Here is a 461373-nt window from a genome sequence, read left to right as displayed (position 1 = left end):
GTTCCGCCGTTGTGATCGGTGGTGGGTTTATCGGTGTTGAGATGGCGGAGAACCTCAGAGAAGCAGGTCTGGAAGTAAGCTTGATCGAGGCGGGTCCACAAATCTTAGCTCCGTTCGATACTGAAATGTCTTCTATTTTGGCAAAAGAGCTCGACGAGCATGGCGTTAATCTTATTTTTTCCGATATGGTCCAGGGGTTTGCAGAAGTGGGTGAACAAATAGAGGTTCAGTTGGCAAGTGGCACTGTGCTTCAAAGTGATATGGTTCTGTTGGCCATCGGCGTTTCGCCGGATACCTCTTTCCTGAAGGATAGTGGTTTAGAGTTCGGTCCACGCGGCCATATCTTGGTCAACGAGCGCATGGAAACAAATTTGGATCAGGTCTATGCAGTAGGTGACGCGGTCGAGGTGGTTGATTTCGTGAACGGAACTAAAACTGCTATTCCACTAGCTGGTCCTGCCAATAAGCAAGGACGGATTGCTGCGGACAACGTCAGCGGTCTAGGCACTACTTACAAAGGATCACAAGGGACTTCTATTATTAAGGTTTTTGGAGTCACGGGTGCTTCTACCGGCAATAACGAAAAAACATTACAACGTTTGGGCTTACCATATCACGTGATTTACGTACATCCAAGCTCTCATGCAACTTATTATCCGGGGGCAACTCCAATATCTATGAAGCTGATTTTTGATCCAAAAGGTACAGTACTCGGCGCACAAGCTGTGGGTTACAGTGGAGTAGATAAACGTATCGACGATATCGCTACAGTGATTCGTTTTAGAGGTTCGGTCACTGATTTAACGGAATTGGAGCTTACTTATGCCCCTCCTTACTCTTCTGCTAAAGATCCAGTGAATATGGCTGGCTTTGCTGCTGAAAATATTTTGAAAGGCATGACTACAGTATTCGTTCCTAAGGATTTAGAAGGTCGTGACAACAACAATACCATTTTAGTTGACGTACGTTCGGAAATCGAGCATGCCAACGGTCATATTGAAGGCTCCATTAACATCCCTGTGGATGATTTGCGTGGTCGTCTAAGTGAGCTTGACCCTAGTAAAGAAATTTGGGTGTATTGCCAAGTTGGACTTAGAGGCTACACAGCTTCCCGGATTTTGCAGCAAAAAGGTTTCCGTGTGAAGAATCTGACCGGAGGCTATAAGACATATCAACTGAGTAAATATTCACCTAAAAAAAAAGATAGTCTGACGCCAAACGCAGGTATTTCAACAGCAGCCCGTAAAGAAATCGCAGCAACGGGAGCACCGGCGGGAACTCACACTGCTTCAGCTGCAGGCAATACCAACGCTACAGCTTTCGCAGCCAACTCCAGCACATCTGTATCCACCCCTGCCAAACAAGAATCCGATCTAACACCTGATTCCGTGCTTGATGCTTGCGGACTATGCTGCCCTGGGCCGCTGATCCAAGTCAAGATGAGCATGGACCCGCTCTTGGACGGGCAAGTCTTAAAGGTAACGGCTTCCGATCCGGGATTCTATGAAGATATTAAGGCATGGGCTCGCATGTCGAAGCATACGCTTTTGCAATTAACGAAGCTGCCTACTGGCATGATTGAAGCTTATCTGCGCAAAGGCATTACCGCGGATTCCGTACCTGCAGGAGCACAGCCCGTCCAAACTAGTAATGCAAGTACGATGGTGGTATTCAGCGGTGATCTGGATAAAGCGATCGCTTCCTTCATCATTGCCAACGGAGCAGCCTCCAGCGGCAAAAAAGTGACGATGTTCTTTACCTTCTGGGGTCTCAATATTATCCGCAAGGATGAGAAAGTGCCTGTGAACAAGAATATTATCGGTAAAATGTTCGGAGCGATGATGCCCCGCGGCAGTCGGAAGCTAACGCTTTCGAATATGAACATGATGGGCATGGGCTCCAAAATGATCCGCTCTGTAATGAAGAACAATAATGTCTCTTCTTTGGAAGAATTGATTCAAATGGCTGTCGACCAAGGCGTCGAGATCGTTGCCTGCCAAATGTCCATGGATCTTATGGGCATCACCCGTGAAGAACTGATCGACGGCGTGGGGATCGGCGGCGTAGGTTATTACCTCGGTCAAGCCGATCAATCTAGTCATAATCTATTTATCTAAATACCTTAACACCGCAAAGAGACTCCTCTATTTATATAGAAGAGTCTCTTTGTTATATAAAAATGAACTCACCAGAATCGGTGATATAGATTTGAATAACCAAAATGCAGAAATTGGCTGAATCTGGATACAGAATCTAAAACCTGCTATCCTATTTAATAGGCATTCATCCGAATAATGACCTATTTTAGGTGGAATAAGGAGATTAAATGAATAACCCGATACATATTCTCGTTGCTGAGGACGACAGCGACATCAACCGATTGCTGTGCAACATTATTAAGAAAAGCGGCTACATCCCCCAACCTGCTTACTCGGGAACGGAGGCACTTCTCTATCTGGAGCAACGTCAATGGAGCATGCTGCTACTGGATCTGATGCTGCCTGGCATGTCGGGAGAGGAACTACTTGAGAAGATTGCCGGGCGGGACGATATGTCGGTAATTATCATTTCAGCCAAGGGTGAGCCCCAGACCAAGGTATCTGCCCTGCGGGCGGGGGCGGATGATTTCATTACGAAGCCTTTCGACGTTGAGGAAGTCTCTGCACGGATCGATTCTCATCTACGTTTGTATTCGCGGATTGCGCAATCGGCTTTGCCTAACGTGCTCCAGCATCAGGGCCTTGTACTTCATCGAGATGCGATGTCGGTTACGGCAAATGGAGCGGAACTGACGCTCACAGCTCTAGAGTTTGAGATTCTCTCGTTGCTTTTGTCGGCCCCTAAGAAGGTGTTCACGAAAGCGAATTTGTACGAAAGGGTCTGGCACGAGCCATATTACGGGGATGACAATACGGTCAATGTCCATATGAGCAATTTGCGCAGCAAGCTAACCAAGGCCGCACCAGGAAGCGAATTTATCGAGACAGTATGGGGCATAGGTTATCGGCTCAAGCCTTAAGACATTCTTAAGATTTGGCTTTAGCTCTTCTTATGTTTTCAATTCTATACTTGGTCTATCACGAAAAGGAGGCCAAGACGAGATGTACGAGTATGTATTAAAAACAAATCAACTATCCAAAAAGTTCAAGGGCCATACAGCGCTGGACAAAGTCAATTTGTCAATCCGTAAAGGCTCTATTTATGGTTTTATTGGGCAAAACGGAGCTGGAAAATCAACATTAATCCGGATTGTGACCGGACTTGCTTTTCCGACTCAGGGGACGATCGAGCTGTTCGGAGCCAGTGAAGAGCAGGCCTTGATCCAGGCTCGTAAGCGAATCGGCTCGATTATCGAGAGTCCCGCTTTGTTCCCCCATATGACTGCGAGCGAAAATTTAGAAGCAAACCGGATTCTACGTGGTATTCCCGGGAAAGATTGCGTTCCTAGAATGCTAGAGCAAGTTGGACTGCAGGGCGCCGGCAAGAAGAAAGCCAAAAATTTCTCACTTGGAATGAAGCAGCGGTTAGGTCTTGCCATCGCCTTGCTGGGAGATCCAGAATTTCTGATTCTGGACGAGCCGACCAATGGGTTAGATCCGATGGGTGTCGTCGAAATGCGCGAACTGCTCAAGCGACTAAACCGTGAGCTTGGCATTACGATAATGATCTCAAGTCATATTCTAAGTGAGCTGCATTTAATGGCAAGTCATTTTGGCATTATTCATCGCGGTCAGTTGCTTGAACAACTCACTGCGGAGGAATTAAACGAGAAATGTCAGCAGTATTTGTTTATCAAAGTGGATGATCCGGGCAAGGCAACAGCCGTCATTCAGAATGAGCTGGGTACGGCCGATTTTGAAGTGATGCAGGATGGAACCATCAAGTTGTATAGCCGTATTGAGCAGCCAGGCAAAGTATCAACAGCGTTATTCTCTGCCGGCCTCGAGATCGAGAAGTTTATGCCTATGGGTGAAGACTTGGAAAGTTATTTTACGAAGCGAATTGGGGGGAATCCAAATGTATAATCTGATCAGAGTGGAGTTTTTCAAGCTCCGTAAGAATAGATCATTTTGGACTTTTCTATTGGCACTTTCCGTACTCTCGCTTGCTTACCCATTGCTATATTATTTTGATCATCAGTCCAATGGGGAACCTCAGATCACCGGCGCTGAATTTCTGACTACCTTTATTTCAAGCAATGCCTACATTATTAAATTCGGCGTAGCCATTCTGGCTGGATTCTTTATCTCTAACGAATATTCCACAGGGGTCATGAAGACGATCGCATCTTCAGGCAACACCAGAGGCCGGCTGTTCGCAGCAAAACTAATCGTATTCGCAGTTGGGGCCATGGCGATTTCGCTCGTCTTTCCTATTGTCAGCACAGTCGAAGTCACGCTGCTTTCGGGCTTCGGTCATCTGCCGGAAGGAAGCACTACACTTTTTATACCGCGAGCCCTCGGGCTAATGTTGTTGTACACAGCTGGTTACGCAGCCATCGGGGCGCTGTTCACCGTAATCCTAACCGACAGCGGCAAAACTATCGGCTTCTCAATGATTTTCTTCCTTATGATCGATACGGTTTTGGCTAGTATAGGTTCGAAGATCTCTTTCTTTAGTAGTTTGTACGATTATTCCATCTTCAAACGGGTGAGCGATATCGGTAAGCCCAGTATCGACAGTGGAGATTGGCCAGCGCTTTTACTTGTACCGTTGTTGACAATAGCCGTTTCCGGGGTACTCGGTATTCTCGTATTCCACAGAAAAGAAATTAAATAACAAATAGGAGGTGCAGGAGAGTGTTGCTTATTCTGACAATCATATTGTTTGCGGCAGGAGCTCTCCTGCTTTTCCGTTTGTTGATGTTAAGGCGAGAGCTAGGGCGGATAACAGAGCAATTGCATACCTACAACGAGCGAGCAACCGGCAAAAAAATTGATGTGGCTCTATTCGACCAGAAGCTTGAGGCGCTTGCGGGACAAATCAATCGTCAATCTGATTTAATCGTCGAAGCGGAAGCCCAGCGAATACGTGTCGAACAAGAATTCCGTCAGGCTGTAGCGAATATTTCACATGATATCCGTACACCCCTCACCTCCATCTTCGGTTATATTCAACTGTTGGAGGATGAGTCAATTACCCCTGATGAAAAACTTGAATATGTTGCCATCGTTAAAAATCGGACGAAACGGCTGCAGGCACTGCTGAATGATTTTTTTGAGCTTTCCTTGATCGAATCGCTAGATTATCCTCTACATACAGAAAAGCTTGGGATGACGGCCCTACTCTCGGAAATTCTGGTCGGATTTTACGATTCCTTCAACGATCGCAATATTACACCGGATATACGGCTACCTGAGGAAAATGTATCCCTATACGCCGATGAATCCGCTGTGCGGAGAGTTGTCGAGAATTTACTTGTCAATACGGTCAAACATGCGACCGGGTATGTGGAAATCCGTTTCGAACGACAGCAGGAAACAGCTGATTTAACGATAGTAAACGATGCGAAGGAACTAGACGGAAGCGATGTTAACCTCTTATTCGACCGATTCTATACCGCAGACCGTACCCGATCTTCTCAAGCCTCCGGGCTGGGTCTCTCCATCGCCAAAAGTCTGATGAATAAAATGGGTGGCACGCTAACAGCCGAACTGGAGGGTGAGAAGCTGATAATGACTTGCCGTTGGAAACTAGGCGATGCTGGCATTAACTTGGCTACTTAATTCACTTTATATTTGGACTAGACTAACCATTGTTCTAACCCGTTTATGGAATGTAGCCCATCCTCGATATTCAATGGCCTGCAGGTTCCAAAAAGACTCTTCTATTCATATAGAAGAGTCTTTTTGGTCGTTAAGAGCTAGCAGAGTAATGTTCAAATCTAACTCAGCAAGTTGATGCTTGCTTCTTCAAGCGATGGTATAAGAAATTTATGATCGATTGGCGATGACATCACGATTAGAATCGTATAGGTACCGTATTTGTCACATTGATTACCGAACTCCTCGAGGGCTCGTGTAGAGTCGGTTACTATTTTCAATAAGTAGTTGTGTTCCCCACTTATACGGTAACATTCGACGACATCAGGACTGGAGCGGCAGAAATCAAGAAATGCGTTACAATCCCTAGAATGAAATAACATGTAGGCAGCAGCATGTTTTCCAATCTTTTCAGGGGAAATGATGGTGCGATACTCGTTGATGATGCCTTTCTCCTCCATACGCCTAACTCTTTCCGTAACTGCAGGTTGCGATAAACCGACACATTTTCCCAGCTCTGTCATAGAAATTCTCGCTTGATTTTGAAGATGAAAAAGAATTTGCTTATCAATATGGTCCATCAAAATCACATCCTTTAAATTTAAGGTTCCCCCTATAAACTAGCTTGTAATTAACCGTTATAAGGCTAATTTAACTTAGTTGCCTTATGTAATCAAGATAACTTGTTATATATAATAACCCTACAATAGTAAAGTGTTCCTGGCTTTAACTATTCCGAAGGGATGAAGAATGTTGAGTATATTGGATTCAAACAAAATAAATACAGAATGGTTATCAGGTCGCATCGATGAAGTAATTGATCGAACCCTTGCTGACAAGCGCCTGGTCGGTGCTGTCATTAAAGTGGCGATAGATGGGGAACTGGTTTATAGCCGCGCTGCCGGTCTTGCCGACCGCGAGATGAACCGACTTATGCGGGAAGACGCCTTATTCAGGCTCGCCTCGGTTAGCAAACCTATCGTTTCAACGGCAGCCCTAGTATTAGTTGCGCAAGGTCGCCTACAGCTCGACGACCGCGTTGATCGTTGGCTTCCAGAGTTTCGGCCACGTTTGCAAAATGGCGAGTTCGCGACATTGACGATTCGTCATTTGATGACGCACACCGCAGGCCTGTCTTACCGATTTTTTCAAGAAGAGAATGGTTCCTATCAGTCAGCAGGGGTATCAGATGGTATGGATCAGTCCGGCATCACATTGGAAGAGAACTTGCGTCGTCTTGCCTCTGTACCCCTCCTCTATACGCCAGGTACCGAGTGGAAATACTCCATCGCGACAGACGTGCTAGGAGCAGTAATTGCAAAGGTCACAGAAACACCGCTCAGTGAGGCCGTACATTCACTCGTGACAAAGCCGCTTGGCATGAGCGACACGGGTTTTATTGCAGTCGATCGAGAACGACTGGCCACTTCCTATGCCAATGATACTCCAGAGCCACGACCTTTACTTGATCCCGACAGTATTGCCTTTGTGGAGGGAACGGCTGGATTCCTGCTTGCCCCTGGTCGAGCACTTGACGATGCTGCCTATCATTCTGGAGGAGCTGGCATGGTCGGCAGCGCCGGTGATTTTTTGCAACTGCTAGAAACATTACGCAAGGGTGGAGCACCACTGGTACCGGAGTCTCTGGTTCACGATATGACGACCAATCAGATCGGTGATCTGCCAATGGCCTTTTGGCCAGGACGAGGCTTTGGCCTAGGCATTACGGTACTGAAGGATCCTGTCGCCGCAGACACTTCGGAATCCCCGGGTACATGGCGTATGGGTGGCACCTATGGTCATTCGTGGTTCGTCGACCCCGAGCAACGGCTCAGTGTCGTGGCATTTACTAATACTGCACTAGAAGGCATGTCGGGTCAGTTTACTGTTGACCTTTGTGATGCCATTTATGATAGACGTAATAAATAAAGAACGAACACAAAGAGCCTTGGTCCGGAATGAACCGGTCTAGGCTCTCTGTCTAGTAAACCCTATTCGAGTGTGTATCATTGAGTTTTTTACAATTTAAAAGAGAGGTGCTTCTCCAATGACCCAAAACACAACTTCTGCCACACAAAGTGCCTCCAGTACTCCCTCTTCTGAACATTTACCATGGGCAGGATTACTCGCCCTTGCTATGACGGGGTTTATCTGTATTCTTACCGAAACGATTCCGGCCGGCTTGTTGCTCCAAATAGGTGATGGGCTTGGTGTCTCCGAGGCCCTTGCGGGTCAACTTGTCACTTTGTACGCCCTTGGTTCACTGTTGGCCGCGATTCCCTTAACCACCATGACGCGTGGATGGCGGCGGCGACCACTGCTACTAATGTGCATCCTTGGTTTTCTCGTATTCAACACCGTCACCACTTTTTCTTCCAATTATATACTTACGCTGGTAGCTCGGTTCTTCGCAGGCGTATCCGCTGGAGTCTTATGGGGCATGATAGCAGGTTATGCCCGGCGCATGGTGCCGGGTCACTCAAGGGACGAGCAATGGCGGTAGCGATGGTTGGCACGCCTCTAGCTCTGGCACTCGGAGTCCCTGCTGGAACACTGCTTGGCACTCTTGTGGGCTGGCGCTCCATCTTCGGGATCATGTCGCTGCTGGCTCTGATGCTAGTCGGCTGGGTACTTTGGAAGCTACCGGACTATCCAGGGGAGGCTCCTGATAAGCAGCTCCCTCTCTACAAGGTTTTTGTTATTCCGGGGGTACGGCCGATACTGTTTGTCGTTCTGGCATGGGTGCTAGCACATAACATCCTGTATACCTACATTGCACCCTATCTTACTCAGGCTGGGCTTACCCAGCGCGTTGACTTGGTACTGCTTATTTTCGGCATTACTGCGCTTATTGGCATCTGGTTCATCGGTATTTTGATCGACCGTAAACTACGTCCATTGCTTCTAATCAGCCTCGCTGCTTTCGCCTTGTCATCCATTGCACTAGGCATTAGTAGCAGCCAACCCGTAGTGATCTATCTAGTGGTTGCTGTGTGGGGGTTGACGTTCGGAGGAGCGGCTACTTTGCTACAAACAGCAGTTGCTGAAGCAGCTGGCGAAAGTGCAGATGTGGCCCAGTCGATGTTAGTGACGGCATGGAACCTAGCTATCGGCGGTGGCGGCGTGATGGGTGGGATTCTTATTGAAACAGTTGGTGTCCGCTCCTTCCCGTGGGTACTGTTTATTCTATTGATTCTTGCGCTACTAGTAGCGTGGCGCGCTAAAGAATACGGATTTCCTTCAAGGAAGCGTTGAGGCACACCTATGAAATCATGCGACAATCATCAAGTTTACGAATCACGGTAGCCGAACAAGAAATTTTTTCAAAAAAAGCCAGTGGTGCATATTATATTTGACTAATATGTACCACTAGCTTACTTATATTAAATTCCCATAAATTATAGTTCTCGGACCAGACTTGGCCTTTTCTGATCTCCTACTCTACAGCCAAAGCATTAAATTCTTGCAGATCCTTGGCTAAATCTTCTTCTGTGTATTTCCCTTGACCGAACCCAACCAGCGCCCGTAGCGGCATATATTTCATCATCGCCATGAACATTTCTGGATTATCGTCCATCGCACCTTCCATGCCAAAAATACTGCTGAACTCCTTCACTTTATCTGCCGTGCGTGGATTGTCCAGCAAATCACCAACGGTACTGTTGCGATGATAACTTAATGCATGCGGAGCAGTCGATTCCACTTCAATAGAAGCAGTCAGACGAATATCCCGCGAAGATGAACCGATAGCAATCTCAAAGACTCCACTTTCCACATGCCAATCACCAATGTTAACGTTGTAATAAGCAAAGGAGCGTTTATCCAGTTCAAAAGAAACCTCTTGCTCTTCACCAGGCTGCAGCGCTAGCTTCTGGAAGCCCTTAAGCTCCTTAAGTGGACGGATCACGCTGCTCTTCACATCGCTAACATAGAGCTGAACGATTTCTTTTCCTGCGCGAGTACCCGTGTTTTTGACGGTGGCCGTAACTTGTACGTTCTCGGTATCTTTTATGCTGCTCTTGGAGATTCTCAAATTGCTGTATTGAAACGCTGTGTAGCTTAGTCCAAAGCCGAAAGGAAACAGCGGTTCAAGCTCTTTTTTATCATAATAACGATAGCCTACAAACAAGCCTTCTTTGTACTCTACCGTATCCCCTTCACCTGGGAAATTAAGAAAGGATGGATTATCGCTCAGCTTCATCGGGAAGGTCTCTGCCAGTTTACCACTTGGACTAACCTCTCCAAACAGTAAATCTGCCATTGCACCGCCAAAAGCCTGACCGCCTAGATAACCTTCAAGAATACCCTTCGTTTTATGAATCCAAGGCATTTCTATGGGTGAACCATTGCTGAGTACAACAACGATATTGCTTTGCACCTCAGACACTGCATCGATCAGCGCTTTATGGCTCTCTGGAAGCGACAAATGACTACGATCATAACCTTCTGATTCATAGTTATCCGGAAGTCCAAGGAACAATACGGCTACATCCCCTTTTGCCGCTGTATCCCGTGCTTCTTGTAACAAAGCTTCATTAATCCCGTCATGATTCAGTTCATATCCTTGCGCATATAGCAGTTCGGCAGAACCTGCAAGGGCCTTCATCTCTTCAAAAGCATCGTCCAATTTCGTCGGATTCACATGTGAGCTGCCCCCGCCCTGATAACGCGGATTTTTAGCAAACTCGCCAATGACCGCAATCGTTCCTTGCTTTGACAGCGGCAGAATGCCTTCCTCATTTCTAAGGAGAACCATGCTCTCCCGCGCCACTTCACGAGCCAGACGGTGATGCTCATCAGCATTAAATGAAGCATTATCTTTACGGTTCTCCACCGCCTTAAAAACAAAGGTAAGTAACCGTTCCACTGCAAGATCTAACGTTTCTTCAGACAGCTCGCCACTTTGTACTGCTGCGACAATCTTGGCATCACCAATGCCTCCGGTTGACGGCATTTCCAGCTCCAGTCCTGCTTGTAGAGCCTTCACCCGTTCATTAACCGCTCCCCAGTCGGACACGACGAATCCCTCGTAGCCCCATTCCTCTCTAAGAATCTTTGTCAGGAGAAATTCACTCTCAGAGGCATATTCACCATTTACCCGGTTATAAGAGCACATCACGCTCCATGGCTGACTCTGCTTAACTGCGCCTTCAAAGCTAGCCAGATAAATCTCCCGCAGCGTCCGCTCATCAATAACAGCATCAACAGACATTCTCCGGTGCTCCTGATTATTAGCGGCAAAATGCTTAAGCGAGGTGCCTACCCCTTCACTTTGCACACCTTTAATATGATTCCCACCCATCTCCGAGGAAAGATAAGGGTCTTCCGAAAAATACTCAAAGTTACGGCCGTTCAGTGGAGAGCGCTTAATATTTGTTCCCGGTCCGAGCAGAACAGCAACGTTCTCTGCTTGACACTCTTTCCCGAGTGCTTTACCTACACGCCCGATTAACTCCCGATCCCAGGAAGAGGCCATCCCTGCTGCCGAAGGAAAACAAGTCGCGGGTACACTGTTATGGAGTCCGAGGTGATCGGCGCTCTCTTTTTGCTTGCGTAAACCATGCGGTCCGTCCGTTACCATTAAAGAGGGGATTCCGAGTCGTTCAATGCCCTTTGTATTCCAGAAATCAAGCCCTGAGCAGAGTCCTGCTTTCTCCTCCAGGGTCATTTGTGATATGAGTTCATGAATGTTGGTTTTCATAAAAATACCTCCTCTGAATGTATACTATCCCCATTTTAATCTACTTCATGTTAGATTTATGGCATTATCATTGTATTTTTGGTATTCTGGTTGGGCGAGGAGGTTGAAAGAATGTTGAATCATTTGGACGGTCATGAAGGAGCTCAATATATTTGTAAAGTGTTGTATGAATCGCTGCAAATTCCTGTGTTTCTGCTAGATGCCAATCGGAGAATCGAGCTAGCGCTGCCTTCCTCTTCAGAGAGCGCCCCGTGGGTTCATAACCTCAATGAGCTCCTTTCAGAAATTGCAGACTCTACTAAAAGCGAGAACAACTCTAACCACGATAGTTCAAATGCCTCTATACCGATCATTCGCACCACTAACTTCCTAGAGAATTACATCCTTCTCCATCTGCCCTCAGGCAGCAGTAACGGGGGAAGTATTGTGATCGGTCCTACACTTTATACTCACCATTCAGAGGACAATATGACAAGTCTGATGCGTGACCATGAAGTTCCATTAAAGCTTCAAGAGCAATGGATGAAATACTACCGCAGCTTGACCGTGCTAAATAAAATGAGACTCTACCATACCGCTATGCTGATGTACTCGCTCGTCACCGGAAAGACGTTATCTCTTAGCGAACTGCTACTCGACACCCGAACTCTTGAGCATAAACAGCCTCCCGCAGGCAGTTTAGACTTGGACGTTTCCTACCGACGTGAGAATACATGGCTGCACCACGAACCCATGCTGGAAAAATCCTTATTTCACCATATCAAAAATGGAAATAAAGCAGAGCTACTTCGTGTCCAAGCAACCTTCTCTGAAGACAATTATGGAGTTCTCTCCAAGAAGAGCCATTTACGCAACAAAAAAAATCTGGCGATCTCCTGTATTACGCTCGCTACTCGTGCAGCTATAGATGGAGGACTGTATTGGGAGATTTCTTATACCCTCAGCGACTTTCATATCCAGCATATCGAAGAACTAAAGGATGTTCCGGCTGTAGATCATGCTATTCTTAATGCGCTTTGCGATTTCGCCGACCATGTCAAAGAGAGCCGGATGGCGAAACTTTCGCGCACCGTGGCCCTCTGTCAGAACTATATTTTTAATCACTTATATGAGGAACTCTCCTTAGATAAGCTGGCTGAAGTCGCTGGATTGAACAGAAGCTATCTCTCCCTATTATTTAAGAAGGAAACAGGATTCACCATCAGTGATTTTATTCAATTCGAGCGGATTGTAGAAGCCAAACGATTAATTGAATTACCGGGCATTAGCTTATCTGATATCGCTACGAGGCTACATTTCAATGACCAGAGCTATTTTACCAAAGTGTTTAAGAAATATACTGGCACCACCCCTAAACAATTTAGAAGAAACTGGGAAAGCACGCTTTAAGTATAGATGACACGACAAAAAAACTAAAAAGAGGATTAAAGATCAGTGATGGCTGCCAGAACAGTATTATTGAAGTAATCCACATACATATTTTTAAATGGCTTCTGGTGATCTAGCTCTACGGATAAATGCACCGTAACTGTCTGATAAATCGGATCAACGCAGAGGAAAGGACCTGCCGCGCCCCAGTGTGAATAGGCTTCTGGCGAGAACAAATCTCCACCGTCACGCTTCGAACCGTTAATCGCCCATCCGTACCCCCAATACGCTTCTGGAAAAACCTCGTCTCTATATTGTGAGGATACGCCTGGAATTTGATTGCGGGTCATTTCTTTTACGGTTACCGGACTAAGGAATCGTACTCCGTTATATATCCCGCCGTTAAGAAACATCTGGCCAAAGACAGCCAAATCCATAGCCGTGGAGTAAGCGCCGCCCCCCGCAGATACGGAATTCAAATTATACTCGCTGTCCACCCATTCCGCGCACGCTGCTTCTGGTGCACGTCTTACTACTTTGTCCCGCACGTCCATGGGTACACGATAATATGTATTTTCCATGCCAAGCGGTTGAAAAATAGTTTCCTTTACGAATACATCATAAGCTTGTCCGCTAACGCGCCGGATGATTTCACCCAACAGCTCATAGCCATACCCGCAATAAGACATGACCGTACCAGGTTCGTTACTAAGCGGTGCATCATAACCGCCATATAAGTACTTATGCTGATCTGGATCTTGATTAGGTTCATGTGGAGGGTACTCTCCTTGTTCCTTTTTCAACTGTCCGTTCTGCCAAATCACCTCACCTTCTAGGCCAGAGGTATGTGTCAATAAGTGATGTACGCATACCTTAGTTTTGCCTTCACCTGTAAATTCGGGGATGTAATCGGAAACAGGTCTGTTTAGACCAATCTTCCCTTGTTCCATTAACATCATTATAGCGGTTGCCGTAAACAGTTTTGTTATGGAACACAGTGGATAAATAGCATCTACAGTTAATTCCGCTGCGCCTAGCTCCGGACCGAATTTCCCGTTCGCTTGATGGACCAGTAGCGTCCCCTTTCTCGCAGCAACAATAACTTGTGCCGGTGTGATGTTGTCTTCAACCATTTGTGCAGCTGCTATACGTATGCGCTCTACACCGTAAGCCGACACACCCGCCTGTTCTAAAGAATGAAATAATAGTTCTTTCATGGGTAGCCCTCCTAAATAAATTTATTCAATACACATATAAACTATTATACAAATATGTTAAATAATCCTGCTTACTTACTATTTACCTGTGACTCCATGGTTAATGGGCAACTCTTAATAAAAGAAAAACGCTAATCTCGGTTATCTCCCGAAAATTAGCATTTTATTTTAACCGCATCCACTTCTTCACTAAGTGACCGCTACCTTAAAAGCATCGACATTTAATGCCGTCCCATTGATGGTTAATGTGGCGTTGTAATAACCGCGATCACCACTCGGCTTACATTTATAATCACCCGAACATCCGCACACAAAGAATTTTGTATTTGTATAACCTGGATATATATTAGTAAGCTTTCGATAAAACAAATGTCCATGATGTGTGAAAATAGCTAGCACTTTATCTCTCACTTTCGTAGGAATAGCTGCAAAAAACTTAGCAGTCTCCGCCGCGCTTAATACATGGCTAGGATCGACCGTGATCCCGCTCACTTTTAAAGGCCAATGAAAATCAATAATATAAAAATGCTGATCATCTAAATTTTTCAATATATTTATACTACCCGGAGTGAACAGACCCAGAGCACAATTAAGCCACACGTACTTCACCTTACCCTGTGTCCCAGGGAAATTCATTTGCCCTTCTACTGCACCTAAATATTGCGTGAATAAGGACTGGGTACTTGCTTCCCAATTTCCTATCGATGCTTTATAGGGGATACTTCCGAGCGTGCTAGTTACTGTATCCTTGAAGTCCTTGTAGTAAGCATTTGCATTATTTCCATGATTCGCTCCCGCTTGCGTGTTATCTCCTCCAAAAATAACAAATCTCTTATTCCCGCTGCTTACTGCTTTAGGCAAAAGATTTCTAAAAATGCTAGAGCTATTCCCATATCCCACATGACTATCCCCAATAACCGCGAAGTTAATGGTCTGAGCTGCTGCTTTAGGATTCAGATTTCGTTTGGGCTTAGGTCTGGAGAGAAGCTCTCGCTTCTTAGTGGAGGCTATCTGCTTTTTCATCTTAATCACCTCTTTATAATGGATAAAGAATACCTGGTAGTATGTATATTCGATCCAATATGCGTTCTCTTGGACAGACGAATCTTTTAAAAAGAATATATAGGGCAAATAATTAACAGGCTTATCTAAAAAGGGAAGGTGTTATAATTAGTTCCGCAGACGTCAATAATACAGTTCGATCCATAGCATTATAGTTTGAAAATATATTCAAGTAACGGAGGCCTTATTTTGATTAACGTTATCCCGGAATGGGCCGAATCTCATTTTCCTTTATATAGCGCTGGCAGCATTCAATCCATGTATGGGACCTCAAATCTACCAAGAGTTCAGATTCATGAGAATCTAACCGTATTACTGGCCGTTGCCGCTGGTAAAGGGAGCCTTGAGGTTAATAATCTGACTTATGAGCTTACGGAAGGAAGCGTAATCCTTCTCCCCGCTAATACTCATGCCTCTTTAATTACAAATCTCCAGCAGCCTCTTCATGCCTATAAGCTCACCATCTGGATTCAAGAGCAGACTCAGGCTATACCTGGCGGTGCGATGATACGGAAAAGCGAAATGGCTTCGAGTTCAAATATACTGTTGTTTCCTTATGAGCCTACCATTGTATCCAGTGTCAAGGAATTGTATCTTCACCGACTGCCAGATCGAGAAACACGCCATGTACAGAATCAAATGCTCTTTCATCAGATTATTCTACAATTGCTCGAACAGCAGGAAGCCAGATATACAGTTAACGAGCAACCATCGATGGAACGGAGCATTTCATACCTGGAGAATCACTTTAGCGAAAAAATAACACGTGAGCACTTAGCCGCCATCGCGGGTGTAAGCAGCTCGCATTATTCAACGCTGTTCAAGCAGGTGACAGGCTTCAGCCAGAGCGAATATCTGTCGCGGCTACGGGTTCATAGTGCCAAGGAGCTTTTGCTTAACGGTTCAGGCACACTTAGGGAAATTGCGCTAAAGGTAGGCTACAAGGATGAATTTTATCTCAGTCGTCGTTTTAAGCTGCAGACAGGCGCATCTCCGTCTGGTTACAGCCGAAGCTCTTTCCAGCGAGTTGCAGTAATGCTTACCCCTTATGCAAGCCATTTGCTGTTACTTGGCTTAGAACCTGCGGTTACCATCTCTGAAAGCAGTGAATATTTGAATCTTTCGGATCAGGAGCCACCGCAGTCGATGAAGTTTATCAATACAAACAGCTCGGCTGAACAGATCAGATCGCTATTACTTGATGCCAACGTTGAACTGATTATTGCGGCCAAAGAACATCTGGAGGAATACGGATTGAAGTCCGGGCAGCTGCGAGCTGTAGCACCTATTATGGAGATCTCTTGGAACGAAATCGGCTGGAAAGATCAGCTACGCCTAATCGGCCGAGCCATTCAGCGGAGTGAACGGGCGGAGCAGTGGCTGAAGGATTTTGAACAAGAAGAGCTAGAAGCCCGAGAAATAGTACAGCACAGCACAGTAGCTAACGATATCATCACCATTCTGGTAATCAAGCCTGAGGAGCTACTCGTTTACGGAGCAAGGAATGTAGGTTATGTGATGTACCAATCCCTTGGACTTAGAGCACCGACCTTGATTGACAACGAGATAAAAAGATTGGGAGATCAGTTCCATTCGATTTCGATCGGGGTTTCAGATCTTGCAGATTATGCAGGAGACCGAATTTTAGTCATTGTATTTCCCGATGCCAAAGGCTCTACTGCGCATACTGAAGCGATCTTTCAATCCCCTTATTGGAGCCAGCTTCCCGCAGTGCAGCAGAAGAAAGTCCATATTCTTGATCTGGATGATTGGGTGCCTTATAACCCGGCTTCGATTCGCTTACAACTAGGACGAGCGGTAGCTTTATTCGGAGGCAAATAATAGTCCAAGTCCTTTTTCCAACAAAAAGGCATGGTTAGGCACATAAGTGATCCCTATAATGATTACAAATGCGAATGATTCTCATAATCACTCTAAGGCATAGGCTGAAGATTGATTTACACTGTTTGAATTGTTCAAAGTAACACTGTCATACAAAAAAGGGGAGAATTATTTAATGAGAAAGATATTTATTCCGTTTGTACTTATTATGGGGATTGCACTTAGTGCTTGTGGGGGAAATCAGGCGAAGAATGATGCTAGTCCTACAAACAGCCCATCTTCTACTCCTGCTGCGGAGTCAGAAAGTGCGACTTTTACTTATCAATCCGAAGATGGACCTGTTGAGGTTCCAACACATCCTCAGCGTGTTGTTGTACTCACCCGTTTTTTAACAGGTAATGTCATGGCACTGGGTGTACCTGTTGTGGGCGTAGATGAAATGTCCAAAACTAACCCACGCTTTGAAGAGCAACTAAAAGACGTAGAAGCGGTTAGCGATGAAAGTCTGGAGAAAATCATTGAACTGCAGCCGGATCTGATCATTGGGCTCTCCGATATTAAAAATATCGATAAATTCAAGCAAATCGCACCAACCGTTACTTATACTTATAATAAAGTGGATTACTTAACCCAACAGCTGGAAGTCGGCAAATTGGTGAACAAAGAAAAAGAAGCTCAAGCTTGGGTCGATGATTTTAGTGCCCGCACCAAAAAAGCGGGTGAAGAAATCAGAGCGAAGATCGGTGATAATGCAACTGTCTCTGTTATTGAGACCTTTAATAAGCAATTGTATGTATACGGGTATAACTTTGGCCGCGGAACTGAACTCCTCTATGGGGACTTCAAGCTTGGCATGCCAGAAACAGTAAAAGAAAGCACCAAAACGGATGGATTCTTTGCTGTCTCGACAGAAGTGCTGAAGGATTATCTGGGCGATTACGTTATTTTCAGTAAAAATGCGGATGAAGATAATTCCTTCCAGAATACAGAAATCTACAAGAGCATCCCTGCCGTCAAAAACAATCGTGTTTTCGAGGCTGATGCAAAAGCATTCTATTTTAACGATCCGCTTAGCCTTGAGTACCAGTTGGAATTCTTTGAACAACAATTTCTTGGAAAATAAAGATAATGACTACGAAGCAAACTTCCATTCCATTTTTATATAAGCTGCTTGGTAGCGTGCTGGTAATGGTTATATGCCTCGTGATTGCTATGCTATTCGGGGCTAAAGAAACCACTTTCAATGATCTGTGGCTTGCCATCACCTCTAATTCAAAGGCAGACAATGTCCTTATTCTGCGTGAGATCCGGCTACCTCGCGAACTCGCCGCCATGCTGATCGGTGCTGCCTTTGCCGTATCCGGTGCTATCATGCAGGGGGTTACACGCAATCCATTAGCCGACCCAGGCCTGCTCGGTCTGACCTCGGGCGCGAATATGGCGCTGGCTCTTACGTTTGTATTTCTGCCGGGACTGAATTATTTTGGTACCATGATTGCTTGTTTTTTTGGCGCTGCCCTAGGAGCCGTGCTAGTGCTTGTTCTAGGTTCTGTGCGCCAAGGTGGCTTCTCTCCGATTCGAATCGTACTCGCCGGTGCAGCGGTATCTGCCTTTCTGTATGCTATCGCAAGTGGTGTAAGCATTGCCTTCAAAATATCCAAGGATGTATCCATGTGGACAGCGGGTGGATTGATCGGCACAACCTGGGGCCAGCTTCAGGCTATTGCACCTGTGATCATCATCGGCATCGTGGTGGCATTAATATTTTCAAACCAGTTAACCATTCTTAGCTTAAGTGACGAGGTAGCCATCGGATTAGGACAAAATCTTGCTGTGGTTAAAGGGATTCTATTCACTCTTATTATTCTGCTGACTGGAGCATCGGTCGCTCTAATTGGGGATATGGCTTTTGTAGGGCTGATGATTCCGCATATTGTCCGTAAGATTGTCGGTACCGATTACCGGTATATTTTGCCGATATCGATCTTTACGGGTGCATCGTTCATGCTTCTCGCGGATACAATTGGACGGACAATCCATGCACCTTATGAGACGCCAGTGGTCGCCGTCGTAGCTATGCTTGGGCTACCTTTCTTCTTGTTTGTTGTTCGGAAAGGAGGTAAAACACTCTCATGATTTCCTCTGCACCCGTGCGAAAGCAACGTATTATCCTATGTGTATGCACCGGTTTGATTCTGCTAACAGCTATCGTCAGCATGGGAATCGGATACTCTTCCCTATCTTTTGACAGACTGCTTCCGGTTCTGTTCGGGCATGGAACCTTTAAAGAGGACTTTGTATTATTCTCTGTAAGATTGCCGCGGATTCTGATTACACTGCTGGCAGGCATGGCCTTGGCGTTATCCGGTTCCATTCTGCAAAGCGTTACACGAAACGATTTAGCCGACCCCGGTATTATTGGTATCAACTCTGGTGCGGGTGTGGCTGTCGCTGTTTTCTTTCTTTTTTTCCCGGTTAGCGCTGGATCATTCATTTATGCGCTGCCGCTGGTTGCTTTTATAGGGGCATTACTTACAGCAGCATTAATCTATCTATTTTCATATAGTCGGACTAAGGGGCTTGATCCTGTTCGATTGGTGCTCGTTGGGGTAGGGTTCTCCCTAGCGTTGTCTGGCGTTATGATCGTGATCATTTCGTCCGCGGATCGTGCCAAGGTAGATTTTATTGCAAAATGGATCGCAGGGAATATATGGGGTACAGATTGGCCATTCATTTGGGCTTTACTGCCTTGGTTGATCTTACTAGTTCCCTTTACCCTGTACAAATCACAGCGACTCAACCTGCTCAGCCTAAGTGAAGTCTCTGCCATTGGTGTCGGGCTGAATCTCGAACGTGAACGTATCGTTCTGATTCTCACGGCAGTTGCAGCTTCCGCCTCCGCGGTTTCCGTCACAGGCGGGATCGCCTTCATCGGACTGATGGCTCCACATATTGCCAAATCGCTAGTCGGCCCGCGTAATCAGATGTTTATTCCCGTCGCTGTATTGCTGGGCGGCTGGCTACTTCTGATCGCGGACACCGTTGGCCGCAATCTCGTCGATCCTGACGGCATTCCGGCAGGGATCATGGTGTCGCTAATCGGCGTACCTTATTTCGCTTATTTATTACTTAAGAAATAAGCAGTTGTTTAGACAAAAGAACCTCGGCACAATTACCGAGGTTCTTTCTACTGACCGCTTTGTCCCCAGATTTCCACCGCTACGAGCGGTTCAATCAAGAAATCTGGGGACAACAACGGCAGGAAGTCCAATGATTCACCGCAGTGACTACTGAGCTTTTTGTTCGCAACTTTAGTTCAGCCTATATATCACCTAAATCTTCATATCCTTACCCGTATAATCTACAAACATGAAATGACCTTCCGGTGTAGTTCGCTTCTCGATCAGGTCAAGGATCCCCTCGGCACTTTGATTTGGATTTGTCGGTGCCTCTGCCCCGCCCATATCGGTTTGCATCCACCCCGGATGCACGCTGAGCACTTGAATCCCACGTTCTTTTACATAGACATGCAGCTGCTGTGTGAACATATTGAGCGCCGCTTTGGAAATGCCATAAGGATAGTCGTTCGGATAAGCATTGGTGATACTTCCTGCTTCCGACGATATATTGATGATCGAGCATTCGGGTTCCGTAAGTAGCGGCAGGAAATGCTTAACCACTCGTATCGGTCCATACAGATTAATATCCATCGTTATAAGCATATCTTGGAAATCCAACGCTTCAATCGATGTATCCCGAGCGTTGAGTACCGCCGCATTATTAATAATGGCACCGAGGGTCCGACCTTGTTCTTGTAGACTCGCAGCCAGTGCCGCGATTCCTGCCTCGTCCGTCACGTCCAGCGCAGCGATGGTTAGCTTCTCTCCATAGGTTTCAGCAAGCTTCGATAGCGCTGTTTGTTCCTGATCGGGCCGGCGAACCCCAGCAATAACTCCATAGCCCCGCTTCAGCGCTTCGGCCGCCAGTTCATAACCCAGTCCACGTCCAGCACCTGTAATGATAATATTCATAGTTATTCCTCCCCGTTATCCTTATCGTTCTCTAGCAGCTCCACAATTACTTTTAACTCCTTGAAAGTGTCCATATAAGCATAACGCCCCCCGGTATACTCACCCTTTTGCTGGAGTGGGAAGCCTTTGCCTTCTAGCAGCATTATCTTTTCTTTCATTCCTTCAACTACAAAAGCAATATGATGAGGCCCCTCACCATGTTCATTCAAGTAATCCCGCCACGTACTCGGCTCATGATCCGGTTCAATCAATTCCAGCTGTAAAGAGCCCATATCAAAAAAAGCTAGCTTAGCCCGCGCCTGCGTAGCCACGCCATTATGCCGGGTCTGCGCAATATCTTCTGTATCTGTAACGATAATTTCCGGCTTTTCGAGTCCAAAAAACTCCGCATATGCCGTACTTACCTTCTCCACATCATTCACCAATATTCCAATCTGCGTAACAAAATTACCAAGCAATCCTGACATGCGCATCAACCTCCTATTAGTCTGACAAGTCCACCATACCGATTCTTTGAAAGGGCTGTCAAGCCTGTGTTGAAATCATTCTGAGCAACGATAATTTCAAGTATGTTTGTTTCGCTTAATCACCAATCCGGTTATAGAATGAAAAGTTTACATTAACAAAAAGGGGTGAGGAACGATGGACCATAGAAAAAGATCACGCCTGATGCAGCAGTTTGTTTTTGTCGGGCCGACTTCCTTGTTTTTCTTTATGATTGTGCTGATTCCTTTCTTTTTAGGACTCTATTATTCTTTTACCAGTTGGAACGGAATCTCACGTGATGTGGAGTGGACCGGACTCCGGAATTATCTACATATCTTCACAAAGGACCCTTCCTTTCTTCATTCATTCTGGTTCACAGCGAAGTTCACTTTATTTGGCCTGGTACTGACCAATCTGCTCGGCTTCGCACTCGCTTATGTGCTGACCCGTAAGCTGTTCACGCGCAATGTTCTGAGAACGGTATTTTTTGTCCCTCATGTCATTGGTGGGCTATTGCTCGGGTTCATCTGGCAGTTTATTTTTGTCAGAGGATTCTCCTCGATTGGACAGGCTACGGGCTGGTCCTTCTTTAATCTTCCGTGGCTGGGCACCGGAGGGACAGCTTTCTGGGCGATTGTGATCGTATTTGTCTGGCAAAATGCAGGGTACCTAATGGTCATCTACATTTCTGCAATCAACAACGTTCCCAAAAGCCTGATTGAAGCCTCAAAAGTGGATGGTGCCGGACGCTTTCAGGCTTTACGCCATGTCACCATCCCGCTGGTTATGCCAGCTGTAACCGTTTGTCTGTTCCTTTCTATCTCTTGGTCGTTTAAGCTGTTCGACCTTAACCTGTCGCTGACCAAGGGTGGTCCCTTCAAAGCTACTGAATCTGTAGCGTTGAATATTTACAATGAGGCCTATACTATTAGCCGATTCGGGATGGGCTCCGCGAAAGCGATGATTTTCTTCGTCATTGTGGCCGTAATCTCCCTGCTACAGGTTAGAGCAACCAAGAAAAGAGAGGTGGAGCTGTAATGGAGACTACCGCCAAGAAATTCAATGTGCCATTGCTTCTCGTCGAAGTAATTGTGATCCTGCTGGGCCTTCTATTCCTAGTACCGTTTTACTTTCTGCTAGCTAACTCGGTTAAGAGCTATAGTGAGATTCTTTCGGATTCCGCTGCGCTGCCCTCTGTATTCCAGTGGAGCAACTACGCCGAAGCTTGGAAAGCTATCAATTTTCCTCGTGCCTTTATGAACTCTTTTATTATCACGGTGATTAGTAATATTCTGCTAGCGTTCCTCTGCTCTATGTGCGCTTACAAAATGGTCCGCAATAACAGCTTATATAACCGCATACTTTATATTGCTTTAGTGGCCGCTATGGTTATTCCGTTTCAGGCGATCATGATCCCGCTGGTGCAAGTGGTTAGCGGTCTGGGTGTCATGGATTCAACCGCAGGTTTGATTTTAGCGTATCTTGGATTTGGCGCCCCGATGACTGTGTTTCTATTCCATGGCTTCGTCAAATCGGTACCTCTTGATATTGAGGAGGCTTCGAGAGTAGACGGCAACAGTCCTTATGGTACCTTTTTCCGGATTGTGCTTCCGCTCATGCAGCCGATTATTGTCACTGTCATTATTCTGAATACCCTGTGGATCTGGAACGATTACCTGATGCCTTCGCTTATTCTGCAGGACCCGGTGCTTCGCACCATTCCCATCGCCACTTATAGCTTCTTCGGACAATATACGAAGCAATGGGATTTGGCACTTCCGGGACTTGTGCTCGGGATTACGCCCGTGGTCATCTTTTTCCTAGCGATGCAAAAATATATTATTGAAGGCATTGCCCAAGGCTCTGTAAAGGGCTAACGATACATGTTATTTTCAGCCAGAGAGGATGAATGAATATGAGAACCAAACGTGGAATTCTCCTCGCATGCTCCCTGCTGCTGGCTGCTCTGACAGCCGGTTGCGGAGATAATAGCGACAATGCGAATGGAGTTAAAACCGTGCATATCTACCAGTTCAAGGTTGAAATATCTGAAGCACTAGCTTCGCTTAAGACTGAATTTGAAAAGGAACACCCCGATATTAAGCTGGAGGTGCAAAGCGTGGGTGGCGGGACCGATTATGGCGCCTCCCTACGCGCCAAGTTCTCATCAGGAGATGAACCTGATATCTTCACCATTGGCGGCAACAATGAACGTGATATGTGGATGGAATATCTGGAGGATTTAAGCGGTGAAGCTTGGGCCAAGGATGTAAAGCCCCTAGCAGCAGAACAGATGACCGCAGATGGCAAGCTCTATGGCATGCCGATGAATCTCGAAGGATACGGCTTCATCTATAATAAGGACCTGTTTAAGAAAGCAGGCATCACCGAGAACCCCCTAACTCTAACCGCTCTGCGCGAAGCCTCCGAGAAGTTAAAGGCAGCGGGCATCACACCTTTTGCAAATGGATATCAGGAATGGTTCGTGCTCGGCAATCATAATGTGAACGTAGCTTTCGCCCAGCAGCCAGATCCCGAAGCATTTATCGCCGGGCTTACGGACGGCACCAAAACTTTCGCGGGAGACCCGGTTTTCTCCAAATGGATCGACCTGCTGGACCTTACTGTAGAGTACGGCAACAAAAATCCACTCTCCACCGACTATAATACCCAAGTCACGATGGTAGCGAGCGGAGAAGCCGCGATGATGCAGCAGGGTAACTGGACGCAAGGACAGATCGACGGCATCGATCCTAATCTAAATCTGGGTATCCTACCAATGCCCATTGACGACACCCCCGAAGACAATGACAAGCTGTATGTAGGCGTGCCAAGCAATTGGGTGATCAATAAAAACTCCCCCGTTAAGGAGGAAGCCAAGGTCTTCTTGGATTGGCTGGTCACCTCCGAGACCGGGAAAAAGTATATCACTAAGGAATTCCAGTTCATCCCTGCGCTCGACAGCATTAAGGGCACCGAAGAAGATCTTGGAGCGCTGGGCGCCGAGGTGCTGGCTTATACCGATAAGGATCAAGCGCTGACCTGGAACTGGACCCGTCTGCCGAACGGGATGCCGCAGGAATTATCCAGCAGCATCCAAGGGTATCTCGGTGGCAAGCTGACCAAAGAAGGCATGCTGAAGGAATTCCAAGTCAACTGGGATAATCTCAGTGTGCAGTGAGTTACCCGCTCTGTACATCAAAAGCCGCGCAGCGATGCACGGCTTTTTCTTTACGATCGTATTCATTTGACTAGTTCGCACGCAGCAGACTAATTTGTCTGGCAAGATACACTGGCGTATAGGGCATGTCATCTCGAAGCCAAGAAATAACCGTGCCAATTAGGGCTGCTGAACCGTACCAAACGGCAATGTCCTTCTGTATGGGCATCTTGGAATGCTCAGCAGCACCCTCCTTTTTCTCCTGGTGTGCAGAGATGATTTCCGCCATCAAGTTGAACAGACGGTCTGTAAAAATAGGGCTTCTTTTCGATGTGAGTATCACTTTATAGAATTTGGCATTTTCCGCAATATGCTTAAGCAGACTCTCTAGTATCCTCAAATTCTCTTCTTCAACCGATTCGTGATCGTTGTCATCGTTGTTGACCACTTGTAAAATGTCCTCCACCATTTCATCCGCCATCTTTTCCAACATATCCGGGAGATCCCGATAATGCAGATAAAAAGTAACACGATTGATTTTAGCCCGCTCTGCAATACGGTTTACTGATATTTTCTCAATATCCATTTCCTCAAGCAATTCAATCACAGCATCTCTAAGCAATTGACGTGTACGAAGTACCCGGGGATCTGTACGTTGCGTTGTGTTATTCATCTTACTCTCTCCAATCTTTAACTTTCATATCGTAAACTACAATTTTTAAATAATTGTTGTTTTTTAATGAGAAAACACTACAAATTTAAAACGAATGTAAACTATTTTACATTTTTTTGCAAATCGTTGCTTGATTACATGAAAATTTCATTTATAATCTAATTCATGCATTGTAAACTATACAACACACTGTAAATTTAGTCCATGATCAACGATTTGAAAGGATGGAGTGGAGTGAGTACAAAGACAGAAGTAACAAGCAGTTCCGTAAAAAAGGGACCCATCTTATTCATTATGATTTTGGGCGCCTTTCTTGCGACACTGAATCAGACTGTAATGAGCGTTGCCGTACCGGAGTTAATGCATGATTTTAATATCTCGGCTGCTACCGCTCAGTGGCTGACAACAGGCTATATGCTGGTTAATGGTGTTCTAATCCCAATTACAGCTTATTTGATGCAACGGTTTACGACGCGAGAGCTTTTTCAAGCTTCCATGTTTATATTTTTAGCTGGAACGATCGTCTCGGCTCTCGCAACTAACTTCCCTATTCTGCTGACCGGGCGTATGATTCAGGCAGCTGGTGCTGGAATTATCATGCCACTGCTCACAAATGTTATTTTGACCCTGTTCCCTCCTGAAAAAAGAGGGGCTGCCATGGGGATGGTAGGGTTAGCTATTATTTTCGCACCTGCGATTGGACCTACTCTGGCCGGATATATTTTGGAGCATTATTCTTGGGAGACTATGTTCTATAGCATGATTCCTTTGACCGTCATTGTAATCATATGTGGATTTATTTATTTGAGAAATGTATCGGAGCGCATCTATCCTAAGCTGGATATTGTTGGCGTAGTTCTTTCTACTATCGGTTTTGGCACCTTGCTGTATGGCTTCAGCCGTGCTGCCAGCGCAGGCTGGTCAAGCGCGGAAGTACTGTTGTCTCTTGGATTGGGTGTCCTTTCCCTTGGCTTATTCGCTTGGAAGCAACTAGCTTCCCAAAACCCGCTGCTTGATCTTCGGGCCTTCAAATACAGTATGTTCTCCTTAACAACTGTCATCAGTATCGCAGTTACAATTGTGATGTATGCAGATATGATGCTGCTGCCTCTGTATCTGCAAAATGCCCGTGGCTTTACAGCGATGGAATCCGGCTTACTGCTGCTTCCTGGTGCGCTCATTATGGGTCTATTGATGCCGGTAACCGGAAAGCTGTTCGACCGGTTCGGGGCAAAGTGGCTCGCTATTATCGGTCTACTGATTACAATTGCAACTACGCTAAGCTTTGTTAATTTAACGGACTCAACCAGTTACATGTATCTGGTATATATGTCAACAGGCCGCCGGATCGGTATGGCTCTGCTCCTTATGCCAATACAAACTTTAGGGTTAAATCAATTGCCCTCCAAGCTTAGTGCGCACGGTACAGCAATTTCGAATACCATTCGACAAGTGGCTGGCGCAGTGGGAACTTCCTTACTCGTCACCGTAATGACAAGCCGTACTACAACGCATATGAATGATATGATGGCTGCAGGCAGCACACTGACCGGAACAAAGGAACATATGCTCATGGAAGCCTCTATCCAAGGTATCAATGATTCCTATCTAGTTATTGTGGGCATCGGTGTTCTCGGTCTGCTGCTCTCTTTCTTCATTAAACGTGTTGGGCAAGCGCCTGATCCGGAGCAAGAACCCGAAGTGAAGCTCAAAAAAATTATTGCTAAAGAAGCTTAATATATAGAAGCAATTAGTACTATTTTAAGTAACCTGCAAAAGAGATCAGCGATGTAAATCATCGCTGATCTCTTTTTTAATCTGACAATACAAACAACTATTATCCTAATAAGTTTGATTCATTTCTCTATAGGGTAGTTTGGTTAACTTCTAATATAATCGTCACAAAAGGGCTGTTGTACTTGATATTCTTATACTCATTAGCCAGAGTTTCTGTTTATCATTATATAAATCTAGAACATTATAGCTCTACTATTACCTTAATAACCTTAGAAGCTGGATCTAGCCACCCCTCGAATTCGCCAACCATATTATCGAAAGAAGCACGATGTGTAATAAATCTTTCGATATCGATCATACCACTTTTCAAAGCATCAAATACTTGATCAAAATCTTCGAGTGTTGTATTACGACTACCCATTAACGTTATTTCACGTTTGTGAAACTCAGGATCATTAAAAGTAATCTCACTCTTCACGAGCCCTACATAAACTAATGACCCTCCATGAGCTACGTATCCAAACGCCCCTTCCATCGAATTCATATTCCCGGTAGCATCAAATACAACGGTAGGATAATCCCCGTTCGTAATCACCTCTAGTTGCTCCTTTGGTCCGTTTAGTGCATTAACGATATGATCGACGTTCGCCCATGATCGGCAGAACTCAAGACGTTCTTTATTCACGTCCATAGCGATCACTTTTGCCCCGGCGTACTTAGAAAATGCCATTACACCCAGACCTATAGGTCCAGCACCAATAACCAGTACGGTTTCACCTGGCATCAGATTAGCTCTCCGAACCGCGTGAGCACCGATTGCAAATGGCTCTAACAGGGCTGACTGATCCAATGACAAACCTTCTGTCCGTTTTAAGTGAGTGACCGGAATGGAAACACGTTCCCGCATTCCTCCATCGATGTGTACACCAAACACTTGCATGGACTTGCAACAGTTTGTTTTTCCATTACGACAAGCAATACATGTCCCACAATACATGTAAGGGATTATGGCAACCTGATCTCCAGGAACTAGTCCAGCTTCATTGTCACTGATTCGCTCGATAATACCAGATAATTCGTGGCCTAATATTCGCGGGTAAGTAAAGAATGGTTGATTACCTTTGAATGCGTGCATATCAGTACCACATATACCGATTCTTTTTATCCGAACGATCGCTTCCCCCGTCTTCATCTCTGGTTCTGGTAAATCGTCATGGTATTGAAAAGAGCCGATTCTATCACATACTATGCCTTTCATATTTTTCATCGTCCCTTCTTCTTAGAATTAAATATTTCTATTATATTCCGCTCTTCCACTCACCCAAGTCTCATTGCGAATTGGTGCAAGTATTTCCTGTACTTTCTTGAGTAGCTCTTCATCTATTGGTTCGTCTGTCCAGTTTGCATTATTCACGATGTTCGCTGGATTCGCTGTGCTTACGAGTGTGGTAGGAATCATCTCATTCGCTATGGAAAATTGAACGGCTAGCTTTGCAATATCTGCCCCCTGTGATTCACAGAAATGTGCAGCCAGCTTACATGTCGCTTTTAGCTCCTGACTAGCAGGATGCCAATCCGGCGTTCCACGTGTACTTAGCAGCCCCATAGACAATGGTGAAGCATTAACGAGACCTGTACCTAGTGATTTCAACAATGGTAGTAAGCTTAATAGCGAAGTATCATTCAAAGAGTAATGGCAGTAAGAAATGATAGCGTCTACATCTACCTTCGGAAGTATGAATTCAAACAATTCTAATGGTAATCCACATATGCCTGTATAACGAATTTTGCCCTCAGCCTTTAGTTGTTGAAGCGCAGGAACAGCCTCTTCAAAAATAATCTCAGCGGGTACAAACTCAATGTCGTGCAGGAATAACAAATCAATATAATCGGTGTTCAGGCGAACTAAGCTTTCCTCCAAGCTTGCGACAATTCTCTTTGCTGTAAAGTCGAAAACATTCTCTCCGTAACGTCCTACCTTTGTAGACAGTAGAAACTTATCACGCGAAATATCTTGAATAGCTTTACCTAATACACTCTCGGCTTTGGTTAACCCATAGTAAGGAGAGACATCGATATAGTTGATACCAGAGTCAATGGCCGCATGGACCGTTTTAATAGCCTCGCTATCAACCGTTTGATGAAAGACCGAACCCAACGAAGAAGCACCAAAGCTAAGTACGGAGACATCCAGACCGGTTTTACCTAATTTACGATATTTCATTAAAGAGTCACCCCATCTTTAAAAATAGCTATTTCTCGAAAACCATTACGCTCGTTATTCGTCTTACGCTCTCCTGAGGCTATGTCAATGATTTGATGCCACAATTCATCGGTCATCTCAAACATTGACTTCTCCTCTAACAATTGACCAGCGTTATAATCAATCCAGTTCTTTTTATGCCTTGCCAAGTCCGAATTCGTTGCAATCTTTACTGTAGGGACAGGACCACCAAATGGAGTACCGCGTCCTGTTGTGAACAATACGATATGAGCCCCAGCAGCCGATAATGCAGTTACGGAAACCAAGTCATTTCCTGGCGCCTCAAGAAGATTAAGTCCACTTTTGCTGACACGATCACCATACTTTACAACATCATTAACAATTGCTCGACCGCCCTTCTGGGTACAGCCTAATGATTTCTCCTCAAGTGTGCTGATCCCTCCAGCCTTGTTTCCCGGTGAAGGATTCTCATAAATTTCTTGTCCATGTAGGATAAAATACTGTTTGAAATCGTTAACCAGCCTAACAATATTCTCGAACACCGCTTCATTAGCCGCCCGATTCATTAGAATCGTCTCCGCTCCGAACATTTCTGGAACTTCGGTTAGTATTGCTGTACCACCTGCAGCAATTAGACGATCTGAAAGAGTCCCTACGAGAGGATTAGCCGTAATACCAGAAAAGCCATCTGAACCACCACATTTCAAGCCCAGCTTCAGCTTAGAGACAGGTACTGACTCCCTCTTAAAAGTTCTAGCATAAGTAATCAATTCATCAATGAGCTGCAATCCTTTCTTAAGCTCATCCTCTTCTACTTGGGAGCTCATAAATTTCACTCTCTGAGGATCGTATTCCCCAATACTCTGTTTAAAGGACTCTATACCATTATTCTCACAGCCTAGACCAACAACAAGTATCCCAGCAGCATTAGGGTGATTTACGAGAGAACCGAGCAATTTCTGAGTATATTGCAAATCGTCTCCAAGTTGTGAGCAACCATAGGGATGAGCAAAATGGAACACACCATCTATGTTATCGTCGCATAGATCATTCCCACGTTTGGCCAATGCTTCACATGTTTTATTTATACATCCAACCGTATTAATGATCCATATCTCGTTACGAATACCAACTTCACGATTAGTTCGGACATACCCCTGGAATGTCCGTACGTCATTCATAGGCTCATGCTTTGTAGCACGATCTGGCTCATAGCTATAGTTTAGTATCGGACCTAATCCAGTTACTAAATTATGTGTGTGTACCCACGATCCAAGTGGAATATCCATCTTGGCTTTACCTATGGAATAACCAAATTTATAAATACTCTGTCCAGCCTTAACGGAAGCAGTTAGAATTTTATGACCGCTTGGGATGTCTTCTTGTACAACTAGAATCTGATCATCCTCGAGCTGAATGCTTTCACCTGATGCTAGAGGTCGTAGTGCGATCACAACCTGATCTTTCTCCGACAAACGAACCCAATCATTCATAAACTCCACCTCGTTCAAGATACTCAAATTGTTCTTTCACGTTTTCAACTAACCCGCTCCATACTGACAAATCTTCTCCCCATAGCACCTCATCAGAGAGAATTTCATTAATTATCTCATAAAGAGATATCCCTTCAGATCGACCATTCCAATACTCTGCGAATCGATCCAGAACCTTTTCATCATCCCGAACTACATATATTTCCCCACTCAATGTTAAGCCTTCATACACGCCATGCTCCATTTTCGTTACTTGATACAAGCGAATCAGTGCAGCTAAACCTAAAACTAATCGAGAGGGCACCTGTTCATCTAATGCATTGTAATGAGTAAATGTAGGCAGTAGACGAACTTTGAATTTACTAATCGTATTCATGGCTATATCTGCAAGCCGATGCCGAATAAATGGATTCCCAAAACGGTCAAAAACATTCTTCGCATATTCTTTCAATTGTGATTCCTCATAAGGCAAAGTCGGAAGGATTTCATTCAACACCAAACTTTGAACCATTTCTCCCAGCTGAGGATGCTCCAGCAGTTCTCTTACATGCTCTACTCCATGCAGTGTACCAATTAGAGCCATCCAAGTATGAGCACCATTAAGAATTCGCACCTTTTGCAGTTGGAATGAAGTTAGATCATTTGTCCAATGCACATTAAGTCCTGCCTTACGGAATGGAAGTATCTCTTCCATTTCTGGTTCAGCTTCAATGGCCCATAAATGATAAGGCTCTGTGGTACATAGCATCGCATCCTTATATCCCAATTCTGCAAAGTAAGCTTCAGCTTGTGTATTATCTGGATACCCAGTCACAATTCGATCGACTAGAGAGTTCAAGAATCGATTATGATCCTTAACCCATTCCTGAAAGGCTGTTGGCAAATGCCAATCTTGCGCATATCGAAGCACTGCTGACTTAAGAACATCTCCATTCCGTTCTACTAATTCACAAGGAATCATAATGAGACCACGATTATGAGCACCTTGAAAAGCTTTATAACGTTCATATAATAGGTAGGCAATTTTACCTGGATACGATAAGATAGGTTCCTTCTCTGTTAACTCTTCAGGGTTATATACGAGTCCAGCTTCTGTTGTATTGGATATGATGATTCTAAGGTCCTCACTTATTGCAAGATCAATTAGCCGTGACCATTCCGAATAAGGATCAAAGACTTGTGAGAAGACTTGTATCGTTTCGATGCGTTTTATCGGACTACCGTCCTCCAATCCTTGTGTGACCAAGGTATATAAACCGTCCTGCGAAGCAAGCTTCTCAATCTGCCCTTTCCCTGCGGGTCTAGGTTGTGTTACCGCGATACTTCCTGCAAATAATCCACATGAACGACAAGTATGAATCATCCAATCGGCAAAGCCACGTAAGAAGTTACCCTCTCCAATTTGTAATATCGTCACTGGAGCAGCTTTAACAGCTTCCAATACTTCACGATTCTCTGCAGTTAACATCTCACTACTTAATGATTTCATAGTTTATAGAACTCCTTTGCATTCCAACCGAACAGATTAGCACGCTCCTGATCTCCCCATTTAGTAGGTATAGACTCTTGTAACAGTTGAATGACTTCGTCATAATCTGCTGCCATTAAGCAAACAGGCCAATCACTACCGAACATCACCCGGTTAGGTCCGAATAGCTCTAAGACAGAATGAATGTAAGGTTTAAAATCCTCTGGCTTCCATTTCGAATGATTGCCTTCCGTCACGATTCCTGATAGTTTGCAATACATATTAGGAAAACAGGAAATTTCTTGCATCGCTCTCAACCAATTGTCCATTTCCCCTTCCTTAACTTTCGGTTTAGCCAAATGATCAATTACGCCACGTAAGTTCGGAACCTGTTGAAGCAGTTGTACAGTATGCTCCAATTGATCGGATAACACTAATAAATCTATAGGTACATCTCTGTCTGCGTACCCTTGTAAAGCCGTAATAAACCTTGGATCCAATATACAACTGGAGTCAGACATTTCTTGAATCATGATTCTAAATCCAAGAAATTTGGTGTATTCACGGAATCGGTCATAGTGTTGTTGATGAGCAGGATCAAACAAATCCAGCCATCCCACCACACCCAGTATGGATTCCGTTTTCTCAGCAAGTTCTAAGATGAAATCCGTCTCATCTAATGTAGGCGCCGCTTGTACAACAATACTTCCATTCAGTTCATGTTTACTTAAAGATGAAGCTAGGTCTTCTGGCATGAAATCCCTATAAAGCATATTAATATCAGGTGTTATCCAACCATAATCACCACGTTCAATACGCCAATAATGCTGGTGAGCATCAATTCGCATTCTGATCCCCCTCTCTTCACCCTTATTATACGAAAGCAAATATTAGAATTTAATTGCTATTATAATCATATTTGTACTCTTTTTTGATATATAATTAGATTAGAAAACCTAATGCCCTCAGTTCATATCTCTGCTGGACGATCATACTAAAGGTGTCAGGTGGTTCTTGTGAGTTATTCTTTCGGCTACTCCCCTTAATATTGATTCATTGCTTAGTGAAAAAAAAAGAAGTTACGCAGATATGCTGGCTCCGATTTTCACTCTTCGACGAAAGCGATTACACTTAATCCCACAGCTAGAGTACTGAATAGTAGCTTAATTGCATTCTTTTCCGTATCATAGTGACAACCCCTATCTTATATTAAGATATCCAAGCTCGCCGCTTGTACATAAGCATTATACTTACAGCTACTCTTAAAATTGTTCAAATTCTTACGGTATTACTCTAATATTTTTCACTATGTTAGAAATGTCACGGAATCATGAAATTGCTGCTTCACTTCCACGACTCCCATTTTAATCACATTCGATATCTCAAAAAAAATAGAAGGAGGGTTTCCTTCAGCCATGAGGTGAATGAAGGATGCCCTCCCCTATTGATAATCATCACTTGCTGCCTTCAATAAGCGCTCAAAAACAAAGCGGAAATATTACCTATCTCTAAACTATTGCTGATCGTTCGAAAATACATTAAGCACCACCGTTTTCTTGAACAAACCGTATCCATAAGAGAATTCCAGGCTCCCAGCACCTTCAGGAACCACGTAAGTACTCGAGAAATACATACAATCCTGATCTTCTTCAGCTAATCCTATTTGTTCACTGTAGCTATTAGTCGAATCTAACACTTGTATTGTTGCCGTCTCTACCTTTTCATAATCGATATTGACAGGCGCTTTTAATCGAATACAAATGACTTCCCCGACATGAGCCTGGTGCTTATTGATAATAATCTCGATAACTTCAGCTGCGCTATAAGCAATAGAGTGGTTCCAAGCTGTATTGAAGGCTACTCTTCCTTCGAAGTATCCCGGATCTGCCCGTTGGATTAAATGGATAAGCTGATTCCTTGAGTGAAGCGCCGATTCGTCCCGGAACCGCACCTAGTCTTCCTTTTCCCGCTACCTCATGCTTGGAGGCCCGCTTCATTCCCTGGTTCATTCATGATTGCCGTTATCTTCTCATCATTGTCTTTAGCGTAAGCTGCTCCTGTCAAAATAATTCTGTTCATCACCCGCATCGACAGATGATGCCATCCTCCGGTACTTGAGTAAGTCGTATCCAGCTCCCGGTATCGGATAATTACCATTCCCCTTGGACAAAGCATTCCTCGTCCCAGCAATCGATAATCAATATGCAACTCAATGGACATTTACCTCCATTATTATCCTGATTAGTTTCACGAGCCTTTTACCAGGTTTTATGTTATCACATTGACTTATTCCAAAGAATGTACATAAATTCAACGATCATGTACAAAATTTCAAAGTCATACACGATACTTTTTCTGAAACTGCGATGGAGAAATTTTCATTTTTTTTGTAAACATGCGGCTTAAATAAAATCCATTCTCATACCCACACTGTTCAGCTATATCATCTAAATTGAGCTTCGTTTCCAGGAGAAGCTGCTTTGCCCGCTCCAGACGCAAAGCTGTTATATATTCAATCGGAGATTGCCCGAAGGCAGCTTGAAACTGACGTGTCAACTGTACAGGAGTTAATCCAGATGCCAAAGCATAAGACTTCAAACTTACTGCTTCAAATGAGTGTTCTTGAATCCATTGCATGGCATGACGCATCGATTCACTCGGTGCCTTTAAAATAGGAGTTTGTTCGGCCAACCACTCCTCTAGCCAGTACTGATGCCATAAATCACAAAAAAGTGTATCAATAGAAAGCAGGCGTTGCTTACCTCTGAGAGTATCGACCTGCTTCAAGTATGTATATGTGGAGAGCAAGCGATCGCGGTCCTTAATCCTGATTGCACCTATTGGATAAGGCTCATTGCTTGTACATTTATCATTAGTTTTGCTCCATTTAAAGGTGTAAAAGTGAAATGAAGTCGGATTGACAACTTCACGCTTAAATAAAATACCCGGTGGGCAAAAGACGATATCACCAAAGCTCGCTATTCCTGCTTCCCCACTTAGTTCATACCAAAAGGAACCAGCAGTTACTGCAAACAGAATCCAATTTTCATAAGTATCAGAAGGCAACTGAAACTGCTGTTTCTCTCGCATATGGACATACGATATAGCTGAAGGCACAAATTCTAACGTATCTTCCTTCATTTCTTTCACCACCTGACCACTGAAATAAAGTATATACACATGATAATTCCATGCATTATAAAATGCCATCACTTCTTATACAATGGATGTGTGGCCACAGTTTTGTTGAATGCAATTTTAGTAATTTGTTGAATATCTATTCCAATGGAGGCACTCAACCTAATGAGAAATGAAACGGTCCAAACGGAAATTACGGTGATCGGTGGAGGATTAGCAGGCATATGTGCAGCCGTTGCAGCAGCCAGATTAGGTCAGACGGTTGCACTTGTGCAGAATAGACCTGTTCTTGGGGGGAATTCAAGCAGTGAAGTTCGCGTATGGGTTTGCGGAGCAACCGCACATGGACAGAACAGATATGCCCGGGAAACAGGAATTATGGGCGAGATGTTTGTGGAGAATCAATACCGTAATCCGGAAGGTAATCCTTATTACTGGGATCTCATTTTACTAGAAACCGTGCAAGCTGAGAAGAACATTCAGCTATTTCTGAATACGGATGTTCATGAAGTAGAAGCTGAGGGTGAAGACGATAATCGATCGATTAAGTCCATAACTGGCTGGATGATGGCATCTGAACGCAAGATCCGTTTTGAAAGCTCGATTTATCTCGATTGCACGGGTGATGGCCTTATCGGATTTTTGGCAGGCGCTGAATATAAAATCGGTCGGGAAGCAAAACATGAATACAATGAGGATTGGGCACCCGAGATTGCTGACGATATAACACTCGGAAGTACGCTTTTATTCTATACCAAAGATGTTGGACGTCCCGTAAAGTTCGTCCCACCTGGCTTTGCAAAAGATATTACACAGACAACAATTCCGCTTAGACGCGTGATTCGCAGCGGAGATAACGGCTGTTCCTATTGGTGGATTGAGTGGGGCGGAGAACACGACATTGTCCATGATAACGAACAGATTCGCGATGAACTGTGGGCGGTTATATACGGCGTATGGGATTACATTAAGAACTCAGGCAATTTTGATGCTGACCATATGACTTTGGAATGGGTAGGTTCAGTCCCGGGCAAAAGAGAGTATCGCCGGTTTGTTGGGGATTACGTGCTGAATCAGAATGATATTCTTGCACAAGAACCATTCGATGACCGAATTGCCTTTGGAGGTTGGTCGATCGATTTGCATCCACCGCAAGGGGTCTATGCAGAGGAAAGTGGTTCGAAGCATTTGCATGCAGATGGAATCTACCATATCCCATTCCGTTCCTTATATTCCGTGAATGTATCGAACCTAATGTTCGCAGGACGTGACATTAGTGCAAGCCATGTTGCTTTCGGCACAACAAGAGTGATGGCAACATGTGCTGTCATGGGGGAAGCGGCTGGCAGCGGAGCAGCTCTATGTATCCAGAAATCATTGTCGCCAAGGGAGCTGCATGGGCAATATATGAGTGAGCTTCAGCAGGTGATGTTGCGTCAGGATGCATCAATTATCGGTATTGCTAATGAAGATGCTCATGATCTAGCTCGGAAGTCTATAATTTCGGCATCTAGTACCTTAGAGAAGATAGAAGTGGCGTCAACAGATAGGAAACATCGATTAACAGATGATGTTGGATTTATTATTCCTGTTGATCCGAAAGTCGAGCACATCGATTTTCTTGTAGATGCGGATATAATGACAAGCTTGCAGATCGAGCTATGGGATACAGGACGGAAGGAAAACTATGTTCCCATTCGAGAGCAATTAAAGACTATTATTTCGATTAAAGCGGGTGAGGAGCAGTGGGTTCGTGCGAACCTTCCATGGACTCCGGTTGAAGTGCAGAATGCGTTCATTATTATACGAGCAAATGATAATGTATCGATCTATGTATCTGATATTCCACATAGCGGAGTATTGACTTTTGAAAAGCGAGCAAAGCATTTAACCTCCAAGGACATGGAAAATCATGATGATAAGCAGCTCCTCATGATGTGGAGTATGCGGAATTGGGTTCGCCAGTGCATCGTATTCCGTACTTCACCTGTAACGCAAGCTTACGCACCATCCAAAGTCATTGATGGCTACAGCAGACCATATGGCGGACCACATATGTGGGTTTCCGAGCCAATGTCGGATGGTCAAGAATGGCTTGAACTGGCGTGGGATAATGAACAATCAATTGCTGAAATTCATCTCACTTTTAATGATGATGTGAACGAAGACTTAATCAATCTGCATCATCATCGAACTTCATTCGAAACAATCCCAGAGCTTGTTAAGAATTATCGTCTTGAAGCAGCTTGCAACGGTGAATGGCAGCTGTTGTTCCAGGTCACCGATAACCATAAGCGCAAGCGAGTACATCATCTGGAACAACCCATTGACACCAACAAACTTCGACTTGTCGTTGAAGCGACAAACGGAAGTGATTATGCGGAAGTAATCGAAGTTCGTGTGTATTAAGAAGAAGGGGCTGTCCCAAGGACAGCCCCTTCTTCTTATATAACTTAAAGGAAATTAGCTCGATTTGTCTCTAAAGACAACCTAGAAACTTCTTTTTCTTTTATACTTTTGAGGAGTCTCCACCATGTAATTTTTAAATAAGGTTATAAAATATCTTACTGTAAAATAGATCAATCCTGGTATTAGCAATAGATAGATCATCTTGTACCTGATCGATCAGCATGCTTTTATAGTACAGCAGCCTGCTTGAGCCGTTTAGAGGGACTGCACTCTTAAAAAGAATCTCTAAGAGGAATTGCCACATTGAAGGATTCTTTTCTTTCCTCATCTACTCCAACTGCACAATATAGTACACTCGGGTTACCATTGAGAAGTAGGAGTTGAGGACGTTCCAATGCATTCACCTTCTGAGTAATTCCGCCCTCCCATATAATCTGTCTTTTAAATGCTAAAGGATTAGAACACAATAACCAGTTAATGCTATCCATAGACTCAAACAACGCAACCGAGCTCTCGCCAGTTTTAGTAAAATACCCTTGGAAATCTTTAACTAATGCATAAAAGCGATCCTCCTGATACCAAATATAGGGATCTTCTACAGACCAATTATTTTCCGGATTTACCATAATGGGACCTCCGATTTTGCGGAAAGGACCTAGAGGCTGATCTGCGACAGCAACTCTGCAAGCAACCACCCCTCCTTTAGGCATGGAACCTTGACCAACACCTTTGTATACCATTACGATCTTACCTTCTGGAGTCTTAGCCACAGTTGGATTCGCAACCATTTGATGATCCCAGGAACCTCTTGTCACATCAATAACAGGGGTTTCAAATGTTGTCCAAGGACCCGCAAGGGTGATCTGCGACTGCTACTCCTATACGTTGATTGTTACGATGGGTCCAGTACTCACCGTTCCCTCTATTCCCTGTGTAATACAAATAATACTTGCCATCAACTTCAAGAAGAGTCGGGTTATGAATTACATCCGTATCCCAGCATACTCCACCACTTCCTTGCAAAGCCACCGATTGAAAAGTAAAGGGGCCAAGTGGATCAGAAGCGGTTGCATAGCACACCTCAGAATGAGTCACCCATGCATCATACCCCAATTCCTGAGGCCATCTGGAATACAACATGAGGTATTCTCCATCTGAAATCTTTACAACTGTTGAACACCAGACCTGATACTCCTCCATGCGAAAAACAGCATGACGCGGTACAGGAAGCAAGGTGGTTTGAAAATTTATTAAACTCATTTGCATGATCTCCCTATAATTAGTGTAAGACTGTTTAAGATGACTACAACGAAGATAATAAGGAACAAGACTAAGTAAATATTGAAGGAGGTTCTTCCTGAATTCCTCCATAAATCATGCCACCGACTCTGCCATTTCCTATAGGCAATGCTTCCGTCCAGTTCTCTGCTGGACGATTATACCAGAGGTGCCAGTGTTTTTTGAGTTACTCATTCAGCTACTCCCTCGAAGGTAGATTCATTACCTAGTGGAATAAATACGCTATAAGAATGTCCCCTTTCCGTTGGCTCGTTCACATCTATTGCCCCGAACAAAACATGCGGACTCCCGTTACGGAATAACAACTGGGGTCTTTCCAGCTTCGTTCCGCTGAAACTGCCATCTTCCCATCTGAATTCTTTGCCTAATGCTTTCGGGTGAGCGGATACAGACCAATTGAGTCCATCTTGAGATTCAAACAAAACAATGCCACCATCTTCACCAGTAAACAAACCCTCAACATCGCGAGTTAACGCGTAGTACCGATCCGAGCCACACCAAATAAATGGATCCTCTGCAACCATATAGTGATCTCCTTCGCCCTCGAACTGAAAGACACTTCCTTGCTTTTTCACGAAAGGTCCTTCTGGCTGATCAGCAATTGCAGCCCCATACTGTACCTTCCCGCCTTTTAAATTATTATTTTGGGTGACTCCTTTATATATCAAGAGCACGCCCCCTTCAGGACGAGCCATTACGCTAGGATTTGAGACTAACAAGGAGTCAAAGGCAGATGTATTCTGACTGATATCCAGCATCGGTTGATCAAACCGTTTCCAAGGTCCTGCGGGATGATCAGCTACCGCTACACCAATTCGTTGGTTGTTGCGATATTCCCACCAATCAGAATTCAACATTGAAGTAGGCTGTGACACATCACCTGTTCCTGTAGTTCCCGTATAGTAGAGATAATAACAACTTCCAATTCTTGTTATCGTAGGGTTATGTGTGACGCAGCCGTCCCAGTAACTATTGCCTCTGCGAGGCAAAGCAACGTCCTGAAAGTAATATGGACCAAGCGGATGATCAGCTACCGCATATGCAACTTCTGAATCGGTTACCCAAGCATAATGTCCAAGCTGCCTTGGCCAGCGGGAATAGAGCATGTGAAACTTCCCATCATCTCCCTCTACTACACTGGTACACCATATGTAGTAATTCTCATCCATCATTTTTGCTGTAAATGGAACCGGTTGTAATTTTGAGTAAATATCCAAACCAATTTCTTTCATGATCGTACTCCTCCTTATTCATAATGGAATAAATTTTATCATCACAGTGGACAGGCAAATTTTATTTTATTGCGTTATTGTTTCAAAATATTATGTTTCAACAAAACAATTGCAATATAATAACGCCCTTCTATTGAAGTGCTATTTTCAATAATTTTTGTACTCAAATTTGATATACAATAGAATCGAAATATCCATATTTAGAGGAGATGACTGATGTGACCCCCTTTCGTAAACCTTTTGATGGAGACCATCTATTTCCGTTTCATATTATTCATAAGAACACCAAGCTTCCTCAGAATGAACTACCTGATCATCTTCATGACTTCTATGAGCTTGTTTATGTTTATGAAGGTAAAGGTACATTTTTTATAGATAAGAATTTGTATGAAAAAAAACCTGGTGATTTATTTATCATTCCAGGCAATACCGTGCATCGTTCTATTCCAGAGGAGACCTTTCCTATCGTATCAACTGCCCTATTTTTCGCTCCTGCACTGGCGGTCATGGATAACTATGATGAATCTTACTCGCTACTGAATTGCTTTGATTTAGCGCGGAAGCATAAAATTCACAAAATTGAGTTGTCTGATTCACATCAAATCATGATCGAAAAAGATATCCAATCCATCTATAGAGAGAGCGTTAACCAACAAGAAGGATTTCGTTCTGCCATTAGACTCAAGTTAGGATGCCTCTTGCTGCACATTAATCGTTATTTATCTGAACATTTTATCAAGATGCCTTTAGAAAATCGTATGGGTCCCACATGGATAAAAAAAGTGATAAGCGAGATCGATGCTCACCCTGAAAGACAACAAAGTCTTACGGAGTTTTCGAAGAGCTCATTAGTATCACAAGCTCATTTTTCACGTGTGTTTAAACAATATACGGGTATGAACTTGACGGAATATGTGAGTGCAAAACGTATTAGCCTTGCCAAGGAATTATTGAAGGGAACAGATGAAAGTGTGGCAAGCGTAGCGGAGAAGTGCGGCTTTGCTAGCATCCCGCATTTCCACCGAACTTTTAAACTGCTAACGAAGTCAACTCCATCCGCTTACCGAGGGACTGCAAAATAGCTGAGTACGTAAACATCAGCGAAGGTACGTTCTGCAAATGATGCTAATTTTGAGCCTTTGTTTGGATAGTAGCTCTCAATGGCCTTAATCAGAGAAATCATGCAAATGGAGATCAATTCCTCCATGTCCTTTCCTCAATAAAAAAATTTCAGAATGTAAATGAATAAAATAAATAGGCCGATCCAGTGAGGGATCAACCTATTTATTGAATTGACTATCTTAGCCAAATATACTACTGCCCAATATACTTTCATTGTTCAATTTTGTAAAAATTAGGAATATCTTCCCTACTGCTAAACCTACAGCTTCCAGATACGGTACAAAATAACTGCTGCTTCAGCACGGGTAAGCGTGTCGTTAGGTGCAATTCTACCATTCTTACCGTTCACAACTCCGAATTTGATCAACAGTGACGCACTTTCTTTCGCGTAGCTGGAGATACTTGCTTCATCCAGATAAGTATATAAAGCTCCGCTCGCCTTGACTTGCTTGCCTGATGCCGCCAGCGCGCGTGCTGTCAGCACCATCATATCTTGACGGGAGATACCGCTGTTTGGTCTGTACGTATCATCTTCAAACTCTGTAGCAATTCCCAGTTCCTTCGCGATGACCAGTTCATCATAATAATAGTCCGTCTTTTGGACATCGCTGAACAATGCTGTACTTGTTCCCGTCCCCTTCAGTTCAAGCGCTCTGACGAGAAGAGCAATGAAATCCGCTCGCTTTATAGAATCTTCAGGCGAGAAACTATTCACGCTCGTTCCTTGAATGACATCGCGAGCTGTCATTACATCTATAGCTTGTTTTGCCCAAGATACGCTCTGCAGGTCTCCGAAGTTTTTCTTTACAAAGTTTACTGCATAAATGCTGAAGTGGGTCGTTTGAAATACAACCGTTTGGGTTGCAGCATCATATCGGCCGTTCGGAACCGGAGCTACGTTGCCTTTATCATCGATGTACCAAACAACGATTAAATCCGGATTACTTAGCTCCTCCGCTGTCGGTGTATACGGAATGGATACCGTGACAGGAGCGTTAGGGTTATTCCATGGAATGACTTTATCGCCTGATACTACGCTTAGATCAATAACCGGATGGTTGCCGATCAAATTGTGGGTAGCTGCACTCAGGCTGTCCGCTGAGACTTTACTTATGCGTATGGACACTTGATCAGCATGGTCTGTTAAGTCGGGCAGGATATTGCTTGGAATTTGGATTGTAGCATTTTCCGTCTTAAGCAGTAGTTCAAAGTTTTCTTTCCCCATCAAGCTTTGGGTTGGCAATTGTATATCATACACTTTCGCATCCGTTTGCTTTGGTACTTCGATCACGATTTGTTTCTTGCCGTTTGCCGCTGCTGTAGCTTGTTCAAGCGCTTTTTTCAAATTGTCGCTGGAGATCGTGCCTATGGCACGCCCGTTATCGGATTTCACCTCCAGTGTAATCGTAACAACACCATCTTTGTTTGCAATGGCTACAGGCTGTGGAGTTGTTACTGCACTACCAGTGTTGTTACTACCAGTTGGTTCATTGGTTGGTACTGGTGTCGCTGTTGGATCCGGTGTTGGTGTTGGTTCCGTATCAGTTGATTTCCCCTTGAGGGTAAGTACACCGTAAACAGATGTGTCCATATATCCAGTACCGGCTGTATCGTTCCAAGCCGCAACACTTTGACGTGAGCCGTCTTTAGCATCATTGATCTGTACATCGAAACCAAGCTTTGTATCGTCATCCGGAGTTATCCCATGAAGCGGAATCTTCACTTCAACCGTGTAGTTTGTTCCGGAAATGTGAGTCGCCGATTCGAAACCAGCTGCGATGCTTGTGGGATTAAATGAAGTCTCATTGTCAAAATTGATTCTGTACTGCCCATCATCCTCTTGATAGAACGTTGTTTTCCCATTGTTTGGGTCCACGAAGATTTCAACCGAATCCTGTTCATGTGCGTTCACACTGCTCTTATCAAGCTGCGTATCGCTAACCTGGATCAGGACATAAAGATTTTGATCATCCCAGAGTGCTTTTGCCACTCCGCTCGCACCCTGCCAAGCTGTTTGATAACGGTTGATCGGCATTTCAGCGGTCTGGCTCCAGATCTCGTCAACCGTTCCATCAATGACAGGTGCAGCGAATTTAGCGGTCGAATGATTAGCTTCAACCGATTCAGGCTCATGCTCTTCAATGAAGGTATCAGGATCGATAACGCCATAGTAAGCTGGCTTGGCTTGTAAGTTCTTATCGAACAGTAGTGGATTGGATGAAGCTCTCCAGCTCGTGTTATCATCCATACCCCAGAAGGTAACGCGTTTGATATGCTCATCGTTAGCTCTGAAGATATTTAACAACTGCGCATACAGATAACCCTGCGCATTAGCGAGCTTCTCAGAAAGCTGATAGTTGCTTCCAGCCTGAATGTCCAGCTCGGTAATGCTAACTTCGACGCCCAAGGAAATAAACTTCTCCAAGGACCGCTCCACATTTTCCGGGTTTGTATTGATGCTGTAATGTGCTTGCATGCCGACACCATCAACAAGCAATTTACCAGGGTGAGTCAGCGCATATTTATCATTAATTTCTTGGACCATACTGTAAATGGCCTGCGCTTTATTCTGATTATCTTCGTTATAATCATTGTAATAGAGTTTAATATTCCAATCAGGATTCGCGTCTAGAATTTCTCTTGCCGCCAGGAATGCCTGCTCTACGTAGTCTGCGCCGATAGCACTCTTCCATGGGGCGGATCGCAGTGCAGTTTTCCAATCCGTTGGGTTAGACGGGTTATCACTCATCGCCTCATTGACAACATCCCAGGAGATCACCTTATCGCCAAAATGCTCCATAACGGTTTTGATATGAGCCCTCAAATTATCTAGAGCCTCATCCCGTCCCAAGGGGATCGTGTTGTTGTCTGCATCTGATGTTGTATTCATCCATGCTGGTGATTGCTGATGCCATACCAATACATGGCCATGCATCTGCATTCCCTCATCCAACACTTTATCTACAAGCTCATCCGCACCAGTGAACGTGAAGTTGCCCTTTGTAGGCTGCAACGCATCCGGCTTCATGGCATTACCTGCCGTAGCGACATTATGATGCATTTTCAGAAGTTCAAGTCTTACGCCTTCCAAATCCTCCGCAGATATTGCGTTTCCGATCAAAAAATGATCTTCATAAGCATCTTTAATCGGAATCAGATCCTTTTGAATACCAACCGGACCCGATCCTGTTTTTTCAAAGCTGATATCGTCGATATAAAAAGATGCAGTACTGTTACTTGAGCTTTCCACATAAATGGTCAAATACTCGCTGCTTACATTGTTATAGCGGTATGTGCCTTCGAACTGAACCCAGCCATCGTTTGCGCTGATGGTTTTAGGTGCGAGTTGTACATAATTGGCGCTGCTTCCATTGCCAACCTGGGTAGACAGCTGAAGCTGGGAGCTTGCAGGCTGGATCAGCTTGACCCATAACGAAATTTTATATTCGTAGCCCTTGTCCACATATTTCTCCACACGTAATGAAGGCCCATGCCAAGTACTCGTTCTGCCCTCTACCTTTAAAGCGTATGAACCGTTATCCGTATGATTCTCATCATCGGTAATCGTAAGCGTTTCGCTACCTGCTCTGCCTTCAAAACCACCTGCTTTTTGATCCTCAAAAGTAACCGTGGTAAAAGGTAACGCTGGATCTCTAGGTGGTTCTGGTGTTGGTATTGGTGTCGGCTCTGCTGTCACCTTTTCTGTAACCAACACATCGCCGATATAAAACGGAACGGCTTTACCTATCGCGTTCGATTGGACGCGAAGTTTCGTATCTTTACTCGTATCTACGATGAATTCTTTCGTCAAAGTGATCCCTTTGCCAGCTTCATAATCCCCACTTGCCAAAAGGGCATAACTGCCTATCGCTTGTATATAAGCTTGTGCACCGCTAGGTACAGTCACATCAGGATCAACGTACACTGTTGCGGTCACCGTGTAGGTTTTACCATTTTCCAGGCCTATGTCGCTAAATGTAAAATCAGCCGCGTCCCAGTCATTTGTTCTATTGCTAACATATAATGCGGCACCATCAGCATTACCAGCAAAAACCTTACCGGTGACAGCTGTTAGATTAGCACTACCTGATTGTGTAGCTAAACCCTTGCCACTCACAAAAGATTCGTGATAAATTTCTTTACCCGTTTCTGTTACCGCTTTTTTTGCCGTGATGAGGACGTCCCCAATGTAAAACGGAACGGCTTTTCCAATCTCGTCCGACAGAATACGTAGCGTCTTATCTTTACTCGTATCCACAGTGAATTCTTTAGTCAAGGTGATCGCTTTACCTGCTTCATAATTTACACTTGCCAAAAGACCATAGCTGTTTATGGTTTGGAGATAAGCTTGTGCGCCGCTAGGTACAGTCACATCAGCGTCAACATAAACGGATGCGGTCACCATGTAAGTTTTACCGTTTTCTAGGCCCATGTCACTAAATTTGAAATCAACCGCGTCATAGTTATTTGTTCTGTTGCTTACATATAAAGCAGCTCCGTCAGCATTGCCAGCAAATGCTTTATCGGTGACAGGCGTAAGACTAGCACTGCCCGATTGACCTGCGATGCCTTTGCCATTCGCAAAGGTTTCGTGATATACCATTACTGAGTCTGATGGTACTGTCGCATCGGGTGCTGCAGCTTCCGTAATCGGAGCCAGCCAGCTAGACGGAATAAGCAAAGCAGCTGCGAGTAAGATCGAGATGACTTGTTTAAACATTCTACTCATTTGTTGCATTCCTCCTCCAGTTTTGGAAATCAGTTAATTACCTGAATTTTCTAGAACCAACCCTTTAAAATGAAATATCCTCCTGATACTTAGGCGTAGCCAATGTCTTTAACTTTAGAGATTCACCTCCCATTTGTAACCGCTTACATATGTGCTTACACCATTTTACAACTCCGACACAATCCACAACTATACTAATACTAAAGGTGTTACCCCCCATAATCATAGGAAAACACACGAAAGATCCAGGAATTCCCTATGTCTTCCCATGTATTAAGACTTCTTCATAGGTAATCCAATACTATTCATTAAAAAGTTTTCACAATATGGACGATTACGAATGATCTTTTTTTAGATATGCGCATACTAAGCTCCATATTTTGAAACTTGCGCCAAGTTGAATCGTAAGTTTGAAGATAGGTCCTGAAGTCTACTGATTTGACGAACTGATATACCATACTTGTGTAGAACACGCAGTTATGTGCACTTATGCAGTAAATCGAAGCTTATGAGACCTAAAAAAAGACACAGCACAGCGGAGAGGAGCTATCATTAGTGGAGTATTACCGCAAGAATGTAACAGACAGTTTACAGGAAGTGCAGAGTACAACTAACGGGCTTACGTCGGCAGAAGTCGACAAACGACTGGAACGTGATGGTTACAATGAATTAAAAGGAAAGAAAAAAGATCCCCTCTGGAAGCTTTTTCTTGAAAATTTCAAGGACCCTATGGTGGTCGTACTGCTTATTGCGGCCATTGTCCAGATTGTTATGGGTCAAGTTATGGAGTCGCTTATCATTTTCCTCGTGTTGATTCTCAATGCAGTTATAAGTGTCATCCAAACTCGTAAAGCGGAGAGTTCACTTGATGCCCTGCAGCAGATGTCGGCACCCGAGGCTAAAGTGTTGCGGGATGGAGCCTTAAAAACCGTCCCTGCCAGAGAGCTTGTTCGCGGTGATATCGTATTACTGGAGGCTGGAGATTTTGTACCTGCCGACGGCCGTATCATAGAATCGGGAAGCTTGAAGATCAATGAAGGCATGCTGACCGGAGAATCCGAAGCTGTAGAGAAGCATACGGATACCATCGCAAAGGAATCTCCACTCGGGGACCGTCGTAATATGGCGTTTAGCGGTTCTTTGGTTGTATATGGCCGTGGAACTCTTGTAGTAACAGGAACTGCACTGACAACCGAAATCGGCAAAATCGCTGAACTCATTGAGAGCGCCGAAGCCAAGCAGACGCCACTACAGCGTAAGCTCGAAACCTTTAGCAAGCAGTTGGGTGTAGCGATTATCGTGCTGTCCGTTTTGATCTTTGCCATCCAAGCCGGACGTGTTTGGCTGTCGAATGATACACTGGATACCACGGAAGCCATTCTGAATGCCCTAATGTTTGCAGTCGCTGTGGCAGTCGCCGCTATTCCTGAAGCTCTATCCTCGATTGTAACGATTGTCTTATCCGTAGGTACGAATAAAATGGCTAAGCAACATGCGATTATTCGTAAGCTGCCAGCCGTCGAAGCACTTGGATCAACCAGTGTCATCTGTACGGACAAAACCGGTACTCTGACCCAAAATAAAATGACGGTTGTAGATTACTTTTTACCGGAAGGTGAACGTGATCAATTCAATCAAGAGCCCGAAGAATGGTCTGAGGAAGCCCGGCGCCTCCTACACATTGCCGTGCTTTGTAACGACTCTAACATTAATGAGGATGGTAAAGAACTAGGCGATCCAACTGAGGTGGCACTTATTGCCTTCAGTAACAGCATGAATAAAGATTACAAGGAAATACGCGACAATTTCCCTCGTGAAGCCGAACTTCCTTTTGACTCTGATCGCAAGCTAATGACGACCTTACACACTTTTAACGGACAAAAAGCAATGATCACTAAAGGCGGACCAGATGTACTCTTTAGTCTTTGTACGCATGTACTACTAAGTGGACAAGAAGTGCCGATGACACCGGAAGTTCTTGATCGTTTCATTGAAGCCAATGAGGAATTCTCCAGCAGAGCACTACGTGTACTTGCCTATGCTTACAAAACTGTACCAAATACGGTCACTGAAGTGGGTCTTGAGGATGAACAAAATCTGGTGCTCGTAGGCTTGACAGCTATGATTGATCCCCCTCGGGAAGCTGTCTATGGCGCGATCGCAGAATCCAAGAAGGCTGGAATTCGGACTATCATGATTACTGGTGATCATAAGACAACCGCACAAGCGATCGGACGCGATATCGGCCTTATGACCGAAAAAGAAATTGCCGTAACCGGTCAAGAGCTTGATGCCATGTCCGATGAAGAACTGGATAATAAGCTTGAGCAGATTGGTGTGTACGCACGAGTCTCTCCGGAGAATAAGATCAGAATTGTCCGGGCGTGGCAGCGAAAAGGCAAAATCACTGCTATGACCGGTGATGGTGTAAATGACGCGCCTGCCTTGAAGCAAGCAGATATCGGTGTTGCTATGGGCAGTGGAACCGATGTTGCTAAAGATGCGGCTGCCATGATTTTGACCGATGATAATTTTGTATCCATTGTGAATGCTGTGTCTGTAGGCAGAACGGTATTCGACAATATCAAAAAAGCGATCGCCTATTTATTTTCAGGCAACCTGGGTGCGATTATCGCCATTCTGTTTGCCCTGATCTTCGACTGGATTAATCCCTTCACAGCGATTCAGCTTCTATTTATCAATCTGGCGAATGATTCACTGCCCGCCATTGCCCTTGGTATGGAGAAACCTGAACCTAACGTGATGAATAGAAATCCAAGGGAACTGAAGGAAGGTATATTTGCCGGAGGAATGATGCAGGCTATTATTACCCGTGGTCTACTTATAGGTATAGCCGTAATTATATCCCTGTATATCGGACTCCAGCATTCCCCTGATATGGGCGTGGCTATGGCATTTACAACCCTGATCCTGTCTCGTACACTTCAGACCTTTGCCGCTCGCTCGAACAGTCAAACAGCTATTGAAGCTGGGTTTTTCAGCAACAAATACGTCATCGGAGCCGTTTTGGTCTGCTTTGCCTTTTACGGGATTGCGGTTCTGCCAGGGGTTAGAGAAATCTTCTCGATTCCAGCTTCATTCGGAATGTCCGATTGGCTGATTGCAAGCGGTCTGGCACTCGGCGCCGTCATCCTAATGGAATTGACGAAGGTTATTCGTAGAGCGTTTACTCCTAAATCAGCTTCTTAATCACAATTGAACAAAAAATCAAAACAGCGATTCTCCAAGGATGGAGAATCGCTGTTCTTCTGTCATTTTCAGATCTGATTTAAACATCTGTATTATGATCAAAATATCACGTAAATTTTTAATATTTGACTATGTATTCACAACATTCATCCCCATGAACATTACATTTCACTTCCCGGACGGAAACTCGTTTCCCACGTATTTTGCTAAGTGCTCCTTCGATAATGGCCCCCTCTAGGTCACATACCATTTTCCCTTCCATAATAGGTAACCCTTCGCAGAAACAATCGTGTACTGCAATTGACATTCCCTTGTCATCTTCATGGGTTATTATTGGGATCCCTATCTTCATTTGTTCGAATAACCCGAATAGTTCATTAACGGAGGTAACACCAAACTCTTCCCCAATTTTTCTTCCTATCGTCAACGTTGTGCCCTTACCATTCATGGGTAACGCTTGGTATAATCCAATAAGTCTAATCGTTCTGAAAAGCTCTAAGGGTACAGCATCACCCAAATTTTCTCTCTTTATTTTTTTCATATCTGTAAAAGTAAAATGATCCATACCCGTAGCCTCCAAATTCTTATGTAATTTATATTTCAAATTTAATTAATATATTGAGTATAAACGTATCCAATAAATGCTTTGTGATCCTACGCACTTCCTATCCCTAATGATTGGAAGAACAAGGGTTAAAAATCATTATTTTATATTCTGACACTTGACTGTTAGCGCTTCATCTACGATAATTACAACCTCACCCAAAAAACTGGGACTGGAAGAAAATTGATTTTGAAAAGAGGCGGTCGTTATTAGCTGGTTAAGTGATCTATATAAATTACAGAAGCGGGAGCTAAAAAAGGACATCGAACCCTCTTTAGTCAATGCCATCTTTCGGATGTATGATAGATTTCCCAGGATTGGACTTAAAGAGCGGATCGGCCAGCAAGATATGTCTCTGGATATCGCTGATGCTTATATTAGTGGTAGAAACGCAATGATTGAAGCTGGAGTCGGCATCGGTAAGTCCTTTGCATACCTCATTCCCAGCCTGCTCATTAACCAAGTCTCAAGACAACCGATCATTATTGCAACATCCTCCATACAACTTTCAGAACAGATCCATAAAGATCTGAGATTCATCGGAAGCCGGCTCGGATTTACATCGGTTCGCTCCGTAGTCGGAAAAGGCATGGGGCAATATGCTTGCCGATACAGGGCAGCAGACCTGTTACAACCTGATGATTCAAGCTCTCCTCTATCTACACTTGCCCAGTGTATTGTGAATTATGACATTGATGAGAGAGCAGACATTAAGGGCGGGGTTAGTGATGCAGTATGGTCTAATGTTTGTGTGAATGATTGTAAATTTGAACGATGCCATTATAAAAGCACATGTTCATTTTACGAGATGAGAGCGAAGATTAACGCCGACGCCAGCGACATGGATTTTATTATCGTCAACCAGGACCTGCTCATCCGTGATTTGATCAAGAAAAAAGAAGGAACGAAGGGATTAATCAATGAACGGCCAGCTCTGATCGTAATTGATGAAGCTCATAATCTGGAAGCAAAGGTTAGAGATGCTAGAACGCTCGAGTTTACATACCGGGGAACCTGCCGTATTCTGGATGACACCTTACAGATTCTCTTCAAGCAATCCGCAGATAACGGCCTTTTGCCGCAATTTAAATTTTTGAAAAGATGCATGGGTCATATTTTCAAACAGGTAGAAACGGATTTCCTGCAAACAGCCAAGCAGGATAATGACCGGATAAAAGTGTCGGAAATCACAGGGATTCCGTTAAAGCGGGGGGCTCAGGTTTTGAAAGAGTTTAATCTCAGCTTATCCGTCTTAACTTCCAAGCATGAGCGAGAGATCGATAATCTTTTTGAAGCCATGAACGGACTTATAGATCTCTTTGATGTACTCGCCGGAGTCCAGGATAACTACCTGATTTGGGGAAGCAATACCCAGCGTGAGGCCACTATTAGTATCTGTCCTAAAGGCATAAGCCAGTTCCTAAGATATAGCTTATTTAACGGGAAAACATCTGTTATTTTAACGTCAGCAACCATGTGCCAGACCGGAGAAACACTAGAGGAACAATATGCATATCTGACGCAGTCGCTCGGTTACAAGGGAGATTATATGGAGCGCCAGGCTTCGCCGTTTGATTATGACAACCACACCATGCTGTATATTGCTAAGGACATCCCTTACTACAACCATCAGAACAAGGTAGGTTATCTTGAAGCGGCATACAAGGAAATGCTGAGGCTCTGTAATTTAACGGACGGACGGACATTGGTTCTTTTTTCAGCGAAGGAAGATATGAAGTACATTCATAATAAGTTAAAATCCGAGAAGCTAGCATGGGCGGTGCATGTTCAAAGAGAAGGTTCGTCTCAGGACGGGGTGATCGCTGAATTCCGTGGCAGTAAAGGCGTCCTTCTTAGTACCGGTGTATTCTGGGAAGGCGTGAACATCGAAGGTTCTGATTTGTCGCAGTTAATTATTTTCCGTCTGCCCTTCCCTGTTCCTTCCGATCCTGTCTATGAATATAAGGCATCTTTGACGAAGGATCCCTTAAATGACGTTTTTGTACCGGACATGCTGCTTCGGTTAAGACAAGGAACCGGGCGACTGATCCGTAGTGAGACTGACCTTGGTGTACTCAGCATACTTGATTCCCGTCTGTCTGCTGCTGCGAAAAAGGATTACCGGGATAAGGCATTGGAATCTTTACCATTTAAAAAGGTTACCGAGGATTTTAGAGTGCTGGAGAAGTTTGTAAAAGAAAAAGAGATACAACTTAGCGTTAAGTAGAATAGGCTGTACCGTCCTCTAAGGAACGCGTATTTTTGAATAGCGATACTGTGTATCGTTTGGAGGATCCTTTTCAGCATGAAAAAAAACAAACAAGCCTGAAGAGCTTCTGTGCCAGGCTTGTTTATTTTTGCTGTATCAGCTCTCCGAAGCTGATGATCCATTTATCATCCTTCATTCAATCATTCAAATTGTTCGTAGCCTCAAATGTGATAATCATTTACCCAAGGCAAAATAACCATCACGCTAGTACCTACCTGAACTTCTGAGTCTACCTTAATTTGTCCCCCATACATTTCTATTAATTGTTTACAAATTGATAATCCAATCCCTGTCCCTTTTTGCTTGGTTGTAAAGAAAGGGTCAAATATTCGATTTAGTTTATCCAGAGGAATTCCTTCCCCATTGTCTTTAAAAATAAGTATAATTTCGTTAGTCTCATTAGCGGTGCTAACTGTAATGTCTATTCTGCCTCGAAACGCTGTGAATGAATCGATACTATTTTTTAAAATGTTAAGGATTACCTGTTCTAGTTGAGAGGCGTTTCCATACGTCATTACTTTCTCTAGAGAATACTCCACGGAAAGAATAATATCATCACTAAGTATGAGTTGATTCACGATGTTATTAACTCTATGTATAACCTCGATAACGTTATATACTACACCGTTATTTTTCGAACTATCTCCTTTTCGAGCCAGTACTAGGAAGTCCGTTACTAATCCGTTCAGAGCATCAATCTCTTTGATGGTTATATCCAGATACGCACGCAATTCATCCGCCTTGATCACCGGTTCATATAGCCTGTTATTTACAAGCTGGGCAAATCCTTTAATCGAAGCAAGCGGATTCCGTATTTCATGTGCCATACCAGCTGCCATTTGTCCCATAACAGCAATTTTTTGTTCGTGCAAATTGTCAATCTGTTGATTTTTATTAGATAAATACCCCTTTGCAAAGCCCGTAAAACCGGTCCAGTTGCTTTCCATTAAACGATTATAAAAAAACAATCGAGTCGTAGAATCATCTTCTATCTCTTCAATGATCTTAAACATAATATTCTGAGCGATTAAGTTTAAATCCTTGCTCATTTCAAGTAAGATATCAAAATGATCACCGAATATTTCTGCAGTATAAATCCCTCGCTCCACCCCTTCTTTTTCTAGTAGGTTTAGGTATTGGTCGTAACCAAAGGAATCCAAGAACAGTGCCTCTATCATACTGATTAATATCGTGCTGAATGTTGAATCTAACAATTCCTTATGCGTCTCTATAAACCAGGCGGATTCGATATTTTTCATAGTTATAGAATGATAATGCCTATCTAAAATAATTGGAACAGCTAGGGTTAATGACGAACGTAATGCATTTGCTCTGTATGACATTTTCATCCTCCCTCTTTGTTGTTTTGTATTCAATATATATGTATATTTTCCTGCTTCAAAAGAAACAGTAAGTCACTATATTTCACAAAACCAATAGTTTTACTTAATTAATAATTATAAGCGCTATAAAAAATGCAACACCCCAAGCTATTCCGCCTGTAACGGAATGATTTGGGGTGTTGAGTACTTGTATGGTAAATCTATATAACCAAGGGGGAGCTTGTTAGCTCCTACTTACCTTCAAAAGACTAACCTTCCTCATTCTAGTATAACTATGCAATTAAAACGATATAGTCTATGTACTATCAAAAAAGCATTTGATCTAGGATCAAATGCTTTTTACGTTGCTCCTTGGTTATTCAAACAGATCATTCACGGAACGAATAGGCTTCACATCCATCGATTCCTTCGAGGCGGCTAGATTCAAATACACTCCTACCCAGATGATTGCGCATAAAATGATATAAACCATCTCTTTATCCCCTCCCTTGCGTGGGTTTTATCAGCAATCTATTAATCGTCTCTGTACTCAAAATCATCAATGTTAGTAGGGCAAATACTATGAACCAGAGCATCGATGGAGCGATGGAAAATCCAAGTGGCGCAACCGCAGTAAGGAAACAACTGAACAATGTGATTCTACCCGTACCCAGACGCTCGACCATCCTGTTGCTGAACAGACTGGATACGATACCCGCCGAGCCAAGAGATGAAGCAATCTCGGGCCAGATAACGGGCCATGCCGAGCCGAGTAAAGAGTCAGGAAGTCCTAAACTGATAAAAGCCAGATATATAAAAATCAAAAACCAGGTAGATAAGCATGCTTCCCCCTCGTGATAAAAATGATTCGTTGCACGCGTAAAGAAATACATTTATACACTTAATAAACATACTTTATAAAGTCTATGTATTAAGTATGCGATATAAGCATTCCTTTGTCAAGCAACCTATTCACTGATCTGGAGCTGTATCATCAGTGTGCAGTGCATATCAGCAATTAGATCAATACTCATATTGATCACCTAAAAAAGAGGCTTGTCCCATAAGTCATTCATCTCATGACTTATGGGACAACCTCTTAATGGAGCTCGACCAAATCCGGCTCCAATGACTTCAATGTCAACCAGCCCAGGCCGGCCTCGAAGTCTTCTTGAAATGTATTTTGCATAACAATCTGTGGATAAATGGGCATTGGATGTCGAAGCTGATAAGCTTCCCAAGCAGATGTCCAGATTTCTAATTCCACCTTATCCTGATATATTACAATTTTGTCCGGAGCAAGAACAGCATTCAGGGTTTGGATAATCCGGCAGGTAGTATCGATGAACGTGTCCTTGCCCATCTCGAGACTCCAGTCAGGCATGTCGGGCAGGAATTTTATTTCCCCTGACATGCCCTGATTACCTTTAAGGATCTTTCCATTCAGATAGATACCCATGCCAGGTGGGTACCTGTTTGGAAAGTAAAGACCGAGCAAGTACTGTTCCTCTCCCTCTCCCTGGTTCATGCAATATCCGCTGATAGCTGCATTAACGTCATTTTCAACCAAGATAGGCAACTCAAATTGTTGCTCAATCTCTTGAATCATCCGTGAGCCAGTCAGCTCATGGTGGCTGCTGACTTTAATTTCGCCGTTGACAACCTGTCCCGGAATGCCTATGCCAATAACCTTGATAAAAGGATACAAGGCTATAGAGTGTTCAATAATATCACAAAAAAATTGTCTTTCGAAGACTGGAATGATATGTTCATCCTTCGCCAGAATCTCGTTCTCCAAATTCACAACGGTGGCTGAAATCAGTACCTGTCCCTCTTTATCCTTCAGATAAATAACCAGCCCGAGGCTGAAGTTGTAATTGTAGCGATAAGTTTGTGCTGGCCTACCGCCGTTTGATGGTACAGTCAAGTCTTCGAACAGCTCACCTAACTCGTGCAGTTCCTTGACTAATGAGTTTACTGTTACGACGCTCAGTTTGGTCAGTGCTGCCAGCTGGGGTTTGGTGGCTGTATTTATACGTTTCATCACTTGACGAACGTTGTTAAGATTAATTTCCTTCATTAAGTTGGCGTTTGCTGTTCTCATAAGCCCCCCTGCTCGATGAACGTAGGGATCAATTCATCAGGTATTCCGTTTAAGTATGATTGTACCTTAATGTCGTCTAGTTTTCATCTTCATACCTTAAATACGACAGTGTTAACTATTATATCTCGGGGTCCATCAAACTAAATTGCAAAGAATTGAACCTGGCTCGGATTAACAAAAAGGACCTTTAATGATTAAGAAGAAGAGCCGCCAATTTTAGCCGCTCTTCCATTACTTCTATCATCCTCAGGTTAATTGGTAATTACCCATTTTTGCCGATCAAGAGTAGGATCAAGCTCGCTTAGGGACAGTGTCGACCCATCCGCTGATACTTCCAGCGCTTTCTTATGATGAGCAGAAATAATACTTACGGTACCATCATCATTTTTGTGAAAAATCCAACGCTGATTGTTATATCCGAGATAAGGGTATAACTGAATTTTATTTTGCCCTGTGTCTAGATCAAGCGCCTGACCGGCTGTTGTACGAATAGAATAGGAACCTGAATCGTCCCCCGTCGGCACGAATACCCACTTCTGATCCGTAGAATCATTCGCATCCTTCAGGGTAACAGCTTCACCATTTGCGAGATTTGCTGTATAGAGAGATTTCTGTAGTTTTGCATTTACTAGACTGGATGTGGTCAAGTTGGCAGGTGTTTCTCCGCTCACGTTAACGTTTTGATATGAAGCATATCCGCCAAATACATGTAATCCAAAGCGACCTTTTGCAAAAGTGCCATCCAGGTCGATCACTTTCTGCCCGTCCACATAAACTACAATATGCGGGCCCTTCGCTTCGATTTTTACTTTATAGGTTTGACCTGGCTGAATGAACGTCGGAACTTTCGCCAGTATTTGACGCTCTTCAAAACGGCCTTCGATTTTATAAAAGAGACGTACGGACTTCATATTCGGATCCAGATTTAAATAGTATCCACTGCGTCCATCTTCGCTGGCGCGGAACAACATAGAGCCTGCTCCCCCGGATTTCCCTAACATCATATCTGCTTCATAAGTAAAGTCTCCAGCCTGCTTCTCTGCGATATAATTCGCGTCACTCAAGTAATTTCCACGAATTCCATTTTCACTAATGACCCAGGAGGCTGCAGAAAGATCTTTAGTCCATCCACCTAAGTTCGTATGAAATTCACCATCAGTTACCTTAACTAATACGCTTGTTGATATCTTCCCATTTGGAGTAGAGACAGTAATGATCGACTCGCCTTCTTTTTTAGCTACAATGGTTGCCTGTAAGTTATCTGCCATGTTTAGTTCAACTACATCTTTGTTACTGGAATTCCATTTCAGCGGCTGTGTACCATTGCCTGTTCCATTCTCTACCATTGCAAAGAGTGTGTCACTTTGCCCCTTGCTCAGTTCACGATCATTTGTATCCATCATTATCTTGGTAGCGGAATTGGACTCCTGATACCATACAGAGCCTAACCGATTCACCTTCAGAGATACGACCTTTACGTTGCCTCCATTGGTGTAAAAGCTCAAAGCTCTGCTGGCTGGATCCGGAAAAATGACATCAGAGAAAACGACTTTACCGTTGTTGCCAAAAACCTCAACAGAAGACTCGTCTACAAGGATACGCATCTTAACACGCTTATTCTCCGTTTGCATTGGCGCTTCATGTCTTGTACTAAATAAACTCGAAAAATCCGTCAAACCAGATGCAGACCGATCCACGAAAATCTGACTCTCACTAGGTTTATATCCAACTACCGTTTTCTGACTTCCACCTACACGAACGTTAAAACCAAATTCACTTACCTGACTGCCTGCAGGAATTTCTACTTCAGCTTCAATCTCGTATGCACCAGAGGTAACCCCTTTCAATAGATTCTGAGAAGAAGGACTCACCTCTTTGTTAACAGTAGAATACAGCTGACTACGCAGCAATTCCAACTCCTTGATCGGACTTTGAGCGAGCTGAATCCCATCTTTTGTCGTCACTAATGAGACTTCTCTTGGGATTGACAGTACGCCCTTCCAATGGGGCGTTGGGAAAGCAAACGGATAGTCCCAGTTTGTCATCCAAGCCATCATTACGCTGCGATGATCTGGCATGTTCGAAAAAGACATCGAAGCGTAGAATTCTTTTCCAAAATCTGTTCGCAATACTTTCCCTGCCGGATTATCATTAACAAATTTACCTTCCGCTGTTAAATGACCCACAAAATATTCAGCATCTGATCCGCCTGTTTTGGGATTCGCTCCTGTACTAATCATCAGAACCCATTTCTTCTGTGATGTTCCGTCTACCGAAAGTTGAAGCAAATCTGGACATTCCCATACACCGCCGCGAACATAATCCCCGTATCCCCAACTATCTGTCAGGGTCCAATCAAGTAGATTCGTTGAAGTAAAGAAACGAATATGATCTCCACCGGATACAACCATGACCCAGCTGTTATTGTCGTTATCACGAATCACTTTCGGATCACGGAAATCCCAACCTCCGGGCTCCCCTCCATTATCGCCTGGATTCTCGATAACCATTGGACGCGCCTTGGAATATTCCCAAGTACGACCTTGGTCCTTGCTGTATGCAAGACCGATACGCTGATTCCCATTCGGGCCATCGGGATTATAGGAAGTGTAGTAGGCAATTAGCCCCTTACCTCCTGAATCCCCGAACAAGCCTGATGCATTCGTCAAATCTGCCACAGCCGATCCAGACCAGACATGTCCATGATCATTCCACGGCAGCGCAATCGGTAGCCGCTTCCAGTTCAGCATATCTTTACTGACAGAATGTGCCCATGTGCCTCCGTCCTGATGGAATAGATGATATTCTCCTTCGAAGTAGACCAGTCCATTCGGATCACTTGCAGAACCACGAATTGGCGTATAGTGATATTGAGGACGATATTTTTCATTATAATAACTGCTAGCATCCGTCACATAAGTATCCTGGAAGTAAGCCGTTCCTTGTTTAACGACGATTCCTGCATATCCATCGGTGTAGGTTTTATCTGTTAGATCGATTGCAGCCGGGGTGTATCCGTCTAGGAAGACCTGAATTCTGTTTCCATTTGCCTTTATCTCAACGTGATGTTTTGCTCCGGTCTGACTTGGATAGGTATGCTGTGAACTTGCAAGGGTTGTTCCGTTAGCTTTCGTCAAGCTTACACGGACCTGATTTCCTTCCTTCGTAAGGGCAGCTTCATATCCCTTTGTTCCATCAGCCGATGAACGAAAGGCGAGCGCTGCAACAGAATCAGGACGAAGAGATATATTACCTTCATATACAAAATCAGCAGCTTGTTTGTTATATATTTGCAGTGACTTACTCTGGTTTGCCACCATTCCTTTTTTGCCGCTGATATTAGGCTGCCATTGTCCTTGATTTGTAACCACAGCACCAAGATTTCCTTTCAGATCACTTACGATTATGTTTTGGAACAAAACAGAACCATCCCATACATTGAGTCCTAGCCTACCTGTACGATACGCGTTATCCTGAACCTCAATCACAGGTTTATATGCATTGTCCCAATATACTTTCAGCAATGCCCCCTCTGCTTTCACCTTGAGATGATAGATTTCGCCTACCTTGACTGTAACTTTTCGCTCCTCTTTTAATCTCCCTTCACTACCACTTGCGTCTTGTAAACGAATCATACCTGCATTCGGTACGATTTGGAGCATGTAGGAACCCCAGCCATCTTCATTAGAACGGAACAATAAGGTCGCGTCAGCTTTCATATCCTTGATCATGACGTCAGCTTCATAGATAAAATCCTCTGACACCGTTTCGGAGATTGCCATTACATTTTCTTTTGGATCGGAAGTCAGTAAGATTCCTTCAGGAGTATCCACCAAGTTACCTTTTCCTTTTATTTGCCAACCTGTCAAATTCGTTTTTGTATTGGTTACGCTTTCAAAAATAGAAAGTCCCTCCTTAGCTCGTTTGCTTACCTCCTGTTCAGCGAGCGCAGCCCATCCAGTCCCGGGATTTGCTACATAAATGCCTGCTGAAGTCATTACAAGTCCTATTGCCATAAGAAAGCATATTGCGACTTTTCCTTTATTTTTCATCTTCTTTGCCCTCTTTTTCTATCATTAATATTGAAAAACAAGAAGGAGGCCAATTCATTACTGCACTGACCTCCTCTATATATTCTTTTACAATTGAGCAGAAATCTGACTTTCCAGTGCTGTGAGTCCAAGAGCCAGAGCACCGCATAATCCCGCCTGTTGGCCTAACCCTGGTGGAACGATATACTCATCTATGTGTTCCAAAATAGTACTTGAGCTGACATAGCCGTTCAGGTTCTGAAGCACAGCCTGACGGATCAGTGGAAACAATTGTGACTGCTGCATAACACCACCACCCAGAATGATTTTCTGAGGAGAGTTAAGCAATATAGCACCCGTAATCGACTGTGCAATATAAAATGCTTCCATTTCCCATGCAAGATGATCCATATGAAGTTCATGGCCCTTCTTCCCCCACCTTGCTTCAATAGCAGGACCTGCCGCCATCCCTTCTAGGCAGTCCCCATGATAGGGACATCCCCCTGGGAATACATCGTCAGGATGGCGTCTCGTAAGAACATGACCCCCTTCAGGATGCACAAGACCATGAATGAGTTTACCTTCTGAATACACTCCCACACCAACACCCGTGCCAACTGTATAGTACAAACAGCTGGATAACCCTTGGGCAGCGCCCCATTTGGCTTCACCAAATGCCGCTGCATTGACATCCGTGTCCCATCCAAAAGGAACCGAAAAGTTTCTTTTCAAAGTGCCCAGCATATCGTAATTTCCCCACCCTGGCTTTGGTGTTGTAGTAACGTAACCATACGTTGGGCTGTCTGGGCGTATATCGATCGGACCGAACGATCCAATTCCGATAGCTTCTACTTGCTTGCCTTGAAAATATTGAATAACTTTGGGCAACGTCACCTCAGGATGTTCTGTTGGGAAACTAATCTGATCTTCAATTTCCCCATTTTCATTCCCAATGCCACATATAAACTTCGTCCCGCCAGCTTCAATCGCTCCTATACGCATATACATGACTCCTCTCGATGACTAATTCTTGTCTTGCTCAGCAGAGGGAGTAAGCTCATAGATATCCAGGGAAATCAGCAAGTCATTCTCATTTTCTGCAAACACAGCTATACCTTTAGATTCTAGTCCAGGGAATATAAGATCCGTAATCACTGCCTGACCACCATTACTGAACGCCTCAACTGAAGAGCGATCCACATAAATACGGAGATCATTTGACTCATCAAGCGCTTCGAGCTTAGCTGAATGATGTCCTACGAAATGTTCGTGGAAATCATGCTGACCTGAAGCCATCCGATCTACATAAAGCTCCTCTGTCTCACCGTTAATACCGATTATTGTTTGACTATCCGCACCTACTCTTACTTTGAAGCCTACAGATTTACCTCGAGTGAACTCAGCTATAATCTCATAAGATTCCAAGTGAATCTCCTTAAGAAGAGTATTGATTTCTTGCACCGTTGCCTCTTTCACAGAAAGGACTTGTACACGAGCAGATTCCAACTCTTGTACCGGCTTCTGCACAAGAAAGATCTCCCCTTGTCTTGATTCGAGTTGAAGCTCCCTTGCAATCGTCATCGCGCCGCGGAATTCTTCTGCCGGCGTCTTGTTAGCATACATCCAGTTGCTCATCCAGCCGATAAATAGTCGTCTTCCATCTTCAGCCGGTATATCAGACCAGCTTACACCTGCATAATTATCTCTTCCATAATCAATCCAGCGAACTTTTATCGAATCTTCATCTGGCGTGAACACTTCTCCATCAAAATCCCCTGTGAAATACTGAGTTCTTGACCCTTCCACAAAAGCGGGATCCGCACCGATGCTCACAAGCATCACCCATTTCGTGTTCGAATGATCGCCATCAATAGCAAGTGGGAACAAGTCTGGGCATTCCCATACCCCGTCATGAGAACCGATTCCGTTACCAAATTCGCTGGCATATGTCCAGTTAATTAGATCAGGAGAATGATATAAACACACCGTTTGACCACAAGCTACAATCATCACCCATTGATTCGTATCTTGATTCCAAAATACTTTGGGGTCACGGAAATCAATGAATGTATCATGTTCAAGTACCGGGTTTCCTTCATACTTCGTCCAGGTTCTTCCGTTATCTTTACTGTAGGCCAAGCTTTGACGCTGAATGGCTGGCTTGCCTTCTGGCATATCCAAATGATGCGTAAAAATCGCTACTAAACCTGGTTTACCTTCAAAAAATCCAGTCGTATTATTCCAGTCAACTACAGCACTGCCGGAAAAAATCATACCTAATTCATCTGGAGCGAGAGCGATAGGCAGTTCCTCCCATGTAACAAGATCCTTGCTGACCGCATGGCCCCAGTGCATAGCTCCCATGGTCATTCCACCCGGATGGTGCTGAAAGAACAAATGATATTCACCCTCAAAATAAACCATTCCGTTTGGATCGTTCATCCACTTTTCCTTAGGGGAAAAATGATACACACCTCGGTAATTTTGTTTCGCAATCGTAGACATTATTGTTTTCTCCTTTACTCCCGTAATAAGATCTTAGTTCTAAGATCATCTCTCTTTATATAGATGAAGGTCGTGTATAGCAGTGTAACTGCATGGAACACGGCCTTCACCCCACAATATTAATCATTTGTTATTGGGTTGCTCTATCATATCCGCCTTGTTTAATTTGAAGCCATTCTTGCAAGCCCAGACGATCCAATTCTTTCAGATATTCATCCCACTGCGCTTCGATTTTACCGTTTTGGTACCATTCCGTGCGCATTCTAAGCACGTAGGCAAAAAGATCCGTTTCAATTGTCGTAAGGCGATCAAGCTCTTGAATGGAGTGGAATACACTCGGCATTACGTTTTCTGCTTTCATCTTTGGCGCCATGATATTCTTGATAATATCCATTCTGCTTTTGGCATCATCCGGCATGGTTGTGTATTTCCCATAATAAGAATCAAGAATAGCAAGGGGTCCACCGACACTTGTTTTCTCACGTAGTTCTACAGGAGCTGCACCCTCCAGTGGCAAATGTTTCAGCATTCCTTTTTCTTTATCAAATTCGAAAATATTCTGCTGTTTTTCATCTCCATACGTCCCCCAGTTGTTCTGTACAGATTGAATCGGATCGAAGAGTTGATCAACCCATTTCGCTGTCGTTTCCAAGTTCTTATTGGCGCTTGTGACAACCATCTTACCTCTTCCCAAACCAAGCGCGTTCGTTCTTGTTACGTTAACTTCACCATCGGGTCCAGCAAGTGGAGGCATAACTTCGTAGCTGTCATTATCTCCGGTGATGTTGGCCTTATCCCATGAGAAGTAAAGTCCGTATTTCTGATCCTTTCCTTTTGCAAGGTAAGTACTCCAGTCTTGTGTGTAGGCTTCAATATCAATGAGTCCTTCTTTATACAGCTCGTTAATAAAAGAAACTGCTTCCTTGTAGTCTTCTTGTGCCGCCGTAAATATCACTTTCCCATCATTGCTCACAACCGCATGGTCAGGGTTCTCACCCAATCCAAACGAAGCAAATAGGAATGCCAGATCTTCTGCTCCAGGCTTGTTAATAAAGGACAATGGAATTTCGTCAGCCTTACCGTTGCCATTTGGATCTTTTGTCTTGAATGCAATTAATACTTCTTTTAATTCTTCCGTTGTTTTAGGCATATCAAGGCCCAGCTTCTTAAGCCATTCCACATTGATCCAAGGCATACTATCTACCGCCTGGATTCTTTCTTTACCGCTACCCAGCTCTTCAATCCATGGAAAGGCATATATATTGCCATCTGGTGCCGTAATCATACTCTTATATTCTGGTGCTTCTTCCAGCACCTTTTTGAAGTTTGGCATATTATTCTCGATGAGATCATTCAGCGGGACGATGGCACCATCTTTAGCAAGCTTGAGCAGCTCATAGTCACTGTAGTCCGCATTAAAAATAGCATCAGGAAGATCACCGCTTGCCACAGCCAAGTTTCTTTTTTCAACAAATACGTCTTTCGTGAAATTCTTCCAATTAATATGAACATTCGTCTTTTCTTCAAGACGTTTATTAATCAGTTTTTCATTTGGATCAGTTGGTGCAAGTGGAGAGCTTTGCGTAATAAAGTTCAAAGTTACTTTACCGCTGGCGTCCTGTTCTTTACTAGCTGCACTTCCCCCTCCTCCTCCACCGCATGCACTAAGGAACATAAGTGAAGCAAGTACAGTTACAGAAGCTGCTTTCGTCGAAACTCTTGATTTCTTAATTCTTTTCATAGGGTATGACCTCCAAATTAGATATGAATGAATTAATTTTTATCTATGTGCAGCCTGTTTCCTACTTAAGGGAACCGACCATAACACCTTTTTCAAAGTACTTCTGGAAGAACGGATACATAACAATGAGTGGCAAACTGGAAACAACAATGGCAGCATACTTGATGATTTCAGACAATCGCTTCATTTCCGCCATGGCGAGTTGGTCGCTGATCATGCCCGGATCTACCTGATTCTGGATCAAGATGGAACGCAACACGAGCTGCAGTGGATGAAGATTCGGATTATCTAAATAGATCATAGCGTCAAAGTAGGAATTCCACTGGCCAACAAAGGCATAAAGAGCGAGCACAAAAACAATCGGTTTGGAGAGCGGTAATACGACACTGAAGAAAATCCGCATCTCCGAAGCTCCGTCTACATTAGCGGCTTCCTTCATTTCATTCGGAACTCCTTTGAAGAAAGTTCTAGAGAGAATGATGTTCCAAACATTGACCGCCCCTGGAATGATCACCGCCCATACTGTATCAAGCAGACCAAGGTTCTTAACGAGCAGATATGTAGGTATGAGTCCACCCCCAAAGAACATGGTGATAATAAACAAGGTCATGAAAAACCCTTTTCCTTTGAGCCTGTCATCGGACAGTGCGTAACCGGCACAGATTGAGACGAGAACGGTAATCATAGCAAATGAAACAGAGTATAAAACAGAGTTTCCAAAACCTCGGATCATGGCCGGATTAGAAAGAATTTTTTTATACCCTTCTAATGACCAGTCCGAAAGATTGAATGATAATCCTTTACTGAGCAGCACAGATGGATCCATAAAAGAAGCAATCACTACATAAATCAAAGGAAGTACGATGATAAGTACGGCCAGTGTCAGGAAGATCGCGTTCAGCACGACGATAAAGCGATCTAATCCGGAATGTTTAATAGGCATAGCTTGTTGCTCCTTTCTTAGTAAAGACCGTCACCCTCATTCAGTTTCTTCACGGTGAAGTTAACTGTGAGGAGCAAGACGATGTTGATGATAGAGTTAAACAATCCTACTGCGGCTGAATAGGCATAATCGCCCGACTGCAAACCAATTTTATAAACGTAAGTCGGAATGATTTCTGAGGTTGGCAAGTTCATCGCCGTTTGCATGAGGTAGGCTTTTTCGAAGCCAATTGACATAATCCCACCAGCTGCAAGGATAAATACGATAGCCATAATTGGACGAATGGTTGGCAGATCGATATGGCGTATTCTTTGTAGAAGATTAGCGCCATCGAGATTGGCTGCATTATGTAACTCAGGATCGACATTAGCAAGCGCTGCTACATAAATAATGGATGCCCAACCGGCTCCGGTCCAAATATCAGATAAAATGTAGATCGAACGGAAGTACTCGGGACGAGACATGAACATAATTGGTTCACCTGTAAGCCAGGTAAAAAACTGGTTAATCGGTCCCGTTGGGGACAAGAAGATAAACAACATCCCGACCACAACGACAACAGAAATAAAGTTAGGTGCATACAAGAACAATTGAATGTTCTTTTTGACGCCTGCACGGCGAATTTGATTCAACATCAAGGCAAGCAGGATCGGAATTGGAAAACTCAGAATTAATCCGAAGAAACTTAATTTAAGCGTATTCAAAAAGATTACTTCGAAATTGGGAGAAGAAAGGAATTTCTCGAAGTTGTACAAACCTACCCATTCACTCCCCATGATTCCTTTGATTGGGCTGAAATCTTTAAAGGCTATAATCGCACCATACATAGGACCGTATTTAAAAATAAGGGTCAGAATCACAGCTGGTGCGAGCAAAATATAAAGAAAGTAGTGCTTCTTTAAATAATCCATTAAGGAACTCTTATGTCGCGTCACCGTTATTCCGTGTTCGGCTTCTATTGGGTTATGCAATGCCTTTACCTCCGTTCTTATCAATGTTTACATCTTGATGCAGTAAGGGCTTTCAATCTCACTTATGTCCTGCTGCTTTTACAATTTACCAAACACTTAATCGTTCGTCAATACATTTTGTAAAAATATTTATGTGCATATGACAAATTATTCTGTTCATAAATGACGCATACTATTTTACATAATTACAAATACAGCCAATTTAAATAAGGATATATACTTTAATCTCATCATTTTCTCAATAACATAAAAACAAAGCTATTTTTTTGCACATATACAACCTAATAAAATGTAAACTAAATTGTGCATTTGTAAATATAACGTTGCTATTTTTAGCAAACTAATATACATTAAAGAGAGTTGGAATAATGGCAAATAGTACACTATTTGTGGCGAATATTAAGAACAAGAATATAGAGGTGAATTACATAGGTGGCCAGAGAAAAAGTAACCATACAAGATATCGCGGATGCTTTAGGAATCTCCAGAAATACAGCTTCTAAAGCCCTAAATGGAACGAACGGTATACCTGATGAAACCAGAAACAAAGTAATTAAGAAAGCAATAGAGTTAAAATATAAACAATTTGCTTTTATGGACACCGAGAGTGTTCAATCCAGAAACTCTGGAAACATCGCTTTATTAACAGAAAACTTACCTAACACTTCCCATTTTGGGTCGAAACTGATCAGTGGCATGGAAAAAAGAATCAGTGCAGAGGGATATAATTTATCCATGCACATTATTAGAGACATTGATCAAGAGTCCCTGTCTCTTCCTAATAATTTTGATGTCTCCAATGTAGACGGAATTATTTGTATTGAATTGTTCAATTCGGAATATAGTAAGTTGATTACAAGTCTAGGTATTCCAACTATTTTCATCGACTGCTCTGCAGATGTCTGTTACCCTGAATTCCAAGCAGATGTACTTCTCATGGAGAACGAACACAGCACATACCAACTTACCAAAAAGTTAATTGAGGGCGGTTACAAATCACTGGGGTTCATCGGGGACTATAATCACTGTAGGAGTTTCAATGAAAGATGGGTGGGCTTTAATCGCGCACTAATAGAATCCGGGATTCAGCTTGATCTCACACAATGCATTCTCGATGACGATCAACTATTTTTCTCAAGTCCAGAGTGGGCAGATACTAGACTAAGTCAAATCAATGAGCTCCCTTCTGCTTTCGTGTGTGCTAACGATTATATTGCGGTTACCTTTATGAAGTCACTCAAAAATGTACTTTCCATTCCTAACGACATCGTCATTTGTGGTTTTGATAACGGTCCTGAATCAAGCATTGTAGAACCCCATCTTACTACGGTTCATATTTATAGTAATGAGATGGGTGTCAAAGCAGCCGAAATGCTACTTTCCCGAATTCATGATCCGAAGCAACCCTATCAGGTTTCTCATATTTATACCAAACTCATCATAAGAGACTCTACGCCTAATATCAGTTGATGAATTCATAATTTTGAGATAAAAAAATAACCTAAGAAAATGAAGCAAAGAACCCAAGCGATTTAAAATTCAATCGCTTGGGTTCTTTATGTTTGTTAGACTACAAGAATGACCGTCTACTCCCTTTATTGGAACGATAGCTCTTAATGGCATTAATCAAGCCGATGCACGATGTGATGTCAACAAAGAGGGCGTCTCTTATTCATTCCCCATCGTGCTGATGTCGATGACAAACCGGTAACGGACATCTGAAGCAAGGACACGCTCCCAGGCTTCATCAATCCGATCAGCAGAAATGACCTCGATTTCAGATGCAATATTATGTTCAGCGCAGAAATCAAGCATTTCTTGAGTTTCACGAATTCCGCCAATCATCGATCCGGCAAACGAGCGGCGGTGGCCGATCAGCGAGAATACGTTTACTGCCAAAGGATCAGCAGGCGCACCGACATTGACTAATGTACCATCCAGCGCCAAGAGCGAAAGATAGGCATCGATATTAATCTGCGCGCTTACAGTATTTACGATTAGATCGAACGAACCGGCAAGCTGTTTAAATGTCTCCGGATCGCTAGTGGCATAATAATGATCCGCCCCTAATTGCAATCCGTCTTCCTTCTTCTTCAGGGACTGTGATAAAACAGTAACCTCAGCCCCCATGGCATGAGCGATCTTCACAGCCATATGTCCAAGCCCACCAAGACCCACTACAGCTACTTTTTTACCGGGAGCTGCTCCCCAATGACGCAGAGGTGAATAGGTGGTGATTCCTGCACACAGAAGCGGTGCAGCAGCATCAAGCGGAATACTGTCAGGGATCCGAACCACAAAATCCTCGGTTACGACGATATGAGTGGAGTAGCCGCCTTGCGTATACTGCCCGTACCGGTCGATAGCTCCATAGGTGCCCGTATTTCCACTCAGGCAATACTGCTCCTCACCTTTATGACAATTACTGCACTCTCCACAGGAGTCAACCATACAACCTACCCCTACCCGGTCGCCCACTGAGTACTTTGTGACTTCAGAACCAATCTGGCTGACAATTCCGGCGATCTCATGTCCCGGAACGAGTGGATAGTTGACCGGTCCCCACTCCCCGCGGGCAGTATGAATGTCCGAGTGGCAAATACCAGCGTATTTAATCTCAATAAGAACATCGTGCGGCTGCAGTTCTCGGCGTTCGATTGTGGTTAGCTTGAATGGACCTTCCTGACTGAATGTAGCGCGTGCATTAACTTTTATCATAGTGAAACCTCTCTTCTGGTTAATAATAAAATCTAAAACGTCAGCTTTACAAAACATATGTTATTACTTAAAGTTAACTCTAAGTCAAGCACAAAATATATTTGAGATTGGAGATAGATGATGAAGACATACTCCATAAGTGAAGTTGCAGAGTCCTTTAACATGACACCACATACCCTACGTTACTATGACAAGGAAGGTCTTTTCCCTTCTATAGAAAGAACCTCCGGCGGTAAACGTATATTCAAACAATCCGATATGGACGCTTTAAAGGTAATTGAATGCCTGAAGTCATCCGGGATGCCAATTAAAGAAATAAAACATTTCATTGAGTGGTGCTCTGAGGGGGATTCCACCTTACAGCAAAGATATGACATGTTTCTGGAGCGGAAAGCTTCCGTAGAAGCGCAGATGGAAGAATTGAAAAAAACGATGGAAGTCATAGAACACAAATGCTTCTACTACAAGACTGCCTTGGATAGTGGTACGGAAGATATCCATAAAAATAATAAAATAAAAAGTTTATCCGCTCATTAGGAATGTACCTTCAAATTACAGTAAAGGCGGGGCAGATTGATCTGCCCCGCCTTTCTTTAATTCATAAATTTTTTAATTGGTACGCCTTTTTGCCAGAAGCTTCTCCGTAAAATTCACATCAAAAAAATGAATGATGGGTCCCAGACCAAGTGCTGACACCAAAGTTCCTAAGCCTACAATGCCTCCTGCCAGGAAACAAATCAGAGCACAAAGAGCATCCGTAAACATCCGGTGCCAAAAATAAGATATTTTAGGGAAGTTCTCTCTCATAATCAGGGACAAGCTGTCGTAGGGAGCTACTCCCACCTTCGATGTCTGATACAGGGATACCCCAAAACTGCATACCACCACGCCAATTGCTACGATAACCACTCGCTGCCATAACAAATGAGGTTCGCCGAACAGAGATAGCCAATTATTATGAAAGAAAGTAGCAATATATCCTAAAAGAATTGCGTTTACGAAAGTCCCGACTCCAATAAACTTTCGTCCTGTTATGAATTCGATTACAAACAATAGCAGGTTCAGTAAGATCAAAAAATTCGCATATGTTATACCGACGCTCTCTGCAAGTGCCATTGCCATACCGCTGAAGGGATCATTCCCCATGCCGGACAGCTTGAAAATACTAATTCCCATGCCCAGAAATACATTGCCGATAATCATAATAAGCAATCGTTTTTTATCGACGTTATGAATATATCCCCTCATATTGTCCATCCTATTTTCATATTAAAAATGCAACTTACAATAACGACGTCATTATATCATATTTTCTTGATTTGGATTGGAAAGAAATACAAAGATTACACAGAAAGGAGACGATTAAATGAAGGACGACAAGAAAGCTCCGCTTGACGGACGCGGCCCGGGTGTTGATCCCATAACCGAACCCGATTCAAGTCTGGCTGGCGATATGGGAGCAACAGGTAAGCTGGAAGAAATCGTGGGTGCTTTGCAGGGCGACGAACCAGAGATCACAGCTCCCGGCATTTCTCCTGATAAACAAAAAAATACAGAAACAACGGACTGAACATTGATTGAAGGGAACATTCCAGGAAAGAGGCTGTCCGATATTATTACAGCTAATGAGGTATCCCGTTTTATAATATTCCAGGATCCGGGATACTTTGTTATCTAATCACCTTTCCTAAAAAAACAAAGCAACTTATCCGCAGACAAGTCGCCTTTTAATACTTTAATGTCAACAGATCTACTTTATGACTTTAAGCTCACCGCTTTCAACATTATCAAGTCCAACTCTTCCTGTGACAACAGCATCAAACACCATGACTGACCAACTTCTTTTGGGACAATATCATCATTGTCAAAATTGTAAAAATCAAATGACTCTAAATGCTTATACTACTTGTTCACATATGATTTGTTCAACCTGCAAACTTGGATTTTTAAAAACAGGCAATATTTTTTCCAAATACCAAGTAAAGTCGGTAATATCAATATCACTTTCAACTACAATTTTATTCCTATATATTGATAAACTGAAAACCATCTCATTCGTATTAAATATAAGCAAATCGCATCCGGCTTTAGAATCTCTTCGTAACAATTGAATTCCAATAGTTTCACATAACCAATTGAAATCATCATCATCACCTATCGGTAGAAATGTAACAATCCCCTTACTATCGACGTAATCCCAACCTTCATTTACAAAGTGCTGAATTAAATTTGGTACTGATAAAATTGCACGACTACGCTCGCTTAAAAAACCTCCAACCCCGTATATGCGGCTTCGGAAGTTATTCATTGACGCTGCATTTCGCAGTTACTCTAAGTACAGAATCCCAAAATCACAGCTTCTATGAAAATCTGGTTTGTTCGAATGAACTTTGCTCCATGTTCCAAAATGCGGATAGGTCGTATCGTCGCCGCACTTGTAAAAGTTACCTCTTATCCTTTTTCCCGGTACTGCCCGAAAATCCGAAAAATAAGATTGTACCCAAGCCCATGAGATCGAAAAGCTTAATTCCCAATACACTCCTCCTTTATCATTGATTTGATCCGTGGTGCATAGGACGTGGAAAAGTGCCGGATTGATAGTGATTGGGAAGCGATCATACCGATCTGCTCCTATCTGCAAGAGAATTACGCCATTCGCATTAAATTCGAAATTCATATAGCGCTGGTCCGAATCCGGAGTAGGCTGAAAAAAGAACTCGATGCAGCTATCCTTATACACGGGATCATTCATGTTTCTATATGTTCGTATTGGATTCTTTTCATAAACCTTAAACTGAAGCTTCAGATCGTCCTGACTGTAATTTAATCTTGCTGTAACGACCGGGTTATACCCTTTAAGCCATTGATACTGCTTGATGATCTGGACTTCTTCTGTATCTGAACCATCCGTCTGATTTGTCAGGCGGGAAATTACTAAGGTTTCTAATTTTCTTTCCATGGTTCATTCCCTTCTGTTCGGAATCCCACTGGGGCTAACACAGCAAAACAACCCCATTAATTAACTTGATTATTTAGACCCGCGATTCCCCGGTTTTCCAATACGCAGTTTCGATCACCGAGATTTCGCACGGCCGTCTGCCGTTACCTGTATTGGAGGATGAAGGAGACTGCCCGCTCTATATCCCTCTCAGGCTCTCCTGCAAGGTGGCGAAGGAGGCGTCAAAATCTACCTTCCCCTCGCCCAACGGAACCTCCTGGAATATGACTTCGGAGCTTACAAGCTCTGCAATCCGTTGATGATCCAGCGGCTGATATCCGATGGCACCGTACACATCCCTTGGATCGACCGGCTGATGTCGGATGCTGTCCTTCACATGGATGTGGACGATATAGTCCTTCAGCAGGTGTATACCATACACCGGGTCATCCCCTGTTACCATCACCATGTTGGTCCACTCTTATTTCGCGCAAGGTAACGTAATTCCTTCATGGATTGCCCGGTCGGCCAGGAGAGCGATATCCATCGCCCGGCATGCATCCTCCATTGTCGGTATAGCGGGCAAGTTGTTCTCCAGCATGGACAGGAAATAGTCCAGTTGGGCACCCGTAGGCTTCACGGAGAAGTCCATATTGATCTGCCGAACCGTTCCTTTCCGGTGGTCTTCGACCTCAACCAGATTTCCCAGATGCTGATCCTCTCGCGGTCGATCGTTCTTGTAGATGATGCGGATCCGGCCTGCCGGTCCGATGAATTCCTTCCGGTTATCAGTCGGAAGCCCCTTACCCCACCCCGTCTCAAAGTAACCGATGGAGCCGTCCGACAGACGGAGGGTCATGAGTCCGTAATTGTAAGTGTACGGCGGGACTTCTTCATAGAGACGCTGCCCTATCCCGTTGACGCTTACCACTTCCGCCCCTGTAGCCCAACGCATCACATCGATATAATGGACGCCGCAATCCACGATCGGCGAGACGTCCCGGAGCAGGGACAATTGGGAAGCCCAATTTTTGGAGGGCTTCAATTGGGATAACCGGATGACCAAGGGGAAGCCGATAGCGCCCTCCCGGATCATCTTCATAACCGCCTGGTACGTGGTGTTATGGCGAAGGATGTGACCGATCAGGACCTTGGTTTTGGCTCCACGGGCAAGCTTCATGAATTCCTGCGTTTCCCGTGCATTGCCCGCCATCGGCTTCTCGCATAGGATATGTTTCCCTGCAGCGAGACAATCTTTTGCGATCTCCAGATGGGAGGATGGGTATGTGGCGATAATGACCAGATCCACATCGTCACGCTCGATCAAGACCCGGTAATCCGTGCTCCAACACTCGGCTCCGTATTGGCTTGCCACTAAGGAGGCCCTGTCCCGGTTCCAATCCGCCACGCCGATCAACCGGACCCGCTCCTGTCGTAATATCGCGTCCAAGTGGAGAGAGCCCATATAACCGCAGCCTATCACGACCGCCCCGTACCTTTTCATGATGCATCCATCCTATCCTTCTCACTCGCGGAGGTTATTTTATGTTAATCCAAGCTCCTTGTTGGGAGAATCCGAAGTCTCCCTACTGCGTCTAGTCTTCTTGGGCATTGATGACTTACCATTCTTCATGCATATCCTTCTCTTACATTTGTATTATACCGGATTACTACAGAATAACTTTTATCTAGTTATGATACCTTGTTACCTTTATTATATAAGAATGATGGAGAGTTTTATTTAGCTAAGAAAGTTACTTTTTGCACGATTCCGTTATTCCGTCTAATACTATGTAAGGGAGCTGTCCCGCTATGCCCCCCCTCTCCAACGCTGGTCCGCAAGCCAGTCCCCTTCCAGGAATGAACTCCCTCCATCCATTACGCGCATTTCTAGAGGGTCGCACCTCGCTTGTTCCCGAGAAGGAGGCTGTACGATTTCGAGCTGCTCTATGTATGCCATTGCGATGGAGGAGCGAACCTACACAGTGTTACCTGGGCAGCCTATCGTTCTGCTTTCCGGCGTCTACCACCGGAAGGCAAAGGAGGCTGATCCGACCACCAAACTGATCGGGATCACGGTGAATTGCAGTAGGTAGAAGCGCAGAACTTAAAATCTTGCGGTACGTGAGTACCGTACGGGTTCGCCCCCCCGCCCTCAGCAGTTACAAACTTAATTATCTGAATATGCTTTTTTTATGTTCAATTAGCCCAACTACTTAAATTAACAAAAAAGCAACTCCCTTGTTGGCAAGTCGCTTTTAAAACACTCTATAGTGAATCTTTAGTTATTATTTAAGATCCTAGCGCTTAGCCTTATAAAACTCATGATACAGCTTCATGAGTGCCCGCTTCTCTATCCGCGAAATTCCCAGCTCCTTCGCAATCTCCCTCTGTGTCCTCTCTTCCCCGCCTGTATCCAATCCAAACCGACCAACGACAACTTCTTTTTCCCTGTCATCCAAAATATCGAGATTTCGATAAATCTTGCTCTTCTCAATCTTCAGGTCGACCTCTTTAATGACATCATCAGCCTCGGAGCCAAGGATATCGATCAGCGTGATTTCATTTCCTTCCTTGTCTGTCCCAATTGGATCGTGCAGAGATACGTCTTTCCGTGTTTTCTTCAAGGATCTAAGGTACATCAGGATTTCATTTTCAATACAACGAGCCGCAAATGTGGCCAGTTTTGTCCCTTTGTTCGGGCGATAGCTCTCGATGGCTTTGATCAGGCCGATCGTGCCGATGGAAATCAGATCCTCCATGTCTTCTCCGGTGTTATCAAATTTCTTGAGGTTATGGACACGATATGATGTAAAAAACATACCAAATACGATCGTTTCCAATTTTCCAGGAACACAAACATCGGTGCAATTGTCTCATTCATACGTTAAGTTCCTATTCGTTTTTTCTCAATTTCATCTGTGCTATATTCTTGGACAATTTGTCCTTCAGCTTAGCAATATCCTGCGTAAGATTCATCATTTATATAAACGCTTCTTTTATCTTATAGCTTAGTAAAGAACAGCAAAGTGCAATTTGTGTTCACTCAAGTCTGGATGCATTATTTAATATATATTTCCATAATTAACTTGTTAAATGACCAGCACAGTGTTATTTATGTTTGGTGAAAATAAAGTATTAGACTGGAGTCGTTGATTTAACGTGGTTTTTGAAATGAAAAATCGTCAGCTTTTGAAAAATGAGTTTTAGACTGATCCATTATTAGAAGCAGCGGCGGACCAAGACTTGATAAATAAAGTCTTAGACTACCGCTGTTGTCGTTCAACTAACGTTCCCCGTTAGTTGAACAAGAAAAAAGAAAAAACAAGTCACATCAATTGAAGTTCAAGAAGATCCAAATTATCGCGAACGAGGGTCCTTTTGTCCTTATAGTCCCAATGGTCGATCAAGTTAGGCAGCTTCGTCAGATTGTAGTCTTTATTCCATGCCAACAAGTTGTGGATGCCTTCGAGCGTCTCTCGCTTCTTGTTTGGGACGATGTCCGCAATACGCTCTTCATAACGCTCCCAGATCCGTTCCTCCTGAACGGACAACGGCGTCATCAGTACGACGATCTTATCTACAGCATCAAAACTTGGCGCTACCCACGACCTGTATACGCCTTCTTTGATCCATGAATCGAGACCGATGATTTCTCTGAGTCGGCGGTCACGCTCATCCCCCGGTGCCTTTACGCCATACTCGTTCGATTGATGATCCCAGAAAATATTGTCTAGATCGTAATGCGGGATATGGAGTTTATCGCTCAATAACTCCGCGATGTAGGATTTACCGCTTCCTGAGCCGCCGATGATATGAATTCGGATTGCTAACAGCTCAGCTCTTTCTTCCTGATTGTATTCGTGGAAGCACCTATGCTGAGAGTATTTCGTCGTATTATTTAAACTATCCTGCCCGTTAGCTGAACAAAGGCAGCCGATCCACTGATCGATTGCCTTTGTGTCGTTATTGAGCTATCGTGTCCCGTTAGCGTGATGATGACCTAGCCTGAGAATACTTTATCAAACACATCTTGAAGGAATATCGCTTAAACGGTCTAAATGCACCTAAAAAACAGTCTAGATAAGAGAATAAACTGTTTTTTTGATGAAGAGGCATCGGCGTATGCCCATTATGTTCGCAGGAAATTGTTATCCCAACACTAACTCAAAACGAGCAAAAATATCTTCTTCATACCACATCGTGAAATTAGTTCCCCATGTTGTGTTCAATAGTGTAAACGTAAATTTATTGTTGTCTTGATGGTATTTGTTGTTATAACTTAGATTGTTATTTGTTCCGATTCCCAAAAGAGGGGCATCAATAGGTTTAATATTGATTTTTTTATCGCTGCCATCGTAAATTAACTCTTCAATCATGTGTTGCAACTTATTTCCGTGACCTACCACTTCAAAAGGTGAAATAACGGTATCAATTTTACGAATCTTAGTTAAGTACGGCGAATTCAAACGTGGTGTAATGTCAAAAGAATAAATTTCTGGATAACGAATTGCATCTTTATCCTTTAATAATAGTGCAATTTCAACTTTATCTCCAAATTGATATTTAACCTTTACAACTCTTGGAGCACCATACTCCTCCACAGCTCTTTGGCTATACTTTAAAGTTGCAATAATAGAATCATTTTCCATAACTAATTTCACAACATGTGGTGTGAAATTTTCATTCAATTGAATTCGTTTTTGAATTTCCATTCCTGGCTTTAAGAAGTCAATTGCCCACCAATTATGCTGTAATTCACGCAAATAGTTGTAACGTAGGTTATCATAGTCATTTTGCCCAGCAATTGTATAGTTCAGAACCCCGAGTTTGTTGTCCTGATCAAAGTAAAGTGTTCCATCCTTTTCTAAGTGGTTAATTGAACCATCGCTAGCAAACATAACTTGATACCCGTTTACCGAAATCAATTCTTCCAAACCACATTCAATACCTTGGTTTTCAAAGATATGATATGGAACTTCGATAAGTTTTTTAATGTTATTTTGATCTTTAGGCTCCAAACAAGCTATTGCACGATCAACGTTCTTGCGTTGTTCTTTCCATGAAGACTCATAAAATTTGTACGAACGATCAGTCCACTCATTATAAGTGAATTGCATTTCGCCAACAGTTGCATCTTTAACAATTCCATAAGCGTAGGTTAAATCAAGATCCGTAATTTGGTCTAAACTACGCGCTCGTTGGAAGTCTTTCTTTTCATAATTCATATAGTCACTGAAATAGCGTTTGATATCCATTCCCCAAGTATGCTCTGGAACTAACATCGCATAGAAATTAGCATCATCATTTTCTATTTTGTTATCAAACATGTAATTAGTTAAAATCCGATAATCACGAATGATTTTCGGATCAGACATCATTCCATGAATCCATGTGTCCCCAATCTCCTCTGTAATAACTGGCAGTTGGTCACGTACTTCCCAAATTTCATTTGCAAACTGATCCATTGAAGTCAATTCAAGCTCATAGTCTGGATACTCATTCGCCATTTTTGATAAAAAGACGTTTATTTTCTCTTTTGTTCCTGGACCACTATTATCATGAGTATGCATAAACGCCAGCTTATTATCTATGCAATCAATTCCGATTACGCCACCATAGTCGTCTGAATAAGAGACAATTATCTCACTTTCGCCATTCTTCCATAGGAATGTATCTGGAACTTCTGGAATTGAGCTCGAGCCATTTACACCAATGTGTAGGAATTTAATTCCTTGACGATATAACTCATCAACAATCCCGATAGTATGTCCTGGGACGTCAGTCATCTTTGCGCTTGTTGTTTTGTATCCATAACGAGCATCTAACTTCTTTGAGATTGAAGTCATGTAATGTAAAGTTTGAGGTGTCATAGTTTCAGATTCAAACGTACACGGGATTGCGTGCCAGCGAATGTAACCTTTCTTTATGGCGTCGTCTAGCTTTTTACAAGCTTCTTCATCCATGTTTTTGAAGTAATATTCAATAATAAAGCTACCTGTTGTCCAAACAAAGTCTTTGCCCTCTTTTCTTAAGTCTTCAGCTAAAGTGATTGCGTTTTGAATGTAATCATGGCAATACTTGTGCAAGACATTTTCTGCTAAATCGGTAAAACCAATGTCAAAATGAGTTTTGTTTACCACATAGATTTTTTTCATTTCTATAATCACGCCTTTCTTAGTCATAATACGTCGTGAAATAATTGATTTCAGGCTTTTACTCCACTTTTGTTTCTACAAGGTTCGGCCATTCCAATTCGGACTCTGAATCATGATCTCTCATAAAAAACCTCTTAATAATCCCAGGCTGTCGAGACTTTCTCGACAGCCTGAGGACATCATTGAATGATGTCCTCTTCGACGTGGGTTATAAGCTATCAAATATGTGGATTAAAATCAAATGCGACCCAAACGTATGCAATCTGCAATAATACCAAGGGTAAGCTTATGTTCCTTCTCGAAATGCTCTTTCTTTAATGATTCGAACAGCGTTTTCTTTAGCTTTATTCGAAAATTCAGCTATGTTCTAACATAGGCCTTGATTGTCCCCATTTCTTTTCCTACGCTATTACCATGGGGGCGTATCGAATAGCTGCCAACCATTGCAGGAATGATAAATGTTTCAGCATAATGAACTATAAATGGCTCAAAGGCATTTGTAGGGCTTTCGACTATAGCTTCCTCCCCCTCTATTAGATTGAGAACATTGACACCGCCATCAGTGTTATGGATGACTGGTCCTGAGAACCAATGTCTTCTAGTTTCAATAAACTGCCTGTCGTGTAAGCCTGTCTTTTCTTCGATCCATCCATCGCCTTCACCCATTTGTTCTAGACAATTGATTATATTTTCACTGACCCACTTCTCGTCTCTTTCCCATTGAATAGAATTGATTCCGTGTTCAAGATGGACAGGTCTTGGTATCCCATCCATCCCCAACCGTCCCCAGTCCCATAATTTAAACGTGAAGTAATTGGGTGTTGCACTTATTTCTAATACCAAGGAATCTTTACCCTGCGAATGAATAGTACCTGCTGGTATTAAAAAATGGTCATGCTTTTTAGCTGGAAATTGATTAATATACTTTTGGTCGTCAAATTTACTGCCTTCATCATATGATTGTTTTAAATCTTGAATCATTTCATTGGAATTTATATCATCCTTGACACCCAAATAAACGATAGCATCTTCTTTTGCATCAACGATGTAATAGCTTTCATCTTGCGTATAATGCACCCCAAACGTTTGTTGCGCATAATCAACCAATGGATGAACCTGTAAACTAAGATTTCCGCCCCCAAAAGTATCTAAAAAGTTAAATCGAATCGGGAACTCCGCGCCAAAACGTCCATATACCTTTTCACCCAAAAGATCAACTGGATGTCTAAAAACAGCATTAATAGCTGGGACTTCAATTTTTACGTCCCCGTATCTTAAAAAAAGACTATTTTCTTCTGGTACACCATTAAAGCTCCAAGCATAGTTTTCAACTGACGGATCAAGACCAAGCTTTTCTTTCATCCATTGCCCTCCCCATACTCCAGGGGCAAAGTAAGGAATCACTCTAAAAGGCTGGCTGACTGTTTGCTTTAATCCAGCTAAGTAGGTTGCCCCCTCTACCAGCTTTGGTTCATTGCTGCAGTTCGTATCTAATAGATAATCTATTTTTTCAAACAACTTCCTTTTATGTCTGTCCGCAACTGGCCATTCAAAGAAATAGCCTCTTTTAATCTTTCTAACCGCATCCTCATTATGGTTGTCTGCTCTCCAATTTGAAATTTCATTATTACTATATCTTTTTTGGATTTCCCACCTTGCCAAATCAGCATATATGAGAATATCAGGATCACATACAAGAGTAGCACCAGAACCATAAATAATGATTAAACCGCTATCAATGTTACTAATAGCACTTCTAGCCTCTTCCAAACGTTCATCATCTAAAAAATCCCCAAAATTATGAAGCGATATCTTCCCAAATACTCTATCCGTTGTTAGATGAAATTTAATCATATCCGTTACTTTATCGCTAGAATAATATAAATCATCTGCAAAAATTGTATAGGCAGGTTCCATTACTGAAACAAGATTAGTTTTTAGTTCTTCCATTCTTACGCCAGGATAACAATCGACGGTAACGATAGTCTTTTGCTTTCCTAGTTTTTTTATTGCCCGATTAAGCTCATTCTTAATGTTTCCGTAATCTTGCCAAGCATGATCATTTGAATTGGATACTAGTATCTCTGGGTACATATTAAAATTAGCCATTATTTTATTCCTTCCTTCTAATAGATTGCTTTAATAGATTTGCTACACCTTTAAATGTACTCAGTGAGGTTTCTTCAGAACATTCAATGTTTACCGTTTTGTTCTCAAGCGTTTCATAAACCCCATTCATAAACAAATCTTTACTTTTTGTAATTTGACCGCCAAGAATGATCGCATCTGGTTTAAAACTTTTTATATATGGATTTAAAGCTTTTCCTATATATTCTCCAAACATTCGGAATGCCATCTTTGCCCTCTGGTCTTCATTTTTGCCCATAGCGGCTAATGTTTCCACTTCGTTGTCTGATGTACTAAGGCCTAATTCATTCGCCAGTTTTAAGATACCTCTTTTAGAAATATAGTCATCGACTATGGATTGCTTAAATGGTTGATTATAGATCCATCCATTTTCCGGTATATCTTGTCTGTCTTTTACCAATTTTCCATTTTCCATAAATGCCGATCCTGCCCCCGTACCAATCGTTAAAAAGATGGATTTGTTGTAACCTCCAGCCTTGCCGGATACATATTCTCCTAAAGCAAACAGGCTAGCATCATTATCAAAAACAATCTGAAAATCATTACTTGTCTTTGAATGAAAAGAACTTTCTTGTTTAAGACGATTTATTAATAGATCACGAAGGTTCACTTCGTATATCTCTTCAAATTTATCGATACCTTTGATGTAACTTATCCCGCTTTCATAATCAAATGGACCTGGAAATGCATAGCCAACTCCAGTTATTTCGAAGTCTTTATCCAAAATTCCATTTGTTTGCTGCTTAATGATGAACACCAAATGTTCAATGATACCTTCTTTAGTCTCTTTTGATTTCGAGGGGAAGATGGCATACGAGTTAGGAACTATTTCCCCATCGTCGTTTAAAACAGCTGATTTTATAAACAATCCTCCGACATCAAATGCGATCGAATATTTATTCATTACAACTCTTCACATCCCTTTTTGGCAAAATACCCTTTTTATATTGGATCATTCAATATTTAATTTTAGTATAAATCTTGTTCTCTCCTTAATCTTTTGAGAAACCAGTCATATTTTTATAAAATCGAGACATTCGTGATACACTCGTGGAGAAATATGCTACTATCAAAGCGGGAACATTAATGTGGTTCATCATTATTTTGAAAGGGGAAGACAGCCATGGAATGGACTGATTTGTTTATAGATGGTTCAATTGCTCTTAATCAGGAATCTATTCAAGTCAACGGAAGTGATGTTTCCATTCTAATTCACTATTGGGGTGCTCAACCCGATCATTACAATAACAAGCCACATCAACATTCTTATTTTGAACTGTGTTATATTGTCAACGGTGAAGGTGAGTATATGGATGATGGACATTCATTTCATATAACGAGTGGGTCCCTTTTCCTTTCCCGCCCCTTCGTTAAACACCAAATTTTAAGCGAAACTGGATTGGAAATTATTTTTGTTGGATTTGAAATTATAAAAACAAAATCAACAAAGAAATTAATAGAACTTTTCACTAATCTAGAAAAAACGAAAAAATTCATTATTAATAATGCTAGCCAATCTCCCGTTGTAAAACTATGGACTTCGATCCTCGTTATGGCCTGTGATTTTCACCTATTGTTCAACGACTGCTTTCAAGGCTTATGTTCTTCTTTCTATTCAAGTATTGTTGGTTTATTTAATGAACAACAAATTAAATACAAAAAGAATAAAGAAATTCGTATTTATTCGTCCTTAGTATATCAAGCGAAGCTATACATCCATGACAACCTATCTCAATCATTGAAAATGAGCGATGTAGCGGATTTTATTCACATTTCAGAAAGACACTTATCACGTATTTTCCAGGATGAATTAGGCCAATCGTTTTCAAATTATATTAAAAGAGAGAGAATGAGAAAAGCCAGCATCCTCCTCTCAGATACCGACCTTACCCTCAAAGAAATTTCAGAAATGTCAGGTTTTAAAACAGTTCACTATTTTACCACTGTTTTTTCAGCAGAAATGGGAATGCCACCTGGGGAGTTCAAGAGAAAGCTCAACCAACAAACGCTATTAGTACCAGAAAACTGAGACTTATTTACAGAGCGCTTCTATAAACTGATCAAGAATCTGAATAGCGTTTTTTTGTTTTCAACCAGCAAATCAAAGCACTTTGGGGATATACGTATTCGACTTGTTTTATATATTAATCTTATAAAAAAATCGACAAGTGGTAGTGTGCCCTTCAAGTAGACACTCAAAAAAAACCGATGTTATCATGAGGAACGAGTGAAACTTGGAGGGGTGTTAGGAATTGATGATTTTGCTATCCTTGAAGGTCATACCTGCAATACGGGGTTGCATGATTTGCGTGGTGACTCTTTGCTAGACATCATTCTAGGCAGGACATCGAAAGAATTACTTGCTTATTATGAGAATCATCCTGCGATGGGTCTGCTTAATCCGGTTGCCGTAGTTATGGATTTAGCGCATTTTTCCCGCAGTAGGGGCAACTTGGAAGCACGATCATGGGAGTCACCTTCAGAAATATTGAATCGTTCGCTTCATTTGGAATGAGTTTACTTACACGAAACTATGGTAGACCTAAAAATAATTTCGGAGCCAAGGATATCTATGAGCGTGATTTCGTTACCCTCTTTGTCCGTTCCAATCGGATCGTGCAGAAATACATCTTTACGTGTTTTCTTGAGCGAACGCAGGTGCATCAGAATTTCGTTTTCGATACAACGGGCAGCAAAAGTGGCTAGCTTTGTCCCTTTGTTCGGGCGATAACTTTCGATAGCTTTAATCAGGCCGATGGTGCCGATGGAGATCAGATCCTCCATATCTTCCCCAGTATTATCGAATTTTTTGAGGTTGTGGACATGATGCGATGTCAAAAAAAATTAGCCAATTACAGCTTTACTATTATCAATAACAATTAATTGATCAATCAACTCTAAGTGAGATATCAGATTAATCATACTTGTTAAATTGCGTCTAACAATATCTTCGGCTTCAATATGATAGCCACCGTTTTTCACACGTAGAGCAATACATTCAATATTTAGCCGAACATCTGCTAGTCCCACATAAAACACAATAATTTCAAAGCCTTATTCCTTTGTATCCCTCATCTGCCTTATAACGTTACCACCCGCTAAAGTGGTTTCCACAATGAAATCCCACTTATTCCAGATATACTACCTGGCTATTCTTATGGCTTCTTTCCCAGCAGATAATTTACTCTTTTCAGGATGCCCATTATTGATCTTGCGGGCTAGTGCATCTGGAATCATCAGCGATTCTGCTTTATGCCATTCTCCCATATAGAAATCTTCCACTTTCATGAAATGAAAAACATAATATTCTCCGTTAATTATTAGCTGTTCCTCTTCTTTTTGATTTCGTGAAATTCAAGGTTTTTGATGATGCAGCCGGATGATGATACTCAATATCCTACGCCCCCTAAAACCTATCATACAACGTTATATATTTAACAAAATAGTTTACATATACATTACACTTAATAATCAAAAAAGCCTTTTCCTCCTTTTTATAAACTCAAAATATATTAAATTCATAATATTTATTGACTGAAACAAATACAAGTGTTATATTTCCTAACATTAAATAATATAATACATAAAGGAAAAGGAGATTACGCACATGAATAAGTTCAAACGTCTACGTGAAACTAAAAGAGATCATTCTGGTTCCACCCGATCTGAATATTCACCAGCAAAAAAAAATTGGAGTAAAAAGCAATTTATAGCTACTTCAATTGTGTTATCTGTTATTGCTACGAGTATAATTCCGTTCCAAACAGCTGACGCTTTAACTAGAGTTACTTCAGAAAGTGGCACAGTATGGGAGATTCACGATGTTTTTGCTCCTAGCTTAGACACAGGAAGTTTACGTACAGTTGGTGCTACACAAGTACAAGGTTTCGGCAATATCTTTGTTAAAGTGTCCTCGCCTTCAGCTCCACTGATGAATGGTCAAATGATGCGTGGGTTTGACTTGAAATACGATGGCGTTAATAAGTTTACTTCGGCTCAATCTGTAAATCTAGGAAATGTAACTGTAACACGTGAGGTGTATGTGGATACTATTCATAATCGAACGAGATTCTTTGATACATTCACTAATAAAAATGATGTCGCTATAAAAGTTGATGTATCATTCGGTGGCTCTTTAGGATATGGTACAACAACAAATGCTTCAGTAGTTAAGGCAACCTACTCAGGCGATCTAAAGGTAACAACAGATGATTCATGGATTGTTGTAGATAGCAGTGCCAGAAACAATAAGCCGCTAGGCGTTGCAGTGGGATCACCAAAACCGTTTGATAATGGATTAACAGGTCTAGGGAATCAGCAACAGGATCCATTCACAGTACCCTTAGCTGAGTATGGAAATGAAGCGAATTTCTATGGGTTCATTAATTCACTAAATATTGGGCCGGGCGAATCGAAGTCCCTAGTAAATTATGTACAAGTTGGAGAAGCTGGTGAAGAAGGGTTGAAAAATCTGGTTGCTATGCTAGATGGACTTAATAGTCTGCTGGATGTAACAGGATTAACAAAAGCACAAATTCGTTCAATTAGCAACTGGGATATATCTGCTATAGAGGGACTTGATACTGGAGATCATCTGGATATTCCAAATGCTCCTGCGGCCAAAAAATTAATAACTTCATCGCCGTATGATGTTAAGAATAAATCAATTGCAGAAATGCAGAAGGATATGATTAATGGTAAAACTACTTCTGTACAAATTACTCAAGCCTATTTAGATAGAATTAAGGTATACGATGAGGGACAATTGGGATTCCATGCATTCCTGCATGTATCTGAAACTGCGCTTAACCAAGCAAAAGCTGCTGACGATGCCCGTGCACAAGGTGTAAAAGGTGATTTATTGGGTATTCCAATTGCGATAAAAGATATTTATGACACAAAGGATATGCCTACTACAGGTGGCAGTAAAGCTCTTGAAGGCTGGCAGCCTGATTCCGATGCATTCCAAGTGAAAAAGCTGCGGGAAGCTGGAGCTGTAATTATTGGTAAAGTAAATACTTCTGAGTTTGCTAACAGCGGAAGCTTTAGTGAGAGCGGCTGGCAGCAAACATGGAATGCACTCTATCCATCAAAAACATCTTTTGGCTCAAGCGGCGGGTCTGCAGTATCTGTTGCAGCTGATTTTGCAGCAGCAGCAATGGGATCGCAAACAGGGGTATCTCTCTATGCACCAACTACAGGCGCTAGCTTAAAAAGCTTCCGGGGTACAGACGGTATGGCAAGTACTACAGGAGTACTTCCACTCACTTGGGGACAAGATTATGCAGGTCCCATTGCTAAAACAGTAACTGACCTAGCTATTATATTGAATACTACAACGGGTACGGACCCACAAGATATTTTCACAGTCACTGCTGATGCAGATCATAAGCGTCCAGTGGATTGGATGGAATCTCTGGATGCTTATGCATTGAAAGGAAAGAAAATTGGATATATCCCTGCATCCTTTGTATCTGCATATGCTGATGATGATACTGGACGGGCAGTGATGGATAAGTTCTCAGAGCTTCAAGCAGCGGGGGCGACAATGGTTGAAATGTCAGCTGTACCATCAGGCCCTAGTCGTCCTTCAGGTATTAATGGATCTACTGAAGGTTGGGCACGTTATATTGAGCTTCATAAGGACTTCCCTTATATTGATGGAGCAAGTGTACTAGCTTCAGATAAGGTGCTTATCTATAATCAAAGAGGATATAGTACTCCAACTCGTATGACTGAACAAGCTGTACAAGATTACATTAAGTATAGAACAGACTATAAGGAAGTTATTAAAAACTGGATGGACGCGAATGGCGTTGATGCTGTTGTTTATGCAGGTTTTATTAGTGACGTATATAACAATGACGCATCAGCTTCTCAATTAAGTTCTGACCGTAACACGGGCGTATTAACCTCTAATGTGGGTCTCCCTACTGTAGTTGTTCCTGTAGGAACGAATGACAGCGGATATTCTATTTCTATGCAACTGGTTGGTAGAGCATGGGACGATGCAAAAATTTTAGGCATGGGCTACGCTCTTGAGCAACAAAGTCAAGCTAGACTACTTACAACATTTGCTCCAGCACTTCAATATGTTTCAAACTCTACTAATCCTAATCCAAACACAGATAATGGACCAACCAATTCAAATACTGGAGGAGGTACACCTCCAGCAGTAACAACGCCTATAGAAACAACGGCACCTGCAGAAACAATAACACCAGCAGATAAGCCGAAAGTTGTTAGTTTTGTAGATACAATGAATCATTGGGCAAAAGCAAGCATTGACGCACTAATTGCTAAGGGATTATTGACCGGTTATTCCGATGGAACATTCCGTCCAAATTCAGGTTTGACTCGTGCCGAAGCAATTAAAGTAATTGCAACTTACATGGGACTTGAAGGACAAGAAAGTAACTTTATAGATGTATCTCCAACTCATTGGGCGAATAAGTTTATTGGTGCAGCTGCTGGATCAGGCTTGATGAACGGATATAGTGACGGAAGATTCCGTCCAGATGAGAAGATTAGTCGTGGTGAATTAGCGGCACTAATCACTCGAGCTTTTAAGCTAACAGGTACTGGAAACACATCATTCAAAGATGTTACAAGAAATGCATGGTATTATGATTCCATTGATGCACTCGCATCCAATAATATTATTACAGGATACGCAGACAGTACATTTAAGCCTGAAAAAGATATTACTAGAGCAGAGTTTGCAGCAATTGTTTCCAGATTACTAGGAACTATTAATTAAAAGAAATTCAATTAAAAATGACAGAGTACTCGAGTAACCACGTTTACAGGAAGGGCCATCCCGAAAGGGATGGCCTTATAACTTGCCGTTACAGATAGTGCGATGAACCGTATCATAAGTAGGGCGAACCCTATCCACACAAAAAACGACTCATCCGTAGACAAGTCGCTTTTCAAGTTTTATTATTAATGGATTATTACTGTGTAATTGTCATCAGTCTTACCACTTCACCTTATAAAACTCATGATACAGCTTCATGAGCGCCCTCTTCTCAATCCGCGACACATAACTCCGCGAAATCCCCAGCTCCTTCGCAATCTCCCGCTGCGTCCGCTCTTCCCCACCTGTATCCAGCCCAAACCTACCCACCACAACTTCTTTCTCTCGGTCATCCAGAATATCAAGATTTCGTTTTCAATACAACGGGCAGCAAAAGTGGCCAGCTTTGTACCTTTGTTCGGGCGATAGCTTTCGATAGCTTTAATCAGGCCGATCGTGCCGATGGAGATCAGATCCTCCATGTCTTCCCCAGTATTATCGAATTTTTTGAGGTTGTGGACACGATGCGATGTAATAACTAGAAATGGACTGAATTATGCATGTCTCTGGGCAAGCAAACAATTAAATAGCCACATGGAGTTCTTACGCTCCTATGTGGCCTTTCACTTAGCTATCTTGAATTTTCTTCTTCAATTACAATATTTCTACTACTATTTTCCCATACTATTTATCTGTTGAAGCACTGCATTTACTTGTCCTAAAATTCTTTTAACCTCATCTGTAATATTGCAACGAAAAAGACCCTTAACTACAGAGAAAAACTCAGTATCAATTCTTCTGTAGTCATATCCCGTTCGAACTACATTATTAAGTTCATTTAGAACATATATCCAAAATTCTTTACTTAGAAAGTGACTTCTCAAATCAATTAGGTCGTGTCTTAAATCTCACTTAAGGGCATCTTTCACCGCCTTTTCGTCCCCCTGCTGCGTCACTTTCTCTTGACGTACCCCGGTACGCCTGCGAAAAAGTTTCTGGCTTGGAACTAAATTCGGCAAAATCTGCTCCTTTAGGAGTTCTAAGACACATCCTAATCGAACTTGACCCTTTCGACAGTATTCGCGGGATTCCTGCACCGTAGAGAACTGGACTCGTCTCATCTCTTGGTATTGAACCACTCTACAAGAATCGCAGCAGTATCATGGGGCTGAAATACCGGAAAATAATGACCATAGGGTACATCTACGCATTTAACCTGTGGATCGATTTCCTCAGGATAGTGGTAATCCTCATCTTCCTTGCCCCAGACCACTACTGTGCTCTTCGCCTGATCAGCTTTACTCCACGTCCCCATCGATAACTTGTCTTGGACTCCTTTGCCCTTCCCGGTATGAATCCAGCGTAACAAATCGGTATGCGCACCCGCAATGCGTGGAGATTGCATACTGGACCTCACCTTTTCTGCAAATCTTCTAATTACACGGTGATCCGTGTCACGTTTTGATTGAAGCATACGATTCCAGCCAGCTTCGGATCGCCCGGCCAGAAGGGTACGCACGAAATCTCTTGGCATACGGGAAGCCATACGCAGAGCTGTCTGGTTAGAGTTATGACCTACGGGCTGCAATAAACCAAGCTGAATATCTGTGCGTCCGCTCCTGAATGCCGCCGTAGCCGCAATTGCGCCCCCAACAGAGTGACCGATCAGCTTCATCGGGCCTTCCAACTCGCGAAGTGCGGTGAGTAGTTCATGCACCTGGCCTTCAAACGCTTCACTCTTCTGATGAACAGGTGACCGACCGAATCCGGCCAGATCGACAAGCCATACCGGGTTTCCTGTCAGTTCCCGAAGCCGTTCTCCCAAAGGTAACATCTCATCGGCACAACTAAGCAAACCATGTACGATGATCCACGACTCTCCTTCACCATCCCAACCAAGTGCAGCCAAATTTCCTATCCGTGATCGAATACAACCGGCTGGCAAAGTCCCAGATGATGCATGACGGAGACGATAATCCAAGTCGGCTGTCACAAATGGAAGCTGTTCCCTGATATCAGGCCAGGATTGTCCCATACGTGTGAACAGAGCCTCCGTCTCTTCCACCGGAAATGTTCTGTTGGTGATAAAAGAAACCGATTCTGCTGGAACACCGCTGATCCGCGTACCGCCTGATTTCATCGCCCATTGAACCCATGTCAGTGGTACAGCCCATTTGGGCTTTGGAACATCCATTTGCTGTGACAGAAGATGCAGTAATTCCTTCATGCTAGGACTATCTTCTTTGCGCGCCAAAAGTGGATACGTTCCTCCCACTGGAGCTGTTTCTTTGGATAAAAAGACAAGGGTCTTTGCAACCACATCATTCTCCACAAGCGGCAACCAATACGATGAACCTCCCGGTACAACAGGCATGAATCGTTTCTGAATCGCCTGAATGAGCAGTCCGATACCACCCGTTTGCTCGGTTTCACCCGTGGGCCGCGGTCCCACGACTGTACTTGGATTGACAACAGACAACGGATACTGATTCGCCTCTGCATGTTCACGGATATACAGATCAGCGTGAAATTTCATTTCTTCATATGCACTTTCATGATTTTCTAGTTTGTTGACCTGAATGTATTCCCCCTTTTCGTCCCGTTGTCCATACGGGCTCATAAATCCAACAACATGGATAAAGTGTCTCAGTCCGCGTGTACGATGGATCTCGCCAGCCAGTTCCGCCACTTCCTTCGCGCCGTTCATAAAAATCTGTTCTGCTTCTTTACGCTCCAGAGTAACATCCATCGTGCCGCCAGCATGAATGATGACGTCTGCTTCGAGAACAAGCTGCCGATCAGTCAATACAAGGCCGAGACCTGGTTTGGACAAATCGCCGTGGATAAATGTAATTCGGTCGAAGTTCTTCACTCCGTAAGCTTGCAGCACAACTCTGGCTCTTGGTTCGGAACGAACAAGCAACAACAATTTTGTGTCCCCAGCCGCGAGTTGTTTTACTGTTTCCTTACCGATAAAGCCTGTACTGCCTGTCATGAAAATGATTGCTGGTTCAATTTCCCTCTTGTTAATAACCTGCTTTATGTCCCTAGTGTGCTCCGTATTTGTTTCACGAGTAGTATGAACATTCACTGTGTATCCGCCCCTTATAGTACTATAAAGTACTAATAATATTCAAAAAAAGAGCTTCGTTTACCGAAGCATCTGACAAAAAGTACGTGCTGATTGTTCAATAATTCCTGTATCACGCGCGGTCTCCGCAAGCACAAGGGAACCTTCCATTGCCGCAATAAATAATGCTGCTGCTGGCCCCGGCTCGATTCCTTTACGAAACTCCCCGCCATCCAGCCCCTGTTGGAACAATTTCTCCATCATCGGCTGCAACTCACGAAAGAAACGGGATATGCTTTCTTTTACTTCCGGTGCACTGGCTGGTGTCTGCATATACAGTGTAATAAACGGACAACTTCCTTCATAATCCCGACCCTCTATGCCTGCGGACAGTAACGCCATAAACGAATAGATGCGTTCTGTTACCTCTCGTTCACGCTGACTGAGCAGCAGGTAAAGATCTGATTCATACTGGGCGATCCAGTACTGCACCACAGCATGAAGTAATTCCTCCTTGTTTTTAAAATGGTAATAAATATTCGACTTGGATACTCCGCTAACCCGTACTACCTCATCCATACTAACGTAGCTGTACCCCTGACGCAGAAATAACTGTGCAGCCACTTCAACTGCCTTGGTCCGGTTAACCGGATTGGAACTCTTAGATTTAGCAGATTCATTGTTCAATTTTTTATTCGTCATAGATAGAACTATATAGTACTAATCAAATAAAAACAAGTTTTTTGTTAATCAAAAGATCCTCTTTCACCTCAACCCCCTCCTACTTGTCCACATATAGTATTAACGCTGTGTTAAATACGTCATGGAATTACTAAACCGCTTCGGGTTATCCACATTCCAGAGATATTCACGAGGTTATTGGATCTGATCGGCAGATTCATCCTCTTTAATCAAAAGCGACTAGGGCGTGTTAGTGACTCAAAAATATATTTTCATTATATCCATATTATTACTACATCATTTCAACTCTTGTAGATATAAGTCTAGCGACAATTATTACTACTCTTTTTTTGCTAGCGATCATTTTAGAGTTATCTATCTAGAAGCTTATTCCTACATTCAAAACATATATATATTAAATCTATGCATCATTTAAAGTATTCTTCTGAACACCACTTTATCTTTATTTCTCTACTTTTTTCATGAATTTTTATTAACTGATTTTTAAAAAAATTCGTTGAACTATATCTTCAGCTATAAAAAACTGTCTCTTAAAGTAAATTATTTGCTTCTGATATGGACCTTGGTGCTTTTCATTGTTCTCATATACATGTAACAATTGAATATGGAGATCATAAATTTCTTTGTATGTCATAATAACACCCCTCAGCAGTTAAAAAGTTAATTTTCTAAATGTGCTTTTTTTATGTTCATTTAGCCCAACTACTTGAATTAACAAAAAAGCAACTCCCCTGTTGGCAAGTCGCTTTTAACACAATCTTTTGTGAATCTTTATTACTATTGTAAACCCTACCGCTTCGCCTTATAAAACTCATGATAAAGCTTCATCAGCGCCCTCTTCTCAATCCGCGAAACATAACTCCGCGAGATCCCCAGCTCCTTGGCAATCTCCCGCTGCGTCCGCTCTTCTCCACCTGTATCAAGTCCAAATCGCCCAACGACAACTTCCTTTTCCCGATCATCCAGTATATCAAGATTACGATAAATCTTGCTTTTCTCGATCTTCAAATCCACTTCTTTAATGACATCATCAGCCTCGGAGCCAAGGATATCGATGAGTGTAATTTCATTACCTTCTTTATCCGTCCCAATTGGATCGTGCAGAGATACGTCTTTCCGTGTTTTCTTCAAAGATCTAAGGTGCATCAGAATTTCGTTTTCGATACATCGGGCAGCAAAAGTGGCTAGCTTTGTGCCTTTGTTCGGGCGATAGCTCTCGATGGCTTTAATCAGGCCGATCGTGCCGATGGAGATGAGATCCTCCATGTCTTCTCCGGTATTATCGAATTTCTTTACTATATGGGCGACAAGTCTCAAATTGTGCTCGATAAGCAAATTTCGGGCTTTAGCATCCCCTTCAGCCATCATGCCTAAGTATTTGCTTTCCTCCTGCTCCGAGAGCGGCTGTGGAAATGCGTTGTTCCTTACGTAGGATACCAGCAACGTCAGTTCTTTGATTAGCAACGCGATCGTACTTAAGAATCCAGGCAACTTGGCGACACCTCCCGCACTTGTACAATGAAACCGATCTGTTAGCCTTACGGGTTCATGGTCATCTTATTGTATGTGGGTAGATGCCTAGAAGTGCATGTACGGGGGAAATTGTACAAACACACAAATTTATGTTTTTCTATTTTTTAACCAAGTATGAACAAAAGACCTGCAGAAGCCTTCGCCGTCTTGGCGAGACAACCGCAGGTTTTTATTGCCTATCGCATCAAGCTTTATCCACTAGATCATTTTTTGTAAGTATTATAGATTAGCATTGCTGCTTCGGCCCGGCTCGCTGTTCCACCCGGGTTCAAATTCAATCCGTCACCTTTAACGAACCCTGCCTTGACCAGTGAAGCAATGCTGCTTACCGCATAGCTTGATACCTTCGAAGCATCTCTGAATCCTTTCAGGTCAGCAATTAAACCTTCTTCGGGAAGCTTCCCAGCTGCTTTCAGTACCCTAGCGATCAGCACCATCATATCCTGTCGGCTGATTTCGGCATTCGGAATAAATTTTCCGTCCGCACCACCCTTAGCAATTCCGAGCGCTTTGGCGATAGACAACGCCTCGGCATAATATGTGCCTGGATTGACGTCGGCAAACTGATCTGTTGAATCCGAACTGAGCTTAAAGGCCCGAACTGCCATCACAATAAAGTCCGCTCGCTTGATCTTTCCTCCCGGCGAGAACAAACCATCGCCTGTGCCTTTAATAATCCCCTCTGCCGCAAGCTTGTCGATAGCCTGCCTTGCCCAGTCATATCGGCTAGAGATATCCCGGAAAGTTATTGCTGACTGTCCCGATGTTCCCGGCTGCGAATCTGGGTTTGGTGCCTGAGACGCTGATGCGCTGCTAGTCGGCGTCGGCGTTGGTATCGGTGTCGCAGTGGTTCCCGGATTCGTCGTGCCGCTGTCATTGCCACCACTGCTACCGCTTCTCGGTGTAACCGATATGTCCGACTTAACCCCTTCGCCTAACAAATTGCTTGCTGATACGGCGAATGTGTAAGATTGGCCATTGTTCAGATTCGTAATCACTGCATCAAGACCGTTATCTTTCCAGGTAATATGCTCGGTAATTGGTGTGTAGGTTTCCCCTTCCTTGACGTATACGTTGTAACCTTCAGCATTTGCGTTAGCTGGCCAGCTTATAGTGACTTGCCGATTTCCGACCTGTGCTGTCGGCACAACGTTACCAGGCACTGCGCCGCTCAAATGGATACTATCCACTCGGATATCCGGATTTTTAAAGACTAGATATAAATCATGCGTACCGGAGAGTGTCGTCAACAACTCCCCCGTTACATCGGTATAATCCAACTCGGTCACTTTAAAGGTGCTGCCTGGCACCTCACGAACTGCTGGCACAGTCGCGTCAAATGTAACGACCGCCAAACGGGTTCCCGTTGGAGAATCTGCTCTAACCTCAACTACTGAGCTTGCATTCGTGGAAGCCCCACGCAAGGTAATGCCAGTTACACCGGATAAACGAACTTGATTAAGTGCTACCCAGGAGTTGCTGTTCTTAGACATGACGGCATAATATCCGTTCTCGGCTTCTTTTGCCTTAAGCCCTTCTGCTGTACGAAGCTTGGAGACCTCTCGATAAACTACATCTTTAGATGCAAAGGCATGATCGAAAATGTTAGCAGGCGCATTGACCGCATCAAGCTTCGCAATACTCTCATTATTGTAAGAGAGCGCAGCGGATATAGGAAGGTCACTAGACGATTTGCCTACCATCAGAGTGTAGCTTCCTGTTTCATTCACATACTCATTACGGTTGACATCCCACACGGCGAAATCAGATGGGTTCACTGTAAGCTGAACAGCCTTTGTCTCTCCGGCCGGAATGTACACTTTTTCATAGGAAACCAGCTGTTTCTTAGGTGTATGATCACCGTACTTGGAGGTATTGTTTTTGATGTACAGCTGAACTACCTCAGAAGTATTAACAGCTCCAGCATTCTCCACATCTAGGTTGATGGCAAAAGGTTCCTTGCCGCTAACATTAGACGGCACGCTTAAGTTCGAAAATTCGAAGCTGCTGTATCCCAACCCGTAACCGAATGGATAAGTTACTTGGGCATCGGTATACATGTAGGTCAGCTTACTTTCAAGCGGATCACCGTTTGTCATATCCACTGTAAATCGAGGATCGAGCTCGGCCAAAGTCACCGGAGTCGCCCCTTCAGGCAATGAATAATTATCAAGAACCGGCAAAGCATCCATTCCGGCATACCATGTCGAAGATAGGCGACCAGTAGGCGCGTAATCACCGAACAGCACATCCGCAAGTGCCTTGCTGTCGTATTGACCTGCATATGGCTGATACATAATAGCAGCTACATTCTCATTGTTTTGAATGGCCTCCATGTTCACAGGCGCATTTGACTTAACAATAACAACCGTCTTTTTCGGAAAAGCCTGCGCCACTTGAGACACAATCTTATACTGATCTTCTCCCAGGTTAAGATCCGATCTGTCGGCGCCTTCGCCTGCGCTATGTCTGGCAGGTGCACCGACGACAACTACGGCGTAATCGTTGCCGGAGGCCCAAGCGCTTGCATCTGCGCCCGCTTCCTTCAAGACAATCTCTTGAAACTTCTGATTGTCAGTTCGTGCCGCGGCGCCTGCTTGATTGGTCAGCGTCGTCGACGATAGATCAAGACGATCCGCCCCGTTCACGGTAACAAACCGGCCAGCAGAGTAGTAAGCTGTTTCAAACCCACCTCCGAAGCTCTCCGAATACGTGCCTGAGATCAGCGAGACGGTTCCGTCGCTATTTGCTTCTTGACGGAAGCGACCCGGAAGTGTACTGGCATCCGCCACATTAGAGAACGGATTTTCCACGAGATTGAGCTTGGTCGCATCGCTGTTTTGGACTGTACGGCTACTTCCGCTCGTTACGTCCTTCAGCCATTTTCCATTTGCCAGTGACAAGTAACTATAGCCGCCTTGGCCCCATGCGTAAGCCTCAAAGGCTTGGGATGCCGTATAGGCTTTTCCGGCGGCACTATAGACATAGACACTGTCTGTTACGGTTGCCATATCCGGTGCAATGAAATCCGCAGTGAGCTGAGCACCGTTCGTATAGGTGGAAGCCGTAACCGTTTGATGATTGGAGACAGAATCCAACGCAATTACGGGAGCGCCTGTACCAAAGGTAACATTATCACTACCAATTGCTTCCCGAATGGCTCCAAGTGGGGACAGCCCAGCCCCAGGCAATACCGGTGTTTTAGATACAGAGTAAGTTGCTTTAAACCGGGTATCCGCCAACAGCCCCGTTACAGCAACGTTGCTGGATTTGGATAAAGGTAGCAAATTATTATCGTTCTTCAGCAGAACGACACTTTCCCGCGAAGCATCAAGCGCAACGTTCTGGTTTTCGTTCAACGTATAGATTTGCGGACTCCGGTCGCTCGCTAATTCCGAGAACGGATAACTTTTCGGGGAACCATCTGGATTTTTCTCGTTAAAATATCCAGTGCGTACCCACATCTCGATTTGTCCGCGGACGCTATTCTCTAGATCCACGCGGGTCACACCAAAAGTCCCATTATTTACAGCATTCAGAATGTTGGTGCGGGTGGAGCTTGTCGTGTTGGCATGATTTCCGCTAAGCAGCAGGAGCGCAGCCGCACCATCAGCATCCGTATAGTTCTGATAACCATTGTTGAAGCCTGCGGTCATCGCGCGATCGGCGGCTATAAAATCACCTACCGGCAGCATACTATACGGGTTTGAATTCGACGCCCGGATAATATTCGGTGAGATATGGTTAGGAACTCCATTCGTTCGACCGTAAGTAGTCATAATACTTTGGACCACACCGGCTTGTAATGGATATAGGAAACTTTTCATTTGGTATTCATTAAGCGCCCGGGCGCTTGCATAAAATTGGCCGCTCGCTCTGAACCATTGTGCCAGATAGTTGGTATAATGCTTCGTCCCCAATTGAGCTTTTAACCAGAAGCCATCCTCGTTGCCAGCCTCCCCGTACCCGGTGATCCCCTTAGCCATGGAATTGATCATCGTTCCAGCAAGGACAGGGTCCTCTGCGTAGCCCTCTTCAAATCTGCCACTAAGTGGATTTGTCCGTAAATCAGATACGGCAGAGAACATCAAGGTGTTGGGATTGGCCAAAGTGACTTCTCCCCGCCGCTCGTTCCCCATGACTGTCCCCACTTTGCTGACTAGATCCTTATTCCAGCTTTGTCCCAAAGCGAGCATGGACGGCATATCTGTGCTTACACCCATAACACGGTCCACTCCGCCGGCTGCCGTTCCCGGCAAGGTATAACCTCCCGCGATTGTCCGGGCTGTGCCGGCACTCTTTTGATCCGCGTAATACGCCAAATCCTCGATGCTCATATCAGCTAAAATCAAATCTACAAATGCGTCCAGATGACTAGGTACACCATCAAAGATCGGCATGTTGGATGCGCCTCTAGCAAACTCAATCGCTACATTGTCAGCCGCTCTCATCTGATTCGGTGCGATCGTTGATATCATGGAGATGATAAGCGCCATAATCAGGGTGACCACAACTAGTTTTCTGAGGGTAAAACCTTTCATTCCACTGATCATGTGATTGCTCCTTTTATTTTTTTTGGACAAGTCTCTCGCATGTAACTGATGACAGTCTAGCTGCTGCTGTCCTCTTCAGAGATTTAAAGAGTCGTCGATGAGATATCACATGATGCAGTTTCTGAAGATTAGCCTTTCACTGAACCCACCGTAAGTCCCCCTACGAAATACTTCTGTAGGAACGAGAAGGCAATCAGTAGCGGAAGCGCACACAGCATACAAGCTGCGAAGAGGACGTTCCACTGGGTTGGATTCTGCTGGTCACCCATGAAGCCAAGCATGGCTAGCGGCAGGGGAGACTGCGAGGACTTGGATATAAACGTCATATTGAAAAAATAGTCATTCCAAATCCAGATGCCCTGCGTGATGATGACCGAAACTGTGACGGGAATCAGCAGCGGGAAGACCACTGTCCAGAACCGACGAAAAAGTCCCGCACCATCAATATGTGCTGCTTCTTCTACCTCCTCCGGAACACCACTACGAATAAATCCGGTGTACAGGAATGTTGAAAATGGCAGGCTACAGGTAACGAACATCAGGATCGGCGTATACTGCGTGCTTGGAATACCCAAGCTGTTGATCATTTGCACAATTGGAATCAGAACCATCTGTCCGGGTACGACTAGTCCGGCAAGGAAAAAAAGATACAGAAACTGGCTCCATTTGCTCCTGATTCGGGCCATCGGATAGGAAGCCATAGCCGCGAAGATCACAACTAGAAGAACAGATATCGCTGTCAGCACGACACTATTTAGTAGGGCGGAACCAAAATGCATCCGTTCGAAGGCTGTCCGGTAGCTCGTAAATGATATCTCATTGAACAAATCAAGCGGGTTTGTGTTGTTGTCCGGTGATCTCAGTGAGGTGGACAGCACAATCACAAGGGGAATCAGATTCAGTACCATAATCACGATAACGATGAGCTGAACAAGTATTTTTTTGAGAATTGACCCGGTTCTAACAGGCTTCCGCACGTTCCGGACAGGTTTATGCTGCTGCTGGAGGTTGCTTGCTGCTGTTCCATTGCTCATGCTGACACCTCTTTTCTATTCATCATCAGGACAGAAACCGCAGTAATAGCGATAATCAGCATAAACGAAATAATCCCGAGCGCCGAGGCCTTGCCAAACATTTGCTCCGTGAACGCCATTTTATAAATCGAATAAATTAGGGTGTTAGTCGAAGTTCCAGGACCTCCATTAGTCATAATAAACGGAAAATCGAAGGCTTTCAGACCATTAATTAAACTCAGCGTCGTATTGATCGTAATGGATGTGGCAAGCAGTGGGAGCTTCACAAACCGCAATAGCTTCCAGGCACCGCAACCATCGATTCTACCGGCCTCGAGCAGCTCACTAGGAACGGTCTGAAGACCTGCTAGGAAGATAATCATTGTTGTTCCGACGTTCTTCCAGATTTCTACGAAAATAATAGAATATAGCGCCGTGGAATAGCTGCCGAGAAAATTCAAATTATCATTTGCAATCCCGAGCTTGGTCAAGAATGTTGCAATCATCCCGCTGTCCGGCATATAAACATAACTCCAGATGAAGCCGACCACAATCGCACTGAATAGAGTCGGAATGTAGGAGATGGAGCGGTAAAAGCCCTTGCCTCGAATCTTCATGTTCAGCAGCAGCGCCAGTCCAAGCCCGATTAGATTGCCCCCCACTACGCTGACAACCGTATAAATGAGAGTATTCTTGATCGAGTTGCCCAGCGTACCTCCGCTAAACAAATCCTTATAATTATCAAAGCCGATATAATTAAAGGTTTGGGCGTACCCGTTAAAATCTGTAATGCTATATTGAAACAGCTTCGTAATCGGGAAGATCCAGAATATTAAATAAAAGATCAAGGCCGGAACTGCGAAAAAATACATCGTTTTTTTCATTACAGTTGATTTCATCTCTGTCTCATCCTCCTATCCAGAACCGCTCCGCCAGTCAAGCGAGCTAAATGACAGGACTGGCGGGACGACCTTCAGTAATTCCCGTTTAATTTTTCCACAATTCCTTGAACTTGTCGTCCATAGCCTCTGTAACCTGCTCCGGAGTAGTCTTTCGTCCACCAATAATCTCGGCGAATTTAGCTTCCATCTCTTCAGCTACACCCGTTGGCCACATTTGATTCGGGAAGTATACGGACTTTCCATTATTCAGGTATGAATCATTAACTTCTTTGAACAGGTCATGATTCAACGGAACACCTTTATACACGCTGATCGAACTGTTGGCTTCGGTCCAAGCCTTGAACAGATCTGACTGACCATCAAACAGGTAATTCATAACTTCCTTGGCAATGTCCAGATTCTCCGATTTGGCGTTAAGCGCGAAACCAGCAGCAGTGGCAGCAGAGACATAAGTGGGCTGGCCTGAATCGTTAGCAGGCAGAGAGAAGAATCCACGGGTAAAGTCGGCTGCACCTTTGGCTGTCAGTGTTGCATAATCCCAGGTTCCGTCAAACACCATAGCCGCTTTACCATCTACGAACAGTTGAGCCGCTTGAGCACTTCCAAGTCCAAGTGAGTTCTTGACTACATAACCTTTGTCATATAATTCCTTCATTTTGGAGATCGTGGCTACCCACTTTGGATCTGTTAACGATTTTTCTCCCGCTTGAAGCTTGGTATCGAAATCCATTTCATCCGGATAAACCTCATTCGCTGCGATTTGATACATCCCGAACTGGAGGAACCAAGGATCCTTGTCCGCGAGTGAGATTGGAGTAATGCCCGCATCCTTCAGCTTCTGGCAAGCTTCCAGGAATGAGGTCCAATCCTTCGGCATTTCTATGACACCCGCCTGCTTGAACAAATCCTGATTGTAATACACCCCTAGATAATCAAGACCTCCAGCGATCCCATAAGGCTTACCCTCATAAGACATATCATCTTTCGCCCCTTGGCTGATGTTATCCCAAAAGGTTAAATCCGATAGATCAGCCGCATAGCCGGCCTTTGCCATGTCCAGAACACCGAGGGATGCATTTCTTGGGAATACCCAGTAAATATCAGGCCCTTTACCTGAAGCAAGCTTTGTACGAATGGACGTAAAATACTGCTCATCCGGAAGCTTGGAAGTTTCGAGCGTAACGTTAGGGAACTTTTCCTTCACGAGCTTAGGCATAATATCAAGTGCAAAATCCTGTCCGTCCGGGGCTTTAGTGCCAGATACCATCATGGTCAGCGTCACCTTTTTCGCACTGTCTGTTGTTGCTGCCGGAGCATTTGTAGCGCTTCCACTATTTTCAGCGTTACTAGTGTTGCTGTTGTTACCTGAGCCGCAGCCTGCTAGAACAGCAAGTAACAGCGCTATCATTAAAGCTCCTGTCCGTTTTTTAGTACGTAATTTCATAGAATAACCTCCCTGTTTTCATATCACTTCTATTTCCCGGCATCCATTTTTTGTTGGTTGCTGTATTGTTATTTTAATCTTGTAAGCGGTATAATTACTTTTGCATTTAGGGTGCACTATTTTACGAACGGCTTAAATCGGAGGAGAGCGAATGAAATTTTCCAGTATCAAGATGAAACTCTTTCTAGCACTCGTTCTTGTATCTGTCATTCCGATTGTGATCGTCACGTATAACTCCTACCGGAGCTATACTAATCTGGTCAACCAGCAAACCTCTCTCGTTGCCTCCAACACCATCCATAATACCGTTAAAGGCATTGAGGATATTTTCGGAAATATTGAACGCATTTCACTTACCATTCAGCAGCAAACCTCCAGTGCGACCGCATACACTACCGTTAGCGACGAGCTAAAAAAACTGGCCAGCACCAGCGATTCCTATGACATTTTTATAATACAAAACAAGCTGAAGCTGATCTTTGAGAACCTGCTACTGAGCTATGATTATGTTAATGGAATCTATCTTTTTTCTCCTGACGGCAAAAATATCAGCTATGGCAGTACGGCGGAACTGAAGGTGGGATATGTCCCCCTCCGGGATGCGTGGTATCAGAAGACCATTGCCAACAAAGGTCAGCTGTATATCGGCGAGCCCGGTGTAAAGCCTTATATCATTAATTCTGAGCCTTCCCTGGTATTCTCCCGTGCGCTCTATGATATGAAGACTCAGCAGTTCCTTGGTGTGTTTATGCTGGACTGTAGCTTAGATATTTTCAAAGGCTTGAATCAAGACGCTGTCCCAAATATGAGTTATTTTGTACTGGCCAATGACGACGGTAACATTATCTACGACAGTACCGGCCAGAACACGGACTCACGGCTGCCGGAGGACTTAACCCGCAAGACCGAGGCTATGCAGGGTGATGAACTGGAATTTTACAATGAAAATAATTTGACGGTTATTCAGCGACTTCCTGTATATCACTGGACAGTTATCGCCAATATTTCGCTAAGTGAGCTGTACGAGAAATACGGAATTTCCAACAAGCTGATCCTTTATATTTCCCTTACTTGTGCGGTCATTTTCATACTTCTGTCCATCCTGTTATCCAACTGGATTACTAAGCCGATTACCCAGCTCGCTAAAATCATGCGCAAAAACAAATCGCAAAAATTCGTTACAACCGAGATCAAACCTAAGCGGGTTGACGAGATCGGCTTTCTGTATACGGAATACAACAAGATGATGCAGGACATCGACATCTTTGTCAGAGAGAGCTATCAGAATAAAATTCTGACCATGGATTCACAAATGAAAGCGCTTGAAGCCCAGATTAATTCGCATTTTCTGTATAATACACTCGAATCTATCAACAGCATAGCTGAAATTGAAGAGGTTGAAAGCATTGCTGTAATGACCAAAGCGCTGGGAGATATGTTTCGCTACAGTATCAAGACGGATAGTGAGCTGGTATTTGCCCGGGACGAGATTCAGCATGTCGATAACTATATGGCCATCCAGCAGATCCGCTACGGCAGCAAAATCTGTTTTGTAAAAGAGATGGAGGACTCCGTTCTGGAAGCGAAAATTCTCAAGCTGATCCTTCAGCCCTTAGTGGAGAATGCCGTCTATCACGGCTTGGAGAATAAAAGAGGTAACGGCATGCTCTTACTAAAGGGCTATCTGGAGCCTGATACCAAGCGAATTATCTTTGAGATCCAAGATGACGGGATTGGTATCCCAGAAGCACGGCTTAAGGAAATTCAAACACTGCTAGATCAACCACCGGAATTCATGGGGCTTGGTCACCGGAGCAGACAGAGCATCGGGATTAAGAATGTGCACTCTCGCATCGCCCTGTATTACGGCTCAGATTTCGGACTGACCCTATCCAGCGAACCCACGCTGGGAACAACGATCACCCTAACACTCCCCTCTAAATAAAGATAAAAGGAGACTGGATCATGTACAAATTCATAATCGTCGACGATGAGCCTTTGATCCGCCAGGGTCTACTAAAAAAAATCAAGGCAGTGACTAATGAACTGATCTTCAGTGGAGAAGCCGACAATGGTGAGGATGCCTTGGACCTTATCCAAGCGACGGACCCACATCTAATCTTCACCGATATGCGGATGCCCGTGATGGATGGAAAATCCCTGCTTCGTCAGCTGCAAAATGATTATTCCGATAAGAAAATCATCGTCATCAGCGGATTTTCCGATTTTGAATATATGCAAGAAGCGATCTCAGCCAGAGTTGTCCACTATTTACTGAAGCCGTTCAGCAAAGACGAGATCCACCAAGCGATCTCCAAAGCGATAACCGCCATAGAGAGTGAGCAGTCCGCTAAGGCGGAAACTCTGAATATAACCAAAGAAGCGGAGCAGCTAAGCCTACAGGGAGATTTGCAGGCCCTGCTTCAATACATTGCCGGCTTCTACCCGGCTGAGAAGCCGCCAAGCTTCCGATCAGCCCCATTGCTCAATCTGATGACATCCCGAAGAATGATCCTATTGACGCTCTATAATCCAGAAGATCTAGTTGCCCAAGAACCCTATCTGGAGAGGACTAGTATCTTTCTCCCTCATCCTCAGAGCAGGAAACTCGCCTTTTCACTCCTGCTATGTGATGCTTCACTGAGTGATTCTAAGGTGCTGGAACTGGCTTCTTATGAAGCCAAACAGTTGATCGAAGAAACTGGACCACAAGCCTGCATCGGCATAAGTGGCAGAAAAACCGATCTGAAGGAACTGCCGCAGGCACGGCTAGAATCGATGTCCGCATTGAACTGCCGGGCCATCGCCGACCAGGGACAGTTTTTCCACTACCGCCCGGGTAGCTACCAAGCAGGGCCGGAAATGTGGGAAAGTAGCCGGGAACTCATCTTTTTCATCGAATCTGGGAATAGCGATAAGGTGAAAGATCGAATTCACGACTATTTTGACTATTACCGAGGGCAACCCGCAGCAACAATCCATCAGTTGAAAGAGAACTGCCGAGCCATAATCACAGAGGTCAAAACTTTGGTTTCCGTCTATTTTCCTGTAGAGAACGGACAACATACATCATCCAGCCTTGAAGGCGTACTTAATATTTCATTTGATTCGGAAGAAATCCGGGGATATTTCCTGACCGTACTCACTTCGATTGCAGAATTACTAAAGGAACAATCGGTCTATGCCTCTCCCAACGTCATTGATAATGTAAAGGTATATATCCGCAAAAACATCTACTCGTCCCTCACGCTAGAGCATTTATCGAATCTGTTCTACATCAGTCCGAGCTATCTTAGTTACTTGTTTAAGGAGAAGACGGGCGAAAATCTGATTGATTATGTCAACAAAGAGCGAATCGAACGTGCCAAGTTGCTGCTCCGTACCAGTGATGAGAAGATTTATAAGATTGCCAAGAGTCTTGGGATCGATAACGCCAAATATTTTTTCCGCCTATTCAAGAAAATGACCGGGTTCACACCAGAGGAATATCGAAAATTAAGTGAAGCTGAAAAAGAGGGGGCACGCTAATGGATCATATGGAGCTGGATTGTTATCTACGCCGCCTTGATGCAATCGAAGCCAAACAACAGTACACCCGTCGCAACATTAATGAATTTGGTGGCAAAGAATTGATCTTACCTCACGGAGAACGGGTTCCGCGTCTACCGGTACATCATTTTTTTAATCAGGGCGATTATCATATCAGCAAGCACCACCGGTTCGCCGATATGCCGGAGCATACGCATACATTTATCGAACTAAATTATATGTATTCAGGCCGCTGCCGTCAGACTATTGGCGGATCCGTCGTAGAGCTGACTCAAGGCCAGATTTGCTTGTTGGATACGGACGTACCCCATTCAATTTTTACACTTAATGAAGACGATATTTTGATCAATATTTTGATGCGAAAGGAAACACTGAACGCGGCATTTCTGACCCGGCTGGGTTCTGACGGAAGATTAAGTGATTTTCTGATCAACGCCCAATCTCCCGCTGCAGCCCATGACCGTTACCTTGTCTTCCGATCAGATAACAGTCATAACCTTCACCATATTCTCGCCAGCATGATGTGCGAGTACTTTGATCCCCGTGATTTCTCCGCGGACATGATCAACGGTTATATGGTCATCGTGTTTACCGAGCTCATGCGGGTTCTAAACCAGAACACCGCCCCCAGTGGATTACCTACCACTAAACGGGGCGATCTGCTGGAAATCCTACAATATCTGGAACATCATTTTAATAACTGCTCCTTGAAGGATTTGGCCACACGCTTTAATTTCAATCCCAATTATCTGAGCAATCTACTTAAGAAAAGCACAGGCAAAACGTTTGGTGAGTTGGTACAAGAGCATCGTATGGCTTATGCCGCGCTCTTACTCGCTAACAGTGATCGACCGATTGGAGATATAGCCGGAGAATGCGGATATGAAAGCCTAAGCTTTTTCTACAAAAAATTCGCGGAACGATACGAAGTTACTCCGCTTTTGTACCGCAAGCAGAGCCAAACAACCTGAGACACCATTTGCTACGGTGCTCAGGCTGTTCGAGCTGATATCGAATAGGCATCTGCTTATAATTGATATTTGCGGATCAGATACGTTGGCGTACAGCTCCAAGCATGGCAATAACTATTAATTAAATGACTGCCATAGGGAGAAAAGCTCTTGTCGCTTGGATTATACAGCTCCCAGAACGTATCAGCCCCGTCTTTAATCATCTGCCCCCAATACTTCTTGATCTCCGAAATGGCTGTATCCCTTTCGCCCATCTGAATCAGTGCCTCAATAAAATGGTGAACCATATAGGGTGTGGTCATCGGAATGGGAGCGGAATCCTGCTGAAGCCGTAGCAATAGTCTCTTCCCGCGCTCTTCTTCAACGATTCCGGCAAGCACCATCCAGATCTGAGAAGCCCATGAAACCTGCCTAATATCACCACTAACAAAATAGCCTAATTCAGAGTCCCATAAGTGATCCAAAGTGGCCTTCGTAAGTTCTTCAATCGTCTGCCGTAAACGATCCTGTCGTTCATTTCCGAGAAGAACGGCCAGATGCAGCGCGCATTTCAAGTTATAGATTAAGATAGCCTGCGCCGGGGCCTGTTTGTTCAGATCCGGATGCCAGTCAATAAAAGCCCACCAGGTCTCATCGTCGGTCACAATGCCACGCTCGTCCAATCGTTCTAAAGCCAGCTCTATCTGCCGATAAGCAGATGGCCACAGCTCCTCCAGCGTGTTCCGGTCATCTGTAGCCAAGTAATAATCATGAAGTGTAGATACAAAAAAGAGTGAATAATCATAGAGATACGTATCGTCAGGTATGACCTGGGGTTTCATGAACAAGTTAGCCGTGATCCGACCCCGCTCATCCGGATAAGCTGCAAACAAGTACAGGCATCGCTTAACCAGATCATTGCCTGAGAACGTTTCGTAATTGGCCAGCGCCTGAAGCCGCAGGTCACCAAGCCACAGTCTTCGGTCCCGCTTAGGTCCATCTTCGAAGACCTCCTGCATACATTCTTCCAGCGTCTTCACGCTGACTTCATCAATGGCTTGCAGTTCAGGATCTGTGTGGCCCAACGGAGCCTGAAGGGAGCGGTCAGCCGAAGTTTCCGCTGTACAACTAATTTCAGCAAAGGATACTTTATACTTCGGTGACGTATCAAGTACCTTAAGCTTTACATACCGAAAGCTGTATCGACGATCCAGATTTAGTGATGAAGGCAGTATATCCAGATGAACTCGCTCTTCCTGTAACCACGAGCTGCTTAGCCATCCGTCATACTCAGAAAAGGATTCAGCCATCTCCACCGGCATTTCCCCGAGGGTGATCTGCAGATGTAACGGAGCATCCGGGGGACTACCTATTGGAATAATCCGAATCGCCAGCCTTCCCACTAGATGCTCTCCGAAATCTAGAATAACCTCCTCCCCTTTACCAAAAGCAATGGCAGAAAGAGCCTCTGCACCTTGAATCGATTCTGACTGCCAGCCATGCACCGCTAGTTCATTCTTTACAACCCGGATTATCTGCTTCGGTTTACAATCCCGGTAAATAAGCTGAGGTTGAAGCTGCTCTGCCGTTAAAGCGAACACCTCATTTTTATGGATAGTTACCGCTTGCTGGCGCTGCATCGCTTGAGTCATAACCTATCTCCTCCTTCATTGGTCTTGTTCCCCCTCTAGTAAACCTCAATTCCGCTTGCCTGAACATACAGTGAATACAGCTAATCTTACTCTTATTACAGTTCTGCTCAACGGAGTGACGCTAATTTGTCATGATAAAAAAGATGCAGTAAGATCCAGCACAAAAAACAACACAGCTGCCTTAGCAAACCGCTCCAGCCTGCGTATTTTCGTGATATTAACACTTTAATAGAGCGTTTACTAGACCAATTTCCAACTAGTTAGGAAGCACTTTTCATGTTGACTTTTCAACATATAGTTATTAAAATAAACAACGCACACTAAATATAGTATGCATATGATTTTCCAGTATTTATAGCTTATCTATTCAATCTTTACAGTAATATATACAGGGGGAGAGACTCCATGCTAGTCGCATACGATTCAAAAACCGGAAACGTCAAACGCTTCATTGGTAAGCTTAAGCTGCCAGCTGTGCAGATTGAAGAGCATATGACCATTGACGAGCCCTATGTGCTTATTACATATACCACCGGCTTTGGACAGATTCCAGAGAAGGTGTCTACTTTCTTGAAGAACAATTATTCCAATTTGAAAGGCATCGCCGCCAGCGGCAACAAGAACTGGGGCGAGCTGTTCGCGCATAGCGCAGACTTGATTGCAGATCGGTACAATGTACCAGTTATCGGTAAATTTGAGCTATCAGGCACGTTTGGCGATGTAGAACGAATTAAACAGGAGGTGAGCCGAGTTGCGGCATATTGAACTAAACAACATGTTGATGAAAAGAGACGAAAGTGGTTTCTTTCAATTAGATAAAGACCTTGAGGCAGTAGCCGAATTTATGCGGGATGTAGAACGGCGGAGCCTGGTTTTTGCGAATACAAAAGCTAAGGTTGATTATATGATTGAACAGGATTTCTACGAAAATTTTTACGAGCAGTACAGCGTGGCTGAAATTGAGGAAGTTTACCAAATTACCCATGCCTACAACTTCAGCTTTCCATCCTATATGGCAGCTTCGAAGTTCTATACGGATTACGCTGTAAAAAGCAATGACCGCAAGCAATATCTGGAGCATTATCCGGACCGTGTGGCGGCAGTTGCCCTTCACCTAGGACGCGGCAACGCCGCTACTGCCGGTATGCTTGCCCGTTCGATGATGGAGCAGCGTCTGCAGCCAGCGACCCCAACCTTCTTAAACGCCGGCAAGAGCCGTCGCGGTGAGCTTGTCTCCTGCTTCCTTATCGAAATGGACGACTCGCTTAATTCGATCAACTATGTGCTCAATACCTGCATGCAGCTGTCGAAGATCGGCGGTGGTGTGGCTGTCAACCTGTCCAAGCTCCGTTCCCGCGGAGAGACAATCAAGGGTGTCGAGGATGCGGCGAAGGGCATTATACCTGTGCTCAAGCTGATGGAAGACGGCTTCTCCTATGCTGACCAGATGGGTCAACGTAAAGGTTCTGGAGCCGCCTACTACAACATTTTTGGATGGGATGTTCTTGAATTTCTCGACAGTAAGAAGATCAACGCCGACGAAAAAACAAGACTCAAAACCCTGTCCATCGGCCTGATCATTCCGAATCACTTCTATAAGCTGGCGAAGGACAATGAACCGCTCCATGTATTTGCCCCTTACAGTGTGTACAAGGCTTATGGCACGCATCTTGATGACATGGATTTGGATGATATGTACGATAAGCTGCTAGCCGATCCACGTGTCAAAAAGAGAAAGGCCATGAGCGCACGGGATATGCTGACCAAAATTGCCATGATCCAGCTGGAATCTGGCTATCCATATATTATGAACAAGAGCAACGCTAATGCGGCCCATGCCCTGAAAAATGTCGGACAGATCAAAATGTCCAACCTCTGCACAGAAATCTTCCAGCTGCAGGAGACCTCAGAAATTGCTGACTACGGACAGGAAGATACCATCCGCCGTGATGTAAGCTGCAATCTGGCTTCCTTGAACATTGTCAACGTGATGGAGCATGGCAAAATCCGTGAATCGGTACATGAAGGCATGATCGCCTTGACTGCAGTCAGTGATATGACCAGCATCTCTAATGCCCCAGGCGTAGCCAAAGCTAACAAAGAGATGCACTCCGTCGGTCTCGGCGTCATGAATCTGCACGGCTATCTGGCCAAGAACAAGATCGCTTATGAGAGCGAACAGGCTCGCGATTTTGCCCGGACCTTCTTCATGACCATGAACTACCATTCACTGGAGAAAAGCATGGAGATCGCTGCTGCAACCGGCCGGTCTTTCCATGGTTTTGAGGCTTCTGATTATGCTACAGGAGCTTATTTTGAGCGTTACCTGACTACGGATTACCGCCCTGTAACGCCAAGGGTACAAGAGCTGTTCGGAGATATTTTCATCCCATCCCCTGCGGACTGGGAACAACTGCGGGATGCAGTAAAAGCAAATGGCCTGTACCATGCTTACCGTTTGGCCATTGCGCCGACAGCCAGCATTTCCTATATTCAAAATGCTACTTCAAGCGTTATGCCTATTGTAGAGCAGATTGAGACACGGACTTATGCTAATTCAACGACTTACTATCCGATGCCGTACCTGCGTCCAGACAATGTATTTTTCTATAAATCGGCTTACCAAATGGATCAGTTCAAGGTGATCGATTTGATCGCGGAAATTCAGCCCCATATCGACCAGGGCATCTCGACCGTTCTGCATGTTAACAGTGATGTTTCCACCAGAGAACTGGCCCGCTCCTACCTGTATGCGGCGCATAAAGGCTTGAAGTCGCTGTATTACACCCGGACCAAAAAGCTGTCCGTCGAGGAATGCCTCACCTGCTCGATCTAACTGGAAGGCTATAGCCGCAGAAAAGGAGATTGCCATATTATGACCGCTATCCAAGCCGTTAACTGGAACCGTCCCGACGACGATTTCTCATTGATGTTCTGGAATCAGAACATTATGCAATTCTGGACGGACGATGAAATTCCATTATCCGATGATAAAATGTCCTGGCTCACGCTCAGTGAGCAAGAAAAGGACTCCTATATGAAGGTACTCGGCGGACTCACACTGCTGGATACGATTCAAGGCGGAGTAGGTATGCCGCAGATTATGGAGCATGTCGAAGGTCTTCAGCGCAAGGCTGTGCTTGGCTTTATGGGCATGATGGAACAGATTCACGCCAAATCGTACAGTAGCATTTTCACCACTTTGTCCTCCACAGAGGAGATTGACAGTGTGTTCCGCTGGGTTGAAGAGAACCCTTATCTGCAGTTCAAGGCAGAGACCATATCACAATATTACAAAAAAATAGATTCACCCAAAGATCTGTACCTTGCCATGGCAGCCTCAGTGCTGCTCGAGAGCTACTTGTTCTACAGTGGCTTCTTCTACCCGCTTTATCTAGCTGGCCAAGGCAAAATGACATGCAGCGGTGAGATCATCGACCTTATTCTGCGGGATGAGAGCATCCATGGCGTATATGTCGGTGTGCTGGCGCAGGAGATCTTTGACGGGCTACCAGATGACGAGCAGCGTGAGCTACACCAGAAGCTGGTAGACCTCCTTAGACTGCTACATGAGAATGAAGAACGTTATACCGAGCAGATCTACGCTCCCATCGGACTGGTGGACGAGGTCAAGACCTTCCTTAGATACAATGTTAACAAAGCCATGATGAATCTGGGGCATGATCCGCTATTCGACGAGGAAGAGATCAACCCGATTGTTCAGAATGGCATCAGTACCCACACCAAGCAGCATGATTTCTTCTCGAAAAAAGGTAACGGATACGTCCGGGCGCTTAACGTGGAGCCGCTGAAAGATGAAGATTTTCAATTTTAAATATAGATAAAGCAAAAAAGTGCGGAGAAAATTCTCCGCACTTTTTGCTAACTGTAAGATTAGATTATTGCAAGCTTTTCAGGTATGTTCTAGCTTCTTCGTAGGTATCGTAAGCATCTGCAAAATCTCTACCAAAAATACGTTTCAATTGCATCTTCCAAATTGGGTTTTTAGTTACATAAGCCCATCCTGCTTGACCAGCTTCACTCGCCATCGCACCAGTAGGGGCTAGCATAGCTGCAACCTCAGGAGTAAGTACACTTTTAGAATCAGTTACATCAGTTGTTCCTGTAAATTTAGGTTTAACAAGCTTCATGATATTTTCAAAATCTTTCAGGTATCCTGGAACATCTTCAGCTGAAAAATCAATAGATACTACATCGATATGGTTCTCATTTTGGTTGTACTTAATTGTGTATGACATAATTATTTTTCCTCCAAGTTTTAACGTTATTTTTTAATAATAGAGATGAAATGTATGTAACTTCACAGACAAAAAATACCCGCCCCAGGCTTTTTCAGGGCGACGACATCTACTTCCTGTATCGTTTTTATAACAACACCCTTTCTAGAATATTAACTAATACATATTACCTATATTATTATCGACAAATTTCTTTTTTTATTTATATTAAAATACAAATTTCTACAAATTCCAACATATCCATGGTCATATTTTCCTTAATTCATTCATTTTTGTGTATCTGCTGTCTCTTGCAACCATTCAATTTGCCAACATACGAAGAATCTGTTTTTTTAGACAACTAAAAAAGGCTCTGCGTGCGACTTCCGATTCCAATCCAGTCATCCTTCAGGTTTTTGGAATCAGAATACGCCGCAAAGCCTTTAATACTATATATTAGTTGTTATATAAGTAAATCAATCCGTGATTACTTTGTTGCGGAATAGCCCCCGTCAATCACATGTGCTGTACCTGTAATAAACGAAGCCTCATCACTTAGTAGGAAGCATGCAAACGCAGCTACTTCCTCAGGCGTACCGTATCTACCCAGAGCCGTTCCAGAAGCGATAAGAGATTGAAGCATCTCTACATCATCAGACAACAGCTTTTCATATCTGTTCATGGTTGGTGTAGGGATAGGTCCTGGGCAAAGGGCATTTACTCTAATGTTACGGTGACCCACTTCTTTGGCAACTGATTTAGTCATCCCCACAATAGCATGTTTACTTGCTGAATAAGCTGCATCATTGGCCATCCCGATAAAAATACCATGCAAAGAGGAGCAGTTTAGAACGGAAGCTCCAGATTTCATATGAGGTAATGTATAATGCAACATGTAGAATTGGCTAGTGAGATTTGTCTGAATCACTTTTTGAAACAACAACGGATCATAGTCTATAACATCCGTATTGTCTCCTGTAATTGCTGAGTTATTATATAGGCAATCAATTTTTCCATAAGCTGCTAATGTTTGATCTACGATATTTTTGCAGTCTGCTTCGAGAGAAACATCTGACCGAACAAACATCGCTTCCCCACCTAGAGCCTTAATTTCCTCAACTGTGTTAGCGCCGGCATCTGAACGATTGGCAACTACTACAATACCGCCCTCTCTTGCTACTCTTAAGGCTGTAGCTTTTCCGATTCCGGTACCTGCACCTGTAATAATAACTACTTTGTTCTCAAATCTGTTGCTACTCATATGCGCACCACTTTCTTATGTCTTTTTCAGGAGGAGGATTCGAACCTCATAGACCCTAATATCGCCTGATGCAATATGGATTGGAACATTTTTGCAGAAAAATCGACAAAATTATCCTCTATATGACAACTTTATTGTATTTAATTGTATATAGCAATGAATATTTTAATCTACTTTTGCAACAATTGAGAATTTGGTTTTGATCGTCATAAAAAAAACACCCCTTAGAATTTCATCAGATAAACCAGAAGTTTTATCCGATGCTTATTCTAAGGGGTTTGATAATTTGTAAATCCGTCGTTGTTAATGAAACCATACTCCAAATAAATTATTTATTGGCTTATAGATAAGAATAATCAGAAACAAAGGACTCGGGATGTTCAATTTTAACAACGCACATACGGTCGCGCCAAGTCCCAAAATCCAAAATATAAAATATACGCTAAGATCACGTACTCGGCGCTTTCGCACTAATTTAGGCAAATCAAGTGCCATACAACCTACAGCAAGCACCAAAAAAAACAATAACACCATTCGACTCACTCCTTGATTTTTTCAAGAAAAGAATTATCTGTGAGACCTACGCGATTAATAACTACTGAGGCACTATAATGGATGGGCAATGATTTGAGGTAATCGTCGCCTTTTTTTTGCTGTAGCTTTGTCCAGGCTTTAGGACTGGCATGGTAGATCGATTGTCCAAATCCCATAATATCAACATTGAAGCGATTAGTTACTTGCTCCACAGTGTTTTGCATCCGCTCTATAATCCGTTCCTCTGTTTCCTTTTCCAAACGTTTTATGGTGCTTTCCGATTCCAAATTTTCTGTACTTTGCACTTCTTCAATGTTGCAAAGCGTCTTAACGTCAAGGTAAATATGCGGCTCCCCATCAATAATTTTCACTTTGCGTTTGGTTGAAGCCTGGATCGCTTCGATAACAATAGGCTTTCCATCTTCCCCTGCTATCGAGCCAGAATGTGAGGTTACCTTATCGTTGATATAATTGTAACCAATCGTTTCACCCTCATTTAGCCAACCGATCAGTTTGTCTTTTCTGAACACAGCTACAGTATGGTATTCCAATCTCGCCTTAGGCATTGTTCGCTCTACATTGCTTTTATCTCCTCCCTCTTTGGGATCTCCCATAACTTCCACTCCGGTCAGTACAGGATGTTCACCTTCAGCCAATAAATTTTCAATAAAATCATCCAGCGTGACAGCGACTGTTTTTGCTGAATCTTTATAAGAATTATCTAGGGAACTAAATAATTTGTTCGCTGGTAATTTATCCATAGGTGTAAGGACATTCAAGACATCGCTGGCGGTTGTATCTCTGGCAACCATAACGTAGAAATCCATTCGAGCTTCCCGACTTCTTTTAAATACGTCCAGTATCTCGCCCACTCCGGAGCGGGCAAGTTCCTCCCCAATAACCAACACCCGGATATGACCAAGATAACTCGTCCTGGAACTATCCAGATTCAACTTACGTTGTGCATCATAAAACGTAGGTACCGTAAATTTATAAACAACCACTGGAACTCCAGTGCCTCCCCCTCCTCCAGACGATTGTGAGGAAATCGCAGATGGAATAACGACCTGCATCGAAACTGTATAACCCGTTTCAGCCTTGTCGATCCCTAACCCCAGGACAAAGGCTACCTCATTCAGCTCCTTTCTCTCCCAACAGCCACTTAGCACTAACGTAAATTGGAGAGCTATCATCAATTGGAGAACGCCTCTAACTAATTTTTTATTCATTGCGTTGATTCCTCATCACTAGAAGTACTTTGACGAAATAGGTTCTGCGTCTTGTTCTCAGCAGGCCTTGTTTTTAAAAAAGGCCACGGAAAGCGAAAGATAGAGTCTTTTAAGTCTTTTGAATTATAAGGTCCGAGCGGACTCATATAAGGCATTCCGAAAGAACGCAAACTCGACAAATGCAGTACGATGATAAAAATACCGAATAGAATTCCATATAATCCGATAAATCCGGCCAAAGCTATAAGCACAAAACGGATCATCCGCGCAGCTATAGACATTCCTGTCTCCGGAATAACAAAGCTAGAAATGGCTGTAAGCGATACAATAATGACCATTGCAGATGAAATAAAACCCGCTGCAACTGCTGCTTGCCCTATCACCAACGTTCCGACAATGGAAATCGCCTGTCCAATATTTTTGGGTATCCGCACCCCGGCCTCCCGCAAAATCTCATAAGTCATTTCCATGATCAGCGCCTCGACAAAAGCAGGAAAAGGAACACTCTCCCGCTGGGCAGCTAAACTAATTACAAGATTGGTCGGTATCATCTCCTGATGATACGTAGTTATCGCAACATACAATGAAGGTGCAAGCAAAGTAATAAAAAATGAAATAAAACGAACTAATCTCAGCAATGTACCAATATCAGCCCTTTGGTAATAATCCTCAGCAGACTGAAAAAATGCCACAAAAAATGTGGGTACCAAAAGTACAAAAGGAGTTCCATCAACAATAATGGCCACTTTTCCTTCCAAAATGCCTGCTGCAATCGTATCTGGACGATCACTGTTGTATACGGTAGGAAATGGTGTAAATACCGTCTCTTGAATAAATTCTTCAATATATCCACTCTCGAGAATACTGTCCGTATCAATTTTATTCAGACGGCGTTTTACTTCTTGCACCAACTCCTTATTCGCGATGTTGCTTAGATACATAATGGATACGCTGGTTTGAGTTACCCTTCCGATCTGAACGGTTTCCAGCCATAAATGGCTATCTTTTATTTTCCGCCGAACCAGTGCCGTATTCGTCCGTAAATTCTCAGTGAATCCTTCCATTGGACCTCGAACAACCGATTGGGAACTGGGCTCACCTACATTGCGATCTTCCCAGCCTGGTAAGCCGATCCGGAGAGCGGTGGATGTCCCATCGAGCAGCAGCATTACACTACCGGACAGCAATTCGTGTACAAATTGGCTGTAATCAACGATAACGGTTAGATCACCGGCTATTAATATCTGTTTCTTAATAATCTCAATCTTCTGCTCGGGCTCAAGCTTTCCCAGCTGTTCATAAGGAATATGTTCCTGCAAAGAATACAAAATTGAATTATGCAGTACCTGAGTATCCACAAGACCATCTATGTAAATCAAAGAAATATTAGTATTTTCTTCTATCTGCAACTCTTTTATCACTACATCAGAACTTCCGCCCAGCAATCCGTTCAACTGATCAATATTGGTTTTCAATCGGTTTGATAGTGTACCCGTCTCCGAACTTTTCACGATGTAGCCTCCACTTCACTTAGATTAATGAGTATAGTTTGATGTTAATTTTGATAATTATTCCTTTCTGATTAAAATTCGTGAATGGCATAATTCTGGTAACTACAACCATACTAAAACTAGTCCAATAAATTTGAGGGGGTATATGAGTTTGGAGAAAGATCGAATTAGTACCAATCAAATGATTATACTCGGGCTATTCACATTTATTGGGGATATGGCGCTTGTGTATCCAGCGTTAATGATATCAGGAGCGAAACAAGATGCATGGATTGCTGCTTTGATTAGTATCCCCTTGGGCCTAGCGACCATAAAACTGTTGCTCTGCTTAGCAGACATTGAACCAAACAAGAATATTATCGAGCTTAGCCTACAAATCCTAGGAAAATGGGCCGGAACGGCTGTAGCCTTGTTCTATTTAGTGTTCTTCCTGATTGCCGCTTCCACTTACATAAGAGAAATTGAAGATTTCATGTGTACACAGATTTACGAGAAGACACCCGGTGGGGTTATCCGTTTTATGGCCATTTTCCTGCTGGTATATGGTGTACGACTGGGTCTGGAAACATTGGGACGGGCAGCTCAGCTTTTTTTCCCTCTGTTTGCAGTTTTTTTGATCGGTCTGCTGCTTCTGCTGACTCCCGATGTCAAAATGGAACGTTTATACCCCATTATGAACACACCAGTACCGGACATGCTCCATACTTTGATGTATGGTGTTTTTTATCCTTTTGGTGAATTATGCGTGTTTCTTATGGTATATCCATATGCTCAGAAGAATAGCAAAACAAGCCGGGATATTTTCATAGCCTTGATCATCGGAGCTCTCGGACTTAACCTCATCTTATTTTTTTCCCTTACCGTTCTTGGTGTTTACGCTTCTGAACATCAATTTTATGCCGCTTATATTCTTGCTCAAAAAATTAATATTGCTAATTCTCTGCAACGTATTGAAGCGCTTATGGCTACTGCATGGATTATCAGCACATACTTCAAAACAGCCATTTATTATTATGCTTTAACATTAGGTACAGCCCAATTATTTAAACTCAAAAGCCACCGTCCTCTGATCCTACCCACTGGATTTTTGTTATTTGGTATGTCACAACTGATTGCCAAAGACATCATTTTTTATGTAAAGGAAATCCCCACCTACTGGGTAGATTGGGATTTCACCTGTGCATTTGTTCTGCCGCTTATGTTGCTAATTGTGTATTATTTAAAAAAACGTTTTGCTGCCAAGGTTTAAACGACTTCTCTCCTAAAAATAAAAAAAGGACAGCTATTAAGCTGTCCTTTTGTTCATGAATTTCTTACATTCAGTAGCTTTATTCCTTCTTATCCAAAGTAATCGACGATGGTGTTACATCACGAATTGGCTCTTGAGCCACTTCAAAAGTTGATCCGCAACTCGGACAAAAGCGAGCCTCGATTGCCACATTGCCACCGCATGCTTTACACTGCTTCACATCGGACAACCCCGCAATTTGCTGCAGATTGACCTCAATCTCCGATTTCAGTTCAAGAATACGGGAAATATTCTTCTCGATCTGCTCACTCGGCAATGGTCCTGCTCCTTGTGTTACAGCTTCAAACAACAGTTTACCCATTACCTGATACTGCTGGTCAATGTCATTCTGCTTGCTGTTGTTCTGTAATTTCAAACGGTTGATCTCCACCACTGTCTTTGCTTTATTGCCAGCCTCGCTCACGCCTGCCTTTACCTTGTTAAAAAAGCTCATATTCAGCCCCCTATTCCGTAGTAGTCATATATAAGCATATTTCGACACCACCACAAGTATTCCTCTCTTTATTGTACCTAACTTCAACCGCGATTTGTAGTTCATCCACAATCATGAACTTATTTCCCCCGCCTTCCTGCGGGAACGAACCTCGACTCAGGTCTGGTATATAAAACCGCCTTCAGGCCGTTTTGCCGCATTTAAAAAGGCTATACAATGAGTACATAAGCAAGCGGGTTGCAAGATTTAAACACAATCCCCCCCATTAGAGAGGATGACAATAATAAATGAAAAAATTATATCGTTCCAGAAGTGACCAGAAGATTAGTGGTGTATGCGGAGGTCTTGCCAGTTGGTCAGGCATCGATGCCACAATTCTCCGTCTCGTAACTGTTGCCGCAGCACTTTTCAGCTTCGGTACCGTACTTATCTTTTACTTTATCGCCAGCATCATCGTCCCTAAAGAACCTTTTGGCAGCTTTTCGGATGGACATGATTTCTATTAACAGATCGTCATTTAGTACCAATCAAACATACTAAGGAGAGATATAACATGAGTTTATTCAAAAGAATTTCCACCCTTACTAAAGCTGCCCTACACGAAGGTCTGAACAAATTAGAAAACCCAGTGCTACTGACGGGTCAGTATCTACGCGATCTTGAGAACGAAATAGCTACGGCAGAACGCAATGAACGTGATTTAAAAGTTACAGCGAGTGTATTGGAACGCCGTAAGCAAGAATATACTCAGCTGATAGATCAAAGCGAAGCTGAAGCTGTTCAGGCGGTTGAGCAAGGAAATGAAGAAAGAGCACGCCTTGCACTCATGGCCAAGCTGCGGTATACAGAACAGCTGGATGAGAGTATCAATAGTCAGGCACAAACTCAGCAATCCCTGGCAGAGCTGGAGATCAACATCGCTAGAGCTAAAGAAGAGCGCGAACACCTTAAAGCGAAAAGAACTGAACTTATCGCTCGTGCTCAGCAAGCTACAGAAACACTAAGCTCAGCTCCTCATAGTAACAGTGTAAAAGGACCGAATGTGGGTACCGCTTCACGTGGCTTCGAACGAATGGAAGAGAAAATTTTCGAGTGGGAAGCTCTGGCGGAAAACTCCAAGTATAAATCCAACTCAGGTGCAGGCGTAGCTTCGTCCATTGATCCCACCCTTCGTAGTGCTGTTGATGATGAAATTGAACGTATCCGCAACCGGAAAATCAATACCGACAAAAAATAAATATAAAAACAGGTCCCTTATTTCTCAGCTACTGAGCTATATAAGGGGCTTGTTTTTTCTATTCCTCTTCATCCCGCGAATCATTTTTTTCGATTCCGGATCTACTCGGTAAGACTCTGTGATTTTCTGCAAAGCCTTGTTATAGGTGAAATCATCTAAAGTGTTAGTTCTCAAATAATCTATCGTAGCCGCAGGCAGCTTCACATAACACATCGATAGCGCCCAAGAAACCGCCATTTTCACATAATACCCCTCATGTCTAACCTTATCGAGTAGTTGTAGAATCCGACTGATGTACGCTTCTTCAATAAAGAAATTAAGCATCATTACAACCGCAAATCGAATCTCATATTCTTTGTCAGATAACAGATACGGCACTATAAAGTCCCACATCTGCTCTTTATTCTTCAAGGTAAACTTCAGCCCTGTGCAAAAGCTATCACATACCGACCAGTTATCGATTTTAGGAATAAAGTCCGCAATATAATGCAGAATTTCTTCAGGATCTGCCTTCACATAACCAAGTACCATACCTTGCAGCATTACCTCTTCAAAAAAATCAGAGTCGGCGTGCTCCAAATAGGCTCTCCAGTCACCCTTTGCAATGGTTTTGGCCAGTTTACGCAGCTCCGGTAGCCTGACTCCTATCACATTATCGATCGTCGGAAGTAAAGCCGCAGAAAACTTCTGGTAATCCGCATCTGCCAACTCCACTAGCTGTTCCTTTATTGTTTTGTCCACTATAGTGCTCCCTACGTATTAATTATTGAAATGAAATCTCCCATAAATATATGGAAGCTACCGAACCGTGTGGTGAGTACTTGAGACGGTATTGTTCGAATTGCTTTTTGGTAAGCGTATCAAGCCCATACAGCTTCATCATGCCGCGACGAATGGCGATATCCCCCCAACTAACTACATCTGGGCGCTCCATACAATTGATTAGCATCATCTCTGCTGTCCACATACCGATGCCTTTTAACTTCATGAGTCTTTGAATAACCTCTTGATCGGACAATCCATATAATTCCTCCAGCTTAAACTCCCCATCAGCAATCAGCTTGGAAATGTCATGAATGCAAACTGCCTTTTTCATCGTCATGCCGCAACCCTGAATCTCATCCGCTGTGTGTATAGCTAGCTGCTGCGGAGTTATTTCTTCGAACTGAGCCTGCATTCTTGTCCAGATAGTTCGAACTGCTTTGACTGATATTAGCTGACCTACTATGGCATAGATAAGCGCGGTGAAAAGATCCGGAATAATCACACGTTCCACTTTCCCCATTCGCGCCATCGCCGCACCTAGCACTGGGTCCACACTTCCGAGGTAATCGATTTCTGCTTGCCCATATTCAAAAAATTTAGTGATTACAGCTCCCAAAGTATTTCCTCCCGTATCTGAGCTTAACAATAATATACAACATCTATTTTGCAGTGTACGGATTCTTGAATAGGATAGCAAGATAACGAAACTTGAAAAAGCCACAACATTTCTACTCGGGTAGATGGTTATGGCGGGAATTCATATTTTTACTCAACTACTATATGTAACTTGTACTAGATTGTATTTATCATTTTACTACTTTAATATGAATGTATATATGATAGATGAGGAGCTTTACGAATGGACTTTATAGCAATTGACTTTGAAACGGCGAATTCCAGTCGATCCAGCGCCTGTGCTTTGGGACTTGTGGAAGTTAAAGATGGCGTAATCACAGCAGAACATTCTTGGCTGATCGATCCGCAACAGCGGTTTGACGGCATGAACATTTCGATACATGGCATCACCCCCTCCATGGTAATCGGTCAGCCTACTTTCCACGAATTATGGCCCACCGTTGAACCTTTGCTGCACGGACGAATTGTTGTAGCGCACAATGCCGCTTTTGATATGAGTGTACTGCGGTATTGCCTCGATGGGATGTCCATAAGCTATCCGAGCTTTCAATACTTATGTACTTATTTATTAGGCAAAAAAATGCTGCCCGAGCTTCCCTCTCATAAGCTTAATGTAGTATCCGAGCATTTCGGCATTGAGCTGAAGCACCATGACGCTCTCGATGACGCGCGCGCAGCTGCCTTGGTTCTATTAATGCTTATGGAGCGAGAATCACATCTTGACCCGCTTTTGCTCTCCAGCAGCCAAGGATATACTAGCGGAACAATGTTTGCTGGTGGGTACACTCCTTTTTCTGCTCGAAAGAGTAAACCTGCTAAGAAACCTGTGAACAATCAAAGAACGAAAAACTTCTATTTGTAAGAAACTATTAAGTTATTTAGCAAAAAACACCCAACAGGCTCATTACAGCTGGTTGGGTGTTTTGCATAGATGGGGGAATATAGCATACAAGTCGATTCATTCACTACGAAGAAATCTAACCTTGCTGGTCATTATAGGGAATAGCTCCCTGTAATTCTAAATTTACGCCCTATACGACAGAGTTATAGGGAATTTATCCCTATAATTCATAAGGTTCGGGTGTAAATGAAGCATTTCATAAAAATTTTAAGGAGAAATTCCGTATAATGACTTCGAATAGACCCTTATCGTGCTAATTATAGGGAAGAATTCCGTATATTTTATCAGCGATCAGTGAACATCCTATCGGTTCATCCAGATCACCAACCAAGATCAACACAACACACTAGATCTTCATCCGATAAACTGCTTTATTCTCCAGTCCTCTGATGAATGGCGTCCATTCTTCCGTTTCTGGTGTGGTATCCAGCGCATCCTCGACCATCTGCAGCTTCGCATCCATCGCGTCAATATGATGCAGCGCTACGGCCTCAGCCGTTTGCGGCTGAACAGGACTGCCCCATTCGCCCAGGTTATGGTGTGATAATACGAGATGCTGTAACGCCAGAACCTTCTCCGAATTCAAATCAATGTCTAAGCGGATGGCCGCTTCTGTAATCCAGTTAGATGCCATCGAGATATGACCAATCAACTTACCCTGAACGCTATATTCTGAGACAATTCCGAGCTGAGAGATCATCTCCTCCGGCTTCGCGATATCATGCAGAATAATTCCAGCCTTCATTAAATCTGGATTCAGGAACGGACGCTGCTTGCACAGAAAATCCCCGATCTCCAGCATGCGAACCATATGATAAGCAAGTCCGGCAAAATAAGCATGGTGATGCGTTTTGGCAGCCGGATAATGCATCAATTTCTCTTCCACTTTGCTTACACAAAAGGAGACAATCGAGGCAATCTCCGGATCTGTGATGCTTGCCATAACCCCTTTAATCGTATGAATAAGGTCTACTGGACGAATAGGAGCGGAGCGAATAAAATCCGTTAGCGCAACGCCATCCTCATCGTTCACCAATCTGATTTTGGTTACTTTGATTTGCAATTTCTCACGATAAGTGTGCGCAATCCCACGAACCTTCACCAGTGCCATAGGAAAAAAAGTTTCTTTATCGGTTGTGCTGGCATCCCAATATTTCGCGGACAATTGTCCACTGGAATCCCCCAAGACTAGGTCGAAATAATCCTTTGGAGGAGTACCGTTCGTTTGTTTGATCGCTAGCTCTCTTAAGAGATAAAAGCCAACAAATTCATCCTGTGGAGCGAGCTGTTTAATTTGTGTCATGTTGAAGCCTCCTATTAATAACAGGCTTTGTACCTGCTCTCTATATTAAACTTTAGACACTCACGTCCAAAATCCCTTTAAATCACTATACGATCTATTTTCATTTTTATGTACAGGTAGATAAAGGAGGTTACTCCACAGGCCATAATATGGCTCTAGAATAACCCCCTTTATAGATTAACTATTGATTGAAAATTGCTTATTTACCAGCGGATTCAAGTGCTGATTTAATAGCTTCTACCACTTTAGCAGATACTTCTTTCTCAGCATCATTATTTCCGAAGGCTGCTGCACGATATCCATACTTGTGTAAACTATAGCCCGTTGAAGTCGACTCAATCTCGCTCTTCACAGCCAGCTCAGCGTCAGTCAACTGGTTGACCGTTCTTGTACTTCCGTTTTTATCTAAATAGTAAACAAGCATTTTAACAGGAACGCCATGTTCTACATACGTCATCACATTTACAAGCTTATCCGTACTTACACCAATGAAGATTCCATCGAAGTAAGCCGCTTTGTTAGCTTCAACAATTTCAGCTTTCCCGTATGCTCTATCCACCGCAGTCTTGAGAGCTACACTACTACTAGTTGCACCGGAAACAGCGTCTACATCTTGCACAGCTTCTCTAGTACCTGCTGCAAGGAAGCTAGAAGTCAATTGCGGAATTGCTTTTACCACCTCTGGGTAAGCAGCTTTGCCTCTATCCACAAGATTCATTCCTACACGATACAAAGCAACATTTACGATCTTACCGTTACGCAGTGTAACGTCTGCTCTGTTTGTTCCTTTATCATAGGCATCACCAAATGCAGTGAAGGTTCCGTCTTTATAGGTTCCTTGAACTTTGGATGCGTTAGTCAAAGCATCAGTCAGAGCAGCTTTGGCAGCTGCGGATAGCTCTTCTTGACCTGTGATATCGGACATTTGCACACCTTTTTCAAGTAATCCTGAAGTAAGTGTACCCACCAACGATTTTTGTTCTGCACTTAGTTTGTCATCAGCGATCAGCTTGCCGTCAGCACCGAACAAGCTTAATTTAATGTTTGTAACTGCATCTGAAGCAACATCAACAAGCAGTAATACTTTTGATTGGTTATCTACACCTGCGAATTTTCCGTCAAAATATTTAACTTCATCTGGAACTTTCAGTGCTTTTTCGAAAGCTCTTTCTACGGCTTGGTTCCAACCGTGACTACTTTCTGTAGCGCCAGAGATTCCATCTACTTTCTCATCATAGTTAGCGAAATAAGATCCATTAGCAAGCAACTTAGCTGTCATCGGAGCATTAGCTTTTACAACTTCTGCATAAGCCGTTGCACCTCTGTCAATTAGGTTGTTCCCAAGTCTGAACAGCTTCACATCCACAAGCTTACCGTTGCGGATCACGATGTCAGCTCTTTCAACACCAACACTTCTTGCAGTCCCATAAGAGGAATAGAATCCGTCTACATAAGCAGAAGTATTGTTAATCTTTGCATTCTGCTCAGCATCCCAGAAAGCATTAATCGCAGCCTTAGAGTCGGCTTCGAGTCCTGCAACAGGCTCTGCAGCTGTTCCTTTAGCCAGCAATGCTGGTGTTATAGCTGCAACTGCTGCGGATTGCTCAGCTGTGTAGGCCTTCTCATCCACGAAATCACCAGCATTGTTCAGCGGGTACACTTTAACAGCTGTGTGCTTATTGGATTCGTAGGTTGCAAATACTGCATATTTACCTGTAGGATCTATGCCCATATGAACACCATCAAAGTAAACTGCATCTGTATCTTTCACTGTTAGAGCTCTTTCAAACGCTCTGTCTACAGACAATTTCCATCCATTACTAGAGCGTGTTGCTCCCGAAACAGCATCTACTGCAGCTGCTCCATCTCTTGTCTTGCCAATCAATTTATTCGTCATCAATCCATAAGCTTGCCATAAAGCGCTATAATTGTTACGAGCATCTCTGTCGATCAGCTTAGGGCTGGTTCTCAGGAGATCGATGCTAGTAATTTTCCCATCTTTAATTTCGATCTTAGCGCCTTCGGTACCTTTGGAGTAAGCATCGCCATACGCTACGTAAACTCCATCTTGATATACATTTTCCTTAACTGTAACCGGCAATGCTGTAGGCACAGGCTTAACAGTCGCTGCTGGAACTACTGTAGCCGCTGGAGCAGTGGTTGCTTTTGGCGTTGTAGCTGGTTTTGTCGTTGCTGCTGGTGCTGCTGTTGCCTTTGGTGTTGCTACTGGTTTTACCGTTGCTTTCGGTGTTTCTACTGGTTTTGCTGTTGGCTTTGGTGTTACTACTGGTTTTGCTGTTGCTTTTGGTGTTGCTACTGGTTTTGCTGTTGCTGCTGGTTTTGCTGTTGGTTTAGCTGCTGGTGCATCCGCTTCTTCAGAAGCTGCGGATACTGCATCCACCTTCAAGTTCAAAGCAGGCACATTAAGTGTGTAAGCAAATGGCGCTAACAATATTGCCGCGCTAACCGTTAAAGAAATTAGTTTTTTCAATAAAATTCTCCTTTACCAAGTCCCCAGTGATATATAGCTTTTCTTAACCAAACTTACCTTTCACGGCGCCCCTTCTCTTCTTATGAAGCATTACATCTCTCTTCATAAGAACCCATCCCCCCTCTCATGCCTATGCGCGAACCATCACTTTCCAAAAAAATAATGCCTTAAATCTATTCATTCCTTTTTACAATAAACCGCATCAAAGGTGAAATAATTCACATATAATATCAGAAAAAAATGAAGGCGCTTTTTCAATCAATTTCTGGTTTGATACTACCAAACTTTTCCGCAATTCCTCTGTATCTAAAATCACATACCCTATAAGAAACATCACTATTTGCTCATAAATGTAATTTTTCATTATTTTCTCCAAACAAATACACCCACTTCCTATTCCCAAAGTAGATAACGTGATCTCGATTATTGTGTATCCAAGAATAGATATGTTATTTTAGAACGATCTCTAACATGGGAAAGGAGTTCAAAGCTTTGAACAAACAGCCACCTATTGGAGTTATTCTCGCCCAAATTGGCACACCTACTGCACCTACTGCAAAGGCGGTACGTCCTTATCTGAAACGTTTTTTATCCGACCGCCGAATCATAGATTATACACCACTGCTCTGGCAACCTCTGCTGCGAGGCGTTATTCTGCGTACACGTCCTCGGCGGTCGGCTGAGCTGTACAGACAAATCTGGACAACAGAAGGATCACCTTTACTCTTCCACTCATTAGCTCAGCGATCTGGTTTGCAAGCGCTTCTAGGTTCACGGTATCAAGTAGAGCTTGGCTTAGCATATAGCGAACCAAGTATGGAACAAGCGATGAGCACATTGGAAGCAAATGGAGTCACACGCATCATCATTGTGCCGCTATTCCCGCAATATTCGTCCACTACGACGGCATCTGTCTTCGATCAAGCGAGTTTTGCTGCACTAGGACGACAAAGCTCCACTGGGCCGGTAACAAAGCGCCTTATTCCTGCTCTCAGATTTATGGATGCCTATTATAATGAACCCGGTTATATTTCAGCCATGAAGTCGCATTTACTGCAGCAAATGGAACTTCTGAGCTCTAATCCTGATTTTTTTGTACTGACCTTTCACGGAATCCCCAAACGATATGCAGATACAGGCGATCCCTATCCAGAGCAATGTATGGAAACTGCGCGTCTTCTCGCTTCAGCTATGAATTGGGAGCCTGAACGCTGGCAGCTTACTTTTCAATCACGCTTCGGACGCGAAGAATGGGTAGGTCCCTCTACAGCAGATGTTTTGGGAAAGCTAGCGGAACGCGGAATTCATAAACCTTTGATTTTCTCACCGGGACTTGTAACGGATTGTCTGGAAACGCTGCACGAGCTAGCCATAGAAGGGCGCAAGCAATTTGAGGCTGAAGACTTCACTGCGATCCCCTGCTTGAATAATCATGAGGACTGGCTTCAATTTCTGGCTCAGCATGTTGAACGAAATGCCATGGGCTGGTAATACAAAAAAACCGTCTTGTCCGCAGATATTCTCTGCTGAGATAAGACGGTTTGTTATGTCCGTTCATAGGATCTAAGGATCACTAAGATGCTTATGCTGTAAGCTGCTTATATTTAGTAGTCAGTTCATGGAACCATTGCTTGTCCTGTAAGGTCAATGCAAAGTCGATCAGCTCGGCAATCTCACTCGGCTGCAAATCAGCTGAATCATTAAAAGATACTTCAGCGGTTGCAGTGGCTTCTCCATTCCCATCCTCTGCATAATCATAAGAGAAGCATATCTTGATATCACTTTCCAGAAATTCGTTACGCAGGAAATATAACACCTCACACATTAGCACAGGTCTAACATGATCATCAAAGACACATTCCATAACCTTCGCCCAGTACTGCTGATTGCTGAGGTGTAGCTTATCATTGGTTAAGAGATATTTTTCACCCTGAAAATCAGTGACAAATCTCAGCTCAAGCGGCTTCATTTTAAAAATAGTAGCAATTTGCTTCATGCTAATATTCAGAATGTCTTGCGTTTCTAGTCTGATCATCTCTCATGCACCTCGTCCCTCTTAGTTGGGTTACCTGAAACCTGATGATATCTATAATTTCGTTAAATGCCAATAATGTAAAATTAACTCTATCCATTCACTTTAATTTTTATCTAATTTAACATTATTATCGTCAACTGACTACGCTTTGTTAATATTTTTTCATTAATTCCACAGAAAAATGTTTCAATCTTTGTCCATCTGTTTAATATTTATATTTAAAAAATTAGTCTTTCTTATTTTCACAACAAAAAACTGTTCTGAATGGTCATCATCGACCTCAAAACAGTCTTTTGCCTAATTATTATTCAGTTAACTTTACTTAAACAAACAATGGCACTAACTGTATTCCTTCAGGCGAGATCCGAACAAGTCCTTTATCCGTGATGCGTAGCGTCGGGATAACCGCCAATGCAAGCAACGATAAAGTCATAAATGCGTAGTTCAAAGTACAGCCAGCATCATATAGCGCTTTGCTGATCGCAGCTGATTTTGCAGCAGCAATTTCGAAGGGTTCCGTGGACATTAGACCTGCAATAGCCAACGGGAATAATGTTTCCCCACTGGATGTGATCATACAAACACCACCCTGGGCATCCGCCACCGCATTTGCAGCTTTAGCCATTAACTCATCATCATTGCCGATAACGAGTACATTATGACTATCGTGAGCAACCGTCATTGCAATGGCAGCCGGCTCTTTAAATCCAATGCCTTCGACAACGGCCACTGATTTATTGCCTGTACCTTTATGACGTTCGAGCACTGCGATTTTGCACAAACCTTCTATAGCATTTACATCTAGTTGCCCCTCCACTACAGGTATCGAAACCATACGCTCAATAGTCTCCACATGATTTTCTCTTACTTTAATAACTCTTGTAGTAAGTTCACCTGTTTGAATTGGAGCAGCAATGATGAAGTCTTCTGAAGTAGGACGCTGTGGCAAATGAACCGAAGCCAACACTTCCTCCGGATAAGTGAATTTAGCAAGCTCTGCCGTCATTACTCCGTTCTCCGCAACTACTACACCTGCGGCAATTGTCAGCACTACATTAATATCCGCCAAATTCCCGTCTAAAAGGATGATATCTGCAAAAGAACCCGGAGTAATAGATCCGATATCCCGCGCTAAACCAAAGCGTTCAGCAGTATTAATGGTAGCCATTTGGATAGCCGTTATAGGCTTAACACCTTGAGCAATAGCATCACGGAGGACGAAATTCATATGCCCTTCATCTCGTAAGGATTCCGAACTACGATCATCCGTTACCAGCATCATTCGGCGTGTATCAATGCCGTGTTCTGTATGGGCCGTAATTGTTTTAGCCACATCATGCCAAGCGGAACCCCGGCGCATTTTGGCATACATCCCCAGTCGAACGCGCTCAATCACATCGTCTGCTGTCACACACTCATGATCGCCAGTCACACCTGCCGCAGCATACACGGGCAGTCTCCAGTCGCTGGAAGGCCATGTGAAATGACCATCTACAAATCTGCCTGCCCGCAGCGTAGCTTGAATTTCCCCAAGCATTTTCTCATCGCCATAAACAACGCCAGGAAAATTCATCACTTCACCCAGCGCAATCACATCGGGTCCCCAAGTAAAGGCTTCTGCCACTTCTTCTGGTCCAATAGAAGCTCCCGTTGTCTCGAATTCCGCACCTGCCGCAGGCACACAAGAAGCCACCTGCATGTAAGCCGCTAACGGTGTCCCGCGCATCTCATCGAGCATCAATTGAATCCCCTTCAGCCCAAATACATTAGCAATCTCATGAGCATCAAAGAAACCACCTGTTGTACCCAGCGGCAGAACCGCACGGGAGAATTCAGTAACGGTCAGCTGTGTGCTCTCAATATGACAATGGCCATCGAGTAGTCCCGGAGCTATATACTTACCGTTCGCCTCAATAACCTGCGTTCCTTCACCAATCATATGTGTCACATCTTTACCAACATAAGCGATACGCCCACCTTGTATACCAACAGACATTCCTTCTAAAATTTCACCAGAGCATACATTAACCAGCTTTCCACCTGTAATTACTAGTGTTGCCGGTTTATCTCCTCTTGCCGTAGCCACAAGCTCAGGTACACAATCTGCTAAAGGCTTTCTTGTAAAAGTTGTCATAATCATCTCTCCCCCGTTAGTATCCAAGTGCGTTCTTGATGTAGTGAATAGATTCATAATAATAGAGGATTGCTTAACCATCGGCTGTGTTGATATCATAGTTGGCAAATCTGATATTGTACGAAAAAACGGCTCCGTCATGGTCATAGCCCCGTCAAGTAGACAGTAAAAAAGAAGCCTTTTAAGCGGCGATCTGGTTCCGGTACTCTTCCGGAGACAGGTCGCCGAGTTTTTTCTGGAAGCGTTCCTTGTTGTAATAAAGGATGTACTCCTTAACCAAATGTTCAGCATCTTCAAGATTCTTAGGTTTCTCCAAATACAATTTTTCGGTCTTTAGGTGAGAGAAGAATGACTCTATACAAGCATTGTCGTAGCAATTCCCCCGCCGGGAGTGGCTACCGACCAAACCCTTGTCCTCTAAAACCTGGGCATACGTCCGAGTAGTGTACTGAAAGCCCTGGTCTGAGTGCAGGAGAGCCTTTGAGTCTTGGAGAGATTTCACAGTATCTACCACTAGCTTCAAGTCATTACGGACAGAGATTCTCCAAGCCACAACCTCGTTGTTGTACAGATCCATCACTACAGATAAGTAGACAAACTCGTGGCCTGTACGGATATAGGTAATATCCGTGACTAGCTTTTGCTGAAGAGCGTGGGCTGTGAATTTCTGGTTGAGTACGTTTGGAAATAAGACAGAAGGCTTACGCCCGGCAAACGGGCGTTTCTTGCGAATCACTGATTGGATGCCTAGCTCTCTCATCAACCTGCGAACTTTCTTATGGTTTACGGGAAATCCCTCTTTACGAAGCGCTGTACGCATTCGCTTATAGCCATAGGCAGGACGTAGCCGATGAATGGCTAAGATATGTTCCTTAAGGTTCGTATCCTTCTCTTGGCGTGCTTCCCGCAGGTCAGAGGTCTTTTTCCATTTGTAGTATGCAGCCCGGGACAATTCAGCCAGTTTGCACAGCCAAACAATTGGGTATCGCTCGCTCATTTCTTGAATGGATTGGCACCGGGTATTTGTATCCAACTTCCCTCCCCATGTAGATTGGGATTGAGCTTTTTTAAGTATTCGACCTGTGCCTTCAAATACGCGATTTCTTCGTCTTTACTGTCAAAATGCTTCCTTCCACCTTTTCCGCGTCGGTCCTCAAAGGTCTCCCCACTTTTAAATTTACGTATCCACCTCACCAACTGAGCATCGCTCTTGATGTCGAGTTTTTCTAGAATTTGTGAATAGCTCATATGCTCCTCTAAGTGAAGTCGAACCGCCTCGTTCTTCAATTCTTCTGAATACTTCGTAAACGTCTGCCCCTTTTTAGCCATGAAAAATCCCCTCCGTTCGACTGTGTTAAACACATGATACCATGTGCTCTTTTTTCACTGTCAACCATGAGGGGATAATACCATCATCCCTGTAGATGATAGCCGTTTTCTTAATCCAAAGATTGTCCAACACTCCGGACATGCCCCTGGTATGAACTCACCCGCCAGCATCTATTCCAACGATTATCTTACGTTTTCCTCATATACGTCAAGTGCCGCTTGAACACCAAGTCCGTAAGAAACTTCAAATCCGAATCCGTGTCGCAGCAACGCTGCTTCCAAAGCTCCAAGCAAACGCAGCACATTATTCGTACGGCAGCTAAAGCCCATCGTGCCAATGCGCCAGATCTTTCCTTTCAGAGGTCCAAAGGAGCTGGCAATTTCAATCCCGAACCGCTCCAGCAGCAGCGTGCGTACAGATTCCCCGTCTATGCCCTCAGGAATCAGCACACAGGTAACAACGGTAAGTTTGCAGGACGACTCCCCGTAAAGTTCAAGCCCCATCGCTGTTAATCCAGCTACAAGTGCTTTTTCATGGAGGATATGTCTGGCGAATCTGGCATCCAGCCCTTCTTCAAGGGTAAGCCGCAAGCCCTCCCGCAGTGCATAAAGCATTGAGGTCATCTCTGTATGATGATTGAGACGTTGTGGACTCCAGTAATCCTGAAGCATGCCGAGATCGAAATAATTGCTGCGGACAAAAGATAAGTCACCTGGCTGGACATCACTTGTTCTAATCCCTCGTTCTACTCGTTTTCGGGTCATGAGCTTAGCTTCAGCACGATCATTATACGTTATCGGTGCCATTCCGGAAGGGACGGACAGGCATTTCTGTGTACCGCCAACGACGGCATCCAACATCCAAGCATCTGTCTCGACAGGAATGCCCCCAATGGTTGCAACTGCATCAACTATGAATAAAGCATCCATCCGGCGGCAAGCTCTACCGATTTCCGCGAGTGGCTGCACACGTCCTGAAGAGGTCTCCCCATGAACCATTGCCACCACATGTGGCTTAAAAGTCTCCATAGCTGCTATCACTTCATCCGGCTCAAACACACTCCCCCATGGCTTTTCCAGCACGAACACCTCAGCACCACAACGTTCGGCAATCTCATGAAGCAGGTGTCCAAAGCGGCCAAAGATCGGAATCAGCACACGTTCCCCCGGCAGGATTAAGCTGACCATCAACGCCTCAATACCAGCGCGAGAGGTCCCATCTATAGGGTAAGCCCATGCATTTCGGGTAGCGAACAGCTCCCGCAGCATTTCCATCGTTTCATTCATAATAGAGGTGAACTCTGGATCAAACTGACCCAGCACCGGAAAAGACATCGCCCGCAGGACACGAGGATCCACCTCCACCGGACCCGGAGTCATAATGCAGCGCAGGGACGGTGACAAATCTTCGTAACGCTTCATGATGATCCTCCCTTCAAGTAGAAACGGCTATGCCATCCTTTAAGGGACGGGCTCCGTTTCAGCGAGAAATATAAGGATAAAGTATAGAGTAAACATATACTTCCTTATATTTAAAAGTTCTACGAACTCTTTTTAATAAGCTAACTCGTATAACATCGCAGTCAGCACCTCAAGCCCAGCAACGAGCTGCTCAGGGAAAGTATACTCTTCCGGAGAATGGCTGATCCCAGCTCGGCTTGGCACAAATATCATCGCAGTAGGGCAACGCGGCGCAAACAGCTGGGCGTCATGTCCCGCTCCACTTACCATCATGCGGTACGTCTTCGCCTGTTGGCGGCAGATATTTTCCAGCATCGCAGATAGCTTCGTATCCATAGGCGCAGGGACTGTGTGGAGCACGGATGTAACCTCAAGAGTCACCCCACGTTTAACAGCAATTTCATTACATTCCGCAAGAAGCTTCTCACAGAAACGTTCCAGTTCGTCCTCTTCACTATGGCGGATATCTAGTGTAAAAAGAACCTCACCCGGGATCACATTTGGCGTATTCGGATACACCTCAAGCTTGCCCGAGGTTGCTACAAGAGGTTCACCAGCCGTTTTAGCAGAGCTTTCAAGCACGTACAGCATTTCAACCGCACTAGCCAGTGCATCCTGCCGCATAAACATCGGTGTCGTGCCCGCATGATTAGCAATACCACTGACCTTGACCATATAGCGTCTCTGTCCAACAATCCCCTGAACTACGCCTATCTGCGTATCTGTTTTCTCCAGAATAATTCCCTGCTCAATGTGCAGCTCTACAAAAGCGCCAATATCATTTCTGGCTCCATTCTCATCTGTTACACCTTGCAAAAAGCTGGATTCCGTCATTGCTGCCTGTAACGTCACTCCCTCTGCATCCATACAGGTCTCAGCCTCGCTTCCGTCATACCTTTCCGTGACATGGCCCGAACCCCAATAAGCAAGCGGAAATCGGCTCCCCTCTTCTTCACAAAAAGATACGACCTCAAGCGTCCGCTGCGGCTGGCCAAAGTTCCTCTGCAAATCTTGAAGCGCAATCATAGCCGCAGCGATCCCATAGGCACCATCATATTTTCCGCCATTGACTACAGTATCGATATGCGATCCGGTTAAAATAACCTTTTGCTGCGGATTGCATCCACTCAATCGTCCATATACATTGCCAACCTTGTCTATGGAAACTTCTAAGCCGAGTCCAGCCATTTTTTCCTGCAAAAAAATCTGCGCCTGACTCCATTCCTCCGTATATAGCAGTCTAGTAACTCCTGGCCCAGGTGTGGTGAATGCCGCCAGCTCCTCCAGCAGCTCCAGCAGTTTCTGAGTCGACGCTTGAACACTGGAATCATTCATAGGCTGTACTGCTCCTTCCTAATTCGCAGCCACTGTCCACCTCCCTCACTGATCACTCCTTCTTCAGAGGTATAGACCACATTCCCGCGGCAGATCGTAGCAACTACCTTGCAGGATAAAGTTCTTCCGATGTAGGGGCTGTGCTTGTGGCGATACAATAAATCCTCCGCAGTCAGCGTATAGGTTGTGCTTGGATTCAGCAGAACTAGATCGGCATCTAGACCTAGAGCTATAGTGCCTTTGCGATGCTCTATTCCAAAACGTTTTGCGGGTTGCCCTGCGAGCAGACTGGAAATTAATGTAACAGGCAACCCCCGCACATTCACGCCTTCATGGAACATAAGCTCCAGACTGCTCTGCGCACCCGAGATCCCACCCCAAGCTGCAAAAAAAGACAAGTCCGGCTTCACCTTCAATTCCGTTGGACAGGGGGAATGATCCGAAGCAATCAGATCGATTTTGCCTTGGGCCAGCATCTCCCATAACTTCTCCTGCTCCACCGCACTTCGCAGCGGAGGCGCACACTTCGCCACAGGGCCTAAAGCCTCCATATCATTTTCAGTGAGGACCAGATAATGTGGACAGGTTTCTGCCGAAACGTCCAGACCTCGAAGCTTAGCTTCATAGATTTTCTCAATGGCGGCGGCCGTGCTGATATGAACAAAATGCAACCGGCAACCAGTACGTTCACTGTACAGCAGCGCCCTGGACACTGCCTCCAGCTCTGCTTCAGCAGGGCGGCAAGCCGCAAAATCACTTGCGCTGGTTCTGCCATTTCGCACTGCATCTGCGGTCAACACCGCCGTGATATCCTCACTTTCTGCATGCAGCGCCAGAATCCCGCCCAGAGAAGCGATTCGCTGCATCCCTTGATAGAGTGTATCCTCATCCACTTCACGGAATCTGCCTTCGCCCTCCCCTCCAGGATTGGAGAGAAAGGCTTTAAACCCAGTGACGCCAGCAGCTGCCAATGCTTCCAAATCATCCAGATTTCCCGGAACGAGACCACCCCACAGCACATAATCAACGGCAGAGTTTCCAGCCGCAGCATCTACCTTTTGACGAAGTGCAGCCTCGTTCACAGTAGGTGGATTGCCGTTAAGCGGCATATCTGCATAGGTTGTGCAGCCGCCAGCTGCCAGCGCCGCAGAACCGCTGCGAAAGCCTTCCCAATGTCCAAACGTTGGCTCATTAAAGTGGACATGCATATCAATCATACCGGGGAGCACATAGAACCCATCTGCGTCGATGACTTTGGTTAGCGGCGCAAGCGAAAGTTCCTCTCCAAGTGCGACAATCTTACCCTCTGATACTGCAATATCCAGCTTGAGTACCTGATGGGGCAGCACTACATTCCCGTTCTTAATTACAAGTTCATAGGATTCCTTCATGAGCTGCCACCTCCTAAGGTCATCAACTTTCTCCTAACTTCCCCGATACGTACTATATCCACCAGGAGCTACTAGCAAAGGTACATGGTAGTGTTGCATGGAGCTCTCTATATGAAAGCGAATAGGTATCTGTTCTAGAAAAAAAGACATCTCACGTTGAGTATCTACTGAGCTTTCTGTTACTCCTATGTCAGCTGCTGACGCTTCGGCATCAGCTCTACGATAGTAATCGCCGACCATAAACAGCAGCTCGTAACATCCAGCCTCCATCTCTTTTCCCTCGAGCAGAGGGGAATCCAGCCTCCCGTCACTGTTCGTGACCTCTTCACACAGAAGCTTGCTCATCCCATCCGTAAGCTTCCAGAGCTGAAGCGTCAGACCTGTTGCAGGAATCCCCCGCGACAGATCCAGCACATGGGTGGTAAGACGCCCGCTCATTACGCTGTCTCTCCGACCAGATCTGCACGGCTAACAGAAAAGCCCTGAAAACCATAGGGTGGACGAGGTTCGGTGAAGACTCCACCTTTAGTTTCTTCAGGCTCAACAATGGTTTCCCAAGTCCGGTTATTGGACTCAAATGAAACGGTAGCCAGCTGTGGAAAACGGGACAATACGCGCAGCCCAATTTGATAAATCAACGATTGGATTGATGGACTGTTCAGCTCATGAAAAGCGCTATGGGCGATATCGCGAACCTGCTCCGCAGCCACATATTGGCCTAGATCTCCATCCAGAGCATGCTCAACATCACTGTAGGTCCAGTTAATATTCAGAAAAATATAAAGCGGACGGTCAAAGCTCTCCGGCAATGTTGTGTACTCATCACGGACGAATCCATAAAACGAGCTTCCACTCACTTTTATCAGCTGTAAATCCTTCAATCGGCATTCATGAGCGATAACCTCAGTCCCATCCTCTCCACGTTTTACTGTCAGCGAAGCGGAATAAGATTCATTATTGGAGTGACGCAGCACTAAATGACTCTGTTTAAGCCCCTCACCCCCGGGCACCATCACCTGTTCAAAAGGTAACCGGTCTGCGGAAACTGAAACTGCGGTGACATGATCGTATTTATCGAGAAAACGGCTGCTTAGAAGCTGCAGTAGCCCCTCCGTTGTGCTTCCAGTGTAGTCCGCGGTATTGCGCAGAATGAAATTTTTCATAGAATCGGTAGCAACGACCATGGAATTATCCCCCTCTGAAAAAGAAGGAAGAAACGCTTCGCCCGTGACCGCGAATGTAATATTATGTGCGAATATAATGTTGTCGCAGCCCGTGAAGGAAGATTCGGGAACGGGGGTAACGGCCAGCGGTTTAGCATAGGTACGATAAGTTAACACATCACTTTTTCCATAAAACATTGTACGTCCGTTAATTGGCTCCAGCATGGCTGACACCCTCCCCGTTTATGATGAATGAATGAGTGAATGAATAATTAAATAATTAAATCACTTAAGCGAAATCTCGTAATTGTACCGACTTCAGAAAAGGCTTGAACCCATTCCTCCTGAGGGGAACGCTCTACTCGCACTCCAATGGCGCTGATAATGTCATCTTTGTTTTTGCCACGAACCGCTAGAATAAAAGGGAAATGAAATTTGTCCGTATACTTTCGATTCAGATCATTTAATAGATTGAACTCTTCCGTTGTTAGCCGATCCAGTCCAGCTCCCTGCTGCTCTGAGGCAGACAAAGCCGTAACTTGAAGCCTAGTCGCCAAATCTGGGTGAGCTTTTAATAGTCCCTCCATTCGGCTCCGGTCAGCACTCAGTACGGTCTGCATCATTGTGCTATGCAAATGCTCTAAAGAATGGAACGGAATCTGCTTATAAGCCTCCTCTGCTACCCACGGTGAATGTTCAAAAATGCCGCCTAGATGCTTCACAAAATCCGTTATACTCATGGCATTTATCTCTTCCAACGTAAACCTGCCTTCAGAAACGACCATCCACTCAACCTCCAATAGCTTTGTTAACAGCTCGTAAAATGCCACCGTACCCCGTACAGCGACAAATGTTACCCGATAAAGCTTCTTCCACTTCAGCCTGAGTAGGATGCGGGTTCTCTTCCAGCAGAGCAACCACCGAGATGACCATCCCTGGTGTACAATATCCGCATTGGAACCCACCTTCTTCTAAAAAAGCACGTTGAACGGGATGCAGCCCTACCTCACTAAGACCCTCAATCGTTGTAATTTCCGCACCTGAGCATTGATAGGCCATGACCAGACATGAATTCACTGGACGTCCATCCACCAGCACCATACATGCCCCGCAGCGGCCAATCTCACAAGAACGTTTTGTGCCAGTCAGCTCCAAATCTTCACGTATGACATTTAAAAGCCGGCGGGAGGGTGGAATCTCCGTGGATATCGCTTTCCCATTAAGATTGCAATTAAAGGTGAACCTCTCTTCTGCAAAAGCTTCCTCAGACGATAAGGGGTCAAGGTTATCTCCATCTAGATTCGGATCTGAATTATGGCTCGGCATGGATGTTCACCACCTTTTGTGGAATAAACGGTGTAGACTGCAGCCATTCGGGATCAATGGGCAGCTTGGTTACCCGCTTCCCTACAGCCTGAAATATGGCTGACGCGACTGCCGGAGCTAAATTGACGGAACCCACCTCTCCAATGCCGCGAGGACCGTACGTGTCATGATCCGGCAACTCCTCTATCGGCTGCACCTGAATGCTGCCATTCATATCGGCAATGGTCGGCACCAAATAGGTGTCTAAATTTTTGGTGACATAGCTGCCGCCCGACATCACAGCATCCTCTGACAAGGTGAAGCCTACCGCCATACTGCTGCCACCTTCGATCTGCCCGAGATAACCTTGCGGATTAGCCACCGGTCCCGCCGCTACCGCATGATATTGATCCAGTACACGAACACGTCCAGTAAGCAGATTAACTTCCACGCGGACTGCGATTGCAGAATAGGTGTATAGGAAATGTGCCCCCACTCTTTTAAAGGGTGTGGTTGGATAAGTAAACTTTGTATTACAGACAATGGGTTCTGAAATACGCTGTGCCAAGTCCTTGTAAGTCAGAAGCAGACCGCCGTCTTTTAGCCAAATGCCGCCAGAGCCGAGCTTCATTTCATAGTTATCCAGCTCTGGCTTTATCATCGCAGCTGCCTGCAGCACTCGAGCGGTGAAGTCTGGACGCAGCCGTTTTAAGGCCATCCACATCATGCTGGTTGATCGGGAAGCCGTACTAGATCCGCTATCGGGCACAACATCCGTATCGCCAATGACGATGCTTAGATCCTCTGCCGCCAAGCCAAACTGTTCAATCAGCATTTGTTCCATTGTTGCGATTAACCCCTGACCAAACTCCTCGTAACCAAACACCGCCTCAATTTTACCCTCTAGCGTCAAAGAGAGCCTGCCACCCGCCGGATCGGGAATACCATAGCCAAGTCCTGCACCATGCATAGCTATAGCAGCACCCGTTCCAGTTACGATCCAAGGTTCCACAACACCTGAATCACTGTCTGTAGATGCGGCCTCAGTCATAAGAGGCGAACCCGCCAGCGCTTCCCACACCTGAAAGGCACCATCGGTCTGAGCAATTTCCTGACCCAGCGGCCCCAGATCTCCATATTTACGCAAATTGCGGCGGCGCATTTCCCACGGATCGATCTGCAATCGCTCAGCCAACCGATCGATTTGTCCCTCCAAAGCGAAAATCGCCTGATTGCCGCCAAAACCGCGAAATTCACCAGATACACCGTTATTGGTATATACAGCAAAACCCTTCACATCCACATGATCGATGATATAGGGGCCCATCACATGTTCTGTCGCAAAGTTGAGCACCTCCGCCCCCAGTGTTGCGTAAGCTCCCGTATCCGAAATAATTCTGACCTGATGTGCCCTGATGATTCCTTCGGGGTCGCAGCCAGTTTTCATGGTGATTTTCATGGGATGGCGTTTTAGTCCTGCACGTACCGATTCAGCTCTCGAATTATGCAGTCTTACCGGACGGAGTGTCCGCAAGGCGAGCAGCGCTCCATATGGCTGTACATTCAGCTCGTCTTTTCCTCCAAAGGACCCGCCGATAGGACTCGAGATGACGCGAATATCTTCTTGAGGAATAGCCAGAATTCTGGATAGCTGCAGGCGATCCATCAACCCATGTTGTGTAGCTGAATATACGGTAAGCCGTCCGTTATCCTCTGGGATAAACAGTCCACCTTCAGTCTCCATATAGGTGTGCATTTGGCGTGGTGTATAGTAAGTCTCCTCTACCACATGACAGCAATCCGTAAATACCGTTTCCTGCTCCCCTTTCCGATATTCCGTATGATGAAGCACGTTTCCCTCGGCATGCAGCAAAATTGCGTCCTTTTTCATCGCCTCTTCCGGATTCTCGAGTAAGGGTAGAAGCTCATAATCCACTTCGATAAGAGATAAGGCGTATTCCGCAATTTCGTCCGTCTCTGCCGCGACTGCCGCAATCGCATCGCCAGTGTAACGCACACGGTCACTGCAAAATACCGGTTGATGCGGCAAAGCTATGCCAAAGCCGTTAAGTCCGGGCACATCCTCATGAGTAATTACAGCGTGTACACCAGGGACTTCAACGGCCTTCTCAATGCGTATGGACAAAATACGAGCATGTGCCTGCTCACTGCGGAGCACGCGGCCGATCAACATTCCTTCTGCCCTCATGTCGGTCAAATACTGCAGCTTACCGGATACCTTGCCCTCTCCATCGGGTCGTGTACGCCAGCGGCTACCGCTGGATTCCTTATTCAGCAGCATTTTCCCTCTCTCCTTTCGTCGGGTTATTCACCTCTTAACTCCGTATATTCATAGCCTTCCACAGCTCAGATACAACCAAATTCCCAGCAGTCTTTTTCTTGTAAAGTTCTGATGCAAAGGGATCACTATACGTCTCAAAGCTGTTCTCAACCCCTTCATATAAAGAAGCCAACAGCTCCTCTGTATACCTCACACCTTCAAGCATAACTTCAGCCCTACTTAGTCGCTGCGGCCGCCCAGAGCCCCCACCTGCGGCGATACGCACCTCACGGAAACGGAGTTCCTCATCGATTGATGCTGAGATTGCTACCGTTACAAGTGAAGGGGTGAACGCTTCCCGGCGGCCAACCTTACGGAAAATTTCTAGCCTATCCATTAAGGGACTCTCTAAGCGAGTAGGTGAGATGCGAATCTCAGCCACAAGATCTGCCGCAGGTTTTATCCCGCTCCAGTGATTGTTTAGCCACTCTATCAAAGGTAGTGCTGTCATAAATTTGCCGTCAAAGGAGATTAACTCCGCGTCATAGACCAGTAACGCAGGTAGAATATCTCCGAAGCCAGAAGCGATATTGCCCCCGAGCGTGGCAAGATTACGCACCGACGGAGCCGCTATGCAACGTGCAGCCTCTTGCAGCGCAGGAGCCACGGCCTGCAAATGCTCATTACTGCGGCACTGGGAGAGTGGAACAAGAGCGCCCAGAGATAAGTGAAATTCCGTTAAGGTAATGTCGCCGAGATTTGTGATTTGCCGAAGATCAATCAGCTGTTTGGGCATATGATCCGTTCCATTTTCCCACCCTGTTCTCAGCAATGTTCCTCCTGCGACATATCGGGAACTGTCTCCAAACGCCGTTTTTCTCTCCCAAGCTTCGTGCAGGCTGCGGGGTTGAATTACTTCAGGTAGCCTTCCATCCTCTTCCCTTATAACTCCCATACACTCCGCCCCCCTTTTTGAGTACCAGATTGCCGCTTCCCTTCTCGTATAGCCTGCCTTAAAACCTTTGTTCCCGAATATAAGGAACTCCGAGCGCCTCCGGTGTACCGGATGGTTTGTTGCGATTGCGGTACCCCAGGTACATCAGGACCAGAATGGTCACAAGGTACGGAATCATTTTGAGAAAATAGGGCGGAACTGCACTGCCCAGCAATTGAATGCGGAAGCCAAGTGAATCCAATGCCCCAAAAAAGTAAGCGCAGAACAAGGCGCGCAGCGGATTCCATCTGGCAAAAATCACTAGCCCTACCGCAATCCAGCCTCGACCGGCTGTCAGCCCTTCATTCCAGGTTGGCGCATAGGCCAATACCATATCCGCTCCGGCCAGGCCGATGAGAGCAGCACCGGTGATCACATAGCTGTAGCGGATAAGCTGCACACGGATCCCCATCACATCTGCGGTAGCCGGACTGTCTCCGACTGCCCGCAAATGCAGGCCCCATGAAGTGCGGTGAATTAGCAGATGCAGAGCAAGCACTAGCAGCAGGCTGAACCAGGTTAGGTAATCCATGTTGCCGAATATTTTTCCGATGAACGGTACATTTTCCAGCCAAGCCAGATGCAGTTTAGGAGATGTTCCCGGCAAAGGAATGCCGCTGATCGGTTTACCAAGATAAGCGCTCAACCCACTGCCGAACAGGGTCATCGCAAGACCGGACATCGTTTGATTCGCCCGCAAGGTCACACAGAGAAAAGAATGCAGCAAACCAAGCACAGCCGTTACAGCTACGGTAGCCAGCAGAGCCAGCAGCAGGTTTCCGGAGCGAATATACACGATACAAGTGGTGACCGCTCCCATCAGCATCAGACCTTCAGCCCCAAGCTGTATAATGCCGGCTCGTTCATTTAGAATGCCTCCCAGCGTAGCCAGCAGCAGCGGGGTCCCTGCGGAAATAGCGGCAATAAGTAGCTGTGTTGTAAAATCCATTGCCTATCTCCCCCCTTTCAGCTGAACCCGGCTACGGCGAATGCGGAAACGGTAGATCATATCGCCAGCAATCAAGAAAAACAGGATGGAGCCCTGCAGCATTTCTGATATCGATGAGGGCAGCCCGATGGTTTGAACACTATATCCGCCAACAATTAAGCCACCGAATAAAATAGAAGTAACGATTAGACCGAGTGGATTCAATTTGGCCAACCAAGCCACAATAATGGCGGTGTATCCATAACCCGGTGAAATGCCCTGCATCAGCTTGTGTGTAACACCGGAGACCTCCGCCATGCCAGCGATCCCGGCGAGCCCCCCACTGATCAGCATGACGATAATAATATGGCGCTTGATAGGAATCCCCGCGTATCTGGCTGCAACAGGATTGGCCCCAATCAGACGGAGCTCGTAGCCCCACTTGGTAAAACGAATCATTAAGTAATAAATCACAACGGCGATAAGTCCAAACAACAATCCAATATGCAATCTTGTACTTCCGAGAACAGGCAGCGACTGAGCCGCAGTAAACATAGGTGATCCCGGGAAATTAAATCCTTTAGGATCTTTCCAGGGTCCGAATACCACGTAATCGAGCGCCAATAGGGCAACATAATTCAGCATTAATGAAGTGATTAGCTCATTCACTCCAAAATGCGTCCGCGGAATAGCTGTCAGCAGTCCCCAAAGCGCACCCGCGGCAATCCCGAACAGCAGCATTAAGCTCAGGGACCAGAATGTAGGTAAGTCAGGAAAATAAATCGTGACCGCTGTGGCCGCCATAGCCCCAACAGTTAGCTGACCTTCTGCTCCAATATTCCATACCGAAATGCGGTAAGCCACAGCAATCCCAAGCCCACATAGAAGTAGCGGGATCGCTTTAACCATCGTTTCCGTGAGCCCATACGCAGTGCCAAATGCGCCACGGAACATTTTTTCATAGACCAGGACCGGATTCATGCCATTCGCCGCAATAAATAGGGCACACAACAATAACGCTAAAATTATAGATACAATAGGTGTCCACCAAGGAGAACGGATGCGGCTGGCATCGTATTCGAAACGTAGAGAGAATCGTTTTCCGGAGTGGGAGGGGAGGGATTCCAGTACAGCTGCTGCGGTATTTCTTCCATTCTCCAGGCTCATACGGCGCTCTCCTCTCTATTATGAATACCAGCCATTAGTAGTCCGATGCTCTCTCGATTCGCTTCCTCATGTGTACTCTCACCAATAATTGAGCCGTTATAGATCACTAGAATCCGGTCGGACAACTGAAGCAATTCATCTAAATCCTCCGAAATTAACAACACGCCACTACCTGAACCACGCAGCTCCATAAGAAGGTCGTGAACACCAGCCGTGGCACCTACATCCAGCCCTTGTGTCGGATGAACGGCGACCATCAGCTTAGGCCGATGACTGATTTCACGTGCAAAGAGCAGCTTCTGCTGATTACCACCTGACAACTGTTGTACTGGCGTCTCCAGCTCAGGTGTTTTGACGTTAAAGCGCTGGACCAGCTCCTGTGACCACAAACGGTTCTTCGCGGTCTTCAAGAAACCAAATTTGGAGTGCTCCTCTGAGCGGTAAGACTTAAACAAAAGATTATCCACCGATCCGAGGCGTCCAGCTAAACCGCTCTTCATCCGGTTCTCCGGCACGTGGGAGATTCCTGAATCAATTGCCCCTCTAACCGAAGCCGATTTCACCGTCTTTCCATCAAACGTGATTTCACCACTTTTCCAGCCTCTAAGACCTGTTAACACTTCAGCCAGTTCCTTTTGCCCGTTGCCAGCTACCCCAGCTACGCCTACAATCTCCCCTTTACATACGTTCAGAGAGAAGTGATCCAGTACTTTTCGCCCGTGATCAGCATATACGTCCACATCTTTCACTTCTAATAAAGAATCCCCTTCAGTGGCTTCCCGTTCTTGACGGGTGATGGTTACTTCCTTGCCCACCATCAGACGAGCCAGCTCCAGTTCATCTGTATCTGCCGTGGTCAGCGTGGCGATCATTTTTCCTTTGCGCATGACGGAAATCCGATCGGAGGACGCCATAACCTCTTTCATTTTATGAGTAGTCATAATGACCGTTTTTCCTGCCTGCTTCATGACCCGCAGCGTTTCAAATAGCTGTTCCACCTCTCCCGGGGTCAGTACAGAGGTTGGTTCATCCAGAATAATAATGTCAGCCCCGCGATACAGCGTCTTAACGATTTCAACACGCTGCTGCTCACCCACGGACAACTGCCAGATCGGGCGATCCACCGGGAAATTCAGTCCAAACCGTTCCGCTAATGCCTCTATCTCCTCGCGTTTGTTCTTCATCCACTTACGGCCGCGCCAGAAAGACGACTTTTCGCCAAGCACGATATTTTCTGCTGCTGTGAGGCTTTGCACCAGCCTAAAGTTCTGAAACACCATACCTACACCCAGCTGCGCAGCATCTTTAGGAGAACGGATCTGAGCACCTTTCCCATGAATGAAGATTTCTCCTTCATCTGCTCTGTACACCCCTGACAGCATGCTCATCACCGTGCTCTTCCCGGCCCCATTCTCCCCAAGCAACGCATGAATCTCACCCGCATTTGCCGAAAAGTCGACTTGATCACTGGCGGTTACCGAGCCGAATTTTTTCACAATCCCCCGCATTTCAACTGAAGTTCCCCGCATGGCCTGAACCCCTCCTTCCTTCAAGTTGTAGTACGGGTGGGGAAGTTTCCGCTTAACGGAACCCGCCCCACCCATAGATTGTGCACATCTTATTCCCTATTTTTAAACATTATTGCGGGATAGTTCCTTCCACACCTTTTACGAGCCAGTTCATGCCCAGCACTTCCTCCAAGGTCAGCTTCTGACCCTCCTGAACCTTCACATTCCCTTGATTATCTGAGATCGGACCTGTGAAAACCTCAAGCTCACCACTGATAATTTTGGCTTTGGCGTCTTCGACAAGCTTTTTCACATCATCTGGGATCTTGTTCCCGAAAGGAGCCAGCTCCACCATACCGTCAGCCATATCACCGGAATATTGCTCGCTCTTCCAGGTTCCATCCATAACTGCCTGCACAGCTTTTACGTAATACGGCCCCCAATTCCATACCGGGTTCGTCAAATAATTGTCCGGAGCGTATTTGCTCATATCCGAGTCATTTCCCCCGGCAAAAGCCCCTCGTTCAGCAGCAGCCTGCAGGGTTGCAGGTGAATCCTGATAGGCCAAAAGCACATCCGCACCCTTATCCAGCAAGCTGATTGCCGCTTGACGTTCGGTCGTCGGGTCATACCATGTATTCGTCCATACGACGTTCACCTTTACATCAGGATTGACACTTTGTGCTCCAAGGGTATAAGCATTCAAGTTATAAATCACTTCGCTGATTGGAAAAGCGCCCACATAACCCAGCTGATTATTTTTGGTCATTTTCCCTGCCGCTATGCCGCTCAGATAGCTGGCCTGATAGTTTTTCCCGAAGTAGGTCCCCATGTTCTCTGCGGTTTTGTAACCCGAAGCATGCAGGAACTTCACGTTGGGAAATTTGCCCGCTACATTTAATGTAAAATCCATATATCCGAAGCTCGTTGTAAACACGATGTCGTGTGATTGCGCAAGCTCTGTGATGATTCGTTCGGCGTCAGCACTTTCAGGGACATTTTCTACAAAGTCAGCTTTAATCCCCAGCTCCTTCTCCATATACAGCCGTCCTTGATCATGTTGGTACGTGTAGCCGCCATCCCCTGGAGGTCCGATATAAACAAAAGCAACCGTCGGTTTCTTTGCAGCCGGTTCTGTTGTTGCAGTTGTCGCTGGTGCCTCCGTTGCATTTGTAGAAGTATTATTATTGCTGCCACACCCCACCAAAGCCACCGTCATTAGAACCATTAATGCAAGACAAGATGTTATGAACTGACCCCTTTTTTTCATAATTCTCCTCCTCCAAATCATCTCTCATCATGGCTGCAACCATTAATGTACTTCTACTATACTTAGAGGTGGCCTTGGCGTAAATTTATATAACATACGTTTGTATATGAATATAAGAATCAGAACTTTTTTTGTGTGTAATGCACTAATTGGTTTTAGGAAGGTGAGTTTCATGTCATATTATATGACCAGAAGTGGAAAAGGAACACTATTTCAGATTACTTTTTAGACTACTTTTTAGACTACCTTTTAGACTACTTTTTACTTCACTTTCCATTTCTCAGAATCCATTGCTCCTGAATCTCACCAAAATCCTCCTTTGTATCTGCGTCCATGAAATAATGGGCAGACTCAGATTCCAGAACAATCCCCTTATAATCAGGTGAACGCAATATCCCCGCAGCTCCTCGATCTCCATCTAATCCCTGTAGTGCTGGAAACAATGTCTTCGAGAACAAAGCCGGGGGCATAGCCGACCCATTGCTGACGCTAGCGACATAATCCATCTCCGGAGATTGTTCAAACGTTTGTATTAGACGGTTCACTAATGCTGTAGTAATAAATGGCTGATCCGCAAGCGCCACAACTACTGCATCGGGCTGTAAAGGCAATACCGCATTAAGACCGCAGCGCAGTGAAAAAGACAATCCTAGATGTGCAGTTAAGCAAGTTTCGGTACGTCTGGAGCCTTGCGGTTCAATCGCGGGTGGCAACCATTCCAAGTTGTCATCCGCACGCACTACCACGATTAGCGGTTCTAGATTGCAACGATCCAATTCACTAAGCGCGACGCTCCCGAGCGAGACCTCCTGCGACAATTTCAGTGAAACCTTGGACACGCCCATCCGCCTGCTCTGCCCCGCTGCCAAATATATTCCTGCTACCTTCAATACTATCCACTCCTTTGGGCAGCTCTCGTGAGCCCGCCCTTCTAATTTGAATAATTTCCGCTATAATACTGACCGCAATCTCCTCCGGACCTTCTCCACCAATGGGTAACCCAACAGGCGCATGCAAAGATGCAGGAGCTTCAAGCCCTTTCAGTAAAAGAGCTATCCGAGCTTTTGAACCAATAATGCCGATGTATAGCGGGGCTAGCGGAATTACACTCTCAAGGAACTGTCTATCCCGCCCAAGCTGATGACTACAAATCAATACATAATCCCGCTGAGCTACGCCCAAGCGTTGAACAAGCTCTGTAGGGGAACAAATTACTTGTTCAGCTCGAGGAAACTTATTGTGCAAGCTTCCTTCGCGCCAATCCGCAACCGCAACCCGAAAGCCAACTCTGTCAGCAAGTTCCGCAATTGGAACCACATCACGTCCTCCGCCAAAAATCACAAGCCGCGGTTTAGGCACAAAGCATGTATGGAATGCTGTCAATTCAGCTGAAGCGGCCATAAAGCGACCTGCCGCCATGCTTTCTTTTGCCGAGTGGGATAATTTCGGTTGTTGCTTGTTCTGCGATAGTGAAGTATCAGTATCCAGCTGCAGCTTATAGGTAAAACCTCTCGCCGCTGCCTCCCGAAACAGAACTAACCGCTCTCCTGCCGCCAGTCTGACACTCGCCTGCACCAAAAGCTCATAAAACACCCCCTGCACAGGTTCAAGCACCACTTTGATTTTGCCCCCGCAGCCGACAGTCTCACCCCAGGACAGATCATCCGAAGACAACATATTGTATTCCACAATCTCGGGCAGCCCTCGTTCCCATATCTCAGAGGTACGTAACTCCAGATCGCTTTCCAAACAACCTGGACTCAGACTCCCAATCGTGCCCCCTTCAAAAAACAGCATCACTGCCCCGGGTTTACGATACGAGTGTCCCTCTACCTCAATCAGTGTTGCCAGCACCGCAGGCGCCTGATGGGTTTGAATATGCGTTGCGATCTCATGTGTATTCACGAGGCCCCCTCCTCCGTGTTTGCATTTCAACCCAGACCTTAGTCCCGCCCAAGCATTCTCCGAAACATGAACACTAACTTCAGCCTCATTAGATCATTTATTTTTTTAAAATCGACATCCAAGAGCTCACTAAGCTTCTCGATCCGGTAGGTAGCCGTGTTCCGATGAATAAACAACTTTTTGGCTGTCTCATTGACATGCCCATCGTTCTCTAGATAAACCTCCAGCGTCCGCAGCATTTCTCGCACATACTCCGGCTCACGACTAAGCAGTCCTCTAAGCGTTCCGTTGCAATATTTCTCCATGACCTCTGTCGGGATTTGCCCAAGAAGCAAGGAAAGCTCAAGCTGCCGATAATGCACAACATTCCCATGCACTCCCTCAAACTGAAGCATACCCATACATTCCTTCACCTCCGCAAAAGCCTCCTTCAGCCCATCCGGCTTCAATTTACAACTACTTATCGCAGCTCGTGGATAATACCCCTTGTCAAACTTCAGGTTGTCAAAACAAGCCTGGATTACATCCCGAAATTGCTCAGGACTCTGAAGAGCTGCCGGATAGATGGACAATAATCCTTGGTCTACAATCACATGAATGGCCTTTAAATCCCGCAGTACGGGGTGTTCAGTGTATTCTTCTTTTAATCTAAGCAGCTCACTTTGGCGTTCTTCACTCGTCGTAGCAATATCGGTTAATAAGAGACAGAATGGCGATTGAAGCAGCTCTATCTCCAGCTTTACAGCAGACTGTACTAAATCGGCGTAAGATAAGTTACCATTTAGACAACGTCTCAGCAATCCACTGAACTCCCTATGTTCTGCCTGTTCAAAATAATCCTCGTATCCTGAGTAAATATGATATGAAATAAGTTCAGCACCCTGAACGAACAAGCTCTCTTCCACCGGGAGCAATAAAGGGTCGATGGAACAATACAATAAATATCCCGAGCACTTTTCTCCTTGTATTAGTGGTGTGCGATAACCTGCACGATCCTCTACACGAAAACGTTGATTCCGTTTCTGCCATGGCCATCCCTCCAGCAACTGTGAGGTCTGGTATTCAGAATTGTTATAGATTACATCCCCGCGTGCGCTAACCACTACAAGTGAATGGCCAATCACATCAGACACCGAGTCAAACAATGGACGGCTGCGGACAGATCGCAGGGCAAATTGCATCAGTTTTTTCTGCTTCTCCATTATGCTCTGCAGAACGTGAGTGCTCCGGCTAAGCTCGGCGCGAAACAGGCCATTCATCTGATCCGAAAAAGTGAACTGGAACGGCAACTGGATTAAGGGGAAGTTAAGGTTCTCCGCTTCTGCGATTAGCTGCTTCGGTACTTCATCCCAAAATCGTCCCAGCTTAATACCCAAGGCCGATGAGCCCCTTCGATTCAGCGTCTGCAGCAAAGCAGAGGCATCCTCCAGATTGTCCTTGATTAAATAGGCTGTCGTTAGCAGCATCTCGCCTTCTTTGATCCAATCCGAAATATCAGGTGCGTCCATCACATTAATCGATTTCACAATTCGATGTTTCCCCTTGGACCCCGCGATAAGCTTCGCCTCGGACAAAGGATAAATGGACAACGCTTCTTCAACCGTAAGATGCATGCCATCCCTCCTTTTTAGGATCAATTGAACCATTTCTAATTCATAATGTTATTTTATGTAACATTATAATTAAAATTAACCTCTTTGGATAGAGCAAAATTAAAATTTAACGATTATTATGTTAGTTAATATAACACGAAATGAACATAACTGATGAACCATTAATCTTTAGTTCACATCACTTGTGTGAGTAGTATAATTAGATCGGACAATATTAAGATGGATTTGGAGGGGATCTTTTGAGTAAAAAGCAAGTGTTTACGGGTTCACCCTGGGAGTCGGTGGTTGGATATTCTCGCGCCATCCGAATCGGCAATCGTATCGAAGTCGCAGGAACAACAGCCATGCAAGGCGGGGAAGTAGTCGGTGTAGGAGATCCATACGCGCAGACGAAATTCATTCTACATACCATCGAAAAAGCGCTAAACCAGCTAGATGCTGATTTGTCGCATGTAATTAGAACAAGAATGTTCGTGACAGACATCTCACGCTGGGAAGAAGTCGGCAAAGCACACGGCGAATTTTTCAAAGATATTCAGCCTGTAGCAACCATGGTAGAGGTAAAAGCGCTTATTGATCCACTATTGTTAGTAGAAATAGAAGTCGAAGCATTCGTAGAATAGAGCTCGGACGGGGCATGGCACCTTCTTCACGGAAGGTGCTTTGTTTGCGTGTTCAGATGAAACGTGAGCGTGTCGCTGACCTTTGTGGTGTGGGGCATTTTTGCCCCTCTTTTCGGCTATATGACCGGAATTACTGGATTCTAGGGTATTTATACCCCTCTTTCCTTTAATATCGCCAGAATTCTTGGATTTTGGGGGATTTATACCCCTCTTTTTGGCTATATGACCGGAATTACTGGATTCTAGGGTATTTATCCCCCTCTTTCCTGTAATATCGCCGGAATTCTTAGATTCTGGGGCATTTATACCCTTCTTTTCGGCTATATCGCCGGAATTACTGGATTCCGAAGCATTTTTGCCCTTCTTCCCCGCAATATGAGCCAATTTCGCGCATTCTACGGGATTTATACCGTTATTTTCAGCTATACGAGCCAATTTCTTGAGTTCTGCGGGATTTATATCGTTCTTCTTCTTCACGTGGAGGTGTTTACTGAAACACTGGTCTTAAGCCAACTTTTGAGCACTGAATTTATCTTTTACTCTAACACACCATTATTGAGCCTACTTCATCACATTGAGATCATTTTTTTAAAGCCAATTTCACCTATCATCTCAAAACCCATCAAGTCCCGTCATCTCACGACCGCCGCCAAACCTCCTTAACCCATGAGAGTAACCGAAGATCCTGACCATGTCCGGCGATAACCGACAATCCCAGCGGCAGTCCATTTGTAGAGAGCATAGGTAATGTTACTTGAGGCAGGCCTGCCAATCCAGCTATACAGCTCAACATCATCGCCCCACTACGGTTCTCCTCCAATTGACGCAAACCTCCTCCACGCAGTGGAGCAGGACCAGGTACTGTCGGAATCACAAGACAATTATCTTCTCCCAGCAGCTGGCGCAACTGGTTAGAAATCTCCGCTCGTTTATTCTGAGCGATACTGTGGTCCTTGCCAGCTAAGTTAGCAGCCCAAGAAAACCGAGCTGCAATATCTGGTCCAAAGAATGGTTTTACCTTCTCAATCCAGATGCTATGGGTTGTCCAGATTTCACTACCCTGTAACTCCCGAAAGACATCCATCCAGACCTTCAATCCTTCTGGAGCTATTTCAGTTTCAAAGTAATGATCAGCACCAGTCCGCAAGCGATTCAATCCGTCCACTAGAATACTTACATCCTTTGGGGCAACCAAATCCCAACAGTCCGTAGCGACAAATAAAGTCCCCATTTTCTTTTGTGAATCATCCTCTTTATCCTTTCTAGAATTATATTCCACATTATTTCCTTTGCTCTTTGGTATCTGATCCTCTATGTTCTTTTGTATATTATTCTCCAATTCTTCCTCTTCATTTTTTTCCCTACCGTTCTCTATATTCAATTCTAAATTTCCATCTATGCTCATCATTACCTTTTCAGTCATGCGTCCACTTCCAAGTAAAACCTCCCCAACCTTCTGGAGCACACCCATACGATCAGCCATCCAGCCTACTGTATCAAATTGCGGTGATAACGGGATCACACCTTCCATATTCACAGCACCATGCGTCGGGCGAAAGCCATATACTCCGCAATAGGCGGAAGGGACTCGAATAGAACCACCTGTATCTGTTCCGAGCGCAAAATCAACACTACCTGAAGCTACCGCTACTGCCGATCCACTAGAAGAACCACCCGGGATACAACCTGCGGCACGGGGATTTATGGGCGTTCCATAATGATGGTTCTCACCACCCAGACTGTACATCAGCTCATCCGTATGAGTCGCTCCTCGAAGCGTCGCTCCCGATTGGAGCAGCTGGCGTACTACTGCCGCATGTTCTGTAGAGGGATTGTGGCTCCGCAGCCAATCTGGATTACCTGCAGAAGAGCTGTGCCCTGCGATCGCATACACATCTTTTACAGCAAAGGTCATTCCGTCCAATATCCCATTCCCTAAACGTCCGACTGTTAGCTCAGAATCTATGAACGCGCCATACCGATTATCCAGAATCATTTCTCCTTCCTCCTCCCCTCACCATTCCTTCTCTGATCATAATCAACCCGTCATCCGTCATTTCTATTAAGAACCTATCGCTCCGTTAAACTAGGATTTTCCCATTTGCCTTTCCGAGAATCCTCTCACGATATCCTTCCTACCAAATAACGGAAGGAGTAAATTGGGGGATTTGGAGAGAGCATCTCACCCTACCAACCTATCGCCGCGCCATCGCAGCGCGGGTCTGCCCCCCCACTACGATATCCATTGTCATCTATGGATATCGCGTGAGCATGACCCACGCTCCCGTCATATGCTTCCACTTTCCGGACAATATGACCGGCTCCCGCCAGATCTGCCAGCACCTCATCCGCTACCCGTCCCTCTACCTTCAGCTCCTGCGTAGGTTCCCCCCACGTTCTCCCCCATACAAAACGCGGTTCACTTACAGCCGTTTGCGGATTCATCCCATAATGCAGCATCCTTGTAAGTAGCAACGTTTGAGTCTGCGGCTGACCTTCACCACCTTGCGTACCATATAGAATCGCAGGTTTGCCCTCGCGGCAGGCCATGGCTGGCATCAGTGTGTGGAAGCTGCGCTTATGCGGTTCAAGCGTATTGATATGGTTCGGATCAAGCGAGAAAAACGAACCCCGATTCTGAAGCAGAATTCCTGTATTCCCAGCAACCACACCTGAGCCAAACTCAAAATACAGACTCTGAATAAAGGAAACCGCATTTCCCTCCTCATCCACCACCGCAGCATAAGCAGTATCACTACCAATAGGCTGACTTGTCAGCTGTGCCGCTTTTTGCATCGAGATCGTAGAGGCTAGTTGCCCCGCATAGTTCTTATCCAGCAACTGCACCAAAGGAATAGCACTAAAATCCGGATCTGTAAGCACTCTATCCCGATCACGAAAACTCAGCTTCAGCGCTTCAACAAGCAGGTGGTAATATTCATAAGAGCCATGCTCGATTTCTCCGAAATTAAAATACTCCAATATATTAAGACTCATCAGCCCCGTAAACCCTTGAGAGTTTGGCGGCACTTGATACACCTTATGCCCATGATATTCCGCATGAATCGGCTCGACCCAATCCCCCTGATGATCCGCAAAATCATCCCGTGTGAGATAGCCCCCAGCTGCCAGCATATAATCACAAATATCTTCAGCAATCTTCCCCTTATAAAAAGCGTCCCGTCCACCCGCAGCCAACGTCCTCAGGGTTGTCGCCAGTTGTGTCTGCTGAAATCTCGATCCAGCAGACACAGCCACTCCACCCGGCATATAAATCGCGGATGCCTCCGCCGACAACGTCGCTCCAGCAAACAGCGTATTATTCCGCTGGTCTGGCGACAGCGGAAACCCACTCTGAGCATAGCCGATGGCTGGCTCCAGCACCTCTGCCAGCGTTAAGCGGCCATACTTACTGAGCATGGCATCCCAGCTATCCACCATCCCCGGCACGGTGATGGCACTGCGGATTCCCCGCCTCGGGATAGCTCCCTCCCCGGCATAGCAACTTCTGCGAACTCCGTAACCCGACCGTCCACTTCCGTTATACGCCCGGACACGCGCCTCTTCTGTACTATAGGTCAACCAGAACGAATCCCCACCAAGCCCCGTCATATGCGGGTAGACTACAGCGAGCGTCGCACTAACCGCCACCGCCGCATCAAAGGCATTTCCCCCTTTTCCCAAAATGCGCGCACCCGCGGCCGAAGCTAAATAATGAGGGCTGACGACCATTGTTTTTGTGCCTATTACAGGTTTCTCCGCCATGTTCCCCATCTCCCTATTAACTTCTCGCTTAATTAATGTCATTTAACATTACATAAAAATCCCTTGTCAATCGGTTACGCTAAACCTCAAAATAACCATCCTCTTTTTGTGATTCATGCACAAAGATTAGCTAATTTCTAGTCAACCTCGTAGTTTCACACATATGAATTGTATAGAATGGGCTCTAAACACAAGGGGAGGTCTCACGTGATATCCATCCATAAAGATTATGTACAATTAGCTATCGCCATGTTCAGAACTGGGATTGTCGGCTATGGCGGAGGGCCTTCCGTGATTCCATTAATCCGGCATGATGCGGTAACTCGCTACACTTGGCTGAGCGACGATGAATTCGGGGAGACATTGGCGATTGCCAACGCGCTACCGGGACCTATTGCTACTAAAATGGCGGCTTATCTTGGATATAAACTTCGAGGAGTTAGGGGGGCGATACTGTCAGTTCTGGCACATATTTTACCTAGCTGCCTGGCTATGATCATACTGTTATCGGCTGTAAATTATTTAAGTAGCTCAAAAGTAGTAGCTGGAATGATCGCGGGGGTATCTCCTGTCATTGCTGTCATGTTAGGAATAATGGCATATGAGTTTGCGCAAAAAACCTATAAAGGGCTAGGAAAATATCTCAGCGCTGTCTTCATCCTTCTCGCCTTACTTCTGCTACAAATAATTCACATACATCCAGCTCTCGTAATCGTGCTTTTTCTAGGTTACGGAGCCGTTCATTACCGGATCATCGCGAAGCAACAACAAGGAGGATCAAATTGATGGACTGGTTAGAGCTCATATACGGATTTTTCATGGCGAATTTGCTTGGATACGGCGGTGGTCCTTCCTCTATTCCATTGATGTATCAAGAAATCGTTCCCCATTACGGCTGGCTGACCGATGAACAATTCTCTAACATGCTTGCACTTGGCAATGCACTGCCTGGCCCGATTGCTACCAAAATCGCAGCTTACGTCGGCTATGATGTCTACGGCTGGTTAGGACTCATCGTAGCTTTGCTAGCAACCGTCTTGCCCTCCGCAGTAGCGCTTATTATCCTGTTAGAGGTCATGCAAAAATACAAGCAATCCCCCGTAGTGAAAGGGATGACATTGCTTGTTCAACCGGTTATTGCAGTTATGATGGCTGCGCTCACTTGGACAATGGTCAAAGGTCCTACGAACTCTATCGGAATCTGGCAAACACTGTTCATTGCCGCAATCGCATTCTGGGCCATCAAGCGGCTTAAGCTGCATCCTGCCTTTGTCATCTTAGCCGCTTTTGCCTATGGTGGTCTGGTACTCCGCTACACGGTCTAACTAAACTATTTTAAAATATATTGTGACAATACCGCCTGTACCTCATAAATATTCACGGATTTATTAAAGGTCTTCTTGAGTGGCACAGTGCTGCTGGAAATATAGATACATAGCTCCGCATCCAGATCAAAGTGCCCTGCCGTCTCCACGGAATAATGCGAGATGCTTTTGTATGGGATGGAATGATAGTCCGTCTTTTTCCCCGTCAGTCCCTGTTTATCCACTAGAATCAGTCGTTTGTCTGTAAAAATAAACATATCTCTAATCAGCTTGTAGGCTCGTTCAATTTTCTCTTGAGGGGCAAGGATTTGTGCATATTCCCGTTGTACCTCCGCTAGATTTACTTGTGATGCATTACCCATCAATCCGTCAAAAATCGCCATATAACTTCCCCTTTTCATCTGTGATTTTTAGTGGCTTGTCTCCTCCCACATAGAACCATATTATTCCACATTTCATATTATATGCAGTGTAAAACTTCGCTCTGCCATCTTTTTACTTGCTAAATTTCCGATTATTGTTTACACTGTCATTAAATTTGTTAAGAAAGGGGTGTGGAAGGAATGGATCACAATTGGACCAACAGTGTTATGAGTCGGCTACCTAAAGCGATAGCTGGCATTGCTCATGTAAATAGCGATAACGGGAGAAGTCTGTCCATTTCCATGAATTTAATAACACTACACAATTGTGAAATGCCTTTCCTGCCATCACCCGGACGGATCAGTTAACCGGAGAATGATAAGGCCGTGGGGAAATTTCCCTACGGTCTTTTTTTATGGTTTTTTACAGAATTCCAGTTTCGATTTAGGGTTCTGGCGGTGCAAAGGGCATTCTTAAAGGAGAATATATATGATTATTCAATGCCAAAATGTTCAAAAATACCACGGTGCACAGCTCGTACTAAATAGCATCACCTTCGATATCCGCCAAGGAGAAAAAATCGGTCTAATCGGCCGCAATGGCTGCGGTAAAACTACACTTTTCCACTTACTGAATGGCGAAGAGCGCCCCGATCAAGGGCAAATCTCAATTCGCAAAGGTAGTGTAGTAGGAATGCTGGCTCAAATTCAAGAGGTTAACGAAAAAGAAACCGTATTTGAAGTTCTACAGCGTAGCTTTGCTGAACCTTTGCAATGGCAACAACGCCTGCGAGAGCTGGAGCTTGAAATGTCCACCTTCAATACCGGAACGGATGAAACGCTATGGAATCGGCTGCTGAAAGAATATGGTAGCCTTCAGGATAAATTTGAGACCGCAGGAGGCTACGAAATTGAATCCACCATTCAGCGAGTTGCCATTGGTCTAGGAATCGGAACTGGGCAATATAACCGACTCTTCTCCTCTCTTTCTGGCGGCGAGAAAACTAAAGTCGGACTCGCAGAGCTGCTACTGCGTAGACCTGATGTACTTCTACTCGATGAGCCAACCAATCATCTAGACATGAACGCCATCGAGTGGTTAGAGCAGTACTTACAGAGCTATGACGGTACAGTGTTAGCCATTTCCCATGATCGTTACTTCCTCGACGCTGTAGTCAAAAAAGTGATCGAGATTGAGGATGGCGAGGCTTTTACCTTCCATACCAACTACAGCGGCTATCAAATAGAGAAGGAAACACGTCTACTTCAACAATTTGCTGATTATCAAGAACAACAGAAAAAGATAAAGCAAATGCAGGAGAGCATCAAACGCCTCATCGAATTTGGGAATCGGGGAACTCCCCCAAACCCTGCCTTTTACCGGCGAGCAGCTTCCATGCAAAAAGCACTGGATCGTATGGTAAAGGTTAAACGTCCTATTCTTGAGCGCAAATCGATGGATTTGCAGCTACAGCAAAATGATCGCTCCGGGAATCAAGTCGTCATACTGGAGGATATCGGTAAGGCATATGGAGAGCGAAGCCTGTTTACAGACGCAAACGAAGTTCTTCGCTATGGAGAGACTACGGCACTTATCGGTGGTAACGGGGCAGGGAAAAGTACACTTTTAAGAATTATATTAGGTCAGGAGACGCCAGACACCGGAAGCTGCACGCTTGGTTCAAGAACCGTTGTTGGCTATCTCGCGCAAGAGGCTGTCCCTGACAATAACAAACAATCCGTACTCCGCTACTTCCGTGAAGAGGCCGGACTAGAAGAAGGTGAAGCGCGCGGGCAGCTCGCACGTTTCCTATTCTACGGTGCCGATGTATTCAAAGACATCACGAATCTATCCGGAGGGGAATGGACCCGCCTGCGTTTCGCTGTGTTGATGCATCGTAAACCAAACCTGTTAATTCTGGATGAACCAACGAACCATCTAGACATTGACTCCCGGGAAGCGCTAGAGGAAGCATTAGAAGAATTCCCAGGTACAGTGCTGGCCGTTTCACATGACCGCTATTTCATTAATCGTCTGTTCCATAAGCTCTGGTCCATTGAAAGTGGACGATTTGGAGTTTTCAACGGCAACTATGAGTATTACAAGGAGAAGCAAGCTGAACAGGCGTTAGCAGCACCAGTCTCTATTCCTGATCAGCCTAAACCTTTCTCTTCAGATGGAACCACTGCACGCTCCGGTAAGCCTCAATCTAACCGTTCCGTGAATGTTAATGTCACTACGGCTAACTCGTCCAGTTCCCGCAAGAAGAGTATCCACTTTGATTGGGAAAAGGCTATTGCCGAAGTTGAGGATCAGCTTGGGGAAATCGATGCCAAAATGCTAGATCCACTGATCAGTAGCAATGCGGCAGAGCTCGCCGAGCTACAGAAAGAACGCGATGCAGTGCAAGAGCAACTAGATGAGTTCTATGCGGGCTGGATGGAAACTGCGGGACACTAACGATTATTAAATGAGGAGATACGGATATGAGCAACGAAACGAAGATTAAGCTTTTTTGGGAAGAATACACCCAGCTTCATCCACAAGCAGCGGATAACTACGAGGCTTGGGCCTTTGGCGACAGTCCTCAAATGGCCGATGAACTGCTAGATCTGGTGATCCGCAGGATTAAGACAGGAACCGCTTCGAACTATGAAATTTATGCAGTCTGTGACGAGACCTTTCCACAAATTGGCCGACATAGTATCCTGCTGGACGGCCGTGGTAATCCGCAAGCAGTGATCGTTACGACAGATGTGCAAATTACACCTTTTGATGAGGTAGGCGCTGACTTTGCCTATAGCGAAGGCGAGGATGACAGAACGCTAGAGTCGTGGCGCCATGAGCATGAGAAGTTCTTCTCCAGAGAATCCTTAGCGTTCTTGAAGAAGCCTTTTGATCCAAAGATGAAGGTAGTTTGCGAGAACTTTAGACTGGTATATTCGAAATCTTGAGAAACACAGGAAACTAAAAAGGCGGCCTCTTCAGTTACGAAGAGACCGCCTTTGATGTATACTATACAACTAATAGAGTTAGATAATTATTAAAATACGGCTCAGCGCCAAAACCCCAGAATCCAGCCAATCACAGAGATCCATAACGGAATGCTGATTAAGATACCCCAAACCAGCCCAGTGGCAATATTGCCCTCTGCAGGACGCACCACATTTTCCTGTTTCAATGGAATGCTCAACTCTTCTTGTTCCATGCGATCCCCTCCTAAAATTCTTATCGTCACAGTAGAGGAAAAAATGTAGACCGCTCGACCTAAAAGCTTAGAATACCAGCATTGTAAGTGCTTACATAATAGTTATTACCCATCATTTACATCATTAAAAACATCACTTTACGGAGTCATACATAATATGCAAATTCTTAGTCCAATATTACTACTTTTTCTGGATTTCGTAAATATTCAAACATCGTTTCAATCTGCTCACTTGTATTCCTCTCTAATGAGAGCTCAGGCAGTTCATCTTCAGCAAAAAAGGATACTTCACTCGTCTCCACCCCTTGCAGCGCCTCGCCGCCTACAATTCTGCACAAAATAAAAAACTTATACACGTGATACGGCTCCGGAGGATGGTTATGAAATTTCTTATCTAAAACAGCCAGCAAGCGAATTGCTTCTGTCTCAAATCCTGATTCTTCTTGAATTTCCTTAACAACGACTTCACTCGGTGACAGACCGATATCTCCCCAGCCCCCGGGAAGCGCCCACTTTCCATCCAATTTCTCGCGGACAAGCAGGATTCTGTCATCCTGAAAAACAACACCACGGATATCCACTTTCGGCGTAGAATAGCCACCCTCACTAGCAAAGGAGAGTCTTATTCTCTCCTTGCTTTCGAACGTATAATTAGCGAGGATATCTACACTTAGCTCCCGCAAAGCTTGATACCGTTCTATATCATAGACATCTTTAGCGTAAGTTAGTCCAGTCTGTGCGATGGCCTGTATTTCTTTAGCCCAGGTTAACCATTTCTGCTCCATTGCTGCACCCCTTTAAATAACTTGATTAGGATTACTGGCAAAGCATTAAATGACGGGAGAACAAACCTTTTTTAGCTTCACAGCGGTCTATAATCGTAAATCCAGCCTCCGTGATCATCTCATCCATCGGTTCAATCGCAACGATAACTACCCGATCTGCAATCCGGCGCGCATTCACTAGAATCGCAAACTGTTCCTCAGGTGTAATACTAGAATATAGATTATAAGGCATATCTACAATAGCTACATCGTAATGTTCTGTGATGTCAGCAATATCTCCAAGCGTAACCTCACTTGTGAATCCAAAATGAGCAATATTCGTTCTGGCACCGATCGCGATTTGAGGGTTAATGTCACGTCCAACCATATTGATTCCCATCGAGAGGGCTTCTACCATTACTGTTCCGATGCCGCAGCAAGGATCGATAGCTCGTACACCTTCCGGATTCGGAACGGCTATATTGACCGCAGCTCGGGCTACACGTGTGCTAAGCGCGATAGAGTAGCTACGCGGCTTTTTCATTTGACGGAACCAGGTGGCCTTGTTCTTATGATAAGCTCCAAAGTACCAGCGACCGCCCAGCGTAACAATGCCGTATACCAGCTCTGGATGGTTTACATCCGCTTCCCCTTCAATCCGCAGCCCAATTTCTCGCTCGATCACTCTTCGCTCATCATATTCTATTTTGTCCGCAGGGGACAGATCATTGGTCTTCACAAAAATAACCTTAAATGTCTTACCGCCAAGCTCCACCTGCTCCGTTTGATCATAAATCTCAGGCAAGCTGTCTCCCTCGTACATAACATCAATTCGTTCTTTAATGAAGGGACTGCGGCTGACATCCACCTCTACCTCACTCTTAAAGATTGAAGAAGGTACTTCCTCTCCAAAAAGACAACGAAGCTCCATCTGACATAGCGATAACTCGTCCTCTGAACAGGTGTAAGTATATAAAAATGTGTTTTTTTCACTTTTCTTTTGCAAAATAATCCATCCTCTATCCCAGTAAATTGTACACCTAGCTTGCTACTCCAACATTTCGTGCTGACAATCATACCCTATACGCGCTTTGGCGATTTCAGCGTTGTTTCTATTGACCCATTCCACTAGGGAAGTTAAAGGATCCAGCAAGGACTCTCCTAAACTTGTCAGACCATATTCAACAGTCAAAGGTACCGTAGGCGTAGCTTTACGCCAAACTATACCATCTCGTTCTAAATGACGCAGGGTTTGGGTCAGCATCCGTTGTGATATACCACCAGAACGCCGCTGCAGTTCTTTAAACCGCAATGCTTCTGCACCCAAATTAACAATGATGAGCACACTCCATTTGTCCCCAACCCTGTCGAGAATTTGGCGGGTGATGGAGCAATCCTCTAGCGTCGGCATTAGCCGAATGGGTTCGTCCATTGAATGTTCCAAAGTGGTTACCTCCATAGGAACTCAAGCATGTAATAGTGCCTTCTTGTCCCTTAAGTTTAATCAGCTTATCATGGTTACTGTTAGTAATCAACAACCGGAAAGGAACTATTAATTACGAAAAAAAGCTCCGGTCACGAGGATCAGATAAGACGTCTTTCTAATCGCTTTTGATCCATAGTGAGTTCTCCAGTATAATGATTCCTATAGAATGCTAAACAAGACGGTCACGCATGGCGATTAAGCTCATAGCCGGTTTTGCGCAGCAAAACTTAAGGAGGTACATACACACTATGTCATATGAAACGTATTTTTCAACACACCGGGATGAACATCTCGAAGAACTAAAACAATGGCTCAAGATTCCAAGTATTTCTGCCTTGTCTGAGCATAAGGACGATGTACTAGCTGCAGCCCATTGGCTGACAGACACACTAAAGAAAGCTGGACTTGAGAACATTGAACTTCATCCGACAGCGGGACATCCCGTCATATATGCTGACTATCTTCATGCTCCGGGTAAGCCAACCATTCTTGTATACGGCCACTACGACGTGCAGCCAGTAGATCCGCTAAACCTGTGGACTACACCTCCGTTTGAACCAGAGATCCGTGACGGCAAGCTGTATGCACGTGGAGCAACGGATGACAAAGGACAAGTATTCATTCACCTCAAAGCGATTGAAGCAATCCTGAAACAAGAAGGTACTCTTCCTGTTAACATCAAGCTCTGTATCGAAGGAGAAGAAGAAATCGGCAGCGCAAATCTCCCTCCATTCCTGGAAGCTAACAAAGAAAAGCTGGCTGCGGATGCGGTGCTAGTCTCCGATACTTCCCTGCTGGAACGTGGTCGCCCTGCAATTTGCACAGGACTACGCGGCCTAGGATCACTTGAAGTGAGCGTAACTACAGCTCTTACAGACCTGCACTCCGGCTCTTACGGTGGTGGTGTTCCGAATGCACTGCACGCTCTCGTGTCCCTGCTCAGCTCCCTTCATGACGACAAAGGTCGTGTTTCTGTAGAAGGCTTCTATGATGGTGTACCTGAACTTTCTCCAATGCTACGTGAGGAATTCGTGAAGCAAGGCGTGAATGAAGATAAGATTCGCGAAGGACTTGGACTCGATGCGTTATACGGCGAAGAAGGTTATTCTTTTGTAGAACGTATTGGTGCTCGCCCTACACTTGAACTTAACGGTGTGTATGGCGGCTTCCAAGGCGAAGGAAGCAAGACAGTTATTCCAAAAGAAGCACATGCCAAGATTACTTGCCGTCTCGTTGGCGATCAGGATCCACAGCATGTTCTTGATGCCGTTGAAGCGCATCTGAAGGCTAATATTCAAACCGGAGCGAAAGTGCATGTGACGCAAATGGAGAAGGCGCGTGCCTTTAACATCGATCCATCGAACCCTATACTGCAAACTGCCGCAGACGCTTACGGCAAAGTATACGGTACCCGTGCCCTCTTCACCAAAGACGGTGGCTCCATTCCGATCATGGAAAGCTTCTCCCGTGTACTTGAAGCACCCGTGGTCCTGATGGGCTTTGGCCTTGATGATGAGAACCTGCATGCACCAGATGAGCATTTCAACCTGGAGAACTTTGATAAGGGACTGCTCACCATTGTTGAGTTCTTGAAGACTGTTTAAGAGAATCAGGTAGTATAACAAAGCCAGACTCCTCTTCATTGAGGAGCCTGGCTTTTTGATATCTAAGAATAGTTCATAACAAAACCATCAACCAAAACATAAAAAAATCCTTGCATCGCAAGGATTTGAAAGTTTAAATTATGGAGCGGGTGATGGGAATCGAACCCACGCTATCAGCTTGGAAGGCTGAAGTTCTACCATTGAACTACACCCGCATTAGAAAGTGAGTACAAGAGATATTGTATCACCCCCATAAATAAAAATCAACATTTTTTTATTCAAGCATAAGACATAGAGTATGGTGTGAAACTTATACTTTCTTATATTTTACAAGGAAGCGCCGAGGGGAGCCTTTTTCAAAAATGAGGTCTCAAATTCAGCTGCTTGAATAGGTTTACTGAACAAAAACCCTTGAGCTTCATGGCAATGCTGCTCACGCAAAAACTGCAGCTGCTCCTTGTTCTCCACCCCTTCTGCGGTAACCTTGAGCTTCAAATGATGCGCCATAGAAGTAATCGTGGAGACTATAGCCGCATTATTACTATCCTCCATAACCTCAGAGACAAACGATCTGTCAATCTTTAGCCTGTCGATCGGCATATCCTTCAAATAGTGCAATGAGCTATAACCTGTACCAAAATCATCGATGCTAATGAACACACCTAGCTCTTTCAAGCGCTTCAGCTGATCAAAAGCCGTTTCTTTATCCAAGGTCATACTCTCTGTAATTTCAAGATCAACATAACATGGATCCAAACCAATATCGGTCAGAATGGTATGAATTTTACCAGCCAGGTTCGGCTGAAGGAATTGACGCATAGATAAGTTGATAGAGACGCATATCGGCTGGTAGCCTGCTAGCTGCCACTGTTTATTTTGCAGGCACGCCGTCTTCAGTACCCATTCCCCAATTGGAACAATTAGCCCGCTATCCTCAGCTAATGGAATAAACTCATTAGGTGAGACAATACCACGCTTAGGATGATTCCAGCGCAATAAAGCTTCCATACCTACAATCTCTTCTGTCTCCAGCTGCACCTTTGGCTGATATAAGAGATAGAACTCATCACGCTCAAGCGCTCTTCGAAGGTCATTTTCCAGCTTCAGGCGTTCCTTTGCCTTCATCTGCATGGCTGGGATATAACGACGAATCTCCACACCCTGTTCCTTCGCATTATGAACAGCAGTATCCGCATTTTGAATGAGATGTTCAGCAGTTTCCCCGTCACCGGGATAAATACTCATCCCCAAGCTGAGTGAGATATGGTACTCGCCAGATTCTATGTTAACGGGGGCTTCAAATAATCTGAGCAACTCTGTAGCTCGTGCCAAGCATTCTCCAAGACTTGCTCTTTCTGTCATTAGAAAAGCAAACTCATCCGCTCCCATACTATACAGCTCTTCACTGGATCTAGCCTCATTACTGAGACGCTCAGACACCAATTTCAATAAAAGGTCTCCGGCATAATGACCCAGAGAGTCATTTATATTCTTAAAATGATTAATATTCATAATAGCCAAAGCTGAGAATTGATCATTTGTGTCCGTCTCTCCAGCATCAATCATTTCTTCTACACGCTGTGTCAGCCGACGTCTATTAGGAAGTCCTGTTAAATCATCATGATACGCCAAATAATTGATCCGTTCTTCGGCCAGCTGTTTCTCGTAAAATGGCTCTTCAATTGTCAGACGATACACGCCGGTAAGCAACTGGTAATAAGCAATTCCGCTACATAACATCCCAAAGAGATCATCAATATTTCCGCCACTTATAGGAGTCATAAAAAAAGCCTGGCCTAGCGAGAAAAAGATAAGTGCCCGAATAATAACAAGCAGCGAGGCTGACTTTTCATTATTCCCAGGAAATACGATGGCAGCAACACCTGCTAAATAAACAAAAAGTACTGCCAGATCAACGAATTGTTTAAGTGTACTCATCCAAGGCTTAGTAAATAACTCAGGCACTGCTGAGTGGATAAATACAAATAATGCGATGAAGAGCACGATCAACATGAAGGCGATTCTGAATACATTTCTTTTTTCGGTAACGGTCACTGGTTTATCTTCTCTACTAAAAATAAACAATATGCCCAGGCCGCTGGATAGACGTGAAAAGGTAAGCAGCCACCTTGATTCCTCAGGGGTTATAAACGATGAAATCAATGGAAATGCTACAAAGCCGAGTGTATGCAAGAAATCAATAATACATATTCCACCAAAAAGAGCTGCGACATATAATCTTCCTTTAGATAATCTGCTAGAGAAGAACAACCAGCCCTGTGCAAATATCGCAAATCCAAAAGCAACAGTACAACAGCCGACAATGAGATAGAGTGCAGAAATAATATCCCAATTGTCCAATCGGTTTAACGATGTATGGAAAATTTGAATGAATAGGAACAGTAAGGCTCCTACAATAGCCGCTTGAATTGTCTTTTTCTCTTCTTGTCTCATAGATCCCTCGCGTCTGAAAATGATGTCGATTATTAAGCAACTATGTATAGTCTTGTCCTATGTATAAATATCGGCTAGATCGGTCTTTAAAGTTACATTTCTTTTGTGAGGTCGTATTTTTATGGCGATTATTCATAAATCTTGCATAAATATAAACCATTTTCTTCTAGCAGGCAAGCAAAAATACCTTCAGGCTTCTTATTAGAACGGTAAGTATTTTAGCGAAAAATATTAGAATCATTTATCAGAGAAACTTATAGAAATTTATTTTTATTCAAAAAAAAAGCACTTCCCCCTACGAACGGGTTCAGTGCTTCTGAACAACAGGTTTATTTATCTCCGAAGTTAACCTCTGGTGTTGTAAGCTTATCATAGAAATCAACCGCTTTATCCTTATCCGCCGATGCGCGAAGCGCCATTGCTGAACGTGGATGCTCATCAAGTGTTCCAGTGATCATGTAAGGAATGATATAGCCCCACTCTTCTTTTTCACGTAAAGGAATCATCAGGCGTTCAATGATATCAATTACAGGGCGCAATGTGTAACGTGTATTCTTCAAATGAGTCACTAGCAGCTCTGTAGGACAGTTCCCCGCAGCACGTCCCATTCCATAACAGGAAGCGTCCAGCAGCTCTACACCTTTCTCAGCAGCAATCAACGTATTGGAGAACGCGAGTTGAAGATTATTGTGGGTATGTACTCCCAGGCGTTTGTTTGGCAAATGAGTTTTGAACTTCTCAACTAAGTAATTGATGTCGTTGTGATCTAGACTACCGTAAGAATCCACAATGTATACCACATCAACTACACTCTCACGAATCATTTCGAAAGCTTCTAATAATTCATTCTCCATTACATTCGACAAAGCCATAATATTGATCGTTGTCTCATAGCCTAGATCATGGAAGGTTTGTACCAGTTGTAAGGCCTTCTCCACATCTTTGCTATAACAAGCTACCCGAATCAGATCCAGCATACTTTCGCTGCGAGGTAAAATATCATTCTCATCCACACGACCGATATCAACCAAAGCGGAAAGCTTCGTATGTCCCTTTTGCGGGATAACTTTACGTAAGAAGTCATCGTTTAGAAAACGCCATGGTCCAGCACCTTCTGCTCCTTTGAGCAGTTTAGGGGAGTTTTTATAACCGATTTCCATATAGTCAACACCAGCCTCATTCAAGCCGGCATACAAATTTTGCACAAATTCCACGCTGAAATCCCAGTTGTTAACGAGCCCCCCATCGCGAATGGTGCAGTCAACAATTTTACATTGATTAGTCTTCATAATTATCTCCCTTCAATTCCTGCAATCATCGTATGTGCTATTGCAATCATTATAACCTCTAGCATAGCTTTACTATGCAATTTATATCGTTCAATCATACTTTAATGAAGAATAAATTGTAAAGGTATTTCGCCTTTAGCACTTTAAAGTAATTACCACAGTAGGTCAGGGACAAATGTCACAGTATACAAACACTTAAAAATGCTACATTACAAGAAAACAGTTGAGATTGATTCTCAATCTCTTTTGGAGGGATTACAATAGCTACTTCTACCTGCTGTTCCTTACTGCAATTACAACCTGGCACTGCTGGAAATATTCATAAAATAGAAGGAATGAACCCCGTTCTACGCCGTCGTCTTGCTGATCTCGGAGTGTCAGAGGGTGTGAACATCCGTCTTAAAGGAAAGGGACCTTTTTGGGGACCGATTACGCTAGAATGTAACGGCCAGCTGTTCGCCATACGCCGCAAAGAAGCTTCTCTGATTGAGGTGAACGTATCTTGAGTTCTATAGCTCTTGTGGGCAATCCCAATACAGGTAAGACCTCTCTCTTCAATACATTAACGACTTCATACGAATATGTAGGTAACTGGTCAGGCGTTACGGTTGAGAAAAAGATCGGAAATCTGAAGAACGGGGCAGGCAAGCTCATTGATTTGCCCGGGATCTATTCTCTGCACCCACTCTCCCGTGATGAAGGGGTCGCAGCCCAATATCTGATAGAAGAATCCCCTGAAGCATTAATCAATATCGTGGATGCATCCCAGCTGGAACGTAATCTGCTGCTCACGCTTCAACTACTTGAGTATGGCAAGCCTACTGTACTCGGTCTTAATATGATTGATGTCGCTAATGCGCGTGGTATTCATATTAATCAAACCATTTTACAATCAAGATTGGGTGTCACCGTCCTCCCACTTATAGCAAGAACCGGTAAAGGCAGCGTACAGATGCTCAGCATCCTCGAGGAATCGTCAGCTATTCCTGCTGTAAAGTTCAAGCTGAATTATGGTGAGGTAGTCGAGCGAGCGATATCTTCTATAGAAAAGGAATTACGTTCTATAAAAGATCTGCCCAATCACCGTTGGGTCGCTCTACAGCTATTGGAGCAGAATCCGGTTATACTTCAGTTTCTGAAGTCGCGTATAGATGTTACAAGACTGCTAAACATCTGTGAGTCTTGTCAGAGTGAGCTACAAATCAAAAAACTCGCCCTGACACTCCCGCAATGGATTCGCTCGAACCGTATGGAGTATATTCGTAATATTTGTGCCGAAGTCCTTGATACGACAGCTCAGAAGCCCCATAACTTAACCGAAAGACTAGATTCGGTATTGACTCATCGATTTTGGGGACTGCCCTTATTCATTTTCTTTATGTATGCTCTCTTTAAGACTACATTTGACTGGGTTGGCGGCCCCCTATCAGATATCGTAGATGGCTTGATATCCGGCCCTATTAGTGATGGAACGAACTCACTGCTTCAGACCATTGGAGCTTCAGGCTTCACGCATGCATTGATTGTGGATGGCATCATCGGCGGTGTAGGCGGCGTACTGGTCTTTGTTCCGCAAATCTTCATTCTCTTTCTGATCATTTCCTTCTTAGAGGATTCCGGATACATGGCAAGGGTCTGCTTGTTGATGGACAGCACCATGGAACGAATGGGACTGAACGGAAAAGCATTCATTCCATTTATCATTGGTTTTGGTTGCAATGTACCGGCCATTATGGCGGCGCGAAGCATCGAACAGCCCAAAGACCGCATGCTGACAACCCTGTTAATGCCGCTGATGTCTTGTTCTGCAAGATTACCTGTTTATGCATTATTCGCAGTTGTATTCTTCCCAGAGCAACAAGCGTTTGCCGTTCTCTCTATGTATGTTATGGGTATTGTTTTTGCCCTAATTCTTTGTAAGGTATTCTCTAAATACTTATTCAAGAATGAATCCTCCGTCTTCATCATCGAACTTCCTCCTTACCGTATGCCGCAGATCAAAACCTTATCGCGCAGCACTTGGGAGAAGGGCAAAGGGTTCCTTCGTAAAGCGGGAACGATTATTCTAGCTGGATCAGCCATTATTTGGTTCATGTCTTATGCTGGTCCTGGCGGATTTGATGTAGAAATGGATCATAGCTATCTAGCTAAATTCGGAGGCATGATTGCACCGCTGCTGGAACCGCTTGGTTTCGGAACGTGGCAGGCTGGCTCTACCTTGGTCCCAGGATTTTTAGCGAAAGAGGTTGTTGTGTCTACGATGAATATCATCTATCACGCACCAGATACCGCTGGATTAGAGAATCAAATTTCACAAGTCTTTACACCGCTAAGTGCAATCAGCTTTATGGCCTTTATCCTGTTATATATTCCTTGTCTGGCCACTGTAGGGGTTATCAAAAAAGAAACAGCCTCTTGGAAATGGACTTTCTTCTCCATTGGCTATTCTCTTGCTCTGGCGTATATCGTATCTTTTGTTATTTTCCAAGGTGGGCGATTATTAGGCTGGTCATAGAACTTGTAATTCGTTGATTCTCTTAATGAAAGTGGGGCACCATAATGATAAATGTTCTAATCGTCACTCTGATCTTCGGTTATTCAGGCTGGATCATCTATCGACATGTGCAAAAGGGCAAGCAAGGCGCTTGCGCTGGCTGTGATAAGGGCAAGACCTGTTCTGCAGCGTCTTTAGATTCTCCCCTCTCCTGCTGCTCAACACCTGTTAATAAGAAGAAGTAGGCTTGCCTAACCGTTATATGAAAGGGTTCATAGTTTAGCTTGCATTGCTTTCGGGTATGTTTGTTATAAGCAACTACAGACCATACCTAAGGAGGTAATCACTATGAACACAAAAAAAACATTTTTTACAACTGCCGCATTGGGCGTAGCCTATTTACTGAAGAATAAGGGAACTCGCGATAAAATAATGAACAGTATTCAATCCTTTACTTCTCAATCAAAGGCTAAAAAATCCAGTGGCAATATTTAATCTTCAGCATTCTTACAAAAGCAAAGAAACCTCGCCTTAGGGAATGGTCGGTCTTCCATCCATTGTCCTAGGGCGAGGTTTCTTTTTGTTGATTATGAAGAGCTAATCATTCGCTTTCGCTGAGCAACCACTGAACCAATGTGCGAACCATGACTCCTGTACCGCCTCTAGGATTAACTCCACGTTCTTTAGAAAGAAATGCGGTTCCAGCAATATCTAGGTGTATCCACGGCAGACCTTCCGCAAACTCACCTACAAATAACCCAGCGGTAGTGGCTCCCCCGAATCTTCCTGCGGTGTTACGGATATCGGCCACTTCGCTCTTTAGCATTTCGCGGAATTCCGGGTAAGCCGGAAGCTGCCATATTTTCTCACCCGAAACATTAGCTGCTGTCAGAAACTGCTCCATAAATTCCTCGTTGTTAGTAACAGCACCTGTAGCTATATCTCCTAATGTCGACAACACTGCACCTGTCAGCGTAGCGACATCAATAACTCGTTTCGCTCCCCATTCCCGAGCATAGGTCAGCGCATCCCCAAGTACAAGTCTGCCTTCTGCATCGGTATTCAATACTTCTATGGTTCTTCCGCTCATTGATGTAATGATATCCCCGGGTTTAAAGGCATTAGCAGATGGCATATTCTCAGCGGATGGAATGACCATTACGACATTAATTCGTGGACGTAATCGGCCTAATGCCTCCATGACTCCAAGCACAGCCGCTGCGCCTCCCATATCACTGATTAACTCTTCCATGCCTGGGGCTCTTTTTAAGGAAATTCCCCCTGTATCAAAAGTAATCCCTTTACCGACCAGCCCCACTACATTATCCCAGTGCCCCGTTCCCTGGTAACGGATGACGATCATTCGAGGAGGGTTTACACTTCCTTTTCCGACTGCGAGCAATCCGCCCATTCCTTTTTGCTCAATTTCCCGTTCATCCAGCACTTCGGAAGGAAATCCATAACGTTCAGCAACTTCTATAGCGGCCACAGCAAGGTCAGATGGAGTCAGCAGATTGCCGGGCATATTCGTCAAGTTCCGTGCCAGATTCGTAGCCTCACCAAAAGCCAGCCCTCTCTGCATGCCCAGATTCCAGTCACGCTCGAAAGTATCCGCTGGCTTCTTCTCGATAGTAAAAATAACCGAGTTTGGACCTATATATTGAGATTGCTCCTGCTTATAGGTGGGACGACGATAGGAACCAAGTGACAACCCCTCAGACAACGCATAGGCAATAGATACGATATCCTTATCTTCTGTTAGCTCCTGAACACCTTCAGGTAACTGAAACACTAGCTGTATTGCCTTCAATCGAAGTGCTGCACGTGCTATCTGAACCGCCATTAGACGTAGGTCTTCAGTACTAAGTAATTGATCCCCTTTTCCAACTAAAATAGCTACAGGACAACCAGATGGATAATCTAATGGCAGTACATAAGTCTGATTCAGCTTCCCACTAAAGAGACCTGACTTTCCTAATAATCGAATTCTGTCATTCCACCTCTCTGAGAGGCCTCCATGTTGGGCTTCCGACTCAGAGATGATAAGAATAAGGGCATCACCCTGTATTTCATTAATGGCACTCCCACTATTAAATTCTATATTCATTGTGTCTACCTCCATTTGTCTCCCAAAACCAACCCCCATTGTAACATAAGCAAGGCCGATCTCTGCATCTGTATTATCCGCAGGGATCAGCCTCTTAAACACTTTATATTCTAATCGAATGTACTAATGAATTAATGAATTAATGGCAATGAGATTACAAAATGAGTACCTTCATTAACTCTACTACTGACAGAAATGCATCCGCCATGATTTTTGATGATTCGGTCACTCACGGAAAGCCCTAGCCCTGTCCCATTCTCCTTAGTTGTAAAAAATGGACTAAATAACCTGTCCAGTGTACGGATATCCATTCCCTTTCCGTTATCAGAAATGAACATACGGACCTCAGAACCCTCTCTGTGGGCTCCAACCTCTATTATACCCATTAGACCATCTGCTCTATCCGCAACGGCCTCCATAGCGTTTCTAATCAGGTTGAGGACTACCTGTTTCATTTGTTTTACATCTCCAGAAATCATCATATCTCCCTCCTGAAAAGGATGTAGATTGATCTGGCAACCTTTCATCAGGGCTTCGCTCTCTGTAAGCAGCACTACTTCCTTGAGTAAAGCTGACACAGGAATCATTCCCACTTGAGGAACTGACGGCTTGGAGGAAGTAAGGAATTCATGAATGATATCATTGGCACGATCGATCTCCGCCAAGATAATCTTGCCATATTCCTGCTTCCCAAGCTGCTGTAGATGCGGGTGAAGCAATTGAATAAATCCACGAATTGCGGTTAAGGGATTCCGGATTTCATGGGCAATAGATGCAGATAATTTACCTAGCATAGCCAAACTATCGTTCTGGTAAGCCGTTTGCTCAATCAACTTATAATCGGAGATTTCTTTAACTGTAAACAAATAACAACCCTTCATTTGTTCTCCACAGCATAGTGTAACCTTCCAGTACCGGCCATACTCGTCTAAAAACTCATAATTAGATTTTCCTTTGTATACCATCTCTCTATAGCTTTGCAGTACTTGCTTTTTCTTAAAGCGGCTCAGTCGAACGTTAGATAACAGGTGTGATATTGTACAGCCAACAAGGGAGTGACGGGTTAATTCAAGCATCCCGTACATTTGCTTATTTACAAAACTTATAACTCCCTCTTCATCAAAAAGCATGATTCCGCTGTCAATATTCTCTAGTACATCCTCGTATGTAGTATCCACAGGTCCTGATTGATAGGTTCTTCCCGGTAATAGAAGACTTTCTTGATATTGGCTAATCACGATACGAAGTTCCCCCTTTTACTGCATTTGACGAAGACGCTAAAGCGACATCAAATTACTATGTATTTGAGTATATGACGAAGCCGCCAGAACATTCGGTAATCGTTGCACTTTTTCCAACCGGTTCAATTATATTCCAATCATATCCAAGTGAAGTAGACAACGCAATCAGAGAAACTGTCGAATGATAAAAAAATTCATAAAATGATTCCAAAGACATATAAAAAATCACATCTAATTATATTTATTACTATTAATTCGTTCAATTGATTTAAACACGTTTAAGAAAAATTTAGAAAAAGCTAAAAGCCCTCGCAGTTGCGAAGGCCTTGATAAAGAAATGGGTCAGACCCAAATTGTAAATAATCTTACGCTTTCTGTTGCAGACGAAGGCGTCTTTGACTCATCACAGCTAATCTTTTCTTCAATTCCCGTTCCCACTTCGTATCCTCAATCTGTTTGGCTACAGCAAGCAGGTCAAGCGCCATATCGATCTGACTCCGCACAATAGCTAGAGGCTCTTCACTCTCGATGTTAATGACATTCTCGAATATTGCAGTTTCGTCTTCCATGACATAGTCCTGAAAATCCACATCAGTAACACCGTCTCCATGTGCGTATTCCGCCAAGATCTCATACTCGTTTTCGACCTTATAGTGAACCTCTACACGATGACATACCGGACAAAAAAGCAGGGGAACATTATGGACTTGCGTGCGATAATGTTTAAGGGTTCCCTTTGTTCCTACCATACTCGCTCCACAGCAAAAGCTCATATTTGTTCACCCTCCTTAGAATAACTAACCCATCTGAGTTTTTATTATTGTATTACATTACCCCAATGGAGATTCCTCCACTCGAGGACATAATATAACTTTTCACGCCTATTTTCAAATCCATTTTTTATTTAAGTCTTTTTTGGTGCAAAAAACCTCCATACAGAAAAAACTTCTGCAAGGAGGTCGAAATCAGAATATCAAAGATCAGATAATAGCAGAACAACATTTAAAGGTTTCTGTCACCTGGTTTCCAGTTCATAGGGCATAAGCCACCAGATTGCAGGGCTTGCAGGACACGAAGTGTTTCTTCTACGCTGCGACCTACATCATTGTGATTAACGACCTGATATTTCAATTCACCTTCAGGATCAATGATGAACAATCCACGCAATGCAATACCTTCTTCTTCAATCAGAATGCCGTAGTCTTTAGCAACTTGTTTAGTAATATCAGCAGCAAGCGGGAAATTCAAACGGCCAAGACCATTCGAATCCTTAGGTGTATTGATCCATGCTTTGTGGCTGTGGATCGAATCTACACTTGCGCCGAGAATTTCTGTATCAAGCGCTTCGAACTGCGCAGCTGCTTCACTGAGAGCTGTGATTTCAGTCGGACATACAAAAGTGAAGTCCAGAGGATAAAAGAAGAATACCAGCCATTTGCCACGATAGTCGGACAGACTTACTTTACCAAAATCCTTACCATCACCTGATACGGTTTGCATAGTAAAATCTGGAGCTGGTCTACCTACTAAACGTTCAGCCATTGCCAAAATCCTCCTTTGATTATGTAAGAAACCAACCATTTCTTGTCGTGATATGCTGGAATAATTTACATCTTGTCTACATATCAAATGGTATCATCGCACAAAATCAAAGTCAATCTTAGACAAATTCCCCTATAATCGTAATTAGAAATTAGATTTTATTATGCTTTGCGGATAGCTGCAACAATCAGGTCGCCCATTTCAGATGTACTGATCGCTTTGCTCTTATCTACGGCGATATCACTTGTACGGTGTCCTGCATCCAATACTTCAGCTACTGCAGCCTCTATCGCAGCAGCCGCATCCTCATAACCAAAGGTTAAACGGTACATTAGTGCTAAGGACAGGATTGTTGCAATCGGGTTCGCAAGTCCTTGTCCGGCAATATCAGGTGCGGAGCCGTGAACGGGCTCGTAGAGACCGTAGTTACCATCGCCCATCGAAGCGGAAGCAAGCATACCGATAGAACCTGTCAACATCGCAGCCTCGTCGCTCAGAATGTCACCAAACATGTTCTCGGTAACGATAACATCAAAGCTAGCTGGACGACGCAGCAGCTGCATTGCACAGTTATCAACGAGTACATGTTCAACCTCTACCTCAGGATATTCTGGAGCAATCTTATTTACGACCTCACGCCATAAACGTGAAGTTTCAAGTACATTCGCTTTATCAACACTTGCCAGCTTATTGCGACGCTTGCCAGCAATCTCAAAAGCCTGACGCACAATTCGTTCCACTTCCATTACGTTATATACACAGGTATCCACTGCTTCTTCACCATGTTCACCTTGACGACGCAGTTTATCTCCGAAATAAATCCCACCAGTCAGCTCACGAACGACCATAAGATCGGTACCTTCCAGCACTTCTGGCTTCAATGTCGAAGCGTCCTTAAGGCAATCGAATACGACTGCTGGACGTAAGTTTGAGAACAATCCAAGTGCTTTGCGAATGCCAAGCAATCCGGTTTCAGGACGAAGCTCCTTAGAATTGTTATCCCACTTCGGTCCGCCTACAGCGCCCAGTAATACGGCGTCAGCACTGCGACAGATTTCCAGTGTATCTTCCGGCAGCGGTGTGCCTCTTTCGTCTATTGCAATGCCTCCAAAAAGAGCGTGCTCCGTTTCAAAAGCATAACCAAATACTTCTTCCGTTGCTTTCAATACTTTTTCTGCTTCAGCTACTACTTCAGGTCCAATACCGTCCCCTGCGATTACGGCGATTTTTTTAACCTCACTCATCTCAGTCACTCCTCAAGTGGTCTGCTCTAACAGACATAGTTCTTCTTTATATTGTTGTATCATACCCAGTCGTAAAGGACAAAGATATAGATTCTATTGAGTTGATAGGCATAGCCTATAATTCAATGAGATAAGACAACTTATCCAAATTGCCGCTTCATATTTGCTCTTATTTGCTCTTATTTCTGAAGATGTTTACAATTAAGTTGAAATCATCTACCTAAGGAGTGAATACGAAGTGCAATATGCTAAGCTTGGCAAATCCGGTATGAAGGTCAGTCGGCTATGTCTCGGAACAATGAACTTCGGCCCACAAACAGATGAACAAGAAGCCTTCCGTATTATGGACGCTGCACTCGACGCAGGTGTTAATTTTTTTGATACCGCTAACATTTATGGTTGGGGTGAGAATTCCGGTTTAACAGAAACGATTATTGGTCGTTGGTTTAAGCAAGGTGGTGGGCGACGTGAAAAGGTCGTGTTAGCTACCAAAGTATACGGTGCAATGAGCGATAAGCTCGATGGGCCTAATGATGAGGGTGGACTATCATCTTATATTATACGCCGCCATCTAGAGGGGTCTCTGCAGCGTCTCCAGACCGATCATATTGAATTGTACCAGATGCATCACGTTGACCGTAGTGTCTCTTGGGACGAGCTGTGGGGGGCTTTCGAGCTTGCTGTAAACCAAGGAAAGATTGGTTATGTCGGCTCCAGTAACTTTGCGGGATGGGATATCGCTGTAGCCCAACAAGAAGCGAAGGCACGTGGCTTTTTAGGTTTGATTTCTGAGCAGCATAAATACAGCCTCACCTGTCGCCTTCCTGAACTTGAAGTATTACCCTCCTCTCTCCATCATGGATTAGGCGTTATTCCTTGGAGCCCACTGGATGGAGGTCTTCTTGGACGCAATGCACTTAAGAAAATAGAAGGCAGCCGCAGTGGAGGAAATGCTGAGCGCGTAGAGCAATACAAAGATCAGCTTGAGGCTTTTGCAAGCTTATGTATGGAGCTTGGGGAACCACAAGATAATGTAGCACTAGCATGGTTATTAGCCAATCCTGCTGTAACCGCACCAATTATTGGACCACGCACACTAGAGCAATTCGAGAGTGCACTGCGCAGTCTTGAGATTGTGCTAGATGAATCTGTCCTTAAACGTTTAGATGAGATCTTCCCAGGACCGGGCGGAGAAGCTCCTAAAGCTTACGCTTGGTAGGTTTCTTATAATTTGAAAAAGGGCGCTAAGGCTTCAGCAGAACCAATCGCTGAAGCCTTAACTCCCTTTATTGTTCGTACTTATTCAGCTGTGTCCACGGTTACACTTCCATTACTCGTACTTAGGTCCACAGTATAAGTTCCTTTACCAAGAATGGCAGTGCCAAAGCTGTCCCCGTCTAGATCCCAAGGGACATTCCCCTTCAGTGAGCCATTGCTAGTATCCGCTGTAATCTTCGCATCGGACACAGTTGGCAACCCCACCGTAATCTTTCCGTTACTAGACGAACATTTCCATTTTCCAGTCACTGCTGAATTAATAGTGATCTTGCCGTTGCTGCTCTTTGCCGTCAACGCTCCATCTATATTATCCAATATAATCGCACCATTAGAGCTTTTGAGCTGCGCTCCACCTTGGATGTTCTGAACAGTCAGTGAGCCATTGCTGGTATCTGCTTCAACTCCGCCAGCAACATCATGAATATTTATAACCCCATTACTAGTGTCAACCACTAAGCCAGACTTTAAATCCCAGGCTTCTATTGACCCGTCACTAGTATCTACCTCAACAGCAAGGCTGCTAGGTACACTTACATTTAAATAAGGACTTTTAGTATTAAATCCAAACTGAATATTAGAGAACCAATTATGATCTGTATCAAGCTCCATAATCAGTGTATCTCCCTCAGTTTTTACTTTCCATTTCTTTTCCAACGCACTTTCGGCTTCACTTTGCGATTTTCCAGGTAGGAGTAAGCTTCCCTCATAATCCAATGAGCTTCCATCTATTCCCTCGACCTTTACTTTTCCACTTGGAAGTACGATTTTCAGCGTTGTAATATTGTCTTTCACTTCGACATTGCCGCTTAGTGGAGTTAAATGTGTATTCCCGATTAAACTGCTAAGTGAGCCGCCGGCCATTACGCTCTGTGCACTGCTTGCTCCAACCAACAGGATGATCAATAGGATTGCCCAACCGCTCACACGACTTTTGGCATCGGATTTGATAAACATTCTTAGCAACATCTCGAGTCCGAACAAGATCAACAGTGCTGGCCATAAATAACCAAGTACTTCATAGCTGATCATATTATACTGAGCCATCACAATAATGACACCAAGTGCAATGCAGCCTATAGCTGCAGTAAAACTCCCGATTTTCCATCTCCCCATAGTCAAATCCCCGTTTCTTACGCTCTCGTATTGTTTCTTAGCATCTTCAGACCGTACGCAATCAGACCCAGTGATAGCAAGATCGTACCAATGTTAATCTCAATTAACATTCTCCAAAGCGTCGGAAATGCTGAGATCACCAGCATAAGGAAACCGGCAACAACACATCCAACACCAACCCAAGCCGGATTCACATCTTCATGTGGGTAACCCGGCATAGAGGACATCCCCATCGTCCAAGGTTCTCCGAAGCTGTCAGGATGGAACATCATACGCTCATGTTCGGCTGCAGTTATTTTCATCCAAGCCGCTTTCTGCAGGGCATCAAACAATTGGTAAAACCATAGTGCAGCTAGCGCAAAAGGGAAGATCATGGGCTCAGACGGAATAAACATAATACATAAGGAAGCCCCGATCATAAACTGCAGCCCCTGCTTTTTGAAACCTAAGTACAAATGACCTACACCAGGAACCATAGCTAGCATAAAAGTGAGCCAACGTCTCTTCTTAATCATAATACACCCTCCTAAAATTTGGATAGCATAAACTTTTCAGTTTACCTGAATCCATCTATTATTTATAAATCACTTTATGACTATTTTCTAAAACCACCAAACCATTGGGTCACCGAATTCGACACATGACCATTAATTTCAGTAATCCCATAAGCCAAATTCTCAAAAACGCCAAACTGTAACAATAAGAAGCTCAAGCAGGCAGCCACCGCATAATGCATCCAAGATGTTCTAGGAGCATAGCGACGTCTTACGCTTGTCGCTTTAACCGCTCGCTCTCTGCGTCCTGTTTCGAGCTGCTCGATATGGGCCATAACACCTGCTGCGAGATCTGGAAAGTCCATCTGTTCATGCTGATATTCACTGTCCGTTTCCATTTCTGACCAAAGAGCGGACATTTCCTTAGCTTCCTCCAGCCACTGCGCGCAATCAGGACAGGATTGTATGTGCAACCGGATACTCAGCTCCATATCTGGAGACAGTAGGCCGTCAATGTAATGTGGCATCCATTCCTTCACTATTGCACAATTCATCGCAATTCCTCCCTTTGTCTACGCATCATCTGTCTGGCACGATAAAGCTGCGATTCGATAGTCTTAACGGAAACACCTTTTTGCTCCGCTATCTCTTGATAAGAATTTCGCTGAAAATAGTACAGCTGTACGACCGACCGGTACGGTTCCGCAAGGCTGTTCACATTCTCACCCAGCTCAGCTGATTGTTCCTGCTCTAGCACCTCTTGCTCTGGTGTTTGAGACGTTACCCAATCATTCTCAGTGTAATCAGCTGCACTCCGATGCCTCCACTCCCTATCATTGGCCCGTTTCCAGTCCAGACAGGTTCGATAGGCTATCCGATAAAGCCATGTCGAGAAGGTAGACTGTCCTCTGAAGGAGGGGAGCGCTTTGTATGCTTTTATAAAAACCTCTTGGGCCATATCTTTGGCCGATTCGGCTTCTCCAGTAATCTTGACGCACACTCTGTATACCATGCCTTGATAACGTGTCACCAAATACCCAAAGGCCTGATGCTCACCGTTCAGCACAGCAGAAATCCATTCCGCCTCTTCCAGCTTTCTCCCCTCCTTCACCTACATAACGTTAGACGCCAGCCAATTCTAATCCCCTGCAACTTTTTTTAATTTTTGAAATATTTTTGGGAAAGGAATATATTGTTTTTTGTCGAATAATGTTTAATTACTATGACTAAAAGAAAACTCTTTCTAATTATCGTGCTATTTCTTACTATACTTACTGGATTTCGCTTCCTATGGGTTTGGGCATCGCCTCATGCCATACAACCACAATTAGTCAAAGGAGTTCTCGATTTACGGAATAAAGACTTAAATCAAGACAAGCTCTTTACCTTAAAAGGCCAATGGGAGTTCTATCCTAATACGCTGCTTCCCACTTTCAATAAAGAATCTCTAAACAAAGCTCCCCCTAAAAAATATATACAAGTCCCGGATCAGTGGAACGATGCCATTCATAATGGCGAAAAGTCTGCTTTTGGCTACGGCTCTTATCGGTTACGGATTCTTGTAGATAAAAACGAAAAGCAGTCTTATGGCATACTCATATCCGGGGTTCGGACTTCTTCGGAAATATATATCAATGGTGAACTACTGGGAAATTCAGGTTCTCCATCTGCCAATAAAGAAGACTATGTTGCTCGTGTATTACCTTACTCCGTATCTTTTACAACGGATAAGACTGAAATTGAAATTGTGATTCATGTATCCAACTACTCTTTATCTCATACAGGCGGTATTTTTAAACCCATTTTATTTGGTAACGAAAAAACCTTAACACATCAGCGGATCGTTTCCATAGGCCTTCAACTGTTATTATGTGTAGTACTTCTACTTCATGCAGTCTATGCAGCAATATTATATACCATTGGTCCGCGGCAAAAGATGCTGATCTATTTTTTTCTGTTGGTAATTTCCGCTATAACTACAGTACTCATTGATGATGACAAGCTTTTGCTGCATATGCTTCCCTTAAACTACCAATGGAGCTTAAAACTATTAATCATATCTAATATTATGGCTTTTATATTCATCTTACTGACAAGCAAGCAACTAATGTTCCATAATTTAAAAATTAAAAGCGTTCGGATCCTGACCAGCTTATCCTTGGTACATATCCTTTTCATACTGCTTGGTCCCGTTGTCCACTATTACGAATCATATACGCTTCTTTTTTTCATCAATATATTCGTTCTATCATTAGAAGTTGTAGTTCTCTTTCTGAAATCTGCGCTTAAAAACAACGATGGCTCTATTTTTCTATTGCTATCTATCCTAGCCATCATTAACAGCAATCATTGGGGATTGTTCAAAAATTTCGATCTGGTTGACGTTACCTATTATCCTTTCGACCTGATTATTGCCTTTTTATGCTTTGCGACTTTTGGGTTTAAGCGCTATTTCTGGAATACTAAACAGACTGAAAATCTGGCAAAAAGCCTGCAAAGAACCGTTACGCAAAAGGATGATTTCCTAGCTAATACCTCTCACGAGCTGAAAAACCCCCTACATAGCATCATTAATATTGCTGAGACCGTCTTAGACAGTGAGAGAGACTCTTTAATGCATCAGAACGCAAGTAATCTAGAACTGCTAATTACCGTCGGAAGACGTATGTCTTTACTGATAAACGATCTTCTAGATCAATCACAGCTTCGTGAAAGCAACATTCAATTACAGTTAAGAAATGTTCCCATTCAATCCGTAGCTGTTGGCGTACTCGATATGCTCAAGTTCCTAACGGAAGGTAAGCACATTACACTAATCTCGGAGATTCCCGACTCGTTTCCTTCTATTGTGGCAGATGAGAAAAGACTCATTCAGATTTTGTTCAATCTGCTTCAAAATGCTGTGAAATATACGAGTGTAGGCTCAGTTAGGGTCCATGCGGATATTCATAAAGGTGTGGCGCGCATCCATATTACGGATACTGGCATTGGAATGAACGAGGAAACACAGCTTAGAGCCTTCCAACCCTATGAACAGGGTGACTCAAGCGTGACAGCAATAAGTGGTGGAATTGGATTGGGCTTAAGTATTTGTAAACAGTTAGTTGAACTTCACGGTGGAGAGATTAGCGTAAAATCTTCACTTGGCAAAGGCTCTACTTTTACTTTTACTATGCCTCTATCCGATTCAAACATTCAAAAATTCAATTTAGAATTCTCAACAGTGACTGAATACACGGACAAACTATCTCATATTAGGCTATCCGAATTTAACACTACATCTGCTACTTCAACGGATGGAAGAAGACCTAAGATTTTGGCTGTCGACGATGACCCGGTTAATCTGAAAATCCTTACTAGCGTACTATCCATCAAAGACTATGAAATGGTTACGGTAACCAGTGGAATTGATGCTTTAATAAAACTGGATACTGATCAATGGGATTTAATCATTACAGATGTAATGATGCCCCAGATGTCCGGCTATGAATTAACACAGAGAATTCGTGAACGTTTTACTATAGCTGAGCTTCCTATTCTACTTCTGACCGCACGTAGCCAGCCGGAAGATATCTACACCGGATTTGTTTCGGGCGCGAACGACTATGTAATGAAACCCATGAACGCTATGGAGCTAAGAGGACGGGTACGTTCCTTAACAGACTTAAAACAGTCCGTAAATGAACGGCTTCGTCTGGAAGCAGCGTATCTTCAAGCGCAAATACAACCACATTTCTTATTCAACACATTAAATTCTATATCTGCTCTGGCATCTTTTGATACACAGCGTATGGGTCACCTTATTGATGCCTTTAGCTCTTATTTACGCTTAAGCTTTAACTTCTTGAACGCTGAGCCGATGATACCGATTGAACACGAGCTTGAGCTTGTCCGTGCCTATCTGTACATAGAGAAAGAGCGCTTTGAGGACAGGATGACCATCAACTGGGAGTTAACAGAAAATCTACATTTTCAGTTACCTCCCTTGACCATTCAGCCACTCGTTGAAAATGCCGTTAGGCATGGTATATTAAGCCGCTCCAAAGGAGGTACGCTTTCAATATCCATCAAAGAACTAGCTGATGACATCGAGATTACAATCGCTGATAATGGTAAAGGTATGACTTCCGAGCAACTTCAGCAACTGCTGAGCAGTCAGTCTAATGTAACAAGAGGGATTGGATTTCTTAATACACATAAACGCTTGTTACGTGTCTATGCTAAGGGTTTGCAAATTAAAAGCAAGGAAGGGCTAGGTACTTCAGTAAGTTTCATAATCCCTTCTGAAAAAAGAAATATGAATCACAAAAATACCTAGTCACAGACAGACTATAATGAACCGAAAAATAAAGAAGAGTTTATTGTTTTTTGCTAAAAAATACTATATTGAGTGGTGAAATAACAATGATTCAAGCAGTATTAGTGGACGATGAACGCCTTGCTCTCGTAAAGTTAGAATTCATGTTAAAAGAAATGGAAGCTGTTCATATCATCGCGTCCTATACAGATCCTGTTCAAGCTATACAAGAAGCTCCAGCCTTGGAGCCTGACGTTATTTTTATTGATATTGAAATGCCTGAAGTGAGCGGACTTCAAGCTGCCGCAATTCTACAAGAGGTGTGTCCAAACGCTAATATCGTTTTCGTGACCGCGTATAACCAATATGCAGTGGAAGCCTTTGAGTTAAATGCGATTGATTATATTTTGAAGCCCGTGCGACATGACCGTTTATTCAAAACAGTACAACGCTTGGAGGACAGATTGAAGTTTGCACCAAAAAGCACAGAGGTAGCACATGAACTAACGATTCGTTGTTTTCAATCGCTGCGTTTTGAACGAGGAGGACAACCTTTAAACAATCTCCGTTGGAGAACTTCTAAGGCACAAGAATTGTTTGCTTTCTTGCTTCATAATCGCAATCGATTCGTCAGTAAAGATACCCTGATTGACCTACTATGGCCAGATTTCAACCTTAAAAAGGCTTCTACCCATCTCTACACAACCATTTATCAAGTACGACAATGTTTAAAGCAGAGTGAGGTAGATCTGCATATCAGCAACGTCAGTGGCGGGGAAGGGTATACGCTTGAGACCGGGCCGCTTCTAATCGATGCAGCCCAGTGGGAGCACAACATTCTTGCACTCGAATCCATCGGAGAGGACAATTGTGCAGAACATCAAAGCTTATTTGAGCTTTATTCAGGGGATTATTTTGGAGATTACGATTATTTGTGGGCGGAGGGTGAACGACAACGTCTGCGCACCATTTGGCTACACCATGCTATGGGAATGGCCCAGTTCTATATCGACAACAACAGAGTTCCCGAAGCTGTCACCGTGTATCAAAAGGTAGTACAGCTTCAGCCCTATTTTGAACAAGGACATTTAGGATTAATGAAGGTCTACGACAGTATTGGGGAACGATCCGCAGTGGAAGAACAATATAAGAATCTGACGGAATTATTGAAAGGCGATCTAAGTATTGGTCTTCCTGCCGTTGTTCAAGATTGGTATGAACAATGGGAACTACATAACCTTAGAATACGCAGCAAGAAATAGTTTCTATTTATCAAAGACACCCGGATCTATTCGGGTGTCTTTGTTGTTACGATATATTAATTGCTGCGTTTGAAACAGCTAGTTAAACGAAGCTAGCGAATTACGCAAGATTGAACAAACTTGTCCGAAGCAAATTCAAACATTGTTCAATAAGCCGCAATTCTAACATGTTGTTGGCAGAGCTATGCCCTATTATCCTAGTTCCGGTTGATCTACGAAGGTAACAGCGGTATCTGAGGTGCTGTGCAATTCAAAGATGACAATCTCATTGTCGCCTTGTTTCAATAGAGGACCTGGCACATACATTGTTTTCTGTGGTCCGATATTCCAATAGCGTCCAAGGTTGAACCCATTAATGAACACGACGCCTTTAGTCCATCCTTCCATGCTCAAGAACGTATCACAAGGTTCATCCACAACCAAGGTGCTGCGGAAGAAGCTAGGTTCCATTTGCCTGAATAAACCTTCAAACTGCAGACCAGATAAATCCGTTAATGGCAACGTATAAGTCGTCCATTCCGACAGAAACTGCCGTCCATAACGTACCCCTTCGGTAATCCCTTTACAATCTCTCATAAAAGGACCATAGTTGACACGTCCTAAATTCTCCACAAGTATACTAACATGCAGCCCTTCGGCCGGAACCTCGAACTCTAATTTCACCTCTGGCTCTACACGATCTAAGGTTGCAGTGAGCTCTCCATTCAGAAAGACTAATGCACGATCATGTAAATCCTGGATGAAGAACTCATCTTTGGGACGAGGTCCTGTAAGGAACGTACTATAATGAATAAAGCCATAATCCTGACCCAATTTCTCCATCGATTCAGGGTATGCAGAGTGAATAGGTGCAGAAATACGATTCAAGTTTGCGGTAAGTGAAGTCTGCTCCTTCATCTCTACTCTCCCATATGCTCTCTTAGCGACAGGAGCTGGCAACTCAATGGGTCCGAGATCTACATATTTGGAGATCACTTCACGAACTGCATAATATTTAGCTGTCGGCTCACCGGATTCACTCAGTAAGGAATCATAGTCATAACTAGTAATTGTTGGTTCATAGCTGTCAAACGTATGTCCATTCGCTCCGTTGTAGAACCCAAAGTTAGTTCCGCCATGAAACATATAGAAATTAACGGATGCGCCTAAACTAAGTATCTCATCCAATACCTTCGCTACATCCTCAGCCGGACGCGTATGATGCTCCTCACGCCAATGATCAAACCAACCGTTCCAGTATTCCATACACATGATTGGAGCCTCTGGTTGGTATTCACGGAGCTTGTTGAATGCTTCTACTGGACGTGTTCCAAAGTTCACCGTCTCTAGCACACCTGGGACCATACCTCCCTGTAACATCGCGTCTTCAGGTCCATCGGAAGTGAATAGTAGTACATCTATCCCACGGGAAATCATGCTGTCTTTTAAATGAGTCAAATAGCGCTTGTCATTGCCATAACTTCCGTACTCATTCTCAATCTGCATAGCAATGATCGGGCCACCATTTGTACATAACAGTGGTTGTAATTTGGGGAGCAATACATCATAATACGCATCTACATGATCTAGAAATGGCTTATGGTAGCATCGAAGACGCATATCCGAATCAGCTAGCAACCAAGATGGCAGTCCACCAAATTCCCATTCTGCACAAATATAAGGTGCGGGACGAACGATGACATGCAGACCCAAATCTCCTGCCAATTCAATAAACCGGACTACATCTGCCATACCTTCAAAATTATGTTGGCCTTTCTTCGGCTCGTGTAAATTCCATGCCACATAGGTTTCAACCGTATTGAAGCCGCAAGCTTTTAATTTGATAAGACGGTCTTCCCAATGTTCCGGCAGAGTCCGAAAATAATGGATGGCCCCTGAGATAAGCCGTATCGCCTGATCGTTATAATAAAAGGAAGATCCTGAATAATGAAAAGTTGCCATATTCTCAACACCTCGTAATGGTATGATCACTTAAGTAGAATATCTTGCTATCGCTTGATTGATCCGCTCTCTTGCCTCTAAGAGCCATGTTCCCTGATCCCTCGGGTATACAGAGAAGGTCAACGATGTACTCAGACCCTCTTCCATAATGGCTATCGTTGCTTTCTTGCCAATTTTCTGCTCAAGTAATTCTAGTGCGCGCAAATCCTGCAACCCTTCATATAGAACTTCCAGTCGAATGGATTCAATCGGGCCTTCTTCTCCCGGATAGACCAAGTAGGCATCTCCTGAGGGAAATGCATGCTCAGCGTCAGTCGTACGATAAGGGTCCAGCTGCTGATTCAATGAATATTGCGAGTACCAGAAGTTATAACCCCAATGCAAGAAGCCCTGTAATCCGAATTTATACAATTGAAACCCGATTATACGATTTCTAGCAGATGGCATGTTGAAAAACCGGTTGGATACTTGTTCACCTTGAGCGCAGCAATAGTACGTCCAAAGGTCTGGAACCTGATGTTCTAAGAACGGTTCAATATGCGTATTCGCAGGAATCGGCCTTTTCACCAGGCCCTGTTCATACAACTCCAATTCGGACAAAGCGTCCATGATCGGATAACTTGATAAATGTTTATAAATGATCTCACTTGCAGCTCGGTACGATTCCAAATGTTCCTCTCCTGGTTCATCTGAAATATGGAACCAGCTTTGCTGGTCTATTCCCTGCTCTTTCAAATATTGATCTAAGCAAGGTAAAAATTGATCCAAGAAACTACGGTATTCCGCCGAGGATGCGTCCGTATCCCAGCCGAATAGTTGCTGATCTTCACCTTGAATGGTTACCATTATTTTTGGTGCACATTTTGCACCCCATTGAGTAAATAAATGAGAGAACTCAAAGTATTTGAAGCCAAGTCGGCGGCACATCGATACCCAACGAGTAAGCAGATCAAATCCGAATTCATAACGATCTCCCGCTTTAGTCACGGAAATCAATTGAACGGTTGGACGTACTCCACCAATGGCTGTATCCAAAGGCGGTGTAAACAACGGAGTTAAGATCATGTTCATGCCATGCTTAACCATCGTATCTGCATAACGTTCTATAAGGGCCCAATGTGCTTCACTAAATACTTCGACACCATACTTTGTAGCAAGACAATCCACATGGAACCATTCCGTATGAATTAACTGTTGCGGCGGTAGTGTTGCAGGGATAACGGTTAACTCGAATACATCCGATTCACCTAACATCTGCCCTTCAGATGATTGGAAGAGGACCTGAATAGAGCGAAGCCCCGTACTCATTGTTTCATCCAAGGTTATCGTCACCCATAAAGATCGCCATTGTCCCGGGATCGATGAAATAGATTGTTGATCCAGCGTATACAATGGATCTGGATATAATCCCGGCGTAGTTCTTAGCACATCGTCATCATGATTTTTGAAACAAGGCATTTCTGAAGGAACAAGTCCAACGGATCTTATACTTATTAGATCTGGAAGAGATGACTTTATCTCTACTTCAATATTCTTTAGAAGTGTATCTGAGGTATAAGCGACTTGGAACGAAAATGTTTCTCCGACAAGTGCGGTTGCACTGTGATAGGATTCATGATTCGGCACTTCATCAGCAAATACCTTAACCAACGAACTTAATAACATCGTCTGAAATGGCTGCGGGGCATTCATCGTTGCTTCACCTCTTCATCATTACAGACACTTTGTGCAAATTCTTTCAGAACAATACTGTTACCCTCGATGCGAGATTGCTCTGCTGCAAAAGCCATAAGGTGACTTTGAACGGAATGATTTGCTGATGTAAGACCTTGAATCTTCCCTTCCGCTCGAACCAGCTTAACAAAATCTTTGATTAACCCCATATCGCCGCCGCCATGACCAACATGACCACCTGCATTCTCGAACGAGATTCTCTCTACCTTACCGCTGCCAAAATGGATCACTTCAATTTCATTCTTCTCCATCGCACCGCGAATTTCCCCCGTGGTACCCATCAGCTTGAGGGTACGACTTACATCTTTGGTAAACGCACTCATTGTAAAAGCTATAGTTACGGAATTAGCAAATTCTAGATTTACCACTTGATGGTCGACGACATCATTATCACAATGATAGACACATCGTCCATAAGGTCCTTCCTGAAGAGCATTCAGGCGGGCTTCATAGCTTGGATCATCGCTAATTGCCGATGTAGGCCAATCCGTATCCTCCGTCAAATATTGATTAGGAGCATAATAGAGACATTTATCTGCTGCTGGGCATCCATCTGTGCAACGTAGCGGGGCTCCTTCCGGTGCTTCACTAGATTTGAAATGGGACAGTGAGCCAAAGGAAGACACTCGAACACATTCTGAATCTGTCAACCAGGAAAGAATGTCCAGATCATGACAGGACTTAGCGAGAATCATCGGACTGGACTCATCCTTTTTGCGCCAATTCCCTCTTACGAAGCTATGAGCTTGATGCCAGTAACCCACGTTCTCATTATGTTGAATGGACATCAATTGTCCGATCGCACCACTTTCCAGCAGTTCCTTGATCGTAGAGAAGAAATTGGTATATCTCAATACATGGCATATCGAGAAGACACGATTCACTTTAGAGGCCATTTCCCCCATAAGTACACATTCCTTGGCATCAGGGGACATCGGTTTTTCTAATAGCACATGATACCCTGCCTCCAGTGCTTTCATTGTTGGCACATAATGCTGATTGTCTTGGGTACAGATAAATACCGCATCTGCTACTTTCGGGGAGGCAAAAAAATCATCCCAATGGGTAAAGCACATATCATCAGCCAGCTTATGTCTTGCCTTAAATTTATTTCTCCGCTTCGCATTCGGCTCTGCAACAGCTACAACTTGAAGCTCATCGGGGTGCTGAATCGCATATTCTGAATAATTAATTCCTCGCAGGCCCGCTCCAATTAAAGCAACAGTAACTTTCTTCATCGCAATCTGCTCCTTCATATGAGACTTTATGCTATGTCTTTCCTCTATTTCTTTATTCTTTAACACTACCAACCGTCATTCCTTTTACGAAATACCTTTGTAAGAATGGATACACTACCATAATTGGCAATGCGCCCATGAATATTTGCGCCGTTCGGATCGTCTTCTCACTCAGGTTCTCCATCACCTTGAGCTGCTCAATGGACATCGATGACATCTGGGCATTGATAGACATAATCAAGGTAGAAAGATAGGTCTGTAGCGGATAATGCTCAGGTGAATTCAGGTAAAGGATACCGTCAAACCAAGCGTTCCAATGCCCAACTATGGTGAATAACCCAATCGTTGCGATGGATGGAAGGGATATCGGTAAATAAATTTGCCAAAGTACTCTCCAATGTCCGGCACCATCAATCGTAGCCGCTTCATCCAATTCTCTTGGAATAGATCTGAAGAAGTTAAGCATCAGAACCATATTCCATACATTCAATGCACCTGGTAAGATAAGTGCCCAAATGGAATCGATTAAGCCTGTATTCTTCACTACGATATACGTCGGAATTAAGCCGCCTCCAAAAAACATCGTAATCGCGAATATCCATACATATACGGTTCTAAATTTAAACTGATCATTCGATTTGGAAAGCGGAAAAGCAGTAATAAATACTAGAAACAAGTTAACTACTGAACCGAGCACTACTCGTTTTACGGAGACTCCCAAGGAACGAAAGAACTCTACCTTTTCTCCTAAATATACATAAGCATCCCAGGAAAAGCCGACGGGCCAAAGCTTCACTTCTCCAGCCATCGCAGCTGTATTCGAGCTAAGTGAGATGGAGAGTAAGTGTACAAATGGGATAATGCCGAGTATGGTAATGAAAGTTAACAACAGCGTATTGAACACGATAAATAACTTTCTGCTGAATGATTGTTTATGTAGCACCATCTCCACCTCCTAGAATATGCGGTAATTGTTAAATTTGTAAGCTGCATAGTAAGTTGTTGATACCATAAATAAAGATATTATCGATTTAAAGAGACCCACTGCTGCCGCAGGTCCAAATTGTTGGCTGAACATCCCCAATCGATAGACAAATGTATCTATTATATCTGCGCCTGCATATACAGTCGGGTTATACATAATCAATATCTGCTCAAAACCTGCGTTAAGAATACCACCGAGACCTAATACACTAAGTAAAATAATAATCGGTGCTATACCTGGAAGCGTAATGTTAAGCATTTGCTTCCATTTCCCTGCACCATCTACCTCTGCCGCTTCATACAGCGTCGCATTAATTCCTGTGATGGCAGCAAGCATGATGATCATATTGTAGCCCATGCCTTTCCAGACATCCGAGCCAATGATAATCCCCCTGAACCAACCATTATCAAGCATGAACATGATAGGTTCTAAGCCCATAGAGGAAATTAAGCCATTAATAGGTCCATTCAGAGAGAATAATTCAATAATGACACCCCCAAGGACGGTCCATGAAAGGAAGAACGGGAGGAAAATGGCGGATTGAATAAAACCTGCGAACCATTTCTTAGTAAGCTCATTTAATAATAGAGCTAGAATGAGCGGGACAAGCAGAGACAATACCATTTTGATGATAGCTATGACTAGCGTATTCCAAAGTACTTGCTTGAAATCCGGTAAATTAAATACATAACGGAAGTTATCTAATCCCACAAAATCGGATTTAAAAAAACCGGATAACGGCTCAAACTGTTGAAACGCCATAACCAGGCCGGCCATCGGTCCGTAGGCATAAATCAGTGTAACAATCACACCAGGTATTAACATGATATGAAGCGGATATTCTTTCTTCAGTGATTTCATAGATGCCCTCCTCACCAACTTACTCATTTTAAAACGGGAGGTGAGTCGGCTCACCCGACTCACCTCACCCGCTTTCTTGTCCCTATGATTTATTTCGTAGCTTCCGTGCTATACCATTCATTGACCTCATCGATAATTTCATTACCGCCAAGTGCCTTCCAGCTATCCACGAATTTATCGAAATCATCAAGAGAACCACCCATGATAATCTTGGTAAAGGACTCTTGCATCAACTTATCCAGCTGACCGCCCTTTTCCACTACTGTTGGTGTAGGAAGACCGTAAAACTCGTTGTATACAAATTGTTGATTTTCTTTAATTTGTCGTGTTAAGCCCCAGCCACCGTCTTTTGCAGCCCGGCTATAATATTGACCCCAGTTTACACCTTTGGTAGCGTTAGATGTGTCGCCTGCCAGGAAGTCCTTAGTCGCTTTGAAAGTATCCGCAACGGTCTTATAATTTGCATCGTCTATTGTAATTTCAGTCTGATTAGCATCGAGCGCTTTGTTTACTTCCCTGTAAATCGTATCAATATCAACAGGGTTGGCAATCCGTGGGTTAAACCAGTTGTATACATAGCCATCTGCCGCTTTGTTCTTATCCTTGTATTTCTTATTACCAACTTCGATGTAGAAATTGAGCATCTTAATCGCTGCTTCTGGGTTCTTCATCTTTTTGTTCACAACGAAAATTTTGTTGCTGCGGATTTTTGGAACGAGTGATTTAGCTGGACCATCAATCCCTGGAAGCTGAATTGCAATCCAATCCGCCTTTGGATCTTTGTCTACGCTGGAGTTAAGCGGCCAGTTCGGATACCACCACTCTCCGTAGGAAATACCCACTTTACCTGCAGTCAGATCTTCTACAGCCTTATTCTCATCCTTTAGTGCAAACTCTTTATCAATAATTCCATCTTTATACCATGCTTGTAGCTTACCAAGTGCATTCTTCACTTCAGGCTGAATCAATCCCGGTAACAATTTGTCATCGCCGCCTTTAATCCAAGCCGATTGTTTATCACCAACGGAAGGATAAGCACCGAATCCATTAAAGAAACCTCTGACATCAAATCCCCAAAAGAAGAGATTCTTTTGCATGGCGATACCATAGGTGTCATTCTTACCATTCTGATCTGGATCATTATGTGTGAATGCTTGTGCAACTTTCTCAAGCTCATCGATCGTCTTCGGTGCCTGTAAACCTAGATTATTAAGCCAATCTTGACGAATCCATAGCAGCTGCGTGGATAAGAAGGGATCTTCAAATGCAGGAATACCTAATTGCTTACCATCCGCACTGAACGTTTTCATCGCGAATCCACCATCTGAGTCCATATAAGCCTTAAGAGCTGGTGACGCATATTGTGCATAAGCATCTGTCAGATCAGCAAGCATATCTTGCTTTTTAAGTTTCTCATAGTTCTTCTGATCAACTTCTATCACATCGGGTAGATCCCCCGATGCCATGGCAAGCGAGAACTTCTGTTCAAACTGGGCAGAGGGAACGGTCCATTTGTATTTCACTTCAATATTCATCATCTCTTTGAGATCTTTCAGGTAGGCATTTTGTTCCGGTGTTATTCCGCTTGGAGTTCTTGGATCTTCTGGTGGATTATATCCTAGTATTTCTGTAACAGTGATCGTTTCCGGGTATTTCCCTAGTGGATCAGGTGCTGTGGCGTTGTCTGTCGCACTATTCGTAGTGTCTTCCTTAGGCGTAGATGGTGCATTCGCATTTCCATTCCCTTGACTTCCACATGCTGACAATAATGAAAGAATCATCGTTACTGACAAAATCATTTTCCATGGTCTCATTTTTTTCATCTGAACGCTTCCCCCCTTTGTTTGCTGCAATTCTTGTTGTTTAATCAGTGTTCCTAGTTATTATTTTAGTCACAGAGGAAACCGCTTTCAATTTCACTTTTTTTACATCACTTTCACTTTATTTACTTATTTTGAATTTCGATAATCCTGTGGAGATAAACCCATTTTGCGTTTGAAGAATGTTGTAAAGTAGGATGGTGATTCAAAACCGACCCGGATGGCGATTTCATTTAATTTCAGAGTTGTATTCTTCATCAGTTGCAGAGCAACATGCAGCTTCGTCGACTGGATATACTCTAATAAATTTTGACCTGTCGTCTGTTTATAATAACGAGATAAATAGGACGGATTAAGATGCACCTCTGCAGCAATTGAGGTAAGCGATAGATCTCCAGATAGGTTCTCCTGCACAAATTGGTGAATTTGTTCGATGATTAGCGTCTTGAAATCTTCCTGCTCGATTCCTCCAGCTTTGTGCATCGTATCCTCAAGTTGACTTAGTTTCTCAAGGTCTAAGATAAGCATGTGCTGACCTAATAAAGCTCTCTTAAGAATCATAGAGCGCACTGCTTCAACTTGAAGATGGATTGATTCCCAATGGTTAAGTAAATCCCCCGATATTCCGAATGAAACGCAGACACTTAGCAGCTCATCACACTCATTCTGTACAGGCTCTAATATCCCTCTCATATAAGCAACGATTCCAGGCCAATTCACCCCTTGATCTGGATAGCCACTACGAAAGCGATTCAGCAATCCTTCATCTGGTTGAAGCAGCCATATGAATACACGATCATCATAAATCACTTCTTCACATGCAATAGATGCAGGCAGGTGATCATGGAAAATACGCTGAACAGACGGAGGCATTTTAAATTTAGGATCATCTAGTCGATCCAAGAAACCAACAAGAAAGAACGAAGGACGATCTAATGCAATGCCGAACTCTACATCCTTGTAACGTACATTATTGAGTATAGAAGTAATAGACTCCCCGCTAAGCACCCGCTCCATCAGCTCTTTCTTTAGGAAGGAACTAGCGATTTGATAGTGCATTTGTGCCTTCTCCAATTGAAGTCTACGACGGTTCTCCTCGTCTAGCTTGTCGATTGCTGCCTTCACAGCTTGGAAAATAGGTTCAATTCCTTCCGTTTTCAGAATGTAATTGTCCACATTCTTACGAATCGCTTCGTATACATAATCAAATTCACTGTATCCTGTAAGGAAAATCACTCGGCATAATGGCCAATAATAGACGATTTCGTCCACGAGCTGGAGACCATTCTTCTGAGGCATACGAATATCGCTAACCAAAATATCCAATTTCGTTTTCTTAGCAATTTCAAGAGCTTCGCTTGAGGAGAAAGCTTTTCGTATATCCAGTTCAAATTCTGAGTTATCCTGAAACAGTTGGACTAATCCATTCACAATCACAGGCTCGTCATCTACGATTAGTAATCTATACATAATCACACTTCCTTACTCTCATATTTAACTATCAGTTCTACTCTCAATCCTCCGTATTTGCTGCGTGAGACAAACAAGCCACTATCTGGTCCGTACTTCAATTGGAGTCTATTATTAACGTTGATTAATCCCGTCTTCTCAACTTGTTTCAGACCCATCGCAAGTTTCTTCTGCAAGTACTCTATTTCCTCATCTTTTAAAAGATTGCCGTTATCTTCAATCGTGATAATTACTTTTCCCTCTTCGCATTCGGCACCAATATAGACAACCCCTTGTCGGGAGTCGTCTTCGAAAGCATGCTCGAACACATTCTCAACAATCGGCTGAATAATCAGCCTCGGTACTAAAATCGCATTCGCCAAAACGGGTATTTCTTCATATTCGAAAGAAATACGATTCGAGAAGCGAATACACTGAATTTCACAATAATCAAGCGCATGCTGATACTCCTTAAAGAATGCCACCTCGTCCGCTCCACTTCTTGTGATGTATTGGTAGTAGCTCCCTAGCTTTTGTGAGAGCTCAGCCGCACTATCGGAATCTCCTACTTTACACATCATGTAAATATTAAAGAAGCTGTTATAGAGAAAATGCGGGTTAATCTGTGACTGCAATTGCTTCAACTGCGAATGCTGCAGGGCAATCTTCTGTTCATAATTTTCCTCAATAGAACGCTTAAGTCTAGAAGCCATGCGATTAAAACTATTAAATATATAGTAAAACTCATCTTTCGTCTTTGACTCGATGACTAAATCAAGATTATCCGTTTCTACCATACGGAATGTCTTAACCAATTTGGATAAGGGCCTATGAATCATTAGATTTACCGAATAAGAATAAAGTATCATTACCACAATAGCGATGACGAAAGAGGCATATAGTAGTGTATTAAATTGGCTTAAAGGCCTTGTGATTTCATTCTGATTCACGTACATAATCAAGGATAGATTCAAAGAACTGATAAAGTTATGGGCAATAAAGTAACTTTTACCGTTCACCTTGTTTATTTCTGGGATATCGGAATTAAACTGATCCTGTTTGGTGATGAGTCTAAGGACCTCAGTAGATACTAACTGATCGTCTGTAGTAGATAGAATATTGCCCAGCTCATTACTTCCCAGAAATACCTCCGATTCTTGATATAAGGTTGCGATTTGATTTAGTGCCTCCAATAGCTTACCTTTTGAGATTTCAATATACGACCAAAGCTCCGCATTATCTCCTGTTTCTATAAGGAAAATCGCATCACCACTCCGATAGAATGAAGGCTTCTGCTTAACCTTAAGTAACGAGGAAATTTTCTCGTACTCCATATTAGGAATGGCCGTGACCCCCGTCTTACCAGAGATCGTTTTACCCAGAGACTTAATATATATCCCGGCGTTAACCACATATTCGCTTGAGGCAATGATCCGATTCAATAGATCTTCAGCATTACCGATTAATTCTACCTCTTCATACTTTTCTAAACTTTCGCCTCGGAAACTAAGCTTCTGTATGTTTTTATCTTCTTGAAATTGTAATTGTTGATTGCGGATGAAATATATCTCTTTATCCAGTTGCTTGGAATAGAATGACGCCCCAGCCAGGGATGAGTCCAAAATCGTATTTTTGGTGAATGACATCCCTTTATAATTCACCCAAATATTCATCGATATGAGCGGAATCAAAAAGACGATAAATACGATGACAACTTTCTGATAGACGAACCATTTTACTTTTCCCGTAGCCAGCAGCTTCATTCTCTACCTCCGTATCTACTCATTTTGAGCCCTTAAAGCTATAAAAAAGACCCGTAAAGTAGTCCTTTCCTCAAGGGAGGATTTTACGGGTAATGACTATTCTTTTAATTATAGATAAACATCATCATGTCATGCTAAGAAGACTTTCATCCCATCATAGGAAATGATGAAATTCTCCTCTGCTGTATTCTTAACTAAAGTATCATGCAACTCTGCGCTGTAGTGAGAGAAATGAGTCAGAATAAATGATGTACTAGTATCACAACTATTTTGGTCAAGCAAACGTTCTCTTACAATCCGACAACCGGAGATCCCCATATGATAATCATATCTATCCTCTAGCCCATAATTACAATCCAGACTAACAACGTCCAGATGCTTATCACGTAGATAATTGAAGGTTTCATCACTGAATATACCACTATCATTGCCGTATAAGAATCTTGTGTTATTCTGCTCAAGTAGATAGATAAAGCTATGTTCATCCGGCTTGTGATGGGCTGGCAACGCGGTTACTGTCACTTCTCCTAGAGTGAAGGGCATGAAAGACTGTATGATATGAAACTCGTAAAAAGGATCTTCAATCGTATCGGTTCCATAATCATAGCGAAGAGCTGACTTCATCGTTTCTTCTACCGTTTCATTTCCGTAAATATGCAGTTTTTTTCCACTCTCCTGCAGCTGACAATACCAATGTTCATGCCTCATCATGAGCTCCGCTGCTGCAAAATGATCCGTATGCGAATGTGTAACAATCAAATGATTAACTTTCCCCAAATCCAATTTGTAACGAAGCTTATTCATATACATGTCAGGTGAGAAATCCAGCAGCAAATCAGAGTTAATAAGCGCTCCTGTACGAGCGCGAATATTCTTGCCACCAAGCTCCATCGCCATAGAGCAACGTTCACATTGACAAAATAAAGCTGGATAACCCTCGCTTGCTCCAGTTCCTAAATACATAAATTCCATGGTATCATCTCCCAGCGCATTTTATGATAGCGCTTACTAATTAGTAAAAAAAAGATATATGCTAAATAGTGTCGCTGGCGCTACATTACGAATAATGAGTGAAAATCCCATTTTCGTCAAGGTTCACTTCGTTGGGAGTTGGGTAGTAAGTGAAGAAGGTTATGAAACGAGTAGCCATAGACCAAAAAAAAGCAAGGCTCCTCCAATAACAGGAGGAGCCTTGCTCCGTTGACTTTTATCCTATGGGTGTTGAGTGCCGGGACAGCACCCTTATCATTACGATATATTAATTACTTCGTTTAAATCTTCGAGCTAACACAAATCCCACAAGAACTAGACCTCCACCTACTAAGTAAATAGGAAGTGCACTGTCTTCTCCCGTTTTCGGAAGCTCTGTTGGTTTATTGCTGTTATCCCCTGGTTCTTTCACAGTACCTGTCGGTACTTCCTCGACATCAATCTCGATCTCAATCTCTTCTTCATTTCCATTCTCATCTGTCACAATGATCGTGAACTTGTCTTTGCCAATGAAGCCTGGATCTGGTGTATAAATCCACTTGCCATCTTTAGTAATTGTCACCTTACCATGATCTGGCTTATCACTAATACTTGGTAATCCACCGAGTGGGATTTCACCTTCAAGAGGAATGTCCTCATCTGTAGTCAGTTTCTCTACAGGTGGCGTCACCTTCGGAACAATAGGCGTACTAGTTGGCACCGACGTGATAGTTGGTGTTACTGTTGGTGCTACTGTTGGTGTCGCCACCACAGGTGTTGCGGATGGAGTAGCCGTAACGATTACTCCCGGTATTGACGTCGGGGTCGACACAGGGAAAATTGGATTGTCTGGCGTCGACGTAGGTGTTACTGTCGACACAGGTGTTTCCGTCGGCGTTGCTGTCGGCGTTGCCGTCGGTGCTGTTGTTGGCGCTGTTGTTGGTGCTGTTGTTGGCGCTGTTGTTGGTGCTGTTGTTGGCGCTGTTGTTGGTGCTGTTGTTGGTGCTGTTGTTGGTGCTGTTGTTGGTGCTGTTGTTGGTGCTGTTGTTGGCGCTGTTGTTGGTGCTGTTGTTGGTGCTGTTGTTGGTGCTGTTGTTGGTGCTGTTGTTGGTGCTGTTGTTGGTGCTGTTGTTGGCGCTGTTGTTGGCGCTGTTGTTGGTGCTGTTGTTGGCGTCACTATCTTTTGATTCGTTACAGTCATATCTGTAACTGTTGTTGAACTAAATTTCACCTCATATTTATTTGCATCCTTGATATATCCAATAGGTGCCGTTTTTTCTTGCAAGAAGTATTTACCAGGCCGGAGATCTTTAAATACTGTTTTACCGTCTTTATCTGTCGGAATAGATGTGCTAAATAAAACCTCCTCGGATCCAGACACGCGATATAAATTGAAGATAGCTCCTTCAAGAGCTTTACTATTATCTGCTGCATCTACTTTCTTGACAGCTAATTCTTTTCTAGTCCCTTGTCCAATTCCACTGGAATCCGAAAATACTACAGTTACACTTGATTCTTTGGATTGGGTTTCCGTTTGGGATCCATTACCACTAAATTTAACAGAGTTACTAATTTTCCCACCATTTTTCGCCTCTAAAATTATAGAGTCATACTTCAAAATAAAAGGTTTCTCAATCGTTTTATTGAACTTCAATTTAAATTGCTCTGCACCTGTCTTGTCATCCTTTGTAAATTCAAGCGTATAATCCTTGTCCGCTCCTTGAACGAGTGCTGGACCAGATTCATTGACTGTGCCATCCTTTAAAATTGTTGTCGGCAGCAACCGGAATGACTCCGGCAAGAACATTTGATTAGCGTCCGGATTATCAATGATTTGTGCATCTTCCACAAGAGATTGGTTATAGTTGATCTTTAAAGTCCAATTTAGTTTTGTCTCATTTTTAGGGTCCTGTACTCCTGACTTGGTAACATATTGATCATTTTTACCACCGTTTGGAATGCTAACTTCACTTTTCAAATCTTTTGATACAGGCACACCATTGTCAGACAGCTTTGCTGTATTGTAAATCGTTCCATTCTCGACCACTTGATCCTTTAAGCTGGTGCTGAATTTAATCAAATAAGGCTTAGCAATTTTTTCATTAAAGCTTATTTTCAACAATTTAGTCGTTTTATTGTAATCTACAGAATATAGTTTGGGATTAGAGCTGGCAGTAACAGTGACTTCTTTTCCAACTTTAGGGTTACCACTGCTTTCTATCGAAAGTTCATAAACCTTTATAGATCCCTCTATCAACTGCTGTTTATCTTCTAAGGTATCAACAAGCACAGCTTTATCAAGCTCTTTGCTATTGTAGTTAATCCCTATTTCCCAAGAAATCTCTTTGGTTTGAGCGTCATAGGAACCGTTTTTGTAGCCATTATTCTTTGCTTTTGAATCAGGATAGAATGTATCCTCAACCGTGATGGTTTTCGTTTCTGTAGGTTTGGACGGGTCATTCCATACAACAGAAGCTCTATTCAAAAATTTCACTTCGTTCTTAACCCAATCATATACAGTCCCGTTACTATTCTTCAACCAATCATTATTGAAATACGTTTTGTAAGTAATTGTATAAGTCTTATCTATTGATGAGTTGAATTTCACGGTAAAACCTTCTGTAGGTTTTGAATCATCAAGAGTATACATAGAAGAGTCCACTAGTTTTCCGCTATCATCTTTGATAACAAACCCAACATCAGTAAATTTCAAACCTCTGTTAGGGAAGGTATCCGTAATCACTACATTATTCATTACTTTTTTATCACTATTAATTTTTATTGTCCAGCTTATAGTTTTATCAGCGTAATTAGCCTGTCCAACCTTCTTGGAGATAATATCTTGATTAAGTGTCCCGCTCGCAGGCTTGTCATTAGTAACACCATTAACTATAGTAGTAACAGTATTTGAAACCTTTGTTGCTTCTTCGATGCGATCTTTCGCCCGGGTCTGATACTCGATCTTGTAAGCATTCGAAATATTATTATTAAATGATAATTCGAAATTTTTCAGCCCTGCTTTCGGAGTTAAAGTATTCTCAGATACTGTGTAGTCAGTTACTAAAACTTTATCAGGATTATCTTTAGACTTAGTGAAATCTAATTTATATACCTTCAGAGAGCCAGGTACAAACTGTTGAGAGTCCGTATAATAATCGAACAATTTGGCATCTGCTTTAGAGATCGATTTTTCACCATAATTGTACTCAATCGCCCAATAAGTGTCCTGTGTCACGGAATTATAACTGAGAAAAGATTTCTTCAATAATGCTCCATGATTAAGAGATACACTTGCATTATCTGAAAAAGGTCCTGTATTATTCCCCTTGAAAGTTGCCGTGTTTACAAAAGTGGTTTTAGTATCATCAATAACATCCGTAACGTATTCAATACGGTATGCTTCCGTAATAGGTGTATTAATATCAGGGGTAATAAACTTTACCTCTAGGGTGTTCCCCTGTTGACTTGCAGAATATTGACTAGTGTTTAAAGGAGCACCAGGAGATACATCACCGTTTAGTGCTACATTAAGCTTACTGACCTTGATATCACTTATATCAGTTAAAGCTAAACCCGTAGGGATTACATCAGTTACAACAGCTCCATATACACTATCCATAACTTTGTTCACATCAACAGTCCATTTAATCTGTTTGGCATTATAATTTCCTTGATTAGTGCCTACCGCAACTCCATCTTTGTCAATAGTAGAACTAACCTCAGGTTTAAATTGGACTGTAAACTCCTGCTCTGCACCACCATTTATCGGAAACTTAATCGTATAGGGTATAGTATCCGTAAACTTTGTTGTGTCAAAACGAGTCTCCACTTCAATTGCACCTTTGACATCGAAATATTCTCCGACTTCACCGGTGAATGTTAAGGTAACTTTGTTAGGACTCCCTTTTATAATGTCGTAATGCCCCAGTTCTTGCCCTTCAATCATAATCTTTTTATTCAAAAAGTCTTTCTCGAGCACAAACCCTTCTGGTAGTTCAAATGTAAAAGTATCACCTGCAACGTAATCACTTCCATCTGGAACCGCCCAGTTATAGTTCAACTTCACGGTGGAGCTCAGCTTGTAAACAGAATCTGTGACCTGTACCCCATTCTCATATACAGACATCGTCACACTTGTAATGATATTAGCACTGTTCTCAATCGCCTTTGCTTTGACCTGAGAATCGAAGCCAAAAGCATTGAAAAACTGCGTACTAAGAAGTATTACTACCATCCATAAACCAATTTTCTTTTTCCACATAAAACGAAAGTCCTCCTTCTTCCTATAAAAGTACTTACTCGACTATTTCTAAGTTGTTTGTTCTCCAAATACTTCAATAATCTCCCTTCGATTGTAATTTGCCGACATGAACAATTTCTGAACAGATCTGAAATTTCGCCAGAATTGGCTCAATTAGCAAATTTTTTGAATAACAAAAAAGCCCTGACAGTGAGTTCACTGTCAGGGCTTCCTCTAAGTATTAGTAAATTTCTGCACAATATAATTTCACTTATATACTTGCGTGGTCACGTTTGGTGTAAGTTTTACGCTTCTCTAGAAGCTTGTTAAGCGCATCAATATAAGCACGGGCACTCGCTTCCAGAATATCGGTACTAAGTCCACGGCCCTGTGCAGCAACTTCACCCTGCGACAGTACTACATGAACCTCGCCCTGTGCATCTTTACCACGGGAGACGGATTTAATGGAATAGTCCCCAAGGGTAACTTCCTCACCCGTGGCTTTATCAATTGCATTGTAGATGGCATCTACAGAACCATTGCCTTCTGCCTCTGCTACAATAGGCTCCGCTTCCGGACCATCGATAATCACCTTAGCAGTTGGAACAGCTTTATTACCGTAAGTAACGTAAATCGTCTGAAGTCTGAATACTTCTGGCGTATCAATTAGTTTCTCTTCAATTAATGCCAAAATATCTTCATCCGACACTTCTTTTTTCTTATCCGCCAAGTCCTTAAACCTTGAAAAAGCTGTATTAAGCTCTTCTTCAGATAAATCATACCCTAGATCACTTAACTTATCGCGGAAAGCATGGCGTCCAGAGTGCTTACCAAGTACCAGTTTGCTCTCTTTAAGTCCAATGGTCTCCGGTGTCATGATCTCATAAGTGGTTTTCTCTTTCAGCATTCCGTCCTGGTGAATACCCGATTCATGAGCAAATGCATTAGCTCCTACAATCGCCTTATTCCCTGGGACTACCATACCTGTCAACTTGCTGACCAAGCGACTTGTGCGAGAGATCTCGGACAAAGTTAAGGAAGTTTTTGCGTCAAAGAATTCAGCACGTGTCTCCAGCGCCAATGCCACTTCTTCAATCGCTGTGTTTCCGGCACGTTCACCAATACCGTTGATCGTTCCTTCGATCTGATCTGCACCATTCTGAATCGCAGCCAGCGTATTTGCTGTAGCCATACCAAGATCGTTATGACAATGAGCACTAAGCTGTACGCGTTCAATATCAGGCACATTCTCTTTTAGATATTTAAAGATAGCTCCGTACTCAGAAGGATTCAAATAACCTACAGTATCCGGGATATTAACAACATTAGCCCCTTCCCGGATAGCCATGCCGACCATTTCAGCCATGAAATCATACTCCGTACGGCCCGCGTCTTCTAATGAAAACTCGAGCTTAGGGAAATATTTCTTAGCGTATCGGATAGCAGACTGTGCAGTTTCCAACACCTGAGCCTTATCCATCCGCAGCTTATGCTGCCGGTGAATAGGAGATGTAGCTAGAAAAATATGAATACAAGGGTCCTGCGCTCCCTGTAGTGCTTCTTTTACAGCATCAATATCTGTCTCTCTAGAACGAGAAAGGCCGATTACTGTGACGTTCTTCACAGCTCTTGCCACCGCATTAACAGAAGCTAGATCACCTGGAGAAGCTGCAGGAAAACCCGCTTCCATGCGATCAATTCCCAGCTTCTCTAACTGGTAAGCGATCTCCACTTTCTCACGCGTGTTGAGGTTCACACCTGGTGACTGCTCTCCATCTCGCAGTGTCGTATCGAACACATAAATTTTCCGCATGCTAAGCACCTCCCAAAGATTGTGCTGAAACTCTCAAATGCGGCTCGCAAAGTCACGGCCGCATTTGAAGGTAATACTATTTAATCATAAGTATGATTATGATTATTTCTTAATCCAGTGCATCATTTCACGCAATTGGCTACCTACAACTTCTACTGGGTGAGCAGCTTCGTTGCGGCGAGTAGCGGTAAGGAAAGCACGTCCGGATTGGTTCTCAAGGATAAAGTCACGAGCGAATTTACCTTCTTGAATATCTGTCAGAACAGCTTTCATTGCTTTTTTAGTATCTTCAGTTACAATGCGTGGTCCAGTTACATAGTCACCGTATTCCGCAGTGTTACTGATGGAATCGCGCATGCTGGACAATCCGCCTTCGTATACCATGTCAACGATCAGTTTCAATTCGTGCAGACATTCGAAGTAAGCCATTTCAGGAGCATAGCCTGCTTCTGTCAAAGTTTCGAATCCAGCTTTGATCAGTGCGGATACACCACCACAAAGTACTGCTTGTTCGCCGAACAAGTCGGTTTCGGTTTCTTCGCGGAAAGAAGTTTCGATAACTCCTGCACGTGTACAACCAATACCTTTTGCATAAGCAAGACCGATTTCTTTCGCTTTACCTGTTGCATCTTGTTCGATTGCAATCAAGCCAGGAACGCCGAAGCCTTCAACATAAGTACGACGAACCATGTGACCTGGAGATTTTGGTGCTACGAGCAGCACGTCCGCATCTTTAGGAGCAACGATTTGTCCAAAGTGTACGTTAAATCCGTGGGAGAACATCAAAGCTGCGCCTTTTTTGAGGTTTGGTTCAACTTCATTTTTATATACGGATGCTTGAGTTTCATCTGGCATTAAGATTTGCACAACATCTGCACGGGATACTGCTTCAGCTACTGGCAATACTTCAAAACCGTCATTTTTCGCAGTTTCAAAAGATTTACCTTCACGAAGACCGATGACAACTTGAAGACCACTGTCACGTAGGTTTTGTGCTTGGGCATGTCCTTGGCTACCGTACCCGATTACCGCAATTGTCTTTCCTTTTAATACACTAAGTTCTGCATCCTGTTCATAGTACGTTGTAACTGCCATTGTCAATATCCTCCTTTAATTTGAGACCCATCATAAAGAGCGGGTGCTTCAAGAGAACTGGATTCGTCGATTAGATCAAGCTGCTCCTCAAGCTCCCGCTCTTTAGCGGGAATGTCATTCATATCATATCAGATTAATGCAATCAAGCAGTAATCCGTTAAAGTCGCAAAATAAACTATTTAAGAGTTGCCACGTACCATAGCCGTAACACCTGTGCGAGACAGCTCTCTGATTCCATAAGGCTTCAATAGCTCGATCATCGCGTCAATCTTCTGTGTCTCCCCAACTACCTGCACCAGTATAGTGGTGCTGCCGATATCGACAACTGAAGCACGGAAAGTCTCAACTACACCCAAAATTTCCGGACGCTCACTTGGATCAGCATTCACTTTAATCAGAGCCAGCTCGCGTGCAACCATTGGCTTAGCTCCAAGATCAACAACTTTGATAACATCAATTAGCTTATAGAGCTGCTTCTCGATTTGTTCAAGGGTATGCTGGTCGCCAAGAGTAACGATAACCATCCGGGATAATCCAACCTCTTCGGACTGGCCGACTGTAATACTCTCAATATTAAATCCACGGCGACCGAACAAGCCTGACACCCGTTGAAGCACACCTGGCTGGTCATTTACGAGTACAGAAATCGTATGTCTTGTCACTGTTATTCATCCCCCATCAGCATATGATCGATGGTTGAACCTTGAGTTACCATCGGGTAGACATTCTCGTCTTTTGGAACAACGAATTCTACCAATACTGGACCCGGTGTTTCCAGAGCTTTCTGCCATGCATCACGTGCTTCTTCCTTATTCGTCGCCCGTAGACCTTTTACACCATAGGCCTCAGCCAGCTTAACGAAATCCGGACTACCTGCAAGGTCTGTATAGCTGTAACGTTTGTCATAGATAAGATTCTGCCATTGGCGAACCATTCCAAGCACTTGATTATTAATAACAACGATTTTGACAGGTATATTGTTAATCGCACAAATCGCCAGCTCTTGGGAACACATTTGCATACCGCCATCCCCGTTAATCGATACTACCAACCGTTCAGGATGTGCCATTTGCGCACCGATAGCTGATGGGAATCCGAAGCCCATCGTTCCAAGACCACCTGAAGTAATCCATGAACGCGGATGATTGAACTTGTAATATTGTGCTGCCCACATCTGATGCTGGCCAACGTCCGTAGTAACAATCGCTTCACCATTAGTGGTGTCATTAATCATTTCAATAACCCATTGTGGTTTAAGCTCTGTCTCCGAATCTTTATACCGAAGTGGCTGATCAAGCTTCGACTGCGCGATATGCGTTCTCCAAGCATCAGCCTTAAATGCACGGCCAACCTCAGGAATCAGCATTTCCAGTACAGTTTTTACATCTCCAACGATCGGAATATCAGGCGATACATTTTTTCCGATTTCTGCAGGATCGATATCGATATGCACGATCTTGGCTTTTGGCGCGAAGCCGTCCAGCCTACCCGTAACACGGTCATCGAAGCGGGCACCGATATTAATGAGCAAATCACATTGCTGAATCGCATTGTTTGCGGTATATGTGCCATGCATACCTGGCATTCCCATCCAAAGCTCTTCAGCACTTGGGAAGGCTCCAAGTCCCAGCAGGGTTGTAGTTATTGGAATCTCTGTCCGTTTCACGAATTCGAACATAGCCTCATGTGCTCCAGAGTAGATAACTCCACCACCTGCAATGATAATCGGACGTTCAGCAACCTCAATCGCACGAACCAGTTTATCAAGCTGCAGTTTGTTTGGAACTGTACAAGGGTTGTAGCCACGAAGATTTACGGTCTTCACTGGTGTGAACAACGTCTTTGCTGCCGACACATCTTTCGGTATATCGATCAATACTGGACCTTTACGACCGGTATTCGCCACATGGAAAGCTTCATGTATTACGCGAGGGAGATCCTCAACATCTCTTACAAAGTAGCTGTGCTTAGTGATTGGCATCGTGATTCCAGTAATGTCTGCTTCCTGGAAAGCATCTGTACCGATCAGGCTTGAGAAAACGTTACCTGTGATTACGACCAATGGAGTGGAGTCCATATATGCTGTAGCAATACCTGTTACAAGGTTTGTTGCGCCAGGACCCGAGGTTGCGATACACACCCCTGGTTTGCCACTTGCTCTAGCGTAACCGTCAGCTGCATGAATCGCTCCTTGCTCATGACGTGTTAACACGTGATTGAAATCCGTAAAACCGTACAATGCATCATAAATGTACAATACAGCTCCACCTGGATATCCGAATACTGTGTCTACACCCTCCAATACAAGGCTGCGGAGTAGTATTTCCGAACCGGTAATAACTTCCGGCTCCATCCATTTTTCTTTTAGCTGCTCTGTAGACCGTAATTCCGGTATTTGCGCGCTCATCAGTATTCCTCCTCCGATATTTAACATTCATTATGCAAATGACGGACCGTCCTCTATACATCAGCAAATAGTTATTTATAAAACAAAAAAACCTTCCGCCTCCCACGCACAGTATTAGCGCGTGAGGGACGAAAGGTTGATCTTCCGTGGTACCACCCATGTTTGCATTACATCTCGCGATGCAACGCCTTATCAGGTATACAAAAATCCATCGATGTAGGCAAGGGCCCTAATCTCTGTAACCTGAAGTCCGTAACGCGGACTAAACGATTCCCCCTAATAATTCCACCACTCTAGCCAGTGGACCTTTCAGGGAAACAGCTCCGAGGTGAGCTCGTATATAAGGGATTTCGGTGGAGGTTGCAGCAAATCCTCACACTCTCTGAGCAAAAGAGCCCTTAAAACTTCGTCCTCATCATTGCCGATACATGTATGTTCGTTAAAATGTTTAGACACATTATATGATTCCTATCACGGATAGTCAATACCCTTATTTTTAAAATCGTCACAACTCCTGCTTCTACCCTCTCGGAACGCCTGCCCCTCTCCCAACATATGATGTACGACAATGCGTGGAAAGGGGACGCTCTATGATTCGTTATCGTCGACCGAAGCAGGATGACGTTGTTATTTTTGATTTAATCGAGCGACAGCTCGTTCCATTATCTCATCTGCCGCAAACTGAAATCACTAAAATCAAAAAGGATTTACCCCGTCGTCTAGGACACGGAATCACACTTGTCACCTGTCCCGACTATGAAAGCGATCCAAACGGGTTTGTCCATTTCTTGCTGCATGGTGATTTACTCTACATCGATATGCTAGCCATTGCACCAGATGCTCGGCGAAAACACTTGGGAAATATGCTTATGGATCGGGCAGAAAGATTTGCACTTTCTCGCGGTTGTCATCGTTCTAAGGTATCTGTCGATCTAGGGAATGCAGCAGCGCTAGCCTTTTATCGAAAATTGGGCTACAGCGTAGCCCGTTATCAATCGCTAAGTTTTTGTTACGAGCTTGAGAAACGATTCTCCTAGCCAAAGCAGCACTTATCGGAACTCAAAAGAATCCAAAAGGTGAATATGGTGTGCCTCCGTTCCCATAACCTCCATAAGGAGTTCCATATCCGTAACCGCCACCATAAGGTGTAGCTCCACCATAGCCACCGCCATAACCTCCACCATAAGCATAAGGGGCAGTACCAATGGCGAGCAAATCAAACAACACTAATGGAATGATTGCTTTAGTTTGTACTTTTTTACCACTTACACGTTGCAAAATAAGACGATTTCCTGATACACGAAGCAGCTTTCCTGTAACCTGTGTGCCATCTTTTTTCACAGCGATGATCTGTTTACCTATGAGCCTCATAACCTGCTTTTTCGTAACTGGCTTAGTCATAATATCCCCTCCAAAAAGTTTTGCATGCCTCTGATTCCCGCCATCTTCAAAACAGTTTATTCGCACAAAAGTACCTTCGCCTGTACACTTGCCCTTACCTCTTAATGTTTATCCATATCGATCCTAACAAAAAAAGCCGTATCTCCGGAAAAGTCCGGAAATACGGCTTGATAATGATATAAGCAAAAAATCGAAAAGATCTAGCGTTTACCAGGATCGTAAGGCTGACCTAATGCCTTAGGAGCAGCGGAACGACCTACAGCACCCACCAATACAATGATCGTTAATACGTAAGGAATCATAAAGATAAACTCTTGTGGAATGTCCTTTGACCATTCAAACAATTGTACGTAGTTACGGATCGCTTGAGAGAATCCGAAGAACACAGCAGCCCCAAAGGCACCAAGCGGATTCCACTTACCAAAGATCATCGCTGCAATAGCGATAAAACCTTGACCTGAAATCGTATTATGTCCAAAGGTTCCGGTTGTAGTTAGAGTGATTGTAGCACCACCGATACCAGCCAGCAATCCACTCAGCATTACGCCGATATATCTCATCCGCTTCACCTTGACCCCTAAGGTGTCTGCAGCACTAGGATGTTCACCTACTGCGCGTAAACGCAGTCCAAATGGCGTTTTAAACAAAACGAAATAAATAACAATAACCAGCACAATGGCCAGATAAGTGGTCGGATAGGAATTAAATATCCCTTCACCGATCACCGGGATTTTGGAGAGTCCAGGAATTGAAACCTTGTTAAACCCATCGATTAGTGGAGTTTCAGCAGATCCATCAAACAGCAGCTTTACCATGTAGAGCGTACTGCCTGCGGCTAAAAAGTTAATAACCGTACCACTGATCGTCTGATCCGATTTAAAGGTAATAGCTGCAACTGCATGAATTAGTGAACCAATTACCCCGACGGCCATAGCACATAGTACGCCAATCCAAGGAGCCCATTCACCCATCCCAGCATCTTGAGCATAATAACCGCCCACTGCTGCGGCAAAAGCACCAAACATCATCAAACCTTCAAGTCCAATATTTACGACACCAGAGCGTTCAGAGAAGATGCCGCCAAGTGAGGCAAAAATAAGCGCTGTGGAAAAAACAAGCGTTGTATTAAGCAGTTGACCTAACGTCTGCAGATCCATCTATAACACCTTCTCTTTCTTGCGCTTGAAGTAAAAGGGCTTAAGCACCCAGCGCACAATCCCTTGTGCCGCAATAAAGAATATGATTGAACCTATAACGATACGAATAAGCTCTGGAGGAACATCTGCAGCAAAACTCATTCCTGCAGAACCATAAGTCAACGTACCATAGAGAATCGCAGCAAGAACAACACCAAGTGGATGTGTTAAACCAAGTAGAGCCACTGCGATACCATCAAAACCATATCCTGGTGATGCCGCGAACACAGATTGATAATGGAATACACCCAGTACCTCCCCTGCTCCGGCCAACCCTGCAAATACTCCACTTATGAACATTGCTTTTACAACGTTACGGCCAACATTCATACCTGCGTACTCGGCAGCATGAGGATTGTAACCAACAGCACGCATTTCATATCCTTGCTTAGTCTTCCATAAGTAGACATAGAAGAATACTGCTGCAGCAAGGGCAATAGCTGTTCCCCAGTGCAGACGTGCATTGTCAAATAACGAATTCAAGAACGTCATAGAAAGTGAAGCTGGAATATCCTCGGAACGATTCTGTCCCGGGAGTAAAAGAAATGCTCTTACAATATAATTCGACAAGTACAGAGCAACCCAGTTTAACATGATCGTGGTAATAACTTCATTAATCCCACGTTTGGCCTTCAAGTAGCCGGCGATACCAGCCCACAGACCTCCACATAACCCTGCTATAATAACAGCAAGCGGAACCAATATGAATCCTGGCAAGGCTGCAAATTTAATGCCCACCACGGTCGCAGCTGTCATACCAATCATCACTTGTCCGTCTGCCCCGATATTAAACATCCCTGAACGGAATGCAAAGGCTACGGCTAAACCAGTGAGCATTAATGGCGTCATTTCGCGCACGGCTTCACCAAAGTTGTACAAGTTACCAAATACACGTGAGAACAGTGCGGAGTAAGCAGTTATCGGATCATAACCACCCATAAGCATAACTATTGCTCCCACAAGAAAACCAAGTACGATGGCGACAAGAGGAACGATATAGCTGTCAGTTGTGAAGATTTTTTTGAACTTATTCAACTGCCTTACCTCCCCGCTTCAAGCTGCCTGCCATCATAAGACCCAGTTCCTGGTCATTCGTATCCTGCGGGAACACTTCACCGACAATTTTGCCTTCATAGATAACAGCAATTCTGTCTGATACATTCATAATCTCGTCCAATTCAAACGAAATGAGCAATACAGCTTTTCCTTGGTCACGCTGTGCGATAAGCTGCTTTTGAACAAACTCGATAGCCCCAACATCTAGACCGCGTGTTGGTTGTGCTGCAATAAGTAATGTCGGATCTTTATCTATTTCCCGAGCAATAATCGCTTTCTGTTGATTTCCGCCGGATAGAGAACGTGCTTTGGTCTGAATTGAAGGTGTACGCACATCAAATTGCTCCACAAGACCTTCAGCATATTTATCAATGACATCATTTTGCATAAAGCCATTTTTGTTATATGGACTCTTATAGTAAGTTTCCAGAACCATGTTCTCACTTACTGAGAAATCAAGCACCAAACCATGCTTATGACGGTCCTCTGGAATATGAGACACATTCATCTCCGTAATCTTACGCGGGGATAAATTAGCTATCTCGTTCCCGGACACCTGAATAGAACCAGAATCAATTTTACGCAGACCTGTAATGGCCTGAATCAGTTCACTCTGTCCATTGCCATCTACACCAGCTATTCCGAGAATTTCTCCGGCTTTCACATCAAAGCTAAGGCCGTCCAGCACTGAGACACCATCTTTACTCTTGCTGTTCACATCCTTCAGCTCGAGTACAGTTTTGCCAACCTCAGGAGCCTTCTTATCTACCTTGAAGGTTACGCCACGTCCAACCATCTTCTCAGCTAGTTCATTCGGATTAGTCTCTGCGGTATTTACGGTATCGATTACTTTTCCGCGTCTAATAATGGTGACCCGATCAGATATTTGCATAATTTCTTTAAGCTTATGCGTAATCAGGATAATAGATTTTCCCTCTGCAACAAGCCGCTTCATAATCGCCATCAATTCCGTAATTTCTTGAGGCGTAAGTACTGCAGTCGGCTCATCAAATATGAGAATATCCGCTCCGCGGTACAGGGTCTTCATAATTTCTACCCTTTGCTGCATACCTACAGAAATGTCATGAATAACGGCATTTGGATTCACTTGCAGGCCATATTGCTCCGATAGCTTCCGAACCTGTTCCGCAGCGGATTTATAGTCAATTTTAAGACCTTTCTTCGGCTCCATCCCAAGAACAATATTCTCGGTAACCGTAAAAGGTTCCACGAGCTTGAAATGCTGATGCACCATACCAATACCAAGCTCAATCGCTTTATTGGGATTATCAATTATAACCGGTTTCCCGTCGATTTCAATACTACCTTCGTCCGGTTGATACAATCCAAACACGATATTCATTAGGGTTGATTTACCTGCACCATTCTCACCGAGCAATGCAAGAATCTCACCCTTTTTTAAGGTTAAGCTAATGGAATCGTTAGCAACAATACCAGGAAATCGTTTTGTGATTTGCTTCAACTCTACGACAGGAGCCGCAGCACTCATGGAATCACCCTCATCACAGAATATATAACTACCATGCAGACACGGATGTACCGCCCTTTTCAAGACGGTATAACTGTGTCCAACTTATCATAACCAGTGCTTTAACAAGGAATAAGGCCAGCACATAACCGGCCTTATTCTTTGTTGCTTATTGTAATCCGACAAATAAAAGGGAGATCTTACTCGGTAGGAACTGTAATTGTTCCATCAATGATTTGTTTTTTGTAATCTTCAACTTTAGCCAAGATCTCTTCAGAAACGTTAACTTTAGATGTATCAGAGATACCTACACCATTGTCTTTCAAACCAAGAACAGTTGTAGTACCACCTTTGAAAGTACCATCGATTACTTCTTTGGAAACCTTCTTCACAGCTTCGTCAACGCGTTTGATCATGGAAGTCAAAGTTACGTCCGTACCAAATTCAATGGATTGGTCTTTGTCTACACCGATAACCCATACTTTAGCACCGCCAGCTTTGTTACGGGATTTAGCTTCGTTAAATACGCCATTTCCTGTTGCACCAGCAGCAGGGAAGATGATGTCATTACCATCGTTATATAATGTAGCGGCAAGAGATTTACCAGTATCTGGCTTGTCATATGCACCTGCATAAGTAATTGTAACTTTAGCGTCAGGCTTAACTGCTAATACACCAGCTTTAAAGCCTACTTCAAAACGTTTGATTACTGGGCTTTCCATACCGCCGATAAAAGCTACCTTGTTAGTTTTTGTAGTCAAACCAGCAACCACACCAACCAAGAAGGAACCTTCGTTCTCAGAGAAAGTAACGGATGCTACGTTAGGAGCATCTACAACGCTATCAATAATTGCCAAGTTAGCATTTGCGTTCTCACCAGCAACCTTTTTAATTGCGTCGCCAAGATCAAAACCAATACCCCAAGTCAAGTTGTAGCCATCTTTAACGAATTGGTTAAGGTTTGGCTCATAGTCAGCGTTTGATTTACTTTGCAAATATTTAACGGAAGAACCTGTTTCTTTTTCAAGAGCTTGTAATGCTTCCCATGCGGATTGGTTAAACGATTTATCGTTTACGCCTCCGATGTCAGTAACCATACCAAATTTGAAATCAGATTTTGCGGCATTTGTTCCGCCATTTGTTCCTGCATTAGTCTCGCCATTTGCAGCATTTTTAGCGTTGTTGTTTCCGCAACCAGCCAATACTACTGTAAATGCCAGCAACATTACAAGAGATAGCTTGAAAACTTTTTTCATTGAATGTGATCCCCCTTAAAATATTGGATGTCATCTGTGTTCTACTTGGACATTCCATAGATCAAATTATAACTGCAATAAAATCTAAAATCCAGTCCATAAATGACCTCAGGTCAATAAATATTTGTACTTTTTCGTAAGTAACCGCTTTCCATGACACGACATGTTATCATCATGTTTGAATGATGTTAGAAAACCTTATTTTACTTTGTATAGTATTCCAACACATTACAAATATTATTGCACACTTATATGTTTTCTATTATTATGATTGCTTAGTATTTGCACTGAAAGGAAGTTATCAGATATGACCGATGAAAAAAATCCACAAACGATGCCGGCTTTTAAATATTGCCGTGAATCCCGTGTCTTCAAAACCGGACGCGTTTTCCCTAATGATGTTAATAATCACAAAACATTGTTTGGCGGTAAGCTTATGAGCGGCATTGATGAAGTAGCCTCCATCTCAGCTATGCGCCATTGCCGTGCTAATGTCGTTACAGCCTCTACAGACTCTGTTGACTTCTTGAGGCCCATCCGACCTACAGACTCCGTATGTTTCGAATCCTTCGTTTCTTGGACCGGACGTACAAGCATAGAGGTATTTGTAAAGATCATTTCAGAAAACTTATATACGGGTGAGCGCGCCGTCGCTGCCACTTCATTCCTTACCTTTGTTGCAGTTGGGGAGGATGGCACTCCCACTCCAGTTCCTGCCATAATCCCAGAGACCGATGAAGAGAAACTGATCAGCGAATCAGCTAATGAACGTTCTGAGCTACGTAAAGTAAGAAGAACCATCAGTAAAAAGCTCGCTGCCGAGCTCAATACTGTGAAGTACTGGGAATAACTCTGCTTAATGCAGAGTTTTTTTTCTCGTTTTTTTTACGGCAGAGAAATCATTTCCTCATTCTATATACTTCATACCACACAAAAAAGCACCGCTGCATGGGCAACACGCAGGCGGTGCTTTTCGATTATATTACAACACTTACGCGTTGATTTTCTCTTTGGCAATACCAGCCAAGGAGTTGAATGCGTTAAGATCATTTACAGCCAGATCAGCCAGCATCTTACGGTTAACTTCTACACCAGCCAATTTCAGGCCGTATACAAGCTTGCTGTAAGAAAGACCGTTCAAACGAGCTGCTGCATTAATACGAACGATCCACAGTCTGCGGAAGTTACGTTTAGTTTGACGACGGTCGCGGTAAGCGTAAACCATCGATTTCATTACTTGTTCTTTAGCTGTTTTAAAAATGCGGTGTTTAGAACCGAAATAACCTTTTGCCAATTTCAATACTTTTTTATGTCTACGACGAACTACAAATCCGCCCTTAACTCTTGCCATATTAATAAACCTCCCAAAAATGTGTGATAAACTATTTCAAGTTAGCCAATCCTTGTTTCAAACGTCTTACATCCCCAGGGGCCATTACTGGATTACCGTTCAGAACGCGCTTAGCGCGTTTAGATTTGTGGGACAGCAAGTGGTTTTTGTGAGCTTTGTAACGTGTTACTTTACCAGTTCCGGTAATTTTGAAGCGGCCTTTCAGGCTGCTATGTGTTTTCATCTTAGGCATGGTGTTTCCTCCTTGAATATTATGCGGCGCCAAATTGCATGTAAGCAAGTGACTCCAGATTTATTGGGCTTTAGGAGCCAAGATCATAATCATGCTGCGACCTTCCAGCTTAGGCTGGCGCTCAACAACAGATATATCAGCCACTTCGTTCTTAACACGCTCGAGGATTTTCTGGCCGATATTCGCATGTGTAATCTCACGTCCGCGGAAACGAACGGAGCACTTTACTTTATCGCCTTCACCCAAGAACTTGATCACATTGCGGAACTTGGTTTGATAATCATGTTCCTCAATGTTAGCACGGAACCAGACTTCCTTGATATCAACGACCTTCTGGTTCTTACGGGCTTCCTTCTCTTTCTTCTGCGTTTCATAACGGAACTTGCCGTAATCCATGATGCGGCATACCGGCGGCTTAGCCTGTGGTGCTACATTGACTAAATCTAGATTAAGATCGATCGCCATTTGCAACGCTTCGCGGATCGGTTTAATTCCGATTTGTTCACCTTCCGCACCAACCAACCGTACCTCTTTGGCCCGAATTTCATCATTGATCATATGTTCCTTACTGATAACTCTCCACCTCCGGATCTTTTTAACAACTATACTGCCTTACTCCATAAAAAAGGGGTGCCGGTAACACCCGACACCCCGTGTTTGATCAACGTTCATGAACATTAACATTCATAAAGCATTGAGATCAAAACCAGCCGGCGAATATGCCAGTCAGGTGAGAAGCAGGTGCTTCTTCTTGCAATCCCTATGATTTGCGTACTTGAATACTATACACCACTCCAAACGGAGTGTCAATTCTTTTATTCAATATTCTTAAATATCTTATACCTGCTTGCTTTGCACTTCTTCAAGTCTTACGACACGCGTATGCTTGGTATGGCTCCATTGCTTGTTGTTCTGCGTAAAGAACGCATAGAACGTAATTGGATACCAAGAGATCAGGTAAATTGGGAAGAACACCAGATAAGCGTACACCTTCTTGAATTTAACCTTCTCCAAAGCCATCGCAATCCCAAAGGTCACCAGATTCAAACCGATCGCAAGGAAACCGAGCCAGACTGGCAAGCTGCCGTAAATATTAGCAATATTCGGTCCGTTAAAGAGGGCCATATCCACCCACATTACCGCCGTCATCAAGAAGGTGAGCAAAACAATGTACACATTTGCTCCGTAAAGCGCAAGGTCAAACTTCGTTAGGCTACGTTCTTTAATACTTTGCCAAAGTAATGGGAAAAAATAACGACGAGCTACAGTAAAGTGTCCTTGCATCCAGCGCAGACGCTGTCTTGAAGAGGCCTTGAAAGTTAGAGGCTTCTCATCAAATACCTTTGCGTCATAGTTGAACTTAGGATATACACCATGAGATGCACTGCGCATCGTAAACTCCAGATCCTCAACCAAGCTTGTAGCTCCCCAGCCCATCTCTTTAAGGAGATTGGTCTCGAAACACATTCCTGTTCCGCCAAGGAAGTTCGCCATATTCAAATTATGGCGTGAAAGTTGCCACAAACGGTTAATATACCAATACGACACACCATACGCTGCAGTAATCCAGGAATCTTCTGGATTCTTGGTGTCAATATAACCTTGAATAACACGTGCTCCTGAACAAAGATCATTATTCATCTCCATTAGGAATTCAGTATGTGCCAGATTATCGGCATCAAACATTACAACTGCGTCATATTGACGCTGCATGCCCCAAAGCTCCTTGAGCATCCATTCAATGGCATAACCTTTACCACGTAGATTCGGGTTAGTACGGACACAAGCGTTCATTCCGTGCTCTCTAACGATGCGAGCTGTGCCATCTGTACAATTGTCACAAATTACAAATACGTCAAACAGTTCTGAAGGATAGTTAAGCTGCTTCAGGTTTTCCATTAACGCGCCGACGACTTCTTCCTCGTTATGTGCAGCAACAAGTACTGCAAATGTTTTTTCTGGCTTATACTTTGTCTTTGTCTTTTTCTTGTGCAGACCAAATAACGAAAAGGTAAACTGATATACTGCGATTGCTGCCAAGATCACTTGGAGCGTAACAAACAGTGCGTCTGTCATGACCTTTTGATGCCCCCTTTTTTTCACTCTCGGTGTTCTTTTTTTTCTCTCTAGCTTGCTTGACGTTCCTTCTGACCCTTTTGTTGCATCCCTTAACAATAGACCAAGAGTATTCTTATTCTAGGCAGACTTCACAATTTTTATATGTGTTGTTTAAAAGAATTGTATGGATTCCATTTATTTGGATCCTTATTTATCTCTTACCCTTTTAAACATGTTTAGTCCGCTTGAATCATTGTACGGCGTTAGCGGCTCTAAGTCAAAACTAGCAAATTTCTAGCAAAACTGAGCTTTTCCTTGAAATGGACTACCTTTAAAAAGTATGATTAAGACAGATCTAATGCTAAAGAACGGACTGCTCATAAGCACCTGTTATCGGTAGCCGACTGGCGGAGGGACAAGATATGAGACATTTATTCATGAAGCTACATCTCTGGGAGCGGCACCTTTTTAAGTGGATCAACGGACGAATGCATAATCGTTTTCTGAACTTTTGGCTCTTCTATCTCACTCATTTGGGTGGAGCTACAAGCACAATTGTTATCAACATACTGATATGGGCATTTGCTCCTCAGCCATGGAGAACCGCTAGCCTGCAAGCAATGACGGCTCTAGCTGTTAGCCATTTGCCCGTTGCTGTCGCCAAAAAACTGTATCCACGCATGCGGCCTTATCTGGCGTTACCGGATACGAATACATTTCGTAATCCATTAAAGGATCATTCTTTTCCTTCTGGTCATACTACAGCTATCTTTGCTTCAACGGTCCCATATATGGTAGCATTTCCTGCCTTGACCGTTATTCTGCTGCCGCTGGCCTGTATTGTCGGGTTTTCACGCATTTATCTGGGATTACATTATCCATCTGATGTCTTTGCAGGCTTAGTGATCGGAACCAGTGTTGCAGCGGGCACTATAGCCTTATGGATCTGAAGTATATATGGTTAAACCGGGAAAACCTTTGAGAATAGGTGAATCAAAATTGCAAAAAAAAAGAATTTTAATACTCTCAGAAGGCTTTGGAGCAGGACATACTCAAGCAGCTTATGCGCTGTCGAGCAGTCTGCGCCAACTGTCACCTAATTTACAAACGAAGGTGCTAGAACTTGGGAATTTCCTTAATCCCAAAATGGCACCCATTATTCTGTCTGCTTACCGTAAGACGGTAACGACTCAGCCAAAGCTGATGGGGTATGTCTACCGTCACCAGAAATCATTTAATCGTCTTACCACGCTTGCCCTGCATCGTATATTTTATACGCATACCAAAAATGTTGTTATGCAGTTGAAACCTGACGTTATTGTCTGCACACACTTCATCCCGGGTGCTGTAGTATCTCGTCTTAAGAGAGTGGATCCTACCCTAAAGATGCCACTCGTAACTGTTATAACGGATTATGACGCACATGCCAGTTGGATCAGTCCAGAGGTAGACCGTTATCTGGTATCAACACCAGAGGTTAAATCCAAATTGCGTATGCGAAACATTCCTTCTGCGAAAATTCAGGTTACAGGGATACCCGTACACCCTAACTTTTGGCAGCATCCTGGAAAGCAGGAGATTCGACAGCAATTCAATCTCAAGGATATGCCAACGGTACTAGTCATGGGCGGCGGCTGGGGGATCATGAACGATCAGGTTGTAAATGCCTGTCTGGCGGAATGGCGAGAAAAGATTCAGATTGTTTTCTGTCTCGGCAAGAATGAAGAGCTGCTTCAGGAAATGAAAGAAGACTCACGTTATAATCATCCTAATATATCCTTGATCGGCTTTACGCGTGAGATTGACAAGCTGATGGAGGTGTCCGATCTGCTCGTCACGAAGCCGGGTGGAATGACCTGCAGTGAAGGGCTTGCTAAAGGAATACCGATGCTTTTCTATAACCCTCTGCCCGGGCAGGAGGAGGAGAATTGCCGTTATTTTACCGCAGCAGGTTTCGGAGAGCCGATAGAGTCTTTAGACGTAGTCGTAATGTGGATGGAACGTCTATTAAACAACTACGAGGATGTGCAGAATAAGCGAAAACTTCATCTTGAGGAAATCGCCCGTTACCACCCATTGCAATGTGCTCAGAGCATTATCGAATTATTGGAATAGTTAATTTAAAAGCGGCAGCCTCCAAACCACTTGGAGGCTGCCGCTTTATTATTGAAGCACATCTTTTGGAGTAGTGCTTTGTAACTACAACCGATATTTGTCCAAACGGGTAGCTTGATACTGCTTGAGCGCTTCCGCACCTACAATGGCCTCACAACGATGGATATTCACGCCACGTCCGACAAATTTCGTCTCGTATTCCGTCATAATATGATCCTCATTTATGATGCCGTCCGCATGTAGGTCTAACGAGATATTTTTCATCTGTAGACCAAAGTCCGCAAATGCATTTAATGAGAATTCAAATAGGCTTCGAGAATCTGTTTTCAAATGAATTTCACCTAAGTCGCTTAGCAGCCCCCGATATTTGTCAAGAAAACGCGGGTGTGTCAAACGACGACGAGCATGCTTACTCTTTGGCCACGGATCACTGAAGTTAAGATAAATTCGTTCCAGCTCTCCTGGAGCAAATACTTCCTCTGCATAATCAATATTGGCGAGTGCCAATTTCAGGTTGGGCGGCGTCTCATGACCTGCCGGCTCCCATACTGCTCTAGCCTTATCTCCAGCACGGCGGATCAGCTCATCATACATATCAACGCCGATAAAATTAATATCGGGATATTTGAAGCTCATTTGGCTGATAAACTGTCCCTTGCCCATTCCGAACTCCACATGGATCGGATGATCATTCCCGAACAGCTTGGACCACTCACCTTTATAACTCCGAGGGTCAAGAATGACTAGATCGGTCTGTTCTTCCAAACTTTCACGTATTCCTTTTCTTCCGCGTAAACGCATAGGTATTCCTCCGATTATCTCTTATACGATAACTGTCACTTGCAATATTGTGCCGAAATTGTCCCGAAAAGTAAAGGGATTGAGGTAAAAAAGAAAAAGGAATTCTCTGGCTCAGCTCTTAAATGAGCTATCCAGAGGAATTCCTTCGTTGTGTATATTTGGAATTAAGGCTCATTCTTGTCCGGTAGATTAGGATCTACTTTGTGTTTGAGCTGGTGGCAAATGTCTTTTTTTCGAATGCGCTGCGAATTTTACGCTGTGCATCTGTCTTGATCTTAGGGTTGCCGTTAAATTCCACACCTGTTAGTGCAAGGGCTTCATCTGGCGTTAAGTGGACTTCAATCGAATCTTTACCCTCAGCATATACCGTTTGAGAATTCATTGCTATCACCTCACGGTTATTATTATGGATCGGACGACACGAAATTATGAACTCCTGGCTGAATTTCTTTAAGCCACAGCAGCTTTTCACACTCTGAATATAACATACTATGTAAGCATTTTCAAGTTGAAAGCGCCTTACTTTCGGCCTATTTTTCATGCCAGTACCGGGAGTGAATGTTACGCCGAGCTCTGTTTTTTGATACAATGTATTGGATTATAAGAAACGGCTGTGTGTTCTTTTATAAAGGATGCCATCCGTCTCAGAAAAATATAAGGATAAGGATACTTATCTATGTTTATATTTTCAGAAAGGAGCTCCTCGTGTCTAATCTTCAATACACTACTCCTCCGCAGCTTTGGGGAGATAAACGTTTTCATACCTGGAATTACGAAATGCGTGAACATTTGAACACCAAGGTATTCAAAGTTATGCTTGATGCAGGCTTTACCTGTCCCAACCGTGACGGCTCCATCGCTAAAGGTGGTTGTACTTTTTGCAGTGCCAGAGGTTCTGGTGATTTTGCGGGAAGTCGCCGAGATGATCTCGTCACCCAATTTAATAATATCCGTGACAAGCAGCATCTAAAATGGCCAAACGCTAAATACATTGGATATTTTCAGGCCTATACGAATACGTACGCTCCGGTCGAAGAGCTTAGAGAATATTTCGAAGTGATTTTACAGCAGCCAGGTGTCGTTGGACTATCTATTGCTACACGGCCTGACTGTTTGCCGGATGATGTTGTCGAATATTTGGCCGAGCTAAACGAGCGCACGTATCTGTGGGTAGAGATGGGTCTCCAGACTATACACGACTCCACCTCTGAGCTAATTAACCGGGCTCACGATAGCCAGTGTTATGTAGATGCTGTTGAGAAGTTGCGGCGTCATGGCATTCGTGTCTGCACCCATATCATTCACGGTCTCCCACAGGAGACGCATGAAATGATGCTTGAAACGGTATCTGCTGTGGCTCGCATGGATGTGCAAGGAATTAAGATTCACCTTCTGCATCTCATGCGTAAAACACCCATGGTGAAGCAATACGAAGCTGGATTGCTACGATTCATGGAACAGGACGAGTATGTGAAGCTCATTGCCGATTCACTCGAAATTTTGCCCCCTGAAATGATTGTACATCGCTTGACTGGAGACGCTCCTCGGGATATCTTAATCGGACCGATGTGGAGCCTCAAGAAATGGGAAGTGCTAAATGCCATTGACGATGAGCTAGTTGCTCGTGATACTTGGCAGGGTAAGTATTGGAGGAAGAGCTAATGGGCTTTATGTCCGTTTTAAGCTTTGCTCATAAATTAATCTCTGAGCGGTTAACTTTAGGTGATCGTGCGATTGATGCCACTGTAGGTACTGGTGCTGATACGCTTTTTCTAGCCAAAGCAACCGGAACTCGCGGTGAAGTCTACGGCTTTGACATTCAAGCTACAGCGCTGAGGCTGGCTGAAGAGCGCCTGCGGCTTGCAAGAGAGGAAGCTCCCTCGCTCGCCACCGTCACCTTGCTGGAACGTAGTCACGCCGAAATGGCTGAAGCTGTTCCAGCGAACTGGCATGGCACCGTTGGAGCTGTAATGTTCAATCTAGGCTACTTGCCTTCAGGAGATGCCGACAAGAACATCATTACTCAGCCGGACAGCTCCATTGCAGCCTTGGAAGCTTCTCTCCAGTTACTGCGTCCAGGTGGGATCATTACGGCAGTTCTTTATCCCGGCCATGCAGGCGGAGATAAAGAAGCCGCTGCCGTTGAATCTTGGGCAGCAGCTGTTTCCCAAAAGGTAGCACAAAGCATTGTTTATCGTCAGCTGCAGCGCACGGATTCACCTTATATGATTGCGCTCGAAAAGAAAAAAGGAATCCCCTCTTAAACTGTAAGCATCAAACTATTTTATATTTGGGAAGGAAGATGTAGCAATGACTCAACCATATCCTTTGAAATTTCAACCGGAGTTTAAAGAACGTGTCTGGGGAGGCCGCGCGCTGGAGAAATTCGGCCTAGATCTACCTGAAGGACATATTGGCGAAGGCTGGATGATCGCCGATCACGCGAATGGAACGTCTTCGGTGGTAAACGGAGAGTTAGCCGGTCAAGGCTTAGATCAAATCCGTGAACAGTTCGGCCATGAATGGTTCGGAAGTAAAGGGATTTCAGAAACGGGTGGAAGATTTCCTCTACTAATCAAATTGCTGGATTGCAACGACAATCTTTCCGTTCAAGTCCACCCTACAGATGATTATGAGGGATTGCCACAAGGTGAACTGGGCAAAACAGAGATGTGGTACGTGTTAGACGCTAAGCCAGGTGCCAAAATCATCTATGGTCTTAAAGAAGGCGTGGATCGTGAAACATTGCGTGAAGCACTGGAGAAAGGCACTGTTATGGATAGCCTTCAAGAAGTATCTGTCTCTGCAGGAGACTCCTTCTATATTCCCGCCGGAACCGTTCATGCGCTATGTGCTGGTGTCGTTGTAGCAGAGATCCAGCAAAATTCCGACACTACATACCGCATTTATGACTATGACCGTCCAGGCCTGGACGGAAAACCACGTGAGCTTCATATTGAAGATTCACTTAATGTTACAGCTTATGAAGGCGCCGGGGCTACTTCGATGAAGACAGATAACGCAGTCCCTGGAGAGTGGCTGCAACTTGCCGCTTCGCCATATTTTATCGTAGAAAAAGGAATCGTAAATGGTTCATGGGACCTCACCACTACAGAAGACAGCTTCACTATTCTAGTCATCTGTGAAGGCAGCGGACATCTTACTTGGGATGGCGGCTCCCAACCTTATGCTGCAGGAGAATGCTATCTGATTCCTTCCAGTCTCGGCCGTTACGCTATCGAAGGTCATTCTACTGTGCTTCGCTCTTATTTACCATAAGTCGAGAACCTTTAGGAGGAATGGACCATGAAGGAAAATAGCTTTACCATAACGGATCCCATAGGTGTAAATATCCATGTCTATGAATGGTTACCTGAATCCGATGTGCCAGTTAGAGGAATCGTGCAAATTTCTCACGGTATGTGTGAAACAGCTATCCGCTATGCTCGTTTTGCGGAAGCATTAACCGGAGTAGGTTATGCAGTATATGTCAATGACCACCGGGGACATGGTAAAACCGCTGGTCAAGTCGATCTGCTTGGCGATGTTGGGGAGGACGGATTCTATTGGATGCGGCGCAATCTGCTCCAGGTAGCAGCCAAAGCACTCTCCAAACATGAAGGTAAGCCCATCTTTCTATTCGCTCATAGTATGGGTTCCTTTCTGGCTCAAAAGCTGATGTGTGAAGAGGGTAACGAAATCTATGAAGGATTTATCCTAAGCGGTACAAATGGTCCTCGCGGTATGCTGCGCCTTGGAGAATCTCTGGCTAGTGCACAGCTCAAGTTAAAGGGTGAACATCACCGAAGTGTACTACTGAACAGCTTAGTATTCGGCAGTTACAACCGTGCTTTTTCTCCCGTAAGAACTGCATATGACTGGCTGAGCAGCGATGATGCGGAAGTTGACAAGTACATTGCCGATCCATTCTGCGGAGCCATTTGTACAACACGCTTTTTCCGTGGTTTTTTCCACCTCCTAAGGGAGATCCATTCCGAGGAATCACTTAGGACATTATGTACAAGTAAGCCCATTTATATATTTGGTGGGGATAAGGATCCTGTAGGGATGAGCGGCCAAGGCATTCCTCGTCTTGCGGAGCTGTACAAGAAACGAGGGATATCGGACGTAGAGTATCGGCTCTATCCAGGTGGCAGGCATGAAATGCTTAATGAGGTGAACCGGGATCAAGTTACAGCCGATGTGCTTAACTGGTTAGAACAGCATCTCCCTTCTGAGGTTACGACTACAAGTTAAGAGAAAAACGTGGTTTATCGGTTTTTTTAGACAGAAGAGCAGCGATCCTCCCGTTATTAGGGGATCGCTGCTCTTCGTTTTGGGTTGTGAGCAGCTTACATTACTCCTAGCTCCTTTCTTCCCCTCCGCTCCCGGACTCATCTGACGCTTTTGGTCAGCCATTACTATCCCCCTTCATTTTCGGACTTAGAAGACTTTTATGGCCAATCATCACTTCCCTCCACCACTTGCGGACTCAGAAGACGCTTGCGCATGTAACAAAAAAAGACCGCCCCCAAAGGAACGGTCTTTCCTCCCAACACAATCGCCTTATTACAAAGGCAGCGTATAATACTGAGCGCGTTGGCTCTCATTCTGCTGATACATTACGATTAGCAGTGTACGACCTTCTCGAACGGAAGAAGATTCAGCTACGGCTACAGTAGAGCTTGTGGTTTGGACAGACTCTTCTAAACTACTCTCTGTAACTCCCTGTATTAATGACTCAGGAGAAGGTACAGCCCCGTCGTTAGCATCGCCTGCTTCCTCTTCCTCTGAACCCACATCCGCCCGTAGACCGCTGATGGATTCCAGCACCGCTTCAAGCGAGAACGGTAGCACTTCAAGCACCGTATATTTTTGCAGCTCCCTTTCACTGAGTCCGGCTTCTGCCAATTGCGCAGAGATTTGACCCGGATTAGCAGCGATATCCCTCAAGTAACTCGACCAATCTGACTTATCCAGTACGAAATCCCACCAGATTTTGCGAGGCTTATACTTGTGTCCTAGGAAATAATCAAGCTTCATTAGCCCAGTAATAATATCCATAGACGGAGTCCCACGATCTATCAAGAAGGACTGCAAACGGGTAAAGAGATCTTCTAGCTGATGCCCAATCTTTTGCCAGCCTCTCTCCTCCCAGTAGTCACCGAACTCCTGAAAGAAATCAAATGGTGAATCAAACACGTGACGGATCAAGTATTTGGCTGTATGGTCCATCCGGTGGCTGTTCCAGTATTTCTCCAGCACATCCTCAAGCCGCTTCAAACGAATAATATCCGAGAAGGTCATCATATGACTGCTAAGAATTTCGTAAGGGGCATGTTCCATATACGTATACTCATATTTTGCCGCCTGTGCACGCAGACCCGTCCCGCGAAGCATTTTGAGGAATCCAAGCTGCAGCTCTTCTGGCTCCATAACGAATACATCGTTAAAGGTTTTGCGGAAGGTGGTGTAATCCTCCATTGGAAGCCCTGCGATTAAATCCAGATGCTGATCGATATTACGACTTTCCTTAATCTTCATTACCGTACGAGAGAGCTTCTTGAAATTCTGGCGGCGTTTAACAAGCTCGTTCGTCTCATCATTTGTAGACTGTACACCAATCTCAAATCTAAAGATGCCCGGAGGCGCATTGTTCGACAGGAAATCCAGAACTTCTGGCCGCATGATATCTGCTGTGATTTCAAACTGGAACACACAGCCTTGATGATTATCGATCAGGAATTGAAACATTTCCATCGCATAGTTGCGGTTGATATTGAAGGTACGGTCCAAGAATTTAATGATTTTGGCACCATTTTCAATTAAGTAGAGTAGATCAGACTTCACTCGTTCAATATCATAGTAACGTACGCCTACCTCAATACTGGATAAACAAAATTGACAGTTAAACGGGCACCCACGGCTTGTCTCAAAATAAACAATACGTTTGCTCAGATCTGGAATATCCTCTGGAAAACGATGCGGTGTAGGCAGCGTATTTAGATCGCTTTTGGGACGAGGTGGATTTACAATGATCTCCTCTCCCTTACGATAAGCAGTTCCGTACACAAAATGAAATTTCCGGTCGTCTCTCAGCTCCTGCAGCAGATGATGAAATGTCTCTTCTCCATCTCCGTTGACGATGAAATCAACGCCAGCTTCTCTCTTCATCCAATGCAGCGGCTCATAAGAGACTTCCGGTCCTCCGAGAACAATCGTAACCTCAGGCATCACTTGCTTAAGAATTCCGATCAGCTTGAGCGTCTCTTCAATATTCCAGATATAACAGGAGAAGCCAATCACATCTGGCCGTTTCTGAAACAAGTCGGACACGATATTCATCACGGGATCTTTAATGGTGTACTCCACCAAATGAATATCTTTAAATTCATGCTCACTGTAAGCTTTAAGCAAACGAATCGCCAGTGAGGTATGGATATATTTTGCGTTTAGCGTGGTCAGAACGATTTTCAATGCTACACGACCTTTTCTACATTTCATTTTGAAAAAACTCTAGGAATGCCTTACCATACTTCCGGTATTTCACTTCCCCGACACCCTTTACCCTCAGCATTTCCGCTTCGGTCTGTGGGCAAACCACACTCATCTCACGCAGCGTGGCATCATTAAAAATAATATATGAGGGCACATGCTCACGTCCCGCCAACTCTCGCCGGATCAGACGCAGCTGCTCAAAGACGGTCTCATTGACTGCCGAAGGTGACAGGTCATGCCCGCGACTACGAACTCGCGTACCAGATGCCGCACCTGCTCGTGTTGGCCGCGCTACTCGCTGCATGACCTCACGCTGTCCGCGCAGTACCTCAGCAGCCAAAGGCTGGAGCCGCACTACGGGGTATTGTCCTTCAGACAAAGCAAGATATCCCTCAGAGATGAGTACATTGATGCTCTCTGAGATCTCCTTCTCTGTCCGGCTCGACATCGCACCGTGGGTCGGCAGCTTATCAAAACCATACTGCATCACCTTCTGATTACGAGAACCTTTCAGCACAGAAGCCACCAACGCAACTCCATAACGTTCCCGCATACGGTGAATGCAGGAGAATATCTTCTGCGCATCTACGGTCATATCTACAAGCTCTCGTTCATCTGTACATGAGCTGCAAATGCCGCATAACTTATCCTCATGCTCCTCACCGAAATAATCCAGCTGGGCACTGCGCAAGCAGCGGGTAGTATAACAATAATCAATCATTTGCTGAAGCTTGCGATATTCGTTAGCTTTACGGTCCGTATCCTGCGGATTCTGCTCGATCAGGAACTTCTGAGTCATAATATCCTGTGCGCTAAAAAGCAAAATACATTCACTCGGCTCCCCGTCACGACCAGCACGGCCCGCTTCCTGAACATAAGCTTCCATATTTTTTGGCATATTATAATGAATTACGTACCGGACATTGGATTTATCAATCCCCATCCCAAAAGCGTTGGTGGCCACCATGACCCGGATATCGTCATATAGGAAGCCTTCCTGGCTATCTGCCCGCTCCTGATCATTCATACCTGCGTGATAGCGGCCTGCCGCTATTCCAGAAGCCTGCAGCCTTTGATATAGATCATCCACTTCTTTGCGTGTAGCCGCATATACAATACCCGGCTGATGAGAATGCGTTGCGGTGTAATCCATAACGAATTCCCGCTTATTCTCTCCACGTAGCACAGACATCGCTAGATTATCTCTTCCAAGTCCAGTCATGAAAATACCCGGCTCGCGCAGACGCAGCAGCCGAACCATATCCTCCATAACCTCTGGTGTTGCCGTCGCTGTAAATGCAGCCAAGATCGGCCGTTCTGGCAGCTCGTTCACAAAAGGCGATACCGACAAATAACTTGTACGGAAATCATGTCCCCACTGAGATACACAGTGCGCCTCATCCACAGCCACACAGGAAATCGCCAGCTCAGCCATCTCCAGACGGAACCAGTCCAGCTCTAGCCTTTCGGGCGCAACATAAAGCAGCTTCAAATCTCCGCGACGGGCAGCCCGAATCCGCTCATTTACTTCTTTCCCGCTTAACGTGCTATTAATAAAGGCTGCCGGAATACCTGCCGTGGTTAACGCATCGACCTGATCCTTCATCAGAGAGATCAATGGTGAGATCACCAGTGTCAGCCCAGGAAGCAGCAGTGCGGGAACTTGATAGCAAATCGATTTCCCACCTCCCGTAGGAAGAATACCGAGTGTGTCGCGACCTTCCAGCAAGTTCTGAACAATCTTCTTCTGACCATCCCGAAAATCCGGATAACCGTAATATTTTTGCAGCTCAGCCTGCGCCTGTTCAATAGTAGGTGCTTGCATCATCATATCTCTCATAACCCCTTAAGCGTTTCTATCTTTAGTTTAGCGGTCAAAAGTGTATTGAGCAACACTCCTTAACTATGGTCACCATGTTCTTCCTTTGAAATATTTACATAAAAGGCCTTCTTTTAAGCCAAGCTTTAAGAAGAGAGATTTCATAGAAGGGTGGAGCGACCGTGCAAAATTGGAAACAAAAATATACCTCTTTTAAACATAAGCCTGCACGCAAAGAGTCCTCTGCCCAGGACAATCGTCCGGTAAATCCACTGGATTCCAGCCTGGAGAGCAATATAAGCTTCATTCAACAAGTCTTTGGAGAAGACAGCGATCTTATAGTCCGTAACTTCAAGGTGTACGGTAGACATGATGCGGCTATTATCTTTTTTTCTTCTGTGGTGGACCAGAATCAAATTCAGAACTATGTTTTAAAGCCATTAATGAATGTTTCCTCTGATCTCTCAGAAATTCCAAAAGATCTAAAGGATTTACCTGATTACATCTGGAGTATGACGGTACAAGTAACACAAGGTAACCGTACTAAGGATCTAAATACTCTAGCCTCTATCTTGCTGGAGGGAAATGTAGTTCTAATCATAGATGGAATGGATCAGGCACTTTACTTCAATCTGCGTAAAATTGAGCATCGTAGCATTGAGCAACCTCAAACTGAACAAGTCATACGCGGTTCGCGTGATGGGTTTATAGAGAATTTAGAATCCAATATCTCTTTGCTTCGCTATCGACTACAAACACCGGATTTTCGTGTAGTAACTGCCCCTCTTGGCGTACGGACGCGCTCAAAAGTATCTGTTTGTTATATCGAAGGAATAGCCGATCCAGGGCTAGTTCAAAAGGTGATGAAGCGATTATCAGCAATAAATGTAGACGGCATCCTTGATGCGGGGTATATCGAGCAATTCATAGAAGATCATCCCCTCTCCCCGTTTCCACAGGTTCAGCCAACCGAACGCCCGGATAAATCTATAGCCTCTTTATTAGAAGGACGAGTCATCATCCTTGTAGACGGCTCACCATTCTGCCTCATCGTCCCGGCGCTCTTCAATCAGTTCTTTCAGACGATGGATGACTATACAGAACGTTTTGTTGTAGGAAGCCTCCTAAGAATGATCCGCCTGATCGCATTATTATTTTCCCTTTTCTTCCCAGCCTTATATGTATCCATTATCTCTTTCAATCCTGAGCTACTGCCGACAGAGTTCGCCGTAGCAATAACTGGTGCAAGAGCTGGCGTACCCTTTCCAGCCGTATTGGAAGTTCTGATTATGGAAGTCTTCATGGAGGTGCTGCGCGAAGCAACCATTCGCTTACCGCAAATGATTGGCGGGGCTCTTTCTATTGTAGGTGTGCTTGTCATTGGTCAGGCAGCCGTAGCAGCAGGTCTGGCGAGTCCCACTACCGTAGTTGTTGTTGCTATAACGACCATAGGGTCTTTTGCCACCCCCGCTTACAATGCCGCTATCTCTTCAAGAATGCTTAGATTTCCATTGATCATATTGGCAGGCTGCTTTGGCCTGTACGGAGTCATGCTTGGCACTATTGTTATTGTTAACCACTTATTATTCCTGGAATCCTTTGGCGTTCCCTACATGACACCCTTTGTGCCTACGATATGGAAGGACCTTAAGGATAGTATCGTTCGGGTACCTTTATGGTGGATGCGAAGTCGCCCAAGCTTTCTCAATACACCTGATCCTGATCTTCTTGCGAAGGATATCCCCAAAATGCATACCGATCTGATTTTTAAGGAGAAAAGTGAAGCTGATGAATAGTAACCGCCCCATAACAACGATCCAAGTCATGGCTGTAATCATCAGTACGATTATAGGAATAGGAATCTTAAGTATTCCTCGTTATATGGCTGAAGCCGGAGACAGTGGTGCACCGCTCGTAACTGCTTCTGGCGTACCTGTTGCTTTTTTGGGTTGCTGGTTTACAGCGGTTGTCTGCCGAAAATTCCCTAACGAAACGTTGTTCGTATTCAGCCGCCGCCTTCTCGGAACTTGGCTCGCGGACATTTTCTCCATGCTTATTTTTTTGTTTTTTGCTTTCTCTGCCGGGATCACCATGCGCCAATTCGGAGAAGTATGTGTTGCGGTTGTCTTTAAAAAGACACCAATCGAAGCAGTAATTCTCTTAATGCTCCTACTGGTTGCCTTATCAATCCGTAGAAATATTGTAAAATTCACTTATGTACATGTTTTTTATTTACCCTTTATTCTATTATCCGCTATCGCAATTATATTGGTAGCTATGAGAAATGTTGATGTTCTGAACTTGCTACCCCTCACCGGAAATCACACCACCTTTTCAAGCTTTTCCAAGGGAACGATTACGTCCGCTGGCCTTTATCAAGGCACATTTGTCATCATCCTGCTGGTTCCTCTAATGAAAAAACCTCAACAGATCCTTAAAGCAGGCACTGTTGCGCTTGGTATCATTGGATTCATTTATGTAATGATCGTGTGGGTCACTCTAGGCATGTTTGGAGCTCAGGAAACCAAATTACTGTCCTATCCAACCCTAGAAGCAGCTCGCTCCATATCCATCGGCGCAGGACTATTAGAACGGTTTGATGCTCTTTTTATAATAATTTGGGTGATTTCTATATTCACTACCATTTTTACGAACTACTACTTAGCCGCATACTCTCTGCAACAAGTGCTGCGGCACAAGGATCACCGCCTAATATCCAGTTTCTTACTTCCACTTATCTTCACTTTTTCACTTTTGCCGAGAAACATATTTCAGGTCTATTCATTTGCTAGCATTACAGCGATAATCGGTTTGATTTTTTTGACCTTCTATCCTCTTTTATTATGGTTAGTCTCTTTAATCCGAAATAAAGGGGCCATTTCTCATGAATAAAAAAATTTATAAGCGTGTAGTTCTTATTTTTATTCTCTCACTCCTGTCTGGATTGCTCGCAGGTTGCTGGGACCAGCTCGAAATTGAAGATCGTGCATTGGTGCTAGGGTTATCCATTGATTCCGTCCCTCCAGACAGCAAAACAAATGATGACCAAACCACTCATCTTAAAAGCGCAAATATTAACCTACCCCAAATTCGTGTAACCGCCCAAATTGCGGTTCCGGGAAGAGTTCCACTCGGACCAGGCAGTGGGGGTGAAGGCGGAGGCGGGAATCAAAATCCAGTATGGGTCGTAGAAGTATACGGGTACACATTAGATGACGCCATGAACAATTTGCAGCAGCAAATTTCTGATCCACGTTATCTAATTCATTTACGAGTGATTATTATTAGTGAGGATATTGCAAGAAAAAACATGGATGACTTAAATGATTATTTGCGTCGCAATCCAGAAGTTCGTCGCCGGACCTGGCTGCTAGTATCCGAAGGGGAAGCTGCCAAATTCATGAATATTAATCCTCCGCTGCAGCGAGTGCCGACTCTTTACATCCTCTCCACCATGGAAAAAGCAGTGACATCGGGGAAATTTCCCGCTGATTATATAGGTGTATTCTGGTCAGCAAATTCCAAATGGGGCGAAAGTGGTTATCTGCCTTACGTCTCATTACATCAGGAAGACAATATCATGATTAAAGGCCTAGCTTACTTTAGTGGTGGAGTGATGGTCGGTTCGACGATTCCGATTGAGATTGGCGCATATATGTCCATGAAGGGCATTAATCCGGGGGGATACTCCGATCTTTTTTATGCTGATGAATTCGGTCCGGTGATGCTCAAGGTCAACGACCGGTTCACGAGGGTGAAAGTTCAATTCAAAGAGGGCAAACCTCATATCACCTATAATCTTTCTTTAGAAGCGGATCTGGACGAGCATTTACGCAATGATATCAGTATTGCTTCCAGTCGTTCTTTAGAAAAGATTGAAGATATCTTTCAAAAGAGAGTGATCGGTATTTTTAACCACCTTATCAAAGAAACTCAGGAAGCGCATTCCGATGTCTTTGGCATGGGTGAATATATTCGTGCATATGCTCCCTCCTACTGGAAAGCCCATGTTCGTGACAAACATGACTGGGAGCAGCAGTATTCCAATCTCAGTATTGAAGTTAAGTTGAAAACTCACATCGACAGAGTAGGTCTTAAACAAAATTAAATGACGTTTATAGGAGGCTCTACTATGCTCTATCACCAGCTAACCTACGTAATTGTTGCGCTGCTGATCTCCAGTGTTCTGTTGCTTACTGTGGATACTAAAATATATGCAGTCAATGCTATGCACCGGGAAAAGAAATACGCTAATGTGATCGGTTGGATATATTTCAGCTTATTCCTGGTGATAGGACTAGCTCAGCTATTCTATCTATAAATCGAATTCGTTTCTTGCTGCCCTTCACATAGTATTTCTTAACCGCCCATGGTATATTGAGGAGTACAATATTAAAGGACGGAGAATGCAGTCATGAACACAAGAAGAAATCCTAAAGAAACAGCCAAAAGAGGTACTCGTTCCCACAGCAATTCCCACAGCAAGCCAAATGGCAAGCTTAATCATAAAGCTAAAGCACCCGCAGCGCCCAAGTCTTTTACAGTAAATGAACCTTCTGAGCTGTTACCCTTCTTACTCATCCATATCACAGGCCGTGGACGAAATGCTATTAAATCTATCCTCTCGCGTGGACAAGTAGCAGTGAATGGCAAAGTAGTCACACAGCATAATTTTCAATTGCATCCGGGTCAAACTGTGACGATTGATCAAGAGAAGCCTGTACAAGTAGCGGAAATGATCGGACTCACCATCGTCCATGAAGATGATGATCTAATCATTATTCAGAAGGATGCTGGACTGCTGTCGATTGCCACTGCGGAAGAAAATGAATTAACAGCTTACCGCCAGCTTATGGAGCATGTCCGCATCAGCAATCCTAAGAATCGAATTTTTGTCGTGCACCGCTTGGACCGCGATACGTCTGGGGTAATGATGTTTGCCAAAAGCGAACGGATCCAGCAAGCACTGCAAACTACGTGGAAGGATACCGTGAAAGAACGTTCTTACGTAGCTCTAGTCGAAGGCGCCGTCAAAAGACCTGAAGGTACAGTGAGCTCTTGGCTAAAAGAAACCTCTACCCTGAAAATGTACTCCAGTCCTCATGAAGGCGATGGTCTACATGCGATCACACATTATAAGCTCATTCAGGCGAACCGCCACTTCTCGTTACTTGAGGTAAAGCTTGAAACTGGACGCAAAAATCAGATTCGTGTTCATATGGCAGATATCGGCCATCCGATTGCAGGAGACAAGAAGTATGGTGCAGAGACCAAAACGGTAGGCCGTCTCGGTCTGCATGCTCGTGTACTTTCTTTTATTCATCCTACTAAAGGAGAGTTAATGACCTTCGAAAGCCCGATTCCGAAGACATTCCTGAAATATACCGCACCTGCACCTACGAACTAACAAGATCACAGTGAATACCCATTCATCCTAAGGGGGCTGATTACAGTGGAGCTTACTACACTACAATCGCTACAATAACTTAACAAAGAATGGGTGATTAGCTATGACAACAGCACATCATTATGAATGTATTGAACGTTTACCCACGACTGAGGAGCATGCCTCCTTATGGGAAGCTGTCGGTTGGGGGAACGTGAATACGGAAATGACCGCAGCCTCTCTGGCTCATTCGGTGTATGGTATAGTCGTTGTACAGGAAGACAAGGTTATCGGTATGGGGCGGATCGTCGGCGATGGTCATATGTATTTCTATATTCAGGACGTAGCCGTGCTTCCCGAATTTCAGGGCCAAGGCATTGGTAATGTCATTATTGAGCAGCTAATACACTATATTCGATCTCATTGTTTTTCTGGCGCGTTCGTCGGACTTTTCGCATCACATGGGAATGATACCTTTTACGAACGATACGGCTTTCAGAATCATGCCCCGGGTATGACGGGCATGTTCAAGGTCATGGAGTAACAAGCGAAAGATGCCCGGTCCATATGGTCCCTGGGCATCTTTTTCACTTCTATTTAGATCATGTTACAATACTAATAAACAAAAGAAGGTGCCATTATTGTTCCATCCTACTGTCTTCGATAATATTAAAATTGCTTTTGAGAACCAAATCTACGATTACGATAATTTGGACGGAATTCTAGTAGTTACGGATCGTTCCGACCTTCTGAATATGGCATCGATGTCCAGAGAATTCAGCCTTTCCTTCCAATTGACGGCTGGCAGGAGCGTAACCGCCGAAGTCTTTCTTACTTCATCTGTGAAAGATCTTAGCGATGAAATATTGGAAGTGCCTAACACGGATCCCGGTTGCAATCTTTCGTTACGTTTTTATATGGAGATCGAAGATATCCCTGCTGAATGTCAGGCGATCGAGAGTATTCTCAAAGCGATCTGGGGGCCTGAATTCCAGCCCGTGCAATCTTTAAGCTTCATTTATGGTCAAGAAGGTGAAACCTACAACAACTGCATCGAGCTGCGATTCAAAAGGCAAATCACGGAGGAGCAGATGGAGGACATTCCGAACCTGCTGAATCATCTTATGCAAAGTGTAGAAGAACTGGAATCTTTCTCCGTATAATCCCTACTGCACACCGTTCGTACTTTGGAAAAAGAGGTGAGCCAGAAATGAAATTCCTGCCTGCTGCCAAAAGTAACCGTTGGTTTATCTGGATGGCTGTTTATGGTGTTTTTCTGTGGCTGCTTTTCATTCTGCACAGATTCGTTATGATGGCTCATACATTGGATGTCACACTCTTGCTGCGCTTCGCACTCTTTTCTATTGTCGTATCTGGTATCGTTAACGCCTTAGCGTGGTTCGGAGCTCGTCTACTCTGGTTAATCACTACAACAGGAATAATCATCGGTTCAGTAATTATGCTAAGCTACACCTATAGAGAGATGTCCGGTTGGGAGGATCTCGCGGGATTCCTAGCTTTTTTCTTTTTTACATGTGGAGGATTTGCACTCGGTTTATTGGCGGAAGCAATTCGTCTGCTGGTTAAGCAGTGGCCGAAAGCTTGAACGGAGGAGATGATCGATCGTTGTCCAATTCTTTTCTAACCAAAAATGCATTGTCCCATTCCTTAAAAGAACTAATGGAACATACGTCGCTCAATAAAATTACAGTCAAACAGCTCGTGGACCATTGCGGACTAAATCGACAAACTTTCTATTATCATTTTCAAGATATATTTGATTTACTCGGTTGGATCTATAAGACTGAGGCTGTAGAGAGCATCGCCCAGTATCGTAGCTACAGTACGTGGACGGACGGTTTTTATAGAATCTTCTGCTATATCGAACGAAATAAAACCTTTTGCTGCAACACCTTGAACTCACTGGGCAGAAATCATCTGGATGCGTATCTATACGAAGTGACGAATGATCTCATTATGGGTGTCATAAACGAACTGTCCGCCGGGATGGAGGTTAGCTACGAAGATAAACATTTCATTGCTAACTTCTATACACTGGCCTTCACAGGCCTTGTCATTCAGTGGATGAGAGATGGGATGAAGGAGCATCCGGATCACATTATCGAGAAGCTAAGTGTACTCATTGAGGGAAATTTTCTGAAAGCTTTGCACAAATATGAGAACAAGCCGTTGTAACCTTTGGGTTCAGCGGTTTTTTTGTCTAAAAACTAGACACATAGACCGTAATGACTAAAATCCATACACTCTAAAAGGATTGATTATACCTTCAAAATTGGAGTTGGTTTACATTAAGAATGTGATTATTTCAACAACAACTTGGAGGCGACCATTGTGAAAAAAGAGTACGGTAATAAACAGGTTTATTTTGTCGGTGGCGGAATTGCATCCTTAGCGGGCGCGGCTTACCTGGTCAGAGACTGTGACTTTCCGGGACAGAACATTCACATTATTGAAGAGATGAAGATTCTCGGTGGCAGCAACGACGGCGCAGGTGACGCTGAGCACGGTTATGTCATTCGCGGTGGCCGGATGCTCAACGATGAGACCTATGAGAATACATGGGATCTACTCATGTCGATTCCCTCCCTCGACCATCCTGAGAAATCCGTTAGAGAAGAGATTATAGAATTCGATACCGCCAATCCAACACATGCTAACGCTAGACTCGTTAACCGCAACGGTGAGGTGGAAGATGTATTATCCATGGGCTTCGATATGGCTGACCGGCTTGCGATGGGTAAATTGATTATTACACCGGAAGAAAAAATGGGAAAAGCTCGGATTAACGACTGGTTTGGTCCACATTTTTTCACCACGAACTTCTGGTATATGTGGGCTACTACTTTCGCCTTCCAACCTTGGCATAGCGCGGTAGAGCTTAAACGATATATGATTCGCTTCGTTCATGAGTTCCCAAGAATTCAAACCCTGGAAGGCGTAACCCGCACTCCATATAACCAGTATGATTCCATCATCTTACCAATGCACAAATATCTCGAAGGCTTTGGTGTAGACTTTACATTGAAATGTACAGTAACTGACCTGCAGTTCAAAGACGGAGATGGCATTACCGTAACCCAAATGAACGTCCTGCGCCAAGGTGTCCCAGACGTTATTAACATAAGCGAAGACGATATCGTAATCGTCACGAACGGCTCCATGACTGAAGGATCGAGCCTTGGATCCATGACCTCTGCCCCACGTCTCAATGGGAAGGGTAGCTCATGGAAGTTATGGGAGAACATCGCTGCCAAAAAACCAGGTCTCGGCAATCCATCCTCCTTCGATGATCATATCGATGGTTCGAAATGGGAGTCCTTTACCGTGACCTTCCAAGATTCCAAATTCTTCGATCTTATGGAGAAATTCACTCGCAATCGTGCGGGTACTGGCGCATTGGTTACCTTTAAAGATTCAAGCTGGTTAATGTCCGTTGTCTTAGCCTTCCAACCGCATTTCCGCAATCAACCAGAACATGTAAAAGTATTCTGGGGTTACGGTTTGTACCCTGACAACGTAGGAGACTTCGTGAAGAAGAAAATGAGCGAATGTACCGGTGAAGAAATTATGGAAGAATTAATCGGTCATCTTCATTTCGAAGAACATAAGGACGAGATCATGGCAACTGCTAATTGTATTCCATGTATGATGCCTTATATCACTTCACAATTCATGCCTAGATTAAATAGTGACCGACCTAAAGTAGTTCCTGAAGGCTCCACTAACCTTGCCTTCGTTGGCCAATATTGCGAAATTCCAGATGATGTTGTATTCACGGAAGAATACTCTATCCGAGCAGCAAGAACTGCAGTATACACATTGCTCGGCATTAACCGGCCTATCGAGCCAATCAATCAACATCAGTACGATGTCCGCACCTTGTTCACAAGCTTTATCACTTCTTTTAGATAAACACATCATAAAAAGACAAGCGCTCCCGTATAGATTCGGGGGCGCTTGTCTTTGTAGTGTGTAAAACAGAGCAGAGTTTCGGAATTAAAAAAAGAAGAAATGGAAACTTCTCCATCTCTTCTTCTTCACACTATACGAACTTTATATATTGCAAGATCCGTCCGCGCAGCCATCATCCGTGGATACTTCGGATTTTCCATTGCCAACCACCTGTAGCGTTGGTCCTGCTTGCTCCTCCGCCCACACGGTATCCAACACCTCTGTAAATACAGGTCCTGGCTGTGCACCAGATAACGCATATTTATTGTTGAACACGAAGAATGGTACACCGGTAATATTAAGACGGCTTCCTTCCTCGATATCGCCGTTCACTTCAGCTGTGTAAGCATCTGTCTCCAGCATTGCCGCAACTTCTGCCTGATCCAGCCCTACCTCGGCAGCAAGTGTAGCAAGTACACTGCGGTCTCCAAGATTCAATGAATCCGTAAAGTAGGCACGTAGCAAACGTTCGGACATTTCTGCACCTTTTCCTTTTGAGCTTGCAAAGTGACTCAGGCGGTGGCTGTCGAAAGTATTCGTATGCTTCACTGTATCAAAATTGAATTCCAATCCCACATCTTGTGCTTGCTCAGCTAACTGAGCATTCATTGCTTTTGCTTTTTCGATAGACATTCCGTATTTGGTAGCCAACAGCTCATGAATATTCTTATCTGTACTCACCTCTGCGTGTGGATCTAGTTGAAAGCTACGGAATACCACCTCTACTTGATCACGGTTCGGAAATTGACTCAGTGCATTCTCCAAACGTCTTTTACCGATGTAACAAAATGGACACGCATAATCGGACCAAATATCTATTCTCATGAAAAAAACCTCCTAATATTATTGTTCATTTGTAACTGCTGAATAAGATTGATAACTAAATATTCGTCGCTTACTATTATATAGTTAAAAACCGAAAAATACAAACTTAACTTTTATTTTCAAAAAAATCTCTTTAGACCTGAACCCCAACTAAAAGTATACGAAAGTGGTATATACGCTCTTCTTCAGGAACGATAGAATCAAGGTAACCATTTCGCCGGAAGACTACATTCAGATTAGCGGACGAAAGAAGTCCTGAAGGGAGATTCAAGAAATGTATGATCTATCTATAGTGATTCCTACCCGTAACCGAATTGACGACCTTACGGTGTGCATAGAGTCCATTGGCAAGCAGACACAGCTTGAGGACATCTCCATCGAGCTATGGATTGTGGACGACGGTGAGATCCCTGAGGACAGATTAGCCTATTATCGTGAAATACTAACTGGATTACCGCAAGCTAAACTGCATTATCATCGCAAAACTAAGCCTGGTCTCTGGCTTTCCCGTTACGAAGCGCTAGGACTGATCCATGCAGAAATTATGCTTAACTTAGATGACGATGCAGAGTTAGATGACTCCTTATATATTCGACGACTGCTAGATACTTATGCAGCCGATGATTCCATAGTTGGTATAGGTGGTGTAGCCAAAGGCATACATAGTAGCATGCCAAGCAGGCTATTCGGTATGCTAACCGGACAAATGTCCGGATCACCAGGCAGATTGTCGGCAAGTATGTTTGCAGGCTCGCAATTCCTTTGGGGAGACAAGAAGCATGTATTTGAAACTGATTTTTTTCACGGCTGCAATATGTCCTTCCGGCGCTCGGCACTACGTGATATTAAACCCTATCCATGGATGACAAGCTATTCCATAGCCGAAGATATTTATTTGTCTCATTTGGCCAGCCGCTATGGCAAGCTTGTGATTAATCCCGCCATGAAAATCATCCATCATGAGTCGCCAGGCTCTCGCGATAAGGCAGGCGTTGTAGCAAATGCTACCGCCATCAACCACTACTATCTGCTCAACTTGCGTAAAGCTCCTTTTATGAATTATGCTGCCTTGATCTGGACACTGACTTGTCTGACGGCTAAAGCAACTCTAAAATGGAATTTCAAAGCTGTTAGCGGATATGCCAAGGGTATCCTCTTCGTATTAAATCCTCGCAAGAATAAATATAGTGAATATATGCTCGATTAAGTAGCATCGTTTACTTCTAAATCTGTAGCACCGCTCCGAATCAGGATTCGGGGCTTTTTTCTATGTCGCCCGATTATATCCCTAAATGTGTCATGAAATTAATTTCCATCAACTTGTTATCTGGGGTATGATATAAATAATGTGTTTTGTTTTAGAAACTAACTTTATGGATGGTGGAATATGTTCAAGAACAAAAAAACGACGCTGATCCTCGTTGTAATCGTCATCGCCCTCATAGCTGTCGGCGCTTGGCTAATTACTAAGGATAAGGACGATAAAACAGCGGGAACTACGGGTAGCGCAACAACATCCGGAAAAGGAGAGGAAAAGTCTCTCTCTCAAACCTTTTATATTTATGACACTGTTGTGAATATCAAAGTGTTCGGTGCTACAGTAGAACAGAAAAATATGGATGATATCCAGCAGATGCTGGAGCGAATGGATATGGAGCTTAGCCGCACCAAAGAAGGTGGAGAGACTTACGCAGTCAATCAGGCAGCAGGAAAAGAAGCGGTTGTTGTTTCTGACGAGACCCTGGATGTAATTAAACAATCCATACAATACGCAAAGGAAATGGACGGGCTATTTGATCCTACAATCGGTCCGTTAATCGATCTTTGGAATATCGGTAGCGGTGGAGATAAGGTCCCTCCCCAAGCTGAAATTGATAAAGCGAAGAGCCTAACCAATTACAAGGACGTTGAAATTGATGAAGCTGCGAAAACTGTAAAGCTGATGAAGGAAAATATGGTGCTAGATCTGGGCGGCATTGGTAAAGGTTATGCTGCTGACCGTATCGCTGATTATTTGAAAGAGCAAGGTCTAAATAGCGCTATGATTAACCTCGGAGGCAGCAGTATTATTGCTCTCGGTAAGAAGCCAAACGGAACGGAATGGAATATCGGATTGCAGGATCCAGATCAAAGCCGTGGCACACAGCTAGGAACCATTAAAATCTCAGATGAGGTCATCGATGCTTCTGGTGTTTACGAACGGTATTTTATGCAGGACAATATTCGTTACCATCATATCCTTGATCCACGCACAGGATATCCTTCACAGAACGGTCTCAAAAGCCTTACCATTATGAGCCCGAATGCAACAGATGCGGATGCCTTATCCACTGGGGTATTCCTGATGGGAATCGAGGAGGGCATGAAATATCTTGAATCTTTACCTGATGATGTTGAAGCTTTCTTTATTACCGACGACAACAAAATCTATGCAACTAAAGGCATAAAAGAAAGAATGAACCTGACAGATCCAACGTACAGCTTCGCAGAGTAAACGAAAAAAGCTTGTCCCATTGAGCCGAAGCTGGCTTTCTAGGGAGCAAGCTTTTTTTGATAGAAGGAGCGAGATTTATGAACCTTGTGAAACCCCTACCTTCCATAGCGGCGGGCTATCGTCATACCGCCCTCCTTAAATCAGACGGCACGGTGACGGCTGTAGGTGATAATAAATATGGCCAATGTGATGTAAGTGACTGGTGCGATATGATAGCGGTTGCGGCGGGTAATGCTCATACCGGTAATTCTCATACCATCGGGCTTAAATCGGATGGTACGGTGGCGGCTGTGGGTTGGAATAAGTATGACCAATGCGATGTAAGCGGCTGGGCTGATATTGTGGCGGTAGCCGCGGGTTGGCGTCGTACCGTCGGACTTAAATCGGATGGCACGGTAGTTGCTGTGGGTCGAAATAATGAAGGCCAATGCAATGTAAGTGACTGGCGTGATATAGTAGCAGTTGCGGCGGGTGATTGGCATACCGTCGGGCTTAAAACGGACAGCACGGTCACAATTGTGGGTAATAATCGGTATGGCCAACGCAATGTAAATGATTGGCATGACATAGTGGCTATAGCGGCGGGTTACCTTCATACCGTCGGTCTTAAATCAAACGGTACGGTAGTTGCTGCGGGTCGAAATCATGAAGACCAGTGTAATGTAACCAGCTGGCACGGTATTGTGGCTATAGCGGCAGGTAGTCATCATACCATCGGTCTTAAATCAGACGGTACGGTGGTTGCTGTGGGTTGGAATAAGCACGGCGAATGCAATATAAGTGACTGGCGCGATATGGTGGCGGTAGCGGCAGGTTGCACTCATACCATCGGTCTTAAATCGGACGGTACGGTGGTTGCTGTGGGTAACAACGAACATGGACAATGCGATGTAAGCGGGTGGCGCGGCATCCAACTATCTGGAAATTAGTTATAAAAAAATGAAAGCCATGCGCAGATTTCTCTCGCATGGCTTACTAATATCTCTGGAGGACTTGTTCTCTCACACAAGAGGAAGCTCGCCAAATTCCTTATAATTAGTAAAACTATAACTAGGCTTATGATCCGTAGCCGGTTGTCTGCCTCTCGGATTGTACCAGCAAACCTTCCATCCAGCCGCAAGTGCTCCAACTACATCGTTAGCCCAAGTATCCCCTATATAAAGCGAATTGTCCGCTAAAGTACCTGTCTTTTGGTTTACGTGTATGAATATTTCTGGGTCCGGTTTAGCAAGACCTACAGCATCAGAAATAAAGATCATGTCCTCGGGAATAATCTGATCTAAGCCTAGTCCACGAATCTTACTCATCTGATGATCCTTCGGTCCATTCGTAATAATACCTACCTTATGACCGTCCGCAATAAATCGTTCAAGATGCTCACGCACGCCATCAATCATCTGAATCGTATATTGACGTCCAATATATGCCGCTTGAACCGCTGTGGCTTGATCACGATCAATCTGCAAACCATACTCGGCAAAAGCAAGCTCCAAACGGCGCACCCTCGTCTCTTCAAGCGGAATCTCACCGCGCAAATACATCGGCCACAACACATCGCTATGATGTCTCACTTTATAAAATAATTCCGCAAAGTCCAGACTACTCTCATCTGGGCTGAGCACTTCCCGTACCGCTTCTTTAAATGGTACCAGATGATCATACAACGTATCATCGAGGTCAAAAAAGATTGCCAACTTATGACTTGTTTCCACTTTAACGCCCCTTACTCGTCTTTCTCTCTAGCTGCTTTAGAAAAAAAGGTTATAGGTAAAAAATTCATCATCCCGAATGTAGCCATGCGTTTCATATAACCGCTGCGCCAGCACATTCTCTGTCATCGTTGTCAGGGATAAGCCCTTCGTATTCGTAGAGACCGCATAATCTCTAGCACTTTCCAGTAGCATAGCACCTAGCCCTTGCCCTCGGATTTCTGTAGTAACGAACAAATCATTCAGGATCCAGAGGCGCTCCATCGTAACCGATGAAAAAGAAGGATAGAGCTGTGTGAAGCCCCGCGCGCGTTTCTCATCGCCTTCCCCCTCAACCACCATAAGGATCACAGATTCATTCAGCTTTAGTCTGTCGGCTAAGAAGACGCGTGCACCTTCCCGATCTGAGGCTGCTCTATAAAATACTCGATACTCATCAAATAATGGGATGAGCCGTTCTAAATCATCCAGAACCACTCGTTCTATCCGATAATTGTTCATCATCAGTGCTCACTTTCCGGCTTCGCCCGTTTTAACCTCATTGTAAATGGTTACCGAGCCGTTCACCATGGAGAGAACGCCGAATGATTTGGACAATTGAGCCTTATTCCTTTGAATCGTAGAACACATGCCGGGCACTAACTTTACCCGCTTCGATATCTAAAATTCCGAAAGAATACAATTTCTCACGCCGCTTATCTGTAGGAGAACCTGGATTAAATAGCAGGATACCATTCTCCTCTCTTAGCAAGGGCTGATGTGAATGACCAAAGAGAATACAATCCACCTCATCATTCGCAAAAGCAAGCAGTGCGTTCCCATCCGTTCCTTTACGGGAATGTGGCGTATGTCCATGTACCATGCCAATCCGGATTCCTTCAAGGGTAATGATCTTGCGCTCTCCGAAACGCGCAATGATCTCATCGCCATCATTATTTCCAGCAATCCCCTCTACCGGTGCTAGTTCTGACAGTAAATCATAGATTCCCATACTCACCCAATCACCGAGATGCAAGATTAAATCCACATTTTGAAACTCTGCTATCAACGCCTTTGGCAGAGACTTAGCCATTCTTGACATATGTGTATCAGATACGACTCCTACTTTCATAAATCTCAGCTCCTAATCTATCATCCTCAACTTTGGTTATCATACTTATTCATAAATCTAATATTCAAATAATTGTACGATTTGCTTAAGCGAGAAGCAAGTCTGTGACTTCCTCCACTCCGCAGCTAGTTCTCCCGATCCTGCCAATTCCACAGCCTTACTTCCCCAACATGCATTCTGCTGACCCATGTTTCATCCTTCAGCTTGAGCAGTTCTTTCACCGGACCGGTTACAACAGCTCCATAGAGCTTAACTCCATTCTTCTCTATATAACTAATGGAATCATCCAGATCAATGAATGGAATCACCCTTTTGGAGATGGATTTATACTCCTGCATCAAGTGCAGCGTCTTGAGGAAGTTCGCATTACGCAGTTCACCATCCCCATATGACTCAACAGATGGAGAACTACTCGAACGACTAGTCACCCCACCAAACCAGCCCCTTTTTCCCTTCGATTCCTTCGTTACTGTCATATCATCGGCATGCCAGATTGGCATAAAAGGAAATCCTAATGGATTATCAACAACAGGCTCTCGTGTCCTTGGCCCCGTATCTGCCGCGAACCACAAAGGCTGAAGATTCTTAGGCTCAAACTTCTTCAACAGCTCATCTGTCGTAAATAATTGGTCAAAAGACAAGTATGCTTCCGCTACCGTCCCCTCAGGGAGCTTCTCTAATCTCTCCCACTCACTGCTATCATCCATACTATTTGCCGCATCCTTCTTCCCCTGTGGATATACAAAGTAATAACCAACACTTCTACTCTCATTTGTCCAGGAATAGTTGTAGAGTCTAGCCCAGCCAAATAGAAGCTTCATTGAATAATCTCCGACAGTGATTTGTTCATCTCCCACTTGTTTCTCTATCTTACTTGTCAGATTCATACTAAAAAATGGACCGGTACCACTTCTCAAATGTACAATCGTGTTCGGCTGTGAAACAGCAATTGCGGAAGAAACGACATCACGGTATTTCTCTACTCTCTCCCCAGTACCATAAAATATCGCACTAATAATACTGCAAATAATCATGAAAATTAAGAACGCAGAAATTACCGTTAAAGTATTCGATATACGGGCTCTCCATTTACCGCGGCGGATGATCTTTTTTTCCTTGCCAGATCTGTTTCTTTTACCCTTTCCGAATTTTATGCTCTTATCCTCACTTGAAGCCGGCTTTTCTTCACCCATGAGTTCATCCAGATAAGCCTGATAAGCTTCCATCTTCTCCAGTTCGCGCTCTACTACATCCCTATCCTCGTCAGCAAGGGTACCTTCGCCGTACCTTCTTAACTTCTCCTTGAACTCCTCACTCATGTTCATTCCTCCTCCGCTCTGCTTCACGCAGCTTCTGTCTAGCTCGAAAGATTAAGATCTTATATTGGGACAGACCCACATTCATAATGTCCGATGCCTCCAGATAACTAAGACCATGAAAATCATGTAGCAGCAGTGCATGCCTCTGATTGTCCGGTAGCTCACCTATCGCAATCCTCATTTCTTCCCAACGTTCCTGCCGAAGCAGCGTGCTTTCCGTGGTATCTGGATGGGCGAGCTGTTTAAAAAAATCCTCACTCTGAACAGTACTGCGTCCTTCCTTCCGCTTATAATCTACGAAGGCATTGTACGCGACACGGAACAACCACGGCTTAATCTTCTCGTCTTTACAATCCTCCAAATATAAATAAGCACGGTAAAAGGTCTCCTGCATTAAATCTTCGGCCGCATGATGATCACCACAAAGGGAGCGCAAATAGCGGTAAATATCCATCACATACATCTGATATATTTCATCCAGTGAATTTCGCTTCATGCACTCCCCCCTTAACCTAACCACGTATACTCGCATAAAAAGTTACAGCTAAATTTAGCAACTAGTATGAATATACCAGTATTTCTATGGAAGAATGCGAAAAAAAGCCCGCTGACAAGGAGGTTAACTCCTGCCAACAGGCTTGTTAATAATTATCTGAATATTCATTGATCATTCAATTCCCCAGGTTACTCTGCTTACAGAACAACCTCAACTTCTTTGAGCATTTCACTAACAGAGATTAAACCGCCACCGGACAAGTACCAGTAGTTAGGATCAAGGTAAATGATTTTACCGTTTTTAAAAGCATTTGTATTCTTCACGAGATCGTTCTCAACTGCATCCTTCGCTGAACCGGATTTGCTGCCATCACTCTTCACAGCCGCATCTCTATCTACTACGAACAGATAATCCGGATTCTTGTCGGCTACATATTCGTAAGATACGCTTTGACCATGAGTGGATACTTCGATTTTATCATCCGCTTGTGCAAATCCGAATACATCATGGATAATACCAAAACGTGAACCTGAACCATAAGCACTGATTTTTCCTTCATTGGCAAGAATAATAAGAGATTTTTTACCATCAGCTTTAGCTTTCTCATTCAGAGCTTTAACAGAGTCAGTAATAGTCGCAAGCTCAGCTTCTACTTCAGCTTCCTTGCCAAAAATTTGGCCCAGCGTCTTCACATTCTTCGTGAAGGATTCCATGTAATTTGCATTATCTACAGCAACGTACAGTGTAGGTGCAATTTTGCTGAATTCATCATAAGAATCTTGCTGTCTGCCGGAAATGATGATCAGATCAGGAGAAAGACTATTTATTTTTTCGAAGTCAGGCTCTTTCAAACCACCGACATTCTCATATTTGGCATCGCTATATTTAGAGAGATAAGAGGGTACATTGCTTTGAGGCACTCCAGTCACCTCTACGCCCAGTTTATCCAAAGTATCGAGTGTACCGAAGTCAAATACAACGACTTTCTGCGGGTTACTCTTAATCGTAATTTCTCCAAGTTCATGCTTAATAGTAAGCTCTTTGGATTCTGTATTCGGTGCAGTAGTAGCCTCTGTATTGCCTGCCGCTGCTGTATTATTATCTGAAGTTGCTGCATTATTGGAGCCACAGGCCGCCAAGATTACGGCAAGAAACACTGTCATGATTAGTAAAGATACGTTCTTCTTCAAAATATTCACCCCTATAATTTATAGTCAAGCTATTTGAATTATTCGCGTTTACGTCAAGAAGCTGGCGCCTATCACTTCTAGCGTTACGTCATAATAATTTCAGAATATAAACGGCGTCTTGTTTAAAAATAGACACCAATTTTACGACCACCTATTGTTTCTATAGGGATATCCATGTCATATACATCCCTAAGCACTGCCGTATCAATAATTTCATCCACCGTACCCGATGAAGCTACCCGCCCATTCTTGAGCGCTACAATGTAATCAGAGTAACAAGAAGCAAAATTAATATCATGAATGACGAGCACAATCGTCTTGCCCTTCTCTTCTACCAATCGGCGTAACACCTTCATAATTTGTACAGAATGCTTCATATCCAGGTTGTTGAGCGGTTCATCGAGCAAAATATACTCAGTGTCCTGAGCCATAACCATTGCAATATACGCTCTCTGACGTTGTCCACCGCTAAGCTGATCAATATATTTATCCTGCATCTCTTGAAGGTCCATGTAAGCAATCGCTTCGTCAACGAACGCTCGATCCTCAGGTGTGAGCTTTCCCTGTGAATAAGGGAACCTTCCGAAAGAAACAAGCTCCTTCACGGTAAGGCGTACGCTGATATGATTGGACTGCTTTAGTACCGATATTTTACGAGCAAGTTCATTACTCTTACAGCTGCCAATTTCCTTTCCTTCGATCAGTACCTCTCCCGCGTCTTTGGAGATAAGTCTACTGATCATGGAAAGCAACGTGCTTTTACCAGCTCCGTTAGGGCCGATAAACGAGGTAATAGTACCCTTTTTAATGGATAAAGACACATCGTCAACGACGGTAACTCCGCCATAACGCTTGGTTACATGCTTAACTTCTACCACGACTTATTCTCCTTTAACAGCAGATAGACAAAGTAGACGCCACCTGCAAAATTAATGATTACACTAACCGTAGTAGTGAATCCAAACACACGTTCAACTAGAAACTGTCCCCCGACAAGAGCAATAATGCTTAGCAAAATCGTGCCGGGAATCAGATAGGAATGCTTATACGTACGGAACAACTGATGCCCCACATTGGCTACTAGTAAACCCAAGAAAGTGATCGGTCCTACTAAAGCCGTTGATATCGAAACGTAGATGGATACAATAACTAACAGCCTTTTGACTACATAGTCATAATTGATCCCTAAGTTAATGGCTTCATCTTTTCCTAAAGAAATAACATCTAAGTACTTCACAAATCGCATGAAATACAGCGTAGTTAGCGCCAGAACAACTGTAGACAATATCAGTAGATCACTGCTGACGTTGTTGAAGCTGGCGAACATTTTTCCTTGTAGAATCAGGAATTCATTCGGATCAATGAGCACTTCCATAAAAGAAGATGCACTCTGGAACATCGTCCCCATAATAAGTCCTACGAGCAGCAGGAAGTATATGTTTTGACCCTCTCTTCGGAACATTAGCTTATACAGCACACCTGAGAACAGAACCATGATGCAAGCTGAGAACAAGAAATTCACATTTTTATTCATAAACGTCATATTTGATGAGCCTAGGGCGTATACACCGAACGTCTGGATCAACATGTACAAAGAGTCTAGCCCCAGAATACTAGGTGTCAAAATCCGATTGTTCGTAATGCTCTGAAAAACTACGGTAGAGACAGCTATCACCGCTCCGGTAATTAAAATGGCCGCCAGCTTTCTCCCCCGACTGGGTAGAACATAATCCCAATTTCCCATAACATGATAGGTCATAAACAAGACGATGAGAGCAACAGCGCTTAAGGATAATATAGTTAGTTTCGTCTTCATCACTAATTCGCCTTTCTTCTCATCAGCAAGTAGATAAATAGACCACTTCCGATGACGCCTACCGTCAGACTGATGGATATTTCGTATGGATATATAATGAGCCTGCCCAGAATATCACAGAACAGGAGGAACACCGCACCGAGAATGGCAGTATGCGCCAGATTTTTTTTCAAGTTATCGCCTATGTATAGCGTTACTATGTTAGGTACAACAAGACCCAGGAATGGAATCGTACCTACGGTTAAAATAACAACTGAAGAAATTAACGCTACAATCACCAATCCTACGTTCACTACCGCTTTGTAGTTCATACCGAGATTGACGGAGAAATCCTCCCCCATACCGGCAACGGTGAACTTATTGGCGAAAACATACGCGAGAATGACAAGTGGAATACTGAGATAGATTAATTCGTATTGACCCTTAATAATCGTTGAGAAATCGCCAAGCATCCAAGACGAGATATTCTGAACCAAATCATTTTTGTAAGCAAAAAATGTAGTAATCGAGCCTACAATGTTCCCGAACATGAGTCCGACCAGCGGGATAAAAATACTATCCTTGAACTTGATCCGATCTAAGATTCTCATAAATATAAATGTTCCTAGTAGGGCAAAAACAAAAGCAACGAGCAGCTTCTGCATCGGTGTCGCCCCTGTGAACAGCATCAGGGACACGAGAATACCGAATTTCGCGGAATCCATCGTGCCCGCCGTAGTGGGAGAAACGAATTTATTTCGTGATAATTGCTGCATAATTAATCCGGCAATACTCATGCTTACACCAGCTATAATCAGTGCAGCTAAGCGTGGAATCCGGCTGACTAGCAGAGTCTGTATCTGAGATTCCGTAAGCGAAAAAAGATCCAAAGGTGAAATGTCTTTTACGCCTATAAACAAAGATATAAATGAGAATACTATTAGAAGTAGGGACAAATATTTTAGTTTCATGAGTTGTTCCTTATCTGTTTAATAGTTAAATAGTTTGACAAATAGATGATATTATCGGTATTGATAATGATTTTCATTTGCACTATGTTCGATTATACCTAAGCCCACTTTGAGGGTCAACCCTTTCGTATAGTAAAATTTAAAACAATTGAATTTTATAAATAACATTAAAAAAGAGACACCCTAATAGGCATCTCTTTATCACATGATCTATTTCCGCTAGCTATAGCAGTTATTTATACTTGTGCCAATCCTGATTACTGTTCTCCAACAGATGTGCAAAATCATTCTCAAGCCGCTTTTGCTCAGCTTTTCGCTGATCTTCAACCGCTTTACGAGCAGCTTCCTTGCGGTCATTCTCTTCCGCTTTCAACGCATCAGATTGTGCCTTCAGCTTTCCAAGAACATCACTGCTCAACAGGTCTTTTAGCGTAGCTGGTCCATCGGTCGCAGCAGGACGCGGAGTGGTAGGCATTTTCTTTTTTTTAGCCACTGTCAATCATCCCTTCTAGTTATGAATTAAATTGGAATTTGTTTAAATTATTGGTCTTTTCGTTTATAATGTTCACTAAGAGGTGAGCCATATGAAGTCCACTGATTTATGTCCCCAGCTACAAAAAAGTATGGATATTATCGGCAGGCGTTGGACAGGTTTAATTATCTACCAGCTCCTCCAAGGACCGCAACGTTTCAATGTGATTGAAGCAGCCTTGCCCATCAGCGGAAGATTGCTCTCCGAACGACTTAAAGAGCTGGAACTGGAAGGGATTGTCCTTCGAGAAGTATTCCCTGAGACACCTGTGCGAATCCAATATTCCTTAACGGATAAAGGACTTGCCCTGGAGACAGTTATCCGGGATTTGCAGCGTTGGTCAAAAATATGGATTGATTGTGACACAAATAGTGTAAGCTCAACACTCAAAATGTAAGCGTTTCAATTGTGGCAATTAGATTTTAAGTCCAACAATCACTAAATCACGTTCTATACCATCCAATTCAGCTACACCGGGTAGTAATCCCCACTGCTTAAAACCGAATTTTTCTAGCAAACCAAGGCTTGGATCATTATGTCCGAACACAAAACCAACTAGATTCTTAATGCCGAGACTAGGTGCTTTCTCAATGGCCTCTTTCAAAAGAATTCTACCGGCTCCACCACCACGGAACTTTTCACTCACGTATACACTAATTTCTGCTGTTGCATTATACGCTGGACGACCATAGAAGGATTGAAAGCTGAACCATGCCGCAATCTCATCTCCCTGCCTAAGTACCCATAAAGGACGATGGTGGCTGTTATGCTCATTGAACCATTTTTCTCTGTCTGCAACAGTAATAGGTTCCAGATCCGCAGTTACCATCCGTCCAGCAATCGTTGAGTTATAAATCTCCACAATAGCTGTTAAGTCTGTAGGTTTTGCATCTTCAATCCTGCTATTCTCCCAACTCATCCCTTGATTCCTCCAAATGTGTTAATTCACTCAGGCCGACCTGCTCCTGGCTCCATTGCCACAGCCGCTGCGCCTCTTGTTTATTCTGTGCTCTGGGAGTCAGCTCCTGATTCTTTCGTCGATAATAATATTGACCGGTTACCTCTTGCAAATCCGATTCTGTAGCCAAATAGATCGCTGTATCGGCTCCTTGTTCAGGAGTTAAAAAGAAGTATGACAGCAGCTTAAGGATCGACTTGCCAAAGCCTGTCTCCCGGTTAACACCTATATTTGTGCCCACTGCTCCTGGATGCACGCAATTCACCGTTACTCTTGTCCCTTGCAGGCGTGCTGCCAACTCTTTCGTGAATAGTATATTGGCTAACTTGGATCGAGCATAGGCTTTTGCGGGATTGAAACGGCGTGCGAGAGTTGGATCTTCATAGTGAAGTGCACCTATTTTGTAAGCACCGGAAGCAACCACAACGATACGGCCTTGCTCTGCTGCTTTTAAAGGCTCCAGTAACAGATTCGTGAGCAAAAAATGACCCAAATGGTTCACACCAAGATCCATCTCAAAGCCGTCCTTCGTAAGCTGACGCTTAATCGTGACTACCCCAGCGTTATTGATGAGTATATCTAGAATCGGATATTTCCGGGTGAATTCCTCCGCAAAACTGCGAATGCTCTCCAGCGAGGCCAGATCACACAACATCAGCTCGATATCCACGGAGTGGCTCTTTTGCTTGGCGGCAGCCAGTGCTTCCTCTCCACGCTGGCGATTCCGGCATACCATAATTACTTTGGCTCCCTTGCGAGCCAGTTCAACTGTCGTCGCTAGCCCCATACCAGAATTTGCTCCAGTTACAAGTGCAATTTTACCTCTCATCCCAAGAATCACTCCTCTCTCAACAACCGTACCCCAATAAGCTTCCGCCTAACCTTACGAGAAGTATATTCAAGATTATGTTACACCAACTAGTAGGCTCAAGAAAAGCTTCTTGTCAGGTTTTAAAAGTATAGGTGATCAAATATGCATCCTTCTTTACGGAAAGCTTGCGAATAGGCATGTTATGATTAGCCAACGATAGATGTAGTCCGTCTCGTGCGTCTAGTCTATTTTTGATCTATAATAGGAATATTGCAGTTCTAATCGTGAAGTTGAAAGGGGAACACCAACTATGAATAATGCTCTGACAAGCCTAGAGCAGCAAATGACGGGCGAAGGCCTTGATGCCCTGCTCGTAACAGATCCCAAACATGTCTACTATTTAACCGGATTCGCCAGCGATCCACATGAACGTTTTCTCGGTCTGCTGTTGATACGCGGAGAAGAGCCAATGCTCATTCTACCCGCACTAGATGCAGAAGCGGCTCAAGCAGCTTCTTCGGTCACCAAGATCATAACTCATAATGATACCGATAATCCCTATAACCTGCTTAAAGATTGTTTCGGCAGCAGTAAGCTAGGTACTCTTGGTATAGAGAAGGAACATTTCTCAGTAGCCCGTTTTGAGCATCTAACCGCAGCCGTTCCAGCAGAACGTTTTAGTGATATAGGTCAATTGCTGCGCAGCATGCGCTCCAAAAAGACCCCAGATGAAGTTAAACGCATGAAACATGCCGCTGAGCTAGTTGAGGAAGCTTTGCGCCGCGTGCTTACCCATGTGAAAACAGGCGTTACAGAAAACGATTTAGTAGCGGAACTGGAATATCTAATGAAAAAGGTTGGCGCTTCCGGCCCTTCCTTCGACACTATGGTGCTTTCTGGTCCAAAAACAGCCCTGCCTCACGGTGTTCCAGGCAACCGGGTCATTCAGCCAGGCGACTTCCTGATGTTTGATATTGGGGTGTATGCTGATGGTTATGCTTCTGATATTACACGTACCTTTGCTATTGAATCCGTGGACGACAAGCTAATCACGATCTATAACACCGTGCTGGCTGCCAACGAAGCTGGGATCGCTGCTTCCAATCCTGGAGCTCCTTTCGGTTCTGTCGACAAAGCTGCGCGTGATGTGATTGAGGAAGCCGGATTCGGAGAATATTTCTTGCACCGTGTCGGACACGGACTGGGTATGGATGTTCATGAATATCCATCACTCCATGGACAGAACGATGACATTATCGAGATCGGCAATGTATTCACCGTTGAGCCAGGGATTTATGTACCGGGACTAGCGGGTGTGCGTATCGAAGATGATCTGATTATTACAGCTGAAGGTGCGGAAACCTTAACAAGCTTCCCTAAGGAACTGACTATTCTTCATTTGTAGAAAAGAAAATATCAAGAGTATCCGAAAGATATTAAAATCAAAGATAGCCCATCCCTAATAAGTTGGAAAAGAATCACTTTCAACTTACTGTGATGGGCTTTCTCTTTTCCCGCACCATACTCGACTTGTTCAGACCCTTTCAAATCTATAATCCCTTTCAACCTTACAAACTCTTGTTTTATAAGTGAGTTTCAACATTTCATCTGCCATTTCCGCATATTGGTTATCTCCATCAGTTCGTTCAGATGTAAAAATCACTGCATATAAGGTGGTTTTGATGTGTTAGCAATCTCACTCATGACTTTGCCTCCGTTTTGTGGTTATTAATAGGCACATTTTTTGCTTTCTCCATTAATTTATACTATCTATATTAGCGCTTGAATAGAAACGAGCTGTTCAGTGAAAATAAAGTATCAGACTGGAGCTGTTGATTTAGCGTGTTTTTTGAATTGAAGAATCGCCAGCTTTTGAAAAATAAGTAGACTGCTGCTATTGTCATTGAACTAACGTTTCCCGTTTGTTCAAAAACTTTGTGTTAAAATACATTCCTAACAACTGCAGTTGTATTTTCCAAAATTCTCTCTCAGTTATAAGTTTTCTAATCCCCAATCGCTGTAGGTGTATTTTTTATTATGATAAACGTGTTTGAAATCTCTACAAAAATTCAGAAGTTTTCGGCTTCTTGTTTCAAAAGATCTATCACATGTCACTTATGGTAAGGTTCACCGTAACGGGGCTAGCGGCGAAAAAACTAAAAGGAGCTGCCGCGGCATGCTCCTTCGCTTAACGCTCTTAATGCTTCGATCGTCTTCTCAAGGTTTTTTGACGTGGTATGCAAATTTGCAAATGATCTTCACACAGGATAGCCTCCCTATCGTCAAGCTTGTTCCGCTGCCTTTAGCAAACGAAGCAACAGCTCCTTACGCGGTTCCTGCGCCTTTCGAGCCAATGCAGCCAGCTTCTCCGCCTTGCCTAAAATCGGGTACAGCACTCGTTCGGCCTCGTAATTCGGTAAAGCCTCGACATGCTGCACCAATAGCGATAGCTTGTCTTCACTTTCCAGTTCAGGCTGAATCCTCAGCTTCAGCGAATCATGAGAGCAACGCAGGCAAGCGACCAAGGCGGGCATCGAGCGTTCGGTTATGCCATGGGTCTCGGCGAAAACAGCTGTGAACTTGTCCTGCACCAGCTGATGCTCCTCGTCTACAAGGGCCATGTAGGTCTCTACCAACGGAAAATAGCGCTCGTCCGTGAGTCCCAGCCCGAATACGGCATAACTGCCCGGCATGACGCTTTTCTCACCTTCCGTATCCTCGTACCACACAAACTCTTCCATCGCCTCACGAGCGTATTCCTCCAATAACGGATACAGCTCGGAATAGGCCAGTGCATTTGCGAAAAAACGATGCGTATCCGATTTGGCAAGTCCTTTAATGGGTAATGCCTCTCTCACGCTGGATTTTAGCTTGATTTTGTATCTTTTTGGGAAACCCTTCCGGAGTAGGGAGAGAATGAACGAAATCGCCCGTTCGTACGCACCAGCCTCTTCTTTACGAATAACGACCGTAATGATGGAAAACACATCGTTAGCCTTGCATTCAGTCAACTCGTCACGCAGATGAACGTCTTCTCGCGCGAAGGTGTCGCTACCTTCCTTCAACATACGTTCGGCTTTGCCGCTGCCCAGCTGCCTCGCAAGCTCCAGAAAAGTCATGCCCTTGGCTTTACTGTAACTTGGCTCGTAACGAAGAATCATCACAGCGCCGTACAACAGCAGATCGATAGGCTGGTTCGGCTCATCCATATGCTTGAGAGCCTTATCCGGCTTGATTCCATTTTCATTGGTTCTGTATTCGGAAAGCGTAACATCATAGTGACGTGGCAGGAATACTTCCTCGGTCCAGTGGGTTAAAGCTCGAATGATATCGCTTCGATGCTCCCTCAGCGCTTGCGCCCGTTCTTTATTCAACGCCTGAATCCGGTCAAATATAGCAATCGTCCGTCCGACGTCCGGTTCGTTGAACAAATACGGGTCCAACAGATGGCGTGTCAAAAAGAAAGTTTCTAACGGCTTTGTCGGGTAAGCGCCCTTCTCCAGTTTTTGCTCGATATAGGACTCAACCCGCTCCAGAAGCTGCCGCTTTTTCTCTTCATATATGATGTCAAACACCGTTAATCTCACGGGCCCGTCTGCCGTTGCGAATCTTCCCTTCAAGCTAAATCGGTAATCGATAAGGGCCGACGTATGCAACTTGTCCAGTTTCTCCCTTACGATGCTCGCCAACCGGGGCTGCACCTCATGCAAGACCTCCTCCTGCGTAAAAGGAGACGCCTTCATCGACTTGCGCCCTGAAGCATTCCTTCTAAAATCCGAACTGCCAACGCTAGTCCTACCCGGTCGATAATCCAGCACAATGTCGTTAAAAATGCCCACTTGCAGCGTGGTACGCCTGACAGCGCCCTCCACGTCCTTTCGTTTCTCTTGTTCCTCAAACCACTCATAAATTGCTGCTTTCATCTCTTCCAGTGCTTCTTCCTGTAGTGCGTTCATGGTCTCCCGCCTTTTCCACATGTTTCTTCACTCATCGCATCCAAAATATCGTTTTTTTCCCTTCGGAAAATTCACTATCCTTGCGATTTCCGAGCAGCCAGCAGTAACAATTCCAACCCGCCGACATTTTCAGCTCTACACCACTTGCAATCCATTTATCGGCTAGTTCTTGCGCAATATCCGTTACTGCCAAAGTTACTGCTACCACAAAATCCGATAGCATAGCTGCCTCAATCCACCGTTCAATATCCGCCTCAGACATTACTTTAGGATCCGGGATCACTCCTGCAAAGTACATAGAGTCGTATTTCCATGTAGCATAGAGCGGCCAAGGTTGCTCCTCATTAAATCACTTATTTATCACCTAGCTTTATCCCCGCTATTCAACCTGTTATGTACATGAAAAGTTACCTTTGTCCCTGTACCTAACGTACTTGTGATATGGAGTCCTGTTCCAAAGTGCCGTTTTAATCGCAGATCAGTATTAATCAATCCGACGCCTGAACGACTATCTGCTTTCCTTTCTAATATTCGTTGCAATTGGACCTCGTCTATTCCGTCCCCATCGTCTTCAACGGTTATCTCTGCATGCGTCTCATAGACAGAAATCCGAATAAGAATCGTTCCTCCACGATTGCGCTTCATTATGCCATGTCTTATCGCATTTTCAACGAGAGGCTGGATCGTAAGAAATGGGACTTTTATGTCTCCACTGTCATCTGTCTCCCAAATAACCTGTAACCTTTCTTCAAACCGAACCTTTTCAATATATAGATAAGAACGTACTAGACTTAACTCCTCTTCTATCGGAACAAGCCTATCCATGTTTTGAAATTCAAATTTATTCCTCAGAAAATTGCTGAATTCATCGAGCAAAATACGCATCTTATCCAAATTAATATCACTTAAAGCTGTTACAGCATTCAACGCATTAAATATAAAATGAGGCTGGATTTGCGCTTGCAGCCATGCAGCTTCTAATCGCAGTTGTTCTCGAACGGATTGTTTAATCGTAGCTAACGCCTCAATCCGCGATTTTATTTCTATTGCTTCCACTGGCTTCGTCACATAATCGTTTGCCCCCGCTATAAAGCCGCTCTGAATATCTTTCGGTTGGCTTCTTGCAGTAAGGAGCAATACAGGGAGCTCCGTGAGTGTAAACCGCTCACGAATCATTCGTGTCAGCTCATAACCGGACATCTGTGGCATCATGATATCGGAGATGACCAGATCCCATTCCTTAGTGTCCAGTACAGCTAATGCCTCTTTACCGCTCGTTACCATCGTTAAATCATATTCGTCTGGTGGTAGTATGGCTTCAAGTACTTGAAGGTTGACAGGATCATCATCAACAACTAATAGAATCGGACGTTCACGATTCATTTCTATTAAAGTTGTTTGATTCGTAGCTGGCGGAATCTTCACTTTTTCCATATACACTGAGGAGGCTATTTCTTGAATCGGCATGGATTGTAATGGTTCAAATGAGTTGGTCAAATCATTCTCTTCCTCCTCTTCCAAACCTGCTAGCCTTAATGAAAATGTGAATTTTGAGCCCTCTCCTAAAACAGAGGACACTACTAACGTACCTCCATGAAGCTCAACCAGTTGCTTGCTTATACTTAAACCCAACCCAAAGCCACCATCAATCATAGTCTCACTCGTGCTGGCTTGCTCGTACGGACGGAATAGGCGCTTAAGCATGTTCTCATCCATTCCGATCCCGGTATCAGCAATAACGATATAGGCTCGTCCATCTTTTACAAAAGCTTGAATCGAAATGACCCCATCATTCGTATATTTCACAGCATTATGAAGTAAATTGAAAACGATTTGAACAACCCGGTTCTCATCCGCATTTACTGGAGGAAAATCTTCAGGAATTTGATTTGCAATTTTTACAGACTTCACATCTGCATTTAATTGCAGCATATCAAGTACTCCGGTCACAATTGGCTGAATATATATGACTCTTTTGTGTATGCGCGGATTGCCTTCCCGTAAACTCATCACATCAATTAAATCGTCTAATATCAATGTCATTCGACGTCCTACAGATAAACCCGTTTCAAGCTCTTTGATACTCCTTTCCTGCAACAAATGCCGCTCCCGTTTTAAAACGGATTGTGACATATTAAGAATACTATGAAGCGGATTTTTAAATTCATGAGAAGTATTTGCTAGGAATTGATCTTTATGGTCATTCATCCTTTGCAATGTTGTCGCAAGCTCTTTCGTGTTCGCATGCATGATAAAATAATCTTTAAACCATACAGAGGCTAAACAAGCTATCGCAATAATCAAATCGAACGGATAATAGACAAGACTCAAACCGCTATCCAGCAAGATTAACGACCAAAGAGCATAGTTCATCAACGCAAGAAAAGAGAAAAGGAGTAAAAGATTGCTCTTTAAATCTTTAATTACTTTTTTAAACATCGTAATCAGCGTTATAACTGCAGCAGTACCACCTAATACATAATAAATAGGGAAGAGCATGATCACCTGAGTTGGATTTAAAAACAACGTGATGCCGGCAGTCCCTAGATTCATTATTTTATAGACAGGGTACATCCTACGCCAATATGGAAGCTCGCGATGATTCGTACACTGGAGCAAAGCATAGGCTGCAATAACGAAAGCAATATTAGTCAGCCTAAAATCCCAATCAATTCCAATGTAAAATAACTGATGGAACAACTTCTCATCCGTACTAAAGACACTCGTGATCGTTACACATAATGCAAGCAAACTAAAATAAAGCAGCTTCTTTTCCTTATTTCCTATTAAATACAAAATAAGTGCATAGACAGCGTGCATAATAAAAATAATTGCTGCTAAAAACTGCATAAAAATGGAAGCCTTCATCTCTTTGGCAATGGCTTCTTCTGAACCGAATTTTATGGATCGGACAATGCCCCCGCTTCGACTATCCACATAATTTGCCGCCTGAATCACGAGTTCGATTACACCGTTGTCATCTGCTGTAAAGGTTGTAGAATAAGGTAGGTCCTTCGAAATATATTCATCCTTTGTTGTCGCCACCTGTCCGGATTTAGTAAGTAATCGACCGTTTACATATAATTCTGATGCAGTGCGTACACTGGGTACACGAATACTATAATTAAGATGCTTCGCCGGGTCTACATAAAGAAGCAAACGATAAGAGCCATACCCGTATGGAGATGGCTTGTCAGCATGCAAAACTTCACTCCATCCTCCCGGTACCTGAATGTGTCTTGGCGCATTATCGCCTAACATTTGTTGCCGACTACCATCTATCAACCATTGCGAGGGATAAAACTCCCATTCCCCATCAAGTAAGTGAATGCTGCCATCTTCTGCATTCCAATTGCGTAAATCGAATTGCCCATTATGAATTGACGCCTGTTTGGGATATTGAAACGCTTCCATCCATAAAATGCGAAAACCAGTTAAAATAACTAATATGAAAACTAGCAATAACATTATATAGCTCTTTTTCATTTGATATTTGGATGAGTGAGTTTCCACGAAGTATTTCTCCCCTAGTCATTTTCTTCTAAGACATTTAAATAAGTACTCTCCATAATTTACCACAGTTAATATAGGAGAAACAGACGATAAAGACATCTTGATGTCTATTATATAGAAATACCGACTTGGAATTTCGCGAGTTTGTTGTTCACAAGAAAACTATAGCATGTTCTTTTCAACTAAACTGCCAGTTAGTTGAACAAATAAAAAAACGGCTGCCTAAGCAACCGCTGTTCCACTAACTACCCCGTGAGCTCAATGATCTGAAGAAATTGTTTCACTCAAGCTATTCCTCAGAAATCTCTACGTACTATCTAAACCCAATTTGACGCCGAAATTAGGCATTAACCTTGCCTAGGGCGAATATCTTAACGGGGAAATACATTAAAAAAAATGAGGCGATACACTTGGGATACTTCGTTACTGTGGAACCGGGCGTAAAAGTATTTATAGAGGACATCAATCCGAAGGGAAATAAAACGATACTTTTTATTCATGGCTGGCCGCTAAACCATAACCAGTTCGAATATCAGTTCAATTTCCTTCCTAAGCTCGGATATCGTTGTATCGGAATGGACTGGAGAGGATATGGCAATTCGGATAAACCATTCGATGGTTACGGTTTCGATAGATTAGCAGATGATCTTCGTATGGTCATCGAAGCGTTACAGCTAAAAAACATAACACTGGCAGGACACTCTACCGGAGGAGCGATCTCAATTCGTTATATGGCTCGTTATAAAGGGTACGGGGTATCTAAACTCGTCCTGATCGACGCTGCGTCTCCATCAAGCGTTCCAAAAGAATTTACGAATAAAATCATCGAAGAGACAAACAATGACCGTCCGAAAATGCTGCAAAACCAAACGGAGAGCTTTTTCTTTCAGTACATTTCTGAAGCGAAATCCGAATGGTTCTTTCTAATGGGTTTACAAGCTGCGAATTGGTCGACCTCCGCCATTATGGTCACGCTAAGAGACGAGAATGTTTACAACGATCTTGGACAAATCGATGTGCCCACATTAATTATTCATGGAATTCATGATAAAGTCGTTCCGTTTACCCAAGCTCAGGAAACAAATAAACTGATTAAAAATTCGCAATTAGTTCCATTCCAATACAGCGGCCATTGCCCTTTTTTGGAGGAGCGTGATAGATTCAACCAACTATTATCTTCTTTTGCATAACGCCTCGGATTAGCCGCACCATCGCTCCCAATAATATAGTCCGATAATGCCCGATGATTGAGCAAACCTGCCCGTTAGCTTAATAAAGCAGCGTCAATCTAATACCTAGCTTTCAGTTCATTAATTCATCTTTTGGATACAACTGCTCTGCTGACATCTTCACGCCTACATTCCCCACATCCCGCGAATCGACTCTGCCTCTTTGACCATCCTGCCGACTAGTTCCGAGACCGTAGGGGTATCATGGATCAACCCTGTCACTTGGCCTGCCCAGCCGATGCCCTCTTCTTTGACATCATCATAAATCCAGCGCTTATTGGCTGCACCGCTAATATATTCTTTTAAGGCTTCATAAGTCGGAGTCACACGCTCAATTTCGAGAATCTTATCTATGTACTCACTACGTAGCACTCGCGCGGGCGCTCCGATAGAGCGTTTGATTACGACTGTATCTGACTCAGAGCTTTCTACTAGGGCTTTTTTATAAGAAGCAGCCGCATGAACACATTCAACCGTAGCAACGAATCGTGTGCCCATTTCAATTCCCTCAGCCCCCAGTGCATGGGCCGCCATCCATCCGCGGCCATCCCCGATCCCGCCTGAAGCAATCACAGGAATATCAACCGCATCAACTACTTGAGGAACGAGCACCATAGTCCCTACATCATCACGTCCCAAGTGGCCTCCTCCCTCCTGCCCAACAACAATAACCGCAGAAGCGCCTAATTGTTCAGCTTTTTGGGCTTGTCTGCGTGAAGAGACGAGCACGAGCGTTTTAATATCAGTCTGCTGTAGCATTTCCAGTATAGGGGCCGGATTCCCACCGGTGAGACTCACCACGGGAACCTTCTCGTCGATGGCGACCTGCACCCGATCTTCATAACCAATACCATGCACACCGATGGCAAAATTAACGCCAAAAGGCTTGTCCGTCAAAGTACGTACCCGTTCTATTTCTGAACGTAAAGCCTCTGCGCTCGGAAGACTCATCGCTGTGACCTGACCCAATCCACCAGCATTCGAAACGGCAGCTGCGAGGTCTGCATAACCTAAATAAGCAAGCCCACCTTGAATAATAGGATACTCTATGTGTAATAACTCCGTAATACGTGTGTTCCATTTCATCTTCATCTACACCTTTCCTATCTTTAACCACAGCAGAATCACAGCAAATAAAAGAGCAATTCCCCCTGCCAGATAATCCATTTTCTGAAATTGCAATACCCTATAAGAAGTTCTTCCTTTACCATTTCCATAAGCACGCGCATCAATCGCATAGCTCAGCTGTTCAGCACGTTGAATCGTCGTGAAGAGCAAAGGAATAATGGTCGGGACATAAGCAAATATCCGTTTAGGCAGTGATAATGCTGTAAGGTCATAACCTCTAGCCTTTTGTGCGAGCAGAATACGATCCAGCTCCTCCTTGATGGTAGGAATAAACCGGATCGCAATCACTATCATTAAGGAGAATTGTTCTACGGGTACCCCCATTTTGGATAGAGGTGCAAGTAGCTTTTCAAGACCATATGCTAAGTCTAGCGGTTTAGTCGTTAACGTTAATACTGAGGCTAATAAGATGAGCAATATAATACGCCAAACAAAACGTAATCCTGTTCGCAGTCCCTCTTCAGTTACCTCAATAAAGGACCACGACCAGAGGATCGTTCCTTTGGTGAACACAGCATTATACAGAAGGGTAAACAGCAAAACAAATAATAACGGCCGCAGCCCCCGCCAGAAGAAATGAATAGGAACCTTCGACAGCAGCAAAATTCCGAATACAAAAACAGTTGCAACTGCATAGCTAAGCCATGTTCCAAGCATCAGAAAGCTAAGCATGAGAATCACGATACTAACAAGCTTTATACGAGGATCTAAACGATGGAAAATCGAATGCGTCTCCACATATTGACCCACTATTACGGAATCAGCCATGTAGACGCCCCCTCGAATGCCAAATTGGCTGAACAGCATCGAAGATATCCTGCTCTTTACAGCTAGCAACCTCTATTTTTTGGCCAGATAGTTCCTCTACTAGCTTCAAAAGCTGTACGGGTTCAGGCATGGACAAGCCCAGATCCACCAATAATTCTTCCTTTTCCATAAATAGTGTTCTGGGGTCAAAATGTCCTTCTAGCTGACCTTTATGGAAAACCAAAACCTCATCCGAGTACTCAGCAACATCCTCCATCTGATGCGAAACGAAGAGAATGGTGCGCTGATTTTGTTGCTGCCAAGTCTTCAGTAGCTTCAGCAAAGATACTTGGCTAGCTGGATCTAGCCCCGCTGTCGGTTCATCCAAAATTAGCAGCTTCGGATTCGTCATCAACACGGAGGCAATGGCCACACGACGCTTTTCTCCACCGCTTAATTGGAATGGATTTAAGGGGAGAATGCCCTCTGACAGACCCACTTGCGGTAAAATCCTTTCAATCGCCTCCGTGATTTGCTGGCGTGAAGCACCCTGCAGATTCAGAGCAAAAGAAAGCTCCTTTTGCACCGTAGTTTCGAATAGCTGATGCTCTGGATACTGAAACACAAAGCCTAGCTCCGGGACGACCTTTAATTGTCCTTTGGCATCTCTGGGAGCAGGCTGCTGATCAATCCAATATTCTCCTTTTACGGTGGGAATCAAGCCCTTCAGCACTTTGACAAAGGTAGACTTTCCTGCACCCGTGGGACCGATAATCGAAATCCATTTACCCGCAGTTATGGTGCAGTTTATATTGTGCAAAGCCATATGATCAGCATAGTTTACACTTAAATTATCTAATTGGTAGACCATTGTGATCGAATTATCCCCTTCCAATCGGCTGTTGGCGGCACTTCTGAATGGAGCAATGCATGTACACGCACGGCAAAAGGCAGTTGTAATTGATAGTCCGCAACAGGCATCGTTTCAAAAAAAGCCAGTGGAGCACCATCATACTCAAGTCGCCCTTGATGCAGGAGTAATAATCGTTCTGCTGAAAGCACTTCCTCCATATGGTGAGTGATCTGAATAATGGTCAGACCTTGACGATGCAGCTCTTGCATAATGGCAAGCACCTGCTGCCTTCCCTGAGGATCAAGCATAGAGGTGGCTTCGTCAAAAATAATGACTTGCGGGTGCATTGCCAATATAGCCGCAATAGCGACACGTTGCTTCTGACCTCCAGAGAGCTGATGTGGCATAGCGTCCAGGTAATCCTCCATATGAACAGCCTGCAAGGCATGCTCCAATCGACTGCGCATTTCCTCCCTTGGCACACGAACGTTCTCCAAACCAAAAAGCACCTCATCCATAACGGTTGTGGTGATAAATTGATCCTCTGGATTCTGAAAAACAAAGCCAATTTGCTGATGAATATCTGCAAGATCAGCTGGCTTTGTGGTGTCTAGGCCCTTAAACTGTACAGCCCCTTTTCGCGGTAGCAGCAGTCCGTCCATGAGCTTTGCAATGGTGGATTTGCCAGAGCCATTCGCGCCAACAATCGCCACAAACTCTCCTGCTTCTATCGTAAAGCTGATATCCTCTAGGACAGGCTGACCCTTTTTATAATAAAAATGAACTTGATCGAAGGTAAGCATTTATTCACTCCCCTTTTGACGATGCCAAGTAGCGAAAAATGCCCCAATGCTGTTCTCGGAAAATGCAGGTGCAGGCTTCTCCCATTTCGTCACTTTTGATCCATTCACAGCAAAGATTTCACCGGTTAAATCCGCGTCAGACTCACTCAATAATGCAGTCACAAAGGAAGCAATATCCTCCGGGCCACCTATTCGCCAAAAGTCTGGGAACGGTTCATTACGACTGGCATGTTTCGCTTTCAAATGATCAATGACAGGTCTGGTCATATCTGTTAAAGCGGCTGGCGAAATCGCATTGACTCTAATTTGATCACGTTTAAGCTCCGCTGCTAGTGTCCACGTCATTCCAAGTATTCCAGCTTTGGCTGCACTATAATTCACCTGACCCACAGAACCTGTTAGTCCAGCCGTAGAGGTCATCAACAGGATATCGCCACCTGTCTGGCGCATATATGGAAGTACGCGTTGAATGCTATAGTAGGTGCCATTTAGATGTACATCCAACACAGCCTTCCACTCTTCATCCGTCATCCGTAGACATTTCTGATCCTGCAAATTCCCAGCGTTAGCTATCAATACCTCAATACGGCCATACCGTGTAATAACCTCATCCACCATTGCAGTGACCGCAACTGGATCTGCTACATTAGCAGAGTATCCTGATGCCTCACCACCCGCCTGACGAATCTCGTGGACAACCTCATCGATTAAGACTTGTTTTGTACCATTTACAACCACTACATAACCGGACTTGCCGAGCTGCACGGCAATACTACGCCCGATCCCTCTGGTTGCTCCAGTAATTAAGGCTACTTTGTTCATCACTACACCTCTTTCACTGAAAAAGCTCCCGAAGCAATAACATCGCCTGCTTCTGTTGTAAGGGTCACTTTAACCAGGCAGTCATCCTCCGAAAAATCAAAAATCACGACATTATCGACCTCTATAGGCTTATGAAATTTCATATCATATTGAGTGATCCACTGTGCCTGATGCTCCTCGATATATAAGGATTGGGCTAATCCCATTAGATACATCCCATGCGCAATGGGCCGCTTAAATCCAGCCTCAGTTGCAGCATCCTCATCTAGATGAATAGCGGCCAGATCTTGGGAAGCTGCTGCATATTGCCGGATAGCCTCAGCAGTTATGCATTTTCTCATCATGATCATCACCTACCCGAATTAACACCGTTTCTGCGGTGACTATAAGCTCTCCTTCACATTTACAAACCAGCGTATGTGTGTAAAAGGTCAGCTTGCCCTGCCGGCCATCTTTTTGCACCTTGCTCGTTAATGCTAATTCACAATCTAACGTCATCCCTGCCGTAATCGGAGCTTGATATGAGAATTTCTGAGTGCCGTGAAGCAAGGGCTCTCCCCTGCTAAGCCAAGGAATATCGAAGACCTGCCAAAAAATAATAGGCATCGTAGAAGGAGCAATCAGATTGCCATTAGTCGTCTGCACGGGTGCCTCAATACTCTGTGCGTAATCCGATATCCACTCTGCAGTCATAAGAATCTGAAGTCGGACACTGTTCATTCCGTAACCTCCACAAGCGTTGCCAGCCCCAACCCGCCGCCAATGCCCAAAGTGGCAAGTCCCCTTTTATAAGGCATATGCTGCATTTCAGCACATAAGCGAGTCATTAAAATCGCTCCGGACGCCCCATATGGATGACCGATAGCTAATGCGCCTCCTCCAAGATTGACCTTTTCCTGTGGGATCTGAAGCTCATTCAGTGAGGCTAGAACTTGCGAAGCAAAGGCTTCATTAAACTCTACGATATCTAAATCGGCTATGGTCAGCTGTTGACGATGTAACACCTTTTGAACAGCTGGAACTGGGCCCATACCTAAATAATTCGGATCTACACCTGCTGCTTGCGCATCTACGACACGCAGGATAGGTTTAAGCTTGAGTTGCCGACATTTCTCACGGGACATCATTAATAGAAGCGCCCCACCATCATTAATAGGACAGGCATTTCCAGCGGTGACAGTACCCTTTTCTTCAAAGATTGAAGGTAGCTTTCGCAGCTTGTCCAGGCTCGTATTAGCCCTTGGACATTCGTCGGTGTTCACCCACTCCCCCTCAACCAGAAGAGGTACAATCTCCTGCTGAAACCTACCACTTTGCTGAGCATGAACGGCCTTCTGATGGCTTTTCAAGGCATATTGATCCTGCTCTTCTCGCGAAATCCCATACTTCCGCGCTACATTTTCCGCAGCAATTCCCATATCCGGATCACCGTAAGCGCTAGGTGTAAAATGAGCACGGGTATATAGCTGCGGAACCCCCATCAAGGTTTGGGGCTTAGCCATTTTCCAAGGGGCACGACTCGTGCTCTCAACACCGCCCGCTAAATAAATCTCACCAGCGCCGCTTTGAATAAGCCGTGCTGCTATATTAATGGCCTCTAGCCCAGAACCGCACTGCCGATCCACAGTAACGCCCGGAACCGAAACAGGCAGTCCCGCTTCAAGCGCAGCTACCCGGGCAATATTTCCACCCGGACCGACCACATTTCCAATAATCACATCATCGATCATATCGACGGGCAGGTTCGTCTCTGCCACAATATGCTGAATAAGCGGCGCCAGTAATGCTTCCGGCTCAAATGTACTTAATAAGCCGCCCATCCTGCCAATCGGTGTACGTTTTGCCATAACAATTACTGCTTCTATCATACCATCGCTCTTTTCACATAGTCTTTCATCGCTTGCCGGGCAATTTTGCCACTGCTTGTATAGATAAACTCATCAACTGTCAGCAGTTGCTTCGGCGCTTTGTAACTTGCTAAATACTGGCGACAATAATTCTTTATTTCGTCTATAGATAAATGCTTTGCACCATTCCATTTCACGAGGACTGCCAGCTGTTCTCCCCAATAATCGTCAGGGACGCCAAGCACCATTACTTCTTGTATTTCCGGAAGATGCTCCAGTACTCGCTCTATTTCCTCTGGATAAACGTTCAGCCCACCGGAGATGATTCTATTTTTCAAGCGACCCGCCAGATATAAATAACCAGCTTCATCCTGATAAACATAATCCTCCAACACAAGCCATCCCTCTCGAAAAGCTGCTGCGGTCTCCTTCGGCAATTGATGGTAGCCTAGAAATATCATATCACTTCGCACATATAACTGCCCAATCTCCCCCGTAGGGACTTCACGGAACTCTTCATCACGAATGGAAATTTGCACTCCGGGATAGGGCTTGCCTACAGAGTTCGGATTATGCTCTTCCAGAACATCCAAATAACTAATATAACTCGCTTCTGAGGAACCATAGGATTCATAGAGACGCGTTCCAGCGAACACTTCTATACCCTTTTTTTTGGACAACTCCGACCACTTTGCACCTGAGCTAATAATCGCATCAATCTGCGTCTGCCCAGGAACAGCCTGCTGCATCATGGATTCAAGCATTGTCGGTACAACAAACAACACCACACCCGGAATCTGCTTGCACAGCTCTAACACCTGTGTGGCGCTAAATTTTTGCGTAATATGAAAGTTTGCTCCACCATACAGACTCTGCATTACAGCGAACAAGGACAGCGAATGCACAAACGGACCCGGTGCTAAAACATCCTTCATAGAGTCTAATTCAAAGGCAGCACTCGATACCTCAAAGCTCTTTAACCACGATAAATGGGTACGCATATATCCTTTGGGGAGCCCCGTTGTGCCTGAAGTAAAGCCGATAAATAATAACTCATTCGTCTCATCCAATTCAGCTTCTGGCTTCAGAGCCTTCAACCACTGATCATAGGAACCTGTTCGTTCATTTGAAAAAGTCAGCGTTGGGATGGCTTGGTCCTTGAAGACCAAATTCTTTGCAGCTTCCGGCTCGGCAAAAATCATTGTCGGCTGGCACTGCTCTATAATAACCCGCAGTTCATTTGCACTCCACTTGGGATCTAAAGGAATGGGAACACAGCCTGCATAAATAGCCCCCAAGAAAACCTCGACAAATTCAATGCGATTCGTAGATAAAATAGCGATTTTGTCATGCTTAAGGCCCTTTTGCTGTAGACCATTGGCAATTCTCCGCATCGCTTGCACTAATGTTGCATAGGTATGAGTTGCTTGGTCATGGGTTAAGGCAATGCTGTCGGGCTGTTCTGCTGCATGACGCAGTATAGGAACTACTAGATTCATCCTTCACCACACCTATTCGTAATTTCTGTGACTACCGATTATGTACTCTCTCTTCGCTCGGGATACAATTAGAATGGCTACGATAGCTTATTTTAGCTTTATATTAATTTTATGTACATATTTATATGGAACGATTAAGCCCTCTTACGACTAAAAAAATCAAACAGCGCGCATCGATTATGATCGGTACGCGCTGGCTGTATTGTTGTTTATTCCTTCTTATGAGCGGATGATGGTATTCCATCTTCAGCAAAAGTAAAAGTTCGGGCGATATATAAGATAGGTGTGCTTACTGCGGTTAGTAAGAATTTCGCTAGATACGTTGTAAGCAAAATTTCAAACCACACACTCCAGTTATACAACCCAGCAAATGCAATGGTACAGAAGATTAGTGTATCCACAAAGGAGCTAACCATCGTACTGCCGTTGGAACGAATCCACAACTGACTTGAAGTGCTGTAATATTTGCGAATCCAGGAGTACAACCGAACGTCTAGGAACTGACTAATGAAGTAAGCAGTTAGACTACCCAACGCTAGTCGAGGCATCAGACCAAAGATCGTCTCCAAAGAAGACTGAGCAATATCGGTCTCTTGCGGCTTAAATACTAGTACCATCTGCATAATGACTGTCGTCATAAGCAAGGTGAAGAAGCCAAACCAAACCGCTTTACGTGCTTCTGCTCTTCCATACTTCTCATTAAGCAAATCGCTGGTCATATATAAAGTGACATACATCGTATTTCCGAGTGTCATCACGATATCAAATGGCATAGCAATCGTCTTAGCTACCTGAATGTTTGCAATTACAGTAGCGATACCTACCCAGGCATACATTCCACTTTTGCCGAACAGGCGGTAACAGAGTAGAAAAAAAGCAAAATTGACAATAACAAATAAAACTCCCCACATCAAATTAAACATATTGCTTAAACTCCTCCTAGTTTTGTTTACGCGGGATGGTTACGAACCGCGGCTTACATTAAGTTTTGGAACAAAACATTAATACTCTATCACACTGTCGTCAAACAATCCATAAAAATAAACAATTTATGAAATGGGTATTTATACCCATTTTTATTAACTAAAAATAAAAGTGTCAGTAATAATTCATCTTTTTCAGAAAAATATGCTATATAAACTAAAACTTTCACTATTCATCCAGAGGTTAATTCTATAGAATAGTATCAAACACTTCATTCCCGATCCATTTAGTTGATATATTACATAACTATGGAATATATTGCAGGTTGCCAGTCAATAGCAGTCGGTAGGGATATAAAGAAATGGGGCTTCGCTGCCCATAAAAAGGGGGAGAACAATATGTTTCGTTTCAAGCAGTCGATCAGTCGCAGATTTACGCGTTTATTATTTGTAGTTCTATTACTCACGTCTCTTTTGTTAAGTACCAGCTTCTACTTTATATCCACCAGTATTTTCAACAGCTATGTCATGCCACAAATCAATCAAATTCTAACTGCAGCTGCTCAGGACGTATATAAGAATATAAATACAATGCATGCTCAGCAAGCACTAAAGAAAAACGAACAAGCAGCCACCAATCTTGAATTCTATTTCCAGGATAAGAGAAAGCAGCATGGGGTTGAGACTATTTTTCTACTCAATCTAAAAGGCAAGGAAGCTGAGGTTCTGTCTGTAGATCATGATGCAAAATTAAAGCCGGAGGAAATTGTTAAAGTATCCTCTGCAATGCAGCAAGCTCTTAAAGGAAAGAGTGGACTAAGCGATACATACAAGGACTCGCATGGTGTACATAAGTCAGCTTATATCGGAATTCCCGGAAGTACGATGGTTATCGGAATAAGCAGTGATGTAAGCTTTATTCAAGAAAAAACAGACAGTATTCTGTGGACTAGTGCCGGGATCACTCTGCTAACGCTGATCATAGGCTCAACTGGTGCCTGGTTTATGAGCATGCGGATTACTCGTCCTATCTCAAAGCTTGCAGCTTACAGTGCCCGTCTTGCAGAGGGAGATTTCACAGAGGAATTAACGGTTAAAGGCAGTGATGAGGTAGCTCAACTGTCCAGAAGTTTCCAAGCAATGACCCTGCGCCTAAAAGAAATGATTGGACATGTACTCGTCACCTCAAATACTGTGGTCACCGATTCCAATTCTTTAAGGGAACGTGTTGAGGTCCTAAATGAAATGGCAGACCACTCTAGTACATCTGTTGTAGAAATTGGCAAAGGTAGTACGACCATCGCGAGCAGCGCTCTAGATAATTCAAAAGCTATGGAAGAAATCAATTTCGGCATTCAGCATATTGCTTCAGCAGCCACCGAAGTCACTGAGCAGATCAGTGAAGCTTCCGCTGAAGCGATTGGCGGTAATGAGATTGCCCAAAGTGCCGTTCTGCAAATGCGCCATGTTGAACGTGCCTCCCTGCAGTCGCTGGAGCAATTACAAGTTATGAATGAACGTTCAGTAATGATCGGAGAAGTCGTTCATAGTATTACTGAAATTACGAAGCAAATCCAAATGCTGTCGCTCAATGCTTCGATCGAAGCAGCACGTGCAGGAGAACATGGACGCGGCTTTGCCGTGGTTGCCGGAGAAGTACGCAAGCTTTCCGAACAATCCCGTAATGCGAATGAGCAGATTCGTGATTTCCTACTCGGACTTCAGGAAGATATGAATCGCTCCGTTACTGAGATGAACCATGTGAATTCTGAGGTAGCCTCCGGGGTAGGCAAGGTGGCAGAAGCGGGCGATGCCTTCAATCACCTTCTGATTCTGATCCAAAGCATCAATCAGAATATTCAATCTGTATCTGCGGCTACGCAGCAAATCTCAGCAAGTACAGAAGAAGTTAGTGCTTCCGTTGAGGAAACCGCACAAATCACTTCAAGATCCCAAGAAAGTGCGGACACTCTATCCGAGAACTCCGAGCGCCAACGTATAGAGCTTGAAGGACATGCAGTAACCGTGCAGCATCTATATGAGCAGGCTAAGAAGCTTCAGGAAGCTGTGCAACAATTTAAGATCTAAAGCTTAGGCTTAAATAAAAACAACCCGTTCACACGAAAGTGTTGAACGGGTTGTTTTGTTAGTGTCTCGGCGCCCAAAGAATGACTGAAACGCCGATCACACAAATAACAGCACCGACCCAGTCATATACATCGGGTGTTTTCTTGTCTACAAGCCAGCCCCATAACACAGCAAGCACAATAAACACCCCGCCGTAGGCTGCGTACACTCTTCCGAAGGACGGAAACTTCTGCAACGTAGGGATGATGCCATAGCCAATCAGAATCACAGAACCTACAAGACCATACCAGAGAGGTCTTGATTCTCTTAGCCATAACCATACTAAGTATCCGCCTCCAATCTCAGCAAGGCCGGCAATTACAAATAGTAGAATGGCAGCAACCATGTCATCCCTCTTTCCTATTGAACTCTAAAAATATCACTATGTGGACCTGCAAGCATCCGGGCCACCAAACAACTGGACCCACAAGCATCAGCAGTGGATATAAACAGATTGAGCCAGCTGGCTACTATGCGTCACCCGCAGGAGCCACTCATATGAAATTGTGCTGGAGCAGCACTAATACTAGTAGGAGCACAGCCTCTAGCAGCTCATTCAGTGCGCCATACACATCGCCGGTGAGCCCGCCGAGCCGGCTGCTAATCCGCCGCGCAGCAACGGTGCCGCTGGCCAAGGCCGCAGCTGGCAGCAGTAACGCTGCCGCCAGATGCAGCGGCCACGCGGCTAAGCCAGCGCCGAGCGCCAGAGGCGCACCGGCTGCGGCTAGCGAGAGCAGCGCGGCTATCGCCAGCACGCGCCGCTCATGCGAGGGAGCGAGGCCGGCGAAGCTCGCGGCCAGCCCCTCGTTCCCGCGGGCAATGGGATAACGCACCATTGCCCGCACCATATACCAGCGGCTCCAGATCGCTGGCAGCAAGAGCAGTGGCAGCTCGTAATAGGCGTAGCCTTCGATTAATGCTGCCACTAAAGAGGCCTTTAACAGCAAGAGCAGCACGCAGGCGAGCACACCCATCGCACCCACACGGCTGTCCTTCATAATCTCCAGGATCCGTTCCCTCGGTCGGTAGCTTAGCAGACCATCCGCAGTGTCCATCCAGCCATCGAGGTGCAGACCTCCGGTGAGTCCTACCCATAGAATGAGGGTAATGACAGCGGCTGGCCAAGCTGGTAAAATCAATCCCGTCAAAGCTGCCCCAGCAGCTACGCACAGTCCGATAGCTGCACCCACCACAGGATAGAACAGCACACTTCGGCGCAGCAGCTCAGGAGAAAATCCAGGGTCACTCTTTACAGGAAACCGGGACAAAAACTGAAAGGCAGCCGCGGCAGCATCCCTGCGCTCCCTCATAAACGATACTCCCTGCTCTTGAGTTCAATTGGAATACCCGCAGTCACTAAAAAAACCTGCTCGCATTGCCGAGCAAGCAGCGCGTTCATACGTCCTGCCAGATCACGGTACAATCGGCCAAGCGCATACTCCGGAACAATACCGTCTCCAACCTCATTAGTGACCAAAATGAGGTTTCCTTGAAATGTGCGCACACTGTCTTCAAGTCTTGTAATTTCGCTCTCAATCAACTCTTGCCTATCCGTAAATCCTTCCATGGCTAGCAGTACATTCGATAACCACAACGTTAGACAATCTACGAGAACCGCCTTTTCACCAGATAAACGCTTAAGAAGATCTGGCAAATCATAAGGCTCCTCTAACGTCTCCCAAGCATATCCGCTTTGCGAGCGCTGTTGCTGATGCAGTGCAATCCGTTCATTCATTTCATCATCAAACGCTTGTCCGGTTGCAACATAGAAGGCCTGATCTGCCAGTGACGACATCAGTTTTTCTGCAAAACCACTTTTCCCGCTACGCGCCCCTCCCGTTACAAGAATACTCATTGTTTCCCAGCTCCAGAGATGCCTGCACTTTCAAAGGTGGCCATTTCGCTCAAAATGCGGCATATCGCCTCAATTAAATGAAGGGACAATACGCCTCCAGTTCCTTCACCCAAACGAAGACCCAGGTTAAACAACGGTTCAAGCCCAAGCCGCTCCAGCATCAGCTTATGTCCTTGTTCTCCTGATAGATGGGAGCCTATCATATAAGCAATGGATTCTGGCGCAAGCGCCTTCGCCACAAGAGCTGCCGCACCCGAAATAAAACCATCCAAAATGACAGGTACCCTGGCAGCAGCTGCGCCAAGAATCAGACCCGTCAAACCGGCGATTTCCAGTCCCCCTACTTTGGACAATACATCCAGCGGATCTGCCGGATTCGGCTGATTCACCTTTAAAGCGCGTTCCACAACTGCAATCTTATGTAGTAATCGTTCATCATCAATTCCCGTTCCTCTTCCAACGGCTACTTCAGGTGGTATTCCTTTTAGAGCACACAGAATAGCTGCGCTAGCCGTTGTATTCCCTATGCCCATTTCACCTGTAATAAAAATCTCTGTCCCGTTCTCAATCGCTTCTTGTGCGATTCTTATACCTACAAGCACAGCATTCATCGCTTCTTTACGACTCATCGCAGGTCCCACGGCTATATTATCCGTTCCTCGGCGCACTTTACAATCAATCAGATCCTCATGACTAAGGTCGCCGTTAACACCGATATCTACGAACTTTACCTCAGCCCCAGCTTGACGTGCCAGTACATTCACAGCCGCTCCTCCGCTGAGAAAATTATAGGCCATCTGCATTGTGACTTCCTGTGGAAACGCGCTAACTCCCTCGCAGCATACACCGTGATCGGCAGCCATCACAACTACCGTTCGTTTGGTGAAACTAGGCTGCTCCGTACCCGAAATTCCGGCGAGCTTAACGGCCAGCGTCTCCAATTGTCCCAGGCTGCCCGGTGGTTTAGTTAGAATGTTCAAGCGGTGCTCCGCCTTTAGGAAAGACTGTTCATCCGCTGGTGTGATTCGTTTAATTACTTCTTGAATAGATGAAATCATATTTTAACCTCCAATTAAAGATATCCGTATAACCTATTCTATCTTATCTACATATAAAAGCCCCCATCTATGATAGATGGGGACCACTAGAATTACAACTTCACTTTCATAAATCCTTCGATTCTCTCCAGCGCTTCCGTCAATTTTTGTAGGGATGCTGCATAAGAGCAGCGAATATACCCTTCTCCACCCGCTCCAAACACATGCCCCGGAACCGCAGCAACACCAACCTCCTTGAGCAGCTGCAAAGCGAAAACTTCTGACTTCATTCCGGTATTAGCGATGGAAGGAAAGACATAAAATGCACCCTCCGGCTCGTGGCACGGTAAACCAATAGATCGAAATCCACTAACCAACAGCTTTCTTCGCTCATCAAAGCATCTTTTCATGTGGTCCTTATGCTCCATACCGTTCCGCAGTGATTCAATGGCAGCGATTTGACCTAGTATTGGAGCACACATCGCAGTGTACTGATGGATTTTGAGCATCGCAGCAATTAATTCCTGATCACCACAAGCATACCCTACTCTCCAGCCAGTCATCGCAAAGGCTTTGGAGAAGCCACTAATGACAATCGTTCGTTCCAACATCCCAGGAAGAGAGGCAATACTTACATGCTGACTATCATAGGTTAGCTCGGCATAGATTTCATCTGAAATGACAAGTAAGTTATTCTCTTTTACAATCTGTGCAATGGGTAGCCAATCCTCGTAAGTCATTACTGCTCCTGTAGGATTAGTCGGAAAATTCACCATAAGAATCTTGGAACGCGGGGTAATCACCTGCCGCAACGCTTCAGGAGTAAGTTTAAAACCCTGCTCGGCTGAAGATTCAACCTCTACCGTAATCCCACCGTTCAAATGAGTAATCGGCGAATACGCAATATAGCTCGGAGAAGGGACGATAATCTCATCCCCGGGTGTAATAAAGGCCCGCAGAGCCAAATCCACGGCTTCACTGCTCCCCACTGTAACCATAATCTCGTTAGTTGGCTCATAGCGGAGATTGAAGCTTGTGTGCAGATAAGAGGCGATCTCTTCTCTAAGCTCCAGCAAGCCGGAATTTGGTGTATACATCGTCTCCCCATTATTCAAAGCACGAATACAGGCAGCTCTTACATGCTCCGGTGTAACGAAATCAGGCTCGCCTACACCAAGCGATATAATATCCTGATTCCCTGTACTTAGGTCAAAAAAAGCCCGAATCCCCGAGGGAGCAATCTCCCGTACACGCGGAGTAATCCATTCATTATGCATGACTGAGCACCTCTTCTTTCGGACTCTTTTCTGTTAAGGAAAGGGAAATGATCTCGTCCAGCAGTCCGCTGAAGGTGTAACCTGCCGCTTGCGCGCTTTTTGGTAAAAGACTCGCCTTCGTCATGCCCGGTAATGTGTTCACCTCCAGCACATATGGAATACCATCCTTAATGAGCATATCCACCCTTGCGTACACGCTGCATTTTAGTGCTTTGTAGCAAGTTAAGGCTGCATCACGTACTCGCTCATACACCTCAGCTGGTAGATCAATGACCCGTTCGTCTGCCCCGCCATCTTCGTATTTCGCACTGTAATCGAACCACTCCGCATGCGCCGAGGTGATTCCCAAAACGGGCAGCATCTCTCCATTTAGAATAGAGCAAGTAATTTCCTGGCCTTGAATGTAGCTCTCGATCAGAATCGACTGATCACAAGCAAAAGCCTTCTGTACTGCGCTCAACAGCTCCTCGCTACTGCTCACCTTTTCCATACCGATACTCGAACCGCCTGCACATGGCTTCACCATAACAGGATATCCAATCCGCTCTACGGCTTCTTGAGAATAATCCTTCATACTATCCCAGCACAGCCAATCCGCCGTATTGACGCCTGAGCAGCGCATAAGCTTTTTGGAAAGATCTTTATCCATACAAATGCTGCTAGACAAAACGCCACTACCCGTATAAGGAATCCCCATCGTCTCCAGCGTCCCCTGAACCGTACCGTCCTCTCCGTAAGCTCCGTGGAGCGCAAGCAGCGCGATATCGATTCCTTTTGCCTGCTCAATAAGCTCTTCACGCTTGGTAATCACTATTGGAGCAACCTCATATTTATTGGGATCTAGATTCTTCAAAATCTCTCTACCGCTATTCATGGATACCTCATACTCTGAGGACACCCCGCCCATAATTACGCCTACCTTCATCTTCATCTCAAGCACCTCTTTATCCCATTAGTTGTCGTGCTGTTCTGCCAATAATCTCGATCCCCTTGCGGATATCCTCATCCGTCACTCTGGAGAAACCGATCCGTATCGTATTTTGACCTTTACCGTCTGTGAAGAATATATCTCCTGCTGTAAAAATAACCCCTTGTTCATGACAGGCCGCTAGCAGCGTCCTTGTATTAAAGCCCTCCGCAAATGTTACAAAAAGATGCAATCCGCCATCCCCTGATAACGCCGTATAAGGAATAAACTCCTTACAGCATTGCAGGGTTAATTCATATTTTCGTTTATATTCCGCTCTGGCTTTTTTCAAATACTTCTCTAAATGGCCACCTAATAAGTACTGATACAAAATGGATTGATCCAGCGTCGAGGTATGAATGGTGCGTGCGCGCTTGACGCTTTCGAGAGAATAGATCAGCTCCTGATCTGCCAGCACCCAGCCTACGCGTAGTCCCGGAAATAATACCTTTGAGAAGCTACCTAGATAGATCACGCTGTTGCCGCTCCCTGCTGCTGCGATAAGTGGAGCCACATGTGAGCCCGAATAGCGTAACTCCTCGTTAAAACCATCCTCGATCACTGGTATTTGGTACCGGTTCATCAGCTTCATTAGCCTCTGTCTTTTCTCGGGAGACATTACAATGCCGGTCGGATTATGATAAGAGGGGACAAAGTAGGCACAGTCAAAAGCTTGCTCCTGCAATGCCTTCTCCAGCTCAACCAGATCAATCCCATCACGCTCCATAGGAATCCCGGTGATCTCAAAGCCATTCAGCTTCAGATTTTTGATCGCCGTATGATGCGTTGGATTCTCACAGATGACCGAACCATTCTTTTTGCTAAGTACTGACAATACAATATCGAATCCCTCTGTAAAGCCATTGGTGATCAATATATCCTTGCCTTTCATTTCAACGCCTTTGTGCTCCATGTACTGCTTCAAATAGTCTATTAAAGGCTTATACCCTTTGGCATATCCATAATTTAGTAAGACGTTGCCTTCCACCGACATACGATCCATAAAGGAGCGTTTCACATTATCTAGATCAAAAAGACTCTCATCAGGTGCGATGCTCGTGAAGGAGATCGTCCCCTTCTCCGCTCGTATGCCGCGCTTCATGATATCCAGATCCTCCGCCAGCCGCGCATGATCATTGATACGCGTCTTCCAGTCCATCGTCCAGGAAGAGATTGTTTCACTGCCGGGAGGTGTAGGTGCCACATAACTTCCCTGACCCTGCACGGCATACGCAAATCCATCATCCTCAAGCTCTGCATAAGCAGAGATTACGGAGTTGCGGCTAACCTTAAGCAATGTGCTGAGTTCTCGTGTGGAGGGCAGCTTTTGATTGCCTTGCAGACCGCCTTTTATGATTAAGTGCTTCATATAGTCTTTAATTTGTATATACACCGGCCGTCCGGCTATGAGCTTAAAATCCTTAAACATCTCTCAATCGCCCCCATGACTATCATGGCACAATCACTCGCTTAAAAAAAGAACCACAGCCATGGGATTTTAATCCGGCTGTGGTTCTATGAGCGGACAGACTCATAAATTTGATTATTTTCATGCTATTAAAGGGACCCGGTGAAATAAGAATGACCTAGGCTTCGATCACCATTTCGCCTTCTGAAGCAGGGGTTTCAAAACCGCTTAGAAACCGAGTAAGCGTGTCCTCTGTGATCGTAAATGCCGCATTGGCGTCAAAACGTTCACTCCGAATGAGCAGTCGCTGACGCAGTTCATCCGGCCCAACCTTTAAGAAAATCAGCTCCCAATCGCCGCCATGCTCTTCAATTAATTGCTTATAATCGTTCCGTCTCTGACGCTGCCAAAAGCTGAAATCGACAACAACATGCTGTTTAGCCTGAATCAGTTTCACTAGCTCCTTACGTAGCTTTAATTCCGATTCTATTAAATAGGAACCATAATTCTCCTCTGGATAATCGACTCCAAAACGGCCGTAAGTGGCCCAAATGTCCTCATCTATCGAAAGCCGTACGAATCCTTCTTTCTCCAACTTTTGAGCAAAGGTCGTTTTACCCGACCCAGCTACACCGCACATCATCACTACGATGGAAGCAACACTCGTACGCTTTTGCTGAAGCAATTTTTCAATAACCAACTTTTCACTCAGCATTATAAATGCATCTTCCTTCCACTTGATCTAGTTTAATTACGGCGATGATGATGGTATACTCATCGTTACAAAATACTTTCTCAAAGGATTGTGATAAGGATATGGTGAAATCAGTCCAGCAGACCTCCTAAAATGAAAAATGAAATAATTTTAGGAGGTCATAATAAATGATTTTTAACCCGATTGTCATTGATAACTGGAGTAGAAAACCCTATTTTGAACATTATTTAAACAATGTCAGATGCACCTATAGCATGACCGCAAATATTGATATCACCCTTCTACTGTCAGAGCTTAAGCATAAGGGAATTAAGCTGTACCCAGCACTAATCCACATGATAACTACGGTGGTGAACCGTCATAGTGAATTCCGCACTTGCTTTGATTCTGAAGGTAGATTAGGTTATTGGGATAGCATGTCACCTAGTTTTACAATTTTCCATGATGATGATAAGACCTTCTCAAGCATCTGGACTTCGTACGGAGAAAAGTTTAATGATTTCTATAACTGTTATCTGGATGATATGAAAATGTACGGAAGCGTGAAACAATTTATCGCTAAAGCAAACGAACCACCGAACACCTTCCCTATTTCTAGTATTCCGTGGGTCAGCTTTACGGGCTTTAACCTGAACGTGTATAACGAGGGAACCTTCCTACTTCCCATCTTTACTATAGGAAAATATTTTCATCAAGACAAAAAAATACTATTACCAATATCGGGGCAATTCCACCATGCCGTGTGCGACGGTTACCATGCCAGCATGCTGTATAATGAATTGCAATCACGTGCAGATACCTATAAGGAATGGTTACCTAACATCTAATTATCCACTTTATTCTGCTGAGGGCGAACGATAGTTTAAACATAAAGGGTTCCACATATTAGGTATGACTAATATGTGGAACCCTTTTTTTCATTTGATTTTCTCATCAATCTCCCGAAATATCTGCCGACCATTGCCCGTTCCGCCAAAATAGCCTGAGTACCATTGCTGTTCCCGGAGAAGGTGCAACTGCGCTGTAGAATGTGACACCAGGAATTAACTGTGCAAGGAAATTCCGAATAACACCACCATGTGTGACTACCAATACCCTGTTTGTTATTACCTCAGCCTTTTTTTCACTAATTGCAGCCTGCACAAATGTATCCTCAGCCCTTCGCCCCAGATCTGACAGGAAGCTACGCAACCGTTTGTCAAACTGCGCCCATGTTTCACCATCCGGTGGTGTAACTGTGGAAGGATTATCAATCCACCTTTTATATAGTGAGTTATCCTTCAATTCCTCATAAGTACAGCCTTCGAAAGCTCCAAAATTCATTTCACGCAGGCGCGGATCGTAGACAGCCACCTTCTCTAAAGAAGGAGAAATATAAGCTAGAGTCTCCCGACATCTAAGCAAATCGCTGCAAAATACACACCAAAAATCATTCGATACTTCAGACTGCTGCTTAAGCTGAGATAGCTGCTCTACTGCACTAGATAGCAACGGGAGATCCGAATGTCCTAAGTAACGATGCTCAGCATTCCACTGAGTTTGCCCGTGGCGAACAAGTACTAATTCTAGCTCTATAGAAGGAAACGCCATGTCTAGCATTAGCCCCCGATCCATATCCAAGCTAGGGTTGCGCAGATAGTAACGAATATTGAAGAGCAGAGCATCATCATCCGCGAGGTCTGAATAATATCGTCCGGCTCCATCGCTCGTACCGGATCACCCATATAGGCTCGGAAAGAAGCGACACCATGATAGACGTTCTCTCCTCCGAGACGGATACCAAGTGCGCCCGCAACAGCGGATTCTGGATAGCCGCTATTTGGGCTTGGATGGAGACGCGCATCCCTCTTCACCATTTGCAGACAATTGCGCCAATCCAGACGAAGCAGCCATGCACACAGTGCCAAGAGCAATGCCGTAATCCGTGCTGGAATGAAGTTGGCAACATCATCAAGCCGAGCGGATGCCCAGCCGAGATCTCGGTATTTATCATTCTTATATCCCACCATGGAATCGAGTGTGTTTACTGCTCGATAAGCCATAGCAAGCGGCGCGCCACCGATGAGCGCATAGAACAATGGAGAAATAATCGCATCGACGATATTCTCTGCTACAGTCTCTACCGTGCCGCGCACAATTTCCGGGGAATCTAGCGAAGTCGTATCACGCCCCACGATCATCCCCAACGCCTTGCGGGCAGCAGGGATATCGCCCTTCTGCAATTCCACATACACCGCCATTCCTGCATCCTTTAGTCCCTTGGAGGCAATCGTGGTTGAAATCAACCAAGCCTCGGCTATCCAGACGAGCCACGGTGAGATATATGACAGCAGCCATAGCAGAATGGCTGTCAGTGCCCAAGCACCACCCGCCACACATAGCGGAAGTAACACCCCTGCTCTGCGCAGGCTTTGCGGATGGGACCATAAACGACGGATCGCCCGCTCCAGAGCCGTGATTGCTTTGCCCATACCGATTACGGGATGGGGCAAGCTACGCGGATCACCTACGATCCGATCAATTACATAAGCCGCAAGCAGTACTAAAGCGATTGTCACAGGCGATCACCTCTGTACATTCTCCAGCAATTCCAGCTACCTATTCTCATTAGCTGTCCTTCCTTGCCTGAACCGATAGCAAACTCCCTGTCACAGCGCTATATACAAGACGCCCGATTGCGCCCCCAAGATCGGTAGCGGTTCCGGCGTAAACATGCTCTGCCTTGTATCGCCCACTTTGGCTCACAGCGAGCACTATCGCATCCGTAGTTGTTCCGGTAGCGATCAGCCCATTCTCGGGATCGGTAATCCCGAGATCGGCCAGAGCAGCAGCTTTGGCTTCGACAGCTGTCTGCACAGCATTGACCATGGCCGCCGGTGTCAGGCGGCCATCAATACCTAACATTATGTTAATCGTACCCGGGCGATAAACAGCCAGCACATTGCGTTCCACACCCGCGCGCGCAGCATTTCCTGCGGCGGCAGTAACGCAAACAAAAATACCCGCTGAGCCGGTGTCTTCCTCAGCTACCGCTGCATGCTCTAGCGGTACTGCCGTCATCAGACCGGCACAGCCAGACATTGAATAACCCCACTCGCGGAGCTTATTCTCCATATCCTGAACAGGATCACTACATTCATAATTGCGGTCAACATATAAATTGACGGCCCTCTCTAGCCGATTCATTCCTCCACCATAGAACGCACTCGATAAACCATCTGCTTCAGCAGGTAGCTCTAGTAGCAGATGGTTTCCCTTCCACTGTAAAGCAAGCCCTGGCCAGATGGCCGAATGGTACTCTTTTACGCCTCCTGCGAGGTTAAATGGAATCTTTACTTGCACCATATATCGATCTTGCTCCTTCCACAGCACATTACTTTTATCCATTCATCCAACCAGTTTCGCGGTCGCGCCTGTACTTCCCCAACCGCCTCACTTAGAAACTACCTAATTCTCTATTTCAGCAAAGACTATCTGCTCTAAAATCTACTACAACACATACTCCAATATCCACCTAAAAATCCGTCCCTCACCCATCTATTGCACTTTATACAACAGATTCAGCTTTATTCACTGGCAAAAGCCATTCTGCTGTATTTCTTGCAATAGAATGTCACGTAAAAACCTAATTCGCATCATTTTCCAAATTTCTATTGTACACAGTACTATAGAATCGAATTACTGCGCCAGCAAAGCGAGTTCTGTTGTACGAAATACAACGAATGCACTTTGAAGGATGTCCATCAGAAGCTATCTCACCAAACTTTGTCACAACCTTAAGCATGCAAGCTGAAGCCCACCATCCGGTATCAAATCGCAACTTCTGCGGTACTTGAGTCACTTATTCATTAGAATCCCTGCCTTCTCTACGCCGCGAGTGTCACTTACAGTAGACTCCCATCCCCCTGCGCTACACCTGTCACTTAGCAGCAAACCCGCTGCCCTCTAAGCTACACAGGTCACTTATCCGCCAGAATTTCCTTCATCTTTTTTAGCAGCCGGACATTATCCTCATGTCCCTTAACTGCTACTCGGATATGCTCGTCTCCTAGACCGGGGTACATAGCGCAGCTGCGCACCAGTATACCGACACGCCCAAGACGGGTCTGCATCTCAGCCGCACTCCATGGCGAAGGCAGGCCACAGAGCAGAAAGTTGGCTTCGCCTGGCGGCACATCGCAGCCTAGCTGCATAAGGCCTTGACGCAGCAGCCCCCGTTCAGTGGCGATCAGTTTGCGTGTGCGATGTCCATACTCGTGCCCACACTCAAGGCAGGCTTCGCCCGCCAGCAGCGCCAAACCATTCACGCTCCAGGTAACCTGCTTTCCGGTCATCGCCTTTGCCAGCTCGGGATGCGAAATGGCAAACCCGAGACGCAGTCCGGGAATCGCATAAAATTTCGTCATCGACCGCACCAAAATCGTATGCGGAAACTGATCCAGATCCGGCAAAAGCGTATTCCGTTCTGCTTCTGGAATAAAATCAATAAAGGCTTCATCCACAGCCAAATACGTCCCGTAGCTTTCAGCCTTCTGCGCTAACCAGCGCAGCTCATCCACAGTATACTGAACGCCATTAGGGTTGTTCGGCTGTCCAAGGAACAGCAGATCAACCTTCTCCAGCAGCCCGGCAATCTCATTCACTCCAGCTTGGAAGTGCTGTCCCCTTGTCCCCTGAACAGATAATACTTCTGCACCGAATTGCACAGATAGCTGCCGATACTCAGAAAAACAAGGTTCTACGATACCTACCTTTTGCGGAGCAATCGCAAGCAGCAACAATGCCATAGATTCTGCGGCTCCGTTGCCTACTGTCAACCAACCACTATGTATACCAAGGTCCTTTGCTAGCAGACTTTTGAAGCGCCGATGTCCAGGGTCAGGGTAGGCAACCACCGTAGACAATGCTGTTCTAAGTAGCTCTAAGACGGCTGGCGGAGGCCCGATAGGATTGATGTTTGCGCTGAAATCAAGAAATGTGCCACCAGCCTCCTCATAAAGTTCCGCAGCTGTTAGCAAATCACCGCCATGGCCGTATTTTTCAAGCATATTTACACTCCCTCTATCCACTTTCGTTTGTTCGATATGTATCTCATTGCCACCATTATTGCGTCTTTACCGGGATTACGTCAATGCTCACTAAAGGAATCACCTGAATAACCGCTTGCCTCAAATCGACATTAAAATCTACGAGATGTCAAAAGATAATAAAGTTCTAGACTGGCAGCCTCATCAGATCTATAGACACGCTGTCCCCGAACCCGCTTCGGCTTGAAGATGGGAACGGGATATCGTCTACATGATCAACTGTACAAATAAAGAAAGATGCTATGCCGAATACGAAAAAAAGAAGTCGACCATTTCGTTGGTCGACTTCTAATTTTTTTCTATTGCGCGGTCAAAATTTGTGGACCTTCAGCCGTAATGGCAATCGTATGCTCGTATTGGGCGGCGAGCTTGTTGTCCATCGTCCGTGCGGTCCAGCCGTCCGGATCGATTGTCATCAAGTAGGTACCTTCGGTGATCATGGGCTCAATCGTGAACACCATACCTTCCTTGATACGTGGGCCTTTTCCAGGCTTGCCGACATGCATATAAGTCGGCTCCTCGTGCAGGTCGCGGCCGATGCCATGAGCGAGAAGGTCGCGCACGACGCCGAAACCGTGTGATTCCGCATGCCGCTGAATCGCGCTCGTCACATCGCCGAGTCGATTGCCGGGCTGAGCCTGCTCGATGCCCAGATCAAGACATTCCTTCGTGACACGCATCAACTTCTCGGCCATCGGCGAGATCTGCCCTACCGCATAACTCCAGGCCGAATCGCCGAGCCAGCCATCGAGCTCAGCGACCGTGTCAATCGTCACGATATCCCCTTCCTCAAGTGGCTTATTGCTAGGGAAGCCATGCGCGATTACATCGTTGGCGGAGGCACAGGTCGCATATTGATAGCCCCTATAGCCTTTCTGGTATGGCTTTGCGCCGTGCTTCAACATAATGTCCTCGAATATGCGCTCAATCTCGTTGGTGGTAATACCCGGTTTGATAAGCGGGGCGATTGTACGATGACATTCAGCCACCACTTGGCATGCCTTGCGGATAGCCTCAATTTCATGCTTGCTTTTTAAAATGACCATGTTCGTATCAGGACCCCTTCGTAATAGCTTGGATAGCGAGTCGGGCGATTCGATCGACGTTCAGATCGGAATTGCCCGCATAGTAGTGCAGCCCACAGCAACCGACCAGCACAGCAAGCATATGGTCGACGCTGTCGTCTTCGCACTGTGCGATCGATTGAAGTGGAACGTATAGCCGTTCCATAAACCGTCTCTTGGCGTGGTATCGATCCTTTTCAGGCAAGCCCGCATAATGTTCTGCCGCCATTTTGTAGACAAGATATGTGCGGGCGTCCGACTGCCACAGCCGGAGCAGCGCTTTACAATACTTCAACAACTGCCAGTCATCCGGGGGGCTGCCGCTGATGTTCGCCCATTCTGCGATCATTTGCTCACATCGCTCGAAGCCGCTTTCTAACACATCTTCTATTAATAAATGCCGGTTGGGGTAATAATGGTATACTGTGCCGTAACCAAGCCCTGCCTCGCGGGCGACGTCGCGAATATCAAAGCTGCCGCCCGTGCGAAAGTAGGAGCGCGCGGCAACGTCCAGGATCTGTTCTATACGCTGTAAGCGTATGAGCTCATTTTGTTCTTTGGTACGGGGGCACATAGAATGTTAACCTCCTTATTTAGACCTGCAAATTTGTCAATATAAAAATAGTAACGCATGAGGTAGAGAAATGCAAAGGATTTGTTGGTGTTCGATAAAATGAAGTACTGAACAATAAGACTGAGTGCTGGAAATTCTTCAATTTAAAAATCGCGTTAAATCAATGAATCCAATCTAAGACTTTATTTTCACCGAAACACGAAGCGATCTCTTTTGTTAAAAAACTGCTTTTGGTTTAAAATGAGAACTGTAATCAATTTTGCTGCAACGGAGGAATTCACTATGATTTTTATTGATAACACAGGGATTACTGACGCTTCCATCAATTTGGCGATTGAGGAATATGCGCTGAAACACTTGCCGATGGACGAGAGTTACCTGCTTTTTTATATTAACAGCCCATCTATCATCATCGGTAAACACCAAAATACGATTGAAGAAATCAATCAGGAATATGTTAAAGAGAATGATATTAAGGTTGTACGTCGTCTGTCCGGCGGTGGCGCGGTCTATCACGATCTTGGAAATTTGAACTTCAGCTTCATTACTAAGGACGACGGCCAATCCTTCCATAACTTCTTGAAATTCACCCAGCCGGTGATCGACTACTTGCAAAGCATGGGTGTTAACGCTGAGCTTAGCGGACGGAATGATCTTCAAGTCGGCGAACAAAAAATTTCCGGCAACGCTCAATTCTCCACACGTGGACGCATGTTCAGCCATGGCACACTGATGTTTGACCTCAATTTGGACAATGTACAAGCCTCTCTAAAAGTAAATCCAGAGAAGTTCAAATCGAAGAGCACCAAATCCGTACGTAGTCGCGTAGCCAACATCAAAGAGCTGCTAGGTACAGACATGACCATTGAAGAGTTCCGCTCCGGTCTCCTACGTTCGATCTTTGGCATGGAGCCATCCGAGGTCCCTCAGTATAAGCTTCAGGAAGCAGACTGGGACAAAATCCACGAAATTTCCAAAGAGCACTACCAGAACTGGGACTGGAACTACGGTCTGTCACCAAAAAGCAACGTCAAACACACACGTAAATTTCCTGCTGGAATTATTGATATTCGTATGGATATTGAGGATTCCCTCATTAAGGACATCAAAATCTATGGTGACTTCTTTGGGGTTGGTGACGTAGTAGATGTTGAAAATGCACTTCGTGGCAAACGTTATAATGAGGCAGAGGTTAGAGAAGCATTAGCTGATCTGGATTTGAAGCATTATTTTGGACGTATTGAGCCGGAGGACTTTATCGGACTGGTTTTCCTAGAAGAATAGTTACACAAAAATAAAGGGGCCTGCTTATCCTATGCGCAAATTTGCGTAAAGAATAGACAAGCCCCTTTTTCATATTCATTTTAGTTCAAGTAGAAAGTATAAATACATAGACAACGAACGCTAGAGTCAGCATGATGCAGATGTTCTCTACGGCTCCACCTTTTTTCGTGCCTGTACTCATTAGCTTTAGACGCAGCTTAAAGGGTATTGGCGGCAGGGGTGTAATTCCCCGTTGGGTAAGAGAGTCAGCTAGTAGGTGAAGCGCATACGACATGCCCCCAGCTATCCATAGACTGCCACCGTCATTTATACCCGCTGAGGCAAAATACAATAAGGCGCTCCAGCCCGCAACTCCATACAAGGTATGTGTCAGTCCACGATGAGGAACAACCGATGAGACTACAAGCACGCACGCTGCAATGTAGTTCCATGGATCATAGGCTTCCCCGAAGGCAAAGAGTGCTATGGCAATCAAGATCATGACCAAATGGCGCAGCTTTCGACTAGGCAGGAAAGATACACTTCCGACTAGCAATGCCAGCACAATGTTCCAAGGACGTTCCACGATTCCGGCAAAATAGAGATAAATCGCCGCACCTATCAAAGCAATTTGCAGCACTCTTAATAGAAATTCTGGAATCGCCTTACGCACGAGCAGTGAATTCGGTTCATCAATGTCAGGCAGCAAGGAACTTAATGCTGCGACCGCAATAACCGGAATCGTAATCTCATGCGACATCAAACTCATTACAGATAGGGTAACCCCAGTGCTGATTATTAAATGGGATCTGCCCATCATGGTGAAACCGCTCCTTTCTAAGATGCGAAAAACAAGAACAAATGTGCGGTTATCGAAGTATATCAAGACCCTGTTTTTTTGTCTAGCCTAATCCCTTAAATCCCTTTAAATATAAGCCTTTGAGCGATTCCTATCTTGTCCTCCCCATGAATATACGATACAATTTGGACAACTTGACATTGTCGTTCTTACAAGGACGGCATTTGCCGAAGAGAGGATGACCTAAGAAGTGAAGCGTTCCCGTATGGCCGATTTCAGCCTGCTACTTGTGGCGATGATGTGGGGATGCACCTTTCTGATTGTTCAAAATGCTGTCAAAGTGCTCCCTCCACTCGCGTTTAACAGCATCCGCTTTACAGGTGCTGCCCTGTTGCTGGCTCTAATCACTTTTATTTTTTACCGCAAGGAGTGGAAACAGCTAAGTTTCCGCATGGTACGTGATTCTCTGCTGCTAGGCCTTTTTTTGTTTATGGGCTATGGCTTCCAGACCATGGGACTTCTATATACAACCACCTCCAATACCGGGTTTATTACCGGTCTATCGGTCGTATTGGTTCCGTTTCTCTCTCTGGCGCTACTAAAGCATGCCATTTCACGTTACACTTGGTTCAGCGCGGCGCTTGCCGCAGTAGGTCTTTATCTGCTGACCTTCACCGGCTCTGCTTTGTCCCTGAATAAAGGCGATGCTTTGATCTTGCTCTGCGCCATAGCTTTTGCGCTACAAGTCGCATATACTGGCGTTTATGCACCTCATTATCCGGCGTTGCCGCTGGCAACCTTGCAGCTCGCCTTCGTTGGACTGTTCAGCATTGTCGCTTCGCTTATTTTTGAAGGAGCTGCACCGCTGGCACACAGCGCAGAGCTTATCAAGGACCCGGACGTTCTCTGGGCACTTTTAATCTCTATTGGTCCTACCAGCGCTTTTGCTTTCTGGATTCAAACCGCCTGCCAGAAATACACTACGCCTTCCCGGGTAGCCATTATTTATGCCACAGAACCTGTATTCGCTGTTCTGACAGGCTTAGCCTTTGGCGGAGAAACGCTTGGTATGTCCGCTCTGCTCGGTTGTGGTTGTATTCTGGGAGCTATGCTTATGGCAGAGCTGAGCCCGGAACCGGGTCAGAATCAACATAAGAAGAATTATTTTTCCAAATTACATTTATTTAGAAAGAGATAAGGAGAGAGACAAATGTACAAATTGATCGCGATTGATATTGATGACACTCTAATTAACGATGACAAGGAAGTAACACCCGCTACACAGACTGCGCTTGAAGAGGCTGTAGCTGCTGGCGTTGTTGTAACCCTTGCTACAGGCCGAGCTTATGCTTCTGCGCAAGCCATTGCCCGTCAAACTGGACTTAACGTGCCAATCATCACTTACCAAGGCGCACTCGTTAAGAACTTGCTCGATGAAAAGGTACTATATGAGCGTTACGTGCCACAAGATGCGGTACACAAGCTGTTCACTTACTGCGTGGAGCATAATCTGCATTTGCAAACTTACATTGACGACAAGCTGTATGCCCGTGAAGACAACCAGAAGATCAAAGATTATACAGACCTGAACAAAACGCCATATTATATTGAACCAGATTGGGAGAAGCTTGTTCCACAAAAAACACCAAAAATGCTGATTATCGATGATCCTGCATTCTTGGATGAGCTGGCTCCAATTCTACGTGAATTGCTCGGCGATTCCGTGCATATTACCAAATCCAAACCACAATTCCTAGAAATCATGCATCATGAAGGAACCAAGGGAATTGCGCTTGAATTCCTAGCCAATCATTTTGGTTGTGATCTCTCCGAGACTATGGCTATGGGTGACTCTTGGAACGACCATGAGATGCTGGAAGCTGCCGGTCTTGGCGTTGCTATGGCGAACGCTATTCCTGCGCTGAAAGAAATTGCTGATTTCGTAACCCTGAGCAACAATGAAGATGGCGTAAAATACGCGATTGATAAATTCATTCTCAATAAAGTGAACTAAATCGGCTGAACTTAATAGTTTTAGTGATAAAGTTCAGTTGCAACTACGGTGAATATTTGGACTTACGGTCGCTGTTAGGTTTGAATTTCATGATTTAAACCGTTGTCAACGGTAGAAATTCAAACCTAAAGGCGATCGCTTACGCTCCTACAGTTCCAAACTTTCCCCTCCATTGCTCCTTCCTTTACCTCAAGTTCTTAAGTTCTATCTATATAAATTCACTTTCTTAAGAAAAGGGTGTTGCTACGCCATATTTTATGACGTTGCAACACCCTTTTGTTATTTCAGCAAGCTCGGTATTCCTGTAGATGCAAACTCTAATGCCTCTTGCTCACCCTCCCCAGCCTCTTCCTCTTCCAGCTGAGAATAGTACAAATCATGATATCTTCCTTCTGCTGCAAGTAGCTCCTCGTGGGTACCACTCTCCACTATTTCACTGTTCTCCATCACTAGAATGACATCAGCGTTCTGAATCGTTGATAGACGGTGAGCGATAACGAGTGTGGTTTTGTCTCCCATTAATTTACGAATCGCTTGCTGCACCAGCTTCTCCGATTCATTATCAAGCGCAGCAGTAGCTTCATCCAGCAACAAAATTGGAGAGTTCCTAAGAATCGCTCTCGCAATCGATAGTCGCTGGCGTTGTCCACCGGACAGGCGTGAACCTTCCTCACCGATATCTGTATCGAGGCCCTCCGGTAAGTCCATTACAAAATCATAAGCGTTCGCTTGTCGCAAAGCTTCCAGAATTTCATGCTCATCTGCATCTGGATTTCCATTTCGGATGTTATCACGGATACTTCCTGTATAAAGCCCAGACTCTTGCGGCACATAAGAGAAGTGACTCCTAAGTTTAGCTAAACTCATCTCGCTTGTCTTCTCATTATTTATAAACACTTCACCCTCATCAGGTTCATATAACCCAAGGAGTACCTTAAAAAGTGTAGATTTCCCTCCACCGCTCGGTCCCACAATTGCCATTTGAGCCCCTTTGTGAAGCTCTAAGCTGATTTTGTTCAAACTACGTCTCTCCGCTCCCGGATAAGAGAAGGATACCGAGGACATGACCATACGCTCAAATTCAGGCTGTTTCGTAGCTGCTTCGGGTAAAGCCTCCACTTCTACAGGGCTATCCAACACTTCAAAGATCCGTCCCGCCGCCCCAAGTGATTGCTGCATCGAATTGATCAGTCCTGGCAATGCCGAGAACGGCATCACTAAATAATTCATGAGCTGGATGAAAGCAATCATCGCACCGACCTCAAGTGATCCTTTTGCCACAAAATAACCAGCCACGACCAGCGCCAGAAGAAACGTAAAGTTTCCCAAAAAAGAGGAGAATGAGCCAGTAGCTCCCTCTATTCTTCCCCGTTTTAATTCTTCGGAAGTGATATTCTCACTATGTTCCTGATATTGCTTCATTAGTCTGCGTTCAATGCTAAAGGATTTAAACACCATACTACTGCCTAGAATGTCATGTAAAAAGGAAGTAATCTTGCTCATATTAGTCTGAATCTTCACACTGTTCTCACGCATCGCTGAACCGAAGATTTTTCCCGTAAGGAACATCAAAGGACCCATTGCAAAACAGATCAATGCCAGTAGCCAGTTAATATAGAACAAATAACCAAAAGCCGCGAGAGCAAGCAAAGGGTTACGGATTAAATCAATCATTACCTCGCCGGTAGCATTACCCACAGATTGATTATCATTAGTAAAGCGGGACAACAAATCTCCGGAGTGATTACGGTCAAAATAAGACTGAGGAAGAGCTAAAGCATGTCGCATCATATCTAGCCGCAGTTCATTTCTGATCTTGGCTGAGATTTTATTTTTGAGATAGCGATCGAAAAAACCGTTGATTGCACTCACTAATAAGTAGATTAATCCGAATATAACCAGCCCTTTAAAAGCTTTCACATCAAGTCTAACCGCCGCATCCGTAATTACTGAGAGCAGCCAAGCAATCGTTAAATCCAGAACAATCCCAAATAAAGTCGTAAATAATAAAACCGTATATAAGAGCTTGTGCCTTAACATGTATGTACTTAATCTTGAGAAAACACCTTTCTGTTTCAAAAAAAATCAGCCCTCTCCCCTATTAGCTACTTATTACTCCCTTCCTGTCGTTGATAATTATTCTATATATGTAAATATAAGACGGCAATACTTTCTGATTATAAAGGATAAACATGATTCTGAATACCGAATGCAATAGATATCACAAAAGGAACATCAACTGTCCGAGATTTGCCCGAGTGATGCCCCTTAGCCAAATCGCATATATATTGTTGCTGTCTTTTTCATGTATACTAGAACCAGTTTGACTATCTTAGCAAAAATAGAGGAGTAACTTCACAACATGATCAAAAGACTTACTGCACTATTTTCAATTCCCTCTTATGCCTTACTCTTTTTATGTATGCTACTTCAGGGAATGGGGATTTCACTCAGTTCACCCTTCTTATCCATTTATTTCACGGAACAGCTTGGCGTATCTGTCGGATTGTTTGGTGTTTTTCTCGCCACCACGTTAATTGCCGGAATATGGATCAGTACACTAATCGGAAGACGCTCTGACCTCGGCTTAAATCGAAAAAACATTTACCTTGTTGCCACACTCTGTAATGCGCTGGCTTATAGCGGGTACTTGCTCATTCAGGATTTCACGATCTTGTTCATCTACATGATTGTGTTCACCGCCCTCGGTGCACCAGGCATGCCTCAATTGTTCGCCATTGCTAGAGAAGCAGTGAATAAGAGCAATTTTACGGATACTGCGTTTGCTAATTCTACCTTGCGCTCTGCTTTCTCTCTCGGCTTTATTACAGGTCCTTTAATCGGCACCCTGCTAATCGCTGCTGTTGGGTTTAAGGGGATTTTCACGGGTACGATCGGAGTATTCCTGCTTGTTGCCTTACTCGTTTTCTTCTTTCTCAAATCAAATACAGATACAGAGCTGAGCAGCAACAAGGCTGAAGTAAAAGTGAAAACTTTCCGGCTCAGTCAGAACCGCAATATTCTGCTTCCTTTTCTGATTCTGATACTCATGTATGTAGCTCACTGGACGAGCAGCATCAATACGGCCCTCTTTATTACAAACAATTTAGGGGGATCGACAAGTGATGTCGGTCTAGTCAGCAGTATATGTGCTGCGCTGGAAATTCCATTTATGATTATGCTCGGTCTACTCAGTGCGAAGTACAGTAACCGAGCATTGATGATGTGCGGGGCCATTTTAGGAGGAGCATATTATCTCGTTGTCATTTTCTCAGGCGAGATGTGGCAGATGCTTGCAGCCCAAGTTCTACTAGCTGTTTTCGTTGCTGTGATATCAGCAATTGGCATTAGCTACATCCAAGATCTGCTCCCAAACATGCCTGGGTATGCATCCACTCTTTACTCTAATTCATCCACGATCGGTAGACTGATTGGGAGTCTTGTTGGTGGGGGCTTAGCCAGTATTGTAGGTTACCGGTATTCATTTGTGCTCTGTTTTATACTCATCATTGTTTCCTTAGTCATGCTTGCGGTAAGCGGACGTCACCCTTTAAATGAACCAGAACAATTAACTGTTTAATCCGTTTATTTCTACTTGCCCATTCTCTTCTAAAGTGAAGAGAATGGGTTTTTGTATATTGGAATTCTCATACCTGTCTGGGCTAGAGTAACGTTCTCCGGTAAAATATATGCTTCTCTCATATCTACATCATGCGACATATGGGTATACACTGCCTTTTTAGGCTTCACGATTTGCAGTAGCTCCGCTGCCTCCGTCATGTCGTACACAGAGCGAGAGGATAGCTCCGCCGCTTCGTAATAGAAGCTTGTACCAAGGACCAGCAAGTCCGCTCCATGCATCAGGCGTGTCTCCTCAGCCCCAAGAGATATGGAATCAGGACAATACACCCATGTATAACCCTCCTTCTCTAGCCGAAAGGCGTACGAATATCCATTCTTACCATGGTTTACTTTCCAGGTATCTATCTTCCAGCCGTCCAGTTCTATCCCTTCATCACAGGGAATCATCTCGATGTGATTTCGCAGCCAAGGGTATTGCCGTTCGATAATAGGAATAACTTCTGCTGGAGTATAAAGTTCACCCTTAATGCCCGTCCATCGACAAGCATCTGCCCATTCCGGTAGCCCACCAATATGATCAAAATGAGCATGCGTCACCAGCAGTCTTCGCATATTCCGAACTCCCTGCGCCTCCATCTGACGTCGCCAATCTGGCCCACAATCAATCACTAGAAAGTCACTGCCATTATCTATAAGTACAGACGAACGCAGCCTTGTATTGCTCCCATACTCCCTTGCTTCTGTGCAGGTCTCGCAGCTGCAATATATCCGTGGAACACCCATGGCATCCCCAGTACCCAAAAACACCAACGTATCCATATTCTATCTCTCCTTCAGTTCCCATCAAGGAAGTCTTAAATTACCATATGTCTATCTTAAAGATGCTCACCAAAATATCCCCACAAAGTGAAGCTTTGCTTCGATGCGTACCCAGGTACTTTGCGGGGGCCCCAAATATATACTTTCGTCAAAAAAGTCATCCCTTAAGCAGTAGCCCTGCTAGGATGACTCTATTTTTACACCACTACCTATATTCCTGCAAGTACCTGATACCAAATTCCCCGCTTGGAATAAAGCGTGCTTCGCACCTCATCCCAGCCCCCTAAATAATTGATATCGAAAAGACCCGCTGGATCGGGGTAGCGGCTTTTGTTCTCCGCATAGACCTGTTTATCTACGGGACGAAAGCCATATTTCGCAAAGATCTCTTGTGCCTGTGGGGTCATCAAGAAATCAACTAATGCTTCTGCTGCCGCGCGTGTCCCATGCTTATCCGCATACTTCTCTACGACAGCCGCTGGGTTCTCAATCAGCATTGTATTTTTAGGAATAATGACTTCATATTTAACACCCTGAGCAATCCGGGCCAGCAGTTCATTCTCATAGGTGACAATGACATCACCCACTCCATACTCGAAGGCAGCCATAGATGCACGTCCGCTCTTATCCAAAGACTCCACATTGGCATGTACACTTTCTAAAAAAGCTTTCGCTGCTGCTGGATCCTTAACGCCCTCTTGCTCCTCTGACAGCTTCAGACCAGCCCCATAGATCGCGTTAATATCCCACTGCGCACCACCGGATGTTTTGGGATTTGGGTATAACACTTTAATCCCTGGCTTGGCTAAGTCCGCAAAATCGTGAATTCCTTTGGGGTTTCCCTCACGGGTACCAAGTGCGACTACCGAACGTGTCACCATGCCTTGTTCACCCTGCTCTTTCCACGTTGGCGCTACGAGTCCAGCCTTAACAAGCTTCTCGACATCACCTTCCATGGCTAGCAGTGTAACATCTGCTTCGAACCCGCCTACGATTGCACGTGCCTGTGTTCCAGAAGCTTCATAGGACTGCTGAAAACTAATCTCCTGTCCAGTATCCGCTTTCCACTGCGCTGCAAATAACGGCAAAATATCTTCCATCGCATCCTTAGCCACACTGTATGCGCCAACGACTAGCGTAACATCCCCTTGCTTCGAAGGATCTGCCATCGTCGTAATCGCCTTCTGATTCCCGCAACCGACTGCCGCCAGCGTGAGTATGGCCAGCATTAGGGCAGCAAAACATCCGTGCAGTTGTCTGCTCCTTTTGAAATTCATTGCGGCCCACATCCTTCGAGGTAATGATTTTAATATTTCCTTGAAAGTAGCTCTATGGCTGAACTTAAAATTCAAGTAACCAACGTTCGGTATTTGCCGTAATTACGCGGAATGTTTGGACTTTCGGCCGCTGTTATGCTCTAATTTCTTGATTGGAACCGTATTACGGTTGAAATTAGAGCATAAAGGCGGTCGCTACCGCTCCTACAGTTCCAAACTTCCACTCCATTACTTCATACCTTCACATCAGTTCCTCTAATCCTAGCTCATCACATTCGCTACTCTTCAAAAAAATTGAAAATCATTTTATTTATTTTTATATTAAATAAATATCGGCATCGGATCTTCTTTCAGGTTGTTCTCCTGGATCCAGCTTCGCTCATCATTAAACAGGTAAGCGCGGTGCACAAGAACTGAGATATCCTGTCCCGGCTGCAATGTTTCTTTCTCCAAAGAACGGTAAGTGACCAGTTTATGACCATTAACTTCAACCTCAACGAGCCATTCACTTCCACGGAAATGCAGATGCTTTACGACGCCTTTTTCCGTAGCTGAAGCCATCTTGAACTCATGCAGGTTACCAACTTCAATATACTCAGGACGAATAAGTGCTTTGGTAGGCTTACCATCTCCAGCGCCTTTAAAGCCCTTCACCTCAGAAGCATCTTCAATCAGTGTCGACTCCCCGATAAAAGTTGCCACAAATGGTGTTTTAGGCTCCTTATAAATATCCCAAGGCGTACCCTTTTGTTCCAACTGCCCTTGGTTGATGATCATGATCTCATCTGCCACTTCTATTGCTTCGTCTTGGTCATGTGTTACGAAGATGGAAGTGATGCCAACACGCTCAATCAGCTCACGTAGCCAAGCACGCAGCTCCTGACGGATCTTCGCATCAATAGCTGCGAACGGCTCATCTAAGAGTAATAGCTGTGGTTCAGGCGCGAGTGCACGAGCAAAGGCCACACGCTGACGTTGTCCACCAGATAGCTGATGCGGATAACGCTTCTCGAAGCCTTTTAATCCCGTAAGCTCCACCAGTTCCATAACACGGTCACGAATGGCAGTTTTGCTGGCCTTCTTAACTTTTAATCCAAAAGCAATATTATCAAAAACAGTCATGTGCTTAAATAACGCATAGTTCTGAAAAACGAAACCGATCCCGCGCTCTTGAGGAGGAAGATTGTTAACTGTCTGACCATGAAAAATGATCTCTCCATTATCCGGTGTCTCCAGCCCTGCGAGCATACGAAGAATCGAAGTTTTACCGCCACCACTCGGGCCGAGCAGTCCGATCAGATGACCTTTTGTAATGGTGAAATTGACGTCCTTGACCGCATGAAAATCTCCAAAATGCTTATTTAATCCCCGCACTTCAACATGCATATTACTGCACTTCCTTTCTTCTCTTGGTCCATTCCATCAATAACAGTAGACCTGCGGAAAATGCAGCCAGAACTAGCGCTATTCCTCCAGCAGCCGTTACATTAAAATTCTCAACATCCTGATAGACTAGCGTCGTCGCCGTCTGGGTTTTGTTCATAATGTTACCCGAGACCACGAGCACCGCCCCGAACTCACCTAGTGAACGAGCCACCGTAAGGATGACCCCATACACAACCGCCCAACGAATCGAAGGCCAAGTCACCTTCCAAAAAATTGTCCAGCCACGAGCGCCCAGTGTAGAAGCAGCTTCCTCCTGCTGTGAACCAATCTCCTGAAGCACCGGCATTACCTCACGCACCATTAAAGGAAAGGTTACGAACAAGGTAGCAATGATCATTCCGGGAATCGCATAGACGATCTTCAGCCCAATCCCTTCAAAAATCGCACCCAAGGCGCTATCCGGACCCAGCAGCAGGACAATCATCAGCCCGCCAATGACAGGGGACACAGCATAAGGCAAATCAACAATACTGTTAAGCAAGCCCTTTAGACGTCTATTTATCCAGTTCGCCCGGACAAGATACAGCGCCATCATAATTCCGAACAACGTATTTAATAACGTAACTACGATCACAACAAGCCCAGTCATCATAAGCGCATGCAGCGCTTCAGGCCTAGTCAGAGCATTCCAGAAACCACCAAATCCTTCACTAAAAGCACCTATAGCCATTTTCCCTAGCGGTGCAGCGATTAGCAGAAAAAACACCAAGTAGGTGAGTACGATCCACAATTTTCTCATGAGCGTCTCCCCCGCATCTGCAGCATATTAATGAGCCAAAGAATGAGAAAAGATAAGGTCAAGAGAATGACAGAAACCGCTGCTGCGGAAACCGGATTATCACTTTCAACTTCACCAAAAATAAAAACAGAAGATACGAGTGTACGACCTGGAATATTGCCTGCTACGAGGACTACAGCGCCGAATTCAGCAAGCGCCCGCGAGAAGGCGAGCATTCCACCGCTGATCATCCCAGGAGCCATAGAGGGGAGAATAACATGCCAGAAGACTTTAGTTCCCTTGGCACCCATTGTATATGCCGCTTCCTCTTCGGAAGGATCAAGTTCCTCCAGCAAGGGCTGAACCGCTCGAATCACGAAGGGAAAGGTTACGAAGACCATAGCAATTACGATTGCCGGTTGATGAAAAACAATTTCAAAACCAAGCGCTTCTGCAGCCTTGCCGATAAGACTACCAGGTCCGAGCAAGAGCAAAATCATCAAACCACCAACTGCCGTCGGCAGTGCAAATGGTAAATCCACAAGACTATTAAGCAATGCTTTACCAATGAATTGATAACGAATAAGAACCCAGGCAATCATTGTTCCTAAAAAGACATTAATTAAAGTAGCGATGATCGCCAGCTTTAAGGTTAACAGCACCGACTTCCAGGCAATCGGGTCGCTTATGCTTTCCACAAAATTACCGAAACCCAGTGAAAAAGAGTTGTAATAGACCCCAAGTATAGGCAACACAATCAATACTACAAAATAGAGCAAAATTGTAGTTCGGAAACCCCAAGTCCAACCTTTGTGTCTAAGCAGCGAATTCAATGATTTTGCCCTCCCACCTCCGGATAACCGGTCGGTATACTAACCAACATCTCCATTAATTATTCCTATTTATATACTTGGTTTTATATTATTACTACTTTACCAAATCCTTCTCGTTGTCGTCAATTACTTTCAAGTGAATTTGGGGTAAAATATATATAACAAAGGTTAGGAAAAAGTGGCACATCACAGGAAGGGGAATGATTATGCTGCATACACTGGAGATTACTACAACGAAACGGGATGAATTACGGGATATTACTCGTGAAGTCATTTCTTTTGTGAAAAAAAGCGGGGTGCGTAGCGGGGTGATCGTAGTTTATTGTCCACATACCACCGCAGGAATTGCAATCAATGAGAATGCAGATCCTGATGTGAGGCATGATGTTCTGATGCGTTTGGATGAAGTCTACCCTTGGGAGCATCCGAAGTATCGACATGCTGAAGGCAATACTGCCTCCCACCTTAAGTCTATTACATCCGGACCTTCCCAGAGCATAATCATCCATGATGGCGAACTATTGCTCGGACGTTGGCAGGGTATTTATTTTTGTGAGTTTGATGGACCTAGACGTAGACAATGTTTCTTAAAAATTATTGAGGGATAAACGATGAATGGCCGCTTCCGTTATTGCTACGGAGCGGCCATTAAAATATAACTAGAATTAAATATTACTTTGACCAAGCAGAGAAGTAGTGTTATACCAATGCACAGCTTTAAAGTGTCAACTTATAAAAAAAAACAGCATGTTAAAGGCTGCGACATAAGACCTTGATATGAGCTGATGCTGCCTCTTTTACATCCTCAAATGATACTTTATCTTGGATATAATAAGATATAAATCCGTGAGCGGATAAGAACAAGGTTAGCGGCACGTTCTGCCAATCCTCGGACACATATCCCTCTTCCTTCATATGACGGCGTACAATACTTGAGAATAAATCAAAACATCGTCCCTGCTCTGCTCTACAATAAGCCAGCAGCTCTTCATCACGAATCATAAACATAATTTCATACTGATAAGGATGATCTATTCCAAACCTTATAAACTCCATAATTAGCTGCTCTACTCGAGTCATACCCTCTTCAGGTGGCTTATTCATTACTTGACCAAGCAAAGTAGCCACATGATTAAAATCTTCGACAACAATGGCGTAGAACAATTCCGCCTTTTCTTTGAAATGATAATAGAGAGAGCCGTGGCTGTATCCCAAATGCTGACCGATGCTTCGCATTGAAATCGCTCGATACCCTTTGGTAATAAACAGATGCCTAGCGGCCTCTAATATTCTTTCCCTCGACAACTCCTGCTCCACTGCTCTCCTTGCCATATACCTAATCCCCTTCGCTGTAGTAAATCCGCCGCCCTTCTGTTACCAAGGCTTGCCCTTGGGTTAGATCTGTTATCCATGCCATAAATGCGTCTCCCTCATCATTTCGCGGTAAACATAACAACGTTACTTTATCGGTGAACAAAGTCTCGCCGGTCTGAATACCTCTTCCCCGAAGTTCGTTCTCAACCTTGCCTAGCCAAGTGTAATCAATTTCTACGAATACCTCTCGTCTTAGCACACGGGTGATTACTTCTCCTGCTTCAAGCGCAAGCACTGCCCCATCCGTATAAGCTCTAATCAGCCCTCCGGCACCCAGCATAATGCCTCCGAAATAACGGGTAACAACAATTGCGACATTTTTAACTCCCTGGTTGCGAATTACTTCCAAAATCGGTTTGCCGGCTGTTCCACTCGGCTCCCCGTCGTCCGATTGCCTCTGGATTTCGTCTCGCTCCCCAATCACATAAGCAGAACAGTTATGCGTTGCGTCCCGATGTTTCTTCTTGATGTCTTCGATAAACAACAATGCTTCTTCTTCATTCTCAACTGGCATAACATGACCAATGAAGCGAGATTTGCGGATTACGACTTCCTTAGAACCGGAAGATCGCACCGTTCGATATTGTTCTAACATAATTATTCCAGTCCTTATATACATATGATGTCTTCATATAATGTCAGGAGCAGCCCCGGTATTGGATTACCTATGGACTGCTCCTGGTGACTTACACTAGTATGAATGGTCTCTAAATTACTGCTGCAATACTATTCTGTAAGTCTTGCTTCCAGCTCTGCTTTTTCTTTTTCGTAACCCGGTTTGCCAAGCAGCGCAAACATATTCTTCTTGTATGCTTCAACGCCTGGTTGGTCGAATGGGTTAACACCTAGCAGGTAACCGCTGATGCCGCAAGCTTTTTCAAAGAAGTAAACCAAATAACCAAATGTGTATGGTGTTTGATCAGGAATAGTAACGATAAGGTTAGGTACTTGACCATCTGTATGCGCAAGCATTGTACCTTGGAAAGCCTTCTTATTTACGAAATCCATAGTCTTTCCTGTTAAGAAGTTCAAGCCATCCAGATCATCTGGATCATTCTCAATGGTCACATGATGAGCCACTTGATCTACTTGGATTACCGTTTCAAAGATATTACGGTTACCTTCTTGGATAAATTGACCCATGGAGTGTAGATCCGTAGAGAAATCAACGGAAGAAGGATAAATTCCTTTGAAATCCTTACCTTCGCTCTCGCCAAACAATTGTTTCCACCACTCCGATACAAAGTGTAAGGAAGGCTCATAGTTAACGAGAATTTCAGTTGTCTTACCTTTGCGATACAGAGCATTACGAACTGCAGCATATTGATAAGCTTGGTTAGTAGCTACATCTGGATTATTGAACTCATCCGCAGCGGCAGCAGCACCTTGCATCATCTCTTCAATGTTAATACCTGCTACAGCGATTGGAAGCAAGCCTACAGGTGTCAATACGGAGTAACGTCCGCCTACATCGTCTGGAATGATGAAGGATTCATAACCTTCTTCAGTAGCCAATTTCTTAAGGGCACCTTTTTCCTTGTCTGTAGTAGCGTAAATACGTTTGCGAGCTTCTTCTTTACCATATTTCTTCTCCAGAGCTGCGCGGAAAATGCGGAAAGCAATGGCTGGCTCAGTCGTAGTTCCTGATTTGGAGATTACGTTCACGGAGAAGTCTTTGCCTTCTACTAAATCAAGCAAATGCGTGATGTATGTAGAACTGATGTTATTACCAGCGAAATAAACTTCTGGAGTTTTGCGCTTATCTTTAGAAAGGTTATTGTAAAAAGAATGCGAGAGCGCTTCAATCGCTGCGCGTGCTCCCAGATAAGAACCACCAATACCAATTACAATCAGTACTTCGGAATCGCTCTGGATCTTCTTTGCGGCTTGCTGAATGCGTGCGAATTCTTCCTTATCATAAGCTGATGGAAGATCAATCCATCCAAGATAGTCGGAACCTACACCAGTCTTATTATGCAACTGTTCGTGCGCTAACTTAACTGGAGCGGCAAGGTTGTCAATTTCTTGTTGGTTGAAGAAAGTAAGGGCTTTGGTGTAGTCAAAATTAATCTTCTTAGACATCGGTAATGGAAACCTCCTGTTTATCTCTTTAAATTTGAAACCGCTTGTTACAACTTTATAATTAGGATACTTTAATTTGCCTTGACTGGCAAGGTCTTAGGGCACATCCCGGGCTTTAGAACCAAGTTTTCGAAAGTTTCATGGAAGCGTTTCCCGCATCATTAGGCATGGCTGAGCTGTGGTGCTAGCCTAAGTGCCATGATAGAATGAAGAAAACGGAAGGTGGCTATACAAATGAAACAAATCGGTTTTATCGGACTTGGAACAATGGGAGCGCCAATGGCTTCCAACTTGCTTCGTGGCGGCTTTCAGGTGACGGTGTATAACCGTACAGCAGCTAAATGTAAACCTCTTGAAGCAGAGGGTGGCCAGACTGCCCTTACGCCACGTGCCGCCGCTGAAGGTAAGGATGTTATTATTACCATGATCAGTAATGATGATTCGGTTCGTGAAGTGTTTTATGGTCAGGATGGTATTCTTGATGCACTTAAGCCAGGCGGCTTAATTATTGATTCCAGCACAATTTCTCCAGGACTAGTTCACGAAATTGCCACTGCTGTAGAAGCTCGAGGTGGACATTTCCTTGACGCGCCAGTGACCGGAAGCAAGCCGGCAGCTATTGAAGGAACCTTGGTGTTCATGGTTGGCGGCAGTGCTGAAGTTATAGAACAGCATCGCGATATATTCGATACTTTGGGCAAAAAGCTGATACATATGGGTGAGAACGGCAGTGGTGCTGTAGCCAAGCTGGCTCATAATGCTATGGTCGGCATTCATAACGTTGCCCTGGCTGAAGGATTCGCTATCGCTGTAAAATCAGGTGTTCCAGCTGACAAGTTCCTTGAACTAGTGCAGCTTGGTTCTGCGGGTAGCAAACAAGCAGAGCTTAAAGGCCGTAAAATCATAGAAAATGATTTCAGCAATCAGTTCTCCCTTGCATTAATGTTAAAGGATTTGAAGTTAGCCTCCGCCCACAGCGATTTCACAGGCGTCCCTTCTCCAATGCTGGGACTAGCCAAAAGTATGTTCCAAGCTGGGTTTACCCAAGGCTATGGCGACGAAGACCTCTCCGCTGTAGTGAAATGCTATGAAGAGTGGATCGGACAAAAAATGGGTTCTACTGTATCAGAATAACATTTCACTTACTCATGACCGTTTCCCACATGATTTCCAATGTGAGAGGCGGTCTTTTTTAACGAATTTTCAATCTAAAAATACGAACACTTGTTCGAAATAATAATACTAAATTATTCTTTGTAGTGCAAGAAAAAAAGGAAGCCCTGCTTTTCAGCAGAGCTTCCTTTAGTTATGTCTTTATAGAACCGGGTAAGAACAGCAATAATCAGTTACTTCAAATACTTCCAACGCAAATTTTGAGTTGCCAGGGACATTGAACGTTGCCGCTCCCTTAATCTCCTGCCATACCTCAGTGCCGGGAAGCAGCACTTTAAGATCGCCGGACAGAATCTCCATAATTTCAGGACCATCCGTACCAAATTCATATACACCAGGCAACATGATACCAAGTGTGACCTTAGTTCCATCCTGCAAAATTACCGTACGGCTTGTTACTTGTCCGCCATAATATACATTGGCTGCTTTTTCAATCGTTGCGTTGTTAAACTGACTCATTACTTGTTCTCCCCCTAATGATTATTCAGTTAATTACAGAAGTGCTTTCACACGGCTAACTACATTCTCAACAGTAAAGCCGTATTCTTTCATTACTCTGTCTCCAGGTGCGGAAGCTCCGAAAGTAGTGATGCCGAGGATATCGCCTTGGTCACCAGTGTAACGTTCCCAGCCAAAGGTTTGTGCCATTTCGATTGCAAGACGAGCCTTAACTCCTGGAAGAATTACGGAATCACGGTATTCTTTATCTTGTTTTTCGAACAGATCCCAGCTTGGCAAGCTTATTACACGAACATCGATACCTTCTTCAGCCAAAGCAGCTTGTGCTTTAACAGCCAATTGTACCTCAGAACCAGTAGCGATCAGTTGTGCTTGTGGAGTGCCATTCTTGGAATCAGAAACAACATAACCACCACGTTTGATGTTTTCACGAACGCCATCAACTGTTCCAGCAAGAATTGGCAAGTTTTGACGAGTCAGAACCAAAGCAACTGGATTCTCTTTGTTTTCCATAGCATAAGCCCATGCTGCAGAAGTTTCGTTAGCATCAGCCGGACGAATAACAGTCAGACCTGGGATGATACGCAGGGAAGCCAATTGTTCGATTGGTTCATGCGTAGGACCATCTTCACCAACTGCAATACTGTCATGTGTCAGTACATAGGTTACTGGCAATTTCATGATCGAAGCCAAACGGATGGCTGGACGCAGGTAGTCTGTGAACACGAAGAATGTTCCTCCGAATACTTTAAGACCCGTGTGCAGTGCAATACCGTTCATTGCAGCAGCCATACCAAACTCACGTACGCCGAAGTAGATGTTGCGGCCATCATAAGATTCTGGTGTGAACGATGTCAAACCATTCAAATGTGTCATAGTGGAACTTTCCAAGTCAGCGGAACCACCCACAAGCTGAGGAACGCCAGCAGTCAGACCGTTAAGCGCACTACCGGAAGCTACACGAGTCGATACTGCCTTATCTTCAGTAGTGTAAGTTGGGAGGTTAGCATCCCAGCCTTCTGGAAGATCGCCGTTGATTACTGTTTCGAACTGTGCAGCAAGCTCTGGATATGCTTTTTTGTAAGCTGCGAATTTGTCATCCCAAGCTTTGTTAGCTGCGATTCCGTTTTTCTTCACTTCTGCAAAATGAGCACGCACTTCGTCAGGTACATAGAAATCTTCTTCGTATACCCATTTGTAGAAATCTTTGGTAAGCTTAGCTTCTTCTGCTCCAAGTGGGGAACCGTGAGTACCGCCATGGCCGCCTTTACCTTGTTTGTTAGGGCTACCATAACCAATTACAGTTTTCACTTCGATCAAAGTCGGTTTGCTAGTCTCAGCTTGAGCTTCAGCAATCGCTTTGGCAATAGCCGGAAGATCGTTTCCGTCTTCAACGCGAAGTACTTGCCAACCATAAGCATCAAAACGTTGAGCCACGTTCTCGGAGAAGGAAAGGTTCAATTTACCATCAAGGGAAATATCATTTGAATCATACAATACAACCAATTTGCCCAGTTTCAAATGACCAGCGAGTGAAGCGGACTCGGAAGAGATCCCTTCCATCAGGTCACCATCACCACAAATAGCGTAAGTATAGTGGTCAACCACTTTATGTTCATCTTTGTTGTAGGTAGCTCCCAATTGAGCTTCAGCCATAGCCATACCAACAGCCATACCAATACCTTGTCCAAGTGGACCTGTTGTTGCATCGACACCAGCGGTGTGACCTACTTCTGGGTGACCCGGAGTCAAGCTGCCCCATTGACGGAAATTTTTCAATTCTTCCATAGGAAGATCATAACCACTAAGGTGCAACAAGCTGTACAGAAGCATAGAACCATGTCCTGCGGACAATACAAAACGGTCACGGTTTACCCATGTTGGATGATCAGGGTTGTGTTTCATTGTTTTTGCAAACAATTGGTAGCCCATTGGTGCAGAACCCATTGGCATACCTGGGTGGCCGGAGTTTGCTTTTTCAATGGCGTCAATCGCCAAAGTACGAATCGTTGTAATGGACAGGTTATCTACAGTTGAGTTTTCTTCCTTTTGAATCACTTGTTCTTGTTCACTCATTTAATAGTTCCTCCTCTGAAATCTCAAGAATGTCATTTTGACTCTTATTGTATCATTAGTGTGGAAGCAATTCCAATTGTTTTTAAAAACTCTTTATTTGAACAGCTTATCTTTTGCAATATCGACGTATTTATATACACACAAGAACTATGAGACAAGCCAGAATTGCACTAGTCTATGGTCTAGTTTTTAATTGCGACTAAAGATTGTTTTACAATGCTCAAATATACAGTAAGATGGAGTTAGTTAAGCATAATTTTCATTCATTACCCAACATTTCCTAGTGGAAAGGAACTTTGAACATGAGTTCGAATAAGGACATCTTTATTGTGCTTACCGGTACAGGTACGGCCTTTAGTGGTTTTATTAAGTGGTTTACAAAAGCCGATCTGAATCATGCTTCGATCGCCTTTGACTGTGAACTGCGGGAGGTATACAGCTTCGGAAGAAAAAAAATGCACAATCCATTTGTGGCAGGACTAATCCAGGAGAACTTTATCGACCCTTTTTATAGCAGTGCTAATTGTTCCATCTATCAGTTGCGTGTTAGCGCTGAGGAATACGATACGATGTACAATCACGTCCAAGGGATGATGCAAAATCAGGAGCGTTATAAATACCATCTTTTAGGATTAATCGGTGTGCTTCTGAATATTAAAATCGATAGAGAAAATGCTTATTTTTGTTCCCATTTCGTTGCCTCTTTATTTGAAGAAACTGCAGTTCAGCCTGTGAATAAGCCTTCCTGCTTCGTTACACCGGAAGATTTCGCGCTTTCACTCTGTGCACATAAGATTTTTACTGGCAAGCTATCCTATTATTTACGTAGAGCTCAGAGAGCCTCTGCGCGCCCATCCTCTTTACCATTACATACTACTTCGGTTGCCGCACGAATGATGCGAATGAATGAAGACCGGACTGAAGGGGTCGTATAAAAGGTTCTATGCTTGTGAAAAAGGACTAAGCGGATTTAAATCCGCTTAGTCCTTTTTCATTAACCATCAAATAACAAATTGGACCATGTACTGTTTGCACATAAGCTCAAAGCCGATGGATTGATATAGAGAAATTGCGCCTACATTTTCCTCAAGGACATTCAAATAGACGTTAGAGGTAACCCTTCCCCCCGTTCGGGTGAGCTCGGCACAGATCTTTTTCCCGTAGCCTTGCCTTCTCCATCTTACATCCGTTCCGATGTTCCCCAATTCAACGTAATCTTCGCTATAAATATGGTATCCACCTACCGCAATCAGCTCATGTTGTTCCATCACACCATAGAACGGATACTGTAATTCTTCTTTTGAGAACGCCATTGTATCTAAATCGGCCATTTTCGACTCAATGAGTTCAAAATAAGGGGGACCCAATTGTAAAACGCTTGTATCCACCGGTGGTAACGCTTCTTGATGGATATGCTTCATTAGAAGCAGTTTTTTGGGTGACTTAACAAGTTCAAGCTGTGAAGCGAGTACAGCCATAACTTCTTCATTCACGATTACATTACCGACAGCATTGTCAGGTAAACTCAATTGATCTTTCATAAATGCAAGCACGGACCGGAGACAGAATGACTTCTCCACAGGGAATACGGAAAAAGCATAGAATGGAAGCCCTCTTAAAAAGGCCAATACGCCGAGCAATTCTCCCTGGTCAGTAAAATGTCCATAGTGTACCGAATTATGCTTACGAGCTGTAAGGTATGAATAGTATAAAAAATGCTGTTCCCTATTAATCGAACTCAAGATTGATTTCATTTCCGCTGGTGTTAACTCTCGAATCATGTCCCCTACCCCTATCAATGTTTGATACAATGCTTCAACATTAACATGATCCTGTGAAGTCACGCAAAAAAGATAGGGTGATATAGGCTCCTACTCTACTTAATTCGATGACTCTGGAAATACTCCGACCAATCCGTTGATATAACAACGGTAACTGTATCCGTTTTGGTGTTATACGCATTCTGAGCCGTAAAGGTAAAAGTAACAGGGCCATCTGGTAGCTTTTCAAAAGAGCTGTCGTACATTTCACCTGTCCAGAAGGTTTTATCGTCGTTAGTTGGGCTGAGCTGCGTAGTGAACCCTCCGTTCATGGTTACTTGCACAGTATCCGGGAGACCTGTTGCTGTACCTTGCAGAACAAAACGTTCTCCTGCCCAGAATACGTTGTAGCCTCTTGGACTCTCCTCATTGCCACTCTTTTTCAGATTGTAGCCTTTACGGTTGTTGTTCCACTCTTCGGTGTGCTTAACGCCTCCTCTAATACTCAGTAAATTCACCATGAAGTATTTACGTGGAGAGACATTGCTCCAGTTATAACCATCAAAAACTTCAACTTCAACGGCATATTTTTCATTCTCAATCAGTGAACCGACTGGAATCTGCCATTGCTTAGCGCTTGATACTTGCTCACCAGATTGTACCTTGATTGCACCGGTGGCCAAGTTAATAATTCGCACCTTATAACGTTGCTGCAGATCTTTGTCCTCATCTTGATAATCCCACTTGATGATTGGAGTTAACGTGCTTGCGATCGTAGATTTTGTAGAGTCCGTACTGGTTGGGTACGTTATCGAAACTGTTGGTATACGGTTGACTATCGTAACATTCTGGGAAAGGTCTCGATATAGCCCTAGAGAATCTGTTACACGTTGTCTAAACGTAAAGATACCATTGCTGCTAAATTGCTTGGTAAAGTCATTCTTAACACTTGCGAAAGCTTCTGAACCATTTGATGTTTTCAGATAATACTTAAGGCTAATGCTATCTCCTTTAGGCTCATCTTGGTCCGTAGCCGTACTTTTAATATTCAAAACATCTGTACGGTAGATCGGTACCTTAGTCGCATCTTTACCAGTATCTGTGATCAGAGTGAATCCCGGCTTAGGTGCGTTATCAATGATGAATGTTTTTTCATTTGATACATCTGACCATGAAAATTTGGAGTACGCCCGACCTTTCACTGTAAAGTATTCAAACCGTTCAAATGTATTATTTGGGATTTGATATTGTCTGAGTAGGCCAGTAGGATCTGGATTTTCTACAGTGGAAACTAATAGATCATCCTTCGTAAAAAACTCTAATCTATATTTCTCCTGTGGATCATTTTCTGGATCTGTGTATGTCCACTTAATTAATGGATCGCCTTGGTCTGAGTCAATCACAGATGGGTTCGAAGCTGTACCTGAAGGACTAGTTAAAGTCATAGAAGGTGCCAAATTCTCTTTTACTTGGACTTGCAATCCAGCGATATTCGACTTATCGCCTATCTGATCGATTGCCCAATGTTCTAACGTATATACTCCTGGATCTGAGAAGGTAAGCGTAATATCACGAGTAAGATATGATTTAACTTCACCAGCACTGTTCGTTACTTTCCAGTAGTATTCTAATGAGCCTTGATCTGATGTATCCTCATCGATATCCCCTGAAGTATATTGTTTCGTATCATACTGATTTACGGATGAAGGTCCGTTAATCTTAGCAACAGGGACATGATTCTTAACCATAAATGTACGTGTAGCATAAGAGCTTAATTTTCCATCAGAGGCTGTGAGCTGCATTTCCCAGCCATCAGAAATGGCTTTTTTATGTGATATACCGTTACGATTAATAAGATCACGAATGGTCATTGATTGATAACGATTGTTTCCTGCCCAGTAGTAGGGAGAGTCATTAAATTTTGCATTCCAGGCATAAGATAAAACATCTCCATCTTCATCCGGATCTGGTGTTAAGTTATCCATTGTGATAATCGTATCGCGGTATATTTCGTTAGGCATTGTAAATGCTGCGGCCGGTGGATGATTGACTACCTGTACATTTTGACTGTACCAATCTGACCACAAGCCACGATTATCATGTACTTGTAGATTGAGTTGATAGTTCCCTTCACCGAATGATGCGATATTCGGCGGTGTTGTCGCTCCACCCCAATGTTCCCATACTTTATTCCATCCGTCTTTGATTACAGTCCAGTAATATACATCTAATGGATCATTATCTGGATCGAAAGATTTGTCTGTAATGGTCGTAGATTTACGATAGGAAACGATATTCGGATCAACGGTAAATAATGCAACGGGTGGTAGATTAACAGACGCATTCCCCACAGTACGTTGACACCAATCACTCCATACACCGATTCCATTATCTCCATCCACATCACGGACCCTTAAACGTATGTCGTAACTGTCTTTTTCAAAAACTCCCCCAGGTGGCTGACCGTCGATCCACATCTCATCAACGGTCTTTTTATATTGCCATTGCCACTGCATAATCCCTTTATCAGCACTTGTAATATGATCTAAATCGTAGGATGAATCTATTAATTGAACATTTCCATTGATAAGCCTTGCTGAAAAAAGCGCTATTGGCTTGCGATGGACTTTAAAACTCATCGTAGATGCGGCATCTTTACTCCACATCTGATATTCAGCAAAACGAGCATCCTGTTTCGGTATATCCTTAGCTTGATAACTCACTACATATTGTCCGGTATACGGAAATGAAGTGTAAAGGCTCGTCCTCCATAGTCCCGAATCCCCTATAATCCCCATTGAGTTATCAAAATAATTCGGATCATGATCATATCTCACTCGATCAGCGTACTTAGCATCCCACTCATAATCTTCGTAGGTGGTGCCGCTATTCTCTATAGGACTATTAACGAGAACAAAAGCGTTTCGCTTCAGTCTGTTTGTAACCTTAAAGGTCATACTCGCGGATTCTGACATATTTGAAGGATCTGCTACTTTTACAGTCATCGTATAATCGCCCGGCGGGATCGAATCAGCCACAGCGTCTATGGGGATAGAGAAATACTGATACCCTTTCGTTTGAGATACTACCGTCTTCCTATAAAATATATTTGGTATCTCCGCACTTACGATAAGATCATCATTATCTGGATCGTGAACATATCCCTCGATGTTAAGTATGTTTCGTCCAGGCTCATTCTGCAGGACTTGATTATTAGGTGTATTTAACGAAATGGTAGGTGGACTATTAGGTATCAAAGGAAATACTCTTTGAAAACTCCAACCAATATACGGCCCTCCATATCCTTTATCTGGATGATATCCACCAAATGGGTCCTGTTGACCTGCACCAAAACTGTAATTAATAACTAATCCTATTGGAAGTTCACCGTAACTTAAATTCCCTATATAGTTGTAGTAAGGAACATCTGTCACTAGATTAAATGTATGATCAAATGTATTCGGGTCAAACGGTCCAGCAAAAAAGCTCCTATACAATGGGGTCCAATTGGTATTTGGATTTGACCAGTGGCTCGGACAATTATATTGGTAGACTGGTAAATCTAATGGTGCCCCCTCTGGTATTGCCGCTACACAGAGATCCGCTCGAACAACACGTCTATCTAGAGCACTGTCTGAACGATACAAGTTTACTCCTACAGTCAATGTTGCATCTGAACTAATATCAAATGTAAGTTGCTTAGTGGTACGATTATATTTAATATTCGTTAGTTTTTGGTTATTTATTGTCCCACGCATAGTACCATAATTCCAACCAGCGTCATAAAAATCACCATCAGCAGGTATATTTATATCTTTATAAGTAATGAAATTAGGATCACCAGTCGCAGCCTCTGCTGTCTGAAGATACACTCCCTGACTAGGGAAAACTCCGAATAGGAAAGTGATTATAATTACTAGCGAAAGTATTTCTTTTGTCTTTTTCATTTAAGCACCTCTCCTACCAGGACCAATCAACTTCTGGCGCTCGATTTTTCACTTCTACAATCCGTGAGCTTAACTTTTGTCCATCTGAATTTGTAGATTTCCGATCAGCTTCTGTCACAAACTCATCAATGGTTGGTTGACCAAACTCTTCAAACACAGTAAGTCGGACTTCATATTTCCCTACCTCGCTCAGTTCTAAATTTAAGCGATCTTTGTTCTCATTACTAAAGGTCACCCATGCTTCTCCGCTAAAACTCCCGTCATTATTTGAATCATAGCGATACTCCCAGAGTCTCCGACCCACTACATCTTTATCAGGCGAATAGGAGATATCATCCAATGAAACCACCGCTTTATTACCGTAATCAGGACTTCGATATACCACTCCAGGCAGAGTAAAATAGTTGTACGGCGCTTCATCTGGCACAATATCAAAAGCAATCTCATCACTATCAGAATACCCAAGCGTATTTTCCACATAAATCGCAGCCTTATATTTTCCAGGTTTTTTAAATAAGATGTCTTTGCTTTCAAGTTCAGATAATGTACCACTATATTTAATATCTGCGTTCGTACCACCAGATACAGCAGTGATGGTAACTCGTGTTTTCGATGGTATTAACGGAAAGCGTGTTGGACTCTGGCTTCTATTGAACAATGTCGTTTTACGATTTTGTTTAAGTATTCCTTCTATATTTATAATTGCTGCTGGTTTCGGCTCAATGACGGTAACTTCTGTACTTGTACTACCTATTTGTCCATCATTGTCAACGACTGTGAGAGCTATAGGAAATGTCTCTCCAACTTGCTCTATGGTATACCATACATACCCCCTTGGGACATTTCCGATTTCTCCCTGCGCTCCAGATGTGCTCCAAGCATAATCAGTAATATATCCATCCGGATCATAGGAAGCATTTCCACTAACGAGCATATCAGACCCTGCTTTTATGTATCTAGCTGTTGATATTCTCGCAATAGGTGGCTTTCCTTCCGGTTCTGTTGGCTTGGTCGGAGGTGGAGGAAAAGTAACCAGGGGTTGGTTTTTATAAACACCTGCTGAAATCTGTAGGGGCTGTTCCAGAGAGGTGATGGTTCCATTCTTTGTGACGATTGGCTTTTTAAAGCGGACGAGAACGGTTAAAGCATATTCCTGAGTAAAATGTTCGCCCGTTACACTCGACTTTTTGATCTCAAAATCAAATAAAGTACTTACGTTAAATGTCTTTGCAGATTCCTTTTTCGTTTTGAGTGTATTGTTCCTGTCTTTCTCTTTAGCATAGAACACCCACTCGTCAATATTTGAAGCATCACTGTATCCTTGCAACTGCCCCATTAATGAAATTTGAACGGGTTCGTCTTTATCTCCCAATTTTGTTGGATTGGGATTAGGTTTATTTAGAGTTACCGTACCGGTAAGTGTTGGTTCTGTAGGGAGGGTGTAATCGAAGGAGACGTTTCCACTATACTTATACGTAGTCACATTAGCCGAACCTGTAAAGTAATAGCTTAATTCTGTTTTATAACGTCTACCCAACGCATGACCACTTTTGTCAAAATTCGGACTTAATTGTTCAGGGTCAAAATTTTGCATAGCTGCGTTAGTTTGATAATAAATAATAAATTGATTCCCATTTACAACATTATGATTTACATATGTTATTGGGAGTAATTCTTTAGGTACAACTAATTGGACGGTTGACTCTATGATTTGAGATGAATCTATTACCGAATTCACGTTTTGGTCGTACCATTTAATTCCCGAACGTGATACTGCTGATTGAGTTACCACCGTCATATCAGGAGGATCATTTCTAGGTGTACCATTTCCTTGTCCATTCCTATCGTTATGTTTCTGAGTATTAGCGTATGGGTCCCATTCATTAATCTGCCATCTTATACCGTCTGAATATCGCCAAATAGAATTACCGGGAGTTGTTACAAAAAGGCGTTTAAACGAGCTGTAATACCCAAGTACATTATCTATTCGTTGTTTTGCTTCAACGCCCTTTAAGGTAACCTTTACTTTTCCGTTCTCCATTGAAAGAGCAACTTTTTGATTAGTCCCATTATATTTAAGAGAAGAGACATCAATTGCCGAACTGGATACTCCACTTGGAAGATCTAAGTAAAAAGATTTTTGAGCATTTACAGACCCATTGAGAATTTCTGATGGTATTGACACTGTTTTGTTTTGCGAATTAGCTGCCTTGATGTTCTCTGGAATATATGAAAAAATCAATATAAATGTAAGCAGAACAATCCAAATTTTCTTCATATAAATTACTCTCCTGGACGTTTAACGATGTATTTCTCTTCAAATTCCCCTTCGAGATTAACATATATAGAAATATCTGAAGGGTCTTTAATATACCCATACATTTGATAGCTAGATAGCTTTTCACCCGGTTTCAACACCCAATTCCACAATGCTTCTTTATTGTTCAACTCTAACATTTTATTTCTAGGTGAAGGTGTCAGCAGATTATAACCATCTGCTGTTAACCTCCATTTTGCACTTGGATCTTTAGCACTTAATTGAATGACTTTACTCCCCTTATTTTCAATGGTGAGTTTAGTCCATACCATATATTTCGTAGGTGTTTTATAAATTTTATCTGAATAACCATACATCTTCATTAGAGACTGTGCTTCTTTAGACTTTACATCGTAAAACATCAGCTTTTCTAACGTGTACGTTAATCCTCCAGCGCTGATCGTCACAGGCAGCTCCAAGTCTTTCTTCAATCCAAATTTACTCAGATTATCCCTCATAATAGGCACTGGCGTTGCTATAGGTTTCACTGTTGCTGTGGGTGCCGCAGATATGGTTGGCTTAGCCGTAACTACTGATGTAACCGTTTCCGCTTTTGCAACCACTCCCTGCCCCAAAACCACACTAAATAACATTGCCGCTACCAAAGTCGCCTCTACAACTCTCTTCTTCATCCCAAATCTCTCCCTAGTCTCAATTGGATTTCCTACTTATTGAACTTATACTCCTGAACTGCTGGTACTCTGATTGGCTCTTGTGTTTTGGCTCTGGAGATCAGCAGCGGATGTTCCGTCTCAATGACGGCAATAACCGAGGGACCCTCTATGTATTTGGTAATGCCATATTCACTATCCTCGTATAAAAGCGGAAAAGTTACTCCATCGGAATCATCTACAATATCAAACTTCACGATCTTTACTTGATTCTTAAAACGGCTGCCTACTTGGGGAGAAAGGCCGTTATCAAGCCCAAGATTCGCCTGCAAGGCATGTTGAAAAGTATCGTAAGCAAGCGCGGGATCGATAATTAGACGACCTCGTGTGAGTTCAGTTTCATCTAATTCCTGTGCGGCATCATGAACAGCGATATTGTTTGCATCTTTTAGCATGCTGCGCAGCATGTCCCACTCCTGATTCTGGATCTGAAAGAACCAGGAGTAGATAAAGATCAGTAGGACAAATGCCAGCTTAATAATGTAATCCATAAATTAGGCTCATCCCTTAGTCAATCGAGATATTCACTCATAATTGACCCATGTCCATAATATCGGGTCGGCTGAGAAACCGTGGAAAAGTTATAAGGAAACAAATTTATCCGTGGTGCTGTTACATACACATCAATTCGTTGCTTGCGTTCTTGAATGGTATCTGTACTGCTCGTAATTTCTATAGAACCCTCTGAGAACCCAATCGCCTTCAGATTTGAAATCACTTCGTTCCGCATAGACGCTGTGACCATCCCCTCCGTTGCAGCTTTTTGTGTGATGTAGGACGTATTAGCTTTGACCTGTAAATCTAGCAGATAATCAATATAGGTGAATATGGGCTGCAGGATAATAAACAGGACAAGCCACATGAATAATGCCCGGAGGACGGTCTCCTTCAATAGAAACGCCTCCTTCTAATATTGCTCTACTTGCTTAGTATGTGTGATGATATCGTCTTGACTGCTGCCAATGATATGCGTAGCTACTGTGATAAACATCCCTGCGATCACAAAGCCAATAGCCAGAAACATTGCTATGGAGATAGAGTCTTTTTTCATAATCGAATTAAACCGAAGTATGGGTTAAGACCCGAGCAGTTGCCGTTTGGCTGGAATCCAGCGGTTGAATAAATGTCACACCCGGAATCGTCGGTTTGTTATCATCCGTAGCATCAATTACATCTCGAACTACAGGAATCAAAACGGCAATTACGATGGCCACACATAAAAATCCGATAGCAATAAACAAACCTGTAGAAATAGCGTCCTTTTTCATTGTTAAAATCTCCCTTTTATTTTATATTTTTTAAATAATATTGAATATACAATTTTTCACTGGAACATGCCGACCCCATTAAAATTCCCTTTGATCAGTAAAATGTACTGCATCGCCATCGCGACGATCATCAAAAAAGTAGCAATCGATGGGATAACATTAATGATCGTAGATAGATCACCGATAAAAGACCACTTTTTCAAATACTGATCGCTGGAGATTTTGGAGATAATCTTACCTTGCTCACGCAAATAATTCGCCGCTTCTGTGTCGTCATCCATACCCTCAGTAGCCAGCAAAATGGACCGAATGTCATTAATAAAACTATGATTATCCGGAAACTTTGCACAAAACCATTCAATCGCCCCCTCCACACCCTCATCTACTGCTCGTTCTGACAACTCGTACAGATCCTGACGTATATATTGAAAATGTCCAGCCGTACTCCCGCAAAAAGTGCCAAATTGCGCATATCCGCGCTTGCGTAGCCGATTATTCTCATATAGACGGATGAAAGAGATCAGCTCACCATCTTTTTTAATAACCGTTTTTTGATGAAGCCATGCAAGCACCCAGCCAAACGGAAGATAGCGCATCGGACTGCTGATTACGAGAATAAGTAGAGCAATTAGAGAGTCATAAATAGAAAAAGAATTAGAACGAATGAAATCACTGACGACTTGAGTTATTAAATAAATCAGCGCTGCAGAGTAACGGAAAAGCGTAATTTTACGGGCTGAAATCGATAAACCAGAATCATTTAATAATTGCTGAAGTCTATCCCCCTGCACCCGATCCCCAAGCTCATTCCACCGTAGTCCTAATCGGACAAGATATCTTTCCTGTTTACTACTACTGCTTACAAAGACAAGTAATGCGACATAAACAATCCCGATTACAGTAACTAATAGTAACAATCTGTCCATAGCTCATCACCTTAGTGGTAGTCCAGTTTAGGTCTGGCGAGAATAGTGCTGATCACAAAAGAAATAAAAAGACCGGAGACGATCACCATCAAAAAAGAAAGTCCTACTGTAGTCTCAAACTGCAATTGGAAATAGATATCAGGCTTCAGCATGTACATAAAGGTTCCAACCGTTGATACCAGCACCAAAAGATTCCCGTATAAGCCAAGGCTGATCGCATCTCTACTTCCCGCTTTTACAGTCAAAATCGTTTCTCTCTGTTGCTCCATAGAACGGTTTAACAGCATCAGTGAGCTTTTTAAATAACGGGTTCCTTCCTTCTCGGCATAGAGCAAATCCGATATAAATTCTAGGGCGAAGGTAGTACCAATCGCATTGGAAAATCTCCCGGCTTCCTCAACAAGCTCCTTCTCATTACTGTAATTGGAAAACGCAGCCCCTAGCAGCTTCAAAGGCCCCTTCAACACATTCTTATCCGTAAGAAAATCCGCTGTCCGATCGAGAACGGAATCTACCGACAAGTGAGTGAATTTGGTGGAGATTTTGACTACATCGAGTAAATCATAGCTTCCATGCACCTTCCTCTGCGCGTAGATGTATCTCATACGAAAATAAGGAATCGTCGCAGAAATCACAGCCATAAAAAGTGGAAATCTCCAAGCCCCCTGAATCGAACGCCCTTCGTTAAAAGTTATCCCTTCCAGAAAAGGATTGTTAAAACTCAATTGTCCAGGAAGCTCGCTTAGCGTCAGTAGTCCTGATAGAAAAACCGCGATAAACACTATTGCTGTACGCGTCATAAAACGCATAACGCTAATTCCCGGCTCATACTTTCGGTGTACGAAATATAAAAGATTATCTAGATGACGGTAGAGCCACAGCCTTTTTTTTACCGAGCTAACTCTTTTGCCAAAAATACTCATTTTATGTTTGATACGAAAATCGAATTTCTGACCCACTTGTCGTAAATGCCGTTCGATTAGCGGTTTAATGAGCAGCCAAATTCCCCATACAATTAACAAATGAAGGACAAAACGAAGAATATACAATAATAAATCCACGGTTTCACCTCCTCACTCGTTAAGAATGATCTTAGATTTCAAGCTTTCTTTGATAGGCTGATCCATTGGTTTTGCTGCTGCAAGCTGTCCCAGCTCTTTCTGGAGCAACTGTGTTGCCTGCTCATTTTTCCTAGTCACCTTCAGAATCAGGTTCTTCGTCAGCCTGTCATTATAGGACCAACACATCTTCTGAGGTTCCCAGCGCATCAGATCATTCGCAAATACAGAGTTCTTTTCCTCGTCATAAAAGACTTCCGATATTCGCGTTAACCGCTTCTTCCCGTTCGGAACACTTTCCAAAATAAAAACCAGCTCGCACGATTTGAGTGCAGAGATCAAATGCCCCTTAAGGCTCCCGCCAATCCTTGTCGACACGGCAAAAGCGCCTTGATAAGGAATATCCTCCGAATCAACGGTGTGGAAGGTTCCGGTGATGCCGTCATACCCTTTTTCCCCACTCCAAAGATAAAATTCCCATTCGTTATACCGCATTTCCGTCATATACAAAATGTTGGGGTCATGCCGCAGCGATTCTACCCCTACCTCCATCAATTCCTCGTTCGCAGCCTGGATTGGAATAATTCGGTGCCCTTTAATCTGGTAAGGTAAAATCGACTCCGGATGCTTTTCTATCATTACTACACCCATACAGGATGAAGATCCGAGCAGTTGCTCACCGACGATCGTATTTGCAAAGGTTGTTTTTCCCGAGCCTACAGCGCCCGCAATAATGGTATTGCGAAAGGTAGACGATAACGCCCGAATCATTTCAACCGCTTCCGCAGGAATACATTCTGTACCCGCCTGATCTTCTAGACTCAGAAACTCTACAACCTGCCGCCGTAACGATATTGTGGTGAAGCCATCCCATACTCTCGGGGATACCCAAATGGCAAGCCTAATAAATCGACCAGGCCAGAGCGGGTCATCCATTTTAAACTCCACTGAAGGGTTGTCCTTGTTCAGCTTTTTGTTGGGATCACTTTTTAATAAGGAGCGCTTTAACTGTTCAACCCGATCTAGTGAAGGCATCTCATATGGATAAGCTACAAACTCACCTTTCTGGTTATAAAAGATCTGCTTTCCGATCATCTGTAGCCCGGTTGATTCACTGTATGCACGATCAGTAAACCAACGATACGCCGGACCAAAACCCTTCCATTCATGATAGAGCGCTTCTGCAGCCGTTCTGTATGCTTCTGGAACCTTTCCCGTAAAGGGTGTCTTCCGCAAGTATTTCTCTATCTCATTCATAAAAAAGCTAACCGCCTGCGGATCGCCAATTAGCGCCTTCGCATTTAACTCGAAGTAAGCATCATCCTCACGTTCCAGCCCTTCATTCATATCGTTTTTCATTTTTTGCAAAAATGCGTAAAAGTCTTCCTTGCCCGGTTTGCTCATGCGTAGGATACTTTGTTTTAGAGAGAACAACGGACGATTCAGTTGATTTCCATTCATAGGAATATGCCTTTCTTTTTAGCTTCTGGCGCCAGGCTCATGGACACGAGCAAAGAATGTACCTTATCATCCACATGCTGCAGTTCTTTTTTGCCTAAAGGTAAGCTTTCCTGCAAAGGCTGGTAATACGGCAGCTCCAGCAAGATTTCAGTCCCAAAGCGAAGCGCTAGATTTTTAGGAGAAGATATTTCTTCCACATTACTGCGGTTAATAATCAGTTGGAAATCATGTGGACGTAGATCCATATGCCCAGCAAGCTCTAGAAGAGGTTCGAGTCTGTATTCATGCTTTGGATGAGTGACGATCATACGCAGTGCCTTGTGCATTCCGACATACCACGCTGCACTTTCCGGAATAGAGCCAAAGTCAGCAATAACCACATCTGCATTTGCCCCAGCTCTAGCCAAAAAATATTCAATCTCATCCTCCTGATAATCTTGTGCACTCAAGTAATCGTAATTGCCTGGGAGATACGAGTAACCGTCTTGCTTAATCAATTGTTCAAAATCCTCATCATGAATCATCTTCCCTGTGAGCCTTGATCGAAGCCTATCCAGACTAATTGTAGCTTTGCGGTCATATCCGGGATCATATAAATCAAGTCCAAGGACAATAACACGAAGGCCTGCCGCGGCAATTCGTCTTGCGAACAGTTTGGCTACACTAGTGCAGCCGATCCCCGGACCAGATCCAAAAAAACCAACCAGATTACTTCGTTCCTCCCCTTCCTCGTCTAGAATAAAGCGAATCTTCTCTATCACCACTGACGAGGTAGAACGAGGAGGGATAAAATAGATCCCTAAGCTTTCACACAGCATATGTACAGCTTGGTAACCACTGATTCCCTTTTGCAAATATACATATAGGATCATTGAGCTCGGATAATTCCGGCGCAGTTCGCTAAGTGACTGAGCTTGAATCTGGTCACTGGTAACCATTAGCATATGGCCCTCTGCATGAGATGGATCAGGAAGTACGCTTTGTGTAATTACAATAAATCCTGCATTTTTGATATCATTAATGGTTAACTGATCTATGCCTAGACTAAATATTTTCAAGACTCTTCCCTCCTACTCGACCCGTACGATCCACAGCTTCTTTCCCTGCTCCAAAAATTGTCCGAGCCGCTCGCCATCACTTTTCTTCAGCTTCAATTCTGGTGTCGCCACCTTGCCAGTCGAAGTGAACCGATTATTGTTGTTTCCCTTTTCTGAATCCAGCACATCATTATTGTCTTCTGTTCGCACATAATTCACGGTGACTCCAGATATAAACACCTCCTTTGCAGGTTCACTAATTGAGCTCTGCACGATCAGTTCCTCCTCTTCCTTCTTGCTTGGGCTAAGCGATTCACTCTGCCTCTCTCGGTCTCCATCAACAAGATAAATATCTACCTTATCCCGGCTGCGCAGTGAACCATTGATGGCATAGATCGCTTCCTTTGGTATAGGAAAAATCCCTTCATCTTTGAGAGGTTCTAAATCACTAACATCCACTAAGGATGCCGTCAAAATACTTCCGTTGGTCAGATTTACATTCGTAATTTTGTGCTCCACTTGTGCGATTTCTGTAATTACACCTGAAGGTATATCCTTGGTCTGAACAGAATCCAGATATAAATCACTTGCTTTCAGCTCATAGTTTTTTGGAAGAAGCTCCCCACCTTCCACCTTGATTTTGACCACAGTTCGGGATAGTACGTAGGGCTTGAAGTAGAGATCATAGCCTAGCAATCCGCCGACTCCAGTAATCAAAATGAGACTTGCGAAGAAATAATTGCGTTTCAACAGTTGCCTACGCTGTAAAGCCAAGCCTTCCACCTCCTCAAAAACACAGTTTTGAAAAACGACAAAAAGCAACTTGGCGTAAATAGCCAAGCTGCTGGTAAAATGCTTTTTTACCTGTAGAGATTTAGAGAGCTATTAGATTGTAGAGTTCCGGTAAAAGCGCTCAGGTTCATACCATAGGCTCTCACCGGAAAATAACCTTTTATTTAAACACTACGGTCTTATTTTGATGGACGAGGATCCGGTCTTCGATATGCCACTTCACCGCACGAGCCAGAACAACCCGTTCAATGGTGCGTCCAATCCGCTTCAGCTCGATGACATCATCACCGTGACTAACCCGCTGTACATCCTGTTCAATAATCGGGCCACCATCAAGCTCTTCTGTAACATAGTGAGCAGTTGCTCCAATAATCTTTACCCCGCGTTGGTACGCTTGAGCGTAAGGATTACCACCAATAAAGGCCGGCAGGAAGGAGTGATGAATATTAATAATTTGGTGGCGATAGTGCTCAATAAACGACGGCGAGATAATCTGCATATACCGAGCCAGAATTATAACATCAATGTCGTCTCCGATGACCTCAAGCTGACGTTTTTCCGCCTCAGCCTTAGTATCAGCTGTAACTGGAATATGGTGAAAGGGAATGCCGAAGGACTCGACATACGATTTCATATCCAAATGGTTGCTCACGACGAGAGCGATGTCGGCTTCTAGATCACCAGCTTGCCACTGCCAGAGCAGCTCCACAAGACAATGGTCTTCTTTAGAGACAAATATGGCTAATCTTTTCTTATGACGAACATTGAAAATTTTCCAGTTCATCTTGAAACGTTCAGCCACCCCGCCGAACAAAGAACGTATCTCTTCCAGACGATCTCCTAATTCGGGAAGGTCAAACTCAACTCTCATGAAGAACATTCCGCCATCTGGATCCATTGTGTACTGATCCGATTGCACAATATTCGCGCCATGCTGATACAGAAAGTGTGATACAGCCGCCACGATTCCCGGTCCGTCAGGACAAGAAATGAGCATACGCGCCCGGTTGGAATAAGACTCAACACCTGACGAATTGTTTCTTTTTACGTGTAATTCCATGATCCTCATCCCATCCTCTCATCTACATGTGCAATCTGAAGTCTAACTTATGCGTGAACGAGCACTTACTTGCCTGCTAACCATGCAATCAAGCGATGATTAATGGCTTCCTCACTCAATTGCGGAAACAGCTCGGCAGCGATGACTTCATCAAATAGACGCTCCAGCGGTTCACGTGGATCAGCTTTTTTAGCCTTGGCATCGTTCTTCAGCATCTCCCAGACATTAAGCACAAATTGACGGGAATCAATCTCCTTATTAGCAAAAAACTCACGCAGTTTTTCAACATCCTCTATAAACTCCGGTCCAAATCGTTCCGCTACGTTACCACGGAGCAAAGCAATCTCTACCTCATACATCGGACGCTGTTTCTTCGCATCTTTACCAACCCATGGCGTCTCAAGAATGAATGGCAGACCTGTCAATTTCTCATGATGGACGATTTTGTTAATCGTATCAAAACCGATCCAACCTGAACCAATTGGAGTGTGACGGTCTTTACCTGCTCCACATGGATTTTTACTGTCATTGATATGGATAACCCCAAGACGATTCAAGCCGATAATCTCATCAAACTTGTTAAGAACGCCATCCAAATCATTAACGATGTCATAGCCAGCATCATGAATGTGACAAGTATCAAGACATACGGATAAACGCTCGTTATGTTCAACCTTATCAATAATAGAAGCAATCTCCTCGAAGCTGCGCCCGATCTCTGTTCCCTTACCAGCCATAGTTTCTAGAGCGATATGAACTTCCGTTTCATTAGTTCCCCCAAGAACCTCATTAAGGCCATCTGCAATCCGTTGAATGCCGTATTCTGCATCCTTATCAGTGAATGCACCTGGATGTAATACGATATGCTTGACCTCAAGTGCGTGCGTACGGCGGATTTCCTCTTGTAAGAAATCAACGGCCAACTGATACGTGTTCTCTTTATAGGAAGCGAGATTAATAATGTAAGGTGCGTGGACGACAATCTCCTCCACACCGTTTTCTTTCATTGCTTGCTTTCCTTCAACCGGATACATGGCATCAATCGGCTTGCGGCGCGTGTTCTGTGGCGCTCCTGTATATATCATAAATGAGCTGGAACCATACTCATTTGCTTCATTTGCTGCGGTCAAAAGACCCTTGTCCGAGCAAGACACGTGTGAACCTATTTTCAGCATACTTCTTCCCTCTTTCCTTCACGAATTACCCCCTATTCTACCGTGATCAGAAAAATAAATCTAGACAAGGTCAATATGCTGGGTTCTGCTTCGCAAAACTTTGGAAATAAGCTATACTTTAATATGAGATTAAATTATGTGAGAATACTCATTGCCAAAAGGTGGTGTATGCATGTCTATCCAATCAGGACTTGGTTTATTATCCGCAACACCGAGCAATTGGTTCATGAACTCTATCGCTTTCTGGACATTTATGCTGCTGGGTTCCATGTGTATCGGCGGTTTTTTTATGTTCCGGAAATTCCTAAAGGTGTTGCCGAAAGCTGATGGAAAATCAAAGCTGGACTGGCAAAATTACTGGGTAGAACGCAGCCGTTCACTCTGGAGTGATGAATCAAAAGCTTTCTTAGACCAGCTTGTTCAGCCTGTGCCCAGCCCTTTTCGCGATATCGCCAAACATTCCATTGCTGCCGAGATCGGTAAGATCGCTGTGGAAAGTAATGCAAAAGAGGTTACTCGTGATCACTGCATTAAAGGTTACATAGTCGCCACTCCGCGGCGTGACAATCGTTTTCTCGTCAATTTTCTCGAAAAGAATAAAATCGACTACTCTGCTTACCAGCATTTGTTTAAGTGATTGCTAATCAAATGTCGCGTTCAGAACGGAGGCCCACCTTATGAAATATGTGATATGTGGCGGCACCGGTTTTATTGGCAGCGAACTAGCAAAATACTGGCTACTAGCAGGCAATGAAGTTGCAATCGTCGGTCGCAATCTACCTAATACTGCACCTTATCATCCTAAGCTGAGTTACCACACATGGGACAGCCTTAACAATGATCAAGCACCCATAGAAAATGCTGATGCCTTGGTCAATCTTGCTGGCGCTTCTCTTAGCCAACGTTGGAGTCCAAGTGGTAAAAAGGCAATCATGCAATCCCGTCTTGCAACCGTTTCCGCTGCTGCTAAGCTACTCGACCGTTTGAAACACAAACCTCCTGTAGTCATTCAGGCATCAGCTGTGGCTATTTACGGAACCTCTTTGCAAGATACCTTTAATGAATCATCACCAGCCCATGTCATGGACTTCCCTTCTGACGTGGTTAAGACATGGGAAGAAGCTTCAGATGAAGCATACAAGAATATCCGTATGATCAAGTTGCGTACTGGGGTTGTGCTCGGCAATGAAAGCGGTGCTTTCCCAAAAATGAAGCTACCTTATTTACTGGGCTTTGGTGGTAATATCGGCGCGGGAAACCAGTGGGTATCCTGGATTCACCTGACGGATATCGTCCGTCTAATCGATTTTTGTATTCAGAATCCCACCATCGCCGGACCTGTTAATGCGACTGCACCACATCCGGTCACGAACGAAGAGTTCGGTAGAACGATCGGCAAAGTATACAAACGGCCGCATTGGTTCCCACTACCCGCCATCCTGTTAAGAACAGCAGTAGGTGAATTGTCTGAGATCTTGCTCAAAGGACAACGCGTTCTTCCATCGGCGGCATTAGAACATGGCTTTATCTTTACCTTCCCCACACTTCAAACCGCTTTAGAAGATTTGAAAAGCCAAAAATAGCAGAATTAACATTCTTTGCTTGTACTCTTCATCCCATGTGGAATGTGTAACTTCCTTTTACAATCTTAAATACGGTCCCCTCTGACAGCGGGTACTCTTTGTAAGGGATCATGGCTTCGCCTTGAAAAAGCGTTCCATTTCTGGAGTCGAGATCCTTTAGTACGTATCCGCCAGGGCTCCTAGATATCTCCGCATGTACTCTAGAAGCTCCTTCCGATCTTTCTACATACTGAGCTACTTCTGCCGATCGGCCAATGATAAAGCTAGTTCGGTTTAACGCTATTTTTTCCGACTCTGCCTCTTCCTCATCGCTTCTTTTGAGATAAGGAACATTTCGAGCTAGCTTCTCATTTCGTTTGCCTTGCTCAGGTGTTTCCTCCCGTGATAATAAAGCGGTTGGGGCTATTGGACCTGGTGGTATTCCAGAACTATCCTCCTCTTTCCTTGATTCAGATCGCACAGACGGAATGTTAGATAAAGGGTCGGATGGATGCTGATCTCCCTTTGGAATCGATGCTGCAGGACGCACAGTGGTCACAGGATTCCTACCGAAATCCCACTCCAGTTCTCTTCGATTCGGACTCCGTTTTGTATCTTCAGAATCCTCACTCGTATGTTCCTTTTCTTCGTCACTTCCAAACCTAATCCTTTCGCTCCATACCATCCAGCTAAAAGCAGCCAAGGCAATCGTTGCGATCCCACAAACGGCTAGCCATAACGGTTTTGGGTTATTCAAATATAGGAATTTCCATAATAATGCATCAACCAATAAGCAACTAAGAATAATATAGGTTCTTGAGCTTGAGGGTTGTGAATTCGTCAACTTATTATCGTCTGTAGACCGAAGAGACCTTTCCTCTTCTTTCACCCTAAGATTCGGACTGGAATAGCTATTTAACCACGGAGCTGAATTCTGCTGCGTACGCAGACCCTTATCCTCGTTCCGCTCACTCATTTTTTTCTGGGGAGCAGCTACCTCATTCACAAACAGTTCCCTTACTCTCTCTTGCATTCGTCTTTCAGGCTCTGCCGGACGTACTTCTGTCAACTTAGGAGATGTGTATGCCATTTCTGCGTTACTACTGAATTGTCCTCTACAAGAGTCGCCCTCTGTCAACAGCTCTGAGAGAAGACCCTTTAAGCCCGCTGGTGTAAATTCTTCTTCCCCACAGTATTGCAGTACTCTTTGAACACCACTCCCAGTAAGCTCTGTGATAGAAGCCATCATCACCATGATCAGCGATTTGAGGGACTCTCCCAGCCTAGAAGCAGGCTCATTCCCCTGAACAGGGATATAGGTGAGATATACCTTACCACTCTGCAATGATCCTTCAATAAAAATATAATCTTCATGCAAAGCATACTGATCCGCCCGAAGCATATATAACCTGCCATCTTCCATCCCTTGCGCAATTTGCAGAAGTAATCCAAAAAATGAGGTCATGCTCAACTTCTCACTTTTGAGCAAATGACTGAGCATTTTTTTACGCAGAACAGCATATTCCATCGTAACCTTTAAATCAATTTCCCTAAGCAACAACCTTAAATGATGAGGAATATCAGTGTTCATCAGCATACGAGCTTGAACCATATTAAGCTTACCCACCGGCATCCCTTCTGGTTCGCCAAGCATCATATATATACCGTCCTGCTGCATAAAGTCACGGGATAATCCGTACAACAAGCATCACCACCTCCTATTTTAAAAATAAAGATAAGCGCAAATGGTACCAGGGACTACAGCCAGCATAAAGGGAAATCTCAACAGCTCATTATCTTTATTTCTTATTAGGAATGAACTCTTCAATAATATAAATCCGGAAATTGTGTTAAAGATCTTACGCGTATGCCTGCCTGTCTCCCGTCTCTTTAAGACAATTAGCCAGCCTATCAAGGCCCCAAACAGTACGGAGTACATCACGACCTGCAATGTAAATAGCATTCCTGTCCACGCCCCAATCCCGGCAAAAAGCTTAACATCCCCTGCACCAACCGCCCCTATCAAATGCATAATTAGAAGCACTGCAAATCCTGCAGCGGCACCTACACCAGCCTTAAGCAGTCCATCCCAGCCGTTCATCAGCGCTTGAGCAAGCAGACCAGCAAGCAAGCCTGAGACAGTGATCCAGTTTGGTATTCTCATCGACTTTATATCCGTAATAAATGCAGCAGCCAGAAACGGCAGACATCCCCAAAAGGCCCACTCCGCCATGGATTACACTCCTTTCCCCTTCACTCATTTCACTACTGTGAACATCACCTCAATAGATCTACCGTCATCGAGCTGAATTACAAATGGCCACGAGCCCGGTGTGGTATTCACACCAATTTTCCACTCCCACTCGATATATCCGTCCGCATCCGCTTGTTTCCAGCCTAAATATTTAGCAGTGCTTCCCCCGCTTTTATAAAAAACGGATAAGCTAGCGGAAGCATTCGGCGGAATCTTGGCACGAACTTTACCTTGCTTATTGGCTACAGCTGGATTCGGTTTCTCCAAAATCTTAATAAAATCCTCTGGTTGACCAGTGCCGTCATTGCCCTTATTTGTACCCTCTCCTGTATCCCCGATCCAAAGACGTTCAACAGCACTTGCCTCAAGTACAATGCGTTGCTTTAGAAAGGGAACCTTCATCGGCAGCTCATAGCTAACCACCAATCCAAAGTAAGGTCGGGTACCCTTCTTTAACTCAGGCACGATAATGTTGGATACATGAATTCGATCATAATCCAGTAAGTCTGATGACAGATACGGCTTTAATAGGGGTTTTATCGCTAGATCCAGTACACTTTCAGAGGTCTCAGCCTGTAGCTTCTGCAGAGGTCCCTCGCCCTTCTCTAAAGCTGACATGACCCACTCATTCAGCGGCTTAGGTAATGACATTGCATAACTGCTGCCCCAATCTGTAAGTGACAAGCGAGGAATCGTCCAATTCGATTCGGCTTGATTGCCAGCGGATAGGTCGGTGCCATCCTTCACTGGATTAGCGCCCGCTTCGCTTGTTGCTCCCCATTTCTGCACAGCCAAAGCTGCCGGGTACATATGCGTTGAAATAGATTTCACAGTATCAGATGCTGTGCTTTGTAAGGCCGTTGAATACAAGGTCATCTGTACGATAGAAATTAGGAACAAAACAAACAGTAGGAAGATCGGAAGTACCATCGCCGCTTCTACTACCATGCTGCCTTCTTCCTGCGTCTTCCTCCTAATCCGGTACCCGTCCCCCATATCCTTACCAACCTCCTGCTAGTATGAAAAATCAGCCTGCACTGCTCTCATATATGTACTGCCTTGCACTTCTCCAGAATACCCAGCGCTATAATCCAATAGCTTCACAACACCCGGTAGAAACCATAGTCGCATTCCAAGCTTAATATTCGATGAGACATACGTACTTCTTTCATCTGGATTTATTCCTGTGTTCAGTCGAATGAGAGCCAGCATCCGAGATAATTGAACATTCCCGCCTCCATGCAGCATCATGAACAGCCGCAAATGATCACGATAAGTCAGCTGGGCTGGTAAATATTTAGACAGTGGTATGGAATCTTTCTCACAGAGTAACAACATGTCCTGAATAGCTTGCTGGATCCCATACAACAGTGCTGCGGCCAGAACAGCCAATGGGTTTCCTAAACTTGCCTTCTCAATAAAACCTTCCATCGTTCGAATAGACAGCCGCATGGCAAATATTTCAGCATACGCTGCGGCTACATTTCCAGCGGGATTATGAAATCCATAAAGAATGTATTCCAGCTCTTGCGCTTGAGGATTAAGCTGGTCTGTAAGTTCGCCTGTGCCCTCAGAACCTTGTGCTAGAGTAGCTAACTTGGAAACATCAAAATGTTGAAAATAGAGAGCAGAATACTCCGTTTGAAAAAGTCTATCTCTAGCCCCTCCCATAATGCCACCCATCGCTGCATAGATTCCGTCCATATCCTCCATCGCCGAACTCCCAGCAGTATACGGGTTAGTGCTTACTTCAGATTTAACAAGTGGATCTGATACTAATTCCTTATTAAAAGCAATATTCTCCTCGTAATATTGACGAAGTGTTTGATAGCTTTTCAGAGAATCTGTCACTCCGTTACCCATCATTCGAATTTTATCAAGCAATGCTTTCGCTTCACCCAGCTTTGATTTTGCTTCTCTCTCCAATTGCTTACGCTCTTTATCTGAGCTACGGTGCTGTTCGATTAAAGCCAAATCACTAACGATAATACTTCCCTTCTTACCGTAATTCTGTAGATAGTTATTCACTACGCGTGAAGCTTCAAGAACAGAAGAGATCATTTGATAGGAGTCACCATATTCACTCAAAGCTTCATACAGCACACCCGACATTCCTGTTACGATAGGTTCAATGGCCTCGTAAGAACTTTGCTGCATAGATATACTATTCTCCATCTGACTTAGATCAGTTGAGGAGAGAATCAGTGCATCTTCCTGCTCACGCAGCTTTTTAAGCGGGTCTGAGCTTATCTCTCCTGAGCTCGCCGGAATATCCCAGTCATTAGCAGGATCATTTGATAGATCCACCCCCTCCATTCGTGACTGTTCCAATATATTTCTCATCTCGTCATTCAATTGCTCTGCCTTCTTTAACGCTTCATTCGCTCCCTCCATTGATCTTTCATGGTCTTCACGAAAAGCTGTTAATATGGCAGGAAGCCGCGATAACATTTCAGTAGTTCGACTCCGGTATAGAGACAATTGATAAGTGTACTTTGCAGGCTTTTTACTATCACGATAAAGATCATCGTAATATTTCCCAAGATAGTCACTATACTGTGCGGGAATATCCGCCGCCGATTGCATACTTCCGAGTGAACTGGCAGAAATGGACTCTGCAGGCGGATTCATAATCCATTGAAGTAACCTTCTTCCACTCTCCGCAGCCTGGCTTCTCTGCTCTAACATAAGATCCAAAGCCTCTTCTCGCTCGTCATATAACGGCTGCAGCTTACTAAGTAGTTCAGTAGCCCGTGAGGCCTCTGCCATTACTCCTGACATCGGCTTGAATTTACCTGCCAATTCCAAAGCAAAATCCACCGGAGCCTTATACTTCATTTCCTCCAGTATTTGTCGACTCACAACATCATAGCTACCCAGCGGCCTGCTCCATTTCAAAGATGACGATTCCAAAGCGAAGGGTACAAGATTAAACGTGTCACTCCTACCACTTTTATGCATATTATCATTGAGTACCTGAGACAGCAGCATATCCCCGTCACTCTCTCCAAAGGCGAATAAACCATACTTTTCTCGTAGCTCAACATCGTAAGATGACATTACAGAGCGAACGCTAGCCCTCGCTAAACGTTCCTCCTGAACATTGAAGGCAGCAATCCGCGCATAGTCAATCAGCACAGCGGTAATAAAAAAGACGAAAGCCAGTACCATAATTAAAAAAATTGAGACTGAACCTTCCGTTTTGCCTTTACCCTGCCTCTGTTTCTTTCGACTCTTACCGCTAACAAGGTAACTGGTAAAGATGCTCCTCATCAAAACCTCCCTCCTTATCCCTACCTTCAATAGATACTAGATCCATTAGCAAGGAAATATTCACTTATCCTGAAGCTTGGTCATCATCGCGGATGCATCCTTCTTCTCCATGTGGACTCCAGACCCACTAGTACCCTCTGAGCCTCCCTTGAACTTAGCCCCGAAGTAACGCATCAGGTCGACCGTACGGATAAACTCAACAGGCTCAGCGATGATAGATTGAGTTTTTACAGTTGGCTTTGCCTCATCAGACAAAACTTCATCAAGTACAGGTAAGTGCAGTAGACGATTTAATTCAGCACTTACTTTCCGTCCTGCAAGTGAATATGCGTAGTTCAAATTTCCCGGCATATTATTCGGAATCATAGAGGACGAATGTCTGAGTTTAAGCACTGGTAGATCACTTTCCTCTGACACTTCACCAGGTAGCTCTATTGTCGCGCCATCACTTCCAGCTTCTCCGCCGAATAAAGAGGCTAGCAAAGCATCATCTCCAATTCTCCAATAAAGGGAGTCATACTCACCTGCAGCATAGGAGCCAGAAACCTCTTTATGGCTGTTGTCCCAATTGTAAGCCGCACGCTCAGTAGCCCCTGAGGCCACTTGCAGAAGCATAGACTTCTGGTAGCTATACAAACAGAAGAACAGAAGAAGCATTGTAATACACATGACCATTGGTAGTAGAATTGAAGCTTCAATAGTAAAGCTGCCTCGATCGTCCTTAAGCTTTTTCACTCGAATACTTCCTGGCTCTTTTCTCCCGCAGTTTTAATCAAAGCCTCCACTACTTCCTGAATTTTGTCCTTAAACAAAAGAACGACCGCAATCAGCACCGCAATAATCAGAATCATCTCCAGTGTCCCGAGACCTTCCTCGTCCTTCCAAAGATTCTTCACACTACCCAACATTGTCGTCATCATTAGTTTCACCCTCCTACATTTTTAACATCATGAATGCTGGTGTTCCCACCAGTACAATTACTATTAAAAAGATAACTACCATCGGAAAGACTAGTTTAGAGGAAGCTTGCTCCCCTCGCGTTCGGCTGATAGCTTTCCGTTTATCCCACAGCATCCGCGAGAGATCGCGTAGCGATAACACAAAATCCGCTCCACCTCTGCGATAATTCAGAAGAACCGTCGTCGTGAACAACGATACCTCCTGCACTGCACATCTCTTGCTAAAATTCTCGAATGCCTGCTGAAATGAATACCCTCCTTCCCATTCACTGGTCATGATTCTAAGCTCCTTATACAATGGGTGATTAACATCACCTCGGTGGCTCTCCACACAGCGGATAATCGCCCGTTGCACGGTCTCACCTGCTCCTACCAGCAATACAATGCTGTTCAGAAGTTCTGGTAGCTCGAGCATAATATTCTGCTCTCTCACCCTCACCTTTTTATGTAAATCACTCACCATAGCAGCTGGTAGAGCTACCGCCAAGAAAAAACCTAGAATCAGACCTGTCTGATCGCCGCTAAACCCTGTGATCAAACTTCCACCCACAAGCAACAACCAACTGTAGCTAAGCATCTCACCCATGAACAACAGGGTTCGTTCTGCACTGTAACGCACCCCATAACTTCGCTGCAGGGAACGTTGAATCCTGAACATCAATGATGGAAAACGACTGACAATGCCGGTTTTCTCAATGAGTAGCAACAGCGGTTCACCCAGCTTCCGAAGTCGTAATCCTTCCATAGGAAGTTCTCTTAATCCGTCATATCTTTTTCCACATTTAATTCGTAACAGAGCCCAGACAACAAGTAAAAATATAGTGACTACTGCACATAGCCATCGCATGATTTCTTCCCCTTCACAGCGGAATGTCCATTATTTTAGTAGTCCAGAGATAACATAAAAACAAAGCTATTAATGCAAGCGTCGATATGGCTATACCCGCTCCTGTGTACATGGGCTGCATATAGTCTCCTGCAGTCAAACTCATAAAGATCACCATAATTAGTGGAGATATTAACAGCGCTTTCGCTTCGAATTTCTTCTGTGAAATGCTTACAGTAATATCTTGCTGAATATCCAGCTTCTCTCCAATAATCGTAGACGTACGGCGCACTACTTCTACCAGATCGCCGCCTGTACGTTTACATACAGTGAACACGTCAGCGAACCGCTCAATATCTTCCATTCCTGCTCTTTCACTGAAATCCCGAAGCGCTTCCTCCACTGGCTGACCGTATTCCATGCGCGTACAGATAATATTTAGCTCCGAGATCATATCGCCGCCCCCCTCCGGGTCCAGCATACGTAAGTCTTGGACCGCTTCCCGGAAAGCATTCTCGACCGATCGCCCTGCTGAGAGTGAGGAAGACAATGAAAATAACGTCTGTTTAAACTGTAAATTAAGCATACTCCGGCGTCTTTTCAGCAAATAATTACGCAGCATACGAGGTGCATACAGCCCACCTGGCATAAGTAGTAACGACAGTATCCAATGATGATAAAAAAGATATCCCACTCCAAACAGCAGCAAACCACCTACTGCAATAGCCAGAGTTTTCTGTATCAAGGTCAACTCGTATACCGTATAATCCGGCAATAATGAATGGCCTCTGGAATCAGCTTTCTTAGGTTTTTCAGCAGCAAACTTAATTTTAAACACTACCTCTTCCCCCTTTTAGAATTCAGAATCCAGCCTGTGATAACGGATAGGAGGTTACACCAGCCATTCTAAGCTTTGCTGTATGCATAAGCTGGTTTGCGCAAGAAACCAGCCCTCCTTGTACCCGGCCCTCTCGTTCACCGGACTCTCGAAATTCATATAGAGGGTTCAAGACCACTTCACCATCTTTCAGGCCTGCAACCTCACAAATCTCCATCACTCGCCTAGAACGATCACGGAGCCTGGATAAGTGTACGAATATATCAATCGCCGATGAGATTTGTTGACGAACAACCGTTACCGGCAGATCCGCAGCACTTAACACCATCGTCTCCAGTCGACTGACCATATCGTGCGCGCTGTTACTATGCCCTGTGGACAAGCTTCCATCGTGCCCAGTGTTCATCGCCTGTAGCATATCGAGGCATTCCGCTCCACGTACCTCACCCACAACAATTCGATTGGGTCTCATCCGCAGCGAAGAACGAATCAAATCTCGAATGGAAATCTCCCCTCTGCCTTCCGTATTCGCGTTCCTAGTCTCCAGGGAAACAAGATTTGGCACCGTTACAATCTGTAGCTCAGCAGAATCTTCTATTGTGATGACCCTCTCCTGTGAAGGGATAAACTGAGATAATGCATTTAGAAAGGTGGTCTTCCCCGAGCCCGTTCCCCCGCTTATAAAAATGTTGTATTTAGCAGCTACTAAGATTTGCAGTAGCTCTGCTGCTTCCAGGCTTAAAGCTTCACGGCTCACCAATTCATTCATCGTCATCGGCTTCTCCGGGAATTTACGTATGGTCATCGCTGGTCCCTTCAGTGAGACTGGCGGAAGTACAATATTCACACGGGATCCATCCTTCAACCGGGCATCAACGATAGGAGAGGAGTCATTTACTACCCTGTTAACACCGGATACTACCGTTTGGATAATGTCTTCCAGCCTGCTGCTGGACTCAAATTCCAAAGGAAGACGACGAATCTGACCCTCCTCTTCTATAAAAATCTCAGTATGACTATTGATCATAATCTCCGTGATCGCCGGATTATCCACTAATGGCTGAAGCACATCCAACCCTCGGAAGGAGTCAAATAGTCTCTTAACTAACTCATGCTTCTCCTGTGCTGTTAAGAAACGGAGGCTTTCACTTTCTAGAATCGTTCGTTCGATAAACCCAGTAAGTTCACGGTTTCCTACTGCAGAAGTCACATCAAGCCCTGCACGAATCTCACTACGCAGCGCCCTGAACATCTCCTCATTCATGGATATTCTTCCCTGTAAAAACTAATGGGAGTGCTGGCTCTACAATCCGCTTGCACAACTGCAAGATCTCCTGCTGAAATTGTGGAGAGTTCAAAAAGAGCTCCTCACGGTGTTGCAGCGTCCATGATGAGATAAAGGGACATACGCCTTCAATGATAATTCCTTCAGGAGGCACCCACTCTTCCAAACGATCCACTGCAAAATTCACTACAAATTTACTCTTGTCCATCACATGGGGGGACATGCCAGAGTTAGGAGCGGTGCAATGCGACAGCCATCTCATAGTCTTATACATGCTTACATCATCATTTTTCAGGACCCAAAGTAGAATCCCACTTCGCTGCAGCACAGCCTTCGCACGCTCTTCCTCGATGCTGCCGGTGTCCACAATAACAACATCAAAGTTTCTCTCCGCAACCAGCCGCTCTAACAAATCCAGCGTATCGTGCAAAGTCATCTGCAGCATTTCCTTCACATTAATAACTGGTCTGAAAGCAGCAGTTCGGAGGTGATCATATCTAATGAAGTATTGTCCTAATTCAATCGTATCCGCTTCATCCTTGTCTCGATTAGCCTTTATTTCATATAGCAGTCGCTCTAGTCCAGCCGTATGACCTGTAGGGATTCTGAGAAACAACCCACTGCTGTCTACACTCTCAAGGTTCAGATAAAACACCGAAAGGCCCATTTCACCAAGCTGCTTCGCCATATTCAATGCTATCGTTGTTTTGCCCATGTTGCCGCTAGCAGAGACAACCCCCAGCAACAGCGTTTCATCTAGCACAGAAGATCCTCTACCTCTCTGAACTTCACATAACTGGAGAAATGCTCCCAGGAGGGAAGGAAGCGCCTGATATTTGGCAATCATCACTCCCCCTCCCAGACTCTTAACACTCTTACCGAGATAACCTCCATCCTCACTCAAAACTGCCCATGGAACCGTGCTTTTCCCCTCTACTAGCCAAGCCTCAATAAAAGAAGAGTCCCCCACAACAGCATCCGGGATGTCCTCCCCCCTCATAAATTCGATAAAAGCATCCATTCGGCTAAAAGCCGTAATACGCAGCATTTCTCCGTACTCGCTGTGATGAAGATAGTGCAGTAATGGTTCGATATATTGACTTTCACGCACTGCGAGCACAATCCTTGCCGCCATGAAACCACGCTCCTTTCGATAAGAAAAAATCCATTATTCCCTCAAAAAAAGACAGCAAAAAAAGCACCGACAATAACCGTGGATACGGTAATTGAACGGTGCTTCCGTTACTATTCCTTTAATTTACAGCTATAGTAGCATATATATATGAAGGCAGCAATAAGTTTTTTCGCACACTAGCTGGATACTATACTCTCATCTTATCTTCGCGCCAGTTCTTAATGGCAGAACGAATATCAGCAGGAATGAGCTTCTCCTTCACCGCCCGTTGACACAGTGCTGGAAACTCATCATCACCCGCATAACGTAGCGCTATAATTTGGGCTATTTCAAGCTCTGGGCTCAAAGCTTCGCCTGTCAGACGGAAATAGCGGAACTGCTCTTCCACTCTCACCACGCGGTCCTGATTTTTTGTCGCATATATACGAATTCTTGTAATCGCAAAAAGTAAGCATAAGGACATCCCGAATAACAGCAATGGCACCGTTAAAGCACCATCATCACGTATCTCTTGAACAGCATAAATCGCCGACCACACAAACAAAATTAGCGCAAGCGGCATCGTCACAAAATGAAAAGGCCAATCAAAACGCATAAATCCCTTGGGCTTGCCTTTATTCATAATTCATCTCCATATTTTATATGACTTGTAGAGCGCTTAAAGCTTCGTCTCACCGGGAATAGCCACGATAAAGGGCTTGTTGTTCTCCCAGTTCAGCGACTTCCCTGATACTTTAGTCGTTCCATCCGCATTAACGATTCCGCAAATAATCTGACTTCCCCATACACTCGTATAATAATAGGCATAGGATGGTGCTAAAACAGGGGCTTTACCATATTCCTTCGCAATGGGGTGTCCGAATATCGCGGTAAAATCTTTTTTATCAGCCTCTTTCGAATTGTCCAAATCTGCTTCCCATACGACTGTTCTAATGTTGTCTTTAATCTCATAATACGATACAAAATGCCCATAGATTATGAAATATCCATCAGATCTGCCTTCAGGAAAATAATACGACATAGACAACGCTTCATTATCACCCGTTAATTGGGACGGTTCTCTTTCTTCAACCGGGAATTGTAAAGCAGCAATGCGGGAAACTACCAAGTCCCTACTATTATAATTCTGCACAAGCTTCGCATTTGCACGTTCCTGAACCCAGACAGTATTCGTAGCAGCATCTACCGTTACTCTTGCTCCAAGAGCTTCCGCAATAAATCTCAGCGGCACCGTAACTCTTCCATCCATGATGCTAGCAGGTGCATCCAGTTGTACAGATTCGGAGTTCTTCCACGCCGTTCGAGAACCCACAGCAAGCATAATCTTCATGGAGTCTCTAACGATCGTTACTTGCTTTGTACGGGCTTCCCACTGAATAGAAATATTCTTGAAGCTCTCAAAAGCCTTCAGCGGAACCATCGTCTGTCCAGAGACGATTTGCACACCGTAATTCACGCTCGAATTATTCACCATTACCTTGAGCTTAGCATCTGCGGATACCGTTCCCATGGTACCTAAAGAAGCTAGCATAACTATTAATAGATAAAGTCCTGCCTTTCGCAACATCCCTTCACCCCTCGCTAAACGTCCTTAACTATACCAAATTATGGTTACATTATAACATCTAGCCAAATCCCGGATTACAAAAATCTTTGTTTGATCTCCGGTGTTGGGAGCAGACATTGCTCATCGCGCCCGAACCAACGGTAACGATTCCTTGCAACATAGCGGTAAAGGATATTCCGTATTGGGCGCGGCACTACAATAAAGAAATACGCAGCAGGCCAAGGCCATCTCAATCTACGTGCAATCCGCAGTACAGCAGCCGACTCTGTATAATACACACCGTTCTCCAGCAATACAACTGTGTTCAACTGCCCAGGTTGAAGTCCAGCCTCACTCATTAGCTTAGCGGCAATTTCACTTTGTAAAGGGGCGAATAGAAATTTAGCCTTGGGATCACGCGGGATGATGAAACGAATCAAACCTTGGCAAAGATGACACACCCCATCAATCAACACAATGGACTTATTTGGCATAATGTTCAGCTCCTCGTTCATAGCTCCCCCTCCCTATAAAGATAAGTGTATCGCATATTTTGGGTAAACAAAAACGCGGGATAGAATCCCGCGCCAACATGTACCGTTCTTTAATTATTCAGCAATTGCCTTTTCAATCCATTGATCACCGATCATTTGTCCTTCGAAATCAGCAGTGAATGCCTCCATGCATTTACAGATGAAATCTTTGCGGCAAATTGGACATGGAGTTTTAAGCAGGCGGCTGATGTTCGTCATTTTCCATTCCGGAAACCGATTATAAAACGCACGGCACTCCGTTCCATCAGCAAGCTTGATAATGAACTCGTACAATCCTTCCTTATCGTTGCTGCTGGCTTTGGTCACATTCGTAATATTCGGTCTGTAAGACATCTTCATCACCCATTATTTAAATTTTTGGTTGTAAATTGCACACGCAACATATTCTCAGATACTTAGACATATTAAAGAATTTTAAGAGTGATGTCAACCAAAGACGCCTAACACGGAGGCTATTTATTGCTCTTTTCTGATCAACGCCTTTATTCAGTCATTATTTCCATAAAATATATACAGATACATTTAATTTATGATCATTCATTTTGCTGTGATTTGATAAACCGAATGGGCGTTAATGGTTCATAGAATTTTCTTATTTGGCTCACCCTCATTAATAGTGTACAATTAAATTGCGATAAATTAAAATTAGGAATTACAAAGGAGGTGGCATCCATGAGTATTTATGATTTTGAGGTCAACACTCTTCGGGGTGCAGAAGAATCATTGTCCAAGTACAAAGGTAAAGTACTCCTTGTTGTGAATACAGCTAGCAAATGCGGGTTTACGCCTCAGTATAAAGGGCTTCAGGAAGTGTACGAGAAATTTAAGGATCGTGGATTCGAAGTACTTGGTTTCCCAAGCAATCAGTTTGCTGGCCAAGAGCCTGGCGAAAGTGATGAAATTGCAGAATACTGCGAGATTAACTATGGGGTAACCTTCCCAATGTTCGAGAAGATTGATGTAAAAGGTGATGAAGCACACCCATTATTCAAATACTTATCAAAGGAAGCACCTGGTGTTCTAGGCTCAAAAAGCGTGAAATGGAACTTCACCAAGTTCCTAGTGGATCAAGAAGGCCGTGTCCTTAAGCGTTTTGCTCCTAAAACTACTCCTCAGCAGATCGAATCCTATATCTCCAAGCTTCTGAAATAATCCATTCAATATGAAATTTTAAAAAAGGATACTGGCCACATCACTCAGCCCACTAGGTGATATGCGGTCAGTATCTTTTTGTCTTTAATCAATATACGAACATACAGCTTTCCGATTGCTCGTTAAGCATAAAAAAGAAGCCTTGCATCGCAAGGCTTCTTTCGTCATTCTGTATGCGGTAGAGAGGACTCGAACCTCCACGGGTATACACCCACTACCCCCTCAAGATAGCGTGTCTGCCATTCCACCACTACCGCGCGGTGAGATAAAACATAAAACTTTGTTTGAGGTCAACATTCATTATTATAAATGTACTTCCCCGAAATGTAAAGGCGTTGATTTAAGAATTTTCGTCGGCCCATTTCTGCTTACGATATTCAGTGAATGCTAGGTATTCTTTAATGAATTCCTTTTCCTCTGGAAGCAGTTTATTCGTTCGATCTTCATTCAACTTTGCTTCTCCGAAATCATAGTCCTCATTGCTCTCTTTCAATATTTCAGATGTATTTCTACCTAAAATAAGCCAGTCCAGACTTACATGAAAAAAAGCGCCGATCTCAATTAATTTATGTGTTCCCGGAGTAGATTTGCCCCGCTTCCAATCTCCCATATTACCTGTGCTTATATTTAACTGCTCGCAGAATGATTTCTTGGTGAGACCTTTTTGCTTAATTAAGTATTCTATACGTTCGTATATGGTCTGCATCCGTAAACCGCCCTTCACAAAAAAATAAAAAAGACTTATTTAAGTAATTACCTATTGCAAAATAACGCAAAAAAGTATATAATTGGTGTTACTATGTATTATCCGATTATATCATATGGCTAGAGTGACGATAAGAGGCGACTCAGGTGACAAGTGTCTGATGTAATGCCGTCTGACCCCCTTAATTAACATGTCATCCCGAAGGATCTCTAGGAGGGAGCGGTGACTTTTGTCAAAATGCTTATCATCTTCCATTATCCATTCACTTGAATATCTGCCGCACAATGCAGTGGTCATCAACAGCCAAGGAGTTATCCAGTTCACCAACAGGAAGTGGAAAGCATTTAGTCATGAATACGGCCTCTCCCCTCACAAACAATGGATTGGAGCTTATTATTCGGAGCTTCTGCAAGATGTGATCATCGATTCCGATCAATGGGCCAAGCTTTATGATTCGGTGAAAATTATACTCCGCAGAGAGCAACAGATTTATACCTCTGAGTTCATCATACAAACCGCCTATAAAGGGACGCGAATCTTTCGTTTGGAAATCTATCCGCTGCTCTCTGATTATTACCTAGAAGCTGCTTTTATAATTTCTCTATATGATTTGGGTGTATTTATAGAAGGAACTAAGATGTCGGGGATCACAAGCATCTGTTCGACATGTCAGCCAACACAAGAGTTAATCCCCATCTGCGCTTCCTGCAAATCCATTCGAAATTCTAAGGATGAATGGATCAACATTGAACATTTTTTAAAACATCAGCTTTCTCTGCAATTCACCCATGATATTTGCCCAGACTGTGTCAGACAGCTCTATCCCCAATATGCAAGAGCCTTCAAGAACTAATCAACTTGTCTAACCCTATAAAAAAAAGTAAGAAAACCTCTGCGAAGCAAAGGATTTCTTACTTTTTTATTTGTATGCGGTAGAGAGGACTCGAACCTCCACGGGTATACACCCACTACCCCCTCAAGATAGCGTGTCTGCCATTCCACCACTACCGCATAATATGACCCGTATGGGATTCGAACCCATGTTACCTCCGTGAAAGGGAGGTGTCTTAACCCCTTGACCAACGGGCCTTAGCAAGGTTGTCTAACGTGACAACAAAAATTATGATACCAGAAATAATAAGACATGGCAAGCACTTTTTTTTCACACCACTTCAGCCTGTAGCATTCTTCGATTCTTCAATCATCTCTATCCATCTCTATATCCCAATCAGATCTAATTCTGACCTTTATCTCCTCATATTGTTCCCTGGAGTGCTGTGTATCTCATGAACATAAAGAAGCTTCCTTCTAGGACCATGATCCTCGTAACGAATAAGTTCAATAGAAAAATCTGCGCCACAAGACCGTTATAATAAGACATATCTCCTTGATGTGTAAACGAAAGTATAGCTGTCTGTGTAAGAACAAGAGATATTAAGGAGGCTGCTAGATTGGATATAACATTTGTCTCATTGGTACATACAAAAAAACTTATTCCCAACCGATAAACGGAAGGAGAATAAGCTGTAAGCTGTTCATTTTTTCCCTTTTAATTCTTTAATCTGCATCATATGATGCCGGTCATGCGATATAAAATCCTTTAAATAGGACTCAAAGGAAAACCTTCCGTCAACATATTTCCCCGAGTATTTCCCCTCTTCAAGGTTACTTATACAATCTAATAGTAAGTTACGATACTTCATAGTCAATTCTATTAATTCATCTTTGGTTTTTGTCTTACCATATGTAACAGCATCATTATTGAATTGATCGTAATCAATAAGTTGAAGTGTTATCGCTTTATCACATGCTATCGGTTCTATCGTCGATTCATAGAAGTATTTATCCCATAAAATAATATGACTAACAACATCATGAATTGTCCATTTTCCTTCAGCGATGGGTGTTTTCCAATCTAAATCAATAATTTCTAGAACAAATCCATTCCATTCCTTAAACTGATTTAGCAAATCTGATCTGTTATTCATTGGTACATCTCCTTTTTTAGTAAACATCTTTAACAGCATTTATTAATACTCTCTTGATACATTATCTCAATAGCAAACTGTTATATGGGTACTCTCACGGTTTTTTTGAAAGCTCTATTAGTGCATTTTTTGCCGTAATTGAAGAATATCTTGATTGATTTCTTTACTATGATTAAAGAGTAGATGTTTTTCAAGGAGCAAGATAATATCATCAAAGTACGGCAAATCATATCCGAAATATGGATCCAAGTACCTGTCCAAACAAAATAATAGACCTCTCTTTTCTAACTTATCCAGTTAAATATGCCCTTGCTATATAATGTAAACCAACTCCTCTGACTACAAATTATGCTTCCTTCCAATTTCCCGCTTCATAAATATATTTATATCACTTATCGCATCTTGTTTTTTCATATAAAAAATAGAATTATACGAATACACAAAACTCATCGACTCATCGTTTAATGCCAACTGTCTCATGTCACCCTGATATATGTTTAAATTCTGCCCTCTTTCTGCTGCGAACTGATTAGCTCTGTTCATTTGTTCAACATTCATCTCTATTCCATATGTAGCGTATCCATAATTCGCAAACAAACTTAGTGGAGGAGTATCCCCTCCTGCCCCACAATCTAAAATGGTCTTTTCCATGCCACTTTCATTACATAATGCCAAAAATCTGTACAAGGGTATTTGTTTAAAAAGCTCCACAGTTGTTTCTCTCCTTTGATTTTAGGTTTATGCCTTCCTCAAGCCACCTTAATCATAGCTAAGATCCTTCTTGTAGTAAAAGTGTTTACTTCCAAGCGGAGCATCTTCGATAGTTGCAATTACTTTATATCCATACTTCTTATAAAATTCGGGCGCTTGAAAACTGAATGTATCTAATTTGATAAAAGTACATTTCTTTGCTTTGGCAACTTTCTCTGCTTCTTCCAATCATCTTTTCCCGTAACCTTGACTACGATAGTTATCATCCACCCACAAAATACCAATTTCCATCCAATTCCAACATATCGCACTGTTGATACCGGCAACAATATCTCCGTTATCATCCTTCAAGCATAAATTTATCTCCTCATAAATGCCGTTTGGTACTTGTTTAGAGTTAAATTCAATAAGTTTTTTTCTGACGTAATCTGTTTCTTCATATGTGCTATAAAATATCTTAGGATTAATCGACATAAGTTCCTCCTGATGGTTTATCTCTAACATCGAATCCCCGCAATCCCAAAAGTCTCATTTATAACTTTCTCGTACTCATCCCATTTAAAATAAAAAGGCCCAACATCAATAGCTTTATTGCTGGGTTCCCGTTTGAAATCTCTCCATATGATAAGATCCTCTTCTTTCTCAATAAATACGGATATAAAGCCACACTCTTCATCTCCACACCAAGGGCAAACTAATATTGGGTATCTGTAGTACATATATTCATGCATTTGGTTTAATAAAAAATAGTTAATCATTTTCCTTTGATGCTCTTCACTCCCCCACCCGAGGGATGGAACCATGTCATGTCTTTTCAGCATTTGATAAAGAGACCTGCCATCAATTATTATGTCAGCAAATTTGGTATTTTTATTTCCTTCTTGATCCGGATCAAAACTATCATATCTACTTGAAGGTTTAGTTTGTAATTGATTTATAGTTTTCATGTTCCCTCCGTTAAATTTCTTTCAGTAATATGAATGTTGCGTTAGCTGATATAGCTGGATTCATGAAACTTAACAAGTAAACATTCGCCTTTTCCACTCTATTCACCTTCCAAAATATTGAATTTGATCACTGATAATTCAGATTAAAAAAGACAAATCACACATTCGTGTGATCTGTCCCGGTACTTCCTCAATTCCATATATATCACATTTAGCAACCGAAAATAATTTTACGTAACAAAAAAAGAGCCCCCATAATGGAAGCTCTTCTTATGTAATTCAGAACGGAGAGAGTGGGATTCGAACCCACGCACCGCTTACGCAGTCTAACCCCTTAGCAGAGGGTCCCCTTATAGCCACTTGGGTATCTCTCCATAAAAATGGCTCCCCGAACAGGACTCGAACCTGTGACAACTCGATTAACAGTCGAGTGCTCTACCAACTGAGCTATCAGGGAACATTAGAAGTAAATTAGAAGTGAACATGAATTAATTTATCATGATTTGAAGGTCTAGTCAAGCGGGTAAAATAATTTTTGTGATCGTTTTCAAATTCAAGTATTTTTTCAGTCTGTAGCTAGATTTAAAAAGGGATTACTCCCCCTAGTTTATATGTAACACCATTCTCCATCTTCCGGAAGCTGTACTCGATCCTGTAGCTCCTCCTTCTCCAAGTGAGCTCTTAGCTTATCCCTGGTAACAAGGCAATGGTTGATGGCGTCCATGTGTACAGCGATCACCTTAGTAGAAGAAGCATATTCGCATAAGTCTACGACATCCTGCTCATTCATTGTGATATGACCTCCGGTTAAAAACTGCGCTCCACCAGCATTAACGATCGTCACCTCAGGTTTAAAGGCATCGAGTGCAATCTTCACCTCATCACACCAAATCGTGTCTCCTGCCAAATACACAACTGGTTCGTTTTCCGCCTGAAAGACAAACCCGGATACCTTCCCCATCAGCTTGCCAATCTCTCCGGTTCCATGCTGTCCACCGGTACGTGTTATAGTTACTCCTTGGAATGTCAGCTTATCGGTGATTTCCGAGACGTTCTCAAATCCCTGCTCTACTAGGGTATCCCTGTCCCCCTCCTGACAAAATAACGGTAGATTATTCGGCAGCAAGGAAACGGCAGCGGCATCCCAATGATCTGGATGAAGATGCGTGACTATTATTGCATTAGGATTCAGCCATTTGTCTACTGATCCCGGTAACGATACAAGCGGATTCCGACGGTCATTTTCCGTATTAAAAATGGGAGGATTAGCGCCCTGCTCACTCAACATAGGATCAATAAGAAATGTACTTCCCCCATACTCCATCCATAGGGTCGCGTTGCGAATATGCTGTATTTTCATCGTAAGCCCTTCTTTCTTTCAGATATCTTCTGCTACAATTAATTATAGTTGGACCTTGAAACAGAATACATTGAGATTGGAAAGAGATTGGCCTGTTCTACTTTCACGCAGAAAGGATTTTAAATAATGACGAGTTCTTATTCCATAGATGATGTGGATTTTCGCATCCTACAGCTTCTAATTGATGATTCCACGATCAGTCACAGAGACATTGGGCAGCAAGTGCATATGACAGGCCAAGCTGTGGGCGCGCGAATTCGCAAAATGCAGGACACCGGAGTGATTGAAGGCTACACCGTCCGCTGGAATCCAGATAAAGTTGGTGAGGCGATCCATGCCTTTATAACGGTCTTTCTAGGTTCGAATACGGTACATCCAGCCTTTCAAACATTCGCAAAGCAGCATGACAACGTAAAAGAAATGCATCGGGTTAGCGGAGAAGGCTGCTATTGGATACGTGTTCGTACGGGAAGCCAAGAGGATTTGAATAACTTTCTCGACGAGCTGCTAAAGTTCGGAAATTACAGAGTCAATTTGTCGATGGGGAAGCTTAAATAAGGCTGTATCGCCTATGAGGCCGCTATCGGAGCCAGTTGATCTTTTACGCAGCATAATCGAATATTTGGCATACTAACGGACCTTCTAGTCGCTATTGGCATGAAAATAACCAAATATGTTCTGGCAGACAGCCTTCGTCCAAAAAACGCAGAGCAGCTATTCTCCAATTACTGGAGAATAGCTGCTCTTTTAGTAGAAAATTAATTCAATAAGCCGGCGGCTTTAAGTAATCTAGCTAGGATCACAGCTGCCTCTGCACGGCTAGTATCACTGCCAGGCGCAAAGCTATCTGCCGATTGGCCTTTCATGATTCCTTTTGCTGTCAAGACATTCACAGCCTCTTTAGCCCAAGAAGAAATAGTAGACGAATCTGTGAATGCATCTGTCGCAGGGTTAACTCCAGATTCTCCAGCTCCAAGGTTTAACAGCTTTAGTGCCCTAGTTGCCATAACAGCCATTTGCTCCCGTGTAATAGGGGCGTTCGGACGGAAGGTTCCATCCTCATAGCCTTGAACCAGTCCTAAGGCTGCCGCAGCTCTGGCGTCTGCAGCATACCATGATAAATCAGACACATCACTGAAGGTCTTCGTTGTGTTCGCAGCGGCTAGGCCTAAAGAGCGTATTAGCATAGCTGCGAATTCAGCACGACTAACAGAGTTCTGAGGTGCAAAGTTATCTGTGGATTGTCCGGTCAAGATCAGTCGACTGGCAAGCGTTTCGATCTCGTTCTTTGCCCAGTGTGAAGAAATATCTCCAAAAGTTACAGGGTGTTGTGCAACGACGAATATACCGCTAGCACTGCTGCTCTTAACAGTAACCTTGGTCATCCCACCTACGAGCTCGAACAATGCAGGTACATAACGGAAGGTACCCGTCTGCTCATCGTAAATAAGGACTACTCCCGTCTTTGCAACCAGTGCTCCCTCCATCATAAATGTACGATCTACATACGTAGTGCCGAACCCATTAGCAGGTACAGTGTTTTTGCCATCTGTGACCTTTAAGGTGACACTTGCCGGAGTTCCTTGCACATTAAAACCTTGCTGCTTAGCCTTGGTAAGCAGTTGTTCCAATCCTTTTCCGCTTAGCGGATTTAGTTGGAACTCTAAAGTGCCTGCCGGCATTTGTGCCGCTTTCAGCACGCTCTCCACGAGTCCTAATGGGAAGCGATAGCTCATATCGCCACTGGCAATGACAAGCACCGCACTCGGGCTAAGTGCTGCTGCATTGCGTAAAGCTTCTGCGCTAAAGCGAGCTATACCATCTCCGTTAGCTGAAATCTCGATAAGAGCTTGCCCAGCAGTCGCCTTAGCTTTTAGCTGCGCATCATGATTAGCAGCTGGTGTTGGCGTTGGTGTAGCGACAGGTGCAACAGGATTTACTGACCCCGCCGGATCAGGAGTACTCGTTGGACTAGGTGTACTTGTTGGTTCGGTCGGATCCACAGGATCCGTCCCACCATTAGGTAACACCACCTCAACTGTATACACCCTCTTATCGTTGCCAACAGTTACCGTGAAGTCTGTGCTTCCCACTTTAACTCCATGGATACTGTCGTTTGTAAAAGCAGCAATGTCACTGCTCACAACATTAAAGGTAGCTTGTGTAGTAATATCCGCTCCTTCTTTGTCCAACACCTGAAGAATAGCTGACTTTCCTTGTTCTAATACAACAGGTCCGCTCTGTCCATCTGCTAGCTTGATGGAGAAAGGTTTAACAGCTGTGGCTATCCCTTGGTTCTGTTCAATGATGCTAAATTCAGGAGATGCATTGGACAGGAGGTTCATCCGTTCACCACGAATAATCAAGTTGTCGACGAGCAGATTTCCTTTCAGCTCCTTTGTAACCTCAATCCCGCTTGTGCCCGCTCCGTCAATCACGTTATTCGTGAGAACCACGCCATCCATATTCAGATTACCGTGGGCAATCAGGCCAGAATAGGTGCTGTCGAGCGCCGTATTGTTACGGATGAGTACTTTTCCTTTTAGGTTGCTCTCACCAGCGTACAGCCATAACGCACCGAGGTTTACCCCGTAGCCCGAATCATAACTACCTGTGCGAAGCAATGTATTCCGCTCAACGATAGTCGTTCCTTGGAACGGCTCTGCGGAGAAACGGGTAGATACAGCGATCCCGGCTCCGTTAGTTACAGTATCTTTTACCACGTTATCTTGAACTTTGTTATCTTTACCACCGAAGACCACAATGTTATCGGCCAACCATGGCAGTGAGACGTTATTAAAACGTGCCGTATTGTTATAGCTAAATGTCCGTTCCGCGCCATTCACTTCATTCAATTTGGTATCTGTGAACGACCACATCGCAATACCATCATCCCCTGGATAGCGGATGTCACTTTGTTCCATCATGCTGTTGCCAGTGCCTACAGCAAAGTTAATTCCATCCGCCATCAGATTGCGGATTCGAAGACCTGCCATATACAGACCATTCGTACGAGCCTTCTCACCAATAGGTTGTGTTAACCACAAGCCTGCTTTGGTATGTTCAATCCATACGTTCTGAATGACCGAGCCTTGGCCAAAAGCACCATGGAAGGCGTTAGTGAACGCTTCATCGTCCCGTACATTAATGCCACCTTCAATCAATAGATCGTATACGCCAACCTTGCCACCGTGACCGTAAAATTTGGCGCCATTCAGAACCGTATACCACATGCCTGCTCCACGGATTTCGGCTGTATCCAGATCCAGCAGACCCTCTCCGACATTAAAGGTACCTACCGGGAACCAAACCCCTTTCCCTGTTGCCTTCGCTTCGGCAAGCGCTGCCTTAAAGGCTGCGGTATCATCTCCCTCATCATTGGCTACCGCTCCAAAATCCGTTACAGAAATAAAGCCGGCAGGGCGAGTCAACTCAGGGGCTACCTGCTCCATATCCACCAAGTCGATGACGTATGAAGTCGCTTGGTCTCCTGTTCCTTTCTCTAAACGAATGGTTGCTCCGGCAGGAGCATCGCCAATCAGAGCATGAATTTCATCAAAGAAGCGATGTCCACTACCTTGACGAGGATCATTTGACCATGGGTAGCTACCATATTCCCAAGCATATTTTGAAGTCAAATTAAGCTGTTTCTTAACTCCATTTACATATAGAGTCAGTGTTTCTTCAGCACCAGCACCATCCGAACTGTCCGGAATGGAATAGCGCAGAACAATAGAATTAGCTGCTTCTGCAAGCTTGAACTCTATATAGTCCCCAGTATTCTTCAAGGCGACGGCTTGTCGTCCAGAAGCCTCAGAAGCCATAGTGCGATATTTCCGCGAAGGACCGATTAGTGTTCCGTTAGTCACTGCATCCTCAGCTTCATAGCTAATATAAGGAACTGTTGCCCCGCGGTAAACTTTGTTCACGCTATTTTTTACTGTCAGGCTATCAATGCCTACTTTATTCCAATCGATATTGTCGTTGCTTAGAGAAACGGTGTTGATTCCTGCACGCAGCTGCAGCTTCACCTGTACAGTCTTCCAAGAGGAAGTCTTGACCACGTTAACTTTATCTGATTCCTTCAGGCCGTTCACCTCAAGCAACAGATCTGTTACATCACTGGAAGTATTCTTGTAACGAACAACGGCATCATATTCACCGGCTTGCTGGGCATTGACTGCAAACCGTATAACATGATCTCCTTGGAATGCTTCTCCTCCTGCATACATTGCATCTGTAGGGATAGGCAGGAAGCTCCAAAGAGTGCTATCGGTTCCCACAGCAGAACCAAGTTGAACAGCTGATGCGTCGTGAGTAAGATAGGCTGTATTATCCGCACTTAACAGGAGCTTGTAGCCTAACTTCTCTTCCAGCGTCCACTGGGAACGTTCTGTTTCCCCAGAAGCTAACAAGACGGCTTGGTCTGCTTCATTTAAAGAAAGATAATGTTTGGTCTGAACATTCATTATGCGTTTACGTCCATTTACATCTTGGATGATCCATTGGGTGTGAGCCGCCGTGTCGGAGGCTTCTGCATATACGAGTGCCCCTTCTTGTTCAGCCAATACTTTACCAGTCAGCCCTTTCGGCACGATCGTTATAATGTTGGTATCATTCTGAACTGGAGTTGTTGTATTGTTATTGCGCAGTTCTCCAGACGGAGTAGTAAACTCCTGCTGAGCCGCTTCAAGTGTCCATTGAGCTAAGCCGTCACTCACTAGTAGGAGCGCACGTTCAGCATATCCTGTCTTATTCGCAATGTTTATTAATTCATCGTCGTATTCTCCATAGAGACTACGAATGGTGTAGTGCGTATAATCGGAAGCCAAGCTTACTTCCCAAGCAGATGCTCCGTCTATAGCCGGTTCCGCGCTACTGCTCTCCAAGTATGAATAATCTCCATTCAATGTTAAATAATGGCCTGTTGCTCGATTGATAATCGTTTGTTTGCCGTCCTGCACAGATATATTCCAATGCGAGAATCCATTCTCTGCTGACGGCTGCCCGTACAGAACAACTCCGTGTTCATTCTCGTATAAATACTCCCCGCTGCTTGCATTCTTAAATCTTACAGGGTAAGCAGGGATAGGTGGCGCAATCGCTTCAACGGCTTCAGCGGCAAAATGAGCACTGTTTCTATCCGCTGCATCGGGAGCCTTACTGATCTTTATAATTGGATTCCCATTCTCATCAGAAGCCCCATACATATAGTGGCCAGCCCATCCACTCTTGAAAGTAGTCAGACCTGAAGGCTGCATATCCACAATCCACTTAATGCTGCCCCATACATCATAGACGGTTTGCAGTGTCTGAACGGCAACATTAGGCTCAATCTCATCTACTGCACCACCTATATGCTCCAGGGAGAGGTAACGTCCAGTACCTTTATTTTTAATCTTCACAGATCCATTGCTGCCAGCTATTTCTTGCAGCTGCCAGACAAAGGTATCGTCATTCATATCAAGTGAACCATAAGTAGCCTGACCTACTGTTACATCCTCGTTCGCAGCAGCTAAAGCTACAGGATTTGGATCAGCGGTTGCAGATTCCGACTTATCCTGCGGCACCACTGCTTCAGTGTCCTGCGAATCATAGACAGCTTCGGTGACAGTCTTAGATTCTAGCAATTTCTCTAGTACATCTGGAGAGGTCAACAAAGGACCATCCTTAAGATATTGATCCTCACCATTTACAGCGTCAAGCTTGAAGCGGAACAAGTCCGGCTTTTTCTCAGTAACGGTAACAAATCGCCACTGTGGGCTGCCCCAGCCTGGATTGATCACACCATACTCGGCGTATTTAGTGAGATTTTGAAGTGAAATGAACTTCTCAGGGAATTTATTAGGTTCCTTATCGAGAACACTGCTGATTACGTATGTGTTGTCGCCAATATTTTTACCTGTCCAGATAAATTCCCGCTCCACATTATTCCTGTCTGGAAGCTCAGTGACCTGGATATGGCCATCTGGCATATTCATTGTGTTAATGTAGTGGCCTGTTTTCTTGTTCTTGAATAACTTACGGCCATTATATTTCTCAATCAGCCATTGATCGGAGCCATCCTTTTGCATATTTCCATATTTCAAGAGACCATCAGCAGATTCATACCAATAAAAAGACTTCCAGCCATTTTGAATACGATAATATGGAATGGTGCCATCTGTTGGTGTGTTAGGGTCTAGAAGCTGCCACTGGGCGCTTAATGAAGTCGCATCCGCACTTGCTCCAGCACTGTCCCCACCCAAGGTAGATAGATAGATGCCTTTGCTCTCTACATTTTCTAGTGTCAGATAATCATCATAATCATCAGAATCTTTAAAATTCCATTGATCCGATGGTTGGCTTCCGCTGATCTGCTCAGCCTTGGCTGTGCCATCACTATACGAAAGGTAATGATTAGTTGCTGCATTACGGATACGTTTATTACCGTCATAATCCTCTATATACCATAGATAATCGGATGAATCAGCAGTATCTGGAGCAATTAATCCGTGCTTAAGTGCACCGTTTGCGGATTCATACAAGAAATCTGTAGCTACTTGTGCATCTGTATAAGTTGCCAAGCGTACCGGCTGCAACTCGGAAATAGGGACAACTGTCCACTGGGCATTATGACTGGTTGCTTCACCCGGCCAGCTGTTAGAGCGCACGTTGTTATCTTCCTCAAACTGAGGATTCAGCCATAAAGGCTTAACTCCGTCGGTTAATCCTTTATTACTTAAGGTAATAAAACCCGCTCCATCCGCGCCTGGTGCATCTTCTTTCACCCATTCACTTAGCATCACCTTGTCCGGATCGATTTCTTGCGAAAAGACTCCAGCCCAAGTCACTTCATTTTGCTTAATATAATGACCCGTCTCACGGTTTCGAATCATCAGTGTTCCGTCGTCCGTTCCCGGCTCAAGAAACCACTGGGCAGCCTCATTCTTCAAAGGCTGTTTACCGTAAAGTACATTTCCTTTCTCCTCATACATCACCTGACCGGGACGCATCCGGCTTTCCAACCGTACAGGTACTGTTCCTGCGTTAGGATCGATAAAAGCCCACTGCGGACTCTCAAACGTAATATTGATATCCGAGCTTACTTGCGCATAACCAAGCTGATTCTCCTCGTGGATAACCAGCTTACTCTCAGGCACGCTCGCGCTTCGGATGATCATGTATCCGTTTCTATTGGAAGTATCGATCAACCATTGATCCGTAACACTCCCAGCTCCTTGGAGATCTGCCGCCTTAAGTGTATCCTCTTTGCCGTTGTTACCAGCCATTGTAATGTAGTGGCCCGTCTTCACATTCTTAATTCGTGACAGACCATTTACAGTCTCCACTGTCCAATGCGATGATGTGTCCGCTGGATTGGTCATGCCATAACGCACGATACCATCAGACGTTTCATATAAGAAATTATTTTTCCACTTATTCTTGATGAGTACTGTCCCTGATGGAATTAGCCCTGCGCCTGTTCCTCCAACCCCTTCTGCTCCTACGGAACCGCTACCGATTCCCATCACAGGCAAGCTTGAGAAAATCAGCAGCATCGCGAGCAGACCCGCCATCGCGGACCTGAATCTTTTCATAAATGTGCCCCCTCTACCTAATATGGACTTCCCTTCCATCTTAAGTTGGTAACGCTTACGAAACGATGTGTGATTTTATCCAGAAAAAGGTGTATTTGTACGTATCTCCCGAAAGGTCTGAGCGCTACTGAAAATTGACAAATCTGCTGAACCCTAAGATAGTTAATTTAATTAGAAACGAGCATTCATTAAATGGAGGTACATATGAAATTCAAAATGGATTCACCAAAAATATCAGATCCAGACGCTCTACTCCCTGAGCAAATATACTCGCTGCAAACCAAAGATGAATTCAGTCGTTGCAGCATAAGCGATACAGTTATTGATAATCAAGAGGCGAATAAAGTCAGCTTTGATCAAGTGGTTTTTAATAATGTTACGATTATCGAGTCGTCCTTAACTGGGATTGAACTGATGGATGTAATTTTTGAGCGATGCGATCTATCCAATGTGGATTTTACGAATGCAATTATTCATCGAACCGAATTCAGGAACTGCAAGCTCATCGGTACGGACTTCACAAGAGGCAGATTCCAGAATGTTCGCGTGGTAGATTGTATCGGGGATTTCGCAACATTTCGAATGGCTAATCTGAAGCAGGTTGCTTTTGAGAATAGTTCATTGATGAGCTCTGATTACTACCAATCGAATTTCCAGAAAGTCAGCTTCAGCGAATGTAATATTGATCAAGCCACATTGTCAGGATCAAAGCTTAACGGGATCGATCTTAGTGACTGCGAGTTTAGTGGCTTGATCGTGGATATACAAGATTTGGAGGGATGTGTCATTTCGCCTCAGCAAGCTGTTTCCTTTGTGGGATTGATGGGTCTGGTTATAAAATAACGCGCTGTTCGACTTACTGGACTTCCAGCGCTAGCAGCTTCAGCTTACCCGAGCATTTGCCGCAGCGGTAGCGCTTGGGGTCTACTTTTCGCTTACGCGGATACTCCATAGCACATGCTGTACAGATCAGCTTGTACCGGTAAGGGAGTGACTTTCGAGCTTTCGCACCCGGCAATGTCTGACAATAGCGACTCCCGCCGACTTGTGCCAGCAGTCTTTTGAAATCAGTGTCACGATGCATATACCCTCGCTTCGCCAAATGCAGATGATAATGGCAGAGCTCGTGTTTTATAATCTTCTCCGTCTCTTCTCTACCGAACATAGCAAGCTGATGGGGATTAATCTCTATATTATGGCTCTTAGTAAAATATCGACCGCCTGTTGAAGATAATCGGCTGTTAAAGCTTGCCTTGTGCCTAAAGGGTACGCCAAAGCTGTCCCGTGATACCTGCTCAATCCACAGCTGCAGCTCTTCGTTGCTCATCGTTTCCATAGCGTTCTATCACAAGTCCTTTCCACGGGAATTAAGATCTCTACTTGAATTGTAACTTGTGCATAGGCTAAACTGTCAAGAAGGAAGACAAGTACGGAGGGAGAATAACTAATGCCGAAAATGCGGTATGTAATTTTGCAGCAACATCAAGAATTGCAATTCGTGGAAATGCCCGAGGAATATGCGTACCAGCTAAGTGCGCTCAATTTACGTCTAAACAAAGAAATCGACAAGCTGACAGCCGATAATGTACCGGATCTGCCCTTAGCCATTGCTGAGTGTGATTCATTGGATCTGCTACGCGAAGATTACTCCCTGGAGTCCGGTCTGGATTATATCAATAGATTGGAACAGGCCTTTGCCTCTGTTCAGGAGCAAAAGAACTATCCACTCATCTCCCTGCTGACCGAGATTCGGGCGCTGCAAGCGCAATTAGAGCAATGGTACGAAGAGGAAGCAGAAAGCATTCTGTAAATCGTCACCTTTAGGCTCATTTCTCCATATGCTAACTTACGTAAGCAGTTAGAGGAGTGATACCCTTGCCACAGTGGCTCTGCCATCAACTGATGAAAGCCTATTACAAAAAAGACCGCCGTCAGATCAAGCTGCTGAACGAGTGCTGGTTCTTTTATCGTAATTCTGCGGAATCACCGGATTCCATCCAGAGAAATTTATAGGATTCGTTCAATTCAAAAATCCATCCCGCTACTTACAGGGGATGGATTTTTGTATAGGATTCATTGGAATCCGAATTAGAACATAGGGAATACATATCTGACCAAGAAGAAAAGTGCTCCGAAAAAAATAATAATATAAGCAGCGTATTTAATAAAGGTAGATGCGACAACACTGGAATCCGATTTCCGTTGCACCTCTGTATGCTCCACTTCAACGCTTCTATCTTTATAGCCCGGTTCCATCATCAATCTCTCCTTTCGAATATAGGCTGGTAGATAGTCTCCATTAACCCGGGGCTTTCAGAGTTGAAACAAAATGCCAAATCGAACCAGTTATTGTTCATCGTTATGAAACTGCTTTATTTCTTTTACGATTCCTAGCACAACGCCTTGTGAATTCGCGCGCCTTGATGGTTCGGCTCCAAGTGCAACGCTTGTTCAAAGCGTTCTTTCGCCTCCGCCATTTTTCCTAAGCCTAATAAACCTAAACCCATCATGAACAAGCAATGAATTTGATTGCGTCTGTTCAGATCGTCCTCGAATACGAGGAAATCAGGCAATGATACGGCAAAATAGTCAATCTTCACATCATCAAAAAGATGTCTCTCTGCGAAATCAATCAGCTTATTAAAACGACGTTTCGCTTCCTTGGGATGATTCAGCTGTACCCATGCTAGGCCCTGATAGAAGATCATTTCTGGCGGCTGATCGTTGTAGTACATCGCGCTGGCTGGTTCTTTCAAGCCTTGAGACGCAATCGCCCAGTGTCGTGCAGCTTCTTGCATATTGCCTAATCCGTTATAAGCCACACCAAGCTCGTAATACACATTATTCTCTTGCGCACCATCGAGCTTACCCTCACCTAAATTCTCTGGATAATGAAGCGCACGTGTTAATAATGAGATAGCCTCTTCATATTGGCCTACCTGATTCGCCTGCTTGCTCAGTTCAACAAGCGCCAAAACATATTGCCCCGTAGCTTTCCCTTCTCCACCTTCCCATGGATGGAATTGACGTCGTAATAGAACAGACAAAGCCTCTTCATGCTTGCTAAGCCAATTCAGTAGGGTCACATATTCAAGGTATAGATCATCCCGCTTCTCCACCAGCTCCATATGCTGTTGAAGTCTTGCCATACGCTCCTGAGCAGAAACACCCATCTTCTTATACAATTGGTCCAGCTCGTAGAATACTCTCGCATCATTCGTATTGCACTGGAAAGCTTGTTCAAGTGACTGCAAGGAAGCCTCAGCATCATTACGCTTATTGTAATAGGCAAGCGCAAGATTACGATGAACCGTCGGGAAACGATCATCAAGCGCGACGGATTGCTCCCAATGGCGAATGGCATCGTCGGTACGTTTTTTATCATAGAATAGATTTCCTAGATAATAATGAGCCTTACTATCTAGCGGATTGCAGGCAATCGCACTTTCTAATACCTGCAGCTCAAATAAGCTGTTCGGGAAGCAATAATCAGATGATGCTGCTTGAGCAAGCTGAAGCTGCGCTGTCGCTTCTTCCTCATGACCCATTTTCTCGTGTACATAAGCCAATGTGTAATGCACCATCGGATAATTGGGTTCATTCGATTTCCTACGAATTTGCTCTAACACCTGTGCAGCTTCCGCGAACAATCCACTACCTGCATAATCGGAAGCTAGATTTAAATAGTTATGCACATCGTTTCGCATGAACCGTGCAAGCTTCATCTGAGCCTCAGCTGCTTCCTCTTGTCGCCCGAGCAATGTAAGCGTAAGCACTCTCTCATACGCTGCCCCGAAATCCGCGATATCTAGTTTCAATGTCTCCTCTGCGAATGTAATCGCCTCAGAGTAACGTCCAAGCTTGCGTAAAAGTGCTGTTTTTACATGTCTTGATTTATAGTTTCTTGTGTTACGTGCCAAAGCTCTAGTTGCGAGTTCCAACGCTTCTTCATACGCCCCACGTTCACAAGCAATTTGACTCAATGCATAGTATCCACTGTCTTGAAATGCTGCAGACCATACCGCCTTGTAGAAGGCAGCAAATGCTTCTTCCTTGCGATCCTGCAGTCTGAGAACTACACCAAGCTGATAGTATGCTTCACTATCATATGGATTCGGATTGCGCCAAGTCAGCGATCGTATAGCCGTACGGAAATGATTTTCCGCTTGCTTGAACAATCCTCGACGAAGCAGCAGTGTCCCATAAGCCACATTAAGCCGAATATCGGATGCATCTCTTCTTAAGCCTTCTTCATAATAATGCTCTGGCTCGAACGTAGCATGACGGTATTGCTCCAAGTGAACTCCAGCCAAATACAACTGCTCTGTGCTTTTTAATTCTTCCGGTAGTGGAAGTGGCTTGGCTGCATCTGGAACCTGTTCAATGCTAGGCTTCGCTGGACGATAAGATATGAGGCTGTTTCCGTTCACATCAAACACCGTTAGGATTAAGTGATGCGGCTGATCCACTTTATCTAACGTAATGACAGATTTATAGGTTAATTCTGGAGAGAGCGTAACGGTATCCTTCACGTACGTTCTATGCTGTCCTCTAAGTTCAATAACCGCTCCCTCGAATACCGAAGTTCCATAGGCCATCACAGTGGCAGTCCGTAAAGTCTCATCCACCTCAAGATTGACTGCAGCATCAACAGAAGCATTTTTCACAATTCCGATGTTCTTATATGGCATGAAATATTGTGTAAATGACTTCTCTTCATACGGCTGGAGCCAAGTGAAATCGGGTTGATTATCCGTAAATACCCCTGTCATTAATTCAATATAGGGTCCGTCCTCATCGGTTAAATTACGGTCCCACGCTTGACCAAATTCGCCGTTCCCCCAAGTCCACTGCTTTTTACCCGGAGATACATGGTGATTCGCTACGTGAAGCAGACCCGCTTCAACCCCATGATCATAACCGCCCACGAAATTGTAATCGGATTTGTACGCCATGTATGACGTAGGAACCGGAATATTTTTATAGCGTGAAATATCTACACCTTCGGAATAATCCTTCTTGTAATACGTTCCTGTTGCAATTGGGAATCTGGACACATCACGTTTACCATGGTCGAATACGGCTGTGACATCCGGTGGAAACACCGATTGCGTATGGTCATTGACTGCAACCGCAGGGTTTGCCCACCATAAGAAGGTTTGTGGCTCCGAAGTTCGGTTATATAGCTGTGCTGTAACTTCGAGATAGGCTTTTCCAGGATGCAGCGTGAAGCCCGTTGTGACCTTCGTTCCATACATCCGGTCAATTTCACTCACCCATACGGTTGCACTGCCATCTTCATTCTCCGTAATTACATGCTCCACAGGGCCAAACGTGTTCGGACGATGATGCTGCGGCCAGTTAAATTCAATTCCACCTGAAATCCATGGTCCTGTCAGACCAACAAGCGCAGGTTTAATCACGCGATTATAGTAAACAAAATCATAATTGTTCGTCTTATCCAGAGCACGATAGATACGGCCGCCAATTTCAGGCATGATCTCGATGCGTACATATTCATTTTCGAGCATTACCATCTGATACGATTTCATTTCTTTCTCATCCATAATTTTATCAACCACAGGATGTGGATATACTCGCCCCGAGCTGCCTTGATAGACTCGCTTCTCGAGGAACATTGGATTTTTATCGGGTTCACCTGTTTCATAGGTAGGAATTTCAACCATTTTCTCCCATATGCGGACGCTGTTCGTTAAGATTGCAGAAGGCTCTTTCATACTCATTTCGTTCTCTCCTCCTTCGTGATATAGCTCTAATTTATCGTTGTATGCGCTTTTAAACAATTGACGATAATCTGTAACTGATGGACAATATTCTTATCCTAAAAATAATATTCTCCTTATGAATAGGTTGTTATTTCAAATAAATAAATTATGTTCTTAAAAAGGAGGGTTATCATGACAGATATCTCATTAAAGCCGGATGGCTTCGATGAGCAGAAGCTTTTTGTGCTGCCCGATTTCATGATGAATGAATTACATGAGAATCCGTTAACAAATTCCTTCTATGTAAGTGACATTGGCTGCTTCCCAAGAGCGAAGTTTCATTATCGAGAGCGTCCACAAGGATGTGACTCGCATATTCTTATGTATTGCGTAGAGGGTGAAGGGTGGATGGAGAGTCATCACAATAAGCTGATTCAAATAAAAGAACGGCAATTAGCTGTCATTCCTGCCGGAACACCCCATCGATATGGTGCTTCAGATGTGAATCCCTGGACGATCTACTGGATGCATCTAAAAGGAACGCATGCCGCTGCGTTGATTCAAACTTATGCCATGGACGTAGAGCCGCTAACCTTTACACTGAACCTTCATACCCAATGGATCGAAGATTTCGAGCAATGTTATGCCCTGTTATCGGATAAGCCTTATGCCATACGTAATCATATCTATGTGTCTCAGTGCATTCGTCATCTGATCAGCCACGTGGGATTGAGTACCATGAACTCTGAACAAGATAAAAAGAACGAACGTTATCTTGAGCAAGCCATTCGCTACATGACAGATCGAATCAACAGCTCCATTTCACTCCCGGATGTAGCGAAGCATATGGGGTTATCAAAGCAGCATCTAATTTATCTATTTAATCAAGAAACCGGAGTTCCCCCGATTGAATTCTATCTGCGCCTCAAAATGCAGCGTGCCAGTCAACTGCTGGCATTAACCGATCTACATATTAAAGAAATCTCTAGTGCTATCGGGATGCAGGACCCCTACTACTTTTCTAGATTGTTCAAAAAAATAATGGGATGCTCGCCGACTCAATATCGAAGCACCCCAAAAGGTTAAAATAAAGAAAAGCCACACGCCCGCTGCACCAGGTAAACCAGTATAGTGGAGTGTGGCTTATATTTGTATTGTAGAGGTTCTAATTAAAACTACGGTTGGAAACCCAGGAGCCTTGCAGTTTACGAAGCATAATAATTTGTCCGGTGTGGTATGAATCATGCAGGATAAGACTCATTACCTCTTCCCCTGGGGCATGACCCGATCCACCCCAATCATACGCGCCTTCTTCCAACGCCTCAATGATTTCTCTAAGAGCAGCGTGCACATCCTTCAGGTCTGCAACGGCCTTCGCCCATGCTTCTTCCCCTTCCGTTGTTACAGTGAAGGTAGCATCGTTGCTTTCAGCATCAGGTTGTTTGGGCAACCCTTTTAACTTTCGCAGCAAACGCACCTTATAATATGTTAGATGGTTAACCGTCTCCCAGATGGAATTGATTGTACTCCCCTCTGGCTTCCAAAGTGCCTGTTTACTGTCCACACCTTCCAGTGCATCACTTAACGGCGGGGCCCAATCCTCGATATCCATGCAATAATCCCAATTTTGCAGCAGAACCTCACTGATTTTATTTTGCATGTTCAACCTCCTAATACTAACTGAATTATGTAACTACTTAAATCATCATATAGTGGTTACATTAGAAATGTAGCAGATTTCCAGCATTCAATCAAGTAACTAGCTAATCACAATTTTAACTGTTACAATCGTTGTAATCGAGAGTTGTGCGGAAAGGATGAACAGGACTTGTTGTGGGAGGATTTCATTAATAGTTACTGGCGGGATTGGCGAACAGGAGATAAGAATAAGGATCGGGATGAACTCGAAGATCCGGAGTGGATTGCGAAATGGCTGAAGAAGCATGCTCTGTTAGAAACACAGCTGCCGAATACGATAGAACTGGAACAGCTAAAGAAACTTCGATCCCTACTATGGGACTGGGTACAGACTATTGTACAAGGAAAATCGATGGATGGAGAAATGCTGAAGCAGCTCAATATCTATATGGACAAGGGTCCTGTTACGCGGCGAATGATATGGAAAAGTGCCGAGCAAGCGGAGATTTCATTATTGCCACTACATAGCGGTTGGGAGCAGGTGATGGCGGAGATAGCGGCGTCTTTTGCGGAGGCTATGCTTGAAAAAGAACCCTCAAGATTCCGTATCTGCGAGAATCCCGATTGCCTCTGGGTCTATTACGACGATACACGCAACCGCTCTAAGCGGTACTGCGATGACAAGGCCTGTGGCAACCTCATGAAGGTGCGGCGGTTCCGGGCGCGGAAGAAGGCTGAAAAGGGTTCGGAGTGACTATTAAAGGAACTCTTGCGGGATGACGAATTTCGATCAACATTTATCCCCCCCAAACTTTTCAACACTCCTAATACGTCTTGCTAGTAAGTGCGCTAATAACACACTTATTACAACGAAATGGAGCGTGAACAAACAATGAAAAAGAGCCCTTTTAACGTATTGAAGCTTGGTGTAGTCGGATTAACGGTTGTGGGAATAAGCGCTGGCATGTTACCAATGAATGGCACTGCTTTTGCTGATGCAGTGAACACGACTAAGCCTGCCATCAATGCCCCGATTTCAGCTGTACCGATTTCCACCATCAATAACACTGGGATCCAAATCAAAGAAGTAATTCTCACATCTTCAACGGAGCTTCTGAATACAAATATTAAAGTGCCACAGATCGTAGGTATGTTGGATACGAAGGCTCAAGAAGAGATCAACAGTGTCATTCTCTCTAATGCGCAGAAAGACCTTGCTCTTTGGGAAAAGGATGCAACTGAAGCAGCTGTAGACGCTAAAAAGGCTGGTTTTGAGTATCGCCCATATGAGCTTAATATTATTTATGACTTAAAGGAAAATAAAACGGATAACCCTTCTGGAATGATATCACTTGTCGTTACTTCTCAAGGTGAAACTGGTGGAACGGGTATGCCTCGTGTAGATACATACAATGTATTTAATACGAAACAAGCGAAGCGGATTGCCTTGTCAGATTTCTTTGGAAACGACTTTAAGGAAAAGTTGAATACCGGTATCCTTGCGAAGATCAATGAGGAACCTGAGAACTATTTTATTGAGGATTTCAAAGGGATCGACGAAGAACAAGGTTTTTATATTGAAAATGGTGAGGTTGTCATCCTCTTCCCTAAATATAGTATCGCTCCAGGCGCCATGGGAACTCCTGAATTTCGTTTCAGTACCCATATTACGAACAACCCGAAGCTCGATTTAAGTACAATAGCTACATTTAAGAATGCTAATGGGGTTTCAATGGTGTCATTACGAGATGTGGCGAATCGTTTAGGATATGAAATCAAGTGGAATCAAACGTCGCGCTCAGCTGAGCTAAAGAAAGGTGCACAGTGGACAAATGTTACCTTAGGTAAAGATTCTTACTTTTTTGCCAAAATGGCACCTGTCACTTTAGGTACTGCTCCTATCCTAAAGAACGATACGATATACGTTCCGGTTAAAATGGTTACCGATATTTTTCGTGTGGAAATTAAGAACGGCTAATTAGGCTAATGGCATTCCAGAATGATTTTTTGTTCTAGAATGCCTTTTTAAATTCATAGGCACTTGTGTACCGATTTCTGATCCATTCATGGTCACTCCTTTATTTACCAAGAGAAGCTAAGAACTTTTTTAAGTTAGTCATACGTCTTGCTGACATAAGACAACTGATGACGAAGGAATGAACTACCATGAAAGAAATCAAGGTTACACCACCGACTAACTCTTTAGAACCTGACAATTCCACGACTAGAAGGCGTTATATGCCGGGAATAGATGGACTTCGCGCACTCTCTGTGATCGCAGTTATTGCGTATCATCTCGACCTCAATTGGGCTCCAGGAGGACTTATAGGGGTCGGAATATTCTTCGTTCTGTCTGGATATCTGATCACGGATCAAATCATCCAAAGGTGGAAGCAAGACCGACGGTTCGACCTTAAAGATTTCTGGATCAGACGAGCGCGACGGCTATTGCCTGCTATGTTTGTCATGCTTTTTGTCACTGCTATGTGGCTTCTGTTGTTCGATCGTTCACGATTAGCAGCATTACAAGGGGACTTTCTATCTTCTACGTTATACTTCAATAACTGGTGGCTTATTTTTCACGATGTATCTTATTTCGAGAGCTTTGGACCTCCTTCTCCTATAGGTCATTTGTGGTCGCTCGCTATTGAGGAACAGTTCTACTTCATTTGGCCATTGGTTATTATTGTAGGGTTACGCCTTGCACCTCAGCGAGGTAAACTCATTGTGATGTGTCTAACAGGAGCATTCCTCTCGGCACTTGCTATGGCGCTAATCTATCAACCTGGAGTTGACCCAAGCCGAGTCTATTATGGTACTGATACTCGAGCTTTTGCTCTACTGATTGGAGCCGCTCTCGCTCTAGCATGGCCGAGTCAAAATTTGACCGATAAGATTTCACGCAGATCTCGCTATATCCTTGACTTCAGTGGTGCAATCGGATTAATCACCCTCATTCTTATGATTTGGAGGACGAATGAGTACGGACAATTTCTTTATTATGGCGGCTTGGTTCTCGTGTCGATCCTTTCCGCAATTGTAATAGCTGTACTCGCACATCCTGCGAGCCGACTAGCTAAAATCATGGGTTGCAAGCCCTTGCGTTGGATTGGCGTACGTTCCTATAGTATTTACATATGGCATTATCCAGTCATCATTCTAACTAATCCTACAGTAGATACAGGTGGGTTCGATGGTTTCCGTGTTCTTTTTCAGCTGGGAGTTAGCCTCCTATTAGCCTCACTATCGTGGAAATATATCGAAGAACCTATTCGTCAAGGTTTATTAGGAAGATGGTGTACGAAATTAAGCATTCATCTGCAATTCAAGATTCGACCCTTATTCATCTTTATTGCAGTCCCGTTAATCATATTGTCCATATCCTGCAGTAGCAACTTGGATACTAAGATATCCGCAGATCCGAATACAGGCACTATTACTAATCCCGATAAGAATGAACATAATGTCACACTAGTGCCCCCTCAAAATATACCAACACCTGTGCCTGTGCCTGTACCAGTACCAGTAGATCCACCGAAGAAGCCAGAACCTCAGCCTCAGGTAGAAGAAGCAGGTAAAGGTGTTACTGCGATAGGTGATTCCGTAATCCTCGATGCCGCTCCTTATCTACAAGAACTTCTGCCAGGCATTGTAATCGATGGTAAGGTAGGCAGGCAGATGTCACAGGCACAAGAAGTGGTCGATAAACTTAGAACCAAGGGGAAACTTGGCACTCGAGTGATCATTAATCTAGGTACGAACGGAGCTTTTAACTCCAATCAATTGCGGAAATTACTTATTTCACTTGAAGATGTTCAGCAAGTCGTACTAGTAAACACACGTGTACCGAAAAAATGGCAAAATACTGTGAATACCTTGCTTAAGAAAGTGGCTTTAGAATTCCCCAATGCTATGGTTGTAGACTGGCATTCCTCAAGCGAAGGAAAGGATTCTTACTTCTATGAGGATGGCGTTCATCTAAAACGAGAAGGTGCCAAATCCTATGCCGCACTTGTAGCTAAAGCCATACAAAAGGAGAATCAATGAGAATAGTAATCTAACAAACTAAAGCTACGCAATATAAAAAGAGAAGGGTTTTACGAATATGCTTAAGAGGAATAAAGAGAAATTACTCACTCTTTGTATTACAGATAACAAGGAGAACATATACCGTCTAGCTTACAGCTATGTGAAGAACAAAGAGGATGCATTAGATGTTGTTCAGGATTCGATTTATAAAGCTCTCTCCTCTATAGGGTTGCTAAAAAAACCAGAATCCGTAAAGAGTTGGTTGTTTAGAATCGTAGTAACTACCTCTCTGGATTTTCTGAGGAAACATAAAAGAGTTCAACCGGTAGATGATGAAGCACTCGACTTTTTTATCCCTGGTGCGGTAGACGTGTATCCAGATATTGATTTAGAAAGATCGCTGGATGATCTACCCCTTAAGTATCGAAATGTCATCGTCCTTAGATATATCGAAGATTTAAAGATCGAGGAAGTTGCGGAAGTATTAAATGAAAATGTCAATACAGTAAAGACTAGACTATATCAAGCACTCCAGTTATTAAGAGTCAACATGCAGGAAGAATCCTCAAAGGAGATCAATTAGAATGGATAACCAAATCAAAAAAATTATAGAAGATTATAACAAACTCCCTATTCCTGAGGAATTAGATTTCGTTGTAAGTAAAGCATTAAAGAAAAGGAAGATAAGAAGAATACGTTATCAGTGGATATCTGGAGTTTGTGCGGCAGCCCTATTTTTCGTGATTGGGATTAATGTCAATGTTAACATTGCCAATGCGTTCTCCGCTATACCTGGTGTAGACAGTATTGTTAAAGTGCTAACTTTTAGAGAATACAAAGTGGATGAGCAGACTTATAATGCAGACATAAAGGTCCCCATCATTACTAATCTAGAGAATAAAGAGCTGGAATCGACTCTGAATGAAAAATATCTCGAAGAAAACAAAAAACTATATGATGAGTTTCAAGCAGAGATGGAGTCTTTAAAGCAATCCGGAGAGGGGCATTTAGGGGTCGACACAGGCTTTGAGGTTAAAACGGACAATGCTGAGCTATTTGCTATTAGCAGATACGTGGTAAATACCGTAGGTTCATCGTCAACCACAATGCAGCACGATACGATAGACAAGAAGAATCAAATCCTGCTAAGTCTGCCTATGTTATTTAAGGATGATCGATATATCAGTATCATAAGTGAAAATATTAAAGAACAGATGCGCTCCCAAATGAAAGCAGATAAAGATATGTTCTACTGGATTTCAACAGATGAACCCAATGAAGACCTTTTTTATCAATTTGAAAATATAGCTAAAGATCAAGATTTCTATATCAACGATAAGTACCAGCTGGTTATTTCCTTTAACAAATATGATGTGGCTCCTGGCTACATGGGCGTTAGAGAATTCATCATTCCAACAGATGTAATTGCAGATGTTCTGGTCAGCCGTACGTACATTAAATAAATCATTATGAGACTCATAAGGGGTATGCGTTTTGTATCCCTTATGAGTCTTTTTTTGCGTGAAAAGTTATTAATCAATCCCTATGCCTCTAATGTCTTGCCATCTTATTTTTATTTCTTCTAATAATTCATTCCCTATCTTAACTTCTATACTTGAGATAGACTCTCCCCCAACGCTGTGGTAGAAATGAATCGCCGGATTGCCCACTAGCACCCAAGTCATAAACGAACTATAATTTTTCTTCAATAAATTCTGTGCTACACTTCTTATGAGCTGCTTCCCTAGACCTTTTCCTTGGTGTTCCTTAAGCAAATAAAGTGCATAAAGCTCCGCATCGTAGAGATCCGGCTCTCTTCGCGCCCCTCCATTTGCAAAGCCAATGATCATCCCAGCCTCATCTTCAGCAACATACATTACCTCGTCTTTATTGGGATTTTCAAAATTCTGAATCCAGCGCTTCCTTCTAGCTTCTACTGTGAAATTATCAAGAAACTCGTCTGATATTAGTCCTTTATACGTGGTTTTCCAACTCGTAGCGTGGACGAAAGCGATCCCGTCTATATCACTAGCTGTTGCTTCTCTGATCTTCATTTTATCTCACCCCTGCAGCGCCTTCCGCACGCTTAATATATATTTCGCTTGATCCAGCGGGTTCACGCCCCGGCGGGTACGCTCAGCGGATACGTCTGGCGGAGATTCTTCATAGCCGGCAAAAAAAGAAGTAAATGTGCTACGCCCCTTCGTATAGGAGCTTAAAGTAACAGGATAATCAAGCGACGTTGCCAGCGGCAGACGGCCTTCGATGATCATCCGCTCGCCTTGCAGCACGGGAGGCTCGAACGTGCCGCGCATCTGAACGAGGTCGTTCATCACCCGGCCGCCATTCTCCTCAGGGACAACGATGCGAACCTGAAGAATCGGCTCCAGTAGTTTAGTGCCTACCCGCGCGAGTCCATCCATAATCCCCATAGGAGTCGCTACGGCAAAATCTAGCGGATGGGTATGCCATACATGATGCTGTCCCTCGATTAAGGTCACTTTAAGATCGGTAACCTCCCAGCCGTACAAGCCCTGTTGCAAGGCTTCTGGTACACGGCGTGCGGTCTCGCTCTGATATTGCGGCAGCAGATCGGAACTCCGCACTACCGAATCATAAACTAAACCACTGCCAGGATGTCCGGGCTCAATCTGAAACCGCAGAATCGCCCAGCACGGCTTCGGCATCGTATAAGCGATAAAGCCTTCCCCAGCAGAGGCTGGCGTTTCTTTATAGATGACAGAAGGCTGACCGAAGGTAACCTTCAGCGCATACCGCTCCTCCAGAACACTATTCAGAATCTCCAGCTGAATAGGTCCCATTACTTTGATATGCAGCTCTCGCTCATCCTGCAGCCACTGCGCATCCAAGAGCGGATCTTCATCCGCCAGCTCCTGCAATGCTCCGATAACCTTATGGTCATCCATATCGGTTCCCCAGAATACGCGCACCGTTAGTAGCGGTACAGCCAGCTTCGCCTCCGCCGGAATCGCCTCCGGTTGGCCGAGTACATCTCCGATCCGTACCCCTGAAAGACCATAGATTACAGCGATATCCCCCGCTTCAAGCGATCCGACATCCTCAGTACGACCGCCCTCGACCTTGCGGATCTGGGTCACTTTTCCCTGAATATTCTGCGTGTAGTTCATTACCGTATCGCGGTTACGGATCGTTCCTTCATAAAGGCGGACAAACGCCATTCGCCCCATGCTTTTATCACGCTGAATATTGTAGACAATACCGGACACCGGCCCCTCAACATTGCCACCAGCTCGCGGAAAATACTCAACCATCGCGTCCAGCAATGCAGTAATGCCAAGACCCTTGGCGGCAACACCATAAACCATTGGGAAGAAGCGTCCTGAAGCGGAAGCTGTCTTCATATATTTTTTCCAAGCTGCAAGATCAATCGAACTACCTGACATATACGTCTCTAGCAGATCTTCATCCCGCTCAGCCAATGCCTCCAACAATTCAGTCTGTGCAGCAGGATCGGCATCGCTCCCCCACAAATCTATTGCGCCTATGTACTCCTGCTCTTTCCCGGTGGGTTGCTGTACAGGAATGATATCACTAGACAAATAATTTCGCGCTTGCGCCAGCACAGCCTCAGGGTCTGCACCTACACGATCCATTTTGTTCATAAAAATAAGCGTCGGTATTCCCAGCTTCCTCAGCGCGTTCCAGATCATCTCACTTTGAGCCTGCACACCCTCTACCGCCGACAAAATTAGCACCGCACAATCCATCACTCGCAAAGACCGTTCAACCTCTGACAGAAAATCGACGTGTCCTGGTGTATCAACGAGGTTGATCTGCACACCTTTCCATTCAAAAGAAGCTAATGCCGCCCGAACGGATATTCCTCGTTGCCGCTCCACATCCATAGAATCCGTCAATGCTGTCCCACTGTCTACACTGCCAAGCGCTCGAATGCGACCGCTTTCATACAAAATATGCTCTGTTGTTGTTGTCTTGCCGGCATCCACATGGGCAAATATCCCCACATTAATCCGTTCTGCTCCCTGCTGCTGAATCATCTATAGTACCCCTATCATGAGCTAGATTGATCTAAATATATATTGTACACATCCTTATGTCTCATAGTAATACATCCCTCCTTGTTGTTCCACCCTCCTACTAAATTGGTTAAATTCAGCTATGCCGGGTATGTAATTACTAAGTAAGAAGTCTAACGCCAAGGAGGAAATTCATCATGTTAGATCAACGATTGCAAAATAAAGTTGCAGTAGTCACAGGCGCAGGATCCGGTATTGGGAAAGCTACAGTCATAAGGTTTGCCCAGCACGGAGCTAAGGTATATATGCTTGATCGCACCCCTGAGGAATCCTATGAAACTAAACGTGAAATTGAATCCATTGGAGGAACAGCTACAGTTATCGAATGCGATGTTTCCAATCCAGGTCTTGTCGAAGAAAGTATTCGTAAGGTTGCGGATGAGGCTCGGAAGATTGATATCATTTTTGCGAATGCTGGCATTAATGGTACATGGGCTCCAATCGAAACACTAGAAATCGAAGATTGGGACCAGACGCTAGATACCAACCTACGCAGTACCTTTGCCACAGTAAAATATGCTATCCCCCATATGAAAGAAAATGGCGGAAGCATCATTATCACTAGCTCTATTAACGGAAATCGAGTGTTCTCGAACATCGGCGCTGCTGCGTACTCCTCTTCGAAGGCTGGACAAGTCGCTTTTATGAAAATGGCTGCGTTAGAGCTGGCGCAATACGGTATCCGCGTAAATGCGGTCTGTCCTGGATCAATCGACACTCAAATTGGAGATAATACGGATAAGAGTGATGATCTTCAAGAAGTGAAGATTCCTGTAGAATTTCCGAAAGGCAATCATCCTCTGGAAGATGCGCCCGGTAAACCTGAACAAGTAGCCAATCTAGTGTTATTTCTCGCCTCGGATGAGTCTTTCCATGTCACAGGAACTGAGATCTATGTAGATGGTGCCGAGTCACTCCTTCGCGGATAACGTTTTACTTGAATCTTTATAATATTTTAAATTGCCTGCAACATTTTGGTCTAATCTACCATCTAAGAGTATGGAGGTGACGCATAATGAAGAAATCATTATTCATAAGTAATGTCAAAACAATGACGATAGCCTGCGGTATTCTAGCAGCAAGTCTGTCATTTGGAGCATCCGCTTTTGCTTTTTCGGATTTGAAAGGTGATCCTGCGGAAGCAAAAATTAACTCCCTGCATAAAGAGGGGATTATAAATGGAGTAGACAAAGATAAGTTCGCGCCTAAATCTAAAGTAAGCTTTGCCCAAGGGATTCAGTTCATCGTTGGGGGTCTGAATCTGTCTCCGAAGCCAGAGGCGGGTAACAGCTCATCCAAAGCTAGTGATTATTTTGATAAGGTGAATGACAAATCCTGGTATGCTTCAGCCTTCCTGACTGCCAAGCAAAATGGTCTTTCACTTGATCGAACAGTAGATCCCAACGGAACCATCACCCGTGCTCAGTTCGCTCACTTATTGACGCAAGCACTGCAAAGTAAAGGTAACTTCCCGGTTACACTCATGTATGTAGACATTAAGGATGGCGATAAACTTTCTACAGAGGTTATAAATAGTCTCCAGATCCTGTTGAATACACATATCGCCACACTCGATAAGAACGGTAATTTCCGGCCAAATGATGCCATTACCCGTTCGGAAGCAGCCGCGATGACCTACGATGCAGCTGCTTTTGCCAAACGCGTAATTGTGTCTAATGGCAGCCCTACTACTCCAACCTATGAGACTGAGGTTACACTAACCAAAGCGGGTGAAGGAGTAAACAAGGCTACATTGACCGTTAACAACTTACCGCATTCTGGATATGGACTAGTGATTGAGCGAATCGAATTTGGCAAAGACAAGACCGCTGTGATTTATTTTAATGTGACTGCTCCTGATCCAGGAAAAATGTATGCACAGGTGATCTCAAAAGCATCTGTTGTCACTTATCTGCCAGAGGGATATAAAGCGATCGCTAAATCGGTATCTGGATCTACATCTAGCGCTACGCAATAAAAGCACCGGACTCGATTCTTATGGAACGAATCAAACGAAGGTGCCCCAAAAGCCGTAAAATGGCTACTGAGGCACCTTCGTTTTTTGGGTTCTCCCCCATGTTCTAAACTACCCACGGACTAATAAGAATTTCTTACTTCTCAGGGTGTCCATTGATCGTGAATAATACCTACTAGTGCATGATCCTCTCCAATCTTCTCGAAAACTAGACGCAGGCTGCGCCAGTCCATCCCTTCGACAGAAGGATCGATGCCAGTAATATGATATTCAACGAAATCATATTGCTCCTTGGGATACACTTCGTTCAAGTTATTGATCGTTGTACCTTGCCCAAGCCCCTTGTTCACAGCAATTTCGGCCGTCTGAATGAAGTCTGCATCGTAGACAAACCGCTTGTAGTAATCTGCGAATGTCAGCTCAATTAAATCACCCGATCCAGCAAATGTTCGCCAGACTCTTTTGGTAGAGTCATTCATTAATCCTTCCACTTCATCCTTGCTGAATACAAGATCATTCTTCGTATCTACGTATGCGTATGGAGAAAAACGTAACCCTTTATCTGAATGTACCCATGCGGCCAATTGCTTCATATCCTTATTTTTAATAGACCTTATGACTGTCGTCGCAGCTTCCTCTACAGTTGGCGGAAGTCCCTCCTGATCCAGTGGCTGATCCGTGCTTGATGGCTCCGTCTCCTGTAGTGGCTCCGTAGTAGCCGCTGGTTGTGCAGTTTGTGTCTGCTCTGGCGTTTGCTCAGGCATCTGCATTTGCGTCTGTTCTGGGGTCACCTTCGGTTCCGTTCCCGCTTCTGGCGTTCCTCTGCATGCTGTAAGCCATAACATAGCTGCTATCAGCGCCAAACCACCGATATTTCTTGCGAAGTACATAAGATCCCTCCTCGTTTTTGATCCCTCGCTCTTTAGACTGATTTGAACAAATGAAGGTTGCAGGCTTATACTAAAACTATCAGTCAAACAACTCTTATGAGAGGGCGGGGTTACTATTCATTTAACAGAAAAACTTAAAAGCCTTCCCCTGACTCCCGGCGTGTATCTCATGAAGGATGGCCTTGGCCATATTATATATGTGGGTAAGGCGAAACAGCTGAAACGGAGAGTGAAATCCTATTTTCAAAACTCGAAGTCTCATTCCCCAAAGGTAAAACAGCTCGTTCGCCATATTAAAGATTTGGATATTATCCTTACAGATACCGAATTCGAAGCTTTTATGCTGGAGTGCAAATTAATTAAAGAAATAAAGCCCATGTACAATAGAAAAATGAAAAATCCGAAGGCCTATACGTATATCGTAATAGGAACGGATGATAAAATGCATTCGTTAGAGATTACCTATGATCCTGCTGTTCAAAAAGGTAACCATATTTGGGGCCCCTACACGAGCAGAAGTACCGTGGAAAGAGCCGTGCAAGGCATCAAGGAAAGCTCAAAAATCCTTTGCAGCAATCCAAGCTTCAAAAATTCTTTATGCCTAAACCATTCGCTTGGCTTATGCATAGGGATGTGTGCTGGCGGCGATGCTGCCCTTCAATATAATACAATCATTGATAAAGTCATAGCCCTACTAAACGGAACGGATTCCAGCCTCCTTGTGGAGATGGAGCAACAGATGACTGAAGCTGCAGAGCAATTTGACTTCGAAACCGCCGCCAAATATAGGGATTACATCGGAGCCATCAGCTTCCTGAATCACAAAGAGAAGGTTATCGAATTCGCTGCAGAGAATCAGAATATCGCGATCCTTGAGGCCATGGATGAACAGACGCTTAAACTCATATTGCTCAAAGGCAATCGTATCCTGGCGCATACTAAGCTCGAATACGATCAACCCGATATTACCTACCTGCAAGCCGTTATAACATCAGCGATTATGGACACTTTCTGCGGTGAACTTAACCAGGCCCCGGCAGCAATTACTCGCCATGAAATTGACGAAGCACAAATTATATACAGCTATTTAAAAAGCAGCTCCTGCAGCTACATCATCGTGCAAGAGGATTGGCTTGCAGCTAACAATCATTCCCGTCTAGACACTGCGGTGGACGAGCTGTTGCGTATCTTTTTAAATGCTGCTCCAGCCCATTCGTATAATTAATCTACCTTGTAACTGCGGTGAATGTTTGGACTTCCGTCCCCTTCATCTCATCTATTGGCTCAACTGTTACTCTAAACTTACCCAAAAAGAGCAGGTCTTCATTCCTTAAACGACAAAACAGGTTTCTCCCCCCATGTACGGAGCGGAAGAAACCTGTTTTGAAGCTTGCCTATCTCTCAACTATATTTACACAATCCTTCATCCAGAAGATTAACAGCAAAAGTTAATTGCTCTTCAGATACAATAAGCGGAGGATGCCAAGTGATGCAGTTTCCTCCAGCCAATTTAAAAGAAAGACCCTTCTCCAAGCAATAATACAGTACTCGCTCAGCTAATTCCTCATTCTTCTCTTTGGTGTCTCTGGACTTCACAAGTTCAATAGAAATCAGTAGTCCAGCAATACGGATATCTCCTATGCAAAGATGTTTAGCCGACAGAGTGTCAAGCTTCCCTCTTACAAATTCAGACCTGCTGATACATTGTTCCTGCAGATTTAAGTCATCGATATAATCGATGGTGGCACAGATCGCTGCACTTCCTAACGCCGGTTTCTCATGGGTATAGTGCCCCAAAGAAATATCCCCCGCACAATCATATTGCGTTCTGGTAAGCACCGCTGCTTGCGGGATCACCCCTCCACCTAACCCTTTTCCTAGCACGAGGATATCCGGTTCGATATCGAAATTCTGATGGACGTAGAACCTACCGCTTCGCATCAGCGCTGTAGGAATCTCATCAAAAATCAGTAGAATCCCATATTCATCACATATTTTTCTTAACCTTGTGAAATAAGAGATAGGCGGGATATGCGTATCCGTCGCCCGAATAGGCTCAAGTAAGATCGCCCCGATCTCTCCCTCATGCTGAATCATATATTCCAGATAGTCGAGGCAGAAGGTAGCCACTGCTTCATCGGAATGACTTCCCAGCAGGTTGCGGTATACGTTAAAAGGAATGGCTTTCAGCATTCCTGGCATTTGCGGGCCCATGTCCTTTTTAAACACGTATTCTCCTCCGACAGCGATTGTGTCCAGCCCCGCGCCATGGAAGGACTCCCACATGGAGATGACCTTATGCTTCCCCGTCCATTTGCGAGCAATCTTAAGGGCTAGACCTACAGCTGCACTTCCGGAAGGCGTAAATAATACTTTATAGTCCTTTGAGGTCGTTTTGTTGATTAAAGCTTCTGCAGCTTTCACTGCAATATCTGCCGTAAATCTTCTTGGAATGAACGGTAGCTCGTCGAGCTGTTTTTTCACAGCTTCAGTTACGTATGGATTCTTGTAGCCAATCTGATGAATGCTATTTCCATGAAAATCAAGATATTTGCGTCCATTCACATCTGTGATATAACATCCCTCAGCATCTACGATACTGTTCAAGCACGGCGTTGACATGGATTGTCGCATATATGCACGCTCGTCCGCTTCGATCCTATCTATACTCACAGCGCTTAACTGGGTCATCCACTCTGTCCGCAAGGGGCTAAAGTTGATGTCACCTTCTCTTTTCAGCTCATGATTATCTCGCATAAGGTCTGATTCCTTGAGAAATCAGTACATTGATTCGCCCAATCAGCTGAGGCAGCTCACTCATCGATTGAATCGTAAAGTCTGCCCCGTTTTGAATAAAAGAGGTTTGTGTCGCTGAGATCACCGTTTCCTTCTCCACGTCTGAAAGTGCATTAAATTCCTCCTGGCTTAAGCCCATTTCAGAGCTTCCAATGATTACACCTACGGACCAGACGCCTGCATTAACACCTTCTTGAATGTCTGAAATCGTATCGCCTACCTTAACAACCTTCCATGCTGCCGATAACTTTAAAGCTTCCATATTATGATAAATCATATACGGGTAAGGTCTTCCCAGTGAATGCGTTCCATCTGGCGTGATTACATAATCCGGTTGATAGCCCTTCCCAGCGGCATTCGGAATTACAACATCCATCATGGACTCTGTATATCCAGTGGTTGAACCAATCTTTAGTCCTTGGCTTCTGAGCACTTGGACGGTCTCAATAACCTGCGGAATCGGATCAGTATATTCGGATAAGGATGCCATCAGAGCCGGTTCGAATTCAGCATACAGGTTCTCTACATCCTGTTCAGTAAAAGCTCTGCCATACTTTTCTTCCCACAAGGCACCTACTCTTGGCATGGATAACATCGCGCGGATATGATCTATTTTCAGCATCCCCATAGGGGCTCTAGCTTCCTGCATCGTAACTTCAATCCCAGCCTCCCGAAAAATATCAAGGAAAACATTCACCGGTGCAAAGCAGCCAAAATCTACCGCTGTTCCTGCCCAGTCCAGAATTACGCCTTCGACTTGATTCATTGTGTCATTCCTCCCATGTATGCTTCGATAATATTACATAAGTTCTGAATATCTTCTTCGTAAATCTCACCAATATTCCCAATCCGGAAGGTGTCGTGCTCCGTTAATTTGCCTGGGTAGAGGACGTAGCCTTTTTCTTTCACATATTCATAGAAATCTTCAAAGCTGAATGTCTCGTTCGGAAAAAGAAAGGTGGTTATAATAGGAGACTGCTTATCGTCTGTGATATACGCCTCTATTCCTATTCTCGCAAGTCTTTCTCTCAGTATGCGGTTATTATTCTGGTATCTTGCTGCCCTTGCAGGAATGCCGCCTTCTTCGATCAGTTCTTCAATCGCTTTCGAAAATGCAGCGACTACATGGGTCGGAGACGTATAGCGCCATTTCCCATCTGCGTCCATCGCCATCCATTGATCGTATAGATCAAGTGATAGACTACGTGCATTCCCTTTACATGTGAGCAGCTTATCCAGCTTTGCAATGACAAACCCAAATCCCGGAACACCCTGAATACATTTATTGGCGCTGCTGATTAAATAGTCAATTTCAAGCCCAGGTACATCAATCTCTATTCCACCGAAGCTGCTCATCGCGTCGATAATTAATGTTTTATCGTAGGCTTTTGCCAGTTGTGAGATCATCTCAAGCGGGTTAAGAATCCCTGTCGTCGTCTCGCAATGCACCATCGCAATGTGCGTAATGGCTGGATCCTCTTTAAGAATCCCTCTAAGCTCTGCCTCTTGGGGGAATTCATTATATAGGGCACTATACACACGATAATGGAGTCCGATATATTGCGCCATTTGCACAATACGTTCTCCGTAGGCACCGTTTGTAATAATCAAAAGCTTATCATCCGCTGAAATCGCCGTAGTCAGCACAGATTCCACTGCAAACGTACCACTACCCTGCATGAGAACTGCCGTATATTCATCGTTCGTTGCCCTTGCCAAATCCAGAAGTCTGGATCTGATTTGTTGTGTAATGTTCTTATAGTCCTGGTCCCAAGTACAACGGTCAAAGAGCATTTGCTCTTTGACCGTGTTAGTAGTTGTCAATGGACCGGGTGTCAGCAATTTATAGTTGTTCATGGCCCTTCACTCCTTGTTCTAATCTTATTTATTTTCTTTAAAGAATTGTTGATGTTGCTCCAGCAGTTCCACAGTCAACGGCTTAACAAATTTCATACTGTGTGCAGGCTTATGGATATCACTAACCGTTTCATCTTTATATAGAGCCACTGGGTAATTTAGAATTAAGTCTTTTCTAGCATCTTTAATAATGGTTTCTGCCATTTTCATAGCCAGCTCTGTTGTTGCATCGTCTTTTTTCACCACGGCTACGGATTCTGTAAGCGAGAAGTTACCTTCCGTTGGATCTACATAGTCAATCGGTGCGCCTTCTTCTTTAGCTAATACTGCCTGATGACGAAGTCCAAAGCCTGCAGCTACTTCTCCTGCTTTTACCTTTTTAATCGGACCGGAACCGGAGCTTTCCAGATGTGGGCCTACATTTGCAACTAAATCATGCAGAACCGTTTTACCTTCTTCTTCCCCGTATTGCGAAATAATCGCCTGAACCAACAACCAGCCTGTCGAAGAGTCCATAATGTTCGGAACAGATACCAAGCCTTTAAATTCTGGTTTTGTTAAATCCTTAATGGACGTTGGCATCGCCAAGCCCTTATCTTTAAGCACCGCTGTGTTTACAAAAATAGCACCGGTATTCGCCAAAATCGGCGTATAGTACGCTGGATAGGAATCTAACGCGTTAGTCGTAAACGATAGTTCTTTAAACATGCCATGTTTCTCTTGCGCACTTTCTACAAAATAAGAGCTCATCGTGATCAGATTAGCCTCAATTTTGTCTCCCTCTGCCATCAGCTTTCCACCCAGCTCAGAAGTGCCCAAGGATTGAAAGAGATATTGCCCTTCGTACCCCGCACCTTTTAGCGCAGTCTCCATAGAGGCTACAGCTTCTTCATCCGCATTGGTCAAAATCACTACTTTACTCGCATCACCCGCTGCTTTATTTCCACAACCTGCTAATGTGAACACCAAACTCAAAGCCACGATAGACAACATAATTCCTTTGAATCCCTTAATTCTCTTAGACATAATTTCTCCCTCACTTTAACTGGTTTTTTTTATATTTAAAATCGTTAACTAACGAGAGTTTGATTGCCGTTTCTGGAAATAGTCACCTAGGAGCTTAATGATAAGGTTGGTGCAAAAGATCAGGATGGATAGGACAAACACCTCATTAAATTTGGCGAAATGCTGCAGCTCTTTTATTTTGCTGGCAACTACCGAGGTTTGGGCAGTCACTAGAAAGATAATTCCGCTAATGGTCACCATCGCATTGATAAAATAGTAGCTGACCATCTCGATCACTGTGGATGCAGAGTTCGGTAGAATGACGCGGCGGATCGTCTGCAGCCAGCTGTCACCTAATAACTCAGCAGTGGTTTCCCACGATGGATTCATTTTCGCCAGAGAGTTCTTTGCCATCAAATAAGGAGTCGTAAAGTAATGAACAAGGGTACAGAGCACAAGAATCGTAAAGGTTCCTTTGAGACTGCTGTTATTGAACAGAAGTAGATACGACAGACCAAGGACCATACCCGGTACCGTGTTCGTCACCATCGATAGGATGTCAAAAGTCGCTTTCCCTTTTATAGGCGTTCGCACATTGATGATAGCCGCAGCATAAGCCACGATCGTACCTACGATTGCCGTCAGTCCTGCTACGAGCAAGGAATTTTTATATACATTGATTAAATCGCTTGATTGAAAAACATCCACAAAATGCTTGAATGTAAACGTAAGATCATAAGGATAGCCATTCATCAGTGGTGCAACGAACATGACTGCAAATACAGCAAGTAGCCCGATTAGAATCACGGATGAGATTAGTCCAAGAACCGAATCTCTGCCTTTATTCGGGATCATCTCGATTTCAGTCACCTTGTCATAATGGAAGTTGAATTTTTCAAGATACGTTAACAGTACAACCCCGAACGCCGCCGGTATTAACATCAGGACAGCAATAACTGCCCCATTGTTGAAATCCGGTATAGCCCCAAGCATGACCTGATACAGCTGAGTAGCAACCACGTTATACGTCCCCCCCACCGATGCAGGGATCCCAAAATCCGTGAAGCTTAGGATAAAAGAAAGAACAAACGCCCCTCCCAAAGTGCCCCACAAAGGCCGAACGATCGTGTTCATGAAGCTTCGCAGCGTCCCATCCCCCATAAGCTTGGATACGACGATGAACTTTTTATCAATGTACTTGAACGAATTATGAATCAGCAGGAAAGCAGAAGGTAAGGTATAAATTACGTAGCCTATCAACAGACCATTAAATCCATAAATCTCGAATAAATTCCGTCCGAAGATTTTAGTAATCAGTCCCTGGTTGCCAAAAGAGTACATTATCGCAAACCCATAAGTAATCGTAGGCAGCAGCATAGGAATCAGAATTCCAGTTCTAATGATGCTTTTTAACGGGCGATAGATTCTTGTACAGTGGATAGAATAGGCTAGGATAAAAGCTAGAACCGTCGTGATGAGTGCCGTAACACCAGAGACCTTCATACTATTTCCGATGGACTCTCGAATCTCTTGATCTGCCAGAATGGTGAGATAATTAGATACCGAATAACCTTGGCCCGTTTCAAACGAGCGGATAAATAAAACTGCCAGTGGCAAGATCAGGAACACGATAAATAACAATACGATTGGGATAAAAATGATCCGCATTTCCGGTTTAGCTTTAGGCATAATGTTCACCGAACAGGTTATAGATATTTTCCCGTTTCACTTGCAGTTGCCCCAGAATAAATTCTTTTACAAAATCATTGCTAGGTTGTTGAATGATCTCTTGAGGTGTTCCGAATTGGGCAATATGACCTTGATTAATGATAAGAATTTTATCCGACAGGGTTAAAGCCTCTTCTGGGTCATGGGTGACGATAATCGTTGTAAGCTTATATTCTCTGGCGATGGATTTAATCCGAGCTTTAATAGATTCCTTGATGATTCCATCCAGTGCGCTTAGAGGTTCATCGAGCAGTAATAATTTGGGCTTCATTACGAGTGTTCTTGCCAAAGCCACCCTTTGCTTCTGCCCACCCGATAGAGCGCCGATCTTCTTCGTTAAATGCGGCTTTAATTCCAGAAACTCGATATACTCCTGAACCTCATGCTCCAACGTTAATCCCTTTTTATTTTTCAGACCATAAACGATATTTTCGTAAGCATTAAGGTTGGGGAAGAGCGCATAATCCTGGAACACTATATTAAATCCGCGTTTCTTCATGGGTACATTGCTTAAATCTTGATCATTAAAAATGATTTGCCCCTGCTCCATCTTTGAAAGTCCCAAGATGATGTTTAGCAAGGTGGTTTTGCCACTCCCGCTGGGGCCGAGTAAGGAGACAATTTCCCCTGCTTGGATGTCTAGACTAATATCCTCTAGAACAACCTTGTTATCGTAATGCTTGCTTATGTTTTGTAATTTAAGCAAAGGTTCCACCTCCTCAAGTACAACCTCAGTATAAAAAGGTTTTGTTTTTGAGGATAAACAGTTACGTAAAATGTATGTAAATTATAAATAAGTTGTGAGTATATTATAAGTATATCATGACTAACTTAGAAAGGAGTAGTTGCTACCCAATATTAATCCCTTTATACTTCAACTATCGAAAGCGATATAAACTTTGAATGGGTGATTACATGTTTCCACTGGAAAGACAAAAGAAAATCATAGAAATCTTAATGTTCAAAAAGGTTCAGAAGCTGCCGGAGCTAGCAGAAGAGCTTAATATTTCTATCGATACCCTTCGCAGAGATATCAACCTGCTGGACAAGCAAGGGAAGATCAAGAAGATTTATGGTGGAATTAAACTGGTGGAATCGGAGTTTGCTGAATCTCCAATGGATGCGCGGATGGTCGGTCACTTAGAGGAAAAGAAAATGATCGCCCAAAAGTGCAGCGAATATATCAACGATGGGGATTGTATCTATCTGGACAGCGGCTCTACCACCTATCAGATCGCCAAATATATCAAGAATAAAAAGAATCTCACGGTCATTACGAACTCCATTCCTGTGGTAAACGAGCTGATGAACAGTGCGGTTGAGCTTATTATCATTGGCGGAAAGGTCCGACTAAATGAGCAGTCTGTCATTGCATATGATTATCTATTTAATTTCAGTGAATTAAATATCCTTAAGGCTTTTATTTGCGCAAGCGGCATTACCCTTGAAAAAGGCATCTCCGACTATAACCTGGAGGAAGCCCAAACGCGCAAAAAAATTATCGATCTCTCCAAAGAAGTTTATGTTGCTGCTGACCATACTAAATTCGGGAAAGATGTGACCATCGGCATCGCCTCACTCGATAAAATTGGGTACATTATTACCGACCGTAATATAGATCGAAGCTTCCAGCAGAAGTTTAAAACCAAACGCACGAGCTTGATAATTGCGGAATAATATTACAAAAGAAACCTCTCTCGGATCTGAATGGTTGTGTGGTACTTCCATTTTACCTAAGGGAGGTTTTTTTCGTGTTTTTTTAAGGATCGCAGACACTTACCTTAACATCATAGACATCATTTCGTGAATCTCTTAAACTTAAAAATCAGAAGTACTATTACATTATGGAGTGTGAATATGCCCTTGAATCAGATGTCCGAATTACACCAGAGAAACAAATTAATTATTTACTTGTTTTGGGGCTGTTTGTTGTTCGGTTCAATTTCGCTTTACAGATTTCCACAAACAATCATGGCGATTATATCAGCAGCAGTCCCCCTTGGATTATTGTGTACGGTACTAATTTGGAAACGTGTGGCTACACCCTATATTATGTACATAACAGCTATTGGCTTTAATATCATTACATACTTCTACATCGATGCAGGGGCAAACATCATTAGTACGTTAATTCTATACTGGGGTCTAGGCATCGTATCCCTCTATCACAACTATCGCCCATTGCTCCTTAATGGAGTGATAGCTTGCATCTTACTCAACTATTTTCTGATGACCAAACCCGCTTTCGAATCCGTTGATGCCTTAAGTGTTAACGTTTTTCTCATCATGATGATACTGGTTCTGATCTATCAGAGTCAGATTGGTGCGAAAATGTTCAAAAATATGTCTAAGAGCAGCAACGAAGCTGAACGTGCCAGAGCGGAAATGGAGACCATCCTTACAGGTGTTACTGAATCCGTAGGAGTTCTGAGTCAATCTAGTAATCTAATGCATAACAACGTACTGACAACAGATCGAATTTCCAAAGAAGTCGTAACCGCCTTCCAAGAGATAGCTAGTGGAGTAGAATCACAAGCACAGAGTGTTAGCGATATCTCAAATGCTATGCAGCAGTTAAACGAATCAGCTATGCAGGCAAATGCTGCCTCCGTCTCCATGAGCAATAGAAGCCGTGAAACGGATCAAATTACGCAAGAGGGGCAAGATGAAATCATTCGCTTAACTGGAACTATGTCTGAAGTTACGGATATCGTAACGAGTACTGCTGGCTTGATGACACAAATGAATGAAGAAAATCAGAAGATTGAATCGATTGTTTCCAGCATCGTAGGAATTGCTGAGCAGACGAATCTTTTGTCGCTAAATGCTTCCATTGAAGCCGCTCATGCGGGGGAACACGGCAAAGGTTTCGCAGTCGTATCCAATGAAATCCGAAAATTGGCACAGAGCTCCCACAATGCATCGGCGGACATTGCCCGGATTCTCAGAAGCATTCAAAATAATATTGCCCAGGTTGGCGATATGGTTTCTAACGGGTTGCTAGTTGTAGAATCAGGAAAAAATTCCACTGATGATATCGCTCGATTATTCGAGGGCATTCGAAATAATACACACCAGGTGCTTGAACAAGCCGAAGACCTGAAGGATAGGAGCGATCATATCCGGCATGCATCCACCCTTGTACTCGGCGAAGTTAATTCAGTGGCTGCAATTACCGAAGAGAATACCGCAGCTATTGAACAAGTCCTCGCTAGCGCTGAGGTCCAGCAACAACATGTTTCTGAAACGGTGATTAGCATCAGCAATCTAAATGAGTTAGCTATTAAGTTAGACAATTTAACGAGATCTTCATAGATACAGCTGTTTGTTTCAATACCATTCAGTCAAAAGAAAAAGCCATCTACTCCTCACGAAGTAGATGGCTTTCTTTGTTCACTTAGTTCACTTTAGCTAAGACTTCCTGCCTCAACACGCGGCGGACGCATGGTCAGGCTGACCCGGCCCTTCTTCAGGTCAACACCCATCACCCAGACGGTGACATTATCTCCTACGGAGACAACATCCATCGGGTGCTTCACAAAGCTGCCGCTGAGCTGGGATATATGCACCAGCCCATCGTTCTTGATCCCGATATCGACGAATGCGCCGAAATCGATCACGTTGCGGACGGTTCCCTGCATTTCCATGCCGGGAACCAGATCCTCGATCTTCAGCACGTCGGTGCGGAAGATCGGCAACGGCAGCTCCTCGCGCGGATCGCGGCCCGGACGCTGCAAGCTCTCCAGGATGTCGCGAAGCGTTGGCACGCCGACATCCAGCTTCACAGCCAGCTCCTCGGCATTTTGTGCCTCCAGCTGTGAAGCCACTTCTTTGCTGCCAAGCTTATTTACATCGAGGCTTAGCTCGCGGAACAAGCGATCCACCACCGGATATGACTCGGGGTGAATAGGTGTGCGATCCAAGGTGTTGTCTCCACCTGGAATCCGCAGGAAGCCGATACATTGCTCATAGGACTTCGCACCCAGACGAGGGACCTTTTGCAGCTGCTTCCGAGTCGTGAACTTACCGTTCTCTTCACGATATTTAACGATATTTTTAGCAATTGTACCGTTAACGCCAGCCACATAAGAGAGCAAGGCAGGAGATGCCGTATTTACATCCACGCCCACATGGTTAACCGCCGATTCTACGACAGCCTTAAGGCTCTCTTCCAGATGCTTCTGGGAGACGTCATGCTGATACTGACCCACACCGATAGCTTTCGGATCGATCTTCACCAGCTCCGCCAGCGGGTCCTGCACACGGCGGGCGATAGAAGCTGCACTACGCTCTGCTACATCCAGATCCGGGAACTCCTCCTGCGCCAGCTTGGAAGCAGAATAAACACTCGCACCAGCCTCATTAACGATCAGGTAAGCCAGCTCTGGATCGCCAATTTCGGCGATCACTTCTGCCGTAAATTGCTCGGTCTCACGAGAGCCTGTCCCATTTCCGATCACGATGAGCTGAATGCCATATTTAGCAATTAGTTCTTTAAACTTAGCAGCAGCTTCAATTTTCTTGTTGTTCGGCGGCGTAGGATAGGTCACGGCTACTTCAAGCAGCTTACCAGTATCGTCTACGACGGCCAGCTTACAGCCGGTACGATAGGCAGGGTCAACACCCAGCACACAGCGTCCCTTAACGGGCGGCTGCAGCAGTAGGCTACGTAGATTACCAGAGAAGATCGAAATCGCTTGGTTCTCACCCCGTTCGGTCATCTCCCCACGAACCTCACGCTCTACAGAAGGAGCAATCAGGCGCTTATAGGCATCCTCAGTTACTGCTTCTAGCAGTTCCTTCACTGGGGATGGCCCTTTAATAATCTTCCGCGCAATGTAGGCATGAATTTTGTCAGTGACAACCTCAATGCCTACCTTTAATATATTCTCACGTTCACCGCGGTTAATAGCGAGTATACGGTGAGGTGGCATTTTGTGTACAGGCTCACGATAGCTATAGTAGTTCTCGTATACGGATTCCTGCTCTGCATCCTTAGCTTCAGACACAAGGATGCCCTGACTTGCCGTATATTGCCGAACCCAAGAGCGGATCGCAGGATCATCTGCAATGTTCTCGGCGATGATATCCAGTGCACCTTGAAGCGCTTGATCTGCGGTCTCCACTCCTTTTTCAGCATCTATATATTTCGTAGCCTCAGTTTGTGGGTCACCTTGTCTTTGCTGCTCCATCATCCAGTTTGCAAGCGGCTCTAAGCCTTTTTCCTTCGCAACACTAGCACGAGTCTTACGCTTCTGACGGAAAGGACGATACAAGTCCTCCACTTCCTGCAGCTTGACCGCATTGGTGATTTGTTCATGAAGTTCCTTCGTCAGCTTGCCCTGCTCTTCAATATTGCGGATAACGTCTTTCTTACGTTCTCCCAAATTGCGAAGATAAGCCAGGCGCTCTTCAATATCACGCAGCGCATTCTCGTCCAGCTCACCCGTCATTTCTTTCCGGTATCTGGCGATGAACGGAATCGTATTCCCCTCATCCAGCAGTCCAACCGTTGTACGCACCTGCTTCAGGCTAATGTTCAATTCCTTGGCAATCGCTACAGTAATCAATTCCTGCTCCCGCTGTGCGGCCGCCTCATCCGTAATGACTCCCGTATTGCTGTTATCTACCGTCATTAGTATCCCTCTTCCCGTACACAATCTGCTTATACAATTCTTGTTCTCATAACTAAAATAGTATCACAGATCGGCTCTGTTCCAAAGTCCAGCCTAGAGAGGAGGTAGATTGGGTGGTTTACGCGCGTTGTCCCATTCCCCTTTTTCCAGAACTAAGTGACAACATAAAACATAATGCTAGAACAAACGCCGCTGCCACATATGGAAAGTTAATACTTAGATCAAAAAGATACCCTGCAACGATAGGCCCTGCGATATTTCCAAGACTCGTATAAGCAGAGTTCATTCCTGCTACGAAGCCTTGCTGCGTTTCCCCCGCCATCTTGGATAACTGGGTGCCTACCGCTGGTCGAAGAATATCCATAGCCAAGAATACGACAAAGGTAATCGCACAAATCGCCCAGAAGCCACTTACAAACAGCGTCAACAGAATAAACATTGCAGCAGTTATAAGGCAAGTGGAGATTACCTTATTCTCGCCGAATTTATTCAGAATCCAGCCAAACGCGGATACCTGCACCACAGCACCGGCGATTGAGCCAAAGGTAATCACAAAGGCAATATCTTTAGGGGTAAAGCCAAATTTATGGTCCACGAACAATCCGAATACCGTTTCATAGTTAGCCAATCCAAAAGCCATAACAAATACAATAATTAACCCGAAAAAGTAAGGTTCACGATAAGAACGCATCAATTGCGTGAAGAAGCTCTCCTGATTATTTTTAGATAGCTTCGCTTCCATCCGTTTCTCTACAGACAGAGACTCAGGCAAGATCAAAACTGTGATTAGAGCTGCGATCCCAGCCGCACCAGCCGCACAGAAAAAGGGTACCCGCATGCCAAGCTCAGCAAGATAACCGCCAATCCCTGGACCGATAATAAATCCGGTAGTAATGGCTGCATTAATAAGCCCCATGCCTTTCGCTCTCTCTTCAAAAGAGGTCGTGTCCGCTACATAAGCCATAACTGCTGGCATAATTAACGCAGCGCCTACACCACCGAGCAGTCTTGAAACGAACAAGAGCCAGGACACATTCGCCAGACCAAAGAGCAGCTCTGAAAAAGCAAACACGATCAGACCCGCAACGATCACTTTTTTTCGGCCAATTCTGTCGGATAACCTGCCCGCGAATGGCGATACTACTAATTGGGCAAGGGAGAATGAAGCCACTAACAGCCCAACGGTACTTCCTGTGATCCCAAGTTCATTCATGTAAGTAGGCATGATAGGGACTACAAGTCCGATCCCTGTAAAAGCAAGAAAAATATTAAGCATAACAAGTAGCATAGCGCCCCTGTTTCTAAGTAGTAATGACATTGTGTTAACCTCCGTAGTTTCTAAAGCCAAGTCTTCAAATAGTTTCCCTGTAGAGACCGACCATCCGGTCTAAATTATAGCAAAAAAATAATCCTTCTAATCCGGTGCCTTTAAGAAGCTTCAGCCTTCTTGATTCCTGAATGTAAAGCTCCTTTCAAGCCCCATTATATCTTACCCCGTATATATCCCTTGTAATAACAATCGTACTGATTCCCGGTAATATTTTTTTATATCATCCGGAGTCTTTTCAGGAATAGAACATTCAGCAGCTCTTCCGATCCCTTCGAGCATACCATTTACAATAATCACATAATCCTCTAAATCACCCTTAATAAAACACCCCGTGTCCATGCCTTCCTTCAGAAGATCACGACACGCATGCGAGGCAGCCTCATATAAATGAGCAAGCCGCTTAGTGATTTCCTCCGGATGAACTCTGCTTCTTGAGAATTCCTCAAGTGCCCGAATCAACGGATTCTGAAAATCATTTGCATAGTGCTCGGCTAAAGCATATAAACGCTCCTGAACACCAACAATTTCATTCTTCTTATCTTCCCACGCCTGTAACCACTGCGCGGTATCCTCTTCTACCACAAATAGAAAAAGTTCATCCTTGCTCGGAAAATGATGATATAAGCTGCCCTTACTAACATTCGAGGCTACGCAAACTTCATTCATTGTTACAGCTGCATACCCCTTCTGAACAAACAGCTGTGTGGCTTTAAGTACAATTCGTTTCTTTGTTTCTTCTCCGTCTGAACGTCCTCTGATTCTAAGCACCTCCTAAACCGACCGTACGGTCTAATACTATCAGATCATTTTGTAAAAGTGAACCCCTAATCCTTTTTTACCATGAGTTCGTAAAAATGCACATCAAAAGACGCCCGGATTCGTACCCGAGCGCCTATCTCATGGATTATCTATAACCCTGGGTGATTAAAAATCAATCAGTCCGAGGCTGATTTGCAGCGAATCATCCACCTTCTTCATAGTCTCATCATCAAGGTGGGTGATCTTGTCAGTTAAGCGTTGTTTGTCAATCGTCCTAACCTGCTCCAGCAGTATAACAGAATCTCTGTCAAAGCCATGAGCTGCTGCGTCAATTTCCACATGCGTAGGTAATTTAGCCTTCTGGATTTGGGCCGTGATTGCGGCCACAATTACCGTCGGGCTAAAGCGATTGCCAATATCATTCTGGATTACCAGTACTGGCCTTACTCCGCCTTGCTCAGAACCTACAACCGGCGAAAGATCAGCAAAAAAAACATCGCCACGTTTAACGATCAATGTCTACACCCCGCTTACTAAGCGGCCAAGAGTGCTGTCTGCATCTTCCTCCGCGAGGAACGCCTCGCATGCCATGGTCAAGTTGATCTTAGCCATTTCCATGTAGCCGCGCTGCATGGACTCCCGGATAGAACGTTTCCTCCGTTCGCTCAAATACAGCTTCATGGCCTGCCTAATCAATTCACTCCGGTTGGAATTCTCCAATTGAACAATTCCGTCCACTTCCTGCAAGAGATGATCGGGCAAGCTGATCATGATTCTTTTGGTGTTCTGCAAATTGGCCACCTTCTCTTCCACCCCCACAAACCTTCTGCCCTTGTGTTCCAGTGTTGCAATATACAAGGAATTTTATACAAGGAATATATGCCGCCAGTATATCAAGTATGCTGCATCCCATTATAAACTAGAAATGGCGGTTCGTATAGGCTTTTAGTCATATCTCCTAAAACGATACAATTCCTTCTATTTTCTCCCTTGAATAACATCACTGTCAAGAACTTTAAGATTGTAACAGAGCATTTACTAATTTAGGAAGTGTGCCTTCACGGATATAAACGCGCGGCACCCGATGAGCCAGCATGCAAATTACCTCGTAGTGAATCGTTCCAAGATGGAGAGCCAACTCGTCTGCCGTGACCATCACGTCAGCTTGACGGCCGATGAGTACAACTTCTTCGCCTGCTTTAATTTGTTCCGCTTCTTCAGCGAAAGATTTGAGTGATACCATACACTGATCCATGCAGATTGTTCCGACGACAGGAACGCGGCGTCCACGTATTAACACCTCCGCTTTGCCAGTTAGCATGCGGGAATATCCATCTGCGTACCCCACAGGTAACGTTGCGATAATCTCCTCGCTGTCTGTGAAGTACCGAGTGCCGTAGCTGACGCCCCAATGAGAAGGCAGGCTCTTCACATATACAACCTGCGTCTTCAGCGTCATTACCGGATGTAGTTCTACCAGCTGACGGTTTACCTCAGTTGAGGGATAAAATCCGTACAAGCTGATGCCTACCCGCACCATGTTGCTGGATAAATAAGGTGAATCAATGGCCGTAGCGCTATTGCCCGTATGTATGATCGGGATCTGAATGTTCTGCTCCCGCAGCGTTTCCGCCACGCTCATGAACCGTCGATGCTGTTCCAGTGTATAGCTTTTGTCTAGTTCGTCTGCCTTGGCAAAATGGGTAAACATACCCTCCAGCTCCGCCTGCGCAACAGACTGCACTTCAGAGATAAATGCGGGTGCGTCATCTGGTAAAAGACCCAGTCGCCCCATCCCGCTATCAATCTTGATATGCACCTTCAGCCGATGTTCCGGATCTATAGGAAGCTGTCTAACAGCCTCTAATACTTCCGGTGTGAACAGTGTTACAGTTACATGGTTCTCCCAGGCAATGGCTATTCCTTCAGGAGAAGTGTAGCCAAGCACCAGTATAGGAATCAGTATTCCCGCCTGACGCAGCTCCAATGCTTCATCCAAAAAAGCCACACTAACATAATCTGCTCCGAGTCTTTCCAGTTCCCGTGTCACTTCCACTGCTCCATGGCCGTACGCATTTCCTTTGACGCATCCCATAAACTTTGTCTCTGCCGGCAAGTAGCGGCGAAAGGCTTCGTAATTGGCACGCAATTCATCCAGATTAATTTCGGCTACTGTCGGTCGATAGCTTGCTTGCACTTCAAAGTCACCTTCTTACGTTGTAGTAAAACGTCATAGCTGTAATGATCATTGTCTTAGTACTCATGGTAATGCTACGGAAGGTGGCTGTCAATGTGAGCTCAGTTATCTTTTCGATTCAGTTCAAAGCGGCTGGAGCGCTGGCAAATATAGAAAGGCGGATACTACGTTGTAGAGGAAAGAATCCCACAAAACGCAGTATCCGCCTACTTTATATTATTTACCCGATTGTGCCTCCATAGAAGCGGCAATTTGCATCATTTCGTTAACAGGAAGATTAGCACTTGTAATTCGATACTCTATACCCTCAGACATCCAAGTCAAAGTCTGCTGCTCATCACCACTCAGAAGTCCTGCGGTAAAACCAAGATCTATCAGCGTTCCAGGAGCCAATGCTACTGCACGGTCCAATGGACGGGCTTCCATAATGGTGTATTGATAAACCCCATCATACCGGATGAGAACAGCATGATCCTTGTTCCCCTCCATTTTATGGGAGTCCTTCAACTCGACACCTGCCGGAACGTACCCCGGTTCGATAATACCAAAGTCACCCAGCTCAGCAGCGACAGGTTGCCCCTCTTGCTCCTGACCCTCAGGAACTACAACCGGATTTCCATTTTCGTCAACCTGAGCTACTGTACTTTCTGAAGCAGCACCTGTAGTCATATTCTTTTGCATATCAAAGGAATCCTTAGTGAAATCTGTATCGAATTTAAAGGTGTCAAACTTCACGTCTACAACTACCTTGGCTTCAGAATCAGAGACTTGAACCTGTTTAGGCTCATAAGTCTTTTTATCCAGCCAAATCTTCTGCCGCACAAGGGCATTGCTCTGATAATTCGCAGCTACCTCAAACACATAGTTATCTCCATCTTCCACAAATTGACGATTGTTATCTGAGACGATGCCCCGAACTAGTGTCTGATACAAATAAACCTGACCTTGATTGTCCGGCCAATCACTCTGGAAGCGGAAGCTCTTATTCATACTTGGTGTAAGTACGAACACTCCCTCATCATTACGAAGCACGATCTGCGTAATATCCTTCTGTACATTCGCCAAGCTGATCCGGTAATAAGAAGGGTTCTTGTACCATACCTCTACCTTATACTCCTGCGGCTGCTCGCCGGTGAATAGGGTCATAATGCCTGAAGCTTGGTACGTTCCCTGCTTACTCTCCAACTTGTCGGCCACATTGTTCAAATCCTTGACCACGGAAGCGGCATCCTTCTTCCCGCACCCCGTCATCACCAGGGCCACGCTCATAATGATCGCGAGTACCCATATTGTCCGGCGCATGACATCATCCCCTTAACCTGTTTTGAATGCATTGATTAGTACATGTCTATGAGGGACTTGGCCGCAATATGCAGACGGGCATGACAAGCTGGGAGTTAGATTATTTTTTAGGAACATACAAACAAAAAAAGCCCACGCATAGCGCTGGCTTTATGTTTTATACAGAAATGTAATAACATTATGTAGGTCTTATCTTTTGAATAGAGAGAAAATTATACGATCAGTTTCTTGTTTCAACTCTCATTATCACTATGTATTGCTTTATTGTACTGATTGATTAATTCATCCAACCTCATCGACTGTCTGATCACATTTGGATGTAACAATCCACCGTATTCCCTTTCCATTAAATAAAGTTTGGCTCTAGCACCCTCTATTCTCTTTTGGATAATTTCTGGATTATTCATTACACTACCTCCTCAAATTAATATACTAGAGGTATATGTCAAATTCTATATTTTACAAATAAGTGCAGTACTATAAAGAAATGATTCTAATAAATACTAGAAGGAAGGTAATAATTACGTTACTATGCACTGCTAACAACAAAGCCATTTTTCTTTTCGTTGATTCGCTGCACCTTACTAATTAGGTTTCGGTATTCTTTTTGCGTTTCTAAAGATACCGTATGACGAAGCTCTTCGAACATTCCAACACATTTTATAATACATGATTCGCTATTTATTTTTACTGAATATTCTAAACTTTCCATTATATACTTTATACTAATCTCATATTTATTTCTTCTTATATAATAAAACGCTATCTCAGCCATCAAGTTGGTATATCTATCTTCGAAGATTTGTTGATTATAGGATCTAATGTCTAGCTGATGACGATCTCTACAATCTGATATTTTTCCCTCAAACTGCAGAAGAATATCATCCACGTTAAATTGGTAATAATTAGCTGCTTGAAGGATTTTGAACAGACCTGAGAGGATCTCTTCCTCTCTTTGTTCAAGATATGCCACATATTCCGGCAGCACCGTTATATCCCCTTTTAAAATTCGCAGCAAGTTAATATTAGCCCGTGCCCACTCCATACATTGATTCATAAGCTGCAAAGCTTCTTCCGTGTCTTCCCGAATCCAGTTCATATCCATGTACATGTTAACATAATGTAAAGCCCTATCATAATCTCCTAGCTCTCTATAAACTACTGAACGTAACATGTAAGAGTATTGAATATATGAGAATAGTGGTATTTCAGGTTCCTTTTGAAGCCTGCTTTTTCTGGCACGGTCGTATTTAGCATGATATTGAATTGTTGCTTTATTCCCCATTTCCTTAGCCATTGCCATTACCTTGTCCCAATGTCGTAAAGCACTATATGTATTCGCCAAATCTTTCAGCGCATCAAGCTGGTCCACCTCATCAAGCCGGTTAACAAATCCTTCAAATTGCACAGCTGCTCGCAAATTGGCATCCCGATCTTCACCCAAAGCGATCGTGAATAGCCTGTATTGGCAAAGGGCCAGCCGCTCTGAATGTTGATACTTCTCACTCTCAGCCACACTCTGATATAACATCGCTGCTGCTTTGTGCTTCCCTAGCGTAAAAAAATCTTCTGCAGTATCAAATAACGAAGGCGTATAAGATAAGCTATCCATCATAATCCCAACTACCCGTGCAATACATTCCAGCTTATCCAGCTCTGCACAGCGATATAGAAATGGCCGAAGACGTCTCCAATTCGGATTGGAGTGAACAAAACACTCATCCACATACAAATCATAGTAGCAGCCTTCTTCTAATCCCATACCTTCTGTAATCCGATCTAATTGTTGCATGGCTATTGGGCGATTCCCATTGATGATATTACTGATCGTGCCTGAATTTACCTTAGACACCTCTGCGAACTGATTGATCGTTATCCCCTGCTTCTTGAGATAGTCTGCCAGTTCTGCACGAATGGTCATCTGCTTCATGATCAAAGCCACCTTCCGCCAACATAATTCATAGATAAGCAAATAGCATTTTAATAAATATATGTCTAATTATTCCAGTGGTCAAATACTTTTTTTCTATTCCTTTTCATTATGCAATTATTCGGTGATCAATGTATAGACTTTAGATTAGTAAAAGATAAAAACCACCAGAATACAAGGTGTAATAGACCTTTTCTGATGGTTTTTCTTATGATATTGCTATCGATAGTTATTCAATACATGCATTTAAATTCAACTAAGAGCTAGGTTTAATCATCATATCCAGCTTTTTAATATAAGGGTCTAGCATTTCAATTAACTTCTCTTGGTTTTGAATCTCTTCTTTCGAAAGCCGATCCATATGAACACTGCCATCTGCATCAAATACCTTAGCATCATAGCTTTGTAAGTCTATGATTAATCGTTCGATCTCCTCAAACTCTTTTTTAGTAAGCCTCTGTTCAGCTTTTTCAAGCAAGCCATTCCAGAAAGCATCACGATCTACGGATTGCACTGATTTCTTTGATGTTTTCGCTTCATTTATTTGTTCGAAATATGGTTCAAGCTTAGCCTGTAACTCTTTATATGCCTTCTGGTCCTTCACACCTAACTGTTCTAGGTGAAAGACGCCTTCAGCATCGGCCATTTGCAGATTATAAGATCCCAATTCCTCTAGTAAGGACATCAGCTTTGTGAATTCCTCTTCGTCAAAGCTTTGCTTCGCGTTTTGCAGTTTGGCCTCAAGCCTGTCATATTGTTGCTGGGTTACTCCTATCGTAGCAGCAGTTGCTGGGGATCCATACATATTGTCTGCCAAATAATGATATCCGGCATAAGCTCCAGTAGGAATTAATAGTGCAGCCGCCATAATACTTGCCATGAGCCATTTCTTCATACGTCTTCCCCCTTGTTTGGCTACGGTCCGATTTAGTATTTGCTCCTTCAGTTCCGGTGGGGCACTTATGTTTCTCGCCTCTTCCTGCAGAACTGTCCGTAACTCTTCATTGAAATTCATGCAGGTCCTCCACCTTTCCCTTAAAAAGAGTATGATTGTCTGGCTTCTGACGAAGCTTCTGCAGTGCAGCGTGAATACGGGATTTCACGGTTCCGAGCGGAATACCCAGTATCGCAGCACTTTCTTCCTGTGAATATTCGTTTAAATAATGCAGAATAATCACCTGCTTCAGCTTAAATGGAAGACGACCTACACTTGCTAGCAGGCGGCGGTTAGATAACCTGTCCACAACATCACTCGTGAAATCATGCTCCAGCATTAGATCTGTTTGTTCTACTTTTTTTACCATTCGGAGATGCGTCCATCTCTTTCTTCGATAGGCATGAATTTGCCGCATGACCACTCCCATCAGCCAAGGCTTAAAGGGGCGGTTTACGTCAAATTGTTCAAGAGAACGGTGCACCTGAATGTAAATCTCCTGAACGATATCATCCACATCGGAGGTTTCGCGAACGAGGAAATGAACGGTCTGATACACATCCCGGATCGTTGCTTCATATAGCTCACCATACGCTTCACGACTGCCGGCTAGCGTAAGCGCAATGAGCTGAGAATATTCATTTGGATGTTTCATCCCTCTCAATCCCCCCTTCGGTCTTACACTATATATTGGTAAATCAAAGAGATATCGTTCGATTTATTTTAACGAATTAAAAAAAGTATGTACTTATTAAATGCGGGAATCTATAGGGAGAGCTTCGATTCAAAAAGCCCGCACAATGCGGGCTTCCAGTATCACTGCATTCCAATCAGCAGCATAAGCCACCTGCCATTTACTTAATCTAATCGATCAGTGGATAGACTCTGCTACTTTGATCAAATCATCCTTATCCAAGTTAGCGGATGTTACACCGTATAACACACCATTGGCTTCCCAGTCTACAGCTTTGCCATTGTACAATACAGCGTCAACTCCATTTATTTTCACTTTTTCTATTGTACCGTCCGTCGACATCTCATAAGCCGTCTCTTCATCAGCGTGCCGCTGCTGCATAGTAATCCTCTCATCTGAGGCTTTATTAATAAAATATAGGTCGATATATTTACTGTTAGTTACTTCACCGTTATCGTCCTTATAAAACTCAGCGTGATCAAAGGTATAACCATCCGGCAAGTACTCCGGCAATCCCACATCAAAAATGGTATATTCATTTAGCTTGCTAGAATCCTTCACGATCAATATTTCCGGTTTCTCTTGATCCCTCTCAGATTGCGTAACCAACCTACCATCTTCAAACCCTATGATTTTTTCCCCGTCAGCATTGTAAACATCACCAGCCTTTTGAGCTGCATCGGGGGTCAAAAGTACATTTCCGTTGCTATCAAAAATCTTACCTTTCAATTCTTCCGGAATCACATTGTAATCCGCAGAGTATTCTACTTCATGGGCTACAATATGTCCTAAATTTATCGTTTGCAATACTTTAGATAACAGCTCCTGTGCGAAGGATGGTTGCACAAAAGTTACACTTAATGTACCTACTACAAGCAAAGTCGCTAGTACAACAGCAGGACGTCTTAATCTATGCTTTGTACGCAATCCTTTCCCCTCCTCTTGGCTGGCATACGTTCTCCGTGCCTTATTTAGAATGGCTGTCTTGTCTGAACCCTCGCTGAAATCTTTATGGGCCAAAGCTCTGCCAAGCTCCAGTAGCTCCTTATACTCCCCGACACCGTTTATGTCTTTCGCAGTGTCATTTATACTTTCATCTAAATCCGCAGAGAACTTCTGCTGTATTTCTTTACTATTCATAGTTGCTCCACGCTCCCTATTTCAGTCTTCAGCTTCTTCATAGTCCGGTAGAGAATCACACCAATGTTGCTCTCTGTGATCCCCGTAACCTGTGCGATCTCAATGTTCTTCAGGTTTGCCCCAAATTTAAGAGCCACAATATTTCTTTCCCTCGAGTTCAGCGTGTTCAACGCTTTAATTAGCTTGCCATTGCGTTCTCCCTGGAGGATCATGCTTTCCGGATCTTTCCTGCTAGAAACCAGTTCCTTGACGGCATCCAGCGAGAAGAAACTGCGCCGCTTCAGACTTCTGTAATGGTCATTGACCACATTCCTAGCGATGGCAAACAACCATACCTCCAAAGGAGCTTTTTCCTGGGAATAAGTCGAAAGCTTAGCTAATGTTTTCTCAAAGACCAAGCTTGTCAAATCCTCGGCCGTATGGAGTGAGCTAACCCGATAAGCCATATAGTTAAATATTCTTTTATAGAAGGTTTCAAAAATCGTTGTGAATAAAGCATCTATATCCGTTTTTTGTTGGATTTTCTCTTTAACAAAGGGGTGAAGCAATGCGCGCTCTTGCATCAATCAAACTCTCCTTTCCAGCAAAATTTTACTTAGCTAAGTAAATTCGACTGTTAATACGCAATAATTCCAATTCTATTACAAGATACTAAAAAGAAAGAGAGAACCCCTTAACTTGACAAGCTTATTATAGCTTCTATATATTTTAGGAACTAAAGTACATTGGAGCGTGGCTATGAGCACAGAGCAAGATAAACAATATGCTATCCATAAGGTTATGGAATCTATGGCAAATGTGCAGCAGAAATCCCAGTTCTTCATTGATATGATCACCAAGCAGGAGACCCTGACTCACAATCAGATCCTACTGCTGTTCCAGCTCAGGCTTATAGGTAGCTTGAACATTACTGACATCTCCGAACGATTCATTATTACACCAGGAGCCGCTTCCTCGATGTGCGATAAGTTGGAAGATGCCGGTCTTATCGAACGTGTGCGGACGAAGGAGGATCGCAGAGTCGTCAATATTGTCCTTACAGAACAAGGGCATCAGCGGATTCTCCATATCTTTGAAGCCTTTCCTACCTCGGGTTTGGATAAAATCTCAGGAACCTTAGAACAAATAAATGTGCTAATGGATAAAATGATGAACTAAAAGCTTTTGGGTTATATATGCTGCCTGTCAGGAAACTGACGGCAGTTTTTTCATGTCCAAAATACTATATTGACTATATATTATAATAATTATATATTTTAATCATTAAAATATATTTCGAAAGGCGGCCCCTGTAAATGTCCAATGCTAATGATCTTTTTGAACGCCAGGAAATGATCGGTCCACCTCTGAAAGTAAGAGGTTCACTGACCCTCAAAGAAGATGTTCGTGCGGATACCATCGATGTTGTCGGCCATTTAAGTGCACAGAAGAATGTCACTACCGCTAAGTTAAAAGTATCTGGTGATTGTTCGATTGGAGGTCATTGTAGAGCCGAGCAGGTTATCAATCTGGGAGGTCTCCGTGTTCAACACATCCAGGCAGACAGACTGCAATCGTCTGGATACTTTTCTGCAGCACAAGATGCTGCACTCGAAACCTTCTATGCCGAAGGTGCTGTGAAGATCCATAGGTTAACTGCTGAATCATCCATTGAGCTACGTTTAGGAAACAGAAGCACAATCGATGTCATAAAATCTAGCGGTACCATTACTGTTAAGCCATCTTTGAAGCTAATGAATGCGCTAATCCCCTACTTCCGGAAGCTCACCTGCAAAACGATTGAAGGGACTAGCATCATGTTATATCGAACGACAGCAGATCTCGTCTGCGGTGAAGATATTGTCATCGGACCGGGTTGTTCTATTGGGGAGATCCGCTATAGCAAAAGTCTAACGGTAGACCCTAAATCACAAGTTACTCGGACCGTATTTTTAAATAAATAGCAAACGTAACAACCTTGTCTCTGCTTTGTTTACAGAAAGTGACCTACTACGCGCTGATTTAATCTATACTTAAGAGGATTGGACTTAATCCTCGGAGGTAATTATGAATAAAATCATCGTAATCGGAGCTATCACGCTCTTTTTAGCCGGATGCGGAGCATCGGCATCTATAGATATGGATACAACAATGGCAATTAACCAAACACAAACTACTGAAGCACCACTGAAGCTAATCGTTGATGGAGAAACCGTTCTTCCTTCTCTCCCACCTTTTTTCTCAGGTGATAAGGTCTATGTACCTGCAAAAGTACTCATGGAGTACTACTCATCTGAACAACAATGGGATAATGCTACGAAAACCTTAACCATCTCTGATGGAAGCAGTAAATATGTTTTGAAGCCAGGTAATGAGTATATGCAAGGTGACGGTTATCAAAATGAGCTGGGGGGACCTGCAATTCTACGAAATGGTATTATATATATTCCGGCAGACTCTCTAAACTCTCTCTCTGGTGCCACTGCGCAGCTGAATGCCTCGCAAAATGAAGTTTCCATTACATCAGGGGATGTTAGTACTACCGTAAGAACACCCAGCGAACCTCTCGCGATTGCTACAGAAAATGACCAAGTTAAGCTGTATACTGCCCTCAAAAATGGCGGTACCTACGAAGGATTTGTTGTAGAGGTGAACGGTAACAAGCATACGTTTAATTGGGAAGCACCAAGATTGTTAGGTTACACTCCTGAGATTCATTATGCCGATATAGATCAGGATGGGCAGGAAGAAGTTGTTGTCATACTGTGGCTAGGAACAGGTACGGGCATGTCTATGCAGGAGCTTCACGTCATTAAGCCTGACCAGTGGAAAGAAATGAATGTACCTTCCGCAGATAAAGCTGTCTCAGCATTTGTTACCTCAAAAATCTCCAATGAAAAAGGCGATGCCTTAATTCAAATTCAGGTAAAAGGTTCAACTCCATCTATGGTTACTATGCGATATCCGGATCGTGGCGAGGATGGCAATCTTGGCGAAAAAGCCGGGATTGGTGCTGTGACTTACTACATGGTAGAAGAAGGCAAGCTGAAAGCTGAAACCAATGTTTATATTGGATTTTTAGAGAGTATTGGCACATTAACCTTTTCCTACAAATCAGGGAATGATGGAATGGAACCTGAATCCATTCGTTTTGAGCCTCATGAGGAGTATGCCTCTTATGTGGTGGGTAAGCAGCTATGATTGATGCCCATGTACATTTAGAGCAATATGAGCCTGAGATTTCGGAACAAATGTTGAGTGAGTTTCCTAACTTGGGGATCGAAGCCCTGATTGCTGTCTCCATGAATTTAGACTCTTGCGTTCGCACTCAAAAGCTTGCCGCTACCTATCCCGGAGTGGTACGTCCAGCTTATGGTTTTCATCCAGAGCAACCCATACCGCAGAAAGCTGAGTTATCCTCTTTGCTGGAATGGATCGAGCGTCAAGCCCGGGAGGATTTCATCGCTGTAGGTGAAATTGGACTGCCTTATTATTCGCGTGCTGAAGCACTGGAGCGCGGCGAAGCTTTTGATATGGAGCCTTACATTCAGCTTCTTGATCAGTTGCTTGAGCTTGCCGCCCGTATAGATAAACCAGTGGTCCTGCACGCTGTCTATGAGGATGCGCTGATTGCCTGTGATCTATTAGAGAAACATGGTATAAAGCGTGCCCACTTCCACTGGTTCAAGGGACCCGAAGAAGCCATTGCCCGTATGATTAAGAATGGATACTATATCTCTTTCACCCCTGACATCCTTTATGAGACGGAGATCCAAGAGCTTGCCCGCCGCTATCCCCCAGAGCTTGTCATGGCGGAGACCGATGGTCCTTGGCCATTTGAAGGACCTTTTGCGGGTAGAGTCACGCATCCATCTATGATTCGAGATGTTGCTGCCGCTTGGGGAGCGCTACATGGCTACACTTCCAGCCAAGCAGAAGAGATACTAACTGCGAATACTAAGCGATTTTATAGCTTGTAAATAAACAAAAGGATGGTTCCTAGCGAATGCCAGGCCATCCTTTTGAATAATCACAGCTTTACCCCAATTTGGGAGTTCACAACCTCTCCACACCCATTAACGTTCCGCCTGTGAATTCCATTCTATAAATATCCGGCTTTGTGGTTTGTAGTAGAAAATCCAGATCATATTTAGCGTCAAAATAATTCATCATAAGCGTCATGACTGCACCGTGAGTTCCAATCGCAACCTTTTGCCCACTGTGTTGTTTCAGTATATCTTGCAGCACGCTAACTGATCGCTTCTGACACGCATAAATGGACTCTCCACCAACCGGAACAAAATTTGGATCAGCAAACATTGTTTCCAGTAATGGATATAGCTCCTGGTCAGGCATGATCATATTTCCATCCGAAAAATGGATTTCCCGAAGATCTTCAACACTTTGAATCTCTGCCCCTAACTCCTGCGCCAAGCCAGAAACCGTATGTATAGCCCGAAGATATGGACTTGAATAAAAGACTTCAATTCCTTCGAGACGTAATTTCTCCGTTATCTTACGGGCATCCGCCTCCCCCTTCGCTGTTAATCCACGTGTTCTCTCAGTTCCTCCGGGCAGCTTGGGTGACTCTCCATGCCTTACCATATAAATAAAAGTTGTCATTCTTTCCCCTCCTCTACCTTTACATTTCTCGTGTTCTATCCGAACTCCTTCATAAAAAAAGCCCTTACGGGCAAGAATCGATCCTAGCGAGCTAGAAAGTCTCTTAATTGCACTCTATACAACTATTAAGCGTAAAAAGAGGTCTGCTGAGCAAATAAGTGTAGTTTCTGCAACTAAAAACCATCATTTCTACCCCAAAAGAGAAAAAATCAAATTATAGCTGCACTAAATACAACTAAAGTTCGCTTTGAACGATGGAACAGCATTTAATTGCAGATTCTGCAACTAAATGCTAGGTAAGCCCGCTAGATAGTCCGTGCTACTCAAGCTTTCTAGTCTGGCTAGTTTGCCTGACCTTCACTATCTGCAGCCTCAAGTTTCCATCACTTTAACCTTACCCGGTTGCTCCGTTGAGCTATCACTTTTCTCTTTCTGCACAGGCCACAGCACGCGGCCAAATACTATCCCCAGCACACCTATCAAAGCGATTACGATACCAAAGTTTAAAAAGATTCGACTAGGCCCAGCAGCCTGAACCAGCATTCCACCGAGGAGTGGAGCGCCAATCATAACTCCGCTAAGAATGGTACTCTGAATACCGAACACACGCCCTGTCATGTGCGGGGGAGTTTCTTTTTGTAAACAATAATTGAAGGTAATCATAAACATTCCGTTTCCGAGACCCAGTACGAATCCTAGCAGCAGTACAGGAAGGCTAGTCACGCCTGGCTGAAGCAGGCCAAGCCCTCCGACCGATACACCAATAAGTGCATAACCCGTACCTAGCTTCCAGCCGTAGCCTGTTCCCCGGTTCATTTTGTTCATGACCATGATCATCAATATTGCACCCACGCCAGTTGCCGCGACAAGCCAGCCCAGCATAGATTCCTCAGCAGGTGCGATAATTCTGAATAGACTTGTAAACTGAAAATCGATCATCTGAATAGCTAACGCACCAACTAAACCAAAGAGCATGCTGTTTAGCAGCAGTCTGCTGCGCAGCATAAAGCTCCAGCCTTCCTTCCACATCGTGCGGAGAGAAACATGCTCCTCTGGATCCCCCTTGCTCTCTGAGCTGACTTGTCCTGCTTCACTATTTTTAACAGTAAGTAGGAGCAAGTAAGAGCATCCTCTAAGACAAGCATTGATCAAAATACACCACTGTGGCGTCAACACAGACAATGCAAAACCACCCAGCAATGGCCCAGCGATTTTGGAACCCTGATTTACGATTCCATTAAGTGAAGTGGCTTGAAGCAGCTGATCCTCTCTAACCATACTGCGGGTCATCGACTGCTGGGCAGGCACATTTAACGTCGAGATAGCAGCACGCAACATCAGTAAAGGGAGTAGCCAAACCATACTGGGAGCGAAAAGAACTAGTACTGTTAACAATGCCGTTAGTAGGTCACACATCCGCATTAGCTTTAGCTTATTTAGTCGGTCAGCGGCTACCCCCGCCACTGAGCCGAGCAGAATCCCAGGTAAAGCTATGGAGACTGGAATCAAAGCCAGCATTAACGGACTAGCCTGCCAGCGGTACCCTACGAGTACTTGAATCGCCAGTGCATCGAACCAATCCCCAAAAGTGGCTGTCGCATATGCGCTGTACACACGCATATACACTTTGTTTTTTAGCAGACTCGTTCCTGCTTGTGATGAAGCATTCATCGGACATTCCTCCAAGTTACGATTAAGAACAAGAACATATGAATCATGATCTTAATGTAACGGAGAATTGTCAGAGAATTATCAGAGAGCTGTCACGATATTCATAAGCACGTTTTCCAAGGATTGCTCCAAACGATGGAATTCCCGCTCTTCCTTCTCACGTTCAAATAAATCTGCATATTTCTGATGCAAAGCTGACTGGGGAGCAAACTCGTTACAATAGTGAACAATTCGGTATAACGCATATATCCGCATCGGCACGAATCCTGACATCTCTAGCACCTGAAGCGCCTCATCCAATAACTGCTCTGCTTCACGCCAAGACTTGCGCCGTAGACACCACAAGCCTCTTGCAACTTTATAACTGCCGATCTCACGCAAAAAAGGTTTCTCCTGCAAAAGCACTTCAATGTCTTTTGCCATCCGCTCCAATTCCTGATCTTTTGTCCCCATCCACAAGTGTACGAGCATTTCGGAAATGGCCGTTACAGGAATGAAGTTCTCATACCCAGGCTCTTTAATCACTTCATGCGTTAGCTTTAATCGTTCTATTGCTTTTTCCGGTTGCCCGGCAAATGTGTACAAATCCAGAATATTAAGGATCTCCATTTCACGATGCTGGGGCGGCAAAAGAATCTTTTTCTCAAGGACTAGCTCACAGAACTCTAATTTCTTCTTCGGATCACCCAAAAATATATAACAGATCATCAAAGAATAGAAACGCTCTTCTATCTCAACTTCCTCTGTGTTCAGAAGCCATTCCAAATCTCCCTGCACAAAATGAATATAGATCGAATAGAACGGATCCATTTCATAACCCAAAACATCCTGTTGTCGCGCTAAAGTTAACATGGATCGTCCTTGGCCGTATTGATGATATTTTACGAATACCTCCCGCATCGTCTCTTGCATCTTTGCGTCATATGTAGTCGGATTGGTCATAGTTACTGAGGGTTCCCGCATCGTTAGACTATAGCCAAATCCACGAACAGTCTTAATATCCAAGCCTTGTAGCTTGCTTAGCTTTTTACGAAGGCGATAAATATGATCATCTACCGTTCGCTCTACTGGGTATTCTAGGGGCCATACCTTATCCAGCAGTTGTTCTCGACTGAACGTACGCCCTCTATTTTTGTACAAGAACTGAAAAAGCGTAAATTCTTTAGGGAATAATTCGATCGTTATCCCATCTCCGGTCACTTTATATTCACTTTCGATTAATTCCAGCTGCATGATAGAACCTCTCTTTCCCCCGAATCCGCTCATTGGTTACATTATATCAGCCCATCCAAGGCGTACTCCAGATTAAAAATAAACATACAAAAAGAGCAATCCACAGATTTCTCTGCATGATTGCTCCTTGCACCCATTGCTGGTCTTATCCAGCCATATTATTAGTGGAATCCTGTTCACTAAAAACAGAGATGTGACCTACCTTACCCGTCGAGTTTGGAATAATGAATTTCAACTGGAATTGATCATTGGCTTGATAAGTGTAGATCTTATCCTCACCGTTTACTTTGGTATCATCCGGCTTGCCCAGTGTGGACTCGATCTGTTTCAGTGTTAGCTCTTGCAGTGCAGCATCACTGGAACGAACATCGAAGATTAGGCTCCCTTTATTGAATCCGAATACGACATGTTCATCAGTGTAGGTAGCATAAATACCTTTTCCCGCTGACTCTTGTTGATCAGGCTTACCCCAATCGGCTTCTACCTCATCAATTAGTCCGGTATGAGCAGCATATTTAACACCGGGCACCTTACCCTTTTTAGCAAGCTCAAGTAATTCTTGAAGTTGTTTGTCGCTATTCTGCGGATTCGCATTGGCTGTATCTTTATTAGTCTCCGTAGGGGAAGTGGTCGCTGCTGGTGCGGTTTCCGAAGGAGTGGTTGATGGGCTAACTTCTGGTTCTGCGGTTGCTGTTACCGTTTCAGTTGGCGCCGTAGTTGGGGAAGCAGAATTAGCTTGCTCATTGTTCGAGCTGCATCCAGCTAATCCAATCATTCCTGTGAGCAAAATAGAAGCTGCTAAAAATTTAATCTGTACCGACATGATGTCATCTCCTTAGTAGGTTAGCTCAAAACCAGCTTGCAAAAAAATGGAACTGAAAATATAGACGATACTGAAATGAAAAAGTTTCATCAGCCAAGGAGGGCTTGGCTTGTTCTAACTATCATTTACCCAAATCTGCTGAACATCAATAAATTACGGGACATCATCTCGGGAAATACTCCCCCTCAGTAAAAATATTCCACAATAACGCAACCTTAATCCTCCAAGCCGCATCTTATTAGTAAAGGGAGGGGAGCTTCATCTGAATATTATAGAGAGAATCAAAGCAAAGGATGAGTCAGCTCTCCGCCTATTGATGGACGATTACGGCGATATGCTGCTCCGAACCGCTTGCTTACTGCTCAAAGATCGACAGAGTGCCGAAGAGGCGGTACAAGATACTTTTATTCAAGCCTATGCCAAAATGAATCAGTTGCAGGATCCGGAACGGTTAAAGGCTTGGCTCATTCGCATCGTAGTCAACCGCTGCCGCATGAAGCAACGGACTTGGAGCTGGCGTAATATTTTCCCCTCGGGTGGATCAGAGCTACAAGCCAGCGATGATGCGGGCTTCACTGCCGGTGCAGAAGAGCTTTTTATGGTGGAATGGCATAATGTTAGACTCGCCGAATTCATCAGGAATCTCGATTATGTATACCGCGAATGTCTGACGTTATATTACTTTCATGAGATGAGCATCCGTGAAATTTCCGAGCAAGTGAATACACCGGAGAATACGATTAAATCCCGGTTAGTTAGAGGACGGACACTCTTAAAAAAGATGTTGGAGAAGGAGGGACATTTCTTATGAATACGGGGAACACGGAGAATAAGAAACGCGAAGCTATCAAGCAACAGCTAGATGAAGAACTACAACCCATACACTTCGAAGGACATGAACGCGTCCTCAAGATGACCCACCCTCCAACCTTTGGAGCCCGTCTCTTGGCTTTCTGGAATAAAGAAATCGAGATCCCTGTGAAACCTATAGGCGCGATTGGTGCCATTATTCTAGTCGTATCATTGACTCTGCATCAACCAGAGGTTAAACATCAACCACAACAAAACGTCCAGCAGCATCCGAACCGTGAACTTATTGAGGCTGGAGGCAATACGTACTGGAAGGATATCTATGATCAGGCGGTGAAGAGACATGCGAATTAAGATCAAAGTCAAACATCTAGTGTCATTCGTGCTACTCCCTGCCTCCCTGCTCATTCTTCTATTTAACTTTCTGCCCTCCTCAAAGGCACAAATGGAGGAAAGCCCAGCTATTCAATCTAACCTGGCCCGTACAGAACTTCTGAAAAAGCTAGAGTCTACAACTGGCAGTAAACGTATGGAGCTTATTCAAACCAATATCATTGATAAGGAGCACGGCTACGATCCCTATAGATACGACGTAAATATTGGCCCCTCTATGAGTCAGTGGAATCATGATGAACCGAGTATTTCCGACTTGCTGTCAGAGGATAAAATCGCGTTGCTAGAGGAATACATCCTTGATGGGCCAGCGAATAATACACGTATATTTGCGGTTAAGCTGCTTGCCTACGAATATGATGCTCTTGGTCGTAGAGACGACGGAGATCAAGCACTAAACACCGCCGCGAAACAGTTAGACAGTAATTCTAGCGTGGCAAAAGAACTGGCGCTGCTTCAAGCAGAACGTGCCCTGAATCGTGGCGATACAACAGCCGCTGAATCTATTCTTGAACAAACCACATTTCCATACGAGAATCAGAAAGATTTAGAAGCGCAAAAAGCATGGCTTACCGGGCGCCTGCTCTTCACGAAAGGCAAAGCGCAGGAAGCCCTTGCCGTAGTAACCAATGGTTTGGAGAGCTACAAAAAATACTGGCAGGATATTCATAAACAAATGAGTCTTGTCATTAGTAACTCTGATAAAGACACCGCAGACAGCGAAGCAGCGGGCTCATCATCAAATTCAGCACCAACGATTGGCACTTCAGAAGCCGAAAATCAGCTTGAAGCGCTAATATCCGCCATTCAGTCAGCTGTAGATATGGGAAGTACCTCAACAGCTGTCGTATCTGGAACCCTAACCCGAAGCGATGGGACACCAATCTCGCGCGCAGGTATTTTTCTCCGTGCTGAAAGCGAGGTTAATCACAGCATCACAGCTGCTGAACCGTACCGAATCGTTACCGACGATGAAGGGCGTTTCGAATTCCACGGTGTGATTCCGGGCTTCTATCAATTGCAGCTTGGACTTAGCTATGATCAGATCGACGGATGGACTTGGCCTGTACAGTATGACGATTGGATTGAAGTTAAACCGGATGATAGGTTGAATGAGAGCATTGTTCTACAACCTCTGCTTGAGCTTCAGTCTCCTATTAATCAGGAGACGATAACGGGTCAGTCTGTAGATTTCCACTGGAAGGCTGTTGAAGGTGCGGCTTACTATCGTTTAAGCGGTGGGGTCTCGATGGTGGGGAGCTCCTTCAGTTCGCAGATTCGGGACCATATCACGGACAATCAAGTCTCTATTCCAGTAGATGAACTCTATTACAACAGTGGTTTCTCCTACGGCAGTGGCGGAGAGGGCTTTGAATCGATTGATCCTCTATCTTTTCTCGTGTTCATGAATCCTGAAGCACGATTTTCATGGAATATCGAAGCATTTGATGCGGATGGACATCTGCTTACCCGCAGTAATGGCTACAGATTGAACGAAGACACCGTTGGTAATCTGCCCTTCTTCTATCTCAAGGAACGAGAATTAACCACAGCCGATAGACTATTGCTAAATAAGAAACCTGATCAAGCCATAGAAATTTACCAAAAGAATGTTGCAGATGATCCAGAGGATGCTCATGCCCTGCACATGCTTGTGAAGCTGATGCTCGCTAAATCCTCCCTGACGAAGGATGACTCATTAGAAGATCAGGCAATTCCGCTACTCCAAAAGCTCATACAGTTGCATCCTTATTCTAATTATGCCTTCACGTTGTCACAGTACTATTTTGACCATGCGGACTGGAAATCATATAACGAGTATTATTCCCGCTACATTGAGCTGAGTCAAACTAAGGGGGATGACTATGACCGCTCGATAAATGCTACAGCTCTCATGCATCAAGGCAAGCTAGAAGAAGCACGCGAACAATTCGCTATGGCTCTAGAGCATGATGGCAGCCATCGTTTTATTGGCAGCTATTTGGCGGCAGAATTATACGTTGGTGAGTCGCTCTCTTCTGTAATGACACTAGCTGAACATTACCCCGAACACAGCTTCGGTCATAATGGGTATCGTTGGCCGCAAATGCTTAAACAGCTCATAGCTGAACGAACGAAACAGCCTAACAACTTTGACCAAGAGCTGAAGGAAAAACTCGGATGGTATGTAAATGGTCAGACGGATGTGCTGAAGCAATGGATTGATAGCACAAAATCCTCAGCACTGAAAACCTTTATACAGGCTGTTTTAGCGGTAAGCTAACTTAGCCTAACTCACTTATACAAACAAAAATCCGGTCCCTCTCGATTAACACGAGCATGGACCGGATTTTTTAATTACGCATGATTCTATTTACCTTTAGCTTCCATCATGTAATTCTGGAAGTCCGTAATGCTCGGGTTGGACATATAGTGACCACCCTCTACTTCAATCGTTTGACCAGTAATGAATTTAGATTCATCCGATGCCAGGAACAACACTGTGTTTCCGATATCATCCGCTTCTCCATGGTAAGGCAGAGCGTTGAACTTCTGGAAAATATCCAGCACAGCTGGCGGCATATTTCTTGCAGCCGCAGGTGTTAATATCAGGCCCGGAGCCACTCCGTTGCAACGAATCTTATCTTTACCATATTGCGTGGCGATGTAACGAGTTAGGTTCACAACAGCTGCCTTAGAGGAGCCATAAGCCGTGCGCAATGAATCTCCAGCAAATGCTGACATGGAAGCTGTGTTAATGATCGAACCCCCGCCCGCTTTAATCATATGTGGAATGGCAAACCGGCTGCCTAACAGAACACTTTTGGTGTTCACATTCATCAAGCGATCCCATTCTTCCAAATCTATGTTGACGACATCTAGGTCTTTTTGCAGATTAGTTAGACCTACATTGTTAAATAAGACTGTAATCGTGCCATACTGAGCGACTGTGAAATCAACAGCTTCCTTGATCGAATCCGCTTGGGATGCATCCAGGAAAAGACCTTCCGCCTCTCCACCCTCACTTTTAATCTTAGCCGCTGCTTCTTTGGCAGCCTCTACATTAAAATCGGCGATGACAACTTTGGCTCCTTCTCTAGCCATTAAAGTAGCGGCTGATAAGCCAATACCTGAAGCGCCTCCAGTTACTAATGCAACCTTACCTTGAACTCTTCCCATATTCATACCCCTTTATAATGTGATTAAGATTCTTAGATGACTTCATTTATGTTTCAGAGCTATCAAAGCTCGTTAACAACTTTTCATAGATTTTCAAGAATTGCTGCAGTTCTTCTTCATCGAGCTTCTGAAACATTTCAACTCGGAGCTCCTGCCCTTTTAGCTGTGCTTCCTTCAGTACATCTCTGCCTTTATCCGTGATAGACAGCAGTACATTTCGGCGATCATCCTCGTTATATTTGCGCTCGGCCATTTCCTGCTTAATTAAGCGATTGGCAATATTCGTCATCGCCCCCGGCGTATAACCTAGCTTCTTAGCCAAAGTAGTTTGCTTCTGAGGACCCTTTTTATTCAATTCTCCCAAGACGAGAACAGGAGATATCCCAATATTGTGGTCAAAAGCATTCATCCATCGAACAATAATTTCATTCGTGAATAATTCAACTGCATGTATGAGTCTAAAAATATCTGGGTTTTCCAAGACATCCTCCTTAGATATTCATAATTATTGGCTGCTTCGAAATATATTTTAACACTAAAATATTTAATAGTAAATTGTTTAATAGTAAAATACTTAATATTAAAAAAAGAATGCTTATAAAAGCATCCTTTAGATTGCGGATTTATCAACAACATAAGTACCAGCCATCATATCGTGAAGCGCCCGTTTACGGGGAGTAAATGCGACAAATAGATAATCCACAAGCATGATGAGGCCAAGTATTTTACTGAGGTCAGTAGCTAAAGGTGCCCATAAATTAAGAGTGGTGGAAATCACAGTGAGATCGTAGAGGCTTACGCCAACAATCATTGAAAAAATCGTACTCATGATTCGGAAAATATTTCGAATTAGTGCTTCCTTCAACGTTGGGATATTCCCTTGCTGATTGACAATTTTCATCTTTAAAACCAGCTTCCCAGGCGTTCCGCCAAATCTAACGATCATAAAAACATCAAACACGACGAAGAAAATATACTCAAGGATGATGGGAATCTCCGAATGCAAGGATATAGCTAATGAATTGAATATCCAGTATACAATAACCGCAGGTATCAGAATGATAAGGAGATCAAGAATAGTAGCGAGAACTCTTTTCCAAAAGCCTATGAAATCCTCCTGTTCCAAACGTTCAACTTTATAATTATCCATTTTAGGGCCTCACTCTCTATGCTTACTTTATTCATTCATCCTGATTATCCGCTCTTCAATAGTAGTTTCCAGTTCCTTATTATTCTTTAAAATCACCCGTCTATCAGAAAAATTATTCGTTAATTCAATTATTCTATGTATCGCTTCCTGATCATATCCCCGATTCCATTCAAAAATCATCACATACAGATTCTTAAACGATTGCTTATAATTCGCTTGCTCAAATCCAAGTCTTGTCTTTATAAACCTTGTAATGACCCTCAAATCCCTGAATACTCGATTAGGTCTCAGAATAACGATTAAATCTGCTTTTCCAAAGCTCTCTTGCCCCCACTTATAATGTACGCCTTCCAGGATCCATGACGGTTTATCGAGGATCTCCTTCAATTGCGCATCCCTTTCTTCAACAGAATAACGGAGGTTTTCGCCATTTCTATCCCATACCAAATTATCTGTTTCGTAATAATTCACACCATACTTTTTGGACAGCTCTCTAGCGATATAGGATTTGCCACTTCCACAGGCCCCGATGATTCTAATCTTCATAGGCTTAGCCGCCCGATCGGCAGGATGATAAGTCCAAGCGATATAACCGTTGTGATTCTCGTAGTGAGGATCGTTAGCTTTTGATTTTTCTGCGATTTGTACCAACCTTTAAACTGAAAATGATTCCGATACAGCATAAAAAATATCAATAAATTCCCGAGCGCCATACTCCAGTTATACACAGGCTGACCAAATATAGATTGATATATAAATCTCTCTACCCCGCCTAAAATAAACAAGGTTAACATAAGCAATACACACATTCGAAGTAATTCCAATATAAAAGAACCTAGTTTTGTCATTTCTAGAGCCTCCCCTTCAAAATTTTCTGTATGCAAAACATCCATATTCATCCAATTATACACTTTGACTGTGATGACTCCTAACGGAATATTCGAAAAAACAACCCAGCCCAAGATACCTTCTATCCTGAGCTAGGTTGTGTCGGTTCTTCCCTATGAGTGTATAGTTTTTTCCTTACCCTCTATTTCCTGAATCTGCGCCCTCAGATTAACGATTTCCGCCATTAACGCTTCATTCTCCTCCTCTGTATCCCTAGTTCCGCTCTGGATCAGTTGATTCAGACGCAGCTGCAGAAGAACGAGGTCGTCCTCAAGGGCCTGTTCTTTACGGGTAAGCACTCGACTCCTGTCTTTTGAGATGTATTCCTCATAGGAACCTTGAAAAAACTTCGGTGCCTGAGTCGGTGCTAGTATTACCAAACGATTAGCTACTTTAGTGTGAAGGTACCGGTCATGTGAGACCATCACAATTCCTCCCGGATATACCCTTAGCGCTTCTTCTACTCGTTCCCTAGTGTCAATGTCCAGATAATTGGTGGGTTCATCCAGTACTAATAGGTTAGCTTTTCCAAAGTACAGTTTAAGGAAAGCTACACGACATTTCTCCCCCAGACTTAAATCACCAATTCGTTTAAAGACATCATCCCGCGAAAATAAAAAGCAGCCCAGAATCGTTCGTGCCTCCGTTTGGGTCATACCTGGCAGTTCAAGCAAACTATCCAGAATGGTGGACGACACCGCTAGATTATCGAGCTCTTGCGCAAAATAACCAACCTTCGTACGCGGATGCAGCCGCACTTCACCTTTGCTAGGTTGATGAATACCAGCAATCAGCTTCAGCAAAGAAGACTTACCGACACCATTAGGACCCAGAATAGCGAGACGATCTCCTCGACTCAATGTCAAACTGAAATTTTTCAGTACAGGCGCACTACCCTTATATGCAAAATCAATCTCGCGGAGTGACAGCAAAGTGTCCGCCATAAACGCTTCACTTTCCAGCTTCATCTTCAGCTTACTTGTCTCGCGTGGTAATTCCACACGGTTCTTATTTAAGCGTTCGAGTGCAGCTTCCTTCGCATGAAGACGAGATACGTTCTTCTTTGATTTCGCACGCAGGAAATCATGCTGTCCGGCAGCACGGTGTGCCTGTTGGAACCATTCGGAATACCTTCTGATGCTCTCCAGCAGCTTCTCCTTTTCCTGTTCCTGCTTCTTATATTGTCCCTCTAGCGTTCGCGCCTCTACCTCCTTCTGCTCCCGATACTGCGTATATCCACCCGAATACCGGCGACACCCCTCTGGACTAAGCTCCAGCAACGCCGTCGCCGTTCGATCGATGAACGTACGATCATGCGAAACATAAAGCACAGTTCCGGGATAGGTATGGACCCATTGTTCCAACCACTCCATCGTTTCTCCATCTAAGTGATTCGTCGGCTCATCTAGAATCAACAGCTTCGGCTGCTGAGCTAACAATGCGGCCAATTGAACGCGTGTCTTTTGCCCACCGCTTAGCGATGGATACGGCACATTCCAAACCGAACGCTCAAGTTTGAGCTGCTTCAAGCATTTTTCCGCTTTTGCCTCCCAGTCATAACCACCAAGCTGCAAGTATTGATCGTACACTTCGGCGTATTCAGCCAATCCCGCTTCACTCTCGTCGTTCTGCTCCTGCAACCTCTGACTGAGAATTTCAAGCCTGCGCTTCAATTGGGGGAGCTCTGGCGATCCGGCGATTACGTAATCCAAGGCGGTCACTTCTTCGGATACTTCTAGCTGCTGATCCAGCACACCCCATTCCTCACGTGGCAAACCATGATAGATACTTCCCTCCTCAAAGAGGAGGCGACCGATCAGCCCCTTAAGTAATGTGGTTTTGCCGACTCCATTACGACCGAACAAGAGCACACGCTCTCCTTCTGATATCTCAAAGGACACCTTCTCGAATAACAGGGTCCCGTTCCATTCTTTACGTAAATTTTTTGTTTTTATTAGGGTCATATTCCATTCCTCCGATTATATTGCAAATAAAAAACCGCAGCCAGCGGTCTGCGGTCAAATAGCGTATGATGGGGAGGGAAATATGCCATAACATGAATAGACTACGGCCGTGATCACCTGCTGTATGCAGAGTAAACCAAACAATAGATAGATCTATTCATATAAAAGCAACGTAAGACCCCCGACCGACACACGTATCCCTGACCGTTATCACCCTGAACGGGTGATCCGTGACTTGTGCATATGCACTTCACAAGCTCAATGGTCTACTTCTAGGAAACGTGTTAGTTATTCATCAGTCGGTGGTCCTCCGTCATTGTCCGAATTGGTTTGAATGAATATAGTATATACCCATTAAGCCAGAATTAAAAGTTCAAGAATAGTTATAAAATAATCTTTACCGACTGAGACTGTGAACTCCATTGCACCTGAATACCAAATAATTCGGGCAAGATGCTCAGCGGAATCATCAATCGACCATTTTCATTACGGGACGCCGGTATCGTAAGTGTCTTTCCATTCACAACAGCCTGATCGGATAAAGGCTGATGTGCCACCGTACGATTTCCTATCGTAATTAGCAGTGCACCTGTTCCAGCTTTGCTCTGTAAAGTTCCACCTAACAAGGCTACAGATTCTCTCAGCGGAACAAATACACGGGAGTTATCCATTAAAAAAGGATCTTTTAGCTTTGTCGTGACTCCATCCAGCTCAAAAGCTCCAGCAAACATCTTACTTCCTACGGAATACCCATTTTTAGTCGCAATACTCTCCATAGCCAGTGTGCTTGTTGTAATAATGACCCTTGTATTTTTAGCTATTTTTGGGTACAGCCAGTGGATGTCATCATTATGCATTCGAATACATCCGGCGCTGACATACTTTCCTATGGAGGACTCATTATTATTGCCGTGAATCGCATATGTGGTACCATAAGTTCCGTTCACTTCTAGCCCTAGCCAGCGGTCGCCAAGTGGATTGGCCGGATCACCCCCGGGTATTTTCTCTTTGTAATAGGGTCTGTTCTTTACTTTAACTACCATTTTGAAGCTGCCTTCAGGCGTCAGTTCCTTTGATTTTCCTGTTGCGACTGGAAAAGTCTTCACAAGCTTGCCATCACTGAAATACGCGAGTTTGTTTGTCTTTTTGTTCACGATAATCAGATCTGATCCAGCAGCAGCTTCCGCCTTTCCCACACCTGTAAAACATGCAGCGAACAGAAGTCCAAATACAAGCATCAGCTTCATGTTCCGCTGTAATAATGATTCAAACCGGCCACCCGAAACGAAAAATCCCAATTTTCTCCACCTCCATATATAAAGACGAAATCATTTCAATTTTGTTGCATACCAACCTGTACCTATTCTTTTCAACTCGTCCCCCACATTTGACGCAGAGATTGCAATACTGTAACCAAGTGAACGCACATTAAAAAAGCCGACCTTTGGATAACCAAAGATCAGCTCTATATTTTATATGCTCAGTATTTCATGATTAGACAACTAATGTTTCTTACCTGAACCAAATGCAATCACGTACCGCCCACCAATCATTCACTTCACAGCTTAACGCTGTAGCGTAAAATTCCTTGGAACGCTCCAGATTGGATACTAACCTTACTTGAACCGAGAACTGTACCTTACTCACTGTAGGTCATCCTCCGATTGTCATATTTGGCTTGATCAACATTCGTAAATTTAATATTCCGATTTTATAATATCATCCAAATAAGGAGATTAAATCGAAATCAACGGACAAGCCTATCGGAGAATGAAATCAATAAGTACCGGTGAGGTTACTGCTCTTTTCTTTGATCCAAAAAGTTTCGAACAACCTGCAAGCGAAGAGGATCTATCGGCTTTAGCGCATCTCCATCTTCTCTAACGGCTGAACCGAAATGAACTCGGCGCACACCCGTTTGTTTTATAAAATCACTTAACCCATCTGCCGTTAACCCACTGCCAGCAAGAATAGATATAGATTGCTTCGAGGTAAGCTGCTCCAGCGCAGCAAGACGTTCCGCACCTTTAGGGGCTGTATTCTCGGCTCCTGATGTTAGAATGTCAGTAATTTGAGGATAACGCATCAATATTTCTAACGCCTCAAATTGATCCCTCACTTCATCAAAAGCACGATGGAATGTCACCTCCAAACCTTTTGCAGTACGAAGTAACCTTTGAAGTGACTCTTCGTCAATTGTTCCATCAGGGCGTAACATGCCCATTACGACAGATAACCCGCCGATAGATACGATATGCTGAATATCCTGCTCCATGGTTTCTATATCATCCTTATCATAAGAAAAGGATCTGGCATGGGGTCTAACCATTACCCTGACCGGGATAGAGACAGCATTGCGCACTTTTTCAATAAGTCCCAGACTGGGCGTCAATCCCCCTTCACTGATCCCAGTGATCAATTCAATTCGATCAGCTCCATAACGCTCGGCCAGTACTGCATCACTTAATGTTGTAGCAATAACTTCTAGTAACATTGTTGTCTCTCCTTTATTCATCTTAGAACCTTGCTTTCTGCTATTTTCTACATCCGCACATTATCCTAACCCACATCCACATAAACACGCAAAAAAAGGTCTTGATCCTCTACAAACACTAGAGAATCAAGACCTTTCGTTCTTAAACTATTCTTACGCCCACCACATACCTTGTGGTTGATCGCGAATAAGAATGGATTGCAAATTGGTTACTGCACGTTGGAAGCCTTCGTCTACCGTCATAAGAGGGTCTTCATGCTCGATGCTGACCACATAATCATAACCGTAAGTACGCAGCGCACTCATGATATCCGACCATTCAGATATGCTGTGTCCACAGCCAACGGAGCGGAAGGTCCACGCGCGGGTCTGTACATCGCCATAAGGCTGCATATCCGTCAGACCATACATATTAATATTGTCCTGATCCAGGTACGTGTCCTTGGCATGGAAATGATGGATCGCGCCAGCTTTACCAAGAATCTTGATCGCGCCTACAGGATCGATGCCTTGCCACCACAGATGGCTCGGGTCTAGATTCGCGCCGATCGCATCACAGGTTGCTTCTCTAAGCTTCAGAATCGTGTAAGGAGTATGGCAGAGGAATCCGCCATGAAGCTCGATACCGATCTTAACGCCATGCTCCTCAGCCAGCTTACCAATTTCCTTCCAGTAAGGGATCAGTTTATGCTCCCACTGCCAGGTTTTGATGTCGCTGTACACGGTAGGCCAAGGTGTAACTGGCCAGTTCGGTGCTTTTGCATCGTCGCTGTCTCCCGCGGTTCCCGAGAAAGTGTTCACTACCTTAACGCCCATTAGCGAAGCTAGCTTGATCGACTTACGCAGAATTTCGTCACCTTCACGAGCTTCTTCTTTATCCGGCGAAATCGGGTTATTATGGCAACTGAATGCACTGATCATAATGCCACGTTTCGTGAACTTCTCCAGATATTCCTTACGTGCTGATTCGCTGGCAAGCAGCTCATCTGTTGGACAGTGGGCATTTCCGGGATTGCCTCCTGAACCGATCTCTACCGCATTCAAACCAGCAGCAGCGATTTTATCAAGCATCTCATCGAGAGTCAAACTTCCAAATACAGGATCAAATACGCCTAATTTCATTTATAATACCACCTTTTCTTTGATTGGCTCCAAAGCTTCAGAATGTCCGTAAACTGGATAATCACGCTTCGTTGGTGCACACCAGTTCACACCATTGATGATCACTCTTTGGATTTCTTTGTTGTAATAGGTTGGATAAGATTCATGACCAGGTTGGAAATAAAAGATCTTCCCGTTCCCACGACGATAGGTCGATCCGCTTGGGAACACATTGCCGCCTTCAAACCAGCCGACAAAAATTAGACTCTCTGGTGCTGGCACATCAAAATGTGCTCCGTACATTTCCTCTTGCTCCAAATCGATATATTCACCAATGCCCTCAGCAATCGGGTGACTTGGGTCCATGACCCAAAGACGCTCCTTCTCCCCTGCTTCACGCCACTTTAGATCACAGCTGGTGCCCATTAACTTCATGAATATTTTGGACATATGACCCGAATGAAGAACCACTAGTCCCATGCCTTGAAGCACTCTTTGGTGAACACGATTTACAATCTCATCACTAACTTCTTGATGGGCAACATGTCCCCACCAAATCAGTACATCTGTGTTATCCAGCACATCTTGTGTCAGTCCATGCTCCGGTTCATCCAGCGTAGCTGTCTGAGCGTCCAGTCCAGCTTCCTGAAGGAAGCTTGCCAATTGTCCGTGAATCCCTTGCGGATAGACCTTGAGAATTCTCTCTTCCTGCCGTTCATGGCGGAATTCATTCCATACCGTTACTCTGGTCACTTTGGACACACTCCTAGTTCATAGTTATCTATGTCGTTAAACTTGACTGTTTATTCAAGAAGAAACGCCGTTGTCATCCTTAGAAGATGACAAACGTTTCTCGTAGAAAAGTAAGGATTAAGTATAACGTGGAACTTATACTTTCTTACTTTTCAAAAAATACAGGCATGCCAGTCTCAGAGGATTTATAAATAGCCTCCAAGATGCGGGTAACAACGAGTGCCTGCTCTGGCTTCACTACAGGCTCGGTGTCATTGACGATGCTTTCGATCCACTGAGTAGCCTCCGTTAATGCAGGATCATCTCCCGCGCCATCATAAAAGTCAACGCCACCGGCTTCCAGGCTGATATGCTTCTCGAATGTCTTGCCGTATTCTTCTCCGTTAATGCGCAGACCGTTCTCCATATCCGCTCCACCTTCAGTACCGCAAAGCACAGTTTTAGCTTCACCAACATCAAGGGTATTCAGCGCCCAGCTTGCTTCGAGAACGATGCTAGCTCCATTCTCCATAGTAATGAATCCAATTGCGGAATCCTCAACTGTAAATTTCTCTGGATCCCACGGGCCCCAAGCGTTCGCAGCGTTTTTACGACCGGACAGCTTATGATAAGCGTTACCGACAACATATTTTGGTTTGTAGTTATCCATCATCCAAAGAGTCAAATCAAGGGCATGAGTACCGATATCAATCAATGGACCTCCGCCTTGCGCTTCCTCGTCCAGAAACACGCCCCACGTTGGAACGGCACGACGACGGATCGCTTTAGCTTTAGCATAATAAATCTCTCCAAGACCATCATTCTCGCATACCGTATGCAGATAAGCTGAATCTGGTCTGAAACGGTTTTGGTAACCGATGGTCAGCTTCTTCCCAGTTCGTTTTGAAGCATCGATCATTGCTTGCGCTTCTGCTGTGGTCTTAGCCATCGGCTTTTCACACATTACATGCTTGCCTGCCTCCATTGCCGCAATGGAAATCTCTGCATGGGAAATGTTTGGTGTACATACATGAATTACATCTATACTTGCATCTTTAAGAAGCTCTTTATAATCTGTGTAAACCACGGAGCCCTCATCCCCAAACTCCGCTTTTGCCTTCTCAGCACGCTCTGGAACGATATCGCAAAAAGCAACCATTCGAGCACCTTCCACTTTTGATAGCGCTGGCATATGTTTGCCGTTTGCAATGCCTCCGCAGCCGATAATTCCTACTGTTAATGTCATTTTTATTCTAACCTCCACTTGTTCCTGTTTTGATATCTCTATCATACAAAGCCCGGGGGCGTCTTTCTTCCTGCATTCTTGCTGTATTATTCCCGAATATTGTCTTATGGTATTTTAGGGGGGATATCCCCGTGGCATCTTTGAAAAAATGATGGAATGTCTTCACGCTGCCAAACCCGGCGGCTTCCGCCACCGCAGACATCGGCAAATCTTCATTGATTAAGATCCATTTAGCTTTGTTAAGCCGATATTCGTTTAAGAAAGCTATAAAGGTCATACCAGTATTCTTCTTGAATAGCTTGGTAAAATAATACGGACTAAAGCCCATATAGCTAGCTACCTCATTCAGCGTAATGGCTTCCTGGTAATGCTGCTCTACATAGATAAAAATCCGCTCTAATCTTTCCAGTGTTTCTCTGGACTGGTTCAGCGTATCTTCCGAGAACTTAGGCTGTTTATTGAGTGCACTCTTAGGCACTTCCCGTAAAATAACGGTCAATAGTTCAAACAATCTAGCTTTGATTAAGTAAGCGTACCCATCTCTTCGCTGCACGTCTTCCTCATAAATACTCTCAATCAGCCCTTTGATCTTCACGGCGGTTGCTTCGGGCCATTTTGAACTAGAATGCTCCATAAGCGTAAAAACCTCACGAAGCGAATAATCATTTCCGCTCAAAGCTGCGACTTCCTGAAACAGGTTAAGATCGAATTGAATTACTACCCGTTCGCTTTCAGGTGAGGCGAGAAAATAATGGACATCCCCACCGTTGATAAATTGAACCTCACCCTGCTCCATGTGAATAGGGGTATCATTTATTCCCAGATTTAGACTTCCTTTAGTTACATATATAATTTCAATTTCTTTATGCCAATGCGGATAGCACAGCGTATCTCCTCCACATAGTAAACTTCTAAAAGGAAAATGCTTATCCACATCTGGAATTTCGAGATAAATATTCATAAGCGCAGCTCCTTATCCGGTTAAACACTAAACCAACGATAAACAATCAATCCGATTTCACGTAAGCGTTTACTGTCTAAATGTTAGTCCTCTAATATTCTTTTGTCAATTCTGGGTCTCTGTATTCTTAATATCCTGCTCCAACTACATTTCTCCCTCTTATACACCACTTTAACAGAGATTTTCTGGTAATTTAATCGGTTTCATTCTATTGAAAAATAATTACCTTTTATGGTTCTTATCATTCACATATTTTTTAAGTGGAGTTGACAAGCATACCTGTCAGGATTTATATTCAGGGTAAGCGTTTACGTAATACTTTTTAATGAATTTGATTTTCGAAGCGTAAACGTTTAATCTTAGGCTAACCGTAATCTAAGGAGTCGTATGAATGAACCCAACAATTAAAGATGTTGCACAAAAAGCGAACGTTTCCATTGCAACAGTCTCTCGCGTGCTAAACAATTTAAGTGGGTACTCCGACAAGACGAAACAAAAGGTAAATGAAGCTATCAAAGAACTCGGCTATCAACCTAACGCGATTGCTCGTGGTCTAATCAATAAGCGTACGCAGACCATTGGTGTAATGTTTCCAAGTGTTTCTGGAGCGTTCTCCTCCGATCTGCTTAAAGGCATTGAGGAATTGGCCAATGACCGCAATTACAGTGTAATGGTCTGTAATACCGACCAGGATGGTAAACGAACGTTAAAGTACTTACAGCTCTTAAGGGAGAAGCAGGTCGATGGCATTATTTACTCTAGTGAGGTCTTGAAGAAAGAGTATTACGATGTGCTAGAAACCATGAAGATCCCAGTTGTGTTGGTTTCTTCCCAAACGGAATTTGCCAGTGTACCTTACGTGAAAGTAGACGATTACCAGGCTGCTTATGATGCTACCCTCTACTTAATTTCCAAAGGTCATAGCAAAATAGCCATGATCAGCGGAAATCCAAGCGATGCTATCGCTGGTGCACCCAGAGCCGAGGGATATCGTAAAGCGCTTGAAGCGAGTGGGATTCCTTTCGACAGCCGCTATCTCACCTTTGGAGACTTTCTGTATGAAAGCGGGAGCATTGCAATGGAAGCTCTCTTGGAGCAAGCCCCTGATGTCACTGCCGTCTTTGCCGCTAGTGATGAAATGGCGATTGGTGCTCTTTCCACGGTCATCAAATATGGTTTAAGTGTTCCCGACGATATATCCATTATGGGTTATGACGATCTTGGAATGGCGAAAATGATTATTCCTCCGTTAACTACAGTGCGTCAACCACTGTACGATATTGGTAAGATCGCCGTGGAGAAGCTTATTCAGATGATTGAAACAGGCGAGACTGTAGATAGCAAAATTGTCGATCACTTAATTGTGGAAAGACAAACGGTAAGATCACTTACCTGAGTCTTTTTACCCCTTTTACGTAAACGTTTACTCTCTCTATTGGTGATGCATATCTGCCGCCTATAAGTAGCAGAATATCAATTAGTTTTCATTTACGTACATGTTTAATCTCTTACATGTTCATAATACCAACAAATTATTAGGAGGATTTAATCATGAAAAAAACAATCAAACCCGTAGTGGTTAGCGTACTGGCTATGTCCGTACTTAGTGCCTGTGGTAGCAATGCGGCTGACAACAGCGCAAATAGTGGTGGAAATGCCTCCTCCGGTGAAAAGGTAAAAGTTGAGTTTTTCCAAAATAAAACCGAAGCCAAAGCCACCTTCGACAAGCTGGTTGCGAAATTCAATGAAGCCAATCCAAATATTGTTGTCACACAGGTTAACCCGCCAGATGCTGAAACGGTATTGAAAACTCGTGCAGCGAAGAAAGATATTCCTGACGTGGTAGGGATCGGAGCAACTGACACCTACAAGACGTTATCTGGCAGCGGTCTTTTTGAAGATTTCACAGGTGATCCACTCGCTGAGAATATCCAGCCAGCATATCTTCAAATGCTGAAAGACCTGACGGGTTCGGACGAACTGAATGGTCTTCCATTCTCTTCAAACGCAAGTGGTGTCATTTACAATAAAGCGATGTTCGCTGAAGCCGGTGTTACTGTTCCAACTACTTGGGATGAGTTCATGGCTGTCGCTCAAAAGTTCAAGGACAGCGGTAAAAATGCTTTTTACCTGACACTGAAGGATTCATGGACAACACTTACGCCGTTCAACTCCCTCTCCACGATCATTAAAGGGAATGATTTCTTCAAGGAGCGTGCGGCAGGCACTGTAACCTTCGCTGACAGCTTTAACGAGGTTGCTGAAAAGCTGCTTAAGCTGACGGAATACGGACAAAAAGATATTTTTGGTAAAGGTTACAATGACGGAAACACAGCATTCGCTAAAGGTGAATCCGCAATGTACCTGCAAGGCGTATGGGCAATCCCAGAAATCGTGAAAGCCAATCCATCCATTGAACTTGGCGTATTCCCATTCCCAGCAACAAATGATGCTGCCGATAACAAAGTCATTTCTGGCGTAGATACGTTGCTGACGATTTCCAAGAACACTAAACATAAAGAAGAAGCAAAGAAATTCGTAGACTTCCTGCTTCAACCTGAGAATGTTAGCCTATACATCAATGAGCAAAAAGCATTCCCAGCTGTAAAAGGTGTAACACAAGATGATCCAACGATGGATGGCTTCAAAGAAGCGTTTACCGCTGGCAACTTGGCTGACTTTGCTGACCACTACATCCCAAGTGCGATGAAAGTGGATACCATCAACCAATCCTTCTTGCAAAAGAAAGACATTAAAGCTTACCTAGAACAGCTTGATAAGGAATGGGATAAAGTAGCTAACCGGAAATAAACTGATCAGACAAACATGAACCGCGAAAGAGAACGGGGCTTCCCCTCTTCTCTTTCGCTTTTACAATGAGGAGGATTACATGATGGCCAAACGCCGAGTCGCCTTTTATCTGATGACTATACCGGCATTACTTCTTTTCTTTGCCTTCCATACCTTTCCTGCAATCCAGGGTATATATTATTCGTTCACGAACTGGGACGGCTTTAGTGACAGCTTTGATTACGTAGGATTTAAGAACTTCATTAACATTTTTCAAGATGAAAATGTGTTGAATTCATATGTGTTCACTTTTAAATATGCCATTCTAACCACTATTCTTATCAATATCATCAGCTTGTTGATTGCGCTTGGACTTAACGCCAAAATTAAAGCTAAAAACTTTTTCCGTGGCGTATATTTCTTGCCGAATATCCTCAGCGTATTGATTGTTGGTTTTATTTTTAACTACTTGTTCGCTAATGTATTCCCTATTTGGGGTGCGAAAATCGGCAGCGAATTCCTATCACAGAACATTCTCGGTAACTCCGACTGGGCTTGGATCGGTATCGTCATTGTAGCCGTTTGGCAGGGGATTGCTTATAACACGATTCTCTATCTTGCGGGTCTTCAAACCATTCCTCATGATCTTTACGAAGCTTCCAATCTGGACGGCGCTAGCCGCTGGAGAGAATTCTGGAGCATTACGTTTCCAATGCTTGCTTCCTTCTTCACCATCAATATGGTGCTCGCGATGAAGGGCGGTCTAATGGTATTCGACCAAATCGTTGCCTTGACAGGCGGGGGTCCAGGTCGTTCAACGCAATCCATTGCCCACTTAATCTACACAGGCGGCTTCCAAGGCGGAGAATTTGCCTATCAATCGGCGAACGCCGTGATTTATTTTATCGTGATTGTCGTTATCTCCGCCCTTCAGCTTAAATTTCTGCAGAAACGGGAGATGGACTTATGATCAAAAAATCAACCAACTGGCCTGTAACGATTCTTATCGCCCTAGGCTCAATACTGATCCTGTTTCCGCTGTACATGACCATTGCCATCGCACTCAAGAATCCCGAGGAAATGGCTCAATCAATCTTCTCGCTGCCAACTGGCCTGCATTTTGAGAACTTCTCCAATGCGATTAAAGCAACGAATTTCTTCAATGCATTAGGAAATAGTACCGTGATTACCATTACAACAGTCGTGTTCATATTGCTTACCAACTCCATGGTAGCCTATGCTATTGCACGTAATATGAAGCGAAGATTTTTCAAAGTGCTGTACTTCTATTTTATCAGCGCAATGTTTATCCCTTTCCAGATTATCATGCTGCCTGTGGTCAAAGTGACTACGGATCTGCACATGAACAACATTGTAGGGATTATTATTCTATACGTCGTATATGGTCTGGCCTTTAACGTGTTTGTTTACACCGGTTATATCCGTTCCATTCCGTATGAACTGGAAGAAGCGGCTACAGTAGACGGTGCATCAACCTTCGGAACGTTCTGGAAGATTATTTTTCCGCTTCTTGCTCCTGTTAGTGCAACGATCGGTATCCTGTCTTGTCTATCCACTTGGAATGACTTTATGCTACCGCTGGTTCTGCTCGGCGATCAGGATTCCTACACACTTCCGCTGGTACAATATGTATTTCAGGGGCAGTTCAGTACAGATTTCAACTTAGCTTTCGCTTCATATTTGCTCGCATTAACCCCGATGCTCATCGTCTATTTGTTCGCACAAAAATGGATTATCAGCGGACTTACATCAGGATCCATTAAATAAAATAGTAAGATCTATATAGAGATAGGAGATTACAACCTTGGATAAAAAATGGTGGAAAGAAAGCGTAGTGTATCAAATTTACCCCCGCAGCTTTAAAGACAGTAACGGGGATGGTATTGGTGATCTGCAAGGGATTATTTCGAAACTTGATTATTTAAATCATCTTGGTGTCGACGTGGTGTGGCTGTGCCCAGTGTACCAGTCGCCTAATGACGATAACGGTTATGATATCAGTAATTATCAAAGTATTATGGATGATTTCGGAACGCTCTCCGATTGGGAGGAACTGCTTGCTGGTCTTCACAGCCGTGGCATGAAGCTGATTATGGACCTTGTGGTCAACCATTCCTCAGATGAGCATGCTTGGTTCGTAGAGTCCCGCAAATCGCAGGACAATCCTTATCGTGATTATTATATCTGGCGTCCGGGTAAAGACGGACAGCCGCCGAACGACTGGGGCTCCTTCTTCAGTGGATCAGCTTGGGAATACGATGAGAAATCAGAGGAATATTACCTCCATCTATTCTCCCGTAAACAACCCGATCTAAATTGGGACAATCCAAAGCTCCGCAAGGAAATCTACGATATGATGACCTGGTGGCTGGATAAAGGAATTGACGGATTCCGCATGGACGTAATCAACCTGATCTCCAAAGTACCGGAATTACCTAGCGTTTCTGGGGAAAGTAACGGAGAACAGCCTACGTACCACTTCGGTGGAGACTATTTCGTTAACGGTCCACGCGTACATGAGTATATGCAGGAAATGAACCGTGAGGTGCTATCCAAGTACGATATCATGACAGTGGGTGAAGCCGTTAATGTCACTCCAGAAGAAGCTTCACTGTATGTTTCCGAGGATCGTAACGAGCTGAACATGGTATTCCATTTCGAGCTCATGGACGTCGATTCCGGTCCTGGAGGTAAATGGAATGTACAGCCTTGGAAGCTGGCGGACATTAAGTCCATTATTTCCAAGTGGCAAGTCGCACTCGACGGTAAGGGTTGGAACAGCCTGTATATGAACAACCATGATCAGCCGCGTATGCTATCCCGCTTTGGTGATGATAAGCTGTTCCCGAAAGAGTCTGGCAAAATGCTAGCAACACTGCTTCACACGCTCCAAGGTACACCTTACATCTATCAAGGTGAAGAAATCGGCATGACAAATGTACAATTTGCTTCCATCGATGACTACAAGGATATTGAAATTGTAAATATGTATAAGGAATACTTGGCTGCCGGACACTCGGAAGAAAAAATCATGAATTCCATTTACATCAAAGGTCGGGACAATGGCCGTACGCCGATGCAATGGAACTCGGAACCGCAGGCAGGCTTCACTACCGGCAATCCGTGGTTGGCTGTGAACCCTAACTACAAAGATATCAACGTAGAGAAGGCACTGGCTGATCCCGATTCTATTTTCCACTACTATAAGAAGCTAATTGAACTGCGTAAGCAGCATGAGATTATCGTATACGGAAACTATACTATCTTGGCCGAGGAGAATGAGCAGGTATACGCTTATCTACGTACTCTTGGAGAAGAACAGCTACTGGTTGTATTGAATTTCTTCGGAGAGCCTACGACTTTCGAACTTCCTTCTACTGTGAAATTCCAAGCGAAGGAATTGCTTATTGCCAACTACGAAGTAAATCCAGAAGAAGAAATAAACACAATTCAGCTTCGTCCTTATGAAGCTCGTGTATATAAGCTTAAATAATAAAATCCATCCGATCTGTCAGCAAAGATCAATGGTAGAACTATAAAAAGGAGCCCTTCGGCTCCTTTTTGTTTTATATGCTTGTAAAAACTTTAAAATTCACTGTATGTAGCTTAACCTTCAGAGTTAATAATTCCATAATGAATAAGGTCATCATATTTATTTTCTTTATAGATATGTTGTAATAAAATGCCTTCCTCCACCATTCCACATTTTTGCATTACCTTCCCAGAGCCGGGATTTGAAGCAAAGTGTCTTGCAAATACTTTATGATAATGCTTTTCTGAAAAAGCAAACGCAATGATCGCTTTTGCTGCTTCAGTCGCGTATCCTTTCCCCCAATTCCTCACCGATCCAATATCCAACTTCACCATTTCTGTGTGCTTGCTTATTTGTCAGTCCTATAGCTCCATAAAGCTCGTTTGTACTTTTATCAGTAATCGCAAACTCATAATACATATTATTGATAAAATTCTCTTCATGAGCTTCAATCCATGATATTGCACATTCGATAGTGTATGGATAAGGTAGGGTCAACGTACTTTTGTAGATATTATAATTATTGCAGAGGTCAGAGACACGTTTTGCATCAGATAATTCAAAGGGTCTCAAAATCAATCTTTCGGTCGTCATTCTTCTTTTCTCTTGATTAAACATTGTTTTACCTCCGCTCCAGAATCTCCTGCACCATCGGCATCGCCAAACTCATATTCTCCGCTGAAAGCTATATACTATCATCTTACATTGTTCCTCCTACCGATACTGGATTTACCTGTACCTGATCTGCATGCAATTTTTCAATAATGGCCAACAGGAAGGTTTCGGCTAGACTATTCTTTTTAATAGCACTGGCGGCCTCTTCCAAAGTAAACCATTCTGCATGATCTACCTCAGCACTCACCTGACTTAAGTCCTCCGTATCTGCAACACCTATAAAATTCAGCATCAGCGTATTAGAAGGTGCGAAATACAAGCTGCGCATATATTCATAAGCTACAATATCAATTCCTACCTCTTCTTTTACCTCACGAATAAGTGTGGTTTCCGCATCTTCACCTTTATTCACGTACCCTGCAAGCAATATATAATCTGGTCGGTTATACTGCTGAATCAATAGAATCTTATTCATATCCCGATTTAATACTGCTGTACTGATCGCCGTGCTAAAAATAGGGAATCTGAACGTTTCGCATGCATTACAATAAGGTACCTGCCCTTCCCCATCGCTTTCTTTCATTACCAACGCTGTTCCACACTCTAGACAATATTTCAAGCTGATCTCTTCCTTCTATAATAAAGTAGTCAATACCTATTCCAGTTGCGGTGGAACACGATGCTGCGTAGCTTGTTCAAACCCATAGGCTATGGATAGGAGCGTAGGCTCACTATAGGCTTTTCCGGAAAAAACTACACCAAAGGGCCCCCGAGTAGGATCACCATCAGCATCAATAATGCCCTGTTCTACATACCCTGCCGGAACGGTAATTAACGGATACCCCAAGCGTGCCGCAATATACATACCATCTACATCACCTGGCAGTAATAATGCATCCAAACTATATTGTTCCAACACGTAATCTATTCCTTGCTCGAGCGCTAGCTTTCTGTATTCTTGTTTCTTTTGCTGATATTCTTCTTCGGTTAAAGTTACTTCCTCTGACCTAGTTAATGTGTCTTGCCCATATTGTAATGCGATTTCAGCATGGATCTCATTATACGCTATCAGTTCTTGCAAAGAGTGAATCGGAACGGAATCATCTACCCCAGATAAATACGCATTGAGCCCCTTTTTAAATTCATAACAGATCACATCATTATTCCAGTTTTGTTGTTCAACGTAAAGCGTAACCGGATCTATAATCGTAGCCCCTTCATTCTTCAAAGTCTGGATAGCTGCTTCCATAATTGAAAGTCGCTCTGCATCTAAATGGTTATAATAATGCCGCGGGATGCCTATTCTTGCTTGCCGTATAAAGCTTTTATCTAAAAAAGGAGTATAGTCCATAAAAGCATGCTTCTCGCTCGATATTGTTGCTTCATCCTTGTCATCTACTCCCGTTAATGCCCCCAAAATAATCGCCGCATCCGTAACCGTTTTAGCAATAGGTCCAGGAGTGTCTTGGCTAACTGAAATAGGAATCACTCCAGTACGACTGACTAATCCGACCGTTGGTTTGATCCCGACGAGAGCATGCTGACAGGCTGGCCCAACAATTGATCCCGCGGTTTCCGTTCCGATCGATGCTGCTGCCAAATTCGCCGCAATAGCTGCCGCAGGTCCAGAACTAGATCCGCTGACAAATACGCTCCCAGGTCCGTAAGGGTTCAGCACTAGCCCTCCCCGGGAGCTATACCCAGCTGGCATTGAACTAGACATAAAGTTAGACCACTCCGACATATTCGCCTTTCCAAGCAAAACAGCTCCTGCCGACCGAAGTTTCGCAGCTACGAAGGAATCTTTTGCCGCGAATGATCCTGCTAAAGCTATTGACCCAGCACTCGTATGCATTTTATCCGCGGTATCTATATTATCCTTCAACAATATAGGAATACCGTGTAGACTTCCCCGACTTCCTTGTTCCCTACGTTCAATATCCAGTGCTCTAGCGATGTCTTTAGCCTCTGGATTGATTTCTAAGATTGCGTTTATGTCTATATCGTACTTATGAATCCGTTCCAAATAGGCTGCTACCAAATCTTCTGAGCTGACTACGCCTGCTTCCATAGCCGCTTGCAGCTTTGCAATATCCGCTTCTATTATCCATTCCTGAATTTTGATCTTCATCAGAACAGCTCCTTCAAGTATAATCGCCTTCGGCGTCCTTATAAGGACGGTAAGCGTTTAGCGAGAAATATAAGGATAAAATATAGTGTGAAACGTATACTTTCTTATATTTCAAAATAATGTAATTCTCCCTAGCATAAACCTACCATAAATAATTAGCTCAAGGACATGACGAATTTGACTATAATTATTTAAACCTGTGATTTGACTCCCTCGGCTACAGATGATAGGGTATTTTCGAAGTTAAATTTTTCCGGGAGGGAATGCCCATGACGGAAGTAAAGCTTAGTATCGGATACGACGAATTCGAAGAAGGCCAAAGAATTGGCACTGAAATTGAGAAACTTAGTAACAGCCCTGAAAGTTCTTCGCTGACAAGTCTAATTATCGGTGATTGGGGGCAAGCCTACGAAAATAGTTCAGAAGAAGTTGTAGAGTCACTGGTTACGCATAGTGCTAGTTTCCCTGCTTTGCGCAAGCTTTTCATAGGCGAGATGGGCTATGAGGAATGCGAGATTTCTTGGATTACCCAAAGTGATCTATCGCCGTTGCTCCCTGCTTTTCCAGAGCTACAGTCACTCACGATTCAAGGTGGGAATGAGCTGAGCCTCTCAGAACTCAAACACGACAAGCTAGAAGAACTGATTATTATAAGTGGAGGCTTAGGTAAAGCCGTTCTTGAACAGATTGCAACTAGCCAATTGCCGAATTTGCGCAAGCTGGAGCTATATCTCGGCGTAGATAACTACGGATTTGACGGCAGCCTAGCAGATCTTCTCCCTCTTATAGAAGTAGGAAAGTTCCCTAAGCTTACTTATCTAGGTTTAAAAAATAGCCAGATCCAAGATGAGATCGCAGGTGCATTAGCAAATGCTCCTATTCTGGAGCAGCTAGATACGCTCGATCTATCACTCGGTACCCTAAGCGATGAGGGGGCGGAATTGCTTCTAGCCAGCGACAGAATCAAAAAATTAAAAGCATTAAACCTAAGCCATCATTATATGTCCGACGATATGATTAGCCGCTGGAAGCAAAGTGGATTGCCTGTTGATGTTAGCGACAAGCAGGAAAGCGATGATGAGGAAGACTGGCGTTATCCTTCCATCACAGAGTGAGCCACTCATGAGGCCGATGATCGTTATCGGTATTCCCGGTGATAAACGGACTAGCGGCATCCAGCAAGCGCGTTCCGATCTTGGAATGCCCCCTGCCATTATTTTATCGTACGCTGAGTTTCTGCAAGGAAGATCGTTAGGTGATCTTATGGAAGAGCAGAAGAAACAGATACCCCGTCAGTCCTCCGTTTATAACGGAGTAGATCTCAGTGCAGCTCCCCCGCTACTGAGACTGGAATCGCCTGGCAGCAGCTTCGAGATAGAACGAGCCATTATCGCTCTGGGTGCACCGGATTCGGATGATATGGACGATTCCCTTCATCCCTTCGCCGATAGACCTGATCCGCGACCACTCCGCGTGAAGGTAGCCCGTCAATTGAAGGAAATGCAAGGTGTCCTGCATCATCCATCTCAATGGTTCCGTGGCTACTGCCGAATGCTGGCTAGACTACAGCGAGAGGCCAACACCGCGTGTCCAGGTTCGCTGTGGTTAAATGACCCTACTGACATTGCGGCCATGACCGATAAACGCCAGACACAACAGATTCTGAGCGAGGCAGGGATTCCAATCCCTCGCCCAGTAGGCGAAGATCAGCAGCCTACGGATTATGACTCTCTCCGGGAGATGATGTTATCCCGGCGCATGCACCGGGTATTCATTAAGCTGGCCTTTGGTTCTGCCGCTTCTGGAGTGATCGCCTATCAAATCCATCCTGTGACGGGGGCCGAAATTGCCTTAACAACAGTGGGGGTCGAGGATTACATCACTCGACCACCCATTTACTATAATTCCGGTAAACTGCGACGGTACACGGATACCGCCACAATCTCGGGAATTATGAACTGGATCTACCAGCACGGTGCTTATGCTGAGCAATGGATCCCTAAAGCGGGGCTTAAGGGAAAAGCATTCGATATTCGCCAGCTAGTCGTTCTCCGCGAGGCCTGCCACGCGGTTGCCCGGGTCAGCCCTACACCAATTACGAATCTGCATTTACGCAACCAGCGGATGTCTCTTTCGGAAGCCGGTCTGTCTGAATCCGTACAGGAGCAGGTGCGGAATACCGCTGTGCAAGCACTGGCTGCTTTTCCCCGTTCCGGGGTAGCCGGAATCGATGTACTCGTCTCCGGGGGTTCACAGCAATGTTTTGTCGCGGATGTCAATCCATTTGGCGACTTGCTGTACGATGTGAAATACCGCGGCTGCAGCACCTACGAATGGGAAATGAAGGTATTGTCGGCTAGAGACTATATCACACCTCCCTCCACACCGCTTATAAAGGAAGGATTATCTTAATGGATATGAACACCATCGTCGGCACTCATGACATTCTTATGATCACACTTGATACTCTTCGTTATGATGCTGCTGTTATGGAAGAATCAAACTGCCCGAACTTGTGTGGAACCGGATCATGGGAGAAAAGACATACCCCAGGCAGCTTTACCTATGCGGCTCATCACGCCTTCTTCGGCGGTTTTTTGCCTACTCCAGCCACAACGGATAAGACGGAACATATCCGAATGTTCCATTCCCGAAACACCGGAATGAAGACTCATCCCCATACCTGGCTGTTCGATACACCCGATATCGTATCCGGGCTTGCTGCCGAGGGCTACCGTACGGTTTGTATTGGGGGCGTTATTTTTTTCACCAAAAAAAATCCACTCGCTCGTGTGTTACCAAGCTATTTCCAGCAAAGCTACTGGCGGATGACGTTCGGGGTCACCAATCCGCGTTCCACAGAGCATCAGGTGAATCATGCCTTGAAGCTGCTGAAGGATACTCCGGGCGAACAAAGATTGTTCATGTTCCTCAATGTCTCAGCCATCCACGGGCCGAATCATTATTTTATACCCGGTGCTAAAAAGGACTCCGTAGACAGCCAGCGCGCCGCACTCCGCTATGTGGATGGGGAACTGGGCCGATTATTCGATGCCTTCCGGGAACGCGGTAATCCTACCTTCTGTCTGGCGTTTTCTGATCATGGAACCGCTTTTGGCGAAGATGGCTATCAGGGGCATCGCTTGGCTCACGAGACCGTATGGAACGTCCCTTATCGGGAATTTATTTTATAAAAGGAAAGGATGGAGAACTGTTATGACGTTATCGTCCTTCTCTTTAGAAGAGCTTCACCAATGGAAAGACAATATTACTACTAACCCTTACCGATCTTATCTGTATTCCTATCCACACAAAACAGCTTACAGGGATCTACAGCCTCCGATACCACTAGAATCCTTATGGCGAGATGAGCCTGCAGAATCTTTTTTTCTATATATGCATATCCCGTTTTGCGGTGCTCGCTGTGGATTCTGCAACCTGTTCACCTTGCCTGATAAACGCGCGAATGTTCACGCTACATACGTAGACGCGCTAGAACGTCAAGCCAAGCAGTGGGCCGCGTTCACCAAACATAAGCCGTATGCCCGTTTCGCGATTGGTGGGGGTACGCCTACATTACTGGCGGCAGATCAACTGCGCCGTTTGTTCCACATTGCCGTTGATACGATGGGATTGGATATTAGCTCAGCCTCCATCTCAGTGGAAACTTCACCGGAGACGATCACCGAAGAGAAGCTGAATATTCTAAAAGAATATACGGTGGATCGGGTCAGCATGGGCATTCAAAGCTTTGTCGCAGCTGAATCGGCGGCCATCTATCGCCCACAAAATCCGGATGAGGTGTATCGCGCACTAGAGCTGCTGGGAAAATATGATTTTCCCATTCTAAATTTGGATCTGATCTATGGTCTTCCGGGGCAGTCCGTCGACTCTTGGCTGTATTCGCTAAATCAGACGCTTAGCTATAATCCTGAGGAAATCTTTATTTATCCGCTCTACACCCGTGAGCACACCATCGTAAAGCCAGGGGATATCCAGCGCCAGGAGGATATTCGCCTAGACTGCTACAAGGCCGCTGGGCAGCTGCTTAAAGCCAGAGGTTATCGCCAATATTCCATGCGTCGTTTCGCCAAGGAAACCGCAGGAACGGATAAAAGCATTCTTGACTACAGCTGTCAGGAAGAAGGAATGGTCGGGCTAGGCTGCGGGGCTAGGTCCTATACCCGCAATGTGCATTACGCTTCCCGTTATGGGGTGAGCCGTAAAGCAACCGAGAGCATTATTGCCGATTACGTCAGTACAGATCGTTACGATACGGCAGATTACGGAATTGTGCTAAGTCTGGAAGAACAGAAGCGTCGCTTTATTCTAAAGGCGATTTTACATAGTGAAGGTCTGAGGCTTGAAGATTATAGTCTGCGCTTCGGAAATTCACTCTGGAGTGATTATCCTGAACTGTCTAACCTGCTTCATACCGGCTTAGGGAAAGAAGAAGATGGAGTTTTACGCCTCACTACTGAAGGCATGGGCTACTCCGATTCCATCGGTGATTGGTTTATTTCAGGAGAGATACGAGAGCAGATGGAAAGGTTCGTATTGCCATGAATGCGGTCCTCTACTACCGTGGGTCTCTCACCTCCTGCAACTATGACTGCCCCTACTGTCCTTTCGGCAAAACAAGAGACAGCGCAGCCACTCTCGCGAAGGATCGACAAGGATTGGAGACCTTTGTCGAGTGGGCCTCTCTGCAAGGTACAGCGGGCCATCGGCTGTCTATCTTTTTCAATCCTTATGGCGAAGGTCTGATTCATCGCTGGTACAAAGAAGCGATGATCTCGCTCTCCAATATGGAGCACGTGGAGAAGGTAGCTATTCAGACGAACCTGTCGGCAAATCTTGACTTCATTCATAAGCTGAATCGAAACAAGGCTGCCTTTTGGGCTACTTACCACCCCGGACAGGTGAGCGAGGATAAGTTTCTAACGCAATGCATGACCTTGTATGAGAATAATATGCCTTTCAGTGTAGGGAGCGTTGGGATCCGCAGCGCCTTTCCTGCTATAGCCTCGCTTCGCGCAGCATTACCGGAGAGTGTATATCTATGGGTCAATGCTTATAAAGATAAACCGGATTACTATACTGCCGAGGATCTTTCCATTCTGAGCAAAATTGATCCGCATTTTGCTGTGAATGCTATGGATTACGAGAGCCTTGGTCAAACCTGCAACGCTGGAAATGAAGTCTTTTATGTACAAGGCGCTGGACTGGTGAAACGCTGCTATAAGGACAGAGGTGTCATAGGCAATCTCTACCGCGATGGCTTGGAAGGCCTATCCGCTGTAAGAGCCTGCCGAATGAAGGTATGCGACTGTTATATCGGTTATATTCATATGCCAGAGCTGAAGCTGCAAAACATCTATGGATCAGGTCTGCTGGAACGGATTCCTTATGGCGCTATGAATCATTGATGCGAGAATTTGCAGTAAGATTAACTGCATGTTAAATTTCAAGAAATAGAGCCCTGTCAGTATTTCTAGACAGGGTTTCTTGTCTTCGTGTGGAATATGAAAAAAAAAGTAGCCCTCGTCTACAGGGCGACAGCAAACACTAAGTTGGAGGGATGAATAGCTGATGAAAAACATTATTAATTTTGCGCATCGCGGCGCATCGGCAGTGTGTCCGGAAAATACTATGGCAGCGTTCCGCAAAGGTCTTGAGTTAGGTGCAACCGGGATTGAAACTGATGTACAAATGACAAAGGATGGCGGGCTTGTTCTTATTCATGATGAAACCCTAAACCGTACGACAAGCGGAAGTGGCTATGTGAAGGATAAAACCCTTGCAGAAATTCTGGAAGTGGACGCGGGCTCTTGGTTCAGTCCCGAGTTCAAAGGCGAGAAACTCCCCTTGCTAGAAGATTTGTTAGATCTGCTGCAAGGTCGAGATACAGTACTGAACATCGAGTTTAAAAATGGTACTTTCTTTTACCCGGGTATGGAGGAAAAGGTTATCGCGGCTGTACGTGAGTTCAAGATGAGCGATCGCGTGATTTTTTCAAGCTTTAACCATTATTCATTAGCTCACAGTAAAACGATCGCACCTGAGATCAAGACAGGAATTCTATACGGGGAAGGTCTGTATCGTCCTTGGGATTATGCAGCTACGCTTGGCGCAAACGCACTACATGCTTATCATCAAGCGGTACTTCCTGAATTCGTCGAAGAAGCCGCTAAGCATGGCATCGCTTATCATCCTTGGACTGTTAATGATCCAGAGCGGATGAAAGCTTTAATCGAAGCTGGAGTGTCAGGTATTATTACAGATCATCCAGATGTGCTCGCTGGGCTTCTAGCTAAATAATAAGGGAGTGTGACTGTGTGAAAAAAGTCTGGTTGCTCGGATTCGGCTTTTTCAGCATCAGCATTACGTGGAGTCTGTATAACGCATTTGTACCCTTTTTTCTAGAAAAATACGTACATAGTGTGGCACTTATCAGCTTCTTGATGACGATTGATAATTACTTTGCCTTATTCCTGCAGCCTTGGATTGGCAACCGTAGTGACCGCACTACCTCGCGTTTTGGACGCAGAATGCCTTATCTTATGATAGGTATGCCTTTCGCTGCCGTGCTAACCATGCTGATTCCGTTTCATACCGGACTATTTACACTTCTGTTGTTTATGATGCTAATGAATCTGGCCATGAGCTTATACCGTTCACCAACCGTCGCCCTTATGCCGGACATTACGCCAGAAGAGCAGCGTACAAAGGCCAACGGGCTGATTAATTTCATGGGTGGGTTCGGTTCTATTCTCGCTTTTGGCGTAGGTTCGATCCTGTATAAATCCAATCCAGCACTTCCGTTTATCGTAGCTGGACTGATTACCTTATTATGTATGTTTATCGTATCACGCTTCATTAAAGAAAATCGGGACGACGTAAACATGCAAATGAAGCTTTCTTCAGAAGCAGCTACTGCCACCAAGCCCTCTCGTATTTCCTTTCGAAGTCAGCTTGACCGTACCACAATATTTTTGCTAGCGGCGATTTTCTTCTGGTTCGTAGCATATCAAGGCGTTGAGACACTGTTTACCTTATATGGCAAACATCATCTCGGCCTAAGCGAACAGGCGGCCTCTTTCTCGCTCACTTTCTTCTCTTTGGCTTTTGTACTATTCGCCATTCCGAGCGGTTGGCTGGGCGGAAGATTCGGGAAGAAAAAAATGATCATCATCGGCGTATGCGGACTAATGACCATTTTTGCTCTCGTCGGTTTTGCAAAGGACTTATTGCTCCTTCGAGGGTTACTGTTGCTAGGTGGAGTCTTCTGGGCTTGTATTAATATCAATTCCTATCCTTATGTTGTGGCAACAGGGACAGAAGAGAGCATTGGTACACGAACAGGGATGTATTATCTTGTCTCTTCCCTTGCGGCCATCAGTTCGCCTCCACTATTGGGACTTATGATTGATATCTTTGATTACTCGATCCTGTTCTACGTGGCGGCGATTAGTATGGCAGTTGCTCTTGTCTGCTTGTTCCTCATGAAAGGCCGCAAGGATGTGACTAACAGCATTCATTCGCCTGGCGCATAATTTCATTTCAAAGGGAATAGTTAGTCCAATAAAAATAGCGGCAGTCTAGGACCTATTGTAGAGGTCCATGGCTGCCGCTTGTATTTTACACCAACTCATTCTAATTCTTATAGACGGAGTAACGCCCCGTACCAAGCTGTTTGGCAGCGTACATCGCTGTATCTGCTTCATTTAGCAGCCTAAAATGATCCACCTTACCATGACTTATGCTGATCCCTATACTCATGGATACGAACAAGTTATGTTCGCCAAGCTGGTAACTCTTAGTCGTCTTCTCCAGAATCCGCACAGCAAGCTGCTCCGCTTCCTTCTGAGTGCTACCTTTGGCGACAATCACAAATTCATCCCCACCGACGCGGAAAATATGACGTTTTCTTTTGCTGGAGAATTGAATTAGGTTTTTACCCACTTCTTGCAGCAATAAGTCCCCCACATGATGCCCCAAGCTGTCATTGATCGATTTGAAACGATTCAGATCCAGAAACAAAACAGCAAGCTGCTCATTTACTTTGCATCGATCCCAAAAATGATCCATTCCATTCTTATTCAATAACCCCGTTAAAGCATCCTTATACGCCAGTTCTTTCAATTGCTCTCTTTCAGCCAATACTAGATTCATGCGTGTAAGTAAAAACATACATAGGGCTATCGTAAGACTATAGACCAACAGCGGTATAATAACCCCATCATCGGCCACTTCATTTCCCAGTAAGGTTTCTACACCTAGCTGGTGCATGATCCATAGGGAGGCGACGATAATGATCACGGAAAGACCGGTATGAATCGCTCTTTTTTGAGGCGTTTTAGATGAAATATCCCGGTAAAGTCTTAGCACTAAATAACCGGCCGCTGCTGCGATGAGAATGGAGAATAACGTTTGTAAGTAAATCTGGACCTCTGCCACCTTAAATTCGCACATCCTTCTGACTACAAAAATGATTAACTATCTGAGCAATTACTATATTAAAATGCTCTGAACATTATCTGAACACTAATTATATCTTCAAATGCCGTGCACAATTGTATAGTTCGCAATTCCATGTCGAATCGGATTTAATAATCCGGGTGATAGATGTATTACTCAGCAAAACAGTTACATTCAGTTCTGGAAAAAGTCTTCTAAGACTACTCCGTAAAATCGCACCATGGCTAACGACCAATATACGACTGCCCGGATGTTTCTCCGCGATATCTTCGATGGCCTGACTGCCTCTGATCTCACTGGCCTCCGGACTTTCCAGTCCCAAATCTAACTTCTTCCACTCACTTCCCCATCGTTCAACGCGATCTTGTTCCGTAGTACCTTCAATCTGCCCTGCGTTCATCTCACGGATCCCTGGTACTAAACCGGCGATCTCCATGCCAAGCCTTGTTGCAATTACCTCTGCTGTTTGTCGCGCTCTAAGCAGATCACTCGAATATAAATAGTCCCATTGTTCAGTGCTGAGCCGTTCAGCAAGAAGAACCGCCTGCTGCACCCCCTCAGCATCCAATGGATTATCCGTATGCCCTTGCGCTCTGCCTTCTTTATTCCACGCGGTACTTCCATGGCGAATTAAACCTATTGTAGTCATAAAGATCTCCCTTTAGTTGTTGAGTTCTAGTACTATTCTTTTTATGGTATCTACATTCTATCAGAATCTTTCCATGGATATTTGAAAAATGAGGTTATCCATGTTTTAGAACTTGAGGTATAATAAACCTTACCGCTTTTTACATCAGCTATAGGATAAGGAGATTTTGGTTAATATGAAAAAGTTATTGTTTCCGTTCTTTCTCGCATTTCTACTATGTTTGGTTCCGGTTTACACAGTTTGTTCCTCCACTGCTGGTGCTGCTCCGGTTCCGAAAAACACCGTGTATGTGACCAAGAATAATCACTCGTACATCCCGCTGCGTCTCTTAAATAATTTCACTGGTATACATGCTGAAATGAATGCTAGTGACAAACGTATAACCATTACGAACGCAGACACTAAGATTACACTTACTGTAGGACAAGCAGCTGCGCTAGTCAACGACAAGCCAGTTACACTAACCGATTCCGCTTTTAGTGATAACGGTACGGTATATATCCCTTTGTCTTTTATCAGCAAAACGCTGGGCTTTCAATTAGAGTGGAATCAGGAAGCCTCTTCTGTAACCCTTACTAATAACGGGGTTTCATCAACGGTACCTGTACTGACTGGCGCACTTATCAAAGCAGATTCCTCCCCCGTTGTCAGTGCTAGTAAAACTTTCAAGGTGGGCGGCAGATCCTTCAAAGCCCAAACGGTTACGGTATCCCTACTGCATCCTAAAGTGAAGCTCGACGTTGTACTAGCAGGAAATACGGTAGGAAAAGTGGAGGACCTGAGCAGTCTAGCCAAGCGCAATAATGCCGTAGTGGCTATTAATGGTACGTTCTTTGATGCCTACACTAAAGGGGCCTACAAAGCTCCTTACGGTTACATGGTCAGTGGTGGAAAAATGCTCAAAAACAGCTCTGGAGATCGCCGCACGATTTTCACCTATGATAGCAATCACCTGGCCTCGCTTATTCCCGGACTAGAGTTTACGAACCATTTCGCTTCCGGATCTATGGAAGGGGCGCTCCAAGCCGGACCACGTCTGCTTGTGAATGGTAAGGTATCTCTTAATGTTGCAGCAGAAGGCTTCAAAGATGCCAAAATCTTAACAGGCGGCGGAGCCCGCAGCGCACTCGGCCTCACTCGCGACCACAAGCTAATTCTGCTAACTACTGGTGGAGCTACTATCCCACAGCTCGCAGAAATGATGAAGCAGGCTGGAGCGTATCAAGCCATGAATCTGGATGGCGGCGCATCAAGCGGATTATACTACAATGGCAAATATCTCACGACCCCTGGGCGCCAGATTAGCAACGCAATTGTGGTTAAATATCAATAGAATGATCTAGCCAGCGGCACGAACGAGCGTTGTGCTAGGTTCGGCTTCTACTTCTAAGAATACTTTTTTTGATGCATCTATTGCAGTTTGTGCAATAGATGCATTCTTTTTTATAGGAAAATAGGATTCTGTTGTACTTTGTACATTAGAATTCGACCTATTTGTAATAATAAGACGTTTTGGTAACCAATTGGTTGCAGGATGTGCAATAGAATCAAATTCCAATGTCTTTTTGATAGAATCTATTGTACAAAGTACAACTATTCCTCATATTATTTTTCGGCAGCTAGACGTCCTTTTTGCATAATTTTCCTAGTCCGTGTTACTGTATAACCGTGTGAACCACTGCATTCTTATATTTGATCAAAGGAGCACAACTATGGAGACTATTCTAATCATAGAGGACGATGCTAAGCTCGCAAGCCTTCTAAGCACGTATCTATCTAAATATGAATTTCGTACGGTGATAGTAGAGGATTTCAACAGGGTACTGGAGATTTTTAATGACACCCATCCTGACCTTGTTCTGCTGGACGTCAACCTGCCTAAATACGATGGGTTTTATTGGTGTCGCCAGATTCGCACTACCTCACTCTGCCCTATTCTTTTCATATCCGCTCGGGATAGTGGAATGGATCAGGTGATGGCGCTAGAAAATGGCGGGGATGATTACATCACCAAGCCTTTTCATTATGAAGTCGTACTTGCCAAAATCCGCAGCCATTTACGCAGAGCTTACGGCTCTTACTCACAAATTCAAGAGGAACGGACGCTCCAAGCCGGAGAACTAATTCTTTATCCTGAGCGGTATGTGATTCAATATGGCGGACATACTAGCGAGCTGACACAGAAAGAAGCGGTTCTACTGGAAGCCTTATTGCTAAAAGAAGGACGAGTTGTTAACCGGGAGCGTCTGCTAGATCTCATGTGGAAGGATCAGCATTTTATAGACGACAATACTTTAAATGTGTACATAACCCGTGTCCGCAAAAAGCTCAAGGATCTCGGTCTTGGCGATATTGTGGAAACCGTAAGAGGCGCTGGCTATCGGCTTATTGTCACTAAGGATATGCCATGAAGCTATTTTGGAGAGACCAGCTTCCATTTATCCTATTCTACCTGCTTCAAGTACTGCTTGTTCCACCACTATATTGGCTGACAGGTGAGGATAGACCCCTCTCGATCATGCTCTATGGCATAGCCCTGAGCACTGCAGTTCTTCTCTTGTATCTTGGCTACCGATACGTTCAGCACCGGAGATTATACGCAGCCTTAAGTAATCCCAAGAATATGCTAGAGGAACATCTTGTTTCCTTAGGAGACACCCCGCTACCAGAAGCGATCCATGAGTTATTACAGCTTATTGACCGCCAGTATCAGGAGCAGGTAAATGGGCATGTCCGCCAAATGGATCAGCATATCGTATTCATGAACCGCTGGGTTCATCAGATGAAGACCCCACTTTCAGTCATTCAGCTTTCGCTAGAGGATCTTGAGGATGAGGCTGCTATAAGTATTCAGGAGGAATTGGAACGTCTGCGCAGAGGGCTGGAAATGGTGATTTATACTTCAAGGCTGGATCAATTTGAGGATGATTTCCAAGTGGAGCCGCTAGTTCTCAGTAAAGTGGTTAGTGAATCTGTAGCTGAGAACCGCAGGCTTTTCATCCGAAGAGGCATAAAAGTAAATATACAAATCAATCCTAACTTCACCGTATATAGTGATGCCAAATGGTTAATGTTTATGCTAACCCAAATCTTAACCAATGCTGTGAATTACACCTCCGGCAACGATAAAACCGTAACTCTTTCATCAAAGCACATCGGAACGGATTTCTTACTTAATATTACAGATCAAGGTATCGGCATTTCTCCTGAAGACCTCAAACGAGTGTTTAATCCATACTTCACCGGTGAACGTGGACGCCAATACCATGAGTCAACAGGAATGGGACTGTATCTAGTGCGAGAAATTTGCAACCGGCTAGGACATACTGTGGAGCTTCAATCTAAGCTTGGAGAAGGCACTACAGTCCAAATTACATTTCACAACAGTGACCATTTACAGAAATAAGATCGGAGGGTACTTCTAGTCATACTTAACTTATGGCTACGGAGTCCCTCTTCTTTATGTATGGCCTACTCGCTTCACGTACGAACATAACCTTAAACGGGTTGTAAGATAACGTTAAGGTAAATCCATAGCAGCACATAGCCCGATCTTGTAAATTATATACATAACACGTCCCCGCTTAGGGACGGCTGAAATCACATTGTAATGGAAGGAATGAAAGGAATGAATGTTTTAGAAGTCAAAGGACTTAACAAAGTATATCCGGGCAAAGTAAAGACACAGGCCCTCACCGATATTCATCTTAGTATTGAAAGTGGCGAATTTGTTGGCATCATGGGCCCCTCAGGGAGCGGCAAAACCACTCTGCTTAACATGGTGTCTACCATCGATCAACCCTCCTCAGGTGAGGTAAATATCAATGGCAGCAACCCTTATCTTTTGAACAAAAAAGACCTTGCTCACTTTCGTCGCAGAGAACTCGGTTTTGTATTTCAAGACTTTAACCTCCTGGAGACTTTAACGGTAGCCGAAAATATCGTGCTTCCTCTAACGCTGGATAATCGCAAGCTCTCCGAAATGGAAGCCTTGCTGCAAAAGGTCGCTGCACGCTTGAACATTACGGAAATTTTGAATAAACGCACCTATGAAATATCCGGCGGACAACGGCAGCGGACAGCGATTGCCCGTGCGATTATAAGTTCGCCTTCGATCATTCTAGCAGATGAACCCACAGGGGCACTTGATTCTAATTCCTCACGAATTGTGATGGAGTCGCTAGAGGATATTAACTGCAAAGAAGGCACTACGCTAATGCTCGTGACACATGATCCGCTGGCAGCGAGCTACTGCAATCGGATTATTTTTATAAAAGATGGGAAGCTAGCAGCCGAAATTCACCGGGGAGATAACCGCCAAGCCTTCTTCCAAAAGATTATCGACACTCTTTCATTCTGGGGAGGGAATAGTCATGAACTTTCCTCAATTCGCGTTTAACAATGTGAAGCGTAATTCTCGGGCGTATTTTGCCTTTTTCTTAAGTAGTGCTTTTATGGTCATGATCTTCTTCTCTTATTCCGTCTTTATTTATCATCCTGGGGTTGCCAGTATCGAGCTAGGTACAAATTCTGCCGCTGGTATGAAAATCGCTTCTTATATTGTGTTTGTCTTTGCTTTCTTTTTCGTTCTTTACTCGATTAGTGCATTTCTGAAACTTCGTAATCTGGAGTTCGGCATACTAATGATGTTAGGTGCACGTTCAGGTCAGATCAACAAACTGATTCTTATAGAAAATATGCTGATCGGACTGCTGTCCATAGTAACAGGTATGTCTTTCGGCATGCTTTTATCCAAGTTATTTTTGCTGCTCAGCACGACCATTATGGGAATGGATCATTTACCCTTCTATTGGCCTGTAAAACCACTGATGATCACATCTATTTCTTTTATATCACTGTTTCTAGTCATCTCTATCTTCACACTGTTATTTATCCGCAAACATCAAGTCCTTGATCTGTTAAAAGGGAGTGTTAAACCTAAAAAGGAGCCCCGTGTATCATGGCTGCTATCACTCCTTGGGCTTCTGTTATTGACGGCTGGGGCACTCGCCATTCGAAAGCAATTGTCTCCAATTACGTTATTAGTTGCTGCTGTCACGGGGATCGCAGGTACCTATTTCTTTTACTCTCAGCTGTCCGTACTCGGAATACGCCTGCTTAAACTAAGCCGCAAGCGACTTTGGCGCGGAACCAACCTGTTATGGATTTCCGAGATGAGTTACAAGATCAAAGATAATGCAAGAATGCTGTTTCTTGTAACGGTTGTAACCTCGCTCGCTTGCATGGCGTCAGGATTTATTTTATCGATGAATCAAGCAAACGTAGAACTCTATAAAAATAGTCCATTCGCCATGGAGTATTCGATTTATAAACCAGGGAAAACTCATCCTGATTTAGAACCCATTCATAATAAATTACAAAACGCCAAAGTGGAGTATACAGAGAATAAACTTGAGCTGATCTCTGCCTCCATTCAGAGTCTGGGTAAAGAAGCTACCCAAAGCATTGATTTAATATCCTGGTCCCAGTTTAATCAGTTATCTTCAAAAATGGATATGTCCGAAGTAGCTCCCTTATCTGACAAAGAAGCTGTCTTACTGCTAAACCCTCAGTTGAATTCACAGAATTACACTACTAATCAAAAGATTCTGTTGAAGGTTCAAAACGATACGGAGCTTATGCTGAAAGAGGTACAAATTCCGAAGAGCCATCCCATGGGGCAATATACAAGCTCACTCTTAATTGTAGATGACAGCTTGTACAAGAATATCTCTTCTTCAGCAGCGAAGTACACGAGATCATATGTGAAATATCTATATAAAATCCCTGCTTGGGACGGTCCACCGCCTGTGGAAACCTCACCTGAAGCCATCATCACTAAAGAACTGATCCAGTGGAGTAGGGATTCCAACAATACCAATAATCAATATATCTCCATATTAGATGCTCGAGCAGATAATTATCTAATTACCAAACAAGGTATGGCTATGCTTAGCTTTATAGGGATCTTTATCGCGCTTATCTTCTCACTTTCTTCGGCCAGCTTCCTCTTCTTCAAGCTTCATACTGAGCTGAATGCAGATAAGCAAATGTATAATGCCTTGTCTAAAATCGGTCTAAGCGTCAAAGAAATGTCTGCTTCTGCCACCAGACAAATCTCTGTGCTATTCTATATTCCGATCATTGTCGCCACCATCCAGACGCTTGTCGTAATCCGACCGGTATTGAAGCAAATTAGTATCACGAATGTAACGGTGCCTGTGCTGATTACGTCTGGAGCATTCCTTGCTGTGCAAACTATATATTTCATCATAGCGCGATCACGCTACATTCAAAGTCTCAAGAAGATGATGGTATGAAGAATATGGTGAAAAGAATCATAACACTCGATGTACTCCGTGGCTTTGCTCTAATGGGTATCATCTTCATAAACATTCGTCAGATGGTATTCGGTACGATGGAATTTAACTCGCTCGATTTGCAGATTATTCGTTTTCTTGATGTAGCAGTGGATCACCGATTTTTTGTAATATTCTCATTTTTATTCGGTGTTGGCTTTCAGTTATTCTTATCCCGGGCTGAAGCTAAAGGGGAGTCTAAGCCCTGTTTATTATTTCTGCGTAGGCTGTTCATTTTATTTCTAATCGGTCTGGTGCACCATTATTTCCAACCCGGTGAAACCTTGCTCATCTATGCAGTCATTGGACTGATTCTCCTTCCTTTTTATAAGTTAAAGTCAAGTTTTGTACTGGCTGCGGGCATTGTGGTCACCCTTGCAGGTCTCTACTTAGGCCCGATAGTGGTAACGTTTGGTATGTTTCTGCTTGGGCATTGGAGTGGTCTGATTGGATTATTTCAGAATCCATCACGGTATAAGCAAGGATTAAGGATCACACAAGTGGTTTCTCTGCTGCTAATCATTCCTATGTATTTTGCACAGCAGAGTATCATGAATAGTACGGGCGCTCTGGATGTAGCTCTCGCAGTAGGCGGGCTTCCAGTCAGTATTTTTTATGTGACAACGCTAACCCTACTCATGCGCCATGGAGCTGTACAGAAACTACTTGCGCCCCTTGCTTCTCTAGGCAGAATGGCTTTAACCAATTATTTAATGCAGACCGTTATTATTTTAATGCTATCCAATCTGCTAGATTGGCCTAGTACAGTGCATGTATCGACGCAGATGATTGCAGCGGCGGCCATACTGCTTCTACAAATCATATCTAGTACCCTTATTCTCAAACGGTTCCGGATGGGACCGGTAGAATATTTATGGCGACTCGGAACCTATGGTAGACAACGTATGCTTAAACAGCGATAAGATCATACCGAAAGGATTCTGGCTGATCTATGAGCATTTTGCTATAGTTGAACTACTAATTCCTACAGCAAGGAGGCTCAAGATTTATGTCCAAGGCCGATCATATGTTATCCATTCTTTGGATGCTTAAGCAGCGGGGAAGAACCGCCGGAGAACTAGCGGAAGCGTTAGAGATCAGTGTTCGGTCTGTGTACAGATACATCGATGCGTTATGCATCAGTGGTGTACCCGTTATTGCGGATAGCGGGCCTGGTGGCGGTTACAGCTTACCGGAGCATTTTATTGAGGCTCCATTATTCTTTGACTCCGAAGAGCAGCGTGCCCTTCTACAAGCTTCTTCTTTTGCCAGGGGGACCGGATATCCTTATGTTGAAGCTCTGGACCGAGCCCTATCCAAGCTAAAAAGATACAGCAATGCCCAGCAATTAGAACAAATGGAGCGCCATGAGAATGGTATTGAGACGATCCATTCTCCTTCCCCGTCGCTTAGCCATCTGATTCAAGAATTGGAATTGGGGGCAGCGAACGGATACACCCTGCAAATGGAATATCGTAAGGGTAATGGAGAAACCAAATCATCCCGTGCCATTGATCCTTACGGACTTGTACTCTGGAAGGGCCAATGGTACACCGTAGCTTACTGCCACGAGCGACATGAAATTCGTAGTTTCAGGGTGGATAGAATCATTGAACTACATCGTACAGAAGCTGTGTTCGCTCGTCCTGCTGACTTCTCTGCACGTGATTTTTTGTTAAAGAGCTTACTGCCTGCACGCAATACTGAAGAGAAACTAGTTACAGTACTCATCGCATCCGATGAGGGAGTCTTGAATGATCTATGCAGTCATTGGTTGTTCGGACATACGCTGGTACAGCGCATGGAAGGACAAGCCCGCTTTCAAGTGGACGAAACTTCTTTACTGACTTATGTACCCTACTTCTTGTTGCCTTATGGAACCACATTACGCATCATGGAGCCTTCTTCCCTGAAAGAAAGACTAGCGGACATAGCCATTAATTTAGCAGCTCATTATAAGACATAAATTATTCTTTAGGATCACTGACCGTAGTTGTCAGTGATCCTTTTGTATAGTGTAAATGAGTCTGAGGGAATAAATGAACCTATAAATCAAGGAGGAATAACGAATGAAGGAACTACACTATGAATTTTATATTGGCGGAACACCTGAGCAGGTATGGGAAACCTTAATCTCTCCGGAAGGTACGAAGCAGATTTATTACGGCAGCGTTATTCGTTCAACCTTCAAAGAAGGAGAATTACTGGAATACATCGGACCCGGTACAGATGGAGATGAAACGCTGCATGTCTATGGGACTCTGCTGGAGTTCACCCCACAAAAAGCACTGCGTTTCACGCATAAGGTCGGCCCCTCCTATCATAAAGGACATGAAAGATATGAATCGCGTATTTCTTGGCTGCTTGAACCAGTGGGCGGAACTACTAAGCTCACGCTTATCCATGATGAATGGCATCCTGAAGATCCTTCGTATGCAGGCAGCATCAGCGCTTGGTGGCAGGTTCTAAGTAATACCAAGACTTTAGTAGAGACTGGACGCACGCTTGATTTTGGAAGCTGGATGTAACTTCACGGCTAATAAAAACTTGGATTAGACTATTCCAATTAAAGACAAGCCTATAAGTAGACTCAACCTTAGCCCCTCGGCTGGAGAGCGCAAGCCTTCTTTCTGTTAGGGGCTTTTTTGCGCCTAAATTAATTTTGCCTTAGGGAAACATTCTTGTTGCAGGGACAAAGTTGTTCACATATACTAATATTGTGTCAGACCACAAGAAAAATTCCAGTGCACAAAATAATAACCATAAAAATACAAATAATAATAAATGAAAGAAGGGGATCTAATGTCTGGAGCTAGTATTCCTTTATCAGATGCGGCTAAAGGAAGCACACTGCGTATCAGCGGCATTGAAGTTCAGGGTGTGCTTAGAAGAAGATTACTGGATCTCGGGTTTGTAGTCGGTAATGCCGTTGAGGTGTTACGGCGTAGTCCCTTAGGAGATCCTATAGCTTTTCGGGTAAGCAACACGACCATTGCATTACGTAGAGAAGAAAGCTCTTTAATATTTGGAGAAGTCATCGGAGGTGTAGAAGCATGAGTCATTTCACAGTCGCTTTTGCAGGCAATCCTAACACTGGCAAAAGCACGCTTTTCAATCTGCTGACCGGCATGCGCCAGCATACAGGAAACTGGGCAGGTAAAACCGTCATTACTGCTGAAGGCGAGTTTAAGCATAAGGACCATACGTACCTCGCAGTAGATCTTCCTGGTACGTATTCGCTGTACTCGAATTCTGCTGATGAAGAAGCGGCTAGAGATTATATTATTTTTGAACAGCCAGATGTGACACTAGTTGTTCTTGACGCTACCTCACTAGAACGAAATCTCAACCTTGCCTTGCAAGTGCTGGAGATTACCGGGCGGGCTGTAGTCTGCATCAACCTCATCGATGAAGCCCGTAAACTCGGTATCGACATCAATCTGAAACGTATTTCCAATCGTCTCGGCGTGCCTGTTGTAGCGATATCAGCTCGCAATAAAATCGGTATTAAGGCGTTATTGGATCAGGTGGAGCGAGTGGCTACAGGCGCATTCACTGCACAGCCACTGCGTATTACGTACAACGAGGAGATTGAACGAGGAATTGCAGAGCTTACACCGCTGGTAGAACAAACCATTGGCAGCAAATACCCGGCCCGCTGGATTGCATTGCGCCTGTTAGATGGTGATGACAGCCTTCTTACCTCACTTAAAGAGAATATGAAGAATAAAGAATTACCTGAAGCAAAGGAGGTCATCGGTCATGGAGTCACCGCATATCACTAAGGGATTAGATCCTCTAGATTCCTTGCTGTCCACCGCGAAAAAGCTCGCTGACGGCGGAGCGATACGGGATGAGATTGTCAGTGGTATCTATGGCGTATCCGCAGGCATCTGCGGGGATGCAGTCACCTATAGGGATAAGAAGAAGCTGAATAGCACTTATAAGCTAGATAATATCGTAACTTCAAAAATATGGGGATTCCCCATTATGCTCGCCATCCTCGGTATCGTGTTCTGGATTACGATTGCCGGCGCCAACTATCCTTCAAGCTGGCTTGCTTCCTTCTTCGGCTTCATCGAAGGTTATCTCACTGCCGGATTTGAGGCGATCCATGCCCCCGCTTGGCTACACGGTGTACTTGTTCTGGGATTATATCGAGGAACCTCTTGGGTCATCAGCGTCATGCTGCCACCAATGATGATATTTTTTCCAGTGTTTGCGCTGCTTGAGAATTTCGGATATCTGCCGAGGGTTGCTTTTAACATGGATCGGTTGTTCAAAAAATCAGGTGGTCACGGCAAGCAAGCTTTGACCATGTCTATGGGTTTCGGCTGTAATGCCGCCGCGATCCTCTCCACACGAATCATCGAATCGCCGCGTGAACGGATGCTCGCGATTTTGACCAACAATTTCGTTCCATGTAACGGCCGCTGGCCGACATTGATTCTATTATCTTCCTTATTCATGGCAGGAGCGGCTACGACAGGCGCACTCCGTACCCTCACCACCGCCTCCGTACTTATGGGGATGGTGCTGATCGGCATCATCGTTACTCTGACGGTTTCCTGGGTCATGTCCAAAACTGCGCTACGCGGTGTTCCAACGCACTATACACTAGAGCTCCCGCCCTATCGTCGTCCACAAATTTGGAAGACCATACTTATTTCCTCTAAAGATAAGTCCCTTAACGTACTTACTCGTGCCATCGTCGTTGCTGCCCCTGCCGGTATTATCACTTGGATTCTTGGCAACCTGTTTGTTGGTGGAGATTCTGTCCTGAATCATATGGCCGCATTCTTCGATCCTTTTGCACACATGCTCGGCATGGATGGCTTTATCATCATGGCCTTTATTCTTGGACTTCCTGCGAATGAAATCGTACTGCCCATTCTGCTTATGGGCTATATGTCCTCAGGAGCTATGGTCGATATCGACAGCTTGGGCAGCATCAAAGATGTCTTTTTATCACATGGCTGGACTTGGCTGACCGCACTTAATATGATGTTGTTCTCCCTGCTCCACTATCCTTGCGGCACTACACTCGTGAACATCTATAAGGAGACGAAAAGCATGAAGTGGGCTGTTCTCTCAGCAGTCATCCCACTCGGTATCGCCATTGGAGTAACCTTTGCTGTCGCTCAGCTTGCTCGGTTGTTTGGCTGGGTGTGACGAAGCTTGTAGCATGAATTCATCTTACAGCAGCGAACTTTAACTGATTTCAACTTACATTAGCTAAATTTACTTTGTCTCACCTTACAACATCTAATGTTCACCGTATTTCACAAAATTCTGCCCTCCTTGAACTCATAATTAGGGAAATTCTCCCCCAAATTCGAACTTTATAAGCGCAAATTAAACTTTTTGCGGAAATTCTCCCTAATAAATAGTCGATTATAGGAAAAATAGGGCATTTCCGCAGAATTTTAGGGAGGAATTCCCCAATTATCGATCATATAGAGTAAAATACGATTAAATCAGGGAGATTTTCCCTAATTATCGATAATATCGAGTAAACCACGACAATTTTAAGAAGGATTTCACTTACTTCGAGTTTTGATGACCCGAGCTATACTTAAGCACCAGTACCCACACCGCCCACCACCTACTTAAGGTCAGCTCAAACAAATAAGCGGTCGCCCGAACAACTCCCGGGCGACCGCTTATTTCATCACGACATAACGTGAACCTACAGTTATAGCGTTATTTCTTACGCGTTCCACCATCTCTACGACGGTAGAGTACAGCGCCAGCTATCGCTATCAAAACGATAATGATTCCGCTGATCCCTACATTAACAAGTGGAAAAGAGTCACTCTCCGCAGCTGGTTTCCCCTCAACTTCAGTCGCCCCATTATTCCCAGTTTCAGATTTCGGCGAATGGTTTGATGTTACCTCCGGAGAAGCTGTAGGAGTACCTGCCGATATACTAGGTCCAAGCTCCTTCAGATCCTCTGATGCCGAGGCAAGCAGCTTCGTTCGGCTGCATAAACTGGCCTCTAATTTACCAGAGTCATCTTCGTCATTAGCATACGCATAGACGATATAACTTTCCCCTTCCACGAATTCAAACCCACAGCTGGCAGACGATAAAGCAGTACTCAAGGTAACTTTATTCCCCTTAATTCCTTTCCAGCTGGAATCGACTTCAAAGGTTACTTTTACTGGATCCGCAGATGAGATTATAGTCCCCTTTGGCTCCTTTTTGTCCACTACTTTCCCAGTAAAGACGGCTGAACTTGACTCCAGCGCCTCAAGTGGCTCCGCAGGTACAACACAGGAACACGCATAAGTAACGGAGGGACGCACCGTCAGTAAGGCCATAAATATTAACGTTATACTTAGGAACATCATAAGTGGACTGCGGAACTTGGTCTTAAACATCATAATAACCTCCTTCTTTACTCTACAGACGGAACAGAAGAAGAAAGTGTTACAACAATTTCCAAACAAGTTATACAAGTCTAATCTTTTCCATCCTAAATAGTCTTCATTAGTTCCTCATGTCTACTGTACCTACTCATAACCCTCGCGCAATTGCAATCATCCGCTGAATCCCCTCACGTAGCACCCCTTCGCTTGCAAAGGAGTAACTTATTCGAATCCTCGACCTCATCTCACCAAGCGGATCAAACAACTCTCCTGGCACAAAAGCAATCGACTGGGCCATACTTGAGACAAACAGTCGATCCGCCGAAAGATGGTCCGGCAGCTTCACCCATAAATTCAAGCCCCCTTGCGGAGGCGTCCACTCCCACCCAGTCCCAGCCAGCTCCTCCTCTACAATCTCCTTATGCACCTGAAGTGCAATGCGTAGCTTACCGAGATGCTGTTGCAAACGTGATGACGTGTAGTAATGTAGGAATATCTTCTGGTTAAGCAGCGGAGTACCATTGTCCGCGAGTGATTTGGCCGTGATCAAGCGCTCCATAAACGGATAGCGACAAGCCACCGCACAGATCCGTAAGCCTGGGGCTACATATTTACTGAAACTGCTAATATAGATCACCCAACCTTCGGTATCGTAAGCAAAAAAGGGCGGCGGGGGCTCCTCTTCAAAATACATATCGCGGAACGGATCATCTTCGACTAACAGACAGCGATAACGCTCGGCAAGCTCGACCAACAGTTTACGTTGCTGCGCTGGCACCGTATATCCAGTTGGGTTATGATGAGTCGGATTGATATAGAACATGCGCGGTCTATGCTTTTTCATCAGCGCTTCAACTTCCTCCAAGTCGTAGCCCATCGGAGTGATCTCCACCGGAACCAGCCTTGCCCCCTCCCGGCGAAAAATATCCATGGCCACACTGTAGGTCGGTCGCTCCACAAGCACCGTGTCCATAGGCCCGAGCACAATTCGTGATATCAGATTGATCGCCTGCTGCGCACCTGAAGTAATAAGCAGCTCTTCCGAGGATAACTGTAGCCGATGCTTCTTCCGAAAATGACGACTAAGCGTCTCCCGTAACTCCTCATCTCCCTGAACCGAAGAGTACGTCCCCATGACCTTGGGATATAAATCGAACACTTTTTTGACATAGTCGGATAGAAAAAGATTTGGCAAAAGACCTGGATCAATCAGCGCCTGTGAGAACTGATACTTAGCAGGCATTCTCTGTATATCCGAAAGAGGATTAGTGAGCGCATAGGCAGTCACTGCTGCTCCTTTTTCTACAATAGGAACCAAGCTAACAGGCGATACGTAATAACCTGATTTATCTTTTACATAAACTTTTCCATCCTCTGTCAGCATTCTATACGCTTTGAATACTGTCAGTCGATGTACCTGTAATTCCTCCGCTAGCAGCCGTATAGAAGGAAGCTTATCATGTGCCCCCCACTCCCCTCGCTCCATGCGATTCACTAGAAATTCATATACCTGCCGAAACAAGGGATGATTATTCTCCACGCTCGCTGACTTTTTCACCTCACTGCAACTCCTCTCCGAACAACTCCTATTTACAGTATTGTACACGATTTTCGAAGTCATCTGTTCTACTCAACATCATCTGTTCTGTGTTCTCCCCTATATGATTAACGAACTGATTCAAGGATCGTTATATACACACACTAAAGGGGACTTTCAAAATGATCTTATTCGCTTATGCACTTGTATGTCTGATCTTCGGCACGACCTTTCTAGCTATCAAAATCGGTGTGGATGCCGGTGCGCCGCCCTTCTTTTCAGCAGGCTTGCGATTTTTTGTTGCAGGCGCTGTTCTATTTCTATGGATGGTCTGGAAACGAAAAGCTAGCTTCTCCCTGCTCCTGCGTAAAGAAATGCTCTTCACCGGATCTGCGTTAACCTTTGGCACCTTTGCAGGTCTCTACTGGGCTGAACAATATGTATCTTCCGGGTTAGCAGCTGTACTCTCTGCCACGGGTCCGATCATGATTCTGTTGCTCCAAACTTCTATTCTTCGTCAAAAAGCACCTGCCATCTCACTATATGGTTGTATCATCGGGTTGACTGGCGTACAGCTGCTCGTTCTTCCTAATCTTGTCGTTGATATTTCACCGTTATGGCTCATCGGCTGCGCAGCTGTCCTCATTGGGGAATGCTGTTACGCAGTAGGTGCGATTTATTCTAAAAAAGTAATCAATAGTATGCCCGAGGTCTCTCCAATCGCACTAAATGCAGCCCAAATGATGTATGGTGGAGTGCTGTTATTCATTCTTTCCTTAGCCACCGAAAATGTACATCCTGAGTTTCTGTTCTCTTACGAGACCGCAGGTTCACTGCTCTATCTAATCGTAATCGGCTCGATGGTCGGTCATTCGTTGTTCTACTGGCTCGTCGCTAAGACAAATCCTGTGTTTCCCTCTACCTGGCTCTATATCTCTCCACCAATTGCCGTAGGGGTTGGCTTTTTCTTTTATCATGAAGCCGTGAATTGGGTTACGATCCTCGGTGTATTCACTATCATTGCTGGGACCATCCTGGTCAATGCTGATGCCTTGAAACAATTAATGTTAAAGCGTAGGGTACGTACATCTGCGTCAAAAAAAATGAATATATGACGTACTATATATTGCATTTATGACCACTATTGCGTATTATATAACCAAGTTAAATTAAAAACATCTATATATGACTCATATATGAAAGGAGGATTCGCTTAACGGCGCTTCTTTTCTAAAGAGGAATGCCTTTTTATCTGAAGTGGAGGGAATTGCGATCGAACTGACATCACGTCAACTAGAAATCATTGATATTGTGAACAAAAGAGCTCCGATTACCGGCGAACAGATTGCCGAATGTCTGAATTTAACACGGCCAACGATTCGCTCCGATCTCTCTGTTCTGGTTATGCTCAAATATATCGATGCTAAACCTAAAGTCGGTTACTTCCCGGGACTCAAATCATCTAATCGTCTGGGAAGCAATTATTTGTTGCAGGAGACAAAGGTAAAAGAGATTCAAAGTGTACCTATCATTATCCGTGAGACTACTACGGTTCAAGATGCCGTAGTTACGCTATTTCTACAGGATGTTGGCACCCTTATTATTTGTGACGAAGAGGGCAAGCTCACCGGTGTTGCTTCACGTAAGGATTTCCTGAAAGTAACCCTTGGCAATCCGGGTGCTGTCTCCATGCCCGTAAGCATGGTCATGACACGCCAGCCTAAAGTAGTCACAACTTCACCAGATGAGACGGTGCTTGATGCCGCACATAAAATGATTTTTCACGAGGTAGATAGTTTACCGGTAGTTGTTCCCAGCGCCACAGAAGACAATGGTACGAAACTGGATGTCATAGGACGCTTGACGAAAACTGCTATCGTAAAACTTCTCCTCGAACTAGAAGCCAAAGGATAACAGGAGGAATTCATGAGCATCGAGCAATCTTCCAACCTAATAACGATCTGCTCAGATTCTATAGGAGATACGGCGGAAGCTGTCGTGCAGGCCGTCATTCATCAATTCCAGAATCAGCAGATCACCATCAAAAGATACGGGAACATTAGAAATGAAGATGAGCTCCGGAAGCTTATGGAAGAAGCCGCACAGCATAAAGGTTTTGTCGTCTATACGCTGGTGCAGCCGGAGCTAAGAGAAATGATTAAAGAAGAGGCTGTACGGCTTGACCTTCGTATCGTCGATATTATGGGTCCAATGATGCAAGCTTTCATTGATACGTTTGACGACGCTCCTCAACAGCGACCGGGTTTATTGCACCAGCTTGATGAGAACTACTTCCGACGTATGGAGGCTATCGAATTCACAGTTGCCTGTGATGATGGCCGCGATCTCGGCGCTATACTGAAGGCCGATATCGTTCTGCTAGGGATGTCCCGTACTTCGAAAACACCACTTAGTATCTTTTTGGCCCATCGGGGGAAAAAGGTCGTTAACTATCCGATTATTCCTGAAATTGCTCCTCCGCAAGAGCTGCTAAGCTTGCCGTCGAACCGACTGATCGGACTAACCATGAAGCCGGAGTATATGCTGAAGATTCGCTCCGAGCGGCTGAAGGCGCTTGGGTTACCGACTGGCTCCCAATATGCAAGTCTGGAGCGGATTACAGAGGAGATGGAATATGCCTCTTCTCTGTTCAATAAGCTAGGCTGTCCTGTAATCGATATTACCGACAAAGCTATAGAAGAAACCGCTGGTATTATTATGGGTTATATCTAACATTCAGATTAAAATTTATGGGATGTACTGGAGGGAATTAGAATGGATCGCGAACTGGCTCTTGAGATTGTACGGGTAACTGAACTAGGTGCATTATCCTCAGCTCGCTGGATCGGGCGGGGAGATAAAAATGCGGCAGATGATGCAGCCACGACTGCCATCCGCTCCATGTTTGATTCCGTCTCCATCGACGGAACGGTCGTCATTGGTGAAGGAGAGATGGATGATGCTCCAATGCTCTATATTGGCGAGAAAGTCGGGAATCAAAAGGGTCCTTCTGTCGATGTAGCCGTCGATCCTCTGGAAGGCACTGAAGTGGTGGCCTGTGGTCTTCACAATGCCCAATCCGTGATTGCCATAGCAGATAAGGGCAGCCTGCTGCATGCTCCAGACATTTATATGGAGAAACTCGCTTGCGGTCCTGAGCTTGCCGGGAAGCTTAGTCTTGAAGACCCTGTGGAGGTCACTCTCCAGAAAGCATGCCTCTTCAGTGGCAAGTCCCTCTCCGAGCTAACCGTAATGGTACTTGACCGCAAACGGCATGAGGAGCTCATTCATAGTCTTCGAGAAGCGGGTGTACGGATTAAGCTACTCGGTCACGGCGATGTGGCTGGCGCTATTGCAGCAGCCCTGCCGGATAGCGATGTCGATTTGTACATGGGCTCGGGCGGAGCACCTGAAGGCGTCCTTGCCGCTGCCGCACTGAAATGTCTTGGTGGAGAAATGCAGGGCCGTTTGCTTCCCGATGGACCTCTTGAGCAGCAGCGCTGTGTCCGTATGGGAATTTCTAATCCTACGCGAGTGTTATACATGGAGGACATGGTTGGCACAGGCGACGTACTCTTTGCCGCCACTGGCGTAACCTCAGGTGAATTTCTGAACGGTGTCCGTTTTATCGGCAAAGAGCGCGCTGAGACGCATTCGGTCATCATGCGGGCACAGAGTCGAACAATCCGCTACATCCGTAGCATTCATTTTCTGCCTGGCAAAGAAATACCGGATGGACTAACCGTTAGACAGAATGTTGCCTCATTATAAAACCACAAAAAACAGGCTATCTCACCAGCACACCCATGGCTAGTGAAATAGTCTGTTTTTTTACGTCATAACTAATCCATACTTATTTATTTCTAATACGCTCACTCGCTAAGGTATCCATGGCATCCAAGGTTCCGGTAGCTTGAGCTAGATTTCTCGCCTCTTGTTGATCAGCGGCTCTGAGCGCATCGCTTTCCTTTACACTGCCATCATAATTTCGATTCTCAGCTGTATTCATATTCGCAATTTCCTCAAAACGGTCTGTGTTCAGACTATTATGCTGTACGAAGATCCGCTTCACTTCTTCCTCTTTCTGCTCGCCCTCCACATCCACCATTACAAGAATATGGCCTTCATCTACATAGTTATCGTACCGCTTGGCTTCCTCTTCAGGAATGCCAAGTCCAATAAGACCGCCAACTAATCCACCGCTGCCTGCACCTATTGCCGCTCCAGCAAGTGTTGCCGCAAGCGGTCCGGCTGCAATGATCGGCCCGATGCCTGGAATAGCCAAAGCGCCTATCCCCATCAAGAGCCCAGTTAATCCACCCAGCAGACCACCCGTAGCTGCACCAGTAGCTATTCCTTCCGGCGCTTGCGTCCCTGATTCATCTCTAAGCGTATCCGCACTCTCTGAATTTCTCGCGATAATCGATATGTCCTCTGTTCTGCAGCCTTGACGTTTCAACTCTTCAATTGCCCTCGAAGCTTCGTATTCGGCAGCAAAGACACCCACTATTCTCTTATTCATCTCCATTACCTCCTAATGATCGAAGTTAGCTCATACTTTCAGCTTCATAGCTTACTTAACCAAACTGAGCTGGGATAAACTTCTATCACAGAATTCGCAAACCATTCCAAGTAATGTTCCCACTAAAATATGCTGTATAATAAAAGAAAGCGGGCATAATCACCCTTAGTTAACTCTATAAAAGAAAGAGACTGAAGCATTCATGGCGATTTTTAATTATAATTCTGAGCGTCCCTTCAGAGGTAATCCCGATCTGCATCTCCATTACTGGGGGCGGGAGCAGTGTCTACCTGGGCATTTTTTCGGACCTGGAGTTCGTGACGTTTACAAAATACATTTCATTCATGAGGGAACTGGAAAGGTATCTGTGGGTGAACAAACCCATATCCTGCAAGCGGGACAAGCTTTTCTTACCTACCCTCATATCGTTACTTCTTATGCAGCGGACCTGACCAATCCTTGGATCTATTCCTGGGTAGCCTTTACCGGAGAACAGGTATCATATATTTTATCCAAAACCTCCTTGACCCCTGAGCAGCCAATCTTCCCGATGGATAAACAGCTTATGCCTAATCTCTACGAACGCCTGACAGAAGCAGCCGACAATTCGGATTGTCTTGACCTGCCGCTAAAAGCGATCATGTATGAGTTTTTCTCCCTCTTGCTACAAGCGGTGCCAGCTGTTCCGGATGTACTTCCTTTACCGCGTCAAAAGAGTATTTACGTCGAGCAAAGTCTCCACTTTTTGCATACACATTATTGTGAGAACATTTCGGTGGAAATGCTGTCTTCTTCTCTCAAGCTGGATCGCAAATATTTATCTTCCTTGTTCAAACGGACCATTGGTATGCCACCACAGCAATATTTATTGAATTACCGTGTCGCTAAAGCATGCGAGCTTCTGACAGAAACCCTCTGTACTATCGGTGAGATCTCCCGTTCCGTCGGCTATCAGGACCCCTTACTCTTTTCGCGAATGTTCAAGAAGGTGAAAGGTTGTTCTCCAAAAGAATACCGTATCCGTCATCTCGAAAATGACATTGTGCTATAAACTTCTTCCTTGCTGACATACGTTTGTCCGGGATCTTTCGCTACAATAAGGACGTAACGTAATCAGAAATAAGTCTTTTTAGGAGGAAATAATGATGTATAACGCAAGCGCTACCAGATATGACAATATGAAATATAACCGCACTGGAAAAAGCGGTCTACTCCTTCCGGCGATCTCGCTAGGACTTTGGCATAACTTTGGCGGAAACGACTTATTCGAGAATGGTCGCGCCATGGCAAGAAGAGCTTTCGATCTTGGAATCACTCATTTTGATCTCGCTAATAACTACGGTCCCCCAGCTGGCTCCGCAGAAGAAAGCTTTGGTCAAATCCTTAAGAAGGATCTTGCTCCTTATCGTGATGAAATGGTCATCTCTACTAAGGCTGGATATTATATGTGGGCCGGTCCATATGGCGAATGGGGCTCCAAGAAATATCTCGTCTCCAGTCTAGACCAAAGCTTGAAACGTATGGGCCTTGATTATGTAGATATTTTCTATCACCACCGTCCAGATCCGAATACACCACTGGAAGAGACTATGGCTGCGCTGGATCTTATTGTACGTCAAGGTAAAGCGCTGTATGTTGGGATTTCGAATTACAACCCTGAACAGACACGCGAAGCGGCACAAATTCTGCGTCGACTTGGAACGCCATGCCTGATTCATCAACCTAACTACTCCATGATGTCCCGCTGGATTGAAGATGGCTTGCAGGATGTATTAACTGAGGAGGGTATCGGATCGATTGTGTTCTCTCCACTACAAGGAGGCATTCTGACCGACCGCTATCTTAACGGAATTGCTCCTGATTCTCGCGCTGCTGGACCAAGTGTATTCCTGTCCGAAGATGCCATTACGGAAGAGAAGATCGCTAAAGTTCGCAAACTGAACGAGATTGCTGCTGCACGTGGACAAAAAATGTCTCAGCTAGCGTTGTCTTGGGTACTCCGGGGAGGTAAAGTCACTTCAGCTTTAATCGGTGCAAGTAAGGTGAGCCAGATTGAAGATGCAGTCGCTTCCTTGAATGCACCGGAGCTAAGCGCAGAAGAGCTGGAGCAAATCGAGACGATTTTGCGAGGATAATTATAGATTAAACCATAAAGACGGCCAATGAGGTCAGGCAGCTTAAGCTGCTCTGGCACTTCTTTGGCCGTTTTTTCCCTATTCACCCAAATATCTGCGTGATATACACCATAATCAGTAATCCAAAGATAAACGAATACGTCGAAGGCCGTTCGTAACCATGACCGTGACTCTCCGGAATAAGTTCCTTGTAGACGATGAACAGCATAGCCCCGGCGGCAAAAGCAAGACCATAGCCCACTACATTCTGTAGGTAACTCGCCGTAAAATACCCAATAACCGCAGATACCATTTCCATAAGTCCGGTAAGCGTAACGATTCCTAATGCTTTTAACTTGGTTGTTCTAGAATTCATCAGAAAGACTGCGAGAATCAATCCTTCAGGCATATTTTGTGCACCAATCGCTATGGCCACGGTGGGACCCAGACTCGCCTGCTCACTGGCATAACTGAATCCCGTACTAAGACCTTCTGGTATATTGTGAATGAACAACGCAATCAAAACGAGCAGCGCCTTGGAATCCATATTGGTATATCCGGGTTTATTCTCCACGTCGATATGCGGGATGTTCTTTTCAATTAAATCAAGCAGTAGAACTCCTGTAATCAGGCCCAAGGTTAATGCGATAATCCCCGATTCTTTAATCGCTTGCGGCATAAGTCCAAATGTAGAAGCCGATACCATTATACCTGCAGTAAAAGCCACGAGAACGTCCTTCCATTTCTCAGATAACCTCTTCACGAACAGGATCGGAAACGCTCCAAGCACCGTAGCCATTGCCGATACAAAGCTCCCAATAAGCGCAGATTCCAAGCCTTCAACTCCTTTGGTACAAGTTCGGATAGACCAACATATGTTAACACAAAAAGTATTATTACTTCTATATAGCTTTTCCGAATAGTACGCTAATCATAAAAAGACCCCCATAGGCTCGCTTCATACCCTAAGGAGGTCTTTGTCTAACATGTAATTATGCGATTCTGTTACACTAGCTTCTTCCGAATCATGCCGGAAATCAGATCAATAATCGTAATCATCGCAATGATACCTAGCAGGATAATTCCAACACGGTCCCAATTCCGTGAACTGAGGGCGAAGATTAACGGTGTGCCAATTCCGCCTGCTCCAATCACACCCAGAATCGTAGCTGAGCGAACGTTAATTTCGAATCTGTATAAAGTGTAAGATAGAAAGCCTGGCAATACCTGCGGCACAACAGCAAACCATAACACCTGCATGCGGCTGGCACCAGAAGAGATTAAGGCTTCGAGTGAACCGTTATCAATATTCTCAATCTCATCCGCGAACAATTTGCCGAGCATGCCAACGGAATGCAGTCCTAGAGCCAGTACACCCGCAAATGAACCCGGCCCAACAGCCTTGATGAACAGCAAAGCCATAATGATCTCAGGGAATGTCCGTATAAAGCTTAATATTAGCTTGCCGGAACCCGAAATCGCCTTTCCCTTGCTCATGTTGACCGCAGCCCAAAAAGCAAAGGGGATACATATGAAGGTCGAGATAAAAGTCCCTAAAATTGAAATAGCTAACGTCTCAAGTAATCCTCGAAGCAGATCCTCCCCATCTGGTAAATAAACGAAGGCCCAGTCAGGAGAGAATATCCCGGCAAAGATGGCCTTAGTAATGATCCCAGCGGTTTCTTTAAATCCATTAAATGGCACTCCCGAAAAAGCCCAGATGTACACTGCCGCTAATGCTACATAAATCAGCCATCGGAAACGATTTTTACGAGGTTTGGGTACTAGGGTATTCCATGATTTACTCATATTAATTTCTCCCGCAGCTTAGTGCTTACATAATCAATAATCAAGACTACTGCTAATGTGAACAAGATGATGGTGCAAGTCTTATCGTATTCTAAAAAGCCTAATGTCACTTCATAGTAATGGCCGATTCCACCCGCGCCTACCAAACCTAAAACTGCTGCAGCACGGACATTAATCTCAAAGGCATACAGCACATAAGACATGAAATGAGCCTGTACCTGCGGAATGACGCCGAACATAATTCGTTGAGTCTTATTCGCTCCGACCGAAGTCATTGCTTCCAAAGGTCCCTGTTCAATCGTCTCCAACGATTCATAGGTAAGCTTGGCGATCAGCCCTAGCGAAAATACCGTCAAAGCAAATATTCCCGGAAGCGCACCGAGGCCAAAAATGGCGACAAAAATAGAAGCCAGCAGTAGATCGGGAATTGTACGGATCAAATTCAGCAGCATACGTACCGGATAATGAAGCCATCGGCTTTGCGTAATATTGCTTGCACACAGCAAGGCAATGGGAACCGCCAGAATGGCACCAAACGTTGTACCGACCAATGCCATCCGGATCGTCTCCAGCATCGCATCTATAATATTGTCAAAATACCCCCAGTTTGGAGGGAACATTTCCTTAAGCAGATCCAGCATATTTGGCAGACCGGAGATCAGCTCTCCAATGGATGAATCGGTCAAGACCGCACTTCTCCACAGTAATACTACTAATATAATAGCTGTAAAATAATGCTTTATCTTCCTTGGCGGTTTGGGATGTAGCTTCTCTGCATTCACACTCATATCACATGCCTCCGCTTACAGGCTCACCTAACAACTCATCCTGATGAATCGGTCTGCCGTAAATCTCAGCAAATTTCTCATCGGTGGCCTCGGAAACAGGACCATCGAAGACCACTTCTCCTGCCCGGAGCCCAATAATCCGGGTGGCATATTCTCTAGCGAGGTCGATAAAATGCAAATTCACGATGGTCGTAATCCCAAGCTCCATATTAATCTTTTTCAAATCATCCATAACCTGCTTGGTCGTCAGTGGATCCAGTGAAGCGACAGGTTCATCTGCAAGGATAATTTGCGCCTCCTGCGCAAGAACACGAGCAATAGCCACGCGCTGCTGCTGACCTCCAGATAGTTGATCTGCACGTGTGTAGGCCTTCTCAGCAATATTGACCCGATCGAGAGACTCGAAGGCTAAATCAATATCCTTCTGTGGGAATTTGCCAATTATCGTCCGTATTGTGGAATGATAGCCGACCCGCCCTGCCAATACATTACGAAGCACAGTCGTACGTTTCACCAAGTTGAAACTTTGGAAGATCATTCCGATATTTCTACGGATCATTCGGAGCTGGCTTCCCTTTGCCTTCGTGATGGATTTCCCATTTATAAGAATATCGCCTTCTGAAATATCATGAAGCCGGTTAATGGAACGTAGCAGGGTTGACTTTCCCGCACCCGAAAGACCAACAATAGCTACAAATTCTCCAGCTGGAATAGTCAGGTTAATGTTGTTTAAGCCTTTGGTTCCGTTTAGATACGTCTTGGACACATTACGAAGCTCTATCATGAAAATCATTCCTTTTTGTGTTTTCGTATATTCGTATAAAAGAGATAGCCAGGTCCGGGGGGGAATCCGGAGCTGGCTATCCTTAGTTCCTGTTATACACCAACATCGTTGTATCCTTGAACGGCCTGAACTACTCTGTTTTTACTTTATTGTTGTATTCACGAACAATGTCAAAGTTGCTATCTTGTGACTTCACATAACCTTCATGCGAGTAAATATCTTTGATAATCTCATGTCCTTCTTTGTCAGCAGCGATATCAATAAACGCCTGCTGAATCTTCTCAATCCATTCCTTATTCATATCTGAACGGACCGAAATCGTGTCGTTAGGGATTTTATCAGTAAAGGCGAGAACACGAGTATCTTCAAATACTTTCAGATAATCCTTAACGACTATATTACGTGCATCCTGGAAAATAGCTGCGGCATCTACATCACCGTTCAGTACAGCAAGTACGCCTTGGTCATGTCCCTTAACCGTGATAGCTTGTACATCCTTCAACGGATCAAGTCCTGCATCCATTAGTGTTGCAGCCGGCCATACAAAACCTGCTGAGGATGTAACGTTTTGATAAGCGATTTTTTTGCCTTTCAAATCGGCAACGGATTGGATCGCAGAATCTTTCTTAACGATAATCATAGATTTATAGAAGTCAGCCAATTCATCTGTCGGAGCACCCGTTTCATCATTTACACCAAAACGTTGAGCTTGAAGAATAACTTCAGCAGCTCCTTTTTCTTTTGCCAATACGTAAGCTGTTGGAGGAAGGAAACCTAAATCTACTTTTTTGGAAGCCATAGCTTCGATAACAGTGTTGTAATCAGTAGAGACACTTACTTCTACAGGAATACCGAGTTTATCACCCAGTAATTTTTCAAGAGGTTTCGCCTTAGCTTCGAGCGTATCCGCATTTTGAGAAGGGACAAATTGTACTGTGAGCTTCTCTGGAACATAACCCTCTGCTACAGGAGCTGCCGTTTCCTTCGGTGCATTTGCTCCATCCGTCGATCCTTGGTTTGCAGTATTGGTAGTATTGTTAGCACCACAACCACTAAGCAAAGTAATAGACATCATTAGCGGCAATACGAATTTACTTATTTTTCTCAAACGAAAGACCTCCACTGTTCTCTTTTTTTTTAGTACTTCTAGACTATAAATATTTTGTATTAAATCTAAGGCCTCTAACTATTAAATATATGTAAAATTTATTTTAATCTCTTAAAATTTCCAAATTATCTGATAGAATGAGGTCTGAACTTATTATCCGTAGGAGGCTACCCATGAATAAAGACAACACCTTAACCTGCGAAATCCTCATAACAAGTGATCTACATGGGCATTTAGGGCCCATTGATTACCGCACGGGTGAGAAACGACAAAAAGGCTTAGCAACCATTGCTAGCCTTATTAAACAAGAAAGATCCCATTGTCCAGAGCTAATACTTCTCGATAACGGTGATCTTATTCAAGGTACACCGCTAGCTTATTATGCAGCCACACAGTACAGTGACGAACTAAATCCAGGCATAGCTGCATTGAATGAATTGAAATATGACGCTGCAATTATTGGTAACCATGAATTTAATTTTGGTAAGCCACTACTTAATAAAGCCATTCAGGATTCCAAATTTCCTTGGTTATCTGCTGGAATTATAGATCGCACGACATGTAAACCTGCATTTGGTAGACCCTATATCATCAAATGGATAGACAAAAAAATCAAAGTAGCCATTCTAGGAGTTACCACACATTACATTCCCCACTGGGAGAATCCTGTCCATATAGAAGGACTTCAATTCAAGGATTCGTTAGAGACTGTAAAGCTTTGGTGTGCCACTATTAGAGAAGAAGAACAGCCCGATTTACTCGTTGTAGCTTATCATGGCGGGTTCGAGCGCGACCTCCTTAGTGGTGAACCTGTAGAGAGACTAACTGGAGAGAATCAAGCCTATGCAATGTGCACAGAGGTTGAAGGCTTAGATGTATTAATTACCGGACATCAGCATCGATTCATAGCTAGTGAGCTAAATGGTGTGACGATCATACAGCCTGGTTGTAATGGACATTCCCTCGGTAAGATTTCAGTAGTCTTTCAAAAAGAAAACGAACGTTGGAAGATTAAGAGTAAACAAGCCGAACTCCTTGCTGTAGACGACAAGACCGCTGTAGATGATACAATTCTAGAGCTTAGCAGCACGCTTGAATCAGAAACAGAAGCCTGGTTGGATGAGAGAATAGGTACAGTTATCGGTGACCTTTCTATTTCTAGTGCAGATGAATGCCGATTGGCTGACCATCCCTTTATAGAATTTATGAATAAGGTACAAATGGAGGCTACAGGTGTAGAGATCTCGACAGCAGCTTTACTCAGCAACGATTGCAAGGGCTTCAGTAACACCATTACCCGGAGAGATATTCTTTCCAACTTCATTTATCCAAACACGCTAACTGTGCTAAGACTGACCGGACAAGATATAAAAGAGGCACTGGAACAAACCGCCAACTATTTTCAAAAGGATCTAGAGGGAAATGTAATTGTTAACCCTGCTTATGTAGAACCTAAATCGCAACATTACAATTATGATATGTGGGAAGGCATCCACTACGAGCTTCATATCAATAAACCTGTAGGCAAAAGAGTCCTCCATCTGCTGCATCGTGGGCAGCCTGTAGAGGACTCTAAGGAATATGATGTTGTTATGAACAACTATAGAGCAAGCGGCGGTGGAGATTATGAGATGTATAAGGGCAAGCCGATTGTCAAAGAAGTACTGATCGACATGTCTGAAATTGTCACGAATTACATTGAAAAACGCGGCCAAATTGAAGCTACCTGTGATCACAACTGGAGAGTTGTTTAGGTCGTACTGATGAATGCCTCAATATCGGTTTCAATCAGCATTAAAGCACCTCTCCAAAAATCAATGGAGTGTACATCAATATCCATAAACTTTGCTACATCTGCAATATTATGCTTGCTGGTAGCACTAAGGAACTGACGATACCGGGCGACGAACTCCTCGCCCTTTTTTAAATATTCTGCGTAGAGTCCTTTAGCGAATAACAGTCCGAAAGAATACGGGAAGTTCATAAATTCATAACCAGCCATAAAATATCCGGCCTTGTTCATCCACATGTACGGATGGATTGTGTCAGGATCAACGCCCTCACCGTAAGCTTCCACCATACAAGCAATCATCAGTTCGTTCAGCTCTTGAACAGGAAGCGGACCCGAGGTTCTTCTCTCATATAATTTAAGCTCAAATAAATAACGAGCATAGAAGTCTACCAGATAATACCCAGCATCGGAAATACTTCTCTCCAATAGAAGCTGAGCTTCCTTCTTGGTCGAACTAGTGAGTAGTGCCTGATTTACGATCGTCTCGCAAAAGATCGAAGCCGTTTCGGCAATCGGTATCGGATAATCTGTGTTCAGCATCGTTTCTTCTCCCAGACAGGAGCTATGATATGCATGGCCGAGCTCATGGGCAAGAATACTAATATCTATAGCATTTCCAGTGAACTGTGTCATGATTCTGCTCTCGCCTATCGGAAAAATATCAATGCAGAGCCCATATCCACCCTTACCCGCTCTAGGTTCTGCATCAATCCATTGCTGATCAAAAGCCTTTTGAGCTAAATTGGCCAATTCCTCGCTAAAGGTTCCGAAGCTAGAGACAATTGTTTTTTGAGCATCTTCGTAAGAGATTTTTACACTTTCTTCGCCAATCGGTGCAAAAATATCGTAAAAAGGCAGCTTTGTGGAATGTCCCAGCAGTTCGGCTTTCTTTTGATAATAGGTATGAAAAGCTGGCAAACTCTCCTGAAGAGCGGCGAGCATTGCCGATAAAGTTTCACTGTCCATTCGCGATGCCACTAACACCTTTTCCAGAGAAGATTGATATCCACGCATGCCATAAATCGTTAGCGCCTCACCACTTATTCCATTCATGCAAGCTGCACAAACCCCAGCAATACGACTGCAAGCTTCAGCCTCGGCTTCATAAGCCGCTTTTCTTAATGTAACGTTATTCTCATAGGCCATACTCCTTAGTTCTGCAAGCGTTACTTTCTTAGTTTCCCCTTGTACTACCACATCTGCAAGTGTACTCGATACGCTCTCCATGTAGAGCCTTCCCCACGCTTTGGAACCCGTGCTCTGCATTCTGGCAATCGCAACTTCCACTTCCTCATTTAACACATAACGGGATTGCAGAAGAAGCTCCTTTAAATAAAATTGATGTTTCAGAAGATAAGTTGAGCTAACGATAAGCTCATCTATGTGTACACAAGTGCTAATCCATCGTTTAAAACCCGCAACTACCCCAGCAATCTCTGAGCTCAAATGTTCAATATCATCAGCAAGATTCATGGCTTCCTCAGAACTGCTGTCTGCGCTAAGCGTTAACTCTGCATAGGCTAATAAACATACATATACGCTTTTATAATCGTTGTAGAGCCTTAGAAAGTCCTCGATCGCTGCGACGGAAACACCCTCAAGCTTTAGATTGCCCTCAGCCCAGGCTTTTAAATCTATAATAAGTTGACCGAGTAGCTCACGATCGCCTTTTAACTTCTCTGACTCAAAGGAAGGATATAAGCTATCCAGATTCCATGTCATATTCATTTGTGAACCTCTCCTCTACTTCTTTGGCCATCCCTGATTTCTTCATTATACCGTCCTTAGTGGATAAAATCTGTATACTACCTATGTTTTCGGGATGGCGCAAGGACATAAAAAAAGGACCCTGCCAACGTATGGCAGGGTCAAGGTCTATATTATAAGGGGGTTATGTGATTACTATAACCCTCTTAGCTTAAAAGAATATGAATAGTAGATAAAGATTGGCTTAATCTACAGATCTCTGTCCTCTTCATCAACAAAAAAAGGACCCTGCCAACGTCCGGCAGGGTCAAGGTCTATATTTAAGGGGGTTATGTGATTACTATAACCCCCTTAGCTTAAAACGATATGAATAGTACCTAAAGATTAGCTTAATCTGAAATCATCCCTTATTGACTTAACGCTGAAGGGTTATTTCTGGCCTTAGTAATCTGAATCCCAATATAAATAATTAAAAACAGCACCATGAACCCAGCAGAATAACGATACATCATCCCATAATCGGATGCCGCCGAGATTGCCCCAAGAATAATGGCCCCACTGGCTACCCCTAAATCTGTTGAGTTATAAAACATACTGTTCGCCATACCATACTGTGCAGGTGTAGATGTCCGAAGCATCCAAGCCTGTATAGTAGGCTGGATAGCTCCAAAGCCGAGTCCATACAGCAATGCGGATATAATGAGCATTGGCATGGATGTTGTATACGAGAGCACTGTTAAGCTCGCGACGACACAAACCGCTGCGGGAATCAGAACAGCAGCCGGACCTCTTTTATCAAATAATCTGCCGGAGATAGGTCTAATAATAATGATTGTAATCGCGTTAAATAAAAAGAACAAACCCACTTGCTCTAAATGTACCGCTTCGCCGAACAAAGCGATAAAGCTAAGCAATCCACCATAAGTAATCGCGAGTAAGACATTCAGTATTGCAGGCAATACTAACTTTGTATTAAAAGGAACCTTGAGTGGTTTGGATGGTGCAATGGATCGCTCAATAGGCTGTTTTTTCGGTACAGCTGGAAGTGAACGTGAGAACAATAAGACTGGAAAGGCAAGAAGCAAGGTGAATGTTCCGATCATCGCCAGTGTTCCGAACCCCGATTGCTTCATTACGT

The 461373-nt window shown here is 44.1% G+C and carries 405 protein-coding genes, 6 tRNA genes, 10 pseudogenes and 1 riboswitch (2 of these 422 running past the window's edge); of the genes and pseudogenes, 140 read left to right on the top strand and 281 right to left on the bottom strand.

The window, feature by feature from the left end; translation table 11 throughout:
• The 5 genes from NST34_RS07390 to NST34_RS07370 all read left to right on the top strand — a co-directional run.
• Nucleotides 1–2117 carry the 3' portion of an FAD-dependent oxidoreductase gene (locus NST34_RS07390; protein WP_341127485.1) on the top strand. It extends 454 nt beyond the left edge of the window, so the window shows 2117 of its 2571 coding nt (coding positions 455–2571); its start codon lies beyond the left edge, outside the window; the stop codon is at nucleotides 2115–2117.
• A 209-nt stretch (nucleotides 2118–2326) separates the two neighbouring features.
• Nucleotides 2327–3019 (top strand): response regulator transcription factor, encoded by a 693-nt coding sequence (locus tag NST34_RS07385; protein WP_076284332.1) that lies wholly within the window; start codon nucleotides 2327–2329, stop codon nucleotides 3017–3019.
• 82 nt (nucleotides 3020–3101) lie between these two features.
• Nucleotides 3102–4025: an ABC transporter ATP-binding protein gene (locus NST34_RS07380; RefSeq protein WP_076284333.1), complete on the top strand. Its 924-nt coding sequence runs from the start codon at nucleotides 3102–3104 to the stop codon at nucleotides 4023–4025.
• Complete coding sequence (locus NST34_RS07375; RefSeq protein WP_341127484.1) at nucleotides 4018–4779, top strand: ABC transporter permease; 762 nt, start codon at nucleotides 4018–4020, stop codon at nucleotides 4777–4779. Before NST34_RS07380 ends, NST34_RS07375 begins: the two co-directional genes overlap by 8 nt.
• 20 nt (nucleotides 4780–4799) lie before the next feature.
• Nucleotides 4800–5726 (top strand): sensor histidine kinase, encoded by a 927-nt coding sequence (locus tag NST34_RS07370; protein WP_256721625.1) that lies wholly within the window; start codon nucleotides 4800–4802, stop codon nucleotides 5724–5726.
• 158 nt (nucleotides 5727–5884) lie between these two features.
• Here the strand turns inward: NST34_RS07370 and NST34_RS07365 are convergent, their stop codons facing one another.
• Nucleotides 5885–6343: an Lrp/AsnC family transcriptional regulator gene (locus tag NST34_RS07365; protein ID WP_341127483.1), complete on the bottom strand. Its 459-nt coding sequence runs from the start codon at nucleotides 6341–6343 to the stop codon at nucleotides 5885–5887.
• Nucleotides 6344–6512: 169 nt separating this feature from the next.
• On the opposite strand from NST34_RS07365, the gene NST34_RS07360 reads away from it, so the two are divergent.
• Complete coding sequence (locus NST34_RS07360) at nucleotides 6513–7691, top strand: serine hydrolase domain-containing protein (RefSeq protein WP_076284336.1); 1179 nt, start codon at nucleotides 6513–6515, stop codon at nucleotides 7689–7691.
• A gap of 118 nt (nucleotides 7692–7809) precedes the next feature.
• Nucleotides 7810–9017, top strand: a pseudogene (locus tag NST34_RS07355) (MFS transporter).
• A 181-nt stretch (nucleotides 9018–9198) separates the two neighbouring features.
• On the opposite strand, the gene NST34_RS07350 reads toward NST34_RS07355, so the two are convergent.
• Nucleotides 9199–11463 (bottom strand): beta-glucosidase family protein, encoded by a 2265-nt coding sequence (locus NST34_RS07350; RefSeq protein ID WP_341127482.1) that lies wholly within the window; start codon nucleotides 11461–11463, stop codon nucleotides 9199–9201.
• Between the two features lie 111 nt (nucleotides 11464–11574).
• Here NST34_RS07350 and NST34_RS07345 point away from each other — a divergent pair, with 111 nt between their 5' ends.
• Nucleotides 11575–12852 (top strand): AraC family transcriptional regulator, encoded by a 1278-nt coding sequence (locus NST34_RS07345; protein ID WP_341127481.1) that lies wholly within the window; start codon nucleotides 11575–11577, stop codon nucleotides 12850–12852.
• Nucleotides 12853–12887: 35 nt separating this feature from the next.
• On the opposite strand, the gene NST34_RS07340 is transcribed toward NST34_RS07345, so the two are convergent.
• Nucleotides 12888–14048 (bottom strand): serine hydrolase domain-containing protein, encoded by a 1161-nt coding sequence (locus NST34_RS07340; protein WP_076298164.1) that lies wholly within the window; start codon nucleotides 14046–14048, stop codon nucleotides 12888–12890.
• Nucleotides 14049–14237: 189 nt separating this feature from the next.
• Entirely contained in the window at nucleotides 14238–15071 is an 834-nt protein-coding gene (locus NST34_RS07335; RefSeq protein ID WP_341127480.1) for a metallophosphoesterase family protein, read from the bottom strand.
• 228 nt (nucleotides 15072–15299) lie between these two features.
• On the opposite strand from NST34_RS07335, the gene NST34_RS07330 reads away from it, so the two are divergent.
• From NST34_RS07330 to NST34_RS07315, 4 genes are all read left to right on the top strand, one after another.
• Nucleotides 15300–16952, top strand: a complete 1653-nt coding sequence (locus tag NST34_RS07330) for a helix-turn-helix domain-containing protein (protein ID WP_341127479.1) — start codon at nucleotides 15300–15302, stop codon at nucleotides 16950–16952.
• A gap of 175 nt (nucleotides 16953–17127) precedes the next feature.
• Nucleotides 17128–18075, top strand: a complete 948-nt coding sequence (locus tag NST34_RS07325; RefSeq protein ID WP_042185910.1) for an iron-hydroxamate ABC transporter substrate-binding protein — start codon at nucleotides 17128–17130, stop codon at nucleotides 18073–18075.
• Between the two features lie 5 nt (nucleotides 18076–18080).
• Nucleotides 18081–19088 (top strand): FecCD family ABC transporter permease, encoded by a 1008-nt coding sequence (locus NST34_RS07320; protein ID WP_076284343.1) that lies wholly within the window; start codon nucleotides 18081–18083, stop codon nucleotides 19086–19088.
• Nucleotides 19085–20092, top strand: a complete 1008-nt coding sequence (locus tag NST34_RS07315) for a FecCD family ABC transporter permease (protein WP_042185906.1) — start codon at nucleotides 19085–19087, stop codon at nucleotides 20090–20092. The genes NST34_RS07320 and NST34_RS07315 overlap by 4 nt, the downstream gene beginning before the upstream one ends.
• Before the next feature lie 192 nt (nucleotides 20093–20284).
• Here the strand turns inward: NST34_RS07315 and NST34_RS07310 are convergent, their stop codons facing one another.
• Both NST34_RS07310 and NST34_RS07305 read right to left on the bottom strand, forming a co-directional pair.
• Nucleotides 20285–20983, bottom strand: a complete 699-nt coding sequence (locus NST34_RS07310) for an SDR family oxidoreductase (protein WP_341127478.1) — start codon at nucleotides 20981–20983, stop codon at nucleotides 20285–20287.
• A gap of 2 nt (nucleotides 20984–20985) precedes the next feature.
• A complete protein-coding gene (locus NST34_RS07305) occupies nucleotides 20986–21450 on the bottom strand; it encodes a VOC family protein (protein WP_076284345.1) in 465 nt (154 codons plus the stop codon).
• Between the two features lie 175 nt (nucleotides 21451–21625).
• On the opposite strand from NST34_RS07305, the gene NST34_RS07300 reads away from it, so the two are divergent.
• Genes NST34_RS07300 through NST34_RS07290 form a run of 3 tightly spaced genes read left to right on the top strand, consistent with a single transcriptional unit; the run spans nucleotide 21626 to nucleotide 24650 of the window.
• Complete coding sequence (locus NST34_RS07300; protein ID WP_341061457.1) at nucleotides 21626–22507, top strand: carbohydrate ABC transporter permease; 882 nt, start codon at nucleotides 21626–21628, stop codon at nucleotides 22505–22507.
• Nucleotides 22507–23346, top strand: coding sequence for a carbohydrate ABC transporter permease (locus tag NST34_RS07295; protein ID WP_076298168.1), 840 nt, complete (start codon nucleotides 22507–22509; stop codon nucleotides 23344–23346). Before NST34_RS07300 ends, NST34_RS07295 begins: the two co-directional genes overlap by 1 nt.
• A gap of 38 nt (nucleotides 23347–23384) precedes the next feature.
• Nucleotides 23385–24650 (top strand): ABC transporter substrate-binding protein, encoded by a 1266-nt coding sequence (locus tag NST34_RS07290; protein ID WP_341127477.1) that lies wholly within the window; start codon nucleotides 23385–23387, stop codon nucleotides 24648–24650.
• A gap of 70 nt (nucleotides 24651–24720) precedes the next feature.
• Here NST34_RS07290 and NST34_RS07285 read toward each other — a convergent pair whose 3' ends face one another.
• On the bottom strand, nucleotides 24721–25302 hold the full coding sequence (locus NST34_RS07285; protein WP_341127476.1) for a TetR/AcrR family transcriptional regulator: 582 nt from the start codon (nucleotides 25300–25302) through the stop codon (nucleotides 24721–24723).
• Nucleotides 25303–25596: 294 nt separating this feature from the next.
• Between NST34_RS07285 and NST34_RS07280 the strand changes: the two genes are divergently transcribed.
• Entirely contained in the window at nucleotides 25597–27039 is a 1443-nt protein-coding gene (locus NST34_RS07280; protein ID WP_341129516.1) for a DHA2 family efflux MFS transporter permease subunit, read from the top strand.
• A 241-nt stretch (nucleotides 27040–27280) separates the two neighbouring features.
• Here the strand turns inward: NST34_RS07280 and NST34_RS07275 are convergent, their stop codons facing one another.
• The 8 genes from NST34_RS07275 to NST34_RS07240 all read right to left on the bottom strand — a co-directional run bounded on the left by NST34_RS07275 (nucleotide 27281) and on the right by NST34_RS07240 (nucleotide 35365).
• Nucleotides 27281–28297: a zinc-binding alcohol dehydrogenase family protein gene (locus tag NST34_RS07275; RefSeq protein WP_341129515.1), complete on the bottom strand. Its 1017-nt coding sequence runs from the start codon at nucleotides 28295–28297 to the stop codon at nucleotides 27281–27283.
• Between the two features lie 27 nt (nucleotides 28298–28324).
• Nucleotides 28325–29263: an aldo/keto reductase gene (locus NST34_RS07270; RefSeq protein ID WP_341127475.1), complete on the bottom strand. Its 939-nt coding sequence runs from the start codon at nucleotides 29261–29263 to the stop codon at nucleotides 28325–28327.
• Entirely contained in the window at nucleotides 29263–30756 is a 1494-nt protein-coding gene (locus NST34_RS07265; protein ID WP_341127474.1) for a UxaA family hydrolase, read from the bottom strand. The genes NST34_RS07270 and NST34_RS07265 overlap by 1 nt, the downstream gene beginning before the upstream one ends.
• Nucleotides 30749–32245, bottom strand: coding sequence for a tagaturonate reductase (locus tag NST34_RS07260; protein WP_341127473.1), 1497 nt, complete (start codon nucleotides 32243–32245; stop codon nucleotides 30749–30751). The genes NST34_RS07265 and NST34_RS07260 overlap by 8 nt, the downstream gene beginning before the upstream one ends.
• Entirely contained in the window at nucleotides 32242–33072 is an 831-nt protein-coding gene (locus NST34_RS07255; RefSeq protein WP_341127472.1) for an amidohydrolase family protein, read from the bottom strand. The genes NST34_RS07260 and NST34_RS07255 overlap by 4 nt, the downstream gene beginning before the upstream one ends.
• 665 nt (nucleotides 33073–33737) lie before the next feature.
• On the bottom strand, nucleotides 33738–34175 hold the full coding sequence (locus tag NST34_RS07250) for a hypothetical protein (RefSeq protein ID WP_341127471.1): 438 nt from the start codon (nucleotides 34173–34175) through the stop codon (nucleotides 33738–33740).
• Between the two features lie 23 nt (nucleotides 34176–34198).
• The gene (locus NST34_RS07245) at nucleotides 34199–34444 is read right to left on the bottom strand and encodes a hypothetical protein (protein ID WP_341127470.1); all 246 of its coding nucleotides are present in this window, start codon (nucleotides 34442–34444) and stop codon (nucleotides 34199–34201) included.
• Between the two features lie 117 nt (nucleotides 34445–34561).
• Entirely contained in the window at nucleotides 34562–35365 is an 804-nt protein-coding gene (locus NST34_RS07240) for an AraC family transcriptional regulator (protein ID WP_341127469.1), read from the bottom strand.
• Between the two features lie 162 nt (nucleotides 35366–35527).
• Between NST34_RS07240 and NST34_RS07235 the strand changes: the two genes are divergently transcribed.
• The gene (locus tag NST34_RS07235; RefSeq protein ID WP_341127468.1) at nucleotides 35528–37771 is read left to right on the top strand and encodes an FAD-dependent oxidoreductase; all 2244 of its coding nucleotides are present in this window, start codon (nucleotides 35528–35530) and stop codon (nucleotides 37769–37771) included.
• A gap of 272 nt (nucleotides 37772–38043) precedes the next feature.
• On the opposite strand, the gene NST34_RS07230 is transcribed toward NST34_RS07235, so the two are convergent.
• From NST34_RS07230 to NST34_RS07220, 4 genes and pseudogenes are all read right to left on the bottom strand, one after another.
• Nucleotides 38044–38559: a hypothetical protein gene (locus NST34_RS07230; RefSeq protein ID WP_341127467.1), complete on the bottom strand. Its 516-nt coding sequence runs from the start codon at nucleotides 38557–38559 to the stop codon at nucleotides 38044–38046.
• Between the two features lie 43 nt (nucleotides 38560–38602).
• Complete coding sequence (locus tag NST34_RS07225; RefSeq protein WP_341127466.1) at nucleotides 38603–39031, bottom strand: hypothetical protein; 429 nt, start codon at nucleotides 39029–39031, stop codon at nucleotides 38603–38605.
• 91 nt (nucleotides 39032–39122) lie between these two features.
• Nucleotides 39123–39218, bottom strand: a pseudogene (locus NST34_RS32085) (glycoside hydrolase N-terminal domain-containing protein); the annotation flags it as partial.
• A 22-nt stretch (nucleotides 39219–39240) separates the two neighbouring features.
• Entirely contained in the window at nucleotides 39241–40302 is a 1062-nt protein-coding gene (locus tag NST34_RS07220) for a glycoside hydrolase family protein (protein WP_341127465.1), read from the bottom strand.
• Between the two features lie 209 nt (nucleotides 40303–40511).
• On the opposite strand from NST34_RS07220, the gene NST34_RS07215 reads away from it, so the two are divergent.
• Entirely contained in the window at nucleotides 40512–41384 is an 873-nt protein-coding gene (locus tag NST34_RS07215; protein ID WP_341127464.1) for a helix-turn-helix transcriptional regulator, read from the top strand.
• A gap of 26 nt (nucleotides 41385–41410) precedes the next feature.
• On the opposite strand, the pseudogene NST34_RS07210 reads toward NST34_RS07215, so the two are convergent.
• Both NST34_RS07210 and NST34_RS07205 read right to left on the bottom strand, forming a co-directional pair.
• Nucleotides 41411–41518 (bottom strand): annotated as a pseudogene (locus NST34_RS07210) (sigma factor); the annotation flags it as partial.
• Nucleotides 41519–41683: 165 nt separating this feature from the next.
• Complete coding sequence (locus tag NST34_RS07205) at nucleotides 41684–46153, bottom strand: endo-1,4-beta-xylanase (RefSeq protein ID WP_341127463.1); 4470 nt, start codon at nucleotides 46151–46153, stop codon at nucleotides 41684–41686.
• A gap of 555 nt (nucleotides 46154–46708) precedes the next feature.
• Here NST34_RS07205 and NST34_RS07200 point away from each other — a divergent pair.
• On the top strand, nucleotides 46709–49363 hold the full coding sequence (locus NST34_RS07200) for a cation-translocating P-type ATPase (protein WP_341127462.1): 2655 nt from the start codon (nucleotides 46709–46711) through the stop codon (nucleotides 49361–49363).
• Between the two features lie 118 nt (nucleotides 49364–49481).
• On the opposite strand, the gene NST34_RS07195 is transcribed toward NST34_RS07200, so the two are convergent.
• A complete protein-coding gene (locus NST34_RS07195) occupies nucleotides 49482–49928 on the bottom strand; it encodes a V4R domain-containing protein (protein ID WP_042185883.1) in 447 nt (148 codons plus the stop codon).
• A 334-nt stretch (nucleotides 49929–50262) separates the two neighbouring features.
• On the opposite strand from NST34_RS07195, the gene NST34_RS07190 reads away from it, so the two are divergent.
• A complete protein-coding gene (locus NST34_RS07190; protein WP_341127461.1) occupies nucleotides 50263–52194 on the top strand; it encodes an ATP-dependent DNA helicase in 1932 nt (643 codons plus the stop codon).
• 203 nt (nucleotides 52195–52397) lie between these two features.
• Here the strand turns inward: NST34_RS07190 and NST34_RS07185 are convergent, their stop codons facing one another.
• From NST34_RS07185 to NST34_RS07145, 9 genes and pseudogenes are all read right to left on the bottom strand, one after another.
• The gene (locus NST34_RS07185) at nucleotides 52398–53579 is read right to left on the bottom strand and encodes a sensor histidine kinase (protein WP_341127460.1); all 1182 of its coding nucleotides are present in this window, start codon (nucleotides 53577–53579) and stop codon (nucleotides 52398–52400) included.
• A gap of 548 nt (nucleotides 53580–54127) precedes the next feature.
• A pseudogene (locus NST34_RS07180) lies at nucleotides 54128–54451 on the bottom strand (hypothetical protein); the annotation flags it as partial.
• 206 nt (nucleotides 54452–54657) lie between these two features.
• Nucleotides 54658–55638 carry an ROK family protein gene (locus NST34_RS07175; protein WP_445667685.1) on the bottom strand — a complete coding sequence of 327 codons (981 nt, stop codon included), beginning with the start codon at nucleotides 55636–55638 and terminating at the stop codon, nucleotides 54658–54660.
• 275 nt (nucleotides 55639–55913) lie between these two features.
• On the bottom strand, nucleotides 55914–59678 hold the full coding sequence (locus tag NST34_RS07170; RefSeq protein WP_341127458.1) for a GH32 C-terminal domain-containing protein: 3765 nt from the start codon (nucleotides 59676–59678) through the stop codon (nucleotides 55914–55916).
• Nucleotides 59679–59801: 123 nt separating this feature from the next.
• Nucleotides 59802–60695 carry an ROK family protein gene (locus tag NST34_RS07165; RefSeq protein ID WP_341127457.1) on the bottom strand — a complete coding sequence of 298 codons (894 nt, stop codon included), beginning with the start codon at nucleotides 60693–60695 and terminating at the stop codon, nucleotides 59802–59804.
• Nucleotides 60696–60716: 21 nt separating this feature from the next.
• Nucleotides 60717–62198 carry a glycoside hydrolase family 32 protein gene (locus NST34_RS07160; protein ID WP_341127456.1) on the bottom strand — a complete coding sequence of 494 codons (1482 nt, stop codon included), beginning with the start codon at nucleotides 62196–62198 and terminating at the stop codon, nucleotides 60717–60719.
• A gap of 130 nt (nucleotides 62199–62328) precedes the next feature.
• Nucleotides 62329–63939, bottom strand: coding sequence for an ABC transporter substrate-binding protein (locus tag NST34_RS07155; RefSeq protein ID WP_341127455.1), 1611 nt, complete (start codon nucleotides 63937–63939; stop codon nucleotides 62329–62331).
• 61 nt (nucleotides 63940–64000) lie between these two features.
• Complete coding sequence (locus NST34_RS07150; protein WP_042125286.1) at nucleotides 64001–64882, bottom strand: carbohydrate ABC transporter permease; 882 nt, start codon at nucleotides 64880–64882, stop codon at nucleotides 64001–64003.
• Nucleotides 64883–64899: 17 nt separating this feature from the next.
• A complete protein-coding gene (locus NST34_RS07145) occupies nucleotides 64900–65793 on the bottom strand; it encodes an ABC transporter permease (RefSeq protein WP_341053321.1) in 894 nt (297 codons plus the stop codon).
• 492 nt (nucleotides 65794–66285) lie between these two features.
• On the opposite strand from NST34_RS07145, the gene NST34_RS07140 reads away from it, so the two are divergent.
• On the top strand, nucleotides 66286–67323 hold the full coding sequence (locus NST34_RS07140; protein WP_341061442.1) for a LacI family DNA-binding transcriptional regulator: 1038 nt from the start codon (nucleotides 66286–66288) through the stop codon (nucleotides 67321–67323).
• Between the two features lie 198 nt (nucleotides 67324–67521).
• On the opposite strand, the gene NST34_RS07135 is transcribed toward NST34_RS07140, so the two are convergent.
• On the bottom strand, nucleotides 67522–68571 hold the full coding sequence (locus tag NST34_RS07135) for an NAD(P)-dependent alcohol dehydrogenase (protein ID WP_340968051.1): 1050 nt from the start codon (nucleotides 68569–68571) through the stop codon (nucleotides 67522–67524).
• Between the two features lie 120 nt (nucleotides 68572–68691).
• On the opposite strand from NST34_RS07135, the gene NST34_RS07130 reads away from it, so the two are divergent.
• Nucleotides 68692–69108 carry a MerR family transcriptional regulator gene (locus tag NST34_RS07130; protein WP_149647909.1) on the top strand — a complete coding sequence of 139 codons (417 nt, stop codon included), beginning with the start codon at nucleotides 68692–68694 and terminating at the stop codon, nucleotides 69106–69108.
• Between the two features lie 72 nt (nucleotides 69109–69180).
• Here the strand turns inward: NST34_RS07130 and NST34_RS07125 are convergent, their stop codons facing one another.
• A complete protein-coding gene (locus tag NST34_RS07125; protein WP_076284368.1) occupies nucleotides 69181–69819 on the bottom strand; it encodes a YczE/YyaS/YitT family protein in 639 nt (212 codons plus the stop codon).
• 118 nt (nucleotides 69820–69937) lie between these two features.
• On the opposite strand from NST34_RS07125, the gene NST34_RS07120 reads away from it, so the two are divergent.
• The gene (locus NST34_RS07120; protein ID WP_076284369.1) at nucleotides 69938–70141 is read left to right on the top strand and encodes a hypothetical protein; all 204 of its coding nucleotides are present in this window, start codon (nucleotides 69938–69940) and stop codon (nucleotides 70139–70141) included.
• Between the two features lie 327 nt (nucleotides 70142–70468).
• Here NST34_RS07120 and NST34_RS07115 read toward each other — a convergent pair whose 3' ends face one another.
• From NST34_RS07115 to NST34_RS07075, 9 genes and pseudogenes are all read right to left on the bottom strand, one after another.
• Nucleotides 70469–70879, bottom strand: a complete 411-nt coding sequence (locus NST34_RS07115; RefSeq protein ID WP_341127454.1) for a hypothetical protein — start codon at nucleotides 70877–70879, stop codon at nucleotides 70469–70471.
• Nucleotides 70880–70897: 18 nt separating this feature from the next.
• The gene (locus NST34_RS07110) at nucleotides 70898–71530 is read right to left on the bottom strand and encodes a carbohydrate-binding family 9-like protein (RefSeq protein WP_341127453.1); all 633 of its coding nucleotides are present in this window, start codon (nucleotides 71528–71530) and stop codon (nucleotides 70898–70900) included.
• 143 nt (nucleotides 71531–71673) lie between these two features.
• Nucleotides 71674–71981 (bottom strand): annotated as a pseudogene (locus NST34_RS07105) (sugar phosphate isomerase/epimerase); the annotation flags it as partial.
• A gap of 9 nt (nucleotides 71982–71990) precedes the next feature.
• Nucleotides 71991–72974 (bottom strand): Gfo/Idh/MocA family protein, encoded by a 984-nt coding sequence (locus NST34_RS07100; protein WP_256721635.1) that lies wholly within the window; start codon nucleotides 72972–72974, stop codon nucleotides 71991–71993.
• A gap of 835 nt (nucleotides 72975–73809) precedes the next feature.
• On the bottom strand, nucleotides 73810–74331 hold the full coding sequence (sigK, locus tag NST34_RS07095; protein WP_341129514.1) for an RNA polymerase sporulation sigma factor SigK: 522 nt from the start codon (nucleotides 74329–74331) through the stop codon (nucleotides 73810–73812).
• A gap of 507 nt (nucleotides 74332–74838) precedes the next feature.
• Complete coding sequence (locus NST34_RS07090) at nucleotides 74839–75279, bottom strand: hypothetical protein (RefSeq protein ID WP_081382702.1); 441 nt, start codon at nucleotides 75277–75279, stop codon at nucleotides 74839–74841.
• Between the two features lie 381 nt (nucleotides 75280–75660).
• Nucleotides 75661–77694 carry a DUF5054 domain-containing protein gene (locus NST34_RS07085; RefSeq protein ID WP_076298189.1) on the bottom strand — a complete coding sequence of 678 codons (2034 nt, stop codon included), beginning with the start codon at nucleotides 77692–77694 and terminating at the stop codon, nucleotides 75661–75663.
• Between the two features lie 333 nt (nucleotides 77695–78027).
• Complete coding sequence (locus NST34_RS07080; protein ID WP_076298190.1) at nucleotides 78028–79776, bottom strand: class I mannose-6-phosphate isomerase; 1749 nt, start codon at nucleotides 79774–79776, stop codon at nucleotides 78028–78030.
• Between the two features lie 4 nt (nucleotides 79777–79780).
• The gene (locus NST34_RS07075; RefSeq protein WP_341127452.1) at nucleotides 79781–80719 is read right to left on the bottom strand and encodes an ROK family protein; all 939 of its coding nucleotides are present in this window, start codon (nucleotides 80717–80719) and stop codon (nucleotides 79781–79783) included.
• Nucleotides 80720–80938: 219 nt separating this feature from the next.
• Between NST34_RS07075 and NST34_RS07070 the strand changes: the two genes are divergently transcribed.
• Nucleotides 80939–81844 (top strand): AraC family transcriptional regulator, encoded by a 906-nt coding sequence (locus tag NST34_RS07070; RefSeq protein ID WP_339269561.1) that lies wholly within the window; start codon nucleotides 80939–80941, stop codon nucleotides 81842–81844.
• 198 nt (nucleotides 81845–82042) lie between these two features.
• Entirely contained in the window at nucleotides 82043–82330 is a 288-nt protein-coding gene (locus tag NST34_RS07065; RefSeq protein ID WP_076298193.1) for a transposase, read from the top strand.
• A gap of 38 nt (nucleotides 82331–82368) precedes the next feature.
• Here the strand turns inward: NST34_RS07065 and NST34_RS07060 are convergent.
• The 3 genes and pseudogenes from NST34_RS07060 to NST34_RS07050 form a co-directional block, all read right to left on the bottom strand.
• A pseudogene (locus NST34_RS07060) lies at nucleotides 82369–82635 on the bottom strand (sigma factor); the annotation flags it as partial.
• A 24-nt stretch (nucleotides 82636–82659) separates the two neighbouring features.
• Nucleotides 82660–82854 (bottom strand): hypothetical protein, encoded by a 195-nt coding sequence (locus NST34_RS07055; RefSeq protein WP_341127451.1) that lies wholly within the window; start codon nucleotides 82852–82854, stop codon nucleotides 82660–82662.
• 102 nt (nucleotides 82855–82956) lie between these two features.
• Complete coding sequence (locus NST34_RS07050; RefSeq protein WP_339801587.1) at nucleotides 82957–83103, bottom strand: hypothetical protein; 147 nt, start codon at nucleotides 83101–83103, stop codon at nucleotides 82957–82959.
• A gap of 319 nt (nucleotides 83104–83422) precedes the next feature.
• Between NST34_RS07050 and NST34_RS07045 the strand changes: the two genes are divergently transcribed.
• Nucleotides 83423–86575, top strand: a complete 3153-nt coding sequence (locus NST34_RS07045) for an amidase family protein (RefSeq protein WP_341127450.1) — start codon at nucleotides 83423–83425, stop codon at nucleotides 86573–86575.
• Nucleotides 86576–86794: 219 nt separating this feature from the next.
• Here the strand turns inward: NST34_RS07045 and NST34_RS07040 are convergent.
• The 8 genes and pseudogenes from NST34_RS07040 to NST34_RS07005 all read right to left on the bottom strand — a co-directional run.
• Nucleotides 86795–87132: pseudogene (locus tag NST34_RS07040) on the bottom strand (sigma factor-like helix-turn-helix DNA-binding protein); the annotation flags it as partial.
• A 599-nt stretch (nucleotides 87133–87731) separates the two neighbouring features.
• Nucleotides 87732–89609, bottom strand: coding sequence for an alpha/beta fold hydrolase (locus NST34_RS07035; RefSeq protein ID WP_076284433.1), 1878 nt, complete (start codon nucleotides 89607–89609; stop codon nucleotides 87732–87734).
• Between the two features lie 156 nt (nucleotides 89610–89765).
• A complete protein-coding gene (locus tag NST34_RS07030; RefSeq protein ID WP_076298195.1) occupies nucleotides 89766–90386 on the bottom strand; it encodes a TetR/AcrR family transcriptional regulator in 621 nt (206 codons plus the stop codon).
• 789 nt (nucleotides 90387–91175) lie between these two features.
• Nucleotides 91176–91877: an RNA polymerase sporulation sigma factor SigK gene (gene sigK, locus NST34_RS07025; RefSeq protein ID WP_042125228.1), complete on the bottom strand. Its 702-nt coding sequence runs from the start codon at nucleotides 91875–91877 to the stop codon at nucleotides 91176–91178.
• 245 nt (nucleotides 91878–92122) lie between these two features.
• Nucleotides 92123–96472, bottom strand: coding sequence for a glycoside hydrolase family 3 C-terminal domain-containing protein (locus tag NST34_RS07020; protein ID WP_341127449.1), 4350 nt, complete (start codon nucleotides 96470–96472; stop codon nucleotides 92123–92125).
• A gap of 128 nt (nucleotides 96473–96600) precedes the next feature.
• Nucleotides 96601–97506: a carbohydrate ABC transporter permease gene (locus NST34_RS07015; RefSeq protein WP_341127448.1), complete on the bottom strand. Its 906-nt coding sequence runs from the start codon at nucleotides 97504–97506 to the stop codon at nucleotides 96601–96603.
• Entirely contained in the window at nucleotides 97503–98384 is an 882-nt protein-coding gene (locus NST34_RS07010) for a carbohydrate ABC transporter permease (protein ID WP_341061419.1), read from the bottom strand. Before NST34_RS07010 ends, NST34_RS07015 begins: the two co-directional genes overlap by 4 nt.
• Nucleotides 98385–98472: 88 nt before the next feature.
• Nucleotides 98473–99831, bottom strand: coding sequence for an ABC transporter substrate-binding protein (locus NST34_RS07005; RefSeq protein ID WP_341127447.1), 1359 nt, complete (start codon nucleotides 99829–99831; stop codon nucleotides 98473–98475).
• Nucleotides 99832–99982: 151 nt separating this feature from the next.
• On the opposite strand from NST34_RS07005, the gene NST34_RS07000 reads away from it, so the two are divergent.
• From NST34_RS07000 to NST34_RS06990, 3 genes are read left to right on the top strand one after another with little or no spacing between them, the layout of a single operon-like run.
• Nucleotides 99983–101776 carry a sensor histidine kinase gene (locus NST34_RS07000; protein ID WP_341127446.1) on the top strand — a complete coding sequence of 598 codons (1794 nt, stop codon included), beginning with the start codon at nucleotides 99983–99985 and terminating at the stop codon, nucleotides 101774–101776.
• Between the two features lie 20 nt (nucleotides 101777–101796).
• Nucleotides 101797–103359 (top strand): response regulator, encoded by a 1563-nt coding sequence (locus NST34_RS06995; protein WP_341127445.1) that lies wholly within the window; start codon nucleotides 101797–101799, stop codon nucleotides 103357–103359.
• Nucleotides 103359–104351, top strand: coding sequence for an AraC family transcriptional regulator (locus NST34_RS06990; RefSeq protein WP_341061416.1), 993 nt, complete (start codon nucleotides 103359–103361; stop codon nucleotides 104349–104351). Before NST34_RS06995 ends, NST34_RS06990 begins: the two co-directional genes overlap by 1 nt.
• Before the next feature lie 56 nt (nucleotides 104352–104407).
• On the opposite strand, the gene NST34_RS06985 is transcribed toward NST34_RS06990, so the two are convergent.
• On the bottom strand, nucleotides 104408–105982 hold the full coding sequence (locus NST34_RS06985) for an alpha-L-rhamnosidase-related protein (protein ID WP_341061415.1): 1575 nt from the start codon (nucleotides 105980–105982) through the stop codon (nucleotides 104408–104410).
• 405 nt (nucleotides 105983–106387) lie between these two features.
• Here NST34_RS06985 and nrdI point away from each other — a divergent pair, with 405 nt between their 5' ends.
• From nrdI to nrdF, 3 genes are read left to right on the top strand one after another with little or no spacing between them, the layout of a single operon-like run.
• A complete protein-coding gene (gene nrdI / locus NST34_RS06980) occupies nucleotides 106388–106747 on the top strand; it encodes a class Ib ribonucleoside-diphosphate reductase assembly flavoprotein NrdI (protein WP_042185827.1) in 360 nt (119 codons plus the stop codon).
• Nucleotides 106734–108818: a class 1b ribonucleoside-diphosphate reductase subunit alpha gene (nrdE, locus tag NST34_RS06975; RefSeq protein WP_341127444.1), complete on the top strand. Its 2085-nt coding sequence runs from the start codon at nucleotides 106734–106736 to the stop codon at nucleotides 108816–108818. Before nrdI ends, nrdE begins: the two co-directional genes overlap by 14 nt.
• Nucleotides 108819–108857: 39 nt before the next feature.
• The gene (nrdF, locus tag NST34_RS06970; RefSeq protein WP_341127443.1) at nucleotides 108858–109817 is read left to right on the top strand and encodes a class 1b ribonucleoside-diphosphate reductase subunit beta; all 960 of its coding nucleotides are present in this window, start codon (nucleotides 108858–108860) and stop codon (nucleotides 109815–109817) included.
• 64 nt (nucleotides 109818–109881) lie between these two features.
• On the opposite strand, the gene NST34_RS06965 is transcribed toward nrdF, so the two are convergent.
• The 5 genes from NST34_RS06965 to NST34_RS06945 form a co-directional block, all read right to left on the bottom strand.
• Complete coding sequence (locus NST34_RS06965) at nucleotides 109882–110241, bottom strand: hypothetical protein (protein ID WP_042185820.1); 360 nt, start codon at nucleotides 110239–110241, stop codon at nucleotides 109882–109884.
• A 466-nt stretch (nucleotides 110242–110707) separates the two neighbouring features.
• Entirely contained in the window at nucleotides 110708–111481 is a 774-nt protein-coding gene (locus tag NST34_RS06960) for an SDR family NAD(P)-dependent oxidoreductase (protein ID WP_042185818.1), read from the bottom strand.
• A 303-nt stretch (nucleotides 111482–111784) separates the two neighbouring features.
• Nucleotides 111785–112015, bottom strand: coding sequence for a hypothetical protein (locus NST34_RS06955; RefSeq protein ID WP_042185817.1), 231 nt, complete (start codon nucleotides 112013–112015; stop codon nucleotides 111785–111787).
• 5 nt (nucleotides 112016–112020) lie between these two features.
• Nucleotides 112021–113244 (bottom strand): Ger(x)C family spore germination protein, encoded by a 1224-nt coding sequence (locus tag NST34_RS06950; RefSeq protein WP_076286295.1) that lies wholly within the window; start codon nucleotides 113242–113244, stop codon nucleotides 112021–112023.
• Entirely contained in the window at nucleotides 113241–114755 is a 1515-nt protein-coding gene (locus NST34_RS06945) for a spore germination protein (RefSeq protein ID WP_042185813.1), read from the bottom strand. The genes NST34_RS06950 and NST34_RS06945 overlap by 4 nt, the downstream gene beginning before the upstream one ends.
• A 145-nt stretch (nucleotides 114756–114900) precedes the next feature.
• Here NST34_RS06945 and NST34_RS06940 point away from each other — a divergent pair, with 145 nt between their 5' ends.
• The gene (locus NST34_RS06940; RefSeq protein ID WP_341127442.1) at nucleotides 114901–116004 is read left to right on the top strand and encodes a GerAB/ArcD/ProY family transporter; all 1104 of its coding nucleotides are present in this window, start codon (nucleotides 114901–114903) and stop codon (nucleotides 116002–116004) included.
• A 79-nt stretch (nucleotides 116005–116083) separates the two neighbouring features.
• Here NST34_RS06940 and NST34_RS06935 read toward each other — a convergent pair whose 3' ends face one another.
• Nucleotides 116084–116497, bottom strand: coding sequence for a zinc ribbon domain-containing protein (locus NST34_RS06935; protein WP_076286297.1), 414 nt, complete (start codon nucleotides 116495–116497; stop codon nucleotides 116084–116086).
• A 287-nt stretch (nucleotides 116498–116784) separates the two neighbouring features.
• Here NST34_RS06935 and NST34_RS06930 point away from each other — a divergent pair, with 287 nt between their 5' ends.
• Together NST34_RS06930 and NST34_RS06925 are read left to right on the top strand one after the other, a co-directional pair.
• Complete coding sequence (locus NST34_RS06930; protein WP_042185808.1) at nucleotides 116785–117003, top strand: PspC domain-containing protein; 219 nt, start codon at nucleotides 116785–116787, stop codon at nucleotides 117001–117003.
• 47 nt (nucleotides 117004–117050) lie between these two features.
• Entirely contained in the window at nucleotides 117051–117734 is a 684-nt protein-coding gene (locus tag NST34_RS06925; protein WP_341127441.1) for a PspA/IM30 family protein, read from the top strand.
• Between the two features lie 36 nt (nucleotides 117735–117770).
• Here NST34_RS06925 and NST34_RS06920 read toward each other — a convergent pair whose 3' ends face one another.
• On the bottom strand, nucleotides 117771–118475 hold the full coding sequence (locus NST34_RS06920; RefSeq protein WP_076286299.1) for a DNA alkylation repair protein: 705 nt from the start codon (nucleotides 118473–118475) through the stop codon (nucleotides 117771–117773).
• Nucleotides 118476–118497: 22 nt separating this feature from the next.
• Nucleotides 118498–119115 (bottom strand): DNA-3-methyladenine glycosylase family protein, encoded by a 618-nt coding sequence (locus tag NST34_RS06915; RefSeq protein ID WP_341127440.1) that lies wholly within the window; start codon nucleotides 119113–119115, stop codon nucleotides 118498–118500.
• A gap of 243 nt (nucleotides 119116–119358) precedes the next feature.
• Here NST34_RS06915 and NST34_RS06910 point away from each other — a divergent pair, with 243 nt between their 5' ends.
• Complete coding sequence (locus NST34_RS06910; RefSeq protein ID WP_076286301.1) at nucleotides 119359–119997, top strand: 3'-5' exonuclease; 639 nt, start codon at nucleotides 119359–119361, stop codon at nucleotides 119995–119997.
• Nucleotides 119998–120382: 385 nt separating this feature from the next.
• Here NST34_RS06910 and NST34_RS06905 read toward each other — a convergent pair whose 3' ends face one another.
• Together NST34_RS06905 and NST34_RS06900 are read right to left on the bottom strand one after the other, a co-directional pair.
• Nucleotides 120383–121339: a 3'-5' exoribonuclease YhaM family protein gene (locus NST34_RS06905; RefSeq protein WP_042185798.1), complete on the bottom strand. Its 957-nt coding sequence runs from the start codon at nucleotides 121337–121339 to the stop codon at nucleotides 120383–120385.
• A gap of 199 nt (nucleotides 121340–121538) precedes the next feature.
• Nucleotides 121539–123830, bottom strand: coding sequence for an FMN-binding protein (locus NST34_RS06900; RefSeq protein WP_341127439.1), 2292 nt, complete (start codon nucleotides 123828–123830; stop codon nucleotides 121539–121541).
• Nucleotides 123831–124322: 492 nt separating this feature from the next.
• Between NST34_RS06900 and hemH the strand changes: the two genes are divergently transcribed.
• Entirely contained in the window at nucleotides 124323–125321 is a 999-nt protein-coding gene (hemH, locus tag NST34_RS06895; RefSeq protein ID WP_341127438.1) for a ferrochelatase, read from the top strand.
• Nucleotides 125322–125412: 91 nt separating this feature from the next.
• On the opposite strand, the gene NST34_RS06890 is transcribed toward hemH, so the two are convergent.
• From NST34_RS06890 to NST34_RS06800, 19 genes are all read right to left on the bottom strand, one after another.
• Nucleotides 125413–125865 (bottom strand): IDEAL domain-containing protein, encoded by a 453-nt coding sequence (locus tag NST34_RS06890; RefSeq protein WP_042185792.1) that lies wholly within the window; start codon nucleotides 125863–125865, stop codon nucleotides 125413–125415.
• Nucleotides 125866–126187: 322 nt separating this feature from the next.
• On the bottom strand, nucleotides 126188–128005 hold the full coding sequence (locus NST34_RS06885; protein ID WP_341129513.1) for an adenine deaminase: 1818 nt from the start codon (nucleotides 128003–128005) through the stop codon (nucleotides 126188–126190).
• A 175-nt stretch (nucleotides 128006–128180) separates the two neighbouring features.
• A protein-coding gene (locus NST34_RS06880; protein ID WP_445667654.1) for an IS3 family transposase occupies nucleotides 128181–129328 on the bottom strand; the annotation gives its coding sequence in 2 pieces (ribosomal slippage) (nucleotides 128181–129070 and nucleotides 129070–129328; 1149 coding nt in all).
• 183 nt (nucleotides 129329–129511) lie between these two features.
• Nucleotides 129512–130750, bottom strand: a complete 1239-nt coding sequence (locus NST34_RS06875) for a pyridoxal-phosphate-dependent aminotransferase family protein (RefSeq protein WP_341127437.1) — start codon at nucleotides 130748–130750, stop codon at nucleotides 129512–129514.
• 132 nt (nucleotides 130751–130882) lie between these two features.
• Nucleotides 130883–132124, bottom strand: coding sequence for an allantoate deiminase (gene allC / locus NST34_RS06870; RefSeq protein WP_341127436.1), 1242 nt, complete (start codon nucleotides 132122–132124; stop codon nucleotides 130883–130885).
• Nucleotides 132121–133515 (bottom strand): allantoinase, encoded by a 1395-nt coding sequence (locus NST34_RS06865; protein ID WP_341127435.1) that lies wholly within the window; start codon nucleotides 133513–133515, stop codon nucleotides 132121–132123. Before NST34_RS06865 ends, allC begins: the two co-directional genes overlap by 4 nt.
• A 33-nt stretch (nucleotides 133516–133548) precedes the next feature.
• On the bottom strand, nucleotides 133549–133953 hold the full coding sequence (uraH, locus tag NST34_RS06860; RefSeq protein ID WP_341127434.1) for a hydroxyisourate hydrolase: 405 nt from the start codon (nucleotides 133951–133953) through the stop codon (nucleotides 133549–133551).
• Entirely contained in the window at nucleotides 133953–134903 is a 951-nt protein-coding gene (gene pucL, locus NST34_RS06855) for a factor-independent urate hydroxylase (protein WP_341127433.1), read from the bottom strand. The genes uraH and pucL overlap by 1 nt, the downstream gene beginning before the upstream one ends.
• Before the next feature lie 47 nt (nucleotides 134904–134950).
• Nucleotides 134951–135463: a 2-oxo-4-hydroxy-4-carboxy-5-ureidoimidazoline decarboxylase gene (gene uraD / locus NST34_RS06850; RefSeq protein WP_036680026.1), complete on the bottom strand. Its 513-nt coding sequence runs from the start codon at nucleotides 135461–135463 to the stop codon at nucleotides 134951–134953.
• A 4-nt stretch (nucleotides 135464–135467) separates the two neighbouring features.
• Nucleotides 135468–136004 (bottom strand): (2Fe-2S)-binding protein, encoded by a 537-nt coding sequence (locus tag NST34_RS06845; RefSeq protein WP_341127432.1) that lies wholly within the window; start codon nucleotides 136002–136004, stop codon nucleotides 135468–135470.
• A complete protein-coding gene (pucD, locus tag NST34_RS06840; protein WP_341127431.1) occupies nucleotides 135991–138285 on the bottom strand; it encodes a xanthine dehydrogenase subunit D in 2295 nt (764 codons plus the stop codon). The genes NST34_RS06845 and pucD overlap by 14 nt, the downstream gene beginning before the upstream one ends.
• 34 nt (nucleotides 138286–138319) lie before the next feature.
• On the bottom strand, nucleotides 138320–139219 hold the full coding sequence (locus NST34_RS06835; RefSeq protein ID WP_341127430.1) for an FAD binding domain-containing protein: 900 nt from the start codon (nucleotides 139217–139219) through the stop codon (nucleotides 138320–138322).
• A gap of 58 nt (nucleotides 139220–139277) precedes the next feature.
• Nucleotides 139278–140207, bottom strand: a complete 930-nt coding sequence (locus NST34_RS06830; protein WP_042185778.1) for an ABC transporter permease — start codon at nucleotides 140205–140207, stop codon at nucleotides 139278–139280.
• Nucleotides 140208–140210: 3 nt separating this feature from the next.
• Complete coding sequence (locus NST34_RS06825) at nucleotides 140211–141353, bottom strand: ABC transporter permease (RefSeq protein WP_341127429.1); 1143 nt, start codon at nucleotides 141351–141353, stop codon at nucleotides 140211–140213.
• Complete coding sequence (locus NST34_RS06820; protein WP_341127428.1) at nucleotides 141350–142882, bottom strand: ABC transporter ATP-binding protein; 1533 nt, start codon at nucleotides 142880–142882, stop codon at nucleotides 141350–141352. The genes NST34_RS06825 and NST34_RS06820 overlap by 4 nt, the downstream gene beginning before the upstream one ends.
• Nucleotides 142883–142991: 109 nt before the next feature.
• Nucleotides 142992–144131, bottom strand: a complete 1140-nt coding sequence (locus NST34_RS06815) for a BMP family ABC transporter substrate-binding protein (protein ID WP_341127427.1) — start codon at nucleotides 144129–144131, stop codon at nucleotides 142992–142994.
• 266 nt (nucleotides 144132–144397) lie between these two features.
• Nucleotides 144398–144970 (bottom strand): NTP transferase domain-containing protein, encoded by a 573-nt coding sequence (locus NST34_RS06810; RefSeq protein ID WP_175617362.1) that lies wholly within the window; start codon nucleotides 144968–144970, stop codon nucleotides 144398–144400.
• The gene (locus tag NST34_RS06805; protein ID WP_341127426.1) at nucleotides 144912–146036 is read right to left on the bottom strand and encodes an XdhC family protein; all 1125 of its coding nucleotides are present in this window, start codon (nucleotides 146034–146036) and stop codon (nucleotides 144912–144914) included. Before NST34_RS06805 ends, NST34_RS06810 begins: the two co-directional genes overlap by 59 nt.
• 38 nt (nucleotides 146037–146074) lie before the next feature.
• On the bottom strand, nucleotides 146075–147649 hold the full coding sequence (locus tag NST34_RS06800; protein ID WP_341127425.1) for a PucR family transcriptional regulator: 1575 nt from the start codon (nucleotides 147647–147649) through the stop codon (nucleotides 146075–146077).
• Between the two features lie 239 nt (nucleotides 147650–147888).
• On the opposite strand from NST34_RS06800, the gene NST34_RS06795 reads away from it, so the two are divergent.
• Nucleotides 147889–148272 (top strand): RidA family protein, encoded by a 384-nt coding sequence (locus tag NST34_RS06795; RefSeq protein ID WP_341127424.1) that lies wholly within the window; start codon nucleotides 147889–147891, stop codon nucleotides 148270–148272.
• Here the strand turns inward: NST34_RS06795 and NST34_RS06790 are convergent.
• The 3 genes from NST34_RS06790 to ggt form a co-directional block, all read right to left on the bottom strand.
• Nucleotides 148237–148749, bottom strand: a complete 513-nt coding sequence (locus tag NST34_RS06790) for a hypothetical protein (protein WP_341127423.1) — start codon at nucleotides 148747–148749, stop codon at nucleotides 148237–148239. The two genes, NST34_RS06795 and NST34_RS06790, sit on opposite strands and share 36 nt — an antisense overlap.
• A 160-nt stretch (nucleotides 148750–148909) precedes the next feature.
• A complete protein-coding gene (locus NST34_RS06785) occupies nucleotides 148910–150268 on the bottom strand; it encodes an amidase family protein (RefSeq protein ID WP_341127422.1) in 1359 nt (452 codons plus the stop codon).
• Nucleotides 150269–150459: 191 nt separating this feature from the next.
• A complete protein-coding gene (gene ggt, locus NST34_RS06780; protein ID WP_341127421.1) occupies nucleotides 150460–152037 on the bottom strand; it encodes a gamma-glutamyltransferase in 1578 nt (525 codons plus the stop codon).
• Nucleotides 152038–152244: 207 nt separating this feature from the next.
• On the opposite strand from ggt, the gene NST34_RS06775 reads away from it, so the two are divergent.
• Both NST34_RS06775 and NST34_RS06770 read left to right on the top strand, forming a co-directional pair.
• Nucleotides 152245–152823: a chromate transporter gene (locus NST34_RS06775; protein WP_445667156.1), complete on the top strand. Its 579-nt coding sequence runs from the start codon at nucleotides 152245–152247 to the stop codon at nucleotides 152821–152823.
• A complete protein-coding gene (locus NST34_RS06770) occupies nucleotides 152823–153362 on the top strand; it encodes a chromate transporter (protein WP_341127420.1) in 540 nt (179 codons plus the stop codon). Before NST34_RS06775 ends, NST34_RS06770 begins: the two co-directional genes overlap by 1 nt.
• A 5-nt stretch (nucleotides 153363–153367) precedes the next feature.
• Here NST34_RS06770 and NST34_RS06765 read toward each other — a convergent pair whose 3' ends face one another.
• Nucleotides 153368–153745, bottom strand: a complete 378-nt coding sequence (locus NST34_RS06765) for a PH domain-containing protein (protein ID WP_076298221.1) — start codon at nucleotides 153743–153745, stop codon at nucleotides 153368–153370.
• 180 nt (nucleotides 153746–153925) lie between these two features.
• On the opposite strand from NST34_RS06765, the gene NST34_RS06760 reads away from it, so the two are divergent.
• From NST34_RS06760 to NST34_RS06750, 3 genes are all read left to right on the top strand, one after another.
• Entirely contained in the window at nucleotides 153926–154093 is a 168-nt protein-coding gene (locus tag NST34_RS06760) for a hypothetical protein (protein ID WP_341127419.1), read from the top strand.
• 121 nt (nucleotides 154094–154214) lie between these two features.
• The gene (locus NST34_RS06755) at nucleotides 154215–156185 is read left to right on the top strand and encodes an ABC-F family ATP-binding cassette domain-containing protein (protein ID WP_341127418.1); all 1971 of its coding nucleotides are present in this window, start codon (nucleotides 154215–154217) and stop codon (nucleotides 156183–156185) included.
• Nucleotides 156186–156211: 26 nt separating this feature from the next.
• On the top strand, nucleotides 156212–156679 hold the full coding sequence (locus NST34_RS06750; protein WP_341127417.1) for an ASCH domain-containing protein: 468 nt from the start codon (nucleotides 156212–156214) through the stop codon (nucleotides 156677–156679).
• Nucleotides 156680–156780: 101 nt separating this feature from the next.
• Here NST34_RS06750 and NST34_RS06745 read toward each other — a convergent pair whose 3' ends face one another.
• The 4 genes from NST34_RS06745 to NST34_RS06730 form a co-directional block, all read right to left on the bottom strand.
• Nucleotides 156781–156933 carry a hypothetical protein gene (locus NST34_RS06745; RefSeq protein WP_156113065.1) on the bottom strand — a complete coding sequence of 51 codons (153 nt, stop codon included), beginning with the start codon at nucleotides 156931–156933 and terminating at the stop codon, nucleotides 156781–156783.
• Between the two features lie 167 nt (nucleotides 156934–157100).
• Nucleotides 157101–157718 carry an NUDIX hydrolase gene (locus NST34_RS06740; RefSeq protein WP_042185753.1) on the bottom strand — a complete coding sequence of 206 codons (618 nt, stop codon included), beginning with the start codon at nucleotides 157716–157718 and terminating at the stop codon, nucleotides 157101–157103.
• A gap of 31 nt (nucleotides 157719–157749) precedes the next feature.
• Nucleotides 157750–158703: a TRM11 family SAM-dependent methyltransferase gene (locus tag NST34_RS06735; RefSeq protein WP_341127416.1), complete on the bottom strand. Its 954-nt coding sequence runs from the start codon at nucleotides 158701–158703 to the stop codon at nucleotides 157750–157752.
• 42 nt (nucleotides 158704–158745) lie between these two features.
• Nucleotides 158746–159141, bottom strand: coding sequence for a winged helix-turn-helix transcriptional regulator (locus tag NST34_RS06730; protein WP_341127415.1), 396 nt, complete (start codon nucleotides 159139–159141; stop codon nucleotides 158746–158748).
• 290 nt (nucleotides 159142–159431) lie between these two features.
• Between NST34_RS06730 and NST34_RS06725 the strand changes: the two genes are divergently transcribed.
• Complete coding sequence (locus NST34_RS06725; protein ID WP_339269469.1) at nucleotides 159432–160787, top strand: dipeptidase; 1356 nt, start codon at nucleotides 159432–159434, stop codon at nucleotides 160785–160787.
• 141 nt (nucleotides 160788–160928) lie between these two features.
• Here NST34_RS06725 and NST34_RS06720 read toward each other — a convergent pair.
• From NST34_RS06720 to NST34_RS06710, 3 genes are all read right to left on the bottom strand, one after another.
• Nucleotides 160929–161002 (bottom strand) — tRNA-Gly (locus NST34_RS06720).
• Between the two features lie 112 nt (nucleotides 161003–161114).
• The gene (locus NST34_RS06715; RefSeq protein ID WP_341127414.1) at nucleotides 161115–163241 is read right to left on the bottom strand and encodes a putative bifunctional diguanylate cyclase/phosphodiesterase; all 2127 of its coding nucleotides are present in this window, start codon (nucleotides 163239–163241) and stop codon (nucleotides 161115–161117) included.
• A 329-nt stretch (nucleotides 163242–163570) separates the two neighbouring features.
• Nucleotides 163571–164530, bottom strand: a complete 960-nt coding sequence (locus NST34_RS06710) for an aldolase catalytic domain-containing protein (RefSeq protein WP_170880320.1) — start codon at nucleotides 164528–164530, stop codon at nucleotides 163571–163573.
• Between the two features lie 335 nt (nucleotides 164531–164865).
• Between NST34_RS06710 and NST34_RS32080 the strand changes: the two genes are divergently transcribed.
• The 4 genes from NST34_RS32080 to NST34_RS06690 all read left to right on the top strand — a co-directional run bounded on the left by NST34_RS32080 (nucleotide 164866) and on the right by NST34_RS06690 (nucleotide 167519).
• Nucleotides 164866–165036, top strand: coding sequence for a FeoA family protein (locus NST34_RS32080; protein ID WP_231573393.1), 171 nt, complete (start codon nucleotides 164866–164868; stop codon nucleotides 165034–165036).
• The gene (gene feoB, locus NST34_RS06700; protein WP_076286328.1) at nucleotides 165033–167045 is read left to right on the top strand and encodes a ferrous iron transport protein B; all 2013 of its coding nucleotides are present in this window, start codon (nucleotides 165033–165035) and stop codon (nucleotides 167043–167045) included. Before NST34_RS32080 ends, feoB begins: the two co-directional genes overlap by 4 nt.
• A 44-nt stretch (nucleotides 167046–167089) precedes the next feature.
• Nucleotides 167090–167269, top strand: a complete 180-nt coding sequence (locus NST34_RS06695) for a FeoB-associated Cys-rich membrane protein (protein WP_076286329.1) — start codon at nucleotides 167090–167092, stop codon at nucleotides 167267–167269.
• A 103-nt stretch (nucleotides 167270–167372) separates the two neighbouring features.
• Entirely contained in the window at nucleotides 167373–167519 is a 147-nt protein-coding gene (locus tag NST34_RS06690; RefSeq protein ID WP_179085847.1) for a hypothetical protein, read from the top strand.
• A gap of 106 nt (nucleotides 167520–167625) precedes the next feature.
• Here the strand turns inward: NST34_RS06690 and NST34_RS06685 are convergent, their stop codons facing one another.
• From NST34_RS06685 to leuB, 5 genes are all read right to left on the bottom strand, one after another.
• Complete coding sequence (locus NST34_RS06685; protein ID WP_341127413.1) at nucleotides 167626–169131, bottom strand: leucyl aminopeptidase; 1506 nt, start codon at nucleotides 169129–169131, stop codon at nucleotides 167626–167628.
• 131 nt (nucleotides 169132–169262) lie between these two features.
• The gene (locus NST34_RS06680) at nucleotides 169263–170369 is read right to left on the bottom strand and encodes an ATP-binding protein (RefSeq protein WP_076298229.1); all 1107 of its coding nucleotides are present in this window, start codon (nucleotides 170367–170369) and stop codon (nucleotides 169263–169265) included.
• Between the two features lie 368 nt (nucleotides 170370–170737).
• Nucleotides 170738–171145 carry a hypothetical protein gene (locus NST34_RS06675; protein ID WP_042125131.1) on the bottom strand — a complete coding sequence of 136 codons (408 nt, stop codon included), beginning with the start codon at nucleotides 171143–171145 and terminating at the stop codon, nucleotides 170738–170740.
• A 229-nt stretch (nucleotides 171146–171374) separates the two neighbouring features.
• Nucleotides 171375–171914, bottom strand: coding sequence for a peroxiredoxin (locus NST34_RS06670; RefSeq protein ID WP_042125130.1), 540 nt, complete (start codon nucleotides 171912–171914; stop codon nucleotides 171375–171377).
• Nucleotides 171915–172075: 161 nt separating this feature from the next.
• Nucleotides 172076–173158, bottom strand: coding sequence for a 3-isopropylmalate dehydrogenase (gene leuB / locus NST34_RS06665; protein WP_042125128.1), 1083 nt, complete (start codon nucleotides 173156–173158; stop codon nucleotides 172076–172078).
• A gap of 238 nt (nucleotides 173159–173396) precedes the next feature.
• Between leuB and NST34_RS06660 the strand changes: the two genes are divergently transcribed.
• Nucleotides 173397–174377 carry an aldo/keto reductase gene (locus NST34_RS06660; protein WP_042125126.1) on the top strand — a complete coding sequence of 327 codons (981 nt, stop codon included), beginning with the start codon at nucleotides 173397–173399 and terminating at the stop codon, nucleotides 174375–174377.
• Nucleotides 174378–174457: 80 nt separating this feature from the next.
• On the opposite strand, the gene NST34_RS06655 is transcribed toward NST34_RS06660, so the two are convergent.
• The 4 genes from NST34_RS06655 to NST34_RS06640 form a co-directional block, all read right to left on the bottom strand.
• Nucleotides 174458–175549, bottom strand: a complete 1092-nt coding sequence (locus NST34_RS06655; protein WP_341127412.1) for a DUF4097 family beta strand repeat-containing protein — start codon at nucleotides 175547–175549, stop codon at nucleotides 174458–174460.
• A 17-nt stretch (nucleotides 175550–175566) separates the two neighbouring features.
• Complete coding sequence (locus NST34_RS06650) at nucleotides 175567–176064, bottom strand: hypothetical protein (protein WP_042185734.1); 498 nt, start codon at nucleotides 176062–176064, stop codon at nucleotides 175567–175569.
• Nucleotides 176065–176144: 80 nt separating this feature from the next.
• Nucleotides 176145–176597: an anti-sigma factor family protein gene (locus NST34_RS06645; RefSeq protein ID WP_042125121.1), complete on the bottom strand. Its 453-nt coding sequence runs from the start codon at nucleotides 176595–176597 to the stop codon at nucleotides 176145–176147.
• A complete protein-coding gene (locus tag NST34_RS06640) occupies nucleotides 176594–177154 on the bottom strand; it encodes an RNA polymerase sigma factor (protein WP_341127411.1) in 561 nt (186 codons plus the stop codon). The genes NST34_RS06645 and NST34_RS06640 overlap by 4 nt, the downstream gene beginning before the upstream one ends.
• Before the next feature lie 111 nt (nucleotides 177155–177265).
• On the opposite strand from NST34_RS06640, the gene NST34_RS06635 reads away from it, so the two are divergent.
• Both NST34_RS06635 and NST34_RS06630 read left to right on the top strand, forming a co-directional pair.
• Complete coding sequence (locus NST34_RS06635) at nucleotides 177266–180361, top strand: hybrid sensor histidine kinase/response regulator (protein WP_341127410.1); 3096 nt, start codon at nucleotides 177266–177268, stop codon at nucleotides 180359–180361.
• 86 nt (nucleotides 180362–180447) lie between these two features.
• Complete coding sequence (locus tag NST34_RS06630; protein ID WP_341127409.1) at nucleotides 180448–181602, top strand: response regulator; 1155 nt, start codon at nucleotides 180448–180450, stop codon at nucleotides 181600–181602.
• 192 nt (nucleotides 181603–181794) lie between these two features.
• Here NST34_RS06630 and NST34_RS06625 read toward each other — a convergent pair whose 3' ends face one another.
• The 14 genes from NST34_RS06625 to ilvB form a co-directional block, all read right to left on the bottom strand.
• Nucleotides 181795–183543, bottom strand: a complete 1749-nt coding sequence (locus NST34_RS06625) for a glycoside hydrolase family 35 protein (RefSeq protein WP_341129512.1) — start codon at nucleotides 183541–183543, stop codon at nucleotides 181795–181797.
• A 30-nt stretch (nucleotides 183544–183573) separates the two neighbouring features.
• Nucleotides 183574–185235: a DUF4091 domain-containing protein gene (locus NST34_RS06620; RefSeq protein ID WP_341127408.1), complete on the bottom strand. Its 1662-nt coding sequence runs from the start codon at nucleotides 185233–185235 to the stop codon at nucleotides 183574–183576.
• Nucleotides 185232–186515, bottom strand: a complete 1284-nt coding sequence (locus NST34_RS06615; protein WP_340974693.1) for a Gfo/Idh/MocA family protein — start codon at nucleotides 186513–186515, stop codon at nucleotides 185232–185234. The genes NST34_RS06620 and NST34_RS06615 overlap by 4 nt, the downstream gene beginning before the upstream one ends.
• Nucleotides 186516–186567: 52 nt before the next feature.
• Entirely contained in the window at nucleotides 186568–187461 is an 894-nt protein-coding gene (locus NST34_RS06610) for a carbohydrate ABC transporter permease (RefSeq protein ID WP_042125110.1), read from the bottom strand.
• 9 nt (nucleotides 187462–187470) lie between these two features.
• Nucleotides 187471–188361: an ABC transporter permease gene (locus NST34_RS06605; protein ID WP_339269438.1), complete on the bottom strand. Its 891-nt coding sequence runs from the start codon at nucleotides 188359–188361 to the stop codon at nucleotides 187471–187473.
• A gap of 89 nt (nucleotides 188362–188450) precedes the next feature.
• Nucleotides 188451–190184 (bottom strand): extracellular solute-binding protein, encoded by a 1734-nt coding sequence (locus NST34_RS06600; protein ID WP_076286336.1) that lies wholly within the window; start codon nucleotides 190182–190184, stop codon nucleotides 188451–188453.
• 126 nt (nucleotides 190185–190310) lie between these two features.
• The gene (locus NST34_RS06595) at nucleotides 190311–191651 is read right to left on the bottom strand and encodes a response regulator transcription factor (RefSeq protein WP_341127407.1); all 1341 of its coding nucleotides are present in this window, start codon (nucleotides 191649–191651) and stop codon (nucleotides 190311–190313) included.
• Between the two features lie 2 nt (nucleotides 191652–191653).
• A complete protein-coding gene (locus NST34_RS06590; RefSeq protein ID WP_341127406.1) occupies nucleotides 191654–193393 on the bottom strand; it encodes a sensor histidine kinase in 1740 nt (579 codons plus the stop codon).
• Nucleotides 193394–193522: 129 nt separating this feature from the next.
• Nucleotides 193523–194365 (bottom strand): MBL fold metallo-hydrolase, encoded by an 843-nt coding sequence (locus NST34_RS06585; protein WP_076286339.1) that lies wholly within the window; start codon nucleotides 194363–194365, stop codon nucleotides 193523–193525.
• Nucleotides 194366–194651: 286 nt separating this feature from the next.
• Nucleotides 194652–198623 (bottom strand): collagen binding domain-containing protein, encoded by a 3972-nt coding sequence (locus NST34_RS06580; RefSeq protein ID WP_341127405.1) that lies wholly within the window; start codon nucleotides 198621–198623, stop codon nucleotides 194652–194654.
• A 250-nt stretch (nucleotides 198624–198873) separates the two neighbouring features.
• A complete protein-coding gene (locus NST34_RS06575) occupies nucleotides 198874–200415 on the bottom strand; it encodes a 2-isopropylmalate synthase (RefSeq protein ID WP_341127404.1) in 1542 nt (513 codons plus the stop codon).
• Nucleotides 200416–200517: 102 nt separating this feature from the next.
• Entirely contained in the window at nucleotides 200518–201510 is a 993-nt protein-coding gene (gene ilvC, locus NST34_RS06570) for a ketol-acid reductoisomerase (RefSeq protein ID WP_036679485.1), read from the bottom strand.
• A gap of 179 nt (nucleotides 201511–201689) precedes the next feature.
• The gene (gene ilvN, locus NST34_RS06565; RefSeq protein ID WP_170880323.1) at nucleotides 201690–202178 is read right to left on the bottom strand and encodes an acetolactate synthase small subunit; all 489 of its coding nucleotides are present in this window, start codon (nucleotides 202176–202178) and stop codon (nucleotides 201690–201692) included.
• Entirely contained in the window at nucleotides 202175–203917 is a 1743-nt protein-coding gene (ilvB, locus tag NST34_RS06560) for a biosynthetic-type acetolactate synthase large subunit (RefSeq protein ID WP_280788787.1), read from the bottom strand. Before ilvB ends, ilvN begins: the two co-directional genes overlap by 4 nt.
• Nucleotides 203918–204507: 590 nt before the next feature.
• Here ilvB and NST34_RS06555 point away from each other — a divergent pair.
• Nucleotides 204508–204954 (top strand): GNAT family N-acetyltransferase, encoded by a 447-nt coding sequence (locus tag NST34_RS06555; protein WP_042125089.1) that lies wholly within the window; start codon nucleotides 204508–204510, stop codon nucleotides 204952–204954.
• Between the two features lie 22 nt (nucleotides 204955–204976).
• Here NST34_RS06555 and NST34_RS06550 read toward each other — a convergent pair whose 3' ends face one another.
• From NST34_RS06550 to NST34_RS06530, 5 genes are all read right to left on the bottom strand, one after another.
• A complete protein-coding gene (locus NST34_RS06550) occupies nucleotides 204977–205318 on the bottom strand; it encodes a hypothetical protein (RefSeq protein ID WP_341127403.1) in 342 nt (113 codons plus the stop codon).
• A gap of 200 nt (nucleotides 205319–205518) precedes the next feature.
• Nucleotides 205519–206475: an ABC transporter permease gene (locus NST34_RS06545; RefSeq protein ID WP_042125085.1), complete on the bottom strand. Its 957-nt coding sequence runs from the start codon at nucleotides 206473–206475 to the stop codon at nucleotides 205519–205521.
• Nucleotides 206476–207549, bottom strand: coding sequence for an ABC transporter permease (locus tag NST34_RS06540; RefSeq protein WP_042125082.1), 1074 nt, complete (start codon nucleotides 207547–207549; stop codon nucleotides 206476–206478).
• Complete coding sequence (locus NST34_RS06535; RefSeq protein ID WP_042125080.1) at nucleotides 207542–209080, bottom strand: ABC transporter ATP-binding protein; 1539 nt, start codon at nucleotides 209078–209080, stop codon at nucleotides 207542–207544. The genes NST34_RS06540 and NST34_RS06535 overlap by 8 nt, the downstream gene beginning before the upstream one ends.
• A 179-nt stretch (nucleotides 209081–209259) precedes the next feature.
• Nucleotides 209260–210315: a BMP family lipoprotein gene (locus NST34_RS06530; RefSeq protein WP_042185713.1), complete on the bottom strand. Its 1056-nt coding sequence runs from the start codon at nucleotides 210313–210315 to the stop codon at nucleotides 209260–209262.
• A gap of 307 nt (nucleotides 210316–210622) precedes the next feature.
• Here NST34_RS06530 and NST34_RS06525 point away from each other — a divergent pair, with 307 nt between their 5' ends.
• On the top strand, nucleotides 210623–211165 hold the full coding sequence (locus NST34_RS06525; protein WP_042185711.1) for an acyl-CoA thioesterase: 543 nt from the start codon (nucleotides 210623–210625) through the stop codon (nucleotides 211163–211165).
• 141 nt (nucleotides 211166–211306) lie between these two features.
• On the opposite strand, the gene rplT is transcribed toward NST34_RS06525, so the two are convergent.
• The 4 genes from rplT to NST34_RS06505 form a co-directional block, all read right to left on the bottom strand.
• Nucleotides 211307–211666, bottom strand: coding sequence for a 50S ribosomal protein L20 (gene rplT, locus NST34_RS06520; RefSeq protein WP_042125073.1), 360 nt, complete (start codon nucleotides 211664–211666; stop codon nucleotides 211307–211309).
• A 31-nt stretch (nucleotides 211667–211697) separates the two neighbouring features.
• A complete protein-coding gene (gene rpmI / locus NST34_RS06515) occupies nucleotides 211698–211898 on the bottom strand; it encodes a 50S ribosomal protein L35 (protein ID WP_036679507.1) in 201 nt (66 codons plus the stop codon).
• Between the two features lie 60 nt (nucleotides 211899–211958).
• Nucleotides 211959–212456, bottom strand: a complete 498-nt coding sequence (infC, locus tag NST34_RS06510; protein ID WP_036679510.1) for a translation initiation factor IF-3 — start codon at nucleotides 212454–212456, stop codon at nucleotides 211959–211961.
• A gap of 279 nt (nucleotides 212457–212735) precedes the next feature.
• Nucleotides 212736–213974, bottom strand: a complete 1239-nt coding sequence (locus tag NST34_RS06505; RefSeq protein WP_042185708.1) for a glycosyltransferase family 2 protein — start codon at nucleotides 213972–213974, stop codon at nucleotides 212736–212738.
• Nucleotides 213975–214378: 404 nt separating this feature from the next.
• Here NST34_RS06505 and NST34_RS06500 point away from each other — a divergent pair, with 404 nt between their 5' ends.
• Together NST34_RS06500 and NST34_RS06495 are read left to right on the top strand one after the other, a co-directional pair.
• A complete protein-coding gene (locus NST34_RS06500) occupies nucleotides 214379–214906 on the top strand; it encodes a phosphatase PAP2 family protein (protein WP_042185706.1) in 528 nt (175 codons plus the stop codon).
• Nucleotides 214907–214955: 49 nt separating this feature from the next.
• Nucleotides 214956–216071, top strand: a complete 1116-nt coding sequence (locus NST34_RS06495) for an MGDG synthase family glycosyltransferase (RefSeq protein WP_081382712.1) — start codon at nucleotides 214956–214958, stop codon at nucleotides 216069–216071.
• 84 nt (nucleotides 216072–216155) lie between these two features.
• Here NST34_RS06495 and trmB read toward each other — a convergent pair whose 3' ends face one another.
• Together trmB and NST34_RS06485 are read right to left on the bottom strand one after the other, a co-directional pair.
• Complete coding sequence (gene trmB / locus NST34_RS06490; RefSeq protein WP_036679523.1) at nucleotides 216156–216872, bottom strand: tRNA (guanosine(46)-N7)-methyltransferase TrmB; 717 nt, start codon at nucleotides 216870–216872, stop codon at nucleotides 216156–216158.
• A 196-nt stretch (nucleotides 216873–217068) separates the two neighbouring features.
• Nucleotides 217069–217254: a hypothetical protein gene (locus tag NST34_RS06485; RefSeq protein WP_042125061.1), complete on the bottom strand. Its 186-nt coding sequence runs from the start codon at nucleotides 217252–217254 to the stop codon at nucleotides 217069–217071.
• A 323-nt stretch (nucleotides 217255–217577) separates the two neighbouring features.
• Between NST34_RS06485 and NST34_RS06480 the strand changes: the two genes are divergently transcribed.
• The 4 genes from NST34_RS06480 to NST34_RS06465 are packed head-to-tail and all read left to right on the top strand — an operon-like array spanning nucleotide 217578 to nucleotide 221129.
• Entirely contained in the window at nucleotides 217578–218534 is a 957-nt protein-coding gene (locus NST34_RS06480) for a TIGR01212 family radical SAM protein (RefSeq protein WP_076286344.1), read from the top strand.
• A complete protein-coding gene (locus NST34_RS06475; RefSeq protein WP_341127402.1) occupies nucleotides 218534–219136 on the top strand; it encodes a class I SAM-dependent methyltransferase in 603 nt (200 codons plus the stop codon). Before NST34_RS06480 ends, NST34_RS06475 begins: the two co-directional genes overlap by 1 nt.
• A gap of 46 nt (nucleotides 219137–219182) precedes the next feature.
• Nucleotides 219183–220151, top strand: coding sequence for a type I phosphomannose isomerase catalytic subunit (locus NST34_RS06470; RefSeq protein WP_042185697.1), 969 nt, complete (start codon nucleotides 219183–219185; stop codon nucleotides 220149–220151).
• A 27-nt stretch (nucleotides 220152–220178) separates the two neighbouring features.
• On the top strand, nucleotides 220179–221129 hold the full coding sequence (locus NST34_RS06465; protein WP_341127401.1) for an alpha/beta hydrolase: 951 nt from the start codon (nucleotides 220179–220181) through the stop codon (nucleotides 221127–221129).
• Between the two features lie 312 nt (nucleotides 221130–221441).
• On the opposite strand, the gene NST34_RS06460 is transcribed toward NST34_RS06465, so the two are convergent.
• Both NST34_RS06460 and recQ read right to left on the bottom strand, forming a co-directional pair.
• Nucleotides 221442–223349, bottom strand: coding sequence for a B12-binding domain-containing radical SAM protein (locus NST34_RS06460; RefSeq protein WP_341129511.1), 1908 nt, complete (start codon nucleotides 223347–223349; stop codon nucleotides 221442–221444).
• A gap of 16 nt (nucleotides 223350–223365) precedes the next feature.
• A complete protein-coding gene (recQ, locus tag NST34_RS06455) occupies nucleotides 223366–225201 on the bottom strand; it encodes a DNA helicase RecQ (protein ID WP_341127400.1) in 1836 nt (611 codons plus the stop codon).
• Nucleotides 225202–225371: 170 nt separating this feature from the next.
• Here recQ and NST34_RS06450 point away from each other — a divergent pair, with 170 nt between their 5' ends.
• The 10 genes from NST34_RS06450 (at nucleotide 225372) to NST34_RS06405 (ending at nucleotide 234508) form a co-directional block, all read left to right on the top strand.
• A complete protein-coding gene (locus tag NST34_RS06450) occupies nucleotides 225372–226985 on the top strand; it encodes a spore germination protein (RefSeq protein ID WP_341127399.1) in 1614 nt (537 codons plus the stop codon).
• Nucleotides 226978–228081, top strand: a complete 1104-nt coding sequence (locus tag NST34_RS06445) for a GerAB/ArcD/ProY family transporter (RefSeq protein WP_076284132.1) — start codon at nucleotides 226978–226980, stop codon at nucleotides 228079–228081. The genes NST34_RS06450 and NST34_RS06445 overlap by 8 nt, the downstream gene beginning before the upstream one ends.
• Nucleotides 228074–229297: a Ger(x)C family spore germination protein gene (locus NST34_RS06440; protein WP_076284131.1), complete on the top strand. Its 1224-nt coding sequence runs from the start codon at nucleotides 228074–228076 to the stop codon at nucleotides 229295–229297. The genes NST34_RS06445 and NST34_RS06440 overlap by 8 nt, the downstream gene beginning before the upstream one ends.
• Nucleotides 229298–229321: 24 nt before the next feature.
• A complete protein-coding gene (locus tag NST34_RS06435; RefSeq protein WP_076119977.1) occupies nucleotides 229322–229510 on the top strand; it encodes a CLC_0170 family protein in 189 nt (62 codons plus the stop codon).
• Between the two features lie 93 nt (nucleotides 229511–229603).
• Entirely contained in the window at nucleotides 229604–230596 is a 993-nt protein-coding gene (locus NST34_RS06430; RefSeq protein ID WP_076284129.1) for an RluA family pseudouridine synthase, read from the top strand.
• A gap of 103 nt (nucleotides 230597–230699) precedes the next feature.
• On the top strand, nucleotides 230700–231119 hold the full coding sequence (locus NST34_RS06425) for a GNAT family N-acetyltransferase (protein ID WP_076284128.1): 420 nt from the start codon (nucleotides 230700–230702) through the stop codon (nucleotides 231117–231119).
• Nucleotides 231120–231216: 97 nt separating this feature from the next.
• The gene (locus tag NST34_RS06420; RefSeq protein WP_341127398.1) at nucleotides 231217–231738 is read left to right on the top strand and encodes a hypothetical protein; all 522 of its coding nucleotides are present in this window, start codon (nucleotides 231217–231219) and stop codon (nucleotides 231736–231738) included.
• A 47-nt stretch (nucleotides 231739–231785) separates the two neighbouring features.
• Nucleotides 231786–232181, top strand: a complete 396-nt coding sequence (locus NST34_RS06415) for a hypothetical protein (protein ID WP_076298243.1) — start codon at nucleotides 231786–231788, stop codon at nucleotides 232179–232181.
• A gap of 20 nt (nucleotides 232182–232201) precedes the next feature.
• Nucleotides 232202–232771: a TetR-like C-terminal domain-containing protein gene (locus tag NST34_RS06410; protein ID WP_076298244.1), complete on the top strand. Its 570-nt coding sequence runs from the start codon at nucleotides 232202–232204 to the stop codon at nucleotides 232769–232771.
• A gap of 156 nt (nucleotides 232772–232927) precedes the next feature.
• A complete protein-coding gene (locus NST34_RS06405) occupies nucleotides 232928–234508 on the top strand; it encodes an oleate hydratase (protein ID WP_076284125.1) in 1581 nt (526 codons plus the stop codon).
• 141 nt (nucleotides 234509–234649) lie between these two features.
• Here NST34_RS06405 and NST34_RS06400 read toward each other — a convergent pair whose 3' ends face one another.
• On the bottom strand, nucleotides 234650–235372 hold the full coding sequence (locus NST34_RS06400; RefSeq protein WP_076298246.1) for a DsbA family oxidoreductase: 723 nt from the start codon (nucleotides 235370–235372) through the stop codon (nucleotides 234650–234652).
• Between the two features lie 274 nt (nucleotides 235373–235646).
• On the opposite strand from NST34_RS06400, the gene NST34_RS06395 reads away from it, so the two are divergent.
• From NST34_RS06395 to NST34_RS06385, 3 genes are all read left to right on the top strand, one after another.
• Nucleotides 235647–236579: a glycosyltransferase family 2 protein gene (locus tag NST34_RS06395; RefSeq protein WP_076298247.1), complete on the top strand. Its 933-nt coding sequence runs from the start codon at nucleotides 235647–235649 to the stop codon at nucleotides 236577–236579.
• Between the two features lie 180 nt (nucleotides 236580–236759).
• Entirely contained in the window at nucleotides 236760–237866 is a 1107-nt protein-coding gene (locus NST34_RS06390) for an FAD:protein FMN transferase (RefSeq protein WP_076298248.1), read from the top strand.
• Between the two features lie 77 nt (nucleotides 237867–237943).
• Nucleotides 237944–238795, top strand: a complete 852-nt coding sequence (locus NST34_RS06385; protein ID WP_341127397.1) for an RCC1 domain-containing protein — start codon at nucleotides 237944–237946, stop codon at nucleotides 238793–238795.
• 72 nt (nucleotides 238796–238867) lie between these two features.
• On the opposite strand, the gene NST34_RS06380 is transcribed toward NST34_RS06385, so the two are convergent.
• From NST34_RS06380 to NST34_RS06335, 10 genes are all read right to left on the bottom strand, one after another.
• Complete coding sequence (locus NST34_RS06380) at nucleotides 238868–239578, bottom strand: HAD family hydrolase (protein ID WP_341127396.1); 711 nt, start codon at nucleotides 239576–239578, stop codon at nucleotides 238868–238870.
• A gap of 36 nt (nucleotides 239579–239614) precedes the next feature.
• The gene (locus NST34_RS06375; RefSeq protein ID WP_341127395.1) at nucleotides 239615–240079 is read right to left on the bottom strand and encodes a GNAT family N-acetyltransferase; all 465 of its coding nucleotides are present in this window, start codon (nucleotides 240077–240079) and stop codon (nucleotides 239615–239617) included.
• Between the two features lie 100 nt (nucleotides 240080–240179).
• The gene (locus tag NST34_RS06370) at nucleotides 240180–240686 is read right to left on the bottom strand and encodes a metallophosphoesterase family protein (protein ID WP_042185664.1); all 507 of its coding nucleotides are present in this window, start codon (nucleotides 240684–240686) and stop codon (nucleotides 240180–240182) included.
• 125 nt (nucleotides 240687–240811) lie between these two features.
• Entirely contained in the window at nucleotides 240812–242005 is a 1194-nt protein-coding gene (locus tag NST34_RS06365) for an anti-sigma factor (protein ID WP_341127394.1), read from the bottom strand.
• The gene (locus NST34_RS06360) at nucleotides 241998–242501 is read right to left on the bottom strand and encodes a sigma-70 family RNA polymerase sigma factor (protein WP_042185661.1); all 504 of its coding nucleotides are present in this window, start codon (nucleotides 242499–242501) and stop codon (nucleotides 241998–242000) included. Before NST34_RS06360 ends, NST34_RS06365 begins: the two co-directional genes overlap by 8 nt.
• Nucleotides 242502–242698: 197 nt before the next feature.
• Nucleotides 242699–243691, bottom strand: coding sequence for a siderophore ABC transporter substrate-binding protein (locus NST34_RS06355; RefSeq protein ID WP_269321982.1), 993 nt, complete (start codon nucleotides 243689–243691; stop codon nucleotides 242699–242701).
• A gap of 122 nt (nucleotides 243692–243813) precedes the next feature.
• Complete coding sequence (locus NST34_RS06350) at nucleotides 243814–244569, bottom strand: iron ABC transporter ATP-binding protein (protein ID WP_341127393.1); 756 nt, start codon at nucleotides 244567–244569, stop codon at nucleotides 243814–243816.
• Nucleotides 244563–245507 carry an iron chelate uptake ABC transporter family permease subunit gene (locus NST34_RS06345; RefSeq protein WP_042125012.1) on the bottom strand — a complete coding sequence of 315 codons (945 nt, stop codon included), beginning with the start codon at nucleotides 245505–245507 and terminating at the stop codon, nucleotides 244563–244565. The genes NST34_RS06350 and NST34_RS06345 overlap by 7 nt, the downstream gene beginning before the upstream one ends.
• Before the next feature lie 2 nt (nucleotides 245508–245509).
• Nucleotides 245510–246457, bottom strand: coding sequence for an ABC transporter permease (locus NST34_RS06340; RefSeq protein WP_076284117.1), 948 nt, complete (start codon nucleotides 246455–246457; stop codon nucleotides 245510–245512).
• A 232-nt stretch (nucleotides 246458–246689) separates the two neighbouring features.
• Nucleotides 246690–246932, bottom strand: coding sequence for a YqkE family protein (locus tag NST34_RS06335; RefSeq protein ID WP_143759304.1), 243 nt, complete (start codon nucleotides 246930–246932; stop codon nucleotides 246690–246692).
• Nucleotides 246933–247041: 109 nt separating this feature from the next.
• Here NST34_RS06335 and NST34_RS06330 point away from each other — a divergent pair, with 109 nt between their 5' ends.
• Nucleotides 247042–247386 carry a winged helix-turn-helix transcriptional regulator gene (locus tag NST34_RS06330; protein ID WP_042185654.1) on the top strand — a complete coding sequence of 115 codons (345 nt, stop codon included), beginning with the start codon at nucleotides 247042–247044 and terminating at the stop codon, nucleotides 247384–247386.
• Between the two features lie 18 nt (nucleotides 247387–247404).
• On the opposite strand, the gene NST34_RS06325 is transcribed toward NST34_RS06330, so the two are convergent.
• Nucleotides 247405–247908, bottom strand: coding sequence for a GNAT family N-acetyltransferase (locus NST34_RS06325; RefSeq protein WP_339269375.1), 504 nt, complete (start codon nucleotides 247906–247908; stop codon nucleotides 247405–247407).
• Nucleotides 247892–248776, bottom strand: a complete 885-nt coding sequence (locus NST34_RS06320; protein ID WP_042185650.1) for an SDR family oxidoreductase — start codon at nucleotides 248774–248776, stop codon at nucleotides 247892–247894. Before NST34_RS06320 ends, NST34_RS06325 begins: the two co-directional genes overlap by 17 nt.
• Nucleotides 248777–249068: 292 nt before the next feature.
• Between NST34_RS06320 and NST34_RS06315 the strand changes: the two genes are divergently transcribed.
• Nucleotides 249069–250163 (top strand): M24 family metallopeptidase, encoded by a 1095-nt coding sequence (locus tag NST34_RS06315; protein WP_341127392.1) that lies wholly within the window; start codon nucleotides 249069–249071, stop codon nucleotides 250161–250163.
• 877 nt (nucleotides 250164–251040) lie between these two features.
• On the opposite strand, the gene NST34_RS06310 is transcribed toward NST34_RS06315, so the two are convergent.
• From NST34_RS06310 to NST34_RS06300, 3 genes and pseudogenes are all read right to left on the bottom strand, one after another.
• Nucleotides 251041–252714, bottom strand: a complete 1674-nt coding sequence (locus NST34_RS06310) for a DUF6138 family protein (RefSeq protein ID WP_341127391.1) — start codon at nucleotides 252712–252714, stop codon at nucleotides 251041–251043.
• Nucleotides 252715–252769: 55 nt separating this feature from the next.
• A pseudogene (locus tag NST34_RS06305) lies at nucleotides 252770–253045 on the bottom strand (DNA alkylation repair protein); the annotation flags it as partial.
• Nucleotides 253046–253074: 29 nt separating this feature from the next.
• A complete protein-coding gene (locus NST34_RS06300) occupies nucleotides 253075–256200 on the bottom strand; it encodes a hybrid sensor histidine kinase/response regulator (RefSeq protein WP_341129510.1) in 3126 nt (1041 codons plus the stop codon).
• Nucleotides 256201–256637: 437 nt separating this feature from the next.
• Between NST34_RS06300 and NST34_RS06295 the strand changes: the two genes are divergently transcribed.
• Nucleotides 256638–257417 (top strand): alpha/beta fold hydrolase, encoded by a 780-nt coding sequence (locus NST34_RS06295; RefSeq protein WP_076298258.1) that lies wholly within the window; start codon nucleotides 256638–256640, stop codon nucleotides 257415–257417.
• Nucleotides 257418–257582: 165 nt separating this feature from the next.
• Here NST34_RS06295 and NST34_RS06290 read toward each other — a convergent pair whose 3' ends face one another.
• The 10 genes from NST34_RS06290 to NST34_RS06245 all read right to left on the bottom strand — a co-directional run bounded on the left by NST34_RS06290 (nucleotide 257583) and on the right by NST34_RS06245 (nucleotide 266078).
• Nucleotides 257583–258542 (bottom strand): NAD(P)H-dependent flavin oxidoreductase, encoded by a 960-nt coding sequence (locus NST34_RS06290; protein ID WP_341061364.1) that lies wholly within the window; start codon nucleotides 258540–258542, stop codon nucleotides 257583–257585.
• Between the two features lie 6 nt (nucleotides 258543–258548).
• Nucleotides 258549–259352 (bottom strand): energy-coupling factor transporter transmembrane component T family protein, encoded by an 804-nt coding sequence (locus tag NST34_RS06285; protein ID WP_341127390.1) that lies wholly within the window; start codon nucleotides 259350–259352, stop codon nucleotides 258549–258551.
• Nucleotides 259345–260202, bottom strand: a complete 858-nt coding sequence (locus NST34_RS06280; protein WP_341127389.1) for an ATP-binding cassette domain-containing protein — start codon at nucleotides 260200–260202, stop codon at nucleotides 259345–259347. Before NST34_RS06280 ends, NST34_RS06285 begins: the two co-directional genes overlap by 8 nt.
• The gene (locus NST34_RS06275; RefSeq protein WP_341127388.1) at nucleotides 260187–260987 is read right to left on the bottom strand and encodes an energy-coupling factor transporter ATPase; all 801 of its coding nucleotides are present in this window, start codon (nucleotides 260985–260987) and stop codon (nucleotides 260187–260189) included. Before NST34_RS06275 ends, NST34_RS06280 begins: the two co-directional genes overlap by 16 nt.
• Nucleotides 260988–261809 (bottom strand): SDR family NAD(P)-dependent oxidoreductase, encoded by an 822-nt coding sequence (locus NST34_RS06270; RefSeq protein WP_081382714.1) that lies wholly within the window; start codon nucleotides 261807–261809, stop codon nucleotides 260988–260990. It lies immediately after the preceding gene.
• A gap of 2 nt (nucleotides 261810–261811) precedes the next feature.
• Complete coding sequence (locus NST34_RS06265) at nucleotides 261812–262153, bottom strand: MaoC family dehydratase (RefSeq protein ID WP_076284106.1); 342 nt, start codon at nucleotides 262151–262153, stop codon at nucleotides 261812–261814.
• Nucleotides 262128–262529, bottom strand: coding sequence for an FAS1-like dehydratase domain-containing protein (locus tag NST34_RS06260; RefSeq protein ID WP_341127387.1), 402 nt, complete (start codon nucleotides 262527–262529; stop codon nucleotides 262128–262130). Before NST34_RS06260 ends, NST34_RS06265 begins: the two co-directional genes overlap by 26 nt.
• Nucleotides 262526–263677, bottom strand: coding sequence for a thiolase family protein (locus NST34_RS06255; protein ID WP_341127386.1), 1152 nt, complete (start codon nucleotides 263675–263677; stop codon nucleotides 262526–262528). Before NST34_RS06255 ends, NST34_RS06260 begins: the two co-directional genes overlap by 4 nt.
• A complete protein-coding gene (locus NST34_RS06250; protein ID WP_341127385.1) occupies nucleotides 263674–265155 on the bottom strand; it encodes an AMP-binding protein in 1482 nt (493 codons plus the stop codon). Before NST34_RS06250 ends, NST34_RS06255 begins: the two co-directional genes overlap by 4 nt.
• Nucleotides 265156–265364: 209 nt before the next feature.
• The gene (locus tag NST34_RS06245) at nucleotides 265365–266078 is read right to left on the bottom strand and encodes a queuosine precursor transporter (RefSeq protein ID WP_042185630.1); all 714 of its coding nucleotides are present in this window, start codon (nucleotides 266076–266078) and stop codon (nucleotides 265365–265367) included.
• 10 nt (nucleotides 266079–266088) lie between these two features.
• Nucleotides 266089–266134, bottom strand: a riboswitch (PreQ1 riboswitch).
• A 343-nt stretch (nucleotides 266135–266477) separates the two neighbouring features.
• Here NST34_RS06245 and NST34_RS06240 point away from each other — a divergent pair.
• On the top strand, nucleotides 266478–268166 hold the full coding sequence (locus NST34_RS06240) for a methyl-accepting chemotaxis protein (RefSeq protein ID WP_042185629.1): 1689 nt from the start codon (nucleotides 266478–266480) through the stop codon (nucleotides 268164–268166).
• 58 nt (nucleotides 268167–268224) lie between these two features.
• On the opposite strand, the gene NST34_RS06235 is transcribed toward NST34_RS06240, so the two are convergent.
• From NST34_RS06235 to NST34_RS06200, 8 genes are all read right to left on the bottom strand, one after another.
• Complete coding sequence (locus NST34_RS06235) at nucleotides 268225–268551, bottom strand: YnfA family protein (RefSeq protein ID WP_339801265.1); 327 nt, start codon at nucleotides 268549–268551, stop codon at nucleotides 268225–268227.
• A gap of 148 nt (nucleotides 268552–268699) precedes the next feature.
• Nucleotides 268700–269515: an adenosylcobinamide-GDP ribazoletransferase gene (gene cobS / locus NST34_RS06230; protein WP_341127384.1), complete on the bottom strand. Its 816-nt coding sequence runs from the start codon at nucleotides 269513–269515 to the stop codon at nucleotides 268700–268702.
• On the bottom strand, nucleotides 269512–270060 hold the full coding sequence (gene cobU, locus NST34_RS06225; protein WP_076284100.1) for a bifunctional adenosylcobinamide kinase/adenosylcobinamide-phosphate guanylyltransferase: 549 nt from the start codon (nucleotides 270058–270060) through the stop codon (nucleotides 269512–269514). The genes cobS and cobU overlap by 4 nt, the downstream gene beginning before the upstream one ends.
• Nucleotides 270057–271118: a nicotinate-nucleotide--dimethylbenzimidazole phosphoribosyltransferase gene (gene cobT / locus NST34_RS06220; protein WP_341127383.1), complete on the bottom strand. Its 1062-nt coding sequence runs from the start codon at nucleotides 271116–271118 to the stop codon at nucleotides 270057–270059. Before cobT ends, cobU begins: the two co-directional genes overlap by 4 nt.
• 92 nt (nucleotides 271119–271210) lie before the next feature.
• Complete coding sequence (locus tag NST34_RS06215; RefSeq protein WP_042185624.1) at nucleotides 271211–272374, bottom strand: aminotransferase class I/II-fold pyridoxal phosphate-dependent enzyme; 1164 nt, start codon at nucleotides 272372–272374, stop codon at nucleotides 271211–271213.
• Nucleotides 272367–273299 carry a D-alanine--D-alanine ligase gene (locus NST34_RS06210; protein WP_076298408.1) on the bottom strand — a complete coding sequence of 311 codons (933 nt, stop codon included), beginning with the start codon at nucleotides 273297–273299 and terminating at the stop codon, nucleotides 272367–272369. Before NST34_RS06210 ends, NST34_RS06215 begins: the two co-directional genes overlap by 8 nt.
• A gap of 19 nt (nucleotides 273300–273318) precedes the next feature.
• A complete protein-coding gene (gene pdxR, locus NST34_RS06205; RefSeq protein ID WP_339245705.1) occupies nucleotides 273319–274770 on the bottom strand; it encodes a MocR-like pyridoxine biosynthesis transcription factor PdxR in 1452 nt (483 codons plus the stop codon).
• Nucleotides 274771–274927: 157 nt separating this feature from the next.
• Nucleotides 274928–275464, bottom strand: a complete 537-nt coding sequence (locus tag NST34_RS06200) for an AAA family ATPase (RefSeq protein ID WP_341127382.1) — start codon at nucleotides 275462–275464, stop codon at nucleotides 274928–274930.
• A 167-nt stretch (nucleotides 275465–275631) separates the two neighbouring features.
• Here NST34_RS06200 and catA point away from each other — a divergent pair, with 167 nt between their 5' ends.
• The gene (gene catA / locus NST34_RS06195) at nucleotides 275632–276291 is read left to right on the top strand and encodes a type A chloramphenicol O-acetyltransferase (protein WP_341127381.1); all 660 of its coding nucleotides are present in this window, start codon (nucleotides 275632–275634) and stop codon (nucleotides 276289–276291) included.
• Nucleotides 276292–276397: 106 nt separating this feature from the next.
• Here catA and NST34_RS06190 read toward each other — a convergent pair whose 3' ends face one another.
• The 6 genes from NST34_RS06190 to NST34_RS06165 all read right to left on the bottom strand — a co-directional run bounded on the left by NST34_RS06190 (nucleotide 276398) and on the right by NST34_RS06165 (nucleotide 282189).
• Nucleotides 276398–277054 (bottom strand): histidine phosphatase family protein, encoded by a 657-nt coding sequence (locus tag NST34_RS06190; RefSeq protein WP_341127380.1) that lies wholly within the window; start codon nucleotides 277052–277054, stop codon nucleotides 276398–276400.
• An 8-nt stretch (nucleotides 277055–277062) separates the two neighbouring features.
• A complete protein-coding gene (cbiB, locus tag NST34_RS06185; protein ID WP_341127379.1) occupies nucleotides 277063–278022 on the bottom strand; it encodes an adenosylcobinamide-phosphate synthase CbiB in 960 nt (319 codons plus the stop codon).
• 49 nt (nucleotides 278023–278071) lie between these two features.
• On the bottom strand, nucleotides 278072–278851 hold the full coding sequence (locus tag NST34_RS06180) for an adenosylcobinamide amidohydrolase (RefSeq protein WP_256721602.1): 780 nt from the start codon (nucleotides 278849–278851) through the stop codon (nucleotides 278072–278074).
• A gap of 572 nt (nucleotides 278852–279423) precedes the next feature.
• Nucleotides 279424–280512 carry a pyridoxal phosphate-dependent aminotransferase gene (locus NST34_RS06175; RefSeq protein WP_076284096.1) on the bottom strand — a complete coding sequence of 363 codons (1089 nt, stop codon included), beginning with the start codon at nucleotides 280510–280512 and terminating at the stop codon, nucleotides 279424–279426.
• 338 nt (nucleotides 280513–280850) lie between these two features.
• Complete coding sequence (map, locus tag NST34_RS06170; RefSeq protein ID WP_076284095.1) at nucleotides 280851–281597, bottom strand: type I methionyl aminopeptidase; 747 nt, start codon at nucleotides 281595–281597, stop codon at nucleotides 280851–280853.
• A 7-nt stretch (nucleotides 281598–281604) separates the two neighbouring features.
• Complete coding sequence (locus tag NST34_RS06165; protein WP_341127378.1) at nucleotides 281605–282189, bottom strand: TetR/AcrR family transcriptional regulator; 585 nt, start codon at nucleotides 282187–282189, stop codon at nucleotides 281605–281607.
• 282 nt (nucleotides 282190–282471) lie between these two features.
• On the opposite strand from NST34_RS06165, the gene NST34_RS06160 reads away from it, so the two are divergent.
• Nucleotides 282472–283473: a lipoate--protein ligase gene (locus NST34_RS06160; RefSeq protein ID WP_042185606.1), complete on the top strand. Its 1002-nt coding sequence runs from the start codon at nucleotides 282472–282474 to the stop codon at nucleotides 283471–283473.
• Nucleotides 283474–283558: 85 nt separating this feature from the next.
• Here the strand turns inward: NST34_RS06160 and NST34_RS06155 are convergent, their stop codons facing one another.
• Entirely contained in the window at nucleotides 283559–284272 is a 714-nt protein-coding gene (locus NST34_RS06155; protein ID WP_076298272.1) for a metal-dependent hydrolase, read from the bottom strand.
• A gap of 229 nt (nucleotides 284273–284501) precedes the next feature.
• Here NST34_RS06155 and NST34_RS06150 point away from each other — a divergent pair, with 229 nt between their 5' ends.
• The gene (locus NST34_RS06150) at nucleotides 284502–285449 is read left to right on the top strand and encodes a DMT family transporter (RefSeq protein ID WP_076284092.1); all 948 of its coding nucleotides are present in this window, start codon (nucleotides 284502–284504) and stop codon (nucleotides 285447–285449) included.
• Between the two features lie 12 nt (nucleotides 285450–285461).
• Nucleotides 285462–286265 carry a Cof-type HAD-IIB family hydrolase gene (locus tag NST34_RS06145; RefSeq protein ID WP_042124947.1) on the top strand — a complete coding sequence of 268 codons (804 nt, stop codon included), beginning with the start codon at nucleotides 285462–285464 and terminating at the stop codon, nucleotides 286263–286265.
• A 279-nt stretch (nucleotides 286266–286544) separates the two neighbouring features.
• On the opposite strand, the gene NST34_RS06140 is transcribed toward NST34_RS06145, so the two are convergent.
• On the bottom strand, nucleotides 286545–288344 hold the full coding sequence (locus NST34_RS06140) for an ABC transporter ATP-binding protein (RefSeq protein WP_341127377.1): 1800 nt from the start codon (nucleotides 288342–288344) through the stop codon (nucleotides 286545–286547).
• Nucleotides 288345–288627: 283 nt separating this feature from the next.
• Between NST34_RS06140 and NST34_RS06135 the strand changes: the two genes are divergently transcribed.
• The gene (locus tag NST34_RS06135; RefSeq protein ID WP_076284090.1) at nucleotides 288628–289845 is read left to right on the top strand and encodes a sugar efflux transporter; all 1218 of its coding nucleotides are present in this window, start codon (nucleotides 288628–288630) and stop codon (nucleotides 289843–289845) included.
• Nucleotides 289846–289874: 29 nt separating this feature from the next.
• Here NST34_RS06135 and NST34_RS06130 read toward each other — a convergent pair whose 3' ends face one another.
• From NST34_RS06130 to cysT, 5 genes are all read right to left on the bottom strand, one after another.
• Nucleotides 289875–290666, bottom strand: a complete 792-nt coding sequence (locus tag NST34_RS06130) for an MBL fold metallo-hydrolase (protein WP_341127376.1) — start codon at nucleotides 290664–290666, stop codon at nucleotides 289875–289877.
• A gap of 209 nt (nucleotides 290667–290875) precedes the next feature.
• On the bottom strand, nucleotides 290876–291943 hold the full coding sequence (locus tag NST34_RS06125; RefSeq protein WP_341127375.1) for a sulfate ABC transporter substrate-binding protein: 1068 nt from the start codon (nucleotides 291941–291943) through the stop codon (nucleotides 290876–290878).
• A gap of 321 nt (nucleotides 291944–292264) precedes the next feature.
• Entirely contained in the window at nucleotides 292265–293329 is a 1065-nt protein-coding gene (locus tag NST34_RS06120; RefSeq protein ID WP_042124940.1) for a sulfate/molybdate ABC transporter ATP-binding protein, read from the bottom strand.
• A gap of 1 nt (nucleotide 293330) precedes the next feature.
• Complete coding sequence (locus NST34_RS06115; protein WP_076284087.1) at nucleotides 293331–294128, bottom strand: sulfate ABC transporter permease subunit; 798 nt, start codon at nucleotides 294126–294128, stop codon at nucleotides 293331–293333.
• A complete protein-coding gene (cysT, locus tag NST34_RS06110; protein ID WP_076284086.1) occupies nucleotides 294125–294940 on the bottom strand; it encodes a sulfate ABC transporter permease subunit CysT in 816 nt (271 codons plus the stop codon). The genes NST34_RS06115 and cysT overlap by 4 nt, the downstream gene beginning before the upstream one ends.
• Nucleotides 294941–295146: 206 nt before the next feature.
• Between cysT and NST34_RS06105 the strand changes: the two genes are divergently transcribed.
• Entirely contained in the window at nucleotides 295147–295548 is a 402-nt protein-coding gene (locus NST34_RS06105; RefSeq protein WP_042185590.1) for a secondary thiamine-phosphate synthase enzyme YjbQ, read from the top strand.
• A 142-nt stretch (nucleotides 295549–295690) separates the two neighbouring features.
• On the opposite strand, the gene NST34_RS06100 is transcribed toward NST34_RS06105, so the two are convergent.
• The 3 genes from NST34_RS06100 to NST34_RS06090 all read right to left on the bottom strand — a co-directional run bounded on the left by NST34_RS06100 (nucleotide 295691) and on the right by NST34_RS06090 (nucleotide 298396).
• Nucleotides 295691–296272, bottom strand: coding sequence for a TetR/AcrR family transcriptional regulator (locus tag NST34_RS06100; protein ID WP_076284085.1), 582 nt, complete (start codon nucleotides 296270–296272; stop codon nucleotides 295691–295693).
• A 4-nt stretch (nucleotides 296273–296276) separates the two neighbouring features.
• Nucleotides 296277–296909 (bottom strand): YigZ family protein, encoded by a 633-nt coding sequence (locus NST34_RS06095; protein ID WP_076284084.1) that lies wholly within the window; start codon nucleotides 296907–296909, stop codon nucleotides 296277–296279.
• Between the two features lie 131 nt (nucleotides 296910–297040).
• Nucleotides 297041–298396: a glucose-6-phosphate isomerase gene (locus NST34_RS06090; protein WP_042185583.1), complete on the bottom strand. Its 1356-nt coding sequence runs from the start codon at nucleotides 298394–298396 to the stop codon at nucleotides 297041–297043.
• Nucleotides 298397–298630: 234 nt separating this feature from the next.
• Here NST34_RS06090 and NST34_RS06085 point away from each other — a divergent pair, with 234 nt between their 5' ends.
• On the top strand, nucleotides 298631–299530 hold the full coding sequence (locus NST34_RS06085) for an NAD(P)-dependent oxidoreductase (protein ID WP_341127374.1): 900 nt from the start codon (nucleotides 298631–298633) through the stop codon (nucleotides 299528–299530).
• A gap of 180 nt (nucleotides 299531–299710) precedes the next feature.
• Here NST34_RS06085 and ppnP read toward each other — a convergent pair whose 3' ends face one another.
• Nucleotides 299711–300028 (bottom strand): pyrimidine/purine nucleoside phosphorylase, encoded by a 318-nt coding sequence (gene ppnP / locus NST34_RS06080; protein WP_042185578.1) that lies wholly within the window; start codon nucleotides 300026–300028, stop codon nucleotides 299711–299713.
• A 33-nt stretch (nucleotides 300029–300061) separates the two neighbouring features.
• Complete coding sequence (gene tkt / locus NST34_RS06075) at nucleotides 300062–302104, bottom strand: transketolase (RefSeq protein WP_076298280.1); 2043 nt, start codon at nucleotides 302102–302104, stop codon at nucleotides 300062–300064.
• Nucleotides 302105–302406: 302 nt separating this feature from the next.
• Between tkt and NST34_RS06070 the strand changes: the two genes are divergently transcribed.
• The gene (locus NST34_RS06070; RefSeq protein WP_042124922.1) at nucleotides 302407–303039 is read left to right on the top strand and encodes a hypothetical protein; all 633 of its coding nucleotides are present in this window, start codon (nucleotides 302407–302409) and stop codon (nucleotides 303037–303039) included.
• A 66-nt stretch (nucleotides 303040–303105) separates the two neighbouring features.
• Here NST34_RS06070 and NST34_RS06065 read toward each other — a convergent pair whose 3' ends face one another.
• The 15 genes from NST34_RS06065 to NST34_RS05995 form a co-directional block, all read right to left on the bottom strand.
• Entirely contained in the window at nucleotides 303106–303885 is a 780-nt protein-coding gene (locus tag NST34_RS06065; RefSeq protein WP_341127373.1) for a GNAT family N-acetyltransferase, read from the bottom strand.
• A gap of 95 nt (nucleotides 303886–303980) precedes the next feature.
• A complete protein-coding gene (locus NST34_RS06060) occupies nucleotides 303981–307811 on the bottom strand; it encodes a hypothetical protein (protein ID WP_341127372.1) in 3831 nt (1276 codons plus the stop codon).
• Between the two features lie 13 nt (nucleotides 307812–307824).
• Complete coding sequence (locus NST34_RS06055) at nucleotides 307825–310089, bottom strand: PKD domain-containing protein (protein WP_341061347.1); 2265 nt, start codon at nucleotides 310087–310089, stop codon at nucleotides 307825–307827.
• Nucleotides 310090–310094: 5 nt separating this feature from the next.
• Entirely contained in the window at nucleotides 310095–310760 is a 666-nt protein-coding gene (locus NST34_RS06050) for a hypothetical protein (protein ID WP_341061345.1), read from the bottom strand.
• A 32-nt stretch (nucleotides 310761–310792) separates the two neighbouring features.
• The gene (locus NST34_RS06045; protein WP_076284075.1) at nucleotides 310793–311290 is read right to left on the bottom strand and encodes a hypothetical protein; all 498 of its coding nucleotides are present in this window, start codon (nucleotides 311288–311290) and stop codon (nucleotides 310793–310795) included.
• Nucleotides 311291–311310: 20 nt separating this feature from the next.
• On the bottom strand, nucleotides 311311–311691 hold the full coding sequence (locus NST34_RS06040; protein WP_076284074.1) for a hypothetical protein: 381 nt from the start codon (nucleotides 311689–311691) through the stop codon (nucleotides 311311–311313).
• Nucleotides 311692–311706: 15 nt separating this feature from the next.
• On the bottom strand, nucleotides 311707–311850 hold the full coding sequence (locus tag NST34_RS06035; protein WP_156113062.1) for a hypothetical protein: 144 nt from the start codon (nucleotides 311848–311850) through the stop codon (nucleotides 311707–311709).
• A gap of 7 nt (nucleotides 311851–311857) precedes the next feature.
• On the bottom strand, nucleotides 311858–312067 hold the full coding sequence (locus NST34_RS06030) for a hypothetical protein (protein ID WP_076298286.1): 210 nt from the start codon (nucleotides 312065–312067) through the stop codon (nucleotides 311858–311860).
• 56 nt (nucleotides 312068–312123) lie between these two features.
• Nucleotides 312124–312993, bottom strand: coding sequence for a hypothetical protein (locus NST34_RS06025; protein WP_341127371.1), 870 nt, complete (start codon nucleotides 312991–312993; stop codon nucleotides 312124–312126).
• 11 nt (nucleotides 312994–313004) lie between these two features.
• A complete protein-coding gene (locus tag NST34_RS06020) occupies nucleotides 313005–314054 on the bottom strand; it encodes a hypothetical protein (RefSeq protein WP_076284071.1) in 1050 nt (349 codons plus the stop codon).
• A 12-nt stretch (nucleotides 314055–314066) separates the two neighbouring features.
• Nucleotides 314067–315512, bottom strand: coding sequence for an ATPase, T2SS/T4P/T4SS family (locus NST34_RS06015; RefSeq protein WP_341127370.1), 1446 nt, complete (start codon nucleotides 315510–315512; stop codon nucleotides 314067–314069).
• The gene (locus tag NST34_RS06010; protein WP_341127369.1) at nucleotides 315509–316570 is read right to left on the bottom strand and encodes a hypothetical protein; all 1062 of its coding nucleotides are present in this window, start codon (nucleotides 316568–316570) and stop codon (nucleotides 315509–315511) included. The genes NST34_RS06015 and NST34_RS06010 overlap by 4 nt, the downstream gene beginning before the upstream one ends.
• Before the next feature lie 12 nt (nucleotides 316571–316582).
• A complete protein-coding gene (locus NST34_RS06005) occupies nucleotides 316583–317323 on the bottom strand; it encodes an SAF domain-containing protein (protein ID WP_341127368.1) in 741 nt (246 codons plus the stop codon).
• Between the two features lie 178 nt (nucleotides 317324–317501).
• Nucleotides 317502–318401, bottom strand: coding sequence for a formyltetrahydrofolate deformylase (gene purU / locus NST34_RS06000; protein ID WP_042193405.1), 900 nt, complete (start codon nucleotides 318399–318401; stop codon nucleotides 317502–317504).
• A gap of 65 nt (nucleotides 318402–318466) precedes the next feature.
• Nucleotides 318467–319576, bottom strand: a complete 1110-nt coding sequence (locus tag NST34_RS05995) for a deoxyribonuclease IV (RefSeq protein WP_341127367.1) — start codon at nucleotides 319574–319576, stop codon at nucleotides 318467–318469.
• A gap of 172 nt (nucleotides 319577–319748) precedes the next feature.
• Between NST34_RS05995 and NST34_RS05990 the strand changes: the two genes are divergently transcribed.
• The gene (locus NST34_RS05990) at nucleotides 319749–320213 is read left to right on the top strand and encodes a DUF2621 domain-containing protein (protein WP_042124904.1); all 465 of its coding nucleotides are present in this window, start codon (nucleotides 319749–319751) and stop codon (nucleotides 320211–320213) included.
• Nucleotides 320214–320253: 40 nt separating this feature from the next.
• Entirely contained in the window at nucleotides 320254–321159 is a 906-nt protein-coding gene (locus NST34_RS05985; protein WP_341127366.1) for a TIGR01777 family oxidoreductase, read from the top strand.
• A 28-nt stretch (nucleotides 321160–321187) separates the two neighbouring features.
• On the opposite strand, the gene NST34_RS05980 is transcribed toward NST34_RS05985, so the two are convergent.
• The 14 genes from NST34_RS05980 to NST34_RS05915 form a co-directional block, all read right to left on the bottom strand.
• Nucleotides 321188–322843: a DUF6382 domain-containing protein gene (locus NST34_RS05980; RefSeq protein ID WP_341127365.1), complete on the bottom strand. Its 1656-nt coding sequence runs from the start codon at nucleotides 322841–322843 to the stop codon at nucleotides 321188–321190.
• Nucleotides 322844–322861: 18 nt separating this feature from the next.
• On the bottom strand, nucleotides 322862–323371 hold the full coding sequence (locus tag NST34_RS05975) for an A24 family peptidase (RefSeq protein WP_076284064.1): 510 nt from the start codon (nucleotides 323369–323371) through the stop codon (nucleotides 322862–322864).
• Between the two features lie 24 nt (nucleotides 323372–323395).
• Nucleotides 323396–324388, bottom strand: coding sequence for a TadE/TadG family type IV pilus assembly protein (locus NST34_RS05970; RefSeq protein ID WP_341127364.1), 993 nt, complete (start codon nucleotides 324386–324388; stop codon nucleotides 323396–323398).
• Nucleotides 324389–324406: 18 nt separating this feature from the next.
• Nucleotides 324407–326665, bottom strand: a complete 2259-nt coding sequence (locus tag NST34_RS05965) for a hypothetical protein (RefSeq protein WP_341127363.1) — start codon at nucleotides 326663–326665, stop codon at nucleotides 324407–324409.
• 60 nt (nucleotides 326666–326725) lie between these two features.
• Nucleotides 326726–327400, bottom strand: coding sequence for a TadE family protein (locus NST34_RS05960; protein ID WP_339245629.1), 675 nt, complete (start codon nucleotides 327398–327400; stop codon nucleotides 326726–326728).
• Nucleotides 327397–327585 carry a Flp1 family type IVb pilin gene (locus NST34_RS05955; RefSeq protein WP_341049789.1) on the bottom strand — a complete coding sequence of 63 codons (189 nt, stop codon included), beginning with the start codon at nucleotides 327583–327585 and terminating at the stop codon, nucleotides 327397–327399. The genes NST34_RS05960 and NST34_RS05955 overlap by 4 nt, the downstream gene beginning before the upstream one ends.
• A 13-nt stretch (nucleotides 327586–327598) precedes the next feature.
• Nucleotides 327599–328474 carry a type II secretion system F family protein gene (locus NST34_RS05950; protein ID WP_410477463.1) on the bottom strand — a complete coding sequence of 292 codons (876 nt, stop codon included), beginning with the start codon at nucleotides 328472–328474 and terminating at the stop codon, nucleotides 327599–327601.
• Nucleotides 328475–328484: 10 nt separating this feature from the next.
• Complete coding sequence (locus tag NST34_RS05945; protein ID WP_341129509.1) at nucleotides 328485–329279, bottom strand: type II secretion system F family protein; 795 nt, start codon at nucleotides 329277–329279, stop codon at nucleotides 328485–328487.
• A gap of 31 nt (nucleotides 329280–329310) precedes the next feature.
• Nucleotides 329311–330552, bottom strand: a complete 1242-nt coding sequence (locus NST34_RS05940; RefSeq protein WP_076284059.1) for a CpaF family protein — start codon at nucleotides 330550–330552, stop codon at nucleotides 329311–329313.
• Complete coding sequence (locus tag NST34_RS05935) at nucleotides 330545–331708, bottom strand: hypothetical protein (RefSeq protein WP_341127362.1); 1164 nt, start codon at nucleotides 331706–331708, stop codon at nucleotides 330545–330547. The genes NST34_RS05940 and NST34_RS05935 overlap by 8 nt, the downstream gene beginning before the upstream one ends.
• Nucleotides 331709–331895: 187 nt before the next feature.
• The gene (locus NST34_RS05930) at nucleotides 331896–332330 is read right to left on the bottom strand and encodes a DUF6526 family protein (RefSeq protein ID WP_149645196.1); all 435 of its coding nucleotides are present in this window, start codon (nucleotides 332328–332330) and stop codon (nucleotides 331896–331898) included.
• 36 nt (nucleotides 332331–332366) lie between these two features.
• Entirely contained in the window at nucleotides 332367–333275 is a 909-nt protein-coding gene (locus NST34_RS05925) for a copper amine oxidase N-terminal domain-containing protein (protein ID WP_341127361.1), read from the bottom strand.
• Between the two features lie 74 nt (nucleotides 333276–333349).
• The gene (locus tag NST34_RS05920; RefSeq protein ID WP_339801160.1) at nucleotides 333350–333769 is read right to left on the bottom strand and encodes a thiol-disulfide oxidoreductase DCC family protein; all 420 of its coding nucleotides are present in this window, start codon (nucleotides 333767–333769) and stop codon (nucleotides 333350–333352) included.
• Between the two features lie 93 nt (nucleotides 333770–333862).
• Nucleotides 333863–334141 (bottom strand): hypothetical protein, encoded by a 279-nt coding sequence (locus NST34_RS05915; RefSeq protein WP_042124803.1) that lies wholly within the window; start codon nucleotides 334139–334141, stop codon nucleotides 333863–333865.
• A gap of 339 nt (nucleotides 334142–334480) precedes the next feature.
• Between NST34_RS05915 and NST34_RS05910 the strand changes: the two genes are divergently transcribed.
• Nucleotides 334481–334960 (top strand): glutathione peroxidase, encoded by a 480-nt coding sequence (locus NST34_RS05910; RefSeq protein WP_042124801.1) that lies wholly within the window; start codon nucleotides 334481–334483, stop codon nucleotides 334958–334960.
• Between the two features lie 174 nt (nucleotides 334961–335134).
• On the opposite strand, the gene NST34_RS05905 is transcribed toward NST34_RS05910, so the two are convergent.
• Both NST34_RS05905 and NST34_RS05900 read right to left on the bottom strand, forming a co-directional pair.
• A tRNA-Leu gene (locus tag NST34_RS05905) sits at nucleotides 335135–335217 on the bottom strand.
• 83 nt (nucleotides 335218–335300) lie between these two features.
• Nucleotides 335301–335666, bottom strand: coding sequence for a helix-turn-helix domain-containing protein (locus NST34_RS05900; RefSeq protein WP_076284054.1), 366 nt, complete (start codon nucleotides 335664–335666; stop codon nucleotides 335301–335303).
• Nucleotides 335667–335895: 229 nt separating this feature from the next.
• On the opposite strand from NST34_RS05900, the gene NST34_RS05895 reads away from it, so the two are divergent.
• The gene (locus tag NST34_RS05895) at nucleotides 335896–336519 is read left to right on the top strand and encodes a hypothetical protein (RefSeq protein WP_076284053.1); all 624 of its coding nucleotides are present in this window, start codon (nucleotides 335896–335898) and stop codon (nucleotides 336517–336519) included.
• A 75-nt stretch (nucleotides 336520–336594) separates the two neighbouring features.
• Here NST34_RS05895 and NST34_RS05890 read toward each other — a convergent pair.
• From NST34_RS05890 to NST34_RS05850, 9 genes and pseudogenes are all read right to left on the bottom strand, one after another.
• Nucleotides 336595–336677, bottom strand: a tRNA-Leu gene (locus NST34_RS05890).
• 6 nt (nucleotides 336678–336683) lie between these two features.
• Nucleotides 336684–336755 (bottom strand) — tRNA-Glu (locus tag NST34_RS05885).
• A gap of 446 nt (nucleotides 336756–337201) precedes the next feature.
• The gene (locus NST34_RS05880; RefSeq protein ID WP_341127360.1) at nucleotides 337202–337654 is read right to left on the bottom strand and encodes a DinB family protein; all 453 of its coding nucleotides are present in this window, start codon (nucleotides 337652–337654) and stop codon (nucleotides 337202–337204) included.
• Between the two features lie 339 nt (nucleotides 337655–337993).
• A complete protein-coding gene (locus NST34_RS05875) occupies nucleotides 337994–338365 on the bottom strand; it encodes a class I SAM-dependent methyltransferase (protein WP_341127359.1) in 372 nt (123 codons plus the stop codon).
• Between the two features lie 48 nt (nucleotides 338366–338413).
• Nucleotides 338414–338839, bottom strand: a pseudogene (locus NST34_RS05870) (GNAT family N-acetyltransferase).
• 23 nt (nucleotides 338840–338862) lie between these two features.
• Entirely contained in the window at nucleotides 338863–339312 is a 450-nt protein-coding gene (locus NST34_RS05865; protein ID WP_341127358.1) for an oxidoreductase, read from the bottom strand.
• A gap of 285 nt (nucleotides 339313–339597) precedes the next feature.
• Nucleotides 339598–339686: transfer RNA gene (locus NST34_RS05860), tRNA-Ser, on the bottom strand.
• Between the two features lie 7 nt (nucleotides 339687–339693).
• Nucleotides 339694–339769: transfer RNA gene (locus NST34_RS05855), tRNA-Asn, on the bottom strand.
• A 150-nt stretch (nucleotides 339770–339919) separates the two neighbouring features.
• On the bottom strand, nucleotides 339920–340672 hold the full coding sequence (locus NST34_RS05850; RefSeq protein ID WP_341127357.1) for an MBL fold metallo-hydrolase: 753 nt from the start codon (nucleotides 340670–340672) through the stop codon (nucleotides 339920–339922).
• A gap of 126 nt (nucleotides 340673–340798) precedes the next feature.
• Between NST34_RS05850 and NST34_RS05845 the strand changes: the two genes are divergently transcribed.
• Nucleotides 340799–341230, top strand: coding sequence for an Lrp/AsnC family transcriptional regulator (locus NST34_RS05845; RefSeq protein WP_341127356.1), 432 nt, complete (start codon nucleotides 340799–340801; stop codon nucleotides 341228–341230).
• A 200-nt stretch (nucleotides 341231–341430) separates the two neighbouring features.
• Here NST34_RS05845 and NST34_RS05840 read toward each other — a convergent pair whose 3' ends face one another.
• Complete coding sequence (locus tag NST34_RS05840; protein WP_341127355.1) at nucleotides 341431–348252, bottom strand: S-layer homology domain-containing protein; 6822 nt, start codon at nucleotides 348250–348252, stop codon at nucleotides 341431–341433.
• A gap of 204 nt (nucleotides 348253–348456) precedes the next feature.
• Here NST34_RS05840 and NST34_RS05835 point away from each other — a divergent pair, with 204 nt between their 5' ends.
• Entirely contained in the window at nucleotides 348457–349095 is a 639-nt protein-coding gene (locus NST34_RS05835; protein WP_341127354.1) for a pentapeptide repeat-containing protein, read from the top strand.
• Nucleotides 349096–349108: 13 nt separating this feature from the next.
• On the opposite strand, the gene NST34_RS05830 is transcribed toward NST34_RS05835, so the two are convergent.
• Entirely contained in the window at nucleotides 349109–349579 is a 471-nt protein-coding gene (locus NST34_RS05830; RefSeq protein WP_081382729.1) for a SprT family protein, read from the bottom strand.
• A 120-nt stretch (nucleotides 349580–349699) separates the two neighbouring features.
• Here NST34_RS05830 and NST34_RS05825 point away from each other — a divergent pair, with 120 nt between their 5' ends.
• Both NST34_RS05825 and cmpA read left to right on the top strand, forming a co-directional pair.
• Nucleotides 349700–350062, top strand: a complete 363-nt coding sequence (locus tag NST34_RS05825; RefSeq protein ID WP_042124766.1) for a hypothetical protein — start codon at nucleotides 349700–349702, stop codon at nucleotides 350060–350062.
• A 65-nt stretch (nucleotides 350063–350127) separates the two neighbouring features.
• On the top strand, nucleotides 350128–350265 hold the full coding sequence (gene cmpA / locus NST34_RS05820) for a cortex morphogenetic protein CmpA (RefSeq protein WP_094874036.1): 138 nt from the start codon (nucleotides 350128–350130) through the stop codon (nucleotides 350263–350265).
• Between the two features lie 75 nt (nucleotides 350266–350340).
• Here cmpA and NST34_RS05815 read toward each other — a convergent pair whose 3' ends face one another.
• A complete protein-coding gene (locus tag NST34_RS05815; RefSeq protein ID WP_156113060.1) occupies nucleotides 350341–350511 on the bottom strand; it encodes a hypothetical protein in 171 nt (56 codons plus the stop codon).
• Nucleotides 350512–350642: 131 nt separating this feature from the next.
• Nucleotides 350643–353996: a DUF5107 domain-containing protein gene (locus NST34_RS05810; RefSeq protein WP_341127353.1), complete on the bottom strand. Its 3354-nt coding sequence runs from the start codon at nucleotides 353994–353996 to the stop codon at nucleotides 350643–350645.
• A 174-nt stretch (nucleotides 353997–354170) separates the two neighbouring features.
• On the opposite strand from NST34_RS05810, the gene NST34_RS05805 reads away from it, so the two are divergent.
• Entirely contained in the window at nucleotides 354171–355064 is an 894-nt protein-coding gene (locus NST34_RS05805) for an AraC family transcriptional regulator (RefSeq protein WP_341127352.1), read from the top strand.
• A 79-nt stretch (nucleotides 355065–355143) separates the two neighbouring features.
• Here NST34_RS05805 and NST34_RS05800 read toward each other — a convergent pair whose 3' ends face one another.
• The gene (locus tag NST34_RS05800; RefSeq protein WP_341127351.1) at nucleotides 355144–355638 is read right to left on the bottom strand and encodes a DinB family protein; all 495 of its coding nucleotides are present in this window, start codon (nucleotides 355636–355638) and stop codon (nucleotides 355144–355146) included.
• 168 nt (nucleotides 355639–355806) lie between these two features.
• Between NST34_RS05800 and NST34_RS05795 the strand changes: the two genes are divergently transcribed.
• The 5 genes from NST34_RS05795 to NST34_RS05775 all read left to right on the top strand — a co-directional run bounded on the left by NST34_RS05795 (nucleotide 355807) and on the right by NST34_RS05775 (nucleotide 361108).
• Nucleotides 355807–356370 (top strand): CGNR zinc finger domain-containing protein, encoded by a 564-nt coding sequence (locus NST34_RS05795; protein ID WP_341127350.1) that lies wholly within the window; start codon nucleotides 355807–355809, stop codon nucleotides 356368–356370.
• 138 nt (nucleotides 356371–356508) lie between these two features.
• Entirely contained in the window at nucleotides 356509–357594 is a 1086-nt protein-coding gene (locus NST34_RS05790) for a stalk domain-containing protein (RefSeq protein ID WP_341127349.1), read from the top strand.
• Nucleotides 357595–357782: 188 nt separating this feature from the next.
• A complete protein-coding gene (locus tag NST34_RS05785) occupies nucleotides 357783–359663 on the top strand; it encodes an acyltransferase family protein (protein WP_341127348.1) in 1881 nt (626 codons plus the stop codon).
• A gap of 58 nt (nucleotides 359664–359721) precedes the next feature.
• On the top strand, nucleotides 359722–360228 hold the full coding sequence (locus tag NST34_RS05780; RefSeq protein WP_076298375.1) for an RNA polymerase sigma factor: 507 nt from the start codon (nucleotides 359722–359724) through the stop codon (nucleotides 360226–360228).
• Between the two features lies 1 nt (nucleotide 360229).
• Nucleotides 360230–361108, top strand: a complete 879-nt coding sequence (locus NST34_RS05775; protein ID WP_042124758.1) for a DUF3298 and DUF4163 domain-containing protein — start codon at nucleotides 360230–360232, stop codon at nucleotides 361106–361108.
• 69 nt (nucleotides 361109–361177) lie between these two features.
• Here the strand turns inward: NST34_RS05775 and NST34_RS05770 are convergent, their stop codons facing one another.
• Both NST34_RS05770 and NST34_RS05765 read right to left on the bottom strand, forming a co-directional pair.
• Nucleotides 361178–361699 (bottom strand): GNAT family N-acetyltransferase, encoded by a 522-nt coding sequence (locus NST34_RS05770; protein ID WP_341127347.1) that lies wholly within the window; start codon nucleotides 361697–361699, stop codon nucleotides 361178–361180.
• Between the two features lie 6 nt (nucleotides 361700–361705).
• Complete coding sequence (locus NST34_RS05765; protein WP_341127346.1) at nucleotides 361706–363685, bottom strand: translation factor GTPase family protein; 1980 nt, start codon at nucleotides 363683–363685, stop codon at nucleotides 361706–361708.
• 176 nt (nucleotides 363686–363861) lie between these two features.
• On the opposite strand from NST34_RS05765, the gene NST34_RS05760 reads away from it, so the two are divergent.
• Entirely contained in the window at nucleotides 363862–364653 is a 792-nt protein-coding gene (locus tag NST34_RS05760; protein WP_341127345.1) for an SDR family oxidoreductase, read from the top strand.
• 86 nt (nucleotides 364654–364739) lie between these two features.
• Nucleotides 364740–365702 (top strand): S-layer homology domain-containing protein, encoded by a 963-nt coding sequence (locus NST34_RS05755; RefSeq protein ID WP_339245581.1) that lies wholly within the window; start codon nucleotides 364740–364742, stop codon nucleotides 365700–365702.
• A 140-nt stretch (nucleotides 365703–365842) separates the two neighbouring features.
• On the opposite strand, the gene NST34_RS05750 is transcribed toward NST34_RS05755, so the two are convergent.
• Complete coding sequence (locus tag NST34_RS05750; protein WP_339269237.1) at nucleotides 365843–366589, bottom strand: hypothetical protein; 747 nt, start codon at nucleotides 366587–366589, stop codon at nucleotides 365843–365845.
• 169 nt (nucleotides 366590–366758) lie between these two features.
• On the opposite strand from NST34_RS05750, the gene NST34_RS05745 reads away from it, so the two are divergent.
• Nucleotides 366759–367814, top strand: coding sequence for a UvrB/UvrC motif-containing protein (locus NST34_RS05745; protein WP_341127344.1), 1056 nt, complete (start codon nucleotides 366759–366761; stop codon nucleotides 367812–367814).
• A gap of 176 nt (nucleotides 367815–367990) precedes the next feature.
• On the opposite strand, the gene pbfA is transcribed toward NST34_RS05745, so the two are convergent.
• The 6 genes from pbfA to NST34_RS05715 are packed head-to-tail and all read right to left on the bottom strand — an operon-like array spanning nucleotide 367991 to nucleotide 374681.
• Nucleotides 367991–369346, bottom strand: coding sequence for a (R)-1-hydroxy-2-aminoethylphosphonate ammonia-lyase (gene pbfA, locus NST34_RS05740; protein WP_341127343.1), 1356 nt, complete (start codon nucleotides 369344–369346; stop codon nucleotides 367991–367993).
• Nucleotides 369336–370151, bottom strand: coding sequence for a phosphonoacetaldehyde hydrolase (gene phnX, locus NST34_RS05735; protein ID WP_060621568.1), 816 nt, complete (start codon nucleotides 370149–370151; stop codon nucleotides 369336–369338). The genes pbfA and phnX overlap by 11 nt, the downstream gene beginning before the upstream one ends.
• Nucleotides 370148–371242 carry a 2-aminoethylphosphonate--pyruvate transaminase gene (phnW, locus tag NST34_RS05730; RefSeq protein WP_076298382.1) on the bottom strand — a complete coding sequence of 365 codons (1095 nt, stop codon included), beginning with the start codon at nucleotides 371240–371242 and terminating at the stop codon, nucleotides 370148–370150. Before phnW ends, phnX begins: the two co-directional genes overlap by 4 nt.
• A 24-nt stretch (nucleotides 371243–371266) precedes the next feature.
• A complete protein-coding gene (locus tag NST34_RS05725) occupies nucleotides 371267–372268 on the bottom strand; it encodes an extracellular solute-binding protein (RefSeq protein WP_341127342.1) in 1002 nt (333 codons plus the stop codon).
• Between the two features lie 48 nt (nucleotides 372269–372316).
• A complete protein-coding gene (locus NST34_RS05720; RefSeq protein ID WP_341129508.1) occupies nucleotides 372317–373936 on the bottom strand; it encodes an ABC transporter permease subunit in 1620 nt (539 codons plus the stop codon).
• Nucleotides 373929–374681, bottom strand: coding sequence for an ABC transporter ATP-binding protein (locus tag NST34_RS05715; protein WP_341127341.1), 753 nt, complete (start codon nucleotides 374679–374681; stop codon nucleotides 373929–373931). The genes NST34_RS05720 and NST34_RS05715 overlap by 8 nt, the downstream gene beginning before the upstream one ends.
• Nucleotides 374682–374878: 197 nt before the next feature.
• Between NST34_RS05715 and NST34_RS05710 the strand changes: the two genes are divergently transcribed.
• Complete coding sequence (locus tag NST34_RS05710) at nucleotides 374879–375652, top strand: DeoR/GlpR family DNA-binding transcription regulator (protein WP_339801095.1); 774 nt, start codon at nucleotides 374879–374881, stop codon at nucleotides 375650–375652.
• A gap of 294 nt (nucleotides 375653–375946) precedes the next feature.
• Nucleotides 375947–377290, top strand: coding sequence for a methyl-accepting chemotaxis protein (locus NST34_RS05705; protein ID WP_339801092.1), 1344 nt, complete (start codon nucleotides 375947–375949; stop codon nucleotides 377288–377290).
• Between the two features lie 92 nt (nucleotides 377291–377382).
• On the opposite strand, the gene NST34_RS05700 is transcribed toward NST34_RS05705, so the two are convergent.
• From NST34_RS05700 to NST34_RS05640, 13 genes are all read right to left on the bottom strand, one after another.
• Entirely contained in the window at nucleotides 377383–379611 is a 2229-nt protein-coding gene (locus NST34_RS05700) for a Tex family protein (RefSeq protein WP_341049858.1), read from the bottom strand.
• A 118-nt stretch (nucleotides 379612–379729) separates the two neighbouring features.
• Nucleotides 379730–380929 carry an MFS transporter gene (locus NST34_RS05695; protein WP_341127340.1) on the bottom strand — a complete coding sequence of 400 codons (1200 nt, stop codon included), beginning with the start codon at nucleotides 380927–380929 and terminating at the stop codon, nucleotides 379730–379732.
• Nucleotides 380930–381100: 171 nt separating this feature from the next.
• Nucleotides 381101–381709, bottom strand: coding sequence for a TetR/AcrR family transcriptional regulator (locus NST34_RS05690; RefSeq protein ID WP_341127339.1), 609 nt, complete (start codon nucleotides 381707–381709; stop codon nucleotides 381101–381103).
• Nucleotides 381710–381865: 156 nt separating this feature from the next.
• Nucleotides 381866–382216 carry a type II toxin-antitoxin system PemK/MazF family toxin gene (locus NST34_RS05685; protein ID WP_042124727.1) on the bottom strand — a complete coding sequence of 117 codons (351 nt, stop codon included), beginning with the start codon at nucleotides 382214–382216 and terminating at the stop codon, nucleotides 381866–381868.
• Between the two features lie 3 nt (nucleotides 382217–382219).
• Nucleotides 382220–382501, bottom strand: a complete 282-nt coding sequence (locus NST34_RS05680) for a CopG family ribbon-helix-helix protein (protein ID WP_025698676.1) — start codon at nucleotides 382499–382501, stop codon at nucleotides 382220–382222.
• Between the two features lie 214 nt (nucleotides 382502–382715).
• On the bottom strand, nucleotides 382716–383897 hold the full coding sequence (gene alr / locus NST34_RS05675) for an alanine racemase (RefSeq protein ID WP_076284028.1): 1182 nt from the start codon (nucleotides 383895–383897) through the stop codon (nucleotides 382716–382718).
• A gap of 216 nt (nucleotides 383898–384113) precedes the next feature.
• Complete coding sequence (locus NST34_RS05670; protein WP_094872533.1) at nucleotides 384114–385199, bottom strand: LolA family protein; 1086 nt, start codon at nucleotides 385197–385199, stop codon at nucleotides 384114–384116.
• Between the two features lie 233 nt (nucleotides 385200–385432).
• A complete protein-coding gene (locus tag NST34_RS05665; protein ID WP_076284026.1) occupies nucleotides 385433–385606 on the bottom strand; it encodes an aspartyl-phosphate phosphatase Spo0E family protein in 174 nt (57 codons plus the stop codon).
• A 122-nt stretch (nucleotides 385607–385728) separates the two neighbouring features.
• Nucleotides 385729–387129: a helix-turn-helix domain-containing protein gene (locus NST34_RS05660; protein ID WP_076298387.1), complete on the bottom strand. Its 1401-nt coding sequence runs from the start codon at nucleotides 387127–387129 to the stop codon at nucleotides 385729–385731.
• A gap of 256 nt (nucleotides 387130–387385) precedes the next feature.
• Nucleotides 387386–388144 carry a DUF3600 domain-containing protein gene (locus NST34_RS05655; protein ID WP_341127338.1) on the bottom strand — a complete coding sequence of 253 codons (759 nt, stop codon included), beginning with the start codon at nucleotides 388142–388144 and terminating at the stop codon, nucleotides 387386–387388.
• Nucleotides 388131–388718 carry a sigma-70 family RNA polymerase sigma factor gene (locus tag NST34_RS05650; RefSeq protein WP_341127337.1) on the bottom strand — a complete coding sequence of 196 codons (588 nt, stop codon included), beginning with the start codon at nucleotides 388716–388718 and terminating at the stop codon, nucleotides 388131–388133. The genes NST34_RS05655 and NST34_RS05650 overlap by 14 nt, the downstream gene beginning before the upstream one ends.
• A gap of 216 nt (nucleotides 388719–388934) precedes the next feature.
• On the bottom strand, nucleotides 388935–389897 hold the full coding sequence (locus tag NST34_RS05645) for a DUF4367 domain-containing protein (RefSeq protein ID WP_149645233.1): 963 nt from the start codon (nucleotides 389895–389897) through the stop codon (nucleotides 388935–388937).
• Nucleotides 389894–390460 carry a sigma-70 family RNA polymerase sigma factor gene (locus NST34_RS05640; RefSeq protein ID WP_149645252.1) on the bottom strand — a complete coding sequence of 189 codons (567 nt, stop codon included), beginning with the start codon at nucleotides 390458–390460 and terminating at the stop codon, nucleotides 389894–389896. Before NST34_RS05640 ends, NST34_RS05645 begins: the two co-directional genes overlap by 4 nt.
• A 175-nt stretch (nucleotides 390461–390635) precedes the next feature.
• On the opposite strand from NST34_RS05640, the gene NST34_RS05635 reads away from it, so the two are divergent.
• From NST34_RS05635 to NST34_RS05620, 4 genes are all read left to right on the top strand, one after another.
• Entirely contained in the window at nucleotides 390636–391055 is a 420-nt protein-coding gene (locus tag NST34_RS05635; protein ID WP_076298390.1) for a MarR family winged helix-turn-helix transcriptional regulator, read from the top strand.
• Nucleotides 391056–391192: 137 nt separating this feature from the next.
• Nucleotides 391193–391840 (top strand): hypothetical protein, encoded by a 648-nt coding sequence (locus NST34_RS05630; protein WP_076284019.1) that lies wholly within the window; start codon nucleotides 391193–391195, stop codon nucleotides 391838–391840.
• Between the two features lie 103 nt (nucleotides 391841–391943).
• Complete coding sequence (locus NST34_RS05625) at nucleotides 391944–393077, top strand: copper amine oxidase N-terminal domain-containing protein (protein ID WP_076284018.1); 1134 nt, start codon at nucleotides 391944–391946, stop codon at nucleotides 393075–393077.
• Entirely contained in the window at nucleotides 393074–393856 is a 783-nt protein-coding gene (locus tag NST34_RS05620) for a TatD family hydrolase (protein ID WP_341127336.1), read from the top strand. Before NST34_RS05625 ends, NST34_RS05620 begins: the two co-directional genes overlap by 4 nt.
• A gap of 76 nt (nucleotides 393857–393932) precedes the next feature.
• Here NST34_RS05620 and NST34_RS05615 read toward each other — a convergent pair whose 3' ends face one another.
• The 4 genes from NST34_RS05615 to NST34_RS05600 form a co-directional block, all read right to left on the bottom strand.
• Nucleotides 393933–394499, bottom strand: coding sequence for a histidine phosphatase family protein (locus NST34_RS05615; RefSeq protein WP_076284016.1), 567 nt, complete (start codon nucleotides 394497–394499; stop codon nucleotides 393933–393935).
• A gap of 372 nt (nucleotides 394500–394871) precedes the next feature.
• Entirely contained in the window at nucleotides 394872–396170 is a 1299-nt protein-coding gene (locus tag NST34_RS05610; RefSeq protein WP_341127335.1) for an MFS transporter, read from the bottom strand.
• A gap of 81 nt (nucleotides 396171–396251) precedes the next feature.
• Nucleotides 396252–397403, bottom strand: a complete 1152-nt coding sequence (locus NST34_RS05605; protein WP_341127334.1) for a winged helix-turn-helix domain-containing protein — start codon at nucleotides 397401–397403, stop codon at nucleotides 396252–396254.
• A gap of 145 nt (nucleotides 397404–397548) precedes the next feature.
• On the bottom strand, nucleotides 397549–398229 hold the full coding sequence (locus tag NST34_RS05600) for a YjgB family protein (protein ID WP_371915723.1): 681 nt from the start codon (nucleotides 398227–398229) through the stop codon (nucleotides 397549–397551).
• Between the two features lie 310 nt (nucleotides 398230–398539).
• Between NST34_RS05600 and NST34_RS05595 the strand changes: the two genes are divergently transcribed.
• Genes NST34_RS05595 through NST34_RS05585 form a run of 3 tightly spaced genes read left to right on the top strand, consistent with a single transcriptional unit; the run spans nucleotide 398540 to nucleotide 401692 of the window.
• Nucleotides 398540–399037 (top strand): sigma-70 family RNA polymerase sigma factor, encoded by a 498-nt coding sequence (locus tag NST34_RS05595; protein ID WP_256721600.1) that lies wholly within the window; start codon nucleotides 398540–398542, stop codon nucleotides 399035–399037.
• Nucleotides 399034–399390 carry a hypothetical protein gene (locus NST34_RS05590; protein ID WP_076284011.1) on the top strand — a complete coding sequence of 119 codons (357 nt, stop codon included), beginning with the start codon at nucleotides 399034–399036 and terminating at the stop codon, nucleotides 399388–399390. The genes NST34_RS05595 and NST34_RS05590 overlap by 4 nt, the downstream gene beginning before the upstream one ends.
• Complete coding sequence (locus NST34_RS05585; RefSeq protein ID WP_341127333.1) at nucleotides 399380–401692, top strand: hypothetical protein; 2313 nt, start codon at nucleotides 399380–399382, stop codon at nucleotides 401690–401692. The genes NST34_RS05590 and NST34_RS05585 overlap by 11 nt, the downstream gene beginning before the upstream one ends.
• Before the next feature lie 86 nt (nucleotides 401693–401778).
• On the opposite strand, the gene NST34_RS05580 is transcribed toward NST34_RS05585, so the two are convergent.
• The 13 genes from NST34_RS05580 to NST34_RS05520 form a co-directional block, all read right to left on the bottom strand.
• Nucleotides 401779–402588 carry an SDR family NAD(P)-dependent oxidoreductase gene (locus NST34_RS05580; RefSeq protein ID WP_042185448.1) on the bottom strand — a complete coding sequence of 270 codons (810 nt, stop codon included), beginning with the start codon at nucleotides 402586–402588 and terminating at the stop codon, nucleotides 401779–401781.
• Nucleotides 402589–402634: 46 nt separating this feature from the next.
• Nucleotides 402635–403069: a MarR family winged helix-turn-helix transcriptional regulator gene (locus tag NST34_RS05575; protein ID WP_341127332.1), complete on the bottom strand. Its 435-nt coding sequence runs from the start codon at nucleotides 403067–403069 to the stop codon at nucleotides 402635–402637.
• A 129-nt stretch (nucleotides 403070–403198) separates the two neighbouring features.
• A complete protein-coding gene (locus NST34_RS05570; protein WP_076301072.1) occupies nucleotides 403199–403738 on the bottom strand; it encodes an RDD family protein in 540 nt (179 codons plus the stop codon).
• Between the two features lie 27 nt (nucleotides 403739–403765).
• Complete coding sequence (locus NST34_RS05565; protein WP_341061308.1) at nucleotides 403766–404284, bottom strand: hypothetical protein; 519 nt, start codon at nucleotides 404282–404284, stop codon at nucleotides 403766–403768.
• A complete protein-coding gene (locus tag NST34_RS05560; RefSeq protein WP_341127331.1) occupies nucleotides 404281–404586 on the bottom strand; it encodes a hypothetical protein in 306 nt (101 codons plus the stop codon). Before NST34_RS05560 ends, NST34_RS05565 begins: the two co-directional genes overlap by 4 nt.
• 153 nt (nucleotides 404587–404739) lie before the next feature.
• Entirely contained in the window at nucleotides 404740–406590 is a 1851-nt protein-coding gene (gene abc-f, locus NST34_RS05555) for a ribosomal protection-like ABC-F family protein (RefSeq protein WP_341127330.1), read from the bottom strand.
• A 383-nt stretch (nucleotides 406591–406973) separates the two neighbouring features.
• A complete protein-coding gene (locus tag NST34_RS05550) occupies nucleotides 406974–407888 on the bottom strand; it encodes a L,D-transpeptidase family protein (protein ID WP_256716435.1) in 915 nt (304 codons plus the stop codon).
• A gap of 214 nt (nucleotides 407889–408102) precedes the next feature.
• Entirely contained in the window at nucleotides 408103–408237 is a 135-nt protein-coding gene (locus NST34_RS05545) for a VOC family protein (RefSeq protein WP_341127329.1), read from the bottom strand.
• 148 nt (nucleotides 408238–408385) lie between these two features.
• Nucleotides 408386–409084, bottom strand: coding sequence for a copper homeostasis protein CutC (locus NST34_RS05540; RefSeq protein WP_341049893.1), 699 nt, complete (start codon nucleotides 409082–409084; stop codon nucleotides 408386–408388).
• 153 nt (nucleotides 409085–409237) lie between these two features.
• Complete coding sequence (locus NST34_RS05535; protein ID WP_042185436.1) at nucleotides 409238–410206, bottom strand: sugar phosphate isomerase/epimerase family protein; 969 nt, start codon at nucleotides 410204–410206, stop codon at nucleotides 409238–409240.
• Nucleotides 410207–410938 (bottom strand): ThuA domain-containing protein, encoded by a 732-nt coding sequence (locus NST34_RS05530; protein ID WP_076284004.1) that lies wholly within the window; start codon nucleotides 410936–410938, stop codon nucleotides 410207–410209.
• 145 nt (nucleotides 410939–411083) lie between these two features.
• Complete coding sequence (locus NST34_RS05525; RefSeq protein ID WP_042185435.1) at nucleotides 411084–412163, bottom strand: Gfo/Idh/MocA family protein; 1080 nt, start codon at nucleotides 412161–412163, stop codon at nucleotides 411084–411086.
• Nucleotides 412164–412170: 7 nt separating this feature from the next.
• Complete coding sequence (locus NST34_RS05520) at nucleotides 412171–413124, bottom strand: AraC family transcriptional regulator (protein WP_076284002.1); 954 nt, start codon at nucleotides 413122–413124, stop codon at nucleotides 412171–412173.
• A 391-nt stretch (nucleotides 413125–413515) separates the two neighbouring features.
• Between NST34_RS05520 and NST34_RS05515 the strand changes: the two genes are divergently transcribed.
• The 5 genes from NST34_RS05515 to NST34_RS05495 all read left to right on the top strand — a co-directional run bounded on the left by NST34_RS05515 (nucleotide 413516) and on the right by NST34_RS05495 (nucleotide 419428).
• A complete protein-coding gene (locus tag NST34_RS05515; RefSeq protein ID WP_076284001.1) occupies nucleotides 413516–414520 on the top strand; it encodes a LacI family DNA-binding transcriptional regulator in 1005 nt (334 codons plus the stop codon).
• A gap of 155 nt (nucleotides 414521–414675) precedes the next feature.
• Nucleotides 414676–415935: an ABC transporter substrate-binding protein gene (locus NST34_RS05510; protein ID WP_076284000.1), complete on the top strand. Its 1260-nt coding sequence runs from the start codon at nucleotides 414676–414678 to the stop codon at nucleotides 415933–415935.
• Between the two features lie 82 nt (nucleotides 415936–416017).
• On the top strand, nucleotides 416018–416884 hold the full coding sequence (locus NST34_RS05505; RefSeq protein ID WP_042185429.1) for a carbohydrate ABC transporter permease: 867 nt from the start codon (nucleotides 416018–416020) through the stop codon (nucleotides 416882–416884).
• Entirely contained in the window at nucleotides 416881–417702 is an 822-nt protein-coding gene (locus tag NST34_RS05500; protein ID WP_179085741.1) for a carbohydrate ABC transporter permease, read from the top strand. The genes NST34_RS05505 and NST34_RS05500 overlap by 4 nt, the downstream gene beginning before the upstream one ends.
• A gap of 37 nt (nucleotides 417703–417739) precedes the next feature.
• Nucleotides 417740–419428: a glycoside hydrolase family 13 protein gene (locus NST34_RS05495; RefSeq protein ID WP_341127328.1), complete on the top strand. Its 1689-nt coding sequence runs from the start codon at nucleotides 417740–417742 to the stop codon at nucleotides 419426–419428.
• Between the two features lie 113 nt (nucleotides 419429–419541).
• Here the strand turns inward: NST34_RS05495 and NST34_RS05490 are convergent.
• The 3 genes and pseudogenes from NST34_RS05490 to NST34_RS05480 all read right to left on the bottom strand — a co-directional run bounded on the left by NST34_RS05490 (nucleotide 419542) and on the right by NST34_RS05480 (nucleotide 422213).
• A pseudogene (locus tag NST34_RS05490) lies at nucleotides 419542–420085 on the bottom strand (GNAT family N-acetyltransferase).
• A gap of 82 nt (nucleotides 420086–420167) precedes the next feature.
• A complete protein-coding gene (locus NST34_RS05485; RefSeq protein WP_076283997.1) occupies nucleotides 420168–420701 on the bottom strand; it encodes an NAD(+) diphosphatase in 534 nt (177 codons plus the stop codon).
• 36 nt (nucleotides 420702–420737) lie between these two features.
• Nucleotides 420738–422213 carry an amidase family protein gene (locus tag NST34_RS05480; RefSeq protein WP_341127327.1) on the bottom strand — a complete coding sequence of 492 codons (1476 nt, stop codon included), beginning with the start codon at nucleotides 422211–422213 and terminating at the stop codon, nucleotides 420738–420740.
• 269 nt (nucleotides 422214–422482) lie between these two features.
• Between NST34_RS05480 and NST34_RS05475 the strand changes: the two genes are divergently transcribed.
• The 7 genes from NST34_RS05475 to NST34_RS05445 all read left to right on the top strand — a co-directional run bounded on the left by NST34_RS05475 (nucleotide 422483) and on the right by NST34_RS05445 (nucleotide 429769).
• Complete coding sequence (locus tag NST34_RS05475; protein ID WP_341127326.1) at nucleotides 422483–423328, top strand: STM4015 family protein; 846 nt, start codon at nucleotides 422483–422485, stop codon at nucleotides 423326–423328.
• Nucleotides 423288–424625 carry an STM4014 family protein gene (locus tag NST34_RS05470; RefSeq protein ID WP_341127325.1) on the top strand — a complete coding sequence of 446 codons (1338 nt, stop codon included), beginning with the start codon at nucleotides 423288–423290 and terminating at the stop codon, nucleotides 424623–424625. Before NST34_RS05475 ends, NST34_RS05470 begins: the two co-directional genes overlap by 41 nt.
• Nucleotides 424625–425407, top strand: coding sequence for an STM4013/SEN3800 family hydrolase (locus tag NST34_RS05465; protein WP_042185413.1), 783 nt, complete (start codon nucleotides 424625–424627; stop codon nucleotides 425405–425407). Before NST34_RS05470 ends, NST34_RS05465 begins: the two co-directional genes overlap by 1 nt.
• 22 nt (nucleotides 425408–425429) lie before the next feature.
• On the top strand, nucleotides 425430–426779 hold the full coding sequence (locus NST34_RS05460; protein ID WP_341127324.1) for an STM4012 family radical SAM protein: 1350 nt from the start codon (nucleotides 425430–425432) through the stop codon (nucleotides 426777–426779).
• A complete protein-coding gene (locus NST34_RS05455) occupies nucleotides 426776–427642 on the top strand; it encodes an STM4011 family radical SAM protein (protein ID WP_341127323.1) in 867 nt (288 codons plus the stop codon). Before NST34_RS05460 ends, NST34_RS05455 begins: the two co-directional genes overlap by 4 nt.
• A gap of 163 nt (nucleotides 427643–427805) precedes the next feature.
• Nucleotides 427806–428534: a glycerophosphodiester phosphodiesterase gene (locus NST34_RS05450; RefSeq protein ID WP_076301059.1), complete on the top strand. Its 729-nt coding sequence runs from the start codon at nucleotides 427806–427808 to the stop codon at nucleotides 428532–428534.
• A 17-nt stretch (nucleotides 428535–428551) separates the two neighbouring features.
• Nucleotides 428552–429769, top strand: a complete 1218-nt coding sequence (locus NST34_RS05445; RefSeq protein ID WP_341127322.1) for an SLC45 family MFS transporter — start codon at nucleotides 428552–428554, stop codon at nucleotides 429767–429769.
• Nucleotides 429770–429869: 100 nt separating this feature from the next.
• Here the strand turns inward: NST34_RS05445 and NST34_RS05440 are convergent, their stop codons facing one another.
• Nucleotides 429870–430688 carry a GGDEF domain-containing protein gene (locus tag NST34_RS05440; RefSeq protein WP_081382828.1) on the bottom strand — a complete coding sequence of 273 codons (819 nt, stop codon included), beginning with the start codon at nucleotides 430686–430688 and terminating at the stop codon, nucleotides 429870–429872.
• A gap of 76 nt (nucleotides 430689–430764) precedes the next feature.
• Nucleotides 430765–431343 (bottom strand): histidine phosphatase family protein, encoded by a 579-nt coding sequence (locus tag NST34_RS05435; protein ID WP_042185403.1) that lies wholly within the window; start codon nucleotides 431341–431343, stop codon nucleotides 430765–430767.
• A gap of 175 nt (nucleotides 431344–431518) precedes the next feature.
• Between NST34_RS05435 and NST34_RS05430 the strand changes: the two genes are divergently transcribed.
• From NST34_RS05430 to NST34_RS05380, 11 genes are all read left to right on the top strand, one after another.
• A complete protein-coding gene (locus NST34_RS05430; RefSeq protein ID WP_076299211.1) occupies nucleotides 431519–432676 on the top strand; it encodes a phosphodiester glycosidase family protein in 1158 nt (385 codons plus the stop codon).
• A 379-nt stretch (nucleotides 432677–433055) separates the two neighbouring features.
• Nucleotides 433056–433754, top strand: coding sequence for a response regulator transcription factor (locus tag NST34_RS05425; RefSeq protein WP_076283987.1), 699 nt, complete (start codon nucleotides 433056–433058; stop codon nucleotides 433752–433754).
• Nucleotides 433751–434749 carry a sensor histidine kinase gene (locus tag NST34_RS05420; protein ID WP_341127321.1) on the top strand — a complete coding sequence of 333 codons (999 nt, stop codon included), beginning with the start codon at nucleotides 433751–433753 and terminating at the stop codon, nucleotides 434747–434749. The genes NST34_RS05425 and NST34_RS05420 overlap by 4 nt, the downstream gene beginning before the upstream one ends.
• A 222-nt stretch (nucleotides 434750–434971) precedes the next feature.
• Nucleotides 434972–435742 (top strand): ABC transporter ATP-binding protein, encoded by a 771-nt coding sequence (locus NST34_RS05415; RefSeq protein WP_341049917.1) that lies wholly within the window; start codon nucleotides 434972–434974, stop codon nucleotides 435740–435742.
• Entirely contained in the window at nucleotides 435717–437663 is a 1947-nt protein-coding gene (locus NST34_RS05410) for an ABC transporter permease (RefSeq protein WP_341127320.1), read from the top strand. Before NST34_RS05415 ends, NST34_RS05410 begins: the two co-directional genes overlap by 26 nt.
• Nucleotides 437660–438625, top strand: a complete 966-nt coding sequence (locus NST34_RS05405) for a DUF418 domain-containing protein (RefSeq protein ID WP_341127319.1) — start codon at nucleotides 437660–437662, stop codon at nucleotides 438623–438625. Before NST34_RS05410 ends, NST34_RS05405 begins: the two co-directional genes overlap by 4 nt.
• An 86-nt stretch (nucleotides 438626–438711) precedes the next feature.
• Nucleotides 438712–439668, top strand: coding sequence for a helix-turn-helix transcriptional regulator (locus NST34_RS05400; protein ID WP_076283984.1), 957 nt, complete (start codon nucleotides 438712–438714; stop codon nucleotides 439666–439668).
• A 103-nt stretch (nucleotides 439669–439771) separates the two neighbouring features.
• Complete coding sequence (locus tag NST34_RS05395) at nucleotides 439772–440230, top strand: SRPBCC domain-containing protein (RefSeq protein ID WP_341127318.1); 459 nt, start codon at nucleotides 439772–439774, stop codon at nucleotides 440228–440230.
• Between the two features lie 274 nt (nucleotides 440231–440504).
• On the top strand, nucleotides 440505–440759 hold the full coding sequence (locus NST34_RS05390; RefSeq protein WP_076283983.1) for a FeoA family protein: 255 nt from the start codon (nucleotides 440505–440507) through the stop codon (nucleotides 440757–440759).
• On the top strand, nucleotides 440756–441487 hold the full coding sequence (locus tag NST34_RS05385) for a FeoB small GTPase domain-containing protein (RefSeq protein WP_341127317.1): 732 nt from the start codon (nucleotides 440756–440758) through the stop codon (nucleotides 441485–441487). The genes NST34_RS05390 and NST34_RS05385 overlap by 4 nt, the downstream gene beginning before the upstream one ends.
• Nucleotides 441465–442874, top strand: a complete 1410-nt coding sequence (locus tag NST34_RS05380) for a nucleoside recognition domain-containing protein (RefSeq protein WP_042185383.1) — start codon at nucleotides 441465–441467, stop codon at nucleotides 442872–442874. Before NST34_RS05385 ends, NST34_RS05380 begins: the two co-directional genes overlap by 23 nt.
• A 531-nt stretch (nucleotides 442875–443405) precedes the next feature.
• Here NST34_RS05380 and NST34_RS05375 read toward each other — a convergent pair.
• Both NST34_RS05375 and NST34_RS05370 read right to left on the bottom strand, forming a co-directional pair.
• Complete coding sequence (locus NST34_RS05375) at nucleotides 443406–444089, bottom strand: hypothetical protein (RefSeq protein ID WP_143759394.1); 684 nt, start codon at nucleotides 444087–444089, stop codon at nucleotides 443406–443408.
• A 133-nt stretch (nucleotides 444090–444222) separates the two neighbouring features.
• Nucleotides 444223–445632 carry an aminotransferase-like domain-containing protein gene (locus tag NST34_RS05370; protein WP_341127316.1) on the bottom strand — a complete coding sequence of 470 codons (1410 nt, stop codon included), beginning with the start codon at nucleotides 445630–445632 and terminating at the stop codon, nucleotides 444223–444225.
• Between the two features lie 161 nt (nucleotides 445633–445793).
• Between NST34_RS05370 and NST34_RS05365 the strand changes: the two genes are divergently transcribed.
• From NST34_RS05365 to glpX, 4 genes are all read left to right on the top strand, one after another.
• Nucleotides 445794–446726 carry a DMT family transporter gene (locus tag NST34_RS05365; RefSeq protein ID WP_341127315.1) on the top strand — a complete coding sequence of 311 codons (933 nt, stop codon included), beginning with the start codon at nucleotides 445794–445796 and terminating at the stop codon, nucleotides 446724–446726.
• A 142-nt stretch (nucleotides 446727–446868) separates the two neighbouring features.
• Nucleotides 446869–447525, top strand: coding sequence for a helix-turn-helix transcriptional regulator (locus NST34_RS05360; RefSeq protein ID WP_042185371.1), 657 nt, complete (start codon nucleotides 446869–446871; stop codon nucleotides 447523–447525).
• 12 nt (nucleotides 447526–447537) lie between these two features.
• Nucleotides 447538–448344, top strand: a complete 807-nt coding sequence (locus tag NST34_RS05355) for a pyruvate, water dikinase regulatory protein (RefSeq protein WP_445667653.1) — start codon at nucleotides 447538–447540, stop codon at nucleotides 448342–448344.
• A gap of 42 nt (nucleotides 448345–448386) precedes the next feature.
• Nucleotides 448387–449382: a class II fructose-bisphosphatase gene (gene glpX / locus NST34_RS05350; protein WP_042185368.1), complete on the top strand. Its 996-nt coding sequence runs from the start codon at nucleotides 448387–448389 to the stop codon at nucleotides 449380–449382.
• A gap of 82 nt (nucleotides 449383–449464) precedes the next feature.
• Here the strand turns inward: glpX and NST34_RS05345 are convergent, their stop codons facing one another.
• Nucleotides 449465–450133, bottom strand: coding sequence for a general stress protein (locus NST34_RS05345; protein WP_341127314.1), 669 nt, complete (start codon nucleotides 450131–450133; stop codon nucleotides 449465–449467).
• A 202-nt stretch (nucleotides 450134–450335) separates the two neighbouring features.
• Here NST34_RS05345 and NST34_RS05340 point away from each other — a divergent pair, with 202 nt between their 5' ends.
• Together NST34_RS05340 and NST34_RS05335 are read left to right on the top strand one after the other, a co-directional pair.
• A complete protein-coding gene (locus NST34_RS05340; protein WP_076283977.1) occupies nucleotides 450336–451184 on the top strand; it encodes an AraC family transcriptional regulator in 849 nt (282 codons plus the stop codon).
• Nucleotides 451185–451278: 94 nt separating this feature from the next.
• On the top strand, nucleotides 451279–452268 hold the full coding sequence (locus tag NST34_RS05335) for an aldo/keto reductase (RefSeq protein WP_371915722.1): 990 nt from the start codon (nucleotides 451279–451281) through the stop codon (nucleotides 452266–452268).
• A gap of 82 nt (nucleotides 452269–452350) precedes the next feature.
• Here NST34_RS05335 and NST34_RS05330 read toward each other — a convergent pair whose 3' ends face one another.
• The 5 genes from NST34_RS05330 to NST34_RS05310 all read right to left on the bottom strand — a co-directional run bounded on the left by NST34_RS05330 (nucleotide 452351) and on the right by NST34_RS05310 (nucleotide 456736).
• Complete coding sequence (locus NST34_RS05330) at nucleotides 452351–453082, bottom strand: ZIP family metal transporter (RefSeq protein WP_042185362.1); 732 nt, start codon at nucleotides 453080–453082, stop codon at nucleotides 452351–452353.
• 170 nt (nucleotides 453083–453252) lie between these two features.
• Entirely contained in the window at nucleotides 453253–454056 is an 804-nt protein-coding gene (phnE, locus tag NST34_RS05325) for a phosphonate ABC transporter, permease protein PhnE (protein ID WP_341127313.1), read from the bottom strand.
• Nucleotides 454053–454844 carry a phosphonate ABC transporter, permease protein PhnE gene (phnE, locus tag NST34_RS05320; protein ID WP_042185358.1) on the bottom strand — a complete coding sequence of 264 codons (792 nt, stop codon included), beginning with the start codon at nucleotides 454842–454844 and terminating at the stop codon, nucleotides 454053–454055. The genes phnE (NST34_RS05325) and phnE (NST34_RS05320) overlap by 4 nt, the downstream gene beginning before the upstream one ends.
• Before the next feature lies 1 nt (nucleotide 454845).
• On the bottom strand, nucleotides 454846–455628 hold the full coding sequence (gene phnC / locus NST34_RS05315; protein ID WP_076283974.1) for a phosphonate ABC transporter ATP-binding protein: 783 nt from the start codon (nucleotides 455626–455628) through the stop codon (nucleotides 454846–454848).
• 130 nt (nucleotides 455629–455758) lie between these two features.
• Nucleotides 455759–456736: a phosphate/phosphite/phosphonate ABC transporter substrate-binding protein gene (locus tag NST34_RS05310; protein WP_341127312.1), complete on the bottom strand. Its 978-nt coding sequence runs from the start codon at nucleotides 456734–456736 to the stop codon at nucleotides 455759–455761.
• A gap of 173 nt (nucleotides 456737–456909) precedes the next feature.
• Between NST34_RS05310 and NST34_RS05305 the strand changes: the two genes are divergently transcribed.
• A complete protein-coding gene (locus NST34_RS05305) occupies nucleotides 456910–458490 on the top strand; it encodes a bifunctional metallophosphatase/5'-nucleotidase (RefSeq protein ID WP_341127311.1) in 1581 nt (526 codons plus the stop codon).
• Here NST34_RS05305 and NST34_RS05300 read toward each other — a convergent pair.
• Together NST34_RS05300 and NST34_RS05295 are read right to left on the bottom strand one after the other, a co-directional pair.
• On the bottom strand, nucleotides 458487–460256 hold the full coding sequence (locus tag NST34_RS05300; protein WP_341127310.1) for a M3 family oligoendopeptidase: 1770 nt from the start codon (nucleotides 460254–460256) through the stop codon (nucleotides 458487–458489). The genes NST34_RS05305 and NST34_RS05300 overlap by 4 nt on opposite strands.
• A gap of 386 nt (nucleotides 460257–460642) precedes the next feature.
• On the bottom strand, nucleotides 460643–461373 hold the 3' portion of the coding sequence (locus NST34_RS05295; protein ID WP_339245454.1) for an MFS transporter. The gene runs 481 nt beyond the window's last position; only the last 731 of its 1212 coding nucleotides appear in the window; its start codon lies beyond the right edge, outside the window; it ends in the stop codon at nucleotides 460643–460645.

The sequence above is a fragment of the Paenibacillus sp. FSL H7-0714 genome, assembly GCF_038003765.1.
Taxonomy (GTDB): domain Bacteria; phylum Bacillota; class Bacilli; order Paenibacillales; family Paenibacillaceae; genus Paenibacillus_AQ.
This window is presented reverse-complemented; position numbering and strand designations above follow the sequence as displayed.

Excerpts from the sequence above, each read along its gene's own strand:
- NST34_RS06395 (WP_076298247.1), top strand. The coding sequence starts at position 235,647 with ATGTATGATCTATCTATAGTGATTCCTACCCGTAACCGAATTGACGAC.
- NST34_RS07270 (WP_341127475.1), bottom strand. The coding sequence starts at position 29,263 with ATGAAATATCGTAAATTAGGTAAAACCGGTCTGGATGTCTCCGTACTT.
- NST34_RS07320 (WP_076284343.1), top strand. The coding sequence starts at position 18,081 with ATGACTACGAAGCAAACTTCCATTCCATTTTTATATAAGCTGCTTGGT.
- NST34_RS05500 (WP_179085741.1), top strand. The coding sequence starts at position 416,881 with ATGATCAAAAAATCAACCAACTGGCCTGTAACGATTCTTATCGCCCTA.
- NST34_RS05535 (WP_042185436.1), bottom strand. The coding sequence starts at position 410,206 with ATGAAATTAGGCGTATTTGATCCTGTATTTGGAAGTTTGACTCTCGAT.
- NST34_RS05925 (WP_341127361.1), bottom strand. The coding sequence starts at position 333,275 with ATGTTGCGAAAGGCAGGACTTTATCTATTAATAGTTATGCTAGCTTCT.
- cobU (WP_076284100.1), bottom strand. The coding sequence starts at position 270,060 with ATGAGTATTCTTGTAACGGGAGGGGCGCGTAGCGGGAAAAGTGGTTTT.
- NST34_RS05995 (WP_341127367.1), bottom strand. The coding sequence starts at position 319,576 with ATGCTGAAAATAGGTTCACACGTGTCTTGCTCGGACAAGGGTCTTTTG.
- NST34_RS07030 (WP_076298195.1), bottom strand. The coding sequence starts at position 90,386 with ATGACGAATAAAAAATTGAACAATGAATCTGCTAAATCTAAGAGTTCC.
- cobT (WP_341127383.1), bottom strand. The coding sequence starts at position 271,118 with ATGATTTCATCTATTCAAGAAGTAATTAAACGAATCACACCAGCGGAT.
- phnX (WP_060621568.1), bottom strand. The coding sequence starts at position 370,151 with ATGAATCAAGTCGAAGGCGTAATTCTGGACTGGGCAGGAACAGCGGTA.
- ggt (WP_341127421.1), bottom strand. The coding sequence starts at position 152,037 with ATGGCGGAGAAACCTGTAATAGGCACAAAAACAATGGTCGTCAGCCCT.
- NST34_RS05435 (WP_042185403.1), bottom strand. The coding sequence starts at position 431,343 with ATGACTACAATAGGTTTAATTCGCCATGGAAGTACCGCGTGGAATAAA.
- NST34_RS07165 (WP_341127457.1), bottom strand. The coding sequence starts at position 60,695 with ATGCGTATAGGAGCGATTGAAGCTGGCGGGACGAAGTTTATATGTGGC.
- NST34_RS05780 (WP_076298375.1), top strand. The coding sequence starts at position 359,722 with ATGCTTAAGAGGAATAAAGAGAAATTACTCACTCTTTGTATTACAGAT.
- NST34_RS06755 (WP_341127418.1), top strand. The coding sequence starts at position 154,215 with ATGATTATTCAATGCCAAAATGTTCAAAAATACCACGGTGCACAGCTC.
- NST34_RS05505 (WP_042185429.1), top strand. The coding sequence starts at position 416,018 with ATGGCCAAACGCCGAGTCGCCTTTTATCTGATGACTATACCGGCATTA.
- NST34_RS06610 (WP_042125110.1), bottom strand. The coding sequence starts at position 187,461 with ATGGTGCTACATAAACAATCATTCAGCAGAAAGTTATTTATCGTGTTC.
- NST34_RS05585 (WP_341127333.1), top strand. The coding sequence starts at position 399,380 with ATGCGAATTAAGATCAAAGTCAAACATCTAGTGTCATTCGTGCTACTC.
- allC (WP_341127436.1), bottom strand. The coding sequence starts at position 132,124 with ATGAATGATTCCAGTGTTCAAGCGTCGACTCAGAAACTGCTGGAGCTG.
- NST34_RS05475 (WP_341127326.1), top strand. The coding sequence starts at position 422,483 with ATGACGGAAGTAAAGCTTAGTATCGGATACGACGAATTCGAAGAAGGC.
- NST34_RS05880 (WP_341127360.1), bottom strand. The coding sequence starts at position 337,654 with ATGAATAACAGATCAGATTTGCTAAATCAGTTTAAGGAATGGAATGGA.
- NST34_RS05420 (WP_341127321.1), top strand. The coding sequence starts at position 433,751 with ATGAAGCTATTTTGGAGAGACCAGCTTCCATTTATCCTATTCTACCTG.
- NST34_RS06375 (WP_341127395.1), bottom strand. The coding sequence starts at position 240,079 with ATGATGAACAATTATCGGATAGAACGAGTGGTTCTGGATGATTTAGAA.
- NST34_RS05990 (WP_042124904.1), top strand. The coding sequence starts at position 319,749 with ATGTCTATCCAATCAGGACTTGGTTTATTATCCGCAACACCGAGCAAT.
- NST34_RS05815 (WP_156113060.1), bottom strand. The coding sequence starts at position 350,511 with ATGATGGAACCGGGCTATAAAGATAGAAGCGTTGAAGTGGAGCATACA.
- NST34_RS07305 (WP_076284345.1), bottom strand. The coding sequence starts at position 21,450 with ATGTCAGGATTGCTTGGTAATTTTGTTACGCAGATTGGAATATTGGTG.
- NST34_RS05335 (WP_371915722.1), top strand. The coding sequence starts at position 451,279 with ATGTATAACGCAAGCGCTACCAGATATGACAATATGAAATATAACCGC.
- NST34_RS06910 (WP_076286301.1), top strand. The coding sequence starts at position 119,359 with ATGGACTTTATAGCAATTGACTTTGAAACGGCGAATTCCAGTCGATCC.
- NST34_RS06275 (WP_341127388.1), bottom strand. The coding sequence starts at position 260,987 with ATGCTTACCTTCGATCAAGTTCATTTTTATTATAAAAAGGGTCAGCCT.
- NST34_RS06725 (WP_339269469.1), top strand. The coding sequence starts at position 159,432 with ATGTCATATGAAACGTATTTTTCAACACACCGGGATGAACATCTCGAA.
- NST34_RS05850 (WP_341127357.1), bottom strand. The coding sequence starts at position 340,672 with ATGAAAATACAGCATATTCGCAACGCGACCCTATGGATGGAGTATGGG.
- NST34_RS06060 (WP_341127372.1), bottom strand. The coding sequence starts at position 307,811 with ATGAAAAAGACAAAAGAAATACTTTCGCTAGTAATTATAATCACTTTC.
- NST34_RS06875 (WP_341127437.1), bottom strand. The coding sequence starts at position 130,750 with ATGAAGCGTTACGAAGATTTGTCACCGTCCCTGCGCTGCATTATGACT.
- NST34_RS05935 (WP_341127362.1), bottom strand. The coding sequence starts at position 331,708 with ATGGCGGCAAGGATTGTGCTCGCAGTGCGTGAAAGTCAATATATCGAA.
- NST34_RS07170 (WP_341127458.1), bottom strand. The coding sequence starts at position 59,678 with ATGGCAATAGGACTTGTAATGACTTCAGCAGGCATTTATGTAGCAAAT.
- NST34_RS06605 (WP_339269438.1), bottom strand. The coding sequence starts at position 188,361 with ATGAAATCACTGAAGAAAGAATATCCGCTTCATATCATGTTAATACCT.
- NST34_RS06085 (WP_341127374.1), top strand. The coding sequence starts at position 298,631 with ATGAAACAAATCGGTTTTATCGGACTTGGAACAATGGGAGCGCCAATG.
- NST34_RS06210 (WP_076298408.1), bottom strand. The coding sequence starts at position 273,299 with ATGAAGGTAGGCGTAATTATGGGCGGGGTGTCCTCAGAGTATGAGGTA.
- NST34_RS06740 (WP_042185753.1), bottom strand. The coding sequence starts at position 157,718 with ATGGAGCAGAAATGGTTAACCTGGGCTAAAGAAATACAGGCCATCGCA.
- NST34_RS06635 (WP_341127410.1), top strand. The coding sequence starts at position 177,266 with ATGACTAAAAGAAAACTCTTTCTAATTATCGTGCTATTTCTTACTATA.
- NST34_RS05640 (WP_149645252.1), bottom strand. The coding sequence starts at position 390,460 with ATGCAAGAGCGCGCATTGCTTCACCCCTTTGTTAAAGAGAAAATCCAA.
- NST34_RS07360 (WP_076284336.1), top strand. The coding sequence starts at position 6,513 with ATGTTGAGTATATTGGATTCAAACAAAATAAATACAGAATGGTTATCA.
- NST34_RS06300 (WP_341129510.1), bottom strand. The coding sequence starts at position 256,200 with ATGAAAAAGAGCTATATAATGTTATTGCTAGTTTTCATATTAGTTATT.
- NST34_RS05510 (WP_076284000.1), top strand. The coding sequence starts at position 414,676 with ATGAAAAAAACAATCAAACCCGTAGTGGTTAGCGTACTGGCTATGTCC.
- NST34_RS06865 (WP_341127435.1), bottom strand. The coding sequence starts at position 133,515 with ATGAAGGAATCCTATGAACTTGTAATTAAGAACGGGAATGTAGTGCTG.
- NST34_RS05765 (WP_341127346.1), bottom strand. The coding sequence starts at position 363,685 with ATGATTCAGCAGCAGGGAGCAGAACGGATTAATGTGGGGATATTTGCC.
- NST34_RS05625 (WP_076284018.1), top strand. The coding sequence starts at position 391,944 with ATGAATAAAATCATCGTAATCGGAGCTATCACGCTCTTTTTAGCCGGA.
- NST34_RS07080 (WP_076298190.1), bottom strand. The coding sequence starts at position 79,776 with ATGGCTAATTTTAATATGTACCCAGAGATACTAGTATCCAATTCAAAT.
- NST34_RS07005 (WP_341127447.1), bottom strand. The coding sequence starts at position 99,831 with ATGAAATTACGTACTAAAAAACGGACAGGAGCTTTAATGATAGCGCTG.
- NST34_RS06555 (WP_042125089.1), top strand. The coding sequence starts at position 204,508 with ATGATTCGTTATCGTCGACCGAAGCAGGATGACGTTGTTATTTTTGAT.
- NST34_RS05695 (WP_341127340.1), bottom strand. The coding sequence starts at position 380,929 with ATGTCATTACTACTTAGAAACAGGGGCGCTATGCTACTTGTTATGCTT.
- NST34_RS06585 (WP_076286339.1), bottom strand. The coding sequence starts at position 194,365 with ATGGAATTTATGTATTTAGGAACTGGAGCAAGCGAGGGTTATCCAGCT.
- NST34_RS06415 (WP_076298243.1), top strand. The coding sequence starts at position 231,786 with ATGAAATTCCTGCCTGCTGCCAAAAGTAACCGTTGGTTTATCTGGATG.
- NST34_RS07285 (WP_341127476.1), bottom strand. The coding sequence starts at position 25,302 with ATGAATAACACAACGCAACGTACAGATCCCCGGGTACTTCGTACACGT.
- NST34_RS05845 (WP_341127356.1), top strand. The coding sequence starts at position 340,799 with ATGACGAGTTCTTATTCCATAGATGATGTGGATTTTCGCATCCTACAG.
- phnW (WP_076298382.1), bottom strand. The coding sequence starts at position 371,242 with ATGAACAACTATAAATTGCTGACACCCGGTCCATTGACAACTACTAAC.
- NST34_RS05720 (WP_341129508.1), bottom strand. The coding sequence starts at position 373,936 with ATGCCTAAAGCTAAACCGGAAATGCGGATCATTTTTATCCCAATCGTA.
- ilvC (WP_036679485.1), bottom strand. The coding sequence starts at position 201,510 with ATGGCAGTTACAACGTACTATGAACAGGATGCAGAACTTAGTGTATTA.
- NST34_RS06385 (WP_341127397.1), top strand. The coding sequence starts at position 237,944 with ATGAACCTTGTGAAACCCCTACCTTCCATAGCGGCGGGCTATCGTCAT.
- NST34_RS06765 (WP_076298221.1), bottom strand. The coding sequence starts at position 153,745 with ATGGCGATTTTTGACGGATTGATGGGTAATGCATCACAAGTAAATCTA.
- NST34_RS07020 (WP_341127449.1), bottom strand. The coding sequence starts at position 96,472 with ATGATCAGTGGAATGAAAGGTTTTACCCTCAGAAAACTAGTTGTGGTC.
- NST34_RS07045 (WP_341127450.1), top strand. The coding sequence starts at position 83,423 with ATGAATAAGTTCAAACGTCTACGTGAAACTAAAAGAGATCATTCTGGT.
- tkt (WP_076298280.1), bottom strand. The coding sequence starts at position 302,104 with ATGAGTGAACAAGAACAAGTGATTCAAAAGGAAGAAAACTCAACTGTA.
- NST34_RS05400 (WP_076283984.1), top strand. The coding sequence starts at position 438,712 with ATGTCCAAGGCCGATCATATGTTATCCATTCTTTGGATGCTTAAGCAG.
- NST34_RS05745 (WP_341127344.1), top strand. The coding sequence starts at position 366,759 with ATGAAGGATGGCCTTGGCCATATTATATATGTGGGTAAGGCGAAACAG.
- NST34_RS06670 (WP_042125130.1), bottom strand. The coding sequence starts at position 171,914 with ATGGCTGAACGTTTAGTAGGTAGACCAGCTCCAGATTTTACTATGCAA.
- NST34_RS05825 (WP_042124766.1), top strand. The coding sequence starts at position 349,700 with ATGCCGAAAATGCGGTATGTAATTTTGCAGCAACATCAAGAATTGCAA.
- NST34_RS05450 (WP_076301059.1), top strand. The coding sequence starts at position 427,806 with ATGAAAAACATTATTAATTTTGCGCATCGCGGCGCATCGGCAGTGTGT.
- NST34_RS06190 (WP_341127380.1), bottom strand. The coding sequence starts at position 277,054 with ATGGCGTTTCCTTCTATAGAGCTAGAATTAGTACTTGTTCGCCACGGG.
- NST34_RS06615 (WP_340974693.1), bottom strand. The coding sequence starts at position 186,515 with ATGAAGAAAGTTACTGTTGCTTTAATTGGAGCGGGCCTGCGAGGAATT.
- NST34_RS06400 (WP_076298246.1), bottom strand. The coding sequence starts at position 235,372 with ATGAGAATAGATATTTGGTCCGATTATGCGTGTCCATTTTGTTACATC.
- NST34_RS05410 (WP_341127320.1), top strand. The coding sequence starts at position 435,717 with ATGAACTTTCCTCAATTCGCGTTTAACAATGTGAAGCGTAATTCTCGG.
- NST34_RS05355 (WP_445667653.1), top strand. The coding sequence starts at position 447,538 with ATGAGCATCGAGCAATCTTCCAACCTAATAACGATCTGCTCAGATTCT.
- NST34_RS06120 (WP_042124940.1), bottom strand. The coding sequence starts at position 293,329 with ATGCATGTTGAAGTGCGGGGATTAAATAAGCATTTTGGAGATTTTCAT.
- NST34_RS07260 (WP_341127473.1), bottom strand. The coding sequence starts at position 32,245 with ATGAAATCATTAAGTAGTGAGATGTTAACTGCAGAGAATCGTGAAGTA.
- NST34_RS07335 (WP_341127480.1), bottom strand. The coding sequence starts at position 15,071 with ATGAAAAAGCAGATAGCCTCCACTAAGAAGCGAGAGCTTCTCTCCAGA.
- NST34_RS05660 (WP_076298387.1), bottom strand. The coding sequence starts at position 387,129 with ATGAAGCAGATGACCATTCGTGCAGAACTGGCAGACTATCTCAAGAAG.
- NST34_RS07350 (WP_341127482.1), bottom strand. The coding sequence starts at position 11,463 with ATGAAAACCAACATTCATGAACTCATATCACAAATGACCCTGGAGGAG.
- NST34_RS06465 (WP_341127401.1), top strand. The coding sequence starts at position 220,179 with ATGAAGGAAAATAGCTTTACCATAACGGATCCCATAGGTGTAAATATC.
- NST34_RS07380 (WP_076284333.1), top strand. The coding sequence starts at position 3,102 with ATGTACGAGTATGTATTAAAAACAAATCAACTATCCAAAAAGTTCAAG.
- NST34_RS06100 (WP_076284085.1), bottom strand. The coding sequence starts at position 296,272 with ATGGCAAGGAGAGCAGTGGAGCAGGAGTTGTCGAGGGAAAGAATATTA.
- NST34_RS06215 (WP_042185624.1), bottom strand. The coding sequence starts at position 272,374 with ATGCATAATGAATGGATTACTCCGCGTGTACGGGAGATTGCTCCCTCG.
- NST34_RS06580 (WP_341127405.1), bottom strand. The coding sequence starts at position 198,623 with ATGTGGAAAAAGAAAATTGGTTTATGGATGGTAGTAATACTTCTTAGT.
- NST34_RS06760 (WP_341127419.1), top strand. The coding sequence starts at position 153,926 with ATGGATCACAATTGGACCAACAGTGTTATGAGTCGGCTACCTAAAGCG.
- NST34_RS07195 (WP_042185883.1), bottom strand. The coding sequence starts at position 49,928 with ATGGATCATTTTACTTTTACAGATATGAAAAAAATAAAGAGAGAAAAT.
- NST34_RS07345 (WP_341127481.1), top strand. The coding sequence starts at position 11,575 with ATGTTGAATCATTTGGACGGTCATGAAGGAGCTCAATATATTTGTAAA.
- NST34_RS07190 (WP_341127461.1), top strand. The coding sequence starts at position 50,263 with ATGTATGATAGATTTCCCAGGATTGGACTTAAAGAGCGGATCGGCCAG.
- NST34_RS05405 (WP_341127319.1), top strand. The coding sequence starts at position 437,660 with ATGAAGAATATGGTGAAAAGAATCATAACACTCGATGTACTCCGTGGC.
- NST34_RS06630 (WP_341127409.1), top strand. The coding sequence starts at position 180,448 with ATGATTCAAGCAGTATTAGTGGACGATGAACGCCTTGCTCTCGTAAAG.
- NST34_RS06505 (WP_042185708.1), bottom strand. The coding sequence starts at position 213,974 with ATGACAGACGCACTGTTTGTTACGCTCCAAGTGATCTTGGCAGCAATC.
- NST34_RS07225 (WP_341127466.1), bottom strand. The coding sequence starts at position 39,031 with ATGAGTTTAATAAATTTTCAAACCACCTTGCTTCCTGTACCGCGTCAT.
- NST34_RS05840 (WP_341127355.1), bottom strand. The coding sequence starts at position 348,252 with ATGAAAAGATTCAGGTCCGCGATGGCGGGTCTGCTCGCGATGCTGCTG.
- NST34_RS05615 (WP_076284016.1), bottom strand. The coding sequence starts at position 394,499 with ATGACAACTTTTATTTATATGGTAAGGCATGGAGAGTCACCCAAGCTG.
- NST34_RS07290 (WP_341127477.1), top strand. The coding sequence starts at position 23,385 with ATGAGAACCAAACGTGGAATTCTCCTCGCATGCTCCCTGCTGCTGGCT.
- NST34_RS06690 (WP_179085847.1), top strand. The coding sequence starts at position 167,373 with ATGAACACAAAAAAAACATTTTTTACAACTGCCGCATTGGGCGTAGCC.
- NST34_RS06675 (WP_042125131.1), bottom strand. The coding sequence starts at position 171,145 with ATGAGCTTTTGCTGTGGAGCGAGTATGGTAGGAACAAAGGGAACCCTT.
- NST34_RS05755 (WP_339245581.1), top strand. The coding sequence starts at position 364,740 with ATGAAGAAATCATTATTCATAAGTAATGTCAAAACAATGACGATAGCC.
- NST34_RS07315 (WP_042185906.1), top strand. The coding sequence starts at position 19,085 with ATGATTTCCTCTGCACCCGTGCGAAAGCAACGTATTATCCTATGTGTA.
- ppnP (WP_042185578.1), bottom strand. The coding sequence starts at position 300,028 with ATGAGTCAGTTTAACAACGCAACGATTGAAAAAGCAGCCAATGTATAT.
- NST34_RS07015 (WP_341127448.1), bottom strand. The coding sequence starts at position 97,506 with ATGAGCAATGGAACAGCAGCAAGCAACCTCCAGCAGCAGCATAAACCT.
- NST34_RS05300 (WP_341127310.1), bottom strand. The coding sequence starts at position 460,256 with ATGAATATGACATGGAATCTGGATAGCTTATATCCTTCCTTTGAGTCA.
- NST34_RS07000 (WP_341127446.1), top strand. The coding sequence starts at position 99,983 with ATGAAATTTTCCAGTATCAAGATGAAACTCTTTCTAGCACTCGTTCTT.
- NST34_RS06750 (WP_341127417.1), top strand. The coding sequence starts at position 156,212 with ATGAGCAACGAAACGAAGATTAAGCTTTTTTGGGAAGAATACACCCAG.
- NST34_RS06745 (WP_156113065.1), bottom strand. The coding sequence starts at position 156,933 with ATGGAACAAGAAGAGTTGAGCATTCCATTGAAACAGGAAAATGTGGTG.
- glpX (WP_042185368.1), top strand. The coding sequence starts at position 448,387 with ATGGATCGCGAACTGGCTCTTGAGATTGTACGGGTAACTGAACTAGGT.
- purU (WP_042193405.1), bottom strand. The coding sequence starts at position 318,401 with ATGGAATTACACGTAAAAAGAAACAATTCGTCAGGTGTTGAGTCTTAT.
- NST34_RS05645 (WP_149645233.1), bottom strand. The coding sequence starts at position 389,897 with ATGAATAGTAAAGAAATACAGCAGAAGTTCTCTGCGGATTTAGATGAA.
- NST34_RS05560 (WP_341127331.1), bottom strand. The coding sequence starts at position 404,586 with ATGACAAAACTAGGTTCTTTTATATTGGAATTACTTCGAATGTGTGTA.
- NST34_RS06050 (WP_341061345.1), bottom strand. The coding sequence starts at position 310,760 with ATGAAGAAGAGAGTTGTAGAGGCGACTTTGGTAGCGGCAATGTTATTT.
- NST34_RS07100 (WP_256721635.1), bottom strand. The coding sequence starts at position 72,974 with ATGGGCTCTCTCCACTTGGACGCGATATTACGACAGGAGCGGGTCCGG.
- map (WP_076284095.1), bottom strand. The coding sequence starts at position 281,597 with ATGGTCATTTTAAAAAGCAAGCATGAAATTGAGGCTATCCGCAAGGCA.
- NST34_RS05900 (WP_076284054.1), bottom strand. The coding sequence starts at position 335,666 with ATGCAGACCATATACGAACGTATAGAATACTTAATTAAGCAAAAAGGT.
- NST34_RS07265 (WP_341127474.1), bottom strand. The coding sequence starts at position 30,756 with ATGAATGATTGGGTTCGTTTGTCGGAGAAAGATCAGGTTGTGATCGCA.
- rpmI (WP_036679507.1), bottom strand. The coding sequence starts at position 211,898 with ATGCCTAAGATGAAAACACATAGCAGCCTGAAAGGCCGCTTCAAAATT.
- NST34_RS06470 (WP_042185697.1), top strand. The coding sequence starts at position 219,183 with ATGACTCAACCATATCCTTTGAAATTTCAACCGGAGTTTAAAGAACGT.
- rplT (WP_042125073.1), bottom strand. The coding sequence starts at position 211,666 with ATGGCAAGAGTTAAGGGCGGATTTGTAGTTCGTCGTAGACATAAAAAA.
- NST34_RS06435 (WP_076119977.1), top strand. The coding sequence starts at position 229,322 with ATGCTCTATCACCAGCTAACCTACGTAATTGTTGCGCTGCTGATCTCC.
- NST34_RS07110 (WP_341127453.1), bottom strand. The coding sequence starts at position 71,530 with ATGGAAAGAAAATTAGAAACCTTAGTAATTTCCCGCCTGACAAATCAG.
- NST34_RS05760 (WP_341127345.1), top strand. The coding sequence starts at position 363,862 with ATGTTAGATCAACGATTGCAAAATAAAGTTGCAGTAGTCACAGGCGCA.
- NST34_RS05655 (WP_341127338.1), bottom strand. The coding sequence starts at position 388,144 with ATGAATTTCAATGAAGAGTTACGGACAGTTCTGCAGGAAGAGGCGAGA.
- NST34_RS05835 (WP_341127354.1), top strand. The coding sequence starts at position 348,457 with ATGAAATTCAAAATGGATTCACCAAAAATATCAGATCCAGACGCTCTA.
- NST34_RS07070 (WP_339269561.1), top strand. The coding sequence starts at position 80,939 with ATGGAATGGACTGATTTGTTTATAGATGGTTCAATTGCTCTTAATCAG.
- NST34_RS05970 (WP_341127364.1), bottom strand. The coding sequence starts at position 324,388 with ATGGGGGACGGGTACCGGATTAGGAGGAAGACGCAGGAAGAAGGCAGC.
- NST34_RS06145 (WP_042124947.1), top strand. The coding sequence starts at position 285,462 with ATGTACAAATTGATCGCGATTGATATTGATGACACTCTAATTAACGAT.
- NST34_RS05430 (WP_076299211.1), top strand. The coding sequence starts at position 431,519 with ATGAAAAAGTTATTGTTTCCGTTCTTTCTCGCATTTCTACTATGTTTG.
- NST34_RS06090 (WP_042185583.1), bottom strand. The coding sequence starts at position 298,396 with ATGTCTAAGAAGATTAATTTTGACTACACCAAAGCCCTTACTTTCTTC.
- NST34_RS06845 (WP_341127432.1), bottom strand. The coding sequence starts at position 136,004 with ATGCCGAGCCATAATTCAGATCCGAATCTAGATGGAGATAACCTTGAC.
- NST34_RS06250 (WP_341127385.1), bottom strand. The coding sequence starts at position 265,155 with ATGAATCTAGTAGTTCCTATACTGCGTCATGCAGCAGAACAGCCCGAC.
- NST34_RS05955 (WP_341049789.1), bottom strand. The coding sequence starts at position 327,585 with ATGATGACGACAATGTTGGGTAGTGTGAAGAATCTTTGGAAGGACGAG.
- NST34_RS06125 (WP_341127375.1), bottom strand. The coding sequence starts at position 291,943 with ATGAATTTCAAAAGGAGCAGACAACTGCACGGATGTTTTGCTGCCCTA.
- cobS (WP_341127384.1), bottom strand. The coding sequence starts at position 269,515 with ATGAGGGAGCGCAGGGATGCTGCCGCGGCTGCCTTTCAGTTTTTGTCC.
- NST34_RS06645 (WP_042125121.1), bottom strand. The coding sequence starts at position 176,597 with ATGAATTGTGCAATAGTGAAGGAATGGATGCCACATTACATTGACGGC.
- NST34_RS07385 (WP_076284332.1), top strand. The coding sequence starts at position 2,327 with ATGAATAACCCGATACATATTCTCGTTGCTGAGGACGACAGCGACATC.
- NST34_RS06070 (WP_042124922.1), top strand. The coding sequence starts at position 302,407 with ATGAGTTCGAATAAGGACATCTTTATTGTGCTTACCGGTACAGGTACG.
- NST34_RS06155 (WP_076298272.1), bottom strand. The coding sequence starts at position 284,272 with ATGATGGGCAGATCCCATTTAATAATCAGCACTGGGGTTACCCTATCT.
- NST34_RS06820 (WP_341127428.1), bottom strand. The coding sequence starts at position 142,882 with ATGCGGGGAACTTCAGTTGAAATGCGGGGGATTGTGAAAAAATTCGGC.
- NST34_RS06425 (WP_076284128.1), top strand. The coding sequence starts at position 230,700 with ATGACAACAGCACATCATTATGAATGTATTGAACGTTTACCCACGACT.
- NST34_RS06785 (WP_341127422.1), bottom strand. The coding sequence starts at position 150,268 with ATGATTCTGGATAATCGGTATGGCGCGTTCATAGATTCTGAGCTAACA.
- NST34_RS06310 (WP_341127391.1), bottom strand. The coding sequence starts at position 252,714 with ATGAACGCACTACAGGAAGAAGCACTGGAAGAGATGAAAGCAGCAATT.
- NST34_RS07235 (WP_341127468.1), top strand. The coding sequence starts at position 35,528 with ATGAGAAATGAAACGGTCCAAACGGAAATTACGGTGATCGGTGGAGGA.
- NST34_RS06625 (WP_341129512.1), bottom strand. The coding sequence starts at position 183,543 with ATGGCAACTTTTCATTATTCAGGATCTTCCTTTTATTATAACGATCAG.
- NST34_RS07085 (WP_076298189.1), bottom strand. The coding sequence starts at position 77,694 with ATGACTAAGAAAGGCGTGATTATAGAAATGAAAAAAATCTATGTGGTA.
- NST34_RS06575 (WP_341127404.1), bottom strand. The coding sequence starts at position 200,415 with ATGCGGAAAATTTATGTGTTCGATACGACACTGCGAGATGGAGAGCAG.
- pdxR (WP_339245705.1), bottom strand. The coding sequence starts at position 274,770 with ATGTTTAAGGATTTTAAGCTCATAGCCGGACGGCCGGTGTATATACAA.
- NST34_RS07240 (WP_341127469.1), bottom strand. The coding sequence starts at position 35,365 with ATGAAGGAAGATACGTTAGAATTTGTGCCTTCAGCTATATCGTATGTC.
- NST34_RS05340 (WP_076283977.1), top strand. The coding sequence starts at position 450,336 with ATGGCGATTTTTAATTATAATTCTGAGCGTCCCTTCAGAGGTAATCCC.
- NST34_RS06770 (WP_341127420.1), top strand. The coding sequence starts at position 152,823 with ATGGACTGGTTAGAGCTCATATACGGATTTTTCATGGCGAATTTGCTT.
- NST34_RS05975 (WP_076284064.1), bottom strand. The coding sequence starts at position 323,371 with ATGGCGGAGTGGGCCTTTTGGGGATGTCTGCCGTTTCTGGCTGCTGCA.
- NST34_RS06500 (WP_042185706.1), top strand. The coding sequence starts at position 214,379 with ATGAGACATTTATTCATGAAGCTACATCTCTGGGAGCGGCACCTTTTT.
- NST34_RS06290 (WP_341061364.1), bottom strand. The coding sequence starts at position 258,542 with ATGAAATGGAACACACGTATTACGGAGTTATTACACATAGAGTATCCT.
- NST34_RS06530 (WP_042185713.1), bottom strand. The coding sequence starts at position 210,315 with ATGAAAAAAGTTTTCAAGCTATCTCTTGTAATGTTGCTGGCATTTACA.
- NST34_RS05865 (WP_341127358.1), bottom strand. The coding sequence starts at position 339,312 with ATGAAAACTATAAATCAATTACAAACTAAACCTTCAAGTAGATATGAT.
- NST34_RS06200 (WP_341127382.1), bottom strand. The coding sequence starts at position 275,464 with ATGCTGAGTGAAAAGTTGGTTATTGAAAAATTGCTTCAGCAAAAGCGT.
- phnE (WP_341127313.1), bottom strand. The coding sequence starts at position 454,056 with ATGAGTAAATCATGGAATACCCTAGTACCCAAACCTCGTAAAAATCGT.
- NST34_RS06235 (WP_339801265.1), bottom strand. The coding sequence starts at position 268,551 with ATGGTTGCTGCCATTCTACTATTTGTAATTGCCGGCCTTGCTGAGATT.
- NST34_RS06035 (WP_156113062.1), bottom strand. The coding sequence starts at position 311,850 with ATGAAAAAAGACTCTATCTCCATAGCAATGTTTCTGGCTATTGGCTTT.
- NST34_RS07310 (WP_341127478.1), bottom strand. The coding sequence starts at position 20,983 with ATGAATATTATCATTACAGGTGCTGGACGTGGACTGGGTTATGAACTG.
- NST34_RS06935 (WP_076286297.1), bottom strand. The coding sequence starts at position 116,497 with ATGAGCTTTTTTAACAAGGTAAAGGCAGGCGTGAGCGAGGCTGGCAAT.
- NST34_RS06330 (WP_042185654.1), top strand. The coding sequence starts at position 247,042 with ATGAAGTCCACTGATTTATGTCCCCAGCTACAAAAAAGTATGGATATT.
- NST34_RS06940 (WP_341127442.1), top strand. The coding sequence starts at position 114,901 with ATGAGTTTGGAGAAAGATCGAATTAGTACCAATCAAATGATTATACTC.
- NST34_RS05920 (WP_339801160.1), bottom strand. The coding sequence starts at position 333,769 with ATGAACGAGGAGCTGAACATTATGCCAAATAAGTCCATTGTGTTGATT.
- NST34_RS05785 (WP_341127348.1), top strand. The coding sequence starts at position 357,783 with ATGAAAGAAATCAAGGTTACACCACCGACTAACTCTTTAGAACCTGAC.
- NST34_RS06715 (WP_341127414.1), bottom strand. The coding sequence starts at position 163,241 with ATGAGACAAGAAGAGAAAAAGACAATTCAAGCGGCTATTGTAGGAGCC.
- NST34_RS06430 (WP_076284129.1), top strand. The coding sequence starts at position 229,604 with ATGAACACAAGAAGAAATCCTAAAGAAACAGCCAAAAGAGGTACTCGT.
- NST34_RS06960 (WP_042185818.1), bottom strand. The coding sequence starts at position 111,481 with ATGAGTAGCAACAGATTTGAGAACAAAGTAGTTATTATTACAGGTGCA.
- NST34_RS05605 (WP_341127334.1), bottom strand. The coding sequence starts at position 397,403 with ATGCAGCTGGAATTAATCGAAAGTGAATATAAAGTGACCGGAGATGGG.
- NST34_RS06995 (WP_341127445.1), top strand. The coding sequence starts at position 101,797 with ATGTACAAATTCATAATCGTCGACGATGAGCCTTTGATCCGCCAGGGT.
- NST34_RS05750 (WP_339269237.1), bottom strand. The coding sequence starts at position 366,589 with ATGTACTTCGCAAGAAATATCGGTGGTTTGGCGCTGATAGCAGCTATG.
- NST34_RS06620 (WP_341127408.1), bottom strand. The coding sequence starts at position 185,235 with ATGAATGCCCCGCAGCCATTTCAGACGATGTTATTAAGTTCGTTGGTT.
- NST34_RS06445 (WP_076284132.1), top strand. The coding sequence starts at position 226,978 with ATGAATAGTAACCGCCCCATAACAACGATCCAAGTCATGGCTGTAATC.
- NST34_RS06990 (WP_341061416.1), top strand. The coding sequence starts at position 103,359 with ATGGATCATATGGAGCTGGATTGTTATCTACGCCGCCTTGATGCAATC.
- NST34_RS05390 (WP_076283983.1), top strand. The coding sequence starts at position 440,505 with ATGTCTGGAGCTAGTATTCCTTTATCAGATGCGGCTAAAGGAAGCACA.
- NST34_RS05620 (WP_341127336.1), top strand. The coding sequence starts at position 393,074 with ATGATTGATGCCCATGTACATTTAGAGCAATATGAGCCTGAGATTTCG.
- NST34_RS05635 (WP_076298390.1), top strand. The coding sequence starts at position 390,636 with ATGAGCACAGAGCAAGATAAACAATATGCTATCCATAAGGTTATGGAA.
- NST34_RS06135 (WP_076284090.1), top strand. The coding sequence starts at position 288,628 with ATGATCAAAAGACTTACTGCACTATTTTCAATTCCCTCTTATGCCTTA.
- NST34_RS05460 (WP_341127324.1), top strand. The coding sequence starts at position 425,430 with ATGACGTTATCGTCCTTCTCTTTAGAAGAGCTTCACCAATGGAAAGAC.
- NST34_RS06180 (WP_256721602.1), bottom strand. The coding sequence starts at position 278,851 with ATGGATAAAAGTAATGTGCTGTGGAAGGAGCAAGATCGATATATGGTG.
- NST34_RS05985 (WP_341127366.1), top strand. The coding sequence starts at position 320,254 with ATGAAATATGTGATATGTGGCGGCACCGGTTTTATTGGCAGCGAACTA.
- NST34_RS06545 (WP_042125085.1), bottom strand. The coding sequence starts at position 206,475 with ATGGATCTGCAGACGTTAGGTCAACTGCTTAATACAACGCTTGTTTTT.
- NST34_RS05630 (WP_076284019.1), top strand. The coding sequence starts at position 391,193 with ATGTCCAATGCTAATGATCTTTTTGAACGCCAGGAAATGATCGGTCCA.
- NST34_RS05365 (WP_341127315.1), top strand. The coding sequence starts at position 445,794 with ATGATCTTATTCGCTTATGCACTTGTATGTCTGATCTTCGGCACGACC.
- NST34_RS07050 (WP_339801587.1), bottom strand. The coding sequence starts at position 83,103 with ATGAAAGTGGAAGATTTCTATATGGGAGAATGGCATAAAGCAGAATCG.
- NST34_RS07010 (WP_341061419.1), bottom strand. The coding sequence starts at position 98,384 with ATGAAATCAACTGTAATGAAAAAAACGATGTATTTTTTCGCAGTTCCG.
- phnE (WP_042185358.1), bottom strand. The coding sequence starts at position 454,844 with ATGAGTGTGAATGCAGAGAAGCTACATCCCAAACCGCCAAGGAAGATA.
- NST34_RS06930 (WP_042185808.1), top strand. The coding sequence starts at position 116,785 with ATGAAAAAATTATATCGTTCCAGAAGTGACCAGAAGATTAGTGGTGTA.
- NST34_RS07245 (WP_341127470.1), bottom strand. The coding sequence starts at position 34,444 with ATGTCCATTGAGTTGCATATTGATTATCGATTGCTGGGACGAGGAATG.
- NST34_RS06325 (WP_339269375.1), bottom strand. The coding sequence starts at position 247,908 with ATGAGTTGGGAGAATAGCAGGATTGAAGATGCAAAACCTACAGACTTA.
- NST34_RS06440 (WP_076284131.1), top strand. The coding sequence starts at position 228,074 with ATGAATAAAAAAATTTATAAGCGTGTAGTTCTTATTTTTATTCTCTCA.
- NST34_RS07125 (WP_076284368.1), bottom strand. The coding sequence starts at position 69,819 with ATGAGGGGATATATTCATAACGTCGATAAAAAACGATTGCTTATTATG.
- NST34_RS06885 (WP_341129513.1), bottom strand. The coding sequence starts at position 128,005 with ATGATTATGACAACTTTTACAAGAAAGCCTTTAGCAGATTGTGTACCT.
- NST34_RS06965 (WP_042185820.1), bottom strand. The coding sequence starts at position 110,241 with ATGTCATACACAATTAAGTACAACCAAAATGAGAACCATATCGATGTA.
- NST34_RS07075 (WP_341127452.1), bottom strand. The coding sequence starts at position 80,719 with ATGAATAAATATTCGATCGCATTTGATGTCGGAGGATTGTTTATAAAA.
- NST34_RS06340 (WP_076284117.1), bottom strand. The coding sequence starts at position 246,457 with ATGAAACTAAAATATTTGTCCCTACTTCTAATAGTATTCTCATTTATA.
- leuB (WP_042125128.1), bottom strand. The coding sequence starts at position 173,158 with ATGAGTGAGGTTAAAAAAATCGCCGTAATCGCAGGGGACGGTATTGGA.
- NST34_RS05725 (WP_341127342.1), bottom strand. The coding sequence starts at position 372,268 with ATGTCTAAGAGAATTAAGGGATTCAAAGGAATTATGTTGTCTATCGTG.
- NST34_RS05465 (WP_042185413.1), top strand. The coding sequence starts at position 424,625 with ATGGATATGAACACCATCGTCGGCACTCATGACATTCTTATGATCACA.
- NST34_RS05670 (WP_094872533.1), bottom strand. The coding sequence starts at position 385,199 with ATGCGCCGGACAATATGGGTACTCGCGATCATTATGAGCGTGGCCCTG.
- NST34_RS06685 (WP_341127413.1), bottom strand. The coding sequence starts at position 169,131 with ATGAATATAGAATTTAATAGTGGGAGTGCCATTAATGAAATACAGGGT.
- NST34_RS07365 (WP_341127483.1), bottom strand. The coding sequence starts at position 6,343 with ATGGACCATATTGATAAGCAAATTCTTTTTCATCTTCAAAATCAAGCG.
- NST34_RS32080 (WP_231573393.1), top strand. The coding sequence starts at position 164,866 with ATGAACCCCGTTCTACGCCGTCGTCTTGCTGATCTCGGAGTGTCAGAG.
- NST34_RS06485 (WP_042125061.1), bottom strand. The coding sequence starts at position 217,254 with ATGAATTCTCAAACGGTATATGCTGAGGGTAAAGATTCGATTGAAGTC.
- NST34_RS05930 (WP_149645196.1), bottom strand. The coding sequence starts at position 332,330 with ATGAATAAAGGCAAGCCCAAGGGATTTATGCGTTTTGATTGGCCTTTT.
- NST34_RS07275 (WP_341129515.1), bottom strand. The coding sequence starts at position 28,297 with ATGAAAGGCATAGTATGTGATAGAATCGGCTCTTTTCAATACCATGAC.
- NST34_RS07145 (WP_341053321.1), bottom strand. The coding sequence starts at position 65,793 with ATGGATTATTTAAAGAAGCACTACTTTCTTTATATTTTGCTCGCACCA.
- pucL (WP_341127433.1), bottom strand. The coding sequence starts at position 134,903 with ATGCTGGAGCCAATTAACGGACGTACAATGTTTTATGGAAAAAGTGAT.
- NST34_RS06550 (WP_341127403.1), bottom strand. The coding sequence starts at position 205,318 with ATGACTAAGCCAGTTACGAAAAAGCAGGTTATGAGGCTCATAGGTAAA.
- NST34_RS05810 (WP_341127353.1), bottom strand. The coding sequence starts at position 353,996 with ATGAGTATGAAAGAGCCTTCTGCAATCTTAACGAACAGCGTCCGCATA.
- NST34_RS06835 (WP_341127430.1), bottom strand. The coding sequence starts at position 139,219 with ATGGGAGTTATAAGGGAAGAGGATGGAAGGCTACCTGAAGTAATTCAA.
- NST34_RS06105 (WP_042185590.1), top strand. The coding sequence starts at position 295,147 with ATGCTGCATACACTGGAGATTACTACAACGAAACGGGATGAATTACGG.
- NST34_RS07340 (WP_076298164.1), bottom strand. The coding sequence starts at position 14,048 with ATGAAAGAACTATTATTTCATTCTTTAGAACAGGCGGGTGTGTCGGCT.
- NST34_RS06265 (WP_076284106.1), bottom strand. The coding sequence starts at position 262,153 with ATGATGAGAAAATGCATAACTGCTGAGGCTATCCGGCAATATGCAGCA.
- NST34_RS07280 (WP_341129516.1), top strand. The coding sequence starts at position 25,597 with ATGATTTTGGGCGCCTTTCTTGCGACACTGAATCAGACTGTAATGAGC.
- NST34_RS07205 (WP_341127463.1), bottom strand. The coding sequence starts at position 46,153 with ATGAGTAGAATGTTTAAACAAGTCATCTCGATCTTACTCGCAGCTGCT.
- NST34_RS06830 (WP_042185778.1), bottom strand. The coding sequence starts at position 140,207 with ATGGATTTTACAACACAGCTACTTATTGCCGCTATTTCCGCAGGGACC.
- NST34_RS05395 (WP_341127318.1), top strand. The coding sequence starts at position 439,772 with ATGAAGGAACTACACTATGAATTTTATATTGGCGGAACACCTGAGCAG.
- NST34_RS06800 (WP_341127425.1), bottom strand. The coding sequence starts at position 147,649 with ATGCATCTTACGGTTGAAGAAGCGTTGTCCATTTATCCTTTGTCCGAG.
- NST34_RS06925 (WP_341127441.1), top strand. The coding sequence starts at position 117,051 with ATGAGTTTATTCAAAAGAATTTCCACCCTTACTAAAGCTGCCCTACAC.
- NST34_RS06370 (WP_042185664.1), bottom strand. The coding sequence starts at position 240,686 with ATGAAAGTAGGAGTCGTATCTGATACACATATGTCAAGAATGGCTAAG.
- NST34_RS05965 (WP_341127363.1), bottom strand. The coding sequence starts at position 326,665 with ATGAGGAGCATCTTTACCAGTTACCTTGTTAGCGGTAAGAGTCGAAAG.
- NST34_RS05910 (WP_042124801.1), top strand. The coding sequence starts at position 334,481 with ATGAGTATTTATGATTTTGAGGTCAACACTCTTCGGGGTGCAGAAGAA.
- NST34_RS05790 (WP_341127349.1), top strand. The coding sequence starts at position 356,509 with ATGAAAAAGAGCCCTTTTAACGTATTGAAGCTTGGTGTAGTCGGATTA.
- NST34_RS06285 (WP_341127390.1), bottom strand. The coding sequence starts at position 259,352 with ATGGCTGATTCCGTAATAGTGGGTCAATATGTGGAGACGCATTCGATT.
- nrdF (WP_341127443.1), top strand. The coding sequence starts at position 108,858 with ATGACCGCTATCCAAGCCGTTAACTGGAACCGTCCCGACGACGATTTC.
- NST34_RS06695 (WP_076286329.1), top strand. The coding sequence starts at position 167,090 with ATGATAAATGTTCTAATCGTCACTCTGATCTTCGGTTATTCAGGCTGG.
- NST34_RS07115 (WP_341127454.1), bottom strand. The coding sequence starts at position 70,879 with ATGAATAACTTCCGAAGCCGCATATACGGGGTTGGAGGTTTTTTAAGC.
- NST34_RS06955 (WP_042185817.1), bottom strand. The coding sequence starts at position 112,015 with ATGGTGTTATTGTTTTTTTTGGTGCTTGCTGTAGGTTGTATGGCACTT.
- NST34_RS05305 (WP_341127311.1), top strand. The coding sequence starts at position 456,910 with ATGAATAAAGACAACACCTTAACCTGCGAAATCCTCATAACAAGTGAT.
- NST34_RS05525 (WP_042185435.1), bottom strand. The coding sequence starts at position 412,163 with ATGACATTAACAGTAGGAATTATCGGCTGCGGAGGCATTGCAAACGGC.
- NST34_RS06030 (WP_076298286.1), bottom strand. The coding sequence starts at position 312,067 with ATGAAAAAGGACGCTATTTCTACAGGTTTGTTTATTGCTATCGGATTT.
- NST34_RS06390 (WP_076298248.1), top strand. The coding sequence starts at position 236,760 with ATGTTCAAGAACAAAAAAACGACGCTGATCCTCGTTGTAATCGTCATC.
- NST34_RS05700 (WP_341049858.1), bottom strand. The coding sequence starts at position 379,611 with ATGACGGTAGATAACAGCAATACGGGAGTCATTACGGATGAGGCGGCC.
- NST34_RS06165 (WP_341127378.1), bottom strand. The coding sequence starts at position 282,189 with ATGTGCCCCCGTACCAAAGAACAAAATGAGCTCATACGCTTACAGCGT.
- NST34_RS05380 (WP_042185383.1), top strand. The coding sequence starts at position 441,465 with ATGGAGTCACCGCATATCACTAAGGGATTAGATCCTCTAGATTCCTTG.
- NST34_RS07035 (WP_076284433.1), bottom strand. The coding sequence starts at position 89,609 with ATGACAGGCAGTACAGGCTTTATCGGTAAGGAAACAGTAAAACAACTC.
- NST34_RS05470 (WP_341127325.1), top strand. The coding sequence starts at position 423,288 with ATGATGAGGAAGACTGGCGTTATCCTTCCATCACAGAGTGAGCCACTC.
- NST34_RS07325 (WP_042185910.1), top strand. The coding sequence starts at position 17,128 with ATGAGAAAGATATTTATTCCGTTTGTACTTATTATGGGGATTGCACTT.
- NST34_RS06950 (WP_076286295.1), bottom strand. The coding sequence starts at position 113,244 with ATGAATAAAAAATTAGTTAGAGGCGTTCTCCAATTGATGATAGCTCTC.
- NST34_RS07175 (WP_445667685.1), bottom strand. The coding sequence starts at position 55,638 with ATGAAGGAAATTAATCTTAACAACGTTCGTCAAGTGATGAAACGTATA.
- NST34_RS06655 (WP_341127412.1), bottom strand. The coding sequence starts at position 175,549 with ATGGGGAGATGGAAAATCGGGAGTTTTACTGCAGCTATAGGCTGCATT.
- NST34_RS06055 (WP_341061347.1), bottom strand. The coding sequence starts at position 310,089 with ATGAAGAAAATTTGGATTGTTCTGCTTACATTTATATTGATTTTTTCA.
- NST34_RS06015 (WP_341127370.1), bottom strand. The coding sequence starts at position 315,512 with ATGAATGGAAATCAACTGAATCGTCCGTTGTTCTCTCTAAAACAAAGT.
- NST34_RS06270 (WP_081382714.1), bottom strand. The coding sequence starts at position 261,809 with ATGAACAAAGTAGCCTTAATTACTGGAGCAACCAGAGGGATCGGGCGT.
- NST34_RS06890 (WP_042185792.1), bottom strand. The coding sequence starts at position 125,865 with ATGATCAGACTAGAAACGCAAGACATTCTGAATATTAGCATGAAGCAA.
- abc-f (WP_341127330.1), bottom strand. The coding sequence starts at position 406,590 with ATGACCCTAATAAAAACAAAAAATTTACGTAAAGAATGGAACGGGACC.
- NST34_RS06175 (WP_076284096.1), bottom strand. The coding sequence starts at position 280,512 with ATGCTTGAAAAATACGGCCATGGCGGTGATTTGCTAACAGCTGCGGAA.
- NST34_RS06315 (WP_341127392.1), top strand. The coding sequence starts at position 249,069 with ATGAATAATGCTCTGACAAGCCTAGAGCAGCAAATGACGGGCGAAGGC.
- pbfA (WP_341127343.1), bottom strand. The coding sequence starts at position 369,346 with ATGCGAGATAATCATGAGCTGAAAAGAGAAGGTGACATCAACTTTAGC.
- NST34_RS07160 (WP_341127456.1), bottom strand. The coding sequence starts at position 62,198 with ATGTCTACGATTGCGAAACAAAATTACCGAGGTGTGTATCATTTTTCC.
- NST34_RS07255 (WP_341127472.1), bottom strand. The coding sequence starts at position 33,072 with ATGCGAATTGATGCTCACCAGCATTATTGGCGTATTGAACGTGGTGAT.
- NST34_RS06710 (WP_170880320.1), bottom strand. The coding sequence starts at position 164,530 with ATGAAGACTAATCAATGTAAAATTGTTGACTGCACCATTCGCGATGGG.
- NST34_RS07150 (WP_042125286.1), bottom strand. The coding sequence starts at position 64,882 with ATGCCTATTAAACATTCCGGATTAGATCGCTTTATCGTCGTGCTGAAC.
- ilvB (WP_280788787.1), bottom strand. The coding sequence starts at position 203,917 with ATGAGCGCGCAAATACCGGAATTACGGTCTACAGAGCAGCTAAAAGAA.
- NST34_RS06245 (WP_042185630.1), bottom strand. The coding sequence starts at position 266,078 with ATGTTTAATTTGATGTGGGGAGTTTTATTTGTTATTGTCAATTTTGCT.
- NST34_RS06240 (WP_042185629.1), top strand. The coding sequence starts at position 266,478 with ATGTTTCGTTTCAAGCAGTCGATCAGTCGCAGATTTACGCGTTTATTA.
- NST34_RS05940 (WP_076284059.1), bottom strand. The coding sequence starts at position 330,552 with ATGAATGAGGAGATGTTCAGGGCGCTGCGTAGTGAGATTCGTGCAGGG.
- uraD (WP_036680026.1), bottom strand. The coding sequence starts at position 135,463 with ATGGTCGTTTCTGAAGGCAGGTTTACGTTGGAAGAGATAAATGCCATG.
- NST34_RS06320 (WP_042185650.1), bottom strand. The coding sequence starts at position 248,776 with ATGAGAGGTAAAATTGCACTTGTAACTGGAGCAAATTCTGGTATGGGG.
- NST34_RS05385 (WP_341127317.1), top strand. The coding sequence starts at position 440,756 with ATGAGTCATTTCACAGTCGCTTTTGCAGGCAATCCTAACACTGGCAAA.
- NST34_RS06335 (WP_143759304.1), bottom strand. The coding sequence starts at position 246,932 with ATGCCTACCACTCCGCGTCCTGCTGCGACCGATGGACCAGCTACGCTA.
- NST34_RS06130 (WP_341127376.1), bottom strand. The coding sequence starts at position 290,666 with ATGGATACGTTGGTGTTTTTGGGTACTGGGGATGCCATGGGTGTTCCA.
- recQ (WP_341127400.1), bottom strand. The coding sequence starts at position 225,201 with ATGATGATGCAAGCACCTACTATTGAACAGGCGCAGGCTGAGCTGCAA.
- NST34_RS06815 (WP_341127427.1), bottom strand. The coding sequence starts at position 144,131 with ATGAAAAAAAGGGGTCAGTTCATAACATCTTGTCTTGCATTAATGGTT.
- NST34_RS05480 (WP_341127327.1), bottom strand. The coding sequence starts at position 422,213 with ATGAAGATCAAAATTCAGGAATGGATAATAGAAGCGGATATTGCAAAG.
- NST34_RS06260 (WP_341127387.1), bottom strand. The coding sequence starts at position 262,529 with ATGAACAGTGTCCGACTTCAGATTCTTATGACTGCAGAGTGGATATCG.
- NST34_RS05665 (WP_076284026.1), bottom strand. The coding sequence starts at position 385,606 with ATGAATAATCCAGAAATTATCCAAAAGAGAATAGAGGGTGCTAGAGCC.
- NST34_RS05610 (WP_341127335.1), bottom strand. The coding sequence starts at position 396,170 with ATGAATGCTTCATCACAAGCAGGAACGAGTCTGCTAAAAAACAAAGTG.
- NST34_RS05580 (WP_042185448.1), bottom strand. The coding sequence starts at position 402,588 with ATGGGAAGAGTTCAAGGTAAGGTTGCATTAGTAACTGGAGGCGCTTCA.
- NST34_RS06525 (WP_042185711.1), top strand. The coding sequence starts at position 210,623 with ATGACCGATGAAAAAAATCCACAAACGATGCCGGCTTTTAAATATTGC.
- NST34_RS05415 (WP_341049917.1), top strand. The coding sequence starts at position 434,972 with ATGAATGTTTTAGAAGTCAAAGGACTTAACAAAGTATATCCGGGCAAA.
- pucD (WP_341127431.1), bottom strand. The coding sequence starts at position 138,285 with ATGCTGCTGAATAAGGAATCCAGCGGTAGCCGCTGGCGTACACGACCC.
- NST34_RS06825 (WP_341127429.1), bottom strand. The coding sequence starts at position 141,353 with ATGAGCCTGGAGAATGGAAGAAATACCGCAGCAGCTGTACTGGAATCC.
- NST34_RS05800 (WP_341127351.1), bottom strand. The coding sequence starts at position 355,638 with ATGCAAAATAAAATCAGTGAGGTTCTGCTGCAAAATTGGGATTATTGC.
- NST34_RS06590 (WP_341127406.1), bottom strand. The coding sequence starts at position 193,393 with ATGAAGCTGCTGGCTACGGGAAAAGTAAAATGGTTCGTCTATCAGAAA.
- NST34_RS05520 (WP_076284002.1), bottom strand. The coding sequence starts at position 413,124 with ATGAATATTTATCTCGAAATTCCAGATGTGGATAAGCATTTTCCTTTT.
- NST34_RS06650 (WP_042185734.1), bottom strand. The coding sequence starts at position 176,064 with ATGATTAAGAAGAGACGTTGGCTCACTTTTATGCTAGCTATGGTTCCT.
- NST34_RS06360 (WP_042185661.1), bottom strand. The coding sequence starts at position 242,501 with ATGAAGCGAAATTCACTGGATGAAATATATCAGATGTATGTGATGGAT.
- NST34_RS05705 (WP_339801092.1), top strand. The coding sequence starts at position 375,947 with ATGGCGATTATATCAGCAGCAGTCCCCCTTGGATTATTGTGTACGGTA.
- NST34_RS07230 (WP_341127467.1), bottom strand. The coding sequence starts at position 38,559 with ATGGTTGCGAATCCAACTGTGGCTAAGACTCCAGAAGGTAAGATCGTA.
- NST34_RS06985 (WP_341061415.1), bottom strand. The coding sequence starts at position 105,982 with ATGACTCAAGCGATGCAGCGCCAGCAAGCGGTAACTATCCATAAAAAT.
- NST34_RS07155 (WP_341127455.1), bottom strand. The coding sequence starts at position 63,939 with ATGAAAAGAATTAAGAAATCAAGAGTTTCGACGAAAGCAGCTTCTGTA.
- NST34_RS05540 (WP_341049893.1), bottom strand. The coding sequence starts at position 409,084 with ATGTTACTAGAAGTTATTGCTACAACATTAAGTGATGCAGTACTGGCC.
- NST34_RS06095 (WP_076284084.1), bottom strand. The coding sequence starts at position 296,909 with ATGTTAGAACAATATCGAACGGTGCGATCTTCCGGTTCTAAGGAAGTC.
- trmB (WP_036679523.1), bottom strand. The coding sequence starts at position 216,872 with ATGCGTTTACGCGGAAGAAAAGGAATACGTGAAAGTTTGGAAGAACAG.
- NST34_RS05565 (WP_341061308.1), bottom strand. The coding sequence starts at position 404,284 with ATGAAGATTAGAATCATCGGGGCCTGTGGAAGTGGCAAATCCTATATC.
- NST34_RS06025 (WP_341127371.1), bottom strand. The coding sequence starts at position 312,993 with ATGGACAGATTGTTACTATTAGTTACTGTAATCGGGATTGTTTATGTC.
- NST34_RS05425 (WP_076283987.1), top strand. The coding sequence starts at position 433,056 with ATGGAGACTATTCTAATCATAGAGGACGATGCTAAGCTCGCAAGCCTT.
- NST34_RS06365 (WP_341127394.1), bottom strand. The coding sequence starts at position 242,005 with ATGAGTGAGGAGTTCAAGGAGAAGTTAAGAAGGTACGGCGAAGGTACC.
- phnC (WP_076283974.1), bottom strand. The coding sequence starts at position 455,628 with ATGATAGAGCTTCGTAATGTGTCCAAGACGTATCTAAACGGAACCAAA.
- NST34_RS06115 (WP_076284087.1), bottom strand. The coding sequence starts at position 294,128 with ATGAGAAAATTGTGGATCGTACTCACCTACTTGGTGTTTTTTCTGCTA.
- NST34_RS06045 (WP_076284075.1), bottom strand. The coding sequence starts at position 311,290 with ATGGATTACATTATTAAGCTGGCATTTGTCCTACTGATCTTTATCTAC.
- NST34_RS05570 (WP_076301072.1), bottom strand. The coding sequence starts at position 403,738 with ATGGATAATTATAAAGTTGAACGTTTGGAACAGGAGGATTTCATAGGC.
- NST34_RS05770 (WP_341127347.1), bottom strand. The coding sequence starts at position 361,699 with ATGAAGATCAGAGAAGCAACAGCTAGTGATATAGACGGGATCGCTTTC.
- NST34_RS07375 (WP_341127484.1), top strand. The coding sequence starts at position 4,018 with ATGTATAATCTGATCAGAGTGGAGTTTTTCAAGCTCCGTAAGAATAGA.
- NST34_RS06255 (WP_341127386.1), bottom strand. The coding sequence starts at position 263,677 with ATGATAGAAGCAGTAATTGTTATGGCAAAACGTACACCGATTGGCAGG.
- NST34_RS07120 (WP_076284369.1), top strand. The coding sequence starts at position 69,938 with ATGAAGGACGACAAGAAAGCTCCGCTTGACGGACGCGGCCCGGGTGTT.
- NST34_RS07135 (WP_340968051.1), bottom strand. The coding sequence starts at position 68,571 with ATGATAAAAGTTAATGCACGCGCTACATTCAGTCAGGAAGGTCCATTC.
- infC (WP_036679510.1), bottom strand. The coding sequence starts at position 212,456 with ATGATCAATGATGAAATTCGGGCCAAAGAGGTACGGTTGGTTGGTGCG.
- catA (WP_341127381.1), top strand. The coding sequence starts at position 275,632 with ATGATTTTTAACCCGATTGTCATTGATAACTGGAGTAGAAAACCCTAT.
- NST34_RS05710 (WP_339801095.1), top strand. The coding sequence starts at position 374,879 with ATGGGTGATTACATGTTTCCACTGGAAAGACAAAAGAAAATCATAGAA.
- NST34_RS07215 (WP_341127464.1), top strand. The coding sequence starts at position 40,512 with ATGACTGATGTGACCCCCTTTCGTAAACCTTTTGATGGAGACCATCTA.
- NST34_RS06280 (WP_341127389.1), bottom strand. The coding sequence starts at position 260,202 with ATGGTCTACCAATTAGATAATTTAAGTGTAAACTATGCTGATCATATG.
- NST34_RS06065 (WP_341127373.1), bottom strand. The coding sequence starts at position 303,885 with ATGATTCGAGAGTTAACACCAGCGGAAATGAAATCAATCTTGAGTTCG.
- NST34_RS06600 (WP_076286336.1), bottom strand. The coding sequence starts at position 190,184 with ATGAAAAAAATGAGACCATGGAAAATGATTTTGTCAGTAACGATGATT.
- NST34_RS07295 (WP_076298168.1), top strand. The coding sequence starts at position 22,507 with ATGGAGACTACCGCCAAGAAATTCAATGTGCCATTGCTTCTCGTCGAA.
- NST34_RS05515 (WP_076284001.1), top strand. The coding sequence starts at position 413,516 with ATGAACCCAACAATTAAAGATGTTGCACAAAAAGCGAACGTTTCCATT.
- NST34_RS07220 (WP_341127465.1), bottom strand. The coding sequence starts at position 40,302 with ATGAAAGAAATTGGTTTGGATATTTACTCAAAATTACAACCGGTTCCA.
- NST34_RS05345 (WP_341127314.1), bottom strand. The coding sequence starts at position 450,133 with ATGAATAAGAGAATAGTGGGTGTCTTTGCTGCCGAATACGAAGCTTCG.
- NST34_RS06160 (WP_042185606.1), top strand. The coding sequence starts at position 282,472 with ATGATTTTTATTGATAACACAGGGATTACTGACGCTTCCATCAATTTG.
- NST34_RS07185 (WP_341127460.1), bottom strand. The coding sequence starts at position 53,579 with ATGTCATACAGAGCAAATGCATTACGTTCGTCATTAACCCTAGCTGTT.
- NST34_RS07130 (WP_149647909.1), top strand. The coding sequence starts at position 68,692 with ATGAAGACATACTCCATAAGTGAAGTTGCAGAGTCCTTTAACATGACA.
- NST34_RS05805 (WP_341127352.1), top strand. The coding sequence starts at position 354,171 with ATGACAGATATCTCATTAAAGCCGGATGGCTTCGATGAGCAGAAGCTT.
- NST34_RS05455 (WP_341127323.1), top strand. The coding sequence starts at position 426,776 with ATGAATGCGGTCCTCTACTACCGTGGGTCTCTCACCTCCTGCAACTAT.
- uraH (WP_341127434.1), bottom strand. The coding sequence starts at position 133,953 with ATGAGCGGGCGTCTTACCACCCATGTGCTGGATCTGTCGCGGGGGATT.
- NST34_RS05590 (WP_076284011.1), top strand. The coding sequence starts at position 399,034 with ATGAATACGGGGAACACGGAGAATAAGAAACGCGAAGCTATCAAGCAA.
- nrdI (WP_042185827.1), top strand. The coding sequence starts at position 106,388 with ATGCTAGTCGCATACGATTCAAAAACCGGAAACGTCAAACGCTTCATT.
- sigK (WP_341129514.1), bottom strand. The coding sequence starts at position 74,331 with ATGTTTTTTACATCATATCGTGTCCATAACCTCAAGAAATTTGATAAC.
- NST34_RS05830 (WP_081382729.1), bottom strand. The coding sequence starts at position 349,579 with ATGAGCAACGAAGAGCTGCAGCTGTGGATTGAGCAGGTATCACGGGAC.
- NST34_RS05375 (WP_143759394.1), bottom strand. The coding sequence starts at position 444,089 with ATGATGTTTAAGACCAAGTTCCGCAGTCCACTTATGATGTTCCTAAGT.
- NST34_RS06475 (WP_341127402.1), top strand. The coding sequence starts at position 218,534 with ATGGGCTTTATGTCCGTTTTAAGCTTTGCTCATAAATTAATCTCTGAG.
- NST34_RS06345 (WP_042125012.1), bottom strand. The coding sequence starts at position 245,507 with ATGAAGACGAAACTAACTATATTATCCTTAAGCGCTGTTGCTCTCATC.
- NST34_RS07300 (WP_341061457.1), top strand. The coding sequence starts at position 21,626 with ATGGACCATAGAAAAAGATCACGCCTGATGCAGCAGTTTGTTTTTGTC.
- NST34_RS05440 (WP_081382828.1), bottom strand. The coding sequence starts at position 430,688 with ATGTGCGAATTTAAGGTGGCAGAGGTCCAGATTTACTTACAAACGTTA.
- NST34_RS06595 (WP_341127407.1), bottom strand. The coding sequence starts at position 191,651 with ATGTATAGATTACTAATCGTAGATGACGAGCCTGTGATTGTGAATGGA.
- NST34_RS05775 (WP_042124758.1), top strand. The coding sequence starts at position 360,230 with ATGGATAACCAAATCAAAAAAATTATAGAAGATTATAACAAACTCCCT.
- NST34_RS06535 (WP_042125080.1), bottom strand. The coding sequence starts at position 209,080 with ATGAGTGCTGCGGCTCCTGTCGTAGAGTTGAAGCAAATCACAAAACGA.
- NST34_RS05650 (WP_341127337.1), bottom strand. The coding sequence starts at position 388,718 with ATGAAACATCCAAATGAATATTCTCAGCTCATTGCGCTTACGCTAGCC.
- NST34_RS06905 (WP_042185798.1), bottom strand. The coding sequence starts at position 121,339 with ATGACACAAATTAAACAGCTCGCTCCACAGGATGAATTTGTTGGCTTT.
- NST34_RS05915 (WP_042124803.1), bottom strand. The coding sequence starts at position 334,141 with ATGTCTTACAGACCGAATATTACGAATGTGACCAAAGCCAGCAGCAAC.